The following is a 366,377-nucleotide window of genomic DNA, read 5'->3' on the forward strand; positions in this document are numbered from 1 at the left end:
CTGCCTCCAAGAGGCTCGACGAAGAGAAGAACACCTCACGCGCCGAGCTGCGAGGGTGTGCGGTTCCGTCTCGCCCAACCTCGGCCGCCGCGGGGCGGAGTCCGCGGCGGCCGAGGTTGTGCGAGCACCTTCGGGGTACTGGCGGAGGAGGGGGTCAGTCGGTGATCGTGGGCGGCTCGGCGGGGAAAGGGCGCACTTCGAGCCACTCATGGATCGGCTTCCCTCCCGCCCCCGGAGCAGCGGAGAGCTCTCCTGCCAGCTCGATGGCGCGTTCGTAGCTGTCGACGTCGATCATCATCCAGCCGGCGATGAGGTCCTTGGTCTCGGCGAAGGGGCCGTCGGTGACCGGTGGCCGCCCCTCGCCGTCGTAGCGGACGAACATTCCGTCGGGGGCGAGCGCTTGACCGTCGACGAACTCGCCCGTGCCTTCGAGTTGGTCTGCGAAGTCTTGCATGTACTGGATGTGGGCCGAGATCTCCTCCGGCGTCCACTGGTCCATCGGCACATCGTTGACCGCAGCCGGGGCGCCGCGGTAGTGCTTGAGCAGAAGATACTTACCCATTGTGTTTCTCCTCGGTGGTGGTGCGGCCCATTCTGGTCGCGTTCACTGTGGAGACGGAGCCAGTCAGGATTTCTCGACACGCCGCCCGAAGAATCTTTTGGGTCTCGTTCGAACCGGGGGCGGAGGCCTGTAGTTGCGTAACCGGGCGCGTCGTGCACAGCGCTCGCGGCACAGGACCTCACAGTGTCGGCCGGTCGAGCGGACGTCGCAGTGGCGCGAGTGCGCCGGCGTCCCGTAACCGGCCGTACACGCGGACAATCGTGTCGATGTCGCCCGGTGCTGCAATGTGCAGCAGCACGCCGCCGTCCAGCGTGTCCTGACGGACCGCCCCCGGGCCGTCGGGTACCAGGACTGCGCGGGCCGCGGACAGATAGCCGAACCGGCCGACGACAGGATCGCCGACGGTGAACCCGGCGCCGTCTTCGAGCGCATCGAGAATGTCGTCGTCGCTGACGTCACCGAAGTCCGGTTCCCACACCGACGCAAGCATTGCGAGCAGTTCGGATTCGGGGACGATGGCGCCGTCGGGCGCGTCGACCGTCATCACCAGTGACTGAAGGAGAAACTGTGGGGCACCACCCGCAACGCCGGACAGTTCGACCGCCCACCCGTCCGCACCGGTGTGTATCAGTCGCAATCCGGTCCCCGTCAGATCCGACCACGCCTCAGCGCCCTGCGCGTCCAGGAGTACCGCTGTCAGGTCGTCCGGCGCACAGGCGGTGTCCGGTCCCGACGCGTGAACCTGCCGCCACTCGCCTCGCACCGGTGGCGCAGCCGCCGGCAGCAGTTCCGTGACGTGCTCCAACGTCTGCCGCCACCGTCCTGCCAGCGTTTCGACCGGCTCCGGCCGCGGCCCCCAGAAGGCCCGCACGACGCGTCGCATTCGAATATGCCCTCCCTCTCGATCCCTACGGTCATCCGTGCGTCCCGGGCGGGATCAGCGTCCGCAACGAACCGTGGTGCACCTGATTCTGTCATCAGATGCGTCCTGCGAACTGGAACGGAAGCATCGATTCCGGGATGCGACGGCTGGTGACCATGTCGGCGATCCCTTCAGCTGTGGCAGGTGCCAGGGTGACACCCAACATGCCGTGGCCGGCGGAGATGTAGAGGCCGCGGTGACCGGGAACCGGGCCGATGAACGGCAAGCTGTCGGGTGTGGCGGGTCGTAATCCGGCTCTGCCGGAACGAATGTCGACATTCGTGTCGGGGGCCCATCCTGCCAAGTAGGGGTGCACCTGGTCCACGAGGCGTCGGATCCGCCGCTCGGGAACCCGCTCGTCGCGGGCAGGTAATTCGAATGCGCCGGCGATGCGTATCGCGTCGTGGTATGGGCTCAGTGCGGACCCTCGACGTACCGGCACTGGCACCGCGCCCCCGTAGCCTGCCGGTCGTCTTCCGAGGTGCGGGCCCCCCGACGTCTCCGTAGTGCGTGACAACTGGTCGGCCGGTTGTTCTATGGCTGCCAGTGCTGCACGTTTTCGAGTGGAAGCGCGTATTCGCATCCTCCGATGCCGAGTTCGCCAAGAAGTTGTGCGACGCGCGGCGGGGGATCGGACGGACAGGTCATGCTGTGCTCATCCGATCCCCTCGTCGGCGGGGGCGAGCTTCGTCAGTTCGTGACTGCGGGGCGGGTGGGCCTGCGGTCGTCGGCGAACATGGCCTCGATCCTCGACTTGATCTCCGCGGTGCTCATGGTGCCGCTGCGCCGGGGCGTCTGCCGTCCGGTGGGAGTCGTCGGGGCAATCGAGGGTGTCGCCATGTGTCCTGCTTTCGTCGGATACCGATATGTGTGCCTCGCGGTCACGGTTGTGATCTGGTTCACATCGTGGCCGACTATGTTGTACACCACATGTTCGGTCCCGTGCCACTCGGCCTGGTCACCTCGGCGGTGGCCGGGAACGCGACCGAGCGGGTGCGAGGTCGACGAATCGGCTCCGGCTGATTGCGATGGCCCGAGCGTAGAATTGCGCGGGTTCGGTCGATCACGCTGGGCCCGGATTTCGGTGAGGCCTTACCGAACTTCTCCGGCCTCGTCGCCGATCTGCTCTGCTCGGTAGTCGGCTCCGAATTGCGACGAGATCGGGAGGGTACTTCAGCGATGCGAACCGATGGAGACAGTTGGGACATCGTCAGTAGCGTGGGCCTGACCGCGTTGGGAGTGGCGACATTTCGGGCGTTGGAGACAGTCCGCCCCGACGCGTTGATTCAGGACGACTACGCGCGGTTGTTCGTCGAAGCGGCGGGTGAACCACATTTCACCGGGCTGTTGGCCGACCCGTCGTTACTCGGGGACATGCCGTTCTCGGGCTTCATGGGTGCTCGGACCAGATTCTTCGATGAGTTCTTCTCGTCAGCCACGGGCGCGGGGGTTTCGCAGGCGGTGATCCTCGCGGCCGGGTTGGACGCACGGGCATATCGCTTGGACTGGCCGACCGGCACGACGGTCTTCGAGGTCGACCAACCGCAGGTGCTGGAATTCAAAGAGGATGTCCTCGCTGATCATGGGGCCAGGGCGACGGCTGATCGTCGCCCGGTGGCCGTCGATCTGCGAGACGACTGGCCTGCCGCCCTCGAAGCCGCAGGCTTCGACCCTGGTAAGCCGACCGCGTGGTCGGTGGAGGGCCTGCTGGCTTACCTCCCGGGCGCGGCGCACGACGCGCTGTTCGAGCGGATCGACCAACTGTCCAGCTCCGGCAGCCACCTTGCCGTGGACAACTTCGCGGCGGGAACCGATATGCAACGCTTCGACGCCATCAGAGCGAAGTATTTCGCCGAGAATCCGTTCGGCGACCTCGACATCTCCGAGCTGTTCTACGGTGACGAGCGGGCCGATCCGGTGCAGTGGTTGACCGGGCACGGCTGGTCAGTGCGGCGGTCCAATTCGCTCGAGCTGGCGGCCTCCTACGGGCGGCCGGTTCCGGATCTCCCTGAAGAACTTGTCGATCTGTCGAAGCGATCGACGTACCTGACGGCGGTCAAGTAGCCACTGCCCAGCTTGCAGCGATGAACCGCGGGGGCGAGCCATTGCGGTGGACCGCCATCCGCGCGTACATTGGTAGTTGCGGATCGAGAGAGTAATCGGCAACGGTGAAACACTCGAGAAGCAGAGATCCGGCCGAGAATGTGAGAGCATTCCCGGCCGAACCCCTGTCTGGGGCATTTCCCGCTCACCGACCTGGTGCTTTATCACGCGGTCGGCACGAGTCGCACGCCGGTCTCAGCACCGGTGCTGTGAGCATCACTATTCTCAATCCTGCTCTGCAGCAACGTCATCGACGATCCGCGCCGATGCCGGTCGGGAAGTGGTAGGCGAAGACTTTCGGCGAGTGCGCCACGGCGCCATCCGGTCGAGGAGCCTGTCGTTCAGGACCAGCACATGGAAGAGGACGGCGGACATGTGTGCGGTGAAGGTGAAGAACAGCAGGTAGGCGAATGCGGTGTGAGCTTGTCTCGACAACGCGTAGACGCTGGGATCTGGTGCAAGCAGCGTGGGCAGGTGCAGATGCTGGTAGAGGATGATCGGGTAGCCACCGGCCGAGAGCATGGCCCACCCGGTGAGTGGCTGGATCACGAGCAGCCCGTAGAGCAGGTACTCCGACGCGGTTGCGACCCGGCGCTCGACCGGTCCCATGGAGGCGGGTGGTGCGGGCGTGCGGCACACCAGCCGGTTGCCGATGCGGACGATCACCAGCGCGAGGATTGCGGCGCCCAACGGGACGTGCACCGAGCGCAGCAGGTGGTAGCGGTCGAGGGTCGTCACCATGACGGCGCCGATGAGCAGTTGTGCGATCACCATGACCGCCATCGCCCAATGCAGCACCCGGACGGTCGCCGCGAACCGGAGTGGGCGGTCGGTCGGGTCAGCGGTCATCGCGCACCCCATCCACGTCAACGAGCGCCGGTGTTTTCGGCTCCCCGGACCGGCGGGTGAACGATTCGGTGTAGACCGCGGACCGGGCGCTGAGCAGGGGATCGTCCGAGGGTGCAATGCCCGTTGGGAGAATGAGCGGGTCGAAGTTGAGGTCCCGCGCGTTGTGCGGCGCTTCGGTCCGGACCGCCTCGATGGTCACGGTGCCGACGTCGAGGACCTGCCGGGTCGGCGGCCACGGCCGGGTGGCGTCGTCGGTCCGATCGCCTGGTTGACCGATCGTGAGCAACATCCGCCACCGCAGCGGCCCACGCGAGACTGCCGCGGTGAGGGCGTCGAAGAGGTGATCGCGCCCCGGCAGCGGCGGCAGGCCGGGGGAGCGGACCGGTTGCGCGGGGACCAGTGTCCACCGCACCGCAACCGTGACTCCGGTGTCGTTGGTGCAATGGAAGGCATTGAGACCGTAGAAGGTGCTGTTGTCGAACCCGGAGGTCGGTGGATGCTGTCGGATGAGGTTCATCGCCGCCGCGGTCTCGGGATGGCGGGAAAGAAACGCCGCCATGCGATCCGGATCGGGCTTGCCGGTGGCCGGGTCCGTTTTCGATGCGAGCAACCGCTCGTAGAAGCCGTCTGGTGTCCGGTCGGGGAACACCGGGGTGTTGATCATCGCGGTGCGCCACTGCTCGCCATCGGGGAGGTCGAACGCCAACCCCAGCCCGCGGACCGTGGCGTCGACGTCCGGAGTGGACGGATTCCCGCCCGAGAGTGAGAACCGGCCGGTCACCGGGATCTGGCCGACCCGGAAAACGCTGGCCGTGGAAACTCCGGACCCGGCGCCGGTGGCGGTGAAATATCCGGTCGCGCTGACTCCTTTGGCGTGATTGCGCCGGAACCCGTCGTGATGCCCGGAGACCTCCTCGAACCGGTCGGTCAACCGTGCCGGGGTCAAATCGTCGGCGTCCAGTGTCCCCGCCGCGCAGAGGAACCCGCCGACGTCCACTGCCGCGATGGCGCCCACCGCGGCCAGGCCGAGCAGCGCACTGCGGCGACTGACGGCCGGGCGCGGCGCCTGATCCGGGGGTGTGGTGGCGTCATCCATGGGCGGAGTCGACCGTCACCACGTGCCAGGTTCCCTTGACGCCGTCGCCGCCCGTCTGCCCGGGGGCGGTGTCTTTCGCGAACCGGTACAGCGGGTGGCCGTCGTAGGTGATCTGCTCGGTTCCGTCCGGCCGCGTCGTGGCACCCGCGCGGGCGGCGAGGGTGGCGTCGGGCCGGGGTGCACCGACGAGCGAGGGCGGCCAGATCTCGGCGCACGGGCCGGTGCACCGGATGGTGCCCGGGGTGTCCTCGTCGAATCGGTAGAGCGTGAATCCGTCTCCGTCGGTGAGCACGGTGCCGAGAGCGGTCTCCCGGGTGCCGAGTTCCACCTGCCCCGCGGTGGACGCAGACGGCTGCACCTGGGGCGGAGTGTCGTCGGTGGCGGTGCCGCACGCCGACATCATCGCGATCGTGCCGGCGGCGCCGGCCGCCGCAAGAATCGATTTCTTCAACATCGTTTCGGGTCTCCATTCGTTCGTTCCGTATGCCGGATCGTTCGGCGCTGGGGAGTACGGATGGTCGGCGACCCACGTTCAGCTGCCCCCGCGCACCCGAGTGGCAGAATTCGAGATGAACGCCGCGCCGCCCACGCCCGTACTCCTCGGTGGGTGTCGGGCGAGCCGACGCCGTATCCGGTGTTCGGGAGGTGAGTGGTGCGGCTTCGTATCGTGCGCACACGCGGGGACCAGTCCGAGGGAAGTTTGGATGACGAGAAGGTGTTGCGGGCCGCCTACGACGACCAGCGGAGGGAACTGTTCGCCCTCGCCTACCGCTCCCTCGGAGACCGGGGTCGCGCGGAGGAGGCGGTACAGGAGACGTTTCTTCGGGCGTGGCGGCGCTCAGACCGGTTCGACCCGCGACGCGCTACGCTCCGGACCTGGTTGTATGCGATCTGCCGCAACGTGGTGATCGACGCGATCCGGGCTCGTGCCGCCCGACCCGAGCTGGCCGACGCTGCACCACCCGAGCTGCCCGCACCCGAGCGTCCCCTCGAACAACTGCTGGTGGGGCTCGAGATGGAGGAGGCGCTGCGGCGGCTGTCCGATCAGCACCGCTGCGTCCTGGTCGAGATTCACCTGCGTGACCGGCCCGCCGCCGAGGTGGCCGCACAGCTCGGCATTCCCGTGGGCACCGTCCGCAGTCGTGTGTACTACGCGCTGAAGGCTCTCCGACTCGTACTCGAAGAAATGGGGTGGCATGGTGACCACTGACCGCTGCCAGCAGATACGCACCATGTTGGGGATGTACGCGCTCGGTCGCCTCGACGACCGCGAGATGATCACGCTTCGCGCGCACCTGGACGGCTGCCCGGAGTGCCGCACCGAGTTGCGTCTGCTGACGCCGGTCGCGGCTGCCCTCTCTGCGGCGGACCCGGACCGGCTCACCGAACCTGCGCCCCGGCCGTCGTCGACGCTGCCCGACGCGATCTTCGGGGCGGTCGACCGCGAACGCGGACGGAAGCGGTACCACCGGATCGCAGTCGCCGCCGCGGCCGTCGTGATCGCCGTCGGCCTGGTGGCCGGCGGGTTCTTCCTGCGCGGGGGCACCTCGACAGCCCCGCCCGGGCAGCCGGTGGCATTCACGGTGCTCGCCGCAGGTGTGGACGCCTCCGCGCGGGTGGAAAACCGGGCGTGGGGAACCGGAATCAGCCTCGACGTCGCCGGACTCCCACAGGGCCGCACGTACAACGTTTGGCTCCAACGCTCCGACGGAAGTCGCATGAATGCCGGCAGTTTCATCGCCGGCGGCGACAAGACGATGTCGATGCAGTTGGCGGTGGGGCTGCCGATGTCGGATGCGACGATGCTCGGGGTGAGCGCCCCGGGCGACGACCGGACCCTGCTGCAAGCGCCCCTGCGGTCCTGACCGACGCCAATCCTCGTGGACGACTCAGAGGAGCCGGCCGTCGCGAGCGACGACCCCTCCGGCCCGCACCACCGTGTCCCGACGGGGGACGTCGACGACGATCTGCGGCACGCATTCTCCGTCCAGCAACATGAAGTCGGCGGGTGAACCCGGTTGCAGGTCGGCCCGCGGCAGCCCCATGGCGGCAGCACCGCCGTCGGCGGCGAGTCCGAAACACGCCTCGAGATCCTCGTCGAGGCGTGCGTCGAGTGCCCAGGCGAGTAGCCACGCGAAGGCACGAGACCCGGACGGAGCGGAAGAACTGGCCCGCCGACACGTCGTGGGTACCCGGGTTGAAGCCGTCCGCTCCCTGGCCGCCGAGACCGGGACGACCTGAGGCGCCCCAGGTAGCACGCGGGCGACCACGGTCTCTCCTAAGACTGCGAGATTCGAACGTACCTGGTTACCCGATCAGGGCCACCAAATCTACTCGTCGCGAATGTTTCGCATCCGCCGACGACGCTCGTGCCGAGTCGCTCGTGTGAGAATGCCGGCGCGGGTATTCGCTCACCGGCCGAGACGTGCCAGCCGTTCGCCCGGTGTCGTCGCACCCCAGACGCCGTGCTGTTGGCCGGTGTGGAGGGCATACTCGAGGCATTCCTCCACCACCGCGCAGCCGCGGCAGAACTCCTTGGCGAGATCTTCCCGCTCGGAGCGAGCGTTCCTGCGTTCGGCGTCAGCCGGGAAGAAGATCTCCGCGTCCGCTTCATGGCAACGCGCAGACAATCGCCACTGCCACAACTCGGTGTCGTGAGGATGCAGTGTCATCACCGGTGTCGACATCTTTCGACTACCCCCTTCGCTCTCGGTCGCCCCGAATTACAGCCCATTCGGCAACACACGAGAAGAATTCGAATCTCCAGGATTGCGGGGTGAACGCGCCGCGCCGTTCTTGGTGAGCCACTGAAGATCTGATCGGCGTGACGCGAATCCTGTTGTTCGACGACTGCTCTTGCGATGCTGACCGGGTGACACCCGGGCGGCCTCGAAAGGCAGACGCATGACCATCCTCGATCCCCCGACAGTCGACGCCGCGAGCCTCGGAGTCTACGACTCGATCACCGACGCCATCGGCAACACACCCCTCGTCCGGTTGAACCGGGTAACCGGAAGTATCTCCGCGACGGTGTATGCCAAGCTCGAGTTCCTCAACCCCGGCGGAAGTGTGAAGGATCGCGCCGCCCTGGCCATGATCAACGCGGCCGAGGAATCCGGGGAACTACTGCCCGGAGGCACCGTCGTGGAGGGCACGTCGGGCAATACCGGAGTCGGGCTGACGTTGGTCGCCGCCGCGCGGGGATACCGTTCCGTCGTCGTGGTACCCGACAAGACGAGCGTCGAGAAGATCGCGTTGCTGCGGGCGCACGGGGCGCAGGTGCATGTGACACCGGGCGGCAGGCCCAGCCACCATCGCGAGTTCGTGCGCAACGTGGCCACTCGTCTCGCGGCGGAGATCCCCGGCGGCTGGCTCGCCGGCCAGTACGACAACCCGGCCAATCCCCACGCGCACCGCACCACGACAGGTCCGGAGATCTGGCGTCAGACCCAGGGCCGAGTCACTCATCTCGTCGCCGGTGTCGGAACCGGTGGGACCATCACGGGGACGGGCGAGTTCCTGACGAAGGTCTCCGGCGGGGCCGTGCAGATCATCGGCGCGGATCCTGATACCTCCGTATACGGTGGGGGAGACGGACGGGCCTGGTACATCGAATCCGTGGGCCATTTTCTGCACCCGCAGACCGAGCACGACGAGTGGCCGGATTCCTATCACCCGGACGTCGTCGACCGACTCGAGCGGATCCCGGACATCGAGGCGCTCACGGTGCTGCACCGCCTCGCCCGGGAGGAAGGACTCCTCGTCGGAGGTTCCGCCGGTACCGCGGTGGCCGCCGCCCTGCGGGTCGCGCGGACCCTCGGTCCGGACGACGTCGTGGTCGTGATCGTCCCGGACTCGGGCCGGGCCTACCTGTCGAAGTACTTCGACAACGAGTGGCTGGGACGGCTGGGCTTCCCGCTCTACCACGCAGCGACCGGACCCGTTGTCGGTGACGCACTGGGCGGCCGGGGGAGCGCACCCCGGGCCGTGCCGTCCACCGCGACCGTCGCGGAGGCGCGTGACGTGCTCGCGGACACCCCGGCCCTGCCCGTCGTGCTGGCACGCCCGATCACCGGTCCGGTCGTGGTCGCGGAGATCCAGGGGTCCGTCAGTGCCGCGGCGCTGTCACACGCTCCGGACGACGACCCGATCGGTGTGCACGTCGATCAGCCGTTGCCCGTCGTGGGAGTCACCGAAGAGTTGTCGGTGGCAATGCGACGAATCGGGGGGCACCGGGGGCCGGTCGTCGTGTCCGAGAACGGGCGAGCCGTGGCGTTGGTGGACGCTGACGTCGTCCTGACCTCGCCTGTCGCGTGAAGTGCGGTGATTCGTCATCCTTGATCGAACACCTTCTCGAAGCAATTCGAGAAGGGCAAGATCTCGTATGGGGAGAAGATCGGAATCCGTGAGTAGCCGCTCTTCTCGTACAACCTGACCGCATCGGGTTGCCGGTCGCCCGTCTGGAGAATCAGGCGTGGGCGCCCCGCCTTCCTGGCGGCATCCTCGACCGCGCTCAACAACGCTGTCGACACCCCGGTTCCGCGATGTTCCACTGTGACGAACATCCGTTTCAACTCCAGGTCGTCGCCGTTCCACCTGAGCGCGGCGTGACCGACCGCTTCTCGAGTGTCGGTTGCCCCCGCGGCGGTGTACACCACCACTGTGAGGAAAACGGACGTCGAGTCAACCGCATTGGTGGCGGCGCGGTCTGCAGTCGATACTCGGTCGGAGTATCGCGGCCCCACTTCGCGGGCCATGGCCTCTCGCAATGCCTCCGCGTCGGGGTCGAACCAAGACACCGCGGTTACGTGAAGGTGCGAGAGTGCTAATTCAGAGGTCATTCACATTCTCCGTCGATGAAAATGCAGTTTCGGTAGATGCTTCCCGGTCTTCACCCGGGATTCGAGGGTTGAAATCACCTTGACGCCAACGGTGTCCAGAAATCTCTGTTCGCTGCCGATGAAAGTGCAAGGTGGTTCGACATTTCCGATCTGGAGGAATCTATGTCCAGTTGTGTCGAACTGTCGCACGTCAGGCCCTGTTTCTCATCGTGGAGGACGCAGGGCATGGACGTTCAACGGTGACAACCGGGGTTAGTATCGCGATGTCCGGATGCTGGTCACGTCGTCCAGTCGGGTGATGAGGCGTCCCTCGGGGGGCGGAAGTAGGGGATGGACGCAATCGCGGCGGCGCACACGGCCGTCAGTCCGGACGCGCTCTCCGCTCAATCGTTGGAGACGGCACGATTCGCCGATCTCAGCCGGCCGATCACCGACGTCGAACAGGAATCACCACCTCATGAGTCTCGAATTCCTCTGGTACATCCCGAATCAGGTCACCCCGGGACACCGCGGCGACGCCGTCACGGTTGACCACAACAGTCTGGACACCCTCACGAGCCAGGCGAAGGCCCTCGAGGACCACGGCTGGAAAGGGGCCTTGATCGGCACCGGTTGGGGTAGACCGGACACACTCACCGTCGCCTCCGCCCTTGCGGCCAGGACGGCGACGTTCGAGCCGCTCATCGCGATCCGGCCCGGCTACTGGCGACCGGCTCACTTCGCCTCCGCCGTCGCTACTCTCGACCATCTGACCGGCGGCCGGGTCCGGATCAACATCGTGTCCGGGAAGGACAACCTCGGAGCCTACGGCGAACACGAGAGCGACCAGGACCACCGTTACGCTCGCACCAAGGAGTTCCTCCAGCTCGTCCGCAAGCTGTGGTTGGAGCAGAACGTCAGCTACCGGGGTGAGCACTTCCAGGTCACCGATTCCACAGTGCTGCCCCGGATCTCACCACGCGGAGATCGACTCCACCCGAAGCTCTACTTCGGTGGCGCGTCCGATGCCGCCGAGCGTGTTGCGGCGACCGAGGCCGACGTTCAGCTCTTCTGGGGTGAGCCGCTCGCGGGTGTGCAGGAGCGGATCGAACGGTTGCGGTCACTGAGCGAGGAACTCGGCCGAGCGCATGCGCCGCTCGAGTTCGGCCTGCGGATCACCACCTTCGTCCGGGACACGACCGAGCAGGCCTGGGCCGAGGCAGAGGAGAAGGTAGCGGAGATGGCGAAGAATCAGGTTGCGCCGCCGCAGAACCCGCATCGCCAAACCGCCGTGGGACAGCAGCGACTCCTCGCCCTGGCTACCCGTGGCGACCTGCTCGACGACAACCTGTACACCGCACCCGGGAAGTTCGGTGGCGGCGGCGCCGGCACCACGTGGCTCGTCGGCTCCCCGGAGGACGTCGCGAAGTCGCTGCGCAAGTACCAGGACCTCGGCATCACCCACTTCGTACTCTCGGACACCCCGTATCTGCCGGAAATCGAGCGTCAGGGCAACCAGCTGCTGCCGTTGCTGCGGGAATGAGCGGGGGAGCGCTACCTGCGCTTCCCCGCAACAGGTTTGCGCACACGGTGACAGTCACCCGCCCTCGCTGTCGGGCACGAGCGGGTGACTGGTTGTCAGAGTCTGAGTCCGGTTCCGTGCACGCCGTGTTCCTCGATGAGCGCGAGTTCTTCGTCGGTGAGCGGCGGGAAGTTCAGGGCCGCGATGTTGTGGTCGAGTTGCTCGGTGGAACTCGCTCCGATCAGCGCCGAGGTGACCTCCTGCCGCCGCAGCACCCACTGCAGCGCGAGCTGTGCAAGTGACTGGCCGCGGGCCTCGGCAATCTTGTTGAGCTCGGCGGTGCGTTGCCGGTAGGTCTCGTCGATCACATCCGGCGTCAGGAACGTGCTGTTCTGTGCTCGTGCGTGTTCGGGAATCGTCTCCAGGTACTTGTCCGTCAGTAGACCCTGCGCCAGGGGTGAATACACGATCAGCCCGAATCCGTCTTGCCGGGCGGTGTCCAGCAGGCCGTTCTGTTCGGGGCGGCGGTCGTAGATCGAGTAACGCGTCTGGTGGATGAGCAGCGGAATGCCGGCCGCGCGTAGCAGTTCGGCGGCTTCGTGTGTGCGATCGGGTAGGTAGTTGGAGATTCCGACGTAGAGCGCCTTGCCCTGCTCCACTGCGCTGACCAGAGCCCCGACGGATTCCTCCAGTGGCGTGCTGAGGTCGGGGCTGTGATGGTAGAAGATGTCGACGTAGTCGGTGCCGAGGTCGCGCAGACTGTGGTCGAGCGAGGTCAGGATCGACTTGCGCGAGCCGCCTTTGAGATACGGGCTCGGACCGATCGGGTTGCCTGCCTTGGTCGACAGGATGAGTTCGTCCCGGTAAGGCGCGAGGTCCTTGGCGAGCACGGCGCCGAAGTTCTTCTGGGCTGCGCGATGCGGGGGGCCGTAGCGGTCGGCGTTGTCGAAGTGGGTAATGCCTAGGTCGAACGCGTGGAGGATGATCTCCCGCTGAGTCGCGAAAGCGTAGTCGCTACCGAACTTCTGCCACAGGCCGAACGAGAAGGCAGGCAGATCGAGTCCGGAGTTTCCGGTGCGGTGGTACGGGACCTTCTCGTAGCGGTCTCCGGCCGCGGCGTAGGTGAGATCGAAGGGGCTGTCGGTCATCGGTGTCGTCTCTTCCGGTCTGTTCGGTTGTTGTCGTGGGTCGGTCACAGACTGGCGCGCGGTGTCGGCCCGGTGCAGGAGAGACGGCGCAACATCGAGTCTGCTCCATACAAACACTGTCACCGGACGACGATGGAAAGTGAACCGTTGAGATCGTGCAGATTCTCTGAAAAGACTGTCGAGCCCGCACCACATTCGCGACGAGACACAGCAGAAGCGGGGGCAGAGTGCGGATCGTTCGACCCGATCTCGAATCTCTCCGATCGATTATGGGGACAAAGGCCCGACGTCCCGCCCATCGTCGAGAACTTCGAATCACTATCTTGGGGCTGTGGGCGATGACACCTGGGCCAGTGTGGCCGACCAATTTGCCGACGAGGCGTATACCTCGGTGAAGGGGCTCGTGCGCACCTATGTGCTGCACCAGCATCTGTTGGAGCATTTGCCGGCGCCCCCAGCCCCTGTGCTCGATGTCGGCGGCGGCGCGGGCCATCAATCGTTCCCGCTGGCGCAAGCCGGTTACGACGTGACGGTGCTCGACCCGTCGTCGGCGATGCTGGACAAGGCTCGACAGCGACTCCAGCGGCTGCCTGGTGAGGTCCAGCGACGGGTGACGCTCGTGGAGGCCGACGGCGAGGACGCCGATGAGGCGGTGAATGGTCAACGCTTTGCCGCCGTGTTGTGTCATGGCGTGCTCGGGTACCTGGAGCATCCGGAGGCGCTCGTCGACCAGCTGTGCCGGTGCACTGCTGCCGGTGGCGTCGTATCGATCATGACGGGCAACGCGAAGGCGATGGCAGTGCGCCCGGCGTTGGAACAACGGTGGGACGACGCTCTGGCGTCGTTTGACACCAGGGGCGAGATCGGGGTGCTGGGAGTGCCGACTCGAGCCGACACGGTGGAGGAACTCAGCGAACTCGTGCGGATCCGCGGCGTGGAGCCGGTGCGCTGGTACGGGGTATGGCTGTTCGTCGACTGGCTCGACTTCGGTGGTGCCGAGTTGGACCCGAACGATTCGAAGCAGGTGGCGGCGGCGGCCGCCGTCGAACTCGAGGCCAGCCGACGAGACCCCTACCGTCAACTCAGCCGCGTCTTTCATCTCGTGGGACGCAAAGGCCCGGGCTGACGGGACAACGGCGCTGGGTGGTGGTCCGCAGACCGCGCTTGGTGTGTGTAAAAACGTCGACCCGCAGGTGACCGGTTCTTCGCGACTACATCGAGGATGGCAGGATCAGGTCATCGAGATCGGAACCTCGATGTGAGGGTCCGGATCGAGATTGAGGGAGTATCGGCATGGCGCAGGGCATTGTGAAGTGGTTCAACGGTGAGAAGGGCTTCGGTTTCATCGCACCCGACGACGGAACTCCGGACGTATTCGTGCACTACTCGGAGATCTCGGGCAGCGGTTTCAAGTCGCTCGACGAGAACCAGCGTGTGGAGTTCGAGGTTGGCCAGGGGCAGAAGGGCCCGCAGGCCACGAACGTGCGCTCTGTCTGACCAGTGCAACGTGGGGACCGCATCCGGTGGGTGCGGTCCCCATTTCTGTTGCCGGATGGGTATCCGGTGAGGGCGCCGGTATCGAACTGCACGCCGAGGGCGCTGAAATACTGGAATTGTCGGCTCAGCTGACGCGGATGAGTTTCTTGTTCACGAATTCGTCGATCCCGTATTTGCCGAGCTCGCGACCGAAACCGGAGCGCTTCACGCCGCCGAACGGCAGCTCGACTCCTTCGGCGCCAACGGCATTGACGAACACCATCCCGGCCTCCAGTGAGTCGGCGACGCGGTAGGCCTGATCGGGGTCGGTGGTGAAGACATACGAGCCGAGACCGAACGGAGTGTCGTTTGCCAGCTCGACGGCCTCGTCCTCGGAACGCACCTTGTAAATCGTCGCAACCGGCCCGAACAGTTCCTCCCGGTAGGTTCGTGAATCCCGTGACACATTCGTCAGCACGGCCGGTGGGAAGAAGGCACCCTTCCGATCGCCCTCCGACACCAGCGTGGCGCCCTCGGCGATCGCCTGCTGCACCTGCTCGGACAACCGGTCGGCGGCGGCCACCGACGACAGCGGCGCGAGTCCGTCTGCGGTGGCGAGCACCTCCGCGGTGAATCTACCGACGAAGTCGTCGTAGAGGTCCTCGGCGACGATGAATCGCTTCGCGGCGTTGCACGCCTGCCCGGTGTTCTCGAAACGACCTTCTATTGCCGCTTTGACGGTGGCGTCGAGGTCATCTGAACTGAGCACGATGAACGGATCGGAACCCCCGAGTTCCAGTACCACCTTCTTGAGGTTGCGGCCTGCGATCTCGGCGACCGCTGCGCCCGCACGCTCGGACCCGGTCAACGACACGCCCTGGACCCGTGGGTCGGCGATCGCGTCGGCGACCTGCTCATTGGTGGCGTAGACGTTGACGTAGGCGCCCTCCGGATATCCGGCGTCGGTGAAGATCTGGTGAAGTGCCGCCGCCGATTCCGGACACTGCGGTGCGTGTTTGAGCACGATGGTGTTGCCCAGCGCCAGATTCGGACCCGCGAACCGGGCGACCTGGTAGTAGGGGTAGTTCCACGGCATGATCCCGATCAGCACGCCGATCGAGTTGCGGCGGATCAGCGCGGTACCCTCACCCTCGACCAGGTCGATCGGCTCGTCAGCCAGGAACTTCTGGGCGTTGTCGGCGTAGTACTGATAGATCGCGGCGCTGAAGTCGACTTCCCCCAACGACTGGTCCAGTGGCTTGCCCATCTCCCTCTGGATGATCTTGGCCAGTTCGTCGCGGCGTTCGGTGTGCAACTCGGCCACCTTCCTGAGCAGTTCGGCGCGCTCAACCACCGTCGAGCCGCGCGACCACTCACGGTGCGCCTTTTCCGCCGCGGACAACGCCGCCTGCATCTGCTCGTCGGTCGCGGTCGGATATTCGCGCACCGTCTGTCCGGTGGCGGGGTCCACAACTGCGTACAGGCTCATGTTCACGTCTCCTCGGAGGGTGGGGCATTCCAGTATCGCTTGCGACGGGCGCCTGGGGTGTGGTCCTCGCGAGTAGATCGCCCGATCATCACCTGGAATGGTCGGCAACAGGCCGCGCGAGGTGGGGGCGGCGCTGCCCCAGCAGGTCGCTTATTCGCGGCGGCCGCGCAGTGAGATCGTTCACTGCTCAGCAGGAGGATCGTATGGGGGTATAGGCTTGATACATCGGAATGGTCGTCGCATCGAGCGAGTCGCTCAGGCGTTCCCGATTCGAAAGAATGCCGGCCGATTCGCGGCCGATGCGAGGAGCGTCCATTTGATGCCAATGGCTACAGGCACGCACGCCCAGGCGCCGCGCAGATCCGCACCGCGCGAACACTTCCCGGGGTGGGCGCGCCGTCCCGGATTCGATGCCGACACCACGCCTGATGGCGAGCTGCCTACGACGTCATGCGGACCGCGACACATTTCGACCATGATCTACCCGGTCGCCATCACCCCAACCGGCCGCGCCCACATACACCTGAAGCAAGGAACAGAATGACCATCGATCACGACAAATCCGAACTCCCACTCTTCTCTGCGCAGCGAACGCTGACCCACAGCACCCCCGAGCCCGTCTCCGACGCGCCGCGCACCGGTGATTCACCCACGCAAACATCCGCCGAGATCCACCGGTCACTATTCAGCGACGAGTGAGCAACGGTGCCCACCGTCAGGGCTAGGGGATCGGGCTGGTCGTGACGTGGCGATCAGCGGTCAGTGCGCGACAAGCTCGGTCAGCGATCAGGCTTCGCGCGTGACGTCGCCGCGAGAAACCGGTCCCGGTCGACGATCGCCCGGTCGATCTCGCCCGACGCGACAACCTTCCCCGAGCTATCGGTCGCCCGCACGGCGAAGGTAAGGCGGTGGCCGACAGCGGCGGCTGGTGGCTCGGCCGCGATCTCGACGCTGGCACCGACCGGTGTCGGGCTGCGGTGCTCGATTCGGACAGCGGTCCCCACTGTCGTCTGGCCCGCACTGATGAATGATGCAGCGCAGGCGACGGTGGCCGCCTCCATCCACGCAATCAGCCGTGGGGTCGACAGCACCGGAACGTCACCGCTGCCCAATGCGGTCGCGGTATCGGACTCAACTACCTCGTAGCGCACGCCAATACAGTACGTCAGGCGCGGCCGATCCCTTGGTACAGCACTTCCGGTTCGGGCTTTGACGGTCCCGCCGGTGGTGCACGCTGGCGCAGCACCGCAAAGGCGTGTGCACCCGGACATTCCGTGCGACATCTTCGTTTCCGGGGTTACCGGTCGTCGCGATGGTGCGTCTGAGACACTGGCTGCTGAGGCGGTAGCGGGCGGGCTGCGGCCCAGGCGCCACTGTCGTCACGACACGGGACTACGAGGGGGATCGCGAGAGTATGCCGGGGATCGATGGGCACTTGGACTCGAGGCAGCGCGCGGGCGCGAGGTTTGCACGGCGGACTCGGTTTGTCGCCCTGATCGGCGGCCTCACCGCCACACTCGCCCTGGGGGCGGTACCGCTCGCCACCGCACAGCCGGCACCGGGTGACGATCTTCGCTGGGGGTCCTGCCCGGCCGAATACGAGCTGGACCCGGCATCCGATCAGTGCGCCTCGGTCACCGTTCCCCGCAACTACGCGGACCCCGCCGCCGGCACGATCGACGTGCTCGTCACCCGCCACCGCGCCGAGGATCCCAGCTCGCGCCGCGGCGTGCTGTTCACCAATCCCGGTGGGCCGGGCGGAGACGCGATCGGCTCGAACAGCATGTTCGTCGAGATCCTGCCCGACGCGGTCCGCGCACAGTGGGACGTGATCGGTATCCAACCGCGCGGTCTTCCCTACGCCGGCGCGGTCGAGTGCGTGCTGGCCCCTGAACAGACGACGGCGATGAGCCTCGGCTTCGGCGGTGCTGCGACGCGCAACGCATGCGAGTCCGCTGCGCCAGGCACCACGGCGCACCTGACGACCGAGAACACCGCGAAGGACTGGGAGCAGGTCAGGATCGCACTCGGCGAGGACGTCATCGACATCTACGGCCTCTCGTACGGCACGATTCTCGGATCCACCTATGCGACGCTCTTCCCTCAGCACACCGGTCGCATGGTCCTCGATTCCGCGGTCGACCAGAAGTGGCTGTGGAACGACGTGTTGTGGCAGCAGAACGACGGCTACAAGGATCGCTTCTACGACCTCATGGACTGGATCACGGCCCACGACGACACGTACGGGCTCGGTGACACCCCACTGAAGGTGTATCAGCGGTGGTCGGACCGGATCGTCGAGGAAGCCGGCGGGAACCCGACCCTCGCGCCACCGCCCGCCCAGATCGGTGACGTACCGCCCGGCCTGCAGGCCGTTGCGGATGCTTATCGCGGTGGGGTCGATCTCACCGGACCGGCACGCGTTCAGTTCGAGGCCTTCATCCGTAGCCTCGCCGACCCGTCGCACACCCAGATGTCGTCCAGCATCTACGTGATGACGCGGCAGGTGCTTCCCGCCCGCAACAGCTGGCCACTCATGGCCCGGGTGATCCGGGACGGGCGAGACGCGATTCCCGACGGCACCGCGATGGACGACCTGACGGAGCAAGAGTACGAGCGGATTGCCCAGGCCCAGGTGATGCAGTCACTGGTCCTGTGCAACGAGAACAATGTCGCCGCTCGGCCGGACCGCATTCCGGGTTGGCTCTTCTCCACCTTCGTCACCGGAGATCTCTTCGACCTCATCGGGTACAGCTACAGCGCCGGGCCCGAATGTGCCGGTGCGCCGCCCGTCGTCGCGCTGCCCACGTTGAGCAATCGAGGACTGGCGACGGCCCCGCTCGTCCTGCAGGGAATGCGCGACCCACAGACCCCCTATCAGGGCGGAGTTCAGCTCGCCCACGACATGGGGGCGCACCTCGTCACCGTCGAGGGAGGAGATCACGGTGCGGGGATCCAGGGTGGCAACGCCGTCGTCGACCAGGCCGTCACCGAGTACCTCGAGACCGGGCGCACCACTGTCACGCACGCCCCTGAGGCGCCGATCACCGCACCGCTGTGAAGTCCGGGGCCGGGCCGCGGACGAAGTGATCTAGGCAAGCAACACTCCGGGTCCGTGCTGAGCTGCGGGACCGACGTTCCTGGTTCGAAAAGGAGCAGATCCGAATAGACTTGCCGAGGTGAGCCGCGAGGATCCCGATCGGCTGTCCGCCGACGACGCACATATCCTGGGGCTCGAATCGGCGGTGATCACCGGCCACACGCTCAAGCTCGTCGTTCTCGGGCCGGCCACCTCCCCGCTCGACGTCGAGGCTCTGCGAACTGCCGTGGCGGAGCGGCTTTCGAGCCAGCCGCGAGCGACGCAACGGATCGATACCTCGGGACCGGAGCCGCGCTGGACCGAGGCGACGGCGTTCGAGATCAGTGACCACGTCCGGCGCCGAGAAGAGCCTGGGTGTGCCTCGCGCGACGATCTGTGGCGGGCCGTCAGCAAGCTGATGTCCGAGCACCTCGACCACGAGCGACCACTGTGGACGTTCGATCTGTTCGGTCCACTCGGCGACGGGCGCGAGGCGATCGCGGTCCGGATCCATCACGCGATGGCCGACGGGATCAGCGCGGTTCGCTTCCTCGACGACGTGCTCTGGGATCGGCACCCCGAACCGCCCCCGAGAGGAACGCGGCCGGGCCTTCGCGCCGCTTCGCCGCAGCGTTCGCGGGTCGACGAGGCACTGCGGATGCCCGCGGCTGTGCGTCGTGAACTCGGCCACCGCGGTTCACACTCGCCTTTCGACCGCCCGATCAGTGCCGCCCGCGAGCTTGCCTTCACCGTCGCCCCGCTCCCGGAGCTGAAGGCAATCGGCGCCTCACGTCCCGCGCGCGCAACCGTCAACGACGTACTCCTCGCGATCGTCGCAGGCGGCCTGCGCAGCTGGCTCGGCGCCGGCGAGACGGCCCTGCCGCGTCTTCGTGCTCAAGTTCCGGTCAGCCTGCACCACCGGGACGAGAGAGCGGGCAAGCTGGGAAACCGCGATTCCTTCCTGAACGTCGATCTGCCGCTCGCCGAGGCGGATCCGCTCACCCGACTCGACCGGATCAACGCCGAGACCAGCAAGCGCAAGCTCCTCGACGACGCCGAAGAGCTGTTCGATCTCTTCCACGCTCTCGGACGCGTGAAACGCGTCGAGGAAGCCGCAAAGCGACTCGCCGGCAGCGCGCGCGAGTTCAGCCTGTCGATCTCGAACGTCCCCGGCCCGCCCGTGCCGGTCAGCGTTTCCGGACGTCGGGTCGAGCGGCTCTTCTCCTCCTCCGAGCCCGCAGCGCACCACGCGCTGCGGATCTCGGCGATCTCCTGCGCCGGGATCGTCGGTATCGGGCTCTGCACAGACCCCGAGGCGCTGCCCGACGTTGCCCGGCTGGCGGTGGCGATGGACGATTCATACGCCGAATTGCGTGACGCCGCGATCACATGACGTCGAATCCGTCCTGTGTCAATGGCATTCGCTGCCAGGCGGGGGTTGGTGGCTCAGGCGCGTCGGACAGGCATGATCGAACGCACCCGCGCGTCCCGCAGGTACAGACCGCCCCACACGAAGATGCCGACGTAAATCGGGAACAGGGTGGTGCTGACGACCGGCTGCTCGGTGAGCATGTTGGTAGCGACGGCTCCACCGAGGTATCCGGTCAGCAGCACCGCGCCCAGAATCGCCGTGGCGGGCACGATGTAGAGAATCAGGCATACCAAGAGAACGATTCCGATGACACGGTTGAGGTTCTCGGCAAAACCCAGCTCGGCCATCGCCTCGCGCACCATTTGCGTGTTTGCGATGTGGATGAGCGAGTCGAACAGGAGAAACAGCACCACGAGGGCGCTGACGACCAGTCCGGCGATTCTGGCCTTCTTCGTGGTTCCGCCCGTCGGCGCCGGTGTCGAGTTGGTGGTTCCCGTGGAGGGTGGTGTCGATGTCATGAGACTTTCTCCTTGCTGTTCATGGAGCGGTACACCGCTGACCGGTGGCACCTGCCCGACGGCGTCACGCGGGCAAATCGACTGCTCCCGCACGCTCCGCGTCTACTCACACCAGTACAGACCAGAGGCGACGGGAAAACTCACCGCGGCGCTGGAAGGCTCTCCGTTCGGGTGATCCTCCTAGGTCGGCAACCCCGCGGGCAGGACGTCGAGGACCACCTTGCCCGGCACCGGTCGGGTTCGACGATGAAGAAGACTGCTCGTCCGCCGCGTGGCGTCACCGGGGCGGCGCACTGATCGAGACCAGCACGCCGCCCGGCTTGACGATCGCGGCCGATCGGGCGAGCACGTCGCCGCCGATGGTGTCGAACACCAGTGGTGCCGTAGCCAACTTCGGTGACAACGCCGGCCACCTCGTGTGCGGGGATGGAGGGCGTGCGGTCGCGGCCGGCCCGATCCGTCCAGGTTCCTGGCCAGTCGAGCTCGTCGGGGACGAAGGATGCGGCGTGCACTCGGACGATCACGTCACCGGTGGCGGCCTGCGGGTCGGGGGCATCCTCGAACACGAGTAGCTCCGGGTTCGCGGGCCCTCGATTCTCATGGATGCGAACGGCTTTCATGTGATGCTCCTCGAGTCGTATACGACTACATCCAGCTTCCATGCGCTGAAGCTATGTCGATTGTCCGCTGCGTCGAATATGCGCGCGACCTCGTTGTCTCCGGAAACAAGGTCGCGCGGACGACCACGCGAGGCCGAAGGTCCCGGATAGGACAAGTCGCCTGCGGCTGTGTAGGAGGGTCCTACTTACCGGTCTTTTCCCGGTGGCTACAACCAGGCCAGCAGCATGGGCGGCGCTTGCCTTCAGCCAGTTCGGTATGCGTCCGCTTGATTCGACGCGCTCTCGTTTCGTCGAGCTTGGCATCCTCGACCCAGCAGATCCACTCATTGCGTGCCAATGGTGTGATGTCATTCCACGCTTTCAGCGCCGGCCCGTCATCGGCCAACGCCGTCCGTAGGTCTGCCGGCACTCTATGCACCGTGCCACTCGGGACCGTGCGCTTGCCCATGTTTGGAGTCTACCGACTGTCGCAGAGGTAGTGCGGGTCGTAGCCACCGGAGTCTTGGTGTTGATTCAGGGGCGGGCCCGCTCTATTTTCGCGCGGTCGCTGCAAGCGAGACCGCGCGATGATGAGTCTCATCTGCAATCGTGGACGGCCGGGTGAACCCGACGTCTGATCTAGGTTGATGCGATGAAGATATCCACGAGCGCATCGGTCGTCTCGGTGCTGTGCGCTGTGTCGGTGTGGTTGTTCGTAGTGCCGCAACTGGTCACCACGGGGATTATCGAGCCTGGACCGCTTCTCGGTCTGATGGTGCTGCTCCCGACCCCGGTCGGTTTGATCGCCCCCTTGGTGGGGGCGGTCGCGGGCACGATCGGGCTCGTCCGACGCGCTGATCGGACGTGGGCCGGCGCGTTGATGACGCTGGGGCAGGCTTTGACGTGGATTTTGGCCATCGTGATCGTGGTGTGGTCGCAGGCATATGGTTCGACGGGGTGGGAGTTGTTGATACTGCCGGCGTCGCTGATGCTGGGGCAGGTTGTGGTCGCATCGGGCTTGATATCGGCCAAGGTGAGTCGTCGCAGAGCCATCCACGCCACAGTCGGGGAAAAATGGCAGGGCGTGTGACAGGGTGAATTGGGTGGGGGAACGGCCGACCACGATCATCTCCAGCCCTTGGGCGGCAGTCCGCAGATATTGCGCTGTGCAGTGGCTCGCCACAACACGACCGTCACACTACTTACCCACGCGCACTCGGGCGTGTTGATCAAGTGCTTGATGCCCGCGGTAAGTGCGGTGGTGGAGACGGCCTGTTCCGACCTGGTTGGGGGAGGGCGGGCGAATCTTGTGCGCGCCGGCCCGTGTCGGCGAGGATGGGTCCGATCCCCGACATGCGAAGAAGGAGTCGACGCGATGACGAAGTACCTGATCTCTTTCCCAAGTGGTGCCATGGTCCTTCCCGACGAGGATTTACAGGCAGTGTCGGATGCGTCGCACGCGGTGGTGGAGGAGGCGAAGGACGCCGGCGTCTGGGTGTTCGGCGGTGGAATCGACGAGAGCGTTCCGCCTGTCCTGGTCGATGGGGATGGCACGGTGACCGAGGGCACGTACCCGCAGACGAAGCAGCTCGAAGGCGGCTACACGGTACTGGAGTTGCCTTCCCGCGAGGCGGCACTGGAATGGGCTGCGAAGATCGCGGTTGCCTGCCGGTGCGCGCAGGAGCTGCGCGCGTTCCACTACGATCCCGCCAGCTGACAGGGGTCGACGTCTCGGGCAATCGCATTCGGCTTCGCCCAGATTGAAATAACGTTCGACGGAGTTACTGCCCTTGCAGCGCTCCTTTTCCTCGTCGCGGAAGTCGATCGGTCGGACGCGAACTGCGCACGACGGCATCCCGTCGCGGCGACACCAGCCGAAGTCGTTCTGGCGACGAATCGTCGGCGAGAAGTTTCCTCGACACGAACGTCGCCGTGCAAGTCCGTCCTGGAAGTTAAGTGCCGCAGAAGGTTTGGAAGGACTTGCTGAATGATGGTGGAGCGGGTGTGGTGTAGTCCGACCACTCGTCGCGGCGGTCGAACGGATGCGTGACGACCTCCAGTAGCTTTTCGAACGGAGCGAGCTCCCCGTCGGCCGCGGCGCGCAACGCAGCATCGAGCTGATGATTCCGCGGGATGTACAGCGGGTTGACGCTGTCCATCGCGTCGGCGGTCTCCGCTGCCCCGTGCCCATGTTTGGTCAGGTTGCCGCGCCAGCGTTCCAGCCATGGCCCGATGTGCTCGCGCGGAACGAGGCCGTCGAGAGGCGTCGAATGTCCGCGTAGTTCGTCCGCGAGAGCACGGAAGGTGCCCGTCCAGTCGGCACCGTGTTCCTCCAGCAGCGTCAGCAGGTCGTCGACCAGCGCTCGATCGACGAGTTCGCCGGCCAAACCGAGCTTTGCCGCCATCCCGGCCGCGAAATGGCCGTCGTACCGGTCGTCGAAGGTGTCGAGGACTGCCGACACCGCGGTAATCGCGTCATCCGGCGTGGAATCGAACAGCGTCAGTAGCGTTTCCGCGAGGCGCGCCAAATTCCACTTCAGGACAACGGGCTGGTTGCCGAACGCATACCGGCCGCCGTGGTCGATCGAACTGAACACTGCAGCCGGGTCGAACGCGTCGAGGAAGGCGCACGGACCGTAGTCGATGGTCTCGCCCGAAATGGTCGTGTTGTCGGTGTTCATCACCCCGTGCACGAAACCGGTGAGCATCCATTTCGCCACCAGAGAGGCCTGCGCCTCCACCACCGCCTCGAAGAACGTCAGGTAGCGATTGCCGTCACGCCCCGGCGCCGGTTCGGTCAGCTCCGGGTAGTGGCGGGCGATCGCGTAGTCGGCGAGCGGCTGCAACACCTCACCCTGCCGCACCGCGTATTCGAAGGTGCCCACCCGCAGGTGACTGGCCGCGACCCGTGCGAGCACGGCCCCGGGCTCGGCGCCGTATCGATGAACGTGCTGGCCCGTCGCGACCACCGACAGCGCGCGCGTGGTGGGGATGCCGAGGGCGTACATGGCCTCGCTGACGAGGTATTCGCGCAGCATCGGGCCGATTGCCGCGAACCCGTCGCCGCCCCGGGAGAACGGCGTGGGCCCCGAGCCCTTGAGGTGTAGATCCACCCGCTGCCCATCACTGCTGGTCAGCTCGCCGAGCAGTAACGCCCGGCCATCGCCGAGGAGCGGTGCGTATCCGCCGAACTGATGGCCCGAATATGCCATCGCCACCGGCTTGGCCCCGGCCGGCGCCGTCGATCCGGACAGGACGTCGACCCCGTCCTCGCTTCGCAGTGCCCGGACTTCCAACCACAGCGACGCCGCGAGCTGCTCGTTGAGCACGAGCAACGTGGGGTCAGGCGCATGCGCACCCTGCCAGGGAACCGTCAGGGCGCCCAGCTCGTCGGCAAAGGTGCTTTCGAGGCCGGCCACCGCTGTGTTCGTGCCCACCGTGGAATCCGGAATTGCAGTCATCCTGCGAGGGTAACCACCACACGGAACGCCGCGCACGCGATGGCACCGGTGTGCGCACGTGCAAGGGAATGTGCATTCAAGGGTGGGCTTGTGTGAGGACCGGCGCGATGTTCGGCACGGAGTAGACGTCTCGGATGGGCACCGACCCGCCGAGGATGCGCGTGCTGTGGATGGCCTCCGCGAGCAGGTCGGCGCTGAGGAACGCCTCGGCGATGCCCATCCCGGTGGAGGGGTCCTTGTGGTGGCCGGCATCGCCGAGGAGTGCCCAGCCCGGTCCGACCGATGTTCGGTATTGATTGGGCAGGTCGGCGGTACCGACGAAACGTTGTTCGCGGTGGCCGGAGGCGACCGTGTCACGCAGTCCTGGCACCCAGATCGAGGGCGGCGTGAAAGCTTCGGTCGAGGTCTGTGCGGCCGGTGTGCTCAGCGTCTGGGGCCGCACCGCCGGCACTCTCGCGATGCTCGCCACCAGCCTCGACCAGGTCTCCCACGGCCGTTTCGTCCTCGGGTGGGTGCACGGAGTCCGCAGCTCGTCGAAGGACTGCACGACCAATCGTTCACCGCGCCGGTGGCCAAGCTACGCGCGGTCACCGCACAGGTCCGTCGACTGCTCGACGGCGACCGGGTCCGCCCGACGGCGACCCGCGACCACCGGCCCCTGCGGCTGGGTGTCGCCGCGCGCACCGGCCTGCCGATCTACCTCGCCGGACTCGGCAACAAATCCATCCAACTCGCCGGCGAAGTGGCCGGCGGCTGGGTGCCCTTCCTAGCCACCCGGTCGTGGCTGCCCTGCGGAATCGACCTGCTCCCAGGAGGCGAGCGCCCGATCCGGCCGCACCACACGTTCCTCGGTGTGCCCGGCCGTCCCCACAGCCGTCGCGGCCGATCACGCAACCGCTCGTGAGATCGCGTCGTGGTGGGTCGCGTTCTACCTCACCAGCATGGGTTCGCTCTACCGCCGCTCGCTGAGCGAACGGGATACCGCGAGCAGGTGGAGGCCGTGCTCGCCGGCAACCCGACCCACGACACCACCGACGTGCCGGCCCTTGTTCTGCTCGACGAGCTCACCGTCTGGGGCACACCCGACACCGCTCACGACCAACTCCAGCACTGGTACACCGCAGCACCGAGATGCCGATCCTCACACTCCCACCCCACCGCACCATCGCCGAACTCGACTACATGCTCGAAACCATGCGCCCACACGCCCGACATTCCGTCCTGCGGGGGGTGAACGCGCTTACGGGTACGGCGACCGCGCCGCGAGCCCCCGTGCGGCCGCCGCGGCCCGCACTGCGTCGATCACCAGTTGTAGCGGCGGTCGGTGCGCTTCCGTCCCCCGATGGGCGATGGAAATGGTCCGCATGAGTGGTTCGGTGAGCGCGACGACGTCCATTCCCGGCGGGCGCAGCGTCAGTCCGAGATCGGAGACAAGGGTGACTCCCAGGCCCGCGGCAACCATCGCGAGTGCCGTCGCCTGCTCGCCGACCTCATGGTTGATCCTGGGTTCGAATCCGCAACGCTGACAGGCCAAGCGCACCGCGCGGCCGAAATGCGACGTGGGTCCCGCAAGGATCCAGGGATGCTCGGCGAGATCCGCCAGCGCCATGGTTCTGGCGGAAACCGTTCCCGGAGGCAGCGCTGCGTGCAGTCGCTCCACCGCGATCACCACCCTGGTCAACTCCGGGTCCCACTGCATCGGGTAGTCGGAATAGTCGATCACGAAGGAGAAGTCCAGCGACCCGTCCCGTACCGCGACTGCGGTGTCCTCCGGCGCGAGCTCCCTCGTTCGCACCTCGATGCCGGGATGTTCGGCGGCCAGCAACGTCAGCGCACTCGGCACCAGGCTCGACGCGACGGACGCCCACACGCCGACGGTCAATCGGGCGGTGACCCCGTCCTGCGTTTGCTCGAGAGCAGTCGTCGCGCGCTCCACCGATCGAATGATCTCCTCGGCGTGCTCGGCGAGGAGCAGGCCGATCTCGGTGAGCTGCACCCGCCGACCGCGCCGCTCGAATAGCTTTGCGCCGACATCGCGTTCGAGCTGGGTGAGCTGTTGGGATACCGCGGATGTGGTGTAGTGCAAGGCCAGCGCCGCGGCAGTCACGGTGCCTCGGCGATGCAACTCCCGAAGCATCCGCAACCGGCGCAATGACAGCTCCATGCCGCCAGCCTATGCATCCATTCCGAACCGTCCAACCGGACCACGCGTTGCGCTGTGTAGAAAGCGTGAACTCAATCCTTCAAGATTCTTAACTGGACGCCTGGTCACCAGCGCGCGCACTCTGACGTCATCGGCTGAGTGGTCGTGGAGGCGAAGATTTTCTGAGGACGATTGGGGTAACTCGAGGTGACCACGACAACGGAATGCGGGTTCGGGCGCACCCCCGAGCACCGAGAGTCTGACTACCGTGAGAACACTGCGACGCCACATCGGGTCGATGTGGCGACCGTGCGCGGCGGTGAGCCCCTGTTACGTGTGACGTGGTCTGATCCGGTCACCGGTGCTCGTGGTTACCTCGTCGTGCACACGTTGGTGTCCGACCTGGCAACCGGGGGCACCCGAATGCGGGCAGGCTGCACGATGTCGGAGGTGGAGGATCTGGCCCGAGGCATGGCTGCCAAGACCGCGGTTTTCGACCTTCCGGTCGGCGGCGCGAAGGGTGGCATCGACTTCGACCCGAAGGACCCCCGCGCCGTCGGTGTTCTGGAGCGGTTCTGTCAGGCGATGCGCCCGTGGCTGGCCGCGCACTGGGTGACCGCGGAGGATCTGGGGGTCCCGCAGCATCTGCTCGACGACGTCTTCGCGCGGCTCGGCCTTCAGCAGTCCTACCATGCGGCGATCAGCCGCGCGGAAGATCCGCAGAGGACTCTGCGCCGGGTACGGGCCGCGTTGAACGCCCCGGTGCCCAGCGGTTTTCTGCTGGGCGATGTGATCGGCGGTTACGGAGTCGCGCAGGCCTGCATCGGTACGGTGAACGCACATGGCTGGGTTCCGGCCGACACGACGGTGGCAATCCAGGGCATCGGCACCATGGGGGGCGGCGCGGCCTGGTATCTGTGCGAGGCCGGTATGCGCGTGACTGCTGTCGCCGACGCCTTCGGCACGCTGTACTGTCCCGACGGCCTGGACGTTCCCGCGCTGCTCGACCTGCGGGACTGCTACGGCGAGATCGACCGCTCCCGCGTCCCCTCGCATGTTCAGCGGTTGCCGAGCACGGCTGTGATCGCCACTGCGGCAGACATCCTCGTCCCGGCCGCGATCTCGTATGCGATCACGGCGGATAACGTCGACCAGGTCGCAGCGAAAGTCGTGATCGAAGCGGCGAATGCCGCGACGACCCCGCGGGCCGAGGCGGTGCTCACCGGCCGGGGCATTCCGGTGGTCCCAGATTTCGTTGCCAATGCCGGAGCAGTCGCCTGGGCCTGGTGGGTTCTACTGAGTCAGGTCGGCACCGACCCGGAGGACTCGTTCCTGCGGCTGCGTACCGAGATGCTGGCCAAGGTCGCGTTGCTGCTCGGGCAATGGAAACTGGACGGCGTGGCGCCACGGCAGACCGCGTGGGACCTCGTCGGGGCCAACCGCCGCGCGCCGGCTCCCACCGACCCTCTGGCAGTGCCGGCGCTCACCATCCCGTGAAGGTCGGCGATCGCCGAGAGAACACCGGGCGGGCGGCTGCGGGACCGTCACGTGCTCGTCTGTCTGGCCTTGGGGTGAGCCAAGAGTGCTCGCGCGTCGGGATGGCAGTGGCCCGAGTGAGCGCGGTGCGGTGCGGTGCATTGCGGCATTGAGCTGACGGTTCCCGTTGTGCGAGAGTCGATGTCGGGCGCGGCTCGACGGTGCGTAGAGGCGTCGAGCCGCGGGCAGTGAGATTCAAGTCCATGGGTTAGATCACCCTCAACTGTGGTTCCGGGTGGTGGCGCATCGACTGAGGTCGACATTGCCGTGAGGTGGAACGGGACAGGCTCCGCTTCTGGTCGCGCGCGTACGTCGTGCTCGAGGGGGCTGTCGTGACCACCTACGATTCTTCGGTGACCGATTACGACGATCTCGACATGTTCGGTGGCCTCGATGCCTCCACCCTGCCATCCCGCCAGCAGCGGATTCTGGCAGCGATCCGGGACTGGGTGGCTGCACACGGATGCACGCCGAGCACTCGACAGATCGGGGACGCGGTGGGCCTGCGCTCCGCGTCGTCGGTGTCCAAGCATCTGAAGAGCCTCGAGGAAAAGGGCTTTCTCCGAAGGGGCACGGCCATGGCTCGGCAATTGGACGTGCGCCCGTTCCTCTCCGAGGGGAAGCAGGGTCGCTCGTCCGAAAACAATGTGACGGTACCGGTGGTCGGCGACATCGCAGCCGGCGCACCGATCCTCGCGGAGGAGCACGCCGATGAGATGCTGACGCTCCCTCGCGAACTCGTCGGCTCCGGCACCGTGTTCGGGCTGCGGGTGCGCGGTGAGTCGATGATCGACGCCGCGATCTGCGATGGCGACGTCGTTGTGGTGCGCCGCCAGGACGAAGCCCATTCCGGCGAGATCGTCGCTGCGATGATTGATGGCGAGGCCACGGTGAAGGTGCTCCGGCGCCGCGATGGCCACGTCTTCCTCGAGCCCCGCAATCCCGCGTATGCCGTGATCGACGGTGACGACGCAGTTGTCCTGGGCAAGGTGGTATCGGTGATGCGGCGGATCTGAGGGCCCGGACTCGGCTGCCGCCGACACCCTCCCCACGAATATTCTCGTGTGGGATCCACAGGCGGAAGATCGACATCACCGGTGGCTCGCCACCGCCGCTGTCCCGACAACCCGATGAGGAAAGCATGAACTACTTCGTTCCGCGAGGCGGCCTGCCGCCGCAAACCGATCTGACCACCGACCGCGCGGTCTTCACGGAGTCCTACGCGGTCCTGCCGCGTCGCACGATGAGCGATATCACCGCCAGTCTGCTGCCGCACTGGAACGGGACCAGGGCGTGGGTGCTGGCGCGGCCTTTGTCCGGATTCGCGGAGACCTTCTCGCAGTACATCGTCGAGGTCTCGCCTGGTGGCGGTAGTGACCGTCCCGATGCCGATCCGGGCGCCGAGGCGGTCGTGTTCGTTGTCGACGGTGCGCTCACTCTCACACTCGACGGGGTCGAGCATGTGCTGGATGCGGGCGGCTACGCCTTCCTCGCTCCCGGCGCCCGGTGGACCCTGCACAACCACGGTCCGGCCACCGCGACGTTCCACTGGATCCGCAAGACCTATCAGCAGGTCGACGGCATCGAGATACCCGAGTCCTTCGTGACCCGGGAGCAGGATATCGAGGGTGCCGAGATGCCCGACACGAATGGCGCATGGAAGACCCAGCGGTTCGTCGATCCGACCGACATCCGCCACGACATGCATGTCAACATCGTGTCCTTCGAACCGGGAGGTGCGATTCCGTTCCCCGAGACGCATGTCATGGAACACGGCCTGTACATCCTCGAGGGTAAGGCGGTGTATCTGCTCAACAAGGATTGGGTCGAGGTGCAAGCGGGCGACTTCCTATGGTTGCGGGCCTTCTGCCCTCAGGCGTGCTACGCGGGCGGGCCGAGTCGCTTCCGCTATCTGCTCTACAAAGACACCAACCGGCACGCCGGCCTCCAACTCGGACTCTCTTGAATCTGGTCATGATCCTGTGTGCCGCTGCCGTTGTCGCAAGGGTGGCGGCTCACGGATCGCCTGTGCGCGGGAGTCAATGTGGTCTGCTGGGAGCGTCGTGTTCGGTGCCGAGCTGATCCTGGCTGGCGGCCCAGGAGGCGAGGAGTTTGAGGGCGTCGGCGGTGGGTGTGCCGGCGGCTGCGGTGTAGATGTTGAGGTGTAGGCCGGGTTCGGAGGGCAGTTCGAGTGCTTCGAAGTCGAGGTCGAGTTGGCCGACGGCGGGGTGGCGCAGGCGTTTTCGGCCGCTGCGGTGGAATCGGACGTCCTGTGACGCCCAGCGTTGGCGGAAGAGTTCGCTTTGGGTGGACAGTTCCCCGACCAGCGCGATGAGCGCCTTGTCGTGGGGGTTGCGGCCTGCTTCGAGTCGGAGCATGGCGGCGGCGTCCCTGGCGATGGTGTCGTAGTCGACGAAGAATTCTTCGGCTGCCTGGGGGTGGAGGTAGACGAATCGGGTGGTGTTGGCGGGGCGGCGGGGGTCGGCGAGCACAGGGGAGTAGAGGGCGCGCGCGAGGTCGTTCATCGCGATGATGTCGTGGCGGCCGTTGCGGACCCAGGCCGGTGCGTCCGTGATGGCATCGAGTACTTGCTGGATTGCCGGGCGGACGGTCACCGGCGGGGTGCGGGGGCGGCGGGTGGTGCTTGCCTGTGCTTGCCGGGCGAGGGCGAAGAGGTGGTCGCGTTCGGCGTCGTCGAGTTGCAGGGCGACGACGAGGGCGTCGAGGACGCTGTCGGAGGCGCCGGCGAGGTTGCCGCGTTCCATGCGGACGTAGTAGTCGACCGAGACACCGGCGAGCATGGCGACCTCTTCGCGGCGCAGGCCTTTGACACGGCGGTTGCCGCCGTACACGGGTAGCCCGCTCTGCTCCGGGGTGATGCGTGCGCGCCGTGTGCTGAGGAACTCGCGGATTTCGGTGCGCAGGCCGGTCGAACTCATGAGTCCACGGTAGGCAGTGGCCGCCGGTTGTGGGAGGTACTGGCAGTACCCGGAACGTCCGTGACTCCCCGGGCGGCCCGAATGGAGGTCAACTGGGTGGCATGAAAGCGACGTACATGTTCGGCGCGGGCGATGTCCGCGTCATCGATGTTCCTGATCACACCATCCAGTCGTCCACCGACGCCCTGGTACGGATCGTGCGGGCCTGCGTGTGTGGCAGCGACCTGCATCCCTATCACTCCATGGAGGTCGATCCTGCGGGCAGATCGATGGGCCACGAGTTCATCGGTGTCGTCGAAGCGATCGGTTCGGATGTGAGGACGTTGCGGGTCGGCGACTTCGTCATCGCACCGTTCGCGGTCTCGTGTGGCACGTGCGTGTTCTGCGCTGCGGGTCTGCAGACGTCGTGTGTGCGCGGCGGGTTCTGGAATGACGCCTCGCTGGGTACGGCGGGTGGTCAGGCCGAGGCGGTCCGGGTGCCGCTGGCCGACGGCACGCTGGTGAAGGTGCCGGTGGGCGAGGACGCCGACGATGCGCTGCTCAACTCCGTGCTGACGTTGTCGGATGTGTACGGCACCGGCTGGCATGCCGCGGTCCGCGGCGGCGTCGGCGCGGGCAGTGTCGTGACCGTGATCGGTGACGGTGCGGTGGGATTGTTGGCCGTGCTGTCGGCTCGCCTGCTCGGTGCCGAGCAGATCGTGTTGATGGGGCGGCACCAGGGGCGGACCGATCTCGGTCGCGAGTTCGGTGCGACCGATGTGGTTGCCGAGCGTGGCGAGGAGGGGATCGCGAAGGTTCGTGAGCTGACCGGCGGACTGGGCAGCGCGGTCGTCCTCGAGGCGGTCGGTCACCGGCCGGCCTACGACCAGGCGGTGGGCGTCGTCCGCGCGGGTGGAGCGATCAGTCGGGTGGGGGTGCCCCAGTACGAGGACGCGCCTGTCGGGTTCGGGAGCCTGTTCGGGCCGAACGTCACGCTGACCGGTGGTCCGGCGCCGGTGCGCGCCTACATCGAGCAGCTGCTTCCGGCAGTCCTGGACGGCACTGTCCAGCCGGGGAAGGTGTTCGACCGCACCGTCGGTCTCGGCCAGACGCCGGAGGGCTACGCCGCGATGGATGCCCGCGATGCGCTCAAGGTCGCGGTCCGGCCGTGACCACCGCTGTTTCCGGTCGGGCCACGGCCACCCCGGCCGCGATTCTGGGGATCATCCTGGCAAGCTATTTCATGGTGTTGCTGGACAACTCGGTGATCTTCACCGGATTGCCGAGCATCCGATCCGGGCTCGACCTGTCACCGGCGGCGCTGTCGTGGGTTCAGGACGCTTACACCCTCGTCTTCGGTGGTCTGCTCCTGTTGGCTGCCCGCGCGGGGGACATCGTGGGGCGGCGCCGACTGTTCAGGATCGGTCTCGCGATCTTCGGTACCGCATCCTTGCTCGTCGGAATCGCGCCCGCGGGATGGTGGATGATCGCCGCCCGCGCCGTGCAGGGAATCGGTGCGGCGATCGTCGCACCGACCTCGTTGGCGTTGATTACGACCTATTTCGACGGCGAGGCCCGCAACAAGGCCATTGCCTGGTACGCCGCAACAGCCGGTATCGGCGCCAGCCTCGGCCTTCTGGTCGGAGGTGCGCTCACCGAGTGGATATCCTGGCGAGCGGCCTTCCTGGTCAATGTCCCGATCGCGGTCGCCTTGATCGTCTGGTCCGGCACAGTGCTCGTCGAAACACCACGGCGAACCGGACGGTTCGACGTGATCGGTGCTCTCGGTGCGACACTCGGCATGGGCGCCGTGATCTTCGGAATCATCGAATCCGCCGAGGCAGGTTGGGGATCGGCACGGGTACAGGCCGCTCTGGCACTCGGGGCTCTCCTGCTGGTCGGGCTGGTCGTTCACGAGGGTCGGGTGCAGCAACCGATCCTGCCGCTGCGGTTGTTCCGCAGTCGCGAACGCGCCGGCGCCTATTCGGCTCGGCTGCTGTACCTCGGGGCGATGATCGGATTCTTTTACTTCACCACCCAACTGCTCCAGGACGGGTTCGGCTTCTCCCCACTGCAAGCCGGACTCGGCTTCCTCCCGATGACCCTCGTCAACTTCGTCGTCGCACTCATGGTGCCCCGCCTGAGCGCCCGGCTGTCGAACGGGACTCTGCTCGCGACCGGGACGGCGCTGACCCTGGCCGGCATGGCATGGCTGAGCCGCATCGGCCCACTCGATACGTATCTCATGGACGTTGCACTACCGATGGTCCTGGTGGGTGCCGGGCAAGGCCTGGCGTTCGGACCGCTGACCAACGCAGGAATAGCCGGTGTCGATTCGGCGGACGCCGGCGCGGCATCCGGACTGGTCAACACGGCGCACCAACTCGGAATGGCACTCGGTTTGGGCATTCTCGTCGCATTCGCGGCCGACGCAGGCGCCAACGTCGACGGACCAGCAGCGGTGACCGAGCACGTCGGCGCCGCGCTCACCGGCGGCACCGTACTGCTCGCCCTCGCGCTGGTCGTCGTCCTCACGGTGATCGTGCCCGCTGCACGACACCGGCCCGTCGCATGACATCCGCTGGTCGAACCAGGTACTGCCGGTACCTGGTTCGACAGGCACTCCCAGCGCGCGCTGACCGAACCTAAGGTTGAAACATGACGATCCCCGTATTGACGTTGAACAACGAAATCACGATGCCGGCACTGGGTTTCGGTGTGTACCAGACGCCGCCCGATGACACCGTTGCAGCGGTCGAGGCCGCATTGGAGACCGGATACCGGCACATCGACACCGCCGCTGCTTATCAGAACGAACGCGAGGTCGGCGAAGCCATACGCCGTTCGGGTATCGATCGCTCGGACATCTTCATCGAGACCAAGGTCTGGATCACCGACTACGGCTACGACGCGACGCTGCACGCCTTCGACAAGAGCGCCCGCAAACTCGGAATCGATCAGATCGACCTGCTGATTCTGCACCAGGCTCTCCCTGGCGAGTTCACCCTCACCGTCGAGGCCTACAAGGCGCTCGGGACGCTGCTCGCGGACGGCCGCGTCCGCGCCATCGGTGTCAGCAACTTCATGTCCGACCACCTCACGCGACTGCGGGACGAGACATCGGTGGTGCCGGCGGTCAACCAAATCGAGGTACACCCGTCCTTCCGTCAATCCGACGTGCTCACGGCCAACGCCGAACACGGGATCGTGTCCCAGGCATGGTCCCCGATCGGTGGCATCACTTTCTACCGCGGCGGCTCGCACGGCTCCACGCTCGACGATCCCACCCTCCAGTCGATCGCAGCGGCACACGGCAAGACGCCGGCGCAGACGATGTTGAGGTGGCACCTGCAGCAGGGCCGCCAGGTGATCCCGAAATCGGTCACCCCGTCCCGGATCACCGAAAACTTCGACGTCTTCGACTTCGATCTCACCGCCGATCAACTCGCCGCGATCGACGCTCTCGACACCGGTGTGCGCGGCGGCCCGGATCCGGACGACATCACCCGCGAGACATTCGGCCTCGAAATCCCCGAACCCTGAGGAGTACAGCAATGCAGATTGATCCCCACACTCCGACGACGAAGAACCCGCCCGAGCAATTCACCGGTGACGTCTGGCTCGACCGCATCGCCTTTCCCCGAGAACCCGGTCAGCGAATGGTAGTGGCGAAAGTGCGTTTCGCACCCGGCGCCCGCACCGCGTGGCACTCGCACGCCCACGGTCAGACCCTGCACATCACCCAAGGAACTGCCTGGGTACAGTCCCGTGGCGGCCAGAAGGTCGAAGCACACGCCGGTCAAACCCTCTACTGCCCACCGAACGAACATCATTGGCACGGAGCAAGCGCCGACTCGTTCATGGAACACCTCGCCATGCTCGACAATGCCGACGACCCGGCCACCACCACGACCTGGCTCGAACACGTCACCGACGAGGAATACCTGACGGGGTAGTGACCCCTCGCCACCCTCCGAACCTTACCGAGGCCACAAATTATCCATGATCTGTGCGACGTCCTGGGCGCTCATCGGCGCCGCGTCGAGGTTGTCCGCGCCGGGCCACAATCCCGCGATCATGACCGCGAGGATTCTGCGCCAGCCGGTGTCGGTGCCTCCGCGGTGTCGTCGCGACGACGCCGCGGAGGGACCAGAAGATGAGGTCCAGGTCGGCGTCGGTGGCGTCCTCACGGATACGGCCCTGCTGCATGGCTTGCGCCAACAGCTCGAACAGGATCCGCCGATACTCGTTCCTCAGAACTGTGGTCTGATCGTCGTTCCACATGCGAGACAAACATCCGCGGTTCGACGCCAGGATGGCACCGCTGCCGTAGAGCACCTGCTCCAGCCCCTCGCCCTCCGGTGTGGAAAGGGCCTCTTCGGCCAGGGCCGTGCCGGCTCTCCGTAATCAGTGAGCAAGATGTTCGCCGGTTTGATGTCGCGATGGAGAATGTCGAGTCGGTGTGCTGTCTCCACCGCGCCGGCCACCTTCACACCAAGCCACAACGCCTCAGGCAACGGCAGCGGACCGTGGTCGCGGATCCGGACGTCGGGAGAATCCTGCTGATGGTATGGCATCACGATGTAGGAAAGGCCGCTGTTGGTGGCACCGACCTGCAGGACGGTGACGATGTTCGGGTGCCCGGTCAGACGGCCCATCGCCCGTTGTTCCCGGAAGAATCGCTCCCGATTCTCCTCGTCGAGCTCGACGAGGAGAACCTTCACCGCCACCGTGCGATCTAATGGGGTCTGGATGCAGCGCTAGACAACACCAAAACCGCCGCGCCCAATTTCCCGGGCGTCATCGAACCCGGTCGCCCTCAGCTCGGCGACCGGGGGAGTCGACTACGACTCTGTGTCGAGCGGATCACCTGTGCCCATCACATGGTCTATTCACGACGCCGCTGTCGTTCCTGTGCACTGGTCCCGACGGCACGACCAGTAAGGGAGGATCGACCTTTCGCTCACTTCTCGATGACGTCTTCTCAAGGATATCGCTGCTGTCGGTTGTGACCGATTAGGGCACCTGCCAACCGCCGACCTTGCATGCTGAGACTCCGACGCATCTGGCGTTGCATGGAGATTTCGACGGCTGGCGTGCCCGACGCCCGCGAGCTTGCGACCAAGCCCGAGTTCGGCGATGACGATGTCACACTGCCACGGGACTGAGTGCACGACCCATACACCCTGCTTCAGTCCACAGGCCCACCCCATGCCTACATCGCACAAAGGGGCCCCTACCGACTGAACTCGACGGCACCTATCTCAGTTGCCACCTCAGAACGCGACTGACGGTGGACGATCGTGGGTCGAGCGGAGCCTTTGTGGCGAGGCGTCCGGCGGGGAGGCGCGCGGGTTTAGCCGCGGTTGAAGATCTCACGCAGCCGGACGGCCCACTCCGCGATCACTTTGGGAGGGGTGTCCTTCTCGGACAGGACTCGCATCTGTGTGGTGTCGATCGTGCCGTCGAGTCCCTCGATCGGACTGCCGGCGTCGCCACTTCCGTTGAATACCCCCTGGCCTGCAGGTGAGAGAAGGTAGTCCATTACGATCTGGGCATCGTCCTGGCGTGGAGACTTTTTGAGGATGCCGGCAATGAACGGAGATGCCCAGCCGTCCTTGATGAGCACAGAGTCGATCGGCGCTCCTCTGCTCTCGAGGTCGTGCACGACGGCAGGGCTGGCGGTGTAGGCGACGCCGATCTCGCCGGAGGCCACAGCCTGCGCCATCGGGATGAGCGAGGGGTAGAACTTCGGATTCTGCTCCGCCAACTCAGGCAGATAATTGGGACCGTTCTTGTCCTGGAGGTACTGCAGATAGGAAGCGAGCACAGCGCTCATCGTGTCTCGCACGCCCAGCCGATTCTTGACCTCTGGCGCGAGCAGATCGTCCCAGGTTTCGAAGCCGTCAGGAAAGGCGTCGGTGTTCCACAAGATCATGCTGAACGGTGAGTAGGACACGATCGGCGCGTGGCCGTCGACTCCCCAGTCCGGGTAGGTCTTGGCGGCATCAGCGGTCACAGGGGCCAGGTTGTCCTTGTTACGCAGGAACCATGAATCGCCGGACATGATGAAGATGTCGGCGCCGTCCGCACCGGTTGCGATCTCTGCGTCGACCTTGGGGACCAAGTCCGATGCACCCCTGGTGATTTCGAGGGTGATATCGGGGTGGGAGGCGTTGAAGGCGTCTTCGAGCCTTTTGTTCTGCGAGGGTGCCGCCACGCTGTAGACGTGGACCGTTCGCCCGCCGTCGCCGAAGAACCCGGCTGCCGGGACGCAGGCAGCGAGCAAGGTGGTCGCGAGCGCGGCCGCCAACACGGCGACGCACTTGGTCAGATGTCTCATGTTCTGGTCCTTCTGCCTATCAGAGCTTCTCGAGAGCACGGCTACCTCCGAACAGCAGGGCCAAGAAGACGCCGATTGCGGTGATTGCGGTCATCGCAATCGCGATGACCGCGACTTGCGGGTAGCCCCCTGCGTCGTATTGTTCGAACAGGGCCACGGACATCACGTTGACTTCGGCGGAACGGATGAGCAGCGAGACGCCGAACTCGTGGATCAAGAGGACGAACATGATGGCCGCCGACGAGGCCATTCCGGCGCGCCCGAGCGGCAAGATGACGCGGATGAACGTTCGGAGGGGACCGGCACCGCTGACCCTCGAAGACTCGACGGTCGTGCGGCCGAGCGCTACGAGCGTGGCGAGCTGGTAGCGCACTGCATACGGCACCATGATCGTGACGTAGGCGAGGATGAGTCCTGTTTTGGTGGCGTAGAGCCCGATCGACGGATTGGAGTAAGCGAAGAGGAAGCCGAAGCCGAGCAGTGCTCCGGGCATTGTGAGTGGGATGTTGGCGAGGACGTCGAGGATCACTGACAGTGGGCGCCAGAGACGGTCTCGGTTATAGATCCCGAGGGCGATCAAGGTGCCGAGTGGGAGGACGATTGCGACGGCGGTGACGGAGGCGAACGTGCTGTTGAAGATGGACTCGACGAACACCCTGTCCTGGAACACCGAGGAGAAGTTTTGAGTCGTCAGCGCATCGAAGGAAACCGACCCGCTCCAGAACGGCGAGAGCGCCACGAATGCAAGTGCCACCAGCGGCGCCAGCGCTGACAAGACTGTGAAGAGCAGCACCACCAACGTGGCGCCGATGTTTCCCCATCGGCTGGTGCTCGCTGGCGATGCTGCGCTCACGGTTCCGACGAACCGGTCCTGTTTGCCGATCAGGCCCCGTTGCACCATCACCATGACGAGGGCGAGGACCATGAGGGGTGTGCCGAGCGCGGCGACGACCGAGTAGTCGATCGGGTACTGCGCGGATAGCTCGAACATGCGCACCGTGATCACGTCGAGCCCCTCACGACGGCCCAGGATGAGGGGGCCGGTGAACTGACCGAGTGCGAGGAGGAAGCACACGACGCCGGCGTAGACGAACACCGGTCGCAGCAGGGGAAGCGTCACGGTCAGGAGGATGCGCAGTGGCCCGGCGCCGTTGACACGGGCCGCCAGGGCGTAGTCACCACCCAAGTTGCGCAAGCCGGCGTACACGAACAGGTATACGAACGCTGCTAGGTGAATGCCGGTGTAGACGATGATCCAGAACTCGCTGTAGACGTTGATCGGGCCGGCGTCGCCGTCGAAAAAGGGTGTGGCGCGCAGCAGGGTGTTCACGTACCCGTTCTCCGGGGAGAAGAGAAACACGAATCCGACGACATGAGCGACGCCAGGAATGATCATCGGCAGAACTGGCATGAACGCCAGGTACTTTCGTGTTCGCGGCGATGTTGCGTGCATGCACAGCGCCAGGCCAGTTCCCACGATCAACGCGACGATCAAGGATCCGACGCCGAGGACGAGCGTCGTGGCGAACATCTTGCCGACTCCGTCGAGCTCGAGTACGCCGCGCAGGCCGGCCGCGCCGTCGGCGAAGGCCTTTTGTTGCAGCGGGACGACTGGCAGCAGGACCAAACCGCCGACCAGGACGGTGAGGGCAAGCCACGGTAGTTGACGTTTGAATCGACGCGCGAACGCGATCGGGGACGCCCCTCTTCCCGGTGCCGGCGTCTGGTCGATGACGACGTCGTCTGTTGTGGCATCGCGGGTGGCAACGTCAGTGGTCATGACGACACTCCGGCGACCTGGTGGGTGCGATCCGTCCGGTCGGCCCAGTCGGGAACGAGCCGGCCATGGTCCTGGCTGTAGCAGCGGGCTTTGTCGATCGGAAATCCGACCTCTACCGACTGGCCCGGTCGTAGGTCCATCGCCCCTGTCGGGATCCGGGCGAACAGTCGGAGGTCACCGATCTCGACGACGCACTCGCTGGTTTCGATGCCCGGCAATAGTTCGACGATGCGGCCGTCGGCGAGCCAGGCAGTCGCGGTGGCCGTAGTGGCATGCGACGCGGGAGATGAGATGTCGTCTGCTGTGGGCCGCACCAACAGGTGCTCGTCGCGGAGTCTGAGAGCAAAGGATCCGCGGAGATCGTCGCGGGCTAGACCAGGAAGTCGTTGTCCGGCGAGGGCAACGCCGCCATCCTCCGCTCGAAGCTCGAGTCGATTCCTGGCGCCGAGGAAGTCGGCGACGTACTCGGTCGCGGGAGCGCGATACACCTCGATCGGATCGCCGACCTGCTCGATTCGGCCCGCGTTCATGACGGCGACCCGGGTGCCCAGCGCGATGGCTTCCTCCTGGTCGTGCGTGACGTGGACGGCTGTGAAGCCCAATTCGCGGTGAAGAAGCCGGAGTTGCGCACGCAGTTCGACGCGCAGGAGAGCGTCGAGATTGCTGAGAGGCTCGTCGAGAAGCAGCAGCGTGGGTCGCGGAGCCAGAGCACGCGCAAGCGAGACGCGCTGCTGCTGGCCGCCACTGAGCTCTGGTGGGTACCGGTCTGCGAGGTGGCCGCATTGCACGATGTCAAGGACTTCCTCGACACGCCCACCCTTGAGTGCTGCGCTATGGCCTCGCGACTGAAGCGGGTAGGCGACGTTCTTGCGAACCTTCATGTGGGGCCATAGGGCGTAGTTCTGAAAGACCATGCCGACGTCGCGGCGATTCGGCTGCACGAACACGCCACGCGCAGTGTCGAGTACGCAGGAGCCGCCAATGTGGATTCGGCCTGAATCGGGGCGCTCGAGTCCCACAAGTGAGCGCAGCAGGGTGGTCTTTCCGCAGCCGCTGGGGCCGAGGAGTACGAGCAGTTCGCCATCGGCCACCTCGAGGTCGACGTTGCGGAGGACGTGAATCTCGTTGCCTGGGCGTCCGAATGACTTTGTCAGACCGTGCACGGACACCAACGCGGGTGCCCGCGTCGATCTCGCGGTGTCTTTGGTCTCTCGCGTTGCTTCAACGAGGGCTGATGGCATGACGCATCCCTTCAGAGTGATGTACGACACTCAGTCAATCACGTAATTGACAGACAGTGCAAGAGCAGTCTTTTTCATAAAGGTCTAATATGTGAGAAAAAGTAAAAAAAATGCCTAAATGTTTGGAAGTTACTAGCTGTCAATTATCCGTGGTTGTGGCTGGTGGGTCGGTGAGCCGTGACGCCCGAGAGCTCATCGACGAGCGCGAGTCGTTCTCGCACATGGTGGGTGACGTTCTCTACCATCTGTTCGCAGGCGAGGAGCGCCTCTAGTTCGATCGAGAAGATAGTTTGCCGGAGGTTCGCTTGCCGATTCGGGCCGCGGACACGAGTCCCTATCTTGTAAGGCTGCCGGTTCAAACACTGAAGTCGCGCCGCATGTAGCCCCGGCTGCCCGCTAGCTGCGATGCAGCAACACTCCAGCGTCGACTAATTGGCATTGCGGCCATGCCGATTCGTCGATCTTGAGTGGATGCTCTGAAATCTGGAGGGACTTCGTCACGCCTACCAGTACGAAGCCCTTGGCCTCCCAGTAGTGTGTCGCGGGAACCCGGCGGTTCGCGGCTGGTGGAAGAGGGCACCGTCCCATCGAGCGTAATCTTCTCGACCTCGGTCAGGTGACGCGTATCCCAGCTGGAGCGCATCGTCTCACGGAGACGATCGGATTGTGTTGCAGTGCAATAACTGTACGGGGCGTTCAGGGCCGAGGCAATCCCATCAAACGATTACCTCCGCAGACCTATTTGCTCAACCGTGCCGGGAGCGCGTGAGGCACCCAAAGCTACAGCCTCGGCATCCGACTTCTTCGTGCCGACGGAGAGCGCGGAGGTGGTGTCGGCGAAGAACCGGTCCGGGAGGCCATGACGGATTCGAGCTACCACGGGGAGCACCCCGGTGGCTTTCATCTTGTCCTCGATCGATGCTCAGTTCGAACCGGATCGACTGTCGGCCAAGCCGACCGGGTCCGTCTGACCGCGCAGAACATGTCTGCATCCGCACCCGGGACGGGGTGAAACCAGTGCTCGTGAAGACTCCGGTCGACATCACCTCGCCCTCAACTGGTCGCAGTCGACGCGCTGCCACGGCGGCACGCCCCACGATTCGTATCGAGGCGCGGGGCTCGCAGTGTGCCCGCGTTCGGTTGCCGGTCACCCGCGCCGGGGATGGATGGGACGTGCGGGTCGATTTCGATCGGGTCATGTCCTCATGCGGCCGACCCTGCTCGGCTGGCTGCGTCGCCCGATCATCCGGAATCTACGCGGAGTGCCTCGCCTGCCGATGCCCCACCGTGCTCGGTCCGAACAATCCGCGTAGTGGATGTTGCCCTCGAACCGATGCCGTGGCTGGCCGGGGTGCTGGAAGGCCGGGTGCCCGATGTCACGCTCGCGCGGACAGTGAGCCAGACGCCCTGGTTGATTCGCACGGCGTGACCCGCTACCGCCGCGACGGGTGCGCAGAACGAATCCCCGGTGGCCGGACTGCGAACGCGCCCGGCCCGCAGTGCCCTTGGCGCTTCGGCTGAATCGTGGAGATCGCCGATCGTTACTGATAGAAGTCCTCCCTATAAGTCAGACAGTTAATCGGCTGACTATTGCATCAGTGTCAACGATGGTCTAACTTGACAGTGGTAGAGCTCACAGTCGATTTCGAGCGTCATGCCTCGGAGTTGCCGTTGCTAGGAGAGAGTCCATTGAGTGATGAGATCGTTGAGCCGCTCGGCTCAGGCGAACCGGCAGGGCATGCGAAGACGCCGAAGAAGGCCGCCGCGAGCGGGTGGGTCGGCTCGGTGCTCGAGTACTACGACTTCTTTATCTACGCACAAGCCGCCGCGCTGGTGTTTCCCACGCTCTTCTTCCCGGGGGCGGATCCGACGGTTGCGATCGTTGCGTCCTTCGCCACATACGGCGTCGGCTATGTGGCGCGGCCGATAGGTGGATTCGTTCTCGGTCACTGGGGCGATAAGCATGGACGGAAGAATGTCCTCGTTCTCTGCATGCTCATCATCGGAGTTGCAACGTTCTGTGTCGGGCTGATTCCGTCCTACCATTCCATCGGCGTCTGGGCTCCGGCCCTCTTGGTCGTCTTGCGCTTGGTTCAAGGCTTCGCCGTCGGTGGGGAGATCTCCGGGGCGAGCGCGATGATCATGGAGCACGCGCCATTCGGAAGGCGCGGCTACTACACGAGCTTCACGATGCAGGGCGTCGCGGTCGGCCAGATTCTCGCGGCGGCGGCATTCTTGCCGATGGCCACGTGGCTTCCGGATGAAGCCTTCCACTCATGGGGTTGGCGGATCCCGTTCCTGCTGAGTGCGGTCGTGGTCCTCATTGGTCTTATTATTCGACGCAGGGTGAACGAGACGCCGGCATTCCTCGAGGAGCGGGATGGTGACAACACGCCGCCCTCACCTATTGTGGAGGCCGTTCGCAGCAACGGCGCCGACATGGTGCGCGTGTTCATCATGATGCTGCTTACCATCATTCCCGTAGTTATGTTGGTGTTCGGCGCAACCTTCGCGACGAACAAGGCTTATGGCAATGGGTTCACTCCGGCGAACCTCCTCTGGCTCTCGCTGATTGGCAATGCGGTGGCCGCGCTGCTCGTCCCAGCGGCCGGTGCCCTGTCTGACAAGATCGGCAGGCGGCCGTGTCTGATCTTCGGCATGCTCAGCTCTACGGCCCTGTGTTTCGGCTATCTGTACTTCATCAGTGTTCATAACGTCGTTCTTATGTTCGTGTTCGGACTCCTCGCATACGGTGTGGCCTTTCAGGGGTTCCAAGGAGTCTTCCCGAGCTCCTTCCAGGAACAGTTCCCGACCCGGTCCCGTGTCACCGGATTCGCAATCCCGCAAAACCTCGCAGGCATGGCCACAGCGATCATGCCGACCGTTTTCGCCGTCATCGCTCCCCCCGGCGCGAATGTGCCGGTGATCGTCGGGTCGGTCGTTTTCGGTATCGGCGTAGCCGCAGCCATCGCCGCCTACTTCACGCGGGAGACCTACCGGGTGCATATGGACGACCTGGGTCGGAAGGATGCACCGGAGGTGCCGCGTGACGAGTACGAGCGGCGCCGGCACCGTCGATTAGCCGCCACATGACGGATACGAAGCGACAACCTCGCAGGTGAAAGCCAGGAGCCCGCCGTCGAACATGGACGGCGGGCTCCGGTCGTCACGATGGCGGCCGGAGCACTGGTATCAAACCCGTCGAGGGTGCTCGATGATCGCATGTGGAAAAGAAATTTTGATGGATCGCGATCTCAAAGCCCTCAAACTCGGCGCACCGAAGGACATCCTGCCGCAGCGACTGGCGCTGGCCCGACAGCACCAGCTCAGCCACCTCGCCTTCCTGGAACTGTTTGGGCCGACGAAGTGTCACGCCGCGAATCGCGTTCGGCACCAATACGTTCGGCGAAGGCCGGGTTGAATTCGAACATGCGGATCGACACCTGAAACGCACTCGACGACCTGCACTACGACGGGCGTTGTCGGATCTGGTCTCGTTGCGCTTCGCCGACGCCGGCCACTGCAGGCTGGTCCTCGGCGCCGTGGGCGTCGGCAAAACATACCTGGCCACCGCATTGGCCAGATCGCGCTCCGGCAACGACGCAGCGTGCTCATCGGAATTCTGGCATGGGCCCGCTGCATCGGGGTGTAATCGGCTGCGAAGTCCAGGGGCCCGATTCACGTAGGAGCAGCTCGCGGGTGCCGGAGGTAGCTGAAGGAGTATGAAACTGTTGTGTGGGGGTCCCGCCGGCGCGGATGGCTCTCGCGTGGGTGCTGGTGTGCACGGGATCACGGGCACCCTTCGTGGGGCCGCGTACCGAACACGATCTCGACGACGCTGCGGCGGCGCTTGAATTGAGTCTCGATGCCGTCATCACGTCTCGATACGATATTCCCGGGGTATCGGACAGCGCCCGAGGACTACGCCTGGTAGAAGCGACCAGTGAAGCCGGCTTGATGAATCAAGCCGGCTTCCTGTTTTCTGTCGTTTCTGCGCGCCGTATTTCGGTCTAGATTCGATAGTCCTTGAGCAGGGATCTGCCGATGATCATCTTCTGGATGTCCGAGGTGCCCTCGCCGATCAGCATGAACGCCGCTTCGCGGTACAGTCGCTCGATCTCGTACTCCTTGGAGTAGCCGTAGCCGCCGTGGATGCGGAACGAGTCCTGAACGACCTCGTTGCAGTACTCGCTGGCGATCATCTTCGCCATCCCCGCCTCGACGTCCATGCGCTCGCCGGCGTCCTTGAGCCGGGCGGCACGGACCACCATGGAGTGCGCGGTCTCCACTTTGGTGGCCATCTCCGCGATCCGGAACAGGATCGCCTGATGCTGCGCGATCGGCTTTCCGAACGTCTCGCGCTGCTGCGCGTACCGGATGCCGAGCTCGAATGCGCGGTTCGCGATGCCGACGGCCCGGGCGCCCACGTTGACGCGCCCGACCTCGACGCCGTCCATCATCTGGTAGAAGCCGTTGCCGGGGGTGCCCCCGAGGACCTGGTCGGCGGAGATCCGGTGGTTGTCGAGGATCATCTCCGTGGTGTCGATGCCCTTGTAGCCCATCTTGTCGATCTTGCCGGGGATGGTGACCCCCTGGGCCGTCTCGCCGAAGCCGGACTCCTTTTCCACAAGGAAGGTGGTCATGTTCTTGTAGACCGACTCGGAGCCCTCGTCGGTCTTGCAGAGCACTGCCACCAGGGTGGAGGATCCGCCGTTGGTCAGCCACATCTTCTGGCCGGTGATCTCGTAGCCGTCGGCGGTCCTGGTGGCCTTGGTGGTGATGGCCGAGACGTCCGAGCCGAGCCCGGGCTCCGACATCGAGAAGGCGCCGCGCACCTCGCCGGTGGCCATGCGCGGCAGGTACTCGAGCTTCTGCTCCTCCGTGCCGTGCTGGTTGAGCATGTGGGCCACGATGAAGTGTGTGTTGATCACGCCGGACACGCTCATCCAGCCGCGGGCGATCTCCTCGACCACCAGGGCGTAGGTGAGCAGCGACTCCCCGAGACCGCCATACTCCTCGGGAATCATCAGGCCGAAGATGCCGAGCTCCTTGAGGCCCTCGACGATCTCCGTCGGGTACTCGTCGGCGTGTTCGAGTTCGGTGGCGACCGGGATGATCTTCTTGTCCACGAATTGCCGGACAACGGCCAGGATCTCGTCCTGCTCGGCGGTCAGGCCCTCGGTGCGCACGAGACGTCTCATGATGTCGATCGAACTCCTCTGCGATAAGTCTGTGATGACAGCGTGACTGGATAAGTCTGTGATGACAGCTTGACTGAAAGCTAGCTGTCAGACATATTACATACATGTCTAATGCAGTGGTAGTCGTCACAGGGGCCGGGCGCGGCATCGGGGAGTGCGTCGCGCGCTCGCTCGCCAAGGAAGGTGCCAAGGTCGTCCTGTCGGGCCGCACCGTATCCGCGCTCGAGGGTGTGCGGGACGCGATCGAGGCAGACGGGGGGACCGCGCTGGTCCGTCCCACCGATGTCATGGATCCCGAGTCCATCGCGGGCCTCTTCGATGACACCGAGAAGGCCTTCGGGAAGCTCGACGTGCTGGTCAACAACGCCGGAATCGCCACCCAGACCAACATGGTCGACATGGACGAGGCGGAATGGGATCGGATCTTCAACACCAACGTCCGTGGCCTGTTCCTCAGCAGCCGTGAGGCCGGGCGGCGGTTCCGGGATGCGGGTGCCGGTCGCGCGATCAACATCGCCTCGGTGTTCGGCCTGGTCGGCCGCCCCGGCTTCTCGGCGTACTGCGCGTCGAAGGGAGCGGTCATCAACTTCACCCGCTCGGTCGCGGCCGAGTGGGCCCGCTTCGGTGCCCAGATGAATGCGGTGGCGCCTGGCTACATCGCCACGGATATCAACGCCGAGATGCGGGCGGACGAGGCGGCGTACAAGAAGGTGCTGCGCGGGATCCCCGCGTACCGGATGGGTACACCGGAGGAACTGGCGAACGTCGTCACCTACCTGGCACTGAACGCGCCGGACTTCCTCACCGGCCAAACCATCGCCGTCGACGGCGGAGAGTCGAGCGTCTAGGCGATGACGAACACCACTTTAGAAACAGTCATCTGCGAACCGGTCCGCACCCCCGTCGGTCGGTACGGGGGGATCTTCAAGGACGTGCCGGTCACCACCCTGGCCTCGACGGTGATCGCCGGGCTGGCCGAGCGCACCGGCCTGGCAGGTGCGGATGTCGACGACGTCATCTTCGGTCAGGGCTACGCCAACGGCGAGGCCGCGGCCATCGGACGGATCGCGGCGCTGGACGCCGGCCTCGATGTCACGGTGCCGGGGCTGCAGATCGACCGCCGCTGCGGTTCGGGTCTGCAGGCCGTGCTGTACGCCTGCATGCAGGTCGCCACCGGTGGTTCTGACCTGGTCCTGGCTGGAGGGGCCGAGAGCATGAGTCAGGCCGAGTACTACATCCCGAACGGTCGCTGGAACGCCGGTGGGCAGCCGAAGCTGCTGGACCGCCTCGCGGCGCCACGCCGGAACTCGGGCGGCTGGCGGTACCCGGTCGAGGGCGGGATGATCGAGACCGCGGAGAACGTCGGACGCGACTACGGCATCACGCGCGAGCAGCAGGATGCCTGGGCTGCGCGGTCGCAGCAACGGGCGGGTGCCGCGATGGCGGCGGGGTTGTTCGACGACGAGACGATTGCGGTCTCGGTGCCGCAGCGCAAGGGTGATCCGCTGGTGGTGACGCGGGACGAGCACCCCCGCCCGGGCACCACAGTCGAGTCGCTGGCGCGGCTCGAGCCGATGATGGCCGCCACGCTCCCGGGGGCTACGGTGACCGCCGGCAACTCGAGCGGGCAGAATGACGCCGCCGCCGTGGCGATCGTGACGACGCGGGCGAAGGCCGAGCAGCTGGGCCTGAAGCCGTTCGCCCGCCTCGTCAGCTGGTCACTCGCGGGCGTGGAGCCGAACCGTATGGGGATCGGTCCGGTCCCGGCGGCAGAGCGCGCGCTGGCGCGGGCCTCGCTGTCCTGGTCGGACATGGACCTGATCGAGCTGAACGAGGCCTTCGCCGCGCAGGTCCTCGGCTGTTTCCGGGGTTGGGGGCTGACCGACGCGGACCTGGACCGGGTCAACGTGAACGGTTCGGGCATCTCCCTCGGCCACCCGATCGGCGCGACCGGGGGCCGGATCCTGGCGAACCTGCTCCGCGAGATGGACCGCCGCGGTGCGCGGTACGGGCTGGAAACCATGTGCATCGGTGGAGGCCAGGGCCTCGCCGCAATCTTCGAACGAGTGGGATGAAACAGATGAAGATCCTCTACCTCAGCATGTCCCGCGAGGAGTACTCGCCGAACTACTTCCCCTACCTGAGGTCGTACATCGACCAGGTGAAATCGCCAGGCACCCAGGTCGAGCTGCGCGGCACCCGGGTGGGGCGGATTGACAGCTTCCGGTTCTTCGAGGTCCTCGACTGGGTGTCCATCATGGACTCCGCGATCGAGGCCCAACAGGACGGCTTCGACGCGATTGCGATCGGCAACATCCTCGACCCCGCGCTGCGCGAGGCGCGGTCCATGGTCGACATCCCGGTCCTCGGGCTGGGGGAGACCTCGATGCTCACCTCCTGCATGATGGGCAGCCAGTTCTCCCTGGTCGGCGTGAACCCCTACTTCGGCGGCCGGTTCGAGGAGAACGTGGCCAAGTACGGTCTGCGGGAGCGGCTGGCGAGCATCGAGTGCATGGGGCTGACGCCGCATGAGCTGGATGCCTGCTTCTCCGATCCGGACGGCCGGCAGAAGGCGATCGACTCGTTCACCGCCGCCGCCCGCGCCTCGTTGGACAAGGGTGCCGAAGTGGTGATTCCCGCCGGCGGGCGGTTGACCGCGTTCCTGAACGCGGTGAACATCCGCGAGGTCGACGGTGCCCCGCTGCTGGACGGCACCGTCTCCCTGGTCGCAGCGGTCGAGGCGGCGGTGCGAGTGCACCGTCAGTCCGGCTCGTTCGTGAGCCGTCGTCGGCTGTACGCCCGTGCCCCCGAGGCCTCCATCCGACAGGCCGGCGCGGAATACGCGGAGGGCTACCACGTGCCGGCCCTGGCGCGGCTCGCCGCAGGCGACACCAGCAACTGACCCCTATTTCGAGGTAAGGGACGAGAACACCAATGAAACCCGAATACCCCCTGAGCAAGCATGAGAGCTTCATCTCCAATCTGGATCGGCTGCGGGAGACTTCCTCTGCCGCCGCGGACGCGTTCCGCGCGCTGCGCGTGGCCCAGGACGCCCACGGGCCGCTGGAACCCGGGCAGCGTGAGCTCAGCCTGTTGGTCGGTTTCGCCGTGACCCGCAACGAGGGCGGCTTCCGCGTGCACTGCAACCGCGCGCGGGACGCGGGCGTGCCCGTCGAGGCAATCGAGCAGGCGGTGATCCTGATGCTGGGCACCAGCCTTGGCCTGGTGCCGGTGGTGGAGGCCCTGAGCTGGGCGCACGACGAGCTCCGTTGAGCAATTGTTAGACATTAGACTTGTTCAATATTTGGCAGTGTGTGCACCGTCCGCGGGTGTGAGACCGGCGCGCCGCAACCCGTAGCCGCCCATATGACGAGGAGAGACATTTTCATGGCAGAGAACAACGAGACCCGTACTGCTTTGGTGGTCGGCGCCGGTTCCGGCATCGGACGTGCCACCGCGCTGGAGTTGGCGGGCTCGGGTGTGTGCGTGGTCGCCGCGGATCTGAATGCCGATGCGGTGGCGGCGCTTTCCGACGAGCACGAGAACATCGTTGACCTGGGCGAGTCCTGGAATGCCACCCGGCACGAGGACTGCGACCGGCTGGTCGCCGCGGCGGTGGTGCGGGTCGGGCATCTCGACACCGTGATCTCGACCGTCGGTTGGACCGCGATCACCAAGTTCCTCGACGAGACGCCCGAGTACTGGCAGCGGATCATCGACGTCAATCTGATGTCGGCGATCTACCTCTCGGCCGCCGCGGCGCGGGCCATGCGAGAGCGCGGCGGCAGCATCGTGCTGACCTCGTCCGAGGCCGGTACCGTCGGCACCTCCGGGGAGGCGGTGTACTCCGCGGCCAAGGCCGCGGTGATCGGCCTGGTGAAGTCGCTGGCCCGCGAGTGGGCCCGCTACGGAATCCGGGTCAACGCCGTCGCGCCCGGCATCACTTCGACGCCGCTGCTGGTGGAGCAGGGCATCGCCGGCGGCGACGATGCCCAGGGCGACGGCGACGCCGTGCTGAACAGCATCCTGCGGGGCGTTCCGATGCGCCGCCTGGGCGAGCCGTCCGAGATCGCGGACGCGATCGCCTACCTCGCCGGCGACGGCGCCAGCTACATCACCGGCCAGACGCTGTGCGTCGGCGGTGGGTTGACCATGGGCTCGTAGAGCCGGCCCATACCTTCGATCAAGCGCATCACCCGCGCTCGTCACAACAACACCGAGAGGCATCCATGGACATGCGAGGCAAGACCGTCCTGATCACCGGCGGATCCCGCGGAATGGGCCAGCAGCTCGCCCTGAAGCTGGGTGCGAAGGGCGCGAACGTCGTGGTCAACTACCGTCGCGACGACGAGTCGGCGCAGAAGACCGTCGCCGAGATCGAGGCGGTCGGCGGCACCGCGTTGGCGCTCAAGGCCGACATCTCCGACACCGAATCGGTACAGCAGTTGGTGGACGCCGCCGTCGAGCGGTTCGGCCGCCTGGACGTGGTAGTGGCCAACGCCGCAGCCAGCGCGTTCAAACCGTTGATGGACATCCGCGCGCACCACATCGAGAAGACCATGGGCATCACCATCCAGGGATTCCTGGATCTGGTCCGTATCTCGCTGCCGCACATGCGGAACGGGGGCCGGGTGCTCGCGGTGAGCGGCTGGGACAGCTTCCGGGCGCTGCCGCTGCACGGCCTGCTCGGCGCGGCCAAGGCGGGCATGGAGTCCATTGTCCGGAACCTGGCCGTGGAGCTCGCCGGTGACGGCGTGACCGCGGTGGGAGTGTGCCCCGGCCCGATCGATACCGATTCGTTCCGGCTGTACGCCGGCGATTCCTGGGACGACTACGCGAAGAACTGGCTGACCCAGACCCCCTCGGGCGCCTACGCGACCCCGTCAGAGGTGGCCGAAGTGATGGCCTTCCTGTGCTCGCCGGAGAGTGTTGCGATCAATGGCCAGACCATCGTGGTCGACGGTGGCCTGTCGGTGGCCACCATGCCAATCGGATTCGGGCAGAACTGAATATGAGCGCACAATCGTCGGCCGTCGCTCAGACCGTGGTGCAGTTGATGAGCCAGGTCCAGCGACGACCCGGCCACGAGATCGCGGTGGAGGAGGCGACCGGTCAGCGGTCGCTCACGATCGAGCAGCTAGTCGCCGCCTCCAACCGGCTCGCGAACGCCTTCATCGGTCTCGGCCTGCGGCCCGGCGGGCGGGTGGCATGGGTCTCCGAGAACCACATCGAGTATGTAGTCCTGGAGTTCGCCCTGCTCAAGGCGGGCCTGGTCAAGGTGCCGCTGAACAATCGTTTCGCCCCGAACGAGCTGCGGCGGTGCGTGGACCTCGCCGACGTCGGGCTGGTCGTTGCGGATCCGTCCTCGGCCGAGGTGCTCGACGGCGTGCTCGCAGGCTCCGCGGTGCACAAGGTGGTCATCGGCGCACGAGACGGGTGGACCTCCTTCGACCAACTGGTCGCCGGTGGGGCATCCGGGCCGGTGCAGGCGGCCACCGGGCCCGACGACCTCTATCACATCCGCTTCAGCTCGGGCTCGACAGGAAAGCCCAAGGGCATCCCGATCACGCATCGCGGGGCTCGCGCGGCGATCCTCGGCAACACCTGGGTGATGAGCACCAGTGCGCCCAGCGCATCGCCGCGCACCCTGCAGGTGGCGCCGCTGGTATACGCCGGCGGTTGGAGTGTGTTGCCGACGCTGCTGTGCGGCGGCACCAACGTGGTGATGACCAGGTTCGATCCTGAGCAGATGCTCGACGTGATCGTCGATCGCGGAATCACCTGGATGTTCGCGGTGCCCACGATGTTGCGGCGGCTTTCCGAGATCACGGGCCTCGAACGGCTTCGCACCTCGTCGCTGGGCTGCCTGATGCTCGCCGGTGAGCCCGCCGCGCTGCCTGCGCTCGAGGTGCTCACCGAGTACACCGATGCGATGATCAACTGCTGGGGGCAGACGGAGGCCCCGGCGTCGACCACGCTGCTCACCCGTGCCGAGATGCGCGACCGATCGCTGTGGTCCTCGATCGGCCGGCCGGTGCCGGGCGTCGAGTTCTCCGTGTACGCCGACGGTGCCGTCCAGGACCGGCCGGAGCCGGGGGTCGACGGCGAGCTGGTGATCCGCACCGCGAGCGTGGCACCGACCCTGCTGGGCGGCGAGGTGGAGCATGCCGATCGGACCCTGCCGGACGGCTGGTGGCGGACCTCCGACCTCGGGCACTTCGATGAGCACGGCCGGATCTTCATCGTCGGTCGTGCGAGCGAGACCATCATCACGGGTGGCACGAACATCCAGCCGGTGGAGATCGAGCGGGCACTCGAACTGCATCCGATGGTCCGCGAGGCGGTGGTGGTGGGCGTGCCGGACCCGAAATGGGGCGAGACCCCGGCGGCGTACGTGCACATCGACGCACTGTGGGCCGACGTGAGCGGGGAGCTGGCCGCGGTGCTGCGCGAGAACCTGGCGGGGTTCAAACGCCCGGGTCACGTGTACATCTCGACCGATCCGATCCCGCGCGCCTCGAAGGCGGCGAAGATCGCGCGCGGTGACATCAAGCGGCTGGTGCGGTCGTGGGTCGAGGACCCTACCGTGGTGCCGCGCAACGTAACGAAAGTGGTGAAGGAACGTGGCTGACGCAGTGATCGAGTCCACCGATGACATCGTCATCGATACCGTGGACGGTGTGGGCACGGTACGACTGAACCGGCCCGACCGGGGCAACTCGGTCACCCCCGACGTGGTGACCCGCATGGGCGATGCGGTCGCCGACCTCGCCGAGACCGACGGCATCGGTGCGGTGGTGCTTACTGGCACCGGCAAGGTGTTCTGCGCCGGCGCCGACGTCAAGGACATGTACGCGGTGTACTCCGCCGACGGTGCCGACGGGTTGATGGACTACCTCGCCGTCACCTGGATGCCGGCCGTGCAGCGCACGGTGCGGTTGCTGTGGAACACCCCGGTTCCGGTGATCGCCGCATACAACGGCCACGCGACTGCCGGCGGGCTGGACTTCGGACTCTCCTGTGATGTGCGCCTGGCCGCGTCCCAAGCGAGGTTCGCCGAGAGCTATGTCAACCTCGGCATGGTGCCGGTGGCCGGCGGTGCGTACCTGCTGCCGAAGCTGATCGGTCTGGAGAAGGCATCCCGGATGATTGCGACGGGCGAGTTCATCGATGCCGCGCAGGCACTGGCGGCCGGCATGGTGAGCGAGGTGTGCGACACCGAGGACCTCGCACGCCGGGCGGCCGAGGTGGCCCGCGAGATGACGCACGGGCCGGTGGCGACGTATGCGAACGCGAAGCGGATCGCGCGTGCCGCGGCGACGCTCGAGCTGGACGCCGCGCTGAAGGAGAGTCTGGCCGCGAATATCGCCCTGATTGCCCGGCCCGAGGTGCGCAAGCTGGTGCTCAACGTGATGGAGCAGTACAGCTTGGCGAATTAGAGCGGTGCGCGCAACGGGGCTGGCCGGGCGGCGGGAACGACATCATGCAGGTCTGAGAATGGTGCGTGGATCATCGTGATCGGGGTTCGGGCGGCTCTGGAATGAGACTTAAGGAGAGGGAAATGGAATACAACAGGCTGGGGCGTTCTGGGCTCAAGGTGAGTCGAATCGGTCTGGGAGCGATGAACTTTGGATTCGTCACGGACGAGGCGGGAAGCTTCGAGATTCTCAATCACGCAGTAGAGTTGGGCATCAACTTCGTCGACACGGCGGATGTCTACGGTGGTCCGCAGACTCCCGACATGGAGAAGGGATTCGGCACTTCCGAGGAAATCATCGGCAAGTGGCTGGCACAGGACCCCTCCCGACGGGACAGGATCGTCCTGACTTCCAAGGTCTACCAGCCGATGGATACCGGTCCGAACGATCGCGGGCTTTCGGCTTATCACATCCGTAGGGCGTGTGAGGCGAGCCTCCGCAGGCTGCAGACCGACCACATCGACGTCTATCAGATGCACCACGTCGACCGAACCACGCCGTGGGAAGAGGTGTGGCAGGCATTCGAGCAGTTGGTCCGGGAGGGAAAGATCAGCTACGTCGGTAGCAGCAATTTCGCGGGATGGGATATCGCGACCGCGCAATGCATCGCGAATGCCCGCCACTTTCTCGGTCTGGTTTCGGAGCAGAGTCTGTACAACTTGACCGAGCGGACAATCGAGCTCGAGTTGATTCCGGCGTTGCGCAACTACGGGATCGGGCTGATTCCATGGAGTTCATTGGGGCGTGGCCTCCTCGGAGGGGTGCTCGACAACGCCAGCAGCGGTCGCCGCAGCCGCCCCGAAATGCAGGCCCGGATCGAGCGGATCCGTCCCCAGCTGGAGGCCTATGAAGCACTCTGCCGGCAGATCGGTGAGCGTCCCTCCGACGTCGCGACCGCCTGGCTGCTGGCGAATCCCGTCGTCTCCACGATCATTGCGGGGCCGCGGACCGTCGAACAGTTCGACCAGAGCGCTCGTGCGTTGGACGTGTCGTTGTCCGCGGAGACGATGGCGGAGTTGGACAAGATCTTCCCGGGGCCCGGCGGTGAGGCTCCGGCAGCATATGCGTGGTGAGTAGCTCATCCGTAACGTCGGAGGCCCGGAACCAGTTCTCGGTTCCGGGCCTCCACGTTTGTAGTCCGTCAGTGGCGGTCAGGCCAGGGATTGCGCGAACTCCGCCGGCAGGCCGATCGACCGCAGTTCGGTGTACGCCTCCAATCCTTCGACCCCGTTCTCTCGGCCGATTCCACTCATCTTGAATCCACCGAACGGCGACTGCAGTCCGATCGGACTGCCGTTCAGTTCGACCACGCCGGTGCGCAACCGGCTGGCGACCTGTAGCCCGCGTTCGAGATCCGAAGAGAAGACGGCACCGTTGAGGCCGTACTGCGAGTCGTTCGCGATGGCGATCGCGTCCTCTTCGTCGCGGTAGGTCATCACGGACACCACCGGCCCGAAGATCTCCTCCTGTGCGACGGTCGCGCCTCTGGATACTCCGGCAATGATCGTTGGTTCCACATACCATCCGTGCTCGAGGCCGGCGGGGCGGTTGCCGCCCTTGATGATTCGGCCACCCTCCTCCTGACCGATTCGGATGTACTTCTCGACCGTGGTGCGATGGCGCTCACTGAACAGCGGACCGATCTCGGTCGCATCGTGGTGCGGGTCGCCGACTGCCATCGTGTCGATCATCGCAGCGAGTGAATCCAGAAGTTCACTCTCCCGCTTCTCGGAGACGAGGATGCGAGTCTTCAAAGTACAGACTTGACCGTTGTTCCTGAAGGAACCCATACGGAGCAGTTCGGCAGTCGCGTTCATGTCGGCATCGTCCAGAATCACGGCGGCCGACTTGCCGCCGAGCTCGAGCGTCACACGACGAATATTCGCGCCGCACAGCGATGCGATTCTGCGACCTGCGTCCGTTGAACCGGTGAAGGTGACCTTGTCCACCCCGCGATGCGCGACCAGGTGCTCCGATGCCTCGCGTTCGGCGGGCACGACGTTGATCACACCTGCGGGGAACCCCGCCCGTTCGATGAGCTCAGCCAGCAGGTACGCGTCCAGCGTCGTCTGCGGTGCCGGCTTCAGCACGAATGTGCATCCTGCGAGGATCGCCGGCACGATCTTCTGCACGCTGATACCCATCGGCACGTTCCAGGGGACGACGGCCCCGACCACCCCGACGGGTTCTCTTGTCACCAATGCGTTTCCGAGTGGTCCTGACCGGACGGTGCGGAACGGGTACTCACCAATGAAGTCGAGATACGCATCGATCACCCGCACGGGGTTCGCTGCCTGGATGGTGCGGGATTGGGTGATCGGGCACCCCATCTCGGTGGTGATCAGTTCCGCGATCTGTTCGGCATGGTCAATCAACAATCCGCGAAACCGCCGTACGACGGCGATGCGCTCGTCGAGCGACATGCGGGGCCACGGGCCGGTGTCGAAGGCCACGCGGGCCGCGGCTACAGCGAGATCGACGTCGGCAGGCGATGCCGACGCCACGTCGGCGAGGAGTTCTTCGCTGACCGGGGAGACGACGGGGATGCGCTCGCCGCGCGCTGCAATCCATCGACCATCGACGAACAACTTCCCGTGTCGGTGTTCCATGAGCATTGCTCTATCTCCTTTGGGTGGGAACGTCGGGTGAGGGGCGGGGGCGTCCTCCTCGTCCTGATGGGCATTGTGGCGGTAAGCCACGGCCGATCGCTCGTGCGCGTCGATCTCACGGTCGGGCTTCTGCTAGCCAAGGACTCTGTGCACAGAATATCATAAGTCAGATAGTTGACAGCTGGTAAAATATCTGCTGAAATCGTGTGTCGAATGTCACTGCGTCTTCGATCCTTTTCGTCGGCTCGGGGGTGTGGGCGGGTGAGTTGGAACAATCGAAAGAGGTTGGCGTGACGGGATCGAAAGAAGTCGTGCTGGTGACCGGTGCTTCCGGATTCGTCGGATCGAGGCTGGTCGAGCAGCTGAGTACATCGGGCCGCTATCGCGTGTTGGCCGCGGATTCGCACTGGACCGACCGATCCAAGACCTTCGGTGAACTGTCCGACGTGGAGCGATGCGACATCGACCTCCGGGATCGAGAGGCGGTTGATGCTCTGGTGGCCAGGTCGGGAAGCATCGTTCATCTAGCGGCAATTCGCGCGGTGGCAGGGCTCGACGATCCCTGGGCCGCATTCGAGGTGAACGTGGCGGCCGCCTACGGCCTGATGGATTCGGCAAAGCGCCATGGGGTGCGGCGCATCGTCTACGGCTCGTCGCACAGTGTCTACGGGAACTTCGCGAAGCGTCAGACGTACCGGCATCGCGAAAACGAGGTCGCCGAGGGGAGCGGCATCGGTATGTACGGAGCCAGCAAGCTGGCCGTCGAGGCATATCTCGAGGCGCATGCGAACACCGGAGGGGCGGAGTTCATCTCCCTGCGGCTCGGCACCATCTACGGTCCCGGAGTAAACCGGGACAACTCGATCGGCGGGATGATGATGGATGCCATCGACGCCGTGCGCGCGGGCCGGGCCCCGGTGGTGCGGTGGGCGCCCGACGCGCTTCACGATCTGGTGTACGTCGATGATGCGGCCGCGGCGCTTCTTGCCGCGATCGACGTCGACTCCGGGGCGAAGGCGATCAACGTGGTCGGTGAGCCGATCAACACCACTGAGCTGTTTCGCATTCTCGTCGAACTCGTCGGGGGCGACGCGGCAACGATCGATTGGCAGCCCGAACTGGTGCGGTATCAGCAGGTGTCCCGGGACTTGATGCTCGCAGACCTCGGTCCGATCCTGGGCACCCGGATCGAAGACGGCCTCCAGGCCTTCGTTGATTGGCACCTCGGCGCGTCCATCACTGTGGACTGAGTCGCTGGCTTCGCCGGGCCAGCTGGATTATTGGACAGTTAAGGAGTCAATGCTATGAGTGAGAAGATTGGATTCATCGGGATCGGGGCGATGGGCTCCGCGATTGCGAGCCGCCTGGTCGAGCCCTTCGATCTGTACGTCAACGATCGCAACCGTGTGGCTGCGGACGAACTGGTCGCCGCCGGCGCCACCTTCACCGACGCGGCCGAGATCGCCCGGACGTGTCGGGTCGTGTTCCTGTGCCTCCCCGCTCCGACGCATGTCGATCAGTTGCTCTTTGGGGACGAGGGGATCGCGAAGGACCTCGCCGTCGGCACCGTCGTCGTCGATATCACCACCGGAACCCCCACGGCGGATTACCAGGTCGTTGCGGCCCTCGGCGAACGTGGAGTGAAGTTCCTCGATTCGCCGATCGGGGGCGGTGTCCGGCGGGCCCGCGAGGGTACGGCGACCCTGATGGTGGGTGGCGACGACGACGTGTTCGCAGAGGTTGTCGAGGTGCTCGAGGCGGTGACGCCGGACGTCCATCACGTGGGGCCGGTCGGTGCCGGTCACGCGATGAAGCTGGTCAACAATCTTCTGAACAGTTGCAATCGGTTCGCCGCGCTGGAGGCCATCCGGCTCGGGCAGGCGTGCGGTATCGAGCAGTCCACGGTCGTCGCGGTGCTGAACAGCTCGACCGGGCGGAACTACACGACCGAGTACACGTTCCCGACTCTGCTGAGCGAGCCCGATTACAAGCTGCAGGGGTTCACCCTCGATCTCATGCGGAAAGATGTTCACCTGGCAAACGAACTCGCCGCGAGCATGAACCACGCGACGCCGATCGGACATCTCGTGGAAGAGATGACGGAGACGGCGATCGAGCGGTTCGGCGGCGATGCGGATCAGAGTCAGCTCATGGCCGAGTGGTATCCCCGTGGTTGACATCGTGCGGCCCTCCCGGGATGGGTAGCGATCAATCCGAGGGCCGAGTGAGCATGGACGAACTGCGCCCGAAGGCGCTGCACCCAGCGGCGGAGAAAATGCGGGTGGCCGCCACCCAGTTGCCCCCGTCCTACGAGATTCCACTCGAGGCTGCTCGTGTTCGCATGCGCTCGGCACTCATCAGGCAGGCCGAGCCGTCGTCGCTGCGCGTCGCGGACTTCATCGTTCCCGCCGGGGATCGGGGTATCCGAGTGCGTGCCTATCGGCCGCCCGGCCATCGGAACCCTGCGCTCGTCTTCTTCCACGGGGGCGGCTGGGTCTTCAACGACCTCGATACGCATGACGAACTGTGCCGGACTATCGCCGAGGTCGCGCAGTGCAGCGTCTTCTCGGTGGACTACCGGAGGAGCCCCGAGCACACGTATCCGGCTGCGATCGACGATGGCGATGTCGTGTTCGAGTGGCTGCTCACCAATAGTGACGAATTCGATGTTGAGCCGGGCGCATTCGCTCTCGGCGGCGACAGCGCCGGCGGGACCATCGCGACCGCACTGGCGAAACGGATCCGAGAGCGGGGCGCGCGCCAGCTCGCGGCGCACTTCCTGCTGTATCCCGTGCTCGACTACTGGGACCCGGGGACGCCCTCCTACGGCGAACGTGGTCCCGGGTTCACCGTCGATCGGTCGTTCATGAAGTGGATCTGGGATGCGTACTTACCGTCGCAGTGGGTGCGCGAGGATCCCCACCTGTTTCCACTCCAGGGTTCTCTGGCGGACCTGCCCCCGACGGTGCTGTGCGTTGCGGAGTACGACGTGCTCCGGGATGAGGGGATCGAATACGCACGACTGCTGCGGCAAGCCGAGGTGCCGGTGACGCTCCTCGTGGCCGACGACCAGATGCACGGGTTCGCCCACCATCTTGCGCTCATCGAAACTGCGAAGGACATGGTTCTCACGGCCGCGACTCGCCTCGGTAGAGCCCTACGCGGTGGGTGACCCGAACGGACGGAATACGTGCATGCACGTTCGAGCAATGTGTAAAATGTCAGACGATAACAACGCATATACAGAGAAAGTAGTTTCGATTCCATGTTGACAGTTATCAGGGGAGCAAACAGCGAGCCGTCCGCCCTGGCGCAGGGGACCTTCACCGGTGAGGCCTGGCGCGACATGGTGATGGCGCCGACCGACGGGGTGGCGATTGGCAACAACTTTTTCGCGCCGTGTTCGCGGACCTATTGGCACTCGCATGTCGGCGGCCAGCTGCTCATCGTCATGGCTGGCGAAGGGCATGTGTCCGACGAGAACGGAATTGTCACCGTTCGCGCCGGCGACATGGTGTGGACTCCGCCCGGCGTTCGTCACTGGCACGGTGCCGCCGACGATCGCTTCATGCTGCACACATCGGTCACCCTGGGTGCCACGAACTGGGAATCCGAGGTCACCGACGCCGAGTACGGCGAGGCTCGGGCCTGACCGCGGCGCCGTGAGATGGGGCTACTGCTCCGATCTCACCCGCCCCTGTTTCACAGAATGGAAGGAGTATCAGCATGACGAGTAGCGGTGAGCCGGCGTTGGCCCGGGTTGTGGTGACCGGCGTGAATGACGAGGGAAGGTCGGTTGTTTCGTCCGACGGGCCGGCGAGTCCCTGGACACGTCGGCCGACTGGGACCCTGGTGATGGAGTTGTGGCGTGAGGACGAGTTGCCGATTTCGGTGAACTCCGAGTCGACGCTGGAAAACGAAGTGGTGTTGGCCCCACCCGCCACCGGTGTCGTGGTGCGGACGACGGTCTTTCCGCCCGATAGCTCGATCTCGGCCGAGGCCGCTGCAGCGTACGCGGCGGCGATGGCGGACATTTACGGCCCCGGAAATGCGGAGGGCGGCGCCGTGCCGGGAATGCACACCACCGAGACCATCGACGTGATGACCGTGATCGACGGCGAGATCTGGGCGGTCATGGAAGAAGGGGAGACGGTACTGCGCGCCGGTGACACGATGGTTCAGCGCGGTACACGCCATGCGTGGCAGAACCGGAGTGACCGCCCGACGACGGTGGTCACGACGATGATGCCAGCGCACCGAAACGATTGATGAACCGGGCGTTGCTGCGCGGGTGATTCCCGCAGTGGTCGGCCCGCAACGATTGTGAGACCTGCGGCGAGTGTCGCGAACAGTTGGATGAGGAGTGCAGATGTCGGAGAAAGACCAGCGCCCCAGCGGTGATCGGCATCCGCTGGGGCGGTTCGCCCCGGGGCTGATCGGTTTCACCGACGACGTCCTATTCGGCCAAGTGTGGGAGCGCGCGGTGATCAGCGCGAAGGAGCGCAGCATGATCACCGTTGCATGCCTGGTGACGGGCGGCAACGTGGAGCAGCTCCGCTATCACCTGGTGCGGGCGCGGGACAACGGGGCGACACGCATCGAGCTGGTCGAGGTGATCACCCACCTCGCGTTCTACGCGGGTTGGCCGAAGGCCATGGCCGCGATGGCCGTCGCGCAGGAAGTGCTCGGCTCCGAAGAGGACTGACTTCGGTGCGCGATGAGCGCCGAATTCGGTATGGCGCTGAGGAGTTGCAATCCCACCCGTCCGAGTCGGATGGCGGGACTGTTTCGTTTGGCGGCCGCTGAGTCATGCGAGACAAGCTGTGAATAGAGTGATATTTGACGACCCGGGAAATGGTGTGACGAAACATGACACCGTCAGAGCTTGACGATCGGGCCGAAGCGGTCGTGCGGCCGCTGCAACCGGGGGACCTCGACGCGTTCACGCGGTTTGCGATGGCCTTGGCGGGTGAGGGACGACGTTTCCTCAAGGAGGACCTGTCTGATCCCGTGAAGGTTTTCGCTGACTACCAACGGGAGACGGCGGCAGTGCGGCTGGCCGCGCTCGACGGTGCCGGTGAGATCGCCGGATTGGCGGGTGCTTTCGCGGGGGAGGGTTGGTCGTCGCACGTCGCCGAGATCCGCGTCGTGGTGGGTGCGGCGTATCGGGGCCGCGGTGTCGGGCGGGCGCTGGCCCGTGCGGCGCTGCTGGAGGCGGTCAAGCTCGGCTGCAGCCACGTGTACGTCGAGGTGATCGCGGCACAGGATGCGTTGGTCGCCATGTTCCAGGACATCGGGTTCGAGCCGGAGGCGCTGCTCGTCGATTTCGTTCGGGACAGCGACGGTGAGAACCGGGACTTGATGCTGCTCACCCATCGGGTGGATGTGAATCAGGCGCGGAATCGGTTGTGGGGCATGGACGAGGTGGCCGGATGAGTGGGGGACGATGACCGTGAACGAGCAGTACCTGGATATCTCCGGGCGGCAGGTCCGCGTCCGCGTCCACGGCGAGGGACCGCCGTTGCTACTGATCAACGGATTGGGGGCGAACGTCGCGATGTGGGGGCCGCTGTTGCCACACCTCGAGGACTTCCAGGTGATCACCTTCGATGCGCCGGGTGTGGGACGCTCGCAGGCGCCCTATCTGCCGTACAGCGTCTACGTAGATCTCATACTATCTGCCACTAGTATGGCGGACGCCTGAAATGTACGTGTGTCACGGCTACCCGCACCACCTCGTGGTGGTCTGGATTTGACCGTGTCCCACACCGACGCTTGTGGTGCAGGAACATGATGTTTCGGATTCACCCCCATCCGCTGTGGCACGGTGGGCAGGCTGCGGCGGACCCGGCGATGCCGCGGCCTACTCGGGGTTGGACCGTTCTTGTCCCGGCACCGGCGCACCGGCGCGTGTTCGGCGACCCGGACCGCGGGCATCTGCCCACGCCGTCTGGTGGCTTTGTTTCTGCCGAGCAGTGCGCGTTTGGCCAGGTTCACCCCGGCCATATGGTCTCGGTTACCACCGACCCGGCAGCGGGGACACCACGCGTCGTGATAGCCGCCGGGGCGGGAGAGCGGTTCGTCGCAGCCCGGACACAGTGCGGAGGAACCTCGGGCCGGCACCGAGACCACCGTGATACCGGCACCGGCGGCGGTGTGGGCGAGGGCGGCGACGGCCTGGCGGCGGGCGGACTGCGCGGCCCGATTGTTGTTCACCCGCCCATGGCCGCGGGTCTCGAGGGTGGTGAGATCTTCCACCGCGATCACCTGCGCGCCCGCCGCGGTGGCGTACTCGGTGACCTGGCGGGAGAAGTGGAAGGCCAGTTCCCGGTTGATCTTGCCTCTTTTGACGCCCACCGCGGTGCGGTGAGCGTCGAGGACGGCGATCTTCGCCTCCAACTGTGCGCGGACCTCGGGTGGGGCGGCGGCGGCCAGCCGTGTCAACCGCGCGGCCTTGGCATGCAGCAGCTGCCCCTCGGCCTGCAGGCGTGCCAGTTTGATCCCGAGCCCGCGGTCGTCGTAGGTCCAACCCCGGTAATCCGAGGACAACCCTTCAGCGCCCTGCGCTGCGGTGGCGGCGGCACCCAGACTGGTCGGGGACCAATCCACCCCGACCGCGACCCTCCCGGCCGTCAGATCCGCAGCGGGCGCCAACTCGGTCGCCGCGCACCGCCACAACAGGCCTCGGCGGTCGAGGACCAGGGACGGCAGATGCCAATCGGTGACAGGGCGACCGTCCAGATGCTCGGGGATGGCCGCGGTCAGCCGGACCCTGCTCCACTGCGCCCGCCCCGCCGGAGTCGGGCTGGTGGGCAGCTTCACCGTCAACACCAGCTCACGCTCCGTCGAGGTGATCTGCGCGAGCTGCCGATCGGCCGCCGACAGCCGGGCCATCGCGCTCGTCTGCGGCGGACCCTGCACCTCGGTGATCCGCAACCGGCCGGCCGGTACCCCGCCGTCCCGACGGGCGCGGGCAATCAGCTGGCGCCGAACACCCCGAACGAAACCCGCCGGCACAGAGTCGCCCGGTTCGGTCGGCGGCGCCACAACCCCGGTGGCCGGATCGAATCGGGCCGACAGCGCCGCGATCGCGGTGTCCCGGTAGGACAGGGTCCGCAGGGTCGCCATCACCTGCGCGGTCACCACCCGGGTGACCCGCGACGGAACATAGACCCCGTCCGGGTAGAGCGGAGTCCAGCCGAGGCGGGCCGCGGCGACGTGACCCTGTGCGGGGAGCCTGCGGTCCTGGCGGTCCAGGCCGGCGGCGAGCACATCGAACGTCGCCGGCTGCCACAGCCGCGACACCAACTCGGCACCGGCCGCGGCGATCAGGTCCAGCAGCCACCCCACCCGGGTGTCGACGTCGTCGAGTCCGATCGGCTCGCCGGTCGCGTCGTCGACTGCCATGTATGCGCGGGTGGTGACCGCGAATTGCCGCGGCGCAGTCGATCCCGGCCCGGTCATGCCGGGGCGCAATTCACGATCGGCGAGCACTTTCGCATTTGAAGAAGACCCTGATCTGCCGAGATGCTCACCGGTTACCCCTTCCGCCACCGTGCGGCGGCATCGCCCCGAAGCCGGTGTTGAAGGAGTCGGTGTTGAATCTGTATCGACCGCAGCTGATTACAACCGGGCGGACAACGATGCCAGCAACACGATGACGTCATCCATCAACTCCTCCACCGGCGATAGCTCGCCCTTGTCTCGCAGAACCCGACTGTAACGCCGACCTCCGACAAGTACCGGTCGATCCGCGCCACCGGCGAACCGGGGGCCAATCGATCCCGCCACACCACCCGCACCACCGTGAACCCCGCCTCGGCCGCGTCGTCGAGCATCCGGCCGCGCCCACCCCGCCGCTCCCTCGAGTCCCGAACCGCGATCCCATGCAGACCCGATATATCTCACCAGGAGCGCTCTCCCGCAACATCTTTTCCTGATGGGCCAGCGAAGCCTCTTGCCCGGTCGAGCCCGACACCCGGCAGATACAGTGCCGCCACCCTCTCCGGCGTCGCTCCCGCACACTCCGATGCAGGCCTGACCAGATAGGCGTCGAGGTCCGCGCGGTCAAAGATTCGGTGACCCGAACCGGTGCGCCGAGACGGCAACCGGCCCTCCGATGCCGCCTTGCGCGTCCTAACTACCGAAGGGCCCAAGTATTCCGCAGCCTCACCGATTCGCGTCGCAGATAGTGCCAGAACATACTGGGTAGTATTAGATATCGAGGCAACAGTTGAGAGCCTGTCGTACATCGCCGATGTCGCGCTCGAGGTGCTCGACGCGCTCGGTCACGAATCCGCGGACGTGCTCGGCTATTCACTCGGCGGCGCGGTCGCGCAACAGCTCGCCCGCCAGGCGCCGGAGCGGGTGCGACGCTTGGCGCTGGTCAGCGCGACGTGCGGAGCCGGAGCGGTACCGGGGTCGATGTTGGCGCTGATGGCTGTGATGACCCCCGCGCGGCACCACTCCAAGGTCGCGTACCGGGCGACGATGAAGCTGGTGAACCTCGCCCCGAAGGAGAAGAACAGCATCGCACTCAAGGAGCTGATGGCCGATTGGCACCACGGCGCGGCGCCGACAATGCGCGGGTACACGCTGCAAATGATGGCGATGTCGAGGTTCAACAGCCTTCCATGGCTGCCTACCGTCGCCCACCCGACGCTGGTCCTGAGTGGATCCGGTGATCGGATCATCCCGATGGCGAACGGTGCGATTCTGGCGGGCTACCTGCCGAACGCGCGGCTGCGCATCTTCGAGGGCTGGGGACACTACATGCTCCATGACGATGCCTCAGGAGCCGGCAACGCCATCGCCGAGTTCTTCGGTGCAGACCACCACGATGAGAGTTCCGCGTGGACGGGGGCGCAGGTCGTGACTCCCGAACAGATGGCCGGGATGGTGCGGTCCGCACCGTGGAGCGCATATCCGTACCAGTACACCAACGCGTTGGTCCGTTGGCGGTACCCGCTCGAGAAGGAGCGTGGCGGGGATGGCCGCTGAGTCGCCTCTGTGGCGGAAGGCATTCGACGGTGTCGAGCGTCGGATCGGCGCCCCGCTGGAGAACGCGACCAGCTCCGCGGACTTCCAAGTGTTCTCCCTCAAGGTGGGACGCGTGAAGAAGGCGGTGATTGCCCCCGTCGAGGCGGTGGTGGGCTTCGGTCTGCACCTGGTCGGGATCCCGTCCCATGCCGAGGTGCGCGTTCTGCGCAGGGATCATCAAGGTGCAACGTGAACTGCTGGCCATGCGTCGTGAACAGGCCGTCACCGAGCGAGAGTCGACGGATTCAGAATGAGTCCGATCGGCCCGGTGGTGGATATCGCACGCGGACTGGTTCGTGAGGTCGAGCGCACGCAGTTGCGTGCCCGGCGGGGCATCGAGCTGATCGCGCGGCGCCCGCCCCCTCAGGTGAGTAATACGCCGAAGGACGAAGTGTGGTCGTTCGGGAAGGCGAAGCTGTGGCGCTACCGCAATGACGACGTGCGGCATGGGCCACCGGTACTGATGTTCCTGGGGTTGGTTGGTGACTCGGCGATCTTCGACCTGTTTCCGGGAAACTCATGGGCGGAGAAACTGGTCGCGGAGGGCTTCGACGTGTTCCTGTTCGATTGGGGACGGCCGGAGGCGGCTGAAGGGGAGCACGACCTCGGAACGTATATGGACGGCTACTTCGTGCCTGCTGTCGATGCGGTGCGCAGGATCGCCGGCGCCGACGAGGTGTCGGTGGGGGCCTACTGCATGGGCTCGCTCATGCTGACTCTGCTGCTCGGCAGCCGGAGCAACGTGCCGGTACGGAACGCGGTTCTGTTCGCTCCGCCCTGCGACTACGACCATGCCCCCGGGTTTCTCACCGGCTTCAAGGACGGCCGGCTGGAGACCCGCCATGTGGTGGACGAGATGACGGGCCTCGTCCCGGAGGATGCCGTCCGGGGCATGTTCCGGCTGTTGCAGCCGACCTCGGACATCGTCCAGTACGTCACGTTGTGGGAGAACCTGTGGCGGGACGGCTACGCCGACGCGCACCGCGCCATCAATCACTGGGCGTGGGACCATCGATCGATGGCCGCACCATCTTTTGTAGAGATGGTGGAGGATTACGTCCGAGAAAATCGATTGGTCAACGGGGGAGCGGAGTTGGCGGGCCGGCCCGTGGACCTGCATTCGATCACCATTCCGCTGTTGATGATCATCGCGGAGAAGGACGAGTTCGTGCCGCCCGCGAACTCGGAACCACTCGCCGAGCTGGTTGGGTCCGATGACGTGGAGATCCTGCGTATCCCCGGTGGCCACGCGGGCGCCCTGATGGGGTCAGCCGCGCGGAATAAGACCATGCCGGGGGTGGTCGATTGGCTCAGGCGGCACTCGGATACCCCACCGCGGTGAGCCGGAAAGAAGGGAGGTGCTTCCAGGTGGAAGCACCTCCCTTCCTTCTGACGAGGGTGCTCTTGTGCGTCTGCCGCGTCAGACGACGGCGGCGTCCCGGAGGGCTCGGCTCGTACGGTAGCGAGTGTCGTGGTACGTCTCCCACAGCCGGTCGAGGATCCCCACGACTGCGCCCGTGCCCCAGGCCGCGGTCCACTCGAATGGGCCGGCCGGGTAGTTGGTGCCCAACCGCATCGCAACATCGATGTCATCGGCGGTCGCGACCCCATGCAGGGTCGTCTCCCAGGCCTCGTTGGCGATCACCGCGAGGGTCCGGGCCGCAATGAGACCCGGGACGTCGTCGACCGGGTACGCGTGAATGCCCGCGCGGTCCAGTAACGCCGCGACCGTCGACAGTGCCTCGGGATGCGACGCGGCCACCGCGAGCCCGGTGGCGTTCTCCGCCGAGATCCATCGATCGATAACCACCACCGGCGCCCCTCCCCGCGCTGCGGACTCGGCGTGGGCGGTCAGTCCGCGGGTGACCATGACGATCGCCTCGTCGAGTACGAGCTCGGTGCCGTCACCGTCGAGCGGCTCGGCGGCGATGTCCGCGCGGCTGATGATCGCCTTCAGCTGACCACACTGTCCGCGCAAGCCGACGGTGCCGGGAAGGTCGCCGGGGCGGACGAGAGCCGGAGACGGAGGGGCCGCGTCCTCGGCGTACGAGTAGAAGCCGTGGCCGCGCTTGCGTCCGTAGCGGCCTGCGGATACCAGTTCGTCCTGGATCCGGGAGGGTTCGAAGCGTGGGTCGAAGTTGAACGCGGTCCACACCGATCGGGTGACTGCGGCGTTGACGTCGTTGCCGATCAGGTCCATCAGTTCGAACGGACCCATCCGGAACTGCCCGGCGCCCCGCAGGGCGGCGTCCAGCGTGGCGGGCGAGGCGGCCTGTTCCTGCAGGACCCGCAGCGCCTCGCCGTAGAAGCCACGTGCGACCCGGTTGACGATGAAGCCGGGGGCGTTCTTGACGCGCGCCACCTGTTTGCCCCAGGTCACGGCTAGTTCGTCGATGCGATCCGTGACCTGCGGATCGGTCTGCAGGCCGGTGACTACTTCGACCAGTTTCATCACCGGAACCGGATTGAAGAAGTGCAATCCGACCACGCGATCCGGTAGCGGCGAGCGGGCGGCGATCTCGGTTACCGACAGCGAGGAGGTGTTGGTGGCCAGGATGCACCGGTCCCCGAAGTGTTTGGCGGCTGCGGCGAATACCGAGGCCTTTACTTCCAGCGACTCGAGGACGGCTTCGATCACAACGGTGTCCGGGTGGTTGGGGGCCTGATCGATGGCGGCATATGTGCCTAGCTGTGCATCCAGGTTGGCTGCGACCTCCGGATGGCGTTTGGCGAGGCGTGCCGCGAGCTCGGTGGCGGCGGCCTCCAGCTGGGCCTGCTGCGGATCGACCAGGCTCACCGGATGGCCCGCGGCCAGTGCCACCTGTGCGATCCCACGTCCCATGGTGCCCGCTCCGATTACGCAGATCGGGGTGGAAGCTGTGGTCATATCGCGTCTCCTCGGTTCGTGGCTCGCTGAAAAGGGTGGGGACCCTTGCAACTATCTGTAAGATAATATAACTTGCTGTCAACAAGTTACCAACTAGGAAGGGCTGGCCACGGTCAGACCGACGTTGCGGAAGTGGTAGTGCTATGACATTTGAGGACATCGTCGTCACTGTGGATGCAGGGGTGGCGACCATCGCGATAAACCGCCCGGAAAACGCCAACAAGCTCCGCTTCGTGACCGCGAGGGAGCTTCTCGACGCCTTCCGCATGGTGCGTGAGACGAAGAGCATCGACGTCGCCGTGCTGACCGGCGCGGGAGACAAGTTCTTCTGCATCGGCGGCGAACACGAGGAGCTTGCCTCGCTGGACTACTCCAGCGTGATGCCGGTGATCGACCTGTACGAGTTCATCGACACCATGCCGAAGCCCGTCATCGCAGCGGTTAACGGCTACGCGGTCGGCGGGGGCAACGTGTTGCAGGTGGTCTGCGACCTGACCGTTGCCGCACCGCACGCAATATTCCGGCAGGTCGGCCCGATGGTCGGCAGCTTCGATGCCGGTTATGGCACCTGGTACCTGGAGGAAACGATCGGCCGGCGACGGGCCAAGGAGATGTGGTACCTCAACCGCAAATACACTGCCGAGCAGGCGCTCGACATGGGACTAGTTAACGACATCGCCGACGACCCGGTGGCACATGCCCACGAGATCGCTCAAACTCTCCGGCAGCGAGGCCCGTTCGCCCTCAGCGCGCTGAAAACCGCCTTCTCCGGTCGTCACTCAGGCGTCGTCGGGCAGGCGCGCATCGCGCACGACCTGCTGCTCACGGCCTACCGCAGCACCCAGGAAGCGGACGAGATGTCGCAGTCCTTCGAGCAGCGGCGCGAACCCGACCGTGCGAGGTTCCACCGGTGACTTCAGTCAGCACAGAGCTCACAGACTTTCTCGCGGTCGTCTCGAAGGTCGTCGCCTCGGCAGCTGACGGCGAGAGTGCGCTGTCTGCCATGCGGAACTCGCTGAGCGAGACCGGCCTCCTGGACCTCGCGCGGGACACAGCGGACGAACCCGACGCCCTCCAGTGGCTGGCGTACACCGTCCGGACCGTCGCCCAGACCGATCCCTCGCTGGCGTTCGTGCTGGCGAGCCGGTACGTGGCCGATCGTGCCATCGATGCCGAGGCCGCCACCGAACCGACCTTCGCCCTCGCCGTTCCGGGATCGCGTCCGGTGCTGGCCGGCGCCCTGGGACCGGACGCGGTGGTGGTGTTGGATAGCACCACGTCCTCCCTGCACGTGGTGCCCTGGGCGGATCTGGCACCGTCGGTGGACCACGAGGCCCGCACGGGGCTGCAGCGGGCGGACCTCGTCTCGGTGACGATTCCCGACGGTGCCGCCGCCCTCGAAGGCTCCGCAGCCGAGGCCGCTTTCCTGTGGGACCTGCTCACCGGCGCCGCTCTCGCGGGCGTAGCCCGAAGAGCAGTCTCAGAGACCCAATCCTATGTGCTCGAACGGCATCAATTCGGAGTGCCAATCGGGTCCTTCGCCGGGCTGCGCGCGCTCGTCGCCGACATGGATCTCACGGTGGCTGGAGTCGAGACTGCCCTGGATCGGGCACTGGAGGACCGCACCTCGATCGACAACCTCGCCGCCACCGCCGGACGTGCGGCGACGTCGGTGTGCATTGACGCCATTCAGGCGCACGGCGGCTACGGCTACATCGACGAGTACCCGCTCACCGGGCTGCTGCGTGACGCAATCGGCATCCAGGCGCGCACCGGCGGCAGACGCTTGCACGTCGCACGGGTCGCCGAACGCGGCTTGGGTCCGCGGACGGGACGGCACCAATGACGTCACATGAAACCAGATCAGCAGAGGCGAAGGAGACGAGCATGAGTACAGGCAGCGGGCCATTGCACGGCGTGCGAGTCGTCGACATCTCCTCCTCCTACGCCGCACCGACGACCTCGATGTACCTTGCCGACATGGGTGCCGACGTCATCAAAATCGAACCTCTGGGGGGCGATGATGCCCGGGGCTGGGGGCCGCCCTTTCTCAATGGTGAGGCAGCCTGGTTCCTTTCGGTGAACCGCAATAAGCGCAGCATGTGTCTCGACATCCGCGGGGAGGAGGGCCGCAAGGTCCTATTCCAGCTGCTCGAGTCCGCCGACGTCTTCATCGAGAACCTGAACCCGGTGAAACTGGACAAGCACGGACTCGGTCTCGACGGCCTGCGCGAACGGTTCCCACAGCTGGTGATCTGCGCGTTCTCCGGCTTCGGGCTCACCGGTCCGGATGCCGGGCTGCCCGGCTACGACCTGATTGCCCAGGCACGGTCCGGGATGATGAGCGTGACCGGCGTCGACGGAGTCCCACAGCGGGTCAGCACCGCGCTCTCAGATGTGGCCGCGGGCACCGTTGCAGCCTTCGCGGTGGCTGCGGCACTGGTGCGTCAGCAGCAGACCGGCCAAGGCGAGATCGTGGACGTCGCTCTCCTGGAGGCCGACTTGGCATTCATGTCGCCGCGCATTGCCAGCTTCCTGGCCGGCGACGAAGAACCCAAGCCCTGCGGTGGCACCGATTCGGTGGTGGCGATCTACCAGCCGATGCGTACCGCGGACCGGCCCATCGTCGTCGCGATCGGCAACGATCGGCACTGGCAGCGGTCCTGCGCCGCGCTGGGACTGGACGAACTGGCACAGCGCGAGGACTTGGCGACCAATGCCGATCGCCGGGCCAACCGCGAAGAGGTCGTCGGAGCCTTCCAGGAACGCCTGATCGCACTGTCCTCCAATGAGGCGCTCAAGCTGCTGCAAGACGTCGGGGTGCCCTGTAGCCGGATCAACTTCCTGTCAGAAGTGGTTACCGACCCACAAGTCGAGGCACGCAAGGCGATCGTCGACTACCAGCACCCGGTGGCGGGAGTGTTCCGCGGCGTGGGCGCGCCATGGCGACTGGCGTCCGATCCCGAAGACCGGCAAGCCCGGATTCCGGCACCCATGCGCGGCGAACACGGCCGCGAGATCCTCACCGAGATCGGGCTCGATGAGAAGACCATCTCCGAACTGGTAGGAAGGGAGACATTGTGGGTTCCGTGATCGAGACCTCGCACGACGGGCGAGTGCTGACCATCGAGATCAGCCGCCCCGAACAGCTCAACGCACTCAACGCGCAGGTGCTGCGCGAGATCCGAGACGCGGTCGAGGGAACACGCCACGACACGTCGGTGGGCTGCATCGTGATCCGCGGTAAAGGAGAACGCGCCTTCAGCGCCGGCGCGGACCTCGATGAGATCCGCGCCCTTCCGGTCGAGGACGCACAGGCCTTCATCCATGCCGGACAGCGGACCATGTCGGCGATCGCCGACTCTGTCGTTCCCGTCATCGCCGAAGTCGACGGCTACGCGCTCGGCGGCGGTTTCGAGCTGATGCTCGCCTGCCACCTGGTGGTGGCATCGAGTCGTAGCCGGTTCGGACTGCCCGAGGCGCGTATCGGCTGCATTCCAGGATTCGGTGGTACGCAACGGCTTGCGATGTCGGTGGGCAAGCCCGCCGCGCTGCTACTCATGCTGGGAGGCGAGCGGATCGACGCCGATCGGGCCTGGCAGATCGGCCTGCTGTCGGTGCCGCCACTGGCACCCGCCGAAGCCGCGACGGAAGCACGCCGTCTGGCCGAACTAATTGCCACCGGGAGCCGCCGCGGCACCGCCAACATCCTCGATGCCGCGCGTCCGGCATTCGCCGCGTCCGCACTGGATCACGAGGCCGCGCTGGCGGCGATCTCCATCGCCTCGCGTGACGGCCAGGAGGGGATCATCTCCTTCGCCGAGCGTCGGGCGCCGATCTTCGAGCGGGAGGAATCATGAAATCACAGTGGGCGTCAGTCGATCCAGATGTGGTCGACGCCGTTGACCGAGTGATCGAGCGCACGATCGAACCGCAGGCGGCCGCGGTCGACATCGCCGCCGAATTCCCGACAGCCGGGCTGGCCGATCTCGCGGAATCCGGGCTCGGCGTCATGCTGGCCCCGAAGTCCCTGGGCGGTGCAGAAACCAGCACGGCAACCTATGCCGAGGCGCTGTCTCGTATCGCCGCGGCCTGCGGTTCCACCTCTACGGTGTACATGACGCAGATGCACTGCGCCCACCCGATCCAGCTGCAGGGCTCCCCGGAACAGATCCAGACCTGGGTTCCCCGGCTCTGCGACGGGTCGGCTGTTGGCTCGATCGCGCTCACCGAGCCTGGAGCCGGCTCGGATGTCGGGGCGATGCGCACCGTGGCCCGTCGCGAGGGCGATGAGTACGTCGTCAACGGCGAGAAGACCTTTATCTCCAACGGCGATCGAGCGGACGTCATAGTCCTCTTCGCGACGGTGGACCCCTCGCGAGGAAAGGGCGGAGTGACCGCATTCCTGCTGGAAACCGCGAGACTTGCGGGATTCGAAGCCGGGGCGCCGATGAAGAAGCTGGGGCAGAAGGGCGCTTCCACCGTTGCGTTGTCCTTCCAAGATTGCCGGATTCCGGTGGCCGCCCGGATGGGCGCTGAGGGCGAAGGCTATGCGTTGCTACTGCGTTCGGTGACCCGTTCGCGCATCAGTGCCGCCGCGCAGGGCGTCGGCTTCGCACAGGGCGCCTTCGACTCCGTCGTTGCCTGGGCAATGGAGCGTGATTTGCTGTCGTCGAAGGTCGCCGAAGCGCAGGATCTCCAGTTCGATCTTGCGCGTCTCCGCGGCGAGATCACTGCCGCCCGCGCAATGCTGATGTCGGTGTCCGATCAGGTCGACCAGAGTGCAGACGAACCGGTCGCCGAGGTCTCACTGCTGAAGATGCACTGCACCACCCTGGGTACCAGGGTTGCGGCGAGCTGTGTCGAACTGCTCGGTCCCGACGGTGACCGAGTCTCGGTCGGCGCGGAACGTCGGCTGCGCGATGCGAAGATCGCAGAGATCTATGACGGGACTAACCAGGTACAAAGCATGCTCGTGGCCCGGGACACCCGACTTACCGCGGCGCGCGAGACGGCTGCCGGGTGAGAGGGAGGTAGAGGCGGGAACTCGAGCCGGGGGTATAGATCGACTGGAACGACCACCGACCATGACCCGCCGATGAGCGACGGCGTGGAGTGGAGGCCCGTTGCACGGGCCTTCGCCCCCGATCTCGGCGACGATAGACACCGGTTCCGCTAAACGGAACTCGAAGCGTCGACCGGACTTCTCTTGGCCGTGACTGCTGGAGAGCAGCCGCCCCCGCGCGGCCAGCTTCGCAGGGATATCGACCACGTCCACACTGTCATCGTTCAAGCGAGTCATCAGCGGCGCTTCCAGGCCGGTTGCACCGAATCGGAGAGCCCGATCGGTAGCCGACGTCGCTGACTGGCACCCGGATAGTGGCCAGTCAACGGTCGCAGCGAGGGGACCGCGGCTGCGGTCCCCTCGCTGCCTTACCACCGGGCGACGGGTCATTTGGCGGCGGATGAGCAAACTGCAACTTACTTGTCGGACAACAACTAACTTCGGAAGACTTTCACGCAGTTCTTGAGAATCAGCAAGGTAGTGAGTAGCGAAGAACGAAGTCAAGATGCTTGCGCATCTCCTCCCCAGCTTTGTCCGCGTCGCCTGACTCGATGGCCTTGGCAATGGCGATGTGCTGCCGAACTGTCTTTTGTGCAACATCGCGGGTGACCTCGAGGAACTGCGCTGGATGGGTGGCGTTGTGCACCGCGGCGATGAATGCGGCCAGCAGGCGATTGCCGGAGGCGAAACCGATGGAGGTGTGGAAACGCAGGTCGTATTCCGGAATGTTCGGGTCGTCGATGGTGATCTTCTTCTGCTGGTCAATGACTGACTGCATCGTGGCGATATCCTCATCGCTGCGGTTGCGCGCCGCCCACTGCGCGGCGGGGATCTCGAGAACACGACGGACTTCGGTGATCTCGTCGACGTCTAGCGCGCCAATTCGCAAAATAGTGTCCATTGACTCGCTGAGCATCTGGCTCAGAGAGTCGGGCGTCACGGTGTTGACGAAACTGCCGCCAGCGACGCCAGGGATCTTGCGAATCAGCCCAGAGCTGACGAGGGCGCCGAGGGCCTCGCGAACGGTGGGTCGACTCACACCGAACAGCTGAGCGAGCTCGGTCTCGGGCGGAAGCTTGTCGCCCTGCGCGAAACGACCGTCCAAGATCGCTTCCCGGAGCTGTGCCTCCACCTGATCTCGCGGCCGGGTGACCTGCGTCGCCTTGAAGGATTTGTTTGCGGTAGATGCCATCGGGTCTCCAGTTGTGGTTGGACGCGCGACCGTTCGGCGGTCGGCAATTGTCCTACAGTCTCGCAGATGCAGGCGTCCTCCAAGGGGTGCGCGATCACCTCGGCGGGAATCCCTTTTGCTGTGGTGTAAACATCTGGCTCCCCTACATCCCACGCAGACTACGTAAAAGATATGACAGTATTGTAGATTGTAGTCGATGGATGCGCTGGGCGAGACAAATGGAACGTCGCGAGTCGATCCGGAGACTGAAATTCCTAGAACCCGAGTGGGGCAGGTGTGCGACAAACGCTCCCGTACGCTGACCTGCTCCGACAGGATGCAGGCCGTACAAAAGCGGTCCCCGTAGGGGGCATGAGCTCGCGCATGTTGTCATCAGGCGACCTATCGCCAGTCCGGCTTGGTCTGGCTCCCTGTGCATCGACCACCCAGCGCGTCCGGTGGCCGGGAGCTTCTCCAGGTTGCCTTCGATGGACACCCTGTGAACCACCACTACAGGAAGGGCGCTCGACGAGAACTCCCTCGGGTCGCGACGACCTGCTACGGGGTGGTGCGGTGCCGCGAATCACCACGGTCGGCCGTCGGCTGCGCACGGTGCGGGACTACCGGGGCCCGTGATGCTGCCCTGTCGCCGGGGAATCGTAGAGACCGTGCTCGCCAACGTGATCCCCTGGCGATCGGCCTACAGCAGGATTAGATGTGGTCGCGTCGACCCGCAGCCCAACGTCAATGAGGTAGTTGAACCGGTTCGTGACCAGGTCGTAATTGCCACGAAGTGGTTGGCGCATCGAAGGCAACACGGTTCCGTCTCGAGCCGACCAGAGCGGATACGTCGCATCCCCGAGGCGTCACCGAAGCACCTGTTCTACCAGCACCGCGTCGACTCAGATGTGCCTGCCTGTCGAGGACGTCGTGGGGACCGTAGGGGAGTTGATCCATGAGGGCAAGGTGCGGCACTTCGGGCTGTCCGGGGAATCTTCCGTGACATCAGCGGATCGCCGTCCTGCAGCGAGTACTTGCTGTGGACACGGGGAGATCTGCCAACCCTGGCCGGGCTGGAATCGGACTGGTCCCGTTCAGTCTGCTCGGCAATGGATTCCTCGCCGGCACCGTGCGCTCCACAACGACGTTTACCGACGGGATGTGCGCAACAGGGTCCCACGGCTCACCGAGAAGAATCCGACCGCGAACGCAACCCTCGTCGAGCACGTCAACCGACTCGGTGCAAGGACGTCACCCCGGGCAGGCTGCCCCTGGCCGGTTGCTCGCACAGCAGACCTGGATCGTCCCCATCTCCCGGAACCCAATTGCACCTCCCGCATCGAGGAGAACGCCGGCTCACGGCATTTCTTAATCATCAACGTTGTAATACGTTTCGTGTCGTGCTATTCAGTTTCTCAGAAAGTCATTCGGGTCGTTCGTTACTGGCTTCTCAACCTGTGCCAGTCGTTACTGGCTTTCTCCAACCTGTGCCAGGTGGACGGTAAACGGCGGCCAACCTCGCAGAGAGACGTGGATCGGCATGAGACTCCCGTATTGTGTGCCAGAGTCGTTCGATAAAGCGTGTACGTGTCATCCCGAACTTCTCAAAGATGTCCTCGTCCGGCGCGCCGCCATACGGCAGCCAGGAGTGGGCGAATCCAATGAAATCCTGTGGATCAGCGCTTGGGTGGGGAAGTCCCAAGAGTGCCCTTTGCAGTTCTGCGCGTCGACGATAACGCCAATCCCTCCCATGCTTACGTAGAGCTACTGGGATGTCGGCCATACGTGTACCGGCGCTGGAGAGGGGCGGCGACGTGGAACATGCACCGAGTCCTTGTTGCTCCATGTACTTTCTCTGGTTGCCTTCGGGCATTGCGCTCCTATCGATCGAACTGAGTGGTGCAGTCACCTCTGCAAAAGCAACGAACTACCCACCAGCCGTGGAGTTCCGAGCTGTAAAGCTCCGGGCGGGGCTGATCAACGGGAATACTGTGCGTCACGTCTACCGTTGGCATGGTGGACCCACTTAGATAATTGTAAGTCATTAACCATGCTCGTCACGCCGGCAAATATGAATCCATCGCGACGAAGAGGCGACAACGATCAGCAGACCCTGAAACGACCCATCAATCAGTGGTATTCGCCTCCTCTCCCGAGGGCGCTCCCACGCGGAGGTCTCGCGAATGGCGCATTGGCCAGCACGCGATTCGTTAGCAACTAGATTCAACCGCGTATTCAGAACGGTGATCGTCGGCGACGAACGAAGTGAATGATGCGCGTTACGTTCAATCGTTCAAAGTTGTGCGACCTGTCTGAGCCTTCGTTATGGTCGAGGACGGGCTCGCGTCTGCCCACATATGCACTCACGCTACTCGGCGAGGCTGTTCACCCGGTGAGCCTGCGTAATCCTCTTGGCGCCAAATGCTGTGGCGGCACTCGTGGGTGGGTGGTTTTTGGATCGCCGGTCCGCCGAGGCGACGAGCGGGCCAGGTACCGGCGGTCAACTTCGGAAGTGGCACCCCAGATCCCGCTTCCTTCCAGCGACGCCACAGCGTAGCTGCGGCACTCGCGTAGGACGGGGCAGCCGAGACATATCTGCTTGGCAACGCGCTCTCGACGAAGACGGTCACCGCGCGTCTCGTCATCCAGGGGGAAGAAGACATTGATGTCCATCCCGCGGCAGCGTGCTCGGAGCTGCCAGTCCCAGAACCAAGTCATGGGAAGCCGGGACGATACGGAAGAGTCTGCTGTAGTGCGCATCTCGGTCCTCTCTTATTCGGGATCGGTTGTACGCACGATCGCACCGAGGCTGCTCGCGGCGACACCGGGTCCTGCGATCAGAACCTTGGCCGGTGGGAACTTGCCCGCGGCGATGACCTGACCGGTGAAGTACCGACCGAACGTGTGGGCGGCCCCCCACGACAGCACGGTAGTCGGCAATGTCGGCCGTCGAGCTGAGCGCTTCCATGGACTGCGCCCGGGAAATGCGTTCTCATACTCGTTGGAGATGTTGACGCGGAATCGCTCGATGACCTCGATGATGCCCCCGTCGCATGTCCTTCGATGAAGGCTCCTGGCGACAGTTCTCTTACAGCGACCACAGCGATGGCCCTACGGGGACCGACGAAACCTCTTGGGACGTACTATGGCAGTTTGCAATAGATGGGTGCTGCTGTCAAAGCTGTGGAGCCGTTCGACCGGTTCGACTGGGCGTGGTACCGACCCCTCCCACGCCGTCGTCGATCTGCCTCATGGGAATGGCGCACAGGGCTGAGAGGATCGTCGACCCGGCGACCCACAGCACTACTGGCATCGCCGACGACGTGTCGGCGACGAGCTTGGTGAGAACCAGGGGCGTCACTGCGCCACCGACGATGACGCCGATGGTGAATCCGAGCGACAGGCCTGTGTACCGGACTGCACCCTGGAACGCTTCGGCGAAGAAGACACCGATGGTGCCCCACGTCATCGAATAACCGGTCAGCAGTACCAGATACGCGATCAACACCACAGCCTGATTGCCGGTGTCGATGGCCTTCATCCATCCGAAGACCGTCGCGGCGATCGCCAGGTTGCCCACGATAAAAATCGGCTTTCGGCCGAAGCGGTCGCTCTGGGCGCCGACGAAGATGCTCGCCGCGATGACCCACGCCGCCGCCACGATGATGATCACCAGCATCTCGTTGCGACTGAAGCCTTTTGTGGCCCCGTAAGACAGACCGAACACAGTCGCCGCGTAGAACGTCACGGAATTGCCGACGGCGGCGCCGGCGATCAACAGAACTTCTTTCATGTGATGACGAAAGACGACCACGATAGGGGCAGGAAGGATGTCGTTGGACTCTTTGAGAGCCTTGAACTCGGGACTTTCCTCCAGCCGCAGCCGGATCATCAGCCCAAGAATCACCAGCAGGCTGCTGACCCAGAACGGGATACGCCATCCCCAACTCAGGAAGGCCTCGTCGCCCATCGCCGATCCGACGATCAGGTACACGACATTGGCAATAATCAGTCCGAACTGGGCGCCGGTCTGCACCCAGGAGCTGTAGAAGCCGCGTTTGCCGGGCGGGCTGTGCTCGACTGTCATCAAGACCGCCCCGCCATACTCACCTCCCAGCGCGATGCCCTGCACGAACCGAAGGACGACGAGCAGGATCGGCGCCGCGATCCCGATGGCACCATAGGAGGGAACCAGCCCGATCGCGACGGTCGCGACCCCCATCATCAACAAGGTTGTCACCAGAGCGGCCTTGCGGCCCACACGATCCCCGAGATGGCCGAAAATGATTCCACCAAGCGGGCGTGCCACGAATGCCACCCCGAATGTCGCGAGCGACAGGAGGGTCCCGGTCAGGGGATTCGAGGTCGGAAAGAAGACCTGACCGAACACCAGCGCAGCTGCGGTGCCGTACACGAAGAAGTCGTAGTACTCGATCGTCGTGCCCATCAGGCTGGCAAGACCAACGCGCCTCACGTCGGCAGGGGAGGGAGACCCGGACATCAAACACCTTCAATCAAAGTGAAAGTCGAGTAGGTTACCGGTGCAGATTGAGCCACTAGAATCACGTGCTGACGGTTCCGGCTGGCTGTGCATTCGCGCCGACGGCGAGTCGCTCGCGCAGCTCGACCTTGCGAATCTTTCCGCTCATGGTCTTCGGCATATCGTCGACGACGATCACCCGCTCGGGGCAGTACCGCTTGGCGAGGCCGGACTCGGTCAAGAAATCCCGGAGCTGGTCGACGTTCAACGACGTACCCGCCTGACAACGCAGGAATGCACATGCCCGTTCACCGAGCCGCTCGTCGGGATAACCGACGACCGCCACCTCGGTCACCGCGGGATGTCGGAAGATCAGGCTTTCGACCGAGCCCACCGGGATGTTCTCGCCGCCACGGATGATGATGTCTTTGGTGCGGCCGGTGATGGTCACCGACCCTTGCGAATCACGCACCGCGGTGTCGCCGGTCGCGAACCACCCCTCGCTGTCGAACGACTCCTGCGTCGCCTCAGGACGGTGGTAATACCCGACGAACATGCCCGTCCCACGCAGCCACAAGGCACCCTCGGTGCCGTCGGGCGCCTCGGCACCCTCGGGATCGCGGATGCTGATCTCGGCACTGTCGAGCCGCACACCATCGGTCTCGCGGTTGATGTTCCCGAGACCCGGGCGGCCGGAGACCGCAATACCGAACTCGGTCATACCCCACGCGGGAATCACCGCGCATCCGAGCGCTCGCTCCGCCTCGGCCATGAGCGGCCGCGGGATCGGCGCACCGGCCACGACGATAAGTGCGAGCGTGTCAGCCTCCTCTCGGGTGAGGCCGGCGGTCCGCAGCAAGTCGATCAGGAAAGTCGGTGAGCCGACCATGCAGGTGATGCGAGCCCCGTGGATGATCTGTGCCCCGACTTCCGGGCTCCATTTCTCCACGAAGACCGCCGTGCCTCCGAGGTACACCGTCAGCAGGGCTCCCCAGAAGAATCCGGTCGAATGTCCGACTGGCGACATGACGAGATTGCGCATCGGTTGCCCGAGTGAGTCGTGCCCGACATGGGCGGCCCAGCCGCGAACCACCACGTCAAGCGTGGTGTGCAGATTCATCACGGCCTTCGGTTCGCTCGTCGTTCCCGACGTGAAGGCGAGCTGCGCGATCCCGAGAGGGTCGACGGGAACCGGCTCGAACGTGTCGGCTGGGCACATCAGGGAATCGAGCGTGACGGTGTCACCGACTGGCTCGCCGACGATCACGACCTCCAGTCCCTCGTCGTCGCGCACTCTCGCGGGTATTGCCGTGGACACGACGTCGCGACCGCCGTGGAAGCGGGACACGATCAGCATCTTTGTGCCGGTTGTCTTGGTCATGAATTCGACTTCGTGGGTCCCATACGTGATCGGAATTCCCGAGTACGTCGCACCCGCCCGCAGGATGCCGTAGACGATCCCGAGAAACTCTGCCGAGTTCGTCATCATCACCGTCACCACGTCACGGGGACGCACGCCCCGCGCCTGTAGCCCCGCCGCGACCCCGCGGCTCATCTCGTCCAGCTCCGCGAACGTCATCTCCCGTACCGCCTGACCATGGTGGTCAACACTTACCGCCGCCACCCGCTGGGGGTACTTGACTACCGCATCGTCGAGAAACGTACTCAACGAGGTGACCGACCATTGGCCGGTGTCCAGCCGGCGCTGGGCTTCAGTATCCGGCACGATGCTGCCCTCGGGTAGCCCTTGGATGGTCGAGCTCATTTCGCCTCCGAAAACTGTTCTGTACAAGGAAGACTGATCACAACTGATTCCACTCGACGCTTACCCTGATGTGCGGACGGGTTGACCGGCACTGGGCCGTAGGGTCCTCGCCGCGCAGCGCGGCGATGTTGCTGTCGAGGGCCGCCTTGGCGTGCTTCGCGAGCGAAATCCGTTGTGGCACTGACAAGCCGCAACACTCGATAACCGTACGAGTGGCAACTCGGATGCCGAGAGCTCGCGCTGCCCTTGGATTGGAATCGACTTCGGCGACCCCGCGGACAGCGGGGTGAGTAGTGCCGCCCCACGACCGCAACAAACCACTCCGGCGAGAAAACATGCGTTCACGCGCAAGACGGACGGACGTTCCAGCGAAGTAGCGGAGCACCTGATGTGCGAGACCGGTCCGCGAGGGGGAGCCACCGGTCCGGCCGCTGATCAAGTTGCTGACGATACCGAACGTGGCAAGCGCGAGAACACTCGCCGACGCAGACGCCACCCAAATGGGGTCGCCCGCCAGGCTGGCAAGTGTCACTGCCAGCGATACGACGATCAGCAACACCAGCACAGCCCACGCGTTGAGGGTGGCGCGCCAGGTACCGGTGCTTGACCTGTAAGCGCATTGACCTAGACACACTTTCTTGACATCAAGGAAAACTGACTGACCTAAGCGAAGGTTGTCACACTATTACCTATAGATGCATTGTTCGTCAATCCGTCCGTGGGGCTTGGTTTCTCCGCGCCGGCCATATGAACGCCCCGCCCGGTCGGCAACCTCGCTCGGAGAATCGCGATGAATCCAACCTATGACTTGTCCGTCGGCGCCTCCGGCACCGGGCTGGCGACCGTGCGAGCGGCCGCGGCACGGGAATTGGAAGCCGCTGGTGGACAGGCACTGGAACGGCATGTGATGTGTCCCGGTGGGGAGGAGGTCGCAGCCACAGTGGCTGCAGATTCGCAGCTCCGCGCGGTCGCAGGTGTCGGTGGTCCGCGGGCGGCTTTCCGGTAGCCACGTCGCCGGGTCGTCAACCCTACCCGCATGCAGCGTGGTCACCGCGGCCGTTGATGCTGGTATAGGGGTCAGTACCGACGGTGTTGCGGGTGCCTCCCCTTAGAATGAGAAAAAGGTTGACACCAAGCAGTCGTATAATTAGTCTGACATTAAGCAAATCTGCTCGCTTTGGAGGAAGTCAATGGACCACTTCGACAAGTTGTACATCGACGGCGAATGGGTCTCGCCGTCCATCTCGGGGACCCGTCCCTTGATCAACCCGGCGACGGAAGAGCCGTGGGCGACTGTCTCCTCGGGCGGCGGAGTCGATGATGTGGACCTCGCAGTAGCGGCAGCTAAGCGAGCGTTCATTCGCTTCTCCAGGACCTCGGTCAATGAGCGCATCGAACTCATCGACCGCATTATTGCGGCCTACGAGCGCCGCGAGACGGAGCTGTCCGAGCTGATCGCCAAAGAAGTAGGCATCCCCATTTCGTTCAAAGGCCAGGTGAAGTCCTCGGCCGGTCACATGCGAGTCGCGCGGGACGTGATCCGAGATTACGAGTTTGAACGGCAACTCGACGACACCATCATTCGACGAGAACCGATCGGCGTGTGCGGCCTCATCTCACCATGGAATTGGCCGATTCAGACCTCCGTCATTAAAGTCATCTACGGAATCGCTGCGGGTTGCACAATGGTGCTCAAGCCATCGGATGCATCGCCCGCCTCGGGCGTTGCACTGGCAGAAGTCATGCATGAAGCGGGAACTCCGCCGGGTGTATTCAACCTGGTAGTCGGTCGTGGCAGTGTGGTGGGCGACCGGCTCTCGCGGCACCCGGACGTGGATATGATCTCGTTCACCGGTTCGACCACCGCGGGACGTCAGGTGGGCGAGGCGGCCGCTCAGACTGTCAAGCGAACCTGCCTGGAGCTGGGTGGCAAGTCCGCGAACATCGTGCTGACCGACGGCGACCTGGAGAAGGCCGCACATTTCAACATTCAGCGCGGCTTCTCGAACTCCGGCCAATCCTGCCATGCGCCGAGCCGGTTGCTGGTGCACGAGAGCCAAGTGGAGGACATCCTTCCCTTCTTGGTCGACGCGATCAACCTGATGCGAGTCGGCGACCCGAGCGATCCGAACACCACGCACGGACCGCTCGTTCACGCGCAGCAGTTCAACAGTGTTCAGCGTCATATCGAGATCGGGCTGCGGGAAGGGGCGCGAGTCGTCACCGGCGGCCTGGGGCGCATCGACGGCTTCGACCAGGGATTTTTCTGCAAGCCCACCGTCCTGGCGGACGTCACTCCCGACATGACCTTGGCCAAGGAGGAGATCTTCGGTCCGGTCTTGGTCGTCATGCCGTACCGCACAGAGGAACAAGCGTTGGAGATTGCCAACGATTCGATCTTCGGACTTGGCGGTTACGTGTTCAGCGAGGACCGCAAGCGCGGGTACGAGTTCGCATCCGGACTTCGCGCGGGTCGTATCTGCTACAACGGTTCCAGTCCCAATCAGACGACACCGATGGGTGGCTACAAGGAATCGGGTATCGGCCGCTCAATGGGCGTCTACGGCTTGGAGGAGTACCTCGAAGTCAAGTCGGTGTACGGGTTCGAAGAAGAGGCACGTGTACTTCCCCGCCTCTAGCCTGTCCTGATAAGTCCTGGTCGAATAGCGCGACCAGGGCTGGCTGCAGAGCCGTGTAGTCAGTGGGGACGGCCGGCGGCGTTGGGCCCAGGCGTCACGGGAGACTGATTCGATCGGTTTCGAGGGAACTTCTTGCAGGGCTGATGGTTCAATAACTGTTTGGCGTTGTGCATGGTGCTCATCTGACCGAAGACCGGTTCGATGGTGGCCTTCCGGCGGGCCTATGCCGCCCGACCTTTCCGGGTAGCCCGTTTGCAGGCCACGCGCTGCTTGCCGTTCGCGGGCTTGGGGATCCGCCCGGGGACGCCGCTGGTGGGTCGCCATGGCACCGACGCCCGGTCACGGGACCGACGCCCGCTCGCGACATAGAATTAGATGCCTTGTTCGGCGGCGAACTCGGCGGCCCGGTCCGAGTTGTCGGCCGAGTAGTAGTCGGAGTCGGCGAGGACCTGGTCCGGGACCTGCCCGGTGTTCGCCGCCGTCTGTTCGGTCATCGGCATCAGATTGCCGACATCGACGGCATTTGTGTTCACGTCGGTGGCCGCGATCCCTGAGGCTTCTCGTCGACCACGACCTCCGCGTTGGACCACTGCGCGAAGGCCCCGTCGCCGGTCAGCCGTCGTCCCGGTCCGCTCCCGTGCCGCCAGCCGAGCCTCTTCAGTGAGGGCGGCCTTCGCCTCCCGGATCGTCGCCAACCGGGTTCCCGACGCCGCGATACCTCGGGCAGCTCGTCGCCACGCCGGTTCTCGCCGACTCGGCGTCTTCGGCCTCGTCGAGACCTCGCGGCGAGGGCCTCCTCCTTCTCCGACATGCGGGCGTAGCTCGTCGCCTTGGGTTTTGGAGGCGTTAGTCCGCAACTTCGTCCCGTCCAACAACCGCCCAGCCTGATCATGCCCGCGGCCGGCAACGCCAACGCCTGTACGAACAGGGCCCGAGGGCGGACGGGCGCCGCTTGCGGACCCGGGTGATCGCCGGATAGTCCGCCACCCTGCTCCGAGCACCGGAACAGCCACGTCATCGGTGCATTTGCGATCGATCGCCCGGGACGAGCGCACTCCGGTGGTGCAGCCGTTGAGCAGGATGAGCACAATCAGCCTCGGATCATGTTGGGGCGCCGCGGCTCTCGGTGTACGCGTCGGGGATCCGGGTCAGGTCCAGGTGCTCGTCGACGAGTTCCGCGATAGGCCAGAGGCTCGGCGGGCACCCAGTCGTCGAGCGGTGGCGGCAGCAACAAACCCTCATCCGGGTCAAACGCACGAAATTTCTTATCCACCAGTGGCTTCGGCACCCGGAATCAGGTTTGCCCGGCTGCGCCAGGGGCTACCTCGAACGAACCACCATCATCGAGATCATCAGGCACGCCTCATCATCGCGCGCCCCCGCCCATCACCCGAACACCTCCGCTCGGGCGTTTAACCGACCGCACTTAGGTGTTCGCTGTAGCGGACGGCCAGGTATTGCACGCCACGGTTCGGGTGCAGGGTGCCCGGCGCCGAAGATCCTGGTCGTCGTGACGGCCTGAATCCCATCTCCTACGCGTCCAGTGCGAGATCGGTGCGCAGTTAGGTCAACACTTGCCGGCCTACGACCCGCGTCGGGGGAACACATCGAGCATGAACGCCGCATAAACGAACCTGGGGAACTTTCGGCAGTACGTTCTGTCGGACACCACAACTGGCGCGGAGGCCCGTTCGGGCCGCTCGCAGCTTGATGGGAATGAGTCCCAGGCGTTGCCAAGCGACAAGCCGTGCTAACAATAACAGACGCGCCATTGCTAGATGTTTGACAGTCAGATAATAGTCTGGTCTACTAATCACCGAGTGAGCGCAATCACAGTCACCCCCGTGTCAATAAGTGCAGCGAAACAGCGATACATGGGGGATCTCGGCTTCGGGTGCCGGAAGACCCGACCGGGCCACGCGAGATGAGTAGGAGAACTCACTGTGACACCGAGGGACGTTGTACTCGTAGTCGCTTTTGGATTCACCGGGTCGCGCCTGGTCGAACGGTTGAGGGCAGCAAGTAATAATTCTGTTCTCGAGGCCACCGACACGGAGCTCAGCTGTACGTCAGCGGGGACGAACATGTTCGTCTACCGGCGTTTGGCATGTCCGCTCGCAACCCGGATGTCCGAATTCCGGCGACGCCCTAGATCCGCGTATCGCTGTGCTTCAGAGCAAATACGCACCACTGCAATAGCTCTCAACCAGTAGGGCGTCGGTACCCCTCGTGCCCTCCATGGCGAATATCGGCAGGTCGAGTTTGTGCCTCGCGCTTACTTCTCCATCCCAAACCTGAAGGCAGAATCATGAGCACTATGCAACCAGATGCGATATCCGGCCAATCGTCCCCACCTCGTAAGACGAGCTTTGCCAGGCTCGGCACGGCCCTCTTCCTGGGTACCGCGCTCGAGTGGTACGACTACTTCGTCTACGGCGTCGCAGCCGCTCTGGTGCTGAACAAGCTCTTCTTCCCTACGTACAACCCCACCGTCGGCACCTTGTTTGCCTTCGGCACCTTCGCATCGGCGTGGCTCATGCGGCCCTTGGGCGCGTTCATTTTCGGCCACCTCGGCGACCGTCTTGGCAGGCGGTCGGTACTGTTCATGACCCTGATCGGCATGGGCGTGGCCACGATCGCGACCGGCCTGCTGCCCACATACGATCAGATAGGTTTCTGGGCCCCGCTGCTGCTTGTCCTGTTCCGGATGATTCAAGGTCTGTCGGCCGGTGGTGAGTTCTCCGGCGTCGCCACCATGTCGATTGAGCATGCGCCGCCACACCTGCGCGGGCGCTACACCAGCGTCGCTCAGATGGGTATTCCGGCGGCCCTGGTGGGCGCCAACCTTGTCAGCCTGGCCGCCTACTTCATGCCCGAGGACGCGCTGGAGAGCTACGGTTGGCGTATTCCGTTCCTGGTCAGTGCATTGATCTTCCCGATCGCGCTGTTCATTCGGCTAAAGCTGGAAGAATCGCCGGTGTTCGAGGAGAAGAAGGCAGAGAACGCTCTCGTCAGCAACCCGGCAAGGGAAGTCATTCGCAACCACTGGCGGACGATGCTGGCGCTCGGATTCGCCAATGGTGGACTCGGTGCGGCTTTCTACGCGTACAGCACCTATGCGGTGAACTACGGGTCGGCCGAGGCCGGCTTGGCGAAGACGACCGTGCTGATGGCAGTCATCGTTGCGGGATTGGTTCACCTGGCCTGTGTGGGGATTGTTGGCTGGAATTCCGACCGTATCGGCCCGAAGCGAGTGTTCCTCTCTGCTCTGACACTGCTGGCGGTCGCTCCGATTCCGGTCTTCTGGATCATTCACACAGGCAACCCGATCGCCATCATCGCGGCAATGATCATCGGCCTGGGAATCGGCCATGGAGTGGCGTATTCGGTTACCGCGCTGCTCTTCACCACCGTCTTCCCTCCGGAGCTTCGCTACACAGGTTCTGCCATCACCTACCAGGTATCCGCGGCGCTTCTGTCGGGGCCGGTGCCGATTGTGATGGCGGCCCTCGTCGGGGCAGGCGGCGGCACGCCCTGGTACGCAGCAATCTTCCTCATGGGAATCTGCACGGCCGGTCTGATCGGAGCAATCCTCCTGGACCCTGCGGCACGGAAGTCGCGTGCTGTCGCGGCGGCGCGCGGCGAGGTCTGATCGAATGGCTGAGTCCGCCTTGATAACCGAATGGCTGGGGTAGGCATGGCACTGGACGCGCGCTTCTACAAGCTCTCCGAGCACGGACGGCCGACAGAGTTCGGCACGATCTTCGAACCGTCTGACGAGTGGCTGGCGAAGCAGTCGGCAGAGGCGGTGTTCGAGCCGGACCTGCCGATCGTCGATTCCCATCACCATCTCTGGGAGCACCCGTACGTCTACGATCGTTCCGGCTTCGAGGCGGACGTCCAGTCCGGTCACCACGTCGAGGCCACGGTTTATGTGGAATGCGGAGCCGGCTACCGCGATTCTGGACCGGTCGAACTGCGGCCGGTCGGGGAGACCGAGTACGTAGCCGCGGCGGCCGGTTCGTCGAGCGTCGGAGTCGACGTGGCGGCCGGCATCGTGGGATTCGCCGACCTCAGACTGGGTGCCGCAGTCGAGCCGGTTCTGGCAGAGCACATGGCGGCTGGTCGCGGGAGATTTCGAGGTGTCCGGTTCAGCACCGGATGGGATGCGAGTCCAGAGATCGCGAACACGCAGTCCGGGAAACGACCCGGGATGCTCCGAGAAGCAAAGATCCTTGACGGGGCTCGTGTCCTGGCCCGAAACTCGCTCACCCTCGATGCCTGGTTGTTTCATACCCAATTGGACGACGTCGCGGCACTGGCGGATGCTGTTCCGGATTTGAAAGTCGTGATAAACCATAGCGGTGGCCCTCTGGGGTACGGCCGCTATGCGTCGGACCATTCAGGCCAGTTCGACCTATGGCGGGACGGCATTCGGCAGGTCGCGAAGCGGCCGAACGTCTGGTGCAAAATCGGGGGGCTCGTGGCCCGCGGAGCCATGTACGACTACCTCACCGCGCCGGAACCTCCCGGCTCCGACGAGCTGGCTCGTCTCTGGTCGCCCTGGCTCGAGGTGTGCGTCGAGGAGTTCGGCGCGAAGCGTTGCATGTTCGAGAGCAACTTCCCGGTCGACAAGATGGGCACGTCGTATCGCGTGCTCTGGAATGCCTACAAGCGGTTCGCGAGTTCGGCATCACGGGAGGAGCGGGAGCTGATGTGCGGAGGATCGGCCCGCCAGTTCTACAGCCTGCTCTGATCCCGGCACGGGCCGCACTAGAGCCCCGCCTCTCCGCCGATGAAGTGAATCGGGCAGCAGTTGAAGTTGTGTGAGAGTAGTAGCTGGGAATGTTTACAGGTAGCATAATATTCTACAGATAGAATACTGTCAGATTATTCAGAGTCTGATTAGCAACGGCTGACGAACCATCGGCAGATCGAACAGGCTAATGATCTGCAGGCGATGACTATTTGCAGCATGGACGCTGTAGGACAGGTGAAGTGTCAGCTGACCTGACATGACGCGTACGAAGCAGGCTGGAGACCCGATGACATCGACCACCGAAAGCAACACGTTCAAGGCGCTGCAGGTGACCCGCCCGCGGGACCAGGTGGAGGGCCAGCTGCGCGAGGCGATCCTGGACGGGCGCTTCACACAGGGTGAGAAGCTTCCGCCCGAGACCGAGCTGGCTCAGCAGTTCGGTGTCAGCCGCCCCACGGTTCGAGAAGCACTCGGAGCGCTGGTGAGCGCGGGGCTGATCCGCAAGATTCCGGGCGTTGCTGGTGGCAGCTTCGTGAATACGGTGACGCCGGACTCTCTCAGCCGGATGCTCAGCGAGTCGATGGATACCATCGTTCGCATCGGCGCGCTGAACATCGACGAGATCACCGAGGTCCGCCGCGTTCTCGAGATCCCCGCTACGGAGTGGGCGGCCCGCAACCGAAGCGAAGCCGACATCGCCACGATGAAGGACGTCATCGAGCAGCAGAAGAACATCGCCATCGATGATCCAGAGATCCCGGACCTCGACCTGCGTTTCCACACTGCGATCGGCTACGCATCAGGCAATCGCCTGTTGGCCGCGTTCATCGCTTCCGTGCACGACGCAACGCACCCGGCCCAGTTCCTTGACGTCACACCAGATGTCGCACAGAAGACGGTGCGACAGCACATCGCGATCGAGGCGGCGATCGAGGCAGGCGACGCCGAGAAGGCCGGAGCTGCCATGCGTGAGCACCTCGACTTCGTGCTCCGCTATTCGCTTACATAATTACCCTTTATTTGTCAGACAATACTGGTATTGTTACCCGAGGAAAATCACATCCTTTACTAACAGGCTCCGCGTATTGCCGGTCCGCCGCCGTACGCGCGTCCTGCGCTTGGAGGCACCCATGGACAGCACCCGACCGACTTCACCGCCAGTTGAACGGCCCCGGCGTGTTCTCGTGACCGGAGCGGCAGGGTTCGTCGGCTCTCACGTGGTAGAGCTCCTGGCTACCGATCCTCGCGCAGAAGTTGTCGCCACCGACGCGGGCGGCGAATCCCGACTGAACGAGCTTGGCGAACTCGATGGGGTGTCGGCACATTTGGCAGACCTGCGAGATCTCTCAGCGATCGCCTCCCTCGTCGCCGACGCCGACGTCGTCGTCCATCTGGCCGCGGTCCGCACCCAGGCGTCGGCCGAGCGGCCGCGCGATGCCCACGACGTCAACGTCGGGGTGACGTATGACCTGCTCGCCGCCGCGCGCGATGCCGACACCAAGCGGGTCGTCCTGGGTTCCTCGCACACCGTCTACGGATCCTTCCAGGACCCGCATCGCGAGCCGTTCGCCGAAGATCACGCCTGGTCCTGTTCCGGAATCAACATGTACGCGGCAACGAAGTTGGCCGGCGAGGCCTACCTCGAAGCGTTCGCATCCGCTGGCGGGCCCGACTACGTAGCTCTCCGGTTGGGGACCATTTACGGCCCGCGCAGCAGTCCGGGCTCGAACGCGACCCTCATGACCGACCTCATCACGGCCATCCGCGCGGGCACCACACCGACGATCCCGTGGGCATCGACGGCACAACACGGCCTGATCCATGTCGACGATGTCGCCGAAGCGATCCGGTGTGCGGTGTTCTCCGACGCGACGCGCATGCCGATCAACGTGTCGGGGCTGCCGCGCACGTCGAAGGAGATCTACGGAACTTTGGCCGACATGCTCGGGGCCGACCCCAACAGCATCGTCTTCGACGAGAACAGGACCAGGTATCAGCTGGTCAGCCAGGCACGCCTGAAACAGGTTCTGGACTTCACGCCGGCGGTGGCACTCGAGGACGGACTGCGCAGCGTCATCGACTGGTTCGACGCACAAAGCTAGAGTTTTGGGCGTTGCCCGGATATCGCCGAGATATCCTCCAAGGCAACGCGATCTAAGATTTGCCTCGCGCCAATAAGGCTTGCCAACCGGACGTCACTAGTGCCAGCGACCGGGCACCTGTTCTGAATTTGCCGACACACCACCCTGTGGCAGCGTGTCGAGCAGGACGCCTTGCCCGTGGACATGGTCGAGCTTCAGGAACGTCCAGACCACTCGCAACGCTGTGTCGTAGTCGGCCATACGGTCAGATCTCGTACGCAAGTCGGTCTTGGCGCCTGCTTGTACGGCGCGCTCGGAGGAGTCCACTGGTGCAGGCCAAATGAAGGAGAAAAGCGCCCGTCATGCGATCCAAAATTGCCAGTCCGCGCACCAGGCCTGTCTCGATGCGTCGCCTGGCCATCGCTAGCTGTGTCGGGACCACGATCGAGCTCGCCGACTTCGGGCTGTTTGCACTTGCCGCCGTATTGGTGTTCCCTCATATCTTCTTTCCGGCGTTGGGGGATGCGGCTGGATTAACGGCCTCACTGGCCACTTTCGGTGTCGCGTTCGTGGCCCGCCCTTTCGGGAGTATCTTGTTCGGCCATTCGGCGACCGCATGGGACGTAAAGGCACGCTAGTCACAACCCTGACCCTTATGGGTGTCTCCACCGTGTTGGTCGGTTTCATACCGCCTGCCTCCCAGATTGGTGTGGTTGCACCCATAATCCTTGTGACGCTGCGGTTTATTCAGGGACTTGCCGTCGGCGGGGAGTGGGCGGGTGCCGTCCTCACGACCGCCGAGTATGCGCCTGCGGGCCGACGCGGATTTTGGTCCATGTTCGCATCACTCGGCGGGGGGTTCGGTGCGATCCTCAGCAGCGCGCTGGTGGTCGGCGGAAGCCTCGGCATGAGCGACGAAGATTACCTGAGCTGGGGATGGCGAGTCCCCTTCATCGCCAGCATCATCCTGGTCGGGGTCGGGTTCTGGGCCCGGCTGAATATCGACGAGACGCCAGTCTTCAAGGCCGAAGTCGAGCGCCGCGGAGCACCGAAAGCCCCCTTCGTGCAGGCGTTCAAGGCTCAGCCACGCGAGATCATCTTGGCCTCCGGCACCATGCTGATGATCTACTCGTCCTATTACTTCGGCGTCACGTTCCTGACAAACTACGGTGGGACGCACCTAGGCATCGCTCGAACGCCGACGCTTCTCATGGCGTTGGCCGCGACTGTGTTTTACACCATCGGCATCTTCCTGGGTGGTCTCACCGCCGACCGATACGGGCGCCGCCTGACCATGGCCGCCGCCGCGACGGCAGCCGTGATCTTTCCGCTGATAATGTTCCCCGTGCTCAACTCGGGCGGATTTGCCGGCCTCGCCGTCGCCATGTGCATCACGATGTTCATCACCGGCACGGCGACAGGTCCGCTGGGCGCGTTCCTCTCTGAACTGTTCCGCACCCAATACCGCTACAGCGCCGCCGGTTTCAGCTACAACTTCTCCGGCATCGCTGGCGGCGCCATCCCGCCGCTGTTCGCCGCCTCCATCACCCAAGCTTTCGGCGCCTACATGTACGGGGTACTGGTGTCCCTGCTCAGCCTTCTGAGCCTAGCGTGCGTGCTATTGCTCAAAGACAACGCTGGACGCGACCTCACGTCGGAGGTCGGCGACGCCCGATCACGGCGATCCGACGTTCGCACCGAATCGTCTGAGCGAACCCGGACCACGACTTAGGTAGGCACATATCGAGATCCGAGACTGAGATCTTCAAGATACGAAAGGAAACACGATGCAAGGACTGGTATTCACCGGTCACAAGGAAGTCGAGCTACGAGAGTTCACCAAACCGACACCCGGCCCCGGCGAAGTCGTCATTGCGGTGAAGGCCTCCGGCCTCTGCGGAAGTGACCTACATCAGTATCGCGCGAGTGATCCATCCGGATGCATAGTCGGTCATGAGCCGTGCGGAACAATCGACTCCACCGGTCCGGGCGTCGACCCGCGTGTCGCTGCTGTCGGAGACCGCGTCACAATCCATCACTATGCGGGATGCACCGTATGTGACCAGTGCCGGGCCGGTTGGTTCCAACTCTGCCGACGCACCACCATCCGCTATGGCGCGGATGCCAACGGCTCACACGCACAATATATGCTCGCTCCGGCAGTGACGGTCGTCAAGATTGACGACTCCCTGTCCTACGAAGCGGGTGCCGCCATTGGATGCGGGACGGGGACCGCGTGGGGAGCAATACAGCGGCTGGGAAACATAGGCGGCAACTCACTGATCGTGTTCGGACAGGGGCCTGTCGGGTTGTCGGCGACGATGCTTGCCACAGCGATGGGAGCACGCGTAATCGCCATCGACGTCGAGGCGACACGATTGGAACGAGCGATCGCGTTCGGAGCGTCCGCCACCGTTGATGCGTCCACAACGGACCCGCATGACGCGATCATGGAACTGACAAATGGGCGTGGAGCCTCCCATGTGCTTGAAACGTCGGGCGCCGCTCGAGCAGGAGCGAGTGCGCTCGCCTCGCTCGAGCCATGGGGAAGAGTGTGTTTCCTCGGTCTGGGCGGCGCGCCGGTCGAGCTCAATGTCCGCTCGTTGATGCGAACCCAGGCAACAATCATGACGTCCTGGACGCTGTCGATCGTTGAGCTGGCCAGGTGCCTGGAGTTCATTACCGAGCGAGATCTGCCAGTTTCAGACCTCTTCAGTCACCGCTGGCGCCTCGACCAGGCAGAGGAAGCTTACGCCGAATTCGACAAACAGAATGCTGGCAAAGGTGTTTTCCTTTTCGGTTGAGGCCCGAAGCGAGCGCCGGGAACGTCTGGTGATCTCTCGCCTGTGCGCCTGACGTTCCCACGGTACCGTTGCGGAAGCCGCGGTTCGGTTGACGTTTGCCGCACCGCGGACCCCAATTGAGTACCAGGTGTGCGCGGATTCTGGCTGAGCACGCTCCGGCACCCCGTCGACCCCGCCGTAGCCGCGCTCGGCGTAGGGGAGTAGTCGGCCCGTGCAGTCAACTGTCGAGTAGATGCTGCACCAGCTTGCCGTATCGGCGCACCACTTCGTCGCTGCGCTGTGAGCAGGCGTCGGCACCAAAGATTCTCAGCATGGTAGCGAAACCGACGAGGGCGCTCACTGCGAGTTCGGCGCGCAGTCGTGCGTCGACGTCCCCGCCGAGCCGCTCGGTGAGCGGGTCGACGTAACCGCCGGTGAAATGTTGTATCACCGACTGGTGGTCCGGCGCGGTGAGTCGGAGCATGATTGCCCGTGTCATGGGTTCGACCGTGTCGGCATAAAATCGGTCGAATATATCGCGCACAAGCGCCTGGCCGAGGTCGGAACTGGGACAGGCAGGAAGTGGTAGCGGTTCCACCGTAGCCACTTCGAGAAACAATTCCTGTTTATTACCAACGCATTTCATCACCATGGCGGGGGACAACTCCGCGAGTGCTGCGATGTCGCGAATGGTGACCTGGCTGTAACCGCGTTCGGAAAAAAGCGCGGCGGCCGCCGCGAGAGCGGCGTCTCTCGCCCGGCTCATTGCACCACAGCCTCGTCGACACGCGCGGTCGTTGCGGCCAGCTCAGTTGGTTCGTTCAGTTCGAGATCGAGGACAAGCGATCCTCCCCAGACGGTGACCGCACGCGCCACGGTCGAAATGTGGGTGAATGCAGTAAGTATGTACCTCCCGTTCGGGGGAAGAGGCATCTCGTAGGAACCGACCGGCCCCGTTTTCGCGGTAGCGACGGCCTCGCCGCTCTGCCGGGTCAGCACGACGACAGCGCCTGCGAGTGGGCCGCGCGGATCGGTCACCGTGCCGGTGATGGTCAATCGCTCGTTCAGGATGATTGTGCCCATGTTGGCTTCTGCGACGAGGTCTGCGAGTCGGGAGTCGGGAGTCCAGCCCTCTGCGGCGGTGACTACGAGGTAGCGCCCGGATCCGGGAATGGCGACCGAGAAGTCGCCCGCTGAGTCCACCTGGCTCCAGTCGACCTGATCTCCGGATTGGGTGAGAACAGTGACGACGGCGCGACGGATGGGTCGTTCGGATTTGCTGAGCACGCGGCCGCGTGCCACTGCGGCGCGAATGCGACCCGGTTGTTCGGGTGACTCTTCTTGAGCTTCACGCAAACCGAGTATGGACAGCGCGATCAGCCCTGCCGTAAGCGAGGCCGCGGCGGCAAGCCAGAACACCAGCAGGAGGGCTCCGAAGCTCGGGAAGACGTCATCTGCGACACGTTGAACGCTCATCGTGGTGACCGCCGCCATCACGGCGCTGGCGGTCGACGTACCGATGTACCGGAGCAGGGTGTTCAGGCCGTTCGCCGATGCGGATTCCGTCACCGGCACAGCGCGCATGATCAGCGTGGGCAACGCGGCGTAGGTCATGGATGTCCCTGCTCCTACCAGCACCGCACCTGTCACGATCTGCCAGACGCTATCGCTCAGGTAGACCCGGGCGACGTAGGAACCGGCCATGATCATTGCCCCGGCAAGCAGAGTCATCTGGGGACCGTATCTGCGGATGAGTACCGCCGATACCGGAGCCGTCACTCCGAAGATCAACCCGATCGGGGCCATCCAGAGTCCGGTGCTCAGAACGTCGAAGCCGAGGCCGTAGCCGGAGCTCACCGGCAGCTGTAGGAGCTGTGGGGTTACCAGCATGTTCGCGAACATTGCAAAACCCAGCAACAACGAGGCGAGGTTGACAAGGAAAACAGGCGGTCGCGCCGCGACACGGACATTGACCAGCGGGTTGCGTACTCGGAGCTCCATGGGTACCCAAACGATGAGCAACAGCACCCCGGCGGCCGCCAGAGCGATAGTGAGACGCGAGGTCCATCCCCAGTGCGCTCCCTTGGACACCGCAAGCATTACGGCCGTCAGAGCAACCGTCCCAACTATCGCCCCGCGGTAGTCGAAGGATCCGCCGGTCTGTACCGGAGACTCGTCGATCACTCGCCAGACTGCCGCGAGAACGACCATTCCAACGACGCCGGTGACCCAGAAGATGGCATGCCAGTCCAGATGCGCCGCGATCAACCCGGACAGGGGCAGGCCGGCACCCGAACCGATGGCCAGGCTCGCGCTCATCAACGCCACGCCGAGCGGCACACGCTCTCGCGGCAGCTCATCACGCATGATTGCGATACCCACCGGTACCAGCGACAGTCCGACGCCTTGCATGGCCCTGGCCGTAATCACGAGCGCGAGATCGGTGCTCAGCGCACCGAGTGCCGAGCCGAGCACCATTGCCGCCAGCGCGACCATCATCATCCGTTTCTTCCCGAACATGTCGGCGAGGCGGGTGACGGTCGGTATCGAGATGGCACCGAACAAAAGGGTCGCGGTGACAAGCCACGAAACGTTGTCGGCGGTGGTGCCGAGCAACTCCGGAAGGTCGGGAAGCAGCGGAAGGACGAGGGTCTGCTGAAGGGAGACCACGGTGCCGGTCAGGGCAAGCGTCGCAACCACTATCCAGCTACGTGACGACGACTCGGACGCGGAGATGTCGAAGGGCGGACTCACGGAACTCCTCGTAGCAATGGTGAACATGTGTTTACTCATCGAGTAAACCACTGTTCACCAGCTGACGTCGAAACGAGGACGGGTGTGTCCGGACGGAGGGGCGTGGCTGTTGGGTAGCGTGCGGCAGACATCCGGCGAAGCCGTGCCCTCCCAGTCGATTCGTCTGTTGTGGTTGATTTGAGAGGCATTTGGCCGCCTGTGCTAGCCCGACGCGTCGCGCTGGGCTTGCCTGACGTGTGACCGAGGGGAGGGGTCGCCTGGTCGTTCACGGGAGGGCTTCCACGGTGACGTCGCGTCCTTCGAGGTATTGGAGGTCGTCGAGGCTGGCTGCGTAGCTGCCGAGTACGACGGAGTCGGCGGCGTGGGTGCTGGGTTCGGCGGTGTACCAGAATCCGACGTTGCCCCAGGGAATGTAGTACAGGAAGTCGCCCTGGTTCAGGATTGAGCCTTCGGTTTCCTCGTGGTCGAGTTCGCGGGGCAGGTAGCTGATCTTCTCGTTGCCAGCGAAGTCCTCGAACTCGAGAGTCAGCGGGAGCATCGACAGGAAGTCCTGGGCAGCCCGATTGTCTGCCATGGTGACGTGGATCGACGTGTCACCGGCGGTGAAGCGGACGGTCGTGCCTACAGCGTCATGGGAGGCCGTCGTGTCGAGTACGCGGGGTGTCAATGGCGAAGTCGGTGCAGTCGATGGTGAAGGAGCCCCTGTGTCATCGTCGGTCGTGTTGGTGCTGCAGGCGGCAAGCAGCAGTGGCAAGGTCGCGGCGAATGTGAATACGAATGCTAAGGCGAGGGGCTTTGATCGCACGGAAGAGTTCCTTTCACACGGGTCGATGGTGGACGCGATTTGTCCTGCTCAGGCTTGTGGAGCGGGGCGCGGGGTGACTTCGACGGTGGCGGCCTGGGGGCCGGAAGCGACCATGGGTGGCAGGTAACTGCTGGCTGCGTACTTGGTTCGGTACGCGGCGTCGATCCGATCCTTCAGTCCTGGGTCGGCAGAGTGGAATGCGACGTCGTAGGTTGCGCCAGCGGTGGTGATCTGCCCGGCCCGCTGGGCGATGGCGGCCTGGTACCAGCGGGAGCGGGTGCCGTTCCAGGCTCGGACGAACAGGCGCCCGTCGACCACGACGGACCAGATCCAGGTCGGGGTGCCGGGCGTGATGCCATCTGCGCGGAAGGGTGCGATGTGCAGGTCGTCGGCGTCGACGATCCGCTCAATGTGTGGGGTCGGCCAACGTTTCATGTGTCGTCCTTTCGTCGGAGGGTTCGTGGACGGGGAATTCGAGGATGATGCGATCGCGCACCCCGCCGGCGTCCAGAAGCCGGTGCGCTTCCGGTGCTTCGGCGGCGGGCAACACCGTCCCGACCCGCATGGTCAGGACGCCCTCATTGACCAGGTCGCGCAGGTGAGTGATTGCGGGATGGTCGGTCGCGCGTTGCCGCACGTTCAGACCGTGCACCCGGATCCCGCGTCCTGGATCCCCGTGGTAGGGGCGGAAGGTGGCCAGTTGCCCGCCGTCGCGGATCGCACCGACAATGTCATCGCCGAGTAGGGCGGCATCGGCGACCGCATCCACCCCGCCCGGGACACGCGCGACGACCTCGCGCGCGGCGTCCGGTCCGCGGTGAACGATCTGGTCGGCGCCGAACGAGCGGACCAGGTCGTCGTCCCCAGAGCCTGCGATGGTGATGACCCGGAGGCCTGCGTGGTGGGCGAGCTGGGCGAGGTATCCGCCGACCGAGCCGGCCGCGCCGGTGACCAGTAGTGTCGCCCCTGTAGGAAGGTGGAGGGCCTCGAGCGCGTTGAGCGCAGTCATCGAGTTGTTGATGAAGCTCGCCGCCTCCGGTGCGGACGCCCCCTCTGGGATGCGGGTGACCGACGCGGCGGGCAGGACGACGTAGTCGCTGTAACCGCCGTGTGCGCCGAGATTGTCCACGAATCCGACGACCTTCTGCCCGGCCTCGACCGCCAGAGCCGGGTCGATGTCGTCGCCGACCTCGTCGACGACGCCGGCGACCTCCATGCCTGGCACGAACGGCGGGTGCAGCCCAGCATTCATCTCGGCCAACAGTCCGGTGCGGAGCATCGTGTCGACCGGCGCGATAGCGGCGGCGTGGACCCGGACACGCACCTGCCCGGGGCCGGGATGCGGGTCCGGGAGATCGACCGGATGGAGGACGTCGGGTCCGCCGTAGGTCTCGAGTGCGATGGCTTTCATTGTGATTCGCTTTCCTCAGAGCAGAGAGCGTCGCTTCCCGCCCGTGCCGAGGACGGGAAGCGACAATTCGGCCGTGGAAGAGACTCAGGGTTGGAGGAGGACCTTGATGGCGCGGCGCTCGTCCATGGCCTTGTACCCTTCGGCGACCTCGCTCAGCGGGAGGGTGAGATCGAAGACCTTGCCCGGGTCGATCTCGCGTCGCCAGATCCGGTCGATCAGGTCTGGCAGGAACCGGCGCACCGGGGCGGGACCGCCGTGCAGGTGGATCTCGGCGTAGAACAGTTCTTCGCCGGGCAGGTTCACACCGTGTGAGACGCCGACGAAACCGAGATGCCCACCGGGGCGGGTCGACCGGATGGCCTGCATCATCGCTTCCTGTGTCCCGACCGCTTCGATCACGGAGTGCGCGCCGAGTCCGCCGGTGAGTGCCTTGATTTTCGCGACACCGTCGTCGCCGCGTTCGGTGACGATGTCGGTGGCTCCGAACTCCAGGGCCAGCCGTTGGCGGGGCTCGTGGCGGGACATGGCGATGATCCGGTCGGCGCCGAGTTGCTTGGCGGCGAGAACGGCGAGCAAGCCCACCGCTCCGTCACCGACAACGGCCACAGTCTTACCGGGGCCGGCCTCGGCGGCGACGGCGCCGTACCAGCCGGTGCCGAGCACGTCGGAGGCGGCCAGCAACGACGGGACCAGGTCCGGATCGGGGATGCCGGGGGTGGCGACGAGGGTTCCGTCGGCGAGGGGGACCCGCAGCAGGTGTGCCTGCGCACCACCGGCGCCGGCGAACTCGACGTGCTCGCAGCGGGATTGGTAACCGGCCTGACAGATCTCGCAGGTGTTGTCGGAGGCGAAGAACGATCCGACGACGAAGTCACCGACCTTGACGTTGTTGACGTCGTTGCCGATCTGTTCGACGACGCCGACGTATTCGTGGCCCATCGGGGTGGGTTGGTCGACGGGGTTGATGCCGCGGTAGTCCCACAGGTCCGACCCGCACACGCAGGATGCGGCCAGGTGGATGATCGCGTCGGTCGGGGCGAGGATCTGCGGGTCCTCGCGCTGTTCATAGCGGACGTCGCCGGGGGCGTGGATGACGGCTCCGTACATGCGGTTCAGTTCTCCTCGGTGGTGAAGGCGTTCTTGGCGACGGTCATCGCGGACATGGCCTTGGGCCAGCCGGTGTAGAACGCAAGGTGGGTGATGGTCTCGATGAGTTCCTGTTCGGTCACGCCGTTGTCGCGGGCGAACGGGAGGTGGAAGTTCAGCTGGTCGATGTTGCCCATCGCGAGCAGGGCCGACACGGTGGCCAGGCTGCGGTCGCGCTTGGACAGATCGGGCCGTTCCCACACCTCGTCGAACAGGATCTTGTCGGTGTAGTGGACGAGTCCGGGGGCGAAGTCACCGAACGCGTTCTGTCCACCGGTCCAGCCAGTACCTGTGTTCTCAGCCATGCTTGTTTCCTCTCGTCCGGCATCTGGGGATGCCTCGTCGGTTGTTCAGTTCGTTTCCTGCTGCGACTCCTCGCATGCACCGCCTTCGAATTCATGCCGTTGTGCTGCGTCGCGATCGGTGAGCAATGCACCGAGGCCGCGCTCGGCGGGGACGCGACAGACGCCATCGACCACAAAAGATGCTCCACGCCATGAAAGGTCGGGCGAAGTGTTCTTTCGGTGCCATCGTCACCGTCGCGGAATCTCGGCAAGTTCTATGACACCTTCAGAACGGGCCCGGAGGGAGTCTCTGATGAGGGGTGTACCAGCAGGGCATCCCCTGCGTGGCTGCATCGGCATAACGTTTGGGGCGTGGACAACAGGAGTGAAGCACGAGAGTTCCTCATGTCCCGGCGCGCGAACCTCACCCCCGAGCAGGCAGGTCTGACCGTCTCCGGGCAGCGGCGTGTGGCGGGACTGAGACGCAGTGAAGTCGCGATGCTCGCCGATGTGAGCATCGAGTACTACGCCAAGATCGAGCGCGGGAACCTTGCCGGGGTCTCCGATGCCGTCCTCGAAGCGGTCGCGCGAGCGCTGCAACTGGACGACGCCGAACGTGAGCACCTCTTCGACTTGGCCCGCGTCGCGGGCGGCGCCGCCCAACCTGTGCGCAGGCGCAATCCGAAGAGGTGGGTAGCCCGGGAGAGCCTCACGCGGGCACTGGATGTGATCACTCACGGGCCCGCGTTCGTACGCAATGGCCGAATGGACATCCTTGCCACCAACGCGCTGGGTCGCGCGTTCTACGATCGCGTCTTCGACGGGCCGGGGCAGGGCAATCTCGCGCGGTTCTGCTTCCTCGACGAGCGCGCCAAGGAGTTCTACCCCGACTGGGAAGCCGCCTCCGACATCACCGTGTCGATCCTACGAACCGAGGCTGGCCGCGACCCCCGCGACAAGCAACTGCACGATCTCATCGGGGAGCTCTCCACACGCAGTGACGCGTTCCGCACCCGGTGGGGAGCACACAACGTACGCCGCCACGGCTCGGGGACCAAAAACTTCCAACATCACGTTGTCGGCGAGTTGACCTTGTCCTACGAGGGCATGGAGCTGACCGCCGAACCCGGACTCTCGTTCCTCATCTACACCGCCGAGCCCGGTTCAGCGAGCCAGGAACGGCTCAGTCTCCTGGCGAGCTGGGCCGCCACCGCACATCAACACGAAGACACCGACCTGCAGAAGACTCAGGCCGCTGCGCCGAAAGAGACGAATCTATGAAACAGCTTTCCCAGAACCCGACAGGTAAGAACCCTCCGGGCAGTTCACCGGCGACATGTGGGTCGACCCGATCGCTGCCCCGCAGGAGCCGGGCCGGCGGATGGTCGTCGCCTGTGTCTGGTTCGCGCCCAGTGCCCGCACCGCCTGGCACTCCCACGAGAACGGCGACGACCCGGCCACGACGACGACCTGGCTCGAACACGTTGCCGACACCGACTACACCCGCGCACACAACATGACAGTGGAGGTCTGACCATGCACACCAGAACCCTCGGCCAAGGCCTCGAAGTCTCCGCGATCGGACTCGGCGCGATGGGCATGTCCCAGAGCTACGGACCCAACCCCGGCAGCCGGGACGACATGATCGCTGTCCTGCGCTCCGCGGTCGAGCACGGCGTCACGTTCTTCGACACCGCGGAGGTATACGGACCGTACGTCAACGAGGAGCTCGTCGGCGAAGCCCTCGAACCCATCCGCGACCATGTCGTGATCGCCACCAAGTTCGGCTGGGACATCCAGAACAATCAGAGCGCCGGACTGAACAGCAGGCCCGAGCAGATCCGCCGCGTCGCCGACGAATCCCTCACCCGATTGCGCACCGATGCGATCGACCTGTTCTACCAGCACCGCGTCGATCCGGACGTGCCGATCGAGGATGTCGCTGGCACCGTGGGCGAACTGATCGCCGCAGGCAAGGTACGCCACTTCGGCCTCTCCGAGGCCTCCGCCGCCACCATCCGCCGCGCACACGCCGTCCAGCCCGTCACCGCACTCCAGAGCGAATACTCGCTGTGGACACGCGACCCGGAGGCCGCGGTGCTCCCGACCCTGGCGGAGCTGGGCATCGGCTTCGTTCCGTTCAGCCCGCTCGGCAAGGGATTCCTCACCGGCACGGTCGACACCCGCACGACCTTCGCCGAGGGGGACGTGCGTGCGAGCATTCCACGTTTCAGTGAAAAGAACCGGGCAGCAAATCAGTCTCTCGTCGATCACGTCGCACAGCTTGCAACGGCAAAGGACGCCACCGCGGGCCAGATCGCCCTGGCCTGGCTCCTGGCGCAGCAGCGCTGGATCGTGCCGATTCCCGGAACGCGCCGGACCGCGCGCATCCAGGAGAACGCGGGCGCCACCGGCGTGCCGCTGTCGGCCGACGAGATCGCCGATCTCGACACCCTCGCCCGCCGGGTCGGCGTGCACGGCGACCGATACAACGAGTTTCACCTCGGCCTCGTCGGCCGCTGACCCAGGTATCCCGATCGCGTGACTATCCGAGGATGCCAATCTGCGTCCCCGACCTATCTGAAGTCACGTGGCGGTGAAAGCCACCGCGAAGGAGCAATCGACATGGAGTATGGACGACTGGGATCGACCGGATTGAACGTCAGCCGGATCGTGCTCGGCTGCATGAGCTACGGCGATCCCACGATTCCGGGCGGACACCCATGGTCGTTGAACGAGGACGCCGCCGAACCGCTCCTGCGGCAGGCGCTGGATTTGGGGATCACGTTCTGGGACACCGCGAACGTTTACGGGCATGGCACCTCGGAGGGGATCGTCGGGCGCGCGATGCGGAAGCTCGCCTCGCGGGAGCAGTTCGTGCTGGCCTCGAAGCTGTTCTTCCCGATGCATGACGGCCCCGGCGGGCGAGGGCTGTCCCGCAAGGCCATCATGGAGCAGATCGACGGAACCCTCACCCGTCTCGGCATCGATTACGTCGACCTGTACCAAATCCACCGGTTCGACCCCGACGCTCCGGTCGAGGAGACTATGGAGGCCCTGCACGACGTCGTCAGAGCCGGGAAGGCCCGCTACATCGGCGCGTCCTCGATGTGGGCGTGGCAGTTCTCCAAGATGCAGTACACCGCCCGCCTGCATGGCTGGACCGAGTTCGTGTCCATGCAGAACCAGTACAGCCTGCTCCAGCGGGAGGAGGAGCGTGAGATGTTCGGGCTGCTTGCCGATCAGGGCGTCGGATCGATCCCGTGGAGCCCGCTGGCCAAAGGCCGGCTGACCCGCTCGTTCGGGCAGGCGGGCACGACCCGATCCGCAGACGATGCCGCTGCCGAGCGCTTCTTCGCCGGCCACGGCGACCGCGACAGGCCCATCATCGACGCCGTCGAGAAGGTCGCCTACGAACGGGGCGTGCCCATGGCCCAAGTCGCCCTCGCCTGGGTCATGCGCAACCCGCAGGTGACCGCGCCAATCGTGGGCGCGACCAAGCCCCATCACCTCGTCGACGCAGCCGCAGCGGTAGACCTGACCTTGACCGACGACGAGATCGAGCAGCTCGAAGCCGGCTACACACCGGCATCGCCACCACGCAGCTCACCGGCGAGTCCCGGCACTTCCTCGGTTGCAGGGCGAATTGCGGCCACTGTTGCGGCATCGGGAGGTCGAAGTCGACTATGTCGACCCGCCGGCCGACGGCCGTCCGCTTCCTGGTGAGGTGGCGCATGCGGCACGCGCGATGGTCCGCGCCATCGTGCTGCCCCGGCTACGGATCGCGTGGGACTGCGACGGTGACAACGTTCTGATCGAGGTTCGCGACCGGGGGCTCGGCGCCATCGACCGCAACGCGCTGACTCGGCAACTGTCCGGACGCCTGCACACGTTGCGCGGCCGGATCGACATCGAATCCATCGCCGGGTGGGGGAGTCGCGTGACGCTGACCATCCCGTTGGATCCGCGCGCCGCCCGCCCCGACGAGGACCTGCTGTCCACCCTGAACCCCCGCGAGCTCGAAGTCCTCGCGCACCTCGCGGTCGGCAAACGCAATCGCGCCATCGCCGAGGAACTCGGGATCAGCCAGCGCACGATCAAGTTTCACGTCGCGAGCGTGCTCAAGAAACTCGAGGGCGCCAACCGTGGAGAGGCCGGAGCAATCGGAATACGAGCCGGTATTGCATCCGGCAAAGCGCATTCCTCGCCCGGTACCGGCTAGAGAGCCGAACCTCGATCCCGGTAGGGGCTTCTGCCACGGACCGGGCCGGCGGACGGTTGTCACATGCTGTCGAAGATGCGTTGTTCGGGAACTCCTGCGTTCTGCGCTGCGGTGACGGCGTCGAGGAGGTCGTCGGTGAGCTGTTCGAAGGTGGCCGATCGGACCTGTTCGGGCGGTCGGTCGCTCGGGTGGGTGGTCAGGAAGCTGTGCAGCATGACGCAGGTGTCGCGTACGTGCTCGAGAGCCCGGCGTTGGTCGTCGTTCATCGACGGTCCGGCGGCCGGCCGGCGTTCGGCGTCTGGGTTTCGTGCGGCGCCCTGGACGGGCAGGCATGGTCGACCGCTCTCAGCAGGTCGTGCGTGAGTCGTTGGTAGGTGGTGAGCCAACGGTGGTCGACGGGTTCGTCGCGCAGGTACGCCGTCAGGACGGCGGTGTTCTCGCCGGTATCCAACCATCGGCGTAGGTCGGTGGTGCGATCCTGGACGTGCTGTAACAATGTGTGTGGCGAAACAGGCATCGAGTCTCCTCTGGTGCGGACTTCCCTTCGGCGAGAATGAAATTGGCGTCGCTGTGTGTTTTCCGAGGTCATTGTTACCCATACCGGTGATCGGTGCCAGGTGTTTCCCCGGTCTACACCGTTGGCAGGCCACCGTGGAGACCCGCTTCGATGCCTGTGATTCTCGGTGTCGGGTGCGCTGCGCAGACCCTGCCTGCGGGCGCCCCGCGGCCGACATCGGAAAACCGGGTCAACCCGGTTCCGCCGCGGTGGTCCCGGGCGGACAATCGAGGGGTACGTCACGGCCACGACCGAGAAGGAGTGGAGCGGTGAACCGAACCGAGCTCCCACAGACACTGCGGCGATCGTCGAAGGAGGTACAGGCGGCCTTCGCGGCTGCCCACGAGATGGCCGTCCGGCGGTACGGCGAGGGCGAGGAGGCCCAACGAGCGGCGTACGGGGAGCTCAAACAGAGTTACGAGCTCGCAACCGACCACTGGGTGCCCAAACAGGACTGATTTTCCACAAGGGCCTGATGGCGACGACGCCTGCATGTGCGTGGCGTCGGATTGGCGGTGCCGGAATGGTCGCCATCGCGGTCAGCGGAAAGAGTGCGACACGAGACGACGTCATTCGACCGGAAATGCCCCCCGTTCCGGTGCCGGCCTAGGACAATTCCCAGGATGAGCACCCCCGACGACTGGAACGCGAATATCATTGCCGAATTCCGGGCAAACCAGGGCCGAGTGGGTGGCCCGTTCGAGGGCGCCCCGGTGGTGCTGGTTCACCACCGGGGCCGAAAGACTGGGCGCGATCGGGTGAGCCCGATGATGTATCTACCCGATGAGCAAGGTCCGGACACGATTTACGTTTTCGCTTCCAAGGCCGGTGCCCCGACCAATCCCGACTGGTACTACAACCTCGTCAGTGCAGGGGAGGCAGAGGTCGAACGCGGCACCGAGCAGTACCCGGTGACTGTCGTCGAGGTGACCGGTGACGAACGGGATCGGATCTACACCGAGCAGGCGCGCCGGTATCCCGGCTTTGCCGAATATGCGGAGAAGACGGCGGGCATCCGGACGATCCCCGTGCTGGCGCTGCGACGCGCGTGACCTCCGTCAGGACCGGGGCCGTTGCCGTCGAGCGCGGTCAGTCGGGGCGTGGTTCGTCGAGCAGCCGTTCGAGGTAGTTCAGGTCCTGGCGAATCATCGCGATCGCTCGCGCGGGACCTTCCGGGCTCGCCGACTGCGGGTCCTGGTGGACCAACGAGCGTACCGCCATGTCCGCGAGTTGAGTGGCGATGACTCGGTCGTCGTCTGCGTTTCCCGGCTGATGCCACCAGGCGATCCAGTTCAGCATGCCGATGACGGCCAGAGCTGCGGTTCGCGGGTCGACCGGTCGCATCTCACCGGTGCGGATACCGTCTTCGACGACGTGGATGAATTCCTTGAGCACGTGTCGACGGCTCTGCTCGTAGTTGCGTGAGATGTCTTCGGGTAATTCGGCTTCCGAACGGATGATCAACCGGAATCGATCCGGAGCCTGCGCCTGATGCAGTGCGATGGCGGTGGCCATCTCGCGGAGCTTTTCTGTCGGACCCAGATCGGTGCGCTCGTTGATGGTGTGTAGCAGCGCGGCCGGTGTCTCGGTGCTCTCGCTGACCAGGCGGGAGAGGAGCTCGTCCTTGTTGGCCACGTAGTGATAGAGGGCCGGCCGTGTCAGGCCGGTTGCGTCGGCGATGTCCTGCAGCGTGGTGCTCGCGAATCCTCGTTCGGCAAACAGTCGAGTGGCTTGCTCGATGATCTGCTTTTCCACCAGCTCACGGCGAGGGTTGCTGCGGATGCCCGCGGTTTCGGTCGCAGCCTGATCGGTGGAACGGGATTTGCCCCGGCCTCGGGGTCGGCGCTCGTTCGGGGCCTCCTCGCTTGTCATGTCCGAAGGATAACGGGCGCCGGTCGCTGGTCGGGTACTCATGTCGAGACCCGCAACCCGGAAAGCGCCGGATCAGCGTCCGACGTCGCGGGATCACTGAAGAACGCGAGGTGCATCCGTACGCTGGCCAAACCTGCTGCGACATCTGCGCGGCAGGAACCGGGGGCCTCGACGACGACGAGTGCGTCTGTGCGGTGACCGAGGCGTTCGGCGAAGTCGAGCCTGCCGAGCAGCGATGAGCGGGTGGTTGGGCCGGTGAGCCAGAGAGTTCGCGCGGTTGGTGCGGTCTCGATGAGTGCCGTGGCCTCCGGACCCCAGGCGGACTCGAAGTCGATATCGAGCACTGTGGTGGTGGCGGCGTCGCGCAGGTCCGCCGGTGCGATCCGGTGCTCGAATCGGCGGTCGCCGTGGGCGAGTGGTTGCCCGATCGTCCAGTCCGTGATGTCGGTGTCGGGGATCGCGTCGGGAGGCACGTCCGCGTAGTTCGCCAGGCCCTTCCGCACGAGCGTGGGGGCGGTGTCGTGGAATCGGCTGAGACTGACCTTTCCGGCGCGGGTCATGTAGGCGATCAGCAGCTGTTCGACGGGTAGGTTCATCCGCTGCGGGAAGGACTCCCACCAGAGTTCGCTGCGGTGCGCGATGTGCTGGAGGTATTCGACGGCGGGGCGGCGGGTTCGTTCGTAGTGCGCGAGCGCGTCCTCGATGTTCGGGGAGGCGGTGAGTGCCTGGTCGAGGGCGATGGCGTCCTCCATGGCCAGCTTGGTGCCCGAGCCGATGGAGTAGTGCGCGGTGTGGGCGGCGTCGCCGAGGAGTACGACGTTGCCGCTGTGCCAATGCCCACACGAGATGGTCCGGAAGCGCATCCAGCGGGTGCGGTTACCGATCAGCCGGTGGTGCTGCAGAGTGTCGGCGAACGCTGCCTGCAGGTAGTGCAGTGAGGTTTCGTCACTGTCGAGTGGTGCTGTCTGCTCGGTGGATACGTCGAATCCTGCTCGCCGCCAAGTGTCCTCGTCGGTTTCGATGAGGAAGGTGCTGCGGTCCGGCGCGTAGGGGTAGGCGTGCGCGACGAACGTGCCGTGTTCGGTGGTGACCGGTGTGAATATGGCGCTCGGGAGAGCGAAATCGGTTCCGCACCAGAGGTACAGCCCGGTGCCGGTGTCGATGTGTGGATCGAAGCGGTCTGCGAGCTCTGTGCGCGTTCCGCTGTTGATGCCGTCGGCCGCGATGATCAGGTCCGCGTCGAGGTCGCCGATGTCCCGGCGTTCGCCGAAGTGCAGGCGGACACCGGCCTGTCGGGCTTGCTGTTGCAGCACTTCGAGCAGGGAGGTACGCGCGATCGCGAGGAGGTCGCCGCTCTGCAGCCGGGCGATGTGCTCGCCGACCTGCATCGACATGTCGTGCGGGTGTGCAGCGGCAACGATGGCCTCCAGCGATGCCGAATCGGCCTCGCGAAGATTGCGCTGTGTGCGGGAGGCGAGGCCGACGCCGAATCCGAATGTCTTGTCCGGGGCGCTCTGTTCGTACACGGTCACCTCGGCGTCCGGATGGCTGAGCTTGAGCAGTCTTGCGGCATAGAGACCGCCGGGTCCACCTCCGAGAACTGCGACTCGCGCGAGATTCATGGCAAAACTCCAGTCTGTGTGACGTTTAAGTCAAGTATTCGACGTTTATGTCGAACAGTCAATGTGACGTGTGCGGTCGATGTCATCTGGAAGGTGGTCGTCTTCGGGGGAATGCCCGTGTGGACATGCCCCGAAGGTGTTGATCCAGAACGGAACACGTGGTTCTAGACGACCGCGCCGCGTGCATCGGCTTCGGCGAGCACTTTCGCGGCTATCTCGGCACGCAGCCGCTTCTTGTCGATCTTGTTCACATTGGTGTGCGGCAAGGATGTCACCCATTCGAGCCGTTCGGGCCACTTGAACTTGGCGACGCCGAGCCGGGCCAGATGCTCTTGAACGGCCTTCATCGACAACGGCTCTTCGTCGGTGGCCACCAGATATGCGCAGGTTTTCTCCCCGAGTCGGGGATCGGGCATGGCGACTACCGCCGCATTGGCGACGCGAGGATGCTCGAGCAGCAGTAATTCGAGTTCCTCCGCGTTGATCTTCTCCCCGCCCCTGTTGATGAGGTCCTTGATTCGGCCCTCGATCGACAGGTACCGCTCGCCGTCGATGACGGTGATCGCGGCGAGGTCACCGGTGCGGTAGAAGCCGTCGGAGGTGAAGGCATCCCGGTTGTGCTCCGGGGCATCGAAGTAGCCGGGGATCGTGTATGGGCCGCGGCAGCACAGTTCTCCGACGCCGCCGTCGGGGAGATCTATCTCGGTACCCGGCTCGAGGATACGAATTTCGTCGTCGGACGCGATCGGGGTTCCCACGGTCGTCAGGCGAGCGTGGGTGGGGGAGTCGATCGGGGTCACCGTCAGCAGCCCTTCGGACATGCCGAACAGCTGGCCGGCCCAATGCCCCGCACCGTCGTCGACTCGTTCGAACAGTTCGGGTGGAACCTTGGCACCCGACAGTACGACCCGTCCGAGAGACGCGCGGGCCTTGTCGAAGTCCGGGGTCAGCACCGCCTGGTAGTGGCCGTGCCCGATGAGGACTTCGGTCGCCTCCGACCGTGCCATCAACTCGAACGCCGCGGGAGCGTCAGCGGTGGCCAGTACCAGGCAGGCGCCGACGGAGTGCGCCGCGTGCAGCCCACACGAGATTCCGGCGTTGTGAATGATCGGTATCAGGTGTGCCACGCGACTGTGTTCGTCCCAGCCGAGTCGTTGTGCGTAGAGCAGGGCGTTGTTCCAGTATTCGGCATGGATGCGCGGAATCACCTTGGGCACACCGGTGGTACCGCCGGACAGCTGGAACGCGACGACGTCGAGTGGGTCGATCTGCGCTTCTATCTGTTCGACCACGGCACGGGCTGCGGCGGGATCGGTCTCGCGACCGATGTCTTCCAGTCGGGTCACGCCTGGCTGATCGTTGCCCGCCTCGTCGCCGACGCTGATGATGTGCCGGATGCTGGGATGCCCGGCGGCGTGTTCGCGTGCGAACTCGACGAGATCGAATCCCGCGGTGCGGGCCTCGACGATATGCCCCACGGCGCCGACCTTGCGGCTGACGTGCCCGATCTCGTGCATGCGGTGCGCGGCCAAAGTCGCGACGGGAACCAGGCCGGCCTTGAGGCAGCCGTACCAGGCAAGGACGGTCTCCAGGCGATTGGTCAGCTGGAAGATGACCGGATCGAGTCGGTCGAGCCCGAGCCGGATCAGTCCGGCCGCGATCTGGTCGGTCCGACGGTCCAGTTCGGCGAAGCTCATCGAACCCTCCGCACTGATCACCGCCGTTCGATCCGGGAACCGGGTGGCGATCCGGTGCAGTCGCCGCCCGGTGGGATCGGCGCTCCACATCCCGCTTTCGCGGTAGTGCCCGGCCCGGTCGGCGGGGAACGTGACGAGGCGTCCGCCCCAATCCGAGAAGGTCACCGCAGTCCTCCTGCATCCAGTGTCATCACGGGGTTCGCCGACATTATCGCTCCGCTACCGCGGGGAGGAGGCGGGCGATGTCCAGGGCGTGATCGGGGTGATCGGCGGGGACGATGCCGGAGTAGACAGCGGTCCAGCAACCGGGGCAGCACAGCTGCCGGAAGACGACGGGGGCGTCGACGTACTCGCGCGGATCGGAGGTCACCTGTGGTCCGGCGGTCGAGGAGGGACCTTCGAACCGGGCGAGGTCCAGCGCAGCATTGGTCTTGTCGTCTCCGAGGAGGCGTCCGCACTGGGCGCAGGCGATCGCGCGGGTGTCCCCGATCGTGACCTCCGCCAGGTTGTCGTCGAGTCTGCGTGCCCCGGCCAGATCGAGCACGGGGGCATCGGACCGAGTAGTCCCGGAGCGGTCTCGACGCTCCGTGCGCATCTCGTCCCGCCGATCCGAGGTCCGGATCTCATCGGCATCTCCGCCGGAGAGGATGACTCCATAGACGGTTTCGGCACCGTTTTCGGTGACCTTGCCTTCACGGAAGTCGGCTGCCACGGCGGCCGGGTCGCGCAGCAACGGATCACCGTAGCCGCCGCCGCCCTGCCAGTGCATGTACAGCACCTCACCGGGTGCCACGTAGCTCTCGGCGTAGCAGGCTCCGAGTTCGCGGCCGCCGCCGAGATCGTCCAGGGCGTCGGGGATGCGGCCGGCCGCGAACTGTTCGACGATGTCGGTGCCGCGGGCGAGGACCTCCACGCCGGTATTGCCGGGGTATCCGCCTGCGAGACCGTTGTTCTGGGCGACGGCCTTGCCCGCCGACGCCAGTACCAGGCCCATCGGCAGGCTGGTGCCGTAGGGGGTGATGGCGATGGAGGCACTGACACCACCGCGCTGGCGTCCGGGTCCGCCGGAGTCGGGTTCCTCGCGGCGCCACAGGGTGAGCAGCGGGTAGAGGAATTCGGTCATTTCGGTGTCCGGGATGCGGCCCATCGGGATGCAGAAGAGGCCACCGGTGTCCATGCCGTCGGCGGTGGGGCGGGCCCCGTAGCCGCCGGCCATCGGCTCCATCATGATGTTGAGGAACGGCACCGACTGTTCGGGGCGTTCGTCGAGACCGGCGATCACGGCGGTGTCCCAGGTGCCGCAGCACGCGGCCTGCACGCTCGTGCCGAGATCGACCGACCGGTCGAGCATCTGCGACAGGCATTCGGCGATCAGGGTGCCGGTGAGCCAGGCGGGGCCGATCGGTCCGCGGCTGACCGCGGCGGGGAAGGTGGCGTTGTTGATCGTGCCCTCTTCGGAGACCAGGTCGAAGCAGCGCATCAGTCCGCCCGCGGACCAGGGGATGTCCCCGGCGAGGATCGGAAGCAGGGCGAGCATGACTCCGCCGCGCATGCCTGCGTAAGTGCAGTTGATGACGCCGGTCTGCGGATCCGTGCCGGTGAAATCGAAGGTGAGGTGGTCGGCGGTCTTGGTCATGGCCACGGTGATCTTGTGGATCCCGCGGTCGCCGGTGTGTGACTGATCCTGATAGCCGGTGGCCTTCCAGGTTCCGTCGGGCAGCGAGGTGAGCTTGCCGCGCAGACGTCCCTCGGCGTCGGCCATCATTCGCTTCATCACGGCCTTGACGGTGTCGGCGCCATACTGCTCGATCACCGCGAGCAGTCGGTTGCGCCCCACGGTGTTGGCGCCGATCTTCGCGCGGAGATCGAGTCCGACGAGCATGGGCACCCGCGAGCGCCGCACCCAGGCGTCGGAGACGTCGCGTTGCAGTTCGTAGTCGCGGACCACCTTGATCGGGGGTGTCGGCAGCGACTCGGAGAACACGTCCTGGGCAGAGGGGTCGAACGAGCCGAGCCCGGATCCGCCGAGATCGGGTTCGTGACAGATGGCGCTGGTCCAGGCGAAGAGCTTGCCCTCGTGGAAGATTGGTTGATAGACGATCACATCGCTCTGGTGCAGTCCGCCGCCGACCCACGGATCGTTGCACAGGAACATGTCGCCCTCGGTGATGCCCGGGTTGGTCGCGCGGTGCTGGAGGGTCCAGTAGATGGCGAGGTCGACCGCCCCGACGAGCATGGTGTTGTACAGGCCTACCTGCACTTCCTGCCCGATTTCGTCGCTGATCGCGAAGTCGAAGTCGTTGGCGTCGGTGACGATGGGGGAGCCGGACATGCGTTTGAGTGCTTCGCCCATTTCGTCGGTGACCGACCACAGCCGGTGCCGGACGACCTCGTAGGTCAGTGGGTCGAGGTTGTCGATGTGCTCCTGGCTGACGGTGTGGACTGCCAGCGTCGGGGGCAGCGATCGCGCCAGTGCGTCGGGGTCGATCGGTCGGCTCGAGAAGATTTCGGAGCCGGGGATTTGCATGGTCATCTTCGGTGCTCCTACTGGGCGGCGATGGTGAGGTTGCCGAGGCGGTCGACGGTGCCGGTGGTGTCGTCGGGAACGACGACGGTGGTCGTGGGGACTTCGATGATGGCCGGCCCGTGCAGGACGTGTCCGGCGAGCAGCTTGCTGTAGTCGTAGACGTCGGTGTCGACGTACCCGATCCGGCCGTCCAGGCACACTTTTCGGGTTCCGATGTGTGCCGGTGTGGGATCGGCGGAGTCCGCGGACTTGACCTCCGGCAGGGTAGGGGAGAACGGCAGGAGGCCGGTGGCCCGGACACGGTAGGTGATGGCCTGGATTCCGGCCTCACGGAAACCGCTGTCTTTTCCGTACAGTTCGGCGTACCGCTGCTCGAAGAGGTCCGACGCGGCGTGGATACCGGCGGCGTCGAGGCTACCGGCAGGTACCGCTGTCGCTACCTCCGCAAGTTGCATGGTGTAGCGCATGTCGATTTCGCGTTCGATCTCCACCCCGGTGAATGTCAACCCCTGCCGGTTGAGTTGCTCGAGGACCTGGGACTCGAGTTGGGCGAAGTTGCGCTCGGCACGGGCAGGATCGAGCGGCATGGCGGCAGGGTCGGACAGTTCGGCGGCGAGGACGATGTTGGACGAGGCCAATCCGTAGGCGGAGAACGCCGAGGCCACCTGGCCGAGTGGGACGATGACTTCCCTGACACCGACCTCGCGGGCGTAGGCGGCGCAGTGGGCTGGGCCGGCACCGCCGAAGGCGTAGAGCACGAAGTCGCGGGGGTCGTGTCCCGCCTCGACCACCGTCTTGCGCAGCAGGTCACCGGTCTGGGCGTTCTGTACGGCGTAGATGGCCGCGGCCGCGTCTTCGATCGACAGCCCGAGGGGTTCGGCGATCTTGGTGCGGATCGCTTCCCGCGCGAGGTCCTTGTCCAGCGGTTTACGGCCGCCGAGGAGCCCGTGTTCGGGCAGGATCCCGAGAACCAGGTTCGCGTCGGCGTTGGTCGGTTCGATGCCGCCCTGGCCGTAGCAGGCCGGGCCGGGGACGGCCTGGGCGCTGTGCGGGCCGATCTGGAGATTGCCGCCGGGGTCGACCCAGGCGATGGCGCCGCCGCCGGAACCGATGGCGTGTACCTCGAGGGTGGGAACGTTGATCGGGTGGTGGTTGATGATCGTGCTCGACGCCCGGACTGGCTCGCCGTCGACGACGAGGCCGACGAGGAAGGTGGTCCCGCCCACATCGGTGGCGATGATGTTGCGGTGGCCGAGTTGTTTGCCGAGGGACACCGCACCGACCACGCCACCGGTCAGCACCGAGCCGACGGTGCTGATCGCGTTCTTCGGTGCCTCGGCGGCTGCGACGGCGCCGCCGTTGCTCTGCATCACCAGCAGGGGTCCGGCGAGTTTGCGTTCCCGCAGCTCGGACTCCAGTGAACCGAGGTAGTCACGCAGCCCCGGTCCGATCTGGGTGCTCATGATTGTCGTCGCGTTGCGGGCAAATTCGCGGATGCGTGGGCTCACCTCACTCGACAGGGACACGAACACCGTCGGGTCGATCTCGTGGACGAGTTCGCGGATGCGCTGCTCGTGCGTCGGGTTGCGGAACGACCACAGCAGGGAGACCGCGATCGCGGTGATGCCGTCGGCGAGAAGCGTGCGGATGGATCGACGGGCGGATTCTTCGTCGAGTGCGACGACGACGTTGCCGTCGCGGTCGAGTCGTTCGGTGACTTCCAGGGCATGCTTCTTCGGTATCAGGCCATGAGACTTGCTCTGCCCCATGACATTTTGCAACTGCTCCGGTGAGCCGCCCAGGTATCGGCCCTCGACGTTCATGATGTAGATGGAGTCGCGATGGCCTTTGGTGGTGAGGAAGCCGACCGGGGGCACGTTGCCCATGACGAGCGCGTTGAGTGACGACGTGGTGCCGTGTGCGATGTGGTGGGTGTTTGCCAGCATTTCCTCGATCGGACAGCCCAATTGCCCGGCGAGTACCTCGAGGACGTCGATCACGCCGCGGGAGTAGTCCGGCGGTGTCGAGGGGGCCTTCGCGGCGAGAACAGTGCCCGCATCGTCGTCCAATACCGCGTCGGTGAACGTGCCACCGACGTCCACTCCGATCACATATGCCATTGCAGCTGCGCTCCTTCGTGCTGGGGGAAATTCAGGGGGCGGTGTGAGGTCATCCTCGAACACTCCTTACGTCTGTGTCGAGTATTCGACGTGAATGATGACATGTCAAGAGGCAACTGTGAGTGCCGTCACGGAGGTGGGGGAAGTTGCGGCGAACCCACGCTTCGATCACTCGGGGGTTGACGAATCATCATTGGCGTCGAATACTCGTCATGGGCGTAAATCTATGTCCGACTCCCACCAGAAGGGCCACAACATGGGCATTCATCGCATCGGACTCGTCGTACCGAGTTCGAATGTGACCGTCGAGACGGAAATGCCGGCACTGCTCAACCGGCATGCGGACGCGCGGTTCTCGTTTCACTCGAGCCGGATGCGGATGCAGTCCGTGTCCCCGGAACAGCTACGGGCGATGAACGCCCAACGCGAGCGATGCATCCTCGAACTCGGTGATGCCGGGGTCGACGCCATTCTCTACGCGTGCCTGGTCGCGCTGATGTCGGTGGGACCCGGAGAGCATCAGCGGGTGGAGGGGCTGATTGCCGAGCAACTGGCTACCGGCGGTTCGGAAGCGGCGATCCGCTCGAGCGCAGGCGCACTCGTCGAAGCACTCCACGCCATCCACGCCGAACGGATCGTTCTGGTCACCCCCTACCTGCGTCCCCTCGCCGAGCAGGTCGTCGCGTACATCGAGGCCGAAGGAATTCAGGTATCGGACTGGCGAGCACTCGAGGTCGCCGACAACGCGGAGGTCGGCTGTATCCCCGGCGACCGGGTCATGGACGCTGCCCGATCGCTCGACCGCGCCGGAGCCGACGCGCTGGTGATCTCCGCGTGCGTGCAGATGCCCTCACTCGACCTCGTCCAAGCGGCCGAAGACGAGTTCGGGCTGCCCGTCCTCTCGGCGGCCACCGCCGGTGTCTACAGCCTGCTGAGGGCCCTCGATCTTCCGGTCGACATCCCCGGAGCCGGTGGTCTCCTGCGTGCCAACGCTCAGGCCGCCGCCCTTCAGTAGCCCCGAAACCATTGGAGTTCACCATGTCCGAACTGCAACACACGGTCAAGGGCGTCGACCACGTCGCCTACCCGACATTCGACCCCGCCGCGACCGTCACGTTCTACCGTGACGTTCTCGGGTTCCCAGTCGTGCACTCGATCTGCGCGGCCGGCTGGGGCCCGGAGAAACATCCCGACTTCATCCATTTCTTCTTCGATATCGGCAACGACGACCGATTGGCATTCTTCTACTACTTCGGCCTCGAACCGTTCGACGGCGGCCCGCAGGGCGACTCGTACTCCCGTTTCGCCGAGGACGTACCCATCTTCTTCATCCGCTCCCGCCACCTGGCAATCCACGTGGATAGCGAAGACGACCTGATGGAATACCGGCGGCGCTTGGACCACAGCTCGTGGCCGGTGGAGATGCAGATCCAGCACGAGACGATCGAGTCGATCTACACACACGACCCCAACGGCTACATGATCGAAATAACCAGGGCGCTACGCCCGGTCACCGCGCAGGAAGACCTCGACGCCAATCTCACCATCGACGCCCTGGTCGACGTGGTGACCGGACCGGATCCCAGCATGGCCGCGCTGCTCACCCGCAAAGCCGAACTGATCACCGAACGGGCAGCGGCCTGGCAGCAGGAGCAGGAATCGAAGGAGATGGCGACCCGATGACTACCCTGTTCGTCCTCGACGTCCCCGAGAACACGGCTGTTGCCGAGGTGGCCGGTCGCAACCCGGCGGTCACTGTCGACCACGTCGGGCCCTACTTCCGAATCGTCTCCGACTCGGCCATCGTCATCGACCGCCGCGCCACCGGCTGCCGCCACGCCGTCTGGTACAGCAGCGTCGCCGGACTGGCGGGGTCCCGAATCACGCAGTGGGACAAGGACGCCATGAGGGTTGAGCCGCAATGAGCGAGAGCACCCAACGGCTCGGCGCCGGACGGTACATCGACGCCGCCCAGGCCCCTGACACCGCCGTCACGTCGGTGCACGAACTTGCCACCGCCGACGGAGCGAAGGTCTCCGGTGTCCTACGGGTGGTGCCCGGCGCGCACACCGTCGTCGCGCTGATGCACCCGCGCCAGGATCTGACTCACCACGTGCTCGTGCCCGAACTGCTCGCCCGCGGGTTCGCGGTATGGACGCAGGGCACCCGATCGGTCAACAACGACATCGCGCTGGTGCACGAGCAAGCCTTGCTCGATGCCGCGGCCGGGCAAGTGTTTCTGCGGGAGAGGGGTTTCGACCACGTCGTCACCCTCGGCCATTCCGGCGGCGGAACCCTCTTTGCGTTCTACCACCAGCAAGCCGGTTTGCCGCCGGGGGAGCGGTTGACCCATACTCCCGCGGGCAGACCCATCGACCTGGCTGGGGCCGAGATGCCCCGGCCCGATGCGGCGATATTCATGGCACCGCACCCCGGTCAGGGTGCGCTCCTGCTGCGGCTGATCGACCCGTCGGTCGTCGACGAATCCGACCCGCTTTCGACAGATCCGGACCTGAACCCGTTCGATCCTGCGAATGGATTCGCCGAACCGCCCCACAGTTCTTCCTACTCACCGGAATTCATCACACGCTACCGCCAAGCGCAGCGCGACCGCATCGCCCGCCTCGACACCGTCGCCCGGCAACGCGTCGACGAAGCCGCCGACGCGCGCCGCCGGTACAAGAGCACGTCGGATCCGGGAGATCGTCGCGCCGCCCTCGCGCCCCGCGTCCTCACCGTCTACCGCACCGACGCCGACCTGCGATTCGTCGATCTTTCGCTGAACCCGAACGAACGCCCTTACGGGTCGCTGTTCGGCCGGCGACCCGACCTGACCAACTACGGACTCGTCGGCTTCGGTCGCTTCTCCACGCCGGATGCCTGGTTGTCGACCTGGTCCGGGCTCAGCAGCAACGCCGACTTCCTGCGCTGCGCCCCCACGGTGACCGCACCGACACTGTTCGTCGAACTCACCGGAGACCAGGCCTGCTTCCCCGACGACGCCAAGACGATGTGCGATGCACTCGGGTCGACGGACAAAACCCACGTCCGCGTCGCCGGCACCCACTTCGGCGGACCCATCCACGACGGCGCTCCCACCGGTGCCGGCCTCGCCGCCGCCGACATCGGCGCGTGGCTGGCAACCAGATTCCCGTAGACAGCCACCACAACCCTCTGCCGGACCTCACGCCGCAGTGACCTCACATGTTCCGGAGGTCACCGCGGTCGTTGGTCTGGGCTACCTTCCGAGCGGAGAAACCGATGCGTGCCCGTATTCCACCCGCAGCCCCCGTCGTCGGGCTCTGCCTGATGGCCCTGGTCCTCGAGGGCTATGACCTCCTGATGTACGGAACAGTGGTTCCGTCACTGCTCACATACACCCCGTGGGACCTCGACGCCACCGACGTCGGGATGCTGGGCTCGCTGACCGGCATCGGCATGCTCGTCGGAGCCCTCCTCGCCGCGGCAGTTGCCGACCGGTGGGGACGACGCCGCACTCTCCTCGCCGCCGTCGTCATGTTCTCCACAGCCATGGGTGCGTGTGCGATCGCCCCCACCCCCGAGGTGTTCGGGGCGGGACGCTTCGCCGTCGGACTCGGCGCCGGTGTCCTCATGCCCACAGCCGCCGCCACACTGATCGAATTCGCCGAACCCCGTGCCCGGGCCCGTTCCGTGGCCATGGGGTTCGTCGGCACCTGCATCGGCGGCATACTCGCCGGAGTCCTTTCCCTGTGGCTGGTGCCCACCCACGGCTTCCGATCGATGTTTCTCGCCGGCCTGGTGCCGGCGCTGATGTTCTTGCCCCTGATGCTCGCGTATCTCCCGGAATCACCCGCCTACCTCGCTTCCCGTGGAGAACATGCCGCCGCGGCGGCGATTGCCGACCGGTATCGCCTCGAACGCACCGCCGCCCCGACACTCACCACGTCCAGCCGAGAACGTGGATTACGCGCACTTTTCGGCACCGACCGCACCCTCACGACTTTGTTGTTCTGGTGCACGACCCTGCTCTGTTTGCTGGTGTTGTTCGGCGTGGCGACCTGGCTACCCGCACTGATGAGATCGGCCGGATACCCTCTGGGCGCGTCCCTGTCTTTCCTCCTGACACTGAACATCGGAGGCGCCCTCGGCGCCCTCGGCGGCGCGGTGCTCGCCGACCGGTACGGGATCAAACCCGTCACGGCAGCATTCTTTCTGTGCGCCGCGATCGCACTACTGCTCGTGACCACCGCTCCGCCGTTGGTTGTCGTCTACATGTTGGTGTTGCTCGCCGGAGTCGGCACGACCGGCACCCAGATCCTTCTCAATACGTTCATCGGCAGTCACTACCCCGCGTCGAGTCGTGCCACAGGACTGGGTATGGCCTTGGGTGTGGGCCGGATCGGGGCGATCGTCGGCCCCACCTACGGTGGCGTTCTCGTCGCGATCGGGACCGGAACCAACTGGCAACTGGCGGCTTTCGCGGCGCCGGCCGTCGTCGGTGCCATCCTGACCGTGCTCGTTCCGCAACGCACACCGATCCGCCGATCCGCTCAGACCCGACCTCCTTCCGCGGCCGCGGATATCGATCGGAAAGCTGTTTCATGACCATCGGGCCGGGAGTGGTGCAGATCACAGTCGGATATAGGATGTTCTGCGACATGACGAAGCTGCTCATCGCGATGGCTAGGGCGCGAACGATGGACACCTCCGGCAATCTGTTCCGCGCGAAACAGTAAGGGGTCGCACAATGGCACGCCTACGGTCACTCAACGTCGGTATGCCGAAAGACGTTCCCTGGCAAGGACGGACCGTCCACACGGGCATCTTCAAGTACCCCGTCGACGGTCCACGTATGGTCCGCACGCTCGACATCGACGGCGACGGTCAAGGCGACCTCGACGGTCACGGCGGCGAAATACGTGCCGTCCTCGTCTACCAATGTCAGTCCTACGACTTCTGGCGGCGTCAACTCGGTCGCGACGAACTCGAATACGGTCAGTTCGGTGAGAACTTCACCGTCGACGGCCTACCCGACGACGAGGTGCACATCGGTGACCGCTATCGCATCGGTGACGCCGAGTTCGAGGTTACTCAGCCACGCGTCACTTGTTATCGGGTCGGAATGCGCCTGGGTGAACCCGAGATGCCGGCACTGCTCGTTGCCCACCACCGGCCCGGGTTCTACTTCCGGGTCATCACCGAAGGTCACGTGCAGGCCGGCGACGAGATCATCCGCACCCGGATCGGTCGACACCGCATGAGCGTCGCCGCGATCGACGCACTGCTCTACCTACCCGACCGGGACATCGGCCAGCTCCGGAACGCAGTGGACATCCCCGCGCTCAGCCCCGGCTGGCAGCGATCGTTTCGCGACCTGCTCGACGCCGCAGAGCACCCGAAGCGCGCCGGCGAGCCGCCCGCCGGCGCCCAACCGGAAGGCTGGGCCGGCTTCCGACCGCTGCGGGTGTCGCGGATCGTTCCCGAAAGCACAACCGTGGCGTCGATCCACCTGGCGCCACACGACGACACCCCGCTGACCCGGCCGAAACCCGGCCAGCACCTCGCCCTCCGCGTCGCCGGCGCCGCCGACCCACCGCCGGTGCGCAACTATTCGCTGTCTGCCGCCCCGTCGGACAGCGAGTACCGCATCAGCGTCAAACGCGAGACTCACGGCCTCGTCAGCACCTATCTCCACACGCAATTACGTGTCGGCGACACCGTCGACATCGCCTCTCCGCGTGGCGATTTCGTCCTTCCCGAAGACCGCGACGACACCACGCCCGTGCTCCTGCTCTCGGCCGGCGTCGGGGTGACCCCCGTTCTGGCGATGCTGCATGCACTCGCCGCAGCCCACAGCAAGCGCGACATCTGGTGGCTGCACACCGCCCATTCAGCCGCCGAACAGGCTTTCGCGGACGAAGCGCACCGATTGCTGACCAGCGTCGACCGCGGTCACGAACACGTCTACTACACCGCCCAGAGTCCGATGGCGAACCTGGATCCACCGGCCGTCGCCGGCCGCATCAACCGCGAAGCCTTGGCCGCCCTGGGGCTGCCCGCCAACGTGACCACCTACCTGTGCGGTCCCACCGCGTTCACGACCGCGATGTGCGAGGCGCTCATGCACCTCGGTGTGGAGTCCGACCGCATCCACACCGAACTGTTCGGCACACTCTCGGCCATCAACCCTGGACTCACCGACGTCACCCACACCCCGCCACACCTGCCACTGGGACCCGTCGGCACCGGGCCGCGCATCACGTTCACCCGCAGCGGACTCACCGTGCCATGGAGCGACGAGTACAGCACCGTCCTCGATTTCGCCGAAGCCTGCGACGTTCCGACCCGCTGGTCGTGTCGAACCGGCGTGTGCCACACCTGCCAGACCCCGATCCTCTCCGGGACCGTTCGATACCGACCGGACCCCCTGGAGCCCCCGATGCCAGGCACGGCTCTCTTGTGCTGCTCGCAACCCGAAACCGACCTCGTTCTCGATCTCTGACAAGCGCGGGTCCGGCTACTCGTCCGCAGTCGTCAACTCGCGATGGACACCGCTTCCGTGGATACGGATGCAGCATCGATCAGAGCTTGCCCCGGTCGACGACTCGCAAGGTGGGGAAGTGCTGCACGCAAGCGCACGGCGTGTTCGGCGTTCGCCACGTGCCAGTCCAGGCGAATCACGTCGATGACGGCGCCGTCATCGGTTCCCATCACGCGGTCGACGTTCAAGCCGGCTGACACTGTGAGCGTGGCAGACTCGGCTATCGCGACCTCGCCGAGCAGCCGAAGTACCACCAGCGAGGCAGCGGCAAGACCGGCGAGCATGTGCTCGACAGGGTTTGCGCCGGCATCGTGCCCGCCATATCGCGCGGCTTCGTCGATCGTCAACTCGTGCCTGCGCGCGGTGACCGTCGTGCCATGGCTCCCGGGCAGCGCGTGTACGACCAGTCGCTCACGTCGGGAAGAAGTCACCGGACCGCCTCGTAGAAGTCTGCGGCGGTGTGCCCACCCGTGTTCAGTGCGACCGCCAGCCATTCGAGCGCATCCGCACCAACGGCGTGGACGTCACGTGGATCGGGACCGTACTGGGGGGACAGGTAGTCCGCCAGCAAGCGCTGCGCATCTGTCCGGCTGCTGTCGTGCAGCAGCGACGCCACCGCATCGAGTGCCACAGGATCTCGGCTCCTGACCTTCGCGATTGCCGCTGTCTGTGCGGCGACGATCTTTCGTACCGACGGGTGGTCGACGCTGGTTCTCGCCACGTCGACGGCGACGCCCGCAGTGGGGAATTTCAGGGCGACGCCGAAGAACAGCGAGTCGGTGAGCCCGAGTCGTGACGGTGCGCTGGGGTCGAACAGCGGGTGGAGGGTGTGGACCAGCGCAACTTTCCATCGGCGTTGCCCCCGAAGGGCTTCGACAGCGAACCACCGAGCCCCGCAGACAGCGCTGCCTCGGGATGGTCCGAGTCACCCCCTACACGCCGCCGCCGACCGCGGCGACGCCCTGATCGAGAGATGACCCACGCGCAATGAGCGCCGAATCAATGATCAATTCCGACGACACGCTCCCGCGGATCGTCGATAGCCAAGGAATGAGTAGACAATGACCATTGTGTCCGAACCCACCGCACCGCAGAAGGTCGAGCTGACCGACGAGGAGATCTTCGCCGGCCACATCGGGGGGAAGCTCTCGGTTGAGACCACGACCGCCCTCGATACGCAGCGCGCCCTGTCCATCGCCTACACGCCCGGCGTCGCGCAGGTCTCCCGCGCCATCGCCGCCGACGAAACCCTCGCCGACCGGTACACCTGGACCAGCCGCCTGGTGGTCGTCGTCTCCGACGGCTCCGCGGTACTCGGTCTCGGGGACATCGGCCCGCGGGCCTCGCTTCCCGTGATGGAGGGCAAGTCCGCCCTGTTCAAGAACTTCGCGGGCCTGAACTCGATCCCGCTGGTCCTGGACACCAAGGACCCCGACGAGATCGTCGAAACCCTGATCCGGCTGCGCCCGAGCTTCGGGGCGGTCAACCTGGAGGACATCTCCGCGCCGCGCTGCTTCGAGATCGAACAGCGCGTCATCGAGGCCCTGGACTGCCCGGTCATGCACGACGACCAGCACGGCACCGCCATCGTCGTCCTGGCCGCCCTCAAGGGTGCGGTCAAGGTCCAGGACCGCGACATCCACCAGCTGCGGGTCGTCATCTCCGGTGCCGGCGCCGCCGGTGTCGCCTGCGCGAACATCCTCCTCGCCGCCGGGATCGCCGATGTCACGGTGCTCGATTCGAAGGGCATCGTCTCCGCCGACCGCAAGGACCTGAACGAGGTCAAGGTCGACCTGGCCGCACGCACCAACCCGGCCGGCCGCCGCGGCGGCACCGCCGAAGCCCTCAATGGGGCGGATGTGTTCCTCGGGGTGTCCGCGGGCACCGTGCCGGAGGAGCTGATCGCGACCATGGCGCAGGATTCGATCGTGTTCGCGTTGTCGAACCCGGACCCGGAGATCCACCCGGACATCGCCCGCAAGCATGCGGCCATCGTGGCCACCGGGCGCAGTGACTTCCCGAACCAGATCAACAATGTGCTGGCCTTCCCCGGGGTGTTCCGGGGTGCGCTCGATGCCGGTGCCCGCCGGATCACCGAAGGTATGAAGCTCGCCGCCGCCGAGGCAATCCTCTCGGTCGTCGGTGACGAGCTGGCTGTAGACAAGATCGTTCCCAGCCCGCTCGATCCTCGCGTCGCCCCCGCTGTCGCGGAGGCAGTCGCCGCCGCTGCCCGTGCAGAAGGCGTCACCGACTAGAGCACCCGTGCGTGATTGACGAGTCTCTGCACTCGTCAACCACGCACGGGCGGCGGCCCTCCTGTCGTAACGTCGCAGTAGAGCGTGAAACCAGGAGGTCCACGATGGCTCCAGAGCGCATTCCAGTGTCAGGGCAGTCGCGGCGTCTGCACGCGACGCGAACAGCGAGATTCGGTCATGAGTGACCGGGCGCCGTTCCTGGTGACCGGTGTGGGCGGTGGTTACAGCAGTATCAGCCGGATGGTCGCCGAGCTGCTGCTCCGCAGTGGCGAGCCCGTGCGGGCGATGGTTCATCGCGATGACGGCCGCGCCGACGCACTACGGAAGCTGGGAGCAGACATCGTCGTCGGCGATCTGACCCGCCCCGGCGACGTCGATGCGGCGCTGACGGGCGTGACGGGCGTGACCCGGATGTTCTTCAACATGAGTGTTTCCGCGGACTATCTGGAAGCCGCCGCTGTTGTGTGCGCGATCGCCGACGAGCGGGGCGATCTCGAGGTGTTGGTGAACATGTCGCAGATGACGGTGTCGCAGATGACGTCGACCAGCACCGACGAGTCCCGGCACCAACGGCTGCACTGGCTCGCCGAGCGCATCATGAATTGGTCCGGTCTGCCCGTCGTCCACGTCAGACCCACGGTCTTCCTGGACAATCCGCTGTTCACCGTCGTGGCGAGCCGTTCCGTCGCCGAACGTGGCGTCTTGGCCTTGCCGTTCGGTACCGGCAGGACCTCGCCCGTCGCCGCCACCGACGTCGCCCGCGTCGTCGCCGCCATACTTCAGGATCCAGCAGGACGTATCGGGCAGGTCTTCGAGCTGACCGGCCCCGCCGTCCTGGACATCGACGGCCTCGCCGATCAATACACCCGGGGCTTGGGACAGTCGGTAGCGGGATCCGATTTGCCCCACGACGACTTCGTGGAGTTGTTGAGCGCCGTTCCCGGCATCTCGTCGCACACCGTGCAACACCTCCTCACCGTTGCCACACTGCACCGCGACGATCGCTACAACCGGCTGACCACCGACGTCGAGGACGTGACCGGGCAGCCCGCGCAGTCGGTCGAGCAATACATCGCCGCACACCGCGAGCTGTTCTCGAGCCCGCCGCAGCCGGGTAGTGAGGGCTGAGCATCGCCACTACTTGCGCCACCCGTTCGAGCGGCGATCACGTCGCTCGCACCCACGACCGTGCGACGTCGCATACTGTGCCGATGATCCTGGAACACGCACTGCTGACCGTGGCACCCGAACGAGTCGAGGAATTCGAATCTGCGTTCGCGCAGGCCGAGTCGATCATTTCGTCGATGCCCGGATTCCTGCGGCTGCGATTGTCACGCGGCCTCGAGCGACCGAATGTCTATCTCCTGCTGGTCGAGTGGGAAGAACTCGAAGACCACACCGAAGGCTTTCGGCAATCGGGCCGGTACCAGCAGTGGAAGGACCTGCTGCACCACTTCTACGATCCCTTCCCGTTCGTGGAGCACTATGCACCTGTCCGCGAAGTGTGATTCGACGCCTCGCCGAGGCTGGCGCAACACGCGGACACCAGTCTCGTCGTGGCGGGGCTTCCGCCGTCACCGCAGGACGGGCACACCATCGTGACGCTCCGCGCGATTTCGTCGACGGTGACGGTGAGCGGCACGGCGCACTGGCGGCACCACCTGTGTCGCGTGACGGCGTTGACGTGTGTCGGCGACGCGACGCATTGGTGAATCCACCGTCGGTGCAGCGGGCACGTCGTCCGATCATCGGGGGCCAAGGTCCGCGCATCCTCAGCGGCGTCTTCCCTGTCCAGTTGATCACGGAGCGTGGTCGCGCAGGACCTTCTCACCCCAGACGAGCGGTGGCGGGCCGGTGTGGGACGGATCGCGTAGGAGGTAGTCATGGGGTCACCTCGACGAGATCGAACCGGGAATGCAATTGCGCCCAGGTTGCCCGGCGACGGCCGTCCTGGGTGCGGTAACCGCTGCCCGGCTCCGGAACCCAGGTCCGCATCAGATCGTCACGAACCGCGGGACGGTCGGTGGGTTCGCACGTGTGCGCCAGCGCGGCGACCAACCACACCCGGGAGGTGGTGCTGCCGGGGGATACCGAGTGGGTTTCCGCGCCAAGCGGGTTCGTAATCATGGGTCGTCCTCACGTCGGTCCCGGTCGCGTCCCCGCACTCGAAAGAAGCTGGCCCTCAACGAGATGCTGATCCGCGTGGGATTCTCTGTCTGACCTCATGATCCGCCGGCTAGGGTGTGATGCGTGTCTCATTTCCTGACACCAAGTGGTGCGGGCGCCGTCAGATGTCGATGCCGAATTCCTTGATCTTGCGGTAGATGGTGGCCCGTGAGATGCCGAGAGCTGTTGCGGCGGCCTTCTTGTTGCCGTGGTTCTCCTCGAGGCTGCGCACGATGGCGTCGCGTTCGAGGGCTTCGATCTGTGTGAGTGTGTGTCGGCTCAGGGCTCGGCACATCGGGGGTAGCTGCTCGACCTCGACGACACCGGAGCGCTGACGCTGGACCACGTCGTGCAGAACCTGCCGGAGCTCGGTGACGTTGCCGGGCCAGCTGTACTTGCAGAGTTGGCGCATCGCCGCAGGCGAGAGAGACAAGTCCGCGCCGCGCCCGAGCTGTCGCAGCAAATGTGGTACCAAGCTGTGAAGATCGTCGATGCGATGACGCAGCGCGGGCATGGTGACGGTATGGCTGAAGTGGGGAAGGATCAGCGTGTCGAGGTCGGTGTTGTGATCGGTTCCGCCGATGGTCGCGCCGATCCATCCGGCGTGTTCGCGTCCTTGAACGAGGTCGGCGACAGTCCGCAGCTGCGACTCGCCGAGGAGGTCGATGTCGCGCAGGATGACGCTGAATCGGTCTTGTCCGAGTTCCTGTTCGAGTGCCGGCAGGGCGGCGCTGCCGCCCGCGAGTTCGGCCACCGTGAAGATCCGTGTGCGGATGGGAATGTGTTCGATGGCAACAGCTTTGAGAGCTGATGCGCGGCCGCTTCCGGCTTCGCCGGAGACGGTGACCCACTGTTGTTCGCGCGCGCAGCGAGCGATCTGCTGGCAACTGCGGCGCCAGGACGCGCTGGTGCCGGTGATTCCGGGCAAGACGCGGATGCTCTCCAGAGCGGGGGATCCCGATGTGGGGATCTCCAGCAGATGTACGTAGAACAAGGCCATCTGCCGTCGGGCCCCCAGCCCGAAGTCCTCGACCGAGGACAGCCGGGCCGTCTGGCCGCTGGGCAGGGCGACGATGTGTCGTTGGGTGGCCGGAGCGCCGCTCAGGTCCACGGCGTGTTCGAGCAACGCACCCTGATCCTGGGCATCCAGTGCCACGCGCAGTTTTCGGTTGACGAGAACGACGTCGTCGCCGAGCGCCAACACCCCCGTTTGGGGTGACCGTCGACAGACCTTCAGATAGGCGTTGAGTAACGCAGTCTGGTCCGCACTGGCCTGCGCCAGGAGTCGGCCTTCGATCTGAGCCGTGGCGGATTTGGCGAGGGTGGCCAACAGCGGGCCACCGTCCTCTACCCAGCCGGTGAGATCGAGCGCGCCGACGAGGGCGCCGGACATCGGATGGGTGATCGGGACACCGGCGCACGCCAGTTGCCCGAGGCAGTCGGCGTAGTGCTCGGCGCCCGTCACCAGGGTGGGCTGACGGGTTTCGAGAGTGGTGCCGATGCCGTTGGTGCCGGCGAACTCTTCCGAGTAGCTGTAACCGGGTATCAGTTGGACGTCGTCGAGTGTGCGATTGAGTCGTCGGCTGGCGGTGATCCTGGTCAAGATCACTCCGTCAGCCGAGGTCAGGATGACGCTCACCGGTTCGTCGACCAGTCCGTCCGCGAGTTGCCGCAGGACGGGTTCGGCTGCCGCGACGAGAGGGCAGTCCAGATTCGGCTCTCGTACGAACGGGAGGTCGAGTTGGTCGGGGCGCACCTTGAGCGACTTCGATCGCTGCCACGAGTACGAGATGGGCTGGCGAACGGAGCTGTCGAGGCCGTCGTCGGCGAGGAACAGCTCTCGCGCCTTCTGTAGATCCTTGCTGGTCATGCTGTATTTACGCCCCGATTCTCCACCTCTCACGTAGTTGAGGGTACGTCGTCTCGATGTGAGACGGGTCTCAATATGAGACGGGGTGGCGGAGCACCGGGATCAGCGCGGCGTCAGCCGGGATTCGCTGTCATCGACGTGGCCTTTCGACGCAGAGGAAGGGGGATGAGCGGTTCGCTGTAGCCGCTCGGTGCACACGGCGAGAAGACGGTGCCGGAGGGTGTCGTCGAGGGGCGGGAAACGTCGTCCGGCCAGGACCTTCAGGCGCTCGAAGTACTGCGCCTCGGTCCACCCGAACGTGACGAAGATGTCTTCGGCGCTGCCGCCGCCGAACACTGCCCACCGGTTGCCTAACTCCAGGACGAGGTCGTCGTCCCGCTTCGATCGGACGTGTGGTTTCGTGGGTGTCATATCGCACGTCCCGGATTGAGAATTCCGGTGGGGTCGAACGCTGCCTTGACTTCCGCCATCAGGGACCTCTCCACCGACCCGATCATGGGTTCGAGGTAGCGGCGTTTGAGGTCGCCGACGCCGTGCTCGCCCGTGATGGATCCGCCCAGCGCCAAGCATCGCGCCACCATCTCGTCGAAGGCCTGGTGGGCCCGTTCGGTGGCGTCCGGATCTGCGGCGTCGAACACGATCGTGGGGTGGAGGTTGCCGTCGGCGGCGTGCCCGAAGGTGCCGATGAGGAGGCGGTAGTGGTCGGCGATGCGGGTAATGGCGTCGAGCATGTGCGGTAGCCGGGGCACCGGCACGGCCAGGTCGTCGAGCAGAGTGCTGCCGCGGCGCTCGAGGGCGGTCAGCGCCACACTGCGGGCCTGCATGAGGGCGTCTCCTTCGGCGGGGTCGGTGCTCATGTACAGCTCGGTGGCCGCGGCGGCACGGCACGCGTCCGCGCTGCGCTGCGCTTCCGCCGGGGCTGCGTCGCCGTCGCACTGGATCAACAGCAGCGCGCCGGCCGTCTGGTCGAGACCCATGCGGGTCATGTCGTTGACGGCCGAGATGGTGGTGCGGTCCATGAGTTCCACCAGGCTCGGGTCGGCCACCGCCTGAATCGCCATCACCGCGTCGACCGCCTGGACGGGCTCGGCGAAGGCGGCGACGACGGTGGCCGTGCGTGCCGGTGGTCGACGCAGCCGCATGGTCGCCTCGACGATGACGGCCAGGGTGCCCTCGGACCCGACCAGCAGTTGGGTCAGGTTCAATCCGGCGACATTTTTGCGGGTGGCGGCGCCGGTGTGGATGATCCGGCCGTCGGCGAGCACCGCCTTGATCCGGGCGACGTGGTCGCCGGTGACCCCGTATTTCGCGCAGCATGCTCCGCCGGCATTGGTCGCGAGGTTCCCCCCGATCGTGGAGACGGCGCGACTGCCGGGGTCGGGGACGTACCAGAGTCCGCGCTCCGCGGCCGCGGCAGCGAGGACACCGTTGATCACTCCCGGCTCGACCGTGGCGGTGCGGGACTGTTCGTCGATGGTGAGGATGCGGTCGAGTTTTTCGGTGCTGAGCACGATGCAGTCGTCGATCGCGTTGGCCCCGCCGGCGAGTCCGGTGCCCGCCCCTCTCGTGACGACTGGAATGCCGTACCGGTGGGCGGTTTTCAGGGTTGTTACGACGTGGTCGGTGGTCCGGGCGCGGACCACCGCGATCGGATGCCCGGAGGGGGAGAGCATCGACTGGTCGCGGGTGTAGGCGATCATGGTGTCGCTGTCGGTCACCACGGCATCGCCCAGTGCCGCGAGCAGACCCGCGACGGGGCCGGTCGTCACCACGGTCATGCTTGTCCTTCCACAGTGATGTATTCCGTCAGGTTGTGCGCCGCACCGGGTTACCGGCTGATCTCCAGTTCGCCCATGCGGGACCAGTCGGTGCCGGGTAGGTCGGTGTGGAGGATGCGCGGTGTCTCGCTCAGTGCCGGGCGCATCGCGTCCAATCCCTTCCGGAAGTGGTCGGCAGCGACGTGGTCGGACCCGGCCTGCCCGTCCCGGAACGCCTCGATCAGCACGAACTCGGCGGGATCGTCTGCGCTGCGATGCCATTCGAACCAGAGATTGCCCGGCTCGGATCGGGTCGCGTCGGTGAACTCCTTGGTGACGAGTAACCAGTCGTTCCGGTACTTGTCGAGGACCTTGAACTTCACCACGATGAAAATCACGATGACTCACTTTCTTTCGGACGAATTCCTCACCGCCGGAACGGGGGAGTGGGTCACCGCCTCGCAGGACCGTCGAGGCGGTGACCCATCGGCTTTGCTCTAGTAGATGTTCGACGGGCGGACCATGCCTTCGGCGAGATCGCCGAAACCGGGCGCCATGATGGCACCGGGATTGCCCAGCACCTCTTCCACGACAGCGGTCTCCGTGGTGATCAGAAGTGCCGCGATCGAGGCCGCGCTCTCGAGTGCGGCGCGGGTGACCTTGAACGGGTCGATCACCCCGTCGTCGAACATGTCCCCGTATTCACCGGTGAGCGCGTTGAACCCGTGCCCGAGCGGTAAACCTGCGACCACCTCGACGACCTCGTCGCCGTCGAACCCGGCGTTGATCGCGATCCAGCGCAGCGGTTCGGCGAGAGCGCGGCGCACGACGTCACACCCGATGGCCTCGTCGCCGGTCAGGTCGAGATCGGCCAACGCCCGATGCGACTGCGCCAGCGCGGTACCACCACCGGAGACGATCCCCGCCTCCACCGCGGCGCGAGTGGCGGCCAGGGCGTCCTCGACGCGCAACATCCGCTCCTTGAGCTCGACGCTGGTCGCGCCGCCGACGCGGATGACGGCAACCCGACCGGTGAGCCGGGCGATGCGCAGTTCGAGGCTTTCCTGGTCAGCCTCGATCTTTGCGCGCTCGTGCTGGGATTCGAGCTGGGCGATGCGAGCGTCGAGCAGGCGCTGGTCCCCGTGCCCGCCGACGATCGTGGTCTCGTTCTCGGTCACGGTGATGCGATCACACGAACCGAGATGCTCGACACTGATTTCGGACAGTTCGATGCCGGTGTCCTTGGCGATCACGTGCCCACCCAGTGCCACCGCGAGGTCTTCTAGCTCGGCGACCCGGCGATGTCCGAAACCGGGGGCCCGGACGACCACCGACTGCATCGTCTTGTGCATGTTGCCGCCGACGAGAAGTTGCAGGGCCGGCCCGTCGACCTCCTCGGCCAGCACCACCAGGGGCCGGTCGGCGCGCTTGGCCACCTCGATGCTCGGCATGATGTCTTGAACCTGGGTGATCTTCTTGTTGGTCAGCAGGATCAGCGGATTGGTATGCACCGCTTCCATCCGCTCCGGGTCGGTGACCATGTAGCCGGAGATGTAGCCGTGATCGAACTCGATGCCGTCGACGATGTCGACCGACAGCCCGAGGGTGTCGCTCTCCTCGGTGGTGACGACCCCGGACTTGCCGACGTAGTCGACGGCCTTCGAGATGGCGTGCCCGATCACCTCGTCGTCGCTGGCGGCGAGAGTCGCGATCCGCTGCAGATCGCTTTGCCCGCCGATCTGGGAGGCCTGCTCGTGGAGGGAGTCGACGACCACGGACACGGCCCGTTCGATGCCGCGGCGCACCCGCATGGGGTTGGCCCCGGCGTCGACGGACCGCAGCCCCTCGCGGACCATCGCCTGGGCGAGCACGGTTGCCGTGGTGGTGCCGTCGCCGACCACACCATTGGTTTTCATCGCCACTTCCTTGACCAGCTGCGCACCCATGTTGGCGAAGGGTTCGCGGAGCTGTATCTCGCGGGCGATGGTCACGCCGTCGTTGGTGATCGTCGGTGGTCCGGTGAGCTTTTCGAGCACCGCGTTGCGCCCCTTGGGGCCGAGGGTCACCTTGACCGCGTCGGCGAGGGCGTTGACGCCGTGCTCGAGCCGCGCCCGGGCGTCCGTGTTGTACCGCAGCTCTTTTGCCATGGCTGATGTCCTTTCGTGCTTCGAGCGGAGGATGCGACGTGCTACGGGACGAGAATCGCGCGGCCGCGCACCCGGCCGGCATCGAGATCGTCGAGTGCTTGCTGGAAGTCCTCGAGCCGGTACCGGGTGGTGTGCAGGGTGACCTTGCCCTGGGCGGCAAGGGTCATGAGCTCCTGGAGGTCGTTGTAGGAGCCGACGAGATTTCCGATGAAGTTGATCTCGGTGGAGATCACATCGATCGTCGGGACGTCGATGTTCTCGCCGTACCCGACGACGTAGTAGTTCCCGGCGCGGCGCAGCATCGCGATCCCCTCTGCGGTCGCGCCGCCCTCGCCGACGAAGTCGACGACGGCTTCGGCGCCGTGACCGCCGGTCAGGTCGAGCACCTGCTGGATGTGGGTGCCGTCGGCGACGATGCCGTGGTCGGCGCCGATCTTCACGGCGAGTTCGACGGCCGCGGGGTTGCGGTCGAGCACGACCACGGTGACACCGGAGATCGCCTTCAGGACCTGAATGCCGATGTGACCGAGTCCGCCGGCCCCGATCACGACGCACACGTCTCCGGGCCGAGTCGTCTTCGCGGCCTTGGCAACGGCGTGGTACGCCGTCAGGCCCGCGTCGGCGAGGGCGGCGACGTCGGCCGGTTCGAGCGAGTCGTCGATCCGGACCACGCTGCGGGCGGTGGTGCGCAGATATTCGGCGTACCCGCCGTTGACGTCGATGCCGGGGAATGTGCTGTTCTGGCAGTGGACGTCGTCTCCGAATCGGCACGCCCGGCACAGTCCGCACGTGATGAGCGGGTGCAGAATCACCTTGTCGCCGACCGCGACATTGGTGACGGCGTCGCCCACGGCGTGGACCCAGCCGGCGTTCTCGTGGCCGATCGTGTACGGCAGCGCGACACCGGACTTCGCCTCCCACTGCCCTTCGAGGATGTGCAGATCGGTGCGGCACACACCCGCGCCGCCGATGCGCACGATGACATCGAGCGGGCCGTCGATCGTGGGTTCGGGAATGTCGGTGAGCTGCAGTTTGGTGTGGTATCCCACCACTTGCACGGCCTTCATCGCGGGCTCCTGGTTCTGAGATTGGTGATTCGCGGTGTGGCGCCGACGGATTCGCTGTCGGCGTAACGGGTGGCGAGCAGGCCGCGGCAGAAATGCGCGTTGCCTTCCATCGAAATGCGCACCGACTTGGCGAAGCGCAGCCGCATCGGCACCGATTCCGGGGCAATGCGCTTGCCGTCGTCGTCGACGAACACCCGGCTGGCCGGGCAGATGCTCAACCCGATGCCGATCCTGCGACGCAGCAGCGCGGCCTTGGCCTTCCCGGGAGCGAGGTCGCTGAGGGTGAGCCGGTAGATCTCGTTCACACCCACATCGGTGGTCTTCAGGTGCGCCTCGACACACCGCTCCATCGCCGCGGCGTGCGCCTTGGACCGGAACGTTCGGCGCAACTCGTGCAGACTCTCCTCCGCCTCGGAGCCGAACGTCCCGACGTATCCGGCGTCCGCCGCGAGACCGGCGTTGATCTTGTCGCTGTCGTGATGGTCGTCGAGCAGCACCCGCACCTCGCCGATGTCCTCGACCAGACGCAGGGCGTCGAGGGCGTCGGAGGCCATGAGGTAGGCAAAGTTCGGCGAGCAGAACGCGGTGGGCAGCCGCAGGTGCACGGTGACCCCGTCGTCATCGAGAGTGACCGACCGGACGAAGCCGAGATCGGTGATCGGCTCGTCCAGTTCCGGGTCGGCGACCGTCGACAGGGCGATCAGGACGTCCTGTTCGGTGCAGACGACGGCCGCGGTCATGACGACACGGTTTCCCGCGCCCCGGCAGCGACCTCCACACCTTCTTGCCCGGCCTGCTCGGCCAGTCGCAGGTTCGCGGGAACGTCGATGTCGTACAGCGCTGCCGCGTTGAGGCCGAGGATCTTCTGCTTCTGCTCGACGGTGATCGGGGCGTACTCGCCCTGCATGTCCTCGGGGATCTGGAAGTCGACGAACTTCTCGATCAGCCACTTCGGGGTCCACAGCGCATAGTCGCTGCCGAACAGGATCTTGTCCTCGCCGATCCAGTAGAGCAACTCGCCGATGATCTGGGCGAAGTAGCGGGGCCGGGTGTGGATGAACGGAAGGGCAACCGCCAGGCCGCCGTACACGTTCGACTCCTGGGTGGCGATCCAGCAGAAGTCCTCGAGGCGTGGCAGGCCCACGTGCTCGACGACGAACCGCAGGTCCAGGTAGTCGGTGGCGACCTTGTCGATGTCGGAGACGTCGAACGCGTCGCGGTCGAGGGGACGGATCGTCGGGCCCTTGTGGACGTGAATGTTCTTGATCCCCAACTCGATGCACTCTTCGAGGTAACGCCGCGACCACGGATCGTCGAGTTTGTAGCCGCGGGAGTCGCCGTGCCATTCGGCGGTGTAGAGCTTGACGCCCTGCAGGTTCATCCGGTCGGCGTCCTTGCGGAGCTGTTCGAGCCCGGCCTCCTCGTGACGGGGATCGTAGGCGTGGTTGTAGGTCAGTTTGCCGGGGTGCTTGGCGACCAGGGCGAGTGCTTCGTCGGTTCGCCCGAATCCGTTGTGGTAGAAGTCGCTGAGCAAGGTGGCCTGGAAGATCGCGTGGTCGACGTATCCCTCCACGAAGATGTCACGCTCGAAGCGTTCGCTGCCGTAGTACGTGTAGGTGTCGTAGTCCCACACGACCTCTTCGGGGCTGAGGTTCTTGTGATAGTCGTAGAAGCAGTCGATGAACTGCTTGCCGTGCACATTCTTCTGGTTCGACTCGCGGGCGTCCCAGACGTGTACGTGGCCGTCCACGATGAAATATTTCTGACCGTCCTTCTGATACATCGGGTCCTCGCTTGATCCTGGTTTTCGGGTGGGCTGGGGGTGTCCGGGGCCCCCTGTGTGGCCCCGGACGGCTGCGATCTACTGCGCTGTGAGGTCGAATCCGATGTACTCGGCGGCGTCCTCCGGGCTGGCGAACAGCAGGGTCTTCTCGTCGAGGTGGACCATGCGCCCGTAGTGGGTGGAGCTGATCTCCTCGAAGATGGACCCGTCGAATTCCTGACCCAGGGCGTCGGTGAGTTCCTCGTAGTCGAAGTCGAGCAGGCGCTGGCCGTCGACGCGGATCATCGACGGGTACTCGGTCAGCTCGACACCGTCCTTGGCGCCCATCACCTCCGCGACGACACGGCCGATGGGGGTGTTCATCAAGGTGACGCCACACATGTTGGAGAACTCGGTGGACGATCCGAATTGCATGCTCACTGGTCCAACTCCTTGGGGATGTCGAGCCCGAGGTCCTCGAGCAGGGAACGGAACTTGTCGGTGGCGGCGTCGAAACTGGTGGCGAAGGTGATCGCCTTGTCGGCCGGCTGTGACCAGATCGGCTGCAGCGCCCGGGCGGCGTCGAGGCACCGTGGCACCCAGATGGCGAGCCAGGTGCCGAACAGCTCCTTGTTCGCCTCCCCGTGCTCGGGGTCTCGGGTGAGCAATCGGAACAGGTTGCGGGTGTAGGCGAGGTCGCGGTCGTAGTCGTGTTCGCCGGTGCCCACGATGGTGGGCGTGATGTAGTCACCGTTCCCGGCGGCGATCTGCATGACCAGTTCGCTGCGGAACAGGGTGCCGACCAGCTGCTCGAAGACGATGTTCGAGCCGAACAGCAGCTCACACCAGTCGGGAACCGCGGTGAGCCGCTCGACGACCTCGCGGGTGGGCTGCCACTCGGGCGCGGACTGCCAGACCTCCTGGTGGGCGGTGCCGTCGAAGTTCTCGGTGGCCTCGGACAGATCCAGGTTGAACAGGGCCAGGTCTTGGGCGAAGCGCATCTTGTGGGCGGCGTTCACCGCGACGGCGGTGTTGATCATGTTCGTCGGGCAGGACCGCTGGATGGAGGTGAACACGTGCAGCGCCAACCCGTTCTCGGCGTGCATCCACGCCCCCAGGTTGCGGGAGACGAACGTCAGCCACGGCGTGTTCCAGCCGTCGTAGACCCGGGCACGCTTGGCGTTGGACAGGCACAACTCCACCTGGTGGACCACCTTGGAGTTGTTGCGGTAGATGGTCTGGTCCCATTCCTCGTTCGGATCGAGGAAGGCGTGCCAATTCGACGACTTCGCGGCCGTCCACTCCTGCGGATAGCCGCCGGGACCGTCACCGAAGCCGTAGATCCAGCCCTGGGAGAGGTGGCGGTCGGGATCGGGCTGCACGTCGACGGTCACGTCCTCGTACATCGTCGACCTCTTCTTGGCCGGCGTGTAGTAGGTGAAGGTGCGGCTGCGGGAGCTGGGGAACTCCAGCGCACCGGCTTCGGAGTCGGTGAACTCGATCTTCGGGAAGCTGCGTTGGTTGGACTCGGCGGTTGCGGTCATCTCGTTTCTCAGTTCTGTCGGTGAAGCAGGAAGGTGGTTTCCCAGGACGTCTACTCGAAGGCGGGGCTGGTGAACTTGTCGTAGAAGATCTGGTCTTTCGGGGTGTCGTTCGCCTCGAGCAGTTCCAGGGCGGCGTCGACCATCGGCGGCGGCCCGCACAGGTACACCTCGGTCCGGCCGATGTCCGGTTCGCGGCGGCCGACGACATCGGTGACGTTGCCGTCCTCGACGGCGATCGCACCCACCGGCGGCGGGTCCATCGATTCCGAGAGGCAGGCCACGAACGTGAAACCCGTCAATCCTCGTCCGAGTTCGAGGATCTCGTCGACGTAGAACAGGTCCTGTGGGGTGCGGGCACCGTAGTAGAAGTGCACCTGCCGGGTGTTGCCCGTCTCGCTCATGTGCCGCAGCAACGAAAGAAGCGGAGCCATCCCCGCGCCGCCGCCGATGAAGACCATCGGAAGGACATGGCCTTCCTTGATGGTGAACGACCCGTACGGTCCGGTCAGGGCGATCTCGTCGCCCACCGAGATCCCGTCCTCGAGCAGCCCGGCGAACTTGCCACCGGGGTATTTCTTGATGAGGAACTCGACATGCCCCGGCGTCGATCGGGTCGTCGCCATGGAGAAGGACCGATGCTGCTCGGTGCCCGGGATGTGCAGGTCGGAGTACTGACCGGGTTTGAATTCGTATCCCGCCGGTTCGACCGGAGCCAGCCGGAGCGACACGATGTCCTTGGTCATCGGCTCGATCCCGGTCACCCGAGTGCGCACATCCTGGATGGGGACACCGCCGAGAAGTTCGTCCTCGTCGAAATTGAGCAGCTCGATGGTGCAGTCGCTGTACGCAGTCGAGCGGCAGAGCAGGACGTGTCCCTCGTCGACCTCGGCGTCGTTGCACGCAAACGTCGAGTAGTCCTCCATCTGGATATCGCCGTCGAGGACAAAGGATTTGCAGGCCGAGCAGCGTCCCTCGCGGCAGCCGTGCATCAGGTGGATGCCTTGCCGGAACGCGGCATCTAGGATGTACTCGTCTTCGCCGACTTCCATCTCGATGTCGACGGGCTCGAAGTTGATACGGTGCTTGTCGGCCACGGGGTCTCTCCTGGACTCGTGAAAATGAATGGTGAAGCGGTGGGTGGCGCCGGAGTGGCCGCGGCGCCACCCACCGAGCCTGGGATCAGGCCGGAACTGTGCCGCCGGCGCGGTACGCGGCGATGTGCGCGTTGCGTTCGGCGTCGGACATCTCGTTCAAGAGCACGTTCGGGCTCTGGAAGGTGTTGCCCCGCACGTCGTCGAGAGTCCACATCTTCTTCGGATCGTCCAGATCGAGGTGCGGCTGGCCGACCAGGGTCTTGCCGTCGTCGCGGACGTAGCCGAGATCGGAGACGATGTCGGCGAGGTCCTTGCCGTGATGCAGGGTTTCCCACTCCCGGAATCCGGTGAGCCGGCCCATGTTCGGGGTCGGTCGGCCCTGGTACTCGCTGCGGAACGCGACGGCGTCGGTCCAGTAGCAGGTTTCCGAGCAGTAGGTCCGCCACTGGTCGTCGACCTTCTCCACGACCATGTCCTCACGGATGAGGGCGGGAACCATGCAGGTCCAGCAGCGGTGCGGGTACTGGTATCCGACCTCCTCGAACGCGATCGGTTTGTTGCGGCCGGGGTAGGCGAGCCGGTTGTACTCCTCCCACCACTTTCCGTACTTCGAGTACCAGCCCGGGTACTTGTGCTCGAACCACTCGAAGTCCTTGTCGGTCATCGCGTCGATTCGCCAGTAGTTCACCGGCCATCCGGTGGCGAAGAACCGGGCCACCTCGTGGACGTAGCCTTTGTCGGTGATCCGCTTCCACGCCTCCTCCACCAGGTCGTGCGGGATCGTCAGTCCGTACTTCTCGAGCGGGATGAGGTAGCTGCGGTAGTAGTCGTCGTAGATCCACCGCCGCCACATCTCGGCGTAGCTTTCCCGGTCCTTGCGGCGGTCCTTCGTGCCGTACTCGATGAAGGTGCCGATCGCGGCGTCGACGACGCAGTGGTTGTTCCACCACGCGTACCGCAGGTCACGTTCGAGCAGTGGACGGTTGCGCTCGTCGGCGAGTGCCATCAGCAGGATCGAGTAGCCGTTGGAGATGTGCCGCGACTCGTCCGACTGCACCGAGTGGAAGACCGTCGGCAACAGGTAGTCACCGTTGGCGGCCGCCTCGTCGGGCATGGCTACGAACAGGGTGTTGGTGAACGCCGTCTCGGCGACCACGGTCAGGTAGATGTTCGCCGCGGTGATCGCGTCGCCGGTGATGAACCCTTCACCGAACTGCCTGCCGATGGTGCCCGCGTAGTTGTTCGCGAACGCCTTCTCGGTCATGTCGAAACCGGCGGGATCGATGTAGTTGTTCATGTACAGCTTCTTGAGGTTCATCTGGATCGTCGAGTGACGAACCTCGTCGATCATCTGCACCGCCAGCCCGTTGTGGATTTCCGGGTTGGGGACGGCGTCGATGGCCATCGGCATCGCTCGGGCTGCCGAGATCTCCGGGAACGGAATGATCGACAGGAACAGCTTCTGCCACTCGAGCCACCGCTGCTGCACCTGCCGGAACATGTTGCCGCGGATGGCACCGTCCATGGCGCCGTACACGCGGTTGTCCTTCTCTTCCTCCATCGGGAAGTAGGACCGCATGATCTGTTTGAGAGGATCCTTCTTCGGAGCCTTCTCGAAGGTGTAGTCGGTGCCGAACCGGGTGGCCGGGGTTGCGAATGTCGGATCCCATGACAGTTCGGTGATTTTCGCGTGGGCCTTTGTCAGGCTTTGCCTACTCAATGTGCGCCTCCTGGATCGTGAGCCGGCCGGGTGCCGGCTGTGGGGGGACGTTGTGGAAGTTGATTGAACCCCGTGACCCAGCTCTCATCCGTCTCAGTGTGAGACGCAGGTCACCTTTGGGTGGGTGGTGGCTGCCTACACTTGCCCCGCGCCGCGGCAGACCCATGCAGCCCTCGATCAGTCGACCCAGGAGACCCGAGCGAGTGACCCCACAGCCCACCAGCACGTCACACCACCGCACGACGCCGAAGTCGAACTCGGACTCGGACTCGGACTCCGAGGGGGCTCCGGCCTCGAGTTCGCCTGCGGCATCGGACTACCTTCGTCTGAGTAATTGGCTCCGGGTGTCCTGGTCGCGATCTCGGCAGGCGTTGGGCGACGACGACCGGCCCGCCGCCGCGTACGTCGAGCGCGCGGCCGCCGATACGGTGCTCGAGCGCGCCGCCCGATCCGTGCTGCCCGACGTGACCACCGCCATCGAAAACGAGCCGGTATCACTGATTCTCACCGATGCGAACGGCATCGTCCTCTCCCGCACCGGTGGCGACAGCGCCTTGTTCACCGCACTCGACCGAGTCGACCTCGCCCCGGGCTTTCGCTACGCGGAGACCCAGGTCGGCACCAATGGAATCGGTACCGCGCTCGAGGTCGGCCGACCTCTCCTCGTGGACGGAGACCAGCACTTCAGTGGTCCGCTGCGGTCCTTCTCCTGCGCGGGAGCGCCGGTGACGCACCCCATGACCGGAGCGATTCTCGGTGTCGTGGACCTGACCACCGCCGCGCAGAATTCCAACACCCTGCTGCTGTCCTTCGCCACACTTGCCGCAGCCCGCCTTCGCGAGCGCATGCTCGACGACGCAACCGAACTGGACCGGGCGATCTTCAGTGCGTACCGGTCCGCATGCCGGCGCTCCAGCCGACCCGTCGTCGCTGTCGGTGACGAGGTCGTGATGATGAACTCGCTGACCCGGCAACAATTCGACTCACCAGACCAGATGGCGATCCTCGAACGCACCCGAGACATCGGCGGCGAAACGGCACCGGTCACGATCCTCACCGACCTGCCCAGCGGAACGGTCGCACGCCTGAGTTACGAGCCGGCATTCACCGGTAGCCGGCTGGCCGGAGGTGTTGTTCGGATCACGAAACAGGTTGCTTCGCAGCGTCTTTCCACTCCGAAGGTGAATGTTCCCACCCCGCCCGCGATCGCCGGTGCCAGCCCGCTCTGGCGGCACACGGTCCAGGCGGTCGTCGACGCCTGCCGACGACAGGACTGGCTCGTCCTCGACGGAGAACCCGGCGTCGGCAAGACCGCCCTGATCCGAGCGGCGCACCAACTCGTACCGGACCGCGGACTCGCCGTACTCGACGCCACCGCACTCGGCGACGATCTCCTCACCGAGGCCTCCGACGAACTCGACAGCGGATCCGACCTGGCAATACTGCACGCACACGCCCTGAACGACGCTCATCTCGCCGCGCTCGCGGACCTACTGCAGGGCCCCGAGGCGCAGGAGCCACCTCGCAGACCGTGGGTGGTGCTCACCCGGTATCCCCAGGACTCGACCGACACCACTCCACTGCTGCGCATGTTCCCCAAGTCGGTCACGGTGCCACCCCTACGGCACCACCTGGACGACATTCCGGATCTTGTGCGCAGCCTCCTCGACACCCTGGGGGCCACCGGCCTCACCCTGGCTCCAGCCGCCTCGAATCAGCTCGCGCGTCTGGCGTGGCGCGGAAACGTCACCCAGCTGAAGAAGGTTCTCGAGGACACTTGCCGGCGGCAACGGGCCGGTGTCGTCGAAATCGACACCCTGCCTCCCGCATGCCGTTCCACCACACGCCGAACGTTGACCAGGATGCAGGCGCTCGAGAGGGACGCGATCGTGGACGCGCTCGCGCTTCATGCCGGCGACAAGACGGCCGCCGCCACCGCCATCGGCATGTCCCGAGCGACGATCTACCGCAAGATCCGCGAATTCGGCATCGTGCTCTGACCGACCGTACCGCGGGAATGTCAGATTGAGACATCGCTGCGCTCTCCCTCGAGGGATGCTCTCGCCGAACCACATTCACCCGCCCAGACTCGGGTGTCAGACAGGAGAAATCGATGACCAACCCGAACGGACTCACCACAGTCGCCGGTGCGCCGGTACCCGACAACCAGAACAGCCTCACCGCCGGCGCACGCGGTCCGATGCTCCTGCAAGACGTCTGGCTTCTCGAGAAACTCGCGCACTTCGACCGCGAAGTCATCCCCGAACGCCGCATGCACGCCAAAGGTTCGGCCGCGTTCGGCACCTTCCGCGTCACCCACGACATCACCGCACACACCAACGCCGCCGTATTCTCGGAGATCGGCAAGCAGACCGAGGTATTCCTGCGTTTCTCCACGGTCGCCGGCGAGCGCGGCGCCGCCGACGCCGAACGCGACATCCGCGGATTCGCCGTCCGCTTCTACACCGAGCAAGGCAACTGGGATGTCGTCGGCAACAACACCCCCGTCTTCTTCTTCCGTGACCCCCTCAAGTTCCCCGACCTCAACCACGCGGTCAAGCGCGATCCGAAGACGAACCTGCGCTCGGCGGAGAACAACTGGGACTTCTGGACCAATCTCCCGGAGGCGCTGCACCAGATCACCATCGTGATGTCCGACCGCGGCATCCCCGACGGCTACCGGCACATGCACGGTTTCGGGTCACACACCTTCTCGTTCGTCAACGACGCCGGGGAACGCTCCTGGGTGAAGTTCCACTTCCGCACTCAGCAGGGCATCAAGAACCTCACCGACGAAGAGGCTGCCGTCGTCGTCGCCGGCGATCGCGAGTCGGCGCAGCGCGATCTCTTCAATGCAATCGAGGAGGGCAATTACCCGAAGTGGACCCTTTTCGTGCAGATCATGCCGGAAGCCGACGCCCAGACCTACCGCTATCATCCCTTCGACCTCACCAAGGTGTGGTCCAAGAAGGACTATCCGCTCATCGAGGTCGGGGAACTCGAACTCGACCGCAACCCGGAGAATTACCACGCCGACGTCGAGCAGGCGGCCTTCTCCCCGGCGAACATCGTCCCCGGCATCGGGTTCTCACCGGACCGCATGCTGCAAGGCCGGCTGTTCTCCTACGGCGACGCCGCCCGCTACCGGCTCGGCGTCAACCACCACCAGATCCCGGTCAACAGTCCCAGAGGGGCAACCCACGTCAATTCGTTCCACCGTGACGGCGTCATGCGGGTCGACGGCAACCAGGGCAGCGTCCCGAGCATCGAACCCAACTCACACGGCCGCTTCGCCGACCAGCGGAGCTACGCCGAACCGCCACTCGAAGTCGGCGTGGTCGCCGACCGGTTCGACTACCGAGCAGACGACGACAACTACTTCGAACAGCCCGGCAACCTCTTCCGCAGCATGACTGCCGAACAGCAGACGGTGCTGTTCGAGAACACCGCCCGTGCCATCACCGGAGCGTCGGCTGCCGTCATCGAGCGCCACATCGCCAACTGCACCCAAGCAGACCCCGCCTACGGCGAAGGCGTGCGAAAGGCCTGTGAAGCGCTCGGCGCCTTGTAGTTCGCGCATCCCAGCCCGTGATCTGCGCGCATCACCGCGGATCACGGGCTGGGGTCGCACCGGCCAAGCAGTCGCTCCCGTCGTCGCGCCTATCGGACCGCGTTCGGCACCGCACCCTCACCGGAGACCGGGCCGCGTCCGTCAGCGGCCCCCCGCGGCACCGTGAAGGTGGCGGCGACGCACAGAATCGCAATCGCGAAGCAGGCGATGGTGTACCAGAGATTTCCGATGGGATCGCCGTTGCTCGTGACGCCGTCGACGGCGCCGAAGTAGCTGGGCAACGCGGTCACCCACAGAATGCCCACCACACCGAGGTACACCACACTGTAGACACGGACGAAATCGTTCGAGTAGGCGGGAACGTCCGACGTCCCCCGTCGAAGCCGTGACCACTGCCGGACCAGGATCGGAATCGCGACGAGCACGATGACGATCAGTTCGGCCGCGTAGAGAATTCCCCGGACCGTGGTGCTCTCCATTCCGAGGACCGTCGCCGGGATCGGGAGGATGAACGTGCCCGCCGACGCCAGGAGACCGATCACGATCGTGCGCCACACCAGTTCGAGTCCGGTGAAGTCCCGGCCCCGGTCGGCGTAGCGGCCCACGAAGAACTGAACGCACAGGGCCAGCGACATGGGCCACAGGGCCGCGAACACCACCACGCTCGGCAGTGGGACCGAGTCGAACATGGGCTGGTTGACCGGGTTGGTGGTCGACCATTCCCACCACCTCAGCTGCGGTCCGAGCTGGTCGAAGATCTCGTAGAACGCGTGGTGCACGAAGCCCACACAGACCGCGCCGACGAGTACCCCGTACTTCCGGAAGACGCCGAGCATCCGGACGAGCTCGAAGGCAAGCGTGGCCATCAGCGGATAAATCGCGATGATGTACAGCGGTAGCCGGCCCCACAGGAAGTCCACGGTGAACACGTTGTGCGCGAACATCGTGTCCACGTGCTCTTCGATCCCGAAGGCCGCCGGAAAGTACAGCGGTGGCTCGATGACGAACAGGTACGCCGTGGCGCCGAACCAGAGCACCAGGTTGGTCGGATCGCCGTTGCGGCGCCAGCGCAGGATCGCGAATACGAGCGCGAGCACCGACCCGACCACGATGGTGAGCTCGAGAACCGGCAGGGTCCAGTTCTCCAGCGCCGACGGGCTACGGACCTCGACGAGTCCGCCGGCCTCGGCGCACGAGAAGCCGAGCGCTGCCGAGAGTTGGTCGAAGGTGGGTGAGCAGAGGTCGGCCATCAGTTGACCACCGCCGGGACGGGATCGGTCCGGCGTTCGCGTGAGTCCGCGGTGTACCACCGGGTGCAGTCGTAGCCTGCGTCGTATCGGGCGAACCACTCGTCGGCGAGCGCGGGCAGCTTTTCGTGGGTGGGGTCGTGTTTCGGCATCTGACTACGGACGATGCCGGCCAGTGCGGTGAGCTGTTCACCGCGCGGGAGGTCGTCGAACGCACGCGGCATGACGCCTTTGCTCAGGTAGGGCGCGAACGACGTGAGCAGTTTCTGCTTCGTGCGGTGCGTGGCGAACATCGACATCGAATCGACCTTCCGCTCCCTGATCGGCACGTGCTGATTGAAGCCGGCGCAGGCGATCCGCATCACCTTCATCACATGTGCGAAGATCGACGGCGCCATCCGCATCCGGTACAGCTCTTCCCCGACAAGGGAATTGAAGATGATCATCGCGGAACTCCGGTGTTCGACCTCTTCGACGAAATGCCAGATGAACAGGGACGCGACGCGGTCGTCTCCCGGTCGGAAGAGGGTCGCGTCGTTGTCGAGCATCAGTTTGAACACCGGCGTGAAGGTTGCCTCCAGATCCGCGGTGTAGGCGAGTCGGTAGTTCAGGGTCGTCGCCTCGGTGAGGAGGTCGTACTCGCCGATCACGGCGTCCAGGGTGTTCTGGAGCCCCGGGTATCGCTTGATCAGGGCTTTGACGTGCTGGCGATGCGCGGTCGAGTGGTGACCCTCCTGACGCATGAACGCCATGGCCTCTTCTGCGACCTCGGGGTCGGTCATCCGTGGTTTTGCCTGCATGATCGCCTTGACGATCATCTTCTCGAAGCCGACGGCCAGGAACGAGATCGCATTCGACATGTTCGACCAGGCCGGGTTGTCGGGGTTCCAGAGGAACGGGACGTCCTGTTCGTCGAACGCGAAATCCATCTTTCTGGGGTGCAGGTCGGTCATGTGGGATACCTCGTCTCGTGCGACATGAGTGGGCTGCAGCCTCTGGGCAGGTAGAGACCCGAGCGTTTAACAACATACACACATCGATGGGTTTGTATGATTAAGTTTCTCAAGCAACGGGTTACCGATCTGAACAATTCGGTTTTGCGCATGCCAACGAGCCTCGGTCGCGGCTCCATCAACGATGGGGTGCCGGTCACCGATCGCGATGCGGTCCCGCGCCTGTTCCGGAGACCTGGCGCTGTCGGTACTCACGGTTCGGTTGCCACCGAACCCGGAAGGAGGAGGGCGTTCGTCCCGCCTCCAGGCCCGGGTCAGTCGACGACAGCGCCGCCGGTGAGGTTGATCTCGGCCGCGGTCATCGTCGTGGCCCAGTCGGACGCGGCGAAGACGGCCGCGTTCGCGACATCGGCGTGGCTCGGGCGCCGTGGCAGCAGCAGATGGGTGGCGTCCGGGACGGGCTCGTCCGGTTTCGGGGAGCCCGGCGACAGTAGCCAGGCGACACGGACACCCTGCGGCCCGAGCTCGGCGGCCAGCTGTCGGCACAGTCCGGCGAGTGCGGCCCACGCGACGTGGGAGCCACCGAGGTTCGGGATAGCCTCCCGTCCGCCGGCCATGACGAGGATGACGCCGGTGCCGCGTCCCACCATGTGGCGTGCAGCGGCCGTGGCCACGGTGAAGCTCGTCGTGACCGCCTTGGCGACTGGCTGCATGACGTCGCCGACCCGCATGTCGACGAGCGGCGTGCCTTGGATGTCGTCGTTGAAGGTGGCGTTGAAGCAGACGTCGATGCCGCCGCTCTGGTCCGCCACCGCCGCGGCATGCCGTTCAACCGCGTCCCGGTCCACCGCATCGAGAACCGTGACGTGCGCAATCCCGCCCTCGTCCCTGATGCGGTGGGCGACATCCTCGAGCGTGGCGCGCGTGCGTCCGGTGAGGTGCACCTCTGCGCCTTCCCGCGCGTACGCCCGCGCGACCGCGGAGCCGATGGCGCCACTGCCTCCGTGGACGATCGTGGTGCGGTTCTGCAGCAGCATCACTCCTCCGCCTTCCGTCTCTCGCGTACCAGGGTAGGACCGCGAGAGGAAGGCCCGCGCGAGTTTCCGGACTTCATCGGCACGAGCTCGAGTGGCGTCGAGCTGCAGCTCGGGCGTCGTTCTCGGGGCCCCGGACCATCAGCTGCGCGGCATCCCAGTCCTGCGGTGAGACGTTCTGTGCTGGTGCTCTGCTCGCTTGTTGGTGCCGGTCGGTGGCGATGACATCGGCGTGCAGGTTCGGTGACGACAGCACCCGTACTCCGGCGTCGACGTAGTACGCGAGCGCGGCCGGGGAGGTCAGGTGTGCGCGCACCGCGGCGCGAGAGGCGTCGACGATGAGGACGTCCCCGGCCCGAAGCGGCAGCAGGGTGGGTGCGTCCTGGCCGAGGTGCGCGATCGCGGCACAGCGGGGCCCGCGCGTGCGGACGGCGCGGGTATGTGCGGCCACGGACTCGGTCCGTGGAAGGTCGTCCCCATATCCGGAAACGGTAGCGGGTGCGAACACCCGGGTGGGTGGATCCGGGATCGGTGGCTGTATGTTCAACGCCAGGATTCAGGCTACCCAGCTGCGAGGATGGCACCTCCAGTACCCTCACGGGACCGATTTGCAGAGCCCTCTATCTGTGGGAATGGACGTCGTCACGGGCACCCCGCGGTTGAATCCGGCTTGCTCTGTTTAGTTGGGTTCCTATAAGCGCCAACCTATCTCGCATAGCTGTGACGGATACGGTGCCGCTGCCCGGCGCCACACGCGCGCGCCGTGGCCTGCCATGAGAAACGCCCATATCGTCAGTACCCACGAATCGGCGACGCTCGCGGCGTGCGCAAGTGCGGCGGCGGTGGGCAACATGGCGTGTGCATATGCTGAGTGCGCTCAATTCGCTCCAGTACCGCTGAGCATGTTCGGTTTAATGGCGCACGGTTACTCAGTCGCGGGCTGACCTGCGTGGTGATCCCGTCGCTATGAGCGCGGTCGTGCGTCCGCCAACCCCGGGCAATTGCCGATGAAGGCAGGCTGCCCGGTCTGGCCCGTCGGCACTATTGCAACCACCATCTTCGGTGGTCCCCGTACGCCTCCCAAGCTCTGGCCCAGGCCAGCGGATGGCCGCTCGTAGCCAGCGTCGTAGAACACCGGTGTCACACGCAGAGAAGCACTGGCCACCCTGCGCGAAGGAAAGTAACGGCTGGCCATGTGGGGTTTCGGCTGTCGACTGGTCATCGAGGTCAGGCGAACTACCGACGCGACAGCCGGAAACCGACACGGAAACGCGGATGTCGATTGCCATTCGACCTGAGGCACGAACGTACAGTCCGGACCTGCTGTGCAGACGGGACTGAACAGCGGCACGAACTCCTGCCAGTCGAGCTCGAGGGCGTGTGCATCTTCGACATCGTCGTTGTCGGGATGTCGGACGTATGATCGACGGACCGTCGGGGGCGCCCACGCGGAAGGATGCCCAATGGACAATTGGTGGTTGTACTACAGTCCGTTTCCCCACCCTGTCCGGGAGTGGCTGTGGCTGATTGTGCAGCAGATCTGGTAGCCCGCTGACGATCCTGGACGTCCACCTCCTGCTGTCCTCTTGGCAATTCTGCGTCCATATCAGTTGTTGGTGACGACGAATCCTTTCCCGACGGGGTTGGGTTGGGCGTTGATGCCGTCGAGGACGGCAGCGAACTTGATGTACTCGAACGCGAACAGCGCTGTGTCGAATCCGCGGACCATGCCCACGATCTCGGTGTTGTTCTGAAGTACGGGTCCACCGGAGTCGCCTCCGCCTGATTGGGCGTTGCTGTAGAAGCGTGTCGTGTTCTGTGAGGCGATCGACCCGCAATGGACGCCGGTACCGGCCCCGTCCTTGCAATGGGGACCCGCCGGGTTGGGGGAGCCGATTCCGTCGACTCGGGAACTGGGACCATTCGATGTGAGTACCGCGTCAGCGTTGAGGTAGATGACCACCCAGTCGACGCCGGTCCCGCCGCCGGGACTGCGGTACGCGATGTTGCCGATGTGTTCCCGTGGTCCGGTCGGCGCATAGCGGTAGACGGGTGCACCGTCGGGTGTGCCGTCGACACAGTGGGCGGCGGAGATGCCGATCTTGTTGCCGAGCAAGTCGGTACCGACGACGCCCATCGTGCAGAACTCGATGATGCCGGGCGGGTGCGGCACCGGGTTCAGGTCGTCGGTCCATGCGATGCCGTTGGACACGACACCGGTGGCTGATGCCGCCGGCGCGTTGACAAGGAATGCGCCGAGGGTGACTGCGAGACACGCAACATACCCGTAAAGCCTTCTCAATTGTGTTCTCTCTTCCTCGCGGCAACGAGGGGCTATCTGTAAGCCGCTCTTCTTGGCGGCCGAGTTGCGCTCGGCTCGATGTTTTTCTTCACGGCTGACTGTCGGGGTCCGCAAGCAGCGGGACTCTGGCTGCCGGTCGCTGTTGGCTTCACGCTCGGCCGTCGACAAGGCCGTCGGGGCACAGGCTGGTTCGGAAGAACGGCGCGGTCGGCGGCAGTCCACACGGATCGGTGGTGGGATTGGCGACGACCTGGAACCGCACCAACAGCGGATACAGCTCGCCCGCAATCACCCGGTCACAGAGGACGCGGACCTTGCTCCCGGGCACCCGGTGCGAGGGAGTCGTCGACCCGGGCGTATGCCCGACGGTCCGAGCGCGACGAGCGCGGCGATCGCGCCCGTGAAAGGGGGCGAAGTCGGTGACCGTCCGACTGGGCGACAGCTCGATGACGGTCCACGACATGATCGTGTCGTTCCCGACGCGGGATTCTTGCCCGGTTCGGTGCTGCGGCACAACGAGCACGTGGACGCGTCGGCGGCGAGCATGGTGTGGCACTGATCGCAGCAGCGGATGGTGAAGACGTCGCGTGCGACGAGAGGGGAGCGGGGGAGCTGATCGCGGTGGAGCTGATCGTGCATCGGGGGCCTCGACTTGTAGAGTTCGGGGGTTGTGCGACTCCCACACTCCTCGCGAGATGACCATCCGACGACGGCAGAACGGCCGATAGGCATACCTGTTTTCGTGCCCGGGGCGTCCATAGGGTCGAGATCCGCATGGCCTGGGTCGTGGGTTTGACCGGGTCCGGGCGTCCCGGATCAACGCGGGGCATGGTCGTCCACGTGCGACCCCTCGGGGTATTTGCACACTCGTCGGTGGGTCGCCGCGATCCTCGCGGCGAACCCGGATGTCGATGGCGTGCAACATCGGCCGAGAACACCCTCGCCTGGATGTTGGCCGATGACACAGCCGCACACACCACCCCGCCGTCACCGCCGCCAGAGTGCGAATCGGAAATCGTCTGCCCAATTCGGGTGAAGGGGCGCCGAGAATGCGTGCATGGAAACAGGCGAACGAGACTGGGGCGAGGGGCGACTCGCTCCGAGGGTGACACGTGAGCCGAGGGCCACCGCGTCAAAGGTGCGAACAGCGGCGGTGACACGGTTGATGTGTTGTGGCGCAGCCAAGCGCAGCCCCCGCCAACGATGTAGATCAGCTGGCAGGGGCGCTACACGGACAATCTGCACGTAGTAGCGCGCAGCGCACGATTGATCTTCGTGAGCCGGCACAGGGAAGTCCAGGGAATGTGATCCATGCCATTGCAGTATTTACGCATCTCCGGACTACCGACCAGTAAGTGTGATTTCGACACGGCTTGCTGCGGTGCGTGCACGATCCGGATGGAGTTTCCGAGGGCGATCTGCGTGATCCTGCGACAAGGTGCGCTACCGGACCTGTTGTGTTTTGCTTCGCCGCAGCAGTACCGGCGGGCTTCGATAGCGAGTGATTGAGTGGCAGTTCCGTTTCATTCCCGATTGTTCTGTGCTGCAGCGTGTCCAGTCGCATGAGCAGCTGTTCTGCGCAATCGAGTATCTGTAGCGAGCCGGTCACCTACAGTTGTCGCCGACGACCAACGGCCCAACCGGATCACTACCTGCGGGCTGGCAGGCAACCCCGCACGAATTGTGCTGGCGACGCGAAATGCTTGGGCGACGTAGCCCAGGCGCCAAGGTTGTGACGTAGAACACAGCTGAATTTGTAGGAGAAGCCTGGCGCTCAGGGATGTTCGGTTGCAACCCTGAGCTGAGACCCAAACCTCCAGACCCAAATACGGGTATGGGTGTAGGTAGTTCGGCCAATGTGCAGGTGTCGAAGTCGGTCCAAGGTAGCTGGTATGCCGCCGTTCGACGTGGCTGCCGAAAATTTATCTGCACGTGAGAGAAGAGTTGTCATGGCACGAACTACCGAGAACCTGGGCGCAAGTCTGCTGAATACGTTGCGGGTCGGTGTGGTTAGCACCGTTCTGTACGCCGGACTGATCATGGGCGTAGTTGTGGTGGCGGTGTGGAAGTTCCCGATGCCCGGCGTATAGGCCCGCACCGACCCATGGCCCTGCGCCGATGCCGGCCAGTGAAACACTCGGTGGCAGTTCGGCGATAGAGCTGACAGGGGCGTCGTTGTGCCCGTGGCTCCGCGTGGCCGCTGATCAACGCGCGAAACCCATGGGGGGCCCTGTTGCTGTGGAAGGGACGATAATGTTCGGGACCGGCGTAGGCCTCGTGGTTGCTCTGCTAGCGGTGACGCTTCTGGTGGTCCCCGTCTCGCTCGGTGTAGCGACGAGAGCCGACGCGAAGGTCCGCCGCCTCTCAACGTCCCGAGCGTCCGCTCCGAACATGAGGGGATCGGTCGCGGACGTGCATGAGCGGTGCGATCAATGGCGGCAGCTGGCGACACGGGCGTGGCTGCTCTGCGGCGGCGCCTCGCTGGTCGCAGTGGCGGTCGTGGGTGTGCTGATCTGTGTCGGGTGAGGTCGGCGGCCGCCGGGAGTGCGCGGGGTGGTTACTTCTCGGCTGTCGGTGCGCGGCGGCTGAACCTGCGACATCCAGCCCGCGCCTGCAATATTACCGGAGTCTGAAACTATCTCGGCCCCAGCGCCATACGCGCCAGAGACGCAGTTACGCCCAGGTGAGCCGAAGCGACCCGGTCGGAGTGTAGTCCGCTCCGGCCGGGACTCGCCGGGACATGCAACAGGTACCCGCCGCGTGAGCCCTGACCGCGCTCCCCATGCAGTGCGCGTCGGGAGGGGGCGCGCTCCAGTCGAGAAGCGCGGTTCCGCGTTGGTGTACCTGGGTGGTTGGCGTCGCTGATGTCTCCTCGGATGTGCTGCGTGTGAAATTATCGCCCGGATCGACGGAACTCGGCGGAACGGTGTGTGCACCAATCGCTGCTAGCCAGTACAGGTTCGGCTTGCGCCGTATTGGTTTGGCGACCTGCTCCTTCATGTTCCGGTGCGAGGAAAGGGTAGACCCGCCGCCCGCCCCGATCGCTGAAATGTGACCCAGGCCACACGCCTTTCTCGGTGGTCCAACTTCGGCCGGCGGCCGTCGGTCCAAGCACGCCCACGTCGGTATCGCGCATCCGAATGCGGGGTGGGCTGTGGCGGGACGGATTTCGGTGCTGACCGATCGTCTCGCCTAGTAGCGAGCCTCCCGAAGTCCGCTCGTCCGGGCGCAGAGAGATCGTCGGCATGTGGTGCACAGCGCCCGGTGGCGGGTGCGGGTGTTCGAGACTTCCCGGTCTGTTCCTCGTGTGGTGCGGTTGAATGGGTGACATGGCGTCGTCGTCGGGTGAGCAGCTGTGGCAGACGTTGTCGGATTCCGGGTTGGCAATGGTGTGTATCCGCGGGCCGGAGTGCCGACGAGCGGATCTGCTCCTGCCCGGGAATGAATCGGTGGGGGAGCTGACCTGGCTGGCCCGGGACACCGAGGAGATCGCCGACGAGTACCGCGACCACCGATAGCGACACACAGCCGAACCGCGACGGCGCTGGCGCGGACCGGCGGCGCCCACCGAAGAAGCGGCACGGTGGTCTGTTTTCGTGTGAGCGGGTATCGGTGCACATGCAGGTGGACGCGGGATTTTCCGGAGGTGAGGCGCACCGGTGCCGGTGGTAGCGTCGCGCAGGCTGCAGGGGTGCGATCGAAAGTCCCCGGGGCGACGTCGCTCCCAATCTTGACCAAGGGCTGCAGCGGCGAAGGGCACGGAAGGTGCGGTAGATGGTGCAACAGCAACGGGCGGCGGTGACTCGGGCCCAGATCGTCCGCGGGGCAGCGGAAATGTTCGACAAGTCCGGGTTCGAGGGTGCCAGTCTCGTCGAGATCCTCGAGGCGGCGGGCATGACGAAGGGGGCCTTGTACTTTCACTTCCGGTCCAAGGAGGATTTGGCCCGGCACATCATCGCCGAGCAGCACCGGATCTCCATCTCCGCGGTGCAGGCGATCGCCGCGCAGGAGGCGTCGGCGATCGACCAGATCGTGATGCTCTGCCACGAGATGGCCCGGCAGATCGTGCAGGACCCGATCGTGCGGGCCGGGATCCGCATCACCCTCGAGCTCAGCGCCGACGATCGTGGCCCCGCGGGCCCATACCTGGATTGGATCGCCGCCTGTCAAACGTTGGCGGCCCGTGCGGTCGCCGAGGGCGACCTTGTCGACACCATCGACCCGCCGACGTTCGCACGGTTCGTCATCGGCGCGTTCACCGGAGTCCAGACCGTGTCCCAGGTCCTGGCCCATCGCGTGGACCTCGAGCAGCGGGTCGACGAGATGTGGGGATTCCTACTGCCGGGGATCATGCCGACCACCCGGCGTCCCGGCATGATGCGGATCCGGGCGGCCCGCACCGACGTTCCCGTCACCGGATCGCCCGACCGTCAGGATTAGTCCGCTCAGGCTGCCAACACGACCTGTACATGCTCCCCGCAGACCGATAAGTTCACCATCCGGACGTCGCCGACGACCGCAAGGTCACGACGGCGGATGTGTACGGCCGGTGACCGGATCTGCTTCACGCGCACCGGTGCGGGTGTGTGAGCCTCGGTGTCGTCGGGGTCAGAATGGCCGGTGCCGGGCAGCGTCCGGGTGTCGTTCCCGCCAGGAGGCTGCTGCGCCGCGGCGATGGGGTGGAGTTGGTCTCGATGTGCGCGCCGCCGAGGCTGGCGTAGATCGGCCGTGTGTGGGGCCGCAGAACTGCGTGCTTGCGTACGTATCGCGGGATGTGCCATTGCTCCCACGTGTGTGCCGGGAACACTGCTGCGTCACCGACTCTGAGTGTGAGAGGAGGCTGATCTGCCGGAATCCGCCGTGGTATGGAACTCCACCATTTCGATCGTGTGTGCGGGTGCACCTCGTTCACCGGGTCAGCGGATCGGTGTATTCGAGCTCTGGTCCGAAGTGACTACGAGCCGGGGTGCCGGGTTCGCCCCTGACTGCGCTCTTCCGGTGGGTGCTGATGTCACTCGTTGCTGGTTGACCGCAATGTGCCGTTGCGGAATTGTTATCGGGCCGGTATAAATATTCACATCGTGTGCCGTGTGTCACGATTCTCTGAACAATCGAACTGGAGTTACAAATGGACCTCGCTTTCTTGGCCGACTTCTTCTCGAACGTCTCCACCCTTCTCGGCGCACTCGACTTCTTGTCGGGTTCTGCTGGGTCACTCAGCGGCTAGTAACGCTGCCAGAGGCTTGAATTGGCTCTTTGGCGAAGGAAATGGGTTCGTAGGTCGCCTGCGGGGCTCTTTTCGCTGTACCGGATCTTCCTCGTGTCTCCGCCGCGTCGCTTCCTCGCGGGAAATTCCATGAGTGTCATTCTTTCGCGTGGATGAGCCGACCATTCAAGATCATTTACGGTCTGGATCCCGACCTATCTCGATTCGGTAACTCGAAACTCGCGATCCGAATTATGTGTGTCGTCGAGTTGGAAAGACAAGGGCAGCCCTCAGTGAGAGGTGCATGTCGCCGCGTGGGTGCTCGCTCACGCCCCACACAGCGGCCCGCGCCCTCATGGCCGCTGAGGCACTCGCTGTCACGGTCGACGAGCTCCCCGAACTCGACCGCGCCTCGCAGGCAGCCAGTGCCTACGTCCGGGCGCCTACGCGATGCGCATCGGCACCCGCACCCAGGAATGCTCGTGTCGTCCGCGCGTGCCGTCGCCGGAGATTCGGCGGCACTGCTTCGGCGGGCCCGCGGCGATCGTCTCGTCCGCCCGGCCGCTGCGCCCGTCCGGGTGAACACGTCGTCGCCCCGGCCGTAGCCAGCATGTACGACGCACCTCGTTTCCTCGAGCCAGACCCGCAGGGAATTAATCTGCCTGTAGGCCTCGTCCGCGGTGAGCCACGCGAACCGCACCTCCGCGTCGAGCGCGCGTTCGATCATGCTCTGCGCTAACACGGTTTTGGTCGCGAGCTCGGCATCGTCACCGATGCCGACGGCGTGGAACCGGTCCCGATCGGCGGTCCACGATTCGGGAGATAGAGCTCCCGATCGAGTCCTGAATGCGGTGCTGGTGTGTCTGGTCGTGGGCGCCGCGGTGCTTGTGGTGTGGGCGTTCGCGTTTGCGACCGTACTCGCCCGAGCCGCCGCGCCCGCTGCCCGATAGCCGGTCATGGTCTACGGCCGACCGGCGACGTGCAGTGAACTCTTCGGGCAGCGCGGTGAATTCGGGTTTACAGTCCGCCTGCAACCGGTGGGGGGCAGGCCTCGCTCCGTTCGTCAATTCCGGGGTCCGGGGCCCGAACGCCGAGTGGATCGGTTCGTGGTATCGGCACAATTCTGATCGCCGGCCGCTCGTGGCAGGATGAGACCGTGAGCGCGCGGACTGCAGCCGACCTCGAGCGTGAACCGCCAAGGCATGCGGATACCTGGGCGAATCCCCGTCGCTTGAGGCTATCTCGGTGGTCTGTCGAACTGTTTCCACTCCTGTGCCCAGCGCTGCAGCCGGTTTCGGTGGAACAGTCTGTGGGCGAGTGCCGTCAAGAAGAGGACGGTGCCGGTGGTGAGTGCCCAGACTCCGCAGGCGGCGGTCACCGCGAGGACGGTGTTTTCCCGACTGTTGGGGATGGGGCCGGTGAGATTGCCGTCGGCGTCGGCGTCGACGCTGATGGTGATAGTCTGGCCGGCCTTCGCGGGGGTGTCGGTGGGCACGGCGGCGGTGCGTTCCCCGTGGGGTGTGGTCCAGCGGGCGCGGGCGGTGTTCTGCCGGCGGGACGACTCGTGTACTCGGGGATATCGGGGGCGAGGTAGGTGACCTCGAGCACGACCGCGGGGACGTGGTGGACGCCGGCGCGCAGCGTGTGGGTTTGCTGTTCGGGCCGGGGTATGGGTCGCGGTGCCGAACGCGGCGGCGACGGGAATCAGCAGCAGAACCACGGCCGCGGTGAGCAGAACCATGGTGGCTTCAATGCGGTCGCTGGGGCGCATCAGGTGGTTGCGACTCCACGGGCGCACCCGCAACCACCGGGTCGGTGCGGCCACCGGTAGCGGTGCCGGTTCCTCCGCACCCCGAACCGCAGGCGTCAACCACGACGCCGGCGGGCGAGTGGTGTTGCCCGGCTTCGTCGAACCACACCTCCATCTGGACAAGGCTTTTCTGGGAACACCCGCCTCCGGTGGGTCGCTACGCGAGGCGATCGCACACACTGCAGCGGCGAAGGCACTGTTCACCGATCAAGACGTGCGCACACGCGCCATGCGCGCTCTCGCTCGGGCCGTCGCCCACGGAACCACCTCGATACGCGCGGACACCGAGATCGACCCCGACATAGGTCTGCTGTCGGTCCGAGTAATCGATGGCTTGGCACGTCAACTCGCTGACGTCGTCGACGTTCAGGTGGCGTCATTCCCCGCAGGAGGGACTGTTCTGCCGTCCCGGCGCGATGCCCCTGCTGCGAGAGGCCCTCGAAATCACCGGAACCGTCGTCGGTGGATGCCCTTATGCCGAGGATTCGCTACGGGACGCCCAACGACACGTCGACGCGATTCTGGACCTCGCAGTCGAGTTCGAGATCCCGGCAGACCTGCACCTCGACCTGGCGAACGACGACTCCGACGCACGCTTCACGCTCGCCGAGTACGTCGCCCACCATACCGTGGCAAGGGGACTCGAAGGTCGCGTGGCCATCGGCCACGTCACCACCCTGGCGGCACTATCCCCTCGGCTCGAGGCCGAGTACTCGACGCTCTCGCCGCCGTGAGGATCACCGTTGTCGCCCTGCCGGCGACGGACCTCTACCTCATGGGTCGCGACGACGAGCGAAACGTCCGACGCGGCGTCGCTCCGATTCGCGAGTTGTGGTCGGCCGGTGTGCCGGCAGCGTTGTCGTCGAACAACATTCGGATCGAATTCACTCCCACAGGGAGAGCGGACCCGCGCGACATCGCCCTTCTCGCGGCCAGAATCTCGCACATTTTCTCGCCGGACCAGTTCGCGCGAATCGTTGACATGACGACCGCTGCGGCCGCCGCGGTCGTCCACCCGGGCGAGCCCCACGGCGTCACGGTTGGTGCTCGCGGCGATCTGGTCGTCCCCGACACGGACGATCCCACCACATTGCTATTCGATCAGCCGCCCAGAACTCTCGTACTGGCGGGCGGGCTCCCGGTCTACACCGAACGTCGCGAACGTGACTGGCACCGCCAGGCCCGACAACTCGAACTAGCGAAGTGGCAGTTCAGCCGGTGAAGAGTTCTGTGTCTCGAACTTTCTCACCGCGTGAACCTCTCACGTCTGCCACGGGCGTCTTCACATCAACGTCGGACCGTGACTGCGCTCCTTGCGTGCTGGTGCGACCGATCATCGAGTTCAGTGCAGGGGTAGAGCCGTCCAACGTCTCGCCATCGCCGCTGAATATCTGACACCGCAGAAGGGGGAACACTTCGGACCCTGGGTCGTCGAGATCCGCGCCGCACGGAGCACGAACTTGCTCCGGCGCGGGCATCGGCGCACTGGCCGACTGGTTCAGCGGGGGTCAGCTGCGGAAGCCCGCCGATACCAGGGCGCCGCTGGCCTCGGGCAGTCGCGGATCGACGGATGGACGGGCCGGGAAAATCACAGGCACGTAGGGCACTGCCGTACCCAGTCGAGCTCAGGAGAGCCCGTGGGAACTCCGGTCCGGACGCGCCGCCTGCGGGCACGGTTGCCGATCCGGGTCCGCTCAGGATGAACCCAACATGGCTTGCTGATTTCTGCAACGGTTGCGGGTGAGGTCCTCGACGGAGCGGTGGGCCACCTGTTTCGGTGCCCGCGTGCATTGCGGAGTGGGATCTGTCGAGACAGTAGGTGCCCACTCGGTCCTCTCGCGCCATTGTGGACCTGTACGGGACATGGTTCTGGACGCCGGTGTCAACGGACACGATGAAGCATGGGCGGGCGGTCAGAACACCGAGGGCGCTGTGGCTATCGAGACAATGAGGCACTAGGTCAGGCCACGGGGGGCGCTGCCACGCTTCCATTCGTGGCGGCTACCTCACGCAGTGCATCGGCAACACGCGCGAGATGACGGCGCATCGCCGCCTCGGCTCGCTCGGGATTACGTGCGCACACTTCGTCGATGATTTCGATGTGTTCGGGCAGCGATACGGCCATACGTCTTGGGTGCAGCGACAACTTGAACTGAAGGCGCACTGGCCGCCCGGTTAGTTGTCCAAGTATCTCACTAGCCGAACGCTGGGCGCTGATGTCCTGAATACGGCTGTGCAGCAGGTGGTTCAGTTTCGAGTATTCGAGAACGTCGCCGGTCGCAGCGGAGGACGTGAGCGCCCCGCGCAGTGCGGTCAATTCTTCGACCTCGGCATCGGTAATGTTCTTTGCTGCCTTCGCCGCGCATAGTCCCTCGACGACCATCCGCACCTCGGTGATCTCGACGGCCTCGTCAAGTGACACCGACCGAACCCGGGAACCGCGGTTCTGGATTCGCTCGATCAGTCCCTGGGCTGAGAGTTCCTGCAGTGCGGTCCGGACCGTGCTTCGGCTGGCATCGTATTGCGCACATAGGTCGGCCTCGACCAGTCGCTGGTTGGGAGCGAAGTCGCCATCAGCGATGGCCTGGCGAATTTGCGCGGTCACGATCGCCTGCTCGCGAATTGTCTTTGCCGGCATCAGGGTCATCTCCGATCGGATCGGCACAAGGTCGTCACCGATATGCGTAGTGGGCATCGCGGCTAGGTCCGCAGGTGTCGCGGGGTCTGCGAAGGCAGAGGGTGGCCGAATGGACCGTGACACATCATTGGCGGACGACCGACTGATCCGCGCCTCGTCAACGGCCCGGGCACGCGGAAGTGCCTTTGCCTAGGCCGTGGTCGGGCGGACAACTCGGGTTGGTGCATGGGTTTTCCTAGGACGATGCTGTACGGGCAAGCGCAGCCGGAAGGTTCCGCTGGAACGGGGTTTCGTTCTGTAGTCATTGTTGCAGGGGACGGCTCAAGACACGAGCAGTTCAAACTGACTAGTTAGTTGTTATGATGGGCGGTATGGCACGGGACGCAGAAGCAACGAAGAAACGAATTCTGGACGCGGCCACGACTGAGTTTTCGAAGTTCGGGATCGCGGGAGCACGTGTCGACAGGATTGCTGCCGTAGCGCAGGCTAACAAGTCGCTGATCTATGCGTACTACGGGAACAAGGACGGCCTCTTCGACTCGGTCTTCAGCAGTCAGGTGGTGGCGTTCACCGACTCTGTCCAGTTCGATGCCACGGACCTGGCAGGTTACGTCGGACGGGCTTTCGATCTTTATGAGGACAACCCGTCGACGCTGAGGCTGGCAACCTGGTATCAGCTCGAGCGGCCCGACGGGGAGCCGCTGCAGTCCATCGCGGCATCGAATCAGTCCAAGCTCGAAAAGATCGCTCAGGCACAGCAGGAAGGGCATTTGCCGACTCAGTACACGGCCCACGAGATTCTTACTATTGTTCGCGCACTTGCCATGTCCTGGCATATCCAGACACCCGAGCTCGGCGCGGTCGCACCCCGGGACAGAGCGCGCCGACGCCAGGTCGTCGTCAGCGCGGTCGAGAACCTCCTCTCGGCCTGCGAGTGAACATCTCGGACTGCGCGCGTTCCGGTGCCTGGAGCCGCCGGTGAGAATTCCGGGAGTGGTGTGGTGGTCACTCGCAGCCCAGGAGGGCGTCCTGCCGGACTGGGTCTGCCGGCTTCGGGATATCCGGAGTCACCGCTGTGGTGCTCAACGACGACGAGGGGTCGTGCCAGAGCCGAACTACGCCATCACGTTGTCCAAACGTGGTCCTAGATATTTTGGCTGTCTGTACTCGCGACGTCGTTGCGATGAAATTTCGTTGCCAGGAAGGTGGTGGCGGAAGTCTCGATATCGCCTTTGCCCTGCAACGACAGGATGTCGAAGGCCAAGCGTCGTGTCGGAACGGATGGATTGTTCGGTCCGACACGACGCCCGGAGCTAGAGGGAGTTGGGCGTCAGCCGACGGGGTCGACTGCGGGCTGGACCGGGCGCTCTCTGGCGGTGTTACGCGCGCTCAGGCTCTTGCCGCTCGATTCCACCGTTGTCCAGACCATGGTTGCCCCGAGAACGGCAACGATCGCGACCATCACAGCGACCCACTGTGCGCCACCGTCCGCGGCGGTGATCAGAGAGGTTGCGATGACCGGGGCGAGGCCGCCGAGGATGGCGCTTCCCTGGTACGAGATCGATACCGCCGTGTAGCGAGACTCGGTCGGGAACATCTCGGTAAGTAGAGCTGCAATCACGGCCTGCATACCGATGGCGACCACTGCGAACACGACGATGAAGGCGAGGAACAGTAGAGCCGTGTTCATGGAGTTGATGGCCCAGAAGAATGGGTAGGCGATCACCACGAGTGTGAGTGCAGCACTGATGTATACGGTGCGACGCCCGACCCGATCGGACAGCGAACCGTAGAGGGGCATGGTCACAGTGGATAGAGCCCATCCGACTGCGAGTGCGGTAAGCACGATGGAGCGGCTGTGGCCGGCGCCTACCGCATAGGAGACCGCGAAGCTGCCGAACAGCGAGGACGACATTGTCGAGGGCAAGCTGGCGAAGAGTCCGCGCAGCAGTGCGCCTCGGTTATCGAGGAGTGATCGGCTCAACTTCACGGATTCGCCTCGTTCGGCGTATGCCACGAACAGGGGACTTTCGGTCACCTTCAGTCGCATGTAAAGACCCACGATGAGGAGTCCGAAGCTCAGCAGGAATGGTACGCGCCAGCCCCACGAGAACAGCTGCTCATCCGGGAGCTGGGTTGTGAGCGCCATGACGAGGGTCGATGCCACACCTCCCGAAGCCATTCCGGCCTGGCCGATCGCTGTGTAGAGGCCGCGGCGACCGTCCGGCGCGTGCTCGGCAGTCATCAGAGCAGCACCGCCCCATTCTCCGCCGACCGAAAAGCCCTGCAGAATACGAAGAAGAACGAGAAGGATCGGTGCGATTGCTCCTACCTGGTCGTATGTCGGAAGAAATCCGATCAGGCCACTGCCGACCCCCATGATGGTCATAGTCATGAGAAGGGTGGACTTACGCCCATAGCGGTCGCCGAGGTACCCGAAGACGACGCCGCCAAGGGGCCGCGCAACATAGCCAGTGGCAAGGATGGCGAAGGATGCCATGGTCCCGAGGGCGGGACTGAGGTTCGAGAAGAACAGGGGGCCGAACACCAAGGCGGCAGCCGAGGCGAAAAGTGTGTGGTCGTAGTACTCGATCGTGTTGCCGAGGTAACTGGAGATGGTTACGCGACGCACTTCCTGTTGGGAGACAACGGTGTTGCCGTGTGCCTGGTCCAGGGGAAGATCGGATGGGTCTCCACTCATTGCTGAATTCCTCTGATGGTTGGTATGCCGTGTGTCTGAAGCAGGTGAGCAGACAGGCGGCCTCGTATCCCGGGGTGTGAGGTTGGTCCTATGATTACCCTCCATGTGACGTGCGTCAATACCTAATGTCGTACCCATTCCAATGGCGGAGTCTGGACCGACAAATGGCGGGTAGCGGGCAGCGATTCGCTCACAAATGGCGGCTGAACTGCGACGAGGTATCGAATAGAGTGGTCGGCATCACACGTTTGCGCCGCCGTGGAACCGCTGAGAAAGTGTGAAATATGTGGCACGTATCGAATAATCATTGAACCAAGGGTTTACCGTAGGGGCACCCGCATGGCTCCACCCCGAATCTTGCTTCTGATCCTGTTGGCGATTGCGAGCGCGACTGCGAGAAAACGAGTTACGGGTGCGATCAGCCGCTGAGCGACTTCGTTGTGCAAGCAGCACAGTGACGTAAAGGTCTTCGGTGGGTGAGCGGCCGGTGATAGCGGACATATCCCATCGATCTGATGCAGACAGGAAACGCGACCCGATGACTCGAATCGACAGAGCCAGCTTTCGACGCCGTCTCGAAGGCAAGGACCCGATTATCGTGCCGTACACGCCGGACGCGCTCACCGCGCGGTTGTGTACGCGCCTGGGCTTCGAGGCGGGCTATCTCGGCGGCGGGGGCCTGGGGTATTCGCTGGCGGTGTCCGAGGCGTTGCTGACCCTTACCGAGCTGGCCACCGCAGTGGCTGCGGTGCGGCGTCGGTCCGCCCTGCCGCTCATTGTGGACGGGGGAGTTGGATTCGGTGATGCCGTTCACCTGACCCGCACCGTGGCGGAACTGGAGCGGGCGGGAGCGCACGCGATCGAGATCGAAGACCAGGTCGCGCCGAAGCGGGTGAGTCATCACCGCCATATCGAGCACCTCATTCCGGCCGAGGAGATGGTCAAGAAGGTACGGTTCGCCGTGCAGGCGCGCGAGGATCCTGACCTGCTGATCATCGCGCGAACCGGGGCGATCCAGAATGAGGGTTTCGATAGCGCCATCGAACGCTGCAGGGTGTATCGCGATGCCGGCGCGGACGCTGTGATGTTGCTTCCGGAGGGGTCCGAACAGCGGGCCCTGATTCCGGAGAAGCTCGACTGTCCGGTCGCCACGTTGACGTCATTGGATCTGCACACCCCCGACGAGTGGGCGGACATGGGTTACGCCCTGGTGATCGACCCCGTCACCGGCCAAACCGCCGCCTGGGCGGCGGTCACAGAGGTGTATCAGCGGCACGCGGAGGGCCGGTCCAGTGGCCGAAATCCCGCGGACGCCTTCCGGATCTGGGAGGAGTTCCAGGATATTGCGGGGCTCGAGGAGTTGTATGCGATCGAGCGCGAAACCACGGAGCCGGGAACGTAAGTTCCGCCGAAATCTATTTGCTCTACCCTCTTGCTAGGAGGTTGGTCCTATGATTAGCCTAATTGATGAAACAACGTCCGTTTCGGAAAGTGCGAGGTCCTGATGCTTCAACCTGAACTCAACGAACGACTCAGCCGCGTCGGCAAGGGAACTCCCGCTGGAGAGCTCTACCGGCGGTATTGGCTGCCGGTCGCCGCCGCGACAGAGCTCGACGAGAACCCGGTCAAGCCGGTGCGCATCCTCGGTGAAGACCTGGTGCTCTTCCGTTCGGAGGCGGGAGAATTGGGTTTGGTCACACGGAAGTGTCCGCACCGGGGTGCGTCGTTGGCGTACGGTTTCCCGGACGGGCCAGGACTGCGATGTGCTTACCACGGGTGGCTCTTCGACGGCACGGGTAGTTGCCTCGAACAACCCAATCAGGAACCGGCCTCGCCGCGCCTGCGAGAGCGCGCCTCGATCACCGGCTATCCGGTGCGTGAGCTCGCCGGCCTGATTTTCGCCTACCTCGGTGAAGGGCCCACCCCGGCGCTGCCCCTGCTCGATCTGTTCACGCTCGAGGAAAACGACACGCAGTTTCGGGACATCGGATCGGCGATCATCCCCTGCAACTGGCTCCAGATCATGGAGAACTCGTTCGATCCCACCCACGTCGAGTGGTTGCACGGCAAGTACTTCAACTACACCCTCGAACGTGCCGGCGAGGAGCCGACCGAACTGGCCGGTCACCACATCAAGATCGGCTTCGATCTCGTCGACTACGGCATCATCAAGCGTCGTCTTCGTGAAGGCCAGACCGAGGAGTCCGAGGACTGGCGGACCGGACACCCGGTGTACTTCCCCCACATTCTCAAGGTGGGCGGATACGGACTGCAGTCGCTGCAAATTCGTGTTCCCGTCGACGACACGAACACCCTGCACTTCTGGTACTGCTGGTTCGACGTGGAGGAGAAGTTCTCCCATCTGGTCCAGCAGGTCCGACAGCTTCCTGACATCTACGACGTCAAGTTGCAGAACGACGACGGAACCTTCCGTATGGACACCATCGACTCGCAGGACGCGATGGTGTGGGTGACGCAAGGACCGATTGCGAGCCGCCACGACGAGAACCTCAGCTCCTCGGATCAGGGCATCGCTCTATTCCGGACCCTGCTCCGCAAACAGCTCGACTCGAACGAGGCGGGCGAACCAGTGATGAACGTGTACGACCCGGCCACCGAAGGCGATGTCATCGAGCTTCCCATGGAGCGTAAGGAACTCGGCTTCGGCGGCGCTTCCAAGGGCAACCCCGTCTCGGCGTTCCTGCGGACCCAGAGCCTGTACAGTCCTCGACTGACCGCGCTCTCGAAACTGATCGATGCCGAGGCGGAGCAAGCGAGCCGAGTCCCTTCATGAGAACCGATCTCATCGAGTTCGCCAGGAATTCCAATCCGAACCGCCAACCCTGCGAACACCCAGGGCACGTGAAAACCGGCAGTATCTGCGCGGTCTGCGGAGAGTGGCTCCCGACCGCAGTGTGCCGGGAACGCGATTGTGGGTGGATCGTGGCCATCGGTGAGGACACCATCATCGCGGCCGTCGAGCACTACCAACAGACCCGCCACCCGGTTCGGGTGTACACCGAATAGCCCCCGCCGGCAATCCCGCTACCTATTTCCTTCATCTCACAAACTCTTCAAACCAAGGAGCATTGTTCATGCCTCGCAAGGTAATTGACGTACACGGCCACATCGTGGCCCCGTCGGAGCTCTACAGCTTCCGTGAGTTCCTCATCGGCACCCGCGGTCACTACGGCCGCCGTCTCAAGGGCTTCTCCGAGGCGCGCGAGGGTATGAGCCACGGCCGGACCGGAGTCATCCCCCCGGAGGAGCTCGAGCACTTCGCCCGCGAGCACATCTCCTGGCTCGACCACGTAGGCACAGACGTGCAGCTGGTGTCGGCCCGCCCGTACAGCCTCATGCACTCGGAGAAGCCGGCTCGCATCGTCCACTGGTGGGCACAGACGGTCAACGACGCCATCGCCACCCAGTCCGCCTTCTTCCCGGATCGCCTGCAGGGAATGGCCAACCTCCCGCTGGCATGGGGCGCCCCGATCGAAGACTGCTTCGACGAACTCGACCGTTGCATGAACGACCTGGGCTTCGTTGGTGTGCTCCTCAACCCCGATCCGAGCGAAGGCCGTGCACCGCAGGAGGTTCCGGGCTTGGGTGACGAGTACTGGTACCCGCTGTACGAGAAGCTCGTCGAGTACGAGGCGCCACTCCTCGTGCACTCCGCCGGCTGTGTGTCGCTGCGTGAGAACCAGAGCCTGCACTTCATCTCCGAAGAGAGTGTGGCGGTGATGTCGCTCGTCCAGTCCGAGGCTTTCGAGCTGTTCCCTGACCTCAAGGTCGTCGTCCCCCACGGGGGCGGCGCGATTCCCTACCAGCTCGGACGCTTCCGCGGCACCTACTGGGAGGGCACCGGCCGCACCGGCACCTTCGACGAGGCAGTCCGCAACTGCTACTACGACACCTCGCTCTACACCGAGGAGGCGCTGGACCTGCTCGTCAAGGCCATCGGCGCCGACCGGATCGTCCTGGGCACCGAGCGTCCCGGCGACGGCTCGCACAAGAAGACCACCACCGAAGGCTGGGCCGACGACATCGCGGCCGTGCTGCGGGGGCTGCCCGGCGCCGAGGAGAAGGGCCTGGATCAGATGCTCGGCGACACCGCCCTCGAAATCTTCCCGCGCCTGCGTAAGAATCTGGAAGCGGCAGGAGCGCTGTGACCAGCATCCTCGAACCGTCCGTCGACACCGCCGAACGCGACTCACTGATTCAGTTGGTCCGTGATTTCGCGCGCAGCGAGGTCGCCCCTCGGGTCCAGGCGTACGACGAGGCGGAGTCGATTCCCCTCGACCTTCTCCAGCAGATGGCGAGCCTCGGCTTCTTCGGTGGGGTGGTCCCCGTCGAATGGGGCGGTATGGGTCTCGATCACCTGACCTTCTCGATGATCATCGAGGAGATCTCGCGGGTCGATCACTGCCTGGGTGTCTTCATGAGCATGCCGTCCGCCCTCGTCGGCGGCGGCCTGCTCGCCTTCGGCACCGACGAGCAGAAGGAGCAGTGGCTGCGCCCACTCGCCGAGGGCCAGATCTTCGGCGGCGCCGGCGTGACCGAACCGCGCTCGGGCAGTGACGTCGCCGGTACCGAGACGCGGTACAAGCGGACCGGGGACGGCTTCGTACTCAATGGTGCGAAGGCATGGATCACCAACCTCGACAAAGCCTCCTTCTTCGTGACCTTCGCGACCAACGATCCCTCACTGGGTAAGAAGGGGCTCTCGGCGTTCATCGTTCCCGCCGACACGCCGGGTGTCATCAAGAACCCGATGCGCAACAAACTCGGATTCCGGCCGCTGTGCAGCGGTGACCTGGTGCTCGACAATGTCCAACTCGGTCCCGACGCCCTCCTCGGCGAGGAAGGCGACGGCTTCACGGTCGCGATGACCGCCGTCGAGCGCGGCAGACTTGCCGTCGCCTCACGTGCGGTGGGACTCGCCCAGTCCTGCCTGGACGCATCGGTGCAATACGCGAAGGAACGCATCGTCTTCGGAAAGCCGATCAGCAGCTTTCAGATGACCCAGCAGAAGATCGCCAACATGGCGGTCTCGATCGAGGCGGCCCGGCTGCTGACGAACAAGTGCGCAACCGAGATGGAGACCGGAAGCCGCGCGCGGATCGAAGCCAGCATGGCGAAGATGTTTGCGAGCGACGCCGCACAGGCGGCGGCCACCGATGCGGTTCAGATCCACGGTGCCTACGGTGTCTCCGAGGAATATGGGGTCGCCCGGGCCTATCGCGATGCGAAGGTATTCCAAATCGTCGAGGGCACCAACGACATCCACCGTCTTCTCATCTCCCGTGATGCGATCAGCAGGGGAGGTCTGTGACCGTGACCGCAACAGTTCCCCGGACCGGTACGTGGGGTGAATCGAGTACACGCGACCTTCTCGCACCGCTCGAATTGCCCTTCGTCACCAGCGTGCGGGTCACCCACAGCGACGAAGCGATCGAGACGGCTCTGCGTCTCGGCGGGACAGTCGTGCTCAAAGCTGTGTCCGACGAGGTGGTCCACAAGACGGACGCCGGGCTGGTGGAACTGAAACTATCCACCTCGGACGAGGTTCGTGCGGCGTACGAGCGTCTGGACCAGAAGATCTCGGCGCTCGGTCTCGCCGACGCCGGCATCGTGGTCCAGGAGATGGCGCCGGAGGGCACCGATCTGTTCGTCGGATGGAACCGGGACGCCACCTTCGGCCCAATTCTCATCGTCGGGCTCGGCGGAGTCACGGTCGAGTTGTTCCGAGACGTGGCCCGTCACCCGGCGCCGGTCACGGCCGAGCAAGCAGCAACGATGTTGGACTCCCTGGTGTCCTCGCGACTACTTCAGGGGTTTCGCGGGGCGCCGGAGGTCGACACCGCACAATTCTGCGGAATCGTCGCGCGAGTGAGCAGGCTCGCGGTCGAGGCTCCGGAGATCGCGGAACTGGATCTTAACCCGGTTCGAATCCTTCCGGACGGCCGGTGCCTGGTCCTCGACGCCAGCGCAGTCGTCTTGCCTGTGCAGGACTCCACCACTCCCGCCGCCCCCGGACCAGACCTGACCACGCTGTTCCGGCCCCGATCGATCGCCGTGGTCGGTGCCTCTCGGGCACCGGATCGTCCGGGAGGGAAAGTGATTCGGGCACTGCGGCGCAACGGTTTCCGCGGACCGCTGTACCCAGTCAACCCGGCCGGCGGAGAGATCGACGGGCTCCCTGTGGTGCGGGGTATCGACGAACTCGTCAATACCCCGGAGCTGGTGTGCATCGCGCTCCCGGCCTCAGCCAGCATCGCCGCGGTCCGCGAGTGCGTCGCACGAGGCGTTCGCGCCGTGATGGTGTTCGCCTCCGGATTCGGGGAAGTGGGGGCGGAAGGTGCCGCCCTCGACGCCGAACTGCGTGACGCCGTCGAAGGCTCCGAGACGCTCCTGTGCGGCCCGAACACCATCGGGATCGTCAGTGCGCACCACAAGATGGCGGCGACGTTCTCGCAAGCAATCGACAGGTTCCCCGACACCCCGTCGGGGGTCTGCCTCGTCGCCCAGAGCGGCGCCGTCGCCGGCAGCCTCGTCTCACGCGAGATCTCCGACGGCTACAGCATCGGCGACTGGGTCACCGTAGGCAACCAAACCGATCTCGATGTGGCGGACTACATCAGCTACCTCGCAGGTCTCGACACCACGCGATCCATCGCGGTCTTCCTCGAGGGGGTCTCCGACGGTGCCGCCTTCCGCCGGGCACTGCACACCGCACGAGATGCCGGCATCCCAGTCACCGTCTTCAAGACCGGCGTCACCGCTGCCGGCCAACGCGCAGTCGCCTCACACTCCGGTGCTTTGGCCGGCAGTCAAGACGCCTACCGAGCCGTATTGGAGGAGGCGGGCGCCATCCAGGTCGAGGAAATGAGCCAGCTCCTCGAAGTCGCCTCCACTCTCGCGGACTACCCGACTCCACGGGGCCGGCGGGCCGCGGTCATCACGACATCCGGAGGCGCGGGCAGCGCCACCGCGGATCTGCTGACATTGAACGATCTGGACACAGCAGAATTCACCGACGGCACCGCCCAAGCCCTCGCTGGTCTTCTGCCCAAGTTCGCCAGCGTCGCCAATCCTCTCGACATCACCGCCGAGGGAGCCTTCACACCCGGCCTGTTCACCGAGGTCATCGACGTCGTCGCCGTCGATCCGCACGTGGACGCGGTCTGCATCGTCCTCACTAGCATCACCGGCAACGACGCCGTACGGGTCGCCAACGAAATCGCAGCGGCGAGGTCACGTTCGGATGTACCGATCCTCGTGACCTGGCTCGTTGCCCGCCCACTGGCGGAGGCGGGGATGACCACTCTGGCGTCGTCCGGAATCCGGGTCTTCATCGAGCCCGCCCGGATGGCCGCCGCGCTCCGCCACCTGACGAAAGGAACCTCACGTGTCTGACTCCGCCGATATCCGAGCCCTGCGGGAATCCGTTGCGCTGTCCTGCCGGATCCTCGCGGCGACTGGCTGCGTGCGGGAGATCACCGGGCACGTAAGCATGCGTGTCCCCGACAGCGACATGTTCCTCGTCCGGTGCCGCCCACCACACGATCCCGGCGTCCAGTTCACCATCGCCGATGACATCCACATCGTCGATCTGGAATCGACGAACGCTGACCTCCCGGGCGGCTATGCGTTGCCAGGCGAGTGGCCCATCCACACCGAGATCTACCGCAAACGGCCCGATGTGGGTGCGGTCGTCCACGGCCACCCACGGTCGTCCCTGCTCGTCGGAATACTGGGATTGCCGCTGACTCCGACCATCGGGGCTTACGATCCCGGCGCAATGGAACTTGCGGTTCGCGGCGTGCCGATCTACGAACGGGCAGTCTTGATCGACCGCCCGGAGCGTGGCGGGGAGTTGGCCGCCGCGATGGACGACAAGGACGTGTGTCTTCTGCGAGGCCATGGCGTGGTCTCGGTCGGAGCGACCCTGCAGGAAGCCACAGTGCGGGCGATCAAGCTCGAAACCCTTGCCGACCTGACGCTCTCGACCTACGCGATACCCGGCGCCGAACCGGCCGTGCTGACCCAAGCCGACGCCGAAGACGTTTCCGGCTTCGTCAACAGCCGTAAAGCCGCTCTGACCTACGCGGAGTGGACATGGGATTACTACCGTCACTCGCTCGGATCCGCCGCCGACGTGAGTGTCCGGCTGTAAGCCGGACAAATCAACCAGATTAGAAGGGATTACACATGGCGTACATTGTCGGCGGCGCGGGAGTGTCACACAGCCCGCAGCTGTCAATCGAACCCGGCGGGTGGCGCGCACACGGTGACCTCGAGCAGCCGCATCTGAAGGAACTCAATCTTCCGTCGTCACCACGCACACCCGAAGAACTCGCGCGGGAGATCGAGTTTCGACAGATGGAGGCCCGCCACCAGGCATGCCAGGAAGCGCTCGAGCGCACGCGCGATGAACTGCTCGAGATGAAACCCGATGTCCTCCTGGTCGTTGGTGACGATCAGCGCGAGCTCTTCCTCGACGACATCATGCCGGCGGTCGCGATCTTCCGTGGCGAGTCCCTCGACGATCGTCCCCCGGGAATGGAGGTCTATCCGAAAACCATGGAATCGGCGTATGAGTACTACCACGCCGGTGAGGAAGAGACCTACCGCACCGTTCCCGAATTGGGCCAGCATCTCGTCGAGCACCTCGTCGAAAACGGATTCGACATCGCCCAGTTCAGCGAGCAGCCCACCGGCCGCAGCCTCGGACACGCATTCACCTTCATCTACCGCCGGCTCTTCGAGGGATTGCCCCGCCTGCCGCTGGCCCCGATCATGCTCAACACCTACTATCCCCCGAACCAGCCCACACCGCGGCGGTGCGTCGAACTCGGGCAGGGACTCCGCGCCGCCATCGAAAGCTGGGACTCCGACCTGCGCGTCGCTCTCATTGCATCCGGTGGACTCACGCACCCCATCATCGACGAGGGCCTCGACCGGGGTCTTCTCAGCGCCCTCGAACGCCACGACCACGAGGCACTGGCGCAGATCCCGGTCGCAGGCCTGACCGAGGGAAGCTCTGAGATCCGTAACTGGATCGTCGTCGGTGCAGCGCTCGAGGACGCCACCGCCAAGGTCGTCGACTACATCCCCGCCTACCGGTCCACAGTTGGATCCGGCTGCGGCATGGGATTTTTGACGTGGACGAGATCGCTGTGAACAGCTACCGTGATCGCCTACTCGACCTCGACGCATGCGTAGTGTCCGATGCCCTCGACACGCTCGGGCTGACCGGTGGGGTCGCAGGGTTACGCCCGGTCTGGGAGGGCAGCCGCACGGCGGGCCGAGTCGTCACGATGCGCACGGTCCCCGCCGACGGACGAACGAGTAGTCGGCATCTAGGTACCGCGGCGATCGAGCGGGCCGACGCCGGCGATGTCATCGTCGTTCAGCAAGAGCACGGAGGCACACCCACCGCCGGCTCGTGGGGCGGGCTGCTCGCCCAAGCCGCCGTCATCAAAGGCGTCGGCGGGGTCATCGTCGACGGCGCCTGCCGCGACGTAGACGAGATCCGCGAACTGAGACTGCCGGTGTCCGCGCTCACCACCGTGCCGTTCACCGCGCGTGGACGCTTCGTCGAGGACAGCGTCGGTGACCCGGTACAGATCCACGGCGTCACCGTCACCGACGGCGACTACGTCATCGCCGACGGCAGCGGCGTCACCTTTGTCGCCGCGTCGGACATCGACAGGGTCCTCACGACGGCCGAACGGCTGGTGGCAAAGGAACGCCTCATGACCGAGGACCTGAGGCAAGGCCTGTTGCCATCACAGGTCATGGGACGCAACTACGAGGAGATGCTCAATGCCGGCTGACGAAACAACCACTTCGACCCTGCCCGACGTCACACTGCTCACCCGGGTCGGTGCAATGAGCACCTCGACCCTGTCGGATGCGTTGGACAAGCTCGGCCTGCCGGGTGCCGTCCCAGGCATCCAGCCGTTCGACCCGAGCTTCCGGCTCTGCGGGCCGGCGTTCACCGGACAGTACGAACCGGTCGACGAGAATGGTGGCACTGTCGGCGACTTCATCGATGACGTCGCCCCCGGCGAGGTCGTCGTGCTCAACAACGAAGGCCGGCTCGACTGCACCGTCTGGGGAGACATCATGACCTACGTCGCCTCCTCCCGCGGAATCGCCGGAACGGTCATCGACGGTGTCTGCCGCGACGTCGCACCGAGCCTGGAACTGAAGTACCCGGTCTTCACCAGAGGCCGGAACATGCAGACCGGCAAGGACAGGGTGCGGCTGTCGGCAACCGGGGTACCGGTCGCCCTCGGAAACGTCATCGTGCACCCCGGTGACCTCGTCGTCGCGGACGCCGACGGTGTGGTCGTGTTGGCGACGGCCGAGGTCGAACGCGTCCTCACCGTCGCCGAGGCCATCGAGAATGCCGAAGAACGCATCCGCCTTGCAGTCGCTGGCGGAGCGCGCCTCGACCACGCCCGCGCGCAGGCGGGCTATCACCACCTGCAAACCGCCAACGAGGAAACGCGATGACCACTCTGTCTCCGGCCCTGCGGGAACTCGGTGCCGCCTCACTCCACGAGTCCGGCGCCACCCCGCTGCCCCCGCGGATCCGACCGCTCGATCCGGCATGGCGGATCTGCGGCCGCGCCTTCACTGTCGACCTCACACCGGGGCACAACATCTGGCTCCACCGCGCACTCTATGCCGCCCAGCCGGGAGACGTACTCGTCGCCGCTGCCGACACCGACATCGAGTACGGCTACTGGGGCGACATCCTGGCCCATGCCGCGGCTGAACGTGGAATTGCCGGCTTGGTGATCGACGGTTCGGTCCGAGACTCGATCGACCTCAAATCCATCGGGTTCCCGGTGTTCGCACGGGGACTGTGCGTGCGAGGAACCGGCAAAGATGCCACGTCGGGGGGCTTCGACGTCTCGATCCAGCTCGGCTCGACGACAGTGCATCCGGGCGACATCATCGTCGGTGACGCCGACGGTGTGGTTGCCATCGATGCCGGCCAGGTCAAAGCCGTCGTCGAGCGGGCACTGCAGCGGGAACGGTCCGAGGAGCAGATCCGTACCCGGATCACGGCGGGCGAGACCACACTCGACATCTACGGGCTGAGCTGACCGACATGCGTTTCCACGCCCCTCGCAGACTCGGAATCATCGGTGCCGGCGTTGCCGGCGAGTTGATGTCCCATGCTGTCCTACGCAGCAACCGGTTCGTGCTCACCGGCCTCGCGGACCCCGATCCGGATGTTCGAAACCGAGTGTCGGCCGAATGGGGCTGCCCGACCTTCACCGATGCCACCGAACTGGTCGCCTCCGGAACAGTGGACGTGGTGTACGTCGCGACGCCGACAGCGCACCACCTGGGCGCCGTCTCCGCCGCGGCCGCGGCCGGTGTGCACATCATCTGCGAGAAACCGTTGGCGACCACCGCCGCTGACGCACGTGAGGCTGTGGATTGCGCACGCCGTGCCGGGGTGAGCCTGCTCGTGGGCCCCACTCTGAGCTATGACACCCGCTATCGGGTGCTGCAGCAGATCGTGACCGCCCGTCGGCTCGGTGACCTGCTGTCGGTGCAGGCGACCTCGTTTACCGATTGGCATCGCCGCCGGACTCGTACGGCGCACGACCTCGATGCAGCAGTGGGCAACGGTCTGCTGCTTCGGCAAGGGGCGCATCAGATCGACATTGTGCGACTGATCTGCGGTGGAGACGTGCGCGCGGTTTCCGGAGCCCTCCACGGCGGTGTGGGAGGCGCCGAACAGGGATTCTCGGCGCAGCTGAGTTTCGCCAACGGAGTACAGGCCAGCGCCTACTACGACGGTTCCGGAGCTGTACCCGAGGCGGACGAGCTGTTCGCCACTTTCACCGGTGGTGGCGTTCGAGTCCACCCCGGTGGTCTGCACCTGCACGCCGACGGACAACTGACCGACCTGCCCGTCGACCCCGCAACCTCGGTCTGGGATCAGGCGCTTGTCGAGATGGACCAGACGCTCGACGGCCGGATCCCGATCCACGACGGGGAGTGGGGGCTGGGAACCCTTGCCGCGTGTCTGGCCATCTATGAAGCGGCGGCGGCCCACTCCATTGTTTTCACCCACCAATCGCTCTACCAGGAGAAGTCATGATCATCGACTCCCACGCCCACTTGAACGCGCCGCCGGAGCTGTACGCGTACCAGGCCGCGTTGCTATCCTCCCGAGGAGGCCAGGGCCGCAACGGATCCGGTGTTACCGATGCGCAGCTCAAGGAGTACGGCGACCGCACGCTGGCGGTGATGGACAGCGTCGGCACCGACGTCCAACTCATCTCACCGCGTCCATTCCAGGCATCACATTCGGCGACCCCGTCCAAGGTCGTGCACTGGTGGACGGCGGAGGTGAACGAGGCGATCGCGCGCCAAGTCCAGCAGTTCCCCGGCCGCCTCGCCGGCGTCGCCGGACTGCCCCAGGCCTACGGGGAAACACCCGAGAAGTGGGCGGGTGAACTGGAAAAGGCGATCAAAGATCTGGGGATGGTCGGCTGCCTGCTCAACCCGGACCCGTCCGAGGGAAGCGGCTACGTGCCCCCGTTGGGCGATCCGTGGTGGTACCCGCTGTACGAAAAGATGGTCGAACTCGATGTGCCGGCACTCATCCATTCCGCGAGCTGCCAGAACGGTCGTGAATCGTACAGCGAGCACTTCATCACCGAGGAAAGCATCGCTGTGCTCTCCCTGCTCAATTCGGAGGTGTTCCTACGCTTCCCGACGTTGAAGATTGTCGTCTCACACGGCGGCGGCTCGGTCCCCTACCAGATCGGGCGCTGGCGGGCGGCTCGTCTGCACCCCAAGTTGCGGACCGGACAGGTGCTGCAGGAGTCGTTCGACGAAAGTTTGCGGCGTCTCTGGTTCGACACCGTGTTGCATGCGCCGCTGGCGCTGGAACTGCTGGTGCGGACCGTAGGAGCGGACCGGTGTTTGTTCGGTACCGAAAAGCCAGGAAGCGGTAGTGCTCCGGATCCCACGACCGGTCGCGACCTCGACGATCTGAAGCCGGTCATCGAGGGCTTTGACTTCCTCGACACGGCCGAGAAGGAAGCCATCTTCTACGGCAACGCTCTCTCGCTCTACTCTCTTCCGGCATTGGATGCCGCTGTCGGTTCTGCTCGCTAAAGGCAGTCAGCAATGACTGCCGTCGTGGCGGCCTGACCAGGCCGCCACGACGGCGCACTTGTTATCACTGGTCGTCCTCGGGCCCAACAACCAAGGAGGTGGCGGAACTTGAGCAACAATCGTGGCAAGAGAAGGATCGAGTCCCGTCCGGACCACATCACCGAGATGATCGAACTCGCTGCGAAGTGGGTGGCCTTCGGCGACATCCCCACGGAAGAGATCTGGGTACGTTTCGGCATCGACCGTGTCACCTTCGGCTTCCGCCTCCTTCGTGCTCTGGGTTCCAGCTTCGTCCGCTACCCGGATCGGTCGCGCATCGTCGCCTTGGCTATACGTCTCGCCCGCCTCGACGACCGCCAATACGAAACCGCCGGACGGCGGGAATGAGCGGGCAATTTGCGCACCAGTGGCGGGCGACACCCCGCCGAGTGGCGAATAGAGTGGCATAGATCACTATCGCTGGAGGTAGCGCGGATGTTCACTATCGACAACCGAAACCCATACGCCGCCGAGCCCCTGTTCCGCACGTCGTCCCGCCGGTGGGCGGAACCGACCGGAACGGTCGACGGCGGGATCGCGTGAGCGGCGATAAGGCCGACACCGCGGAGCCACGCGCGGAAGTCGGCCGGATGCGTGAGTTGCTCGGCCGGGTTGATGGTATCGACACTGACCTCAACGAGACGTTACGCATCATCACGCAATTCGATGGGCTGATTCGGAGACGAGTCGGCATTTCGGCGCTCATGCGCGCGGCAGCGAATCTCACCGGTTGCGCTGTGGGAGCGGTGTATCCCGCACATCGGTTGGTGCGCCGCGTGGATTCACGCGGCACCCCGATCACGCAGATGCCCAGTGCCGAAGAACTGGCGTTGTGGACACGGCGCCCATTGGGCGACCTAGACGGGGGCGTGGTGTGGGTGGAGCGGAACACCGAGACCAATATCAACGACGAGACCGTTCTCGATCGGCTGGCCTCGTCGATTCAGATCACGATCGACCGCACCATGGGCACAGTCCCAGACCACGCCGGAGCACTCGAAGCGCTCCTCGACCGCGAAGCGGCTCTGGGAACCAAGTTGGCGATCGCCCGCCGCCTCGGCCTGGAGGCCGGCTCGAAAATCTATCTGATCGTAATGCCAGTCATCTCTACCGATCCGCCGCCGACCGGGGTGACCCACATCGATGCGGTGGTCGGCACCCGGTTCGGAGGTGTCCGCGCGATCGTCGCGGGAGCGGACTGTCCGCAGCCAGTCACCGGAACCTGCGGAATCGGTGAGACCGTCACCGTCGAGAGACTCGCCGACTCCTTTGACCAGGCACTTGTCGCACTCCGGCTTTCGCGTGCGGGTGAGGCGGTGACTTATCGGGACCTCGGTGCCCTCTCGCTACTGGTGCGAGCTCACGACGCGAGCCCTGTGCCACACCCCGACGCGATCGCGATCGGCACAGCGACCGCGTCCTCGACCATCGCTCGCAGGGTGCTCGAGGCGATGGAGCTGAACACGACGGTGCGGGCGGCCGCGCACGAGCTGGGACTGCATCATTCGACCGTGCAGGCTCACTGCGATCGTCTGGAGAAAGAACTCGGCTACTCATTCCGAACTGCTCAGGGGCGGACCCGCTTGGCCCTCGGCCTTGCGTTGCACCGGCTGGGACGTGATGTCTTCGATGTCGAAACGTCCCCAGACGGCAGTGAAAGACGAGGACGGAGCGATGACGTGTAACGCCAGGTGGCTCACGGCGGCGAGGAGCTCGACTCGGAGTCCACCCTAGTGGCAAACCGGATCGACTACGGCGATGCTGGTTTGGTCCTTAGAGCCCCATTGTTTCCGCGGTCCTGCAGCGGTCTGCGCCGTCGGTTGACCCCCAACACGATCGCGGCCACCACGATCGCCCCGACGCCGCCGACCGTCATGGCCGCGGTCGGTCCGAAGAGGTCGGCGAGGGCTCCTACAAGGACGCCACTGACCCCTTGCATTCCGATGAAGAAGGCGGAAAACAGCGACATCACCCTCACCCGGTAGCGCGGATCCGACTGAATTTGCAATGTCGCGTTAGCTGTTGAGGAGAAGACCTGATCCGCAGCACCGAGCAAGACCAAGAGCATTGCCAGGACGGCCATACCTGAGGTGAAAGATGTAGCAGCGACCACGATTCCGTAACAGAGCGCGGAGACTGCCACCACCCGCGTCCCCGTCGGCGCCAAGGTCGCCACCGTCAGTGCGGAGAGCAGGCTGCCCGCGCTCAGTGCGCTGAACAACAAACCAGCTGAGGACGCTCCCGTGCTCATGCGTTCGTGTGCGAGCAGGGGCAGCAGAACAGAATAGTTCTGCAACAGCAGTGAGACCACCGCCGTCAGTACCAGCGGCCACCGAATCCCGGGGTCGCGTAGAGCGTAGCGGAACCCGTCCAGCGCGGACGCGTGTGACGACGTCTCGGTTGTTTGTGTTCCGGTGACGGTTCGCTCGGTGTGCAGGTCCCGGGTTCGCATCAGGGCAAGTGCGCCGAGAATTACGAGGTAGGAGAGTGCGTTGGCGAGGAAGCACCAGGACAGGCCCACCGTGGAGGCCAGCAGCCCCGCGATCGCCGGGCCGACCAGCCGCGACGTCGTCATCAGCGTCGAATTGAGCGCAACTGCATTTGCCACTCGTTCGCGGCCAACCATCTCGAACACGAAGCTTCGCCGGGCAGGGTTGTCTACTGGCTGTACGAGCCCGACGCAGGCAGCCACGGTCAACGCCAACGGAACTGTCAGAGTGCCGATCGCGGACATCGACCACAAGATCGCCGCCAGTGCCGCTTGTACCGCCTGGGAAACGAGCAATACATTGCGGAGCGGCAACCGCTCGAGCGCTGCACCGATCCAGGGAGCCACCACCAGTAGCGGCAGATACATCAGTAAGGTCACCATGCCGAGCGCGACACCGCTGCCGGATTCGTCGAGGACGAACAGGGCCAGTGCGAGGGTCTGCATCCACTGTCCGGTCGCGGAGACGAGTTGGCCCACGAAGAACAGCCGGAAGTTGCGTACCCGCAGTGACGTGAACGGGCGCCGGGCACCCGTTCGTAGGGTGTCAGTTGGCAATGTCGCGCCACCTCACGGGTTGCCGATAGATGTCGGGAAAATGGGTCCTGACGTACTTGTGGAACTCTCTGATGTGCTGGCGCATGGCCCAGCGGGCACCCTCCGCGTCGTGTGTACCAATGGCGTCGGCCACGGCCGAGTGCGCACGCAACACCGCTTCTCGGCGCTCGATGGGGTAGCTGATGCCGAGGGGCATCCCGTCGGTGATCGCGTGCAGCGACGAGACCAACAACGCGAACATCTCGTTGTCGGCCGCAGCGGCGACGATGTCGTGGAAGCGGTCGTTCTCGGCGATGAAATTCTCCTCGTCGGCAAGGAACGCTTCCATGCCCCGCACCGAATCGACGATTTCCTGTATGACATCCTCGGTTGCGAATTCCGCTGCTCGACCGGCCAGTTCGGGCTCGAGCAGCTCGCGTGCGTCGACCAGTGCGCTGAACGGCATGGACCGAAGCGGAAGAACAACCCGAGCATGCTGGCGAGGTCGTGGGCATCCGGCTCCGCGACGATGGGACCGCCCTGTGGTCCGGCCTTGACCATGATCACGCCACTCATCTCCAGGAAGCGCAGCGCCTCGCGCAGCGTACCGCGGCCCACGTTGAAGCGAACCAACATTTCGCGCTCACGGTCGAGGCGGGTACCCGGGCGCAACCTGCCGGTGGTGATGTCGTCGACGATGTGCTGAGCGATGGACAGGGCAGCCTTGTACGCGCGCCGTGCCGTCGGCCGCCTCCGTGGCTGCCGCTCTGTTTCGGGCGGACTATCCAGTCCGTGGTCGTTCACTTCGGTGATCATGGCCACTCCATTCTCCACGACGGTCCTATCATTATGCTAATTGGTTTCAGGCGGGCGCGTGGGTCGCGTCCGGTGGCTGTCCCACTCCCGCTGCGCGCATCGGCTGGTGTGACGGCGATAGAGCCTGTGACCTTTGGATTTGGTTCTTTGGTGTACCGCGAGTCGCCCCCGCGCCAAGCTGCGGTGTCGACCGGCGGTTATCCGTCGCTTTGGCGATTGACCCCCTCGTATCCCATTATTAGGCTATTCATGAGACCAACGTGATGCCAACCACAGAGGACACCATTCGTTACCTCCGGCACACGGCGGCTCGTCACCACGTTCGACCAGGAGGTCCAGGTGCTTATGGCAGGCGCTGCGACGGCTGAGCTCTACTTGGCCAGAGTGATTCAGGTTCGTTGGGAAGCCGAGAAAGTCATTTCCCTGCAGTTGGTTCGCGACGACGGATCAGATCTGCCGGAATGGGCGCCGGGGGCGCACATCGAGGTCACGCTACCGTCGGGGCTGATTCGCCAGTACTCGCTGTGCGGCGACCCGTCGGATCGCAGTCAATACACCATCGCGGTGCTCCGCGAGGAGAGCGGCCGAGGCGGATCTGCCGAGATCCACGACTCGGTCATGGTGGGGCAGAAGCTGTGGATCCGGGGGCCTCGGAATCATTTTCCGCTCGAGCCTGCCGAGTCGTACGTCTTCATCGCCGGCGGCATCGGCGTAACACCGATATTGAGCATGGTGCGGGAGGTTGCCGGCGGGCAGGTGCCCTGGTCCCTTCATTATGGCGGCAGGTCCTCGGAGACCATGGCGTTCACCCGAGAGCTGACCACGCTCGGCGCTCGGGTGGATTCGGCGGTCCACGTGGTCCCTGAGGTCGATTCGGGACTTCTTCCCCTGCGGGCGATCCTCGAAGGCGTCGGCGTCGGTGGCGCGGTGTACAGCTGCGGGCCGACGGCCCTGCTCGATGCGCTTCGTGCCCTTGCGGCCGAGATTAGGCCGGACGTGTCCGTTCGCTTCGAGCTGTTCGGGGCTCCCGCCTCCGGAAGCGATGAGGACGTCGACGCGGCCCGGCACGATCGCCCCTTCCGGGTCTGGCTGGCGCGCAGCGATCGCACCGTGGAGGTCGAGGACGGCACGACGCTGCTCCAAGCCGTTCAGGCTGTCCGACCGGAGGTCCCGTACTCCTGCGAGGAGGGATTCTGCGGAACGTGCATCACCAAGGTGTGCGGTGGTGCGCCCGTACACCGAGACACCGTGCTGACCGAGCAGGAGCGTGCTGCGGGCGAGACGATGATCATCTGCGTCGGCAGCTGCGCATCAGACGAACTCGTCCTCGACCTATGAACGGCTCTGTAAAACGTTGTGTCGCAACAAAATAGTGGAATGTGACGATTGACACAGTGAGTGTGTGCCCGTAGCGTTCGCTGCAGACGACCACCTCGGCCCACCACGTCTCGGCCGAGACATTTCGTCAGCATCTCGAAGCATCCAGGCCGTGCCGCCGGACGCGTTTCGCCTCACCATCTCTCGACCCGCAACGGTCGCCGACGAAAGACGAAATCATGACCACAACCCGTGCGGACTCCCTCCGGGAAGCCGGCAACCCCGTCTACAGCGACCGCAAGCTGCGGCTGGGCACGTTCTCGACGAACCTCCAGGGCGGCTGCGCCATCTCGACCATCGACGGGGTACTGCAAGCCGAATGGCCCAATACCATCGAACTTGCGAAGCTGGCCGATGGCATGAATTTCGAGGCGGTCGTGCCGGTCGGAAGGTGGCGCGGATTCGGTGGTCCGTCCAACTTCAACGGGGCCGGTTTCGAATGCTTCACCTGGGCTGCGGGTGTAGGTACCGTTACCGAACGCACCGGTGTCTTCGCCACTTCTCACGTCTCCACCATCCATCCGGTGATGGCGGCGAAGCAGGCGGCCACGATCGATCACATCACCAATGGGCGTTTCGCGCTAAATATCGTCACCGGGTGGAACACGCCCGAGATCGAGATGTTCGGCGCCCCGCTGCTCGAGCACGACAGGCGATACGACCTGGCTGCCGAGTGGTTCCAGATCGTCAAAGCCCTGTGGACCAGCGAGGACCCGGTCAATTTCGACGGCAAGTACTTCCGTGTGGTCGATGCATCGATCGCCCCTCATCCCATCCAGAAGCCGCACCCGGTGGTCATGAACGCCGGTGGTTCGGCTGCGGGACGTCACTTTGGCGCCAAGTATTGCGATGTCGTGTTCATCGCACCCAAATATGACATGGAGGAAATGGCAGAAGAGGTCGCCGCGTTCAAGCGGCTGGCACGTGAAGAGTACGGCCGCGAGATCATGGTGTGGACCAACTCATACGTGGTCCAAGACGAAACCGAGAAGGCTGCCCACGCATTTCACGACTACTACGTCGATGTGAAGGGTGATTGGGAAGCGGCCGAGAACCTGGTGTCAACATTGGGTTTGAATTCACAATCCATCCCACCGCAGGCTCTCGAGAAGATCAAGCGCCAGTTCATCGGAGGCTGGGCCGGATTCCCGATTATCGGTACCAGCGAACAGGTCGTGGACACTCTCGGCAAGCTGACCGACTGCGGATTGGATGGTGTATTGATGTCCTTCCCGCGATACATCGAAGACATGACGCGATTCCGAAACGAGACCTATCCGCTCCTCGTCGAGGCCGGTCTGCGCGGATAACGTGCTGTATGAATGGCGATAGGGAGATCGAGATGAGCACTACTGCCGTCGAGAAGCCGATCGACGAAAACCTCTTCCGGGAAGCGATGGGAAACATCTGCACCCCCGTTGCGGTGGTCACCACCCGTGACTCCGCAGGTGAACCGTACGGGACCACCGTCAGCGCCTTCTGCTCCTTGTCCATGGCCCCGCCGATGATCCTGATCGCCCTCGACCGGGCATCCGGCCTCCTCGCAGCGGTGCGGGAGCTCGGCGCGTTCGGCGTGAACATCCTGTTGACCGATGCCGAGGATGCCGGAAAGAAGTTCGCCAGGAAGGGCAAGGGAGACTTCACCTCCACCGACTGGCACTGGCACGACGGTGTTCCGCGGCTAGCGTCGAGCACCTTCTTTCGGTGCACTACGGCCGATCTTCTCGATGGGGGTGACCATCTCATCGTCACCGGACTGGTCCATGCAGTCGGGCTGGGGGAGGGCGCCCCCCTGACCTACCACCGACGTACCTTCGGCACGCATGCCACGGTCAGCGGAACGTTGGGCCGATGACCCGGCTCCGGGTTGCTGGCCAGCGCCCTATCGACGATCCGGCGACTTGGCTGGCCTGCGGTGGAGCGGTCGTCGCTCTCGATTCTCGCCGAAACGAGGGATTGATGGTGTTCGGGGCGGCATACGCCACCACCGACCTGATGGCGTTCGCTGTTCGGCACGGCACCGGGTATCTGCGAGTCGCGATTTCACCGGACGTTGCGGACCGACTGAACCTGCCGCCCATGCACAACAGCTTCCGCCAGTCAGGTCAGGGTGGTTTCACAGTGTCCGTCGACGCGAGATATGCTGTAGGCACCGGTATTTCGGCGCACGACCGAGCCTGCACCGCACGTCTGATCGCGGACCCGAACGCGCAGCCCGATGATTTCACGCGACCGGGGCACCTCCTGCCGGTGGTAGCGGGACCGCGGGACGGTGACGGTGAGTCGGCGGTCGCTTGTCAGGCGCTCGCACTCGTGGACGCGGCGGGGCTGACCGCCGCCGCGGTTTACAGCGAGCTCGTCTCTGTGCAGGATCCGACCACGATCATGGCCGCCGACGAGGCCGGGGCGTTTGCGCGCTCCGTGGGTATCCCGGCCATTTGGATGCCGAATACTGACCCGCAACACTCGCGATCGAGGAATGGACGTAACACGATGAACGATCGCCATGTCGGCGAAAACCCGGCACCGGTCTTCCCGCGGACTCCGTCGGGCGGCCAGCAGCCCGCCCACCTCGCGGCCGTGGTGCCGATCCTCTCGTGATGTCCAACCCCAGCACCGATCCCGCCGGCCACGGAGCGACCGATGGCGCCATCGGGCGATCACCATCCAACCAAGACGTCCCGTCAGACCCTTCCCGATCAGGCGAAGACCTGACCCCGAGGTTCGGCTTTTTCACACCGATCGTCCAGCCGATCAACCTCCAGTCTTGGGAGGACACGGCGGAACCGCAAGACCTTGCCAGAATAGTGACAGGGGCCGAATCGCTCGGCTACAACTATGTGACAGTCGGGGATCATGCCGCCGTCGCCACCACGGAATCGGCCCTCTACGGGAGCCCACGCTTCTTCGATCCGATCGGCACCATCGGCTACCTCGCCGCGCTGACCAGCCGTATCCGATTCGCCACACACGTCTATCAGATTCCACTGCGCAGCCCACTGATCACCGCCAAGGCCTTCGCGACACTCGACGTCCTCTCCCACGGCAGGATCATCGCGGGCTTCGGAGTAGGTCGGCGTGAGTACGAATCCCACGCCGCTCGCGTTCCATTCGGGCATCGTGGCAGCATTGCCGACGATTACCTCAGGGCAGTCCTCGCGTTGTGGGATGGCGAACCCACCTCCCAACACAGTCAATTCGTCGACATGGATGACCTGGTCTGTCTACCGAGACCCGCGCAGAAACCACGTCCGCCAGTGTGGATCGGCGGCGATCGCCTCGTCGGTCTGCGCCGTGCGGTGCGGTTCGGCGATGCCTGGACACCGTGGGCCCTCACACCCGACCAGGTCACCGCAATGGTGGCGCGGCTAGCCGATGCCCACGAAGCGCAACTGCCGCCGGGATTCCGAATCATCGTTCCATTGGCTCCCCTCGGAGGCCGCGCGCCTCGAGGGCAACCGCCGGCCCCCAGCATCGAACACGGTCGTGAAGCTACTGAGAAGTGCATCGAGCAAATGGCGGGATGGCGCGAGGCCGGCGCCACCGAGTTCCTGATCGATCTCCCCAGCCCGAGCCTCGAAGCGCTCGAAGACGCGATGTCTTGGTTCGCCGCCGAGTTTATCGACCATCCAGCCGGAGTACCGGCAACGTAACAACGAAAGCAGGAAGATTGTGAGCACAGATGGACCACTCGTCGGAAGAGTGGCAATTGTGACCGGCGCCGGCCGCGGCGTCGGGCGAAGTGAAGCATTGGCTCTGGCAGCGGCGGGTGCCAAGGTAGTCGTCAATGACGTCGGCGTCGACAGCGACGGTGTCGGGTCCGCGCACGGCCCCGCCGACGAAGTGGTCGACGCCATCCGCAGCGCCGGTGGCGAGGCGGTGGCCAGTTACGAATCGGTCGCCGACTGGGCCGGAGCGGGCCGGGTGGTCGACACCGCGGTCGATCAGTTCGGCAGGCTCGACATCGTGGTGAACAACGCCGGCATCGTTCGGCAACAGATGATCGAAGACATCACCGAAGAAGACTTCGACGCGACCATCGCAGTCAACCTCAAGGGCACGTTCGCCATCTGCCGCCACGCTATTCCCGTTCTGCGACGAGCCGGGTACGGGCGCATCATCAACACCACGTCGAACCAGTGGGCGGCCCCGCTGGGGAACGCACACTACGCAGCCTCCAAGGGCGGAGTCACCAGCCTCACCTACGACCTGGCCTGGGAACTTCAGCACGACAAGATCACGGTCAATGCCATCGCGCCGTTTGCGGCCACTCGTATGACACAGGATGCGAGCGATCGTGACGCCGCCCTCATCCAGCAGGGAGTGATGAGCGCCAAGCGAGCCAAAGCGAAAGAGGCCCGTACTGATCCGGAACTGACCACTCCCATCGTCCTCTACCTAGCCTCCGAGGCTGCGTCCGAAGTAACCGGCTGCGTCTTCCGCACCGGTGGCGGCAAGGTGGGTCTGTACACCCATCCGGTCGAGTCACGGACGATCTTCCGTGACGAGAACACGGGCCCTTGGCCGTATGACGACCTCGTGGATTTGCTGCCCCGGAGCGTCCTGTCCGCAGGCTCGAAGGCTCCGCACATTCAGTGATCGCCTGAAACATCGATGGGCGGTACCGCAAACGCGGTACCGCCCATCAGATTTGCTCTACTCACTCGGAAGGGGCGAGCTGCCCAGGCGACGTAGGCCCGTCGCGGTGAGCACCGCAAGCACGAGCGCGAGCGCGATAAGGGCGACGACAATCGAATGCAAACCAGCGTCCGTGGCGTTGTCACCGAACGAGACACTGATCAAACCGGACGACAAGATCGCACCGAGGTACATGAACGTGCGCATCAGACCGGCGGCAACCCCGACGTTTTCGGCCGGAGCCTGACGGTACAAGGCGGCCTGATTGCCGATCATGCCCAGTCCAGACATGATGCCGAAGATCGTGGGAACGACGACCAGTACCCACATCGGTGTATTCGTCGTGAAGGCCAGCAGACTCGTCGTACCCACTATCGCCGCGGCCGCAGTCACGACCAGTGACGACCTGATCATGTTCCGCCGTGCGAATGGCATCGAGATCACGATCGCGATCACCGACATCGGCAGCATCACAAGTCCGGTCTGTCCCGCCGACAGCGCCCGGCTTTCCACAAGCCACTGGGTCAGTCCGAACAGGATCGTGTAGTTCAGCAAAAACGTCACCGCCACCCGGACGTATGTACCGCTCAGGGCGCGATTACGCACGATCAACCGGACGTCGATGAACGGTTTGCCGACCCACATTTCCCACACGACGAAGCAGATGAGCAACACACCACACAGGCCGACGGCAACCCAGTTCGGGTGCTCGAGGTTGCCGAGGACGTACAGCAAGCTGGCGATCGTTCCGGCGAACAGGATCAACCCACCCAGATCGAGATCCCGAACGACCGACGACCATCGCGCCCTCTCCGTTCTCGGATCCCGCGGCACCCACACAAGGGTCAAGATCAACCCGATGACCGCCAACGGCAGGTTCATCACGTACGTCACCCGCCAACCGCCGATGGCAATGAGAAGCCCTCCCAGCGGCAGTCCCACCGCCGCGGTCACCTGACCTGCGATAGCCAGGGCGCCGAGAGCACCTCCTGTCCGGCCGGCCGGACGTTCCAGCGACCACGCCCGGATGATCATCATCGCGGTGGGGTACCCGGCGGAGGTGCCGACTCCGAGCACCACACGGGCGGCAACGAGCATCGGCATGTTCACCGCGACCGTACCGAGCAACCCGCCCAGCGCGACAAGCACGAGCCCACCGAGAAACACCCGTCGCGGTCCGAACACTTCGGCGAGTTTGCCCATGGCAGGTTGGCCGATTGCGCTCGCAAGATAGAGCGCCGCAACCAAACTCGCCGTAGCAGCCGACCCGACGCCGAAAGCGCGTCCCACCGCCACGAGTGTGGTCGCGATGACCGAACTGTTGATCGGATTCAACGCCGAGCCCAACAGCAACGGAGTGATCAAGCGCCAACTCGGGGTCTCCGTCTGCACGGGTTTGGGCTGCTCGGTGTGCACTGCCGGGCTCACAGTGCAGCCACCCTGGAGCGGCCGGCGCGGCGAGCGACCGGTGGGACCTCACAGTCGGCGAGCCGATTGAGGACGTCGACCAGCACCGGCAGTACGTCGTACTCTTCCGGGCGTAACACATGATCCACGGCGGCGGTCAACCACGCATTGCGCAGTTCGAGCACTGACTGCAGCACCTCTCGGCCCATTTCGGTAGCTGCGATCAGCATTCGGCGGCCGTCCTGGGGGTCCCGGTGCCGGACCAGGAGTCCCTCCTGCTCCATCGGGCCCAGTACCGCGGCCATCGATTGCGGACGCATGGACTCGGCCGCGGCGAGATCACTGGCGGTGCTCGGCGGTCCGTGCACAATCCGGTCCAGGGCGGACAGCTGGCTCCGACTCCACGGAGAGTTGTCGAGCCCGGACTCGGACCGAATGCGGCCGCGTAGTCGCTGGATGGCTAGATCGAGATCAACGGCCGCTGACGAGCGACCCGAACCAGAGTTCATAAGCAAAACTATACAGTTAACCTGAGCAAATTTACGAGACAGATTTGTCACAGCAGCCCCCTGTGGATCCGCCTTGAACGGATTCGACTCTGCTGAATTATCTGCTGAACAACAAGATTGAGCTCCGAACCCGAATGGGGTTCTCCGAACCCGAATGGGGGAGGGGGCAGCGGGATCAGCGCGTAGATGCTCCAGCATCCACAGCCCATAAAATCGCAGGCTTCAGATTCTCAGTCGGAGTCCGCTTCGGGAGGAGGTTCGAAGCAGGCCGTGAGGCTGATCGCTGAAGGTGTGCGACGGCCTGGTCGGCGAATCTCGAGCGGGCATCGCCGTTGGTTCATGGACTGACTGATCAGTTCTCCACGGAAGGGGAGAGGGCGACCACCAGTAGCGCTTCGAGCCGGTGGGTGAGCTCCACCGGATCGGCGAGAACGAGTGCCGTGCTGCCCAACATCTTCCGCATGAGCCAGAAGCCGGCAATGACCGAATGCGCCAGCATTGCACGCTCGTCCGCATCCGGACCTCCAAGTAACTCGCTCAAGTACCGTCCGGCATGTCTCTCGACCCCCGCTCGCACGATTTCCGCCGCCCGTGGGTTCGAGGCCGATCGCAGCATCAGCAGGAATGGATCCAGATGCTCTGATTCTGGTGCCGTGCGATCGACCAGACGGGCGGCCACATCGCCGGCAAGTGTTGCTGGGTTGTCCGACAACACCGTTCGCGGGGCGAAAGCGGTATCGACTGCTTCGGTGAAGAGCTGTTCCTTCGAGCCGAAATAGCGGTTGACCAACATGGCAGTGACCCCGGCCGACTGTGCAATCTCGCGCACACCCACGCCGTCGTATCCGTGCCGCGTGAAAGCGATCACCGCCGAGTGCAATATCGCCTCCCGGGTAGCGGCGGCGTTGCGTACTCGCTTGGGTGGGGTGCTGCTTTGGGCGAGGTCTGCCCCGTCATGGCTCATGTGGACAGTCTACCGCTGAAGTATACGAATGTAGACATTCCGCTCAGGTAAGTATACAGTTGTAGATATCGAGTCGTTCAGGCGCTGCCTCAAGAAAGACCACCGAAAATGGAACTGAATCTCACCGGTAAACGCGCTTTGGTGACCGGATCAAGTACGGGTCTGGGGGAGGCTACCGCGAAACTGCTCGCCGCCGAAGGCGCTAACGTCGTGATCCACGGCCGCAACGAATCTCGTGCGCATGCGGTTGCGGAAGAAATTCGCTCGGCCGACGGCGAGGCGAGTGTCGCGGTCGGAGATCTTGCCACCGACGACGGAGCCGACGCGGTCGCTGCCGCCGCACTCGCCGGCGGATCGATCGACATCCTTGTCAACAATGCCGGGGCCTATGACCAGGTCGGCTGGGCGGACGCCACCCCGGCGATCTGGGCGCAGACCTACAACGTCAACGTGCTATCGGGGGTCCGCATGATCCAGAGGCTCGTTCCTGGAATGCGCGAACGAAGATGGGGCAGGGTCGTCCAGATCGGCGGCGGTCTGGCCCTCCAGCCGATGGCCGTGCAACCCCACTACAACGCCACACTTGCGGCCCGGCACAACATGGCCGTATCTCTGGCGCGCGACCTCAAAGGCACTGGAGTCACCTCGAACACAGTGGCACCCGGAGCCATCCTCGTGGACACGGTGCAGGAACTCGTCACCAGCATTGCCCCCGCACACGGATGGAGCGGATCGTGGGACGAGATCGAACGCGCCGCGGCAAACGAATGGGTGCCGAACGACCTCGGCCGCTTCGGGCGCCCCGACGAGATTGCCGCGGCGGTCGCCTACCTCTGCAGTGACTTCGCCGAATACATCAGCGGTGCCACCATCCGAGTCGACGGGGGCACGATCCGATCGGCGTTCTGACTCGTCGAGTGGGGCGGGCGCGTAGTGTGCGTCGCCCGGAACGACGCAGCGCCCGCGCCCGAATATCAGCACTCGGGGTGTCGACCGGCGCAGCGAGTGTGCTTCGCCTCAATCGCTTGCCGTCATCGCACGTCGACCTTGTCGGCATTCCTGCGGCGGGCGAGCCATGATCCCGGTCCGATGTCCGGTCGAACACTCGCGTCCCGGACATCGGACCGTACCCACCTCTCGTTTCTGTCACCCGGCAGACGCGCCGGTTTTCGCGAAGACCAGGCTTCCGCCGAAGGGGCGACGGCTGGCCGGGAGAAGGCCGGCGGGCTCAGCCGGGCGAGTGCGTGCGAGTTGCCAACAGCCGACTCGCGTATTGGGCGCAGCGCACTCTTGCAACTAAACGGTTAGTTGACAGAGTCGATGAGCGGGTGTGTGATGGAGGACGTAACCAACTAGTCAGTTATTAACTGGGATGGAGTAGAAGGCCATGGCGAAGACTTGGCTCATCACCGGAACTTCACGCGGATTCGGGCGCGACCTCGCGAAGGCTGTCCTCGCCCGAGGAGACAACCTCGTCGCAACAGCGCGCCGCCCGGCGGATTTGTCCTTTGTGGGTGACAACGACCGTGGACGTGTCTTCCAGCTCGACGTCACCGATGCCACCGCGGCACGCTCTGCCGTCCAGTTCGCTGTCGCCGAGTTCGGCGCGCTCGACGTGGTGGTCAACAACGCGGGATACGCCAACAGCGCGCCCATCGAAGAGATGAGTGACACGGATTTTCGGAACCAGATCGAAACCAACTTCTTCGGTCTGGTCAACGTCACCCGCGCCGCACTTCCGGTCCTACGGCAGCAGCGTGGCGGTGTCTTCGTGCAGTTCTCGTCCGTTGGCGGACGTGTTGGTGGCACTCCCGGTCTGGGCGCGTACCAATCTGCGAAGTTTGCCGTGGAAGGATTCTCCGAGGTACTGGCCAACGAAGTGCAGCCATTCGGTGTCAAGGTTCTGATCGTCGAACCAGGTGCGTTTCGTACCGACTGGCAGGGCTCGTCCATGCAGTTGCCCTCTGTCGGAGCCGATTACGAGCACACAGTGGGCGCGGTCAACCGGTACCGGCGTGAGAACGATGGAACCCAACCCGGCGATCCAGCACGAGCAGCGAACGTGATCATCGATGTCGTCGAATCCGACGATCCCCCGAGAAGGCTGCTGCTCGGAGCCGGCGCCGTCGAGATGGCACACAAGTCGTCCGTCGAGCGCGCCGCAGAGGCCGACAAGTGGGCAACGACGAGCCGGGCAGCAGACTTCCCCGCTGGTCTGTAGCCGTCACCTTGCACCTCCGCTTCATTCGCACCGATCACCGGGTGATGGATCCGTCATCGCCGAGCACCGACACTTCGAGGACTAACCCCACGCGCCACCTTCCCGGTCGGCGCGCCGATTACGACCCACCCAACAGGAGGAAATCATGGAACTGAATCTCACCGGAAAGCGCGCCCTGGTGACCGGCTCGAGCGCCGGCTTAGGAGAGGCGACCGCCAAGCTTCTGGCAGCAGAGGGCGCGACCGTCATCGTTCACGGTCGTGACGAGGCTCGCACCAACAAGGTCGTCGACGCAATTCGTGACGCCGGCGGCACTGCGGCGGTAGCGCTCGGTGATCTCGCCACCGACGCCGGTGCGGACGACGTCGCACGGGGGGCTCTCGCCGCCGGTCCGGTCGACATCCTGGTCAACAACGCGGGCTTCTACCGGCACCTGTCGTGGACGGATGCAACACCGGACGAATGGGCGTTCACCTACAACACCAACGTCATCTCCGGTGTGCGGATGATCCAGCGTCTCGTGCCGCAGATGCGTGAACAGAACTGGGGACGCGTCATCACGATCGGCGGTGGTCTCGCCCTGCAGCCGATGAACACGCACCCGCAGTACAACGCGACGCTCGCAGCCCGGCACAACCTGGCAGTCTCACTCGCACGTGAACTCAAGGACACCCGGGTCACATCCAACATCGTCTCCCCCGGTGCGATCCTGGTCGAGGCAACCAAGGAATTAGTGACCAGCATCGGACCTGCTCGCGACTGGGGGCAGACATGGGAAGAAATCGAACCCAACGCGGTCAACTCACTCATCCCCAACGATCGGGGTCGTTTCGGTTACCCCGACGAGATCGCCGGTGCGGTTGCCTACCTCTGCAGCGACTACGCCGAGTACGTCAGCGGCGCCACGATCCGCGTCGACGGTGGCCTGATCAAGGGTGCCTTCTAGGGACACCGACCAATCAACGGTCGAGCATGTAGGCGCGCACGCTCCGGGCAGAGGGCCGGCCTCGGGGAAGCAACCCCGGCTATTGGCCGCCAAGGGAGCAGCTGTGTCACGGCCGCAACGAACTCGCGCATGCCAGGTCGCTGACTTTAATGTGGCCGGGAGCGGCCCGGTGAGTGTCGCCGTAGACGACTCCGCAGTGACACCGAAGTGAGATCTCGTACGCGCGAGGCCGTGGAGAATAGCGCCCAATCACCCCCGGCCTGCGCGATTTGTGCCGCAACTTCGATACCGGCCTCGGTGGCAGCCGCGGGACGACCGCAGCTGAAGTGCCCGTCGGCGTTCGGCGAGGTGGTGTTCGACGGGTCGCACCCGAACGGGGGAGCCTGCACCAGCGTCACTCGCGTTGGTCGGCGGAATATCAAGTCCACCCAGAACGGGCATCGCGACCCGGACCACCGGACGCGAGGTGCGGGTGTCGGCTCCACCCTTCGGGGAGCTGTTCGGAACTATGCTGACTGGCAAGAGGTGACGACATGGCTACACAGACGGGCACGATTCAGGTTCGCGCCGAGGACAACGATGGCTGGCTCAGAACCACTCGCGACGACGCAGCGTGACCCGATCCCTGGAATCGTCGCCGAACTTGCTGCGGTCGGGCTCGCGGATGCCACGGAAATCGGGCGCGGGGGATTTGGCATCGTGTACCGCTGCCAGCAGCCGGCGCTCCACCGCACCGTCGCAGTCAAGGTTCTGACCGCCGACTTCTGCGCCGCGGATCGCGAGCGGTTCGTCCGTGAACAACTCGCCATGGGCCAACTATCCGGTCACCCGCACATCGTCGATATCCACGAGGTCGGGACGACAGCGAGTGATCGCCCCTACTTGGTCATGCAGTACCGGGCGCTCGGCTCCTTGGACACACGAATTCGGCGCGGCGGCCCCCTCGGATGGGCGCAGACGCTGCGCCTCGGCGTCAAGCTCGCCGGGGCGCTCGAAACGGGACACCGCCTCGGCGTGCTGCACCGTGACGTCAAACCCGGAAATGTTCTGCTCACCGACTACAACGAGCCGCAGCTCACCGATTTCGGCATCGCGCGGATCAGCGGTGGATTCCAGACCGCGGCCGGCACCATCACCGGGTCGCCAGCCTTCACCGCCCCCGAGGTGCTGCACGGACAATCACCGTCTCCGGTCTCAGATCTGTACAGCCTCGGCGCGAGCCTTTTCTGCGCCATCACCGGCCACGCCGCTTTCGAACGGCGTAGCGGCGAACAACTCGTCGCACAATTCCTGCGAATCACCACTCAGCCCGTCCCGGATCTGCGCGGGGGAGGAATACCGGACGACGTGAGCAGTGCCATCGAACGCGCGATGGCCGGTGACCCTGATCAGCGCCCCCCGAGTGCGTCGACCTTCGGAAACGAGTTGCGGGAAATCCAGGACCGACACCACCTCCCCGTCGACGAAATGGCTCTGCCGACTCATCTCCTCACACCCGACGAACTACCCGCCGGACCCGGCGACCGGGAAGCGCGGGCCGCTTTCACCCACCTGACTCCACCAACCCCGGCAACCCGGTTCCGCCCGCCCAGTACGCCCCACGAGTTGGTCTCACGCACCCGACTCATCGACACCCTGCGCGCCGGCCAACCGCGACGACTGACCGTCATTCATGCACCCACGGGATTCGGCAAGAGCACCCTCGCCTCACAATGGAGCGAAAATCTGGCCGACGACGGCGTGGCTGTCGCATGGTTGACCGTCAACCGGGATGACAACAACGTGGTGTGGTTCCTCTCCCATCTCATCGAGGCGATACGGCGAGTGCGGCCGGCTCTCGCCCGCGAGATGGGTTTGACTCTGGAGGAACACGGAGACCAGGCAGAACATTATATTCTCACTTCCTTGATCAACGAGATTCACCTGACCGGTGGGCACATCGCCCTGGTCATCGACGATTGGCACAGGGTCACGAACCCAGACACCGTCGCGGCCCTGGCCTTCCTGATCGACAACGGTTGCCACCACCTGCAGATCATCGTGACCACCCGAACCCAGATCGGGCTTCCACTCAGCCGCATGCGTGTGCTGGATGAATTGACCGAGATAGATGCCAGCCAATTGCGTTTCAACCCCGACGAGTCGAGAGCCTTTCTCTCCGAATCCGGATTGCAGCTCCCTGATACGGCGATCACCGAACTATCGATGAACACCGAAGGGTGGGCGGCCGCACTCCAATTGGCCTCGCTCTCGCTGCGAAAGAGCACCGATCCGGGCCAGCTGATCGGACACCTTTCCGGCCGGCATCACTCCATCGGAGAGTTCCTCGCAGACAACGTGCTCGACACTCTCGAACCGCAGACGCTCGACCACCTGATGGCGACCTCGGTCACCGAGCGGATCAGTGGCTCGCTGGCGTCCGTCCTGACCCGATCCCACCGGGGCCAAGCGATCCTCGAAGACATCGAGGAGCGGGACCTCTTCCTGCACAGGCTCGACGATGAAGGACAGTGGTTCCGATACCACCACATGTTCGCGGAATTTCTCCGGAAAAGGCTCGAACGAGATCAACCCGATCGAGTCGTCACCCTGCATGAAATCGCCGCCGAATGGTTCGGAGCCCGCGGGCTACTCAGTGAGGCGGTTGATCATGCATTGGCGGCCGGAAGCCAAACCACGGCCGTCCAACTACTCGAACGCGACGGCATGTCCCTGCTCGAACACGCCCAGATGGCGAGCTTCCTCGCATTGATCGCCAAACTGCCCCCGCGGTTGGTCGAGCACAGTCCTCGACTGCAACTGACCACCGCCTGGGCCGAGTGCATCATGGTCCAGCACCAACGTGCACACGCAGCACTCGCCCGCGTCTACCGGTTGCTCGAGACCAACCAGGGCACCGACCACGACACAGTCGATCTGCGCGCCGAAGCCGACGTCGTTCAGGGGCACATCGCGATCGAATCGGACCGCATAGACGGCGTCGGCGACCTGATGTCCCGATGCTTGACCGATCCGGGAAGGCTGCCCCCATGGGTCGTCTCCGCCGCCGCCGACATCGCGACCTTCGTCGACATACATCAGTTCCGATTCGACACCGCGATCGCGCGGCAAGCCTGGGCGGGCCCATACCACGACCGCACCACGGGTCCCTTCAGCGTGATGTTCGGGCACTGCTTCGCCGGCCTCGCGCACCGTCAAAAACTCGCCCTCACCGAAGCGGAGGCCGACTTCCGCGAAGCGCTTCGACTGGGGGTCACTCTGGGCGGGAGCCAATCCCGTGCCGCCCGCCTTGCCAGCGCGCTCCTCGCCGAACTGCTCTACGAAAAAGGTCACGACACCGAAGCCGAACAGCTGCTTCACGAGAACACCGAACTCCGCGACCAAGGTGGGGTCGTGGAGTTCATGCTGGCGCGCTATGCCACCGGCGCACGGATCAAGGCCTTGCGCAATGACAGCGAAGGCGCGAAACAGTACCTCGACGAAGGCACACGCATCGCGAGCACCCGAGGTCTCCCACGACTGCGGGCACGGATGGACTACGAACGAACCCTTCTCTATCCGAACGCCGGAGAACAACTCGAGGGCATCGTGGCCACGCCCTATTCCCATCGCCGAACTCCCGTCGACAGCCTCGACGAAACCACCGTCCAACTCGAGGAAGCAACCGCCATTCATCTCCTCCTCCTCGAGCCGATCGCGACTCCGCAGACGCTCGCACTGGCATGCAGTTGGGCCAGCCAATGGGTGCACGCGCTCGAGGGTCGAGACCGTCCCCGGGCCACACTCGACGCGCAGCGCCTTCTCGTGGAGGCCTGCGCCGCTGCCGGACGCACCGGGCAAGCCAAACACCTCCTGACAGCGGTCATGGCGCAATGTGCCGGAATTGGCATGAGGCGGTACCTGCTCGACGGAGGACCACACATCCTCCCACTCGTCCGTGAGCTGAGACAAGACATGGAACACGGTCACTGGCAAAGCAACTGGGAATCGGTGCCGCCCGCCTTCCTTGATGACATCCTTGCCAGCTCCGCACAGCCCGCACCGGCACCCCACCAGGATCCCGGCTCCTCCGGCTAACCGCGAGGTCCACATTTGACTCCACTCCGGCACCGGGCATCCGAGGCTCCTAGTACCGGTCGGTGAACGTGACGGGTGGTGTGCGAAACTCCACAACCGGTAACTAACCAGTTGGTTGACAATACTGCTAGTGTGACAAACAACCAGTTAGTTAGAAACGTTGCGGGACGCCTGCGCCCTCTGAGACCGAACTCGGTCAGTCAGCCGCCCTGGGCCTTCATCGCAGATCCGAGGTAACCATGCCCTCTCCCTCAACCACGGCACCCGCACAGAACTCTGCCAAACACGCTGCCGGAACAGCGCCATCGGTGGGTCTCGCCATGAGCGCACTCATCATGGCAGTGCTGCTCGCAGCCCTCGACCAAACGATCGTCTCAACCGCGCTGCCCGCGATCGCCTCCGACGTGGGCGGGTTCGAGTACATCGCCTGGGTCAGCGCCTCCTACCTCCTCGCGACAACAGCATCGACGCCCCTGTGGGGAAAGCTCGGCGACATGTTCGGCCGCAAGCGCCTATATCTGGGTGCCATGGCCATGTTCCTCGTCGCCTCCGGATTGTGCGGACTTGCCCAGGACATGAGCCAGCTCGTCGCGGCACGCTCCTTACAGGGCTTGGGCGGCGGCGGGATGCTGGTCCTCACATTCGCGCTGGTGGGCGATGTAGCCGGTCCGGAGGACCGGAGCCGGTACCAAGGCATGTTCGGTGGCGTCTACGGCGTAGCCAGCATTCTCGGCCCTGTGCTGGGAGGCGTATTCACCGACCAACTCTCCTGGCGCTGGGCCTTTTTGATCAACCTCCCCATCGGCCTGGTCGGTTTGCTACTCGCGTCGCGGAACCTACCCGCAGGCGCCAAGCGCCGGACCGGTCCCATCGACTACCTCGGAGCCACGATTCTCGCCGCCCTGTCGGTCTGCCTTGTGCTGATCGTCTCCTTCGGTGACGACTGGGGCTGGAGCTCCATCCGCACCGTCGCCCTTGCTGCGGCAGCCGTAGTCTTGCTTCTCGTCCTCCTCCCGGCCGAGCGCCGGGCACCCGAACCGGTATTGCCGCTGCCCATGCTCAGGACCCCAACGGTATCCATAGCCTCCCTCGTCGGTTTCATCGCCAACTTCGCGATGTTCTGTGTGCTCGTCTACCTGCCCACCTACCTGCAGGTAGTGCACGGCGTTTCCGCAACACTCTCGGGCCTGCACATGCTCCCGCTTGTCCTCGGGCTCGTCATCAGCCAAGCACTCGCCGGCCGCTGGAGCGGGCGTACCGGTAAATGGCAGCTCTGTCTCGTTGCGGGCATGGCACTGAACATCGTCGGACTACTTCTACTGGCCACCCTCAGCGCCCACACCAGCGTCTGGGTACTGGGCCTCTACTTCGCTGTCGTCGGCATCGGCATCGGCATGGTGCCAATGGTCATAATGGCCGCCGTGCAAAACGCCGTCGACCCCGACGACCTGGGCGCGGCCAGCGCCATGGTCACATACTCCCGCTCGATGGGAGCAGCTTTTGGTGTCGCCGCATTCGGGGCCGTGTTCAACCACGTCTTCACCCCGCGACTGACCACTGCGCTGAACCATTCGGCCCTGCCCGCCCAGTTCGATCCCACCAAGACCGACACCATCGCTTCGCTGCCGTCGGCGGTGAAAATCCCGGTCTTGGAGGCATTCTCGGATACCGTGGCTAGCACCTTCCTCCTGACCGTCCCGCTGCTCGTCCTCGGTTTCGTACTCACCCTCTTCCTCGCGACGAGACGCAGCGCGGCCACCGCCGCGCGGAGGTGAAACGAGCCGGGCGATACCGCTGAGATCGTTAGGGGAGAAGGGGGTCAATTTGCTGCCCGTGGCCGACCGCAGACGGCCGTCGCATCGCCTCCCTCGCGGGGAAACAGGTCAAGGCGTCAATTGGACTCGAACGGTGGCAGATCTGCCTCCCTCAAGGACGTCGACCCGGCTGCCGTAACCGTAACGAGGAGCTCGCGTCATTCGCAACGCCGAGAATCGCAGGTGCACAACCGGATCACGCCAGTTCGTGTTGCGTCAGCGAGATCCCATCGTTCTACTGCGCAACATCACGCCACTTCACTGGGCGCTCGTAGGCCTCCGGGTACCGCCGCTTAACGAACTCATGAAACTCGCGCATGTGCCGGCGCATCGCCCACCGGGCACCTTCGGGATCGCCAGCACGGATCGCGTCCGCGATAGTGATGTGTGCCTTGAGGACGGCGGCGCGATTCTCGATCGAGTAGCTGACACCCAATGGCATGCCATCAGTGATCTGGTGAAGGGACACGATGAGGAGGGTGAAGAGATCATTTCCCGCCGCGGTAGCCACCGCAGCGTGGAAGCGGTCGTTCTCCGCGCGAAAGTTCTCGTCGTTGTCGAGGAAGGCTTCCATCCCAGCTATGGAGTCCGCGATGAGATCTCGGATTTCCTCTGTCGCACCTACGGCGGCGCGCCCTGCCAACTCGGGTTCGAGAATCTCGCGGGCTGCGATAATCTGGCTGAAGGGGACGGCTCGAAGCTGCAAGAACAGGCCCAGTGAGCCGGCGAGATCGTGGGCATCAGGATCCGCGACGAAAGGGCCGCCTTGGGGACCAGCCTTCATTGTCAGAACGCCGCTCATCTCCAAGAATCGCAGCGACTCACGGAGCGTTCCGCGACCGACCTCGAAACGGGCGACCATGTCTCGTTCACTTTGCAACCGTGTCCCCGGCGCTAGTCGGTCATCGGTAATGTCATCGACGATGAGCTGGGCGATCTCGACTGCGGCCTTGTGGGATCGCCGACCCTTGGTACGCCGACGAGGGACTCGGTCTTCGTGAACAGCCTTACGGGCAGGCGTGCCCTGTGAATCGTCGGCGTTAGCGGGCATGGCGTCGCCTTCGGGGGTGCACACCGATGCCACCTGACTGTCCAATCATAGTATTAATGGTACCGCAGGCCCATCGTGGGTCGGGTAGCAGTCCAGGGTGCTGTGCCATACACCGCCTCCCTACGGACCGCGGGACGTGCGGGTACCTTCGGGCAAGTAGCGGGGATGTCGCAACCTACTGGGTGGAGACGTTCGCTGACGAATGCAGCACTGCCCCACTTCGACCTCCAGGGTGGTGCTGAACACGACGTTGTAGTTGGCCCAACGAACGATCGCGTCAAACTTTGATTCGTGGTCTAGCAGTGATTGCCCGGGAACGACTGACTTCGAAGCGAATCCTCTGAATCGACGGTGGCCCTCTCTGCTACCGGCGGTCGGCGGAATACTGACTGTCAGCAACGGAAGTGGGCGAACGGCAACTTCGTCGACCTGGCGTGCATGCTGGCGATTTCGCGCTGCCTCTGTTCCAGGACTGACCCATAGTCTGGATGCCCTCGTCAAGGCGGCTGCGTTCTACCAACCGGAGGGGGAAACATACAGGTACGTCCGCTACGCGCCGGCGCAGGGGCGGTTGGAATACTGACAGATTCAGAGCGAATCCCAGGACGAACGAGGTCGACGCGCCACACGGGGTCGCGCATCACCCGACCGATGATGTACGCGGGCCGATCCACACTAGAGCCAACCGGCACCCTTGGGGACAATCCGACGCGCAGGACGGAGATGTCCAGCGAAGTCAATCAGAGACTGTAATTCCGGCGGGAACAGTCCGACAACCCATGCCAGGTGAAGGGGCCAACGGGTACCGTTGTGTGAAGAATCTCGACGAGAGTGACGATGGGATGGCAGCCGGCGTTCGGAGCAATTTAGGAAACTTGCCCCTAGAACTGACTAGTTTCGTCGGTCGTCGTCATGAAGTAGCAGAGGCAAGACGGTTGCTGTCCTCCTCCCGCCTGTTAACACTGACAGGAGTTGGAGGCGTCGGTAAAACAAGGTTGGCTTTGCGGGTTGCGGCCGAGGTGAAGCGCGCATTCCGTGACGGAGTCTGGCTGGTAGGACTCGGCGACCTGCGAGACCCGGTTCTCGTACCGGACACCATCGCTTCCGGTCTAGGACTCAGAGAACAATCAATTCGCCCGACCTTGACAATGCTGGCTGAGTATCTCAGGGACCGACAACTTCTGTTAGTCCTGGACAATTGTGAGCACCTCGTTGGCGAGGTCGCGAAGTCCGTCGAAACACTGCTCACATCCTGTTCGGATCTGCATATCCTGGCGACGAGCCGGGAACCCCTCGTTATCGGCGGCGAATCCGCAATGAGAGTTCCACCGCTGGCGGTACCGGATCCGTGCCGTTCAGTTTCCTTACGAGGTCTTCCGCGATACGAATCCGTGACCCTGTTCGCCGAGCGGGCTGCAGCCGCACTCCCAGGTTTCGAGCTTACTGAGGACAACCAGCTGGCGGTCGCCCAAATATGCTCCCGCTTGGAAGGCCTCCCGCTACCAATCGAGCTGGCGGCGGCGCGGTTACGAGCGATGTCGGTAACACAGATCTTGCAGCGTCTAACGGACCGATTCACATTGCTAACAGGTGGCAGCAGGGTCGCGCCAGGCCGTCAGCAGACTCTGCGCCTTTCGATGGACTGGAGCTTCGAACTTTGCACCACACATGAGCGACAACTATGGGCCCGATTGTCAGTGTTCGCGGGAGGATTCGAACTCGATGCTGCGGAGGAAATTTGCGCAGACGAACTGACCTCCGAACAATTGCTCGACCACGTAGTTTCGCTCGTCGACAAATCAATTCTCATCCGTGAGGAGCCCGGCAAGGTCGTGCGGTACCGGCTTCTAGAGACATTGCGCGAGTACGGACGCGAGAAGTTGCAGGAGGCAGGGGAGGACTCGCAGCTTAGGCGTCGCCACCGCGACTGGTACGAAAAGATGGCGCTGCGGGCGGAGGTGGAATGGATAAGCCCGTCGCAAGTGGAGCTGATAACGAGATTGCAGCGAGAGCAAACGAATCTTCGGGAGGCACTCGAATTTTCAATGACAGATCCGACTGAATCGGAGTCGGGCGTGGAGATGGCCGCTGCCCTCTATCCGTTCTGGCGTTTTCGTAGTCCTTTGGGTGAGGGAAGACATTGGCTCGACCTCGCTCTCACTAGTCAGGGCGGCCAACCAAGTACCGGACGAGTCAAAGCGCTCTGCGCCGACAGCATGTTAGCCGGAGTGCAGGGGGACCTGCGCGCAGCTGCGGCTCGCATCGAAGAGGCGCGCGTCGTCGCAACCAAAATCGGTGATGACGAGATGGGGGCGCTCGTCACCTCCGACGAAGGGCGCCTGTCGCTGTACGACGGGAATCTCACTCATGCCGTCGCCTGTTTCGAGTCCGCCATCAACTTCTTCCGCAAGAGCGACAACATTCACAAAGTGATAGGCGATCTGCTCGGACTCGGACTGGCTTGCGGACTGAACGGGGACATTGAACGAGCGGTCGCATGTCACGAGGAGGTGCTTTCACTCGCCGAGCCTCGCGGCGAATCTGTGTACCGATCATATGCACTGTGGATCCTTGGAATGCTGGTTGCGCAGCAAGGTGACCCTGTCCGCGCCACCGCACTGCTCGAACAAGGCCTGCAACTCACGCGAGTCGTAGATGATCCTCTTACCTCTGCATGGTGCTTGGAAGCGCTGGCTTGGATCGCCGCAGGTGATCAAAGGGCACAACGCGCCGCCATATTGCTGGGAAGCGCCGAGTCACTCGGGAAGAAGGTCGGCGGCCGCACCGCCATTGTTCCGAATCTTCGTCGTTACCACGAGGAGTGCGAACGCCGCACACGTCGAGTGCTCGGTGACCGGGCATTCCAGTCGGCCTACGCGCAAGGGGAGGCTTTCGGCTACGAGGAAGCCCTTGCGTATGCGCTCGACGAGCAGTCCCCCACAGCATCGCCAACTTCAACCTCAGATTCGACGACACTGACCAAACGGGAGCTGGAAGTAGCTACTCTCGTCGCACAGGGACTCACAAACAGAGCAGTCGCCACGAAACTCGTGATATCCCAACGCACAGCGCAAGGGCACGTCGAGCATGTCCTTGCGAAACTCGGATTCACCTCGAGGGCGCAGATAGCGGCGTGGATGGTCGAGCAAACGCATGACGAGCAGAACTCCTAGTTCTTCCCCGAAGGGATGGTCCCACCGGGTAAGGAGTACCCCCGACGACCACCAGAATTACACCCGGGCACTCACCCAGATCGAAGGCGCCGTGCAGGTGCTGCGCGATGCCGCAGACACCGTGGCCGACCTGGACGGTGACGAGGTAAACCGCTACCGCCGCGCCCGTACGGGCAGTAGCTGACCGAACATCGAACTCTGACCGGTCCTCGACCGGATGTCCTTACCACCCCTGTTCCCAGCGCCGCAACCGGTTTCGGGTGGACAGTCTGTGTGCGAGTGCCGTGGAGAGGAGGACGGCGCCAGCCGAGAGTGCCCAGAGCCCGCATGCGGCGGTCACGGCCAGTACGGTTTTTTCACGGCTGTCAGGGATGGGGCCGCTAAGGGGGCCGTCGGCGTCGGCGCTGATGGTGATGGCCTCACCGGTCTTCGCGGGAGCGGCGGTGGGCACGGCTGCGGTGCGCTCCCCGTGGGGTGTGGACCAGCGGGCCCGGGCGGTGTTCTGGTCGCCGGCAGGGTGAAGCGCGTACTCGGGGGGTCTCGGGCGCGAGGTAGGTGTCCTTGAGCAGCACTGCCGGTTCATGCTGCACGCCGGCGCGCAGCGCCTGGGTTTGCTGTTCCAGCCGGGTGTGCGTCGCGGTTCCAAACGGCGTCGACGGGATCAACAGCAGGACCACGGCCGCGATGGCAGCATGAGGGTAGCCTCGTAGCGGTCGCTATGGCCGTTCCGCCCCGGACCCGGATCCGGCTGTGCGGACACTCGGCAGACATCGGAGAGACTGATCGGCGGCAGACAGCGCGCCTGCGGTGCGTCGGAGGGGTTTCGGGAGGTGGGGACCCGAACCAGAACTCCCACGGTGCGGTGGTCTGCTCGACCAGGCGCACAGCGAAAGCGCGGGCGAAATCTGCGCCGAGCTGTTGGGGCAGGTCGAGATGAATCCTGGAGGGAAGTCGTGGCTGCCGGCAGAGCTGTCGTCTGAGTTCATCGAGATGCTCGCCGAGTTGGCTGTCGTGTGACCGCAGCGCCTTGATTACGTCCCATACCGGTTTGAATACCGAGTTGTCGAGGGCGACCGCCGGGTCTTCGTCGGTGTCGACGAAGACCGGAATGACGATGGTGCCGATGGTCTTGTCGGGGGCGAGCCTGATGGCGCGGCCGACGGCCCGGACGATGTCGACCTCGGAGCGGCGCGGGTCGATGAAGGCCACGCTGTCGAGGGTGGGGACGTCGACGCCTTCGGCGAGGCAGCGCGCGTTGGCGAGTAGTCCCCTTGGGCCGTGCTCGAGCCGGCCGAGGTGGTGCAGGAGCGCATGGCGCTGCCCTGCGGGCATCTCGCCGGATGCGTAGTCGGACCATACCTGACCCAATGGTTGCTGTTCGGCGGGTATCCAGAAGATCACCTCGGGGAGGGACTGGGCGCGCGTGACCCGTGAGTGGAAGGTGATCGTGCGGTGCAGGTCGTAGCGGCGCATCGCCTGGGCGAGGCCGATTTGTCCGGCGAGAGTGCGGGCGTCGGTCACCTCGGTGCCATTGGTGGTGACGAATCGGCCGCGCTGGGCCCAGTCCCGGTAGGTGGCCGTCATCGACTGCGACGACGGCCACCTGGTAGTCGGTCAGTAGTTCACGTTCGATCGCCTCCGCGAATCCGAGCCGGTGGAATACCGGCCCGAACACCTCCTCGTCGTCCATCGAGTCGACCTCGAAGTCGGCTTCCTTCGCTTGCCGCACGACCCGGCCGGTGAAATAGCGTGGGCTTCGGGGCGGAGGGTCAAGCGTTCGCGGTAACCTCTGAGTCCGGTGGGGCGGTGCGCCGACAGCCCTTGCATGCCGTTCGGGCCCAACGGCGCGTTGTGAGAGGTAGGGAAAGACAGTGGCTGGCAGGCGTGGGTGGGGTAGTAGTCCGCCTGGAAGTGACGAGGAAGCGTCCCGGCGAATCGTCACCGCCGCAGTCGAACTCATCAGTCGGAAAGATACGGCGATCAGCATCGCCGACGTTGCGGAATCCCTCGGCGTCATCCGTCAGACGGTGTACCGATACTTTCCCAGCACCGACGCCCTCCTACGAGCCGCAGCCATCGCCGCCGTCGCCGGATTCCTCGACCGCCTCACAGAACACCTCGTGGGCATCGAAGACCCCGCTGAAGCTGTGGTCGAGGCCGTGATCTACACACTCAACGAAGCGCCCCGCATTCCGCAGCTCGGCATCATGCTGTCCGGTTCTCATTCCCACACCGAGGGGATCACGTCCGACGAGGCCCTCACCTTCGGAATGACGATGATCAGACGCTTCGACGTCGACTGGGAGCGGCACGGCTACGACGAGCCCGCCCTGCGTGAGCTCGTCGAATATCAGCTGCGGACGATGCAGTCGTTCTTCATCTCGCCCGGAAACCCGCCGCGGAGCCAGGACGAACTGCGTGCGTACCTGCGACGGTGGGTGGGGTCAACGGTCGCCGTCCCGCGCAATCCAGCCTAGAGACCGGGCGGCGATCTGCCGCAGGAGTATGGGTACGCAGCCGCTGCGACGACCCCGGCGCGCCGACAGCCGACGGACCGCGCAGGTCACGGGCGTATCTGCGTCGCGAGGTGGGGATGGTTTCGCCCGTGCAGGCTGGCCATGCGCTGCGACGGCCGGTGGGGCCCCGAAGGAGGCTGTCCGCGGAGTCCTTCCCACTCGGGGAACGTGCCCGGACGGCGACTGGTGAGGTGCCGGGTGTTGCTGGTGAGGTCGATCAGGCACCGGGCGGCACCCTGCACGGAGAGGTGGTGCCGTCGTGCCACGTCGAGCAGTTCGTCGAACGCCTGCGCATCGCTGTAGCCCCGGCTGGTGATCAGCACCGCCTTCGCGGTGGTCAACAGTTCACGGTCGGAGGGCCCGCGGCGCCGGTCCAGGAAGCTTCGGGTGGGTCGCACGGGGTTCGGGTTCTCGGATTTCAACATCTGGCACCGTCCTTTTGTGTACGAGATTCCCCCAGGTCGCGATCTCGTAAACGCGCGTACCCGAGTGGGTCATGTGGGCATGCGGGTGGTTGGAACCCGATCCCCGGGGCGGCCCGTCTGCGCCACGGTGATGACGACGTTGCCACTCTTGTGTCCGGTATCGACATACCGATGCGCCTCGACGATGCGTTCCAGGGGATAGCTGCGGTCGATGACGATCCGCAGTTTGCCCGCTTCGATGAGCTGCTTGATGTACGCCAATGCGTCGTTCTTGCGGACGGACATACCGGTGACGACTTTCCTTCCGCCTCGGATCGAGGTCCAGAGTTGCAGCAGGTTGTTGTTCAGCCCGGATGTGGGAACGTAGCACCCGTGCTCGGTGAGCGAGCCCTTGCACCGAGCGAACGAATTCCTGCCGACGGCGTCGAAGACGACGTCGTATTCCTCGGCGTTGTCGGTGAAATCCTCTGTGGTGTAATCGATGACCTTGTCGGCGCCCAGGGACTTCACCAACTCCGTGTTGTGCGGACCGCACACTCCGGTGACCTCCGCGCCGAACGACTTGGCGAGTTGCACTGCGTAGGTGCCGACGCTGCCGGAGGCGCCGTTGACGAGAACCTTCTGTCCGGTTCGCACCTTAGCCTTGTCCCGAAGGAAGAACAGCGCGGTGGTGGCACCGTCGACGGCGGCGGCGGCCTCTTCGTAGGTCTTGTCGACCGGCTTGAGTGCGAGCGAGGCGGCTTCCGGCAGGCACTTGTACTCGGCGTAGGCGCCGATATCGAAACCGGTGAACCCGAATACCTGATCGCCCGGCTGGAACCGGTACACGTCCTTGCCGACGGCCTCGATCTCTCCGGCAAGCTCGAGGCCCAGGGTCCGCAGGTTCCTTCGTGGCCTTCGCAGCCCGAGGATCAACCGGCCCCAGAGCGGCTCGCCGCGGCGCATCTTGCATTCCGCTGTTGTCACCGTTGTCGCGTGGACTTTCACCAGGACTTCGCCGTCCTTGGGTGTCGGCTTCGGAACCTGCGCGAGTTCGAGTACTTCGGGTCCGCCGAACCGAGTGTGGATGATCGCCTTCATCGCGGACCTCCTCGGCGGCGCTCCAGGTCATCGCGCCTCGAACACGCTCACGGCCAAGCATAGTTCTCCGGCATCCTCGTCGTGGGGTTGTGCCGACGGTGCAGGGTGCCCACACCACACACCTAGGGTGTGTTTTCGCGCAAGGCGATCCGCGGGACCGTAGTGGCGTCGGTATATCCGGCTGCCCCTGCCCACAAGGACCGAGCGTCCCGCCGTCGATCCAGCGGCGCAAGCACCCCGGTTGGTGATTTGATGGAACACGCTGCGCGAGCGAACTACCGAGAGCATCGAACCGATCCGTTCCCGCTGTCCGCGGCGCAGCACGGGCTGTGGTTTGCGCAGCAACTCGCCCCGGACGTCCCGATCTGCATCGCGCAGTACGTCGACATCCACGGGCAGCTGGACGTCGATCTGTTCCGTGAGGTAGCGCTCGTTGCCGGCCACGAATACGAGTCGGTGTTCCTGCGCCTGGTCGACGTCGATGGTGAGCCGCATCAGGTGGTCGATCCGCCTGCCGACGCGGCCATGGGAATCGTCGACTTCCGCAGTGCATCCGACCCGATGGCCGCCGCGGAGGCGTGGATGCAGGAGAACTACACGGCACGAGTCGATTTCGAGCACGACTATCTGTGCGAATCGTCACTGTTGCGGGTCGGTGACGAGCGGCACCTGTGGTACAGCAGGATCCACCACGTCGCCCTCGACGGATACGCGGCGATGACGATGGTCAACCGTGTCGCCGCCCTGTACACCGCGGCGGTCCACGGTCTCGAGCTCGAACCGAACCGTGCAGCCGACCTGCACACCCTGCACCGCCTCGAAGGCGACTACCGGGCGTCCCACCGGTTCTCGTCCGACCGTGACTACTGGGCCGAACGTCTCCACACACGCACGAACGGCGCCTCCCTGACCGACATCGAGGCTCCACCCGCCGCCCACAGCCTGACCGTGCGCGCGGCGCTGTCGACCGATACCGTCGCACGGCTCGAGGACACCGACGGCCGGCCGGGCGCGACGGCAGCAGCCGCGTTGATCGCCGCCTTCGCCTGCTACCTCTCGCGGCGGACGGGACGGCAGGACGTGCTCGTGGACATTCCGCTGTCCGCGCGCACCACCGCTGTACTGCGCCGTTCCGGCGGCATGCTCGCCAACGTTGCGCCATTGCGGGTGCAGGTCCGATCCGACGACACCGTCGGCGACCTCGTGACCCGGGTCCAGCACGAACTGATGGGGGCAATGCGGCACCAGCGCGGCAACGTCGAGGACATTCTGCGTGACCTGGGTGTGTCCGCCGAGGCCCGCAGGATCTCGGGACCGATGATCAACGTGATGCTCTTCGATCAGGATCTCACCTTCGGGTCGCTGACCGGTGACTTCCGGATCCTCACCACCGGTCCTGTCCCAGACCTGTCCGTGAACGTGTACCGGAGTGGCACGCCGACGTCGACGATCGTCGAGTTCGAGGCCAACCCGTACCGCTACCGCGACGACGACCTGCGGTCGCATCACGCCGGCGTCGTCGAACTGATCGACGAACTGCTCGCCGCCGACCCCGGCACACCGCTCGCCGTGATCGGTGTGGCGGAGTTGGAGTGCTTGACTCCGGTGGTGGGTGGGGTGTCGGTGTCGGAGGTGTCGTTGCCGGAGTTGTTGGCGGCGTCGGTGGTTGCGGATCCGGGTGCGGTGGCGGTGGTGTGTGGGGATCGTCGGTTGACGTATCGGGAGTTGGATGAGGCGTCGAATCGGTTGGCGCGGGTGTTGTTGGGGGCGGGGGTGGGTGCGGAGTCGGTGGTGGCTGTGGCGGTGGCGCGGTCGGTCGAGTCGGTGTTGTCGGTGTGGGCGGTGGCGAAGACGGGGGCGGCGTTTTTGCCGGTGGATCCGCAGTATCCGGTGGGGCGTGTGGAGCACATGCTGACGGATTCGGGTGTGGTGGTGGGGGTGACGGTCTCGGAGGTGCGGGATCGGTTGCCGGGTTCGGTGCGGTGGGTGGTGCTCGATGATGTGGCGGTTGTGTCGCGGTTGTCGTCGGTGTCGGCGGGGGTGGTGACGGATGTGGATCGGGGTGCGCGGGTGCGGGTGGGGCAGGCGGCGTATGTGATTTATACGTCGGGGTCGACGGGTGTGCCGAAGGGGGTGGTGGTGACGCATCGGGGGTTGGCGAATGTGGTGGCTGCGCAGCGTTCGGGTTTCGGGGTGTGTGCGGGTGCTCGGGTGTTGCATTGTGCGTCACCGAGTTTCGATGCGTCGGTGTTCGAGTTGGTGTGGGCGTTGGGGTTGGGTGCGCGGTTGGTGGTGGTTCCGCCGACGGTTTACGGTGGGGAGGAGTTGGCGCGGATTCTGGTGGGGGAGTCGGTGACGCATGCGGTGTTGACGCCGACGGCGTTGTCGTCGGTTGATCCGGTGGGGTTGGGGGCGTTGGGTGCGCTGGTGGTGGCGGGTGAGGCGTGCCCGCCGGAGTTGGTTGCGCGGTGGGCTGCGGGTCGGCGGATGTTCAATGCGTATGGGCCGACGGAGGCGACGATCATGTCGAATGTCAGTGGTGGGTTGGTGGTGGGGGAGTCGGTGACGGTGGGTGGTCCGGTTCGTGGGTTCGGTGAGTTGGTGTTGGATGGGCGGTTGCGGCCGGTGCCGTTCGGGGCGGCGGGGGAGTTGTATTTGTCGGGTCCGGCGCTGGCGCGGGGGTATCGGAATCGGTCGGGGTTGACGGCGGGGCGGTTCGTTGCGGATCCGTTCGGTGGGCCGGGGGATCGGATGTATCGGACGGGGGATGTGGTGCGGTGGCGGCGTTCGGAGGGTGGGCCGGTGCTCGAGTATGTGGGTCGCTCGGATTTTCAGGTGAAGATTCGTGGTTTCCGGATCGAACTCGGCGAAATCGACGCCGCGCTGACACGGCATCCCTACGTCGGATTCGCCGTGACACTCGGTCGCACCGCCCCGTCCGGGGACACCGTCCTGGTGTCGTACGTCCTGCCGTCCGGTGACGACGAACCCGACGTCGCCGAACTGACCGACCATGTGCGCGGCTTCGTGCCCGCCCACATGGTGCCCGCGACCATCGTCATCCTCGACGAGCTGCCCCTCACTCCAGTGGGCAAGCTGGACCGGCAAGCATTGCCGGCCCCGGATTTCGCGATCGTCCGCACCGTGTTCCGCGCGTCGACCAGTACGGCCGAGCACACCGTGGCAGACGTCTTCGCCGAGGTGCTCGGGCTCGACCGGGCCGGGCTCGACGACAACTTCTTCGACCTGGGCGGAAACTCGCTGAGCGCGACCCGCGCCGTCGCCCGCATCAACTCCGCGCTCGGCATCGCCTTGGGGGTCCGGGAGCTGTTCGAGGCGCCGACGGTGGCGGAACTCGCCGCCCGGGCCGCTACCGCGGATCGCAGCACTGCGGCGCGTCCCGCCCTCACGGCGGCCCCGCGCCCGGACCGGGTGCCGCTGTCCCTCGCACAGCAGCGGATGTGGATCGTCAACCAGGTCGACACGACCTCGCCCGCCTACAACGTTCCGATCGCGCTGCGCCTGACCGGCGAACTCGACATCGATGCTCTGCGCGCCGCGTTCGGCGACGTCGTCGAACGGCACGAGCCGCTCCGCACCGTCTATCCCGGCTCTGCAGACGGGCCGCATCAGGTGGTGCTGCCCGCGGACCGGGTGACCCTCGACCTCACCCCGGTCACCGTGTCCGACGAGGCGGCGCTGCGCAGTGAGCTGGTGCCCCTCGCGTCAGCCGAGTTCAACGTGAGCCGCGACGTCCCGATGCGCATTGCGGTGCTGCAGATCGGTCCGGACGAACACGTGGTGGCTCTCGTGTTGCACCATATCGCGGCGGACGGATCGTCGATGGCGCCGCTCGCTCGCGACGTGATGGTTGCGTACACCGCGCGTACACACGGACGTCCCCCCGGGTGGGCGCCGATGCCGGTGCAGTACGCGGACTTCGCGCTGTGGCAACGCCGCACCCTGGGCAGCGACACCGACCCGGACTCGCTGCTTTCGGCGCAGCTGGACTACTGGCGCCGGACCCTCGACGGGATGCCCGAGCTGCTCGAGCTGCCGACCGACCGGCGGCGCCCGCTGCAGCGGTCCGCACACGGCGCCACCGTGCCGTTCGCGATCGGTGCGGACCTCCACAAGAAGCTGTCCGACCTCGCCCGGGACCACGATTCGACGCTGTTCATGGTCGCGCACGCCGCACTCGCCGTCCTGCTCGGCCGGCTGAGCGGCGAGACGGACCTCGCGGTGGGAACGCCCGTCGCCGGTCGCGGCGACGCGGCACTGGACGAGATGGTCGGCATGTTCGTCAACACCGTGGTGCTGCGGACCCGGGTCGCGCCCGAGAGCTCCTTCACCGACCTGGTGGCGCACGTCCGCGAGACCGACCTCGGGGCATTCGGGCACGCGGAGGTGCCGTTCGACCGGGTGGTGCAGGCGGTCGACCCGGTCCGTTCGACCGCGCACACCCCGCTGTTCCAGGTGCTGCTCGAGTTCCAGAACACCGAGAAGAGCCGCCTCGAACTGCCCGGGCTCATCGTCGAGGTCGTCGACGCCGGTGTCGAGGTCGCCAAATGCGATCTGTGCCTGACCCTGAGTGAGAACGTCGACGAAACCGGCGAACCTGCCGGAATGTCCGCCGCATTCGGTTTCGCCACCGACATCCTGGACGCGAGCACCGTGCGCGGGTTCGCGGACCAGTTCGTCCGCATCCTCGACGCGGTCACGGCGTCGCCCGACCGTCCGATCGGCGACATCGGTGTGGCGGAGTTGGAGTGCTTGACTCCGGTGGTGGGTGGGGTGTCGGTGTCGGAGGTGTCGTTGCCGGAGTTGTTGGCGGCGTCGGTGGTTGCGGATCCGGGTGCGGTGGCGGTGGTGTGTGGGGATCGTCGGTTGACGTATCGGGAGTTGGATGAGGCGTCGAATCGGTTGGCGCGGGTGTTGTTGGGGGCGGGGGTGGGTGCGGAGTCGGTGGTGGCTGTGGCGGTGGCGCGGTCGGTCGAGTCGGTGTTGTCGGTGTGGGCGGTGGCGAAGACGGGGGCGGCGTTTTTGCCGGTGGATCCGCAGTATCCGGTGGGGCGTGTGGAGCACATGCTGACGGATTCGGGTGTGGTGGTGGGGGTGACGGTCTCGGAGGTGCGGGATCGGTTGCCGGGTTCGGTGCGGTGGGTGGTGCTCGATGATGTGGCGGTTGTGTCGCGGTTGTCGTCGGTGTCGGCGGGGGTGGTGACGGATGTGGATCGGGGTGCGCGGGTGCGGGTGGGGCAGGCGGCGTATGTGATTTATACGTCGGGGTCGACGGGTGTGCCGAAGGGGGTGGTGGTGACGCATCGGGGGTTGGCGAATGTGGTGGCTGCGCAGCGTTCGGGTTTCGGGGTGTGTGCGGGTGCTCGGGTGTTGCATTGTGCGTCACCGAGTTTCGATGCGTCGGTGTTCGAGTTGGTGTGGGCGTTGGGGTTGGGTGCGCGGTTGGTGGTGGTTCCGCCGACGGTTTACGGTGGGGAGGAGTTGGCGCGGATTCTGGTGGGGGAGTCGGTGACGCATGCGGTGTTGACGCCGACGGCGTTGTCGTCGGTTGATCCGGTGGGGTTGGGGGCGTTGGGTGCGCTGGTGGTGGCGGGTGAGGCGTGCCCGCCGGAGTTGGTTGCGCGGTGGGCTGCGGGTCGGCGGATGTTCAATGCGTATGGGCCGACGGAGGCGACGATCATGTCGAATGTCAGTGGTGGGTTGGTGGTGGGGGAGTCGGTGACGGTGGGTGGTCCGGTTCGTGGGTTCGGTGAGTTGGTGTTGGATGGGCGGTTGCGGCCGGTGCCGTTCGGGGCGGCGGGGGAGTTGTATTTGTCGGGTCCGGCGCTGGCGCGGGGGTATCGGAATCGGTCGGGGTTGACGGCGGGGCGGTTCGTTGCGGATCCGTTCGGTGGGCCGGGGGATCGGATGTATCGGACGGGGGATGTGGTGCGGTGGCGGCGTTCGGAGGGTGGGCCGGTGCTCGAGTATGTGGGTCGCTCGGATTTTCAGGTGAAGATTCGTGGTTTCCGGATCGAACTCGGCGAAATCGAATCGGCCCTCCTCGGATACCCCGGTATCGATCGCGCCGTCGTGAACACCAGCGGCGACCGGTTGGCCGGCTACGTGGTCCCCGCTGCGGGTTCGCTGCTGGACACGTCCGCGGTCCTGGCGCACGCCCGTGCGCGGTTGGCCCCGCACATGGTCCCCGCGACCGTGACGGTCCTCGACGCCGTGCCGGTCACCGCGAACGGGAAACTCGACCGCGCCGCCCTGCCGGAGCCGGACTTCACCGCGGCGCGCGCCGCGTACCGGGCACCGCGCAACGCGACCGAGGAGGTGGTGGCCGCCGCGTTCGCCGAGGGGCTCGGGCTGGACCGGGCCGGGCTCGACGACAACTACTTCACCCTCGGCGGTACGTCGCTCACCGCGACGAGCGTGATCGCCCGGATTGCCGAATCGTCTCCGCGCGCCGTGCCGGTGCAGTGGATCTTCACCCATCCGACGCCGGAAGCCCTGGCGCACATGATCGCCACGGCGCCGGAGGACTCCCGGGCGGAGGATGCCGCCGACCCGTCGCTCGACGTGCTGCTGCCGCTGCGAACCACCGGAACCGGCAACCCGGTGTTCTGCATCCATCCCGCGATCGGGTTGGCCTGGTGCTTCACCGGGCTGGTGCAGTACCTCGGTGACCGCCCGGTGTACGGGCTGCAATCCCCTGCGCTGACCGACCCCGACCTGCAGGTCGACTCCTTGGAGGATCTCGCCGCCCGATACGTCCAGCGGATCCGCTCGGTGCAGCCGCACGGCCCGTATCACCTGGTCGGCTACTCGGTCGGTGGTCAGATCGCCCATGAGATGGCGGTGCAGCTCACGGAGGGCGGCGACGAGGTGGCCACCCTCGCGATGCTCGACACACACCTGACAGGAGGATACGGTCTCACAACGGAAAAGCCCACCGTGGCTGCACTTCTGGCGGAGTTCGGCGCGGTGGTCCCGGGTGACGCGGATGCGGCGGCGACCACGGATCGCGCGGTGGAGGTGCTGCGCCGCACCGGCGGACTGTTCGCCGCCGTGACCGCGGACGACCTCGACGCCGTCCACCGGGTATTCACCCAGACGGTCGACCTCGCCCTCGCGCACCGCCCGTCGACACCGATCGGCCTCGATCTGCTGTTCTTCGGTGCGGCGGACTCTGTGGATGCCCCCACCGGCGTCTCCGCGTGGAGGCCCCACATCAGCGGTGAGATTATCGAACACGCCGTTCCCGTATCGCACCAGCAGATGACGAGTCCGGAAGCGCTCGCCGGCATCGGCCCCGTCCTCGCACAGCACGTGACGCTCGCCGAGCGCCGGCTCGCCTTGTCCTAGGCGATCACGCCCAGGAGGCGCGCCGGGTGAACCCCTCCGGCCGTTCCGCCTGCAGACGCAGCAACTCCCCGCGGACCTCGGTGTCCAGTGCGATGTCGAGGACCGTCCACGCCAGCGCTGTCGCACCGTCGAGGATCGCGGCATCGGCGGCGGGACTGGCTGCGGCGTCGGCGAAGTCGGCGTTGTGCGGGATCGCGGTGCTGCCGAGCACCGCGATCGCGGGATGGATGGACGGCACGACCTGCGACACGTTGCCCATGTCGCTGGAGCCTCCGCCGAGTGAGGCGGACGTGAGTTCGCGACCGGTGGCCTGCAGGTTCTCGTCCCAGATCGCCGCGAGCACCGGGTTCTGGACCATCGGCGCGTAGGGCGGCTCCGTGGCCGCGTACGTCCACTCGCATCCGGTGGCGAGTGCGCCCGCTTCGAAGCAGGCGAGCACACGCTCTTTCACCTCGCGCCACTCACCGATCTCCGGTGCCCGCACCTCGACCTGCACCACCGTCCTGGCCGGAATGATGTTGGTGACGTCTCCTCCGTGCGATACGAACGCGTTGACGCGTGTCTTCGCCCGGAACTGCTGGCGGACCAGCCCGATGGCGTTCAGGGCGATCGTCGCCGCGGCACCGGCATTGATCCCGTGCTCGGGTGCGCCGGCGGCATGTGCGGCGCGGCCAGTGAACGTTACCTCGAATCGATCGACCGCCTGCATCCACAGCGAGGAGCAGGGCATGTCCGTCCCCGATGCACCGTGAACCATCAGCGACAGCGCCGCGTCCTCCCACGCACCGGCTTCGAGCATCGGGATCTTGCCGCCGCCGTGCTCCTCGGCGGGTGTGCCCAGCAGTTTGATCCGGAGACCGGCGTCGTCGGCGACCGCCGCGAGCGCGAGGGCCGCACCCACTCCGGCGGCCGCGATCATGTTGTGGCCGCAGGCGTGCCCGACTTCGGGCAGTGCGTCGTATTCGGCGCAGATCGCGACGGTGAGGTCGCCGGTCCCGTAGACCGCTTCGACGGCCGTGTCGAGCCCGTAGACGCCGACGGTGGTGTCGAAGCCCGCTTTCCGGAGTGCGTCCCCGACGAGGCCGGCGGCGCGGTGCTCCTCGAACGCGATCTCGGGGGTGTCGTGAATGCGGTGGCTGAGTTCGAGCAGCTCCTTCTCGCGATTCCGGACTACCTGCGCCGCAACATCCTTCAATGCTGCTGTGCGCGGCTCGGTGGTGTCGCCGACGGGGGTGGCGAGCGTCATGTGGGTGGTCCTTCCTGGTGGTTGCGAATGGGTGGTCAGACGGCGACGGCGGCGCCGCGCAGGGGCGGGGCGATGACCCCGTCGGGAAGCGGGGAGTCGTAGGGGGTCTCGGAGGTGCGGGAGGTGAACTCCTTGCGCGCCGAGGCCAGCAGTTCGGCGTCCGTCAGCAGGTCCGCCGCGGTCGCGGCCATGATCTTGGCGGCGTGGATCATCCCCTTGTGTGCGGCGGGAAGCTTGCCCTGGGCGACCATCTGCCACGAGTGGGCGGCAGTGCCGACGGCGACGCACGCCGTGGCGCACTGTACGAGGGGTGTCACCCGGCTGACGTCACCGAGGTCGCTGGACCCGGTCAGCGTCGGACGTGGCGTCCGCGCGTCGAACGTGATGATGTCGGTGTGCAGAGGGCTTCCGTCGCCCTCGAACTCACCGCCGAGGGTGCTCGCCGTGCGTCCCGACGTAGTCTCGGTGATGAACGCCGATGCGGACTCGAGGTCGCCGGCGTCGAAGGGAACCGGTCCGAGCTCGCGGAGCCGCTCCTGCATCGAATCCTCGAGGACGACATTCGGCAGGATGTCCGAGCATCCGCCGTCGATCTCGATCTCGACCGTGGTCTCGGTCATCAGCGCGGCGCCTTCGGCGATCTTCGTCACACGGGCGAACAGCTCGCGCATGCCGGCCACATCCGGCGACCGCACAAGGTAGTACGCCTCGGCGCTCGCCTGGACCACGTTGGGTGAGCGACCACCGGTGTCCAGGATCGCGTAATGGATCCGGCAGTCCGAGGGCATGTGCTCACGCAGGAAGTTCGTGCCGACGTTCATCAGCTCGAGCGCGTCGAGAGCGCTGCGGCCGCGCTCGGGGGACACGCCTGCGTGGGAGGCGATGCCGGTGAAGCGGACGTAGGCCTGGATGTAGGCGAGTGTGCGGATTCGTTGCACGGTGGTGGTGTCGCCGGGGTGCCACGACACGGCGGCGTCGACGTCGGCGAACGCACCCTCCTTCACCATGAACGTCTTTCCGGCGGCGGCCTCTTCGGCGGGGCATCCGTAGTAGCGGACGGTTCCCGGGAGGCCGTTCGCGTCGAGGTAGCGCTTGACGGCGGTCGCGGCCAGGAGCGAACCACCACCGAGAAGGTGATGTCCGCAGCCCTGCCCGTTGCCGGTTTCGTTGCCGGGCTCCGGTTCCGGCACGGCACTTCCCGACTTCTGACTGAGCCCGGCGAGGGCGTCGTATTCGCCGACGATCGCGATCACCGGCGTACCACTTCCGGCTTCGGCGCTGAACGCGGTCGGGATACCGGCCACCGCCCGGCTGACAATGAATCCCTCGGCCTCCGCGACGGCGATCTGCGCATCGACGGAAGCGTGTTCTTCCCATCGCAATTCGGGGTTGTTCCAGATGGCGTCGCTCAATGCGGTGTACTGCGGGCCGAGTTCGTCGATGGTGCCGAGGAGGTATGGATCGACAGACACTTCGATATCCTTTCGTTCGGTGTTCAGGAGAGATGTCAGGCGTGCACTTGCTGGTCGTCGGCAAGTGGGGCTGTGTCGTTCTCGGTGACGTCCGCCGGCGAGTGGAGTTTCAGTGCCAGGACAGCGGTGAGGGCGCACAGTGCCGCACACACTGCCCACACCACGTGATAGGCGCCCACCGAGGGGATCTGCTTGGCACCGGCGGTGAGTGCCGGGGTGATCATCGATGACATCACGAGGGCGAACACGGCCCCGGCTACGGCTCCCGCCGCGGTGCGGGATGTGTTGTAGAGGCCGGATGCGATACCGACCGAATCCGGTGGGGCCTGCTGCACGATGACGGTGGGCAGCACCCCGACCACGACGCCGCCGCCCATTCCCGCGACGACGAGCCACAGAGTGAACAGGGCGACGTTCCCCGGGACGACGATCATCAGGATGTAGGAGGCCGCCGCGAGGACCGCACCCAGTGCGAGCGATCCGGGCACGGTGGCGGAACGGGCGAGCCGGTCGCTCGTGGCCGCACCGACGAACATCGCGAGAGCGAACAGCGCCAGGATCAGGCCGGTCATCGACGCGGTGACGCCGAGCCCGTAACCGTTGGTCTCCGGCGTGGCGCGGAGGAAGAGGGCGCTGGGGGTCTGGACACCGAACAGTTGGGCGCCGAACAGCATTGCCATCAACATGGGCACCCGCATGCCTCGTCCGACCACGTCGAGGTCCACGAGCGGATGCCGGACCTGTCGTTCCACGAACACCCACACGACGAGAACCGCAGCCCCGACCCCGATGGCCGCCCACGTCAGGGTGCTCGTCCAGCCCCAGGTGTTGGCGTTGGAGACACCACCGAGCACCCCGAGCAGACCGACCGTCAGCAGGACCGCGCCGGTCCAGTCGACGGTGCCCGACTTGCGCACCGTCGTCTCCGGGACGAGGAAGTAGACCACCGCAAGGCAGATCGTCATGAGGATGGCGGGCACGAGCAACACAACACTCACGTCGCCGATCACCGAGTCGAGCAGGAAACCCGAGAGCAGGCCGCCGACGGCGGCACCCAGTGTCAGCGACCCCACCAGTCTGCCGATGCTCCGGCCCGCCGTGGCCGGGTTGCGGTCCCGCACGATCGCGAACTCGAGTGGCAGGAACGCCGCGAGCGGTGCCTGCAACGCCCGGCCGACGAGCAGCAGTTCGAACGACGGCGCGAACGCGACGAGGAACGAACCGAGCGCGACGGACGCGGTCGCGACGACGAGAAGCCGTTTGTGCCCGAAGAGGTCACCGAGTTTGGCGATCAGTGGGACGCAGGCGGCCGTCCCCAGCAGATACATTGCGCTCACCCAGTTCAAGGCGGCGGACGACGCGTCGAAACGTTCGCCGATGGCGGGCAGCAGCGGGGAGAACCACCCCTGCAGCAGGCCGCTGGCGAACTCCATGACCACGAGGAATCCGACCGCTGCCGTGGCAGCGTCGCTTCCCTGGAGGTGGCGCGAAGAACTCATGTGGACTCCAAGAGGATCAGCGGAAAGTGACTGGTGGAAGAGTGACCCGACGTGAATTCCGTCGTGTAAATTTGCAGCTTTCTCGGTACAAAAGGACCAATCATGCAGGATTACGAGCCAGATGATGTCGACTTCGGTCTCATACATGCATTGCAGATCGAGCCGCGGGCATCTTGGAAGGTGCTCGCGCCGATCCTGGCCGTTGACCCCGTGACGTTGTCGCGGCGGTATCAGCGGCTGCGCGACACCGGTCTGATCTGGGTCACCGGCTACGATGCCGGGACGCCGGGTCGTGGTGCTCTGGTTGAAATCGAATGCGCACCAGGACAGTCCGCCGCAACGGCAGAGGCCATGTCGGAAGATCCGGTGGTCGCCGGTATCGACTTCACGGCGGGCGGCCGCGACCTCCTACTCACGCTGATGGCGCAGGATTCGGCGGAGACGTCGCAGTTCCTGCTTCATCGGCTCGGGGAGTATCCGGAGATCCGGCGAGCCCGGACCCACCTCATCACCGAGGTGCTCTTCGAAGCCGGGAACTGGCGGCTGCGCACGCTGTCCGCGGCACAGGCCGCCCGGGTCCCCGGCCCCCGCCCGCCGCGCCCCCGCGCCGCACGGACCGTCTCACCCGACCTGAAACGCGTGATCCATCACGAACTCGGCATCGACGGCCGCGCGGCCACCACGGCGATCGCCGAACGCGCCGGCGTCAGCAATCAGCGCATCACCGACGCGATCGCGACGATGCGGCGAGACGGATCGCTCCTGCTGCGCACCGACATCGCCCGGACCTACTCCGAGTGGCCGATCTACGCCTGGTACTTCATGCAGGTTCCCGCGCCGCTGATCGAACGGTTGAGGACGTCGCTGGGCCGGATCGAGGAGGTGCGGTTGGCGGTACTCGTGGCCAGCGAATACAACCTGATCATGGCCGTCTGGTTGCGCACCCTGAACGACGTCCACCGGTTCGAACTGCTCCTCGAGAAGATTTTGCCTGGATCGCGGGTGGCGGACCGGTCGGTGGTCATGCAGATCGGGAAACACCTGGGACACATCCTGGACGAACAGGGGCGGGCCACAGGACCAGTAGTCCCTGTGACGCCACCGGGTAGGGCTTGAACACCCCGCTCTCTAGTGCCAACCCGTGGCCGGGCCGGCACCAGAGCGCGTTGTCTCAGTGCGAGGCTTGACGCTGATGCTTGCACCGCGGCTGGACAATTCAGATCCGAGCGATCCCTCGCACCGCCAGATGATGAGGCAGTTCGTCCTGCCTGCCTTCCTGCCGTAGTTCCAGCCGCCGTTCGCGGCGTCCCTCGCGGTCTCAGTTGCCGGCGGGCAGCAGGGAAGGGACGAGGAAGGCGCGTAGCTTCTCGCGGAACCGTTCCAATGAGCCGGTGCCGCCGTTGAGTTGGCTGATGCACATGATCTCGAGTTCGGAGATCCACTCGCAGAGCAGTGCCAGATCGACGTCGGCGCGGATGTCGCCGGCCTCCTGGGCGTCGCGCAGAATCGGCTCCCAGAGTTCGCTCGTGAGTTCGACGGCCTTGCCCGACGTGGTCAGCAGCGAGTTCGCCAGTGTCATCTCCGACGGCGAAACGAGCAGGTGAACCATGGGGTCCCGGAGACCGCTCTCGACGTTGTTGCAGATGCCCTCGACGAGGCGCTCCTCGATGGTGGGCCACTTCGCGATGAAGGCCCGGGCCGGCTTCATGTTCTTGCGCGCGCGCCGCGCGACCGACTCGATGATCAGACTCTCGCGGTCCGAGAAGTATCTGTAGACGGTCGCGCGGGACATATCCGCTGCGCGAGCGACGTCTTCCATGGTCGTCTTCGTGATTCCGAAGCGTTCGAAACACGTCTCCGCTGCGGTGAGGATCGTCGAGCGGACGTCGGTCGCGGGGTCGTTTCCAGTCCTTGCAGCCACCAGTAGACAGTACCGTCATCAATTTGGGTGAGACGCTAGACAAGCAATGTCTCATGTGCCACTCTCGGTGTATGGAGCGCGAAGACAAGATCACCCTCACCGAGCGACTGATCGCACATGTCGACAACAACAGCACCGACTACGCGGATGACCTGCTTCGGGTGCCGTTCTCGGCGTTCAACGACCCCGAACTCGCCGAACGCGAACGCAAGGTGGTCCGGCGACTGCCGCACATTGTCGCGCACGTCGACGAGCTGAAGAAGGCCGGCGACTTCGTCACGACCGAGCTGATCGGCACACCGCTGCTGGTAGTGCGGCAGACGGACGGCAGCGTCAAGGCCTTCTCCAACGTCTGCAGGCACCGGGGTGCAAAGGTGGAGTTCGAGGAATCGGGTTGCAAGCGCATCTTCAGCTGCCCGTATCACAACTGGGCGTACGGCCGCGGCGGCGATCTGCGGGGGATGCCGCACTCGGAAGGCTTCGAAGGCATGGACCGCGCGCAGTACGGGCTCGTGGAATTTCCCTGCGAGGTACGGCACGGCCTGGTCTGGGTGGTTCCGACGGTCGGGGCCGATCTCGACATCGCCGCGATCCTCGGCGCCAAGCACGACGCGGAGGTGACGGCGACCGGAATGGCCGAGTCGTTCCAGGTGCGCAAGGAGACCTGGAAACTCGACATGAACTGGAAGATCGCCGTCGACGGCGTGCAGGACTCGTACCACCTGTGCCAGTTGCACACCAAGACAGTGTGCAACTACCTGGAGGGGAACATCACGGCATACGACCTGGTGGACCGCTCATGGCGAATCGTCGTCGCGCGCAAGTCGATCACCGAGGTTCGCGGCGCCGATCCCGACTCGTTCGACGTCCGCAACTACTCCCTCGCGAACTACACGATCTATCCGGGCACCATGCTCGTGACGGAGCCCAATCACTTCGAGATCTGGACGATCGTTCCCGACACCGAAGATCCCAACGTGTCGTACTGCACCATCCGTCTGCTCTCCCCAAAGGAGCCGGAGACCCCGCGCGAGAAGCGGATTCTCGACAAGAACTGGGAACTCCTCATGGAGACCCTGCACGCCGAGGACTGGTTCGTCACGAAGACGATCACCGCCAACGCGGCGCACGGGCAGGTCGACGAGCTGATCTACGGACGGAACGAACTCCCCGGTCAGGTCTTCCACAAGATGATCACCCGGGATGCCGAGGAGGTCGCGCGTGAGGAGGCCGCGGTCGGCGGTGCGAAGTGACGTCGGACGACCTGCGTCGATCGTCCCCGGCTCCCGGGGTGTTGCAACTCGACCTAGCTCGCCCCGACGTGCACAACGCGATCTCGCTCGGTTTGCAACGTGAGCTCGACGCCGCGCTCACAGAGGCGGCACACGACCCGGACGTTCGGGTGGTGGTACTGGCGGGGGAGGGCGCAGCGGCGTTCTCCGCCGGATACGACCTGAAGGAACTCCGCGCGATGACCCCGGACGCCGGAGTCCTGAGCATGCTCGAACGAGAAGAGCTGCTGTGGCGGTACTTCACGTTCCCCAAACCGACGGTCGCCGCAGTCCACGGGATGGCCTACGGCGCGGGAACCCTGCTCGCGGTGTGTTCGGACCTGCGGGTGGGCGGCCCCGGCACCCGCATCACCGTCACCGCGGCGAAGTACGGCGGAGCCAACCTGACCTGGGTCCTCGACCAGCTGATCGGCGCCGGGCCGACCCGCGATCTACTGCTGACCTCACGAGCAGTGTCCGGCGAGGAGGCCTTCCGGATGGGGCTCGTCTCCCGGTACGCGGCTGACGGCGACGTTCTCGGTGCCGCACTCGAGGCGGCCGAACAGATCGCGGCTCAGCCTCCCGAGTCGATGCGCGAGATCAAAGCGCTGCTGCTCGACGGGCCGGGGCAGGGTCTGCGGAGCCGATACGACCGGGAAAACGTCGTGTCGCGCACGACCCTTCGACCCCGCCCGGTCGAGGAGATGTTCCGCTCGTACTTCGGAAGCCGCGCAGAGTGATTCGCAGTTCTTCCCGCCAGCGAAAGTGAGATCCGGATGGACGCCACCACTGTCTCGACTACCGACGACATCTGGAGTCCCAGCTGGGACGACCCGTTCGAACCGACTACCGACCGTGACGACGAGTTCGCGGAACTGACCGACGCCCTGCGCGCGGTGCAGGAGGCCGTCACCCGCAGCCGGCCCACCCCGGACGCGGCGGGCCGGACAGCGCGAACGCTCCGTGACCTCGCGGCCCGACTGGCAGCGTTCGAGGTCGGCGAGGACGAGCAGATCTCCGGGCGCCGCTGGGACCTTGCGGGGCGCGGGCAGACCCTCACACCGGCTCTCCATCTCGACGAGGTGACCGACAACCGGGCGCGCGGGCGCGTTCTCGTCGGCAGATTCCATTCCGGCCGATACGCGATGAACGGTGGCGTGACACCGCTGATCTTCGACGAGATCCTCGCGCGTCTCGCCAACAGCTGCGGCAGACCGTGGGCCCGCACGGCGTACCTGCACGTCAACTATCGGGCGCCCGCGCCACTCGACGTCGAATTGCGGGTGGAGGCGGAGTTCGCCGGCCAGGACGGCCGCAAGCGGTTCATGCGCGGTGCCATGCATCACGGAGACGTCCTCGTGGCCGATGTCGAGGGACTCTGGATCGAACTGAAACCCGAACAAACACAGAATGTCTCGCTGGCCGTGGGTCGGGGAGCGGAGGAGAATTCATGAGTGGGTACTCGCTGTTGGACGGCGTGCGGGTCCTCGAGGTCGCCCAGTTGGCCCCGGCGTCGCTGGGTGGGCACCTCGCGGACCTCGGTGCCGAGGTGATCAAGGTGGAGTCGGGGCCGCTCGGCGACCCGGTCCGCGTCGGTGGCAGCCGGGCGATCGGCGAACCTGACGGACCGGCGTTCATGCACCTGCGATGGAATCGCGGCAAGAAGTCCGTCGCGCTCGACCTGCGCAGCCCCGAAGGCAAGCAGGCCTTCCTCGACCTCGCCCGCTCGTGTGACGCCGTCGTCGAAGGTATGCGCGGCGGCTATCTGGACTGGCTCGGAGTCGGCTACGAGCAACTGCGCCAGGTGAATCCGAAGATCGTGCTGTGCACGGTGTCGGGTATGGGCACCGACGGCCCGTACCGGGCTCTGGGTACCGGCGGTCCGGTGTTCGACGCCTACGCCGGGCTGCGCGAGGTGAACACTCCCGCAAAGCCGCCGGCCGAGGGCATGGCCGGCTCCACCACGCCGCCGATCGCGATGTACGCCCTCGGCGCGTACGGGGCGATGGGGCTGCTCGCCGCACTGCACAAGGCCGGAGCCACCGGTGTCGGCTGCCACGTCGAGGTGTCGGGCATCGACGTCGCCGCCGCGTGGATGCCCGACCTGGTGGATGCGGAGCTGAACAGGGACCGCTCGATGCCGCGTCCGTCCTGGCTGCCGGACGGCCGGCTGCCCGACTGGCCGCGACTCGAGGCCTACCGCACCAGTGACGGTGAGGCGATCCTGTTCGGGTCGCACGTGGAGAAGTTCTGGCACAACTTCCTGGTCGCAATTGGGCGTCAGGACCTGATCGGCGTCGACCTCACCAGCACCGACGCGGGCGCCGCCGCCCGTGCGGACCTCGTGTGGCGTGCGCTGACGGAGATCTTCGCGCAGCGCACCCGCGCCGAGTGGGTGCAGCTGTTCCTCGAACACGGCATCGCGGGAGGTCCGGTCAACAGCGTGGCCGATATGCTCGCGGACCCGCATTTCCAGGCGCGGGAGAACACCTACCGGGTCGACTACCCGGGGGTCGGTGAACTCGAATTCGTGGTCAGCCCGGTGCGGGTCGCCGGGGAGAAGTTCGCGCCCGCGCTGCCACCGGTTGTCGGTGCCGACACCGCGGAGGTGCTGCGGTCGGTGGCCGGGTACGAGGATGCGCGGATCACCGCGGCGATCGACCCGAGAACGCCCCGACACGAGGCGCCACCCGCTGGCTGACCGGGCGTATCCCACAGGAGAACGACACCCACACGAAATATATTGTGTGGGTGTCGTTCTCGTGTGATGGTCCGGTTCTGAGGGGTGCCCGAAATTTCCGGATCGAGCATTGCGCCATTCGCCTATAACTGTTAGGTTTGCCGCACATGAAGTGAGGGTGGTCACACCCGGCTGACGAGCACGAGGAGCACAGATGAATCTCGCGGACCTGACCCGGTTCTGGGGTAAGACGCGTTCGCAGCAGCAGGCGATCGTGTTCGGGGACACATCGCAGACCTGGGCCGAGGTCGACGCGATCACCGACGCACTCGCCCGCGGGCTCGCGGCCCGCGGCGTCCTCAAGGGCGACCGGGTTGCCGTGATGATGCTCAATCGCCCCGAACTCGCGCACGTCATCCTGGCGACCCTCAAGCTCGGCGCGATCAGCGTCCCGCTCAACTTCCGGCTCACCGCCAAAGAGCTGGCACCGATGGTTGTCGACTCCGCGCCGCGCGTGGTGATCGTCGAAGACGGCTTCGCGCCGCTGCTCGAGGTCGCCACCGAACAGGCGGAGTTCGAGACCTACGCGATCGGGGGCAGTGCCTATCCGCCGTACGAGCGGCTGATCGACCCCGGAACCGCGCCCGTCGTCGCCATCGCCGCCGACGACCCCGGCTTCATCTGCTACACCTCGGGTACCACCGGCGTGCAGAAGGGCGCGCTGATCACCCACCGCAACGCGATGACTCCCGGCATCTCGCAGTCGATCACCTTCGGCTTCTCGCAGCAGGACCGGGTGTTGTGCTCAGCTCCGCTGGTGTACACCGGCTCGGTCCTGTCGATCTTCATGCAGCTCGTCGTCGTGCCCGGCGCGACGATGGTGCTGTTGCGCGAGTACGACCCGGAGATCGCCCTCGACACGTTCGAGCGCGAGCAGATCACGGCAACCACGACCGTCCCGGTGATCTGGGAACGGATGACGATGCTGCCCGACTTCGGCACCCGCAAACTCGCGAAGTTCACCTTCGCCGGCACGGGTGGCGCGCCGGTCAGCCTGGACTTGCTCGACTTCTACCGTTCACACGGCATCCCGCTCACCCAGTGCTACGGCCTGACCGAGGCGTCGGGCATGGTCTCGACCCTCGCCTACGAGGACGCCGTGTCGCGGCCCGGCTTTGCCGGGCTGCCGCTGGTCGGCACCCACATCCGGATCGGTGAACCGGGAGTCGACACCCCGGCCGGTGAGGTCGGCGAGATCCTGGTCCGGGGCGAGCACGTGCTGCGGGAGTACTGGAACAAGCCCGAGGCCACCGCGGCGACCGTCGGCGACGGGTGGCTGCGCACCGGCGACCTCGGCATGCAGGACGACGGCGGATTTCTCAAGATCGTCGATCGCAGCAAGGACATGCTGATCTCCGGCGGCCTCAACGTCTACCCCGCCGAGATCGAGAAGGCGCTGCACGGCATCGACGGGCTGGTCGATCTCGCCGTCATCGGCGTCAAGGACGACCGGTGGGGCGAGGTGCCGATGGTGGTGTTCCACAGCGAGCGTCCCGCCGCCGACATCGTCGCCGACATCGCCGAGGTCGCCGGCGAGAACCTGGCGAAGTTCAAGCGCCCCCAGCACGCCGTCGCCCTCGGCGAGCCGCTGCCGCGCACGTTCTCCGGTAAGCTCGCCAAACCGTCTCTGCGTCAACGTTTCCCCGAGGTTCCTGCCGACGCACTCGCGGTCGACGGCACCGTCACACCGGTCTGAAGCATGTCTTCGAGGCACGCCTTCGGCTTGCCCATCCAGCTCGAGGCTTCATCCCCCGCGGTTCCCCCACCCGAGAGGAATACACGTCGTGGCCCCCACTCGTGAAGTCGACATCTCCCAACTCATCGACACCGCACCGGTGTCGGCCCTCCAGAAGCGTGCCATCGCACTGTGCCTGGCGCTCGCGATCCTCGACGGCATGGACGCCCAGCTGATCGGATTCGCGATTCCCGCGTTGTCCGAGGACTGGGGCCTGTCCAAGGCCTCGTTCGGACTGCTGCTGGCGCTCAGCAGCGGCGCGATGGTCGTGGGCAGCCTGCTGTTCGGTCCGATCGCCGACCGGTGGGGCCGGCGCCGGGTGATCCTGCTGTGCACCGTGTTGTTCTCGGTATTCACGCTCGCGTCTGCCTTCGCGCCGTCGGTGGGTGTGCTGATCGTGCTGCGCATCCTCGCCGGCATCGGGCTCGGTGGCGTCACCCCGAACCTGATCGCACTGACCAGCGAGTACAGTCCCGCGCGCAGCCGCTCCACCATGGTCACCATCGTCGTTGCCGGCATGTCCCTCGGGGGATTCCTCGGCGGACTCGCTGCCGCTCAACTGATTCCGGCGTACGGGTGGCAGTCGATCTTCGTGGCCGGCGGCGTTCTCCCACTGTTCGTGGCGGCGCTGGCGTGGGCCGGGCTGCCGGAGTCGGGCAAGTTCCTCGCGGCCCGCGGTGATCACGTCGGCGCCGCGAAGATCCTCTCGGCGATCGCCCCGCAGGCCGGCATCAACGGTGCGGTGACGTTCACCGTGGACGCCGTGGTGGCCAACCGGTCGCCGATTCGGGAACTCTTCGCCGGTGGCCGGGCACTGGACACGATCCTGCTGTGGGTGGTGTTCGTCATCAACTTCCTCGTGATCTACTTCCTGTTCGGGTGGATGCCGTCGCTGTTCAGCCAGGCCGGGCAGAGCGCGTCCAATGCGATCCTCGCCGCGGCGCTGTTCAACCTCGGCGGTATGGCGGGCGCGCTGTCCATCGGGTGGATCACCGACCGGGTCGGCACCGCATGGGCGCGGTCCCGGGGCTCGGACGCCGCCTACGCGGTGGTGATGGCCGGATACACGCTCGGGGCACTGTTCATCGGCGCCGTCGCGATGTTCTTGGCGAACTCCACCCTGCTGCTCATCACGATCTGCATCGTCGGATTCGGGATGTCGGGAAGTTCGGCCGGCATCATCGCGATCGCCGCCTCGATCTACCCGGTTGCGGCACGCTCGACCGGGATCGGCTGGGCCATGGGGGTCGGGCGGATCGGATCCATCGCCGGGCCGACCCTCGGTGCCGCCCTGATTGCGGCCGGAATGGACGCCCGCACCATCTTCCTGCTCATGATCGTGCCCACCGCCGTCGCCGTCCTCACCCTCGGCGGGTTGTTCGTCCGAGAACGTCTGCGCGGACGCACCGGGGCGGGGGTCGCGGAACCGGCGGCCGCACCGGCCGAGGCGCACTGAACCGATGCCACCCGTCACGTCCCGGCGTACCTCGTTCTGCAGGCTGTGTGCCTCCTCGTGCGGAGTCCTGCTCGACCTCGAGGACGGGCGGATCACACGGGTCCTCGGAGACGCACAGCACCCGATCTCCGGTGGTTACACCTGCCCCAAGGGACGCCGCGGCGGCGATCTGGCCCACGGCCCGGACCGGCTGACCACCTCGATGCGCCGCACCGGCACCGGCACGCACGAGCCGGTGCCGGTGGCGCGGGCGACCGCCGACATCGCGGACCGGTTGCGCACCATCGTGGACCGCCACGGACCGGATGCGGTCGCACTGTTCATGGGAACGCAGCAGAACTTCGCCGCACTCACCCCGCCGATGGCCCGGGCCTGGTTCCGGGGGACCGGCTCACACAAGCTGTTCTCCACGATGACCATCGACCAATCCGCGAAATGGGTTGTCGCCGAACGGATGGGAACATATCTGGGCGGCAGGCAGCGGTTCGAGGACGCCGATGTGTGGTTGCTGGCCGGTACCAACCCGGTCGTGTCCGCCAACGGCGGCGACGGGGACGGCGCGGTGGTGCAGAACCCGTCCGTCACCCTGCGGGCCGCCCGGGAACGGGGACTGCGGCTGATCGTCGTCGACCCACGACACACCGAAACCGCGGCCTTGGCCGACGTGCACCTGGCGCCCCGGCCGGGAACGGACGCCGTCCTGTTCGCCGGCCTCCTCCACGTCGTCCTGACCGAACAGCTCCACGACACCGACTTCTGTCGCCGGTACACCGCCGATCTCCCGGGACTCGTCGACGCCGTAGCCGACGTGACTCCCACGGTCGTACACCGGATCTGCGGCGTCCCCGCCGACCGGGTCCGTGCCGCGGCCCAGGTATTCGCGGGCGGGAGCCGGGGGATGGCAACGAGCGGCACCGGGCTGTGCATGGGCCCGCATTCCAACCTCGCGGAGCACCTCGTCGCCGCTCTGAACGTGGTGTGCGGCCGGTACCTGCGCGAGGGGGAGCGGGCCGACGACCGCGCCGTCCTGACCCGGCACGCGCCCGCCCGCGCGGAGGTCGCCCCGCCCGCCCGGGCCTACGAGCACGGTTTCCGCAGCCGCATCGGTGGAGTGCGGGCGATGCGCGGTGAGCTGCCGTCCGGCATCCTCACCGACGAAATCCTCGAACCCGGCCCCGACCGGGTGCGGGCGCTGATCGTATCCGGCGGCAACCCGGCCGCGGCTCTCCCCGACCGAGCGAAAGCATTGCGCGCATTGCGATCGTTGGACCTGCTCGTGTGCATAGACCCGCGCATGTCGGACACCGCACGGCTCGCGCACTACGTTATCGCGCCGACCACGATGTACGAACGCGCCGATCACACCGCGATCATGGAACCGTTCTTCCCCCGCCCCTTCGCGCAGTTCACCCCCGCTGTCCTGCCGGCGCCGCCTGGCGTCGTCGACGACTGGCGGTTCTTCCTCGACCTTGCCGCCGCCTCCGGGCAGCCGGTCAAGTTCGCCGGCCGCATACTCGATCCCGACGCGCCGCCGACGTCCGAGCAGATGCTGGCGATGATGGCCGAACGGGGACGCGTCCCGTTCGCCGACGTGGTCACCGCCCCGCACGGACACCTCGCCGGGGCAAGTGGTGCAGTGGTGGGTCCGGCGACGGAGGACGGTGCCGGGCACCGCCTGATGTTGTTGCCCGCGGACGTGCGCGCAGAACTCGTCGCGGCGCTGACCGACCGAGTTGTCACAGAACAGTTTCCGCTACTCCTCACGGTCCGCCGGATACGCGAGGCCGTGAACTCCACCGGCACCCGCGTTCCGGGGCTCGTTCCGGGCGGCACCAACCCGGCAAGCCTGCACCCGGACGACCTGACCGCACTCGGGATCACAGACGGACAGGTAGTGACCGTGCGCTCGGCGGCAGGACGCCTGCGCGCGACCGCGCGGGCGGACCGCACCCTCGCCCGCGGCACCGTGTCGATGACGCACTGTTTCGGCAGCGTCGACCCGCGGGACGACGCCGGGGTGAACGTGAACGCGCTGACCGGAACCGGTGCCGGAGTGCAGGCGATCAACGCGATGCCGACCATGACCGCCGTGCCCGTCGCGGTCGGGGCGGTCGCACCCGAGGAGGAACTCTCATGACCATCGCCGAACCGAAAGCCGGACATCGCATCTGCCCACTGTGCGAGTCGACCTGCGGGCTACTCGTCGAGCTCGACCGGCGCACCATCGTGCGGGTCGCACCGAACCCCGACGACGTGCTGAGCGGCGGGCACAGCTGCGCGAAAGGCCTCGGCCTCGGCCGCATCGAGAACGACCCCGACCGGATCCGGACACCGCTCCTGCGCACCGCGGGCGGCGGATTCCGCGAGGCCACCTGGGACGAAGCGTTCGGCGAGATCGAGCGGCGACTGCCGGAGTTCGTCACCGGCGATCCGGGCAGCTGCGCGATCTACCACGGCAATCCGGCTGCCCACCACCTGGATTCGACGTTCTACCTCGGTGAGTTGATCGGCGCCGTCGGCACCCGGAACATCTACTCGCCGGCGAGCGTCGACACCTGGCCGAAGAACCTCGCGCACATGCTGCTGTACGGCACCGGGCTGGGGATGAGTCTGCCCGACCTCGACCGCACCGACTACCTGCTGATCCTCGGCTCGAATCCGATGGTGTCCAACGGCAGTACCGTCACCGCACCGGGAATCCACCACCGGCTGCAGGCGCTGCGCGAGCGGGGCGGCACCCTCGTCGTGGTGGACCCGGTACGCACCCGCACCGCCGAGGTCGCGGATCTGCACGTGCCGATCCGCCCCGGCACCGACGCCTTGTTTTTGCTCGGCGTGCTGTCCGTGATCGCGTCCGAGGGACTGTCCAGACCCGGGCGGGTGCCGGACGTGGTGGACGGCCTCGGCGCCGCCCTCGCGATGGCGGCGGAATTCGAGCCCGACGCCGTTGCCGCGGCGTGCGGGATCGACGCCGACGTGATCCGCTCAGTGGCTCGTGGGTTCGCGGGAGCAGCTGCGGCGGTGGCGCATTCGCGGATCGGTACCTGCATGCAGGAGTTCGGCACTCTCGCGAACTGGCTCGTCGAGGTGCTCACGATCGTCACCGGCAACCTGGACCGGCCCGGAGGGGCGATGTTCGCATTGCCGCCCGCGGGCGGGCAGAACACCTGGCCGGTGACCAGGACGCCGAAGTTGATGTTCGACCGGTGGCGGTCCCGGGTACGCGGCCTGCCGGAGGCGATGGGGGAGCTGCCCGCGGTATGTTTCGCCGAGGAGATCCTCACGCCCGGGCCGGGCCGCACCCGGGCGCTGATCACCCTCGCCGGGAACCCCGCCCGGTCCCTGCCCAACAGCGGCGCGATCGAGGACGCGCTCGGTGTGCTCGAGTTCATGGTGTCGGTGGACTGCTATCTCAACGAGACCACCCGCCATGCCGACGTGATTCTGCCCCCGCCCCCGGTAACAACCCGAGGCCACCACGACGTCACGCTCGCGCACTTCCAGATTCGGAACGTCGCCCGCTACACCCCACCCTTGCTGGACCTCGCCGACGGCGAGATGGCGGAGTGGCAGATCCTGCTGCGGCTGGCCGCGATCGCGAAGGGAACGCCGGACCGTCCGGTCGGCGAGATCGACGACGAGGTGGCCGCCGTCGCGGCCCGGCGCGCCGCGAACCTCGTCGGCTGCGAAACGGGACGGGTGATGGACGCCGTGGCCGGCCGCCGCGGCCCGCAGCGACTGCTGGACCTGCGTCTGCGCAGCGGACCCTACGGTGACCGGTTCGGGCTCGACCCGGACGGGTTGACTCTCGCACTGCTGGAGGACAACCCGGACGGCATCGACTACGGGCCGCTGGCGCCGCGTGTCCCGGAGGTGCTGCGCACACCGGATGGGCGGATCGACCTGATGCCGGACATGGTCGTCTCCGATCTGCCGCGGCTGCGAGCGAGCGTCACGAGGGCAGCACCGGATCTGCTGCTGATCAACCGGCGTCAGCGTCGCGGCATGAATTCGTGGCTGCACAACGCGCTGCCGCAGACGGACGGCGGCCAGTGTGCGCTGCTGATCAGCCCACCCGACGCGGCCGAGCAGGGTCTGGTGAACGGCGACCGGGTCGCGGTCACTTCCAAGGTCACCACCGTGACGGCCGAACTGCGGATCGACGACACGCTGCGCCCCGGTGTGGTGAGCATGCCGCACGGGTGGGGCCACGACGGGCCGGGCCTGCGGACCTCCCGGTCGGCCTCGGTCCCCGGCAGCAACTACAACGCCCTGGTGGACGACACCACCGACCTCGAGGCGCTCACGGCGTCCCCGATCTTCAACGGCGTCCCGGTCACGGTGACGCGCACGAGCGAGGAGCATCCCTGATGGCGTACGTGGTCACCCAGAACTGCTGTAACGACGCGACCTGTGTCGCGGTCTGCCCGGTCGACTGCATCCACCCGACCCCCGCGGAGCGGGAGTACCAGCGCACCGAGATGCTGTACATCGACCCGGGCGCCTGCATCGACTGCGGCGCCTGCTCCGACGTGTGCCCCGTGGATGCGATCGTCCCCGGCGACGCACCCGCCCCCGACATCGACCGGTACCGGGAAATCAATGCCGAGTACTTCCAGCGCAATCCACGCAGCATTGCGCCAGGCGCGCACGTGCAGCCGCTTCCGCTCGCCCTCGCGACCGCCGGCGTCGCCGACCCCCCGGCGATGCGAGTGGCGATCGTCGGATCCGGACCGTCCGCGTTCTACGCCGCCGAGGAGCTGCTGGCCCGTCGCGACATCGCCGCCGAGGTCACCATGTTCGAACGGCTGCCCGTGGCCGGCGGACTCGTGCGGTTCGGCGTCGCGCCCGACCACTGGCACACGAAGACGGTCGACCGGGTGTTCGGCCGCACCGCGCGTCGTGACGGCTTCACGTTCCATCTCGGCGTCGAGGTCGGGAAGGATGTGACGATCGACGAGGTGCTGGCCCACCACCACGCGGTGATCCACGCGTCCGGCGCAGCGGGTGACCGGCGCCTCGGCATTCCCGGCGAGGACCTGCCGGGCAGCTACGCCGCCAGGGAGTTCGTCGCCTGGTACAACGGTCACCCCGATCACGCCGATCGCGTCTTCGACCTCACCGCGTCCCGCGCCGTCGTGGTCGGCAACGGGAACGTCGCGCTCGACGTCGCCCGTATCCTCGTCTCCGACGTGGAGACCCTGCGCCGCACCGATATCGCCGATCACGCCCTGACCGCACTGTCCGACAGCCGGATCGAGGAGGTGGTGGTGCTCGGCCGACGGGGACCCGAGCACGCGGCCTGCACCACCCCGGAACTGCTCGCGCTCGGCTCGCTGCCCGGGATCGACGTCCTCGTCGACGGCCCGGTTCCGACAGGTCCGGACGCGCCGACCAAGCTGCGGATCCTGGCCGACTACTCCCGGCGGGAGCCGACACCGGGGAACAAGCGCATCGTGCTGCGCTTCGGCACCACTCCGCAGGAGGTGGTAGGGGACGGGCGTACCGCCGCCCTGATCGTGACCGGCACCGACGCAGGCACCGAGGACCGGATCGAGTGTGGTCTGGTACTGCGGGCGGTCGGGTACCGCGGACTGCCGATCGCCGGCCTCCCGTTCGACGAGGCCGCCGGAACCGTCGCGAATGTGTCGGGCCGCGTCACGCTGCCCGACACAGGGCAGGCCGTGGCCGGCCACTACGTGGCTGGCTGGATCAAGCGCGGCGCGACCGGGGTGATCGGCACCAATCGCTACTGCGCGGCGGAGACCGTCGAGGCCCTCCTCGCCGATCACCGTGCCGGACTGCTCCCCGCCCCGACCGGGACCTCCGCAGACCTGGCGGCGCTGGTGCGCGAACGCCGACCCGACGCGCTCGGCGGTGCGGACTGGCGCGCGATCGACCGCTTCGAGCGCGAGCGCGGCCGCGAGGCAGGCAGGCCCCGCATCAAGATCGTCGACGCCGGGCAGGCGGCTGTCGTCGCGGGAGTGGCAGTCCGATGACCCCGAAGGACACGACCCAACTGCACACGTTCTGCCGCATCTGCGAACCGGGATGCGGCCTGCTCGCCGACGTCCGGGACGGCGAGGTGGTCCGGTTGCAGCCGGACCGGGATCATCCCGTGCACCAAGGGTTCTCCTGCCACAAGGGCGTGCACTACCTGCAGGTCCACTCCGATCCGGACCGGCTCGACCGGCCGCTGAAGAGGACCAATCCGCGGAGCGAAGAACGCGGCGACTTCGAACCCGTCGACTGGGATGTCGCGGCGCGCGAGATCGCCGGCAGGCTCCAGGAAATACGGAAGAAGTACGGCCGCAACGCCCTCGCCGTCTATCAGGGCAACCCGTCGGCGTTCAACGGAGCCTATTACGCGAACGCCGCCACGCTCGCCCGCGGCTTCGACACCCGGATGCGCTTTAGTGCGGGAACGCAGGACACATCGGCCAAATATGCGGCGAGTGAGGCGATCTACGGCGCGTCGATGGCGCATCCGATTCCCGACCTGCTGCACACGGACTACTTCCTGTGCCTCGGCAGCAACCCGCAGGTCTCGCACATGACGCTGATCCACATCTCGGATCCGATGGCCAAGATCCGCGCTGTGAACAAGCGCGGCGGAACCGTGCTGTTCGTCAATCCGCGCCGCATCGAGTCGTCGTCACCGGAGACCGGTGAGGTGCTGCTGATCAAGCCGGATACCGACTTCTACTTCCTCGCCGGAGTTCTGCACGAGATCGTGTTCCGGATCGGGTACGACCGGGACGTCGTGGAACGTCACGCGCGACGCGTCGACGAACTGCTCGACTTCGTCCGGCAGTATCCCGTCGACCGGATCGCCGCGGTCACCGGTATCGACGCCGACACGATCCGGCAGGTCGCCACCGACTTCTGCGCGGCGCCGAGCGCGAGCATCTACATGGCGACCGGCGTGAACCAGGGCCGGCAGGGCACCCTGGCCTATTGGATGCTCACCATGGTGAGCCTGTTCTCCGGCAACCTCGGCAGACGCGGCGGCAATATCTACTCCCGCGGTGTCGCCGATGTCGTGCAGGGCTCGAAGCGCAAGCGGGAGGACCCCTTTTACGACGGTCCCTTCGGTGAGATGCGCACCGTCAGCGGGGACCTGCCCGCCGCGCTCCTCCCGGAGTTCATCGAGAACCCCGACGACCCGATCCGCGCACTGATCGTGGTGTCGGGCAACCCGCTGCTGTCGGTCGGCGGGGACGGCCGCCTGCGCCGTGCGTTCGAGCAGTTGGACCTGATCGTGACCGTCGATCTGTATCGCACGGTCACCGGCGAGATGGCGGACTATGTACTGCCCGCGACGGACTGGCTGGAACGGGAGGACATCAACTTCCTCAACACGATGGGCGTCGCGATGGAGCCCTATGTGCAGTACACGCCCGCCGTCGTGCCGGCGAAGGGGGAGCGCCGCGACGACTGGTGGATTCTGTCCCGCATCCAACAAGAGATGGGCGTCCCGACCCTGCTGGACGACCCGGACCCGAATCCGTTCGCCGCGGTCGACGCGATGATGCGGGACTCGGGTCTGAGTATCGACCTTCTCGCGACGATGCCCTGCCAGACCGCGGTGCTGCCGGAGGCCGATCCCGCGCACGTGTTCAGTATCGCGGTCCAGCACGACGACGGACTGATCGACTGCTGCCCCGCACTGTTTCAGCGCTCGTACGACACCGCCGAACGAATTCTCGAGGAGCTGGCCGCGGAACCCGCCGACCAACTCAAGCTGATCACCCGGCGCACCCACTACATGGTCAACAGCTGGCTGCACAACCTTCCGGTGTTCAAACAGGTTGTCCATCAGAGCAATCCGTTGTGGATGAACCCGGACGACGCGCGGTGCCGGGGCCTCGTAGAGGGCGACGACGTCACTGTGCGCAACCGTCACGGCGAAATCGAGGCGGTTCTGGTCTGCGACGACACCCTCCGGCCGGGTGTCGTGGCGATGACGCACGGCTGGGGGCAGGGCACGGCCCGAGGGCTGGACGTGGCGAGGCGCAACCCGGGTGTGAACGTCAACCGGCTCGCGCCCACCGGCACGGACGGTTACGACCCCCTCAGCAACCAGTCACAGCTCACCGGCATCAACGTCGAGGTGATCCGGGCCATGGGATCCCCTCGGGGAAGAATTGACGTTCAGGGCAGTGGCGCAACGCATGACAGCTGGGCGCGACGGCCGCCGCCGGCTCCAGGAGATTCCGGACGATACGCAGAGTGATGTCGTCATAGACCATGGTCCCGTGATTGGTCAGGTTCTCGGCGCAGGAATCTTGGACCACGACGTGGGAGACGTTCGGTCCGGGTGGTAGCTGAGACTCGCTCAGTTGCACGACAAGATCGGACCGGGAAGTGACAGTGGCGTATTCGACTTCCGGCCGGGTCATTCCGTCGACGCCGGTTTCTAAGACAAACGCCGAACCTGCGGTGCCGCCGTCGACCGCGGGAATCGCGCGTCCGACGAGATCTTTGGCCTGGGGGTGTCAGGCGAGGAGATTGCACGAGCCTGCCCTGCGAATGCCCGACGATGTCGATCCTGTCCGCGCCGGTGGCGGCGAGAACTTCCTCGACGTAGTTACCGAACTGTTGCGCGGACACGCGCATGTCCCCGGTCTGATTGAACGGTCCGGTGTTTGGTTCACCGTAGTTCAGGCCGAAGATGCAATAGCCGTCCGCTTTCAGCTGTGGTGAGTACATCGCCCAGTTGGCGTACAGCCAGGAGACTGCACACTGCCACCCCGCGCGCGACTACACCCATCTCGTCCCACTCCTCTTCCGCGACTGCGGGCAATCGGCTACTTATCTAAGGAGTCTAGGTTCTCGACGGGCGACAAGGGCGAGAGCGGCGAAACGGGTGCGGCCGAGAATCGTCAGCCGCACCCGTTTCGCCTGCCCGGATTCGATCAGGCCTTCATCAGATCGCGATGGATGATTTCCTTCATGATCTCGTTGGTACCGCCGTAGATCCGTTGGATTCGAGCGTCGATGTACGCCTTCGCGACGGGGTACTCCATCATGTAGCCGTAGCCGCCGTGGAATTGGACGCCGGCATCGATCACCCGGCCTTGCAGTTCGGTAGCCCAGAGCTTGGCCTTCGCGGCGTCGACGGCGGTGAGGGTGCCGGCGTTGTGTTCACGCACGCACCGATCGACGTACGCACGCGACACCTCGACGGCCGTCTGAAGTTCGGCGAGTGAGAAGCCCATGCCCTGGAAATCGCCGATACGCTTGCCGAAGGCGGTGCGTTCCTTGACGTAGTCGAGCGTCCAGCCGAGAACTGCCTCGGCCGAGACCTGTGCGGCGATGCCGATGCCGAGTCGTTCGAGGGGAAGACTCTGCATCAGATACGCGAAGCCGGAGCCCACCTCACCGAGCAGATTCTCCTTCGGGATACGTACGTCCTCGAAGAACAACTCGGCCGTGTCCTGCGCGTGCAGACCGAGCTTGTCCAGTTTGCGGCCTCGGCTGAATCCCGGCGTTCCGTCCTCGACGACGAAGAGGCTGAAGCCGCGGGAGCCGGCAGAGGGATCTGTCTTCGCGAATACGATCACAATGTCGGCGAGGATGCCGCTGGTGATGAAGGTTTTGGACCCGTTGATCACCCAGGTGTCGCCGTCGGCGACGGCAGTGGTCTGGATGGCACGCAGGTCGCTGCCCGCGGCAGGCTCACTCATGGCGATCGCACCGATGGTTTCACCGGTGACGAATCCCGGCAACCACCGTCGGCGCTGGTCTTCGTCGGCGTGACGGAGAAGGTAGTTGAGGACGATGTCGTCGTTCGTGGAGAACCCGGACTGCAGAGCCGATGCGCCGACTCGGGCGATTTCCTGCTGGATCACGAACCGGAAGCGGTAGTCGAGTTCACCGGGCCCGCCGTACGCCTCGGGGACGGGTAGTCCGAGCAGGCCCTGGCGGCCCGCCGCCAGCCAGGTCTCACGATCGATCAGGCGATCCGCATCCCATTTCTCGAGTTGGGGAACCACGTGCTTGTCGATGAATCCACGGACGGATTCGCGGAACAACTCGTGGTCCCGGTCGAAGAGATCGCTCTGCATGTTTTTCCTCCTGATGCGGGACGCCCGTCAGGCGACCTGCACATCGTGTGTTTGTCAGTTCGTTGCCAGCAGTTTCTGGGTCTCACGCCGGAACACCTGGTTGGCAACCTCGTTCTGGCCCAGCACCATCCGTCCGGCGTTCGCGCTCGTCATACCGTGCTGGGAGTCCCGCAGGAGTGGGAAGTCCTCGGCATGAAGAACTGCGAGCAGAATCTCCCAGTTCTTGTTCCACAGGCGAGTCCACTTCTCCTCGGTCATCTCGGTGTCCGCCACTGGTGGCACGATCAGACGCATCTCCATGCGGCAGCGCTGCGGATCGGTGGGGTGGGGCCGGAAGGTGAGGAGCTGGAAGTGATCCGGCTGCCGCAGCAGGGTGCTGTTGGGAAGCAGGAAGTGGGTTTCCGTGATGTCCTTGGCCAGGCTTCGGTCGCCGGGGTCTTCCTCGATCCACCGATCGATCGACTTACGCGGGGCGATGAAGCGGCAGTGCCTGCCGAAGTCCTCGAACGCCATCACGTTGGTGTGGATGTGCTTGGCGGCAGTGTTGGGGTGGGCGTACTGGATGTGGTACCCGTCGAGAAAGGCGTCCTGCATGATCTTCCAGTTGACCGGCTCGTCGAATCCCTCGGACTGGACGGCGATCTTGGAATCGAGGTCGTACCCGGACAGAATTGCATCCATCTCTTTCCCGAGCCAGCCGGCCACGTCGATCTCGGCGTTCGCCTCGTCGACGACCCAGATGAAACCGTGGCGCTCCTCGGTCGGCAGTTCGACGAGGCCCATGCTCGTGGTGTCGGTTTCCCCGAAGGTGTTGTCACGGGTGATCGTCCGCAGGGTGCCGTCCGTGTCGTACGACCACCGGTGGTACGGGCAGGAGAACAGGCGGCAGCGGCCCTTCTCCTCCTTCTCGAGGAGGGCGCCCCGATGCCGGCACAGGTTGACGAATGTCTTGACGCCACCGTCGCGCTGGCGGACGACAATGATGTTGTTCCGCGGCATCTGCAGGGTGAAGAAGTCGCCGGAGCGGGGGATCTCGGAACCATGCGCGACGATCGAGGGAACCCGTCCGAAGATGAGGTCACGCTCTCGCTTGGCTATGGCCGGATCGGTGAATTCCTCCGGCTGAAACCAGGTGATGTGGTCGAACTCGTCCGTCGTGTCGTTGCGCAGGTGATCCAGGGCCCGGCGAATGCGTTGCTCGCGGGGTGCTCCGACCTCGGTCATTGCATCTCCTCCAGTCTCGTGGACGCGCCCGGCTACCGTGTGGTCACCGGCTTGCGAACGTGTGTGCTGCGGATCAACGCCTCTAAATCTAACTGACGTAGTTTTACCTGTAAACCCCGGCGCCGAGGTTGCGGCAGGAATCGGGTCTTGCGCCGAGAATCTACTGGGATTAGATTATTGCCCACTGCGGTCGATGTGATCCGATTCACTCGGCGACGTGATCCCGGCGACGATCGGGCTGCCGGTTGCTATCGAACGGGAGGTACCTGCCGATGCACACTGACACGTCGGTCAGGACCGTACGAGCACGGATCGGGTCTGCGGTGTCGAGTGAGAGGTCCGAGAGCCTGGCGGGCACCACGATCGGCGTCGTCGGCGCCGGGATGATGGGTGCGGCCATCGCCTACACCTGCGCGCGGGCCGGAGCCGACGTCGTGCTGTGGGCGCGAACTCTTGAGAATGCGCGCCGAGGCAAGTCGTACGCCGACCGGCGGGAAGCTCATGCGCGAAATGCGGGGACCTCGAACAGACGGATGTCGCAGGCCTTGCTCGGGCGCATCACGCCCACCGAGTGCGTCACGGATCTGTGGGCGTCCGCGCTGGTGATCGAGGCGGTCGCAGAGAACGTCGCCGTCAAACAACAGGTGCTGCAGATGGTCGAGGCAGTCACCGAGGCTCCTACGGTGCTTGCGTCGACGACGTCGACCCTGCCGATCGCCATTCTCTCCTCAAAGCTACAACGCCCGCAGTGCTTCCTCGGGATGCACTTCTTCTCGCCCGCCGACCGGATGTCGTTGGTGGAGACGATCGTCGGATCGGGTACATCGCAGGCCACCGTCGCGGCGTCACTGGCGTTCGCGCGGATGCTCGGGAAGGTACCGATCGTGGTGGGTGATAGTCGGGGGTTCTTCACCAGCCGTGTGATGGAGCGCTATCTCGACGAGGCATTGGTCGCGGTCGGGGAGGGAATCGATCCGGGCCTTGTCGAGCGCGCAGCGACCGCCGCCGGCTATCCGGTGCCGCCGCTCCGCTTGCTCGACGAGATCACGTTGACGCTCAACCGCGCGGTGCAGCGCGAGAACCGTCTGGCCGTCGAGGCGGCCGGCGGGACGTGGCGGGGGAGCGAAGCGGACAGCGTCCGCGACCGAATGATCGACGAATGCGGTCGCGGGGGCAGGTCGGACGGTCAGGGCTTCTACGAGTACGACTCGGACGGTACGCGTTTGGGATTGTGGCCCGTCCTTCGTGAGGTGTTCGGGCCCGCACGGCGTATTCCGTGCAGCGATATGCGCGACCGGTTGTTGTTCGTCGAGGTCCTCGAAGCGCTGCGTTGTCTCGGCGAAGGTGTCGTCGGATCCGAGACCGACGCCGACAAAGGATCTGTTCTCGGCATCGGGTTCCCCGCGCACACGGGTGGGGTTCTGTCGTTCAGGCGTTCCTATCCGGGTGGCGAGAACGGGTTCACCGCTCGTGCCCGCGAGCTTGCAGGCCGTTACGGCGACCGCTTCCTCCCACCGGAGCGGAGTTCGGAACCATACGATCAACCGGAGTGCCCATGACCTACGTAGTTACCCAAGCCTGCTGCAACGACGCGACGTGTGTCGCGGTGTGTCCGGTGAACTGCATTCACCCGACTCCCGATGAAGCGCAGTACCAGCGCACCGAGATGCTGTACATCGATCCGGCCGCTTGCATCGACTGCGGGGCCTGCGCCGACGTGTGTCCGGTCGACGCGATCGTTCCCGACAGCGACCTCACCCCGGATGCCGAGATCTACAAGGACCTCAATGCCGCGTACTTCCTGGGCAACCCGACCGTGTCCGGCCCGAGCGAGGTGCCGACCGCATCTGTCGTCGCGGCGCCCCGGCCCGGTCCGCTGAAGGTGGCGATTGTCGGTTCAGGTCCCTCCGCCTTCTATGCAGCCGAGGAGTTGTTGACTCGGCGCGACGTCGACGTCGATGTCTCCATGTTCGAGCGGCTCCCGGTCGCCGGTGGGCTCGTCCGGTTCGGGGTGGCTCCGGATCACCAGACCACGAAGGCCGTCGAGCGGGTCTTCTCCCGTACTGCCGGCCGCAACGGTTTCCGTGCCTTCCTCGGTGTGGAGATCGGTCGGGATATCAGTGTCGACGAGCTGCTCGATCATCACCATGCGGTGATCTACGCGAGTGGTGCGTCCGACGACCGCAAGCTCGGCATCCCGGGCGAAGATCTGCCGGGGAGTCTTGCTGCACGCGAATTCGTCGCCTGGTACAACGGACATCCGGACTCCGCGGGTCGCACCTTCGATCTGTCGGGGCGTCGTGTCGTGGTGATCGGAAACGGCAATGTGGCGTTGGACGTGGCACGGATCCTGGCGTGCGATCCCGACCGGCTCGTCCCAGGTGATATCGCCGAACATGCCCTGGATGCACTTCGGCGCAGCACTATCGAAGAAGTCGTGGTCCTCGGACGCCGAGGGCCGGAGCATGCAGCGTTCACCACACCCGAGCTGATAGCGCTGGGAGCGTTGCAGGAGGTCGAGGTGAGCGTTCACGGCGGATACGACGCTTCCGACGATGCCCCGTTCAAGTTGCGGACGCTGGCCGACTACGCACGCCGCTCTCCTCGACCGGGTCGGCGGAAGATCACCCTGAGGTTCCACGGGACGCCCGTCGAGATCCTCGGTGACAGTCACGTCGAAGGTCTACGGATCGCGTCCACCCGGACGGACGGAGGCGAAGAGGATCTCGAGGCCTCGTTGGTACTGCGTTCGGTCGGCTACCGCGGTGCTCCCGTGCCGGGGTTGCCGTTCGACTCGAAACGCGGCACGGTCCCCAACGTTGCAGGCCGCGTGTTCGATCCGGTGGACGAGCGTCCGGTGCCGGGGGTGTATGTCGCCGGGTGGATCAAGCGGGGGCCGACCGGGGTGATCGGTACCAATCGATACTGCGCCGCCGAGACCGTCGACGCGCTCGTAGCCGACCATCAACGTGCGCTTCTTCCGCAACCGAGCCGACCAGGTGACGAGTTGGCGGAGGTCGTGCACTCGCGGTGTCCGGAGTCGTTCGGTTTCGACGGCTGGAAGCGGATCGACCGGTACGAACGTGTCGAAGGGCGACGCCGGGGCCGAGCGCGGCAGAAGCTGGTGGAGGTTGGTGCGATGCTCGCGGTCGCCCGTGGGGCAGAGACCGGCTAGTACTTGCCACAGTAAACAACGACCTTTAGATTTAACACGCGGATGTGACGTACGGCTCTCCGGGAGGCCGAAGACACAGCACGGTCCGCCGTGCTCGCCGCCGAGCACCCCCGCGATCGACGACAACTCTTGGAGGCTTACATGAGCGGCACTGTGGTAGACGCTTTGACCTACTGGTCCCGGTCGAAGCCGGATCTGACCGCGATCGACTTCGACGGCGACGCCGTCACGTACGCAGAGCTGGCCGCATGGGCCGACGGCGTCGCCCACGATCTCGCATCGCGCGGTGTCCTCCCCGGTGATCGGGTGAGCTTCCTCGGTGCCAATAGCCTCGAGTGGGCCGTGGCCTCACTCGGTGCCATGAAGGTCGGCGCCATCGCGGTCGGTTTCAACCAGCGCATGCTCGCCGGCGAGCTCACCACCCTCGTCGAAGACTGTGAACCCACCGTCGTCTACTGCGAGGAGGCGCTGCGGCCGCGCCTCGAAGAAGTGCAGCAGACACGCAACACCTTCTCGATCGCAGTGTTCGAGAAGGATGTGCGTCCGCTGCGCGGCAGCGATCATGCGAAATACCGGACCCCCGTCGTCGATCTCGACACTCCCACCGCCATCGTGTTCACCAGCGGCACCACCGGCAAGCCGAAGGGCGTGATCTTCACCCACGCCACCGTCGCCGGCGAAATGCACGAGTGGCACTTGATGGAACCGATTCAGCCGAACAACCTGCGCCCTGTGCTCGTGCTGCCCCTGTTCACCGCTGCCGGCATCATCTGGGGTATCTCGCGCGTCGTCCTTCACGGCGGAACCCTGTTCCTGCAGCCGGGATTCGACCCGGCGAAGGCGCTGCGCATCCTGGCCGAGGACAAGGCCAACACCCTGACGGGGCCGCCGATCCTCTTCGAGCAAATCGCGAAAGCGCCCGGGTTCACCGACGCGGATCTGAGCCACATGGTCACCGCGCACGTCGGTGGCGCACGTGTACCCGTCGACCTGCTGCACAAATGGCAAGCGCAGGGAGTGTCCCTGCGACAGATCTACGGTCAGACCGAGATCGGCGGATCCGCGACCGCGATGCCGCGCGAAGAGGCGGCCGAGCATCCCGACAAGTGCGGCTGGGGTGGCATCTTCACCAAGATTCGCGTTGTCGATGCCGAGGGAAATGATCTTCCCCCCAACGAAACCGGGCAGATTTTGTTGCGCGGCCCGGGCATGATGCCGGGATACTGGCGCAACGAGGATGCGACCCGGTCGGCTCTGATCGACGGCTGGCTCCAGACCGGCGACCTCGGCAAGCTCGACGAGAACGGTTACCTCACGTTCGTCGATCGCCTCAAGGACATGATCATATCCGGTGGCCTGAACATTTCACCCGCCGAGATCGAAGCCGTCATCAATCAGATCCCCGGGGTCGAGGAGGTCGCGGTGATCAGCGTTCCCGACGCCAAGTTCGGAGAGACCCCGGCCGCGCTGGTCTGGACCACCACCGAGATGAAGGAATCCGAAGTGGTCGGATTCTGCAACGAGCGGCTCGCCGACTACAAGGTGCCCCGGTACATCGTCTTCATGGACGAACCCCTGCCCCGGATGCCCAGCGGGAAGATCGCCAAGCGCCAGCTGCGCGACGCCTTCGCGGATGTGCCCGACAATTACGACAAGGTTCGGTGATCGAGCCGTGGACTCACCCAAGGTCGCTCTGGTCACCGGTGGTGGCCGCGGAATCGGCGCGGCCATCTCGAGCCGACTTGCCGCCGAGGGATTCGCTGTTGCGGTGAATTACTCGCGGAGTGCGCGCGATGCCGAGGAAGTGGTTGCAAAGATAGTCGCGGACGGTGGACGTGCTGTGGCGATCCGAGCCGACATTTCACAGGCCGCCGAGGCTGAGCGGCTCATCGCCGACACCACCGTCCAATTGGGCGCCCCCACCGTGGTGGTCAACAACGCGGGCATGAACAAGGCTGGTGCGGCCCGGAAGCAGAGCCCGGAAGATTTCGACGAAGTGATCGCAGTCAACCTCAATGGTGCGTTCTACTGCACCCACTTCGCGCTACCCGCGATGTACGAAGCCGGTTGGGGCCGAGTCATCTTCGTCAACAGCGCGTCTGGCGGACGGCGTCCGTCCCCAGGAATGAGCGCCTACTCCGCGGCCAAGGCCGGGCTCGTGGGAATGGCCAAGTCGATGGCGCTCGAGGTTGCCCGCCGCGGGGTCACGGTCAACTGTGTGATGCCGGGCTTCGTCGCTACCGACATCGTGGCTTCGGGGGGCGAGGCGGGGGTCGAAGCCCTGACCAAGCACTGGCCCTCCATTCCGCCCGAATCGATCGCCTCCACCATCTCGTTCCTGGCGAGCGACAACGCCGCCGACGTCTCCGGTGAGGAGATCGGTGTGTGGCGAGGTGGCCCCGTCGGGGTGTGACCGTCGAATACAGCTGAGACCGCCCACCGGCAGAGCCAGTCCGGTGGGCGGTTTCTTGCTGTCTGGCCATTTCCTCCCGGAATGCGAAACGGGCTCCGATCCGGTGGATCGGAGCCCGTGCCGCGAGCGGTGCTGTCGCTAGGCAGTGACCGGCGTTCTGTCGTCGTCCCGCTTCACCGCGGACGACGAGCGGGAACGGGACAGGACGGTTGCCCCGAATCCGAGCAGGGAAACCACACAGATCAGGAGGCTGAGCCATACCGTGGTGTCGTCGAATGCCAAGGCTACCGCGATGACCGGAACGAACGCCGCGCCGAGAGCGTTGCCGGCCTCACGGCCGAGACCGAGGCCACTGTAGGCGTGCTGCGTGTGGAACAGCTCGATGACGTAGGCGCCCATCGGACCGAAAATGGCGGCGACCCCGATGCCGTTACCTGCCGCCATGACCACCCAATACAGCAGCGGGGGTGTTCCGACCCCCGACAACAGCGAGATGCCGACCCAGGCGAACACGGCGCTGTACAGGAATCCGAACATGATCACCGGTGCTCGGCCGACCCGGTCCGACAGGGAACCGAACATCGGAATCAGAATGGCATTCGCGAGCTGCGCGGCGATCAGGCCGACGAGCACTTCGGTTCCGCCGAAACCCAGCTGATTCTTGCCGAAGGTGCCCATGAACACGATGTAGAAGTAGCCGATGCCGGTCTGACCGATGGTCATCACGAGCACGGTCAGAAGTGCGCGCGGCTGCTGGCGGATCACATCGAAGAGCGGACTTTTCGAGACCGTGTTGCTCTCCTCGATCGCCCGGAACGCGGGAGTTTCGGGCAGGCTACGGCGCAACCACAGGCCGTAGGCGAGGATGACGGCGCTGCACAGGAATGGAATACGCCAGCCCCAGGCGAGGAAACTTTCCTGGGACATCAGGGATGAGACCGTCAGCAGAGACAGCGTGCCGAGCACGCCGCCGAGCGCCGCCCCCATGCCGGGCAAGGATCCCATCAATCCCTTCTTCTTCGCGGGTGAGAACTCGACGGCGACCAGAGCTGCGCCGCCGTACTCACCGCTGGCGCCGATGCCCTGCAGGATTCTGAGGAACACCAGTAGAGCCGGTGCGAGCCAGCCGATCTGGGCGTAACTCGGCAGCAGGCCGACGAGCAGCGTAGCGACACCCATCAGGACGAGGGTGAAGACGAGTATTCGTTTTCGGCCGATGCGGTCGCCGAGGCTGCCGAGGATCACCCCGCCCACCGGACGGACCAAGAATCCGACCGCGAATGTACCGACCGCCTGCAGCGTCCCCAATAGGGGGCTCGAGCCGGTGAAGAACACGGAGGCGAAGACCACCGACGCGGCCGAGGCGTAGAGGCTGAAGTCGTAATATTCGAGCAGCGTGCCGACGAAGGCGGCGCGGCTTGCGCGTCGCGAGTCCGCGCGGGAGGGTCCGGAGTCTGCATCCACGGAGATTTCCGCAGCTGTGGTCGTACGTTCGGTCATGCGAAACCTCGCGTTTGTGAGTGCTGGGCGAAAAGCCCGAATCATGGAGTGACGCAGACCACATTAAACTATTGACTTTAGAATTGTCTATCGCAGCGTGGACGCAGCCTTCGCCTCGTCCCGGTAGTTGGACGGCCACTTCTTGCCCAGTGTCAACCCTCCGTCGACCCCGAGGGACTGTCCGGTGACGAACGTGGAGTCGTCGGAGGCGAGGTAGGCGGCGGCGTGCGCGAGGTCTTCCGGCTCACCGGCGCGGGGAATGGGCTGGAAGTTCGTCAGGCTGCGCCGCACGGAATCGACGCTGCGATCGAGTGCGTCGTCCTCGAGGCCGGCGCCGTGGCCGACGATGCGGGTGGCGACACCTCCGGGGATCAGTGCGTTGACCCGGATCCGGTATTCGGCAAGCTCCACCGCGGCGGTCCGGGTCAGTTGCAGCACTGCGGCTTTCGCGGCGCTATACGGGTGTGGTCCGAATCCGGTGCGCACGCCTGCCACGCTCGACACATTGACGATGCTGCCCGACCCCTGATTGCGCATCACTCGCGCGGCATGCTTGGTCCCGAGAAACGCACTGCGAGCGAGCATCGCGAACCCGTCCTCCCACTCGTCGAGCGATGTGTCCTCGAGGAAGGTCCACGCGCCCACCCGGCCGGCGTTGTTGACCATGCAGTCGAGCCGGCCGAACCGATCGACGGCCACTGCGACCGCGGCCTCGATGTCGGCCTCGGTGCGTACATCGGTGTGCAGGTAGGCGCCACGGTCGCCGAGACCGACGGCGACGGCCTGGCCCCGCGGGTCGTCGATGTCGGCCACGACGACCCGGGCTCCGCGTTCGGCGAACGCGCGGGCGGTGGCTGCGCCGATTCCGCTCGCGGCTCCTGTCACCACGGCGACCTTGCCGTCGAGGTTCGTCATCGTGGACTCCTTCGGTTGTGTTCCGGGCTCGGTTCCTTGAGCTTTTAATCTAAAACCATTAGTCTGCGTCTGTCGAGTACCTCGTCCCTGGGAGAGCACTATGTCCGACGCGAAACTGATCTTGACCGAGCGGCCGCGGCCGGGCATTCTGCTGATCCGGCTCAATCGCCCGGACGAACTGAATGCCATGAACGTCGACCTCATCGAGGAGTTGCACGAGGTTCTCGCCGACGTGCGCGATGATTCGCTCACCCGCGCGATCGTGCTCACCGGTGAAGGTCGTGCCTTCTGTGCAGGTCTCGATCTTCGCGGATACGGCACACCGCGGGGCGCAACCGAGGGTGAGGGCCGGGCCCAACTCGGACTGCGGGTGCAGAAGCACATCGCCGGCCTCGTCGATGCATTCCGCAGCACCCGCGCGCCGATCATCGCGGCCGTCAACGGCGCGGCAGCCGGCGGCGGCATGTCGCTGGCCCTCATGGCGGACATTCGCATCATGTCCGAGACGGCGGTACTGCACGCCGCGTTCATCCGCCGAGGCCTCTCGAACTGCGACATCGGAATGAGCTGGCTCCTGCCCCGCATGATCGGCTTCTCCCGGGCGGCGCAGATCATGCTCACGGGCCGGTCCATCGACGCCGCGGAGGCCGAACGCATCGGTCTCGCCTCGTCCGTCGAACCCGCCGACACGGTGCTCGAGGTGGCACTGGAGACCGCCGAGGCCATCGCGCAGAACAGTCCGTTCGGGGTGTGGATGACCAAGGAAGTCATGTGGTCGAACCTGGAGGTTCCCAGCATGCGCGCCGCAATCGACCTCGAAAACCGCACCCAGATCCTCTGCTCGCTGACGCGCGATCACAGGGAGGCCGTCGTCTCGTTCCTCGAAAAGCGCCCGCCCGAGTTCCAGAACCACTGACCACAATCCGACCGATTCGACGGCACACAGGGAAGCAGTGAGTAAAAGTATGAGAGTGGGAATCGCCGCAGGGTATTGGGGATCGGGCCCGCCCCGCGATGTCGAACGGATGCTCGCCGAGGCCGAAGTCCTCGGCGTCGACAGTTTCTGGACCGCCGAGACGTACGGCTCCGACGCACTGACACCGCTCGCGTGGTGGGGAGCGCAGACCTCGACGATCAAGCTCGGTACTTCGGTGTGCCAGATGTCGGCGCGCACCCCGACGGCGCTGGCGATGGCCGCGCTGACCCTCGATCATCTCAGCGGTGGTCGCGTGATCATCGGCATCGGTGCGTCCGGACCGCAGGTCGTCGAGGGCTGGTACGGGCAGCCCTACCCGCGGCCCCTCGAACGCACCCGCGAGTACATCGAGATCATGCGGCAGGTGTGGGTGCGCGAGAAGCCGGTGACCTACTCCGGGCGGCATTACCAGCTGCCTGTCCAGGGCGGTTCCGGCTTGGGTAAGCCACTGAAGTCGATCGTCCATCCCCTGCGGGAAGATATCCCTGTCTATATGGGCGCCGAGGGCCCGAAGAACGTGGCGTTGGCCGCCGAAATCGCTGATGGCTGGACGCCGCTGTGGTTCTCGCCCAAGAGCGACGAGTTCTACCGCACGGCACTGGCCGAAGGCTTCGCACGGGACGGAGCACGCCGCACCGCCGAGGACTTCGAGATCGCGAACGTGTGCTGGCTCGTCGAGAACGACGACGTGGAAAAGGCCGCCTCCCGGCTCAAGCCGACGGTCGCGTTGTACGCCGGCGGTATGGGCGCCAAGGGCGCCAATTTCCACAACGACGTGTTTGCGCGCATGGGTTGGGGCGAGGTCTGCGCCGAAATCCAGGAGCTGTACCTGAGCGGGCGGCCTGACCTTGCGGCCCAGGCCGTCCCCACCGCGATGGTCGAGGATGTCGCGCTGATCGGTCCCGCGGACAAGATCATCGAAGAGATCGAAACCAAGTGGAAGAACACGTGTCTGACCACACTCATTCTCGGTGGGTGGCCCAAGCCGGAGAACCGTGAGCGCATCCTCGCGGCGGTGCAGTCGTGACCCTGCAGTCGAGAACGAACCTGGACCCGCGAACCCCGGTCCTGGTCGGTACCGGCCAGACCCGCGAACGCCAGGGCGGCGTGGAGCCCGTCGATCTTATGGTGCGCGCCGCGCGGACAGCCGCTGCCGACGCGGGATCGACGCGCCTGCTCGAACTTGTCGACTCGGTCCGGGTGGTCGGGCTGCTGTCCTGGCGTTACCCGGATCCGGGCGCGCTCGTGGGTGCGCGGATCGGCGCGGCCGTGCGACACACCGGTTACTCCGGTAACGGCGGAAGCACGCCGCAGGTGCTCGTCAACGGGGCTGCCGAGGACATCGCTGCCGGGCGATCCGATGTCGTGCTCATCGGCGGCGCCGAATCGTGGCGGACCCGCACCAAGTTGCGAGCACAGAAGCTGCGCCCCGACTGGACGGTGCAGGACGAGTCGGTACCCGCCGCTGACATCCTGGTCACGGACGTGCCGATGGCCGCAGAGAGTGAACGCCGCATCGGTCTGGATCGGCCCTCGTATGTCTATCCGCTGTTCGAACAGGCGCTGCGGGTATCGGCGGGACGTTCACTCGAGGAGCATCGGGAGGTCGTCGGCGGGTTGTGGTCGCGGTTCAGCAAGATCGCGGCGACGAATCCGAACGCGTGGGTGCAGCGCGAATACACCGCTGCGGAGATCTCGACGCCGTCGCCCGACAACCGGATGATCTCCACGCCCTATACCAAGCTGCTCAATTCGAACAACATGGTCGATCAGAGCGCGGTGCTGCTGATGTGCTCGGTCGAGACCGCGACACGACTTGGTATCCCGCAGGAAAATTGGGTGTTTCCGCAATCCGGCACCGAGTCGCACGATACGTACGCGATCGCCGAACGTGAGGCGCTCGACGGCTCCCCGGCAATACGCATCGCCGGGGCGCGGGTCCTCGACCTCGCCGGTATCGGACTGGACGAGGTTGCGTACGTCGACGTGTACTCGTGCTTCCCCTCGGCGGTGCAGGTCGCGGCGAAGGAGTTGGGGCTCGCGCTCGATGATCCCGGCCGGCCTCTGACGGTGACCGGTGGCCTGACGTTCGGCGGTGGGCCGTGGAACAACTATGTCAGCCACTCGATTGCGACGATGGCGACGCGGCTGCGCGAATCTCCGGGATCGTACGGTTTGGTGACCGCCAACAGTGGTTACCTCACCAAGCACGCCATGGGCGTGTACCGGACCGAACCTCCCGTCGGCGGGTTCAAGCGTCTGGACGTGCAGGCCGAGGTCGATGCGCAGCGCACGACGAGAGCGCTGGTGTCCTACGCGGGCAGGGCGTCGGCGGAATCGTGGACTGTGGTGTACGGCCGCGACGGCTCCCCGGAGCGCGGTTTCCTCGCGGCTCGAACCGCGACGGGGGAGCGGACCCTTGCGGTCACCACGGACGCCGAGGATCTCGTCACCCTCACCGAGGTCGACGTTGCCGGTCAGCACGTCTCGGTCTCGGAAGAGGGGCACTTCCGCTTCGCGTGACCTTGACGCCCTTTTACCTAATGTCATAAGGTTAATGCACTGACGGACACGGCATGCTCGTGTCACGAGATCGAGGAGATTCCAGATGTCTGTCGAAGACTTTCGCGCACTGTACGAACAGCATGTCGGCCACGTTGTGGCCGGAAACATGAAGGCCGCTTTCGCCGACATGGTGCAAGAGAACATTCCGCAGGTCTTCGACGGAGTCGACACCCCCCGGGAGGCCGCGCAAGGCTTCGAGATCAAGGATGTGCGCGCCGAGGGCGACCGAATGGTCGGCGAAACCGTCTATGACATGGGTGACCGGTCGATCGGGCTGCGCTCGATCTGGGAACGGCACGACGGACGCTGGCTCGCGGCGGCGCTCGAGAACTTCCCTACCGGCTCGGAGGCACACGCATGACCGCAACAGAGCCCGTCGCGGAACCGTGGGGCCCCACACCCGACGGACTCGATCGACCGTACTGGGACGGCCTGCGCGTCGATGAGCTGCGCCTTCAGCGCTGCAACGAATGCAGCACCTGGATCTGGGGTCCGCAGGCCATCTGTGGTCACTGCCACAGCTTCGACCTCGGATGGGAAACCGTCGAACCGTCCGGCACCGTCTACAGCTGGAACCGCAGCTGGTACCCCTACATGGACGAATACGCCGACCGGCTGCCGTACGTGACGGTGCTGGTGGAACTGCCACACGCCGACGGCCGGCGGGTGCTGGGCATACTCGCCGACGACATCGAAACGAACCCCGAGATCGGCGACCGGGTGGTCGGAGTCTTCGAACACTCCGAGGGTGCCCCCTGGCCGTTGCTGCGCTGGCGTCGCGCCGCGACCGCAGAAGGAGAAAAAGGATGAGCGCCAACATCATGCGCGGCGCGGCGGCAGTCGTCGGCGTCGCCGAACAGCACTACAAGCGCGGTGAAGCCCCGCACAGCGAGAAGCGCATGACCCTCGAGGTCATCCTCCAAGCGTGCGCCGACGCGGGTATCAGCCCCCGCGAGATCGACGGCTTCGTCTCTTACGCGGGTGGCGCCAACGATGGTGCCATCATCGGCGGCGCATTGCTGATCGACGAACTTCGTTGGTCGAACATGATGTGGGGCGGGGGCGGCGGCAGCGTCGCAGCTGCCATCACGAATGCGGCCACTGCGATCGCCACCGGCCAGGCAGACTGTGTCGTGGTGTATCGCGCGATGTCGCAGGCGGATACGGGCCGGCTCGGATACGCGAAGTACCACTACGGCAGTCACTTCCTCGCCCACGGCATCGGCTCGCCCGCACAGATTTGCGCGATGCGCACCCAACGGATGCTCGAGCACGGCGGAGTGCCGCGCACGGCCATGCGTTCTCTCGTCCTCGCGTCGTATCAGCACGCGCAGAACAACCCCACCGCGCAGGGCTATGGACGGCCCCTCGACGAGGAGGCCTACGAAAACTCACGGTTGATCGCCGAGCCTTTCCACCTGTTCGACTGCTCCCGGGAAAGCGATGGCGCGGTCGCGCTGGTGCTCGTCTCGGCCGAGCGCGCCAAGACCCTGCGACCGGACCCGGCGTATCTCCTCGCGGGCGCGCAAGGTGCACCGGGCGGATACTCGGAACTGATCGACAACGATCTCGACGAGCAGTACATGAGCGCGGGATTCGGCCCGGCCAACAACGGCAAGCCCGGTGTCGCCGAAAGGCTCTGGTCCGCAGCCGGTCTCGGGCCGGACGACGTGGACGTGGTCCAGGTGTACGAAAACTTCAGTGGCCCCGCCGTGGCGGCGCTGATCGATCACGGTCTGTGCCCGCCGGGCGAGGCTGCCGGCACATTTATGACCGTCGAGAACCTCACTGCGCCGAACGGCAAGCTGCCCGTCAACACCAGCGGTGGCAACCTCGCCGATTCGTTCATCAACGGCCTGAATCTGGCGGTCGAGGCGGTCAGGCAGATTCGCGGCACCTCGACCAACCCGGTGGACGGCGCGAAGACGTCGCTGTTCATCGGCGGCCCGATGGCACCGCTGGTGAGTTCGGTGCTGTTCGGCCACGAAGAGACCCTGTGACCGCCCTTTCCGAAAGGCATGACATGAACGACCGTGACACGACACGCGGTGACAACGCCACGGACAGGAACGAGCTGTTCATCGGTGGCCGATGGGTGGCACCGAAGTCCGGAGGCACCATCGATGTCATCGAGGCAGCCACCGAGAAGGTACTGGGCACCTCCGCGATGGCGTCCGAAGTCGACATCGATGCGGCCGTCGCGGCCGCGCGCACCGCACTGAGCGGTCAGTGGAGTGCGCTGACCAACATCGAGCGGGCCGATCTGCTCGACAAGTTCGCTGCCGCCCTCAAGTCACGTGGTCGGGACACGTCCCGGCTGGTGAGCCGGGAGAACGGTATGCCGATCGCACTTTCGGGCGGTGTCAACGGTTTCGGCCCCGCAGCCATGATTTCGTACTACGCAGCTCTGATTCGCGATGCGGCCAACGAGGATGTGCGGCCGAGCGCCTTCGGTGGCCGCACCGTCGTGCGCCGCGAGCCGGTGGGTGTGGTCGCGGCCATCACGCCGTGGAACTACCCGCAACCGCTTGCGGCGATGAAACTCGCCCCCGCGCTGGCGGCGGGGTGCACGGTGGTGCTCAAGCCTGCCCCCGAGACGGCGCTCGACGCGTTCGCGTTCGCCGAGGCTGCGGTCGAGGCCGGTCTACCCGACGGCGTGGTCAACGTTGTGCCGGCCGGCCGGGACGCCGGCGCCTATCTGGTTTCCCATCCGGGAGTCGACAAGGTGGCGTTCACCGGATCCACCGCGGCCGGTCGCGCCATCGGTGAAGTGTGTGGCCGGTTGCTGCGTCCGGTTACTCTCGAACTCGGCGGCAAGTCCGCGGCGATCGTCACCGAGCGCGCCGATCTCGACGTGTTCGTTGAGAATTTGCTCGAGGTGTCGCTGGTGAACAACGGTCAGACCTGCCACGCGAGCACCCGGATCCTCGCCCCCCGCTCACGATACGACGAGGTCGTCGACGCCGTCACCGAGACCGTGCGGGCACTGACCGTCGGCGATCCGCTCGACAAGGCCACCGAGATCGGTCCGCTCGTCTCGGCCGCGCAGCGCGACCGCGTCCTCGGCTACATCGAGGCCGGCCGTGCCGACGGCTATCGCATCACCGTTGGCGGCGGAACGCCCGTCACGCAGCCGCAGGGGTGGTTCGTCGAGCCGACCGTGTTTGCCGGCGTAGACAATTCCGCGCGGATCGCGCAGGAAGAGATCTTCGGCCCGGTGCTGACCATCACCGCGTACGACGGTGAAGACGAGGCCGTCGCCATCGCCAACGACTCCGAATACGGTCTCGGTGGCACGGTCTGGACCACGGACGAGCAGCACGGTCTGGATCTGGCGGCTCGAATCCACAGCGGCACGGTGGGAGTGAACTACTACGCCCTCGATCTCGACGCGCCGTTCGGTGGCGTCAAATCGTCGGGGCTGGGCCGCGAGCTCGGCCCGGAGGGACTGGCACCGTACTTCACCTCGAAGTCGGTGTACTTCGGAACTCGCTGACCATATTCCGCGACGAGCACACACTTTGGAGCACATGATGGCACTACCTCTGCAGGGTGTCCGGGTATTGGAGCTGACGGACGGATTCGGGGACACGGCGGGGCGGTTTCTCGCCGACCTCGGCGCCGAGGTCGTCCGCGTCGAACTTCCGGGAGGATCGGCCTCGCGCACGGCCCAGCCGATACGGGACGGTGTGAGCATCCCGTTCGCAATGCGCAACGCCAACAAGCGCGGCATCGTGCTCGACCTCGACGCGGACGACGACCGGGAACGGCTGCGCTTGCTGGCACAGCGCTCGGACATTCTCCTGGAGTCGTTCCCGCCGGGCTTTCTGGCCCGGCGTGGGGTGGGAGCTGCAGATCTGTGCCGCGTCAATCCCGCGCTCGTGGCCGTGTCGATCACCGGTTTCGGTCAGAACGGTCCATATCGCGACTGGGCGGCGACCGAGCAGGTCCTCTACGCGCTGAGCGGTGTGCTCTCGCGCTCCGGTGAGCCGGGAGAGGCCCCGCTCCTGCCGCCGAACGGGCTGATCGACGAATCGGTGGGTGTGCATACGGCATGGTCCGCACTGCTCGCCTACTACGACCGGTTGCATACCGGCCTCGGGCAGCTCGTCGACATCTCCGCGTTCGAGGTCATCGTGCACGGTTTCGACCCCGGATTCGGTGTGCAGGGCTCCGCTGCCGCGGGTCGATCCGAGGACTTCCCCCGTGGCCGACCTGATGCGGCCAATTTCTACCCGGTGTATCGATGTGGCGACGGGCAGGTGCGAATCTGCCTGCTCGCGAAGCGTCAGTGGCAAGCGATGTACGAATGGTTGAGTCGGCCGGAAGAATTCGCGGATCCGAAGTACGACACCATTCCCGCCCGATTCGCCGCATCCGAGCGGCTCAACCCGCTCATCGAGCAGCTGTTCAGCACGTACACCCGCGACGACCTCGTCGCGGAAGGTGCTGCCCGCGGAATTCCGATCGGCGGCCTCAACACCGTGGCCGAGGTATTGACCACCGAGCACTTCGATGCGTCCGGTACGTTCGTCGACGCCGAAATCGCTCCCGGAGTCACCGCTCGGGTCCCGTCCGGTTACGCGAAGATCAACGGCGAACGCGCCGGTGTACGCTCCCGTGCACCGCAGCTCGGGGAGCACAACGAGCTGGTTCTCCGCTCGGCCGGGGCCGACACTCGCGTTTCGATTCCCGTACCGCAGCGCGAGCCGGGTGCACGTCCGTTCGAGGGACTTCGGGTCCTCGATATGGGTGTCGTGGTGTTCGGTGCCGAGCTCGGCCGCCAGTTCGCGGACAACGGTGCCGATGTCATCAAGATCGAGAACTCTCAGTTCCCCGACGGGCTGCGCCAATCCAAGCGCGGCGCTGCGCTCGCGGCATCCGTCGCCTGGGGCCATCGCAATCGCCGCAGCCTCGGGATCAACCTGCGCAGCCCCGAAGGTATCCGCATCTTCAAGCGCCTGGCTGAGGAAGCGGACATCGTGCTCGCCAATTTCAAGCCCGGCACCCTTGCTTCGATGGGTCTGTCGTATGACGAGCTCGCTGCGATCAATCCGCGCATCATCGTGTCGGAGAGCAGCGCCTTCGGCAGTGTCGGCCCGTGGAACAAGCGACTGGGCTACGGGCCGTTGGTTCGGGCAGCCTGCGGCGTCTCGGCGCTCTGGCGATACTCCGATGCTTCCGACGGACTGTGTGACGGCTCGACCGTCTACCCCGACCACATCGCCGGACAGGTCACCGCCACCACCATTCTCGCCACGTTGATCCACCGGCTGCAGACTGGACGCGGTGCCGCCATCGAAGTCGCTCAAGCCGACACCGCGATCGTCCAACTCGGCAACCAGCTCGTCGCCGAACACCTCGCGCCGGGCTCGATCAGCGCCCCGGGCAATTCCGATCCGTACTCGGCGCCCTCCGGGGTGTACCCCTGCGCGGGTGACGACGAGTGGTGTGTCGTCACCGTCCGCGACGACGCCGACTGGGTCGCACTGTGTGGGGTGCTCCGACGCCCCGACCTCGTCGACGATCCGCGTTTCGCCACCGCCGAGTTCAGAATTGCGCACCGGGCCGAGGCCGACGAGGTGCTGGCACAGTGGCTGCTGCTGCACACGCCGACCGAAGCGATGGACACGTTGCAGGCCGCCGGGATACCGACCGGCGCGATGATCCGGCTCCCGGACCTGTTGACCAATCCGCACCTGACCGCGCGGGGTGCCTACATCGAGCTCGAACACGAGCTGCTTCCGGCGCCGCTTCCGACGGCGAAGCAGGTGGCGCACTTCGCGGCGTTGCCGGACTGGCCGCTGCGGCAGGCACCGCTGGCAGGTGCGCAGACACGGGAAATCTGCGAGGAAATGCTCGGTCTGAGCACAGTCGAGATTGATTTGCTCGTGCAGGACGGTGTGCTGCAACCGCCCGCGGACGATCCGGCGCTGTCACCGGTCTCCTCCACGGTGTGACACAGCAGAGAAGGTCCCCGGATATTTTCTCCGGGGACCTTCTACTGTTCGGACTGCGTTCCCGCTTCCGGGTCGCGGGGGATCAGTGCGTCGACGGAGTGAACGTGATCGGTAGCTTCTCGCATCCGCGGACCTGGGACGAATGGAAGACCGCGGGGTTGTCCGGAACCAGCGCGTAGTCGGGAATTCTCCTGTGGATCTCCTCCATCGCGAGTCGCAGCTCGAGCCGTGCGAGATGGGAGCCGAGGCAGCGATGCGGGCCGGCGCCGAACCCGATGTGCCGGTTGGGGTGCCGTTCGATCTGTAGCTCCTCAGGGCTGTCGAACTCGTCGTCGTCGCGGTTGGCCGACGTCATGACGACCAACAGTTGATCGCCGGCCTTGATGGAGACACCACCGATCTCGGCATCCCGGGTCGCGCGACGACCGCTGCTCGTGGCGGTCTCGATCCGCAGGATCTCCTCCACTGCCGACGGAATCAGCGTCGGGTCGTCGATGATCGCCTCCCGCTGCTCGGGATTGTGCGACAGGTGAATCAGCCCCCAAGCGAGAGCACCTTGGACGGTATGCAGTCCCGCGACGAGCAGCAGGAAGAACATCCGGCTCAGCTCCTCGTCGGTGAGTGGCCGAGGTGTTCCGTCGACGTCGAGCGGGGTGTTGATGATGTGCGCGGTAAGGCTCTCGGAACTGCCTTCACCGGATCGAACTCGCGCGACGACCTTCCCGAAGTACTCGTAAATCTCTCCGGCCGCCTTCGCGCGCGCCTCGGCCGATTCCGCCTCGCTCGCCCCGGGGATGCCCTGAAGGGTGATGTCGGTCCACTCGGTGAATTGTGGTGCGTCGCTCAGCGGCCATCCCATGAGCGCAAGGAAGATCCGAGTCGGCAGCTCGTGTGCGAACTCCGAGATGAACTCGCATTCGCCCTTGTCGGCGAATTGGTCGATCAACTCGGTGATGATTCTCCGGATCTCGGGCTCGAGCGCCTTCATCTGCTTGGGACTGAACAGCGGTTGCAACGCCTGCCGGTAGTAGCTGTGTTCGGGCGGATCGAGTTCGAGCGGAAGGAACTTGCCCTGCGCGGCATTGAGCAGATTGTTCGGAAAGCTCGAGAACGTCTCCGGATCCTGGAGTACCTGAAGCGCTTCTTTGTACCGCGTAACCACCCAATGCCCCCCGTGATGCGGGGAGTAGAGGACCGGCCCTTGCTTGCGCAGCGCGGCGACGCGCTCCTGGAACACGTCTGCGGGCACGGCCAGGGACGGATCGTACACATCGAAGTCAGTGATCAGATGTTCCGGAATATCGAGCTGTGTCGTGGTCATCGGGATCCTTCGCGTAGGGGAGCGGCCCGAAAAGCGCCCCGCGGATGGCCATTGGCCCGGAAAGGCCGGGACGAGTGCTGTCGCCGCGGGGTGAGGGCTGGGGTGAGTAGGCGATCGCCTTGCGATGAAGGTAGATCAGCGATTACCTGCGGTCAACCGTGCAGTTCCTGAAAAACCATATTTCGCAAGTCCGGAGAAGTGCACGGTCCTTGACGGGTTAACCGATAGCATTTAGATTAGGTCGCATGTGATCCGCAGCACTGCGGTACATGAGGGAGTCGTGTATCGCGGCTCGGTGTCCATCGGCCCCCGATCATGTCTTGATCAGCCGAAAAGCATTGTGGGAAAACCTGTCATGTCGAAGATCTGGAACGGGTCGATCGACCCCATCTCACAGAAGGATCACTGAATTGACTTCATCTGTCAGGATCACGGAGGTCATCGACCGTGCTCCCGTGTCGCGATTCCAGTGGCGGGTGATCGCCATCTGCTTGGCACTGGCATTCGCTGACGGTTTCAATGTGCTGTCGATCGGCTATGCCATTCCGAGCCTTGCGAATTCATACGGTGTGCCGCCGGCCGATTTCTCGATTGTGGTGATGGCTGCCCTGGTCGGTGAAATTCTCTCGAACTTTCTGATCGCTCCACTGGCGGATCGATACGGGCGTAAGCGAATCATGGGCCTCGGAATCCTCGTCTTCGGCCTCGCCGCCCTTCCCTCGTTCTTCGCTACATCGGTCCTGGCGCTCGCAGTGTGCCGTTTCGTTGCAGGGCTCGGGATCGGTGCAGCCGTGCCGAACGGGTTCGCGTTGGGTAACGAATACTCGCCGTCCCGATTGAAGGCGACCACCGTCACCGTGTTGAGTTCCGGCACCGCGGTCGGCGGGCTCGTCGTCGGATTGATCGCTTCACGGGTGGTGCCTATGCACGGCGGGGAGGCGCTCCTCCTGGTCGCGGGAATCGTTCCTCTCACCATTCTTGTCGGCACGTGGCGTTGGCTGCCCGAGTCCGTCGAGTTCCTGGCCAAGGCGGGCCGCACCACGAAGGTTGCGAGCATTCTGGACAAGATCGACACCCGCACGCCGCACAGTGCCGACACCGAGTATCTCCTGCCCCCTCAGCCGGTCGGCGCGCGTGTTGCCGCGCTCTTCGTGAGGGGCAGGGCGACCCTCACCGTCCTCATCTGGTCGATGATGTTCTTTGCGCTCTTCGGTAGCTATTTCGTCCTCAGCTGGCTGGCCACGATTCTCACCGACAACGGGGTGCAGGATAGTGCTGCACTACTCGCGACATCGTTGGCGACCCTGGGCGGCATCGTCGGCGCACTGGTGTTGGGCGTTGCCATGGACCGAACCCGGATCGGTGTCGCCGCTGCAGTTCTCGGTCCCCTCGCCACCATAGCGTCGGTGTCGCTGCTGGCATGGATCTCGACGGGCGGTGGGTCGACCGTCGCTGTGGGCGCCCTGTGCTTCACCCTCGGCTTCGGCGCGATCGGGCTGGCGGCGGCTCTGACGTCGGTCGCAGCGCAGGCATATCCCACAGCGGTACGTGCGACGGGGATCGGCTGGGCCTTCGGGGTCAGCCGGATGGGCGGCCTGTTCGCGCCGGCGCTGGGTGGGGCTTTGCTCGCCACGAGTATGGCGAGCTCGACAGTTCTCCTGTTGTCTGCGATCCCAGCGGCCATTGCAGGGGTGCTGGTGGTGTGCTTCGCGGTCACTCTGCGTCGCAGGAAGGGATCGGGGGGACCGGTTGATGTCGAATCCTCCTCCGCGAGCGTCCTGGTATCGGGCTGACTGCAACGAAGGGCCTGTCCGGGCTTGTCGAATCAACCGAAAGGCAATACATGAGCTTTCGCCGCGTTATCGCTGCAGAACAGAACGGTACAGCCGTGCTGGTCGCCGACGAGACGATCGAGAGAATCGACGCTGCAGGCCTCGACCCGATCTGGCGTTCCGACGCCATTCCAGAGGTACCCAACGCGGGCGACGTGCCCGAAACGGCCGGATTTCCCGATCCCGGTGGCGTCTGGGTGATCGGCTGGGTGCTCGAGCCCGGACGGATCGGCGACAGTGACAACGGAATCGTCGAGATGGACGACGATGCGCCCGGATTCCACCGCACGGATTCCGTGGACGTGCACGTGCTTCTCGAGGGCTCGCTCGTCCTCGAACTCGACAGCGGAGCGGAAATCGAATTGAACGCCGGCGACACGGTGGTCGTCAACGGCAACAAGCATCGGTGGCACAACCGTGGAGACGAGACGGCACGTGCCATCGTCACCATCTGCGGCGCCGCACGCAACGACCGACAGGAGATCTGAAATGGAACCGGAAGCTGGGAATAACGGGTCAGCCGTGAATAATGCGCCGGCCTCGAGGAAGGCACCCCTGCGGTGTGGAGTGTTCCTTCCGCCGTACCACAACCCTCGGCGTAACCCCACGATGGCGATCGAACAGGACCTCCGCCATGTCGAGGACCTCGATCGGCTCGGATTCCATCAGGTGTGGTTCGGGGAGCATCACAGTGGTGGGTACGAGGTCGGGCCCTCGCCCGAGTTGATGATTGCGGCAGCCGCGCAGCGTACGTCGCGTATCGAGCTGTGCAGCGTACGTCGCGTATCGAGCTGTGCAGTGGCGTCATATCGCTTCCTTACCACCATCCCTTGATGGTGGCCGATCGCATCACCTTTCTGGATCACATGACCCGTGGGCGCATACGCATCGGGGTCGGGCCGGGTGCGCTCGTGGCCGATTCGCAGATGATGGGCATGGACTACAACCTGTTGCGGCCGCGGATGGAAGAATCCCTCGACGCCATCCTGGAATTGCTCAATACGCCGGGGCCTGTCGACCGGAAGACGGAATGGTTTTCTCTCGAGGACGCGCGGGTTCAACTCGGCCCCTACTCGTACCCGGGGGTACCGATTACTGTGGCGGCCGCGATGTCGCCGTCGGGCCCGAAGCTGGCCGGCAAGTACGGGCTCGGTCTGCTATCCATTGGTGGAACGAGCGCCAAGTCGGTCGAGTTGCTCGCCCAGACCTGGGATATCACCACCCACGAGGCGAATGTGTACGGGCAGAGCGTCGATCGGAACGATTGGGCGATCGTCGGCAACATCCATATCGCCGACACCTTCGAGCAGGCCGTCGAAGACACCCGGTACGGGCTGCGCGACTTCATGGACTACCGCCACGTCGTCACCCCGATGAAAATGATCGAACCGGGTGAAGAAGTCGCGCACGAGGAACTGGTCCGGCGTGTCAACGAGTCCGGATACGGCTGCATCGGCGATGCGAACGACGCCATCGACTACATCCAGAAGATCATCGACCGCACTGGTGGATTCGGCACCTTCCTCGCGACAGCACACGACTGGGCAGACATCGAGGCAACCTCGCGCATGTACCGGATCCTCATGCGCGACGTCATGCCCCGATTCACGGGCACCTGCGAACCGCTGCTGAATTCCTACCACTGGACACAGGCACGCAAGGAAGGCTTCAGCGAGCGCTTCGCGACCGGCATCAGCCAGGCGACGCAGCACTACGAACGCGCGAAGAGCGCAGGGTAGTACGTTCGGCAATTCCTATATCACTACCCACTTCACATCAGGAGAATCGATGACCTCTCTCTACGAGCTCGGCGGAAAAGTTGCAGTCATCACCGGCGGCGCACGAGGACAGGGCCGCTCGCATGCGCTCACTCTTGCCGCTGCTGGGGCCAAGATCGTGGTCTGCGACATCGCGGCGCCGATCGACGAGGTGCAGTATGCACTCGCGACACGGGATGATCTCGAGGAGACGATCCAGCTCGTCAAGGAAGCCGGTGGCGAGATTGCCGGCATGCAGGCGGATGTCCGGAGCAGTGCAGACATGAGGGCTGTCGCGGATCTGGCCGTCTCTCAGTTCGGACGTATCGACATCCTGCTGGCGAACGCCGGCATCCACGATCACGCCGAGTCGACGAACGAGATCGCAGACGACGCGTGGCAGACGATGCTCGACGTCAACCTCACCGGCGCGTGGAAGGCCTGCAAGGCTGTCGTCCCCGTGATGATCGAGGGTGGCCACGGCGGATCGATCGTGATCACCTCGTCGGTCGACGGGCTGGGTGCTTCCCCGTCGTGGGGGCACTACGGCGCCGCGAAGCATGGCCTGCAGGGGCTGAAGGACACCCTCGCATTCGAGCTCGCCGACCACAACATCCGTGTCAACACGGTGAACCCGACGGGGGTCAATTCGCCTATGGCGGCAGGCCTGTCGAAGGTACTGCCGCACGTGGTGCGGAAGTGGAAGCATAACGACCGCACGAATCTGCTGGACGTGATGATGCTCGAACCACAGGACATCTCCAACGCCGTGTTGTGGCTCGTTTCCGACGCCGCGAAGTACGTGACCGGGATCGACCTGCCGATCGATGCGGGCTACCTGACCAAACACTGATGGTCGGGTTCCCCATGACGCCCACCTGCAGCAGAAGGAAGCGATATGCCAGTTCACGAGAGTGGAGCGATCCGATGACACCGCGTGCCGGTACAGCCCGCGAGTTTCCGGCAACGGCTCTGGCCGGTCCGTACGCAGACGGCCTCGACCTGCCCTACTGGGAGGGTCTGCGGGCGGGTGAGCTGAGGCTGCAAAGGTGCGGCGAGTGTGACCTGTGGATCTGGGGACCGCGGTGGATGTGTGGACGGTGTCAGACGTTCGACCCGAAATGGACTGCGGTGGAACCGGTCGGACGAATCTTCTCGTGGTCGCGGACGTGGCACCCCTTCATCCCGGAGCTGGCAGGCGAGTTGCCGTTCGTCACGGTTCTCGTCGAACTACCGCATGCCGGGGGACGACGAGTGCTCGGTCTGCTCGCCGAGAATGGCGATGGTGACGTTGCCATCGGTGATGCGGTTGCGGGGATCATCCAGCAGCCCGCCGATGCACCCTGGCCGGTGCTTCGCTGGCGCCTGGCGAGCAGTACCACGGAGACGGAACGGGGAACCGAGCGATGACCGATACCTTTCTCCGTGGTGCCGCAGCCGTCGTGGGTGCCAGTGAATTCCATTACAAGCGAGGCGAATCGCCCGCCAGCGAACTCCGGATGACTTTGCGAGCCATCGTCGAGGCTGCTGCTGACGCCGGTGTGTCACCACGCGAGATCGACGGTTTCGTCTCGTACGGGGGCGGCGACAACGACGGGACGGTCGTGGGTGCGTCGCTCATGTCACCCCGGATCCGATGGTCCACCATGATCTGGGGTGGTGGCGGAGGTGGTGCTGCCGCGGCGATTACCAACGCGGCAGTCGCCATCGCTGCAGGGCAAGCGCGGTGCGTGGTTGTGTATCGTGCCATGGCACAAAAGGATTCCGGCCGACTCGGATACGCCAAGCATCACTTCGACGGCCATATGCTCCCGCACGGGGTCGGATCGCCGGCGCAAGCCTGCGCGCTGCGCACCCGACGGATGCTCGAACACGACGGTGTTCCGGAATCTGCGATGAAATCCCTGGTTCTCGCGGACTACTTCCACGCGCAGCGCAATCCGCACGCCGCGGCATTCGGCCGACCGCTCGACGAAGCCGACTACGCAGCATCGCGGATGATCGTCGAGCCCTACCGGCTGTACGACTGCTCACGGGAGAACGACGGAGCTGTGGCGCTCATTCTGGTCGCCGCCGGCCGCGCCGAGAAACTCTCTTCCAGTCCGGCTTACGTGCTCGCGGGCAGTCAGGGCGCGGTCGGCGGATACGCTGTCGACAGCGAGAACGATCTCGACTACACCTCGGCCGGATTCTCCGGAGCCGCCGGAGTTGCCGAAACCTTGTGGGCGGATGCCGACCTCGGTCCCGACCAGGTCGACGTCGTCCAGGTATACGAGAACTTCAGCGGCTCGGGTGTGGCTGCACTGATCGATCACGGTCTGTGCCCGCGCGGTGCCGATGCCGGCAAGGTCATGACCCTCGAGAATCTGACCGCCCCGCACGGGCTGCTCCCGGTGAATACCAGTGGTGGAAACCTCGCGGATTCGTTCGTCAACGGTATGGGTCTGGCAGTCGAGGCCGTGCGCCAGGTGCGTGGAACCTCCACCAACCAGGTTCCCGATGCGCAGGTCTCGCTCTTCATCGGCGGGCCCATGGCCGCATTGTCGAGCTCGGTCCTTCTCTGCACGCGCGACGTGCTGTGAGCTGAAAGGAAGCATGACATGAGCACCCACACAGACACCGACACCGAAGGCGTCTCGATCGCCGAACGAATCGTCGGGGCTTGGGAACTGGTCGAGTACTCGACGACCTCCGACAGCGGAAAAGTCGACTACCCACTCGGTCCCGAGGCCCGCGGATTGATCATCTACTCGGCGGACGGGTTCATGTCGGCACAAATCATGCGCCCCGGCCGAGCCCCGTACCGCTCGCGCAACGTCCACAGTGGCGAGAACAGCGAACGAAGCGAGGCTGCCGGGGGATACCTTGCGTATTCGGGCCCCTACCACGTCGACGAAGACCGCTCCGCCGTATGGCACGAGATGGCGGTATCGCTGTACCCGAACTGGCTCGGTGAGAACCAGAAGCGGCATGTGCGCTTCGACGGCGACCGCATGACCCTGTCCTCGGATCCACTGGTGTTCCGCACCACCACCCTGTCACCGGCACTGGTGTGGCGACGAACCGCACCCCGTGCGGGACGGACCACGTCGTGAACGGGGCTCAGCTCACCGTGGCCGTGGACCTGTCGACGCCGGACGCGCCGGTCGACAGCACCATCGTGGTGCGGAGCCTGGATGACCCCCACACAGTGCGAATTACAGCCCCGAACCTTCGAGAGGCGCAGAAGAAGCGCGCATACATTCGGGCCGCGGGCGACACATCCGGTGGCCGGGTCGACGTACTGCTCGACGTCGTCGTCCATATCGCGCCGGACGCTCGCACCGCGCGCTCCGAAGCCGGCACAGGACAGAGGCGCCCGTCGGAAACTGGCATGACGGACGGCGACACCGTCGTCTACGTCGGAACGCCGAGCGGCCTGGCAAGTCTGATTCTCGACATCCGCGCAGCCGACATTGCCGACGGCGTCACTGTCGTTCCTGCTGTCACGGAGGGGAACGTCAGGGATGCATGTGTGCAATTACTGCTGGATGAAGTGCTGCCCATCCTCGAAGCCCGCCGACCGGTCCAGGAATCGGCGGTGCGACAAGATGTCCACTAGTTCCCACCACACCACCACGAACGGGGGAGAAACCCATGCGAATCGTGGTTGACGAGATTTTCGGTAAGTCACAGTTCCGGCTCGAAGACGCCGACGAGTTCGGCTCCCTCCACATCGAGCCGGCTGACCCGAAGTGCAGAATCTGGGCAGACCGACTCTCGGCCCTCGGCCGACCATCCGGCGCACAGCAGGTCTTCGTCAAACCAGACACGATCCGCGCCCTTGCGGGTGAGCAGGCATTGGACCCGTCGTGGTCGACACGATTTGAAGCAATGATCGAGTTCGCGGATTGTCGCGGATGGCTCAGTCCTGCAGGCGAGATCAGAGTGCACATCGCACTGAGAGTATGAGAGGACCACACGTGTCGACACGATCGGACAACAGCACACAATCGGCTGTGAACACGCGGGCGCTTCGCGACGTTCTGGGACATTTCTGTTCCGGCGTGACGGTGGTGACGGCGATGGTGGGCGACGAACCGGCCGGGTTCACCTGTCAGTCGTTTTCGGCATTGTCGCTGGATCCGCCCCAGGTCTTGCTGTGCCCGAGCCGGCGTTCGACGAGTTGGCCGGCGATCCGTACCGTCGGGACCTTCTGTATCAACGTTCTCTCCTCGGGTCAACGCGATCTCAGCGACCGTTTCGCGAAATCGGGTGGACCCAAATTCGCCGGAGTGCAGTGGCGCCCGGCCGAGCGCGGCGCGCCGATTCTCGAGGGGGTGGCAGCCTGGTTCGAGGTGGCGCTCGCTGCGGAGCACGACGGTGGAGATCACCTCATCGCCGTTGCCGGCATGCTCGATTTCGGGTCCGATCCGGTGACGGAGCCGCTGGTTTTCCATCGGAGCCGATACGGCGGGGTTGTGGAGCTGAGTCTCGGATCGATCGAAAGTGGGAGTTGATGGGGAGACCGGCAAAGCCTCTGATCAGCCGGAGTGCGACCATCGCGGCAAGCATCGAGATCATCGACACCGAAGGCATGGATGCGTTCAGTCTGCCGCGCGTGGCCAAACAGCTGAACGTACGGACCTCCTCGCTGTACCACCATTTCGCTGATCGTCGTGAGCTCATGACCGAGGTGGCGAAGGAGCTGATGACCGGGGCGACAGTGCCCGAGCATTCATCGGGCACGGACTGGGTGGAGTGGTTCGTCGAACTCAGCCTCAATTACCGCGACGCGATCCTGCGTCATCCCAATGCCGCTCTCGTGTTGGTGCAGTTCCTTCCTCGGGATGTCCTGACCCGAACGTATGAACGGTGTGCGCGCATCCTCGAGGACGGGGGCGTCCCGGCGCGACTCCACGTGGTGATACTGGACGGTCTGGAGAAGCTTGCTCTCGCAACCACTCTGAGCGATATCATGCGCGATCCGGTCGGTAGCACAGAGGTCTTCCCGAAGGTCGATGAGCGTAGACACCCGACCCTCGCCCGCGCGCTGGAGGCCAACCAGTGGTCGTCGCGTGAACTTTTCGTGGTCACGATCCGCGGATTCCTTGCCGGGGTGATGGGTCTAGCCACGACGCCGGTAAGTGACGAAAGCCTGCGTGAACTGCTCGAATCATGAACGTGGACTAGCTGCGTCTCAATTCCCCTCGGTGCTCGAGGGATTCGATGCACCGGTAACTACCTCAACTCGACTAACGGAGAGAATTATCGTGAGTTTGGAACTATATGTGGATGGCAAGTGGACTGCCTCCACAAGCACGGAGCAAATCGACGTCGTCAACCCGACCACCGAAGAGCGCATCGGGAGCGTCCCCGCCGGAGCTGCCGAGGACGTCGATATGGCGGTCGCTGCCGCACGACGGGCCTTGGGCCAGTGGTCTCAGACCGCCCCGCACACGCGGGCCGAGTTCGTGTCGCGTCTGGCTGACGAACTGGAGCGGCGACAGGACGACATCACCGACATCGTCGTCGCCGAGGTCGGCACGCCACGCAGGGTCGCTCGGTGGGCCCAGGTCGGACTGGGCATCGTCGATCTGCGGGAGGCAGTGACCGCGGCGAAGGACTTCCCGTGGGAAGAACCGCTCCGCAACTCCCTTATCGTGCGTGAGCCGGTCGGCGTGATCGGATGTATCACGCCCTGGAACTACCCGCTGCACCAGATCACCGCCAAGATCGGCGCCGCGCTCGTGGCCGGGTGCACGGTGGTCGTCAAGGCCAGCGAGGTTGCTCCGTTCACCGCCCACGCTCTGGCAGAGGCGGTCGAAGCGGTCGGGATCCCGGCCGGAGTTTTCAATATGGTGCACGGGTACGGTCCGATTGTGGGTGAGGCCATCGCCGTTCACCCGGATATCGACATGGTCAGCTTCACCGGATCGAACTCGGTCGGTAAGCGGGTGCTGGAACTGGCCGCCGGGACCGTGAAGCGGGTCTCGGTCGAGCTGGGCGGCAAGAGCGCCGCGGTGCTGCTCGACGACCTCGATGTCGAGGAGTTCGCGAAGGCCGTGCCGCACACCGTGCGTGCCTGCTACATGAACGGCGGGCAGTCCTGCAACGCGCAGACTCGCATGCTCGTACCGCGCTCGCGCCTGTCCGAGGCAGAGAAGCTCGCCGCCAAAGCGGTGGCGGCATATGCCCCGGGCGATCCCACGAGCGGCGACACGAAGCTTGGACCCATGGTGACCGCAGCTCAGCGCGAGCGGGTGCTCGGCTACATTCGTGCCGGCGTCAAGGAGGGCGCGAAGCTCGTCGCCGGCTCGGTCGACGCACCTGCCCGTACCGGATTCTTCGTCCAACCCACAGTGTTTTCCGAGGTAGACCCGGACAGCACGATCGCCCAGGAGGAAATCTTCGGTCCGGTGCTGTCGATCATCGCGTACGACACGACCGAGCACGCGATCGACATCGCGAACGGAACGATTTTCGGTATTGCCGGCGCCGTGTGGTCCGCCGACCCCGAGCGCGCGAAGTCGGTGGCGCGCAGACTGCGTGCAACGCAGATCGAGGTCAACGGTGGAAAGTTCAATGGGGCTGCACCGTTCGGCGGATTCAAGCAGTCCGGTCACGGGCGTGAGGGCGGGGCGTTCGGCCTGGAGGAGTTTGTCGAAATCAAGAGTCTGCAGCTTTAACGACGTTCTTGTGGGCCCGCAGCGGTCCCCGAAGGAGTGAGCACGATGGTCTACACCGATCTGCCGTACGACGAGGCGACGAAAGCGGGCTTTGCCCGGGCGATGTTCGATCACCTCGACAACGGCACCACCGATATGGCACCGGAAATCCTCGAGGTCGATCCGCGCGTATACACCGATCCGGAGCTGGCGGCGCGGGAGCGCAGAGAACTGTTCGGGTACGTGCCGATCATCGCGGCACACAGTACCGAACTGCCCGGAAACAACGACTTTGCGACTGTCCAGCTGCCGAACAACGAAGTTGTTCTCGTTCGGCAGGCGGACGGGAGGGTGCGTGGCTTCGTGAACACCTGCCGGCATCGAGGAGCGCAGCTCGTTCCCGAGGAGAAGGGTTCGAAGCGCATCTTTTCGTGCCGCTACCACGGGTGGGCGTATGGCAGCGATGGCAGGCTGCGGTCGATCGCGGACGAGCCGACTTTCGGGACGGTCGATCGTAGTTGCATGAGTTTGCTGGAGGTTCCGGTCGAGGAACGGCACGGTTTCGTCTGGGTCATCGACTCCGCCGCGGGTGATCGCAAGATCGACATCGCGGAGTGGCTCGGCCGCGAGTTCGACGAGTCCCTCGCCGCCATGGACATGGACAAGTACCACTGCCATATCGCCCAGAACTTCGATGTGGACATCAACTGGAAGGTGTTGATGGACGCCTTCCTCGATGGCTACCACATCACCTCGACACACGCCGGAACCGTTGCCCCGTACTTCTACAACAACGCGCAGGCGTGGGAGCCGATGGGCAGGCACGGACGAATGGTCACCGCTCGCAAGAGCATCGACTCGGTGCGCGATGTGGCACCCGAGGATGCCCCCATCGATCGGCATATCACCGTGGCGCACTTTCTGATGCCCAATATGTCGGTGCTCCGTCAACCGGATCATCTGGAGGTGCTCAACTTCGTCCCCGCCCCGGGCACAGCCGTCGGGACTCGGATGCAGATGCGTTTGCTCACTCGGGAGCCGGTGGTAACGGACGAGCAGAAGGCGCGGTGGGACAAGAACTGGAAAATTCTCATGGCCGTGCTACGCGACGAGGACCTCGTGGTCAACGAGGGCGTACAGAAGTCCGTCGCGAATACAGATGTCGGACCCCTCTATTTCGGACGCAACGAGATTGCCAATCAGCACTTCCACCAATGGATGGGGCGCGCGTTCGCAGATCCGCGCAGGTGGGGCTGAGCTCCATCGCACCCATGGTGTGAACACGCGCCATCCGTGCAGTCACAAATACCGAACCCCGATACAACGACCCGAAGGAACCCCAACATGTCGCAGATTTCTGTCCCGGGGAAGGAAAGAGCCGTCTCGGGTGCCCGATCCGTGGTCCTCACCTGCTTGGCCATCACGATCCTCGACGGTGTCGACCTCATCATGTTCGGCGCGGTCCTGCCGACGTTGCTCGAACTGGAACAGTGGGGGATCACCACTGCATCGGCGGGGTTGATCGGCAGCCTGTCCCTGTTCGGAATGATGGCCGGAGCAATGCTTGCCGGCTACATCACAGATCGCATCGGGCGACGACCCGTGGTACTTGCATGCATCGTCAGCTTCAGCGTGTTCACCGGGTTGTGCGCCATTGCGCCGAACCTGGAAATGTTCGGCCTGTTCAGGCTGCTGGCAGGGCTCGGCTTCGGCGGAGCACTCCCCACCTTGATCGCGCTCACCCAGGAATACGTCAAGGTCGACCGGCGACAGTTCTACAACGGTGTGATCCAGACCGGCTTTCCCATCGGCGGGTGCGTCGTCGCGATTGCCGCCATTTTCATGATCCCTGCGTTCGGCTGGAAATCGATGTTCGCAGTGGGCGGCCTTCTGGGTGTCGTGTTGTTTGTCATCGCGTACCGAAACCTGCCCGAATCGATTGCCTTCCTCGCAAGCAAGGGTCGGCACGACGAGGCCCGGGAACTGGCACAGCACTATTCCATCGATGCCGGCGCCGAATCCGGTATGGCACTGGATAAGTCGACGAGTGGGAGTACCGGCTCGTCGTCGGGACTGAGGCTCCTGTTCGCCCCCGGCTACAGGATTGCGACGGTCATGTTCCCGCTCATCACCTTCTTCGGTCTTCTCGTCTCGTACGGCATGAACACCTGGATTCCTCAGATGCTGAGGTCCTCCGGCTATGATCTCGGGTCTGCATTGACATTCCTGCTCGCCTTCAACATCGGCAGCGGATTCGGCATGGTGGTCATCACCGGTCTTGCGGATCGGCTGGGATCACGTCCCGTCATTTCCGTGAGCTTCGTCTTCGGGGCGCTCGCAGTGTCCGCCCTGACTCTGCAGCCGGCACAGGCGCTCGTGTTCGGACTGGTTCTCCTGATCGGCTTCTGTGCCTCGTCGACGACGGGCGTCTACGGATTCGTCGGAGTCTTCTACCCGGCGGCCGCGCGTGGCACGGCACTCGGGCTGGCAGTGGGTCTCGGCCGGCTCGGCGGTGTCTGCGGTCCCGTACTCACCGGAATGATCATGAGCTCTGCACTCGGAGCCGACTGGGCCTTCTACGCCTTTGCGTTCGCCGGAGTGGCTGCCGCAGTGCTGGTGTCGTTGGTTCCGCGGAAGAACAAGACCGTGTCCGAGACTGACGTGTCTGTAGAGAAGGCCGCGGAGCCTGCCTGATCACCATGTGTCCGATGCGATCGAGCCGACGCGGGGGTTGAAAAACCTATGTGCATTAGTTAATGTGATGTGACGTCGACCACGTTCGTCGACGCGCTACCGAACTTCCCGTTCGCCGACGTGCGGAACGTATCGCGACCGCGCGGGAAGCGCAGAAAGGCTGACCGGCATGAGAATGAAGACAAGGCTGAGCTGTCCGTGTGGCGCCGCGATCACCGGCAGTGACGACGACGACCTGGTCGTGAAAACCCAGGAGCATTTGAGCGAGTCGCATCCGGGCATGGAGTACTCGCGCGACGAGATTCTGTTCATCGCGTATTAGCACCGCTGCACTCGCGACACAGAGCTGTTCGGTGCCACCTCTGTCATCCCGCTGTCCTATGACAGCTTCCATTCATCCGACACATTCCCGAACACAGGAGACTTCATGAAACTCGAAGGTAAGGTCGCGCTCATCACCGGTGCCGGTTCCGGGCTGGGACGCGAGGCATCGCAGTTGTTCGCCGCGGAGGGCGCGAAGGTCGCCGTGGTCGATATCGATCCGGAGCGCGCCAAGGGCACGGTCGAGCTGGTCGAAAAGCAGGGTGGTTCGGCGATCGCGGTCACCGCGGATGTGCGAGTCGAGCAGCAGGTGATCGAGGCCGTGGCGGCCACCATGGCCGCGTTCGGCAAGCTCGACATTGCATGGGCCAATGCAGGCGTCATCTCGCGTGGTGGTGTGCCGTCCGTCGCCGGTGGCGAGCAGGTCGAGTTCCAGGATCTGACGGACGCGGATTGGCAGGACGTCATCGGGGTCAACCTCTCTGGCGTGTTCTACACCGCGAAGGCTGCAGTGCCGGCGCTGCGGGCCAACGGTGGTGGTGTCATCCTTGCGACGTCGTCGGCGGCGTCGTTCGCGGCGTATCACAGCATCGCGGCGTACTCTGCGACGAAAGCCGGTGTGAACGGTATGGTTCGGGCCCTGAGTCTGGATCTCGGCAAGTATGGAATCCGCGTCAACGCGATCGCCCCGACACACGGAATGTCGCCGAACTTTCTCGCCCCTGCGGGTACACCGGTCGTCGGTCAGTCCTATGAGGAAGTGGCGGGTCCGTGGGAGCCGAGCGTGTCGCCGATTCCGCTCAAGCTCAATCGTCCGCCGTCACTGAAGGACAATGCTCGGGCAGCGCTGTTCCTGGTCTCGGATGAGTCCGCATACATCTCGGGTGTCACGCTGCCGACGACCGATGGCGGCACGTTGTCTCGTGTGGCCATGATGTTCCCAGAAGACGGGAACAACCCTCCGCCGATGGTCACCGGCGAAGAGTAACGATCATGACTGCCCACGACACGAGAACGGAATACGGTACGCGCCGCCTGGTCGTGGATCGGTCGGTGTGCGCGGGACACGGCCTGTGTTACAGCCGATCCCCCGAGGTCGTCGACTGTGACGATTCCGGGTATCCGGTGATCCTTCAGGACGCACTCGCGCTCGACGAGCACATCGCGGCGGCCGAGGAGGCCGTCGCGGTGTGCCCGGAACGAGCGTTGACTCTCGGATAATCCTGTCGGAACGCATCTGCTACCAAGGCTGACGGCATGACCGACAGATCCTCGATATCTTCCGTGCCATCCGAACGGCGCGTCGATAGCTCACGAACAACGTGGACGCTCGACGCGCCGAGCGGCTTTCGAAGGGTGTTCTGCCTTGACAATTCACGACATCGCAACGGATCTGATGGTCGATTTCGACGTCTACGACCCGGCTCTTGCCGCGCCGGTCGACGTCTTCCAGGCGAAGGCCGCCGAACTCCGCGCCCGCGGTCCGATCCTCTATTCGCCGCACTACGGTGGGCACTGGATTGTCACGCGTTACGACGACATCTTCCGCATTCTGCGTGATGCCGAGACTTTCTCCAGCTATCCGAACAATCTTGTCGACGCCGGCCAGGGCAAGTTCATTCCCGTCGAGATCGATCCGCCTGAGCACACGCAGTACCGGCAGGCACTCCAGCCCTTGTTCGGTCCGGCGCGGATGAAGGAGCTCGAGCCGAAGATCCGCGAGATCATCAACGAACTGATCGACGGCTTCGCGTGCTCGGGCCGATGTGAATTCGTCGCCGAGTTCGCGCACGCGCTGCCGACCCGTGTCTTCCTCACCTTGATGGGCTGGCCACTCGACGACGCCGAACGCTTCACTGAATGGACGGACATTGCGCTCCAGGGAATTCCGGGCGCCGACGAGGAGGGGTCCGCTCGCGCTCGGGCGGAGGCGGCTACGAACGTGTTCGAGTATTTCGGTGCGTTCGTGGATAGGGTGCGTTCGGGTCAGGAAGATGGCGACAGCGTCACCGCGCAGATCATCAACACACCGATCCGGATGGATGGAGTCGAGCGGTACCTGACGGACGAGGAACTGCGTCGCATGTTCTTCCTGCTACTCATCGCGGGACTGCACACCGTGCAGGGTTCACTCGGCTGGGCCATGGTCCATCTGGCGAACAATCCGGCGCAACGCAACGCCCTGATCGAGGACACGAGTCTGGTGCCGGATGCAGTGGAAGAGATCCTTCGTATCGAGGCCGCGGTCAGCATGGGTCGTCGGGCTACGCGCGATGTCGAGATCGCCGGTGTGAAGGTCGAGGCCGGTGACCAGCTGCTGTTACTGCTCTGTTCGGCGAACCGCGACAATACCGAGTTCGACGATCCGGATGCTTTCGTGATCGACCGAGGTTCGAACAGGCACCTGTCGTTCGGAGCGGGCCCACATCGGTGCCTGGGGTCGCACTTGGCGCGACTCGAACTGACACTGGCGATGGAGGAGATTCACCGCAGGCTCCCCGATTATGCGTTGGTCGAGAGTGATCCACCGTTGATGCACGGCACGTCGGTGCGTGGCTGTGTGCGTCTGCCGCTCACGTTCACTTCGGAACTCTGAGTTGAGATGAGGAAGGGGACCCGATCGTGATCGGGTCCCCTTCGTGATGTGAGCGGAAACCGGTGTCCGTAGTTCCGCGAGTGTGAAGCCCAGGTATCAGCTCTCGTTGACGAGTTCCTGAATTGCGCGGCGGAAGACCTGGTTGGCGACTTCGTTGCGACCGAGGAGCATGTTGCCGGCGCTGGCGCTGTCCATGGCAACCTGTGAATCTCGCAAGATCGGGAAGTCCTCGTTGTGGAGCACGGCTACCAGGATCTCGACGTTCTTGTCCCAGATCCGGTTCCAGCGTTCCTCCGTCAAGCCGCTCTCTTCGAGCGTGGGCGCGACCAGACGAATCTCCATGTGGCAGCGCTGTGGATCACTGCGGTGAGGGCGGAAGGTGAGCAGCTGGAAATGGTCCGGTTGTTTGAGCAACGTACTGTTGGGCCCCACCAGGTGGCTTTCCGTGATGTGCTCGGCGAGACTGCGATCGCCGGGGTCCTCCTCGATCCATCGGTCGATGGTCTTGCGGAGATTGAGGAACCGGCAGTGGTTTCCGAAGTCCTCGAAGGCCATGACATTGGTGTGGATGTGCTTCGCGGCGGTGTTGGGGTGCGCGTACTGGATGTGGTACCCGTCGAGGAACGCGTCCTGCATCAACTTCCAGTTGATCGGCTCGTCGAAGCGTTGAACCCGAGTGGTCACCATCTTGTCCATGCCGTAGGACCCCATGATCGAGTCCATCTCGGGCCCGAGCCAGTCGGCGACATCGATGGTTGCGGCGGCGTCGTCGACCACCCAGACGAACCCGTGCCGCTCTTCGGTGGGTAGTTGGACGAGGTTGCGTTCGGAGCGGTCGGCATCACCGAACGTGTTGTCGCGGGTGATGGTGCGCAGGCTGCCGTCGGTATCGTAGGACCAGCGGTGGTACGGGCAGGAGAACAGGCGGCAGCGACCCTTCTCTTCCTTCTCGACCATGGCCCCGCGATGACGGCACTGGTTCACGAGGGTTTTGACGCTGCCATCGCGCTGGCGGACGATGATGACGTTGTTTCGCGGCAACTGCAGGGTGACGAAATCTCCTGCGCGAGGGATCTCGGAGCCGTGGATGATGATCGACGGAACTCGGCCGAATACACGCTCTCGTTCGATCTTGGCGATGTCCGGATCTGTGAACTCGACGGGTTCGAACCACGTGACGTGCTCGAACTCGTCGGTGGTGTCGTTGCGCAGATGGTCGAGCGCGCGACGGATGCGTTCCTCGCGTGGGATTCCGACCTCTGTCATGGCTGCCCTCCAGGCTGTGGTGCGATGGCGAATCGATGACCCTAAATCTAACTTATGTAGATTTAGCTGTAAACCCCGGGTTGCGTTCTCGGGTAGTTTTCGACCATTGCGATCCAATACCGACTGGCATTAGATTTATGGGAACGAACCGGCAGATGAGGAGCGAACGAATGATCTCGTATCAGTGGTGTTCGGAACTGGATTCCGGCGATCGGGACGAGGTACTGGCACTTGTCGCGGCGGCCGCCGAATACGACGACGAGGCGGGATTCTCCTCGATCAATCCCGGCGATGTGACCTCGACGAGCCGTAACGGTGTGCGGGTCTACCACCTTCCGATCGCAGCGCGCAGAGATCTGAGTGCTCGCGACGATGCTCCACTCGTGGTGGTGGCGTACCTGCATCTACAGGTCGACGACGGGGGGCTGGGTACCGCGCAGTTCGTGGTTCACCCCGACTATCGGTCGCGAGGTATCGCAACGATGCTCGTCGAGGAGATCGGTCTGGACACGACCGTGGACGGTGGCTGGGAAGGCACTGGCGCTGCGGCCCTGCGCTGCTGGGCGTACGGCACTCACCCCGCGTCCGAGCGTCTCACGCGCCGGTTCGGCGTCGCGCCGGTGAGCAGGTTGTGGACGCTGTTCCGTCACTTGTCTGGGCCGTTCGCGAGCCCGCTCGACGACGTCTCGGTTCCCGAGGGCATCACACTCGCCGAAGCGCGCCCACTCGAAGATCCGATGGCGTCGAAGTCGATCGAGGAAGTGCTGGATGCGGCCGCGCTGGTGCCGGCGCAGCGGGAACGCCTCGCCGACGAGATTCGTCTCGGGGCCGGCACCGTAGTCGTCGCAACAGGTTCTTCGGGAGCATCTCTCGGATTCGCCTGGTTCGACTCGGCGCTGTCCACGCACCTCGAACTCGACGCCGCGTCGGTCCGGGCGCTGGTGCTCACCGAGGCCGCGAGGCGGGAAGGCTTGGGCACCACGCTGCTCGTGGTGGCGCTCGGGGCGCTGCGTGACGCGGGAGCGCAGATCGCCCTCATTCGTATCGACCCGGACGATGCAGGCGCGGTGCGTATGTGCCGGCTGCTGTCGTTCGAGCAGGAGGAAGAGCACTCGTGCTACCAGGTCGGGGAGTGGGCCGAAGTACCCAGCTTTTGAATGGTTGCCGGTGATACGAAAAACGATTCTTGTTCGGTGTTGACCTAAAGGTTGTAGGCAACTACGGTCTGTGTTGTGGCTCACAGTTGGTGTGCCGATTTCGATTCGATCATCCGATCATCGCGCACGTTGCCTCTGTGCACCACTAGGCGGAACCTACACTCGGAGAGGACTATCCATGGGACGGCTCGATGGCAAGGTCGCATTCATCACCGGCGCGGCGCGCGGTCAGGGCAGGTCGCATGCCGTCCGGCTCGCGGAGGAAGGTGCGTCCATCATCGCGATGGACATCTGCGACCAGATTCCGACCGTGTTCTACCCGCTGGCGACCTCAGACGATCTCGCAGAAACCGAACGCCTCGTGAAGGAGGCCGGAGGCGCCATCGTTGCGTTGGTTGGAGACGTCCGCAACCTCGAAGACGTCCAAGCTGCGTACGACGCGGGTATCGCACAGTTCGGCAAGGTGGACATCGTACTGCCGAACGCCGGCATCATGCCCGTCATCGGACCGGGCGAGCAGCGGCAGGCCTGGCACGACGCGATCGACACCATGCTCACAGGTGTGTGGCACGTGCTCGACGTGACCGTGCCGAATCTCGTCGAACGGGGTGAGGGTGGCTCGATCATTATCACCAGCTCGGCCGCCGGCCTGACGAGCATCGGTCTCAACACCTTGCCTGGCCAAGCCGGGTACAGCGCGGCCAAGCACGGTGTCGTCGGCCTCATGCGGCTGTATGCGAAACAACTCGCGCCCCACAGCATCCGGGTCAACACCGTGCATCCGACAGGCGTGAACACTCCGATGGTCGCGAACGCCGAGTACGGCGAGTTCGTCAACGCCCACCCAGAGGTCGCCGCCGACGAGTCGTACAAGAACCCGATGCCCGTCGAGCTGATCGAGGCAGTCGACATCAGCAACGCGATCGTGTACCTCGCTTCCGACGAGGCCCGCTACGTCACCGGAGTCACATTCCCCGTCGATGCCGGCTACAACATCCGTTGAAAGCGAAGGAGCTTCACTGATGACCACCACCGAAACCGCAACCGGTACGACGACCCCGTCGATCGCCGATCGCGAACAAATCTTCATCGGCGGCCGTTGGGTCGACTCGACCGGTGACGAATGGGTCGATGTCGTCGACTCGTTCACCGAAGAGAAGGTCGCACGCGTCCGCACCGCCACCGTCGAAGACGTCACCAAGGCGGTTGCCGCTGCGCGTGAGTCGTTCGACACGGGTGAATGGGCGTCGCGCACCATAGCCGAGCGCGCCGACGTTCTCGATGCCATCGCGGACCGTCTCGAGCAGCGCGTGGACGAACTGACGCCGATCGGCGTCATCGAGGTCGGGGTGCCGGTCAGCGTCAGCCGCCCGACCCAGCAGATGACCGGCGGCCTGTTCCGGGCCGTTGCCGCGGTAGCCCGCGAGTTCGAGGTCGGCGAAGAGCGATCCCGGGCCGACGGCGGCATTTCACGCATCATCAAGGAACCGACGGGTGTGGTCGCCGCGATCATCCCCTGGAACGGGCCGATCGGCACGATCGCGTTCAAGCTCGCGCCGGCGCTCGCCGCGGGCTGCTCGGTCGTGCTCAAGACCGCACCCGAGGCGCCGATCTCACCGTCGGTTTTCGCGGACATCATTGCCGAGCTGGTCGCGGAAGGTCGCATCCCCGAGGGTGTAGTGAGTGTGCTGTGTGCCGACCGCGAGGTGTCGGAGTCCCTCGTGACCAACCCGGACGTCGACCACGTCACGTTCACCGGCAGCACCGCCGCGGGCCGGCGCATCATGTCCCTGGCCGGCGAGCGCATCGCACGCGTGTCGCTCGAACTCGGTGGCAAGTCCGCGGCGATCATCCTCGACGACGCAGACATCAACCACGTGCTGCAGACGCTGCCCATGGGTGGCTGCATGCAATCCGGTCAGGCCTGCATCGCGCTGACCCGCGTGCTCGTCTCACACAAACGTCACGACGAGGTGGTCGAGGCACTGAAGGCTGCGTACGGATCTCTGCCGATGGGCAATCCGTGGGAGCCGACCAACTTCCTCGGCCCGCTCGCCTCCAAGCGTCAGCAGGACCGCGTGCTCGGCTACATCGACATCGCGAAGGAAGACGGCGCGAAGGTTGTGCTCGGTGGTGGCCGCCCCGAAGGCCTCGATACGGGCTTCTTCGTCGCAGCCACCCTGATCGACGACGTGCAGCCGGATTCACGTATCGCGCAGGAGGAGGTCTTCGGGCCGGTCATCTCGGTGATCACCTACGAGGACGAGGAAGACGCAATCGCGATCGCCAACAACTCGGTGTACGGACTGTCGGGCGCCGTCTACACCGAGGATCTCGACCACGGTTTCGAGGTCGCACGGCGCATCCGTACCGGGACCATCAGCGTCAACACCGCGACGATGGACTTCACCCTGCCATTCGGTGGTTACAAGCAGTCGGGCGTCGGGCGGGAAGGCGGCATCGAAGGTCTCGAAGAGTTCTTCGAGACCAAGACCGTCCACCTGCCTGCTCCTTCCCAGTAGGTCTGCAGAACGCGGTGCCCCACGGATTCGATCCGTGGGGCACCGGTGCGTCGTGGGCGGTTCGCGCGGGGAACGGCGGACTCGCTCAGTTGGCCGACAGCTTGACATTGCCGGAGGGCGCGGCTTCCGTGATCGCGATGTTCTCGTTGCGCACCACGCCGTGCAGGAAGCTGCGAATCATTTCTTCGAACAACTGCCGGGAGGTCATCTCGTTTGCGCCGAGTGCTTTGGACAGCAGGGGCTGCGACTCCGGGTCGACGTTCGGGAAGATCGTGGACTTGGTGCTCGGCTTGCGCATCGCCTCGGTGAGCACCGCGCCGAGCGTCAGGCGCTCCATACCGTCGAGAATCTGGACGTGCAGGTGCGCGGGCACTCCGGACTCCTCGAGAAACCGGGCGGTGTCCTCGTAGGTGCCGATCAGCAGGTCACGGGGCAGATATTGCAGCAGGATCGGCGCGGCGTTGCGGTGTTTGAGGATCGACCGGCGAAGGTTCATGCTCAGCGTCACGAAGAATTCGGGCCAGTCCGGGCCGGGCTTGCGTCGCGGTAGGTTTCCGGCGCCGGCGATCTGTCGAGCGACCGCTTCGAGAATCTCCGATTTGTCGGAGAAATGATGGTAGAGCGAGGGTGCACGCACTCCGATGTGTTTAGCCAGGCGTGGCAGGCTGAACGCATCGAGTCCCTCGGAGTCGATGATCTCGATGGACGCTGCCACGGCGGCTGCGCGACTGATCAGAGGTTTCGACGGTCGGGCCATATCTCGCTTTCGGTTCGAGCAGTACGCCGAGCCTGGTCGGCACGGCAGATGGTCAGAATGGTATATGTTCCCGTCGGTAAGGTGGTCATACGGTGAGAACCGCCTCGTCGAGGAACTCCACCAAGCCTCGACTCGAGACGTCGTTGTCGTCGCCGCCCACCATGTGCCCCGCGCCGCCCACATCGATATAGCGCGACCCCGGAATCAGCTCCAGGAGTTCGCGCGCTCCTTCCGGACTGACCACATCGGACTGGGCGCCACGGATGAGTAACGTCGGGACTCTGATCGCCCGCGCCGCGGCGCGGGCACGAATTTCGCGCGCGGCCGTCGCGTCCGCCGAATTCGTCCTATCCGACAGCATTCGCGGATCCCAATGCCAGTACCAACGACCGTCGTGCTCACGCAGGTTCTTGCGCAAACCCTCCACCCGCGGCGCGCGACTCCGGTGCGGGTTGTATTCGATCACTGCTCCGAGCGCGTCCTCGAGGCTGTCGAAGCCGGACAAACCGGCTTGCATGAATTCGGTGATCTTGGCGAGACCCTCCGGTTCGGCCTTCGGGGTGATGTCCACCAGGACCAGCGCCCGGGCAATACCTGGTTCGTCGCCTGATGCGACAAGTGAGGCCATGCCGCCCATGGACGCTCCGACGAGCACCGGGGGTTCACCGAGGTCGGCGACGACTGCGCGAATGTCGCGGGCGTGCGCGTCGGGGCTGTAGTCGCCGTCGGTCGACCACTGGCTGTCGCCGTGGCCGCGTGCGTCGATGCAATACGCGCGACAACTCTGCTGGGCCAGCCGTATTCCGGTGCGCTGCCACGAGTGCCTGGTTTGGCCGCCGCCGTGGAGCAGCAGGACCGTGCCTTTCGGTTCCCGCCGGGGTTCCCACAGGTCGGCAACCAGTGAAACGCCGTCGCCGCGGAGGGTGGTCACCTTGGTGGAGTACGTCATGGTTGCATGGTCCTTCCTCGTCGGGAATCAGTGTCCGGAAGTGCCGCCGTCGACGGCGAGCGTCGAGCCGGTGATGTAGCCCGAGGCGCGACTGGCGAGGAACACCACGGCTCCGTCGATCTCGCGCTGTGTAGCGGTGCGGCCGAGAGAACTGCCGCGCAGGAACTCGTCGAGCGTATCCGACGACATCTCGGAGATCAGGTCGGTCTCCACGAATCCTGGCGCGATCGCATTGACGCGGATTCCCTTTCGCTTCGACCACTGATGCGACAGGTCGCGGGTCAGGCCGATCATTCCCGCTTTACTGGCCGCGTATGCAGCTTGGGGAAGTGCCGATTTTATGAGGCCGAGCATGCTCGCGACATTGACGATGGTCGAGCCCGGGCCCATCACGCGTCCACACGCTTGCGCTACCCAATAGCTGCCCATCAGGTTCACGTCGAGGACTGCGCGGAAGTCCTCGGGGCGCTCGCGTGTCGCAGGCGCGGAGCTGGTGACTCCGGCGTTGTTGATCAGGATGTCGAGGCGGCCGAACTCGGCGACAGCGGCCTGGGCAAGCGCGTCGCACTGCTCGGGCACAGTGACGTCGGTAGGTACGACCAGGCAGCGGCGACCGGTGGCCTCTACTGTCACCGCGACGGCTTCGAGGTTTTCGCGCCGGCGTGCGGCGATCACCACGTCGGCACCTGCCTCGGCGAGCGCGCGGGCGAATCCGGCGCCCAGGCCGCTGCCGGCGCCGGTCACGACAGCGACGGATCCGTCGAGTCTGAACAGGTCGAGGACCGTGTCACTCTGGTCCGGCGATGAGTGTGGGGTCATGGCGATCTCCTGTGTGCGTCGTGGATATCGGTGGCCAGGCTTGCGTCCCGTAAACCTAACTGCTTAAGATTATAGGGCAGGTGAAGTCTATGGGAACGAGAGCGCCGATGACCAGAAGCACCAACACCGAACAACGCAAAATGCGAGTGATCGGCAAAGACGTGCTTGCTCACGGGGTCATGGCAGTTCGACTCGCGGATCCCGATGGCGGCGCTGTCCCGACATGGGAGCCCGGAGCGCATATCGACGTGATCATCGACAGGTCGACGGTTCGGCAATACTCCCTGTGTGGCGACGCATCCGACACCACCTCCTTGGCGATCGCGGTGCTCCGCGAAGCGGACGGCCGCGGTGGATCGCGCTGGGTGCACGACTCGCTGCAAGTCGGAGACCTGGTCGCGATCGCAGGTCCGCGCAACAATTTCACCCTCGAACCCGCGCAGTCCTACCTTTTCGTCGCGGGCGGTATCGGCATTACGCCCCTGTTGCCGATGCTCCGTTCGGCCGAAGTTGCCGGCGCCGACTGGCGCCTGCTGTACGGCGGCCGAACACGCACCAGCATGGCTTTTGCCGACGAGCTGGTCGCTCGGTACCCCGGCCGAATCGAGCTGCGACCCCAGGACGAATGCGGAATCCTCGACCTTCCCGCTGCCCTCGTCGCCGTCCCCGACGGCACCGGGGTGTACTGCTGCGGACCGGAGCCGCTCCTGCAGGCGATCGAAAACGAATGCCTCGCGCATCCGAACGTGAGACTGTACGTCGAGCGGTTCGCTGCCAAGGAGCGGCCGGCCGATGCGGTCGACGGATCGTTCGAGGCCGAACTCCGGCGCGCGGGCAGGACCATCACCGTCGATGCGAAGGAAAGCGTGCTCGACGCCGTACTCCGGTCCGGTGTCGACGCCCCCTTCTCGTGCCGTGAGGGTACGTGCGGGACGTGCGAAACCCGCGTCCTGGAGGGCGTTCCCGAACATCGCGACTCGATCCTCACGGAAGACGAACAGGCCGAGAACGACTGCATGATGATCTGTGTATCACGAAGCTGCACAGCAAAACTCGTGCTCGATCTCTGACCGGCACCGCAGCGAGGAGATGCCGTGACCCAGGCGCCCGATACGGCCCATCTCGCCGCCCAAGAGACGGCACGTGGATCGGCGGTGCTGGTCCCGGCGCTCTGCTTCATCGTGATGATCACGTCGATGATGCAGACCGCCGTGGTACCGCTCCTGCCGGCAATCGCGGTGCAGCTCGACGTGGGCACGGATGCTGTCGGTTGGACAGTGACAGCGAATCTCCTTGCAGCCGCCGTGTGTACACCACTGTTGGGTCACCTCGCCGATCGACATGGTCCACGGAGGGTGATGCTCGCCGTGCTGGGCGCGGTACTGATCGGCTCGGTGCTGTGTGTCGCGTGGAACGGGTTGCCGTCACTCATCGCCGGTCGAGTTCTGCAGGGAGTGTCGTACGCGTTGTTCCCCGTCGGTGTGGCGGTAGTGCGAGGCGCACTGGGGGCGCACCGTGTTCCGATGGCGCTCGGCGTCATGTCTGGGGCATTGAGTGTCGGCGGCGGTGTGGGAATGATCGCGGCCGGACTCCTGTACACCGAAGGGGCCGACTATCGACGTGTCTTCTGGATGCTGTTGGTACTCACAGTGTTAGCAATGGTCGTCGGGTGGCGCGTTATTCCGCATACCCCGGGGTCGGGACCGCGCGACGGGTTCGACTTCTGGGGTATGGTCGGGCTCGCGTTCGGCCTGCCGGGGCTGCTGTTGGCGTTGGCGCAAGGTGGGACGTGGGGATGGCTGTCGCTGCGGACACTCGGTTGCGCTGTCACCGGTGCGCTGGTGCTTGCCGCCTGGTACCGGCACGAACGGAGGACCACTTCACCGCTAATTGCTCCGGCGCTTCTGACGGCGCGGTTGGTGGCTCCGGCACATGTCGCGGCTTTCCTGGTGGGTGTCGCGATGTTCGTGCAGTTCCTGGCCATCGCAACGTTCGTGCAGATCTCCCGACAGGAAGCGGGATACGGGTTCGATGCGTCGGTACTCGAGACCAGTCTGGTGTACCTGCTACCCGGACAGATTGCCGGTACGGCTGCGGCAGCCCTCAGTGGACTCGTAGTCCGACGGTTCCCCGCCCACAAGGTACTCACCGCAGCCTGCGCCGTCGGTGTGTGCGGATTCGTGATGCTGATACTTGCTCACGACTACACGTGGCAGGTGATTACGGCGGTTGCGGTGATCAATGTCTTCGTCATAGTCGCCTACGGTGCGCTGCCGTCGATGCTCATCGGCAGCAGTCCTCCGGGAAGCACAGGGGCGGTGAACGGCATCAACGCGATCGCCCGGACATTCGGAAGTTCACTGGCCAGTGCCTTCGTTGCGGTGTTGCTCGCGACCATCACGATCCCGGGCACCTCGACGCCCACAGAACAGGCGTACATCGTGGTGTTCGCGGTCGGGGGAGCGGCCGCGTGCGCGGCGGGGCTCGTTGCTGTAACAGCGCACCGTTTTGCAAAATACAAGACTTGATTGACGTCTCAAATTGGACCATATAGCGTGGGTCGCACGGCGTACGAGCCAGGCTTCCCTGGTCCGATCCGCGCTGAAAACATCTGTCGACAAATGCGATTCGGCCCGCGCTCTGTGTCAGGCACCCCACATGCCCGGTAGGACCCCGGTAGAACGACATCGCACATGTGCGACTCACGAAAGGTAAGGACGAATGGCTGCCACCGTCGGCTCGGCATTACATTGGTGGGCGAAGACCAAGGGAGAGCAGGACGCGCTCGTCGTGGCGGGTGAATCCCTCACATACCGCGAACTCCAGGACTGGTCCAGTCGAATCGCCCGGAAGATCGTGGACCTCGAAATCCAACCGGGTCAACGAGTCGGCGTGCTAGGCCCGAATTCGCTGACGTGGCCGGTGATCGCTCTGGGCGTCCTCAAGGCCGGCGGTGTACTGATCCCGCTCAACCCACGGTTCAAGCCGGCGGAGCTCCGCAAGGTTGTCGACGACGCCGGTGCCGTCCTGGTCGTCATGCCGAACGAGTTCGCGCAGACGGTCGACGCGGCCCGTGAACTGGGTCGCACCTTCGACACGCTCTCGTTCGACGAGCTCGCGCCGCTACGCGCGGGAGGACAGGACGACTTCCGCATCGATCTCGAACCCGACGAACCGACCGCCCTCCTCTTCACTAGTGGCTCCACCGGGATGTCCAAGGGTGTGATCTGCACGAACCGGACGCTGCTCAATATCGCCTTCGAGGCGTCACTCACCGAAGAAGGCTTCCGGCCCGGGTCCACATCACTGCTGGTGTTGCCATTGGTATTCACCCCCGGCCTGGTATGGGGGCTGGTCATGACAACGGTGCTCGGCGGAAAGCTGATCATCGAGAAGGAGTTCGATCCGGGCCGCGCGGCCAAACTTCTCGGTGAACACGATGTCCAGGCCATCTTCGGTGTGCCGTTGATCTTCGAGGCGATCTCGCGTTCACCCGAGTTCGCGGACGCCGACCTGTCGTCGCTGCGCACCGCGATCGTCGGCGGCGCCGCGGTCGCTCCGGCACTGTTGCAGCACTGGGCGGACAAGGGCGTCGCACTGCGACAGATCTATGGCATGACCGAGGCCGGCGGTGTCGCCACCGCCACCCTCGTCGCCGAAGCCTTCGACCACCCCGACACGTGTGGATCCGGCTCGATCTTCACCGAAGTGAAGGTGGTGCGTCCAGACGGTACCGATGCCGCTCCCGGTGAAGAGGGCGAAATCCTCCTGCGCGGTCCGGGCGTCACCCCCGGGTACTGGAACGACGCCGAGTCGACCGCGGCCGCCTTGCAGAACAACTGGCTGCACAGCGGCGACCTCGGCACCCTCGACGACGAAGGACGCGTCAAGTTCGTCGACCGGCTCAAAGACCTCATCATCACCGGAGGAATCAATATCTCGCCGGTCGAAATCGAGCGGGTCATCTCCGAGATTCCCGGTGTCGAGGAAGTCGCTGTCATCGCAGCCGCTGACGAGCGCTTCGGCGAAACCCCGGCGGCGATCGTCACGGTGAAGGATGGCGTCGATGCAGCGGCAATCATCGAACACTGCGACCGGCTCGTGGCCGACTACAAGGTTCCGCGCTACGTGGTGATCCGGGACGAGCCGCTGCCGCGGCTCCCCAGCGGCAAGCTCTCGAAGACTGCCATCCGGTCCGAATACCGGGACGTGGCAGAACGATTCGACAAGGTCCGCTGAGCCGAAACCGGCGGGGAACTCAGGAAGGAGTCAGCGTGCCGGAGACCGGTAGCGACGATGCACTAATACTCGAGCGGCACGGGGAGATCGCGGTTGTGCGATTGAACCGTCCCGACCAGCTCAATGCGTTCACCAACGCGATGTGCTATCGGCTCATCGAAATCTTCGACGAGACCGACGCAGACGACGAGGTCCGTGCGGTAGTCATCACCGGAACGGGACGGGCCTTCTGTGCGGGAGCCGATCTCGCAGCCGGCGGCGACACCTTCGTGCTGGATGACGACCCGGAGACCGGAGGCGCACCGGCCGACACGGGCGGGCAGGTCTCGCTGAGAATCTACCGTTCCCTCAAGCCGGTAATCGCCGCGATCAACGGACCGGCCGCGGGTGTCGGCGTCACCATGACCCTGCCGGCCGACATTCGCATCGCGTCGGAAACCGCGAAGTTCGGGTTCGTGTTCACGCGTCGCGGACTGGTCCCCGAGGCTTGCTCGACCTGGTTCCTTCCGCGGGCCGTCGGTATCTCGACGGCCGTCGAGTGGACAGTGGGCGGCAAGATGGTCTCGGCAGTCGAAGCGCTCGAACGAGGACTCGTCCGTGAACTCGTACCCGCCGATCAAGTGCTCGAGCGGGCACTCGACATCGCGCGGGAACTCGTCTCCGGCACCTCACCGGTGTCGGCAGCTCTGACCCGACAGCTGATGTGGCGGATGCTTGGTGCGTCCGACCCCGAGGTAGCGCACAGGGCCGAGTCGATCGGCATCTACGTCCGCGGCACCGCGGACGACGTGCGTGAAGGTGTCGACGCATTTCTCGAGAAGCGCGAGCCGAAGTTCCCGAACCGGGTTACGGATGGATTGCCCAACCTGTTCGAGTAGTGCATCGGTAATCATCAGCCCTCCGGGATTCGACACTGTCCCTCGGCGTATCGCACGATCCGTTCAGTGATCTCGTCGGGGCTGCCGGCGAAGACCATGCCCCCGTGTGGTGGCGGCTCCACGGGCGCAGCCGCCGCCACCGGATGGGTGGGGGCACCGGTGCCACTTCCTTCCGACGCATGGTCACCTCCACACGATCGTCTGTGTACAGAATCGAAAAGTGGGGACGTCCCCTTTGCCTCATCGGGACATCACGGCAGGAGGGTGAATTCGCGGTGAGCACCGCATCGGGGAGCGCGAGATTGATCTGGCGAGTCGACCCATCGACCGGGGTCGGCCAAACTCAGAGACACCGACGCAGTCGGCTGAACCAGGTTCAACCTGTCTTGATACAACATGCAACGAGTGGGCGGTGAATCATTGTTCACCCCGTAGTGCAACATGATAAAGAATGCTCGGTTCGATAATGTTGGTGAGGAACCCATGGATCCCGTAGTCACACAGTCCGAACTCCGCGGTGCCGGTGTCACGCTCGCTGCCGACCGGTGGGATCCGCCGTCCCAGGACGCCGGCGGATCGGGTGTCGACAGGAAAGGCTCGGTGCTGTTGCTGCACGGCGGCGGGCAGACGCGGCATTCCTGGCGAAACACCGGCCGCAGCCTGGCGGCGGACGGCTGGTCCGCCATCGCCGTGGACGCACGCGGGCATGGGGACAGTCAGTGGGCGCCGGACGGGGACTACGGCATCGATGCACTGGTTGCCGACCTGACGTCGGTCGTTTCGGAGTTGGGGGAGAAGCCGGTACTCGTCGGTGCCTCGATGGGCGGGATGACGTCGCTGATCGGGCAGGGGGAGAACCCGGATCTCGCTCGCGGTCTGGTCTTGGTCGATATCGCACCGAAGGTCGAGACCAGCGGCACCGCGGAGATCATGGCGTTCATGCGCAGTGGCCTCGAGGGTTTTGCGAGCCTCGACGAGGCTGCGGCGGCGATCGCGGCGTATACCCCGAACCGGGTGCGTAAGCCCAACCCGGACGGGTTGCGTAAGAACCTGCGTCTGCGTGATGGCCGCTGGTTCTGGCATTGGGATCCGGCGTTCCTGCGCCAGGGCGACGAACCGACTCGTCAGGCGGATTCGATCGTGCGCTACGAACGCGCACGGAAGGCCGCGGCCGCGGTCACGGTTCCCACGATGCTGGTGCGTGGCAAGGAGTCGAAAGTGGTCAGCGAGGAAGGCGCCAAGGAGCTGCTCGAGCTGATTCCGTCCGCGAAGCTGATCGACGTGACCGGGGCCGGGCATATGGTCGCCGGCGACGACAACGATGTCTTCAGTGGCGGATTGACGGGATTTCTCGACGAAGACGTTATCGCAGCGCGTTACTGATGCGGTTGAGGCTCGGTTGCAGCGGCGACCGGATTCGGCGCCGAAACCGGTCGCCGTCCGACCGATCCGTCCGTAGGCGATCAGATTGGGTTGTTATCGTCAATACTGCACTGTCAGAACAGTTTTCGAATCCGACGAGCGACGCGATCGCCGCCGCTCAGGGTGCGAGGGGCGTGGGCGGCTGAACTGCAACCCAGGGCTTCCCGCACGGTCTCGGCGGCGCCGACGACGTCATTGCGATGCCGCTGCAGTGCTCGACCCAATGGGACGGTCTCGGGCACATCTTCGACCACGGACGGGCCTGGAACGGGCGCCGGGCAGGGCAGGTCGTCACCTCGCAGGGCGATCAGGTCACCGGCGCCGTCGGCGCCCCGGTCAACCCGATTGCGATCAAGTGAGCACGACCATGCAACAGGGCAGGTTGGCCGGGAAGGTCGCGGTGCTCACCGGCACCGCCTGCGCAAGGCCGGGAGGCGGCGTTGCGTTTCGTCATGGCCCACGAAGTCGACCTCGTGTTCCTCCCGATCAAACATGCCTGGAAGTACCTGGCGCAGTCGGCGAATGCGTCTGTGATCCTGGTCGGATCCACGGCCGGGGTGACCGGTTCGGTCACCAACACCCGGCTCGCGCACACCGCCTCCAAGGGTGCGGTGGTCGCGATGACGAAACAGCTCGCGGCGGAGGGCTGCCCCGGCAGCGGCGAAGCACTGCGCCTGCAGGGACTCACAGCGCATATCGCCACCGAGGAATGGGCCGCCGCTTGTGTGGACTATCTCGAGACGATCGACACCCTCGATGCCGACCGAATCGGTCTCGTCGGCTGGTCTCTCGGCGGCTACTACGCACCGCGGGCGGCCGCGTTCGCGAAGGCGTGGGGTGCCAACCACGACTGGGGCAAGGTACAGCGTCGTCGCGTCGACCGTGAGGGCGAACACCCGGTGCCGCACTACTGGGAACATGTGATGTGGGTATGGGGCCATGACGACCTGGCCACCGTCGCCGGTAGCTGAGACACAATCTGGTCGGGGGCCATTTGGGTTGACGGCCTAATGGCCCGCCGTGAAAGGACGCAGCATGTTCGAACTGAAGACCTACACCCTGCGCACCGCCGAAACACTCGACCAGCACGCGAACGTTCACTGGCCCCGGCATATCAGCAGCCTCGGCAAGCACGGGATCACCACCCATGGAATCTGGACAGAACACAGCGACGATTCGCACCGGCTGATCGCGCTCGTCTCCTACCGGCCCGACGCCGACATCGAGCAGGTCACCCGCGACTTCATTACCAGTCCTATGGGGATTCGCGAGGTGGTTGCGTAGGAACTCGAGGTGGTGTCGGGGTCAGGCGGTGTGTGTTTGGGCAACGGTGCTGGTGACCTGGTCGGTATGGCCGTCGCCGAGTGGGTCGGGCCATGTTGTCCAGGTGTCGGGGCCGAGTTCGATCTCGGCGGTGGTCAGCAGACACGCGTCGAGTTGGTGGCGCAGTGCGTCGGGGTCGATTCCCTGGCCGATGAAGACCAGCTCTTGCCGGCAGTCACCAACTGGTTCTTCCCATTTGCCGAGAATCCCCGCGCGGCGGTAGTCGTCCTCAGGCCAGTAGGTTTCGGGCAGGAACTTCCACCAGCGTCCGACGTAGCCGTGTCGGATCAGGTGGCCGGCCTGGGAGATGCTGCCGATTTCGGTGAATCGGCTTGCGTTCCAGTAATAGCCTTTGGCACGCAGAAGACGACCGTTGGTCCATTCGCTGGTGAGGAACTGGTGCAGCCGCCCGGGGTGGAAGGGGGCGCGTTCACGGTAGACGAGGGAACTGATTCCGTATTCCTCCGTCTCGGGGGTGTGTTCGCCCTGTAGTTCTTGGAGCCAGCCGGGTGCCTGGGCGGCCTTCTCCAAGGAGAACAGGCCGGTGTCCAAGATGGTGTCGAGGGGGATCTGGCCGTGGGACATCGACTGTATGCGCGCAGTGGGGTTGAGTGAGCGCAGGACTGCGGTCAGTTCGGTCAGGTGCTCCGACGTGACGAGGTCGGCTTTGCTGACCAAAATGACATCCGCGAACTCGATCTGATCGACCAGCAGGTCGGAGATATCGCGTTCGTCGTCGGGTGCGTCGGTCTGGACGCGGCCGCCGGTCTGGTAGTCGTGAAGGAAGCTGTGGGCGTCGACGACGGTCACCATGGTGTCCAGGCGGGCGATATCTGCCAGAGCGTGTCCGTCGGTGTCGATGAAGGTGAACGTTTCAGCGACCGGTAGCGGCTCGGAGATGCCGGACGATTCGATCAAAAGGTAGTCGAATCGTCCATCGGCGGCCAGCGCACTGATTTCCGCGAGAAGGTCCTCGCGCAGGGTGCAGCAGATGCAGCCGTTGGTCATCTCGACGAGCTTCTCTTGTGAACGGCTCAGTGAGATCTCCCGTTCGACTTCGGCGCTGTCGATGTTGATCTCGCTCATGTCGTTGACGATGACGGCGACCCGCCGTCCCTCCCGGTTTCGCAGGACCTGGTTGAGGAGGGTGGTTTTACCTGCACCCAGAAATCCTGACAGCACGGTGACAGGAAGTCGTGTGTCGGCCATTGTTCGGAGTCCTTCCGACGGTCGGGGAGATCCCGGCTAGGGAGGGCGTGGGCGGGAACGCGAACCCGCCCACGCCGTTGGTGACAGTGCGGCAGCGGGTCAGGCTGCCGGTTCGAGGTACCCCTCGAACAGGTCGACTACGACGCTGCCGGCGTCGGTGTCGTCTCCGAACAGGTCCTCGGCCGCGAACGTGACGTGGTAGGTCGGTTCCTCCCCGGCGTCAGCGCGGCCGTGGCCGATGGCGTCGGGGAACGGCCATTTCTCGCCGGTGCGGTGGGTGACGGTCCCGACCCTGCCGCGGCAGTAGGCGGGCATCCGGATATGACCGGGAACGTACTCGTCGCGGACCCGGACACGCTGCCCGACCTCGAAGGTGGTGGTGTCGGCGCGGGCAGGACGTCCCTCCGACTCGGCCGGCCGGGACAGGGGGAACGGGCCCCCGGCGAGGACTTCGAGCTCGTCGTGGGTGAGGATTCCCTTCTCGACCATGAGGGTGGCAACGCCGATGACGTACCTCTCGTAATAGGGCGTCATCATGTAGTGGCGCGGTTCCATCCGTTCGACGACGTGGCGGACCTCGTCGACACTGAATGCCCCCAGATCCGCCGCTCCGAGGAAGAGCAGGCTGTAGGGCAGGTGTTCCCACTCGGCGTGGAAGGTGGGGCCGATGTCGGCGTCGACGGTGTGGGGCACCTTGCCGAATCCTTGAACACCGGCGAGATCGTGTACTCCATCCATGGGTCTATCTCCTTCGGTTCGGTGGTTCAGTTGGCCGGGACGTGCGGGACAGCGACCCCAATGAGGCAGTCCTTGGTCACGATCTGTTGCAGTTGCTCTCGGCTCCAGCCTTCGGTGCCGGCCGGCCGCTGGGGGAGCACGATGTAGCGGGTCTCGGCTGTGGTGTCGTACACGCGGATCTCGGCATTCTCCGGGATGTCGGTGCCCATCTCCGACAGCACTTTTCGAGGTTCACGGACGACGCGGGCGCGGTACTCGAAGCTCTTGTACCAGGTCGGCGGCAACCCGAGGATGGGCCACGCGGTGCACGAGCACAGGGAGCATACGATGACGTTCTTGAGGGTGGGGGTGTCTTCGAGCGCCACGATGTATTCGCCCTGCGGTCCCAGATAGCCGTACTGGTCCACGGCCGCGGTGCCGTCGGTGAGGAGCAGGTCGCGGAATTCCGGGTCGGTCCAGGCTCGCGCAACGAGTTCGGCGCCGCGTTTCGGGCTGAAGTCCTCCTCGAAGGTCTTCTTCCACCCTTCGGTGTAACCCTCCGGGACGAGACCCTTTCCGTCGAGCGCACGGAACAGGGCCCACGCGCGATCCGACGCCGGCGCTTGAGCTGGTGCCGCGTTGTCTGGTGTGTGTTCGATCGTTGCCGACATTGTTTCCACTTTCTGTAGGGGCTGATACTTGTGAAGTGGTGGTGTGAGTGGGCGGGTAGACGCGCCTTGTCTCAGGCGAGACTCAGACGTGCACTGGTGGCCTGTTGGCCGGTCGCCGTGGGGAAGGCGCCGCGGATCTGTTCGAACGCGTGGCCGGCGCGTAAGACCGTGGCGTCGTCGAATCGTTTCCCGATGATCATCATTCCGACGGGAAGGCCGTTCACCAGACCTGCCGGCACTGACAGGGCGGGGTGGCCGGTGACATCGAATGGGGCGGTGTTCGCGATCATTCCGAGGGCTTTGGTGACGTAGGTGACCCGGTCGACATCCTGCGCCGGTAGTTCGGAGGCAACGTAGGGCAGGGTCGGCATGACCAGGACGTCGTAGGTTTCCAGCGCAGCATCGTAGGCGGCGCGAGCGCGCGGTACCAGGTTGCGGGCCTTGCCGTAGCTCGATCCGCCCAACGCGGTGACACCGTGATGGCCGCACAAGGCGACGAGTTTGACGGTTTCGGACAGGGCATCAGCGTGCTGGATGCGGTGCTGCGCAAAGTACGCCATCAGTTCGGGGTCGTAGAGGCCGTCTGCGTTGAGGCCGTAGCCGTTGCCGTCGAGCATCTGATAGGCGCCGCCGTCGGTGGCGATCACGTTCCACACGTGGAACGCGTGCAGATGCCACGGAACGCTCACCTCGTCGACCACGCCACCAGCCTCGGTGAAGCGGTGTGCAGCCGCACGGACCGCATCATCGACCTCCGGCTGTGAGATCGCGTGCCCGAACCCCTGGCTCACGACGCCGACCCGCAGGCCGTCGATCCCGGAGTCGAGGGTCGACAAGTAATCATCCACCACGAGGTTGTCCGGCTGGCGGGGATCGTGGCCGTCACGGCCGGCGATCACCGACAGAAGCAGGGCCGCGTCTTCGACCGTTCGGGTGATGGGCCCGAGATGATCGATCGTGCGCTCGATGGGGAAGGCACCGGTGTACGGGACCAGCCCGAACGTGGGCTTGTGACCGACTACGCCACAGAATGCGGCCGGAATGCGGATCGACCCACCCTGGTCGCCGCCGATCGCGAGATCGACATCGCCGGCCGCGACGAGGGCGGCGCTGCCACCGGAGGATCCACCGGCCTCGCGGTCACGGTCCCACGGGTTGCGCACCGGACCGGTGGCCGGGGTGAAGCTCGAACCGGAAAAGCACAGATCTTCACACACCGCCTTGCCCGCCACCGTGGCGCCGGCATCGAGCAGTCGGGTGACCACGGTTGCATCACGGGTGGGAACGAACCCCTCCAACGATCGCGATCCGTTCATCATGGGCACGCCGGCCACGGTCACGTTGTCTTTGATCGCCACCCGCCGGCCGGTCAGCGGCCCACCCGTCGCGGTCGAGATGCTCGTGGTTACATACCATGCGCCCAAGGGATTGTCGCTCGCATCAGGTGTCGCATGATCGCGGGAGGGTGCCGAGAAACTCTCGTCCGCATACAGGTCGTCGACTACGTCGTACGAACCGAGCGCGCCATCGACCAAGCCTGCGAACTCCTGCCGAGTCGCAGCGTCAACATGTAGGCCGTAATGATCTGCGGCAGAACCGATTGCGTCGTCGTTCGGTCGGATGACTGTCATCAGGGGGTGCTCCTGACGTGCTTGACCGGTTGGGCGTCGCGCATCATGCCGGTCTGGGGGTGGCAGTTGATGTACTCGTACAGCTGGTCGGACGCGTCGAACACCGAGACCTCGTGATAGAGCCGAAGTTTTGACAGGCCGGCGGCGACGCGGAAGAAGGTGGTGAAGATTCGCAGATGGGTCGGATGGGATTCTGCCCAGCGCTCGAGTTTGTCGAGCGAACCCCAATGGCCGATGTTGTAGCTCAGATCGAGATAGTTCCCTTCCAGATCGATGTTGCGCACGAACCTGTTGCTGTAGCAGCCCACCGACTCGCCGTTGTCGCGAAGAAAATCCATGCCCTGCTGCAAGGTCGGGAGAATTTCCTCGAGATACAGGGCGCGCTCTTCGGATTCGGCATCCTTCCAATCCTGGCCGGACCGAATCAGCGCGATATTGTCGTGGCCTTGTACCACCACACGGCCACCCGCTGCAGGATCGCCGCTGATCACCCGCAGATCGCCCGCGGGCTGCATCCAGTCATTCTGGGAGATCGGGAAACGTTCGCGCATCGAACCCCAGTACCCGTGTTCGTTGATCTCGCCGCTGATCCCGTCCATGACAGCGCCGACACCGGGGAGGTGGTCCTGAAAGGCGTAGAGCGTTTCGAATTGCTCGGCCCGCGGGGCAACGATCTCGCGGAAGTAGCCAAGTCCCTCGGACAGTCGTTCATCCGATGCCCACCAGTCGGCCGCGGCTGAGCCTTGTATCCAACGAGTATGGGCAGCAACGTCTTTCCAGTATCCGGCGACAATCAGATTCTCGTAGCCCTGATTGTCCACATGATGGGTCAGGTCGTGGTGCAACGGGCCGTCGTCGAGATCGAAGCCGGCAACGATGTCGCGCATGGCCGCAAGCGCGGCCGGGCGTTGCTCGTCGCCGCGGAACTGCACGCCGAGATACGCCATGACCACCTGCTGCAGGCGCTCGTCAGCGCGTCCCACCCACATCGGGAAAGGGGGTTGGTAGTCGTCGGGCACACGCCGAGTCAAGCTCCGCGGACATGTGAGATGGTCGCCGATTGCAGATTCCATGAAGACTCCTCATTCATGAGTTGGGGCTTGCCGAGAACGTTCGGCAACTCGGTTGGTGGTCGAAGCTACCGCGCTGTCCCGGTATGGATTTGACTGCGAGCGACAGGTAGTTCGACGATCAGCGACACTCGGCGCCGATCCTGTGGTCACTGCCGGAGAGCTGTGGCGCCGAAGTCGTCGGCGTACACGCTGTCGTCGTGTGTACCCGCCAAGTGTGCGTGCAGCGCCAATGACCGTCGATGGGCTCGTGTCGTCGCGATTCTGCTGACACCGTCCCTCAGGTCGGCCGGCCAACGGTAGGGGCGGATCAGCGTTCGGAGAAGTGCCATGACAGCGTCGAGCAGCAGGAGTGGCATGCTATGTCTCTCCGCGAAGAGCGATTACTCCGTGGGGGTCCACAGCGTGACGAACGGCGATGAATTCCATAGTTTGTCCTTCTGTCGACATCGACGATCAATCGGTCCAGGATGTCCTGTGAGCCATCCGGGTCTTTCCGGCGTACTCGAACGGTAGGAGCTTCCGGGGCGTGATGTTTGACGCTCAGCGACCACCCCCTTTGCACTCCGCGACATCGTCATCGCGGGGAGGAACCACTGGCGCCGGAATTCGCAGGGTTCGAGTGTTTCTTCCGCGTAAATAGGCGAGCGCGCGTTGACATGCGGTTTCCCCGCTCATAGCGTTGGGTTCACGCGAGGAGAGGAAGCTGTTCATGACGTCGTTGCCACCGCCTGATGGCGACCTCGTGCATGGGGACTGCTCGGATTGCCGGCCCGCGAACACACCAGTGCTGCAACCGTCACTGTCGCGCGCCGGGTCGACACCTCATCAGCGTCGCGAGGTGGTTCGGACCACCACGCTCGGCACCTGGATCGACACGATCCGCGACACCTTCGTCGCGCTGGATATCGATCCCGCCGAGCCCACGCACTTCACCGGCGCGGTCCATACCCGGCATTTCGCGCACCTGATGGCTGCCGACGTCACCGCGACATCGCAATCCTTCCGCCGAACGGCGAGGCTTGCCAACCGCCACCCACTCGATTTGATGCAGATCGGCATGGTTGTCGCGGGTGAGGGCCAGCTCATCCAGGACGGACGTACCTGCATTCTCGGCCCGGGTGATTTCGCCCTCTACGAGACCTCGCGACCCTTTACCTGGAACCTGCATCCGGACTGGCACCTGCGCGTGTTCACCTGGCCGCGCGCCTCGGTGTCGCTCACCGAGAGCCAGTCGCAGCAGTTGACAGCGCGGACCGTCAGCTCCACTTCCCCTGTGGGACATCTACTGTCACCAATGTTGTCCAGCCTTCTCGTCGCCGATGGGGAGGTCTCCTCGGGGGGCGCGATCGGCCTCGCCGGCGGTTTGGCCGACTTGGCCATCACCGCGGCGCAGGAGGAATGTCAGCCCGACGATCCAGATGCCGCCATGCGGGAGTTGTACGCGAACATGGTGCGGTACATCGGACAGCACCTCGACGACCCGGATCTGTCGCCGTCCGGCATCGCTCAGGCCTTCTTCGTTTCCACCAGAACCGTCCACAGGGTGTTCGCGCGCTTCGACGCAACCGCTGCTGCCACGATTCGCGAACACCGACTCGAGGCTTGCCGCCAAGCGATGGTGGCCCCACGCAACATCCCCCGATCCCTGACCGACATCGCAGCCCAGTTCGGGTTCATCGATCTGTCCGTATTCAGCAGAGCATTCACGGCGACCTACGGCATCAGTCCGAGCCGCTACCGCGAACAGCACCGATGATCGAGGCCCGAGGGCCCATCCGCCGCCAGTAGGCGCCCGCCCGCGGACGGCGTCTTTACGCGGCGCGGCGTTGCGTTTCTCGGCGGTGTCGATCTCTACGTCGAGGCGATCTGGTCCCAGCCGCCTACGGATTCGGGGGTGCGGGTCCGGTGTAGATGGCGGCGGGGCGGACGAGCTTGCCGAGACGCTTCTGCTCGAGGATGTGGGCGCACCAGCCGGCGGTGCGGCCGCAGGTGAACATCTCGGACATCATGTGCGCGGGGACCTCGGCGAAGTCGAGGATGACCGCGGCCCAGAATTCGACGTTGGTTTCGATGGCCCGGTCGGGGCGGCGTTCGCGCAGTTCGGCGAGGGCGGCCTGTTCGAGGGCGGCGGCGGCCTCGTAGCGGGGGGCGTTCAGGGGTTGGGCGGTGGCGCGGAGCACCCGGGCGCGGGGGTCTTCGGCGCGGTAGACGCGGTGCCCGAAGCCCAATAGCTTTTCCTTGCGGTCGAGGATGCCCTTGACCAGGGCGCGGGCGTCGCCGGACTTCTCGGTGTCCTCGATCATCGGCAGGACGCGGGCGGGGCCGGGGTAGACCCTCGCGATAATGGACGAGTCCGGCGCCGTGCTTCCCCCGGGAGAGGTCGGCGAGGTCGTCGTTCGCGGCGCCAACGTGATGCACGGCTATCTGGGGCGTCCGGAGGAGACAGACCGGACCATCGTCGACGGCTGGCTCCACACGGGCGACGTCAGCCGACTCGACGAGGACGGGTACCTCACCCTCGTCGACCGCATCAAGGACATGATCATCCGCGGCGGCGAGAACATCTACCCCAAGGAGATCGAGAACGCACTCGCCACCCACGGCGGAGTCCTCGAAGCGGCCGTCGTCGGAGCGCCCCACGAGTTGAAATAGCCGATGTCGGAATCTGTTTCGTTCCCCTTCGATTTGCCGTGTGATCCATGACATTATTCGCGGGGAGGGTGGTCCGAAATATTCCGCCGGGCTCGAGTTCGCCTCGAGCTTTGTCCGCGGCGGACAGTGCGGACGGCTACGTGGCGGCGGGAACCCACTGTGGATCGCGGCCGGTGAGGCCGAGCAGTTGCTCGAGCAGTGGCGCGGAGTCAGGAACGGTCACCGGTGGCCCGAACAGTCCGGGCGTGCCGTGCGGGTTGTGGTCGGCCGATGTCTTCGCGAACTCGTATGCGGCGCCGAGTAGTTCCGGTGTGCTGTGGAAGTTCTGACCGGTGGCGACGGCGAGGTCCCAACCGTGCACGACGATCTCGTCCACCGCGACCGCGCCCGCGACGTCGGCCGGTAGGTCGAGTCCACCTGCCTGGGTCATCCCGTGCCACGCCGCCTCCTCGCGCCAGGCGCCGGCGAGCGCGGCCAGACGCTGCGGGATCCGGGTGCGCCAGTCGGTGCCGAGGCGAGCGGCGTCGGTGGAGGGTGGTTGGCTTCCCCCGGCGGGCGGTGCCTTCGTCGCGGCGGCGGTGAACGCAAGCGACAGCCCGTCGATGTGGTCGAGGAGGTCACCGACGGTGAGCTCCGGGCACGGTGTCGGTGCTGTGAGTTGATCGTCGCGCACGGACTCGACGAGAGAGGCCATTACGTCGGTGGCGGGTTCGAGATCGAACATTCTCAGCACTCCTCGCGTCGGTCACTGTGCGGATCGGTGGTGGTTCCACGGTACGACGTGGTGCATCGATCGAGGTCGAAATCCAGGTCATCGGCCATGATGGGATCGAGCGAGCTCCCGGTGTCTGTCGCCAGGGCGTCCTACCGGGGTTTGGCTATCAGCACTTCCCCTTCGAGTCCGTCGGGGTCGCGGAAGAAGATGCTCTGGACGGCGCCGAAGTCGTTGACGGCTCCGTCGCTGGCCGCCTCATCGATCAGACGTTGCCGAATCGTGGCGAATGCTTCGTGTGAGGCGGCCTGCAGGCCGACATGATCGATGCGTCCCCGTCCCCACATGGGTGTTTGGCGCTCAGGTTCGGTGTTGCCTTCGATCACGAAGATGTTCAGTTCGGTGTGCGGGCCGATGCGGATGACGGTCATCGTTTCTCTGCCGTCGTCGCCGTGGGTGCGTGTGGGTCCGACGTCGGCGTCGAACACATCGGCGTAGAACCGGCCCAAGCGGGCGGCGTCCTTCGAGATCCAGGCGATGTGGTTGATACCGTCGAGCAGCACGCTGTTCTCCTGACGTTCGGGTTGCAACGGCTCGTGAGGCCTCGATCCTGCAGGATCGACAGGCCTCACAGACGGGCAGCCGCCCGGCTAATGATTGCGAAGCTCGTCGATGAGCTCCTTCTTGTTCAGTTTCGAATAACCCTGCAAACCCAGCTCTTTGGCACGTTTCTGGAGCTCGTCGACCGTCCAGTCCTCGTATGACTGCGACTTCCCGCCCGACTTTCCGACGCTCTCGCGCCCACGACTGGCCGCGGCATTGGAGATTCGTGCGGCCTTCTCCTTGGAATCGCCCTTCTCGCGGAGTTCCTCGTACATTTCCTGGTCTTTGAGTTGGGGTTGTGAATCCTTGCGTGCCATCTCGTGTTCCTCCCATCCGAAACATCGACGCTGCTGCATCTTCCGCCTACCCGTGCCACAAGCGAATCAAACAACACCTCGTGTGCAGTGCAGTCGCGCGCAGTTAATTTCGACTTGTTCGAGACCCAGGGATGGACACCCGAGCCGTCCGCAGAGACCAGCGACGCTTCGCGGACCTACATCACGATCGATCCACCGCCCGGAGACACACTCACCCTGGGCTTCGACGCCTACATTCAGTCTTCGAGTCAGCTCGGCCACTCGGGATCGGTCTCGGTGTCCTGGTGCCCTGATGGAGATCGTGATCCGTGCGGCGGTCCTGTCGTCATGGGCGACCTCGTTCAGCAGGGCGTGACGCAACAGGACTACTCCGTGACGTCCGCAGTCCTCGCGGTCGGAGTGTTCGCCCTGCTCACACTGGCCCTGGCATGGGCCAATGCGCGATTCCCCCGCGTGCGTGGGGTCACGCACGGTGTTCCCGTCATCATCGTTCGTGACGGGATACCCGACCTGCAGCGGCTACGCACCGAGCGAATGTCGCTGGACGACCTGATGGCGGATGCCCGGCAGAAGGGCATCCGCCGGTTCGACGAAATCGAGCTTGCCGTGCTCGAGACCAACGGCCGCGTTTCGTTCTTCACCCGGGCGGGTGGCGCGGGCGAAGGCGCGCCGGAGCAACCGGGCATCGCGTGAGATGCGGTGGGAGTCGCTCCTGCCTGGCGTACCGCGACGGCGTCCCGAGCCCTTACTTCGTCGAGGTCAGTGACCGGAGAAAGAAGGCCAGGTTGGCGGGGCGTTCGGCGAGACGGCGCATGAAGTAGCCGTACCACTGCTCGCCGTAGGGCAGATAGACCCGCACGTGTTGCTGCTGCTCGGCCAGACGCAACTGCTCGGTGTCCCGGATGCCGTGGAGCATCTGGATCTCGAACTCGTCGGTGGTGCGACCCGTGGCCTTCGCCTGCGCCAGTGCGGCGTCGACCATGGCCGGATCGTGGGAGGCGACCATCGGGTAGCCCTCGCCGTTCATCAGGATCCGCAGACACCGCAGGTAAGCCTCGTCGACCGCGGGCTTACCTTGGTAGGCAACAGATGCGGGTTCCTTGTACGCGCCCTTGCACAACCGGATCCGCGATCCGGGCCCGGAGAGGTCCCGGCAATCCGCTTCGGTGCGCTTCAGGTAGGCCTGCAGCACGGTGCCGAGAGTGGGAAAGTCCTCGCGGAGCTCTCCCACGATCGACAGGGTCGAGTCGGTGGTGGTGTGGTCCTCGGCGTCGACCGTGACCCAGACGCCGGCTTCCTCGGCCGCGGTACAGATCTTGTGGGCGTTCTCGAGTGCCACGTTGTGACCGTCCCGGGGAAGGCACTGTCCGAGCGCGGACAGCTTCAGGGAGACCTCGATGCTGCGCGGCCGACCGCCGGAGTCAGTGGCCGGGGCACGGTGCGCCAGCGACGACAACAGCGTCAGGTAATGCGACACGGTGCCGGAGGCCTGCCCGAGATCGGTGGTGTCCTCGCCGAGGTAGTCGATGCTGACGTAGCGGCCGGAGCCGAGGACATCGGTGGTCGCGGCCACCGCCTGATCCTCGGTCTCGCCGGCGACGAACCGGTCGACGAGGCCCTTGGTCACCGGAATGCGACTGACCGTGCGTTCCATCCGCGGCGAGCGGGCTGCGGCGAGCAGGGCGGGCCGGAGCAGATCGGCGGCCGCCATCAGATGTCCTCGGTGGAGTCGGCGCCCTGGTGGGGGTAGTGGTGGTCGGTGGCCGGGACGAACGTTTCCTTGATGGTGCGGGCGGAGGCCCAGCGCAGGAGGTTCTGCGGGGAGCCGGCCTTGTCGTTGGTGCCCGACGCCCGGGCGCCTCCGAAGGGCTGTTGTCCGACGACGGCGCCGGTGGGCTTGTCGTTGATGTAGAAGTTGCCGGCGGCGAATCGTAAGTCGTCGGTGGCCTTGGCGATCGCGGTGCGGTCGTCGGCGATGATCGAGCCGGTCAGCGCGTAGGCGGACCCCTTGTCGACCAGGTCGAGGATGTTCTCGAACGATCCGGCGGCGGAGTCGTCGTAGACGTGGACGGACAGAATCGGTCCGAAGTACTCAGTGCGGAAGGCCTCGTCGGTCGGGTCGTCACCGAGCAGGACGGTGGGGTCGACGAAGTAGCCGACGCTGTCGTCGACGTGGCCGCCGGCGGCGATGGTCAGGCTGGGGGTGGCCTTGGCGCGGGCGATGGCGTCGGCGTTGCGGTCGAACGCTCGCTGGTCGATGACGGCGCCACCGAAGTTCGAGAAGTCGGTGACATCCCCGTATTTCAGGGTCGACGCCTTCTCGATGAAGTCGTTGCCCATCTTCGCCCACACCGACTTCGGGACGAACGCGCGGGAGGCCGCGGAGCATTTCTGTCCCTGGTAGTCGAACGCGCCGCGCAGCAGGGCGGTGGTGAGGGTGTCGGGGTTGGCGGAGCTGTGGGCGAGGACGAAGTCCTTGCCGCCGGTTTCGCCGACCAGGCGTGGGTAGCTGTTGTAGTTCGAGATGTTGTCGCCGACCTGGCGCCACAGGTGCTGGAAGGTGGCGGTGGACCCGGTGAAGTGGATCCCGGCCAGGCGGGGGTCGGCGAGAACGATGTCGGAGACCTCGGCGCCGGGGCCGTTGACGAGGTTGATCACCCCGGGCGGCAGACCGGCGGCCTCGAGCAGTTTCATCGTCCAGTACGCGGCCACGGCCTGGGTCTGCGAGGGCTTCCACACCACGGTGTTGCCCATCAGGGCGGGTGCGGTGGGCAGGTTGCCGGCGATGGCGGTGAAGTTGAACGGGGTGATGGCGTAGACGAAGCCCTCGAGGGAGCGGTATTCGAGCTTGTTCCACACGCCGGGGGAGGAGATCGGCTGGTCGGCGAGGATCTGCCGGGCGAACTGGACGTTGAAGCGCCAGAAGTCGATCAGTTCGCACGGGGTGTCGATCTCGGCCTGGTACGCGGTCTTGGACTGGCCGAGCATGGTTGCGGCGGCGAGGGTTTCACGCCACGGTCCGGACAGCAGGTCGGCCGCACGGAGGAACACTGCGGCGCGGTCCTCGAAGGACAGTGCCCGCCAGGCCGGGGCAGCGGCGGTCGCGGCTGCAACGGCGTCCTGGATGTCCTGGGCGCCGGCATTGGTGAAGGTGCCCAGGACCGCGGCATGCCGGTGCGGCTGGACGACGTCGATCGCGGGGCCGTTGCCGCGCCGGTGCGCACCGCCGATGACGTTGTGGATCTCGGTGGGGTTGGACCCCAGCTCGGCCAGTTTCGCCTGCAGTCGGGCACGCTCGGGGCTCCCCGGGGCGAAGGAGCCCACCGGCTCGTTGATCGGCTGGGGCGTGGTGGTGACGGCGTCCATGGAACCTCCTACGGGGGTGTGGCGGCGAAGGAACCGCCGCTCGAACTAGACGTAGTCAACACCAGAACGGAGCCAAGATATTGAGCCAGCTGGACAAGAATTGGTGATTCTCATTGTACTGTTGGCTAAACCTGATTCTCACCCTCCGAACGGAGCGATGCCGGTGACACCCGGAGATCGAAACCCTGCCGCGGCTCCCGCTGCTTCTGCCGAAACCATCACGCTGCGTGAGCTTCTCCGTGCTCTCGACACCGCGGTCGTCGAGCTGATCGACGCTCCCGCGGGTGACGACGTCGCTGTGGCATCGGTGGCGCTCGTCGACAGCTCCGATCTGACGGTCGAAACCGAATCGCAATCTCCGATGCAGGACTTGTATCTCCATGTGGGGGTTGCGGACGCCGACGCCGTGCGCTGGTTCGACGACGTCTCCGGGCGGGCGCGACGGCACCGGCCGCATGCGGTGATGTCGAAGACGGCGCACGAATCGAGCGCAGTGCAGGCGGCGGCGCACCGTGCCGGCGTCGCCCTCGTGGCGGTGCACCCGAAGGCGCGATGGGATCACGTGTTCCCGCTGGTCCAGCGCATGCTCGACCGGTCTCGCCGCGGGCGTGGCGCACCTGCGGACCCGGATCTGCTCGCCACGGACACTGACCTGTTCGGCCTCGCGCAGATCGTCGCCCAGAACGCCGGGGGGATGGTCTCGATCGAGGACGCCCAGTCGAAGGTGCTCGCATACTCTGCCTCCGACGAAGCGGCGGACGAACTGCGCGCCTTGTCGATCCTCGGCCGTGAGGGCCCACGCGATTACCTGCGGACACTGCAGAAGTGGGGAGTGTTCGACCGGCTCCGGGAAAGCGACGAGGTCATCGACGTGCCCGCGCACGAAGAACTCGCCACCAAGCGGCGCCTGGTGGTCAGCATCCGCCAGTCCACCGAGGACACCTCGACCGCACCGCGGCTTCTCGGTTCGATCTGGGTGCAACAGGGCGACGCACCGTTCAATCCGGATGCGGTGGACGTGTTGCGCGGCGCTTCGGCGATCGCAGCCCGGATCATCTCCCGAAGTCTCAACGCCCCCTCCACCGAGGGGTTGCTGGTCCAACGGTTGTTCGGTGCGCGTGGTGGGGGCGTCGATGTTCCCTCCGTGGCCAGCGCCCTGAACTTGCCGATGAGCGGCGCGGCCGCTGTCGTGGGCTTCGCGCCGACCGGATCGGAGAGCTCGACGGCCACCGGCGAGTTCGCCGGAATGGGCAGCATGCTCCGCCTGCACGCGAGCTCGTTCAGCCGCCATTCGGTCGCCACCGTGATCGGTGATCGCGCCTACGTGCTCCTTCCTCGCTACAAGTCCGCTGCGGGGGTCACCGCGTGGACGCGGCAGCTCGTCGACCAGTTCGAGGCCAAGCGGTCGATCGTGCTGCGGGCCGCGATCGCCGTTCCGGTTCCCGACCTCGCGCAGGTGGCCGCGGCGCGGGTCGAGGTCGACCGGGTTCTCGACGGCACTGCCGCCACGTTCCCGGAGGGACGGGTGACCACGCTCGCCGAATCCCGCACCGCGGTGCTGCTCGGGGAGATCCTCGACCTCGTCGGCGAGCACCCGGAACTGCACGATCCGCGCGTCGATGCGCTGTACGAGTACGACCGCAAGCATGGTTCCAACCTGTGCGAGAGCGCCGAGACCTACCTCGCGGAGCACGGGGACGTTCGTAATGCCGCCGCCGCACTGAGCGTGCATCCCAACACGCTGCGGTACCGGATCCGCCGAGTGGAAGAGATCATCGGGATCGGTCTGCAGGACGCCGCCGACCGGCTGCTGTTCGAACTGCAACTTGCCGTGCACCGGCGCGCGACACCGGAGAAGCCGCCGCAGGGTTGACGCGTTGGTCAGGAGATGACGGCAGACCAGATCTCGTCGACGGAGAGGCCGGAGTCGTCGCTGAGAACAGCTTGGGCGACAAGGAGTTTCCCGGTGTTGACCAGATGAACGCGCATGGCGGCTTCCGCTCCGTCGGGGTCCCCGGCGATGATGGCATCGATGATGGGCGCATGCTCGTCGTCGATGTCGGTGAGTGTTCTGGTCTTGTCGGCGGTATTGGCCCCGAGCAGCCGGGTGGTCTCGCGAAGGGTCTTGACGATCGCGCGGGCTCGGGCGTTGTCGGCGGCGTCGAGAATCAGGTCGTGAAGCCCGAGATCATGATGGGCGAACTCGTGTTCGTCGCCGCCGGCGGCGGCGTCCTGCATCAGGCGTCGTTGCCGCTGCAGTGCATCCGAGAGCATGGGGTCGGCCGCGGCTGCGGCCTTGCGGACCGCGGGTAGTTCGAGGGCCAACCGGACTGCGAAGATCTCCGCGATCTCCTTCGGCTGGGGGAGGAGAATGCGGAAGCCCTGGCGTGCTTCGAACTTGATGACTCCCACTTCTTCCAGGCGCAGTAAAGCGTCCCGCACCGGGGTTCGGGAGATGCCCAGACCCTCGGCGAGTTGGTAGACCGAGTACTTCACTCCCGGTTTCATGCGGCCGTCGTCGATGGCCGCCCGCACCGCCGCGATCGCCTGCTCCATCCGTCGTCCCGCGAACGGGGTGAGCGGTTCGAGTTCGAGCGCTTCGTCTGCCACCCGATCACTGTAACAACACGGGGCTGTTCGTAGCATGCTAGAGGTTGTAGCATGCTACGAATGATCTCCGCTGAATCACTGGCCGCTGAGCTGCGCAGTTCGGGAGTGAGCGACGTTCTCTCCGACGGCACCACCCGCGCTGCCTATTCGTCCGATGCGTCCCTGTACCGGGTGCGACCGCTGGTCGTCGCGCGGCCGCGCCATGCCGACGAGGTGGCGGCCGCCCTCGCGGTGTGCCGCCGAGAGGGCGTGCCGCTGACCTCTCGCGGTGGCGGCACCTCCGTTGCAGGTAACGCTGTCGGGACCGGACTGATTCTCGACTTCAGCCGGCACATGAACCGGGTGCTGTCGATCGACAGGGACGCACAGACCGCCACCGTCGAGCCGGGCACGATTCAGACGGTGCTGCAGCAGGCCGTCGCACCGCAGGGCCTACGATTCGGGCCCGACCCATCGACGTTCACTCGATGCACCATCGGCGGCATGATCGGAAACAATGCCTGCGGTTCGCGCACGCTCGGATACGGCCGGACCTCGGACAACGTGAAGGGCTTGCACGTTCTGACCGGGACCGGGGAGTCGTTGCAACTGGGTTCGGCCGGTGAGGTGACGGCCTCCCCGGCGCTGAGTGCACTACAGCAGGTCACCCGCGCCGGTTTGGCGACCATCCGCACCGAGCTCGGGCAATTCGGCCGTCAGGTGTCCGGATACGCCCTGGAACACCTGTTGCCGGAAAATCGGTTCGACGTGACCCGCATGCTGGTCGGCACGGAGGGCACCCTCGCGGTGGCAACCCGCGCGACGGTCCGCTTGGTGTCCGAGCCCGCCCACCGCGTCCTGGTCGTGCTGGGGTACGCCGACATCGCGTCGGCGGGTGACGCGACCCCGCTGGTGCTGAAGTTCGATCCGACCGCCTGCGAGGGTATCGATTCCCGGATCGTCGACGTGGTGCGCGAGCGCCGCGGTCCGGATGCGGTTCCGCCGTTGCCTGCGGGGGCGGCCTGGTTGTTCGTCGAGGTCGTCGGCGACGACCTCGACGAGACGATCGCCAGGGCCCAGCAGGTCGGACGGGACTGCGGAGCCGTGGACAGCCTCGTCGTCACCGACGAGGGCCGCACGGCCCAGCTGTGGCGGATTCGCGCCGATGGCGCCGGACTCGCCGGCCGCAGTCCTGCCGGCCTTCCCGCACACGCAGGATGGGAGGACGCGGCCGTGCCACCGGCCATGCTGGGCAACTATCTACGCGACTTCGACGCCCTGATGGACGAATTCGACGTTACCGGCCTGCCGTACGGGCACTTCGGTGACGGATGCATGCACGTGCGCATCGATTGGCCGCTCGACAAGCCCGGCGGGGACCGCATCTTCCGGGACTTCCTGGTCGCGGCGAGCACACTCGTCGCCGGCTACGGCGGATCCCTGTCCGGTGAGCACGGGGACGGCCGCGCCCGCAGCGAACTATTGCCGCTGATGTACTCACCCGACGCGATGAAACTCTTTGCTGCCGTCAAGCACGTCTTCGACCCGGACAACATCCTCAATCCCGGAGTCGTGGTCGACCCCCGCCCGGTCGACGCGGACCTGCGCATTCCCGCAGCCCCACTCCTGCGCCGCAACCTGGCCCTGGCCTATCACCACGACGACGGAGATTTCACCCAGGCGGTGCACCGCTGCACCGGCGTCGGAAAATGCCGGGCCGACAACACCGCCACCGGGGGAGTGATGTGCCCGTCGTATCAGGCGACCCGGGAGGAGAAGGACTCCACCCGCGGCCGCGCGCGCGTGTTGCAGGAGATGATCAACGGCACCGACATCGACGGTGGCTGGCGATCGCCCGAGGTTCACGACGCCCTCGACCTGTGTCTGTCCTGTAAGGGGTGCTCCTCGGACTGCCCGACCGGTGTCGACATGGCCGCGTTCAAATCCGAAGTGCTGCACCAGAGCTACAAGGGCCGCATCCGCCCCGCCTCGCACTACTCGCTGGGATGGCTTCCGCGTTGGGCGAAGATCGCCAGCCACGCGCCCGGTCTGGTCAACGCCACGATGCGCGTTCCCGGCATCGGACCGCTGGCGTTGTCGTCGGCCGGAGTGGACAAGCGCCGCACCATTCCACCGTTCGCGAAGCAGACGTTCCGGTCCTGGTTCAAGGCCACCGAAAACGACCGTGCCACGACCGGTGACCCGGTGCTGCTGTTCGTGGACTCGTTCACCAACTACTTCACCCCCGAGGTCGGGCACGCCACGGTGCAGGTGCTCGAAGCCGCCGGCTACCGGCCGCAATTGACCGACAAGCAGCAGTGCTGCGGACTCACCTGGATCTCCACCGGGCAGCTCACCGCGGCGAAGAAGATCCTCGGCCGCACCGTGGACGCACTGTCCGGTAGCGCCGCGGCCGGAATTCCGATCGTCGGAATGGAGCCGTCCTGCACGGGTGTGCTGCGCTCGGACGCCGCGGAACTGCTCGGTAGGTCGGCGGCCGAACCGGTCGCCGACGCAACCCGTACCCTCGCGGAACTGTTGACGGACCGCGGGTGGGAACCGCCGTCTCTCGAAGGCAAGTCCGTTGTCGCGCAGCCGCACTGCCACCATCATTCGGTGATGGGGTGGAGTCCGGACGCGCAGCTTCTCGAGAAGGCCGGTGCACAGGTTCAGCGGCTGGGCGGATGCTGCGGGTTGGCCGGCAACTTCGGGGTGGAGAAGGGGCATTACGAGGTGTCGGTGGCGGTCGCCGAGCAGCAACTCCTACCCGCCGTGGCCGGGGCGGACGCGGACACCACGATCCTGGCTGACGGCTACTCCTGCCGGACGCAGTTGGCGGATCTGACCGATCGTCGCGGTGACCACTTGGCGCAATTGCTCGCCGCGCAGCTCGACGCCGGTGCTGCGCGCCGACGGGACTGACCCTCGGGGGTGCACACACAAGGGTGGCGGCGGGTGAGACCGTGTATCTGGTCTCACCCGCCGCCACCCGGGGTGTTACTTCGAGGCGGGCCTGGTGACCGGCCCGGGAGCGGGAGCGGAAATGTTGTTCGCGAGCGGGCTCTGCGGGTTGATGCGCCGGCGAAGCCGGTAGGCGATCAACGTCGCGATGAGGGCTCCGACGCTCAGGGAGATCTGCGAGCGGGACGATTCGACGTAGAACATCGACACCAGCACGGCGAGGATGCCGCCGGCAGCGAGGATCGACAGGTAGGGGAACAGCCACATCTTCAGGCGGAGTTGGGCGACCTCTTCTCGGGTCATCAGGCCACGCAGTTTGATCTGCGACATCGCGATCATGAGGTAGACCATCAGGATGGTGGCGCCGGAGGCGTTGAGGAGGAAGGCGAAGACGGTGTCGGGGGAGAGGTAGTCGAGGCCGATGCAGGCGAAGCCGACGAGGGTTGCAAGGAGCAGCGAGTTGCGGGGGACGCCGTGCTTGTCCAGCTTTGCGATGCTCTGTGGCGCATCGCCTTTGTGCGCGAGGGTGAAGAGCATCCGCGAGGAGGTGTAGAGGCCGGAGTTCAGGCAGGAGAGTACGGCGACGAGCACCACAGCGTTCATGATGTCAGGTCCGCCGGGGATGCCCATGTGGGTGAGGGCGTCGACGAACGGCGACTGGCCGACCTTGACGTCGGTCCAGGGCACGATGATGGCGAGCAGCAGCACGGAGCCGATGTAGAAGAACCCGATGCGGGCGATCACGGAATTGGTGGCCTTGGCGACGGCCTTCTCCGGTTCGGCGGATTCGGCGGCGGCGATGGTGGCGATTTCGGGGCCGACCATGGAGAAGACGGCGACGACGACGCCCGAGAGGATGACGGTCCAGCCGTTGGGGGTGAAGCCGCCGTGATCGGTGAGGTTGGAGAAATCGGCGGAATGGCTGGGCCACAGCCCGAAGACGTAGGCGGCACCGAGGGCGAGGAACAGCAGGATCGCGGCGACCTTGATGCCTGCGAACCAGTATTCGAACTCGCCGAAGTTGCGGACCGAGCGGAGGTTCGTGGCGACCATGGCCAACAGCAGGACGACCGCCATCACCCAGGAGGGCAGGTCGATCCAGCGTTGCAGCAGTTTGCCGCCGATGACGGCTTCGGCGCCGACCGCGACGACCCAGAAGAACCAGTACAGCCAGCCGGTGGTGAAGCCGGCCCACCCCCCGAAGGCCTTGCGGGCATAGCCGGCGAACGATCCGGTCGACGGGTTGGTGGTGGCCATTTCGCCGAGCATGCGCATCACGAGGACGATGACGACACCGGTGATGGCGTAGGACACGAATGCTGCGGGGCCGGAGGTGTGCAGCAGGGCGCTCGAACCTACGAAGAGCCCGGCGCCGATGACACCTCCGATCGCGATCATGGTGAGGTGTCGTTGTTTCAGAGACTTCTGCAACGTCTCGGGCGGTTGTTCGAGAGTGGACATCAAACGCTCCAAAGGTCGAGTCGGACACGAGATCGAAAGCGCGAGCTGTGCCCCTGTGGTCGCAGGCGTGATCGGACGCCGCGATACCGTGACGGGTCGGGGACGGAAATGCCGTCCTGGGCCCGGCGAGATGGCGAACTTCCGTTCGTGTGTGATCAACCTAACGGCCCACCACGTAGCATGCTAGGGACATGTGCCAGAACTTTCCGCCCCGTCAGTCAGACACATGTATGGCCGACTCCGAATGATCGCCATAGTTATCGCTCACGAAATACGCTGTTCACGGAGATGGTGAAGTGAATCTCGATGAAGTGGTCACCGAGGTGGCCGAACGTCTGTCGGCATCAGTCGTCCTGGTCGACCGGGCCTTTTCGCTGATCGCTTACAGCACCCAGTTGCCTGGCGTCGACAAAGATCGGGTGCAGTCGATCCTTACCCGCAGTTGCCCGCCGGAGGCGCGCGCGTGGTACGAAAGCTTCGGGATTGCCGATACCACGCGCCCGGTGATCACGCCGGAGAATCCGGATATCGAAGCGTCGTCGCGGATCTGTCTTCCGGCTCGCTACGCAGGCGCGGCATACGGATATCTGTTCGTCCTGGCGGATGAGAACAGCGCCGTGTCCGACGGCGATCTCACCGCCGCAATGTCCCTGGCCGGCCAGGCCGGCGCGCAACTCGCACACACCGCCCGGGGTCGTGACGATATGGCGGTCGCCGTCGCAGACCTCCTCGAAGGCGACCGAAAGGCGTTCGCCCGTGCGATTACTCGCATCGAAGACTCGGGGCTCTTCCCGGACGGCGGCGCGTTGACCGTGCTGGCCGTCGACGGTCTCCTGCCCGCCCCTGGCGCACGCGCTCTGCTGGCACCGATCGGATCGTTGACCGCGGTGATGATCCCTGCCGGCGACGGCGCCGTCGACCCCGTTCGGTCCGTTGCCGAAAGCGGTGCGGGTGCCGGAGCTCTGGTCGGGGTGGGGGGTTCGTACCAGGGGTTGCGGTCTGCCCGCCGAAGCTGGCAGCAAGCCAAACTCGGTGTCCGGGTCGCCCGGCACGACGAATCGATGGGACCGATCGCGTACTGGGAAGAACTCGGCATCTACCGGCTGTCCTCGTGCGGGCCCACCAGCGTCGTCGCCGATGCAGTCCTCACCCCGTCCGTCCGGGCCCTGCTCGACCACCGCAACGTCGACCTGCTCGTCACCGCACAGACTTACCTGGACCAGGCCGGTGACACCGGCGCAACGGCCGGTGTCCTCGGCATTCACCGTCAGACGCTGTACTACCGCCTCGCGAAGATCGAGGAAATCACCGGCCTCGATCTCTCGGTGGGTGCGCAGCGCCTCGAGTTGCATGTCGGCCTCACCCTCGGGCGCTTCATCTTCGAGCACCTCGGAACCGAAGAGGGTCGCAACGGCGAGCAGACCTGACCGCTGCGTCCGATCGGGCGATCAGATCTTCTCGGCAGCCGTCGACGCCGGGTCGACCGCGGCGCGAACGATGTCGGTGATGGCCCGCACCGTAGGCCTGGTCTCCGAGCCGGCGAGGCGTATGAGGACGATTCGCCGACCGATCTCCTGCTCGAGGTCGACGCGGATGATCGGCACCGAACTGTTGAGCCTGATCATCATGTCGGTGACCGGCGCTGCCCCCAGCCCCTTTCCGGCCAGCGCCAGAGACACCGCGGTATCGACGATTTCGTGCCGCACGATCGGCTCGAAACCCTCCTGACGGCAGGCGATGCGGACAGCGCGACCGAACTGGGTCTCCGCGGGAGGCAGAATCCAGTTCCACTCCGCGGCCTCGCGCAGATCGATGGTCCCCTCGGTGCGGATGCCGTAGGCGCCGGAGGAGACGGCGAGCCCGAATCGCTCGCTGCGTAGGGTGATCATCTCGATATCCGGTGTGCGGGGCATCGGTGAATTGGGGTAGTCCAGCCCGAATGCGACGTCGACCTGACCGCGTTGGACGGCGGTGGCGGCGTCGTCGACGTCGAGTTCGCGGCTGCTCAGGGCGAGATGCGGGTACTTGCGCTGCGCTGCGGCCACCACCGGTGGCAACAACGCTGCAGCGGTACTACCGAAGGTGCCGAGAAGAAGAGGCGCAGCGACGTCGTCGTGCACCGCGCGCAGCGCGTCGAGGGCCCTCTGTTCCGCGCTCAAGATTTTCACCGCATGCTCGGCCAGAACGGTGCCGGAATCGGTGAGCACGACATTGCGACCCACCTTGGTGACGAGCCGGGAGCCGACGGCTTTCTCCAAGGCTGCGATCTGCTGCGATACTGCGCCCGCGGTGTACCCGAGTTCCTCGGCGACCGCGACCATCGTTCCACGCCGGGCCAGCTCTCGGAGTGCGACGAGGTGCGCCAAGCTCATATTCATATAGAGATTCTAAACGGTAGTGGCTAGCTTTCTTCGCTGGTGCTATTCATTTTCGCGGACCACGATGAACGTGCGGAACGAGACGTCGGACACGTCGGAGCTCTTCTGAGCCGGCCGGCGACCACGATCTCGATCTCACCCGATCCTCATCGACCCTGGAGTTGCACGCCATGCCGATCACCCAGCAGTGGGAACTGCGCGCCGAGTTCGCTCGCCGTCTCTCGCACATGTACGGGAAGGAAGTTCCCGCATACACCACGTTGCTCGAGGTATCGCAGGCCGTCAACGACACCGTGCTGTCGAATCTCGGTGCGGGCGCAGAACGTCTGGGTTCCATTGCCCGGGTCACCGCCGAACGTCACGGAGCCATCCGAGTGGGCACCCCGCAGGAGATGGCCCAGGTCGCCCGCGTGTTCGCGGCCATGGGCATGTACCCGGTCGGGTTCTACGACCTGCGCGAGGCCGCTGCCAGTTCCGTCCCGGTCGTCTCGACGGCTTTCCGTCCGACGGACCCGGACGAACTGGCGCGCAACCCCTTCCGGGTGTTCACCTCCATGCTGGTGCCCTCGGATCGCCGCTTCTTCAGCGCCGATCTGCAGCAACGCCTGGAAAGTTTCCTCGCCAAGCGCAAGCTGTTCACCACCGAACTGCTGGTCCTCGCCGACCGGGCGACCGAGTACCGGGGGCTGAATTCCGGTGACGCGGAGATGTTCCTGACGTTGGCCACAGCGGCATTCAAGCTGTCCACCGAGGCCGTCGACCGCGCCTGGTACCGCGAACTCGAGCAGGTTTCCTCGGTGGCCGCCGATATCGGTGGCGTCGCCAGCACACACATCAACCACCTGACCCCTCGCGTGCTCGACATCGACGATCTCTACGCCCGCATGGAGCGTCGCCGGATCGACATGATCGACACGATCCAGGGTCCGCCGCGGTGGGCCGGTCCGGATCTGCTGCTGCGGCAGACCTCGTTCCGGGCTCTCGCCGAACCGCGGGTGTTCCGGGAGGCCGACGGCGCCGTCGAGAAGGGTTCACTGCGAGTGCGTTTCGGTGAGGTCGAGGCCCGCGGTATCGCAGCCACGGTCCGCGGCCGCGAGGTCTACGATCGGTTGACCGTCGAGATCGAGCAGGCGGTCAGGGAGGCGGCCGCGACCGCGCCGGTGTCGGCCGAGGTACGCAACGAGATCGCTGCGGAGCTGTGGAACCAGCAGGTGCCCGCCACCGAACAGGGGCTCGCGCTCCACGATCTGGCGTACTTCACCTACCGGGTCGACAACGACAAGCAACGCAACGGCACGATGCCCGGACGATCGCTACAGGATCTGATCGATCAGGGCTGGGTCCGCCCGGAGCCGATCGTCTACGAGGACTTCCTGCCGAAATCCGCGGCCGGGATCTTCCAGTCCAATCTGACCTCGGACGGACACAAGGACACCACACAGTCGACGACCGATATCGACGCCGCCTGGATGGAAGGAGTTCTGGGCCGCACACTGCACAACCCGTACACGCTCTACGACGGGATCCGCCGCGCTTCCCTCGATCACGTTGCCAACCAATTGGGAATCCGCGGACCCATCGAAGAACCGGCACCCATCGCTACCCAAGGAGTCAAGTAAATGAGCACCGCTGTCGCCGAGACCATCGCCCTTCCCACCACCGACGAACTGCGCACTCTTGCACGCACCAGCCTGCAGCGGTGTGGGGTCGACCCGGCCGTACTCGATACCGCAGGGGTCGAGAACACCATCACCACCCGCTCCCCCGTCACGGGGGAGAGCCTCTTCGACTATCCCGCCGCCGACGCCACCGACGTCGAGGCCGCGATCGATGCCGCCCACGAGGCCTTCCTGCAGTGGCGCACCGTTCCCGGCCCGGTCCGCGGATTCCTGATCAAACGCCTCGGCGAACTGCTCACCGAGCACAAGGAAGACATCGCCAACCTGATCAGCATCGAGGTAGGCAAGATCCGCTCGGAGGCCCTCGGCGAGGTCCAGGAAATGATCGACATCTGCGACTTCGCGGTCGGTCTGTCCCGGCAGCTCGACGGCCGCACCATGCCCTCGGAGCGTCCCGGACACCGACTGATGGAGACCTGGCACCCGCTCGGTGTCGTCGGTGTCGTCTCGGCGTTCAACTTCCCGGCCGCGGTGTGGTCCTGGAACCTGGCTCTTGCCATCGTCTGCGGTGACTCGGTGATCTGGAAGCCCGCGCAGCTGACCACCCTCACCGCCGCCGCCTGCTCGGCGCTGTTCGACCGTGCCGCAAAAGAATCCGGCGCCCCGGCCAACCTGAATGTTCTCGTCTCGGCGAGTGCCGCCGACACCCAGGCCCTGATCGACAGCCCGAAGGTGCCGTTGATCAGCGCGACCGGTTCCGAGCGGATGGGCGAGCAGATCGCTCCCCGCGTCGCCGCCCGGTTCGGCCGCGCCATCCTCGAGCTCGGCGGAAACAATGCTGCGATCGTCACCCCGTCGGCGGACCTCGACATCGCCACCCGCGGAATCGTCTTCGCCGCAGCCGGCACCGCCGGCCAGCGCTGCACCTCGATGCGCCGCATCATCGTCCACCAGGACATCGCCGACGAGCTGATCGACCGGATCTCCCAGGTCTACGGCCGCCTCCCAATCGGCGACCCGTTCGCCGACGGCACCCTCGTGGGCCCGCTGATCGACGGCAAGTCCCACGCCAACATGACCGCAGCCCTCGACAAGGCTGTCGCGCAGGGCGGCGAGATCCTCGTCGGCGGTAAGCGCCGCCCGAGCAGCGAAAGCTCGTACTACGTCGAGCCGGCGATCGTGCGGATGCCGGCCCAGAGCGAGATCGTCAAGGACGAAACCTTCGCCCCGATCCTCTACGTGCTGACCTACGACACGTTCGAGGAAGCGATCGCCCTGCACAACGACGTCCCGCAGGGTCTGTCGTCGTCGATCTTCACCACCGACCAGCGTGAGGCGGAGCGGTTCATCGCCGCCGACGGTTCGGACTGCGGCATCGTCAACGTCAACATCGGCACGTCCGGCGCCGAGATCGGCGGCGCGTTCGGCGGCGAGAAGACCACCGGCGGCGGCCGCGAATCCGGCTCGGACGCCTGGCGCGCCTACATGCGCCGCGCGACCAACACCATCAACTACTCCCGCGAGCTGCCGCTGGCTCAGGGCGTCAACTTCGGCTGACATCCCCCCTATCGAATCGCACGAGGAGCAACGACGATGTTCGAATTGATCGACGAATGGGGCCCGGAGAAGGTCGTGTGTGTCTCCGATGCACGCACCGGCATGCGCGGCGTTCTGGTCATCGACAACACCGCCCGCGGAATGGGCAAGGGCGGCACCCGCATGTCCACCACGGTCAGTGTCGGCGAGGTCGCCAGGCTTGCCCGCAACATGACCTGGAAGTGGGCGGGGGTCGACCTGTTCTACGGCGGGGCCAAGGCCGGCATCTGGGCCGACCCGACTGCCTCCTCCAAGGAGGCGGTCCTGCGTGCCTTCGTCCGGGCACTGCGCAACGAGGTCCCCGAGGAGTACGTCTTCGGGCTCGACGTGGGATTGACCGAGAAGGACGCCGCGATCATGCTCGACGAGGTCGGCGGACGCGGCGGCGCGGTGGGCACCCCCCACGCGCTCGGCGGGCTCCCGTACGACCAGCTCGGGGTCACCGGCCACGGTGTCGCGGAGTCGGCCGACGCCGCCGCGCAGGCCCTCGGCCTGTCCACCGGTTCGCTGAGCGTGTCCATCCAGGGCTTCGGAGCGGTCGGAGCTGCGAGCGCGAAGCGCCTCGCGGAACTCGGGGCCACCATCGTCGCTGTGTCCACCTCGCAGGGCGGCATCCACAACCCGGACGGGCTCGACGTCGCCACCTTGCTCGATCTGCGCGATCAGTACGGTGACGGACTCGTCGACCAGTACTCCGACGCCAAGCCTCTCGCTGCCGGGGAAGAACTCTCGGTGACCGCGGACATCCTGATCCCGGCGGCGTTGCAGGACGTCATCGACGCCGATCTCGCCCGCACGTTGCCGGCCAAGATCGTCGTCGAAGGCGCAAACCTGCCGAGCAGCCCCGAAGCACAGTCGGTGCTGTTCGACCGCGGCGTGACCGTGGTTCCGGATTTCATCGCCAACGCCGGCGGTGTGGTCGCCGCAGCCGTGGCGATGGATGCCCGCTACTCCGGAATCCGCCCCGAACCGGCAGCCGTGTTCGACAACATCTCGAACAAGCTGCGCGCCAGCACCATCGACACCCTCGATGCGTCGAAGGCTCAGGGTCGAACCACCCACGAGGTGGCCCGCACCACCGCCCAGGAGCGCGTGCGCGAAGCCATGGTGCTCCGCGGGCGTTCCCCGCAGAACGCCGCGTTCTAAAAGGTTCGGAACCCCCCACGCGCAACTGTGTGACCCCACTCCGGTCAGTGGGCGCGCGCCATTCCTCCAGGCAAAGTCATCGACCCGGTCGTTCGTCAGGTGTCCCGGAAACCGGTCGGGCATCACATCACTACTCTCGAAGGAAAGAAGAGGACGACATGAGCAAGGAACTTCCCGAACAGGCATCCGTCGTCGTGATCGGCGGCGGCGTCATCGGCGCCAGCATTGCGTTCCACCTCGCCGAATCCGGGGTCTCCGATGTCGTCCTCCTGGAAAAGGACGAGTTGGCCTGCGGCTCGACCTGCAAGGCCGCCGGCGGTGTTCGCGCCTCCTTCAGCAACGAGGCCAACATCGCGATCGGTTTGCGCGGACTCGACGTGTATTCGCGGTTCGCGCAGGAGTACCACCAGGAGATCGACTTCAGCCGCGACGGCTACCTCTACCTCCTCTCGGACCAGACGAACGTCGACATCTTCACCGAGAGCGTCGCGCTGCAGAACCGCCACGGCGTTCCGAGCCGCATGGTCACCCCCGAAGAAGCACAGAAGATTTCGCCGCTCATCAGCACAGACGGACTCCTCGCCGCCTCCTGGTCGCCCCAGGACGGCAAGGCCACGCCCGAATCGGTCGTGATGGGATACGCCGCCGCTGCCCGTCGACACGGCGCCCGCGTCGTCCGCCACTGCGCGGTCACCGACATCGAGAGCACCGGCGGCACCATTACCGCAGTCGTGACCGAACACGGACGCATCAAGACCGACACCGTGGTCTGCGCCGCCGGAGCCTGGTCGGCCGGCATCGGCAACATGCTCGGGGTGAACATCCCCGTCGTTCCCGTCCGCCGACAGATCGCCTTCACCGAGCCGCTGTCCGAGTTGCCCGAATCCTCGCCGTCGCTGACCATCGACTTCCCGTCGAACTTCTACTTCCACCCGGAAGGCAAAGGCCTGCTTCTGGGCTGGTCCGACCCGAACGAGCGCGAGGGATTCAACCTCAAGTTCGAACTCGAGGACTGGCTGATGGGACTGGGCGCCATCGCCGAGACCCGGGTGCCGGCCGTACTGGACTACGGCATCAGCACCGGTTGGGCCGGCCTCTACGAGGTCACCCCCGACCGCAACCAGATCATCGACCGCTCCACCGAGGTCGAAGGCCTGCTCATCGCCACCGGATACTCCGGCCACGGCTTCCTGATGGGCCCGGCGACCGGCGAGATCGTGCGCGACCTCTACCACGGCAAAGAGCCCGGATACGACATCAGCTCGTTCGCCCTGGACCGTTTCGCGCAGGCCGGTATCGGCACAGGCGAAACAAACATCGTCTGACCCCACCCGTTGCACCGCCCAGCAGAAGACGATCACCTGCCCCTCAGGAGCCGGATTCATGGCCGAACAGATCGATGATCACTTCACCACCACCGTCGCCGCGATGGCCGATACGACACGTCCGGGAGCGAGCGATCACGACCGGCCCGTCGAGACAGCGTCGAGCCTGTCCGTGCAGCAAACCCTGGACCTGTTCGATTCTCAATTAGGCAGTCGGCACCTGGATCTGGTTGCCCGACGGCTTCGCGCGAAGGGCAAGGGCTTCTACACGATCGGATCGTCCGGGCACGAAGGGAACGCCGTCGTCGCGGGAGCCCTCCGGCCGACCGATCCGGCGCTGCTGCACTACCGTTCCGGAGCCTTCTTCCTCGAACGTGCCCGGCAGGTCCGGGGCAGCAACCCGCTGCGCGATGTTCTTCTCGGCGTCGTCGCAGCCACCGAGGAACCGATGTCCGGCGGCCGGCACAAGGTGTTCGGCCGCCACGACCTCAATATCATTCCCCAGACCTCGACGATCGCCTCTCACCTGCCCCGGGCGGTCGGCGTCGCCTTCTCCATCGCCCGCGCCACCAAACTGAACGTGCTCTCCGCGTGGCCCGAGGACGCGGTCGCGGTCTGCAGTTTCGGCGACGCCTCGGCGAATCATTCGACCGCGGTCGGCGCGATCAACACCGCCATCCACTCGGCCTTCCAGGGCCTTCCGCTTCCGCTGTTGGTCGTCTGCGAAGACAACGGCATCGGCATCAGCACCAAGACGCCGAAGGGGTGGATCGCCGCGAACTTCGGCAATCGTGAAGGTCTCGAGTACTTCACGGTCGACGGATCCGACCTCCCGATGGCCTACGCCACCGCGAAGCATGCCGCCGACTGGGTTCGCAGGCACCGCAAGCCGGCGTTCCTGCACCTGCGCACCGTCCGGTTGATGGGTCACGCCGGCTCCGACTTCGAAGCCGCCTATCGCACCACCAGCGAGATCACCGCCGACTTCGACCGGGATCCGGTGCTGTGCACGGCGAAACTCCTCATCGAGCGCGGACACCTGAGCCCCACCGACATCCTCGACCTCTACGAGAACAAGCGCGCCGAAGTCGACGCGCTCGCACAGGAAGTCGGCGAGCTGCCGCAACTCGACAGTCCCGCGGCGGTGATGAAGCCACTCACCGACAGTGCAGTCGAGGCCGCCGCGGCCGCGCCGGAACGCGTCGACCCGGACCGTCGCGCGCAGTTCGTCGGATCCCCGCTTCCCGAGGAGGAAGGTCCGCTCACTGTCGCTCTCGCGATCAACCGTGCCCTGCTCGACGTGCTGGCCCGGTACCCCGAGGCGCTGGTGTTCGGTGAGGACGTCGCCCGCAAGGGCGGGGTCTACGGGGTGACCCGCGGTCTGATGAAGAAGGCCGGGTCCGCGCGGGTGTTCGACACGCTCCTCGACGAGCAGGCGATCCTGGGACTCGCGCTGGGAGCGGGGGTGTCCGGACTGCTGCCGTTCCCGGAGATCCAGTACCTGGCCTACCTGCACAATGCCGCCGACCAGATCCGCGGGGAGGGCGCGACGTTGCAGTTCTTCTCCGACCGCCAATACCGCAACCCGATGGTGGTGCGGGTTGCCGGGTACGGGTATCAGAAGGGGTTCGGCGGGCATTTCCACAACGACAACGCCGTCGCCGCACTGCGTGACATCCCCGGTATCGTGGTGGCCTCCCCGGCGCGCCCCGACGACGCCGCGGCCATGATGCACACGTGCGCCGCGGCCGCGCGCACCGCGGGCGCTTTGTGTGTGTATCTGGAACCCATTGCGCTGTATCACACCCGGGATCTGTACGAGAACGGTGACGAGCGGTGGCTGGCACCGTATCCGGATCCGGCGAAGCGGACCGAGAACCATGTGCCGATCGGCTCGGCCCGCACGTACGGTGACGGTACCGACCTGACGATCGTCACGCTCGGCAACGGGGTGCACATGAGCCTGCGCGTCGCGCGCCGTCTCGAACGGGCGCACATCGCCGCGCGCGTGGTGGACATGCGGTGGCTCGCACCGCTGCCTGTCTCGGACATTCTCCGGGAGGCGAACGCCACCGGACGGGTGCTCGTCGTCGACGAAACCCGATCCTCCGGGGGCGTCGCGGAGGGCGTCGTCACCGCCCTGATCGACGAAGGTTTCACCGGCCGTCTCGCGCGGGTAGCCAGTGAGGACAGTTTCATCCCGCTCGGCGATGCCGCCCTCGAGGTCCTGCTCTCCGAAGACACCATCGAGGCCGCGGCGATCAAGTTGGTACAGGTGAGCTGATGGCATTGGTCGGGCCGGAATACTGGGGCGGACTCTCCCCGAAAGAGCGTCGCCAGTACACATGGTTCCACCCCTCGAGTAAGACTGGGACGTAACCTGTCCGAGCACGAACCGACACCTGGAGCAGTTGTGCCCACCTTCGATCCCGGACCGCACGCTGAACCGTTACGTGCCCAGGAATTCAACGGAATCGCAGTGTTCGACGCCAGCGAACACAACCTCGCCCACGTCGATGTGTTCATTCCCCGGGACTGCATCGTCGCGTTCACCGGGGTCTCGGGATCGGGGAAGTCGTCGTTGGCCTTCGGCACCGTTTACGCTGAAGCACAACGGCGGTTCCTCGAGTCCGTCACCCCGTACGCACGCCGGCTGATGGATCAGATCGGAGCGCCCAGGGTTGGGGACATCACCGGGCTTCCACCGGCGGTCGCCTTGCAGCAGGCCCGCGGTCACACCTCCGCCCGATCGTCGGTCGGCACCCTCACCCACATCTCGAACGTGCTGCGGATGCTGTTCTCCCGAGTCGGCACCTACCCGCCGGACGCCCCCGTTCTCGACTCGAACGCGTTCTCGCCCAACACACCCGAAGGCGGATGCCCAGCCTGCCACGGCCTCGGCCGTACCCACGACGTCGATATCGATGCCCTGGTGCCGGACCCGAGCCGAAGTATCCGCGGCGGTGCCGTCGCCGCCTGGCCCGGCGCCTGGCTGGGCAAGAACTACCGCGACATCCTCGACACACTCGGTATCGACGTGGACCGCCCCTGGTCCGAGCTTCCGGAAGACGAGCGCGAGTGGATCCTCACCACCGAGGAACAACCCACGGTCACGGTGTCACCCGTGCGCGACCCGGGCAAGATGGTGCGCGACTACCAGGGGACGTTCTCGAGCGCCCGCACCTACGTTCTTCACACCTTCGCGACGACGAAGAGCGCAACCCAGCGGGCGAAGGTCGCCCGATATCTGGTGTCCCGGCCCTGCAGTGCGTGTAACGGCAAACGGCTGCGCCCCGAGGCGCTGGCCGTACGGTTTGCCGGCCTCGACATCGCCGACGCCACGGAACTGTCACTGGCCGATCTGGCCTCGGTCCTCGACGCCGTCGTCGCATCCCGCGGTTCCGACGCAAGCGACGCAACCGAACGCGCGTCCGCGGCGCTGGTAGACAACCTTCGCGGACGCCTCGCGGGTCTGATCGAACTCGGGCTGGGCTACCTGAGCCTTGCCCGCTCGACCACCACGCTCTCGCCGGGAGAACTTCAGCGCCTGCGGCTGGCCACCCAGCTGCAATCGGGCCTGTTCGGAGTGCTGTACGTCCTCGACGAACCGTCCGCAGGCCTGCATCCCGCCGACACCGAGGCGCTGGTCACCGCCGTGCGCCGGCTACGAGCGGCAGGTAACTCCGTCTTCGTCATCGAACACAACCTCGACGTCGTCCGCGCGGCGGATTGGATCGTCGACGTCGGTCCCGGAGCCGGGGAGCACGGCGGGCGGGTGCTGTACAGCGGCAAGGTGGACGGTCTCGCTCACGTTCCCGAATCCATAACTCGCCGATACCTTTTCGGAACACCTGAGAGTTACCCCGAGCCCGGTCTGCCGAGCAGGTGGATCGAAGTCGCCGGCATCACGATGCACAACCTGCGGGATCTGACGGTGCGAATCCCGCTCGGGGTGCTCACCGCGGTCACAGGCGTGTCCGGATCGGGCAAATCCACACTGGTGAGCCGGGTTCTCACCGACGTCGTCGCCCAACACCTCGGCGTCGACAGCGAACCCGTCACCGACACCGGGGGAGACGACGCAGACGACTCCACAGTCGTACTGGCCGAAGAGCGTGAGAACGACACCGAGCCGACGATCGTGGCCGCCCACGGGCTGGGACACATCAACCGGCTGGTGCGTGTGGACCAGACCCCCATCGGGCGGACTCCACGTTCAAATCTTGCCACCTACACCGGACTCTTCGATGTGATCCGGAAACTCTTCGCCGCACACCCCGTTGCCCGTGAACGCGGATACAGCCCGGGCCGATTCTCATTCAATGTCAGTGGCGGCCGTTGCGAGGAATGCGAGGGCGCCGGTTCGATCACCATCGGCATGCTGTTTCTACCCGAGGCCTCCGCGCCGTGCCCGGCGTGCGCGGGCGCACGGTACAACGCGGAGACCCTCGAGGTCCTCGTCGACGGCCGGACGATCGCCGACGTTCTCGCGATGACGGTCGACGACGCGCGCGCGTTCCTGAGTCACGTTCCGGCAGCAGCGAAAAGCCTTGACATGCTGGTCGAAGTCGGTCTCGGATACCTGCGACTCGGCCAATCGGCCACCACCCTGTCCGGTGGGGAGGCGCAACGGGTCAAGCTCGCCAGCGAACTGCAACGCATCCGATCCGGGCACACGCTCTACGTACTGGACGAACCGACCACCGGATTGCACCCCGCCGACGTCGACCGCCTCATGACGGTGTTGCGACGTCTCGTCGCGGCGGGAAACACCGTCGTACTCGTCGAACACGACATGCCGGTCATTGCCTCGGCGGACTGGATGATCGACCTCGGGCCCGGCGGCGGAGACAACGGCGGCCGGATCATCGCCTCGGGGCCACCGATGGTCGTTGCCGAGACGGCCGACTCCGCCACCGCCGCCTACCTCTCCCGGCACCTCGCCGTGTGACGTTGCGTGTGCGGTACCGGTTCAGTGCGCGTGAATTCCGTAGACGGTGACGACGAAGCTGTGGCCCTTGGCGGTGCAGGTGACGTCGCCCATGAACCCTGCGAGACAGGTGGTTCCCCCGTGGGTGATCGTCTTCTGATACATGCTCTGGCTGGTGGCGACCTCGGAGATGTCGGGGTTGCCGCCGGGCAGGGTGAACGGGGTGCCGGGAGGGTAAGTGGGGTGCGCCGGAAGCCAGGGAAGGTCGACGACGACGTGTTGGACGGGTCCCAGCCACGGCAGTCCGAACTCGCCGAGGATCGGGAAGTCCATCGGCAATGGTTGCGGCAGATCGCATCCCACCGAGTCGTCGGGTGCGATCGAGCAGTTGAAGTTCCCCACCCGGAAGTAGACGGGGGTGGGGGAGTCCGCCTCCGCGGGTGTGGCGAACGCGAGGAACGCGGCTGCTGTGGCCGTGAACAGGCCGATGGCTCGCGTCACTGAAGGTTTCATACGAGGTATATAGGCTGGGAGCGGCGGGCGTTAGCTGGATGTGGCATCGGCGGGCGAAGAGCTGACCGTGAGCACTGCCGTGCGAGTTGCCCTGTGGCGGGCGATGCACGTACAGGTCGACGCTGCACCGCACGTTCTCGTCGACGAGAACGGCCAACCGGCCGCGAAGCCTGGAAGCGGAACCGGCTGATCGAGCTGGGCTTCGGTGTTCCCGACTGGCTGCGGCTGGTGCCAGTGGACTTCGAGGCGAGCGAGTCCTGGTCGGAGCAGCTGGTTGCGGCGGGCTTCGATTCTCGCCTGCCTGCGGTCGTCGTCTCCACCGGCGTGACGATGTACCTCACGAAAGACTCCACCGCGGCCACCCTGCGCCAGCTCGCCGGTCTCGCTGCGGGCTCGACGCTGGCGATGGACGTTCCTTCTATCGACCGAACTTCTCGACGACGCCGATCGCTCCGGGCGTCCGAGAGCGGTGCACGAGCGGCCGGAACACCGTTCATCAGTTTCTACACCCCGCCGGAAATGCTGACCCTGACCCTGGCCCGCCAGGCAGGCTTCGGTGGCCACTACCTGAGCGCTGTGTCATGTGACGGCACAGCTGGACATTTGTCTAGATGACAGGCGCGGCGCCGTCGGCTAGAACTGGTGAGGCATCGACAGTGACGTGACTCACATTTTGCGTCCGGACGGGATCGTCGGCACACCGGCGGGTCGGCAGCCGATGCACGAGAGCGAAGGAGCATCGCGGAATGATCGAGGACAGCACCGAACTACTGACTCCGACTCCCGGCCCGACACGCCTGATCCCTCGTAGGCGTCCCGACGGACGTGAACTGCTCGGCACGGCGAAGGGAATCCTGATCGCCGGTCGCGGCTGCAGTGACGCCCAGGCGTTCGACGAACTCCTCGACGTTGCCCGGCGTCATCATCTGACCGTCCTCGGCGCTGCCCGGAGCCTGGTCGACCTGGCTGCCGGCCCCTCGCCCCGACGGCGCTCGCCCGAAGCCGCCCGATTCGAAGAGTGGGAGCAGCTGGTCAATCAGCTTCCGCCCCGCCGACACGCACAGGCGAGCTGATGCGACAGGAGTCGAGCCACCCGCGTGAAAGTACAGGGCCGCTCCCGGCCGACGCGATCGTGTGGCCGGAACCGAGCCCGCTCGATTCGTGGTGGAAGCACGTGGTCAACGACCACGCGGCCGCAGTTCCCGAGCGCGAGCCCGTCACCGACGCCGGCAAGTAGCAGACCGCGACAGGCGGGTTCTCCAGGAAGTCTCGCTTCAGCCTCGACTGCGCGGTGCCCGGCAGTGCGAGCCGATCATGCGAGATCGGCTTCGGTGGCGCGTTGGACCCAGGTCGCGAACTTCTCGGAGCCTTCGCGTCCGGCCACGTACCGGCGGACGATCCGCTCGACGTAGTCGGGCACCTCGGTGGCGGGGAGCTTGTGGCCGCGCAATTTGCGCCCGAAGCTCGTGTCCAGCCCGAGGCCGCCGCCGAGATGGACCTGGAAGCCCTCGACCTGGTTGGAATCGGCATCGGTCACGATCATGCCCTTGAGGCCGATGTCGGCGACCTGAATGCGGGCGCACGAGTTGGGGCACCCATTGAGGTGAACTGTGATCGGGTGCTCGAGCTGATCCTGGACGTCGGCAAGTCGCTTCTCGACGTCTGTGATGAGTGCGGCGGCTCGCGCCTTGGTCTCGACGATCCCGAACTTGCAGAATTCGATGCCGGTGCAGGCCATGGTGCTCCGTCGCCAGGGCGACGGACGAGCGGGGAAACCCAGTTTTTCGAGATCGGCTTGGAGGGAGTCGATACTGTCGTCCTCGACGTCGAGGATCACCAGTTTCTGCATCGGGGTGATGCGTACTCGTCGGGATCCGGATGCTGCCGCTGCTCGTGCCAAGTCGGTCAGCACGGTGCCGCCGACCCTGCCGACGACGGGTGCGATCCCGAGGGCGTTGAGCCCGTTCTTCTGGCGCTGGATGCCGACGTGATCGCGTGGTTCGTCGAGCGGTTCGGGTGCTGGTCCATCGAGCATCGCGCGTCCGAGGTATTCCGTTTCGAGCACGTCGCGGAACTTTTCGACACCCCAGTCCGAGACGAGGAACTTCAGGCGTGCCTTCGCCCGCAGTCGCCGATACCCGTAGTCGCGGAAGAGGGAGACGATTCCGATCCACACGTCGGGCACGTCTTCCAGTGGTACCCACGCTCCGAGGCGCTCGCCGATCCGCGGATTCGTCGACAGGCCGCCGCCGACCCAGACATCGAGTCCCGGGCCATGGTCCGGGTGGTCGACACCGATGAACGCCACATCGTTGATCTCGTGGACCACGTCTTGGAGACCGGAGATGGCGGTTTTGAATTTGCGCGGCAGGTTGGAGTAGTCGGGGTTTGCGATCAATCGGCGGGTGATCTCGTGCAGAGCGGGTGTGGCGTCGAGAACCTCGTCGACGGCGATGCCGGCCATCGGCGAGCCGAGGACCACGCGCGGGGTGTCGCCTGCGGATTCGGCGGTCGTGAGGCCTACCCCCTCGAGCCTCCGCCAGATTTCGGGTAGGTCCTCGACCCTGATCCAGTGCAGCTGAATGTTCTGGCGGTCGGTGAGATCCGCGGTGTCGCGGGCGAACAGTTGGGAGACTTCACCGACGACGCGCAGCTGTTCGGTGGTCAGTGCCCCTCCGTCGATGCGGATGCGCAGCATGAAGTGCTCGTCCTCGAGCTCTTCCGGCGGCAACGTGGCGGTTCGGCCGCCCTCGATGCCGGGTGCGCGCTGGGTGTAGAGCCCCCACCAGCGGAAGCGGCTTCGCCGATCGGTCGGGTCGATGCCGGCGACACCGGTACGGCAGTACACCTCCTCGATTCTCTTGCGCACGTTGAGGCCGTCGTCATCCTGTTTGACCTGCTCGTTCACGTTAAGCGGCTCACGGTCTCCCTGAGCCCATTGCCCCTCCGTGCGCGGGGCCTTTGCCTGCGCAGGGCGGGTCTTCGGTGTTGTCATCGGTGCTCCTGTCGAAACTGCGTGCGCAAAACTGTAGCGTAGACGAATAGATCGTGCATTAATTATATGTGCACACCCCGGTTGCCGACGAAGTGAAGGATGAACCATGAGTAGAAGCAATTTTCTGGTCGACGCCGAATGGGTCGCCGAACACGGACGCGACCCCGACGTCGTCCTCGTCGAGGTGGACGAGGACACCACGCAGTACGAGACGAATCACATCGACGGTGCCGTCCGCATCGACTGGAAGCGCGATCTTCAAGATCCGGTGCGCCGCGACGTCATCGACCGGCGATCGTTCGAGAAACTCCTGTCCGAGCGAGGAATCGCCAACGGCGACACGGTGATCCTGTACGGCGGGAACAACAACTGGTTCGCCGCCTACGCGTACTGGTACTTCAAGCTCTACGGCCACCGCGACGTCCGGCTGCTCGACGGCGGACGCAAGAAGTGGGAGCTCGACGGCCGGCCCTTGTCGAGCGAGGCGGTCACCCGGCCGGCCACCGACTACGTGGCGTCCGAGCCCGTGTCGGGAATCCGCGCGCACCGCGACGAGGTGATCGAGCAGATCGGGAGAAAGAACATTGTCGACGTCCGGTCTCCCGACGAATTCTCCGGGAGGATCCTCGCCCCGGCGCACGTCCCGCAGGAACAACCCCAGGTTCCGGGGCACGTCCCGACTGCTGTCAACGTGCCGTGGTCCAAGGCTTCCGCTGACGACGGCACCTTCCTCGGTGAGGACGCGCTCCGCGCCCTGTACGGCGACGCCGGCCTCGACGAGACGAAGGACATCATCGCCTATTGCCGGATCGGCGAAAGATCGGCGCACAGTTGGTTCGTTCTCCACGAATTGCTCGGCTACCCCGACGTCCGGAACTACGACGGCTCCTGGGTGGAGTACGGCTCGTTGGTCGGCGTCCCGGTCGAGAGGTAGCCCGCGCCTTGACCAGGTCTCGCTTCACCGAACTCAATCAGCGCGTGCGGTTCATGATGTTCACCGTGTTCCAGGTGGTCCCCGGCGCGCTGCCGGATGTCCGCGACGAGGTCGTGGACGATGCGCGCACATACCTCGAGCGAGTCGCCGAGTCCGGTGTCGCAATCCGCGGAATGTACGACGTCGCAGGACTACGTGGAGACGCCGACTTCATGATGTGGACGCATGCCGACACCGTCGAGGAATTGCAGGCCGCCTACTCCGGTTTCCGGCGCTGCAGACTCGGTCGAGCGTGCACGACGGTGTGGAGTGCGGTCGCGCTCCACCGGCCGGCCGAATTCAACCGCAGCCACATCGCGGCATATGTGGCCGACGAGAAGCCGGGACAGTTCGTGTGCGTGTACCCGTTCAACCGATCGCTCGAGTGGTATCTGCTGCCGGACGCCGAACGGCGACGGCAGCTCGCCGAACACGGCCGAGCGGCTCGCGCCTACCCGGACGTGCGGGCCAACACCGTGAGTTCCTTCGGGTTGAGCGACTACGAGTGGATCCTCGCCTTCGAGGCTCCGGACCCGAGCCGGATAGTTGACATGATGCGAGACCTTCGCGCTACTGACGCGCGCAGGCACGTTCGGCTGGAGACGCCGTTCTTCTCCGGCCCGCGAACCGGCCTCGATGCCCTCGTTGCGCGATTCCCGTGACGATCGCCGGCAACCTCCAGAATGATTCGTGCAATATTAGTTATTGCACGAATCATTCTGGTAGCCTAGTGGCATGACCGCAGACATCCAGCAGGGGAAGGCCGGCGACGATCTACTCGCTCTCGACCGGCAGGTGTGTTTCGCGCTCGCGATCGCGAACCGGGCGGTACTCGCCGTCTACCGCCCCTTGCTCGAACCGATGGGGCTGACGCATCCGCAGTACCTGGTCATGCTCGCCCTCTGGGGAAAGGCCCCGATGGCGGTCAAGGAGATCGGGACCGCACTGCAACTCGATTCACCCACCCTCTCGCCGCTCCTCAAGCGTCTCGAAGCGTCCGGACTGATCACGCGCACCCGCAGCCGGGCCGACGAGAGGCAACTGGATGTCGAACTGACCGAAGCCGGTGCTGCGCTACGTGCGGAGGCCGAGAAAATTCCGCCCGCCGTTATCGAAAAGCTCGGTGTCAGCCTGGCCGAACTCGAAGAACTTCACGACGTTCTCACCCGCGTCAATCAGGCTGCGCTCAGAGCGGGCGCGCTCGATCACTGAGGACAATCATGTCGAATTCGACTTCAGCACAACATGAACAGGTAATTGTCATGTCCCGAAACACGCAACGAACCCGGCCCGGCCCCCTACAGTGGCTGGGCTACGCGGTAGGCCGTAAACTACCCGACTCCATGCAGGACTGGGTCCGCAACGACCTGGTCGGTGACTGGGCGGTTCCCCGGCACCTCGTTCGCAGCATGGTCCCGTTCGTTCCGGTCTTCGCCGCGTTCTTCCTGTTCCCGGGGCCGCTCGGACTGCGAGCCTCCATGGTCTTGCTCGGAGTGCTGCTCGCCGTGTTCTATGCGGTGTCGTACATGGCACAGAACCGATCTCGACGCCTGGAGAGGCACGGACTGCCGCCCGACCTGGAGAACCCGAGGAAGGCGTCCCGTCACGACGCCGAAAAGGCCGCGTACGAGAAGCTCCACGGACCTCCCGGCACCTGGGGCATCGAACGGCGCAGCGGCAACGAACTCCGCTGAAGACAGTCGATCAACCGTTGCCGAGAACGGTCACATCGTGAGGACCATCCGATAGCGTGCGCGTCCTTCCTCCATCGCGGCGTAGGCCTCCGCCGCTTGGGCCAGGGGCCGTTCCTCGATTCGGGCGCGCACGCCTGACAGGACCGCGAAGTGCATCGTCTCTTCGACGTCGCGGGCGGTGCCGGACGGGTGGCCGGTGACATCGACGCCGGGAGTGATCAGCTGTAGGGGGCTGATCGGCAGTGGGTCGGGCGTGACACCGACGACCGTGAGTTCACCGAACGGAAGCAGCCCACCGACCACATCACCCATCGCTTTCGAATTCGCCGCGGTCCCCAGAATCACGGATACGCCACCGAGAGCCTGCAACGCTTCGCTGACGTCACCGGCGGTGGAATCGATGTAGTGGTGGGCGCCGAGCTGGCGGGCGTCGTCGCCTTTGTCTGCGCCGCGGGCGATGGCGACCGTCTCGAAACCCATCGCCCGGGCGAACTGCACACCGAGGTGGCCGAGTCCGCCGATGCCGAGGATGGCGACGCGGTCGCCCGGGACGGCCCTGGTTTTGCGCAGCGCGTCGTACGTGGTGACTCCGGCGCAACTCATGGGTGCTGCTTCGGCGAAGGACAATTCGTTCGGAATCCGGGCCAGTGCGTTTGCTGGAACGGTCACCGACTCGGCGTATCCGCCAGGGTACTGCCAGCTCGGCACCTGCAACTTCTCGCAATGAATGAAGGAGCCCTGACGACAGGGGATGCACCGGTTGCAGTGCCCACCGAACCAACCCACAGCGACGCGGTCGCCGACGGTGTAGTGGTCGACGCCGTCGCCGAGTTCGGCGATGGTTCCGGCAATCTCGTGTCCAGGTGTCAGGGGCCAAGACATGTCCGGGAACGCGCCGTTGACGAAGGCGTGGTCGGTGCCGCACACTCCGCACGCCGACACCGCGATGCGTACGTGGTCGCGCGGGGGCGACCCTGTTTCGACGTCGACGAGTGTCAGCGGTTCGCCGGGGGCCTGGACGTGAACTGCCTGATGGGTGGGCATCTGTATTCTCCCTGTCTGTCGTCCTGGGCGATCGAGAACCAAGTTTCAGTGAAGCCCCTCGGCGGAGCTCCTGACAAGGGTTGACGGGGTCCAACCCATCGACGTGGAGACAAATGGTGCCCGGCGACACGACCCTCCGTGTGTCATGGCCGCGCCGCTTCCAGCAGTGCTTCCTCGGCGGTGGCATCCGTCTCCCCGCGGATCACGTGCTCGTCCGGGGCGCCGGGGCTCAGGTGTTCGGCTGTGCTGATTCGCACGGTGATCAGGGCTGCGAGGGAGAATGCCATGACGGCTGCCGCGAACGTGATGATGGCTGCGCTGAAGGGGAGGAATTGGATCAGGTAGCCCGTTCCCACGGGTAGTAGAGCCGCAGGAATGTAGCCGGCAATGTTCAAGGTCGCGTTTGCTTCGGCGCGATGGTTCGAGGCGATGCGGGTGCCGATCAGCGTCAATGCCGCAAGCTGGCCGAGGCCCTGTGCGGCGCCGGCAAGAAGTGCCGCGATGACGAACAACGCCGGTGTAGGGGAGATGGTGACGCTCGCTGTCAGCGTCGCCATCGAGACGAACGCGGCAGCGGAACTCAGGGCGAGATGGGTTCTGGTACGGAGATGTGTCAGGGCGAACTGAATTCCGGTTGCTACCAGAAACATGCCGCATGCCGCCGCGCCCGCGAGTAGCGGGCTGGGGGCGTCGATGCCGGTGACAAGGACTGTCGGCCCGAGGGAGAGGAAGAACGAGGTCGAGGTGATGCCCGGAGCGAATGCTGCTGCTCCCCAAGCGAGTTCACGGCGATTCGGGCGAGGAACGGAAGGCCATGACCAGAGAGGTCCGACAGGACCGTCCTCTGCGAATTCGCGGTGGAGTGGCAACCGTATCGCGACGACCAGCGTCAGCGTCGTTATCGCGAGCACGATTCCGAATATCCAGGACTGTGGTGTGTCGATGAGCTGGGAGAGCGCCCCGGACAGGAGGGGGCCGAGTCCGGCACCGAATACCATTGCAGCGGAGGCGATCATAGATCCGGTCCGGCGCCGGTGATCGGGGGCGAGATCGATCGTCGCCGACATGCCCGCGGTGACGGCCGCGCCGACCGCGGCGCCGGCCAGCACCCTGGCCGCCAGCAACCACAGTACGTCCGTGGCCGACAGGAAGAGCCCCGCCGCGGTGACCGCGGCGATCAGGCCTGGGACGAGCACGATCTTCCGCCCGTATCGATCGGCGAGTTTCCCGGCGACGAGCAGGGTCCCGATCAGCCCGACCATGTACGCCCCGAACACGATCGTCAAGGTTCCGGAACTGAATCCCCATTCCGCTTGCCAGCGCGTGTACAGCGGTGTGGGTGCGTTGGACAGCACGAATACGGCTGTCACCGTGCTTGCGGCGGCCAGGGACCACCTCAGTTCCTTCGGGCCGGCCGAACTCTTTGCCATCGCTGTCTCCTCTTCCGCACCCGGTTCGATACCGGTCGTACTAGTACGAGAAATGTCGTACAGAGATGGTACGACAAAATTCGTACTAGCGCTATGCTGGATCTATGACCGACCTTGCGCAGACCTATCGCACGAGCGACAGCGAAGAGCCTTCTCTGCCGACGCCGCTACCCGAACCGGCGGCATCGGAGATCCGTCTGGAGCGGGTCATGGGCGTCCTCGCCGACCCGCTGAGACTCACGATCGTCAATCGGCTGTTGACCAGCTCCGAGGAATACGACCACACGTGCGGATGGTTCGGATTCGACCGGCCGAAGTCGAGCCTCACCCACCACTTCAAAGCGCTCAGGGAGGCAGGTGTCATCCGACAGCGGCAGCACGGGCTCGAGCGACGAAGCCGAGTCCGCATCGAAGACCTCGATGAGCGTTTTCCCGGCCTCGTGGAACTCATTGCGGACTGGCAGCCGGCCGATGGCGAAGCAGTGTGAGTCATTCGGAGCGCACTCGGCTCCTGATCTGCTCACCGATTTCCTCGGTGGAGCAGGATTCCTGTCCGCGGGATGCGACGTGGTCCTGAACTGCCTGGTCGATGGCGTTCGCTTCACGTGACAGCCCGAGGTGATGCAACATCAACGCGACCGAGAGGATCGCGGCTGTGGGATCGGCGACTCCTCGACCTGCGATATCCGGGGCGCTCCCGTGTACCGGTTCGAACATGCCGGGGTTCCTCCGTGAGCCGTCGATGTTTGCGCTTGCCGCCAGCCCGACACCCCCGCCCAGGGCGGACGTGAGATCGGTGATGAGGTCGCCGAAGAGGTTGTCGGTGGCGATGACGTCGAATCGGGCAGGGTTAGTGACGAGATGCAGCATGGCCGCATCGACGAGCATGTGATCGACCTCGACGTCCGGATACAGCGCTGCCAGGTCGTCGGCAGCGCGGGTCCACAAGGAGCCTGCGAAGGCGAGAACGTTCGGTTTGTGCACGATCGTCAACCTCTGCCGCCTGACCGTGGCGCGCTCGAACGCCTCCCGGAGAAGTCGATCGACGCCGAAGCGTGTGTTGACACTGACTTCCGTAGCGACTTCATGGGGCGTTCCGACGCGGAGTGCGCCCCCGTTGCCGGTGTACGGGCCTTCGGTTCCCTCCCGGACTACCAACAGGTCGACATTCACATCTCCGGCAAGCACTCGAGGCGCGCCGGGCATCGTCTTCGTCGGGCGTAGGTTGATGTGATGATCTAGCGCGAAGCGCATTTCGAGAAGGATGCCACGTTCCAGTGTGCCGGCGGCGACGGTGGGGTCGCCGATCGCACCGAGCAGGATCGCATCGTGATGCCGGATCTCGTCGAGTGTTTCCGGGGCGAGCAGGCGACCTGTTGCCCGGTAGTTTCGGGCGCCCAGGTCGAAGTAGCTGGTGTCGATGGTGGGGGCAACCTCGTGCAAGGTCCTGACCGCCTGGGCGATGACTTCGGGCCCGATTCCGTCCCCGGGAATGACTGCAATTTTCATCAGATCTCCGAACTGTGAACGTGGGACTGGGTCCGCGCGTGACGAGTCGCCCAGCCCGAGTGCAGGGGTGCATCGGGCGGAAGGGGCGTCGGTCCACAGAAGCTATCGCGCTCAGCCAAATGCTGGAATAGCGGTGCCACATAGTGAGATTCACGTCAACCGACGAAGCCTGTGGAGCATGCGCGTCTCCGAGCGATGCAGTTCGGCGCTGGGCGGGGTGTGTCGGGCTCGGACATCGGAGGTCCACGTCAGCGTATTGACAAATTGTGAGCCAGTACACATACTCGAAAGTGACACGGCGTACCGCTGAACGGCACAGTCCTGCTAGGGGGCGGCCCGCGGTTGTCATGTCTCGCGAACCCCACGCCGCCCGCGTGTGATCGCAGGTCGAATAGCGACTTACTGGAAAGGGAAAGGCCATGCCATTTGTGGACACGGAGAGGTTCACAGAGGCGCTCAACTTGGATCCCGAATTCAAGATTGCGGCGCGCTTCTGGAACGCCATCGTCCGGTTGGAGATCGGCGATGAAACCTACGTGCTGGTGATTCGTGACGGTCGACTCGACTCCATGGCACCGCCCGAGGGCAACAACCTCATGACGGTTGCGCGGAACTACGACATCGAGATCTCGGCGTCGATCGAGGAATGGAGCAAGTTCTTCCAGCGGGTGCCTCGCCCGTTCTATCAGGACCTCTTCTCGGCGGTCACCCGGCACAACTTCCGCTATGGGGGAGACATGAAGATGTTCTTCGCCTACTACGCCGCGCTCCGGCGACTGTTCGATTTCATGCGTTCGTACACCAACGTTGCCGAGGAGGCGAAATGACCACGACGAAGTTCGACAAGGCGGTCGGGCGGTACGTCCATCTCACGATCGACGACGTCGAGTACCGGGTCTACTACGAGGAGAGCGGGTCCGGGATCCCGCTGCTTCTCCAGCACACCGCCGGCTGTGACGGCCGCCAGTATCGTCATCTCCTCGAGGACGAGGAGATCACCTCGCACTTCCGTGTGATCACGTGGGATCTGCCGTATCACGGGCGGTCGCTTCCACCGCTCTCGGTGCGATGGTGGGAGCAGGAGTACAACCTGACCCAGGACTTCTTCATGAAGTTCGTCGTTGCCCTGGCCGAGGCCCTCGGCTGCGAGGACGCGGTGTACATGGGTAGTTCGATGGGCGGCAACCTCGCCCCCGATCTGGCCCTGCACTACCCCGGCGTGTTCCGTGCCGTGATCGCGCTTGAGGCGGCGCTGCATTCGCCCGGCTTCTACCTCGACTACTGGTTCCACCCCGAGATCAGCAACGACTCCAAGCCGGCGGCGATGTACGCGCTCACCTCGCCGACGGCGCCCGAGGTCGGCCGCAGGGAAACGACCTGGGTCTACAGCCAGGGGTCCCCGCCGGTCTTCAAGGGTGATCTCCACTACTACAGCGTCGAGCACGATCTTCGGGAAACGGCACAGAACATCGATACGTCGAAGACCGCCGTGTACATCCTCAACGGCGAATACGACTTCGCGACGGGACCGGAGGAGGCCGAGGAACTCGGCGCGCGGATCGAGGGTGCGAAGGTCGTTCCGATGGCGGGACTCGGACACTTCCCGATGAGCGAGGACGCAGCCCAGTTCTTCCGGTGCATCAAGCCGGTGCTGTGGGAAATCCGTGACTCGGCCGTGCCGTCGAAGGTGCTCTCGGCTACCCAGTGACCCACTGACCGGTTGCGCGGCCGGCAGTGCTCGTGGTGGTCACGAGGCACGAGGCCGGCGCAACCTCGCGGGCCGCCGACGAGCGAGTCTCCAACCTCGCCGTCGGCGGCTCCGCGCCACCCATCATGTCGCGACCCGACTCGATGGGTACGAAAGATCGAAGCCAGGATGGAAGTAGAAGTTGAGGTGGGCGTGAGCGAAGTCGAATGGGACGAGGTGCACGACGGTGGGTTCATCGGGCTGATCGGTCCACTGCTGCTGCGGCGTCGCGGAGAAGGCGGTGCACGGGAATACGGACTGCGGTGTGAGCCCAAACATCGAAATCTTCGGGGAGTCGTGCAAGGGGGCCTGATCATGGCCTTCGCCGACCGAGCTCTCGGTTCGACCGCCCTGGCGGAATCCGGCACGCAGAACATGGCGACCGTGCAGCTGAATGTCAGTTTCCTCGGTATCGTCCGGGTCGGTGACCTCTTGACGAGCTCACCCCGTATCGTGCGGCGCACGGCATCGATCGTCTTCGCGGACTCCGACCTGCGGGTGAACGACTCGGTGGTGGCAACGGCGACGGGCGTCTTCAAGATCCTCGCGGACAGTTCGACGCCTGTCGGCGTCGGCGCGGCCGCCGAGAGTCGCCTTCGGTGAGTCCGTAGCGGATATCAAGACTGGACATTTCGAGATACTGTGCCGATAATCGGCACAGTACGAAATGTTGCACCGCGCGGAGCGGCGGTCGAGGGAGAGGAACAGTAGGTGCAGGGCATCGAACGAGGTTTGCGCGTACTCGAAGCTGTGGCGGAGAGCCAGCCGGTCGGAGTAGGCGAACTGTCACGCACCCTTCAGTTGCCGAAATCGACCGTGCAGCGGACTCTTCAGGCACTCGCATCCGCCGGCTGGATCCGCAGCGATGAGAGCGAGTACACGCGATGGAAGCTCACGTCACGGGCACTCGCCGTGGGCCGGCGCGGCTGGGACAAGGGAGACTTGCGAACGGTCGCGCTCGAACCGATGCGTGAGCTGCGGGATCTGACGAACGAGACCATCACACTCCAGGTCCGTGACGGTGCGGAACGGGTGGTTCAGATCGAACGCATGGATTCCCATCAGGCGGTTCGCACCTTCATCAAGGTCGGCAGCACATGGCAGCTACCTCACACGTCGGGGGGAATGGCGATCATGGCGCGCCTGCCGGACGACGAGGTCGACAGAATTCTTTCCAATCCCATCCAGCAACTCACTCCGCAGACCGACACCGATCCCGAATCGATCCGGAAGAAGATCGAGGAGATTCGCCGCGTCGGGTATGCGGTGAACGTCAATCAGAACCGGATGGGAGTATGTGCCGTCGGGGCAGCTGTGCTGGGGGAGGGGGGATGCCCGGTAGGTGGCATCGGTATCTCGATGCCGGAGACCCGTTTCGACGAGCATCGTGTGCCCTGGTGGGGAAAGCAGGTCTCCGACACTGCAGCGAACGTGAGTTCACTGCTCTGATCCGTCGAGCACTCTGTCACCGGATTCCACAGCTTGCTTGCGTTTGTGGCTCTGCACGGCGACCACAACGACTGACTGATGCCCGGTCGCCGATCGAGCCAGCCGCGAAAGCTACCCGTCGAAGCCGGTCGGTAGTGAAATCGGAGCGGGGGTTCGTCGTCCCCAGGACGTCTTCCGGATCGGACAGCTGCATCGTTACTACACTCGGTGGAAGCGACGCCTGGGCACGGGGCGCGGGGGCGCGGTGACAATCGATAAGGAACAGTCCCGTGGCTGCAACAAGCACGCGCCTTGTCGTCTGTCCCGGCGCGATCGCCGGATTCTCCGCTCTCGCCCTGATCGCGAACCCGGCAATCGGTTCGGCCACTGTTACGTGCTCGTCGACGGTGACCAACAGCGCAACCACCATCAGGGTTGCGCTCCATGATATCGCGGTCACCGAGGCGCTCAATCACGGTGAGGCGCAGACCTTCCCCTTCGATGCGCCGGTGTACGACAAGACCACCTCGATCGACGAGATCGAGTACGCCGATATCTCCCTATCGTGGGTCCGAAGAACCCGATATCTTATCGGCTACCGTATGTTTCAGCGTTTTGTTGACACGGTGGAAGATCTCGAGTGCCGTGTCTAGCATTCTTCTGCTATCGGTGAACCAAGGATCTTGAAGGTTCAGATCGATGATCAGCTCGTCGACGCCCACTTCCGACGCGGCGACGACGTCCTCGCCAATCTGGTCGATCGTGCCGACGAAAGGTGTGCGTTCGGCCCCCGCAAGCTCGGAGGTGAGAGTTATATTTGCACAGACGATGTGCTCGAGGTGCTCGGCGGAGCGACCTAGTTCGACGGCTCGCTCGCGGATCTTGTTCCAGGTGGATTCGATCTCCTGGAATCCTTTTGAGCCGAAGGGAATGGACAGCCATCCATCGGCTCGAGAAGCGATTCGTTCGATGGTCCGGGGGTTACCTCCGCCGCCGATGAGAACAGGCACTCGTGACGCCGGCTTCGGGCCGACGATAGCGTTGTTGACGATCGTGCGTCGTCCTTGGTAGCTCACTGGATCCGGTCCCCATGCTGCCGCGAGGACGTCGAGCGTCTCGTCGAGGTAGCGTCCTCGAAGATTAGGATCCGCTCCTGCGGCGCGCATTTCGTCTTTCGACCATCCGGCGCCGAAGCCCGCGACGAATCGGCCTTCACTGATCTGATCGATTGTTGCTATTGTTTTCGCCAGTTGGAAAGGAATATGTTGCGCGGCGATGAGCACGCTCGTCCCAAGACGCACGTGACTGGTTACCATCGCGGCAGCGGCAAGTACGCTGAGTGGATCTGCGGTTTGCCGATAATAGGATGGCCAATCGCCGCCGGGCGGATCAGAGTATGGATAGGGTTCCTCGGGCGTTAGTGGATAGAGGCTTCGCTCATAGACCCAGAGGCTGTCAAATCCGTTATTTTCCGCAGTCTGAGCCACCTCGGTGACGTCTAGACGAAGGTTCACCTTGTCGCGTTGTGGTATCCGAAGTCCAAGTTTCAATTCTTGTTCCTTACGATTCGTCAGCCCAGCGCTTGCGTTCGGCCTTGTTTCGACGGCATCTTGTGTGGTGTGCGCGACAAGGTAGTCACGACCGCCGGTGGGTTCTCTGCGCTCGTGCCCGCGTGAACCGAATAGGGCACGAGTGTGCGTTCGAAATCAACTTCTCTGGAACGCCGTACAAGTTGAGTGGATCGTTCCCGTCGCTGGCCTTGCTCGCCGTACGATTGAACAGGTGTCGGATCCGTACGGTGATCGTTTCTCGGGCGTAGCGTTTCAGTGTTTCGAACTCCTCAACCTCCCCTCCACCTGCTGCCTGTCAGGGCACGCTTTGCCAGAACTTGATGTTGTCGCAGGCGGCAGAGCTGAGCCAACGAACTAGATGCCGGGCTATGGGCTGATCGAGGGTCGGTCCTCCGCATCAGCGGTGAGCGCGCGACTGATGCGGTCTGCCACCTCGGGCGCGAAACCTAGGTATTGTGTTGGATCAAGAGCTTTCATTATCTGGTCTTGCGACAGGTGGGAGGCTACTCGTTCATCCGCCGTCGCAACCTCGGAGAAGTTCAGGTTTCGAAGGTCGGCGGATCGAGTCAACTCAACGAGAAGGTGATGGGCATGATCACGTCCAATGGATGAGTCAAGAATCATCATCAGAGATTCGGCGTTGACCTGGCCCCCGGTGATTCCGACATTTCTTCGCATACGCTCGACATTTACTTGCAAACCTTCCAGCAGATGGTTCAGATCGGCTGCCATCGCGCCAGATCCAACCATCAACTCAGGGACAGTCAGCCACTCGACAGCCCATGCCCCCATGTCGCGTTCGTGCTGGTGAGCGCCATTTCGGAGTAGCCCAGCGGATAGGCTTTGCGCAATTCGTGCTTTGGCTACGATGCCTTCGGAAAGGTGCGGATTTCGCTTTTGCGGCATCGTCGATGATCCGATGTGACCAGGCTGGAGAGGCTCGACCAGTTCCCCAAATTCTGTGGATTGCAGGCGAATCACCTCTGCCGCGATCCTCTCGGATACACCAGCGAGGAGGGCCATCAAGGAACCTAGCTCGGCTATGCGGTCTCGAGTCGCGTGCCAGGGCGCCACCGGTTCCGTAAGGCCGAGCCGCGATGCCACACCCGCTTTTACTTCGAAGGCACGGTCACCGTACCCTGCCATGCTTCCGGCGGCACCGAAGATCTGAACTGTGAGAATTCGATCGCGCGATTCTGCTATGCGTGTTTGTAACCGCTGCAGCTCATCTACCCAGGTAGCGGCCTTCAGACCGAATGAGATCGGAACGGCGTGTTGTCCATGCGTTCGACCAACTTGAGTAGTGTTGCGATGCTTCAGAGCGAGCGACGCGGCTGCCTTCGTGGCTGCAGCTACATCGCGCTCAATACCCTGCAGTGATTGACGCAGTTGAAGGGCTTGACCGGAATCCATAATGTCTTGAGAAGTTGCACCATAGTGCACGAACTGTCCAAACTCTGTGCCAACCAACTTCTCCAGCGCATTAACCATCGGAACGATTGGATGCTGTGTTGCGCTGACGTGTTGGCGCAGCTTATCGATATCGAAAAGATCGCTCTGGCAGTGCGCTGAAATACGCTGCGCAGCTTCGGCCGGGATGATTCCGAGTTCAGCCTGAGTTTGTGCTAGAGCGCGCTCTACATCCAGCCACCCCTGCAGTCGTTGCGGTCCGTCGAAGATCGCACGTTGTTCGGCGTTGCCGAAAAAGTCACGTAGCAGGTCATCGTCAAGTCCCACGCCCATGGTTCCGCCTTCTTTGTCGGTTTGTGCGCAGGAGATCCGCGCCGCAGCTCAGTTTGTTGGCATGCCGTTCCGCTAGGCGGCACGCCGCGTGTTGATAGTCCAACACCGAGTCTGCGTTGTCAATTCCCGTTTTCAGTAAGTCGGAGATAGCGTCGCTGGTCGGGCCATGATGGCCGATCTGATGTTGTCCACGGTTGACCATTCTGGCTGCTGCTCCCACGGTGCCCCAGGTCTATGCCGAGCATTGAACCAGCGAACTCACTCGGCCGTCTCCCGCTCCGTCTCGGCCCGTCCGGTCCATACCCATTCCCAGCGGAGGGGCTCGGTCGTGTAGAGCCCTATGGCCGATTCCATAATGGCACTATCGAGGGTGTCGGCGACGCCGCTGATCGAGCCCGTGATCCCGGATTCGGCCAACGCCTCGGTGAGCGCGAGCGACGTGTACTGACTGCCCGTGTCCGCGTGATGCGCCAAACCTGTTAAAGTGAAACGGAAATCAGTCCTCCGTCGCGTGAACAGCGCTTGTTCGAGGACGCCGCTGAGCAACGGCGTGGCCTCATAGTCATCACCCGCCAACCTAGAATTCGGCGGGAGAAGACATCGACGCAGAACGCGGAATAGGCGAAGCCGGCCATCGACACGTAGGTGTCGTTGGCGACCGTTGTCTCGAAACGCTATTCGAGCCATTATCCGAAGGAAACTTGATGACTGTGATGACGCACAACCATCGCACGGCGCCGCTCGGTGACCGAGCCAGCTCGATGGGTCAGGCGCTGGCCGCCTTCAACGCCTCGGTCTTCACCGGACCCGGTGAGATCCCCCGAAAGTACCGAGAACTCATGGCCGTGGCGGTTGCACTGACCACGCAGTGCGAAGGATGCATCAAGGTGCACACCAATGATGCCGTCGCCTGCGGTGCAAGCGATGAAGAGTTGGCGGAGGTGACCTATATCGCTGCCAGCCTCAGAGCCGGAGGTGCTGTCGTGTACGGCCTCAAGTCCCTCGCGTCCGCCGAGCGTATCCGCAACAGCTAACTACCCCTAGGCCGAGTGCCATCAGCGCCCAGCGGCTGCATCGTCCTGCTGCTGGTTTAGAAAGGGAGACGATGACCGACTCGAGAATTGGCTCGGCGTCATTCGGCATCAGCGCCGACGGGCCCATTGGGTGGATCACTCTGATGGATCCTGATCGACGTAATCCACTGTCGGTGAACATGATGCGAGGGATTCGGGACGCTCTCGGCGCGTTGGGAGGCGATAGCTCGATCCGAGTGATCGTGCTCCAGGCGAGTGGGGCGGCATTTTCTGCCGGCCACGACCTCAATGAACTCGTTGGGTGCTCTCTCGATGACGGACGCGCGGTCTTCGCTGCTTGCATCGAGATGATGCAGGCGATACATCGTGTTCCTCTACCGGTCATCGCCTCGGTGCAGGGTGTGGCACTCGCCGCGGGTTGTCAACTCGTCGCTGCCTGTGACCTGGCGGTGGCCTCGTCTACGGCTCGATTCGGCACTCCGGGGGTGAAGATCGGCTTGTTCTGCTCGACACCGATGGTCGCCCTTTCCCGTGCGATCGGCAGAAAGCGGGTCCTACGGATGCTCCTCACCGGTGAGATGATCGATGCGGTCACGGCGGAGACCTGGGGGCTGATCAACCTTGTCGCCGAACCCCAAACCCTGACCGAGGTAACGCGATCGTTGGCGGAAACGGTTGCGGGGGCGAGCGCACTGACCCTGGCTACCGGGAAAGAAGCCTTCTACCGGCAAATCGAATTGTCCGAGGACGAAGCGTACCGACAGATGCAAGAGACGATGGCAGTGAATGCCACCACTTACGACGCGCAGGAGGGGATTGCCGCCTTTCTCGCCAAACGTCCCCCTGTCTGGCAACACCGCTGACTGCCCCGTCTCGGCACGACCCTTCACCAGCCGGGCGAAGTGTGGTTCGCCTGCGGGTAGGTTCGTCATTCGGAAGATGCTGGCATCCGTCCGTCCGATTTGGTGGCGACAAGCGGGCGGCAATGCGGAGTGGATCGAGTGGGCAACCCAGGACAACACCCGGTCCTGCCATACCTGCGGAAATCACGGTCGGCTCGCGGGGTGTGCCCTACGATTCCGGACGGGACGGCCGTGGCGAGGTTCCCGAGTGCGCTCCTATTGCGCACAGCGCCGACGACCCGGCGACCGACTTGCTGCAGCGGTGAGGATTCTTCATGATTCGTGATGCGGTCGACATGATCGGGGATCGTTTCGGCGTCACCCGGTTTACGATCGACAACCACTCAACGAGTTGTCCGACAAGTCGCCGAGCTGACAGCCAGCTCCACGGCAGTTGGTTACTGTTTCGACCTCGTGAGAATGTCCTCATTGGTGGCGATGTTCAGCCGAACATGCCCGGCGCCGATGATTTCGAAGGCTTGGCCGGCGGAGAGGGTGTGCGGCCCTGTCCAAGAGTATGTCTCGTCTGGATGAAGTGACTTGTGATGCATGATGTGACGCGTGGTGGATGAGCTGTCACTGCGGTTAATGTCGGATGCGGTGTGGGAGATTGCCGAACCGTCGATTCCCGGTTCGTCGCACTGCCGCAGGGGAGGTGGCAACGCACCGGTCGACGATCGGGCGGTGTTCACTGCGATCGTGACGTAGTCACCGGGCTTCGAGGTAAGTCAGTCGTGATCGGGAGGATGGACAGGGCTACGGGTTCCCGGGTCGCGGTCCGTTGCTTCTACGAGCCAGCGGATCGCTACTACCTTTGGGAAATGCCTTCCACAATGCTTTAGCGATGGAGAACGCCCCCCGTGCGGGCGAGGTCGAGCGCCTGTCGCCCGAATAGGGCAGCGAATGCACGGTTTTCGACCTATTCCACGACTATCGTGTGCGAGTAGGACATCACGACGTCCTCGGGCTGGGCCCGATATTGCCTTGGATCCTGAGCGGTTCAGTAAGGTGTCGCAGATCGAAAGACCCCAGAATGCCGACCGGCTCTCCTCGAACCCAGAGTTCGAAGCGATGCCGATCGGCATTGTGGACGACTCGGGCCTCCTCGGGTTTGGTGCATTGCGCACTCCCGTCGACGCCCCAGCTACTGCACCGCTTATGGGCGCTGCGATCTATCCCGTTGATTGTCTCGTCGGCGTACGTAGTCATCGAGAGACGTGATCTGCGGACCTCATAGCCGTGCGGTAATCGTCTTGAGCTGGCAGTAGTGCTTGAGCGCCTCGAAGCCCTTCTCCCGGCCGAAACCGCTCAACTTGTAGCCACCGAACGGTGTTTCGACACCACCGGCGAAATACTGGTTGATGAAGACCTGCCCCGCCTCGATGGCGCCGGCCACGCGATGAGCCCGGCCGTGGTCTCGGGTCCAGACCCCCGCGACGAGTCCGTAGTCGCTGTCGTTGGCGATCTCGACCGCCTCCTCATCGGAATCGAATCGGAGCACCGTCAGCACCGGGCCGAAGATCTCCTCGCGCGCCACGCGCATCGTGTTGTCGACGTCGACGAAGATGGTCGGCTCGATGAAGAACCCGCGGCCCAGCCGCCCTGTGTCGGCGACGTGTCCACCGGTCGCGACACGTGCGCCCTCGCTGGGGCCGAGTTCGAGATACGAGCGGACCTTGTCGAACTGCCCTCGCGTGGCAAGGGATCCGATGTCCGGGTCCTCGATGCCCGGCGCGATGACCGTGGTCTTTGCGTGCTGGACGAGGCGATCGACCAACTCGTCGTGCACCGAAGAATGCACCAGCAACCGGCTGCCGGCAGAACATACCTGCCCCGCCTTGGTGGTGAACGCGGTCCAGGCGCCTGCCGCGGCCGCGTCGAGATCGGCGTCGTCGAAGACGATGTTGGGGGACTTGCCGCCCAACTCGAGAGTCAGCGGAATCAGTCGCTGGGCGGCTGCCCGCATGATCGCCCGGCCGGTCTCCACCGAGCCGGTGAAGACGATCTTGCGGACCTTGTCGTGGCCGGTCAGCGCAGCTCCTGCATCAGCACCGAATCCGGGGACGACGTTGAGAACCCCCGCGGGCAGTCCCGCTTCGACGGCGAGACGGCTCATCTCCAGTGCCGACAGGGGTGTGTCCTCGGCGGGTTTGAGGACCACCACGTTGCCCATCGCCAACGCGGGTGCGATGGCCCGCGCGGCCTGGTTGATCGGCGCATTCCAGGGTGTGACGACACCGATGACGCCGAACGCTTCGTTGCGGGTGTACGAGAGGTAGTCGGGTCCCAGCGGAATCGTCTCGCCGTGTACCTTGTCTGCCGCCCCGCCGTAGTACTCGAAGTATCGTGCGGCAGTCTCGATGTCCACGTTCGACTGCGACAACGTCTGACCGGTATCGAGTGTTTCGATTCGGGCCAGTTCGTCTGCGTGTTCACGCAGTGTGCGGGCGACCTCGAGAAGAATGCGACCGCGAGTGGCGGCCGGGGTGTCACGCCACGAGCGGAAGGCGCTCTGCGCTACGGCAACTGCTGCCTCGATATCCTCCGCTCCGCCGAGCGCGACTTCGGCGATGACGTCGCCTGTGGCGGGATCACGAGTGGAAAAGTACTGCCCACTCTTACTGCGCTCGTCATGTCCGCCGACGAACGTTTCGTAACGCTCTCGCATTGTGCTTCCTATTCCGAGTGGTGCACCCGGGTGACCGGCCGCACCGAGTTTGTGCCGATATATGGCACAGTGTTTCTGTTGATAGCTTGGTTCGTTCCCGCGATCTCTGTCAAGGGCCGGGTGTCCTCCCACCATCGGGGGAACACCCGGCCCGGATCGAAGATCGGAGGGACGAAATCCTCGATCCGCGGATCACGCAGCCGACCCGCAGATCCCATCCGGCTTCGGTGAACGGCTGTGGGTGTTGCAGACGGGAACGCTCCCCAACCGGAGTCGACTACGCGTGCGGCAGCGGTCGAGCGGGTTGTTCGCCGCCGCGCGCGTCGCCGTAGCTTCGCTTGGGTACGAGAACTTTGCGTCGGAAGATGCAGACGATCTGCCCGTCCTGCTTGTAGCCGCGGGTCTCGACGTACACGACGCCTCGGTCGTCCTTGGACTTCGACGGCGTGACTTCCAGGACCTCGGTTTCGCCATAGATCGTGTCACCGTGGAACGTCGGCTTGACGTGCCGCAACGATTCGATTTCGAGGTTGGCGATCGCCTTGCCGGACACATCCTGTACGGACATGCCGAGCAGAAGCGAGTAGACGTAGTTGCCCACGACCACGTTGCGCCCGAATTCTGTAGTCGCCTCCGCGAAGTGAGAGTTGATGTGCAACGGGTGGTGGTTCATCGTCAGCAGGCAGAACAGGTGATCGTCGTATTCGGTGACGGTCTTGCCTGGCCAATGCCTGTAGATTGCTCCGACTTCGAAATCCTCGAAGTACCGACCGAACTGCATGTTCTGCACTTTCTCCGTGGTCGTCACTGTTCACACACCGCTCTCTACGGTCTCGGTCTCCGGCTTCCACACATCGAGTCGTTCCATGCCGGCCGCGCGGCCCTGGCCGGCGATGACCAACGCCATCTTGCGGGACGCCTCGTCGATCATTTCGTCGCCGAGCATCACAGCGCCCTTGCGGCCGCCCTGGTCGGAGGTGAACCACTCGTACGCGGCGAGAATGTTTTCGGCGTGGTCGTAGTCGGCCTGGGCGGGACTGAAGGTGTCGTTGGCGGCGTCGATCTGTGCCGGATGCAGCACCCATTTCCCGTCGTAGCCGAGTGCAGCGGCCTGTCCGGCAACCCGGCGGAAGCCGTCGACGTTTCGGACCTGAACATAGGGTCCGTCGATCGCCTGCAGCCCGTTGGCTCGGGCGGCCATCAGGATTCGCATCAGCGGATAGTGGAATGCGTCGCCGACCCCATAGCCCGGTGGCTGCTCACCGATCACGAGCGACTTCATGTTGATGCTCGCCATGAAGTCGCCGGGGCCGAAGATGATCGTTTCGATGCGCGGCGACGCGGCTGCGATCTCGTCGACGTTGATCAATCCGGCGGCGTCCTCGATCTGCGCCTCGATTCCGATTCGGCCTACCTCGAAACCCATGGTCTTCTCGATCTGGGTCAGAGTGAAGTCGAGCCAGGCGATCTGGGCAGCCGACTGCACCTTCGGAAGCATGATGCAGTCGAGATTCTGACCGGCACCTTCGACGACCTCGACCACGTCACGATAGGTCCAGTGGGTCGTGAGGTCGTTGACCCGCACCACGCGAATCTTCGACCCCCACCCGCCTTCGTTGAGTGCCGAGACGATGGTCTTGCGCGCACCAGGTTTCGCGAGTGGAGCACACGCGTCCTCGAGGTCCAGGAAGACCTGGTCGGAATCGAGACCCTTCGCCTTCTCGATCATCTTCGGGTTCGAACCGGGAACCGCGAGGCAGGAACGCCGCGGTCGTTGTGTTCTGGACATGATCTCCCTATCTTGTTTCTTCGAGCTGAAAGGCAGCTGTGGTGTTGTCGAACTGGGCCAGCACTTCATCGGTATGCTCACCGAGTAGCGGTGCTCGCCGGACATGGGTCGGGGGCGCATCCGCGAACTTGATCGGAGAGTTGGCGATCGTCAGCGGGTGGGACACGCCGGGATGATCGACCTCGACCAACATGTTGCGGGCACGCACGTGGGGATCCGCATAGATGTCCTCGACGGTATTGACCGGTGCCACCGGGACCTTGCCGCCGAGTGTTTCCACGATCTGGTCCTTGGTCCGGGTGGTTGTCCACGCGGTCACCGCAGACATGGTGAAGTCACGATTGGCCAGTCGGCTGACGTTGTCCCTTGTGCGTTCGTCCGTAGCCAACTCGGGGCGGCCGATTGCCGCGCAGAGTTGCTGCCAATGTTTGTTGCCCGGCGCGGCGATACTGACCCACCCGTCTGCCGCGGGCACGACATCGAAGGGACAGAGCAGGGGATGGCTGTTTCCCTGCCGGGTCGGTACTTCGCCGGTGTAGGAGTGCTGGTAGACGGCGCGTTCGCACATCGCCAGCATGGCGTCGTACATCGACACGTCGACGAAGCCGCCGACTCCGTCGCGGCGAGCACGGTGCACGGCCGACAGCAGGCCGATCACCGCGAAGAGCGCAGGCACGGTGTCACCGAGACCGGGACCGGTCTTGATCGGGGGGCGGTCGGGCTCGCCGGTGATTTCCATCAAGCCGCTGACGGCCTGGACGGTGATGTCGTACGCCGGCCAGTCCCGCATCGGGCTGCTGCCGGTGCGTTCGTCACCGAATCCGCGGATCGCCGCATATACCAGGTGGGGATTCTTCTCCTGGAGTCGCTCGTAGGACAGCCCCAGCCGGTCCATGACCCCGTGGCGGAAGTTCTCCACGACGACATCGGCGTGCGCGACCAGGTCGAGCAGCGAGGCGCGCCCCTCCTCGGTGGTGAGGTCGAGAACGACACTGCGCTTGTTGCGATTGACGCTCTGGAAATACCCACCGAATGCGCGTAGTTCGTCATCCGGTGCGAACGGTCCCTGCTCTCGGATGAAGTCACCATGAGGGGGTTCGACCTTGATCACGTCGGCGCCCAGATCTCCGAGGACCATGGTGGCGAAGGGACCCGCGAGCATGGTCGTCAGGTCGATCACCACGACATCGTTCAGTGGCCCGGCGGCCGGCGATCTCATCGTGTCTGCCTTCCGAGGATCGAATCCGAGATGATCTTCAGCTGGATTTCCGACGTGCCCTCGAAGATTTTGGTGAGCTTGGCATCCCGCCAGTACCGTTCGACGGCGAAATCGGTGGTGTATCCGGCACCGCCGTGAATCTGCAGGGCCTCACTGGTTACTCGTTCGGCCATCTCGGTGGCGAGGTACTTGACCATCGATGCTTCCACGGTATTGCGCCGGCCGGCGTCGACTTCGGTGCACACCCGGTACATCAGCGATCGGGCCGCCTCCACCTCGGTGGCCATGTGCGCGATCTTGAATCGGATCGCCTGGTTCTCGCCGATCGATCGGCCGAACTGGACGCGTTGCCGCGCATAGGCAACGGAGTCCTCGAGCGCTCCGCGTGCCACGCCGATGGCGCGGGCGGCGGTATGAATCCGGGCGGTCTCGAGATCGCCCATGGCGACCTTGAAGCCCTCGCCTTCGGGGCCGACCATGGAGTCACCAGCGGCGTAGGCGTTGTCGAAGGACAGCTCCCACGTCTTCCATCCGTGATATCCGATCTTGCGTACGGGCGTGCCCGTCACTCCCGGGGGAAGCTCACCCCGAGGCTTCGGCATGATGAAACAGCTGATACCGCGCGATCGGTGGTCGCGGTCAATGGGTGACGTACGGGCGAATACCTGAAGATAGTCGGCTCCGTCGGCGAACGTGCACCACATCTTCTGGCCGCTGATCCGCCACCCGTCCGCTTCTCTGCGGGCCCGAGTCGACAGCGCTGCCACATCGGATCCTGCATCGGGCTCGGACAAGGCAAAGGCACTGAGGAAATCGCCCGTAGCCATCCGCGGCAGGTACTCGCGGCGCTGTTCCTCGGTGAAACCAGCGGTGAATTGTTGTCCGCGAGCGATCAGGCTCGACACGCTCATCCACGCGCGGGCAAGTTCCTCGACGATCAGGGCGTATTCGAAGACCCCGAGGCCCAGCCCGCCGTATTCCTCGGGAATCAGAACACCGAAAAATCCTAGCTCGGCCATCTTCTGGCGCAGTTCCATCGGAATCTCGCCCTTGACCGGATCGAGTTCGTTCGCCACGGGCAGTACTTCCTTGGCGGCGAACTCTCGCGCCATCGCCTGGATCGCGAGGCGCTCGTCGGTGAGATACCCGGCTCCTGACGAACCGACGTCGTCAACTACAGCAGTCATGAGGCTTCAACCCTTCATACGTGCCTCTATGCGGCACAGTGTTCCGATATGGATCAGAATGCCCCACCGGAGCCGTATTGGTCAACCCTCCCTCTGACGAGTGGTGGAAACAACGTTGTCTATGCAGGTCAAAGTCGCATTACAACCGACGTCGTGTCCGGTCCTCGTTCTCCGATGTCGGCCAGGACTCGCGCTATGGGCAGGGTTGCCGGGTGCGTAGAGACGGGGAGTGGTGTGCCGTTATCTGGAATAGCGTGCCGATATCGACTACCATGGTTCGCGTCCGATCCAGATGGGTCGGCCTGCGAAGACAGCACCACGCGGCGATGGTTGATGCCGAAGGGCGACAGGAACGGATCGGTGTGGGCTCATGGGTGTCCGTGGCAACGAACAAGCGCCGGCGCATCGGCGGTTGTCCCACGCGCTGCGCGAGCAAATCGCCGCAGGCCACTTCCACGGTGGTCGCCAGCTTCCCACGGAACTCGAACTTGCCGAACAGTATGGATTGAGTCGGCAGACGGTGCGGCGAGCATTCTACGATCTCGTGGCGGATGGCCTGGTCTATCGCGTTCCGGGGAGGGGCACGTTCGTCTCCGAACTGGGGAGTAGGCGTCTCCGGCGGCTCGGAGCGATAGAAGAACTGACCAATCTCCCCGCTGGTACCACCACGGAAATTGTCGTGCCTCTGCGACGTAGGGCCGATATCGAAGCCGCAAGCCGTTTACGCCTCGACAATGACTTCGTCTCCACGATCGCGTATGTACGCCGGTACGCGGGGATCGTGTTCGCGATGACGACCGTCCATCTGCCGGATCTGCACGCGCAGCATCTGTGTGGAGGCGCGGGGACGGAGCCGGGCGCGATCGGAGCACACACGATCATCGGTCTTCTGGAACCTCACCTGGCGTCTCCCGTTGTCGAACTCGTGCAGTCGATCACCGTGGCGCCGGCGTCCGAGGAGACCGCCCATCACCTCGACTGCCCCGCCGGACATCCGCTGTTGCGCGCCGATCGTGTGTATCTCGATTCGGACAGTCGGGCAGTCGAGTTGGCGGTCAGCTACTACCTACCCGAGCACTACACCTACCGAAACACCATTGGCAGAAGTTGACGGGTCCTTCTCGGGCCGCCAGAGGCAGCCCGAGAAGGAGCGAATCCCGCGAACAGGGGGAGAAATGTCGATCAGGAATCTTCGCCCGAAATGTCGCTGTGGAACGTTTCCGGCACCGCTATGGCCCCCACGAGCGTGATAATCGCGGTGGCCACGATGTACCACGGAAAATACTGGGAGTAACCGGCGTTGGCCAGGCTAGTGGCAACAAGCGGGACCGTTCCGCCGAAGATCGCCACCGAGAGCGAGTAGGGAAAACCTAGGCCGCTCACTCGTACGTGCGGTGGGAAGTTTTCGACCATCACAGCTGACGTGATCGATGTGCAGAGGCTCAACAACAGTAGCCCGATGAGCTGAATGCAAATCAGAACCGAAAAATTCGAACTCGTTATCGAGAGCAGGAAAGGCGTCACGATGACGGTGCCGACGCCGAATGCGTACATGCACGGCTTACGTCCATATCTGTCGGAGATCAGCCCGGCCACCGGCTGTGCGAGTGTGTAGAGGATCAGCGTGATGATGCCGACCGTCATTGCGGTGGTGGCAGAGGCGCCGTTCTGGATCTGGAAGTACGTAGTCAGGTACGTCGCCCAAAAGTATTGTCCAACGCCCATTCCGGTGGCGATCGCAAACACGATCAGGGACTGCCTGGGGTAACGCTGCAGAGCATTGAGCGGGTTGCGGCTGACCGGTGCCGCGCCGCCCTCGTCGGAGACGGTAGTCCCGAGGGTTTCCTGCGTCCCGCGGCGAATGTACCAGGCCACGATCGCAGCCAGGGCGCCGACAGCGAAGGGGATTCGCCAACCGTAGTCCCGCATCGCATCTTCACCGATGAGTGTGACGAACACGGTGATGAAGGCGAGACATGTCAACTTCCCTATGCCCGACGCGACGAACATGAAGCTCGAGTAGAAACCACGTCGGCCGGCGGGTGCGGATTCGACGATGAAGGCACCAGCCGTCGTGTATTCCCCTCCAGCGGACAATCCCTGCAGGATGCGGGCAACGGTGAGGATTATGGGCGCGGCGACACCGATCTGGCTGTACGTGGGGCAGACGGCGACAAGCAGGCTGCCGCCTGCCATGAGGCTGATGGTGAGGCTCAAGGCTCGCCGCCTGCCGTACCGATCTGCGAATAGTCCGATGAAGAGTCCCGCCAGTGGACGTGCGAGGAACCCGACGGCAAAGACGCCGAATGCGCTCAGGAGCGGCACCAGCCCCGAGGATTCCGAAGAGGGGAAGAAGGACGATGCGAAGTAGACCGCGAGGTACGAGTACGCGAGGAAATCGAAGAACTCGACCGAGTGTCCGATGGTGCCGGCGATCAGCTGTCGTCTCGGATTCAAGACAGCCGTTTGATCGGATGTTTCTATCTTCATTGAGAATTGTCTTTCTGTGAAGGCGTTGCTCGTGATTCTGGAAGGCACTCGGCTGCCTGTGGCTCGATGAGGTTCCATTCGTGAGAGAGTTTTGGGGGACTGACCACCCCGGACCCGTGACTTCGAATATCGCACGGGAAATCTGCAATCGGTGCGAGCCCGTCACAGGGGCGTCGATAGTGAAGCCGACATCGATCGTGCTGCATAGCGGCACAGTGTGTCGGAAAGTGAGTATCGTGCCTCGGATCACAGTCTGTCAAGGATGCCTCACCGGGTTCGCCCACCAGTCAAGCGTTGTGCGCTGCCGGGCAGGTAGGTCGGCGGAGGTAGCGAACGTGCAGGCGGCATCACGGAGAGCATGGGATGCATCTTGGATGCTGTGCCGTCTAGCGGTATGGTGTGCCATAGATTGTTCAGCTGGGCGCAATGGGCGCACCGGTGGGGGAAGGAGTGGGCTATGACGATTGCGCCGCACGAATCAACCGATGCCATCGCGCACGATCTCGCAGTGTGGGCCGCAAGTATCGAGCCAGGGGCCGCGGATCTCGATCTCGCTCGACGTGCTCTGGTCGACACCGTTGCAGTGACCCTTGCCGCACTGGATGATCCGGCAGCTGCGTGGACGGATGGGCTGCCGGCTGCGCTTCGCTGGGCAGCGGTCGGGCACGTGCTCGATTTCGACGATTTGCACATACCCTCCACCACCCACGTCAGTGTGGTGTGCGTTCCCGCCACGTTGGCGGTGGGCGGCGGTGGGCGGGAGTACCTGGCGGCGGCGGGTGTGATGGCACGTCTGGGTACCGCGCTCGGTTGGAACCACTACACACAGGGGTGGCACACCACCGCGACAGTCGGTGCCATCTCGGCTGCTGTCGCTGCGGGGCTGTCGCTCGGGCTCGATTCTGACGGTATCGCCACTGCGATGGCACACGCCGTTCCCGCCGCAGGTGGCGTCCGCCAGGCCTTCGGCACCGCAGGCAAGTCGATTCAGGTCGGATTCGCCGCCCAGGCTGGTGTGCGTGCGGCCGGACTCGCCGCTGCCGGCGCGACTGCCGACCCTCGTGCTGTCAGTGAATGGTTCCGGCTCGTCGGCGGGCGGATGTCCCCGCAAGTCGAAGGTCCCATCATTCCGGATGGTCTCGGGCTGAAGCTTCACCCGTGTTGCTACGCGCTCCAGCGTCCAATCGCGGCGGTTCGGTCGCTCGGTTCGTTATCGATCGACGACATCGCCCGCATACGGGTGCACACTCCGCGCAGCGCGGTTTTGCCGTTGATCCACAACTTTCCGAGTTCGGGTCTGGAAGGTAAGTTCTCGCTGAACTACGGCATCGCGGCAGCCCTGCTGGACGGGTTCCCCGATATCGAGAGCTTCACCGACGCTGCTGTGCAGCGGCCGGAAGTGCGGAGCATTCTCGACCGCGTCAGTCTGGTCGCCGAGCCTGTGGGCGAGGGGGTGCTCGATGGAGACTGCACGGTAGTCGTCGAACTCCGCGACGGATCACAACTCGAGGCCGTGGTCGACCTGCCTGTGGGGCACCCGCGCCGGCCTGCATCCGTCGCAGACTTCGAAGCCAAAGTTCGAGGGTGTGTCGGTGACGAACGGGCGGCCGAGATTATGAACCTGGACTGGGTTTCGGCAGCGGCATTGCTGCAACGTCATCTGCCGGGCGGTGTCAACTGAAGAACCGGCACGGACATCATTCCGACCAAGCGGAGTTCAGGATCACATCGACGAAGTCACCCCGGACGAATCCGGGAACGAAGTGTGCCAGCACATCGGCCTTCACGTTGCCGAACGTAGTATCCGGGCGGTCTTCGAGTCCATCCGTGAAGGCAGCGAGGATCTCGTTCTTGAAGTCCGGCCGCGGGTGGGAGGCAACGACGGCGGCGCGTTCCTCGTCGGTGATCGCGTCGCATCCGATACCGAGTACGTCGAGTTCGACGCCGCGGGTAAGCAGCGCGATCTCCGGTGCCATATGCAGTGGAATCTCGGGGGTGGTGTGGAGTGCGATGCTCGTCCACACCGTGTCTGCCTCGTCTTCGCCGATTCCGTGGGAGCGGAGGAAATTGCGGGCCTCGTCGGCGGCGTCGATCTCGAATCGCTGATCCGCGCGTCGGTATTTCGTCGTGAGTCCGAGGTCGTGGAACATGGCCCCGACGTACAACAGTTCGGCATCGAACGCGAGTTTCTGGTGTCGGGCTCGGAGTGAGCCGAACAGGAACACGCGCCGGGAGTGGTGGTAGATCAACGGGTTCGCGGCCTCCCGCACCAATTCCGTGGCTTCGGTGACCAGGACGGTGTCGGGAATGTCGATGCCTGCGACGGTGTCGGTCATGCGTTTCTCGCTTCCGGAGGCTCTGGTCCGCGGGTCGCGGCTGATCTACTTCACAGTGACATTGTCAACCGCGGCGGAAACCGCCATTCCGGCCCACTTCCGCACAGATCGGGACATGTCCGGTCGGCTGCTCTCAGCGATGGGTGGAGTGGAATCGCTGCCGATACGCCCGCGGCGACACCCCGAGATGCTGGATGAAACTGCGCCGCAAGCTCTCCGGGCTGCCGAATCCGCTGTGCTGCGCCGCGGAAGTCACGGTGTGTCCTGCATCGAGCATGGCTTTGGCGGTGTCGAATCGGATCAGCTCAACGTACTTGGCCGGGGTGGTCCCCAGCTCGTCCTGGAACAGCCTGGTCAGATGCCGGGGACTGACGTAGGCGCGCGCGGCGAGCCGGGTGATGGAGTGGTCACCGGTGGGGCCGCGGCTACGGCATCGACCACCTCGCGGAGCTGTCCGGTGCGTGGCCGCGGCCCGCGCAGGCTGGGGAAGAACTGGGACTGACCGCCCGGTCGCTGCAGGAACACCACGAGTGACTGGGCGACCGCTCGTGCCAGTTCGGTGCCGTGATCGCGTTCGACGAAAGCCAGGGCCAAGTCGATCCCGGCAGTGACACCTGCCGAGGAGAAGATGGTGCCGTCCTCGACGAAAATTGCGTCGGGTTCCACGGTGATCCGGGGATATCCGCGCGCGAGGGTATCGGTGTGCTGCCAGTGGGTGGTCGCGCGCCGACCGTCGAGGAGCCCGGCCGCCGCCAGGATGAACGCACCAGTGCAGATCGAGGCCATCCGGTCGGCGTTGCCGGCCAGCGTGGTGGCCGCACCGGCGAGTTCCGGGCTCACCGGCGTCGACGGAAAAATGTCGCCACCCATCACCAGCGCGGTTGACCGCGGAGCGTAGCGCGCAAGCCCGGTCCTTCAGGGCCGGGTTAGCGCATCGACTTCGGCCTACCGGGAGCGCGGGGCGGTTGCCGCTGCTGCTCGATGTACTGCCGGATGATCGAGATAGGTGCCCCGCCACACGATGCGGCGAAGTAGCTCGGGGACCAGAGGTGTCCGTTCATCGAGTGTCGGTTCACCCATCCGCGGTACTGGTCGCGCAGGCGGCGTGCGGAGACGCCTTTGAGGCTGTTCACCAGCTTCGAGATTTGGATGGTCGGAGGGTATTCGATCAGCAGGTGCACGTGGTCGCCCTCCCCGTTGAACTCGACCAGCCGAGAACCGTAGTCGTCGCACACGCTGCGCATCACCTGTTCGCAGGTGGTCAGCAGCTCGTCGGTGAGGACTCCGCGCCGATACTTGGTAACAAAGACCAAGTGGACGTGCAGGGCGGAAACAACGGAACGGCCACGTCTGTATTCAGGTTCAGAAACCATAGACCAATGTTATTCTTTGGGTCTGCAGTTGCGATACCAGTACCGCGTCCGTCCGACGCCCGGTCAGCAGGACATGCTGGCCCGCTCGTTCGGGTGCGCGCGGGTGGTGTTCAACGACTGCCTGCGCATCCACCAGGACGCGTATGCGTCCGGGGTGAAGCTGTCGGATACCGCCGTGCAGAAGCAGGCAGTCACCGCAGCGAAGAAGACTCCGGAGCGGGCCTGGTTGGACGAGGTCGCATCGGTGGTGCTGGTGCAGGCGTGTCAGGACGCGCGGCGGGCGTACCGAAACTGGTTCGACTCGCTCTCCGGGAAACGGAAGGGCCGCAAGGTCGGCGCGCCACGGTTCCGGTCCCGCCGGGACAATCGGCAGGCGATCCGGCTGACCCGCAACGGGTTCTCGATTCGCCCGAACGGGAAGCTGTACGTGGCGAAGGTCGGCGAGTTGGAGGTCGCCTGGTCCCGCGATCTGCCCTCGGAACCGTCCTCGGTGACGATCATCAAGGATGCAGCGGGCCGGTACTTCGCGTCGTTCGTGGTCGAGACCACCGACGAACCTCTGCCGCCGGTCGATGCGGAGGTCGGTATCGACCTCGGGTTGGCAACGTTCGCGGTCCTGTCGAACGGCAAGACGATCAGCTCGCCGAAGTTCCTGCGCCGTGCAGAACGCAAGCTCGGCAAGGCGCAGCGACTTCTGTCGCGCAAGGAGAAAGGCAGCAACAACCGGGTCAAGGCACGTATTCGCGTCGCGAAGGCCCACGCCAGAGTGTCCGACGCTCGCAAGGACTGGGCGCACAAGCACTCCACGGCGATTATCCGCGAGAACCAAGCGGTGTTCGTCGAGGATCTGTGCGTCCGGGGGCTGGCGCGGACACGGTTGGCGAAATCGGTCCACGACGCCGGGTGGGGAATGTTCACCCGCATGGTGGAGGAGAAAGCCGCCCGCTACGGGCGCACCTTCGTCAAGGTGGACCGGTTCTTTCCGTCGTCGCAGATCTGCTCCCAATGTGGGGTCCAGAGCGGCCCGAAACCGCTCTCGATCCGGGAGTGGGCATGCACGGCGTGCGGCGCCGTTCACGACCGCGACGTCAACGCCGCGAAGAACATCCACGCCGCAGGACGTGCGGAGTGGCTAAACGCCTGCGGAGGGGCCGTCAGCCTTCCCTCCTAGAGGGAAGCGAGCCCCCATGAAACAGGAACCCACCCAAGCGGCGCGCAGCGGCGCAGAAGGAATCCCGGTCGTTCACAGCCGGGAGGACGTCAAAGACGATCTGTGTCCGCGGCGTCGACATCGACGGAAATTTGCATCCCGGTGGACGCGGTCACGTCGACCGCCCCGACCGAGCACAGCACCAACTCGTACGTGGCGCCGAGTCGATTGGCCTCCGTGAAGACCTCGGATGGACCGGCGACGTCGAGCATCTTCACGCCGTCGAACACGAGCACACCGACACGGTGGGGCACATCCAGGAGCTCATCTTCCTCGCATCATGTTCTCAATGGACCGCCGGCGCGGACCCGCCACCGACACGTGGGGGCTATCAGTGTTACCGGTGATACTCGAACATCTGTACAGCAACACAATTCGGCCTGCGAGCTGTATGCCTTACCTCACCTGTCCGACAAGGTGTGCTGATGTTCGGGGGCCTCGTGGTCGTGGACCGGGGGAGACCCCGAGGACGGAGAGTGTGCGACGCTCCTTGTCCGGCAAGGCGTCGGCCCTCCACTTCTTCACCGCCCGGTAGAGCCACTGGCCCACCTGTTCACCGTCTGCGGTGACATAGTTCGCGGGAACAAGTGCGTTACCGTGCTCTTCGCGGTAGGCGGCGATGGCGGTGAGCATCCGTCGTCGCTTGGCGTCGGTACGTGACACTGCCGGGAGTGGGACGTCGTCATCGCTCCACAGAAATCCGATTTCGTCGAGTTGCTCGATGCGCTGGGGCGGCAGTGTGCCGAGCATGCGGGCAATCCGCTGGCGGTCCTGCCAACGTCCCAGTCGGAAGCCGCATTCGGTGACGTAATCGGCCGGGACCGGAGTTCGGGGGTGCTGGTGCTGAAAGGCGCGGTAGAGCTGCAGTGCCGAGGTTGCGGGCCTGTTATCTCGCATCGAGATCGCATCCTTGTGAAAGCCGTCGAGCATTATCCGGATAGTCATCACTTCAAGTATGTCAACGAGTTTGACGATCTGTCACGAAAGTCGGCTCGTGTCGCCCCGGGAATGCAATCTCTGCCGGGGCAACGAGTGCCCGAATGTGGCGCTAGTCGTGGATGTCGACGGCGATTCTCGTCGGTTCTGTGAGAGTCGTGACCTGGAACTGCGGGTAGTCGGTACGGAGGCCGACGAACGACTGGGTGCCTCTCTCGTAGTTCGGTGTGAGGTGTACCTCGACCACGCTGTACGCCGCGGGGTCCGACAACGGATTCGGTCCGTTGTACGCGGCGATCCCACTCTCGGCCGAGGAGTCCGTGTCGAAGAAGTAGATCTGCAGGATCGATCGACCATTGAGTCGTGTCGCGGTCTCTTGACCGCGTTGCGTTGCCTCGGCGACGTATCCGGCGCGCCAGCCAGGCGCGTATGTGCCGCCGAAGTCGTAGACGATTCGATCGAATCCGTCGTGCCGCTCGATGTGCATGCCGCTGGCCGTAACTCCGGGGACGGGTGGAATTACCAGCGCTGTGGGCGGCAATAGTGGGATGTCGGTTGTCCTCGGGCCCGGTGTTGTCGGTGTGGGAGCGTCGGGGATACCGGGCCGCGCGTTCGGGTCCGTCGGTGGGGGAGGATCAGGTTGTTGGGGCGGGGCACCTCCGCCCGCCTGTGCGTCGGGGACCCTGCTCCACGGGATCGTTGTTCCTTCGACGGATCCCGTGTGCTCGGTGGTCGACTGGCAGCCCGCTGCCAGGGCGATGCATGCCATCATTGCCACGAATGGGATCCGCGTGCGCGTTTCGCCCCTCATAGTCTGGGTATCGCCTGGCGCGGACGAGATGTGACTCGGGCGAAGCTACGAGCAAGTAGCTGGTTCGTGACGCACGCGGAAGCGGAATCCAATCCGCTCCGGCCGCCGCGCCGCAGACGAGATCCTCGCCGAACCCGTCCTGAGCTCCGAGATGGCCCTGCGTTACGCGGGACACAGTGCCGATGGCCGTGGCCTCACAACTCCTCAGGTGGGCAGCTCCGCCCCGGACTGTTCGGCGGCCATGTACTCGGCGTACCAGTCGGGCCAGTTCGGGTCTTCTTCGCCGGTGCGCTCTTCGTGCCCGCCGTGGGCGGCCGCCGCGCGCCGGAGCGCCGTCGCGAGGTCGCGTGCAGAGCCGAACGAGGTGACGGCGGTGTCGATGCGCCCAGGAAGCCTGGTCGTGACCTCTTGCAGCACCCAGGCATTGCCGTCGGGGTCGCTGACCGACGCCAGCGAGAAGTAGCTGCGACGGTCCGGGTCCAGCCCGTCGCCCGGGCCGTCCGTGCCGAGGTGGAACAGGGTCACCTCGATGCCGGCGGCGACCAGCTGGTCACGGGCAGCCTCGATGTCGGAGACGATGAGGTAGCCCTTGGCGGAACCGGGTGCGGCCGTTGTGAGGTCGGCGCCGAAGTGGATCGAGGCGGCGGCGCCGGGCGGGGTGAACTGGACGACGCCGGAACCCGGCGGTGTGACGTCTTGTCTCCAACCGAGCCTGGTGTAGAACTCGGTGGCCCGGTCGACATCCGTGACAGGAATGACGACGACCTCCAGCTTCATGTCGACCGACGCGACCTGCGTGTTGGTCGAATCGTTGGTCTGAACTTCGTTTGTGCTCACGGGTTGCCTCTCTGGTTCTCGGGAATTGATCGGGAGTGGCGTCCCTCCAGCCACCCACGTTTCGTCGTGTGGCCATCAGAAAACGAACTGCTGCCCACCGTCGATGTCGTATGTCGCGCCGGTGAGCGCGGTGTTGCTCATGATGTGGACGGCCAGTGCGGCGACGTCGGCGGGGCCGACGACCCGGCCGATCGGAAGCGTTGTCCGCAATTCCTTCCGGCGCTCGTCCAGTCGATCTCCGAGCAGCGATGCCGACAACGGGGTGTCGACGAAGCCGGCGGCGATGAGGTTGACGCGAACTGGCGCGAGCTCGAGCGAGAGGGCCGCCGTGAACGGGGGCAGTGCCGCGGTGGCGGCGGAGGCGATCCCCAGTCCGTGACCGATGCGCCGGCCGCCGGTTCCGCCCATCAGTAGCAGCGTGCCCCCGGGCCTCATCTTGCTCGCCGCGTTGCGCGCGACCTCGAGCCCCAGCACCACGTGACCGCTGAGTTGTTCACGCACCTCATCGGAGTCCATCTCGAGCAGGGGTGCGTAGCGCGGGCCCCCGGCCGTGACCAACACATGGTCGATCGGTGTCGGCAGGTCGTGGAAGAACCTCGCCAAGGCGGCCGTGTCGTTGGCGTCGAAGGCTGCGGTGCGCTGCGTGCCGACATCTGTCGCTGCTTGCCCGAGCCGGTCAGGATTGCGGCCGGTGAGGATGACCTCGGCGCCCTCGGTCCGTGCGCGGCGAGCTGTCTCGAGGCCGATGCCTGCGCTGCCGCCGAGCACGACGACGGTTTGTCCGGCCAGTTCCGGTTCGCGCTGAATGGAGACTGGTGTGGTTTCGGTGGTCATGGTTTCTCCGATCGGTAGCGTCGGCTGCCGATGGCCGGGAAGCTTGCGAACACGCTTCCTCCTCGGACCTGCCGCAGCCGTCGGCAGGACCGATCGCGGCCCCGGAGGACGCCGTCGCGATATTCAGTCGCCGATCTGCCCCGCCCACGGAAATGCTTCTACAGTCGTCGCGGCCGGGCAAGGGCGGACGCACAGTGGGCTTCCGGGTGTGGAGCGGCGGCGAGCCTCAACGCCTCAAGGGTGGGCGAGCGGTGTCGCGTCGCGGGTATCGAGTATGGCTGTCATCACTGCGATTTCATTGCTCTGGTCACGGATCATCCCGCGTGCGATGCGGCGGATCGGTTCGGCTGCAACCGCGTGGGTGGCTGCCTCGGCCATGTCGACGCCCCCTTGGTGGTGCCGAATCATGAGCTGCAGAAACAGTGTCTCGGCATCTGCTCCGCGCAGGCCGGCGAGCCGGGTGATCTCGCTGGTACTCGCTGCTCCCGGCATGGGCGCGCCGCTCTGGTCACCCATGGCGTGATCAGATCCGTGCATCCACTGCATCGGATGCGGGGTGGTGAACGGTTCGTCGAAGAGGTTGAGCCAGCCGCGCATCGTCGCGATCTCGGAGGTCTGTGTGACGACGATCTGGTCGGCGATGACCCGGATCTGAGGATCGACGTCCTGCGGCAGCGTCTGGGCGATCAGCACGGCCTGCTCGTGGTGCACCGACATGTCCTGTGCGAAACCGATGTCCGCTGATGACAATTGGACCCCGTCGGGGTTCGTGTCGCGTTCCGATTGCAACCACATTCCGGCGGCGATCCCGGCGGCGCCGAGCAGGATGGCGCTCAGCAATAGGACGAGGGGACCGCTGAACGACGAAGGCGTGGTGTCACTGCCCATAAGTCGACGCCTGATTCGCCGGTGGTTGATAAACGGTGTCGTCGAGCTGCAACGCCATGAAACCGTTGTCGCTGCACGAGGTCCAGATCTGGTTGCCGTGGAACTCCGGAGGCGAGAAGCACCAGTCCGCGGACAGGTCGCCGAACGCCACCATTCCGGCGCGCGGACCGAATGCGACCCGCGGATCCGTCTTGCCCTCGAAGACGGCGCGGGCGAGCGGAACGAAATTGAAGAGTGAGACACCGATCAGCGAGGACAGTGCGTGCGGTGAGTTGGTGAGCTGAACGTTCTTTCCGGTCTGTGCCGGCGGGTTGTAGTAGGCGATCTCGCTGATTCGGCTCAGATCGCGAATATCGAACACGCGGATCCCGGACGATTCCCAGGAGCACGCGAGCGCGGTCGGGTCGGCTGGGCGGTCGACCACGCAGTAGTGCGGATCGTAGGAGAACACCGAGCCGCCTTGCGACGACCGAAGGTTCGCGGCGGTATTGGCCGGGAGCTGGATCTCGAGCTTGATCTTCTGCACGATCTCGGCGTGCGCCGGGTCGGCGACATCGAAGACCTTGATTCCGCCGCCGCCGGTTTCGTCGACGGTGAAGATGTAGGGCTTGTCCCCATATGTGACCGGGATGCTGTGCTGATTGAAGAAGCCGTCGGTCCACAGATAGGTGGCGATCTGCGGGACGGTGGGATATGGGTCGCCGCGTTGCACCGCGCTGATGTCGAGGACGGTGATCCCACCGAGATTCGACAGGTACATCCGGTTCCCGTCCGGGGTGATGCCGAATCCGTGCCCGCCGAGTCCGTGCAATCCCTGCCAGATGATCCGCGGCTCGGCCGGGTTTCTGATGTCGATGGCGGTGAGGAATCCCGGTGCGGGCCCGGACACCCAGTAGGTGTTGCCATCCGGGGAGAAGCCGCCTTCGTGGGAGATGAACGGCAGCGGCATCGTGACGTCGGTACCGGCACCCCGGTTGAGCAACCGGGGGTGGGTGCAGTCGGAAATGTCGTAGACGGAGAAGTAGCCGGTGCCGGCAGCGATCGGCACTGCTGTGGCCGCGAGCAACTTGCGTGCCTTGTTGACCTTCAGACTTTCCCAGGTTCCGCCCAGCATCGCCGGTTCGTTCAGGGTCGTGGATAACACCGGCTGTGCAGGGTTCGACACGTCGAGCACCTGTACGCCCGGCGTTGTGGGGTTGAGCAGGTTCCCGGGGAAGAACGTGCTGGTGTAGGAGCAGTGGTCGTAGGTCACCGACAGCAGGCCACCACCGCGATCCTGCAAGCCTCCGACCAGCGACATGTTGCATCGATAACCCTGGGTGCTGCGGCCGTTGTTCCGGTCCTCGGCCGGAACGTCGCCCTGCATACCCGTTTCCGGCAGCGAACCGGGACCGCAATTCGCCCGCGGAACGGCCGTCGAACCGACATCGTCGAAGAAGAACGTGTCGGCTGACGCGATGGCAGGCATCGGGCTTGTCGCGACCCCGAGGACGGCCGAGACGGCCAGTGCCGCGGTAGCCACACCTCGCCGGGCACTTCCTGGCCGCTTCCGCGCGATCCGCATCGAGATCTCCCCTGCAGTGTGGTCTCAATCACGGGAACGCTAGCAACCCGTACTCGAGTTCACATACAAATTGGCCAACTTCGCAGAACTGGCCGACGGCGAGTGAAAGGTATGGCGAGATTCGATGCGTCGGTCGGATCCCTACACTGTCACTCGTGCGAATCGCGACCTTCAACGTCAACGGGATCCGCGCGGCGCAGCGGCGCGGATTCGAGGACTGGCTGGGCGACCGCGGCCCCGATGTGGTCGCGCTTCAGGAGGTGCGCGCTCGTGCCGAGGCCATCCCGCCGGGGGTGTTCGGCGACTACCACCTCACGTACGACGAGGGCGACGTCGCGGGCCGCAACGGTGTCGCGGTTCTGACCCGGCGTGCGCCCATCGCAGTTCGGACGTGGAGTGGTACAGCGCTGATGCGCGCACCGGGTGAAATGCACACCGACAGCGTCGAACTGGATCCGGAGCCGTTGGCTCGGGGTCTGGCAGAGTTCGCGAAGCAGGGCCGGTACGTCGAGGTCGACCTGGCCGATGCGCCGATCACCGTGGCATCGATGTACCTGCCGAAGGGCGGTCTTCCGGCCCACCTCCAGAAGCCCGGACGCATGCGGGAGGCGCCCGACGGCGGAGCACGCTACGACCGCAAGATGCGTTTCCTCTCCGCGTTCGCGCGACAGCTGACCCGCTCGCGGCGCACGGCACGTGCACGGGGCAGGGAGCTTCTACTGATGGGTGACCTCAACATTGCGCACACCCGTTCCGACGTACGGAACTGGCGGCGCAGCAATCAGGCCGAGGGGTTTCTGCCGGAGGAGCGCGAGTGGTTCGACTCGATCCTGTCGCCGCGCACCCTCGTCGATGTCGTCCGGCGACAGCATCCAGGCGTCGACGGTCCGTACTCGTGGTGGTCGTGGCTGGGGCAGTCGTTCGTGAACGACATCGGCTGGCGCATCGACTACCACCTCGCGACGCCGGACCTGGCTCGAGCGGCGGTCACGGCCGGCACCGACCGGGATCCGGCGGCCGACCGCCGGATGAGCGATCACGCTCCGGTCGTCGTGGATTACGACTTCTGAGCGGTCCGGGCTCCCCGCGCGGCGAGGACGGCCGGAGACTCAGGTGGTCAGTTTCATGGACAGGAAGGCCAAGGTCGAGCCGAACTCTCGGATCTCGCTGGGCTGGTCCGGCTGACATGCCCATTCGATCAGGTCTCGATCGGCCACCAGGTCGGCGGCGCGACGGCGGGACTCGTCAGGGTCGGGCGGTGTTGCCCGGAGCGCATCACCCAACCGGCTCAGGGGTTCGACGAGAGGGATGAGCTCGGAGGGAGGGCGGTTCTCAGGCGTGAAGACCCGCTGAGCGCTCTTGATCACCGTCATCGCCGCGAGCCACGAACCTTCCCAGGTACCTGCCTGGTCATTCGGTGGGTGCATAGCGTCAGCGTAGACATCGTGCGGCGAGTCTCGCGGCGACTGACCTGAAATCGTGGATTGATCGATCTACGGCTGTGCGACCACGGTGTTCCCGTTGTCGTCGGAGCAGTTGATCGTGTAACCGGTCTCCGCGGATTCCGGGTCTCCCGAGAGGCGGCATTCCCACCCGTCGAAGCTGTACACCGGTTCGCTCTTGTCAGGTGCCGCGAAGTACTTCGTCAGCATCGTGTGCGCCTCGTCGCAGCGGAGTGTGCCCTTCACGATGACCACCGTCGCAGGTTTTCCCGTCTCCGGATAGACAACGGGGCCACACTGATTCGATCCGCGGGCCTGCTGGGGGAGCGGGGCCGGGGTGGGCGCGATCTGCGGTGGGTTCGCGCTGGGGAGGCTCACGGGTAACGGGGTGAACTCGAACGTGTAGCCGCTGGTGGAGATGGTGAATCCCTTGTCCGTCGCATCGTCCCTGCAGGAGACGCCGGAGAACTGCACATTGCAACTGAATCCGTCGATCGCCAGCGTGGTGTCATAGGGAAGGACGTTGGCGTTGCCGGGAAAGACAGCCTGGTTCCAGTTCTGGAAGCTCGGCTCCTTCCCCGCCTCGACCGCGATGAGGTTCGCTTCCGCCGGCGGGCCGCCGTCCGGCGAGGCGATCTGTGGAGTCCCGGGCACACCCAATGGCCCCGCGGTGGGATGAGAGGCGCATCCGGCCAGATTCTTCGTGGGAATGATCGCGCACAGCCATTTCCCTGACGGTGTGACGAAGCCGTAGGAATCGGCTTCCGGGTCGCTGGAGGCGTACTCCTTCGCATCGAGACCGTTGACCGGTGCCTCCGTTGGCGGTGCCTCGCTGGAGGCACTCGGTGCGGCCGATTCGGTGCCCTCGGTCGACGATGCGTCCTGGGTGCAGGCCGCGAGAAACAAGGACGAGACACCGGCGATCGATGCCAGCGCCACCGCGGGCCGAAGTCGAATCCTGGTCATGCACCACACCCCTTTCTCCTCAGTCTGCCGGATCGATCGGATGAGATGTTCCCACGAATACCGGTGTGCCGCGTGGCATCGATCGATCTGCGTCGAACACTGCAGGCGATAACGAACCCGAGGTGTCGAGAAGGTCCACCCAGGTGTCGCATCACCCCACCCTGTGGTGATGGTGCCGAATCCGGATCCCAGCGAGGATCGATCCCGTGTTCCTCGAACTGTCCGGACTCGCGGGCGGCACCCGGTGAGTCTTCGCGCGTAGAGCGCGACCGCCCTGGTGACCGCCGCACTGGCTGTCGCGGTGGTCGCATCCGTCGACTGGCAGTTGTGCCCGGGGCGTGTTCAGTCCGACGGAATTGGCGTTGTTCGTGATGGTCGGAGTGGTGTTCGTGGCGGCCGGCCTGGTCGCCAAGTGCCACCGACCGCAGGACAAACTGGGGTGGCTGCTGGTTGCCGCCGGGCTGCTGTGGCTGGTGAAGGGCTTTCGGCTGTCGACGGTCCCGGTGCTGTTCACGGCGGGCGCGGCGCTGACCAACATGTACATTCCGGTACTGATCCAACTCGTGTTCAGTTTTCCCTGGGGCCGATTGCGTCACCGGTGGGAGCGATGGTTCGTCGGCGGAAGTTATGCGTACTACGCGGTCGCCGTCGTGTCCGAGCTTGCATTCCTCGACACCCACCGCGTGAGCCCGGCGCATCCGCCTTCGTTGAATTTGCTGCTGGTGCGTGACGACCCGAGGGTGTTCGCGCGCTGCAGGTGATCTTCGGCGCGGTTGGGGGCGCCCTCGGTGTGGTTCTGATCGGCGTGGTGGTCGCCCGGTGGAGGTCGGGTTCACCGGCCTACCGGGCCGCCGTGGCGCCACTGTGGATCGCCGCTCTGCTCGGGACCGCCGCCACCGCCTGGACACCGCTGGTCTCCGTGTGGGTGCACAGCCCGCAGCATGCGTGGACGCTGCTTCTGCGATATCCGTCGACTGCGCGCTCATCCCGCTTGCGGTGCTGGTCGGGATGTGGCGCTACCGAGTCGCCCGAGCCGCGGTGCGCAACCTGATGATCGAGATCGGTACCTCGCCACTCGGTGACGGCGTCATCGACGCGCTGCGGGCGGCGTTGCGCGACCCGGATCTGGTGTTGTGGTCGTTCTCCCGCGCCCGCGACGGGTATGTGGACGCGCAGGGACGTCCCCAGGTTCTGCCACCGAGGAATGATCCCCGTGAGGCCACTGCCCTCATCCGCGACGGCGTCCTGGTGGGGGCGTTGGTGTACGACCGGGCGGTCGCCGACCAGCAGAGGTTCTGGCGGCTGTGCGGGCCGCGACCACCCTGGCGCTGGACAATCAGCGACTGCACGGCGAACTCGAGGCGCAGATGGCGGAGGTCCGCAGGGCCCGTGAGCAGACCGCCAAGTACCAGGGGTCACCCACTCGCCGGTGCTAGAATCTTGGGCATTGTCGCAGGTCCAGTAGTTGATGTCCTCGCATCTTCCTGTCGGAGTCGCCCGGCCGAGGAGGCCGCCCCATGGCTGAGTCATCGGTACTACCCGCGGATCTCGGCGGCAGCCCGGATCTCGAACGCATCATCCTCGAGCACGCCTATCGCGGCGCGTATCTCCAGCTCGCACTTCGTGGTGTTCTGGTGCTCTTCATCGCGTTGACGCTGGCGTTCGTCCCACCCATGAACGACGCGGGCGTGTGTGTCGCGGTCCTGGTTTGCTACGCACTCTGGTCCGGCGGCCTCGCGCTGTGGACTCGTCGTGGCGGTCCGGGGCCGGTGAACGCGATGTGGCTCGCCCTGTTCGTCGACCTCGCGGTCCTCGGTTGCCTCACCCTGTTGACTGGTATTGCGGCACAACAGAGTTGGACCGCAGACATCCTGAGCAACGGTTTGTTCGTGATCCCGCTACTGGCCTCCACGCAGCTCCGCCCGGGGGTCTGTGCGTCCGTGGTGGTGCCGACGGTCTTGGTATTCCTGGCCGCGAGCTGGGCCACGATGGCGTCGAATGAAGAGCCCTGGTCCTCCATCCTGCTCAGCACGATGGCCCTCGCCGTCCTCGGTGCGGGCGCCGTCACGCTCAGCAGAATTCAACGGTCCAGGGTGCTGACGATCGGTCACCTGGTGCGCGACCGCACCGCCCTGCTTGCGGAGTTGATGGGTCTCGAACAACGCGAACGACGTGCGTTGTCCGAGCAACTCCACGACGGGGCGCTCCAATTCGTCCTGGCCGCGAAGATGGACCTCGACGACCTCACCGGCAGTGCCGACCCGCAGGCGGTCGCTCGCATCACCCACGCACTCACCGAATCCGCAACCTTGCTCAGGGCGACCGTCTCTGAGCTGCACCCCACTGTGCTCGATCGTGTCGGTCTCGCTCGCGCCCTCGGCGATCTCACCCGCTCGGCCCAGGCGCGTGGCGGTTTCGAGGTTCAGCTCCTGACCTCGGAATGGGTCGACGACCTTCGCACGTCCGCTGATGATGTGCTGTTCAGCGCGGCACGCGAATTGCTCAGCAACGTGGTCAAACACGCGCAAGCCAGCAATGTCCGGGTCGAGCTGGCGCGGTGGGGTGAGCATGCCGTCCTCGATGTCACCGACGACGGGCGCGGCATCTCCCGAGAGGCGATCGACCGCAGCCTCAGCAGAGGCCACATCGGATTGACATCGCACGAACTCCGTGTCGTCGCGGCGGGAGGCAGCTTCTCAGTCCACCCCGGGCCTCGATCCGGGACGGTTGCGCACATCGAAATGCCGTTCGAGATCGTGACAGCACCCGATTCCCTCACGACGTCGGCGCACTAGCAGTTCGCGGGTCGCTGAGCTGCCGAGGTTCGGGCTACTCGACGCCGAGCTTGACTTCACCGTGGCCAGCACACTGGCGAGGGTGACTTCGGTGTTTTCTTTTCCGTCGGAGCAGGGCTGCGAGGGCGGCGTTGGCGGCGATGCGGTGCAGCCAGGTGTTGAAGTGGGACTCGCCAGGCCGGAGTGCTGCCAGGCACCCTCGAACTGAGCGATCGGCACCTCCGGCTGGTTACCGGTCGGGCTTCCCGTGTCGGACGAGATGACCACCCCGCGGGCATCGTCGATGCCGGCGACCACCAGGAAGTGGTCCGGCTGATCGTCCTCGACGCTCTCGGCCCGGGGGCCAGATCTCCCCGGCGTCAACCATCGCGATCACGCCGTACCCGTCCTCCGGGGCAGCAGCAGGTTCAGGGTAGGGGACCAGCTCCGGTTCGGGCTCCGCCGGCGGCAGGTCCGACAAGTCCGGTTCCGGCGGGGGCGAGTGGCAGATCCGGGGCGGGTGCCGTTGGAGTAGGCGCGATGTCTTCCGACGGGAGGCTGGGGGCGTCGATGGTCTCGTCCTCGGGGAACACCGGGGAGGGTTCGTCGACGAATCCCGGGTCCAGTACGGGTTCGTTCAGTTCGGGGCCTGGGCCCCAGGGGACGCGTTGTGGTCCTCGAGGTCGGAAATGGTGTCGTCCATCGAATCGATCTCGCTGTGAGTCCAAGCAGAAGCAGCAGTGACCGCTGCCGCACGCCCGTTTTCGGTGCGTACGGCAGCGGGAAGTGGATAGGTCAGAAGAGGTCGTCGCCGGGGAGCGGTTCAGCGGGGCCGTCGAAGGTGCCGTCATACTCGGCGACGAGGCCCTGCGAACCGGTGGTGACCTCGTCGAGGATTCCGTCGTTGGTGGTGTCCTCCATCTTCAGGTCGAAGATCCCGTCACTGTCGGTGTCGACGAGCACGGTGTTGGGGACGTCATCGCCGTCGCTGTCGAGAATGAGGGTGTCGAACTGTCCGACGCCGGTGCTGTCGACGAGCGTGGTGTCGAGGTGCACGTCACCGTTGGTGTCGCGGTAGTACTCACGGACGACGCCGTCGGCGATTGCATCGGCCTGGACAACGTTGCCCTGCGCGTCGAGGATACCCTTGGCGTCGACGTGCCGTCGTCGTCGAGATCGGTTGCGGCTCAGACCGTTCCGTCGGCCTGGGGATGAATGGCGGACACGTAGGTGCCGTTGCTGTCGGTGTCGAGGTGCTCGATCTGGTTGACGCCGTCGGTGGTCGTGTGGACGGTGTCGACGTTGCCGTCGCCGTTGAGGTCGCGGGGGGAGCGGTACGACTCACCGCTCGCGCCGGGGACATTTTCGGGTGCCGGGGCCGACTCGGTTCGAGGGTGGGCTCCGGTGCGAGTTCTGGCTCCGGCGCGACGGCGGAGGTGAAGGGACGCGTCCTCCGGGGACCCGGTCAGATTTGCGGTCGGTGCGGTCGGCGCGGCGGTGTCATTGCTGGAGGGGTTCGTCATCTTCTCGTCCTTGTCGGTCCGGTAAGCAGGGAACCGATCTCCCTGCCTATGTAAGTGAGATGCCGACGATGACGGAAAAGTTCCCGTGAGTTCCCAACTATTTTCCCGACCGCGTGATTACCGGGCTGACCTGAGCATTTCGAGACTGAGGGCGCTCAGAAGCGGCCCTCTGGGTGCATGCAGTCGCGATGCTTTCGCTAGCGTGGGCCCTCTGCCCCGTTTGCCGCCCCCAGGGTTCTATCGCTCATTGCAACACCTTCGACGAGGTGGTTTTGGAATGGCGAAGAATGCGGATTCTGCTGCTCAGGCTCGATTTCTGGGGTTGGTTCGCGACGGACGAGGTCTCAAATACTCCGCCCGGACCGCCGGAGTCCATCTCGACGTCGGTTATCAGTGGTTGCGCGCGGAGTTCTTCCTTCTCCGTGAAGGAGGTCTCGACTGCGAGCAGGCCCGAGGCACCTTGGGGGGTGTGACCTCGAAGGTTGCGGTGTGGGAGGCGTCATTCATCTCGGGTAACTACAACCGGCACCACTTGCGGGTCGAGCCAAGCCGAGAGAAGGCTTTCTGGTCTGCGTTTGCGGTGCGCCGGACGGTGCGGCAGTCGGCCGTGATCGCTGGCGTGTGGAGCTCGACAGCGTATCGGTGGATCGAACAGCGGTATTACCAGCTCCGCGCGGACGGTGTGAGTGAAACCCAGTCTCGGCGCCGGCTGCGGCTGAGCAAGACCAGGGCAGGGGCGTGGGAGTCCCGGCGTGCGCTGAGGATCAGGAAGGCCGAACGCGGCCGGGATGAGTCGATCCAGGTGGCGGTGCGTGAGTGCGCTGCGCGTATCGCCGCAGAGCTGGCGCCGAAGGTAGCGCAGGAAGCGTCGAAACTGTCGCGGACTGCGGTCCGCGGCACGCGGTATTGGGAATTGATCGCCCGAGGGGAAACGAACATCGCAGCCAGCACACTCGTCGGTGTGACTCGCCAAACCGGGATCAATATTCAACGAAGGGCGCGACAGCGCAAGAATCTGACCGGCGCAGACGTGCCGTCGGAGCGGTACTTGTCTTTGGTGGAACGGTTGCAGATCGCCGACCTGGACCATCTGAAACTGTCAGATCCGCGCCATCGCCCAGGGAGATCGACCGGGCGCCGTCGACGGTCAAACGTGAACTCGACCGTCACCGTGATAGCCAGGGCCGCTACCTACCCCAAGTCGCCGATGAGACGGCACGTCGCAACCGCAGCCGGTCACGCGAACACAAGCTGCTCGCCAACGACGTGTTGCGCAGTGTCGTACAACGCAAGCTCGATCGGTTCTGGTCGCCGGAGGAGATCAGCGGCTGGCTGAAGCTGAAGTATCCCGAGGACAGCTCGATGTGGTTGTGCATGGAGACGATGTACCGGGCGTTGCTGGTGGCGGGAGGGAAGAGGCTGGACAAAAAGTACGCCGCCAAACTGCGCAGTGGTCGGAGCGTGCGTAAACCTCGATGGTTGGGGTCGGCGAGATCACTCGGTGCCGTGCGGAACATGACGATGATCGGCGACCGCCCGGAGGAGGTCGACGCAAAGGTCGAGGTGGGTCATTGGGAAGGGGACCTCATCCTGGGGTTGCGCTGTCGATCGGCGATGATGACCCTGCGGGAACGGACGACGCAATACGGAATCATCGTCAATCTCCCCGCCGATCACACCGCGGAATCGGTGAAAAATGCTGTCATCAAAGCATTTTCTGGCCTGCCGAAACGAATGCGCAGAACGTTGACGTGGGATCAGGGAACGGAGATGTGTTTGCACCGAGAGATCTCCGCGGCCCTCGATCTGAAGATCTACTTCGCCGAACGTTCCAGTCCGTCGCAGCGGGGTGCAAACGAGAATTTCAACGGGCTCACTCGACAGTATTTCCCGAAGGGCACCGACTTGTCGGTGCACAGTCACGCCCATGTGCGGTCGGTAACGCGTCAGCTCAACACTCGCCCACGGAAGAACCTGGAGTACGCAACTCCCGCCACGGTGTTCAATGCCGAGCGACGGGCCACTGCTCACCGGCGCCGCACTGCGCTGGAACTCGCGATGCCGACTGCGGTAACGTAACCCGTGAGCTGGGAAGACCCAGATTTCAATAGGCCTGTGTTGCAACGACAGTGAGAATCCGCCGCCCCGTTTCGGAATTCTTCACCGGACCACCTCTACGGGACTTCGCAGGTCAGCGAGTTCCAGTCATGGGACGACAATCGGAACGTGCCGGTGAGGGTTCCGCTTCCGGTGAGGTGGACGGGATCGGCCACCGAGACGGACGGTCACGGCGCAGTGCCAGGTCTACTTGGCCATGCCGGCAGTAGTGTCGATTGGACGAGGAGGTCTCTGATGCGAAAGACAGTGCTCTTTGCAGTTTTCGTGACTGCGGTGGTGTCGGTAGCAAGTGTGTTCGCCGCCGCCGTCGGACCCGGCCATGGCGATGGACCCGATCCCGAAAATGAGGTTGTCGACTCTCAGGAACCGGTCATCGGTGAAGGACGGCCCGCGACCACCGAAGATTTCTGGCGGGATGCGACGGAGGGCCAAGATCTGAGTCGACCACCGGCGGTCGCGCCGGGTGGTTCCGCCATTACGAACGCTACTGCTCACGGAACATTTACTCAGGATGACGAGTAATCCCTTTGTAGAAGCACGACCAGGGGACGAGTTCGCCATTCGGTCAACGATCGTCATTCGGCTCCGATGGGCGTCCGCTGACAGCGAGCGCTGCGACACTGTGGCCATGACGTCTGATCTTGCGGTCAATCTCCTGGACACGTTCCCCGGCCGCATGTTGATCGATTGGTGGGGAGAGTGGCGCGCACTGCACCCAGAGTTCTCCTCCGCTGGGCAGTACGCCGACTCGATCGACACCGAGGACTACTCGGGCCGCGTGGCGATGGTCCTTCACATGTATCTGTACGGCGGCGACTTCAAGGACGTCATCGACCTCGACACCACCGACCCCGACATCGTGGAGATGAGCGAGGCCGTCGCGGCCGCACTGTGCTCACCCAGCCGCGAAATTCTGCTCTCCCCACAAAGTCATCACGGCAACCTCACCGAGTTCCGCACACTAAGAGCGTGTCTCATGTGGATGAAGTGACCTGTGGGACATAATGTGACGCGTGGTAGATGAGTTGTCACTGAGGTTGGTTCCGGATGCGTTGTGGGAGATAGTCGAACCGTTGATTCCTCCTTTTGTCGCCCGGCCGCAGGGAGGTGGCAGTGCGCCGGCCGATGACCGGGCGGTGTTCACCGCGATCGTGTACGTGCTCACCAGCGGATGTGCGTGGCGGCACCTGCCGCCCTCGTTCGGGGTAACCGTGCCGACCGCGCATCGACGGTTCAGTGCCTGGGTGCGGGATGGCGTGTTCGAGAAACTCCATCGCGAGGTGCTCGATCGACTCGGTAGCGCGGGCGAAC

General features: G+C 65.0%; 333 protein-coding genes and 14 pseudogenes. 202 read left to right on the forward strand and 145 right to left on the reverse strand.

Annotated features, from left to right (window positions below; all coding sequences use genetic code 11):
• Window positions 1–154 precede the first annotated feature (154 nt).
• From QM693_RS08020 to QM693_RS08035, 4 genes are all read right to left on the reverse strand, one after another.
• Complete coding sequence (locus QM693_RS08020) at window positions 155–562, reverse strand: YciI family protein (RefSeq protein WP_283351939.1); 408 nt, start codon at window positions 560–562, stop codon at window positions 155–157.
• A gap of 178 nt (window positions 563–740) precedes the next feature.
• On the reverse strand, window positions 741–1,445 hold the full coding sequence (locus tag QM693_RS08025; RefSeq protein ID WP_283351940.1) for a hypothetical protein: 705 nt from the start codon (window positions 1,443–1,445) through the stop codon (window positions 741–743).
• Window positions 1,446–1,539: 94 nt separating this feature from the next.
• Window positions 1,540–1,932 carry an NAD(P)/FAD-dependent oxidoreductase gene (locus QM693_RS08030; protein ID WP_283351941.1) on the reverse strand — a complete coding sequence of 131 codons (393 nt, stop codon included), beginning with the start codon at window positions 1,930–1,932 and terminating at the stop codon, window positions 1,540–1,542.
• A 242-nt stretch (window positions 1,933–2,174) separates the two neighbouring features.
• Complete coding sequence (locus QM693_RS08035) at window positions 2,175–2,324, reverse strand: hypothetical protein (RefSeq protein ID WP_198602318.1); 150 nt, start codon at window positions 2,322–2,324, stop codon at window positions 2,175–2,177.
• 339 nt (window positions 2,325–2,663) lie between these two features.
• Between QM693_RS08035 and QM693_RS08040 the strand changes: the two genes are divergently transcribed.
• Complete coding sequence (locus tag QM693_RS08040) at window positions 2,664–3,548, forward strand: class I SAM-dependent methyltransferase (protein ID WP_283335295.1); 885 nt, start codon at window positions 2,664–2,666, stop codon at window positions 3,546–3,548.
• A 264-nt stretch (window positions 3,549–3,812) separates the two neighbouring features.
• Here QM693_RS08040 and QM693_RS08045 read toward each other — a convergent pair whose 3' ends face one another.
• The 3 genes from QM693_RS08045 to QM693_RS08055 are packed head-to-tail and all read right to left on the reverse strand — an operon-like array spanning window position 3,813 to window position 5,986.
• Entirely contained in the window at window positions 3,813–4,436 is a 624-nt protein-coding gene (locus QM693_RS08045; RefSeq protein WP_283351942.1) for a cytochrome b, read from the reverse strand.
• Entirely contained in the window at window positions 4,426–5,532 is a 1,107-nt protein-coding gene (locus QM693_RS08050; RefSeq protein ID WP_283351943.1) for a catalase family peroxidase, read from the reverse strand. Before QM693_RS08050 ends, QM693_RS08045 begins: the two co-directional genes overlap by 11 nt.
• Entirely contained in the window at window positions 5,525–5,986 is a 462-nt protein-coding gene (locus QM693_RS08055) for a COG4315 family predicted lipoprotein (RefSeq protein ID WP_283335298.1), read from the reverse strand. Before QM693_RS08055 ends, QM693_RS08050 begins: the two co-directional genes overlap by 8 nt.
• Window positions 5,987–6,184: 198 nt before the next feature.
• On the opposite strand from QM693_RS08055, the gene QM693_RS08060 reads away from it, so the two are divergent.
• Together QM693_RS08060 and QM693_RS08065 are read left to right on the forward strand one after the other, a co-directional pair.
• Window positions 6,185–6,742, forward strand: coding sequence for a sigma-70 family RNA polymerase sigma factor (locus tag QM693_RS08060; protein WP_349307490.1), 558 nt, complete (start codon window positions 6,185–6,187; stop codon window positions 6,740–6,742).
• Window positions 6,729–7,397, forward strand: coding sequence for a zf-HC2 domain-containing protein (locus tag QM693_RS08065; RefSeq protein WP_283335300.1), 669 nt, complete (start codon window positions 6,729–6,731; stop codon window positions 7,395–7,397). The genes QM693_RS08060 and QM693_RS08065 overlap by 14 nt, the downstream gene beginning before the upstream one ends.
• A 24-nt stretch (window positions 7,398–7,421) precedes the next feature.
• On the opposite strand, the gene QM693_RS08070 is transcribed toward QM693_RS08065, so the two are convergent.
• Entirely contained in the window at window positions 7,422–7,802 is a 381-nt protein-coding gene (locus tag QM693_RS08070; protein WP_283335301.1) for a hypothetical protein, read from the reverse strand.
• Window positions 7,803–7,943: 141 nt separating this feature from the next.
• Window positions 7,944–8,204 (reverse strand): WhiB family transcriptional regulator, encoded by a 261-nt coding sequence (locus QM693_RS08075; protein ID WP_283335302.1) that lies wholly within the window; start codon window positions 8,202–8,204, stop codon window positions 7,944–7,946.
• A gap of 232 nt (window positions 8,205–8,436) precedes the next feature.
• On the opposite strand from QM693_RS08075, the gene QM693_RS08080 reads away from it, so the two are divergent.
• Entirely contained in the window at window positions 8,437–9,849 is a 1,413-nt protein-coding gene (locus QM693_RS08080; protein ID WP_283351945.1) for a PLP-dependent cysteine synthase family protein, read from the forward strand.
• A gap of 14 nt (window positions 9,850–9,863) precedes the next feature.
• On the opposite strand, the gene QM693_RS08085 is transcribed toward QM693_RS08080, so the two are convergent.
• Window positions 9,864–10,373, reverse strand: a complete 510-nt coding sequence (locus QM693_RS08085) for a GNAT family N-acetyltransferase (RefSeq protein WP_283335304.1) — start codon at window positions 10,371–10,373, stop codon at window positions 9,864–9,866.
• Window positions 10,374–10,830: 457 nt separating this feature from the next.
• Here QM693_RS08085 and QM693_RS08090 point away from each other — a divergent pair, with 457 nt between their 5' ends.
• Complete coding sequence (locus tag QM693_RS08090) at window positions 10,831–11,895, forward strand: LLM class flavin-dependent oxidoreductase (protein WP_283351946.1); 1,065 nt, start codon at window positions 10,831–10,833, stop codon at window positions 11,893–11,895.
• Between the two features lie 95 nt (window positions 11,896–11,990).
• Here QM693_RS08090 and QM693_RS08095 read toward each other — a convergent pair whose 3' ends face one another.
• Window positions 11,991–13,022 carry an aldo/keto reductase gene (locus QM693_RS08095; protein ID WP_283351947.1) on the reverse strand — a complete coding sequence of 344 codons (1,032 nt, stop codon included), beginning with the start codon at window positions 13,020–13,022 and terminating at the stop codon, window positions 11,991–11,993.
• Window positions 13,023–13,353: 331 nt separating this feature from the next.
• On the opposite strand from QM693_RS08095, the gene QM693_RS08100 reads away from it, so the two are divergent.
• Together QM693_RS08100 and QM693_RS08105 are read left to right on the forward strand one after the other, a co-directional pair.
• Window positions 13,354–14,148, forward strand: coding sequence for a class I SAM-dependent methyltransferase (locus QM693_RS08100; protein ID WP_283351948.1), 795 nt, complete (start codon window positions 13,354–13,356; stop codon window positions 14,146–14,148).
• A 167-nt stretch (window positions 14,149–14,315) separates the two neighbouring features.
• Entirely contained in the window at window positions 14,316–14,519 is a 204-nt protein-coding gene (locus tag QM693_RS08105; RefSeq protein WP_005242781.1) for a cold-shock protein, read from the forward strand.
• Window positions 14,520–14,643: 124 nt separating this feature from the next.
• Here QM693_RS08105 and QM693_RS08110 read toward each other — a convergent pair whose 3' ends face one another.
• Window positions 14,644–15,987 carry an NAD-dependent succinate-semialdehyde dehydrogenase gene (locus tag QM693_RS08110; protein WP_283335308.1) on the reverse strand — a complete coding sequence of 448 codons (1,344 nt, stop codon included), beginning with the start codon at window positions 15,985–15,987 and terminating at the stop codon, window positions 14,644–14,646.
• A 540-nt stretch (window positions 15,988–16,527) separates the two neighbouring features.
• On the opposite strand from QM693_RS08110, the gene QM693_RS08115 reads away from it, so the two are divergent.
• The gene (locus tag QM693_RS08115) at window positions 16,528–16,686 is read left to right on the forward strand and encodes a hypothetical protein (RefSeq protein ID WP_016880869.1); all 159 of its coding nucleotides are present in this window, start codon (window positions 16,528–16,530) and stop codon (window positions 16,684–16,686) included.
• Between the two features lie 80 nt (window positions 16,687–16,766).
• On the opposite strand, the gene QM693_RS08120 is transcribed toward QM693_RS08115, so the two are convergent.
• On the reverse strand, window positions 16,767–17,138 hold the full coding sequence (locus QM693_RS08120; RefSeq protein ID WP_283335309.1) for a thioesterase family protein: 372 nt from the start codon (window positions 17,136–17,138) through the stop codon (window positions 16,767–16,769).
• A 263-nt stretch (window positions 17,139–17,401) separates the two neighbouring features.
• On the opposite strand from QM693_RS08120, the gene QM693_RS08125 reads away from it, so the two are divergent.
• The gene (locus QM693_RS08125) at window positions 17,402–19,048 is read left to right on the forward strand and encodes an alpha/beta hydrolase (protein ID WP_349307440.1); all 1,647 of its coding nucleotides are present in this window, start codon (window positions 17,402–17,404) and stop codon (window positions 19,046–19,048) included.
• 118 nt (window positions 19,049–19,166) lie between these two features.
• Window positions 19,167–20,459, forward strand: a complete 1,293-nt coding sequence (locus tag QM693_RS08130) for a wax ester/triacylglycerol synthase domain-containing protein (protein ID WP_283351949.1) — start codon at window positions 19,167–19,169, stop codon at window positions 20,457–20,459.
• A gap of 53 nt (window positions 20,460–20,512) precedes the next feature.
• Here QM693_RS08130 and QM693_RS08135 read toward each other — a convergent pair whose 3' ends face one another.
• From QM693_RS08135 to QM693_RS08150, 4 genes and pseudogenes are all read right to left on the reverse strand, one after another.
• Window positions 20,513–20,956: a DoxX family protein gene (locus QM693_RS08135; RefSeq protein WP_283335312.1), complete on the reverse strand. Its 444-nt coding sequence runs from the start codon at window positions 20,954–20,956 to the stop codon at window positions 20,513–20,515.
• 277 nt (window positions 20,957–21,233) lie between these two features.
• Window positions 21,234–21,359 carry a hypothetical protein gene (locus QM693_RS08140; RefSeq protein ID WP_283335313.1) on the reverse strand — a complete coding sequence of 42 codons (126 nt, stop codon included), beginning with the start codon at window positions 21,357–21,359 and terminating at the stop codon, window positions 21,234–21,236.
• Window positions 21,325–21,576, reverse strand: a pseudogene (locus QM693_RS08145) (alcohol dehydrogenase catalytic domain-containing protein); the annotation flags it as partial. The gene QM693_RS08140 and the pseudogene QM693_RS08145, both read right to left, overlap by 35 nt.
• A 181-nt stretch (window positions 21,577–21,757) precedes the next feature.
• Window positions 21,758–22,024 carry a YdeI/OmpD-associated family protein gene (locus QM693_RS08150; protein ID WP_083849701.1) on the reverse strand — a complete coding sequence of 89 codons (267 nt, stop codon included), beginning with the start codon at window positions 22,022–22,024 and terminating at the stop codon, window positions 21,758–21,760.
• Between the two features lie 183 nt (window positions 22,025–22,207).
• On the opposite strand from QM693_RS08150, the gene QM693_RS08155 reads away from it, so the two are divergent.
• Window positions 22,208–22,645, forward strand: coding sequence for a hypothetical protein (locus QM693_RS08155; RefSeq protein ID WP_283351950.1), 438 nt, complete (start codon window positions 22,208–22,210; stop codon window positions 22,643–22,645).
• A gap of 285 nt (window positions 22,646–22,930) precedes the next feature.
• On the forward strand, window positions 22,931–23,272 hold the full coding sequence (locus QM693_RS08160) for a YciI family protein (RefSeq protein WP_283335316.1): 342 nt from the start codon (window positions 22,931–22,933) through the stop codon (window positions 23,270–23,272).
• A gap of 235 nt (window positions 23,273–23,507) precedes the next feature.
• Here QM693_RS08160 and QM693_RS08165 read toward each other — a convergent pair whose 3' ends face one another.
• Together QM693_RS08165 and QM693_RS37805 are read right to left on the reverse strand one after the other, a co-directional pair.
• The gene (locus QM693_RS08165) at window positions 23,508–25,016 is read right to left on the reverse strand and encodes a protein adenylyltransferase SelO (protein WP_502942608.1); all 1,509 of its coding nucleotides are present in this window, start codon (window positions 25,014–25,016) and stop codon (window positions 23,508–23,510) included.
• 76 nt (window positions 25,017–25,092) lie between these two features.
• A complete protein-coding gene (locus tag QM693_RS37805; RefSeq protein WP_502942609.1) occupies window positions 25,093–25,458 on the reverse strand; it encodes an NAD(P)/FAD-dependent oxidoreductase in 366 nt (121 codons plus the stop codon).
• A gap of 66 nt (window positions 25,459–25,524) precedes the next feature.
• Here QM693_RS37805 and QM693_RS08175 point away from each other — a divergent pair, with 66 nt between their 5' ends.
• Complete coding sequence (locus tag QM693_RS08175) at window positions 25,525–25,920, forward strand: LLM class flavin-dependent oxidoreductase (protein ID WP_283351952.1); 396 nt, start codon at window positions 25,525–25,527, stop codon at window positions 25,918–25,920.
• A 48-nt stretch (window positions 25,921–25,968) separates the two neighbouring features.
• Here the strand turns inward: QM693_RS08175 and QM693_RS08180 are convergent, their stop codons facing one another.
• Entirely contained in the window at window positions 25,969–26,112 is a 144-nt protein-coding gene (locus QM693_RS08180) for a hypothetical protein (RefSeq protein ID WP_283351953.1), read from the reverse strand.
• A gap of 144 nt (window positions 26,113–26,256) precedes the next feature.
• Window positions 26,257–27,180 carry a LysR family transcriptional regulator gene (locus tag QM693_RS08185; RefSeq protein ID WP_105420183.1) on the reverse strand — a complete coding sequence of 308 codons (924 nt, stop codon included), beginning with the start codon at window positions 27,178–27,180 and terminating at the stop codon, window positions 26,257–26,259.
• A 186-nt stretch (window positions 27,181–27,366) separates the two neighbouring features.
• Here QM693_RS08185 and QM693_RS08190 point away from each other — a divergent pair, with 186 nt between their 5' ends.
• The 3 genes from QM693_RS08190 (at window position 27,367) to QM693_RS08200 (ending at window position 30,661) form a co-directional block, all read left to right on the forward strand.
• Complete coding sequence (locus tag QM693_RS08190; protein WP_283351954.1) at window positions 27,367–28,656, forward strand: Glu/Leu/Phe/Val dehydrogenase dimerization domain-containing protein; 1,290 nt, start codon at window positions 27,367–27,369, stop codon at window positions 28,654–28,656.
• Window positions 28,657–29,048: 392 nt separating this feature from the next.
• A complete protein-coding gene (lexA, locus tag QM693_RS08195; protein ID WP_280780272.1) occupies window positions 29,049–29,711 on the forward strand; it encodes a transcriptional repressor LexA in 663 nt (220 codons plus the stop codon).
• Between the two features lie 125 nt (window positions 29,712–29,836).
• Window positions 29,837–30,661, forward strand: a complete 825-nt coding sequence (locus QM693_RS08200) for a bifunctional allantoicase/(S)-ureidoglycine aminohydrolase (RefSeq protein WP_283335322.1) — start codon at window positions 29,837–29,839, stop codon at window positions 30,659–30,661.
• Between the two features lie 73 nt (window positions 30,662–30,734).
• On the opposite strand, the gene QM693_RS08205 is transcribed toward QM693_RS08200, so the two are convergent.
• Window positions 30,735–31,634, reverse strand: coding sequence for a helix-turn-helix transcriptional regulator (locus QM693_RS08205; protein ID WP_283351955.1), 900 nt, complete (start codon window positions 31,632–31,634; stop codon window positions 30,735–30,737).
• Between the two features lie 101 nt (window positions 31,635–31,735).
• On the opposite strand from QM693_RS08205, the gene QM693_RS08210 reads away from it, so the two are divergent.
• The 4 genes from QM693_RS08210 (at window position 31,736) to QM693_RS08225 (ending at window position 35,569) form a co-directional block, all read left to right on the forward strand.
• Entirely contained in the window at window positions 31,736–32,785 is a 1,050-nt protein-coding gene (locus QM693_RS08210) for an alcohol dehydrogenase catalytic domain-containing protein (RefSeq protein ID WP_283351956.1), read from the forward strand.
• Window positions 32,782–34,188 carry an MFS transporter gene (locus tag QM693_RS08215; protein WP_283351957.1) on the forward strand — a complete coding sequence of 469 codons (1,407 nt, stop codon included), beginning with the start codon at window positions 32,782–32,784 and terminating at the stop codon, window positions 34,186–34,188. Before QM693_RS08210 ends, QM693_RS08215 begins: the two co-directional genes overlap by 4 nt.
• Before the next feature lie 83 nt (window positions 34,189–34,271).
• The gene (locus tag QM693_RS08220) at window positions 34,272–35,156 is read left to right on the forward strand and encodes an aldo/keto reductase (RefSeq protein WP_283351958.1); all 885 of its coding nucleotides are present in this window, start codon (window positions 34,272–34,274) and stop codon (window positions 35,154–35,156) included.
• Window positions 35,157–35,167: 11 nt separating this feature from the next.
• The gene (locus QM693_RS08225) at window positions 35,168–35,569 is read left to right on the forward strand and encodes a (R)-mandelonitrile lyase (RefSeq protein WP_283335328.1); all 402 of its coding nucleotides are present in this window, start codon (window positions 35,168–35,170) and stop codon (window positions 35,567–35,569) included.
• Between the two features lie 438 nt (window positions 35,570–36,007).
• Here QM693_RS08225 and QM693_RS08230 read toward each other — a convergent pair.
• From QM693_RS08230 to QM693_RS08245, 4 genes and pseudogenes are all read right to left on the reverse strand, one after another.
• Window positions 36,008–36,436 (reverse strand): annotated as a pseudogene (locus QM693_RS08230) (serine/threonine-protein kinase); the annotation flags it as partial.
• A 533-nt stretch (window positions 36,437–36,969) separates the two neighbouring features.
• Window positions 36,970–37,995 (reverse strand): ABC transporter substrate-binding protein, encoded by a 1,026-nt coding sequence (locus QM693_RS08235; protein WP_283351959.1) that lies wholly within the window; start codon window positions 37,993–37,995, stop codon window positions 36,970–36,972.
• Entirely contained in the window at window positions 37,976–39,736 is a 1,761-nt protein-coding gene (locus QM693_RS08240) for an ABC transporter permease (protein ID WP_182624954.1), read from the reverse strand. The genes QM693_RS08235 and QM693_RS08240 overlap by 20 nt, the downstream gene beginning before the upstream one ends.
• Window positions 39,733–40,977: an ABC transporter ATP-binding protein gene (locus QM693_RS08245; RefSeq protein WP_283335332.1), complete on the reverse strand. Its 1,245-nt coding sequence runs from the start codon at window positions 40,975–40,977 to the stop codon at window positions 39,733–39,735. The genes QM693_RS08240 and QM693_RS08245 overlap by 4 nt, the downstream gene beginning before the upstream one ends.
• 1,689 nt (window positions 40,978–42,666) lie before the next feature.
• On the opposite strand from QM693_RS08245, the gene QM693_RS08250 reads away from it, so the two are divergent.
• Both QM693_RS08250 and QM693_RS08260 read left to right on the forward strand, forming a co-directional pair.
• Window positions 42,667–44,070 carry an MFS transporter gene (locus tag QM693_RS08250; protein ID WP_283351960.1) on the forward strand — a complete coding sequence of 468 codons (1,404 nt, stop codon included), beginning with the start codon at window positions 42,667–42,669 and terminating at the stop codon, window positions 44,068–44,070.
• A 711-nt stretch (window positions 44,071–44,781) separates the two neighbouring features.
• Window positions 44,782–44,991 (forward strand): hypothetical protein, encoded by a 210-nt coding sequence (locus QM693_RS08260; RefSeq protein ID WP_283351961.1) that lies wholly within the window; start codon window positions 44,782–44,784, stop codon window positions 44,989–44,991.
• Here the strand turns inward: QM693_RS08260 and QM693_RS08265 are convergent.
• Entirely contained in the window at window positions 44,988–46,178 is a 1,191-nt protein-coding gene (locus QM693_RS08265; RefSeq protein ID WP_005242296.1) for an acyl-CoA dehydrogenase family protein, read from the reverse strand. The genes QM693_RS08260 and QM693_RS08265 overlap by 4 nt on opposite strands.
• Before the next feature lie 104 nt (window positions 46,179–46,282).
• Between QM693_RS08265 and QM693_RS08270 the strand changes: the two genes are divergently transcribed.
• The 9 genes from QM693_RS08270 to QM693_RS08310 all read left to right on the forward strand — a co-directional run bounded on the left by QM693_RS08270 (window position 46,283) and on the right by QM693_RS08310 (window position 54,729).
• On the forward strand, window positions 46,283–47,026 hold the full coding sequence (locus QM693_RS08270; RefSeq protein WP_182624948.1) for an SDR family NAD(P)-dependent oxidoreductase: 744 nt from the start codon (window positions 46,283–46,285) through the stop codon (window positions 47,024–47,026).
• Window positions 47,027–47,029: 3 nt separating this feature from the next.
• Entirely contained in the window at window positions 47,030–48,253 is a 1,224-nt protein-coding gene (locus QM693_RS08275) for an acetyl-CoA C-acetyltransferase (RefSeq protein ID WP_283351962.1), read from the forward strand.
• Window positions 48,250–49,080 (forward strand): aspartate/glutamate racemase family protein, encoded by an 831-nt coding sequence (locus QM693_RS08280; RefSeq protein WP_025432700.1) that lies wholly within the window; start codon window positions 48,250–48,252, stop codon window positions 49,078–49,080. Before QM693_RS08275 ends, QM693_RS08280 begins: the two co-directional genes overlap by 4 nt.
• Window positions 49,081–49,112: 32 nt before the next feature.
• Window positions 49,113–49,451 (forward strand): carboxymuconolactone decarboxylase family protein, encoded by a 339-nt coding sequence (locus tag QM693_RS08285; RefSeq protein WP_005242288.1) that lies wholly within the window; start codon window positions 49,113–49,115, stop codon window positions 49,449–49,451.
• Window positions 49,452–49,565: 114 nt separating this feature from the next.
• Window positions 49,566–50,342: an SDR family NAD(P)-dependent oxidoreductase gene (locus QM693_RS08290; protein WP_283351963.1), complete on the forward strand. Its 777-nt coding sequence runs from the start codon at window positions 49,566–49,568 to the stop codon at window positions 50,340–50,342.
• Between the two features lie 65 nt (window positions 50,343–50,407).
• Entirely contained in the window at window positions 50,408–51,187 is a 780-nt protein-coding gene (locus tag QM693_RS08295; protein WP_283351964.1) for an SDR family oxidoreductase, read from the forward strand.
• Between the two features lie 2 nt (window positions 51,188–51,189).
• A complete protein-coding gene (locus QM693_RS08300) occupies window positions 51,190–52,809 on the forward strand; it encodes a class I adenylate-forming enzyme family protein (RefSeq protein WP_283335339.1) in 1,620 nt (539 codons plus the stop codon).
• Window positions 52,802–53,617, forward strand: a complete 816-nt coding sequence (locus tag QM693_RS08305; protein ID WP_283351965.1) for an enoyl-CoA hydratase/isomerase family protein — start codon at window positions 52,802–52,804, stop codon at window positions 53,615–53,617. Before QM693_RS08300 ends, QM693_RS08305 begins: the two co-directional genes overlap by 8 nt.
• Before the next feature lie 122 nt (window positions 53,618–53,739).
• Window positions 53,740–54,729, forward strand: a complete 990-nt coding sequence (locus QM693_RS08310) for an aldo/keto reductase (RefSeq protein WP_283351966.1) — start codon at window positions 53,740–53,742, stop codon at window positions 54,727–54,729.
• 78 nt (window positions 54,730–54,807) lie between these two features.
• On the opposite strand, the gene QM693_RS08315 is transcribed toward QM693_RS08310, so the two are convergent.
• The gene (locus QM693_RS08315) at window positions 54,808–56,271 is read right to left on the reverse strand and encodes an aldehyde dehydrogenase (protein WP_317568824.1); all 1,464 of its coding nucleotides are present in this window, start codon (window positions 56,269–56,271) and stop codon (window positions 54,808–54,810) included.
• Between the two features lie 284 nt (window positions 56,272–56,555).
• Here QM693_RS08315 and QM693_RS08320 point away from each other — a divergent pair, with 284 nt between their 5' ends.
• The 8 genes from QM693_RS08320 (at window position 56,556) to QM693_RS08355 (ending at window position 61,969) form a co-directional block, all read left to right on the forward strand.
• Window positions 56,556–57,515, forward strand: a complete 960-nt coding sequence (locus QM693_RS08320) for an NAD-dependent epimerase/dehydratase family protein (protein ID WP_283351967.1) — start codon at window positions 56,556–56,558, stop codon at window positions 57,513–57,515.
• Window positions 57,516–57,569: 54 nt separating this feature from the next.
• Window positions 57,570–58,442, forward strand: coding sequence for an NAD(P)-dependent oxidoreductase (locus QM693_RS08325; RefSeq protein WP_283335342.1), 873 nt, complete (start codon window positions 57,570–57,572; stop codon window positions 58,440–58,442).
• Between the two features lie 20 nt (window positions 58,443–58,462).
• Window positions 58,463–59,437 carry an alpha/beta hydrolase gene (locus tag QM693_RS08330; protein ID WP_283335343.1) on the forward strand — a complete coding sequence of 325 codons (975 nt, stop codon included), beginning with the start codon at window positions 58,463–58,465 and terminating at the stop codon, window positions 59,435–59,437.
• Between the two features lie 93 nt (window positions 59,438–59,530).
• Window positions 59,531–59,917 (forward strand): cupin domain-containing protein, encoded by a 387-nt coding sequence (locus tag QM693_RS08335; RefSeq protein ID WP_005242263.1) that lies wholly within the window; start codon window positions 59,531–59,533, stop codon window positions 59,915–59,917.
• Window positions 59,918–60,156: 239 nt separating this feature from the next.
• Entirely contained in the window at window positions 60,157–60,534 is a 378-nt protein-coding gene (locus tag QM693_RS08340) for a cupin domain-containing protein (RefSeq protein WP_283351968.1), read from the forward strand.
• A 100-nt stretch (window positions 60,535–60,634) separates the two neighbouring features.
• A complete protein-coding gene (locus tag QM693_RS08345) occupies window positions 60,635–60,970 on the forward strand; it encodes a carboxymuconolactone decarboxylase family protein (RefSeq protein WP_061700483.1) in 336 nt (111 codons plus the stop codon).
• Window positions 60,971–61,134: 164 nt separating this feature from the next.
• Window positions 61,135–61,701 (forward strand): GNAT family N-acetyltransferase, encoded by a 567-nt coding sequence (locus QM693_RS08350; protein ID WP_005242260.1) that lies wholly within the window; start codon window positions 61,135–61,137, stop codon window positions 61,699–61,701.
• 10 nt (window positions 61,702–61,711) lie between these two features.
• The gene (locus QM693_RS08355) at window positions 61,712–61,969 is read left to right on the forward strand and encodes an alpha/beta fold hydrolase (protein WP_283351969.1); all 258 of its coding nucleotides are present in this window, start codon (window positions 61,712–61,714) and stop codon (window positions 61,967–61,969) included.
• Here QM693_RS08355 and QM693_RS08360 read toward each other — a convergent pair.
• On the reverse strand, window positions 61,924–63,729 hold the full coding sequence (locus QM693_RS08360; protein WP_283352174.1) for a zinc ribbon domain-containing protein: 1,806 nt from the start codon (window positions 63,727–63,729) through the stop codon (window positions 61,924–61,926). The genes QM693_RS08355 and QM693_RS08360 overlap by 46 nt on opposite strands.
• Window positions 63,730–64,169: 440 nt before the next feature.
• Window positions 64,170–64,421, reverse strand: a complete 252-nt coding sequence (locus tag QM693_RS08365; RefSeq protein ID WP_283351970.1) for a hypothetical protein — start codon at window positions 64,419–64,421, stop codon at window positions 64,170–64,172.
• Here QM693_RS08365 and QM693_RS08370 point away from each other — a divergent pair.
• Genes QM693_RS08370 through QM693_RS08380 form a run of 3 tightly spaced genes read left to right on the forward strand, consistent with a single transcriptional unit; the run spans window position 64,357 to window position 66,646 of the window.
• Window positions 64,357–65,265, forward strand: a complete 909-nt coding sequence (locus QM693_RS08370; RefSeq protein WP_283351971.1) for an alpha/beta fold hydrolase — start codon at window positions 64,357–64,359, stop codon at window positions 65,263–65,265. The two genes, QM693_RS08365 and QM693_RS08370, sit on opposite strands and share 65 nt — an antisense overlap.
• Window positions 65,255–65,497 carry a hypothetical protein gene (locus tag QM693_RS08375; protein WP_283351972.1) on the forward strand — a complete coding sequence of 81 codons (243 nt, stop codon included), beginning with the start codon at window positions 65,255–65,257 and terminating at the stop codon, window positions 65,495–65,497. The genes QM693_RS08370 and QM693_RS08375 overlap by 11 nt, the downstream gene beginning before the upstream one ends.
• 57 nt (window positions 65,498–65,554) lie before the next feature.
• Window positions 65,555–66,646: an alpha/beta fold hydrolase gene (locus QM693_RS08380; RefSeq protein ID WP_283351973.1), complete on the forward strand. Its 1,092-nt coding sequence runs from the start codon at window positions 65,555–65,557 to the stop codon at window positions 66,644–66,646.
• 78 nt (window positions 66,647–66,724) lie between these two features.
• Here QM693_RS08380 and QM693_RS08385 read toward each other — a convergent pair whose 3' ends face one another.
• Window positions 66,725–68,191, reverse strand: coding sequence for a 3-hydroxyacyl-CoA dehydrogenase (locus tag QM693_RS08385; protein WP_283335353.1), 1,467 nt, complete (start codon window positions 68,189–68,191; stop codon window positions 66,725–66,727).
• Window positions 68,192–68,334: 143 nt separating this feature from the next.
• On the opposite strand from QM693_RS08385, the gene QM693_RS08390 reads away from it, so the two are divergent.
• From QM693_RS08390 to QM693_RS08410, 5 genes are read left to right on the forward strand one after another with little or no spacing between them, the layout of a single operon-like run.
• Window positions 68,335–69,105: an enoyl-CoA hydratase-related protein gene (locus QM693_RS08390; RefSeq protein WP_005242237.1), complete on the forward strand. Its 771-nt coding sequence runs from the start codon at window positions 68,335–68,337 to the stop codon at window positions 69,103–69,105.
• Complete coding sequence (locus QM693_RS08395; protein WP_182624933.1) at window positions 69,102–70,037, forward strand: acyl-CoA dehydrogenase family protein; 936 nt, start codon at window positions 69,102–69,104, stop codon at window positions 70,035–70,037. The genes QM693_RS08390 and QM693_RS08395 overlap by 4 nt, the downstream gene beginning before the upstream one ends.
• Before the next feature lie 41 nt (window positions 70,038–70,078).
• On the forward strand, window positions 70,079–71,284 hold the full coding sequence (locus tag QM693_RS08400; protein ID WP_283351974.1) for a CaiB/BaiF CoA transferase family protein: 1,206 nt from the start codon (window positions 70,079–70,081) through the stop codon (window positions 71,282–71,284).
• Window positions 71,281–72,051: an enoyl-CoA hydratase/isomerase family protein gene (locus QM693_RS08405; protein WP_283351975.1), complete on the forward strand. Its 771-nt coding sequence runs from the start codon at window positions 71,281–71,283 to the stop codon at window positions 72,049–72,051. Before QM693_RS08400 ends, QM693_RS08405 begins: the two co-directional genes overlap by 4 nt.
• Complete coding sequence (locus QM693_RS08410; RefSeq protein ID WP_283351976.1) at window positions 72,048–73,217, forward strand: acyl-CoA dehydrogenase family protein; 1,170 nt, start codon at window positions 72,048–72,050, stop codon at window positions 73,215–73,217. The genes QM693_RS08405 and QM693_RS08410 overlap by 4 nt, the downstream gene beginning before the upstream one ends.
• Before the next feature lie 508 nt (window positions 73,218–73,725).
• Here the strand turns inward: QM693_RS08410 and QM693_RS08415 are convergent.
• From QM693_RS08415 to QM693_RS08435, 5 genes and pseudogenes are all read right to left on the reverse strand, one after another.
• Window positions 73,726–74,448 carry a FadR/GntR family transcriptional regulator gene (locus QM693_RS08415; protein ID WP_283335358.1) on the reverse strand — a complete coding sequence of 241 codons (723 nt, stop codon included), beginning with the start codon at window positions 74,446–74,448 and terminating at the stop codon, window positions 73,726–73,728.
• A 2,364-nt stretch (window positions 74,449–76,812) separates the two neighbouring features.
• Window positions 76,813–77,187, reverse strand: a complete 375-nt coding sequence (locus QM693_RS08420; protein ID WP_349307491.1) for a WhiB family transcriptional regulator — start codon at window positions 77,185–77,187, stop codon at window positions 76,813–76,815.
• An 18-nt stretch (window positions 77,188–77,205) separates the two neighbouring features.
• A pseudogene (locus QM693_RS08425) lies at window positions 77,206–77,416 on the reverse strand (Re/Si-specific NAD(P)(+) transhydrogenase subunit alpha); the annotation flags it as partial.
• Window positions 77,417–77,602: 186 nt separating this feature from the next.
• Window positions 77,603–78,901, reverse strand: coding sequence for an MFS transporter (locus tag QM693_RS08430; protein WP_283351978.1), 1,299 nt, complete (start codon window positions 78,899–78,901; stop codon window positions 77,603–77,605).
• A gap of 88 nt (window positions 78,902–78,989) precedes the next feature.
• The gene (locus QM693_RS08435) at window positions 78,990–80,672 is read right to left on the reverse strand and encodes an AMP-binding protein (RefSeq protein ID WP_283351979.1); all 1,683 of its coding nucleotides are present in this window, start codon (window positions 80,670–80,672) and stop codon (window positions 78,990–78,992) included.
• A 1,190-nt stretch (window positions 80,673–81,862) separates the two neighbouring features.
• Here QM693_RS08435 and QM693_RS08440 point away from each other — a divergent pair.
• Window positions 81,863–83,311: an aldehyde dehydrogenase family protein gene (locus QM693_RS08440; RefSeq protein ID WP_283351980.1), complete on the forward strand. Its 1,449-nt coding sequence runs from the start codon at window positions 81,863–81,865 to the stop codon at window positions 83,309–83,311.
• Between the two features lie 371 nt (window positions 83,312–83,682).
• On the opposite strand, the gene QM693_RS08445 is transcribed toward QM693_RS08440, so the two are convergent.
• On the reverse strand, window positions 83,683–83,805 hold the full coding sequence (locus QM693_RS08445; protein ID WP_283351981.1) for a hypothetical protein: 123 nt from the start codon (window positions 83,803–83,805) through the stop codon (window positions 83,683–83,685).
• Window positions 83,806–85,619: 1,814 nt separating this feature from the next.
• On the opposite strand from QM693_RS08445, the gene QM693_RS08450 reads away from it, so the two are divergent.
• The 4 genes from QM693_RS08450 (at window position 85,620) to QM693_RS08465 (ending at window position 90,172) form a co-directional block, all read left to right on the forward strand.
• Window positions 85,620–86,963 carry an MFS transporter gene (locus tag QM693_RS08450; RefSeq protein ID WP_197436105.1) on the forward strand — a complete coding sequence of 448 codons (1,344 nt, stop codon included), beginning with the start codon at window positions 85,620–85,622 and terminating at the stop codon, window positions 86,961–86,963.
• A 45-nt stretch (window positions 86,964–87,008) separates the two neighbouring features.
• The gene (locus tag QM693_RS08455; RefSeq protein ID WP_283351982.1) at window positions 87,009–88,067 is read left to right on the forward strand and encodes an amidohydrolase family protein; all 1,059 of its coding nucleotides are present in this window, start codon (window positions 87,009–87,011) and stop codon (window positions 88,065–88,067) included.
• Between the two features lie 352 nt (window positions 88,068–88,419).
• Window positions 88,420–89,079 carry a FadR/GntR family transcriptional regulator gene (locus QM693_RS08460; RefSeq protein ID WP_283351983.1) on the forward strand — a complete coding sequence of 220 codons (660 nt, stop codon included), beginning with the start codon at window positions 88,420–88,422 and terminating at the stop codon, window positions 89,077–89,079.
• Between the two features lie 121 nt (window positions 89,080–89,200).
• Window positions 89,201–90,172, forward strand: coding sequence for an NAD-dependent epimerase/dehydratase family protein (locus QM693_RS08465; protein ID WP_283352175.1), 972 nt, complete (start codon window positions 89,201–89,203; stop codon window positions 90,170–90,172).
• 96 nt (window positions 90,173–90,268) lie between these two features.
• Here QM693_RS08465 and QM693_RS08470 read toward each other — a convergent pair whose 3' ends face one another.
• Window positions 90,269–90,412, reverse strand: a complete 144-nt coding sequence (locus QM693_RS08470; protein WP_283335371.1) for a hypothetical protein — start codon at window positions 90,410–90,412, stop codon at window positions 90,269–90,271.
• 355 nt (window positions 90,413–90,767) lie between these two features.
• Here QM693_RS08470 and QM693_RS08475 point away from each other — a divergent pair, with 355 nt between their 5' ends.
• Both QM693_RS08475 and QM693_RS08480 read left to right on the forward strand, forming a co-directional pair.
• Window positions 90,768–91,883, forward strand: coding sequence for an MFS transporter (locus QM693_RS08475; RefSeq protein ID WP_283351984.1), 1,116 nt, complete (start codon window positions 90,768–90,770; stop codon window positions 91,881–91,883).
• 55 nt (window positions 91,884–91,938) lie between these two features.
• Window positions 91,939–92,955, forward strand: a complete 1,017-nt coding sequence (locus QM693_RS08480; protein ID WP_283351985.1) for a zinc-binding dehydrogenase — start codon at window positions 91,939–91,941, stop codon at window positions 92,953–92,955.
• A gap of 217 nt (window positions 92,956–93,172) precedes the next feature.
• Here the strand turns inward: QM693_RS08480 and QM693_RS08485 are convergent, their stop codons facing one another.
• The 7 genes from QM693_RS08485 to QM693_RS08515 all read right to left on the reverse strand — a co-directional run bounded on the left by QM693_RS08485 (window position 93,173) and on the right by QM693_RS08515 (window position 99,355).
• A complete protein-coding gene (locus tag QM693_RS08485; protein WP_283351986.1) occupies window positions 93,173–93,700 on the reverse strand; it encodes a TetR/AcrR family transcriptional regulator in 528 nt (175 codons plus the stop codon).
• A complete protein-coding gene (locus QM693_RS08490) occupies window positions 93,697–95,727 on the reverse strand; it encodes an MFS transporter (protein ID WP_349307492.1) in 2,031 nt (676 codons plus the stop codon). The genes QM693_RS08485 and QM693_RS08490 overlap by 4 nt, the downstream gene beginning before the upstream one ends.
• Window positions 95,728–95,953: 226 nt before the next feature.
• Window positions 95,954–96,493 (reverse strand): cyclophilin-like fold protein, encoded by a 540-nt coding sequence (locus tag QM693_RS08495; RefSeq protein ID WP_283351988.1) that lies wholly within the window; start codon window positions 96,491–96,493, stop codon window positions 95,954–95,956.
• A gap of 48 nt (window positions 96,494–96,541) precedes the next feature.
• Window positions 96,542–96,928 carry a DUF2255 family protein gene (locus tag QM693_RS08500; protein WP_182624918.1) on the reverse strand — a complete coding sequence of 129 codons (387 nt, stop codon included), beginning with the start codon at window positions 96,926–96,928 and terminating at the stop codon, window positions 96,542–96,544.
• Complete coding sequence (locus QM693_RS08505; protein WP_283351989.1) at window positions 96,900–97,904, reverse strand: quinone oxidoreductase family protein; 1,005 nt, start codon at window positions 97,902–97,904, stop codon at window positions 96,900–96,902. Before QM693_RS08505 ends, QM693_RS08500 begins: the two co-directional genes overlap by 29 nt.
• Window positions 97,905–97,988: 84 nt before the next feature.
• Window positions 97,989–99,011 (reverse strand): zinc-dependent alcohol dehydrogenase family protein, encoded by a 1,023-nt coding sequence (locus tag QM693_RS08510; protein WP_283351990.1) that lies wholly within the window; start codon window positions 99,009–99,011, stop codon window positions 97,989–97,991.
• Window positions 99,012–99,016: 5 nt separating this feature from the next.
• Complete coding sequence (locus tag QM693_RS08515) at window positions 99,017–99,355, reverse strand: carboxymuconolactone decarboxylase family protein (protein WP_061697793.1); 339 nt, start codon at window positions 99,353–99,355, stop codon at window positions 99,017–99,019.
• Between the two features lie 351 nt (window positions 99,356–99,706).
• Here QM693_RS08515 and QM693_RS08520 point away from each other — a divergent pair, with 351 nt between their 5' ends.
• The 5 genes and pseudogenes from QM693_RS08520 to QM693_RS08540 all read left to right on the forward strand — a co-directional run.
• Window positions 99,707–100,615, forward strand: a complete 909-nt coding sequence (locus QM693_RS08520; RefSeq protein WP_283351991.1) for a helix-turn-helix transcriptional regulator — start codon at window positions 99,707–99,709, stop codon at window positions 100,613–100,615.
• A gap of 55 nt (window positions 100,616–100,670) precedes the next feature.
• A complete protein-coding gene (locus QM693_RS08525; RefSeq protein WP_283351992.1) occupies window positions 100,671–100,868 on the forward strand; it encodes a cupin domain-containing protein in 198 nt (65 codons plus the stop codon).
• Between the two features lie 2 nt (window positions 100,869–100,870).
• Window positions 100,871–101,857 carry an aldo/keto reductase gene (locus QM693_RS08530; RefSeq protein WP_283351993.1) on the forward strand — a complete coding sequence of 329 codons (987 nt, stop codon included), beginning with the start codon at window positions 100,871–100,873 and terminating at the stop codon, window positions 101,855–101,857.
• Window positions 101,858–101,989: 132 nt separating this feature from the next.
• Window positions 101,990–103,060 carry an aldo/keto reductase gene (locus QM693_RS08535; protein ID WP_283351994.1) on the forward strand — a complete coding sequence of 357 codons (1,071 nt, stop codon included), beginning with the start codon at window positions 101,990–101,992 and terminating at the stop codon, window positions 103,058–103,060.
• A pseudogene (locus QM693_RS08540) lies at window positions 102,957–103,556 on the forward strand (helix-turn-helix transcriptional regulator); the annotation flags it as partial. The gene QM693_RS08535 and the pseudogene QM693_RS08540, both read left to right, overlap by 104 nt.
• A gap of 59 nt (window positions 103,557–103,615) precedes the next feature.
• Here QM693_RS08540 and QM693_RS08545 read toward each other — a convergent pair.
• The gene (locus QM693_RS08545) at window positions 103,616–103,822 is read right to left on the reverse strand and encodes a hypothetical protein (protein WP_283335383.1); all 207 of its coding nucleotides are present in this window, start codon (window positions 103,820–103,822) and stop codon (window positions 103,616–103,618) included.
• The gene (locus QM693_RS08550) at window positions 103,819–104,073 is read right to left on the reverse strand and encodes a hypothetical protein (RefSeq protein ID WP_283335384.1); all 255 of its coding nucleotides are present in this window, start codon (window positions 104,071–104,073) and stop codon (window positions 103,819–103,821) included. The genes QM693_RS08545 and QM693_RS08550 overlap by 4 nt, the downstream gene beginning before the upstream one ends.
• 308 nt (window positions 104,074–104,381) lie before the next feature.
• Between QM693_RS08550 and QM693_RS08555 the strand changes: the two genes are divergently transcribed.
• Together QM693_RS08555 and QM693_RS08560 are read left to right on the forward strand one after the other, a co-directional pair.
• Window positions 104,382–104,570 (forward strand): ChaB family protein, encoded by a 189-nt coding sequence (locus QM693_RS08555; protein WP_009473096.1) that lies wholly within the window; start codon window positions 104,382–104,384, stop codon window positions 104,568–104,570.
• A gap of 165 nt (window positions 104,571–104,735) precedes the next feature.
• Window positions 104,736–105,164 (forward strand): nitroreductase family deazaflavin-dependent oxidoreductase, encoded by a 429-nt coding sequence (locus QM693_RS08560; protein WP_280780293.1) that lies wholly within the window; start codon window positions 104,736–104,738, stop codon window positions 105,162–105,164.
• A 37-nt stretch (window positions 105,165–105,201) separates the two neighbouring features.
• Here the strand turns inward: QM693_RS08560 and QM693_RS08565 are convergent, their stop codons facing one another.
• The 5 genes from QM693_RS08565 to QM693_RS08585 form a co-directional block, all read right to left on the reverse strand.
• Entirely contained in the window at window positions 105,202–105,984 is a 783-nt protein-coding gene (locus tag QM693_RS08565; RefSeq protein ID WP_283351995.1) for a TetR/AcrR family transcriptional regulator, read from the reverse strand.
• A 38-nt stretch (window positions 105,985–106,022) separates the two neighbouring features.
• Window positions 106,023–107,606, reverse strand: a complete 1,584-nt coding sequence (locus QM693_RS08570) for an FAD-dependent monooxygenase (protein ID WP_283351996.1) — start codon at window positions 107,604–107,606, stop codon at window positions 106,023–106,025.
• 164 nt (window positions 107,607–107,770) lie between these two features.
• Window positions 107,771–109,468, reverse strand: coding sequence for a (2,3-dihydroxybenzoyl)adenylate synthase (locus QM693_RS08575; protein ID WP_280780296.1), 1,698 nt, complete (start codon window positions 109,466–109,468; stop codon window positions 107,771–107,773).
• A 43-nt stretch (window positions 109,469–109,511) separates the two neighbouring features.
• A complete protein-coding gene (locus QM693_RS08580) occupies window positions 109,512–111,836 on the reverse strand; it encodes a hydantoinase B/oxoprolinase family protein (protein WP_283351997.1) in 2,325 nt (774 codons plus the stop codon).
• A gap of 11 nt (window positions 111,837–111,847) precedes the next feature.
• Entirely contained in the window at window positions 111,848–113,950 is a 2,103-nt protein-coding gene (locus tag QM693_RS08585; protein WP_283351998.1) for a hydantoinase/oxoprolinase family protein, read from the reverse strand.
• Window positions 113,951–114,206: 256 nt separating this feature from the next.
• Here QM693_RS08585 and QM693_RS08590 point away from each other — a divergent pair, with 256 nt between their 5' ends.
• The 6 genes from QM693_RS08590 to QM693_RS08615 all read left to right on the forward strand — a co-directional run bounded on the left by QM693_RS08590 (window position 114,207) and on the right by QM693_RS08615 (window position 120,434).
• The gene (locus QM693_RS08590) at window positions 114,207–114,965 is read left to right on the forward strand and encodes a maleate cis-trans isomerase family protein (protein WP_283352176.1); all 759 of its coding nucleotides are present in this window, start codon (window positions 114,207–114,209) and stop codon (window positions 114,963–114,965) included.
• Window positions 114,966–114,988: 23 nt separating this feature from the next.
• Window positions 114,989–115,633, forward strand: coding sequence for a VOC family protein (locus QM693_RS08595; protein ID WP_283351999.1), 645 nt, complete (start codon window positions 114,989–114,991; stop codon window positions 115,631–115,633).
• Window positions 115,630–115,875 carry a hypothetical protein gene (locus QM693_RS08600; RefSeq protein ID WP_280780300.1) on the forward strand — a complete coding sequence of 82 codons (246 nt, stop codon included), beginning with the start codon at window positions 115,630–115,632 and terminating at the stop codon, window positions 115,873–115,875. Before QM693_RS08595 ends, QM693_RS08600 begins: the two co-directional genes overlap by 4 nt.
• The gene (locus QM693_RS08605) at window positions 115,872–117,107 is read left to right on the forward strand and encodes an alpha/beta hydrolase (protein ID WP_283352000.1); all 1,236 of its coding nucleotides are present in this window, start codon (window positions 115,872–115,874) and stop codon (window positions 117,105–117,107) included. Before QM693_RS08600 ends, QM693_RS08605 begins: the two co-directional genes overlap by 4 nt.
• Window positions 117,108–117,211: 104 nt before the next feature.
• Complete coding sequence (locus QM693_RS08610) at window positions 117,212–118,537, forward strand: MFS transporter (RefSeq protein WP_283352001.1); 1,326 nt, start codon at window positions 117,212–117,214, stop codon at window positions 118,535–118,537.
• A gap of 142 nt (window positions 118,538–118,679) precedes the next feature.
• On the forward strand, window positions 118,680–120,434 hold the full coding sequence (locus tag QM693_RS08615) for an MOSC and FAD-binding oxidoreductase domain-containing protein (RefSeq protein ID WP_283352002.1): 1,755 nt from the start codon (window positions 118,680–118,682) through the stop codon (window positions 120,432–120,434).
• A gap of 32 nt (window positions 120,435–120,466) precedes the next feature.
• Here QM693_RS08615 and QM693_RS08620 read toward each other — a convergent pair whose 3' ends face one another.
• A complete protein-coding gene (locus QM693_RS08620) occupies window positions 120,467–120,820 on the reverse strand; it encodes an OsmC family protein (protein WP_283352003.1) in 354 nt (117 codons plus the stop codon).
• A gap of 80 nt (window positions 120,821–120,900) precedes the next feature.
• Complete coding sequence (locus tag QM693_RS08625; RefSeq protein WP_283352004.1) at window positions 120,901–121,104, reverse strand: hypothetical protein; 204 nt, start codon at window positions 121,102–121,104, stop codon at window positions 120,901–120,903.
• A gap of 430 nt (window positions 121,105–121,534) precedes the next feature.
• Between QM693_RS08625 and QM693_RS08630 the strand changes: the two genes are divergently transcribed.
• The 3 genes from QM693_RS08630 to QM693_RS08640 all read left to right on the forward strand — a co-directional run bounded on the left by QM693_RS08630 (window position 121,535) and on the right by QM693_RS08640 (window position 124,236).
• Entirely contained in the window at window positions 121,535–122,728 is a 1,194-nt protein-coding gene (locus QM693_RS08630) for an NAD(P)-dependent malic enzyme (protein WP_283352005.1), read from the forward strand.
• 177 nt (window positions 122,729–122,905) lie between these two features.
• Complete coding sequence (locus QM693_RS08635; protein WP_283352006.1) at window positions 122,906–123,856, forward strand: NAD(P)H-binding protein; 951 nt, start codon at window positions 122,906–122,908, stop codon at window positions 123,854–123,856.
• Window positions 123,857–123,939: 83 nt separating this feature from the next.
• On the forward strand, window positions 123,940–124,236 hold the full coding sequence (locus QM693_RS08640) for an antibiotic biosynthesis monooxygenase family protein (protein WP_283335398.1): 297 nt from the start codon (window positions 123,940–123,942) through the stop codon (window positions 124,234–124,236).
• A gap of 373 nt (window positions 124,237–124,609) precedes the next feature.
• On the opposite strand, the gene QM693_RS08645 is transcribed toward QM693_RS08640, so the two are convergent.
• From QM693_RS08645 to QM693_RS08705, 13 genes are all read right to left on the reverse strand, one after another.
• Entirely contained in the window at window positions 124,610–124,855 is a 246-nt protein-coding gene (locus tag QM693_RS08645) for a hypothetical protein (protein ID WP_283335400.1), read from the reverse strand.
• Window positions 124,856–125,015: 160 nt separating this feature from the next.
• On the reverse strand, window positions 125,016–126,764 hold the full coding sequence (locus QM693_RS08650; protein WP_283352007.1) for a sigma-54-dependent Fis family transcriptional regulator: 1,749 nt from the start codon (window positions 126,762–126,764) through the stop codon (window positions 125,016–125,018).
• Between the two features lie 102 nt (window positions 126,765–126,866).
• Window positions 126,867–127,175, reverse strand: a complete 309-nt coding sequence (locus QM693_RS08655; RefSeq protein WP_283352008.1) for a hypothetical protein — start codon at window positions 127,173–127,175, stop codon at window positions 126,867–126,869.
• The gene (locus tag QM693_RS08660; RefSeq protein ID WP_283352009.1) at window positions 127,172–128,542 is read right to left on the reverse strand and encodes an FAD-binding oxidoreductase; all 1,371 of its coding nucleotides are present in this window, start codon (window positions 128,540–128,542) and stop codon (window positions 127,172–127,174) included. Before QM693_RS08660 ends, QM693_RS08655 begins: the two co-directional genes overlap by 4 nt.
• 50 nt (window positions 128,543–128,592) lie before the next feature.
• The gene (locus QM693_RS08665; RefSeq protein WP_283335406.1) at window positions 128,593–128,919 is read right to left on the reverse strand and encodes a putative quinol monooxygenase; all 327 of its coding nucleotides are present in this window, start codon (window positions 128,917–128,919) and stop codon (window positions 128,593–128,595) included.
• A gap of 99 nt (window positions 128,920–129,018) precedes the next feature.
• Window positions 129,019–130,668: a chaperonin GroEL gene (gene groL, locus QM693_RS08670; protein ID WP_005242375.1), complete on the reverse strand. Its 1,650-nt coding sequence runs from the start codon at window positions 130,666–130,668 to the stop codon at window positions 129,019–129,021.
• 41 nt (window positions 130,669–130,709) lie between these two features.
• A complete protein-coding gene (locus QM693_RS08675) occupies window positions 130,710–131,735 on the reverse strand; it encodes an NAD(P)-dependent alcohol dehydrogenase (RefSeq protein ID WP_280784343.1) in 1,026 nt (341 codons plus the stop codon).
• On the reverse strand, window positions 131,732–132,475 hold the full coding sequence (locus QM693_RS08680; RefSeq protein ID WP_283352010.1) for an iron-sulfur cluster assembly protein: 744 nt from the start codon (window positions 132,473–132,475) through the stop codon (window positions 131,732–131,734). The genes QM693_RS08675 and QM693_RS08680 overlap by 4 nt, the downstream gene beginning before the upstream one ends.
• On the reverse strand, window positions 132,472–133,518 hold the full coding sequence (locus tag QM693_RS08685) for an amidohydrolase family protein (RefSeq protein ID WP_283352011.1): 1,047 nt from the start codon (window positions 133,516–133,518) through the stop codon (window positions 132,472–132,474). Before QM693_RS08685 ends, QM693_RS08680 begins: the two co-directional genes overlap by 4 nt.
• Before the next feature lie 78 nt (window positions 133,519–133,596).
• Window positions 133,597–133,938 (reverse strand): propane 2-monooxygenase effector subunit MimD, encoded by a 342-nt coding sequence (gene mimD / locus QM693_RS08690; RefSeq protein ID WP_005242368.1) that lies wholly within the window; start codon window positions 133,936–133,938, stop codon window positions 133,597–133,599.
• Window positions 133,935–135,041: an aromatic/alkene monooxygenase hydroxylase subunit beta gene (locus QM693_RS08695; RefSeq protein ID WP_283352012.1), complete on the reverse strand. Its 1,107-nt coding sequence runs from the start codon at window positions 135,039–135,041 to the stop codon at window positions 133,935–133,937. The genes mimD and QM693_RS08695 overlap by 4 nt, the downstream gene beginning before the upstream one ends.
• A 50-nt stretch (window positions 135,042–135,091) precedes the next feature.
• Complete coding sequence (locus QM693_RS08700) at window positions 135,092–136,135, reverse strand: 2Fe-2S iron-sulfur cluster-binding protein (RefSeq protein ID WP_283352013.1); 1,044 nt, start codon at window positions 136,133–136,135, stop codon at window positions 135,092–135,094.
• A gap of 85 nt (window positions 136,136–136,220) precedes the next feature.
• Entirely contained in the window at window positions 136,221–137,855 is a 1,635-nt protein-coding gene (locus QM693_RS08705) for a ferritin family protein (RefSeq protein WP_283352014.1), read from the reverse strand.
• Between the two features lie 344 nt (window positions 137,856–138,199).
• On the opposite strand from QM693_RS08705, the gene QM693_RS08710 reads away from it, so the two are divergent.
• Both QM693_RS08710 and QM693_RS08715 read left to right on the forward strand, forming a co-directional pair.
• Entirely contained in the window at window positions 138,200–139,855 is a 1,656-nt protein-coding gene (locus QM693_RS08710) for a sigma-54-dependent Fis family transcriptional regulator (protein WP_502942613.1), read from the forward strand.
• Between the two features lie 113 nt (window positions 139,856–139,968).
• Window positions 139,969–141,426, forward strand: coding sequence for a catalase (locus QM693_RS08715; RefSeq protein ID WP_283352015.1), 1,458 nt, complete (start codon window positions 139,969–139,971; stop codon window positions 141,424–141,426).
• An 89-nt stretch (window positions 141,427–141,515) separates the two neighbouring features.
• Here the strand turns inward: QM693_RS08715 and QM693_RS08720 are convergent, their stop codons facing one another.
• From QM693_RS08720 to QM693_RS08745, 6 genes and pseudogenes are all read right to left on the reverse strand, one after another.
• The gene (locus QM693_RS08720; RefSeq protein WP_283352016.1) at window positions 141,516–142,676 is read right to left on the reverse strand and encodes a hypothetical protein; all 1,161 of its coding nucleotides are present in this window, start codon (window positions 142,674–142,676) and stop codon (window positions 141,516–141,518) included.
• Window positions 142,676–143,626, reverse strand: coding sequence for a metal-dependent hydrolase (locus tag QM693_RS08725; protein WP_009472926.1), 951 nt, complete (start codon window positions 143,624–143,626; stop codon window positions 142,676–142,678). Before QM693_RS08725 ends, QM693_RS08720 begins: the two co-directional genes overlap by 1 nt.
• Before the next feature lie 314 nt (window positions 143,627–143,940).
• Window positions 143,941–144,663 (reverse strand): SDR family NAD(P)-dependent oxidoreductase, encoded by a 723-nt coding sequence (locus tag QM693_RS08730; RefSeq protein WP_283352017.1) that lies wholly within the window; start codon window positions 144,661–144,663, stop codon window positions 143,941–143,943.
• A gap of 166 nt (window positions 144,664–144,829) precedes the next feature.
• A pseudogene (locus tag QM693_RS08735) lies at window positions 144,830–145,140 on the reverse strand (phosphatidylserine/phosphatidylglycerophosphate/cardiolipin synthase family protein); the annotation flags it as partial.
• Between the two features lie 1,126 nt (window positions 145,141–146,266).
• Window positions 146,267–146,872 (reverse strand): chymotrypsin family serine protease, encoded by a 606-nt coding sequence (locus QM693_RS08740; protein ID WP_283352018.1) that lies wholly within the window; start codon window positions 146,870–146,872, stop codon window positions 146,267–146,269.
• 238 nt (window positions 146,873–147,110) lie between these two features.
• Window positions 147,111–147,425 carry a hypothetical protein gene (locus QM693_RS08745; protein WP_283352019.1) on the reverse strand — a complete coding sequence of 105 codons (315 nt, stop codon included), beginning with the start codon at window positions 147,423–147,425 and terminating at the stop codon, window positions 147,111–147,113.
• Between the two features lie 1,486 nt (window positions 147,426–148,911).
• Here QM693_RS08745 and QM693_RS08750 point away from each other — a divergent pair.
• From QM693_RS08750 to QM693_RS08765, 4 genes are all read left to right on the forward strand, one after another.
• Window positions 148,912–149,052, forward strand: a complete 141-nt coding sequence (locus QM693_RS08750) for a hypothetical protein (RefSeq protein ID WP_283352020.1) — start codon at window positions 148,912–148,914, stop codon at window positions 149,050–149,052.
• 163 nt (window positions 149,053–149,215) lie between these two features.
• Window positions 149,216–149,488 (forward strand): hypothetical protein, encoded by a 273-nt coding sequence (locus tag QM693_RS08755; protein WP_283352178.1) that lies wholly within the window; start codon window positions 149,216–149,218, stop codon window positions 149,486–149,488.
• Between the two features lie 803 nt (window positions 149,489–150,291).
• Window positions 150,292–150,480, forward strand: coding sequence for a hypothetical protein (locus QM693_RS08760; protein WP_283352021.1), 189 nt, complete (start codon window positions 150,292–150,294; stop codon window positions 150,478–150,480).
• Window positions 150,481–150,736: 256 nt separating this feature from the next.
• Window positions 150,737–151,402 carry a ScbR family autoregulator-binding transcription factor gene (locus QM693_RS08765; RefSeq protein ID WP_283352022.1) on the forward strand — a complete coding sequence of 222 codons (666 nt, stop codon included), beginning with the start codon at window positions 150,737–150,739 and terminating at the stop codon, window positions 151,400–151,402.
• A 962-nt stretch (window positions 151,403–152,364) separates the two neighbouring features.
• On the opposite strand, the gene QM693_RS08770 is transcribed toward QM693_RS08765, so the two are convergent.
• Window positions 152,365–153,126, reverse strand: coding sequence for a transposase (locus QM693_RS08770; RefSeq protein ID WP_477956871.1), 762 nt, complete (start codon window positions 153,124–153,126; stop codon window positions 152,365–152,367).
• 279 nt (window positions 153,127–153,405) lie between these two features.
• Window positions 153,406–154,038, reverse strand: a complete 633-nt coding sequence (locus QM693_RS08775) for an Rv1733c family protein (protein ID WP_283352023.1) — start codon at window positions 154,036–154,038, stop codon at window positions 153,406–153,408.
• Between the two features lie 269 nt (window positions 154,039–154,307).
• Between QM693_RS08775 and QM693_RS08780 the strand changes: the two genes are divergently transcribed.
• Both QM693_RS08780 and QM693_RS37615 read left to right on the forward strand, forming a co-directional pair.
• Window positions 154,308–154,712 (forward strand): amidohydrolase family protein, encoded by a 405-nt coding sequence (locus tag QM693_RS08780; protein WP_283352024.1) that lies wholly within the window; start codon window positions 154,308–154,310, stop codon window positions 154,710–154,712.
• Window positions 154,667–155,200 carry an amidohydrolase family protein gene (locus tag QM693_RS37615; RefSeq protein ID WP_349307494.1) on the forward strand — a complete coding sequence of 178 codons (534 nt, stop codon included), beginning with the start codon at window positions 154,667–154,669 and terminating at the stop codon, window positions 155,198–155,200. Before QM693_RS08780 ends, QM693_RS37615 begins: the two co-directional genes overlap by 46 nt.
• Before the next feature lie 738 nt (window positions 155,201–155,938).
• Here the strand turns inward: QM693_RS37615 and QM693_RS08790 are convergent.
• The gene (locus tag QM693_RS08790) at window positions 155,939–156,673 is read right to left on the reverse strand and encodes a GntR family transcriptional regulator (protein ID WP_283352026.1); all 735 of its coding nucleotides are present in this window, start codon (window positions 156,671–156,673) and stop codon (window positions 155,939–155,941) included.
• Between the two features lie 314 nt (window positions 156,674–156,987).
• On the opposite strand from QM693_RS08790, the gene QM693_RS08795 reads away from it, so the two are divergent.
• Complete coding sequence (locus tag QM693_RS08795; protein ID WP_283352027.1) at window positions 156,988–157,554, forward strand: TetR/AcrR family transcriptional regulator; 567 nt, start codon at window positions 156,988–156,990, stop codon at window positions 157,552–157,554.
• 392 nt (window positions 157,555–157,946) lie between these two features.
• Here QM693_RS08795 and QM693_RS08800 read toward each other — a convergent pair whose 3' ends face one another.
• Window positions 157,947–159,422 carry an MFS transporter gene (locus tag QM693_RS08800; protein ID WP_283352028.1) on the reverse strand — a complete coding sequence of 492 codons (1,476 nt, stop codon included), beginning with the start codon at window positions 159,420–159,422 and terminating at the stop codon, window positions 157,947–157,949.
• 367 nt (window positions 159,423–159,789) lie between these two features.
• Here QM693_RS08800 and QM693_RS08805 point away from each other — a divergent pair, with 367 nt between their 5' ends.
• From QM693_RS08805 to QM693_RS08875, 15 genes are all read left to right on the forward strand, one after another.
• Entirely contained in the window at window positions 159,790–160,719 is a 930-nt protein-coding gene (locus QM693_RS08805) for an isocitrate lyase/PEP mutase family protein (protein WP_283352029.1), read from the forward strand.
• Between the two features lie 102 nt (window positions 160,720–160,821).
• Complete coding sequence (locus QM693_RS08810) at window positions 160,822–162,111, forward strand: aromatic ring-hydroxylating dioxygenase subunit alpha (RefSeq protein WP_164062508.1); 1,290 nt, start codon at window positions 160,822–160,824, stop codon at window positions 162,109–162,111.
• Window positions 162,112–162,179: 68 nt separating this feature from the next.
• Window positions 162,180–162,344: a hypothetical protein gene (locus QM693_RS08815; RefSeq protein WP_164062506.1), complete on the forward strand. Its 165-nt coding sequence runs from the start codon at window positions 162,180–162,182 to the stop codon at window positions 162,342–162,344.
• 68 nt (window positions 162,345–162,412) lie between these two features.
• The gene (locus QM693_RS08820) at window positions 162,413–163,486 is read left to right on the forward strand and encodes an amidohydrolase family protein (protein WP_283352030.1); all 1,074 of its coding nucleotides are present in this window, start codon (window positions 162,413–162,415) and stop codon (window positions 163,484–163,486) included.
• The gene (locus QM693_RS08825; protein WP_164062504.1) at window positions 163,483–164,649 is read left to right on the forward strand and encodes an acyl-CoA dehydrogenase family protein; all 1,167 of its coding nucleotides are present in this window, start codon (window positions 163,483–163,485) and stop codon (window positions 164,647–164,649) included. Before QM693_RS08820 ends, QM693_RS08825 begins: the two co-directional genes overlap by 4 nt.
• A 2-nt stretch (window positions 164,650–164,651) precedes the next feature.
• Entirely contained in the window at window positions 164,652–166,733 is a 2,082-nt protein-coding gene (locus QM693_RS08830) for an acetate--CoA ligase family protein (protein ID WP_164062502.1), read from the forward strand.
• On the forward strand, window positions 166,726–167,493 hold the full coding sequence (gene phtC / locus QM693_RS08835) for a 3,4-dihydroxyphthalate decarboxylase (protein ID WP_283352031.1): 768 nt from the start codon (window positions 166,726–166,728) through the stop codon (window positions 167,491–167,493). The genes QM693_RS08830 and phtC overlap by 8 nt, the downstream gene beginning before the upstream one ends.
• Window positions 167,494–167,528: 35 nt before the next feature.
• Window positions 167,529–168,500: a DODA-type extradiol aromatic ring-opening family dioxygenase gene (locus QM693_RS08840; RefSeq protein WP_283352032.1), complete on the forward strand. Its 972-nt coding sequence runs from the start codon at window positions 167,529–167,531 to the stop codon at window positions 168,498–168,500.
• Window positions 168,482–169,156, forward strand: coding sequence for an RraA family protein (locus tag QM693_RS08845; protein WP_283352033.1), 675 nt, complete (start codon window positions 168,482–168,484; stop codon window positions 169,154–169,156). Before QM693_RS08840 ends, QM693_RS08845 begins: the two co-directional genes overlap by 19 nt.
• Window positions 169,146–169,841: an RraA family protein gene (locus QM693_RS08850; RefSeq protein WP_283352034.1), complete on the forward strand. Its 696-nt coding sequence runs from the start codon at window positions 169,146–169,148 to the stop codon at window positions 169,839–169,841. Before QM693_RS08845 ends, QM693_RS08850 begins: the two co-directional genes overlap by 11 nt.
• Window positions 169,838–170,440, forward strand: a complete 603-nt coding sequence (locus QM693_RS08855; protein WP_164062495.1) for an RraA family protein — start codon at window positions 169,838–169,840, stop codon at window positions 170,438–170,440. Before QM693_RS08850 ends, QM693_RS08855 begins: the two co-directional genes overlap by 4 nt.
• A 5-nt stretch (window positions 170,441–170,445) precedes the next feature.
• Entirely contained in the window at window positions 170,446–171,450 is a 1,005-nt protein-coding gene (locus tag QM693_RS08860; protein WP_283352035.1) for a Gfo/Idh/MocA family protein, read from the forward strand.
• Window positions 171,447–172,475 (forward strand): amidohydrolase family protein, encoded by a 1,029-nt coding sequence (locus QM693_RS08865; RefSeq protein WP_164062493.1) that lies wholly within the window; start codon window positions 171,447–171,449, stop codon window positions 172,473–172,475. The genes QM693_RS08860 and QM693_RS08865 overlap by 4 nt, the downstream gene beginning before the upstream one ends.
• 108 nt (window positions 172,476–172,583) lie before the next feature.
• Window positions 172,584–172,862, forward strand: a complete 279-nt coding sequence (locus QM693_RS08870; protein WP_164062492.1) for a hypothetical protein — start codon at window positions 172,584–172,586, stop codon at window positions 172,860–172,862.
• A 191-nt stretch (window positions 172,863–173,053) separates the two neighbouring features.
• Window positions 173,054–174,199, forward strand: coding sequence for a hypothetical protein (locus tag QM693_RS08875; RefSeq protein ID WP_283352036.1), 1,146 nt, complete (start codon window positions 173,054–173,056; stop codon window positions 174,197–174,199).
• Between the two features lie 65 nt (window positions 174,200–174,264).
• Here QM693_RS08875 and QM693_RS08880 read toward each other — a convergent pair whose 3' ends face one another.
• The 3 genes and pseudogenes from QM693_RS08880 to QM693_RS37810 all read right to left on the reverse strand — a co-directional run.
• Window positions 174,265–175,560, reverse strand: coding sequence for an MFS transporter (locus QM693_RS08880; protein ID WP_164062490.1), 1,296 nt, complete (start codon window positions 175,558–175,560; stop codon window positions 174,265–174,267).
• Window positions 175,550–176,005: a FadR/GntR family transcriptional regulator gene (locus QM693_RS08885; protein ID WP_283352037.1), complete on the reverse strand. Its 456-nt coding sequence runs from the start codon at window positions 176,003–176,005 to the stop codon at window positions 175,550–175,552. The genes QM693_RS08880 and QM693_RS08885 overlap by 11 nt, the downstream gene beginning before the upstream one ends.
• Window positions 176,006–176,097: 92 nt before the next feature.
• Window positions 176,098–176,355, reverse strand: a pseudogene (locus QM693_RS37810) (FadR/GntR family transcriptional regulator); the annotation flags it as partial.
• Window positions 176,356–176,739: 384 nt separating this feature from the next.
• On the opposite strand from QM693_RS37810, the gene QM693_RS08890 reads away from it, so the two are divergent.
• The 6 genes from QM693_RS08890 to QM693_RS08915 all read left to right on the forward strand — a co-directional run bounded on the left by QM693_RS08890 (window position 176,740) and on the right by QM693_RS08915 (window position 182,331).
• A complete protein-coding gene (locus tag QM693_RS08890; RefSeq protein WP_283352038.1) occupies window positions 176,740–177,693 on the forward strand; it encodes a PDR/VanB family oxidoreductase in 954 nt (317 codons plus the stop codon).
• A 218-nt stretch (window positions 177,694–177,911) separates the two neighbouring features.
• Window positions 177,912–179,042 carry an LLM class flavin-dependent oxidoreductase gene (locus QM693_RS08895; RefSeq protein ID WP_283352039.1) on the forward strand — a complete coding sequence of 377 codons (1,131 nt, stop codon included), beginning with the start codon at window positions 177,912–177,914 and terminating at the stop codon, window positions 179,040–179,042.
• Between the two features lie 32 nt (window positions 179,043–179,074).
• Entirely contained in the window at window positions 179,075–179,587 is a 513-nt protein-coding gene (locus QM693_RS08900) for a flavin reductase family protein (protein ID WP_164062486.1), read from the forward strand.
• Window positions 179,584–180,333, forward strand: a complete 750-nt coding sequence (locus tag QM693_RS08905) for a 3,4-dihydroxy-2-butanone-4-phosphate synthase (RefSeq protein ID WP_164062485.1) — start codon at window positions 179,584–179,586, stop codon at window positions 180,331–180,333. Before QM693_RS08900 ends, QM693_RS08905 begins: the two co-directional genes overlap by 4 nt.
• A complete protein-coding gene (locus tag QM693_RS08910) occupies window positions 180,333–181,385 on the forward strand; it encodes a TIGR03619 family F420-dependent LLM class oxidoreductase (RefSeq protein ID WP_283352040.1) in 1,053 nt (350 codons plus the stop codon). The genes QM693_RS08905 and QM693_RS08910 overlap by 1 nt, the downstream gene beginning before the upstream one ends.
• A 49-nt stretch (window positions 181,386–181,434) precedes the next feature.
• Window positions 181,435–182,331, forward strand: a complete 897-nt coding sequence (locus tag QM693_RS08915; RefSeq protein WP_283352041.1) for an SDR family NAD(P)-dependent oxidoreductase — start codon at window positions 181,435–181,437, stop codon at window positions 182,329–182,331.
• 57 nt (window positions 182,332–182,388) lie between these two features.
• On the opposite strand, the gene QM693_RS08920 is transcribed toward QM693_RS08915, so the two are convergent.
• The 3 genes from QM693_RS08920 to QM693_RS08930 all read right to left on the reverse strand — a co-directional run bounded on the left by QM693_RS08920 (window position 182,389) and on the right by QM693_RS08930 (window position 185,250).
• The gene (locus QM693_RS08920) at window positions 182,389–183,798 is read right to left on the reverse strand and encodes an MFS transporter (RefSeq protein ID WP_283352042.1); all 1,410 of its coding nucleotides are present in this window, start codon (window positions 183,796–183,798) and stop codon (window positions 182,389–182,391) included.
• A complete protein-coding gene (locus QM693_RS08925) occupies window positions 183,795–184,286 on the reverse strand; it encodes a MarR family winged helix-turn-helix transcriptional regulator (protein ID WP_283352043.1) in 492 nt (163 codons plus the stop codon). Before QM693_RS08925 ends, QM693_RS08920 begins: the two co-directional genes overlap by 4 nt.
• A gap of 352 nt (window positions 184,287–184,638) precedes the next feature.
• Window positions 184,639–185,250, reverse strand: coding sequence for a TetR/AcrR family transcriptional regulator (locus tag QM693_RS08930; RefSeq protein ID WP_283352044.1), 612 nt, complete (start codon window positions 185,248–185,250; stop codon window positions 184,639–184,641).
• Window positions 185,251–185,391: 141 nt separating this feature from the next.
• On the opposite strand from QM693_RS08930, the gene QM693_RS08935 reads away from it, so the two are divergent.
• The 5 genes from QM693_RS08935 (at window position 185,392) to QM693_RS08955 (ending at window position 194,269) form a co-directional block, all read left to right on the forward strand.
• On the forward strand, window positions 185,392–186,159 hold the full coding sequence (locus QM693_RS08935) for an SDR family NAD(P)-dependent oxidoreductase (RefSeq protein ID WP_283352045.1): 768 nt from the start codon (window positions 185,392–185,394) through the stop codon (window positions 186,157–186,159).
• Window positions 186,160–186,637: 478 nt separating this feature from the next.
• Window positions 186,638–187,471: an oxidoreductase gene (locus QM693_RS08940; protein ID WP_283352046.1), complete on the forward strand. Its 834-nt coding sequence runs from the start codon at window positions 186,638–186,640 to the stop codon at window positions 187,469–187,471.
• Between the two features lie 145 nt (window positions 187,472–187,616).
• Window positions 187,617–188,417, forward strand: coding sequence for an SDR family NAD(P)-dependent oxidoreductase (locus tag QM693_RS08945; RefSeq protein ID WP_283352047.1), 801 nt, complete (start codon window positions 187,617–187,619; stop codon window positions 188,415–188,417).
• Between the two features lie 579 nt (window positions 188,418–188,996).
• Complete coding sequence (locus tag QM693_RS08950; RefSeq protein WP_283352048.1) at window positions 188,997–192,494, forward strand: serine/threonine-protein kinase; 3,498 nt, start codon at window positions 188,997–188,999, stop codon at window positions 192,492–192,494.
• Between the two features lie 320 nt (window positions 192,495–192,814).
• Window positions 192,815–194,269: an MDR family MFS transporter gene (locus tag QM693_RS08955; RefSeq protein ID WP_283352049.1), complete on the forward strand. Its 1,455-nt coding sequence runs from the start codon at window positions 192,815–192,817 to the stop codon at window positions 194,267–194,269.
• A 274-nt stretch (window positions 194,270–194,543) separates the two neighbouring features.
• Here the strand turns inward: QM693_RS08955 and QM693_RS08960 are convergent, their stop codons facing one another.
• Window positions 194,544–195,383 (reverse strand): FadR/GntR family transcriptional regulator, encoded by an 840-nt coding sequence (locus QM693_RS08960; RefSeq protein ID WP_283352050.1) that lies wholly within the window; start codon window positions 195,381–195,383, stop codon window positions 194,544–194,546.
• 818 nt (window positions 195,384–196,201) lie between these two features.
• Between QM693_RS08960 and QM693_RS37815 the strand changes: the two are divergent.
• The 3 genes and pseudogenes from QM693_RS37815 to QM693_RS08975 all read left to right on the forward strand — a co-directional run.
• A pseudogene (locus tag QM693_RS37815) lies at window positions 196,202–196,597 on the forward strand (AAA family ATPase); the annotation flags it as partial.
• A 399-nt stretch (window positions 196,598–196,996) separates the two neighbouring features.
• Window positions 196,997–198,532, forward strand: coding sequence for an ATP-binding protein (locus QM693_RS08970; protein WP_283352179.1), 1,536 nt, complete (start codon window positions 196,997–196,999; stop codon window positions 198,530–198,532).
• On the forward strand, window positions 198,513–198,716 hold the full coding sequence (locus QM693_RS08975) for a hypothetical protein (RefSeq protein ID WP_283352051.1): 204 nt from the start codon (window positions 198,513–198,515) through the stop codon (window positions 198,714–198,716). The genes QM693_RS08970 and QM693_RS08975 overlap by 20 nt, the downstream gene beginning before the upstream one ends.
• A 39-nt stretch (window positions 198,717–198,755) precedes the next feature.
• Here the strand turns inward: QM693_RS08975 and QM693_RS37820 are convergent, their stop codons facing one another.
• On the reverse strand, window positions 198,756–199,115 hold the full coding sequence (locus QM693_RS37820; RefSeq protein WP_502942615.1) for a hypothetical protein: 360 nt from the start codon (window positions 199,113–199,115) through the stop codon (window positions 198,756–198,758).
• Window positions 199,112–200,116 carry a helicase-related protein gene (locus tag QM693_RS08985; protein WP_283352053.1) on the reverse strand — a complete coding sequence of 335 codons (1,005 nt, stop codon included), beginning with the start codon at window positions 200,114–200,116 and terminating at the stop codon, window positions 199,112–199,114. The genes QM693_RS37820 and QM693_RS08985 overlap by 4 nt, the downstream gene beginning before the upstream one ends.
• A gap of 287 nt (window positions 200,117–200,403) precedes the next feature.
• Here QM693_RS08985 and QM693_RS08990 point away from each other — a divergent pair, with 287 nt between their 5' ends.
• Complete coding sequence (locus tag QM693_RS08990; RefSeq protein WP_283352054.1) at window positions 200,404–201,009, forward strand: TetR/AcrR family transcriptional regulator; 606 nt, start codon at window positions 200,404–200,406, stop codon at window positions 201,007–201,009.
• Between the two features lie 86 nt (window positions 201,010–201,095).
• Here the strand turns inward: QM693_RS08990 and QM693_RS08995 are convergent, their stop codons facing one another.
• Both QM693_RS08995 and QM693_RS09000 read right to left on the reverse strand, forming a co-directional pair.
• Window positions 201,096–201,473 (reverse strand): ANTAR domain-containing protein, encoded by a 378-nt coding sequence (locus tag QM693_RS08995; protein WP_009472922.1) that lies wholly within the window; start codon window positions 201,471–201,473, stop codon window positions 201,096–201,098.
• Window positions 201,474–201,542: 69 nt separating this feature from the next.
• Window positions 201,543–202,553, reverse strand: a complete 1,011-nt coding sequence (locus tag QM693_RS09000; protein ID WP_283352055.1) for an NAD(P)-dependent alcohol dehydrogenase — start codon at window positions 202,551–202,553, stop codon at window positions 201,543–201,545.
• Between the two features lie 252 nt (window positions 202,554–202,805).
• On the opposite strand from QM693_RS09000, the gene QM693_RS09005 reads away from it, so the two are divergent.
• On the forward strand, window positions 202,806–209,924 hold the full coding sequence (locus tag QM693_RS09005) for a non-ribosomal peptide synthetase (protein ID WP_283352056.1): 7,119 nt from the start codon (window positions 202,806–202,808) through the stop codon (window positions 209,922–209,924).
• 4 nt (window positions 209,925–209,928) lie between these two features.
• Here the strand turns inward: QM693_RS09005 and QM693_RS09010 are convergent, their stop codons facing one another.
• The 3 genes from QM693_RS09010 to QM693_RS09020 are packed head-to-tail and all read right to left on the reverse strand — an operon-like array spanning window position 209,929 to window position 214,141.
• Window positions 209,929–211,170, reverse strand: a complete 1,242-nt coding sequence (locus tag QM693_RS09010; protein ID WP_283352057.1) for an amidohydrolase — start codon at window positions 211,168–211,170, stop codon at window positions 209,929–209,931.
• 35 nt (window positions 211,171–211,205) lie between these two features.
• Window positions 211,206–212,642 (reverse strand): amidohydrolase, encoded by a 1,437-nt coding sequence (locus QM693_RS09015; RefSeq protein WP_283352058.1) that lies wholly within the window; start codon window positions 212,640–212,642, stop codon window positions 211,206–211,208.
• 35 nt (window positions 212,643–212,677) lie between these two features.
• Window positions 212,678–214,141 carry an MFS transporter gene (locus QM693_RS09020; protein ID WP_283352059.1) on the reverse strand — a complete coding sequence of 488 codons (1,464 nt, stop codon included), beginning with the start codon at window positions 214,139–214,141 and terminating at the stop codon, window positions 212,678–212,680.
• A 102-nt stretch (window positions 214,142–214,243) separates the two neighbouring features.
• Here QM693_RS09020 and QM693_RS09025 point away from each other — a divergent pair, with 102 nt between their 5' ends.
• Entirely contained in the window at window positions 214,244–215,257 is a 1,014-nt protein-coding gene (locus QM693_RS09025; protein ID WP_283352060.1) for an Lrp/AsnC family transcriptional regulator, read from the forward strand.
• A 202-nt stretch (window positions 215,258–215,459) separates the two neighbouring features.
• On the opposite strand, the gene QM693_RS09030 is transcribed toward QM693_RS09025, so the two are convergent.
• Window positions 215,460–216,062, reverse strand: a complete 603-nt coding sequence (locus QM693_RS09030; RefSeq protein WP_011593694.1) for a TetR/AcrR family transcriptional regulator — start codon at window positions 216,060–216,062, stop codon at window positions 215,460–215,462.
• A 71-nt stretch (window positions 216,063–216,133) separates the two neighbouring features.
• On the opposite strand from QM693_RS09030, the gene QM693_RS09035 reads away from it, so the two are divergent.
• The 10 genes from QM693_RS09035 (at window position 216,134) to QM693_RS09080 (ending at window position 231,500) form a co-directional block, all read left to right on the forward strand.
• Window positions 216,134–217,315, forward strand: coding sequence for an aromatic ring-hydroxylating oxygenase subunit alpha (locus tag QM693_RS09035; protein WP_283352061.1), 1,182 nt, complete (start codon window positions 216,134–216,136; stop codon window positions 217,313–217,315).
• Window positions 217,312–218,073: an enoyl-CoA hydratase/isomerase family protein gene (locus QM693_RS09040; protein WP_105413771.1), complete on the forward strand. Its 762-nt coding sequence runs from the start codon at window positions 217,312–217,314 to the stop codon at window positions 218,071–218,073. The genes QM693_RS09035 and QM693_RS09040 overlap by 4 nt, the downstream gene beginning before the upstream one ends.
• A 36-nt stretch (window positions 218,074–218,109) precedes the next feature.
• Window positions 218,110–218,787 (forward strand): PaaI family thioesterase, encoded by a 678-nt coding sequence (locus tag QM693_RS09045; RefSeq protein ID WP_283352062.1) that lies wholly within the window; start codon window positions 218,110–218,112, stop codon window positions 218,785–218,787.
• The gene (locus tag QM693_RS09050) at window positions 218,784–220,034 is read left to right on the forward strand and encodes a CaiB/BaiF CoA transferase family protein (RefSeq protein ID WP_283352063.1); all 1,251 of its coding nucleotides are present in this window, start codon (window positions 218,784–218,786) and stop codon (window positions 220,032–220,034) included. The genes QM693_RS09045 and QM693_RS09050 overlap by 4 nt, the downstream gene beginning before the upstream one ends.
• A gap of 193 nt (window positions 220,035–220,227) precedes the next feature.
• Window positions 220,228–221,769 carry a class I adenylate-forming enzyme family protein gene (locus QM693_RS09055; protein ID WP_283352064.1) on the forward strand — a complete coding sequence of 514 codons (1,542 nt, stop codon included), beginning with the start codon at window positions 220,228–220,230 and terminating at the stop codon, window positions 221,767–221,769.
• 88 nt (window positions 221,770–221,857) lie between these two features.
• The gene (locus QM693_RS09060) at window positions 221,858–223,264 is read left to right on the forward strand and encodes an MFS transporter (RefSeq protein WP_283352065.1); all 1,407 of its coding nucleotides are present in this window, start codon (window positions 221,858–221,860) and stop codon (window positions 223,262–223,264) included.
• 4 nt (window positions 223,265–223,268) lie between these two features.
• Complete coding sequence (locus tag QM693_RS09065) at window positions 223,269–225,401, forward strand: molybdopterin-containing oxidoreductase family protein (RefSeq protein WP_283352066.1); 2,133 nt, start codon at window positions 223,269–223,271, stop codon at window positions 225,399–225,401.
• Window positions 225,398–227,635: a molybdopterin-dependent oxidoreductase gene (locus tag QM693_RS09070; protein ID WP_283352067.1), complete on the forward strand. Its 2,238-nt coding sequence runs from the start codon at window positions 225,398–225,400 to the stop codon at window positions 227,633–227,635. Before QM693_RS09065 ends, QM693_RS09070 begins: the two co-directional genes overlap by 4 nt.
• Window positions 227,635–229,263, forward strand: coding sequence for an FAD-dependent oxidoreductase (locus tag QM693_RS09075; protein ID WP_283352068.1), 1,629 nt, complete (start codon window positions 227,635–227,637; stop codon window positions 229,261–229,263). Before QM693_RS09070 ends, QM693_RS09075 begins: the two co-directional genes overlap by 1 nt.
• Entirely contained in the window at window positions 229,260–231,500 is a 2,241-nt protein-coding gene (locus QM693_RS09080) for a molybdopterin-containing oxidoreductase family protein (RefSeq protein ID WP_283352069.1), read from the forward strand. Before QM693_RS09075 ends, QM693_RS09080 begins: the two co-directional genes overlap by 4 nt.
• A gap of 5 nt (window positions 231,501–231,505) precedes the next feature.
• Here QM693_RS09080 and QM693_RS37825 read toward each other — a convergent pair whose 3' ends face one another.
• From QM693_RS37825 to QM693_RS09095, 3 genes are all read right to left on the reverse strand, one after another.
• The gene (locus QM693_RS37825) at window positions 231,506–231,976 is read right to left on the reverse strand and encodes an esterase/lipase family protein (protein ID WP_477956021.1); all 471 of its coding nucleotides are present in this window, start codon (window positions 231,974–231,976) and stop codon (window positions 231,506–231,508) included.
• Between the two features lie 206 nt (window positions 231,977–232,182).
• On the reverse strand, window positions 232,183–233,334 hold the full coding sequence (locus QM693_RS09090; protein WP_283352071.1) for an acyl-CoA dehydrogenase family protein: 1,152 nt from the start codon (window positions 233,332–233,334) through the stop codon (window positions 232,183–232,185).
• A 54-nt stretch (window positions 233,335–233,388) separates the two neighbouring features.
• The gene (locus QM693_RS09095; protein WP_283352072.1) at window positions 233,389–234,558 is read right to left on the reverse strand and encodes an aromatic ring-hydroxylating oxygenase subunit alpha; all 1,170 of its coding nucleotides are present in this window, start codon (window positions 234,556–234,558) and stop codon (window positions 233,389–233,391) included.
• 323 nt (window positions 234,559–234,881) lie between these two features.
• On the opposite strand from QM693_RS09095, the gene QM693_RS09100 reads away from it, so the two are divergent.
• The 4 genes from QM693_RS09100 (at window position 234,882) to QM693_RS09115 (ending at window position 240,146) form a co-directional block, all read left to right on the forward strand.
• Window positions 234,882–236,117: a 3-hydroxyacyl-CoA dehydrogenase family protein gene (locus tag QM693_RS09100; RefSeq protein ID WP_283352073.1), complete on the forward strand. Its 1,236-nt coding sequence runs from the start codon at window positions 234,882–234,884 to the stop codon at window positions 236,115–236,117.
• Window positions 236,114–237,733, forward strand: a complete 1,620-nt coding sequence (locus tag QM693_RS09105; RefSeq protein WP_283352074.1) for an FAD-dependent oxidoreductase — start codon at window positions 236,114–236,116, stop codon at window positions 237,731–237,733. Before QM693_RS09100 ends, QM693_RS09105 begins: the two co-directional genes overlap by 4 nt.
• A 141-nt stretch (window positions 237,734–237,874) precedes the next feature.
• The gene (locus QM693_RS09110) at window positions 237,875–239,398 is read left to right on the forward strand and encodes a class I adenylate-forming enzyme family protein (protein WP_283352075.1); all 1,524 of its coding nucleotides are present in this window, start codon (window positions 237,875–237,877) and stop codon (window positions 239,396–239,398) included.
• A gap of 7 nt (window positions 239,399–239,405) precedes the next feature.
• Entirely contained in the window at window positions 239,406–240,146 is a 741-nt protein-coding gene (locus tag QM693_RS09115) for an SDR family oxidoreductase (protein WP_283352076.1), read from the forward strand.
• A 138-nt stretch (window positions 240,147–240,284) separates the two neighbouring features.
• Here the strand turns inward: QM693_RS09115 and QM693_RS09120 are convergent, their stop codons facing one another.
• A complete protein-coding gene (locus QM693_RS09120) occupies window positions 240,285–241,646 on the reverse strand; it encodes an MFS transporter (protein ID WP_283352077.1) in 1,362 nt (453 codons plus the stop codon).
• An 87-nt stretch (window positions 241,647–241,733) separates the two neighbouring features.
• On the reverse strand, window positions 241,734–242,561 hold the full coding sequence (locus QM693_RS09125) for an SDR family oxidoreductase (protein WP_283352078.1): 828 nt from the start codon (window positions 242,559–242,561) through the stop codon (window positions 241,734–241,736).
• Window positions 242,562–242,661: 100 nt separating this feature from the next.
• On the opposite strand from QM693_RS09125, the gene QM693_RS09130 reads away from it, so the two are divergent.
• From QM693_RS09130 to QM693_RS09165, 8 genes are all read left to right on the forward strand, one after another.
• The gene (locus tag QM693_RS09130; protein WP_283352079.1) at window positions 242,662–243,477 is read left to right on the forward strand and encodes an enoyl-CoA hydratase/isomerase family protein; all 816 of its coding nucleotides are present in this window, start codon (window positions 242,662–242,664) and stop codon (window positions 243,475–243,477) included.
• A gap of 49 nt (window positions 243,478–243,526) precedes the next feature.
• On the forward strand, window positions 243,527–244,564 hold the full coding sequence (locus QM693_RS09135) for an LLM class F420-dependent oxidoreductase (protein ID WP_283352080.1): 1,038 nt from the start codon (window positions 243,527–243,529) through the stop codon (window positions 244,562–244,564).
• Window positions 244,561–246,060: an acetyl-CoA acetyltransferase gene (locus tag QM693_RS09140; RefSeq protein ID WP_283352081.1), complete on the forward strand. Its 1,500-nt coding sequence runs from the start codon at window positions 244,561–244,563 to the stop codon at window positions 246,058–246,060. The genes QM693_RS09135 and QM693_RS09140 overlap by 4 nt, the downstream gene beginning before the upstream one ends.
• A gap of 85 nt (window positions 246,061–246,145) precedes the next feature.
• Complete coding sequence (locus QM693_RS09145; RefSeq protein WP_283352082.1) at window positions 246,146–246,463, forward strand: hypothetical protein; 318 nt, start codon at window positions 246,146–246,148, stop codon at window positions 246,461–246,463.
• Window positions 246,460–246,912, forward strand: coding sequence for a Zn-ribbon domain-containing OB-fold protein (locus QM693_RS09150; RefSeq protein ID WP_159923828.1), 453 nt, complete (start codon window positions 246,460–246,462; stop codon window positions 246,910–246,912). Before QM693_RS09145 ends, QM693_RS09150 begins: the two co-directional genes overlap by 4 nt.
• A complete protein-coding gene (locus tag QM693_RS09155; protein WP_283352083.1) occupies window positions 246,909–248,102 on the forward strand; it encodes a thiolase C-terminal domain-containing protein in 1,194 nt (397 codons plus the stop codon). The genes QM693_RS09150 and QM693_RS09155 overlap by 4 nt, the downstream gene beginning before the upstream one ends.
• A 23-nt stretch (window positions 248,103–248,125) precedes the next feature.
• Entirely contained in the window at window positions 248,126–249,598 is a 1,473-nt protein-coding gene (locus tag QM693_RS09160) for an aldehyde dehydrogenase (RefSeq protein ID WP_283352084.1), read from the forward strand.
• A gap of 34 nt (window positions 249,599–249,632) precedes the next feature.
• Window positions 249,633–252,062 (forward strand): CaiB/BaiF CoA transferase family protein, encoded by a 2,430-nt coding sequence (locus QM693_RS09165; protein WP_283352085.1) that lies wholly within the window; start codon window positions 249,633–249,635, stop codon window positions 252,060–252,062.
• Window positions 252,063–252,144: 82 nt separating this feature from the next.
• Here QM693_RS09165 and QM693_RS09170 read toward each other — a convergent pair whose 3' ends face one another.
• Window positions 252,145–253,383, reverse strand: coding sequence for a cytochrome P450 (locus QM693_RS09170; RefSeq protein WP_283352086.1), 1,239 nt, complete (start codon window positions 253,381–253,383; stop codon window positions 252,145–252,147).
• Between the two features lie 410 nt (window positions 253,384–253,793).
• Here QM693_RS09170 and QM693_RS09175 point away from each other — a divergent pair, with 410 nt between their 5' ends.
• The 18 genes from QM693_RS09175 to QM693_RS09260 all read left to right on the forward strand — a co-directional run bounded on the left by QM693_RS09175 (window position 253,794) and on the right by QM693_RS09260 (window position 269,230).
• Window positions 253,794–255,176 carry an MFS transporter gene (locus QM693_RS09175; RefSeq protein ID WP_283352087.1) on the forward strand — a complete coding sequence of 461 codons (1,383 nt, stop codon included), beginning with the start codon at window positions 253,794–253,796 and terminating at the stop codon, window positions 255,174–255,176.
• A gap of 95 nt (window positions 255,177–255,271) precedes the next feature.
• On the forward strand, window positions 255,272–255,703 hold the full coding sequence (locus QM693_RS09180) for a cupin domain-containing protein (RefSeq protein ID WP_283352088.1): 432 nt from the start codon (window positions 255,272–255,274) through the stop codon (window positions 255,701–255,703).
• Between the two features lie 121 nt (window positions 255,704–255,824).
• Complete coding sequence (locus QM693_RS09185; RefSeq protein ID WP_283352089.1) at window positions 255,825–256,049, forward strand: LLM class flavin-dependent oxidoreductase; 225 nt, start codon at window positions 255,825–255,827, stop codon at window positions 256,047–256,049.
• A complete protein-coding gene (locus QM693_RS09190) occupies window positions 255,983–256,954 on the forward strand; it encodes an LLM class flavin-dependent oxidoreductase (protein ID WP_283352090.1) in 972 nt (323 codons plus the stop codon). Before QM693_RS09185 ends, QM693_RS09190 begins: the two co-directional genes overlap by 67 nt.
• A gap of 49 nt (window positions 256,955–257,003) precedes the next feature.
• Window positions 257,004–257,825, forward strand: coding sequence for a mycofactocin-coupled SDR family oxidoreductase (locus QM693_RS09195; RefSeq protein WP_283352091.1), 822 nt, complete (start codon window positions 257,004–257,006; stop codon window positions 257,823–257,825).
• A gap of 74 nt (window positions 257,826–257,899) precedes the next feature.
• On the forward strand, window positions 257,900–258,382 hold the full coding sequence (locus QM693_RS09200) for a Zn-ribbon domain-containing OB-fold protein (RefSeq protein WP_283352092.1): 483 nt from the start codon (window positions 257,900–257,902) through the stop codon (window positions 258,380–258,382).
• Window positions 258,379–259,554, forward strand: coding sequence for a thiolase C-terminal domain-containing protein (locus tag QM693_RS09205; protein WP_283352093.1), 1,176 nt, complete (start codon window positions 258,379–258,381; stop codon window positions 259,552–259,554). The genes QM693_RS09200 and QM693_RS09205 overlap by 4 nt, the downstream gene beginning before the upstream one ends.
• Before the next feature lie 18 nt (window positions 259,555–259,572).
• The gene (locus QM693_RS09210; RefSeq protein ID WP_283352094.1) at window positions 259,573–260,067 is read left to right on the forward strand and encodes a lipocalin-like domain-containing protein; all 495 of its coding nucleotides are present in this window, start codon (window positions 259,573–259,575) and stop codon (window positions 260,065–260,067) included.
• 17 nt (window positions 260,068–260,084) lie between these two features.
• The gene (locus QM693_RS09215; protein ID WP_283352095.1) at window positions 260,085–260,573 is read left to right on the forward strand and encodes a hypothetical protein; all 489 of its coding nucleotides are present in this window, start codon (window positions 260,085–260,087) and stop codon (window positions 260,571–260,573) included.
• A gap of 361 nt (window positions 260,574–260,934) precedes the next feature.
• Window positions 260,935–261,471, forward strand: coding sequence for a flavin reductase family protein (locus QM693_RS09220; protein WP_283352096.1), 537 nt, complete (start codon window positions 260,935–260,937; stop codon window positions 261,469–261,471).
• Window positions 261,471–262,133 (forward strand): TetR/AcrR family transcriptional regulator, encoded by a 663-nt coding sequence (locus QM693_RS09225; RefSeq protein WP_283352097.1) that lies wholly within the window; start codon window positions 261,471–261,473, stop codon window positions 262,131–262,133. Before QM693_RS09220 ends, QM693_RS09225 begins: the two co-directional genes overlap by 1 nt.
• A 91-nt stretch (window positions 262,134–262,224) precedes the next feature.
• Window positions 262,225–263,640, forward strand: a complete 1,416-nt coding sequence (locus QM693_RS09230; protein WP_283352180.1) for an aldehyde dehydrogenase family protein — start codon at window positions 262,225–262,227, stop codon at window positions 263,638–263,640.
• A gap of 45 nt (window positions 263,641–263,685) precedes the next feature.
• Window positions 263,686–264,876 (forward strand): aromatic ring-hydroxylating oxygenase subunit alpha, encoded by a 1,191-nt coding sequence (locus QM693_RS09235; protein WP_283352098.1) that lies wholly within the window; start codon window positions 263,686–263,688, stop codon window positions 264,874–264,876.
• 87 nt (window positions 264,877–264,963) lie between these two features.
• Window positions 264,964–266,313, forward strand: a complete 1,350-nt coding sequence (locus tag QM693_RS09240; protein ID WP_283352099.1) for an MFS transporter — start codon at window positions 264,964–264,966, stop codon at window positions 266,311–266,313.
• 169 nt (window positions 266,314–266,482) lie between these two features.
• Window positions 266,483–266,635, forward strand: coding sequence for a DUF1059 domain-containing protein (locus tag QM693_RS09245; RefSeq protein ID WP_411194608.1), 153 nt, complete (start codon window positions 266,483–266,485; stop codon window positions 266,633–266,635).
• Window positions 266,636–266,740: 105 nt separating this feature from the next.
• Window positions 266,741–267,622 carry an SDR family NAD(P)-dependent oxidoreductase gene (locus QM693_RS09250; RefSeq protein ID WP_283352100.1) on the forward strand — a complete coding sequence of 294 codons (882 nt, stop codon included), beginning with the start codon at window positions 266,741–266,743 and terminating at the stop codon, window positions 267,620–267,622.
• Window positions 267,623–267,627: 5 nt separating this feature from the next.
• The gene (locus tag QM693_RS09255) at window positions 267,628–267,855 is read left to right on the forward strand and encodes a ferredoxin (protein WP_283352101.1); all 228 of its coding nucleotides are present in this window, start codon (window positions 267,628–267,630) and stop codon (window positions 267,853–267,855) included.
• A 175-nt stretch (window positions 267,856–268,030) separates the two neighbouring features.
• Window positions 268,031–269,230, forward strand: a complete 1,200-nt coding sequence (locus QM693_RS09260) for a cytochrome P450 (protein WP_283352182.1) — start codon at window positions 268,031–268,033, stop codon at window positions 269,228–269,230.
• 96 nt (window positions 269,231–269,326) lie between these two features.
• Here QM693_RS09260 and QM693_RS09265 read toward each other — a convergent pair whose 3' ends face one another.
• Entirely contained in the window at window positions 269,327–270,496 is a 1,170-nt protein-coding gene (locus tag QM693_RS09265) for an aromatic ring-hydroxylating oxygenase subunit alpha (RefSeq protein ID WP_283352183.1), read from the reverse strand.
• A 170-nt stretch (window positions 270,497–270,666) separates the two neighbouring features.
• Between QM693_RS09265 and QM693_RS09270 the strand changes: the two genes are divergently transcribed.
• The 3 genes from QM693_RS09270 (at window position 270,667) to QM693_RS09280 (ending at window position 274,175) form a co-directional block, all read left to right on the forward strand.
• Window positions 270,667–271,653: a GNAT family N-acetyltransferase gene (locus QM693_RS09270; RefSeq protein WP_283352102.1), complete on the forward strand. Its 987-nt coding sequence runs from the start codon at window positions 270,667–270,669 to the stop codon at window positions 271,651–271,653.
• A gap of 178 nt (window positions 271,654–271,831) precedes the next feature.
• Window positions 271,832–272,656 carry a mycofactocin-coupled SDR family oxidoreductase gene (locus QM693_RS09275; protein WP_283352103.1) on the forward strand — a complete coding sequence of 275 codons (825 nt, stop codon included), beginning with the start codon at window positions 271,832–271,834 and terminating at the stop codon, window positions 272,654–272,656.
• 19 nt (window positions 272,657–272,675) lie between these two features.
• The gene (locus QM693_RS09280; RefSeq protein WP_283352104.1) at window positions 272,676–274,175 is read left to right on the forward strand and encodes an aldehyde dehydrogenase; all 1,500 of its coding nucleotides are present in this window, start codon (window positions 272,676–272,678) and stop codon (window positions 274,173–274,175) included.
• Between the two features lie 85 nt (window positions 274,176–274,260).
• On the opposite strand, the gene QM693_RS09285 is transcribed toward QM693_RS09280, so the two are convergent.
• The 3 genes from QM693_RS09285 to QM693_RS09295 form a co-directional block, all read right to left on the reverse strand.
• Complete coding sequence (locus tag QM693_RS09285) at window positions 274,261–274,932, reverse strand: TetR family transcriptional regulator (protein ID WP_283352105.1); 672 nt, start codon at window positions 274,930–274,932, stop codon at window positions 274,261–274,263.
• Window positions 274,933–275,017: 85 nt separating this feature from the next.
• Window positions 275,018–275,881 carry an alpha/beta fold hydrolase gene (locus QM693_RS09290; RefSeq protein WP_283352106.1) on the reverse strand — a complete coding sequence of 288 codons (864 nt, stop codon included), beginning with the start codon at window positions 275,879–275,881 and terminating at the stop codon, window positions 275,018–275,020.
• Window positions 275,882–275,908: 27 nt separating this feature from the next.
• A complete protein-coding gene (locus tag QM693_RS09295) occupies window positions 275,909–276,700 on the reverse strand; it encodes an SDR family NAD(P)-dependent oxidoreductase (protein ID WP_283352107.1) in 792 nt (263 codons plus the stop codon).
• 107 nt (window positions 276,701–276,807) lie between these two features.
• On the opposite strand from QM693_RS09295, the gene QM693_RS09300 reads away from it, so the two are divergent.
• From QM693_RS09300 to QM693_RS09335, 8 genes are all read left to right on the forward strand, one after another.
• Window positions 276,808–277,770: a PDR/VanB family oxidoreductase gene (locus QM693_RS09300; protein ID WP_283352108.1), complete on the forward strand. Its 963-nt coding sequence runs from the start codon at window positions 276,808–276,810 to the stop codon at window positions 277,768–277,770.
• A 24-nt stretch (window positions 277,771–277,794) separates the two neighbouring features.
• Entirely contained in the window at window positions 277,795–279,228 is a 1,434-nt protein-coding gene (locus QM693_RS09305) for an MFS transporter (RefSeq protein ID WP_283352109.1), read from the forward strand.
• A gap of 193 nt (window positions 279,229–279,421) precedes the next feature.
• Window positions 279,422–280,939, forward strand: a complete 1,518-nt coding sequence (locus QM693_RS09310; protein ID WP_283352110.1) for a class I adenylate-forming enzyme family protein — start codon at window positions 279,422–279,424, stop codon at window positions 280,937–280,939.
• Window positions 280,940–280,974: 35 nt separating this feature from the next.
• Window positions 280,975–281,817, forward strand: a complete 843-nt coding sequence (locus tag QM693_RS09315) for an enoyl-CoA hydratase-related protein (RefSeq protein ID WP_283352111.1) — start codon at window positions 280,975–280,977, stop codon at window positions 281,815–281,817.
• Window positions 281,818–282,300: 483 nt separating this feature from the next.
• The gene (locus QM693_RS09320) at window positions 282,301–283,200 is read left to right on the forward strand and encodes an alpha/beta fold hydrolase (protein WP_283352112.1); all 900 of its coding nucleotides are present in this window, start codon (window positions 282,301–282,303) and stop codon (window positions 283,198–283,200) included.
• A gap of 239 nt (window positions 283,201–283,439) precedes the next feature.
• Complete coding sequence (locus QM693_RS09325) at window positions 283,440–283,598, forward strand: hypothetical protein (protein ID WP_283352113.1); 159 nt, start codon at window positions 283,440–283,442, stop codon at window positions 283,596–283,598.
• A 93-nt stretch (window positions 283,599–283,691) separates the two neighbouring features.
• Window positions 283,692–284,210 (forward strand): hypothetical protein, encoded by a 519-nt coding sequence (locus QM693_RS09330; protein WP_283352114.1) that lies wholly within the window; start codon window positions 283,692–283,694, stop codon window positions 284,208–284,210.
• A 64-nt stretch (window positions 284,211–284,274) separates the two neighbouring features.
• The gene (locus QM693_RS09335) at window positions 284,275–284,523 is read left to right on the forward strand and encodes an NIPSNAP family protein (RefSeq protein ID WP_283352115.1); all 249 of its coding nucleotides are present in this window, start codon (window positions 284,275–284,277) and stop codon (window positions 284,521–284,523) included.
• Window positions 284,524–284,544: 21 nt separating this feature from the next.
• On the opposite strand, the gene zigA is transcribed toward QM693_RS09335, so the two are convergent.
• From zigA to QM693_RS09365, 6 genes are all read right to left on the reverse strand, one after another.
• Window positions 284,545–285,771 (reverse strand): zinc metallochaperone GTPase ZigA, encoded by a 1,227-nt coding sequence (zigA, locus tag QM693_RS09340; RefSeq protein WP_283352116.1) that lies wholly within the window; start codon window positions 285,769–285,771, stop codon window positions 284,545–284,547.
• 99 nt (window positions 285,772–285,870) lie between these two features.
• Window positions 285,871–286,509: a nitrile hydratase subunit beta gene (gene nthB / locus QM693_RS09345; RefSeq protein ID WP_283333954.1), complete on the reverse strand. Its 639-nt coding sequence runs from the start codon at window positions 286,507–286,509 to the stop codon at window positions 285,871–285,873.
• 26 nt (window positions 286,510–286,535) lie between these two features.
• A complete protein-coding gene (gene nthA / locus QM693_RS09350; protein WP_283352117.1) occupies window positions 286,536–287,159 on the reverse strand; it encodes a nitrile hydratase subunit alpha in 624 nt (207 codons plus the stop codon).
• Between the two features lie 71 nt (window positions 287,160–287,230).
• Window positions 287,231–288,790 (reverse strand): amidase, encoded by a 1,560-nt coding sequence (locus tag QM693_RS09355; RefSeq protein WP_283352118.1) that lies wholly within the window; start codon window positions 288,788–288,790, stop codon window positions 287,231–287,233.
• A complete protein-coding gene (gene oxdA, locus QM693_RS09360; RefSeq protein ID WP_349307493.1) occupies window positions 288,790–289,863 on the reverse strand; it encodes an aliphatic aldoxime dehydratase in 1,074 nt (357 codons plus the stop codon). Before oxdA ends, QM693_RS09355 begins: the two co-directional genes overlap by 1 nt.
• A gap of 146 nt (window positions 289,864–290,009) precedes the next feature.
• On the reverse strand, window positions 290,010–290,219 hold the full coding sequence (locus QM693_RS09365; RefSeq protein WP_283352120.1) for a hypothetical protein: 210 nt from the start codon (window positions 290,217–290,219) through the stop codon (window positions 290,010–290,012).
• Between the two features lie 482 nt (window positions 290,220–290,701).
• Here QM693_RS09365 and QM693_RS09370 point away from each other — a divergent pair, with 482 nt between their 5' ends.
• On the forward strand, window positions 290,702–291,619 hold the full coding sequence (locus tag QM693_RS09370; protein ID WP_283352121.1) for a helix-turn-helix domain-containing protein: 918 nt from the start codon (window positions 290,702–290,704) through the stop codon (window positions 291,617–291,619).
• Window positions 291,620–291,743: 124 nt separating this feature from the next.
• Here the strand turns inward: QM693_RS09370 and QM693_RS09375 are convergent, their stop codons facing one another.
• Window positions 291,744–292,166 carry a citrate/2-methylcitrate synthase gene (locus tag QM693_RS09375; protein WP_502942618.1) on the reverse strand — a complete coding sequence of 141 codons (423 nt, stop codon included), beginning with the start codon at window positions 292,164–292,166 and terminating at the stop codon, window positions 291,744–291,746.
• A 28-nt stretch (window positions 292,167–292,194) separates the two neighbouring features.
• Here QM693_RS09375 and QM693_RS09380 point away from each other — a divergent pair.
• Window positions 292,195–292,509 (forward strand): annotated as a pseudogene (locus tag QM693_RS09380) (class I adenylate-forming enzyme family protein); the annotation flags it as partial.
• Window positions 292,510–292,651: 142 nt separating this feature from the next.
• On the opposite strand, the gene QM693_RS09385 reads toward QM693_RS09380, so the two are convergent.
• From QM693_RS09385 to QM693_RS09395, 3 genes are all read right to left on the reverse strand, one after another.
• Window positions 292,652–293,239 carry a TIGR03086 family metal-binding protein gene (locus QM693_RS09385; protein WP_283352122.1) on the reverse strand — a complete coding sequence of 196 codons (588 nt, stop codon included), beginning with the start codon at window positions 293,237–293,239 and terminating at the stop codon, window positions 292,652–292,654.
• Window positions 293,240–293,379: 140 nt separating this feature from the next.
• Complete coding sequence (locus QM693_RS09390) at window positions 293,380–293,790, reverse strand: VOC family protein (RefSeq protein WP_280784312.1); 411 nt, start codon at window positions 293,788–293,790, stop codon at window positions 293,380–293,382.
• Between the two features lie 87 nt (window positions 293,791–293,877).
• On the reverse strand, window positions 293,878–294,147 hold the full coding sequence (locus QM693_RS09395) for a DUF7218 family protein (RefSeq protein ID WP_283352123.1): 270 nt from the start codon (window positions 294,145–294,147) through the stop codon (window positions 293,878–293,880).
• A gap of 321 nt (window positions 294,148–294,468) precedes the next feature.
• Between QM693_RS09395 and QM693_RS09400 the strand changes: the two are divergent.
• Window positions 294,469–294,840: pseudogene (locus tag QM693_RS09400) on the forward strand (DUF421 domain-containing protein); the annotation flags it as partial.
• Between the two features lie 52 nt (window positions 294,841–294,892).
• Here QM693_RS09400 and QM693_RS09405 read toward each other — a convergent pair.
• Window positions 294,893–295,858 carry a proline dehydrogenase family protein gene (locus tag QM693_RS09405; protein WP_283352125.1) on the reverse strand — a complete coding sequence of 322 codons (966 nt, stop codon included), beginning with the start codon at window positions 295,856–295,858 and terminating at the stop codon, window positions 294,893–294,895.
• On the reverse strand, window positions 295,858–297,513 hold the full coding sequence (pruA, locus tag QM693_RS09410) for an L-glutamate gamma-semialdehyde dehydrogenase (protein WP_283352126.1): 1,656 nt from the start codon (window positions 297,511–297,513) through the stop codon (window positions 295,858–295,860). The genes QM693_RS09405 and pruA overlap by 1 nt, the downstream gene beginning before the upstream one ends.
• A 157-nt stretch (window positions 297,514–297,670) precedes the next feature.
• Between pruA and QM693_RS09415 the strand changes: the two genes are divergently transcribed.
• A complete protein-coding gene (locus tag QM693_RS09415) occupies window positions 297,671–299,386 on the forward strand; it encodes a PucR family transcriptional regulator (RefSeq protein WP_283352127.1) in 1,716 nt (571 codons plus the stop codon).
• 8 nt (window positions 299,387–299,394) lie between these two features.
• On the opposite strand, the gene QM693_RS09420 is transcribed toward QM693_RS09415, so the two are convergent.
• Entirely contained in the window at window positions 299,395–300,123 is a 729-nt protein-coding gene (locus QM693_RS09420; RefSeq protein ID WP_283333976.1) for a GntR family transcriptional regulator, read from the reverse strand.
• A 51-nt stretch (window positions 300,124–300,174) separates the two neighbouring features.
• Here QM693_RS09420 and QM693_RS09425 point away from each other — a divergent pair, with 51 nt between their 5' ends.
• A complete protein-coding gene (locus QM693_RS09425; protein WP_283333978.1) occupies window positions 300,175–303,024 on the forward strand; it encodes an FAD-binding and (Fe-S)-binding domain-containing protein in 2,850 nt (949 codons plus the stop codon).
• Between the two features lie 75 nt (window positions 303,025–303,099).
• On the opposite strand, the gene QM693_RS09430 is transcribed toward QM693_RS09425, so the two are convergent.
• Window positions 303,100–304,524 carry an amino acid permease gene (locus QM693_RS09430; RefSeq protein WP_283333980.1) on the reverse strand — a complete coding sequence of 475 codons (1,425 nt, stop codon included), beginning with the start codon at window positions 304,522–304,524 and terminating at the stop codon, window positions 303,100–303,102.
• A 296-nt stretch (window positions 304,525–304,820) separates the two neighbouring features.
• Between QM693_RS09430 and QM693_RS09435 the strand changes: the two genes are divergently transcribed.
• The gene (locus tag QM693_RS09435) at window positions 304,821–305,951 is read left to right on the forward strand and encodes a PucR family transcriptional regulator (RefSeq protein ID WP_280784303.1); all 1,131 of its coding nucleotides are present in this window, start codon (window positions 304,821–304,823) and stop codon (window positions 305,949–305,951) included.
• A 21-nt stretch (window positions 305,952–305,972) separates the two neighbouring features.
• Here the strand turns inward: QM693_RS09435 and QM693_RS09440 are convergent, their stop codons facing one another.
• The gene (locus QM693_RS09440; RefSeq protein WP_280784302.1) at window positions 305,973–306,902 is read right to left on the reverse strand and encodes a LysR family transcriptional regulator; all 930 of its coding nucleotides are present in this window, start codon (window positions 306,900–306,902) and stop codon (window positions 305,973–305,975) included.
• A 170-nt stretch (window positions 306,903–307,072) separates the two neighbouring features.
• Between QM693_RS09440 and hglS the strand changes: the two genes are divergently transcribed.
• The 6 genes from hglS (at window position 307,073) to uvrA (ending at window position 317,539) form a co-directional block, all read left to right on the forward strand.
• On the forward strand, window positions 307,073–308,521 hold the full coding sequence (hglS, locus tag QM693_RS09445; RefSeq protein WP_283352128.1) for a 2-oxoadipate dioxygenase/decarboxylase: 1,449 nt from the start codon (window positions 307,073–307,075) through the stop codon (window positions 308,519–308,521).
• Window positions 308,522–310,078: an L-piperidine-6-carboxylate dehydrogenase gene (gene amaB, locus QM693_RS09450; RefSeq protein WP_283352129.1), complete on the forward strand. Its 1,557-nt coding sequence runs from the start codon at window positions 308,522–308,524 to the stop codon at window positions 310,076–310,078.
• A gap of 36 nt (window positions 310,079–310,114) precedes the next feature.
• A complete protein-coding gene (locus tag QM693_RS09455) occupies window positions 310,115–311,263 on the forward strand; it encodes a Glu/Leu/Phe/Val family dehydrogenase (protein WP_016881098.1) in 1,149 nt (382 codons plus the stop codon).
• Between the two features lie 158 nt (window positions 311,264–311,421).
• Entirely contained in the window at window positions 311,422–312,588 is a 1,167-nt protein-coding gene (locus QM693_RS09460) for an NAD(P)/FAD-dependent oxidoreductase (protein ID WP_283352130.1), read from the forward strand.
• A gap of 103 nt (window positions 312,589–312,691) precedes the next feature.
• Window positions 312,692–314,872 (forward strand): thiamine pyrophosphate-dependent enzyme, encoded by a 2,181-nt coding sequence (locus tag QM693_RS09465; protein ID WP_502942621.1) that lies wholly within the window; start codon window positions 312,692–312,694, stop codon window positions 314,870–314,872.
• Between the two features lie 129 nt (window positions 314,873–315,001).
• Window positions 315,002–317,539 (forward strand): excinuclease ABC subunit UvrA, encoded by a 2,538-nt coding sequence (gene uvrA, locus QM693_RS09470; protein WP_283352132.1) that lies wholly within the window; start codon window positions 315,002–315,004, stop codon window positions 317,537–317,539.
• Between the two features lie 21 nt (window positions 317,540–317,560).
• On the opposite strand, the gene QM693_RS09475 is transcribed toward uvrA, so the two are convergent.
• Window positions 317,561–318,019 (reverse strand): hypothetical protein, encoded by a 459-nt coding sequence (locus QM693_RS09475; RefSeq protein WP_283352133.1) that lies wholly within the window; start codon window positions 318,017–318,019, stop codon window positions 317,561–317,563.
• Between the two features lie 79 nt (window positions 318,020–318,098).
• On the opposite strand from QM693_RS09475, the gene QM693_RS09480 reads away from it, so the two are divergent.
• The 4 genes and pseudogenes from QM693_RS09480 to QM693_RS09495 all read left to right on the forward strand — a co-directional run bounded on the left by QM693_RS09480 (window position 318,099) and on the right by QM693_RS09495 (window position 319,268).
• Window positions 318,099–318,221, forward strand: coding sequence for a hypothetical protein (locus QM693_RS09480; RefSeq protein WP_280784295.1), 123 nt, complete (start codon window positions 318,099–318,101; stop codon window positions 318,219–318,221).
• Window positions 318,197–318,442 (forward strand): annotated as a pseudogene (locus QM693_RS37830) (class I SAM-dependent methyltransferase); the annotation flags it as partial. The gene QM693_RS09480 and the pseudogene QM693_RS37830, both read left to right, overlap by 25 nt.
• Window positions 318,443–318,777: 335 nt before the next feature.
• The gene (locus tag QM693_RS09490) at window positions 318,778–319,104 is read left to right on the forward strand and encodes an ANTAR domain-containing protein (protein ID WP_005253133.1); all 327 of its coding nucleotides are present in this window, start codon (window positions 318,778–318,780) and stop codon (window positions 319,102–319,104) included.
• Window positions 319,104–319,268 (forward strand): hypothetical protein, encoded by a 165-nt coding sequence (locus QM693_RS09495; RefSeq protein WP_167344056.1) that lies wholly within the window; start codon window positions 319,104–319,106, stop codon window positions 319,266–319,268. The genes QM693_RS09490 and QM693_RS09495 overlap by 1 nt, the downstream gene beginning before the upstream one ends.
• Window positions 319,269–319,343: 75 nt before the next feature.
• Here the strand turns inward: QM693_RS09495 and QM693_RS09500 are convergent, their stop codons facing one another.
• Entirely contained in the window at window positions 319,344–321,026 is a 1,683-nt protein-coding gene (locus QM693_RS09500) for a nitrite/sulfite reductase (RefSeq protein ID WP_283352135.1), read from the reverse strand.
• A 106-nt stretch (window positions 321,027–321,132) separates the two neighbouring features.
• Between QM693_RS09500 and QM693_RS09505 the strand changes: the two genes are divergently transcribed.
• From QM693_RS09505 to QM693_RS09520, 4 genes are all read left to right on the forward strand, one after another.
• Complete coding sequence (locus tag QM693_RS09505; protein WP_283352136.1) at window positions 321,133–321,960, forward strand: sulfurtransferase; 828 nt, start codon at window positions 321,133–321,135, stop codon at window positions 321,958–321,960.
• 8 nt (window positions 321,961–321,968) lie between these two features.
• Complete coding sequence (gene hemQ, locus QM693_RS09510; protein WP_411194609.1) at window positions 321,969–322,661, forward strand: hydrogen peroxide-dependent heme synthase; 693 nt, start codon at window positions 321,969–321,971, stop codon at window positions 322,659–322,661.
• Window positions 322,662–322,734: 73 nt separating this feature from the next.
• Window positions 322,735–323,211 carry a MarR family winged helix-turn-helix transcriptional regulator gene (locus tag QM693_RS09515; protein ID WP_009472891.1) on the forward strand — a complete coding sequence of 159 codons (477 nt, stop codon included), beginning with the start codon at window positions 322,735–322,737 and terminating at the stop codon, window positions 323,209–323,211.
• A 50-nt stretch (window positions 323,212–323,261) separates the two neighbouring features.
• Window positions 323,262–323,693, forward strand: a complete 432-nt coding sequence (locus QM693_RS09520; RefSeq protein ID WP_280784292.1) for a DUF5313 family protein — start codon at window positions 323,262–323,264, stop codon at window positions 323,691–323,693.
• A 30-nt stretch (window positions 323,694–323,723) separates the two neighbouring features.
• Here QM693_RS09520 and QM693_RS09525 read toward each other — a convergent pair whose 3' ends face one another.
• Both QM693_RS09525 and QM693_RS09530 read right to left on the reverse strand, forming a co-directional pair.
• Window positions 323,724–324,737 (reverse strand): alcohol dehydrogenase catalytic domain-containing protein, encoded by a 1,014-nt coding sequence (locus tag QM693_RS09525; protein WP_283352137.1) that lies wholly within the window; start codon window positions 324,735–324,737, stop codon window positions 323,724–323,726.
• 143 nt (window positions 324,738–324,880) lie between these two features.
• Window positions 324,881–326,167 (reverse strand): MFS transporter, encoded by a 1,287-nt coding sequence (locus tag QM693_RS09530; protein ID WP_283352138.1) that lies wholly within the window; start codon window positions 326,165–326,167, stop codon window positions 324,881–324,883.
• A gap of 104 nt (window positions 326,168–326,271) precedes the next feature.
• Between QM693_RS09530 and QM693_RS09535 the strand changes: the two genes are divergently transcribed.
• A complete protein-coding gene (locus QM693_RS09535; protein WP_283334005.1) occupies window positions 326,272–326,655 on the forward strand; it encodes an ArsR/SmtB family transcription factor in 384 nt (127 codons plus the stop codon).
• A 1-nt stretch (window position 326,656) separates the two neighbouring features.
• Here the strand turns inward: QM693_RS09535 and QM693_RS09540 are convergent, their stop codons facing one another.
• Window positions 326,657–327,679, reverse strand: coding sequence for a 3-isopropylmalate dehydrogenase (locus tag QM693_RS09540; protein ID WP_283334221.1), 1,023 nt, complete (start codon window positions 327,677–327,679; stop codon window positions 326,657–326,659).
• A 416-nt stretch (window positions 327,680–328,095) separates the two neighbouring features.
• Between QM693_RS09540 and QM693_RS09545 the strand changes: the two genes are divergently transcribed.
• The 5 genes from QM693_RS09545 (at window position 328,096) to QM693_RS09565 (ending at window position 331,504) form a co-directional block, all read left to right on the forward strand.
• Window positions 328,096–328,503 (forward strand): hypothetical protein, encoded by a 408-nt coding sequence (locus QM693_RS09545; RefSeq protein WP_280784288.1) that lies wholly within the window; start codon window positions 328,096–328,098, stop codon window positions 328,501–328,503.
• Window positions 328,500–329,384 (forward strand): alpha/beta fold hydrolase, encoded by an 885-nt coding sequence (locus QM693_RS09550; RefSeq protein ID WP_283352139.1) that lies wholly within the window; start codon window positions 328,500–328,502, stop codon window positions 329,382–329,384. Before QM693_RS09545 ends, QM693_RS09550 begins: the two co-directional genes overlap by 4 nt.
• Before the next feature lie 192 nt (window positions 329,385–329,576).
• Window positions 329,577–330,026 (forward strand): PaaI family thioesterase, encoded by a 450-nt coding sequence (locus tag QM693_RS09555; protein WP_283352140.1) that lies wholly within the window; start codon window positions 329,577–329,579, stop codon window positions 330,024–330,026.
• 108 nt (window positions 330,027–330,134) lie between these two features.
• The gene (locus QM693_RS09560; RefSeq protein WP_005253146.1) at window positions 330,135–330,872 is read left to right on the forward strand and encodes an IclR family transcriptional regulator; all 738 of its coding nucleotides are present in this window, start codon (window positions 330,135–330,137) and stop codon (window positions 330,870–330,872) included.
• Window positions 330,873–331,141: 269 nt separating this feature from the next.
• On the forward strand, window positions 331,142–331,504 hold the full coding sequence (locus QM693_RS09565) for a hypothetical protein (protein WP_283352141.1): 363 nt from the start codon (window positions 331,142–331,144) through the stop codon (window positions 331,502–331,504).
• Here QM693_RS09565 and QM693_RS09570 read toward each other — a convergent pair.
• The 3 genes and pseudogenes from QM693_RS09570 to QM693_RS09580 form a co-directional block, all read right to left on the reverse strand.
• On the reverse strand, window positions 331,412–332,401 hold the full coding sequence (locus tag QM693_RS09570) for an LLM class F420-dependent oxidoreductase (RefSeq protein WP_283352142.1): 990 nt from the start codon (window positions 332,399–332,401) through the stop codon (window positions 331,412–331,414). The genes QM693_RS09565 and QM693_RS09570 overlap by 93 nt on opposite strands.
• A 387-nt stretch (window positions 332,402–332,788) precedes the next feature.
• Window positions 332,789–334,165, reverse strand: coding sequence for a class-II fumarase/aspartase family protein (locus tag QM693_RS09575; RefSeq protein ID WP_283352143.1), 1,377 nt, complete (start codon window positions 334,163–334,165; stop codon window positions 332,789–332,791).
• Between the two features lie 264 nt (window positions 334,166–334,429).
• Window positions 334,430–334,824: pseudogene (locus tag QM693_RS09580) on the reverse strand (DDE-type integrase/transposase/recombinase); the annotation flags it as partial.
• Between the two features lie 45 nt (window positions 334,825–334,869).
• On the opposite strand from QM693_RS09580, the gene QM693_RS09585 reads away from it, so the two are divergent.
• The 3 genes and pseudogenes from QM693_RS09585 to QM693_RS09595 all read left to right on the forward strand — a co-directional run.
• Window positions 334,870–335,199 (forward strand): carboxymuconolactone decarboxylase family protein, encoded by a 330-nt coding sequence (locus QM693_RS09585; protein ID WP_283352144.1) that lies wholly within the window; start codon window positions 334,870–334,872, stop codon window positions 335,197–335,199.
• A 71-nt stretch (window positions 335,200–335,270) separates the two neighbouring features.
• The gene (locus tag QM693_RS09590) at window positions 335,271–336,062 is read left to right on the forward strand and encodes an enoyl-CoA hydratase (RefSeq protein WP_283352145.1); all 792 of its coding nucleotides are present in this window, start codon (window positions 335,271–335,273) and stop codon (window positions 336,060–336,062) included.
• A 627-nt stretch (window positions 336,063–336,689) separates the two neighbouring features.
• A pseudogene (locus tag QM693_RS09595) lies at window positions 336,690–336,803 on the forward strand (IS5/IS1182 family transposase); the annotation flags it as partial.
• A 529-nt stretch (window positions 336,804–337,332) separates the two neighbouring features.
• On the opposite strand, the gene QM693_RS09600 reads toward QM693_RS09595, so the two are convergent.
• From QM693_RS09600 to QM693_RS09620, 5 genes are all read right to left on the reverse strand, one after another.
• Entirely contained in the window at window positions 337,333–338,769 is a 1,437-nt protein-coding gene (locus tag QM693_RS09600; protein ID WP_283352146.1) for an aldehyde dehydrogenase family protein, read from the reverse strand.
• Between the two features lie 277 nt (window positions 338,770–339,046).
• The gene (locus QM693_RS09605) at window positions 339,047–339,577 is read right to left on the reverse strand and encodes a MaoC family dehydratase (protein WP_283334012.1); all 531 of its coding nucleotides are present in this window, start codon (window positions 339,575–339,577) and stop codon (window positions 339,047–339,049) included.
• Between the two features lie 3 nt (window positions 339,578–339,580).
• Window positions 339,581–340,558 (reverse strand): HpcH/HpaI aldolase/citrate lyase family protein, encoded by a 978-nt coding sequence (locus QM693_RS09610; protein ID WP_105413863.1) that lies wholly within the window; start codon window positions 340,556–340,558, stop codon window positions 339,581–339,583.
• 7 nt (window positions 340,559–340,565) lie between these two features.
• On the reverse strand, window positions 340,566–341,777 hold the full coding sequence (locus QM693_RS09615; protein ID WP_283334016.1) for a CaiB/BaiF CoA transferase family protein: 1,212 nt from the start codon (window positions 341,775–341,777) through the stop codon (window positions 340,566–340,568).
• Window positions 341,774–342,964 (reverse strand): acyl-CoA dehydrogenase family protein, encoded by a 1,191-nt coding sequence (locus QM693_RS09620; protein WP_065491288.1) that lies wholly within the window; start codon window positions 342,962–342,964, stop codon window positions 341,774–341,776. Before QM693_RS09620 ends, QM693_RS09615 begins: the two co-directional genes overlap by 4 nt.
• Window positions 342,965–343,334: 370 nt before the next feature.
• Here QM693_RS09620 and QM693_RS09625 point away from each other — a divergent pair, with 370 nt between their 5' ends.
• The gene (locus QM693_RS09625; protein ID WP_283352147.1) at window positions 343,335–344,075 is read left to right on the forward strand and encodes a GntR family transcriptional regulator; all 741 of its coding nucleotides are present in this window, start codon (window positions 343,335–343,337) and stop codon (window positions 344,073–344,075) included.
• A 71-nt stretch (window positions 344,076–344,146) separates the two neighbouring features.
• Here the strand turns inward: QM693_RS09625 and QM693_RS09630 are convergent, their stop codons facing one another.
• Window positions 344,147–345,454, reverse strand: a complete 1,308-nt coding sequence (locus QM693_RS09630) for an MFS transporter (RefSeq protein WP_283352148.1) — start codon at window positions 345,452–345,454, stop codon at window positions 344,147–344,149.
• A 379-nt stretch (window positions 345,455–345,833) separates the two neighbouring features.
• On the opposite strand from QM693_RS09630, the gene QM693_RS09635 reads away from it, so the two are divergent.
• Window positions 345,834–347,135, forward strand: coding sequence for an MmgE/PrpD family protein (locus tag QM693_RS09635; RefSeq protein WP_283352184.1), 1,302 nt, complete (start codon window positions 345,834–345,836; stop codon window positions 347,133–347,135).
• Between the two features lie 16 nt (window positions 347,136–347,151).
• On the opposite strand, the gene QM693_RS09640 is transcribed toward QM693_RS09635, so the two are convergent.
• The 3 genes and pseudogenes from QM693_RS09640 to tnpA form a co-directional block, all read right to left on the reverse strand.
• On the reverse strand, window positions 347,152–347,790 hold the full coding sequence (locus tag QM693_RS09640; protein WP_283352149.1) for an HD domain-containing protein: 639 nt from the start codon (window positions 347,788–347,790) through the stop codon (window positions 347,152–347,154).
• 133 nt (window positions 347,791–347,923) lie between these two features.
• Window positions 347,924–348,675, reverse strand: a pseudogene (locus tag QM693_RS09645) (GlxA family transcriptional regulator); the annotation flags it as partial.
• A 41-nt stretch (window positions 348,676–348,716) separates the two neighbouring features.
• Window positions 348,717–349,163 carry an IS200/IS605 family transposase gene (gene tnpA, locus QM693_RS09650; protein WP_164062524.1) on the reverse strand — a complete coding sequence of 149 codons (447 nt, stop codon included), beginning with the start codon at window positions 349,161–349,163 and terminating at the stop codon, window positions 348,717–348,719.
• 16 nt (window positions 349,164–349,179) lie between these two features.
• On the opposite strand from tnpA, the gene QM693_RS09655 reads away from it, so the two are divergent.
• Window positions 349,180–350,334, forward strand: a complete 1,155-nt coding sequence (locus tag QM693_RS09655; protein WP_283352150.1) for an RNA-guided endonuclease InsQ/TnpB family protein — start codon at window positions 349,180–349,182, stop codon at window positions 350,332–350,334.
• 92 nt (window positions 350,335–350,426) lie between these two features.
• On the opposite strand, the pseudogene QM693_RS09660 reads toward QM693_RS09655, so the two are convergent.
• From QM693_RS09660 to QM693_RS09690, 7 genes and pseudogenes are all read right to left on the reverse strand, one after another.
• Window positions 350,427–350,633, reverse strand: a pseudogene (locus QM693_RS09660) (AraC family transcriptional regulator); the annotation flags it as partial.
• Between the two features lie 136 nt (window positions 350,634–350,769).
• On the reverse strand, window positions 350,770–351,270 hold the full coding sequence (locus QM693_RS09665) for a helicase associated domain-containing protein (protein ID WP_283352185.1): 501 nt from the start codon (window positions 351,268–351,270) through the stop codon (window positions 350,770–350,772).
• 151 nt (window positions 351,271–351,421) lie between these two features.
• Entirely contained in the window at window positions 351,422–351,796 is a 375-nt protein-coding gene (locus QM693_RS09670) for an AMIN-like domain-containing (lipo)protein (RefSeq protein ID WP_283334031.1), read from the reverse strand.
• Window positions 351,797–352,324: 528 nt separating this feature from the next.
• Window positions 352,325–352,957 carry a VOC family protein gene (locus tag QM693_RS09675; RefSeq protein ID WP_283352152.1) on the reverse strand — a complete coding sequence of 211 codons (633 nt, stop codon included), beginning with the start codon at window positions 352,955–352,957 and terminating at the stop codon, window positions 352,325–352,327.
• A gap of 75 nt (window positions 352,958–353,032) precedes the next feature.
• A complete protein-coding gene (locus QM693_RS09680) occupies window positions 353,033–353,791 on the reverse strand; it encodes an SDR family oxidoreductase (RefSeq protein ID WP_283352153.1) in 759 nt (252 codons plus the stop codon).
• A gap of 234 nt (window positions 353,792–354,025) precedes the next feature.
• Window positions 354,026–354,679 (reverse strand): DUF305 domain-containing protein, encoded by a 654-nt coding sequence (locus QM693_RS09685; RefSeq protein ID WP_283352154.1) that lies wholly within the window; start codon window positions 354,677–354,679, stop codon window positions 354,026–354,028.
• Window positions 354,669–356,243, reverse strand: a complete 1,575-nt coding sequence (locus tag QM693_RS09690; protein WP_283352155.1) for an LVIVD repeat-containing protein — start codon at window positions 356,241–356,243, stop codon at window positions 354,669–354,671. The genes QM693_RS09685 and QM693_RS09690 overlap by 11 nt, the downstream gene beginning before the upstream one ends.
• Window positions 356,244–356,398: 155 nt before the next feature.
• On the opposite strand from QM693_RS09690, the gene QM693_RS09695 reads away from it, so the two are divergent.
• Complete coding sequence (locus QM693_RS09695; RefSeq protein ID WP_283334040.1) at window positions 356,399–357,313, forward strand: exodeoxyribonuclease III; 915 nt, start codon at window positions 356,399–356,401, stop codon at window positions 357,311–357,313.
• A gap of 39 nt (window positions 357,314–357,352) precedes the next feature.
• Here QM693_RS09695 and QM693_RS09700 read toward each other — a convergent pair whose 3' ends face one another.
• Both QM693_RS09700 and QM693_RS09705 read right to left on the reverse strand, forming a co-directional pair.
• Window positions 357,353–357,616: a hypothetical protein gene (locus QM693_RS09700; RefSeq protein ID WP_283352156.1), complete on the reverse strand. Its 264-nt coding sequence runs from the start codon at window positions 357,614–357,616 to the stop codon at window positions 357,353–357,355.
• Window positions 357,617–357,736: 120 nt separating this feature from the next.
• Window positions 357,737–358,651, reverse strand: a complete 915-nt coding sequence (locus QM693_RS09705; RefSeq protein WP_283352157.1) for a hypothetical protein — start codon at window positions 358,649–358,651, stop codon at window positions 357,737–357,739.
• A 338-nt stretch (window positions 358,652–358,989) separates the two neighbouring features.
• Here QM693_RS09705 and QM693_RS09710 point away from each other — a divergent pair, with 338 nt between their 5' ends.
• The 3 genes from QM693_RS09710 to QM693_RS09720 all read left to right on the forward strand — a co-directional run bounded on the left by QM693_RS09710 (window position 358,990) and on the right by QM693_RS09720 (window position 361,446).
• The gene (locus tag QM693_RS09710) at window positions 358,990–359,412 is read left to right on the forward strand and encodes a hypothetical protein (protein ID WP_283352158.1); all 423 of its coding nucleotides are present in this window, start codon (window positions 358,990–358,992) and stop codon (window positions 359,410–359,412) included.
• 543 nt (window positions 359,413–359,955) lie between these two features.
• A complete protein-coding gene (locus QM693_RS09715; protein WP_283352159.1) occupies window positions 359,956–360,087 on the forward strand; it encodes a hypothetical protein in 132 nt (43 codons plus the stop codon).
• Between the two features lie 81 nt (window positions 360,088–360,168).
• Window positions 360,169–361,446 (forward strand): sensor histidine kinase, encoded by a 1,278-nt coding sequence (locus QM693_RS09720; RefSeq protein ID WP_283334048.1) that lies wholly within the window; start codon window positions 360,169–360,171, stop codon window positions 361,444–361,446.
• Window positions 361,447–362,220: 774 nt separating this feature from the next.
• Here QM693_RS09720 and QM693_RS09725 read toward each other — a convergent pair.
• Together QM693_RS09725 and QM693_RS09730 are read right to left on the reverse strand one after the other, a co-directional pair.
• Window positions 362,221–362,481, reverse strand: coding sequence for a hypothetical protein (locus QM693_RS09725; RefSeq protein WP_283352160.1), 261 nt, complete (start codon window positions 362,479–362,481; stop codon window positions 362,221–362,223).
• A 131-nt stretch (window positions 362,482–362,612) separates the two neighbouring features.
• Window positions 362,613–362,948 carry a hypothetical protein gene (locus tag QM693_RS09730; protein WP_283352161.1) on the reverse strand — a complete coding sequence of 112 codons (336 nt, stop codon included), beginning with the start codon at window positions 362,946–362,948 and terminating at the stop codon, window positions 362,613–362,615.
• Window positions 362,949–363,764: 816 nt separating this feature from the next.
• Between QM693_RS09730 and QM693_RS09735 the strand changes: the two genes are divergently transcribed.
• From QM693_RS09735 to QM693_RS09750, 4 genes are all read left to right on the forward strand, one after another.
• A complete protein-coding gene (locus QM693_RS09735; protein ID WP_283352162.1) occupies window positions 363,765–365,027 on the forward strand; it encodes an IS30 family transposase in 1,263 nt (420 codons plus the stop codon).
• 273 nt (window positions 365,028–365,300) lie between these two features.
• Entirely contained in the window at window positions 365,301–365,588 is a 288-nt protein-coding gene (locus tag QM693_RS09740) for a hypothetical protein (protein WP_283334053.1), read from the forward strand.
• 106 nt (window positions 365,589–365,694) lie between these two features.
• Window positions 365,695–366,057, forward strand: a complete 363-nt coding sequence (locus tag QM693_RS09745) for a hypothetical protein (protein ID WP_283352163.1) — start codon at window positions 365,695–365,697, stop codon at window positions 366,055–366,057.
• A gap of 22 nt (window positions 366,058–366,079) precedes the next feature.
• Window positions 366,080–366,377: transposase (locus QM693_RS09750; RefSeq protein WP_283352164.1), on the forward strand; the 298-nt coding region annotated here is incomplete at its 3' end.

It is taken from the genome of Rhodococcus sp. IEGM 1305 (assembly GCF_030058635.1).
Classification (GTDB): Bacteria; Actinomycetota; Actinomycetes; order Mycobacteriales; family Mycobacteriaceae; genus Rhodococcus_F; species Rhodococcus_F opacus_D.

What these genes read in the sequence shown, in the direction of transcription:
- QM693_RS09615 (WP_283334016.1), bottom strand. Translation starts at nt 341,777, where the DNA reads ATGAGATCGCCGGCCGCCGGGCCACTGAACGATGTCGTGGTGATCGAC.
- QM693_RS08050 (WP_283351943.1), bottom strand. Translation starts at nt 5,532, where the DNA reads ATGGATGACGCCACCACACCCCCGGATCAGGCGCCGCGCCCGGCCGTC.
- QM693_RS09195 (WP_283352091.1), top strand. Translation starts at nt 257,004, where the DNA reads ATGACCTCTCTCTACGAGCTCGGCGGAAAAGTTGCAGTCATCACCGGC.
- QM693_RS08810 (WP_164062508.1), top strand. Translation starts at nt 160,822, where the DNA reads ATGCTTCAACCTGAACTCAACGAACGACTCAGCCGCGTCGGCAAGGGA.
- QM693_RS08580 (WP_283351997.1), bottom strand. Translation starts at nt 111,836, where the DNA reads ATGACCATGCAAATCCCCGGCTCCGAAATCTTCTCGAGCCGACCGATC.
- QM693_RS08680 (WP_283352010.1), bottom strand. Translation starts at nt 132,475, where the DNA reads ATGACCGCGGCCGTCGTCTGCACCGAACAGGACGTCCTGATCGCCCTG.
- QM693_RS09045 (WP_283352062.1), top strand. Translation starts at nt 218,110, where the DNA reads ATGGACGCCACCACTGTCTCGACTACCGACGACATCTGGAGTCCCAGC.
- QM693_RS08075 (WP_283335302.1), bottom strand. Translation starts at nt 8,204, where the DNA reads ATGACACTGCATCCTCACGACACCGAGTTGTGGCAGTGGCGATTGTCT.
- QM693_RS09465 (WP_502942621.1), top strand. Translation starts at nt 312,692, where the DNA reads ATGGCCGATACGACACGTCCGGGAGCGAGCGATCACGACCGGCCCGTC.
- QM693_RS08760 (WP_283352021.1), top strand. Translation starts at nt 150,292, where the DNA reads ATGGCGTCGTCGTCGGGTGAGCAGCTGTGGCAGACGTTGTCGGATTCC.
- QM693_RS08850 (WP_283352034.1), top strand. Translation starts at nt 169,146, where the DNA reads ATGCCGGCTGACGAAACAACCACTTCGACCCTGCCCGACGTCACACTG.
- QM693_RS08200 (WP_283335322.1), top strand. Translation starts at nt 29,837, where the DNA reads ATGAACTACTTCGTTCCGCGAGGCGGCCTGCCGCCGCAAACCGATCTG.
- QM693_RS09720 (WP_283334048.1), top strand. Translation starts at nt 360,169, where the DNA reads ATGGCTGAGTCATCGGTACTACCCGCGGATCTCGGCGGCAGCCCGGAT.
- QM693_RS09525 (WP_283352137.1), bottom strand. Translation starts at nt 324,737, where the DNA reads ATGCCCACCCATCAGGCAGTTCACGTCCAGGCCCCCGGCGAACCGCTG.
- QM693_RS08085 (WP_283335304.1), bottom strand. Translation starts at nt 10,373, where the DNA reads ATGACCTCTGAATTAGCACTCTCGCACCTTCACGTAACCGCGGTGTCT.
- QM693_RS09515 (WP_009472891.1), top strand. Translation starts at nt 322,735, where the DNA reads ATGACCGCAGACATCCAGCAGGGGAAGGCCGGCGACGATCTACTCGCT.
- QM693_RS09670 (WP_283334031.1), bottom strand. Translation starts at nt 351,796, where the DNA reads ATGCACATCGAGCGGCACGACGGATTCGATCGAATCGTCTACGACTTC.
- QM693_RS08500 (WP_182624918.1), bottom strand. Translation starts at nt 96,928, where the DNA reads ATGAAACGTTGGCCGACCCCACACATTGAGCGGATCGTCGACGCCGAC.
- QM693_RS09310 (WP_283352110.1), top strand. Translation starts at nt 279,422, where the DNA reads ATGGCTGCCACCGTCGGCTCGGCATTACATTGGTGGGCGAAGACCAAG.
- QM693_RS08485 (WP_283351986.1), bottom strand. Translation starts at nt 93,700, where the DNA reads ATGAGCCGGGCGAGAGACGCCGCTCTCGCGGCGGCCGCCGCGCTTTTT.
- QM693_RS08505 (WP_283351989.1), bottom strand. Translation starts at nt 97,904, where the DNA reads ATGAAAGCCATCGCACTCGAGACCTACGGCGGACCCGACGTCCTCCAT.
- QM693_RS09415 (WP_283352127.1), top strand. Translation starts at nt 297,671, where the DNA reads ATGCCGGTGACACCCGGAGATCGAAACCCTGCCGCGGCTCCCGCTGCT.
- QM693_RS08970 (WP_283352179.1), top strand. Translation starts at nt 196,997, where the DNA reads ATGGACTGGAGCTTCGAACTTTGCACCACACATGAGCGACAACTATGG.
- QM693_RS08205 (WP_283351955.1), bottom strand. Translation starts at nt 31,634, where the DNA reads ATGAGTTCGACCGGCCTGCGCACCGAAATCCGCGAGTTCCTCAGCACA.
- QM693_RS09300 (WP_283352108.1), top strand. Translation starts at nt 276,808, where the DNA reads ATGACCAGAAGCACCAACACCGAACAACGCAAAATGCGAGTGATCGGC.
- QM693_RS09590 (WP_283352145.1), top strand. Translation starts at nt 335,271, where the DNA reads ATGACCGACTCGAGAATTGGCTCGGCGTCATTCGGCATCAGCGCCGAC.
- QM693_RS08945 (WP_283352047.1), top strand. Translation starts at nt 187,617, where the DNA reads ATGGAACTGAATCTCACCGGAAAGCGCGCCCTGGTGACCGGCTCGAGC.
- tnpA (WP_164062524.1), bottom strand. Translation starts at nt 349,163, where the DNA reads ATGGTTTCTGAACCTGAATACAGACGTGGCCGTTCCGTTGTTTCCGCC.
- QM693_RS08565 (WP_283351995.1), bottom strand. Translation starts at nt 105,984, where the DNA reads ATGACAAGCGAGGAGGCCCCGAACGAGCGCCGACCCCGAGGCCGGGGC.
- QM693_RS08445 (WP_283351981.1), bottom strand. Translation starts at nt 83,805, where the DNA reads ATGACCGAACAGACGGCGGCGAACACCGGGCAGGTCCCGGACCAGGTC.
- QM693_RS08510 (WP_283351990.1), bottom strand. Translation starts at nt 99,011, where the DNA reads ATGTACGGAGCCGTCATCCACGCCCCCGGCGACGTCCGCTATGAACAG.
- QM693_RS08770 (WP_477956871.1), bottom strand. Translation starts at nt 153,126, where the DNA reads ATGACCGGCTATCGGGCAGCGGGCGCGGCGGCTCGGGCGAGTACGGTC.
- QM693_RS08515 (WP_061697793.1), bottom strand. Translation starts at nt 99,355, where the DNA reads ATGGCTGAGAACACAGGTACTGGCTGGACCGGTGGACAGAACGCGTTC.
- QM693_RS09325 (WP_283352113.1), top strand. Translation starts at nt 283,440, where the DNA reads ATGCCGCTGCAGTGCTCGACCCAATGGGACGGTCTCGGGCACATCTTC.
- QM693_RS08750 (WP_283352020.1), top strand. Translation starts at nt 148,912, where the DNA reads ATGGCACGAACTACCGAGAACCTGGGCGCAAGTCTGCTGAATACGTTG.
- QM693_RS08560 (WP_280780293.1), top strand. Translation starts at nt 104,736, where the DNA reads ATGAGCACCCCCGACGACTGGAACGCGAATATCATTGCCGAATTCCGG.
- QM693_RS09055 (WP_283352064.1), top strand. Translation starts at nt 220,228, where the DNA reads ATGAATCTCGCGGACCTGACCCGGTTCTGGGGTAAGACGCGTTCGCAG.
- QM693_RS09150 (WP_159923828.1), top strand. Translation starts at nt 246,460, where the DNA reads ATGACCGCAACAGAGCCCGTCGCGGAACCGTGGGGCCCCACACCCGAC.
- QM693_RS08400 (WP_283351974.1), top strand. Translation starts at nt 70,079, where the DNA reads ATGAGTACAGGCAGCGGGCCATTGCACGGCGTGCGAGTCGTCGACATC.
- QM693_RS09235 (WP_283352098.1), top strand. Translation starts at nt 263,686, where the DNA reads ATGGTCTACACCGATCTGCCGTACGACGAGGCGACGAAAGCGGGCTTT.
- amaB (WP_283352129.1), top strand. Translation starts at nt 308,522, where the DNA reads ATGAGCACCGCTGTCGCCGAGACCATCGCCCTTCCCACCACCGACGAA.
- QM693_RS08530 (WP_283351993.1), top strand. Translation starts at nt 100,871, where the DNA reads ATGCACACCAGAACCCTCGGCCAAGGCCTCGAAGTCTCCGCGATCGGA.
- QM693_RS09505 (WP_283352136.1), top strand. Translation starts at nt 321,133, where the DNA reads ATGAGTAGAAGCAATTTTCTGGTCGACGCCGAATGGGTCGCCGAACAC.
- QM693_RS09365 (WP_283352120.1), bottom strand. Translation starts at nt 290,219, where the DNA reads ATGCCACTCCTGCTGCTCGACGCTGTCATGGCACTTCTCCGAACGCTG.
- QM693_RS08330 (WP_283335343.1), top strand. Translation starts at nt 58,463, where the DNA reads ATGGGTAGCGATCAATCCGAGGGCCGAGTGAGCATGGACGAACTGCGC.
- QM693_RS08855 (WP_164062495.1), top strand. Translation starts at nt 169,838, where the DNA reads ATGACCACTCTGTCTCCGGCCCTGCGGGAACTCGGTGCCGCCTCACTC.
- QM693_RS09550 (WP_283352139.1), top strand. Translation starts at nt 328,500, where the DNA reads ATGACCACGACGAAGTTCGACAAGGCGGTCGGGCGGTACGTCCATCTC.
- QM693_RS09600 (WP_283352146.1), bottom strand. Translation starts at nt 338,769, where the DNA reads ATGCGAGAGCGTTACGAAACGTTCGTCGGCGGACATGACGAGCGCAGT.
- QM693_RS08275 (WP_283351962.1), top strand. Translation starts at nt 47,030, where the DNA reads ATGACGAACACCACTTTAGAAACAGTCATCTGCGAACCGGTCCGCACC.
- QM693_RS09020 (WP_283352059.1), bottom strand. Translation starts at nt 214,141, where the DNA reads ATGAGTTCTTCGCGCCACCTCCAGGGAAGCGACGCTGCCACGGCAGCG.
- QM693_RS08455 (WP_283351982.1), top strand. Translation starts at nt 87,009, where the DNA reads ATGGCACTGGACGCGCGCTTCTACAAGCTCTCCGAGCACGGACGGCCG.
- QM693_RS08185 (WP_105420183.1), bottom strand. Translation starts at nt 27,180, where the DNA reads ATGGAGCTGTCATTGCGCCGGTTGCGGATGCTTCGGGAGTTGCATCGC.
- QM693_RS09280 (WP_283352104.1), top strand. Translation starts at nt 272,676, where the DNA reads ATGACCACCACCGAAACCGCAACCGGTACGACGACCCCGTCGATCGCC.
- QM693_RS09620 (WP_065491288.1), bottom strand. Translation starts at nt 342,964, where the DNA reads ATGACTGCTGTAGTTGACGACGTCGGTTCGTCAGGAGCCGGGTATCTC.
- QM693_RS08910 (WP_283352040.1), top strand. Translation starts at nt 180,333, where the DNA reads ATGTCCAACCCCAGCACCGATCCCGCCGGCCACGGAGCGACCGATGGC.
- QM693_RS08385 (WP_283335353.1), bottom strand. Translation starts at nt 68,191, where the DNA reads ATGACCACAGCTTCCACCCCGATCTGCGTAATCGGAGCGGGCACCATG.
- QM693_RS08820 (WP_283352030.1), top strand. Translation starts at nt 162,413, where the DNA reads ATGCCTCGCAAGGTAATTGACGTACACGGCCACATCGTGGCCCCGTCG.
- QM693_RS08040 (WP_283335295.1), top strand. Translation starts at nt 2,664, where the DNA reads ATGCGAACCGATGGAGACAGTTGGGACATCGTCAGTAGCGTGGGCCTG.
- QM693_RS08165 (WP_502942608.1), bottom strand. Translation starts at nt 25,016, where the DNA reads ATGACTGCAATTCCGGATTCCACGGTGGGCACGAACACAGCGGTGGCC.
- QM693_RS08065 (WP_283335300.1), top strand. Translation starts at nt 6,729, where the DNA reads ATGGTGACCACTGACCGCTGCCAGCAGATACGCACCATGTTGGGGATG.
- QM693_RS08950 (WP_283352048.1), top strand. Translation starts at nt 188,997, where the DNA reads ATGGCTGGCTCAGAACCACTCGCGACGACGCAGCGTGACCCGATCCCT.
- QM693_RS08930 (WP_283352044.1), bottom strand. Translation starts at nt 185,250, where the DNA reads ATGAGCCATGACGGGGCAGACCTCGCCCAAAGCAGCACCCCACCCAAG.
- QM693_RS08285 (WP_005242288.1), top strand. Translation starts at nt 49,113, where the DNA reads ATGAAACCCGAATACCCCCTGAGCAAGCATGAGAGCTTCATCTCCAAT.
- QM693_RS09080 (WP_283352069.1), top strand. Translation starts at nt 229,260, where the DNA reads ATGACCCCGAAGGACACGACCCAACTGCACACGTTCTGCCGCATCTGC.
- QM693_RS08090 (WP_283351946.1), top strand. Translation starts at nt 10,831, where the DNA reads ATGAGTCTCGAATTCCTCTGGTACATCCCGAATCAGGTCACCCCGGGA.
- QM693_RS09005 (WP_283352056.1), top strand. Translation starts at nt 202,806, where the DNA reads ATGGAACACGCTGCGCGAGCGAACTACCGAGAGCATCGAACCGATCCG.
- QM693_RS08550 (WP_283335384.1), bottom strand. Translation starts at nt 104,073, where the DNA reads ATGCCTGTTTCGCCACACACATTGTTACAGCACGTCCAGGATCGCACC.
- QM693_RS08465 (WP_283352175.1), top strand. Translation starts at nt 89,201, where the DNA reads ATGGACAGCACCCGACCGACTTCACCGCCAGTTGAACGGCCCCGGCGT.
- QM693_RS08110 (WP_283335308.1), bottom strand. Translation starts at nt 15,987, where the DNA reads ATGAGCCTGTACGCAGTTGTGGACCCCGCCACCGGACAGACGGTGCGC.
- QM693_RS09135 (WP_283352080.1), top strand. Translation starts at nt 243,527, where the DNA reads ATGAGAGTGGGAATCGCCGCAGGGTATTGGGGATCGGGCCCGCCCCGC.
- QM693_RS09355 (WP_283352118.1), bottom strand. Translation starts at nt 288,790, where the DNA reads ATGACAGTCATCCGACCGAACGACGACGCAATCGGTTCTGCCGCAGAT.
- QM693_RS08045 (WP_283351942.1), bottom strand. Translation starts at nt 4,436, where the DNA reads ATGACCGCTGACCCGACCGACCGCCCACTCCGGTTCGCGGCGACCGTC.
- QM693_RS08115 (WP_016880869.1), top strand. Translation starts at nt 16,528, where the DNA reads ATGACCATCGATCACGACAAATCCGAACTCCCACTCTTCTCTGCGCAG.
- QM693_RS09375 (WP_502942618.1), bottom strand. Translation starts at nt 292,166, where the DNA reads ATGATCGAGGACACCGAGAAGTCCGGCGACGCCCGCGCCCTGGTCAAG.
- QM693_RS08840 (WP_283352032.1), top strand. Translation starts at nt 167,529, where the DNA reads ATGGCGTACATTGTCGGCGGCGCGGGAGTGTCACACAGCCCGCAGCTG.
- nthB (WP_283333954.1), bottom strand. Translation starts at nt 286,509, where the DNA reads ATGGATGGAGTACACGATCTCGCCGGTGTTCAAGGATTCGGCAAGGTG.
- QM693_RS09170 (WP_283352086.1), bottom strand. Translation starts at nt 253,383, where the DNA reads ATGACCACGACACAGCTCGATATTCCGGAACATCTGATCACTGACTTC.
- nthA (WP_283352117.1), bottom strand. Translation starts at nt 287,159, where the DNA reads ATGTCGGCAACGATCGAACACACACCAGACAACGCGGCACCAGCTCAA.
- QM693_RS09440 (WP_280784302.1), bottom strand. Translation starts at nt 306,902, where the DNA reads ATGAATATGAGCTTGGCGCACCTCGTCGCACTCCGAGAGCTGGCCCGG.
- zigA (WP_283352116.1), bottom strand. Translation starts at nt 285,771, where the DNA reads ATGGCCGACACACGACTTCCTGTCACCGTGCTGTCAGGATTTCTGGGT.
- QM693_RS08280 (WP_025432700.1), top strand. Translation starts at nt 48,250, where the DNA reads ATGAAACAGATGAAGATCCTCTACCTCAGCATGTCCCGCGAGGAGTAC.
- QM693_RS08440 (WP_283351980.1), top strand. Translation starts at nt 81,863, where the DNA reads ATGGACCACTTCGACAAGTTGTACATCGACGGCGAATGGGTCTCGCCG.
- QM693_RS09690 (WP_283352155.1), bottom strand. Translation starts at nt 356,243, where the DNA reads ATGCGGATCGCGCGGAAGCGGCCAGGAAGTGCCCGGCGAGGTGTGGCT.
- QM693_RS08450 (WP_197436105.1), top strand. Translation starts at nt 85,620, where the DNA reads ATGAGCACTATGCAACCAGATGCGATATCCGGCCAATCGTCCCCACCT.
- QM693_RS08975 (WP_283352051.1), top strand. Translation starts at nt 198,513, where the DNA reads ATGACGAGCAGAACTCCTAGTTCTTCCCCGAAGGGATGGTCCCACCGG.
- QM693_RS08300 (WP_283335339.1), top strand. Translation starts at nt 51,190, where the DNA reads ATGAGCGCACAATCGTCGGCCGTCGCTCAGACCGTGGTGCAGTTGATG.
- QM693_RS08265 (WP_005242296.1), bottom strand. Translation starts at nt 46,178, where the DNA reads ATGAGACGTCTCGTGCGCACCGAGGGCCTGACCGCCGAGCAGGACGAG.
- QM693_RS09285 (WP_283352105.1), bottom strand. Translation starts at nt 274,932, where the DNA reads ATGGCCCGACCGTCGAAACCTCTGATCAGTCGCGCAGCCGCCGTGGCA.
- QM693_RS08995 (WP_009472922.1), bottom strand. Translation starts at nt 201,473, where the DNA reads ATGTTGAAATCCGAGAACCCGAACCCCGTGCGACCCACCCGAAGCTTC.
- QM693_RS08595 (WP_283351999.1), top strand. Translation starts at nt 114,989, where the DNA reads ATGTCCGAACTGCAACACACGGTCAAGGGCGTCGACCACGTCGCCTAC.
- QM693_RS09385 (WP_283352122.1), bottom strand. Translation starts at nt 293,239, where the DNA reads ATGTTCGATCTCGAACCCGCCACCGACGTAATGGCCTCTCTCGTCGAG.
- QM693_RS08795 (WP_283352027.1), top strand. Translation starts at nt 156,988, where the DNA reads ATGGCACGGGACGCAGAAGCAACGAAGAAACGAATTCTGGACGCGGCC.
- QM693_RS08655 (WP_283352008.1), bottom strand. Translation starts at nt 127,175, where the DNA reads ATGACACCCACGAAACCACACGTCCGATCGAAGCGGGACGACGACCTC.
- QM693_RS09185 (WP_283352089.1), top strand. Translation starts at nt 255,825, where the DNA reads ATGGCGATCGAACAGGACCTCCGCCATGTCGAGGACCTCGATCGGCTC.
- QM693_RS09395 (WP_283352123.1), bottom strand. Translation starts at nt 294,147, where the DNA reads ATGGCACGCAAGGATTCACAACCCCAACTCAAAGACCAGGAAATGTAC.
- QM693_RS09630 (WP_283352148.1), bottom strand. Translation starts at nt 345,454, where the DNA reads ATGAAGATAGAAACATCCGATCAAACGGCTGTCTTGAATCCGAGACGA.
- pruA (WP_283352126.1), bottom strand. Translation starts at nt 297,513, where the DNA reads ATGGACGCCGTCACCACCACGCCCCAGCCGATCAACGAGCCGGTGGGC.
- QM693_RS09295 (WP_283352107.1), bottom strand. Translation starts at nt 276,700, where the DNA reads ATGACCCCACACTCATCGCCGGACCAGAGTGACACGGTCCTCGACCTG.
- QM693_RS08270 (WP_182624948.1), top strand. Translation starts at nt 46,283, where the DNA reads ATGTCTAATGCAGTGGTAGTCGTCACAGGGGCCGGGCGCGGCATCGGG.
- QM693_RS09610 (WP_105413863.1), bottom strand. Translation starts at nt 340,558, where the DNA reads ATGTCCAGAACACAACGACCGCGGCGTTCCTGCCTCGCGGTTCCCGGT.
- QM693_RS08755 (WP_283352178.1), top strand. Translation starts at nt 149,216, where the DNA reads ATGTTCGGGACCGGCGTAGGCCTCGTGGTTGCTCTGCTAGCGGTGACG.
- QM693_RS08640 (WP_283335398.1), top strand. Translation starts at nt 123,940, where the DNA reads ATGATCCTGGAACACGCACTGCTGACCGTGGCACCCGAACGAGTCGAG.
- QM693_RS09240 (WP_283352099.1), top strand. Translation starts at nt 264,964, where the DNA reads ATGTCGCAGATTTCTGTCCCGGGGAAGGAAAGAGCCGTCTCGGGTGCC.
- QM693_RS08475 (WP_283351984.1), top strand. Translation starts at nt 90,768, where the DNA reads ATGGGACGTAAAGGCACGCTAGTCACAACCCTGACCCTTATGGGTGTC.
- QM693_RS08745 (WP_283352019.1), bottom strand. Translation starts at nt 147,425, where the DNA reads ATGTCGTGGACCGTCATCGAGCTGTCGCCCAGTCGGACGGTCACCGAC.
- QM693_RS09250 (WP_283352100.1), top strand. Translation starts at nt 266,741, where the DNA reads ATGAAACTCGAAGGTAAGGTCGCGCTCATCACCGGTGCCGGTTCCGGG.
- QM693_RS08630 (WP_283352005.1), top strand. Translation starts at nt 121,535, where the DNA reads ATGACCATTGTGTCCGAACCCACCGCACCGCAGAAGGTCGAGCTGACC.
- QM693_RS09730 (WP_283352161.1), bottom strand. Translation starts at nt 362,948, where the DNA reads ATGACGAACCCCTCCAGCAATGACACCGCCGCGCCGACCGCACCGACC.
- QM693_RS09145 (WP_283352082.1), top strand. Translation starts at nt 246,146, where the DNA reads ATGTCTGTCGAAGACTTTCGCGCACTGTACGAACAGCATGTCGGCCAC.
- QM693_RS09625 (WP_283352147.1), top strand. Translation starts at nt 343,335, where the DNA reads ATGGGTGTCCGTGGCAACGAACAAGCGCCGGCGCATCGGCGGTTGTCC.
- QM693_RS09320 (WP_283352112.1), top strand. Translation starts at nt 282,301, where the DNA reads ATGGATCCCGTAGTCACACAGTCCGAACTCCGCGGTGCCGGTGTCACG.
- QM693_RS09165 (WP_283352085.1), top strand. Translation starts at nt 249,633, where the DNA reads ATGATGGCACTACCTCTGCAGGGTGTCCGGGTATTGGAGCTGACGGAC.
- QM693_RS08725 (WP_009472926.1), bottom strand. Translation starts at nt 143,626, where the DNA reads ATGACCGACCTGCACCCCAGAAAGATGGATTTCGCGTTCGACGAACAG.
- QM693_RS08685 (WP_283352011.1), bottom strand. Translation starts at nt 133,518, where the DNA reads ATGTATCAGAAGGACGGTCAGAAATATTTCATCGTGGACGGCCACGTA.
- QM693_RS08125 (WP_349307440.1), top strand. Translation starts at nt 17,402, where the DNA reads ATGCCGGGGATCGATGGGCACTTGGACTCGAGGCAGCGCGCGGGCGCG.
- QM693_RS08160 (WP_283335316.1), top strand. Translation starts at nt 22,931, where the DNA reads ATGACGAAGTACCTGATCTCTTTCCCAAGTGGTGCCATGGTCCTTCCC.
- QM693_RS37820 (WP_502942615.1), bottom strand. Translation starts at nt 199,115, where the DNA reads ATGAACCGGCAGTGCTGCTCAAGGACACCTACCTCGCGCCCGAGACCC.
- QM693_RS09740 (WP_283334053.1), top strand. Translation starts at nt 365,301, where the DNA reads ATGCGAAAGACAGTGCTCTTTGCAGTTTTCGTGACTGCGGTGGTGTCG.
- QM693_RS08615 (WP_283352002.1), top strand. Translation starts at nt 118,680, where the DNA reads ATGGCACGCCTACGGTCACTCAACGTCGGTATGCCGAAAGACGTTCCC.
- QM693_RS09110 (WP_283352075.1), top strand. Translation starts at nt 237,875, where the DNA reads ATGAGCGGCACTGTGGTAGACGCTTTGACCTACTGGTCCCGGTCGAAG.
- QM693_RS09520 (WP_280784292.1), top strand. Translation starts at nt 323,262, where the DNA reads ATGTCCCGAAACACGCAACGAACCCGGCCCGGCCCCCTACAGTGGCTG.
- QM693_RS09530 (WP_283352138.1), bottom strand. Translation starts at nt 326,167, where the DNA reads ATGGCAAAGAGTTCGGCCGGCCCGAAGGAACTGAGGTGGTCCCTGGCC.
- QM693_RS08490 (WP_349307492.1), bottom strand. Translation starts at nt 95,727, where the DNA reads ATGAGTAAACACATGTTCACCATTGCTACGAGGAGTTCCGTGAGTCCG.
- QM693_RS08715 (WP_283352015.1), top strand. Translation starts at nt 139,969, where the DNA reads ATGACCAACCCGAACGGACTCACCACAGTCGCCGGTGCGCCGGTACCC.
- QM693_RS08335 (WP_005242263.1), top strand. Translation starts at nt 59,531, where the DNA reads ATGTTGACAGTTATCAGGGGAGCAAACAGCGAGCCGTCCGCCCTGGCG.
- QM693_RS08435 (WP_283351979.1), bottom strand. Translation starts at nt 80,672, where the DNA reads ATGAGCTCGACCATCCAAGGGCTACCCGAGGGCAGCATCGTGCCGGAT.
- QM693_RS08650 (WP_283352007.1), bottom strand. Translation starts at nt 126,764, where the DNA reads ATGACCAGCAAGGATCTACAGAAGGCGCGAGAGCTGTTCCTCGCCGAC.
- QM693_RS08900 (WP_164062486.1), top strand. Translation starts at nt 179,075, where the DNA reads ATGAGCACTACTGCCGTCGAGAAGCCGATCGACGAAAACCTCTTCCGG.
- QM693_RS08420 (WP_349307491.1), bottom strand. Translation starts at nt 77,187, where the DNA reads ATGCGCACTACAGCAGACTCTTCCGTATCGTCCCGGCTTCCCATGACT.
- QM693_RS09585 (WP_283352144.1), top strand. Translation starts at nt 334,870, where the DNA reads ATGACTGTGATGACGCACAACCATCGCACGGCGCCGCTCGGTGACCGA.
- QM693_RS09425 (WP_283333978.1), top strand. Translation starts at nt 300,175, where the DNA reads ATGCTACGAATGATCTCCGCTGAATCACTGGCCGCTGAGCTGCGCAGT.
- QM693_RS09010 (WP_283352057.1), bottom strand. Translation starts at nt 211,170, where the DNA reads ATGACGCTCGCCACCCCCGTCGGCGACACCACCGAGCCGCGCACAGCA.
- QM693_RS08610 (WP_283352001.1), top strand. Translation starts at nt 117,212, where the DNA reads ATGCGTGCCCGTATTCCACCCGCAGCCCCCGTCGTCGGGCTCTGCCTG.
- QM693_RS09405 (WP_283352125.1), bottom strand. Translation starts at nt 295,858, where the DNA reads ATGGCGGCCGCCGATCTGCTCCGGCCCGCCCTGCTCGCCGCAGCCCGC.
- QM693_RS09260 (WP_283352182.1), top strand. Translation starts at nt 268,031, where the DNA reads ATGGTCGATTTCGACGTCTACGACCCGGCTCTTGCCGCGCCGGTCGAC.
- QM693_RS09210 (WP_283352094.1), top strand. Translation starts at nt 259,573, where the DNA reads ATGAGCACCCACACAGACACCGACACCGAAGGCGTCTCGATCGCCGAA.
- QM693_RS08885 (WP_283352037.1), bottom strand. Translation starts at nt 176,005, where the DNA reads ATGCCGTTCAGCGCACTGGTCGACGCACGCGAGCTGCTCGAGCCCGAA.
- QM693_RS08940 (WP_283352046.1), top strand. Translation starts at nt 186,638, where the DNA reads ATGGCGAAGACTTGGCTCATCACCGGAACTTCACGCGGATTCGGGCGC.
- QM693_RS08415 (WP_283335358.1), bottom strand. Translation starts at nt 74,448, where the DNA reads ATGGCATCTACCGCAAACAAATCCTTCAAGGCGACGCAGGTCACCCGG.
- QM693_RS08210 (WP_283351956.1), top strand. Translation starts at nt 31,736, where the DNA reads ATGAAAGCGACGTACATGTTCGGCGCGGGCGATGTCCGCGTCATCGAT.
- QM693_RS08600 (WP_280780300.1), top strand. Translation starts at nt 115,630, where the DNA reads ATGACTACCCTGTTCGTCCTCGACGTCCCCGAGAACACGGCTGTTGCC.
- QM693_RS08695 (WP_283352012.1), bottom strand. Translation starts at nt 135,041, where the DNA reads ATGACCGCAACCGCCGAGTCCAACCAACGCAGCTTCCCGAAGATCGAG.
- oxdA (WP_349307493.1), bottom strand. Translation starts at nt 289,863, where the DNA reads ATGGAATCTGCAATCGGCGACCATCTCACATGTCCGCGGAGCTTGACT.
- QM693_RS09495 (WP_167344056.1), top strand. Translation starts at nt 319,104, where the DNA reads ATGCGACAGGAGTCGAGCCACCCGCGTGAAAGTACAGGGCCGCTCCCG.
- QM693_RS08225 (WP_283335328.1), top strand. Translation starts at nt 35,168, where the DNA reads ATGCAGATTGATCCCCACACTCCGACGACGAAGAACCCGCCCGAGCAA.
- QM693_RS08135 (WP_283335312.1), bottom strand. Translation starts at nt 20,956, where the DNA reads ATGACATCGACACCACCCTCCACGGGAACCACCAACTCGACACCGGCG.
- QM693_RS09745 (WP_283352163.1), top strand. Translation starts at nt 365,695, where the DNA reads ATGACGTCTGATCTTGCGGTCAATCTCCTGGACACGTTCCCCGGCCGC.
- QM693_RS08380 (WP_283351973.1), top strand. Translation starts at nt 65,555, where the DNA reads ATGAGTCCGATCGGCCCGGTGGTGGATATCGCACGCGGACTGGTTCGT.
- QM693_RS08095 (WP_283351947.1), bottom strand. Translation starts at nt 13,022, where the DNA reads ATGACCGACAGCCCCTTCGATCTCACCTACGCCGCGGCCGGAGACCGC.
- QM693_RS08020 (WP_283351939.1), bottom strand. Translation starts at nt 562, where the DNA reads ATGGGTAAGTATCTTCTGCTCAAGCACTACCGCGGCGCCCCGGCTGCG.
- QM693_RS08390 (WP_005242237.1), top strand. Translation starts at nt 68,335, where the DNA reads ATGACATTTGAGGACATCGTCGTCACTGTGGATGCAGGGGTGGCGACC.
- QM693_RS09065 (WP_283352066.1), top strand. Translation starts at nt 223,269, where the DNA reads ATGCCACCCGTCACGTCCCGGCGTACCTCGTTCTGCAGGCTGTGTGCC.
- QM693_RS09430 (WP_283333980.1), bottom strand. Translation starts at nt 304,524, where the DNA reads ATGTCCACTCTCGAACAACCGCCCGAGACGTTGCAGAAGTCTCTGAAA.
- QM693_RS08315 (WP_317568824.1), bottom strand. Translation starts at nt 56,271, where the DNA reads ATGCTCATGGAACACCGACACGGGAAGTTGTTCGTCGATGGTCGATGG.
- QM693_RS09000 (WP_283352055.1), bottom strand. Translation starts at nt 202,553, where the DNA reads ATGAAGGCGATCATCCACACTCGGTTCGGCGGACCCGAAGTACTCGAA.
- QM693_RS08295 (WP_283351964.1), top strand. Translation starts at nt 50,408, where the DNA reads ATGGACATGCGAGGCAAGACCGTCCTGATCACCGGCGGATCCCGCGGA.
- QM693_RS09075 (WP_283352068.1), top strand. Translation starts at nt 227,635, where the DNA reads ATGGCGTACGTGGTCACCCAGAACTGCTGTAACGACGCGACCTGTGTC.
- QM693_RS09575 (WP_283352143.1), bottom strand. Translation starts at nt 334,165, where the DNA reads ATGGGCGTGGGACTTGACGATGACCTGCTACGTGACTTTTTCGGCAAC.
- QM693_RS09685 (WP_283352154.1), bottom strand. Translation starts at nt 354,679, where the DNA reads ATGGGCAGTGACACCACGCCTTCGTCGTTCAGCGGTCCCCTCGTCCTA.
- QM693_RS08220 (WP_283351958.1), top strand. Translation starts at nt 34,272, where the DNA reads ATGACGATCCCCGTATTGACGTTGAACAACGAAATCACGATGCCGGCA.
- QM693_RS09545 (WP_280784288.1), top strand. Translation starts at nt 328,096, where the DNA reads ATGCCATTTGTGGACACGGAGAGGTTCACAGAGGCGCTCAACTTGGAT.
- QM693_RS08310 (WP_283351966.1), top strand. Translation starts at nt 53,740, where the DNA reads ATGGAATACAACAGGCTGGGGCGTTCTGGGCTCAAGGTGAGTCGAATC.
- groL (WP_005242375.1), bottom strand. Translation starts at nt 130,668, where the DNA reads ATGGCAAAAGAGCTGCGGTACAACACGGACGCCCGGGCGCGGCTCGAG.
- QM693_RS09275 (WP_283352103.1), top strand. Translation starts at nt 271,832, where the DNA reads ATGGGACGGCTCGATGGCAAGGTCGCATTCATCACCGGCGCGGCGCGC.
- QM693_RS08800 (WP_283352028.1), bottom strand. Translation starts at nt 159,422, where the DNA reads ATGGAGGGTAATCATAGGACCAACCTCACACCCCGGGATACGAGGCCG.
- QM693_RS09225 (WP_283352097.1), top strand. Translation starts at nt 261,471, where the DNA reads ATGGGGAGACCGGCAAAGCCTCTGATCAGCCGGAGTGCGACCATCGCG.
- QM693_RS08955 (WP_283352049.1), top strand. Translation starts at nt 192,815, where the DNA reads ATGAGCGCACTCATCATGGCAGTGCTGCTCGCAGCCCTCGACCAAACG.
- QM693_RS08730 (WP_283352017.1), bottom strand. Translation starts at nt 144,663, where the DNA reads ATGCTGCTGCAGAACCGCACCACGATCGTCCACGGAGGCAGTGGCGCC.
- QM693_RS09455 (WP_016881098.1), top strand. Translation starts at nt 310,115, where the DNA reads ATGTTCGAATTGATCGACGAATGGGGCCCGGAGAAGGTCGTGTGTGTC.
- QM693_RS09680 (WP_283352153.1), bottom strand. Translation starts at nt 353,791, where the DNA reads ATGACCACCGAAACCACACCAGTCTCCATTCAGCGCGAACCGGAACTG.
- QM693_RS08905 (WP_164062485.1), top strand. Translation starts at nt 179,584, where the DNA reads ATGACCCGGCTCCGGGTTGCTGGCCAGCGCCCTATCGACGATCCGGCG.
- QM693_RS09490 (WP_005253133.1), top strand. Translation starts at nt 318,778, where the DNA reads ATGATCGAGGACAGCACCGAACTACTGACTCCGACTCCCGGCCCGACA.
- QM693_RS08720 (WP_283352016.1), bottom strand. Translation starts at nt 142,676, where the DNA reads ATGGCCGACCTCTGCTCACCCACCTTCGACCAACTCTCGGCAGCGCTC.
- QM693_RS09105 (WP_283352074.1), top strand. Translation starts at nt 236,114, where the DNA reads ATGACCTACGTAGTTACCCAAGCCTGCTGCAACGACGCGACGTGTGTC.
- QM693_RS09255 (WP_283352101.1), top strand. Translation starts at nt 267,628, where the DNA reads ATGACTGCCCACGACACGAGAACGGAATACGGTACGCGCCGCCTGGTC.
- QM693_RS08570 (WP_283351996.1), bottom strand. Translation starts at nt 107,606, where the DNA reads ATGAATCTCGCGCGAGTCGCAGTTCTCGGAGGTGGACCCGGCGGTCTC.
- QM693_RS09335 (WP_283352115.1), top strand. Translation starts at nt 284,275, where the DNA reads ATGTTCGAACTGAAGACCTACACCCTGCGCACCGCCGAAACACTCGAC.
- QM693_RS09265 (WP_283352183.1), bottom strand. Translation starts at nt 270,496, where the DNA reads ATGACAGAGGTCGGAATCCCACGCGAGGAACGCATCCGTCGCGCGCTC.
- QM693_RS08590 (WP_283352176.1), top strand. Translation starts at nt 114,207, where the DNA reads ATGGGCATTCATCGCATCGGACTCGTCGTACCGAGTTCGAATGTGACC.
- QM693_RS08605 (WP_283352000.1), top strand. Translation starts at nt 115,872, where the DNA reads ATGAGCGAGAGCACCCAACGGCTCGGCGCCGGACGGTACATCGACGCC.
- QM693_RS08035 (WP_198602318.1), bottom strand. Translation starts at nt 2,324, where the DNA reads ATGGCGACACCCTCGATTGCCCCGACGACTCCCACCGGACGGCAGACG.
- QM693_RS08925 (WP_283352043.1), bottom strand. Translation starts at nt 184,286, where the DNA reads ATGAACTCTGGTTCGGGTCGCTCGTCAGCGGCCGTTGATCTCGATCTA.
- QM693_RS08765 (WP_283352022.1), top strand. Translation starts at nt 150,737, where the DNA reads ATGGTGCAACAGCAACGGGCGGCGGTGACTCGGGCCCAGATCGTCCGC.
- QM693_RS09245 (WP_411194608.1), top strand. Translation starts at nt 266,483, where the DNA reads ATGAGAATGAAGACAAGGCTGAGCTGTCCGTGTGGCGCCGCGATCACC.
- QM693_RS08545 (WP_283335383.1), bottom strand. Translation starts at nt 103,822, where the DNA reads ATGAACGACGACCAACGCCGGGCTCTCGAGCACGTACGCGACACCTGC.
- QM693_RS08105 (WP_005242781.1), top strand. Translation starts at nt 14,316, where the DNA reads ATGGCGCAGGGCATTGTGAAGTGGTTCAACGGTGAGAAGGGCTTCGGT.
- QM693_RS08585 (WP_283351998.1), bottom strand. Translation starts at nt 113,950, where the DNA reads ATGGCATATGTGATCGGAGTGGACGTCGGTGGCACGTTCACCGACGCG.
- hglS (WP_283352128.1), top strand. Translation starts at nt 307,073, where the DNA reads ATGCCGATCACCCAGCAGTGGGAACTGCGCGCCGAGTTCGCTCGCCGT.
- QM693_RS08155 (WP_283351950.1), top strand. Translation starts at nt 22,208, where the DNA reads ATGAAGATATCCACGAGCGCATCGGTCGTCTCGGTGCTGTGCGCTGTG.
- QM693_RS08290 (WP_283351963.1), top strand. Translation starts at nt 49,566, where the DNA reads ATGGCAGAGAACAACGAGACCCGTACTGCTTTGGTGGTCGGCGCCGGT.
- QM693_RS09155 (WP_283352083.1), top strand. Translation starts at nt 246,909, where the DNA reads ATGAGCGCCAACATCATGCGCGGCGCGGCGGCAGTCGTCGGCGTCGCC.
- QM693_RS08360 (WP_283352174.1), bottom strand. Translation starts at nt 63,729, where the DNA reads ATGACCGGGCCGGGATCGACTGCGCCGCGGCAATTCGCGGTCACCACC.
- QM693_RS09070 (WP_283352067.1), top strand. Translation starts at nt 225,398, where the DNA reads ATGACCATCGCCGAACCGAAAGCCGGACATCGCATCTGCCCACTGTGC.
- QM693_RS08350 (WP_005242260.1), top strand. Translation starts at nt 61,135, where the DNA reads ATGACACCGTCAGAGCTTGACGATCGGGCCGAAGCGGTCGTGCGGCCG.
- QM693_RS08985 (WP_283352053.1), bottom strand. Translation starts at nt 200,116, where the DNA reads ATGACGGCCACCTACCGGGACTGGGCCCAGCGCGGCCGATTCGTCACC.
- QM693_RS08790 (WP_283352026.1), bottom strand. Translation starts at nt 156,673, where the DNA reads ATGCCCACTACGCATATCGGTGACGACCTTGTGCCGATCCGATCGGAG.
- QM693_RS08240 (WP_182624954.1), bottom strand. Translation starts at nt 39,736, where the DNA reads ATGACCACTGACGTTGCCACCCGCGATGCCACAACAGACGACGTCGTC.
- QM693_RS09130 (WP_283352079.1), top strand. Translation starts at nt 242,662, where the DNA reads ATGTCCGACGCGAAACTGATCTTGACCGAGCGGCCGCGGCCGGGCATT.
- QM693_RS09035 (WP_283352061.1), top strand. Translation starts at nt 216,134, where the DNA reads ATGGAGCGCGAAGACAAGATCACCCTCACCGAGCGACTGATCGCACAT.
- QM693_RS08470 (WP_283335371.1), bottom strand. Translation starts at nt 90,412, where the DNA reads ATGGCCGACTACGACACAGCGTTGCGAGTGGTCTGGACGTTCCTGAAG.
- QM693_RS09500 (WP_283352135.1), bottom strand. Translation starts at nt 321,026, where the DNA reads ATGACAACACCGAAGACCCGCCCTGCGCAGGCAAAGGCCCCGCGCACG.
- QM693_RS09090 (WP_283352071.1), bottom strand. Translation starts at nt 233,334, where the DNA reads ATGCAGAGCGATCTCTTCGACCGGGACCACGAGTTGTTCCGCGAATCC.
- QM693_RS08025 (WP_283351940.1), bottom strand. Translation starts at nt 1,445, where the DNA reads ATGCGACGCGTCGTGCGGGCCTTCTGGGGGCCGCGGCCGGAGCCGGTC.
- QM693_RS08675 (WP_280784343.1), bottom strand. Translation starts at nt 131,735, where the DNA reads ATGAAGGCCGTGCAAGTGGTGGGATACCACACCAAACTGCAGCTCACC.
- QM693_RS09160 (WP_283352084.1), top strand. Translation starts at nt 248,126, where the DNA reads ATGAACGACCGTGACACGACACGCGGTGACAACGCCACGGACAGGAAC.
- QM693_RS08865 (WP_164062493.1), top strand. Translation starts at nt 171,447, where the DNA reads ATGATCATCGACTCCCACGCCCACTTGAACGCGCCGCCGGAGCTGTAC.
- QM693_RS09125 (WP_283352078.1), bottom strand. Translation starts at nt 242,561, where the DNA reads ATGACGAACCTCGACGGCAAGGTCGCCGTGGTGACAGGAGCCGCGAGC.
- QM693_RS08645 (WP_283335400.1), bottom strand. Translation starts at nt 124,855, where the DNA reads ATGATTACGAACCCGCTTGGCGCGGAAACCCACTCGGTATCCCCCGGC.
- QM693_RS09330 (WP_283352114.1), top strand. Translation starts at nt 283,692, where the DNA reads ATGGCCCACGAAGTCGACCTCGTGTTCCTCCCGATCAAACATGCCTGG.
- QM693_RS09705 (WP_283352157.1), bottom strand. Translation starts at nt 358,651, where the DNA reads ATGACCAGGATTCGACTTCGGCCCGCGGTGGCGCTGGCATCGATCGCC.
- QM693_RS09700 (WP_283352156.1), bottom strand. Translation starts at nt 357,616, where the DNA reads ATGACGGTGATCAAGAGCGCTCAGCGGGTCTTCACGCCTGAGAACCGC.
- QM693_RS08245 (WP_283335332.1), bottom strand. Translation starts at nt 40,977, where the DNA reads ATGCCATCAGCCCTCGTTGAAGCAACGCGAGAGACCAAAGACACCGCG.
- QM693_RS09120 (WP_283352077.1), bottom strand. Translation starts at nt 241,646, where the DNA reads ATGACCGAACGTACGACCACAGCTGCGGAAATCTCCGTGGATGCAGAC.
- QM693_RS08635 (WP_283352006.1), top strand. Translation starts at nt 122,906, where the DNA reads ATGAGTGACCGGGCGCCGTTCCTGGTGACCGGTGTGGGCGGTGGTTAC.
- QM693_RS09095 (WP_283352072.1), bottom strand. Translation starts at nt 234,558, where the DNA reads ATGACCGAGGTCGGAGCACCCCGCGAGCAACGCATTCGCCGGGCCCTG.
- QM693_RS08410 (WP_283351976.1), top strand. Translation starts at nt 72,048, where the DNA reads ATGAAATCACAGTGGGCGTCAGTCGATCCAGATGTGGTCGACGCCGTT.
- QM693_RS08355 (WP_283351969.1), top strand. Translation starts at nt 61,712, where the DNA reads ATGACCGTGAACGAGCAGTACCTGGATATCTCCGGGCGGCAGGTCCGC.
- QM693_RS08860 (WP_283352035.1), top strand. Translation starts at nt 170,446, where the DNA reads ATGCGTTTCCACGCCCCTCGCAGACTCGGAATCATCGGTGCCGGCGTT.
- QM693_RS09200 (WP_283352092.1), top strand. Translation starts at nt 257,900, where the DNA reads ATGACACCGCGTGCCGGTACAGCCCGCGAGTTTCCGGCAACGGCTCTG.
- QM693_RS09205 (WP_283352093.1), top strand. Translation starts at nt 258,379, where the DNA reads ATGACCGATACCTTTCTCCGTGGTGCCGCAGCCGTCGTGGGTGCCAGT.
- QM693_RS09290 (WP_283352106.1), bottom strand. Translation starts at nt 275,881, where the DNA reads ATGACGTACTCCACCAAGGTGACCACCCTCCGCGGCGACGGCGTTTCA.
- QM693_RS08660 (WP_283352009.1), bottom strand. Translation starts at nt 128,542, where the DNA reads ATGACCGTGGTGACGACCGGCCCCGTCGCGGGTCTGCTCGCGGCACTG.
- QM693_RS08895 (WP_283352039.1), top strand. Translation starts at nt 177,912, where the DNA reads ATGACCACAACCCGTGCGGACTCCCTCCGGGAAGCCGGCAACCCCGTC.
- QM693_RS08150 (WP_083849701.1), bottom strand. Translation starts at nt 22,024, where the DNA reads ATGGGCAAGCGCACGGTCCCGAGTGGCACGGTGCATAGAGTGCCGGCA.
- QM693_RS37825 (WP_477956021.1), bottom strand. Translation starts at nt 231,976, where the DNA reads ATGTACTCACCACAGCTGAAAGCGGACGGCTATTGCATCTTCGGCCTG.
- QM693_RS08375 (WP_283351972.1), top strand. Translation starts at nt 65,255, where the DNA reads ATGGCCGCTGAGTCGCCTCTGTGGCGGAAGGCATTCGACGGTGTCGAG.
- QM693_RS08080 (WP_283351945.1), top strand. Translation starts at nt 8,437, where the DNA reads ATGACCATCCTCGATCCCCCGACAGTCGACGCCGCGAGCCTCGGAGTC.
- QM693_RS08055 (WP_283335298.1), bottom strand. Translation starts at nt 5,986, where the DNA reads ATGTTGAAGAAATCGATTCTTGCGGCGGCCGGCGCCGCCGGCACGATC.
- QM693_RS09460 (WP_283352130.1), top strand. Translation starts at nt 311,422, where the DNA reads ATGAGCAAGGAACTTCCCGAACAGGCATCCGTCGTCGTGATCGGCGGC.
- QM693_RS09270 (WP_283352102.1), top strand. Translation starts at nt 270,667, where the DNA reads ATGATCTCGTATCAGTGGTGTTCGGAACTGGATTCCGGCGATCGGGAC.
- QM693_RS09050 (WP_283352063.1), top strand. Translation starts at nt 218,784, where the DNA reads ATGAGTGGGTACTCGCTGTTGGACGGCGTGCGGGTCCTCGAGGTCGCC.
- QM693_RS09640 (WP_283352149.1), bottom strand. Translation starts at nt 347,790, where the DNA reads ATGACCGACACCGTCGCAGGCATCGACATTCCCGACACCGTCCTGGTC.
- QM693_RS09025 (WP_283352060.1), top strand. Translation starts at nt 214,244, where the DNA reads ATGCAGGATTACGAGCCAGATGATGTCGACTTCGGTCTCATACATGCA.
- QM693_RS09535 (WP_283334005.1), top strand. Translation starts at nt 326,272, where the DNA reads ATGACCGACCTTGCGCAGACCTATCGCACGAGCGACAGCGAAGAGCCT.
- QM693_RS08345 (WP_061700483.1), top strand. Translation starts at nt 60,635, where the DNA reads ATGTCGGAGAAAGACCAGCGCCCCAGCGGTGATCGGCATCCGCTGGGG.
- QM693_RS08480 (WP_283351985.1), top strand. Translation starts at nt 91,939, where the DNA reads ATGCAAGGACTGGTATTCACCGGTCACAAGGAAGTCGAGCTACGAGAG.
- QM693_RS08780 (WP_283352024.1), top strand. Translation starts at nt 154,308, where the DNA reads ATGGCTTGGCACGTCAACTCGCTGACGTCGTCGACGTTCAGGTGGCGT.
- QM693_RS08525 (WP_283351992.1), top strand. Translation starts at nt 100,671, where the DNA reads ATGTGGGTCGACCCGATCGCTGCCCCGCAGGAGCCGGGCCGGCGGATG.
- QM693_RS09665 (WP_283352185.1), bottom strand. Translation starts at nt 351,270, where the DNA reads ATGCGAGATAACAGGCCCGCAACCTCGGCACTGCAGCTCTACCGCGCC.
- QM693_RS08325 (WP_283335342.1), top strand. Translation starts at nt 57,570, where the DNA reads ATGAGTGAGAAGATTGGATTCATCGGGATCGGGGCGATGGGCTCCGCG.